Raw genomic sequence first — 461,373 nt, 5'->3', positions numbered from 1 at the left:
ATGTACGCTGTTGCCGCCGGCCTGGGCGTCACCCTGATGATCCCGCTTTCCACTTCCCCCATGCGGCACACCTATTACGCCGGGCTGATCATGGTGCTCCTGTTTGCCTACACCATCCTGCGATTGCGGTTTTTGTGGGCCAGCATGGCCTGCTGGCTGGTGTTTGTGGCCTACGAAATCACAGCCCTTGCCATCAACACACCCGCCGATGTCCTGATCAGTAACAACTTTTTTTTCGTCAATGCCAACATCATCGGCATGTTTGCCTGCTACTACATTGAACTCTCCCACCGAAGGGACTTTTTTCTGGCCCGGCAGCTGGAGCAGGAAAAACAGAAGGTCAGCACCATCAACTATGAGCTGGAAGAAAATGTGCGCAAGCGCACCCTTCAGATGATCAAGATCAATGAAGACCTCAACCTGACCGTAAACGACTACAAGCGGGCCCAGGAAAGCCTGAAGAAGAGCGAAGAAAAATACCGCACCATCATCACCAACATGGAGGAGGGCTACTACGAACTGGACCTGGAAGGAAACTTTACCTTCTGCAACGATTCGGCCTTAAAAATCTTTCGGCACAATCCGGAAAACACCCTGGTCGGCAACAACATGCGCGCCTACATGACCCGGGAACACGCGGAGCAGGCATTGCGGGCCTTTAACGAGATATACCAGACCAACATTCCTGAAAAGGCCATGAACTGGGAGATTCAGACACCGGATGGCGCCACCTGTTTCCTGGAAGTGTCAGCAACGCGCATCAATGCCGCCGATGGCCGGGCCCAGGGCTTCCGCGGCATCATTCGGGATATCACCGAACGCAAGAAAATGGAAAAAAAGCTCCTTGAGTATTACGAGAACATCAAGGAGACCCGCACCATGACCATCCTGGGGCTTGCCAAACTGGCCGAATACCGGGACCTGAATACCGGCGAGCACCTTGAACGCATGATGGAGTATACCCGGATACTGACCCAGACCCTGGCCGAACATCCCAAGTACCGATCTTATATTACCAGTGAATATATCGAAGACATTTATATCTCCTCGATCCTTCACGATATCGGCAAGGTCGGTATCACCGACGAGATTCTGCTCAAGCCCGGCAAGCTGACCCCGGACGAGTTTGAAAGGGTCAAGGAGCACCCGGTGCTGGGCGGCGATGCCCTGCGGGCCATGGAGTCACGGGTGGAAGGAAAATCCTTTCTCACCCTGGGAAAGGAGATCTGCTACCACCACCATGAAAAGTGGGACGGAAGCGGTTATCCCGACGGTTTGCGCGGCGAAAACATTCCCCTGTCCGCCCGCATCGTGGCCCTGGTGGATGTGTATGACGCCCTGACATCCGTTCGTGTTTACAAAGGGGCATCCTCCCATGAAGAGGCGGTGGAAATCATCACCGCTGAACGGGGCAGCCATTTTGATCCGGACATCGTAGACGCCTTCCTGTCCAGGCAGGATGTTTTCAAAAAAATCCTCAGGGCCACGCAGGAGGAGACCCGGGACATCACACGGGAGCATACGCGGGCGATAAACTAACGGTTGACAGCAGGCAAAGACGCTTACTCCGCGGGCACCATTCGCAGGCCAAAGTTTTTCATCTCGTAGATAAAAATTCCGTCCACCTTCAGAAAGCCATCGGCAAACACCGCCGGAGACGATGTCTCTTCCACGCGGACAATATCGGCTTCCACCTCCACCCGCCTGTTCTTCGGGATGATCTGTCCCCGGTAAATCCATTCGTGCTCATGGTTTGTCACAAATTCAAACCGGTGGGTTTCAATCTTTTCCGGCCATCGGCGGCGGCACACCTCTTTTAAGAGCTGAAGAAAAGACTCCAGCCCCAGGGAGCCGGGGCAGACCGGGTCCTGGTAAAAGTGGGCCTTGAAAAACCATTCATCCGGATCGACCTGCTTGATCCCACGAATAAAGCCCAGACCGGCTGATCCGCCGTCCGGAATCCAGCACTCCACGCCGTCGACCATCAGCAACGCTTTACCCGGCAGGGCCGCGGCAGGGGCCGGGTCAACGGCAGGGTCATCCGGCGTCAGCGGCGAATGGATCTCAAAATCAAAACCAACGGACCGTTCAAGGTCAATGGGCGATGGTTTATGGGACCGTTCAGCCGCCCTGGGCACCCCCACCTGCCGGGCCAGGGCCTCTGCCGAGAAAAACCCGAAATAGGTGGTGCCGCTGTAAACCATTTGCCCGTCGGTATCGGAAAACACCTCTATATCGAAATACTCAATGATCATGCCGCCGGACTCGGCCACCTTGGTCATGCGGGCCCGCATGGTCAATGTCTTCTCCACGTTTCGCAGGTCCATGTGCTGGATCGCGGTTCCACCCAGGTTCCGGAACTTGACGTCTTTGGCACTGTGCAGGGCCGACCCCGCGTAGGCCGCCAGCCAGCCGCAGGGCTGCAACGCGATTTCCAGAAGGATACAGAAGGGCATGGAAGGCTGGCGGTTGGCCGCAAAATACCAGTCATCGGGCCGCACCGTGTATTCGGCCTCGATCCATCCGCCGGGCTTGACCTCCCACTGGGGATGGTCGATAAATGTCACCCGGTCCATGAAAAAATAAGGCGGCCCGGGCAGCCGTGCGATGATCCGGCCTTCGTCAAATATTTTATATGGCGGGCCGAAGGCCTCGGAGGGTTTTCCAACGGCATAGGCCAGCAGTTTGTCCCGATCGTAAAGGGTCGGCTTCCGGGCGGGCTGCCTCTCAACTTCCGGCCCGCGGCCGGCCCAGAACGATTCGAGTTCCGCCTGTGTCAGGCCTGTGGCTTTGAGGGACATTTGCTCAAACATCACGATCCGCTCCCCGTCAGCGTACATGAAGGCATCGGCCAGCACATAGGGCTCCGGGTTGTAGCCGATCTCGCGAAGTTCGATCTCGTAAAGCACATGCCGGGTTTTCCGGGTCACCGGCCCCCGGCATTTTAAAACCGCGCCCTTATCCGGCACCGGTTCAAAGCAGACATCCGCACGATCGGTCACCCATCCCATGCGCAGCAGAAGGACCCGCAGGGCCTGCTCGCAGCACTGATACATCAGGGTGCCGGGCATCACCATGTCATCCACAAAATGGCAGGTGAGAAACCAGTCATCCGAATGAATGTCGGCTTCGGCCTTGATGTTGCCCAGCCCGTACCGGCCCCCTGCCGGATCAATGGAAAGAATCCGGTCGATCAGCCGCATGCGGCCACCGGGCAGGCAGAGGGAGGGGGGCAGCGTGATTCCGGCAAAAAGCGGGCCGAAACATTTTTCAAGCCTGCCCTCCCGCAAGGCATTCACCTGGTCGTCGGTATAAGACGCTGTCGCAACGGGAACCAGCGGCTGCCAGCCATTGATTGTTCCCGGCCGGGGCAGCAGGTCCTCTTTTTTTAATACAATGCCGCCGGAAGCCCTGACCTCTTCAGGAGTGAAAAAACCGGCGCACCCGTTTCGCATGGTGATGATGTGGCGGCTGCCGATATAGCCATTGAATTCAAAGAAGAAAAGATACGTCTCTCCCTGGCGCACGAATTTTTTAATCTCAATCTCGTAGCGGATGGTCTGGCCGGACCGGGGGAGCCCTTCGTGAAAGGTGGCCACTGCGTCCAGCAGCCGGTAGCTGCGCCTGCCTTTTACCGCCAGGTCAATGCCCAGGTAGGAACATAAAAACAGGTCGGCCTGACCCGCCTCGATGGAGATACAGACCGGCACCCGGTCGGCCTGCAGGTACCATGCATCCGGATGCACGTCATGCTCGGTCACCACACGGCCCGATTTGAGGGAACCCTTTTCCCCCTCCACGGAAACAATTCTGTCCACCAGCATCAGGGGTTCGTCCGGCAGCCGGACCCGTAACGGATAGGTATCCACCTCGGCAAATTCCGGACCCAGCACCTTTGCCACCGAACCTGTGGCAAAGGCCATGCACATCTCCCGGTCAAAGGCCGGCGTGACCACCGAAGCCGTGGTAAAAACCGACGACGGCGCTTCTGACGCGGATAGTAAAACAACCGGGGCTGTTGGAACAGGGGCACGCTTCTGAAGTTCTTCCAGGCCGGACAGGTCCCCTGTGGCCAGGGCCGCCTCCAGAAGCCGGGCCTGAAGGGCAAAGGTCTGTGCCCCCACCTGGTTCATGTATTGGGAAAACTCAAGAAACGCCTGGTGGGCTTTGGCGGTGGCATCGGCATCGGAAACAATTTTTTCCATTACTCCGGCCCACGAGGTGCGGCCCATGTCCGGCATGGCCTGTACAGATGTCACCGCTGCTGTTCCGGGCGGCGGTGCGCTGATAAAAGTCGTATGCGCCTGGGCTTGACCGGCAGGCGCATACGCCGCTGGCAGCCGGACCGGTTCGGGCAGAACAAGTGCTTTGCCGGTTTTTACCGCCACCCGCCGTCGGGCGTCTTCTTCCGGCAAAGGGCCTTCCTGTTCCCACATCGGCGGATAGGCGTCCGCACCGTACAGGAATTCAAGATTCACCGGCACCCGCTCGGCAATCAGGGTGCCCATGCATTTTAATACCGTCAGGTAGCTGCTTTCCGAGCGGTTGCAAATGGAGACCGCCAGGTGGGGCCTGTCCGCGAGAATCTGCTGAATCATCCGGGTGCAGGAGTTGTGGGGGCCCATCTCCACGAACACACGAATCCCGTCCTTGTAGGCCCGCAGCACGGTCTGGGTAAAATCAAACCCGTAAAGGGCCTGGTCCGTGATGGACCGGGCCGCGTTCTCGGAGGTCAGATCAATGGCCCGGCCCCGGGCGCAGCTGTAAAACGTCACCCCTTCCGGCGGTGTCACGGGAAACAGGTGAAGGGCCTTGTAAGCCTCCTTTGCCGGCACGGCGGCATCGCAGTGGACCGTTACCACCCCTTCCAGGAAAACCGCCTCGCAGCCGAGAAAACGGATGGCTTCCTCCACCTGGACCCGGCGGCCACCGATCACGCATTCCGTCGGCGTGTTGACGATCAACAGATAAACCAGGGGAAAATGGCGGATCGCCTTTTTGACCTGGTCGGTGCCCCGGTTGACCACGGCCACACACCAGTCCACCTCCTGGTCCGGCGGTACATGCCACACCTCCCGGGCCGCGTTGCAGGGACCGGCCAGCTCGGTCGTAAACAGGTCGGAGTTTCGCATCCGGTCCAGCATTTCGCTGCGGTGTTTCCAGGCGCCGGTGGCAAACAGGCCGGCGGACTCTCCCAGGCTGTAGCCGATCACGGCATCGGGTGCCAGGCCGAACCGCCGGGCCAGCCAGGTCATGAGCCCACCGTGGGAAACCTGGCCGATGATCATGGTCAATGGATCAACACCGATTTTTTTGCGGCTCTCCTCTTCCCAGCCCGGCTGCCACGAATCCCGCCAGGGGAAAAAATATTCCGGCAGAAACCGGTCCTTGAGTTTTCTGGCTTCCGCGTCCAGCTGCCGGGCCACACCCGGAAAATTCACGCCGATCTCCCGGCCCATCCCCAGGTAATGATTGCCCGATCCGGGAAAGACAAAGGCGATCCGTCCGTCCTGGGACCCCACGGGATGAAGGTGGGTGGAATACCGAATGCCCCGCATGCCGCTGATGCTGCTGGCCCGGTCCCTGGTGATCAGCTCTTTTGCCTCATCCGTGAAACGGTCCAGTTCCGCCAGGGTGGCGGCCACGATGGCCACGGCATACTCCCGGTCAAAATCCAGGCCCTGGGCCGCGTACCAGCCCCGGGCCGCCTTTTCGATGCCGGCCCCTTTTTCATCGATGCCGCGAATGTACTGGCGCAGCCGGTCCAGGCCGTCGATCAGGGCCTTGTTATTGTCCCCCTCCACCACAAAAAGACCGGCCCGGCCGGGGTACAGCCCCAGAGGCTGCCGCCGTTCCCGCTCGATTTTGGCCAGCAGTTCCGGCGCGGCGGTTTCCGGCCATTCATGCTCTTCAATCACCACGTGGGCCACGCCGCCGTCACCGGTCATGGCGCCCACGCAGGCCCTTCTGGGGCCTTCGACGCGGTTGCGCAGCCAGAACTGGGGGGTCTTCGGCATATGAAAAAAGGTTGTTTTAAACCGGTCGTCTACCGGTGCCGTAAAATTGCAGAGCGGCGCCACCATCTGCTGGTACATGCACACCGCCGACTTTGCAAAGGCGGCCAGGCCGGCGGCGGCCCCGGTGTGGCCGATGGTGGGCATTACCGACCCCAGGGCACACCGCTTTTCAGCGACGGGTTTTTCGCGATTAAAAAATTCGCGGACAGCTTCGGATTCAACCCCGTCTTCCCCGGGGTCTCCGCTGCCGTGGGCTTCAAACAGAGAGATGGTGGATGGGTTTACCCCGGCATCGGCAAAGGCCCGCTCCAGGGAAAAGGTGTATGCCTGTTTCATGGCAGCGGCACGATCTTTTGAATCAAAGGCCGGCACATCCAGGGCCGTGGCGCTGCCCATTCCCTTAATGACGCAGTAGATGCGGTCCCCGTCGGCCACGGCATCGTCCAGCCGCTTGAGCACCAGGGCCGCGGCGCCGTCGCCGGGCAGCGGACCGTCGGCATCACTGTCAAAAGGCCGCACCCCCCCTTTTACGCTGAACGGCCGGGCCAGACCGTCGGCAATCACCCGCCGCACATCACCGGCCAGGTCCACGGCCCCCACCAGAAAAGCGTCGGTATCGTAGAATTGCAGGGAACGCATACCGATTTCAAGTGCCCGCAGCCCGGAGGTTTCGCGGCTGGAAACCACAAATCCGGGGCCGCCCAGTTGAAACTGCTTGGCGATACGGCTGGCCAGAATGCCACCCAGCGCCCCCACCACCCGGGAGGCGGTCAGCGGAGGAGAGCAGGCGTTTTTCAGCGATTCAAGCCAGGCAATTCCCTCCGGGCCTTCTAAGTGCAGCAGCCCGTCAGCCTTCCACTTTTGGACTTCCTTTGAAAGGCTCCACCGGAAATGGTAGTCATTGGCCTGAACATCAAAGTCCATGCCCATGACCGCGCCCATGCGGGGCCGTTTTTCCCGCAGGGGCATGCCCGCGTCGGCCAGTGCCCCGGCCGCTGTCTTGAGCATGAGCAGGTGCTGGGGCAGGATATCGCCGATCTCTTTTGGCGGAATGTGAAACTCGCCGATCAGCACGGCCACCTCATCGATAAAAGCGCCCCGCTCCGGAACACGGCCTAAATAATGTTCAACCCGGTCGATCATGCCTTTCCACCGGTCAGCCCCCGGGTTTTCAAGCAGGCAGTCCCCCCGCAGCAGGGCCTCCTGAAAGGCCCGCAGGCCGACGGCTTTTCCAAAACAGGTCTCCATGCCCACAACGGCGATATCCGGGGGACGGGACGGGGAAAGCACGGCATGGGTGGCGCTGGTGGATGACGGGCTGTTTTCCGGGGTCCAGCTTTCCAGCAACAGGTGGGCGTTGATGCCGCCGAAACCAAAAGAGCTGACAGCGGCCCTCAAGGGGTCTTTCTCGTTTGCGGGAAGCCACGGTTCCGGTTCGGTCTGGACCCGGAACGGGCTGTTGATCAGCGGACTTTTTGCCGACGGCGCAGAAAAATTGACCCCGGGCGGAATCGTTTGGTTGGCAAAGCCCATCAGCACCTTGGCCATGCCGGCGGCGCCGGCACCGGTGAGCAGGTGACCCACCATGGACTTGATGGAACCGATGGGACACTGGCCCGGCTGCCACGAAACGCCTTCCCATAACGCCCGCATGCTGGCCAGCTCCACCATGTCCCCCACCGGCGTGCCGGTGCCGTGGCATTCGATAAACCCCACGTCATTCACGGACCAGCCGGCCTGCTGGTAAGCGGTATGCATGGCCCGGACCTGGCCCTCGCTTTCCGGGGAAAGCAGATTCCCCTCCATGTCGTTGGAAAGACCGATGCCACGGATCACGCCGAGAATGGTGTCTCCCTCGACCACGGCATCATCCAGCCGCTTGAGCACAAACAGGCCGGCGCCCTCCCCCACCACCAGCCCGTCGGCTTTGGCATCAAAGGGCGCGCACACCCCGGACTTTGACAGGGCCTGCAGCTGGGTAAACCCCACCTGGGTGTAAAGCACCTCGGGCCGTGAAACACCGCCGGCAATCATCATGTCGGCCCGGCCTGCCTGAAGGTCGTCGCAGGCCAGCTTGACCGCGTAGAGGGATGAAGAACAGGCCGCGTCCAGGGTATAGGCGCACCCGCCGAACCGGAACGCCTTTGCCAGGAGCACGGCAGGCAGGCTGGTGACCCGGGCCGACATCAGGTCTGCCATTCCAACAGGCATTTCGTCGCCGGTGGCCTGGCGGTGAAAAAGCTTTCGGGCCACGGCCTGCCCCAGGATACGGTTGGCCAGGGCCGACGACCCCACTGTGGGCAGGGCGATGGCGGCCAGCACCACGCCGGTCCGTTCACGGCTCACCGACGAAACCGCACACTGGCCCAGGGCCTCCCGGGCCGCGGTCAGGGCGTAATGGTAAAGCGGGTCCAGCCGGGCCAGCAGATCGGGGTCAATCTCAAAGCCGGTGGGATCAAAGTCCATATCAACGGTGCCGGCCCGTTTTGAAAAGGTTTTGTCAACAGCAAAGGTTTTGCTGTAAACATCTTCCGGCGGCACCACCCACCGGTGGGCCGGAATTTCTGATATCGCGTCCACCCGGGCAACAATATTGTTCCAGAAGCTGACAATATCGGGGGCGCCGGGGAAAACCCCGCCCATGCCCACAATGGCGATTGGCTGGTAGCTGATCATGTGTTTGGTGCCGGTTGGTTGATTAAAAATTCCCTGCTCTTACTCTTACTCCCCTATCCATGTCGATCCCGATCCCGATTTGGATAAGGCATCCGGACTTGACCCCTTGAACCCTTTGTTTATGATTTAAAGGCCGCGCCCAGCGACTTGTCCATTACCGCTTCAAACCCGGTCATGCAGGCCACCATGGCGCCGTTCTCATCCAGGAAAAAGACATCCCCGCGCATCTTGCGGCTGGTCCGGTTGGTGACGGCCAGGACGGCGGTTACGCCCTCGGCGGGAAACGCGGTGCGGTATTGCCGAAAGGATTTAAAAGAGACCGGCAGGCAGACCATGCCCGCCTGTTCGTGGCACCACACAATGGCCATCTGAAAGGCCGTGTCCAGGGCCAGGGGGTCGGCCAGCCAGGTGTTGCGGACCGGCCGGCGAATCCACTGCTTGGGAGAAGGCGCGCTGCTGATGGTTGCCTTGATTCCCTCCGTTGAACAGGCCACCACTTCCTGAAGCCCGTGAAGGGCCTTGCCGTGAAACAGGACCGTATCGTAGAGCTCGGCTGCGGTGCGGGTATAACCGGAAGAGGCAAGCGAGGCGGGTTCCGTAAACACAGGGGGCGTTTCATAGGCGGCGGCAAGAACGGCCCGTGCCCCGTAGTGCACCGTCTCCTTTCCGCTGCTGTCGCTTTTTATCTGCACCGCCACTTCAAAGGCGGTCCCGCTTTTGATCGGCTTTCCAGCCAGCACTGTAACGGTGCGGCCGGTTTCATCAACCTTGATGCCGGACAGCACCCGCATGTCGTCGATGCCGATCAGCATCAGGCCGGGGTTGGCGTGCAGGGCGCCGCTGCCCACCCACTCGGCGGCCAGGGCAAAGGGCACCACCGGCCTGCCGTCCAGCAGGTGGGACTTTAATACCGGGAACTCCTCCACATCCACTTTGCGGGTAAAGGCCTCAAAAAGCGGGCCCGTGTTCTCGACCTCTTTTTTTGCGGGTGCCGGAGCGGGGCTGGTTTCCGGGGTGGCCTTGCCGACATCATCAAACCCGGCGCCGATCACCACCTCAACGTCACCGGCAGGCGAAGCCATCTCCTCCACCATGCACCGGGCCCCGGCGGCCAGGGGAATCAGGGCTACACGGCTCTTTTCAAACTCCCGTTTCAACGAGGCGGTCACCATGCCCCCGTCCCACGGTCCCCAGTTAAAGGAGATTACCCGGCATCCCTGGTTTTGCAGGGCCATCAACTGGGCTGTTTTGTTGAGTACCTCATTGGCCATGGCGTAGTCGGCCTGGCCCTTGTTGCCCATACGGGCGCTCACCGAAGAAAAAAAGACCAGGCACCGCAGCGCCTTCATGTCCGCCGCCAAAACCAGGGCCTTTGCCCCGGCCACCTTGGTATCAAACACCCGGTCGAACTGGTCGGCGGTCTTGTCAATGATAAACCGGTCTTCCAGTACCCCGGCGCCGTGGACAATACAGCGCACCGGCCCGAATTTTTCGCTGACCGCTTTGAACAGGTCTTCCACGGCCGCATCATCGCGCACATCGGTGGAGCGATACACCACCTCGGTACATACGGCCCGAAGGGCTTCCATGTTTGCCGCGATCTCCCGACCGGCCATGTGCTTTTTAAAAACCCGGTCCACTTCAGCCGGGGTGGCGGTTTTGCCGGAAAATTCATTTTCCAGGATTTGCTTCTTGATCTCCGGCTCGCTGGTCACACCGGCCAGCCAGGCCGGCTCAGGCCCGGGCAGCGGGGACCGGCCCAGCAACACCAACACGGGCCGAACCTTTTTTGCCAGGGCCAGGGCACACTGGGCGGTAACACCCCGGGCACCGCCGGATACCACCACCACGTCGCCGGACTTAAGCGGCAGGTCCTCGGGTTCGCAGGGAGCCGCAGCCAGGGCAACACCTTTTTTGCCTTCCACTGAAAGCCCCACTTCAACCGGGTCTTCAGCGCTTAAAATCTCCATTGCCACGGCATGGGCCGCCGCCTTTACGTCGGTCCATTCGGGATCAAGGTCGATCACCCGGCAGGTCACGCCCGGCCATTCAATGGCCGCGGTTTTCACCAGCCCGGCCAGGGCCGCCTGCATGGGATTAAACGCGCGGGTCCTGCCGAAACCCAACTGGCCGTCCAGAAAGGTGACGGCGGCAAAAATACCGACCTGGTTCTTTTTGACACCGTCGATCAGCACCGGCCCCACGCGGCCGGCCAGGGCAAAGGCGTCCTTGACAAACCGCTCATCTTCCGGGTGCCATAACTGCTTTTCCGCGGGGTCAAGGCCGCCCAGGATCAACAGGCCGCCGGCATTTGAAACATCCTGCTCAGGGGAAACGTTTTCCAGGAGCGCGGCATTGACATCCATGGCCATCAACGCCTCGACCACCGCCCTGCCCCATGATGCGTCGGTTGTGCAGACAAACAGGGTTTTGCCTTTTGCCAGCGCCAGGGGCGGCTGGCTGTCCGGCGGCAGGCTCTCCATTTGAATGACCCGGCGCAACACCGGCCCGGATGAATCGGCGGTATCCTCAGGGGGTTCCGCTGTAACGGCCGGGGCTGGCTTATCCCCGGCCGGGGTCGTCTGAATCCCGCCCAGTTTCATCAGGTGGTCGCAGATTTCCTTTAGCGTCCGCATCTCGGCCAGATCTTCAGGGGTGGCCGATGGAATGTCCGGATGCTCTTCTTCAAACACCGACAGGATTTCCACCCGCTTGATGGAGTCAATGCCCAGATCGTTTTCAATGTCCATTTCAAGGCCCAGCATCTCCACCGGGTAGCCGGTAACCCGGCTCACAATGTCCAGCATGGCCGCCTCGATATCCGCTGATGAGGCCCGGGCGGCAGCCGAAGCCGGAGCCGCCGATGGCGTTCCTGCCATGGCACCGAAAAGAGATACCAGGTGATCACAGATCTCCTTTAAGGTGCGCATCTCAGCCAGGTCTTCTGGCGTAGCCGATGGAATGTCCGGGTGCTCTTCTTCAAACACCGACAGGATTTCCACCCGCTTGATGGAGTCAATGCCCAGGTCGTTTTCAATGTCCATTTCCAGGCCCAGCATCTCCACCGGGTAGCCGGTAACCCGGCTCACAATGTCCAGCATGGCCGCCTCGATATCCGCTGATGAGGCCCGGGCGGCAGCCGAAGCCGGAGCAGCCGATGGCGTTCCTGCCACGGCACCGGAAAGAGATACCAGGTGATCACAGATCTCCTTTAAGGTGCGCATCTCGGCCAGGTCTTCAGGGGTGGCCGATGGAATGTCCGGGTGCTCTTCTTCAAACACCGACAGGATTTCCACCCGCTTGATGGAGTCAATGCCCAGGTCGTTTTCAATGTCCATTTCCAGGCCCAGCATCTCCACCGGATAGCCGGTAACCCGGCTCACAATGTCCAGCATGGCCGCCTCGATTGCGGCAATATCCACCGACTGCCCGGCAGGGGTTTTGGGGGCCGCGGCCGGGATGGCGGCCTTCGGTTCGGAAGGAGGCGTGGCCTCAGGTCTTACAGCAGGGGCCGATGGTGCTGACCTTTTAATGGGAACGGCCGGAACCACACCATCTTCGCCCATCACGGTCTGACCCAGGCTACGGGTCTTCTCCAGTACAATGCCAAGGGCCTTTCCCGCCTCGGTCTGGGTCTCCAGAAATTTCTGGTGGGCATCGGCGGTCTGCTGCTGAAGGGCCTGCATGGAGCGCAGGCTTTCCGACACCACGGCAAGCGCGTTTTTCACCAGGTCGGTGTCAGGCCCCGGGGGTGGCGCGGCTGATGCCGGGGCTGTCTGGAGGCCGGAAGCCGCTACAGGAACCGGCTCTGTTTTCTGAACCATGGGGGCCCGTTTGGGGCGGGCCGGTTTTTCCTTGCGATAGTTGGCACCGCAGATGGAAAGCGACATCTTCTGCTGGCGGGCCTGGACAGGCGGTATTTCCCATTCGGTCAGCCGCACGGGCCGACCCTGGGCCGCGAAAAAGCAGATTACCCGTGCCAGATCGGTCTGGCCGAAATTCCGGCCTCCGGACCCGTCCGTGGCCAGGGCGTCAAAATGTTTTCCTTTTAGAATTGACTTGACCAGCCCGGTGAGCACCGACTTGGGGCCGACCTCCAGAAAGGTCCGGGCACCATCGGCATACATGTTCTCGACCTCTTCCACGAAATTGACCGGGTTGAGCAGTTGATTGCCCAGAATCTTTCTGGTTTCTGCGGGATCACGAGGATACGGCTGGGCGGTGACGTTTGAAAAAACCTTTATATCAGAACAAGTTATATCTTTTTTCCTCAGGTAGTCTTTGAAAGGTTTGGCGGCGTCCTGAACCAACTCGGTATGAAAGGCCGCAGCCACGGTCAGCCTGGTGGCCCTGAGTTTGTCTTTCTTGCACAACTCAGCGGCCCGGTCGATCTCCGCCTCACGGCCCGACAGCACACCCTGCTCATAGCTGTTCCGGTTGGCCAGGACCAGGTCCAGACCGTTGTCGGCGATAAACTGTTCAATTCTGGCCAGGTCGGCCTTGATGGCCAGCATGGCGCCTTTTTCTTTTCCGGCGGCGGCCATGTATTTTCCCCGGGCCGCGGCCAGGGAGAGAAACGTCTCCTCATCCATCCATCCGGCGCAGCACAGGGCGGACAGTTCTCCGAAGCTGTGGCCGCAGGTCATGTCCGGACACAAGCCGAACCGGGCAAGCACCTTGTTTGTGGCCAGGCTGGCCGCACCAATGGCCGGCTGGGCGAAATCGGTGTTTCGCAACGCCTCTTCCGTGCTCTTTTTATCCTTCTCAAACAGACCCGGCGGAAAAACGCGGTCCGAAAGCCGAATGTCCGGGGCGGCCCCCAGGTTGGCAAACTGAATGTCCGCGGTTTCAAACACCGCGTGGGCCTCGGGAAAGGCCACGGCCAGGTCTCTTGCCATGTAAGGATACTGGCTGCCCTGGCCCGGAAAAATAAAAGCGACCTTGCCGGCATGACCGGCTTCGGTGTCGTAAAAAATCTTTTTGCCATCCGCCGCCGCGGCATCGCCGCCGGTGACGGCGGCCATGGCCTTTTGCAGAAGGTCAGCCACGTCATCGGTTCTTTCAATAACCATCAGCAGGCGGCAGGCATGGGCATGAGAAAAGGTTTCCCTTGTTTTAAAGGCGGTGACCCGCACACCGGCAAACCGCCCGCCCGCCTTTGCCGCATGGGCCTCCACGCCCTCTGTGAAGGTCTTCAGCCCGGCCTGAACATCCGCGGCCGAGTCCCCGGAAAAGGCCGCGATCTCCACTGAACCGTCCCAGGCAGGCGTCTCTTTTTCCGCTTTGTACTCTTCCATCACCACATGAAAGTTACTGCCCCCGAAACCAAATGAGCTCAAGCCGGCCCGGCGGGGGTGTTTTTTTGTGGAAAGCCAGGGCCGCAAGCTGGTGCTGATGTAAAAAGGGGTCTGGTCGATATTGATTTTGGGATCAGGCTCGGTCACCTTGAGGGTGGGGGGAATCGCCTTGTGGTAAAGGGCCAGGGATGCCTTGATCAGGCTGGCGGCGCCGGCCGCTGCCTTGGTGTGGCCGATCATGGACTTTACCGAACCGATGGCGCACCGGTCTTTGCCTTCAACGCCCGACTCATTGAAGAAGGTCTTCAGGGCCTCAAACTCCACGGCGTCTCCCACCCGGGTGCCGGTGCCGTGGGCCTCGATCAGCGCCACCGTTTCCGGCGAAAACCCGGCATCGTTATAGGCCCGCCGCAGGGCCCGTAGCTGACCTTCGGCCACGGGCGCGTAGATGCCGGCCGACCGGCCGTCGCTGGAGGTGCCCATGGCCCGGATCACGGCATAGATTCTGTCTCCGTCGGCCTCGGCATCAGCCAGGCGCTTGAGTACCACGATGCCGATGCCTTCGCCCAAAACCGTGCCGTCGGCATCCTTTGAAAAAGGCTTGGCGTCTCCGCTAAAGGAGAGTACAGAGGTCTTGGCAAAGCACATGTGCATGAAAATATCATTGAGCGCGTCCACTCCGCCGGTGAGCATCATGTCGCTTTTTCCGGACAAGAGTTCAAGAACCGCCAGGTTGACAGCCGACAGGGAACTGGCGCAGGCTGCGTCCACCACGCAGTTGGTACCGCCCAGGTTGAACCGGTTGGCGATGCGGCCGGCGATCACGTTTCCCAGCAGGCCGGGAAAGGAGTTCTCCTGCCAGGCCACATAGGCGTCGGAGATGCGGGCCATCACGTCGTCGGCCACCTCCGCCGGTACACCGGCATCCTCCAGCGCCCTTTTCCAGAAGGGAAACCCCAGGCGCGAGGCCAGGGGAACCACCAGCTCCTGGGTGCCGGTGGCGCCCAGCACCACGCCGGTGCGCTCCCGGTTCCAGGCCCGGCCGGTGTCGCCGTACCCGGCATCCTCCAAAGCCATCTTCGTGACCACCAGGGAAAGCAGCTGGGCCGTATCCGTGGCTTCCAGGATGGTGGGGGGAATGCCGAATTCAGTGGGATCATAATCAATGGCGGAGAGAAACCCGCCCCGTTTGCAGTAAGTAAAATCGCCGCCTTTGGAATCCTGGCGAAAATAATCTTCCGCCGACCAGTGGGTGGAAGGTACATCCGTAATCGCGTCCTCACCACGGGAGATCAGGCGCCAGTATTCCTTTACGCTGGCGGACAGGGGGAACAGGCTTCCCATGCCCACAACGGCCACTGCCTGGTTGTCGATGCCGCCCTCTTTCTTCAAGATGCTACCTTTCCTGTTGTTGCTATTCTCAGGTATTTACCGCTCTGATTCTTGCTCTTGCTCTTACTCTTGATCCCGTATCGATTTCGATACCGATAGCGATAGCGATTTCGATTGAAAGACCGACACACGTCGGCGTCAGACTTGACGCTTCATATACGCCTCGATCTCGGCAAGGGGCGTGGGAGCAAACCGGCGGGCTTCCACCGGCAGATCCACGCCCTGAAGGCCAAGCCACACGGCCCGGGTCACCACGGCCGCGCCGAAGAGCAGGTTCATGGCCACCGTGACAAAGGTCCGGTTCTCCATGGCCTCCAGAAAACTGCCCTTTGCCCACTCATTAAAGGCCCCGATGGCCGGGCCGCACCAGATCTGAAAGTCCACCTTGCGGTCCGCCTCTCCGGTCACGCCCCACATGGAGGAACGGCCCAGGTAGGAACGGAACACCAGGGCCATCATGTGACGCGGGTCTTTTTCAGCCCGCTCAATCTGGCGGGGATCACGGGCCTGGAAAAACGTTTTTGTCTCTTCCCATGCATGGTCAAAGGAGCAGCGAAGCAGGGTCTTTTCCACCATTTCCCTGTCCTTTTCCGGCACCTGGTCAAACCGGTTGTACCGCACGTAAAGCTCGTAAAGCTTGGAGGCCCGCATGGCAAACATGGTGCCCCGCTTGAGCACCTGCACCTTGCCGCCCATTTCAAACATGTCGGCCGCCGGCGCCATGGTTACGTCGGCCTGGCCCGCCTCCACCAGCATCTGCCGCACCATGTCCGTCACACCAGCCTCCACGCAGGACTGGTTCACCGAGCCGGTCAGCACATAGGCCGCGCCCATGGCAAAAGCGGCGGCCGCCGACTCCGGCGTGGCAATGCCACCGCCCAGTCCCACGGGAATGGGCCGGTCATAGGCGTGGGTCCGGCACATCTCGTCCCTCAGGGCCGTCATGGTGGGCAGCAGGCCCAGGGCCGGCCGGTTGTCCGTGTGACCTCCGGAATCAGCCTCCGCGGTAAGGGCATCGGCCATGGGAATCGCGGACGCCAGGGCCGCCTCTTCGGCCGTGATCTTTCCCTGGTCCAGAAGCTGGGCCACCAGTTTTTCAGGGGGCGGGGCAAAAAAACGGGCCGCCACCTCCACCCGGGAGACCTTTGCCACGATGCGGTTGGGGGCCACAACCCGGCCGGTGGTGTCTTTATGAATACCGGTCAACCGATAACGCACGATATAAGGGGTCAGCCGCATAAAGGCCGACGCGCTGATCAGCCGCACGTTTTTGCGCAGGTAGAGATCCACCACGGCCTCTTCCAGCAGGGAATCGCCGGGCGAATGGATCAGGTTCATGCCAAAGGGAAGATCACCCAGGCGTTGGTGAAGCTGGTCAATGGCCGTTTCCACCTCGGCGGGGGCCAGGCCGGCGGCTCCGAAAAAACCCACCATGCCGGCTCTGGCCGCGGCCTCCACCATGGCAACAGAAGTGATGCCGTTGGCCATGGCGCCGGCCACATAGGCGTAGCGAATGCCGATCAGCTCTTTAAAATAGGGATCACCGAAATTTTCCGGCAGAAGCGGTGGGGCATATCCCAGAAGGGGAAAGCCGCCTTCGGCATCATGATTTTTTCCGATAGAAATGCAGGCCTGGCCATGATTGGCCACGCCCAGGCAGCCGTTGACATTAACCGCAAAGACCGGCCGGGAAAGATTTTTCAGGGCGACAGAGACGGCGTCCACGCCGGTTTCCGGCGCCGCCCCTTTTTCATTGTTCCATATTCCACAGCCGGATAATCCGGCTGAACAACGGTCAATTCTCGCGTTCATATCCACCCCCGTATGGTCGGAATAGGCCTGCTGATTTTCTCAATCCGCCTATTCTTAAGGTTTTCCCTATGTTTGTCAACCCATTACCATGGTGCTTAAAATAAAAATTTAATGCAAAAACGATTCATTGCGTTGGATCAAATCAGGGACGGGACGGCATTCCAGAAAATCGAGTTCGATCCCGATTTCGATTTGGAAAAGGAAGAAACGGTTCACCGGGGATGAAACTTTTCATGGGCGTCTTTGAGATGGCGGTAGGTCACATGGGTATAAATCTGGGTGGTGGAGATATCGGAGTGGCCCAGCATGATCTGGACCGAGCGCAGGTCGGCTCCGCCCTCCAGAAGATGGCTGGCAAAGGAGTGGCGCAGGGTATGGGGTTTGATGGACTTGCGAATGCCCGCGGCCAGCCCGTATTTTTTCAGGGCCTTCCAGAATCCCTGGCGGGTCATGGGCCGGCCCCGCCACGCCACAAACAGAAAAAGACTGGCATAGTTTTTCAAAAGCGCGGGCCGGGCGCCCGACAGATAGGCCTCCAGTTTCTCCTTTGCATAGGCGCCCATGGGCACCACCCGCTCCTTTGCCCCCTTGCCGAACACCCGGACAAAACAGACCTCGGTGTTCACGTCCTGTACCTTCATGGCCACCAGTTCAGACACCCGAAGGCCGGCGGCATACATCAGTTCGATCATGGCCGCGTCCCGCATGCCACGGGCCGTGGTGGTGTCGGGCGCGGCCAGCAGCTTTTTCACCTCGTCCACGCTCAACACGTCAGGCAGCCGCAACCCCTTTTTGGGCAGGTCGATGGTCTCGGCCGGGCTGAAGGCCAGCACCTTTTCCTGGGCCAGGTACCGGTAAAACCCGCGCAGAGTCACCAGGTGACGGGACCGGGACCGTTTATTGAGACCCCTGTCACGCAGGAAAATCAGATACTTTAGGAGAACCGGCATGTCGGTTTCAGACACGCGGTCAATGTTCTGCGCCTTTAAGTAATCCAGGTAAGCGGCCAGGTCGCTGCCGTAGGCTTCCAGGCTGTTTTCCGCCAGCCCCTTTTCGATCAGCAGGTAGCTCATGTACTGGTCCACAAGGCGTTCCGTGGCACTCATGAAGGCTGCCCCCCGGGCTCCGTGTGGGTAAGGGGAAGCCGGTTGAGCAATTCGGCGCCGTGGGACCGGACCACCGCCATGTTTTCCAGCCGCACCCCGCCCCAGCCGGGAAGATAAATACCCGGCTCCACCGTGACCACCATGCCCTCTTCCAGCACATCCTCACTCTGGGCGCTGACCCGGGGCGGTTCATGAATGGCCAGGCCAACGCCATGGCCCAGGCCGTGGGAAAACTTTCCGCCAAACCCGGCCCGGTCGATATGGTCCCTTGCCGCGGCATCCACCGCTTTTGCGCTGACACCCGGCTGTATGGCTTCCACGGCCTTCATGTGGGCGTCGTAAACCGCCTGATGGACCTTGCGGTAATCCGAATCGGCCTTTGCCAGAACAAAGCTGCGGGTGGTGTCTGAACAGTACCCCCCTGCCCTGGCCCCCCAGTCAAACAGCAGGGGCATGCCGGGTTGCGCGACCCGGTCCCCGCACACCGCGTGGGGCAGCGCGCTGTTTTCACCAAAGGCTGCAATAATAGAAAACGACAGGCCATCAGCCCCCATCTCGCGCATGCGCCGCTCCAGGACCCAGGCCGCCTCTTTTTCGGTCATGCCCGGCGCAAGGTCATAACTGACAAACAGTTCAAAGGCGTTTTCCGCAAATGCCAGGGCCCGGCGGATGGCGTCGATTTCGAAAGGCTCCTTTTGAACGCGCAGCCGGTCCAGCACCGGGGCCGCATCCGTAAAAGAAACCTTCAGCCCTTTTTCTTCAAGGGCTTTTGATATGCGAAGATAATCGGCGTGGGGCATGCGGCCGGCCTCAAATCCCATGTGCCGGGTGCCCAGATCGGCCAGCAGGTCCGGCAGAATCCGGGCCAGGCCCGCGGGGTAACAGACCACCTCGTACAGAGGGGCCTCGGTTTCCGCCTGCACGTTGTAACGGCCGTCCGTGGCCAGGACCAGCCGGTCGTTTGTGATCAACAGCACCCCGGCCGATTCATTGTATCCGCCGTCAAGGCCGGAAAAACCGCTCAAATAAAACCGGTTCTCATCGGAGAGCACCAGAAGGGTGTCGGATTCCAGGCCGGCCAGATGTCTTCTCACCCGCTGGATTCTTTCTCGTATCAAATCATCCAAAACGTTTCCTTTCATGGCTTGCCCAGTTCCGCCGTGGCCAAGGCTATGGCGGACACGCAAGCTGGGCAATGTCGGATAAGGCAGTTTGTCATTACCCGGCCTGTCTCCCTTGACCTGCCCGGCCGCCCACGTAGTCGTCATTACCCGGCTTGACCGGGTAATCCAGTATAGAATTGGCCTTGTTCCTTATCAATTCGGTATCAGATCATTTTGATTCTGGATTGCCCAATCAAGTTGGGCAATGACGGATTTGGCAGTTTGTCAGTTCACGCCAAATCCTACCACAAACCCGGTTATCACCAAACGGGAATCTTCCATCGTCAGGCCGGGTCTGTCCTGAATCCCACTTTTTTAATATTGACACCTTGTCAATTATAAGAAATGATCGCCCTTACGTTACACACCCGGCCGGTGTGGCGGCACAACGGTAACATCCCCGACCTGCTGAAAGGAGATTTCATGGAAAAGCTTTCTTCCAACATCATCGCCAACAGCCTCAACTTCCACGCCCGGAACAACGCGAACAGCCTTGCCATGGTGTATGGAGAACGGCGAACCACATGGAAGGAACTGGGCAGCCGGGTCAACCGGCTGGCCAACGCATTGATCGCCGCGGGCGTTGGAAAAAACGACAAGGTCGCCTTCATGTTTCACAACTGCCCGGCCTTTCTGGAGACCAACTATGCCGTGCAGAGCGCCGGCGCCATTCCCGTTCCCGTCAATTACCGTTTTACAGGGCCGGAGGTCACCTACCAGGTCAATCACAGCGACGCCAGGGTGTTTATCTATGAAGCGACCTTTGCCGAGGCCGTGGAAGCGGCGGCGCCGCAGCTGACCAAAATAGAACGGTTTGTCTGCCACGGTCCGTCGGCCATTGCCGGCTGCGCAGCCTACGAAGATTTTTTAAACAGCGGCAGGCCGGACATTCCCCAGGTGGCCACCGGCTGGGACGACGTGGCGGTCATGGTCTACACCGGCGGCACAACAGGCTTTCCCAAAGGGGTCATGCTGACCTATGCCGGCCACGTGGACATGTTCTGCAACCTGTTTGCCTCCATTGTCACCCGCACGGCCGAGGTGAACCTGACTGCCGAGCAACTGAAAGGGATCACCAAAATCGTAGCCGTTCCGGGCATGGGGCTGGCGCCGGGACTGCTGAAAACCAGGCTTGCCAGAAAAATCCTGTCCAGCAAAAAGGCCTATACCTCCATAGAAAAGGCGGTGCGCTACCTGCTCACCCATCCGCCGGCAACCCGCATCGGATACAAAAGCACGGTCCGGTTTATGACCCCGTCCATGCCTTTTTTCCATGATGCCTCTTACCAGATCCTGATGCTGGGCGTGCTGCTGGGCAACACCTGCCAGATCATGATCGACGGCCTGAGTTTTGACCCGGAAAAAATCCTTTCCGCCGTGGAAGCCGAACAACCCCTGTTCATGGCCAATGTGCCAACCGGCTGGAAAAAGCTGGTCAGCTTTCCCGACTTTCACAAGTACAACGTTAAATCCCTGCTGGCCATTGCCACCGGCGCCGGGGTCTGCCCCGTGGACCTGAAAAAGAAAATGTTTGCAAAGTTTCCCGGCGTGCTTTTGCTGGACATGTTCGGTCAGACCGAGATGACCCCCATCACCAGCTTTCGCGTGGACACCGGTCCGGAAAATCTTAAAGAACGATCAGTGGGCAAATCGATTCTCGATGTCCGGGTCGTTGATGAAAAGGGCGACGAGGTGCCCCGGGGCGAGATCGGTGAAATCATGTACCGGTCCGGCTGGATCATGAAGGGCTACTACAAGGATGATGAAAAAACCGCCGAAGCCATGCAGGACGGGTGGTTCAAGGGTGGAGACCTCGGCTACATCGACGAAGACGGTGAAGTGCGGCTGGTGGACCGCAAAAAGGAGTGCATCAACACCGGCGGGGAAAAGGTCTTTCCCCTGGAGGTGGAGGAGGTGCTGCATCACCATCCGGCCGTGGATGACGTCTGCATCATCGGCATACCCGACGAAGAGTGGGGCCATACCGTGAGGGCCGTGATCAAACCCGTGGCCGGCGCAACCCCGGCCCCCGACGACATTCTTGCCTTCTGCAAGGGCAAGCTGGCCGGGTTCAAGATTCCCCGGTCCGTGGTCCTGGTGGAGGAGCTCCCCCTCTCCCCGGTGGGCAAGATGCTGCGGGCCAAGATTCGGGAGTTGTACGGAAAGCCGTAACCCGGTCAACCGCGTCAACGTTTTTTTAGAATCGTGTCTACCTTTTTACAGTCGCCAACAGATCGGCCAGGGCCTTCTGCAGCATGGCATTGTCTTTTGTCTGTGAATAGGTGCTGGTGATCTGAAGCAGTTTTTCAGTGACGGCGTCCACACCAAAGTCATACTCCTCCTCAACCTGATGCGGCGACGGCGCGAGTGATTCAAAAAGATCGGAACGGGACCGGCGAATCTCGTCCACCATCTCCCTGAACTCCCCTGAATTGTAGAGGTTGTACAGAAAGGTCTGCATCGGGAAGTCACACTCCAGGTGAAAACCAAGCCTGTTGGCCTGTCGATAAATCCTCACCAGCGACTTGCTTTGCGCTACCGCATCAAACAGGAGCACAAAGACCAGGGGCTTACGACCCAGGCGGGAAAACACATATAAAGGTGCGCTTCCCCTGGCATACACCGCCCGATAAAACGCCTTCACATCCTCAAGCTGAATGGCGTCCCGCTGAACCGGGATATGAATGTAGGTCAGACCGGCCTCTTTTGCCCTTTTTGCAACAAGGCCGCCAAAAAGCTCCTGGTTGTCTCGAAGGTCAATAATCGTCTTGTATCCCAACTCCTTTAGCTGTTTGATGTCTTCTGCACTTGGAACCAGCCCTAAGGTAATTCGATCGTTAAATTTCTTGGCGTTTTGCATGGCAAACCTCCCCTTGAAAATAAAATTACCGGTTCTTGTGTCTGGCCCGTGCATCACAGACCGTGCTGCTTTTCATTATGCAAGGGGCGTGCCGCCACAATTCAACTTAATTGCAGGGCAATGACTTGGAATGATTAAATATTAATTTTTCAGGCGGCAGGCCGAAATACCACATTGTGTAATCAGGATTGACGAAATGTAAAAAAAGGTGACGTTTCAGAAAATGTGTACAGGCATCTTGATTTGGTCTGCCAAGATCACACCCGACAGGATGGGTGTCTTTCCAGACAAAAAACGGGGGGCTTGAATACCGAAAGGGACCGTTGACCTCCGACAACCGTCGAAGATATTCCATCGCCGAAACCTTTGGGAATCAGGCGATATCGGTCTCCGACTGGTTGAAAAAAGCGTCTTTTTCCCTTGCCAGGTCAGTGATGAATCCGACCACGCTGTCGGCCGACATCTCAAAGGGATTGAACTGCCGGGTTGCGGAATATTTAAAAAGAACCGCGGCATCCACCTCGTTCATGGCGACATAGGCCATGGACCAGCTTTCAAAGGAACGGGCACTGACCTGCCGGTAGTCCAGGATCGTGGCGTTTGCGTGCCGGGGGTCTTTTACGATATCGACATACAGGCTGTTTACATGGTCCATGGGGCCTTCAAGCCACTGGAGAAAATATTGCGGGTCGTAACAGAGCACGCCGGTGACGGCAAGATCTTTGTTTCGTTCACGGGCGACCTTGAGAATCTGGCGCAAGGCTTTGAGGTCACAGGCTTCAGTCAACTGGCTGGCGTAAATCAGGCGGACAAGGGACATTGGTTTTACCTTTCAATGATGATATGTCGATTGATCCACAGGGTTTGACAAAAGTTTATGGGTTCCTTGTTTCAGAATCAACTCTTTTTTCACATCATCCGGCACCGGGCGGTTTGCTGCCGAAAAAAAACCGGCCATGCGCCTGAAACAGGGCACGGCCGGTTCACGTGATGGGCGTGCACTAATCTGGTCCCGGGTCAATGAGCCACCGAAACACTGCGGGGAACCCCTTCAAACGGCGTCCTGCGTTTAGACTTCAGTGTCCTGGGGTCTCTCAATGTCTTGAGCACTTCGATGCTCTCCTTCATTCCCCGCAAGTGCCGGGCCATGCCGATGGCCATGCCGGTGATGTTTGCCATGGCCTGGATGAAATTCAAGTTCTCCAGGGTAAACTCCCACGGCTCAGCCGTGTAAATCCGCAGTGCCCCGATGATGCGCCCACCGCTGACCACCGGAACGGAAACCAGTGACGCGATACCCTCCTTTTTTGCCGCCTCGGGATACTGAATGCGCGGATCATCAGCCACGTCAAAAATCGCCACCGGCCCCTCCTTCAGGGAGTCGCCAATGGACTTGAGCGCGCTCAACGGTCCCTTGTTGATATACTCCTCACTGAGGCCGAAGGATGCCGCCACCTCCAGTTCATCGGTCTGCCGGTTGATAAGAAAAAGTGTGCACCCTTTTACGTTCAGCGCGGTCTTGATGCTCTCCACCGTGATCAGTACCACCTCTTCCGGATCCTTGGAGTGGGAAATGGCATTGGTGATCTTCAGCAGCGTTTCATAATTGAACAGTTGTTTTTTCATATGCCCCCCTTTGCAAAGGCGATTAAAAAACAAAAACGGCTTGCGTCTCTTCACAGAAGTGTCCGGCTTCCATCAGCGCAAAGGCGTTGCTGGAAGCCGTGGTGGGCAGAGTTTGAGTTGCATGGTGTCCCTCCATTACAAAACGAATAGAGGTCTGTGACAGTCGAAAAATCCCACGTCGAGGCTGAAAGGGGGAAGGAAAAACCGCAGATTGAATCACAGGCTCAAAAAGAGACTGGCGGCAGCGGGCAGAAGCCTCGAAAGATGGCCTGATCATATCACCGGGATCGGGGGATTGCAAACCGAATCGCGCCGGGAAAACGGTCAAACAGTCCGATGGATACTCATGACCGGCTACACTGTTTCATACACCCGCCGCACCGCGTCCGGACCGTGAAGCCGTTCCAGCCGGCGGATGATAAAATGGCCCCGGCCCATGTCCTGAAAATGGTTGATGAACACGGTGTTGATGGCGGCCCCGCCCAGCGCGCCCACAAGGGGCACGGCCTGGGCCGCCGCTTTTTCAGACACCACGATAGAAAACCGGGAAGCGATCCGGGTAATCAGTCGGACAATGGCCGGGGCACTGGTGTCAGACACGCCCCGTCTTGCAAGGTGGGACGCGGCCTCAGACACCGCCTTGGCCATGGCGGCCCGGGTCGCGAAATAGCCGGTCTCGGTGCCGTCATCCTTTTTTGACCGGCCGCCCAGGGCAAACACCTGAATACATTGAAGCCGGGCCTCCAGAACCGCGAGATCTTCGCCCTCGCTTCTGGCGATATCGGCAATGGACCGGAGCATGATGGTGGTGGAGACCGGCAGTTCAACAGCCAGGGCCGCCAGTCCGAATGCCCCGCCAACGGCACCGGAGGCTCCGGCCGCCAGTTTGTGCCACCGGTTGGCCGGCGGCCGGGGACCGCTCCGGTCCAGGGTTCGCAGGGCGACATCCAGGGCCGCGGTAATGGAGCGGGATGCCGCCGCGTTTACCGCCAGGGCCCACTTTTCCGGAAGCCGCGCAAACCCTTTTTCAATAGGCGACCCCACCATGTCGCTGATTTTCGCGGCAAGACCGGGATGCTCCAGAAGGTTTTTGGCGAGCCTGAGCTCTTCAATTTCAGACAAAGTAAGCGACATTTAAATGAATCCAACCTCCCTTCGTCATCGCCCAACACCTCTCCGTCATCGCCCAACTTGATTGGGCGATCCAGCCCAGGATTGACCCAGTACCGCATTAATAAGGTATCAAATCAATTTTACACTGGATTACCCGGTCAAGCCGGGTAATGACGCACATGTATGCGATCAGCCAGGGTAATGACGATCACTTATACGACCTGGCCTGGCCATAATCTACAGCAGAAACCAGCCGACCGGGTAATGTGAGACGTGCGTATGCGGCAAGCCGGGTAATGACGCGTGCCAAAACAAATATTCGTACTAGGCAAACTTCCATGTGGTGGTGCCGTCCGGCGAATCTTCAAGCACCACGTTAAGGTCGGTCAGTTGCTTGCGAAGCTGATCGGCTTTTGCAAAATCTTTTGCCTTGCGGGCTGCGACCCGTTGAGCCACCATGCGGTCGATTTCGGCCGGGTCCACGGCATCCTTTTTAGCCGCCGCCTGCTTGCGCCCCTCGAAATAGACCTGAGCCGGTGTGTTGAAAAGCCCCAGCACGTCGCCGCTTTTTCGCATGACATCATAATGGGCCGATACATCCGCGGTAAGCAGATCCCCGGCCTGGTCCAGCAGCCGGTTGATATGGCGGGCCGTCTCAAACAGCGCGGCAACGGCCCTGGCGGTATTAAAATCATCGTCCATGGCCTGGCAAAAACTGTTCCAGTATTCACCGGCATCGCCGTCTGAGGCCGGTGACGGTTTTTCCCCGGAAGGTGTCAGCGCCTCCACCCGGCCCAGGGCCGTGTAGAGCTTGTCCAGGCCGGCCCCGGCCTCTGCCATGGAGGTATCGGAAAAATCGATGGGGCTCCGGTAATGACTGGAGAGCAGGAACAGGCGCACCGTTTCCGGATGGTAAGCCTCAAGAATCTCGTTGATCATCTTGAAGTTGTTGAGGGACTTGGACATCTTTTCCTGGTTGATCTGAACAAACCCGTTATGCACCCAGAACCGGGCAAACTCCCGGCCAAAGGCCGCCTCGGACTGGGCGATCTCGTTTTCATGATGGGGAAAGATAAGGTCCTTGCCGCCGCCGTGAATGTCAAAGGTCTGGCCCAGGTAACGGGAACTCATGGCCGTGCACTCGATATGCCAGCCGGGCCGTCCCCTGCCCCAGGGACTCTCCCATGAAGGCTCGCCCGGTTTTTCCGCCTTCCACAGCACAAAATCAAAAGGGTTTCTTTTGCGTTTATCCACCTCAATGCGGGCACCGGCCTCCATCTGGTCCAGCTTCCGGCCGGACAGCTTGCCGTAGCCGGGAAAGGCCTCCACTGAAAAAAAGACATCCCCGCCGGCCTCGTAGGCAACCCCCTTGTTCACCAGTATCTGAATCACGGCAAGAATGTCATCAATATGCTCGGTGGCTTTGGGTTCCACCGTGGCCCGCTGAACAAAAAGGGCGTCCATGTCCCGGTAGAATTCGGCGATATACTTTTCAGCGATCTGCTCCGAGGTTTTCCCCTCTTCGGCGGCCCGGTGAATGATCTTATCGTCCACGTCGGTGAAGTTGCGCACATAAGTGACATCATAACCGGCAACCCTCAGGTACCGGGCAATCACGTCAAACACCACAACAGACCGGGCATGGCCGATGTGGCACGGTCCATACACCGTGGGGCCGCACACATACATCCCCACTTTTCCGGGATTTACCGGCACAAACAGCTCTTTTTTGCCTGTCAGCACATTATAAATAGAAAGTGTCATGATTTTATCCTTGTCATCCAAATCGGGATCGGGATCGAAATCGATTCCGTCTGTCGTGCCTTTTCACCCGGCCCCCTGGCCCCTCGAATCCCTGGCCTCTTCCTCAATAATCAGGGCCACGCTCATGGCGGCCATGGCCTCGCCCCGGCCCACGGCATCAAGCCCCTCGGTGGTGGTGGCCTTGACATTGACACAGGCGGCATCAATGCCCAGGGCCGTTGCCATATTGGCCGCCATGGCGGCTTTATGGGCTCCCAGTTTCGGGGCCTGGGCCAGGACGGTAGCGTCGATGTTAACCACAAAAAACCCTTTTTCTTTCAGCATCCGGCCCGTCTCTGTCAGCAAGAGGAGACTGGAGACACCCTTAAACCGGGCATCGGTATCCGGAAAATGGTCCCCGATGTCGCCCAGGCCGGCAGCCCCCAGCAGGGCGTCGCAAACGGCGTGCACCAGCACGTCCGCGTCTGAATGGCCGTCCAGTCCCTTTTCAAACGGAAGGGCCACCCCGCCCAGCACCAGCCTGCGGCCTTTCACCAGCCGGTGCAGATCGTATCCCGTGCCGATTCTCATTTTTCGTTTCCCTCAAAAATTCCACGCAGGCGGCAAAACATTCCGGCAAACCGCCAGGGTGTCCATAAAACCAGATTTTAGCGTATGTCGTCAAGATGATAATACAGTCGATGCATTGAAAGGGGGCCAGAATTCTACGCGCCTTTCTTCCCTGTTGAGTCCGCTCCATGGGTATGATAAAAAACAGACAAACTCCACAAATGGGAATCAGCAATGGCACAAACACACACCAGCCTGCCGGAAAGCGGCATCTACACGGTTTCCCGGCTCACCGGTGAAATCAAGGTCCTGCTGGAAAAACAGTTTCCCATTATCTGGGTGGAAGGCGAGATTTCCAACTTCAAACGGCCCGGCTCCGGCCACTTCTATTTTACCTTAAAAGACAGCACCGCCCAGGTTCAGGCCGTGATGTTTGTCAACCAGAACCGCGGCCTGAAGTTTATGCCCGAAGACGGCATGAAGATCACCGGCCTGGGAAGGATCAGCGTTTACGCCCCCCGGGGCAACTACCAGGTGATCTTTGAGCACATCATGCCCCAGGGCATGGGAGAGCTGGTGGCCGCCTTTGAACAGTTGAAAAAAAAGCTGGCCGACGAAGGGCTGTTTGATCCGGGCCGGAAAAAACCGGTTCCCTTTCTGCCGGCCAAGGTCTGCCTGATCTCATCTCCCACCGGGGCCGTTGTCCACGACATGATTCATGTGATGACCCGCCGTTTTCCCGGTATTGAGATCGAAATTCTTCCCGCCTCGGTCCAGGGGGATAAGGCGGCCGTTGAGATCGCCGCGGCACTGGCCCTGGCCAACCGGCGGGCCGATGCCGACGTACTCGTGGTGGCCCGGGGCGGCGGCAGCCTGGAAGATCTGTTTGCCTTCAACACCGAGACCGTGGCCCGGGCCGTGGCCGCATCCGCCATACCGGTGGTGTCGGCCGTGGGCCACGAAACCGATTTTACCATCTGCGATTTTGTGGCCGACCTGCGGGCTCCCACCCCGTCGGCCGCGGCAGAGTTGATCGTGCCGGTAAAAAAAGAGCTCCTGGCCCACTGCCGAAACCTGCGGGTCCGCATGGTAAAAGGGTTTGATAACATCATCCGTCACCGGCGCCGTGCACTGCGCGACATGGCCAAGCGGCTGATCGACCCCCGCCGGGCCCTGGGCGACGCCCTGCTCCGGCTGGACGAACTGGCCATGCGGCTGGTCCGTGCCCTTGACCGGGAAATTGCCAAACGGGCCGAACGGCTGGCCTGGCAGCAGAAACAGCTCTTTTCCCGCATGCCGGAGCGACTGACAACAGAGGGCCTGGCATTAACGGACCGGCTTGTAGAACGCCTTTCTTCAGCCATGCAGACCACATATCTTCGGGAAAACCGGCACCGGGTGGACGGTCTTACCCAGCGGCTTTTTGCGCTTTCGCCCAGGGCCGTGCTGGAGCGGGGTTACAGTATTACGCAAAAAGTCTCCGACGGACAGGTCATTAAAAAAACCGGCCAGGCCGATCCGGGAGACGCATTGACGATTATTGTGTCCGATGGATCAGTCCGGTGCACCGTTGACCGGTGAACAATATGAAACAAGGAACCATATTCTCTTAAGCGAACACAAGTAACGGCAAAGTAAAAAGTTCAAGTTCAAGGCGCGCAAATCCCGAGGAATGAGGCGTACTGGTTGTACGCCGCAGTGACGAGTGAATGCAGCGCAACGCAGAAATTGGGCTTTTTACGAAGCCGTAAAGGAAACGTCATGGCCACACAAAAAAACTTCGAACAGTCCCTTCAAAAACTGGAGCAGATCGTCGAAGAGATCGAATCCGGAGCCCTGCCCCTTGAACAGGCGTTGAAAAAGTTCGAGGCCGGGGTCAAGCTCTCGGAAGAGTGCACCGCCCTGCTAAACGATGCGGAAAAAAAGGTCCGCATCCTGATGAAGGACAAAGACGGCAACCCCATCAGCGCGCCCTTTGCAAGTGACGACGACCGTGAAGAATCTTGAGACCTACCTTGCCCGTCGTCAAAAGGCCGTCAACGAGGCCCTGGACCGGATTCTTGCTGACTGCGTTCCCGGGGGCCGGCTTTTTTCCGCCATGCGCCACTCCCTGAAGGCCGGCGGCAAGCGGCTTCGTCCCATCCTCTGCATGGCGGCGGCGGAAGCCGTCGGCGGCACATGGGAGGATGCCCTCTTTCCTGGCTGCGCCATCGAGCTGATTCACACCTATTCCCTGGTGCATGACGATCTGCCCGCCATTGACAACGACCCCCTGCGCAGAGGCCAGCCCGCCTGCCACGCGGCCTTTGACGAGGCCACAGCCATCTTTGCCGGCGACGCCCTGCACACCCTGGCCTTTGAGGTACTCTCATCGGACCGGTATATCTTTTTTCAGGGAAAGCGGCGGCTGGCCCTGATCCACCTGATCTCTCGGGCCACGGGCAACCACGGCATGATCGAAGGCCAGATGCGGGACATCCTGGCCCAGGGCGGCAACCTGGGTCTGGACCAGTTAAAAGAGCTCCACCGGCTCAAAACCGGGGCACTGATCACGGCGTCGGTACATGCCGGGGCACTTACGGGAAAGGCAACGGTGCGACAGACCGGAAAGCTGATTGAATACGCTGAAAACATCGGCCTGGCCTTTCAGGTGGCCGACGACCTGCTCAACGTGGAAGGAGACCCCCTGCTCACCGGCAAATCCATTGGCACGGACCATGTCCTTGGCAAGGCCACCTTTCCCAATCTGATGGGCATTGACGCCTCCCGGAAGTTTGCGGCCCAGCTGGTGGAAAAGAGCTTGCAAGCGATTGAATCCCTTGGTATAAAAGCAAATCCGCTACGTGCGGTGGCAAAATATGTAATCGAAAGAAAACTTTAGGAGTAAACAGGTGGGGCTCTTAGAAACCATTGACTCCCCCGCGGACCTGAAAAAGCTGCCGGTGTCCGACCTGCCGGCCCTGGCCGAGGAGATTCGCGAGCTGATTGTTCGCGTGGTCTCTGAAACCGGCGGCCACCTGGCCTCCAGCCTGGGCGCCGTGGAACTGGCCATTGCCATTCACTACGTGTTTGACGTACCCAACGACCGGGTGATCTGGGATGTGGGCCACCAGTCCTATGCTCACAAGATTCTCACCGGACGACGGGAGCAGTTTTCCACCCTGCGGCAGCACGGGGGCCTGTCCGGGTTCACCAAACGCAGCGAAAGCCCGTTTGACTCCTTTTCCACTGGCCACAGCGGCACCTCCATTTCGGCCAGCCTGGGGTTTCTCTGCGCCAAGCACCAGCGCAACGACCCGTCCAAGGTGGTGGCCGTGATCGGCGACGGCTCCATGACGGCGGGCCTTGCCTACGAGGGACTCAACCAGGCAGGGGACCGGCACAAGGACAAGAACCTCATCGTTATCTTAAACGAAAACGACATGTCCATATCTCAAAACGTGGGGGCCCTCTCCTCGTTTTTAAGCCGCACCCTGTCGGCCACCTATCTTCAGGACTGGAGAAAAGAACTGGGCGAACTGCTGCGGTCCCTGCCCGGCATCGGCGACGATGTCTACCAGTTTGCCAAGCGGTCCGAAGAGTCGTTCAAAACCTTTGTCACCCCGGGCATGCTGTTTGAGGCTTTCAACCTCGAATATTTCGGCCCCATTAACGGCCACAAAATCAAACAACTGGTCAATATTCTGCAAAACATCCGGGAAATCCGGGAGCCGGTGCTGCTGCACGTCACCACCACCAAGGGCAAAGGGTATGAACCGGCGGAAAGAGATCCGGCCTATTTCCACGGCGTGGGCGCCTTTGAAATCACAACCGGCAGCAAACGGCCGGATGCGGCTCCCTGCCCGTCCACCTACACTCAGGTCTTCGGCCGGACCATGGTGGAGCTGGCGGAAAAAGACCCGGCCATCGTGGCCGTGACCGCTGCCATGCCCGAAGGCACGGGCCTTGCCGAATTTGCCCAAAGGTTTCCAGACCGGTTCTACGACGTGGGCATTGCCGAGCAGCACGGCGTCACTTTTGCCGCGGGCATGGCCGCGGACGGCCTGCGACCGGTGGTGGCCATCTACTCCACATTCCTGCAGCGAAGCTACGACCAGATCATCCACGACGTCTGCCTGGAGTCCCTGCCCGTCACCTTTGCCATTGACCGGGCCGGCATCGTGGGCGAGGACGGCCCTACCCACCACGGCCTGTTCGATCTTTCCTACCTGCGCAGCATGCCCAATATGACGATCATGGCGCCGGCCGACGAAAACGAACTGCGCCGCATGCTGGTCACCGCCATTTCCCACAACGGCCCCGCGGCGGTCCGCTACCCCAGGGGAAAAGGCACGGGTGCCGCCTTGGCCGACCCCCTGTTGCCGGTCTCCATCGGAAAAGCAAAAATCCTTACGAAAGGCGGCGACATTCTGATTCTGGCCATTGGCCGCACGGTATGCGAAGCCATGGCGGCCCGGCAGCAGCTTGAGACCGAAGGCATCTCCGCCACGGTGGTCAACTGCCGGTTTGTCAAACCCCTGGATGAGGAACTGATCTGCGACCTGGCCCGCGCCATCCCCCGGATACTGACAGTGGAAGACAGCATGCTGGCCGGCGGATTTTCCAGCGCCGTTCTGGAGTGTCTCAATGATCACCGGGTAACCGGCGTGACCGTAAAACGGCTGGGCATCGGCGACACCTTTGTGGAACACGGTTCCCAGGAGATCCTGCGGGCCAAGTATGCCATTGACGCCAGGGCCATTGTGGTGGCGGCAAAGGAGCTGATGGCCTAGCCCGGACATTTCATAAAATATCCGTCCTGGTTGTTTCGATTTCGATCCCGATTTCGATAGCGATTCCGATTTAAAGGCAACATTCATGTCCCCTGTAGTTAAAAAACGGCTGGACCAGCTGCTGGTGGAAAAGGGCCTGGCCCCCACCCGGCAGAAGGCCCAGGCCATGATCATGGCCGGCGCCGTGCTGGTGGATGACCACCCCGCGGACAAGGCCGGCGTTCAGGTGCCGGTGACCGCCGCCATCGTCACCCGGGACGCCTGCCCCTACGTCAGCCGGGGTGGCCTGAAGCTGGAAGGCGGGCTGGACGCGTTTGGCCTGGATGTCACCGGCAAGGTCTGTCTTGATGTGGGGGCCTCCACCGGCGGGTTTACCGACTGCCTGCTGACCCGGGGAGCCCGCCGAGTGTTTGCCGTGGACGTGGGCTACGGCCAGCTGGCCTGGAAGCTGCGCCAGGACCCCCGGGTGGTTGTCATCGAGCGCACCAACATTCGGCACATGGCCGCCGACGCCCTGCCCTGCCCGGTCGACCTGGTGACCATTGACGCCTCTTTTATCTCCCTGAAAATTGTGATGCCGGCGGTCGTCGGCTTCATGAAGCCCGAAGCCGTGATCCTGGCCCTTATCAAGCCCCAGTTTGAAGTGGGCAAGGGCAAGGTGGGAAAAGGCGGCGTGGTGCGTGACCCGGGCCAGCACCGGGAGGTGCTCGACGACCTTTGCCGATGGGCCAAAACCCAGGGACTCTGGTGCGCGGACGCGGTGGTTTCCCCCATCACCGGACCCAAGGGAAACGTGGAATTTTTTAACCTGTTTGGCCTTGATTTTTCTAAAAATACAAGATAGGTATTTTGAGTTTATACCCGGTAGATGAATGGGTGCGGGACAATAAATGGCACGCGGCACAGGCGTGAACAGGTAAACCCTTGGCAGGAATAGGAGTTTTTCATGAGTGAGAAAATTGAAAAAATCAGAAACATCGCGCTGGCCGGTCATAGCGGATCCGGCAAAACCACTATTTCCGAGGCACTGCTGTTCAACGCAAAGGTGATTGACCGTCTGGGCCGGGTGGAAGACGGCAACACCGCCATGGATTCCGAGCCCGAAGAAGTCAAGCGCTCCTCCAGCATCACCAGCGGCCTGTTTCAATACGAATGGAAAAAACACACCATCAACCTGATCGACACCCCCGGTGACCAGAACTTTTTTTCCGATGCCATCGGCTGCCTGCAGGCGGCCGACAGCGCCGTGATCGTGATTGACGCCGTGGATGGGGTCAAAGTCCAGACCGAGGAGTCATGGGAGTTTGCCGCCACCCACAACCTGCCCTGCGTCATTTTTATGAACAAGCTGGATAAAGAGCGGGCCGATTTTGCCCAGGCCCTTGAAGACGCAAAGGCCTCCCTTCAGGAGCCCCGGCCCATCATTCTGCAACTGCCCATCGGTGCCAAGGAAGAGTTGAAAGGCGTGGTGGATCTGGTCAATATGAAGGCCTACACCTATGACGGCAGCGGCAACCGCACCGCCATTGATATTCCCGCGGACATGCAGGAGACCGTGGAGGCGGAAAAAGAGGCCCTGATCGAAAACATCGCCGAGGCCGACGACACCCTGCTGGAGCGCTACCTGGAAGGTGAAGCCCTCACCGACGCCGAGCTGAACGGAGCACTGAAAAAGGGTATTCTGAACCGGGTGTTCGTGCCGGTGCTCTGCGGCGCTGCCACCTCCAACATCGGCATTGACCTTCTGGCTGATTTTGTCACCACCTGCATGCCCTCTCCGGCTGACCGGGGTCCCTGGACGGCAAAGGACGGCGACGGCAACGACGTGGTCTGTGCCCCCGATCCGGCCGAACCCTTTGCCGGGTTTGTGTTCAAAACCGTCAGTGCCTTTTCCGGCCTGCTCTCCTTTGTCCGTGTTGTCTCCGGCAGCCTGGGGTCGGACGGCTCCCTTTTCAACGCCATCCAGGAAGAAAACGAGCGGTTCAACCAGCTCATGGTCTCCAAGGGGAAAAAACAGGACAGCGTCAATGAGGCCGTGCCCGGAGCTATCGTTGCCGTGCCCAAGCTCAAACTGACCAAAACCGGCGACACCCTGTGCGACCCGGCCCGTAAGGTGATTTTCGATTGCGTCAAGCCCCTTCCCCTGGTGGTCTCATTTGCCGTTCAGCCCAAAAATAAAGGGGATGAAGACAAGCTTCAGTCTTCCATCACCAAGCTGACCGAGGAAGACCCCTCCCTGGTGCTTTCCCGGGATGCGGAGTCCAAGGCCATTATTCTGTCCGGCCGGGGCCAGATTCATATTGAAACCGCGGTTGAAAGGCTCAAGCGCAAGTTCAACGTGGAAGTGGTGCTGGATCTGCCCAAAATTCCCTACCGGGAGACCTTTACCAAAAAGGTCCGGGTCCAGGGCCGGCACAAGAAACAGTCCGGTGGCCACGGCCAGTTCGGCGACTGCTGGATTCAGATGGAACCCATGGAGAGGGGCGAGGGATTTGAGTTTGTGGATCAGATCGTGGGCGGCGCCATTCCCAAAAACTATATTCCGGCCGTTGAAAAGGGCATCATCGAGGCTGCTGAAAAAGGTCCCCTGGCCGGGTTCCCGTGCGTGGATTTCCGGACCATCCTGGACTTCGGCTCCTACCACTCGGTGGACTCTTCTGAAATGGCCTTTAAGATCGCCGGTTCCCTGGCTTTTAAAAAGGCGGCGGTGGAAGCCGGGCCCGTACTTCTGGAACCCATAATGGAGATAACGGTGACCACGCCCGAAGAGTACATGGGCGACGTGATGGGCCATCTCAACAGCAAGCGGGGCCGGGTCCTGGGCATGGACAGCAAGGGAAAAAACCAGGTCGTCAAAGCCCATGTACCCATGGGCGAGTTCCAGAGTTACGACCCTGACCTGCGCTCCATGACCGGCGGCCGGGGCAAGTTCACCCTGACCTTTTCCCACTACGAGATCATGCCCACCCAGGAAGCCCAGAAGGTGATTGAGGCGGCTGAAACGGAAAATCAACAGGCATAGAACACAACCTGCGGCCAACCATCCGGGCCTGTCGCATGCGACAGGCCCGGCTTTTTTAATTGTCGGGACTGTATAGCCCGTCAGGCCCATCTCCGCCAAGGCGACGAAGGGCAAGCAAGCCCGAGGCTGGCCGCATACCCGTCGTCATTACCCGGCTTGACGCAGCGTTAATCCCTACTGGGATAGTATGCTAATATTTCAGGATATTAAATTATACCATTTAAAAAAAACCCCTTGTTTTCCTTGACATGAAAGTTCTTTTTTTGCAATATACACTTTAACCCAAAAAGGAGAATTGCACATTGGAGGAGAGATGAGACAGCTGTTTACGGCAGGAACGTGCCTCTTTCTGTTGCTGATCTATGGGGCTACAGTACATTTACCGGCCCATGCCGCCTCCGGCACCATCGGCGGAGATATTTTCGGTCTTCAGCAGGGAGTCTTTCACACCTTCCTTAACGTCACCGAAAAATACACGGACAACCTTTACAATTCCAGAACCAGCAAAGAATCAGAGCTGATCAGTATTGTTTCCCCTGGCCTGGCCCTGGCCCTTCCCGGCTCCGACGTGGTGGATATTAAAATGAACACCGCCACCGGCGCCCCCGGCGGTCTTGCCATGTCCCGCTATAAAATGGACACCACCCGGCGCTACCAGGGCATGCTGGTTTACAACCCGGAATTTGAGTTCTATCATGACAATTCCAGTGAAAATTTTATCAGCCACAAGGTCAAGGGAGCATTTCAATATAAAGCCCCCGGCGGGCTGACCTTTGATGTCGCCGATCATTATAAATACGGACAGGAGATGCGGGGCGAAATCGGCAACCCGGACCCGGACACCTATTATTCCAACGTGGCCCACGCCATTGTGGAATTTGCCTTTTCCCCGAAATTCAGCATCGGTGCCGGCGGTGCGTCCCACACCATTTCCTACCGGGAAACAAACTTCCGTGACAGAAACGACAGGGTCTACTTCGGCTCCCTCAACTTCCATCCAACGGCAAAAACACGGCTTTTCTTCGAATACAAAAACATTGACGTTCGCTACGATGCCTTTCTCTCCACGGACAAAGAAAATACAGAAGATCAATATTATGCAGGTTTTGCATGGAAGATGACGGCCAAATCACAGGGTACGTTGAAGGTCGGTTATATGGCCAAGGATTTTGATACCCCCGGAATAGACGACCCCTCGGACTGGGCCGGTGAAATCGACCTGACGCATGCAATCACCCCGGACACGACCATCATGCTGGGGGCTTCCCGAAAATACCACGAAACCAACATTGCGGCCGCCGACTACTACACCGCCGATCGCGTCACAGCCATGTACAGCCAGGCATTCACCCCCAAGCTCAAGGGTGACATGATGCTCTCTTACGGCAAAGACAACTATGAAGGTATTATCCTTGAGTGCGACACCTACATAATCCGGCCCGCCCTTACCTTCAAGCCCCGGCGGTGGCTGTCGATTGAACTGGCCTACTCTTACACTGAGCGTTTTGCCGACCTGGCCTCCATGGACTACAGCACCAACGATTACACACTGAGGATAGGGGGCACTTTTTAAACAAACCTGCATCCGGTATGGCCCGCCATCCTGTTGAAACGGCTGTACCGTCCATTCTGCCATCCATGCATCACATCAATAGGGACTTCTTCGAACGCCTGTTTTTTCTTGACTATGTGTGGACCGGCCTGTAATAGATTGAATTTACACAAACCAGGGAGTTAAAAAATGTGGGGATATTCGCTACCGGCCCTACCCTGCCGGGGTCCGCTTGTCATCTCGGTGTTGGACCTTCTGCTGTTTGCGCCCATGGGCACATGCGAAAACTACATTGTCGGTCCTGGAGACACGCTGAGCATCAATGTATACGAACATCCGGATCTGACCACAACGGTGCAGGTGGATGGTGGCGGGGCGATTCGGTTTCCCCTGATCGGCGAGTTCGAGGTCACCGGCATGGATGTCTCCGAACTCTCCCAGGCCATTGAAAAAAAGCTGGCAGACGGATACATCGTCAATCCCCAGGTGGCCATTGTTGTAAAAGAGTATCGCAGCCGCAAGGCCACCATTCTCGGCCAGGTCAATGCACCGGCCCTCTACGAACTCAGGGGCCGCACCACCCTGCTGGAGCTGATCTCCACTGCCGGCGGCCTCACCGCCGATGCCGGCAAATACGCCTATCTCACTCGCACACTCTCGGAAAACGGCGAGAGAGACGCGCCGCGGCAGGAAGTGATCAAGATCGACATAAAAAAGCTGGTGGAAGAGGGCGACACCACCCAGAATATTCTCATCAGTAATGGTGACAGTGTTTTCATCTCCCGTATGGAAAAAATTTATGTAACCGGCGAGGTCAAGTACGCCGGGGCCTACCCCTACGAAGAGGGACTCACCGTGATCAAGGCCATCACCAATGCCAGAGGGTTTACGGACAGGGCATCGGCCACCAACATTCAGATCATTCGAAAAGAAAATGGTATTGAACAGGTGTTGAGCAAAGTGAAAATGGACGAGCGGGTTATGCCGGAAGATGTGATCGTGGTACCGGAAAGCTTTTTCTAAGCGCCCGGGTAATCCAGTGTAAAATTGACGCACACGACGTCGTCATTACCCAACTTGATTGGGTAACCCAGTGTAAAATTGATACCACACCTTAAACCATAAACAACGAGAGAACTCCATGCAACCGATGCAGCCCGTGGAAACCGAAGACATCCATCTACGCGATTACCTGAAGGTTATCCTGAAAAGAAAACGGATTATTCTTGTTTTTTTCATCACCACCGTGGTGGTGGTGCTGCTGGCGACGCTCCAGTCCACGCCGCTTTACACGGCCACCACCCGGCTCAAGGTGGAACAGAAAAACGGGGATCCCCTTAATGATGTATACCGATACATCCGTCATGACCCCGAGTTTCTCAACTCCCAGATTCAGATTATCTCCAGCCAGACCGTGATGGAACGAGTGGTTGTGCTGTTGAACCTTGAAGACACCTACTCCCGCTATTTTCCGGAACAGGACAAAAAGTCTCCGGTAATCGATTTTTTCAAAAATTTGCTGAAAGGGTCAGAAGAAACCGCCGCTGAAAACGACGCGGCCGGGCCACGGCCCATGTCACCTGAAGAAAAGCTGGCAAAAAGAATGCTGGATGGCCTGAAAATCGAACGCATTCGGGATAGCCAGATTCTTCAGGTCTCTTACACCTCTGAAAACGCGGCTTTTTCCACGCTGGTCTGTAATATGCTGCCCAGGGCCTATATTGAACAGCTGCTGGAAATGAAAATGACCAACACTGAATACACCCTGGACTGGATGGAAAAAAAGGCGGCAACGGAACGGGCAAAGCTGGAAGAGGCGGAACATTCGCTGCAGGACTACCTGATTGCCCAGGACATTGTAACCATTGAAAACCGAATCGCCATCATTCCGGAGCGACTCTCCCAGATCAGCGCCGAACTGACAAAGGCGCAAACCCGGAGAAAAGAGCTGGAAGCGGTTATTGAGCAGATCGACCGGACGCCGAAAAACAGCCTCGACACCATTCCCGCCATTGCCAGTGAGCCCTCCCTGCAGGCCATCCGCGGCCAGATCCGTGCCGCCGAGCAGGAAATCCTTACCCTGGGTCAGAAATATGGCGCCAGGCACCCGGTGCGTATAGAGGCGCAAAACATGTTCAATGAACTGAAGGAAAAAAAGGCGGCGGAAACCGAAAATATTGTTCAACGCATCCACAACGACTATCAACTGGCCGTCACCAACCAGGAAAACCTGAAACAACAGCTTGAAGACACCAAAACCGAAGCCGCCCGGCTCAATGAAAAGTTTATTCAGTACAACATCCTCAACCGGGAGATCGAAACCAAGAAACAGCTCTACGACGCTCTTGTGTCCCGCATCAAGGAGCAGACCATGACCAAGCAGATCCGGGACGTGGATGTTTACGTAGTAGAGGCGGCCAAGCTGCCCGAGGCCCCGTCTAACCAGAACCTGCCCCGGAACCTGCTGCTGGCAGCCGTACTGGGCTGCATGGGGGGTATCGGAAGCGCCTTTTTCCTTGAATATCTGGATAACACCATCTCCACGGCCGAAGATGCTGAAGAAAAGACCGGCGTCCCGGTCATCGCCACCATTCCGTTGATTGACAGCAGCCAGAAAAACCCGCAGACCGTTGTGACGGACCACCCGGCCTCCCAGGAGGCGGAATCCTACAAGGTGGCTCGCACCGCCGTATCGCTTTCAACATCCGGCGGCTATCCCCGGTCCATGGTTATCACCAGCATCTATCCCGGTGAGGGCAAAACCCTCACCTGCCTCAACCTGGCAGCGGCCATTGCCCAGGCCGGCCGCAAAGTGCTGGTGATTGACAGCGATCTGCGGCGTCCCACCCTTCACCTTGCTTTTGGTATAGAAAATCAGCCCGGCTTTTCTGAGGTGCTTACCGGTCAGCACGAACCCGCCGACGTCATTCAAAAGACAGGGCTTGCCAACCTGGATGTTCTGCCTTCGGGTAAACGGCCGCCCAACCCGTCCGACCTGCTTTCCTCGAACCACGCCCAGGCCATTATCACCGCCCTGTCGGAAAACTATGATGTAATCCTCTTTGACACCCCGCCCATCGGAACGGTTTCCGACGGCGTGGTGCTGGCCGCATGCACCGAAAAAACCCTGCTGGTCACCCGGTCCCGAATGACCCGGTACGAGGATGTCAACCGTGAGATTAAGCGGCTCCAGGAAGCAGGCAGCAAGCTGATGGGGCAGATCGTCAATGCGGTGGACACCCGGCGGGAGGGGTATTATTATGGTTATGGTGCTTACCGGTATGCCGGCTATTATACCGAGCAATGATCGATATTCACAACCACATTCTGCCGGGTATTGATGATGGTGCGGCAGACATTGGCCAGTCCCTGGCCATGGCCCGCATGGCGGAAAAAGACGGCATTACCGACATTGTCGCCACCCCTCATCTGATGGATCCGCAACTGGACCGGCCAGCCATTCTTGAACGCGTTTCAGTGTTAAACAGCAAACTGACGGCCGACGGTATTCATGTCCGGGTACATGCCGGCGCTGAAATTCCTTTTTACATGCTTGAAGAAGCGCGTCACTGGATCGGCCTGGCCGGCTCAAAATGCCTGCTGGTCGAGTTCCCGGCCCATGCCGTTCCCCCGGTGGCCGAGGGCATGTTCCACCGGGTAGGCGTGCTTGGGTATACCGTTATCATTGCCCACCCGGAGCGCAATCTTGAAGTGATGGACCGCCCGGAGCGGCTCCTGAGCCTGTTGAAACCCGGCATTCTTGTGCAGATCACGACAGATAGCCTCACCGGCCGCATGGGGGAAGACGCCCGGGCCTGTGCCAGATACCTGGTGAAAAAAGGGCATGTGGACTTTATCGCCACCGACGCCCATGATGATTCAACCCGCCCGCCCCTTCTGTCCGCGGCCCTGGCATCCATACCGGCGTCCGCAAAAGACGACTCCATGAAACTCGTCCGCGACAACGCCCTGGCGTATATCCTGTGTTAATAAGGTGAAAAATCAATTTTACACTGGATTACCCGGTCATGCCGGTAATGACACACTCATCGTCATCGCCGGGCTTGACCCGGCGATCCAGAATAAGATTGACCCAATACCCTATGCCGTCACCCTCGGGCTTGACCCGGGGGGCCAGAATAAGATTGACCCCATACCGTTTATTCATATAGACAATTCCTATGGAAAGACTGCCAGCAGTTTATATCCTGGCAAACGAGCGTAACGGTACGCTTTACATCGGCGTGACCGCCAATCTGATTAAACGTGTATGGGAACACAAAAACGATTGCTTTGAAGGTTTCAGCAAACGCTATAATGTTCACTCCCTTGTGTGGTATGAAATTCACGGGACCATGGAGTCTGCCATTTCCCGGGAAAAAGAGTTGAAAAAATGGAAGCGGAAGTGGAAACTGGATTTGATTGAACAAAACAATCCATACTGGGAGGATCTGTATGAGGAGCTAAAGGGGGAATGAATAAGGAACCAAATCAATTTTACGCTGGATTACCCGGTCAAGCCGGGTAATGACGACTACGTAGGCGGCCGGGCAGGACAGGGAAGCCAAGCCGGGTCATGACACACTCATCGTCATCGCCGGGCTTGACCCGGCGATCCAGAATAAGATTGACCCAATATCCTATGCCGTCACCCTCGGGCTTGACCCGGGGGTCCAGAATAAGATTGACCCAATACCCTATGCCGTCACCCTCGGGCTTGACCCGGGGGTCCAGAATAAAAATGACTCGGTTCCCTGTTAATAAGGTGGAAAATCAATTTTACGCTGGATTACCCGGTCAAGCCGGGTAATGACGACTACGTAGGCGGCCGGGCAGAGCAGGGAAGCCAAGCCGGGTCATGACGACCACATAGGGGTTCAATCCGGGTAATGACGAGTAAGGACCACCCGCGTATGCTTTCAATAAGCCGGTTTCTGTTTTTAGCAACCCTGGCCTTTGCGCCCCTGGCATTCGGCAGCGTGGAGCCATGGGCATTCTTCGTGCTGGTGCTGCTGGTCGGCGCCGCCATCACTCTTTTCCTGGCCGACACCCTGCGCCATGCCACCCCTCTCTACCGGGTGCCCTGCCTCCTGCCCCTGGCCCTGCTGGGCCTTTACATCCTTTTCCAGATCGTTCCCCTGCCCCAGCCCTTCCTCTCCCTGGTTTCGCCCAGGGCTGCGGCCCTTCGCCAGGCCACCATCGGTATCCTTCTGCCGGACCAGGCCTGGCCCCTTACACTGAATCTTCACGCCACCCTGTTCGAGCTCTGCCGCTGGCTGTTGTGGGTCGGCTTCTACTGGCTTTCCGTTCAGCTTCTGTCCGACAAAACCATGCTGCGCCGCACCCTGCTTTTTCTGGCTTTTTTTGGTGGCCTGTTTGCCCTCTCTTCCATTCTTCAGAACATTTTCACCGAAGATCATGCGCTCTGGTTCCGCTACGTTCCTGACAACTCCATGGTGTTTGGGTCCTATGTCTGCCACAACCACTACGCCGGCCTTATGGCCATGATCTTCGGCCCGGTGCTGGCCCTGGTTCTGGCCCATCGCCCGCCCCGCCAGTTCGGCTCCCCGCGGGAAAAAGTACTGGGTTTTTTTGAAGAAGAAGAGACCCCCCTGTTCATACTGCTGATCGTGTCAGCCGCGGTCATTGCCATGTCAATTTTCGCCAGCCTCTCCAGGGGCGGCATCCTCAGCCTGTGCGCGTCCATGCTTTTTTTCGCCCTGGCCCTTTTCGGCAGAGCCTTTCCGGACCGGCGCATCAACCGCCGCGCCAGCGCCGTGCTGCTGCTGTGCGCCGTAATCGCGGCCGTCACATGGTTCGGCTGGGAAAGAATCGACAACCGTTTTGCAAAAATCTATGCGGCGGATAACTTTACAGACAGCGAGGGCCGGTTCCATTTCTGGGCTGACAGCCTGAAGATGGTATCCGACTTTCCCGCCACCGGCGTGGGGTTCGGGGCCTTCGGTAATGTGATCCCCGCTTACCAGAACCGCTACCTGGGCCGCATCCTGGACCATGCCCACAACGACTACCTGGAGCTGCTGGCAGAGGGCGGTATTCCCGGTGTGGTACTGGCCCTGGCGTTTTTTATCTGCCTTTTTAAAACTGTTCGAAAAGTCCTGAAAAAACGCAAAGAGCCCTATACCATCCTGGTCTGCGCGGGAACCGCCACCGGGATCCTGGCCATTCTGCTGCACGGCGTCACCGACTTCAACCTGCATATTCCGGCCAACGCCCTTTATCTGGCCTTTCTCTGCGGTTTACTGGCAGCCGCGGCCCACACGCGCCTGCGCGACCGGGTAACTCCCGTCACCTATCTGCAAGCCCACGCTCCGGGCATTGCCAAAAAAATAACCGTTCCAATTCTTCTGATCTGGCTTGCCCTGGCGGGCCTGGCCCTTGGCCGATGGACAATTCCCGCTTTTGATCTCTGGAGCCCCGATCCTCACATTGCTGCTGGTGATACGGCCCTGGCTGCAGGCCTGCCGTCAACGGCCCTGGAAAACTACCAGCAGGCCCTGGGTTTTTCCCCGACGCGATCCGCCCTGCTTCAAAAAACCGGCACAGCCGCCCTGAAGGCCGGCCTGCCCGTCTCCCGGGCCGAGGCCCTGATGGCCGCCGGCGTCACCCTTTTTCCCATGCGGCCCGGCGCTTATGGAGCGTATGCGGGGTTTCTGCTTGAAACCGATCGAAAAGCAAAAGCCCTGTCCGTGATCCGGTCCGGCCTCGAGGCCCATCCTGCCCAGGCCGACCTGTTTTTTGCCCTCATGGCCCATACCGGTCTCTCCCCGGCGGAAATGTTTACCACCCTGCCCGCCCACTCCCTGGTGCTGACAAAATTTGCAGCCCATGTTCAAGACACCGGTTACGACTTCATGCGAAAAGCCATCCTTACCGCAGCCGTGGAGGCCGCCGATCAGGAAGCTGAACCCGTGCCGTGGGCCTATACCGGCCTGGCCCATCTCTACCTGCGGGAAAAGGACCCTGACCAGGCCATCACCGTTCTGGAGCGTGGCGTTGCCCGCCTGCCGGACAACCCCTACCTGCTTTACCTGCTGGCCCGGACCTATGAACAGAACCATATATCCTACAAGGCCCTGGACCTCTATAAAAAGCTCCAGCTTCTTTCCCCCGGCTACCGCGACACCGAACAACGCCTCAAAGCCCTTCAGCGGTAGGGTTTTTGCTTTTTCGTGTTCCTGCGAACGAAGAGAAACAATCCTCAAGCGTCTTCGGACGCCTCTCTCAATAAAGCAGAAGGGCAATTTTACGCTGGATTACGGCATACTGGATTATCCAAACAACTTGGACAATGAGGGCTACATAGACGGGTAGGCCGGATAATCCAGTATAAACTGGCTGAGAAAACTTTAAAAGCCTTGACCGGACTGCAAATCCATTATAAACAAAAACTATTGTCGCCACGAAGGTGACCCGCCCCGCATACCGGGGTAACCGCGGTACGCAAAAAATTTTTAAAAAATAGAGCCATGAAGGTGATCAGGCCGGCAGTGCCTGAAAAACTTTCATGGCTTTTTTATTGGCCGAAAGGAGTAAAAAATGAATAAACATTTTGAAAAAACGAGGAAAACAAATCACATCGCACGGCCTGCCGCCAGGGTGCTGCTGATCGCTTTTGTGGGGCTGTTGCTTTCGGGCACGACCCTTGCCGCCGACACCCGCGTCATTACAGACATGCTGGACCGGCAGGTGACGGTTCCGGAGCGGGTGGAGCGCGTGATCTGCTCTGGCTCCGGGTGCCTGCGGCTGCTGGTTTATCTTCAGGCTCAGGACCGTGTTGTTGCCGTGGACAGCGCGGAAAAAGGCGGGCTTCCCTTTTCCGTGGAGGCCCGGCCCTATGCCGTGGCCCATCCGGAGCTGCAAGCGCTTCCCCTGTTCGGCGAGTTCCGGGGCCACGACAACCCTGAACTGATTGCCGCCCTTTCGCCCCGGCCCCAGGTGATTTTCAAAACCTACGCGGCCCGGGACGGCGGAGCCGAGTCCCTTTTCGCTAAAACCGGTATTCCGGTAGTGGGGCTGGGTTACGGGGATCTGACCAGAAACCGGCAGGAACTGGACCGGAGCCTGCGGATCATGGGCCAGGTATTGGGCATCGAAGACCGGGCCGGGGCAGTGATCGCCTTTTTTGACGGGCTTGCCGCCGACCTGGAACGCCGGGTGAAAACAGTTGCCGATGCCGACCGGCCCACCACCTATATCGGAGGCCTGGCCCAGCGCGGGGGCCATGGTTTTGCCTCCACAGAACCGGCCTACGCACCCTTTGTTTTTCTGTCGGCCCGCAACGTGGCCGGGAAGCTGGCGAAATCAGGCAAGGGCGACTCCCATGCCGTGGTATCCAAAGAGCAGCTTCTAATGTGGAACCCGGAGATTCTCTTTCTGGACATCTCCTCGGCCAAGCTTCAGGCAGGGGCCAACGGCCTGGAGGAACTTCGGTCCGACCCCGCATACCAGGCCCTGACAGCCGTAAAAAAAGGCCGGGTGTTCGGTGTGTTTCCCTATAATTTTTACACCCAGAACTTTGAATCCATTTTCGCCAACGCCTATTTTATTGGAAAGACATTATACCCCGGGGCTTTTGCCGACATCGATCCCATGACCAGGGCCGAAGAGATTGCCGTCTTTTTAAACGGCGGCCCGGCCTTTGCCGCCATTAATCAGGGATATGACAACCTGGGATTTGCGAAAATTGTATTGCCTTAACCGCAGGAGTTGTCATGTCCCATTTTGACCACGGCCAGGTGCCGGCAGAATACACCGCCTATATCGGCCGCAAACTGTTTTTTCTGGCCGGTCTGCTGGCGGCCGCCGTTCTGCTGATGGTAATGGCCGTTTCCCTGGGCGCGGTGCGCATTCCCGCCGCGGAAGTGGTCCGGGCCTTTTTCGGCCTGGGCGAAGATGAGCGCTTTGCCCTGATCATCCGCAACATCCGCCTTCCCCACGCCCTGGCCGCCCTGCTGGCCGGGGCTGGCCTGGCTGTTGCCGGAGCGGCCATGCAGTCCATCCTGCGCAACCCTCTGGGCTCTCCCTTCACCCTGGGCATCTCACAGGCCGGAGCCTTCGGCGCCGCCTTTTCCGTGATGATCCTGGGGGCCGGCGCCATGCAGAGCACCCAGGCCGGCGCGGTCAGCGTCATCAATCCCTGGCTCACCACCCTGCTGGCCTTTGTCTTCTGCATGATCACCTCCCTGATCATCATCGCCATTGCCCGCATTCGGGGGGCCAGCCCGGAAGTGCTGGTGCTCAGCGGCGTGGCCCTGGGCGCCCTGTTTTCCGCGGCCACCATGTTTCTTCAATACTTTGCCGACGACATTCAGCTGGCCGCCATGGTGTTCTGGACCTTCGGCGACGTGGGCCGGGCCGGATGGCCGGAAGTCTGGTTCATGGCCGTGGTGGTGGCGGGTGCGCTTCTGTTTTTCATGTTTAACCGCTGGAACTACAACGCCATTGACGCCGGGGATGAAACCGCCAGAAGCCTGGGGGTCCGGGTGGAGCGGGTACGCATGATCGGCATGCTGGTCGCTTCCCTGATAACGGCGGTGATCGTGTCGTTTCTGGGCATCATCGGGTTCGTGGGCCTGGTCTGCCCCCATATCGTGCGCCGGGTCATCGGCGATGACCACCGGTTCCTGCTGCCGGCCTCGGCCCTGACCGGGGCCTGCCTGCTGTTGGCCGCGGACATCGGCGCCCGGCTGATGCTGGCGCCGAGAATGCTGCCGGTGGCCATTCTCACGGCCTTTTTCGGAGCGCCCATGTTTCTTTACCTTTTAATCGGGAGACGGCACACATGATGCTCTCGGTCAAAGACATATCCATCGGCTACAACGGCCGCATGGTGCTGCACGACCTGGGATTTACCCTGGAGCGGGGCCAGACCCTGGCGATTCTGGGGCCCAACGGCGTGGGCAAAACCACCCTGCTGCGCTGCATCAACGGCATGCTGAAGCCGAAAACCGGCGCTGTACTGGTGGAAGGGGCCGACCTGTTTGGCATGCGGGCCGGAGAAATCGCCCGGCGCCTGGGATACGTGGCCCAGCGCAGCGAGGCCGGTCGCATGACCGCCTTTGACGCCGTGCTGCTGGGCCGCAAGCCCCACATTCACTGGAACGCATCCGTTGCCGACCTGAAAAAGGTGAGCGCGGCCTTAGACCAGCTTGACCTGGGGCACCTGGCCCTGCGGTACATTGACGAAATGAGCGGCGGCGAGCTGCAGAAGGTGTGCATTGCCAGGGCCATGGTGCAGGAACCGTCCGTGCTGCTGCTGGACGAGCCCACCAGCAGCCTGGACCTGAAAAACCAGCTGGAAATCCTGCGCCTGATCCGCCACGTGGTCCATGAGCACAAACTGGCCGCGGTCATGACCATGCACGACCTGAACATGGCCTTCCGGTTCTCCGACGCCTTTATTTTTATCAAGGACGGCCGGGTGCTGCACTACGGCCGAAACGAGGACCTGACCCCGGACATGATCCATGAAGTCTATGAGGTACCCGTGGAGATCATTCAGCACCGGGGCCAGATGGTGGTGTTTCCCAGGCTGGAACGCAAACAGGAACAGGAGGCCCTTACCGGGCGCCATGCCCATGGCGGGGATTTTCATACCCACAACACGGAATAGCCCGTTGTTGGCCCCTCATTCTTATGTCTTGACAGCCATCCCTGTCCCCATAGTATGCTTGCAACCATGACACCACGCCCCACTCAAACCCTGCGCGCCAGGCTGCTGATTATTTTCCTGGCCGTGGCCCTTGTGCCCCTGGTGATCATGGGGTGGTTTTCCATCACCACCACCGAGGCCCTGATCAGCCGCATGGTACTGCGCCAGCTTCAGAACCTGGCCCAGGACAAGGCGGCCCTGCTGGAGCACTGGCTTGGGGAACGCAAGGCCGACATCACGGTGATGGCCGGAACCTCTATTGTCAAATCCATGGACCCTGCCCTGATCGGGCCTTACCTGGAGCTGATGCGGGAAAAGTACGGGGTGTACCGGGACTTTACCCTGGTGTCGGCCTCCGGGGAGACGGTTTTTGCCATGGGGCCGGCCCCTGCTTCAGGCCGGTACGCGGTGCGGCCCGACCTGTTCATGTCCGATATTACTTTGTTGTCCGGCGAAAGAGAATCCACCTTTCTGATTGCCGCGCCGGTAATCAACGACGCCGGCCAACTGGCCGGCACCCTGTACGGCCGGGTGGGCACGGCCCGCATCGTTTTTTTCGTTCTCAACGTCTCCCTGGGCAAAACCGGGGAGTGCTACCTGGTGGACCGGGAGGGCCGCTTCCTGGCGCACAAGGACCCGGCCCGCATCTTTGCGGAAAACATTACCCAGACCGGCAGCTTTAAAAACATCTTTGAAAAGCGGGACGGCAAAAAGGCCTACCTGGACTACCGGGGCATTGAGGTGCTGGGCACATCCCTGCGGGTTGGCGGCACCGACTGGTTTGTCGTGGTGGAGCAGGACAAGGCCGAGGCCTTTGAAAGCGCGAAAAAGCTCAAGCTGATCGTCTACATGACCCTTTTTCTGGCCATTGCCATTGCCATGGTGCTGACCTGGATCGTGGGCCATCACATTGTCCGGCCCATTCGCAGCCTGAGCCGGGCCGCCGGTTTTATCGCCGAGTCCCGGTTTGACCAGGCGGATTTGAAAACCACCCGGCGCGACGAAATCGGCATGCTCTACCGGTCTGTCGAAAACATGCTGGCAAAGCTCAAGGCCCGACAGGAGGACCTGGAGCAGGAGGTGGTGTCAAAGGACGCCCGCATTCGGGAAACCGACACCATGCTTGCCGAGACCCGGCTGATTGCCGAGCGGTCTGAAAAGTTTGCCGCCATGGGCCGCATGGGCGCGGCCGTGGCCCACGAAATCCGGACTCCGCTGACCTCCCTCAAGCTTTTCCTGGAGTCCGTTCAGGACCTGGCCCGGCTCTCTGCCGAAGACCAGGAGGATTTTCGCATCGCCATGGAGCAAATTCAGCGCATGGAGGGCACCATCAACCGGTTTCTGGATTTTGCCCGGCCCAGGGAACCGGTGTTTTCGGAAATCGATATGGCCGACCTGGTCGCCAGCGTGGTGATGATGATCAGGCCCCTGGCCAATCGCCAGGAGTGCGCGCTTCATGTCCACACGGAAGAAAACCTGCCGCCTGTCACCGGGGACCGGCCCCTGCTTTCCGAAACCCTGATCAACCTGATCGTCAACGCCCTGGAGGCCACGCCGGACCACGGCACCGTGACCGTCTCAGCTACAACCGACCATTTTGAAAAGGAGGGCGTCCGCACCCCGTGCGTTCGCATTGATGTCAAGGACACAGGCCACGGCATTGCCGAAGATCGTGTCAATACGATCTTTGAGCCTTTTTTCACCACAAAGGCGTCCGGCACTGGACTGGGCCTGCCCCTTGTGTTACATACTGTCGAAAGTCACGGCGGCTCCCTGCGTATCACAAGCAAGTTAAAGGAAGGAACAACCTTTTCCGTTTTTCTTCCCCTGAATTTTTCGGAACCGTTTGCATGAGCGACATGGCACACATACTGATCATCGACGACGACGAAGGGCTGGTCCATTTCCTTCGCCGGTTTTTCCAGCGCAAGGGATACGACGTCACCGCCTGCCTCACCGGCAGGGAGGCCCTGGCCGCCATTCCGAAACAGAGCTTCGACCTGATCCTGCTGGACTACAAGATGCCCGACATCAATGGGCTGGACATGCTGGCTGAAATCCGGCGCATCGAGATAAAAACCCCGGTGATTCTCATGACCGCCTACGGTACCACCGACCTGGCCATTGAGACCATGAAACTGGGGGCCTACGACTACCTGACCAAACCCTTTGACCGCAAGGACCTCTCCCGCATCGTCACCGAGGCCCTGGCCGTAAACCGCCAGATGAAGGAGCGGGTCCGCATCGGCACCGGGCCGTTCACCGCGGCCGAAGCCGTTGATAGCCGGTCCATTCGAATGGTGGGCCACGGCAAACAGATGCAGGAAATCTTCAAACGCATCGGCCAGGTGGCGGCCAATGACGTGCCGGTACTGATCACCGGCGAAAGCGGCACCGGCAAGGAGCTGGTGGCCCGGGCCCTCTACCACCACAGCCACCGCAACGACCGGCCCTTTATCGCGGTCAACTGCGCCGCCATTCCGGACAACCTGTTTGAAAGCGAACTGTTCGGCCACGAGCGGGGCGCCTTTACCGGAGCGGACCGCACCTATATCGGCAAAATGGAGCGGTGCGACCATGGCACCCTGTTTCTCGACGAAATCAGCGAACTTGCTCCCGGCGTTCAGGCCAAGCTGCTGCGGGCCCTTCAGGAAGGGGAGATCGAACGGGTGGGCGGGTCCGGCCCCATCAAGGTGGACGTCCGGGTCATCGCCGCCACCAACCGGAACCTGGAACAGGAGATTGAAACCGGGGGGTTCCGAAAAGACCTTTACTGGCGGCTCAAGGTGATCACCATTGACCTGCCGCCCCTGCGCCGGCGTAGGGAGGACATTCCCCACCTGGCCGACTACTTTCTGGCCCGGTTCTGCGCTGAATACAACCGGCCCCAGTGTTATCTTTCCGAATCAGCGCTGACCAAACTCACCGCCTACTCCTGGCCGGGCAACGTGCGCGAACTTGAAAATTGCATTCGCCGGGCCGTGCTGCTTACCGCCGGGGACGTGATTCCCGACGGCAGTCTCATGATTCCCGATGCCGAAACCGAGCCCCTGCCCGGCGACCTGGACACCGCGCAACTCATGGCCCGGCTGCGGGCCATGCTGGACGACATTCTGCCCCAACTGCTGAAACGACCCGGCCAGGGCCTGCATGCCCACCTTGTGGAGGTGGTCGAAACCGCCGCCATCACCCACGCCCTGGACGCCTGTGACAACAACCAGGTCCAGGCCGCCGCCCTGCTGGGCATCAGCCGCAATACCCTGCGCCAGCGGCTCAAAAAACAGCAGGACCCTGCCTGACCTGACCTGCCTCCCCGTCGCCTGTGCAGCTTCTGATCATCCTGCTCAAACCTTGAACAGCATCAGGACACCTTCCCAGTCTCTATTTTTTTACCATTCAAAAAAACCAATATTAATACAGTAGTTTAAATTTTGCTTCAAACTGCGACGGCTTTCGGCACACTAGTTGCGTTGGTAACAGTCGAAACGATGTTCCAGCTCTGCTGGAAAACCATAAACCCGAAAACCGGGTTTATGCAGAATACAGGTAAACGCTTTAAAAGGAGGTCCGCGCATGAGAAACAATCTTATTCACGATATCAATCTTGATTTTCCCGCCACACGAACACTGGTACCCAAAAGTGCGGGCATGGCCCCCGATGGACTTCGGTCGTCCGAACGCATTGACGAAGTGATGATGATGTGCGACCGGGACCAGCCTGTTTATGAACAGATCAGCAGCTTCAGCATCGCGCTTTATACCCTGGGATTTTTCGACTGCCCGGACCTGATGTCCGCGGAAGAGATGGACGCGCAAAAGGCCGCGGCCTTTTTAAAAGACCATTTTACCGAAATCCGGCAGGCGGCCCTGCCCATCCATTACCGCATCACCGAATCGTCGGAGCGCTACCTGCTGGTGGTGGGCGACCCTCTGTTTCCCAGGCATTTTGCCTCCCTGGTAGACACCAACAGCGCCCGGCCCTTTTTCTCCAAACTGCCTTTCTTTGGTGCCGGTTTCGACAGCATGGAAGAGCTGAAAAAGGAATTTGTAGACATCGACGGCATCACCGACCAGGATTTCCATTTTTTCAAAAAAAACTGGTACGGCACCATTCCGCCGGAGTCGGTGGGAAAAATTTATATCGTGAAAGACTGACCCGCTCATACACAAGTTTACACGCGTCCCGCTACCGGCGGGACGCGTGTCATATGCGGATCAAAAAATATCAACCCTGTTAACCCTCAGAGGAGGCACAAGGAATGTCAGTCATCAAGAGCGTCATCGACAAGGTCAAGCACATGGATCCGGACCAGAAGGAGTTCCACCAGGCCGTCATCGAGGTTATGGAGACACTGGAGCCGACTGCTGAACGTCATCCCGAATTTGTTAAAAACGGTATCTACGAGCGCATCGTGGAACCCGAGCGAGCGGTCCAGTTCCGGGTGCCCTGGGTGGACGACAAAGGCCAGGTCCAGGTCAACCGTGGCTTCCGGGTACAGTTCAACAACGCCATCGGCCCGTTCAAAGGCGGCATCCGTTTTCATCCCTCGGTCAACCTGGGCATCATCAAGTTCCTGGGGTTTGAGCAGATTTTCAAAAATTCCCTCACCACCCTGGCAATGGGCGGTGGCAAGGGCGGTTCCGACTTTGACCCCAAGGGCAAGAGCGACGGTGAGATCATGCGCTTCTGCCAGGCCTTCATGCGGGAGCTCTTCCGGCACATCGGACCGGAGACTGACGTTCCGGCCGGAGACATCGGCGTGGGCGGCCGGGAAATCGGCTACATGTACGGCTATTACAAAAAAATCCGCAACGAACATACCGGCGTGCTCACGGGTAAAGGACTGGAGTACGGCGGCAGCCTGATCCGGCCCGAAGCCACCGGCTACGGCACGGTCTACTTTGCCTCGGAAATGCTCGCGACCCGTGGCCTTGACTTCAAAGGCAAACGAGTGGCGGTAAGCGGGGCGGGCAATGTGGCCCAGTACGCCATTGAAAAGGTCAACGAGATGGGTGGCACGGTGATCTCGGTATGTGATTCCGGCGCCACCATCATTGATGAAGCGGGCATCGACAACGACAAGTGCTGTTATCTCATGGAACTCAAAAACGTCCGCCGGGGACGGGTCAACGAATATGCCGACCAGTACAAAACGGTCTGTGTTGAAAGTAAAAACGTATGGGACGTGATCCGTGAGCAGGGCATTAAAGTGGATGTGGCCCTGCCCTGCGCCACTCAGAACGAGATCGACGGCGCCAATGCCGAGGCCCTGGTGAAAAACGGCTGCATCTGCGTGGCCGAAGGCGCCAACATGCCCTCTTCCCCGGAGGCGGTGCGGATTTTCCAGGCCAACAACGTGCTATACGGTCCGGGCAAGGCGGCCAACGCCGGTGGTGTGGCCACTTCGGGCCTTGAGATGAGTCAGAACAGCTCCAAACTCTCCTGGACCCGGGAAGAGGTGGACAGCCGGCTGCTGCTGATCATGAAGGGCATTCACAAGTCCTGCCTGGACGCCGCCGAAGCCTACGGCAAAAAGGGCGATTATGTCACCGGCGCCAACATTGCCGGCTTTGTAAAGGTGGCCAAGGCCATGCTGGCCTACGGCATCGTGTAATACTTTATCGTCATTAAGGAGCTGGGCGACGAAGCAATCTTATGGCATGTGTGTTTCGGCCGGGATTGCTTCGTCGCCGGCTTGGCTTTCTTCCATAATCAGGCAAGGTCAAATCGATCCGCGTTCATCACCTTGTTCCAGACGGCCACAAAATCATTCACAAACTTTTCCCCGGCATCTTTACACGCATAGACTTCCGCGATGGCCCGAAGCTGGGAGTTTGAACCAAAGAGAAGATCAACCCGGGTGCCGGTCCACCTAAGCGCCCCGGTTTGCCGGTCACGGCCCTCAAACACGCAGTCGTCCGCCTTTGCCGGGTTCCAGACCGTTCCCATATCCAGCAGGTTGACAAAAAAATCATTGGTCAGCGTCTCTGGCCGTTTGGTAAAAACGCCGTGGGGGGACTGCCCGTAGTTGGCGTTCAATACCCGCATACCGCCGATCAACACCGTCATTTCCGGCGCGGTCAGGGTCAGGAGCCGGGCTTTGTCTATCAGCAGTTCTTCGGCGGATACAGTAAATTTTGCCTTAAGGTAGTTACGGAAACCGTCCGCCAGGGGCTCGAGCACGGCAAAGGATGCCGCGTCGGTCTGCTTCTGCGTCGCGTCCATGCGGCCAGGCTTAAAAGGAACGGTTCCTTTGTATCCGGCGTTTCTGGCTGCCTGCTCAATGGCGGCGCACCCGCCCAGCACAATCAGGTCGGCCAGGGACACCTTTTTACCGTCAGACTGGGCGCTGTTGAAGGCTCTCCGGATTTTTTCAAGCTTTGCCAGCACTTTTTTCAACTGGGCCGGCTGGTTGACTTCCCATTCTTTTTGCGGTGCCAACCGAATGCGGGCCCCATTGGCCCCGCCCCGTTTGTCCGAGCCTCGGAACGTGACGGCCGAGGACCAGGCAGTGTAGACCAGTTGAGACACCGACAGACCCGAGGCCAGAATTTCGCGTTTCAAGGCCGCGATGTCCCTTGCGCCGATCAGTTTGTGGTTCACCGCCGGTACCGGGTCCTGCCAGATCAGTTCTTTCTTTGGCACTTCCGGCCCGAGATAGCGGGAACGGGGTCCCATGTCGCGATGGGTCAGCTTGAACCACGCCCGGGCAAAGGCATCGGCAAAGGCTTTGGGGTTCTTGCTGAACCGTTTTGCGATCGGCCCGAGGACGGGATCAAAGCGCAGCGACAGGTCGGCCGTGGTCATCATGGGCCGATGCTTTTTTGACGGGTCATGGGCGTCGATCACCATGTCTTCTTCGTCCACGTCCATGGCCAACCACTGGTAAGCCCCGGCCGGGCTTTTGACAAGTTCCCACTCGTATTTGAACAGCACCTTCAGATACCCCATGTCCCACCGGGTCGGGTACGGCTTCCAGGCCCCCTCAATGCCGCTGGTAATGGTATCTCCGCCCTTGCCAGTGCCGAAGCTGCTCTTCCAGCCGAGACCCTGCGCTTCGATGGGAGCGGCTTCAGGCTCCGGTCCCACGTGTGAAGCCGGGCCCGCGCCATGGCACTTGCCGAATGTATGGCCACCGGCCACCAGGGCCACGGTCTCTTCAGGGTCCATGGCCATGCGCGCGAAGGTCTCAATCACGTCATAGCCCGCCGCTACCGGGTCGGGGTTGCCGTCCGGGCCTTCCGGGTTCACGTAAATCAGGCCCATCTGAACGGCGGCCAGGGGGTTTTCCAGATCCCGATCCCCGCTGTACCGACTCTTGGGCTTGTCGCTCGTTGCCAGCCATTCCTCTTCAGCCCCCCAGTAAATGTCGGTTTCCGGCTCCCATACATCTTCACGCCCGCCGGCAAAGCCAAAGGTTTTGAATCCCATGGACTCCAGGGCGCAGTTGCCGGCCAGTACCATGAGGTCGGCCCAGGAGATCCGTTTGCCGTATTTCTTTTTGATGGGCCAGAGCAGGCGCCGGGCCTTGTCAAGGTTGGCGTTGTCCGGCCAGCTGTTTAAGGGTGCCAGCCGCTGACTGCCGGAGCCCGCGCCGCCGCGGCCGTCACCCATGCGGTAAGTGCCGGCGCTGTGCCACGCCATGCGAATGAAAAGCCCGCCATAGTGGCCATAGTCCGCCGGCCACCACTCCTGGGAATCGGTCATCAGGGCGTAAAGGTCCTTTTTTACCGCCGCCAGGTTGAGTTTTTTGAACTCCTTCGCGTAGTCGAAGTCCTCGCCCATGGGATTGCTCTTGTTCGACTGCTGATGCAGAATGCTCAGATTCAACTGGTTCGGCCACCAGTCCCGATTGGACATACCGCCGCGAACCGTGGAGCCCACTACCGGGCGTTTGCTGTCTTTATCCATTTTGCTTCCTCCTTTTATTGTCCGGGTTTATGTACCGTGCTGACATGAATATCCTTTGGGTGTCTTTATGTGGGTACCGATCATCATAATCGATCGAATAATAGGTAAAAAGCGAGGCGGAACTGCTTTTATCCGGCCGGTATTGATGCTGTGGCTGGTTCCAGTGGAACTGTTTGAGTAGCTCGTAAAGGTTATATCAAACCGCCCTCACCACGTTTCTGGTAACCGGTTCTCCGTCCTTCTCCCCTATTTCCCGGCTTTCTATTTTAAGCCGGTTTTCGGCAAAAAGCTGAATGCATTGGGGGTAGAGCTCCCACTCCAGTTTGAGGCCTTTTTCCCGAATGGTGTCGATGGTGTCGTCCGGCAGAATGGCAAAGGATTTCTGGCCGATGATGGGGCCGGTGTCTTCACCGTAGTCGATAAAGTGGACGGTGCAGCCCCCGACCTTGCAGCCGTAGCGAAAGGTGTCGCCATAGCCGTCGGTGCCGGGAAAGGCGGGCAGCAGGGCCGGATGAATGTTCATGATGCGGGGCCGGGCCGGGTCGGGGTTGACATGGTCGATAAAGTACGGCGTGAGGTTACGCATGAACCCGGCCAGGATCAGCAGGTCAAAAGGGTGGCCTGCCATGTGGCTCAGCAGGGTGGCCTCGGCAATGGCCCTGGTTTTTAAAAAGGACTGGCTTTTGTCCGGCAGAGACGCGGCGGTTTTTTGCAGATCAAAATCGGATGGCAGGGGCAGGCTGTCGGGCTTTGCCTTGAAAGCTCCGAGGATCCGGCTGTAATCCACCACAAAAGTGGCAATGCCCTGGTTTGCCGCCTTTTCAAGGCCGGCGGCCGCCGGGTTGTCTGATCCGACAAACACCACTTTACCGTCGATTCGGCCTGCGTCGCAGGCCCGCATGACGGCGGCAAGGTTGGTGCCACTGCCTGAAATCAGTGCGCCGATTCGTATCATAGGGTCAATATAATGGGTAGGGTCAAAAGATTCAAGGTTAAACCTCACCGCTGTATTCGGTAAGGAACTGCTCAAAAAAGGTCTCCATGAACCGGTGGCGGGCCTCGGCCATTTTTTTGCCGGTTTTGGTGAGCATGCGGTCCTTGATCAGCCGAAGCTTCACCCGGTACTCCCGGAATCCCGTGTCGTCCTTTGAATAAGCCGGGGCCTTTTCCACATCAATGTCGGGATTGTGAAGTTTCGCGCCCAGTTCCCCGGCAAACAGGTAGGCCCGGGCCACGCCCACGGCGCCGATGGCGTCGATTTTATCCGCGTCAAACACCACCTTTGCCTCAAGGGTCTCGGGCTCCGGGGGCCGCCGGAACCGGTGGGCCGCCACACAGTGAAGAATGTTTGCCTTCCGCTCGGCAGGCAAGGGGAAATTCTCTAGTATCTCTTCAGCCATGCGCGCGCCCTTTTGCGCGTGACAGATCTTTCCATTTGAGCCGTCCTGGTGGTTTCTGCCGATGTCATGAAGAAAGGCGGCGGCGATCACCACCTCCATATCAGCCCCTTCAGCGGCACCGATGGTACGGCTTAAGCCCACTACCCGGCGGGTGTGTTCCCAGTCGTGGCTGCCGCCGGTGTTTTCAAGCAGGCCACGGACAATGGTCTCGATGCGGATCAGCATAAAATTGCCCTTATTTTCCCAGATGCACCGACGGCGTCAATCCGCATGCCTCACACCCCTCGATCAGGCCGTCCAGGTCAAAGGCTTCGATGGGGCCGACAGCGCCGGTGGCCCGAAACCCCTGGACGGCGGCCCGGTGAGCGGCCCAGGCCATCATTTTCGCCGTAAACGAGTAACCGTCAACACCCACAAGATCGGCCCGGGCCAGCAGGCGGCCTTTTTCGTCAAAGGTTTCAGCCACCACGTGGGTCTGGTGCTGTTGCAGTATTTCCGGTGACGGTCCTTTGCCTGTGCTCTCCGGCAGCATGGACAGCGCGGCCCTTGCCAGTGAACGGTATCCTGGGATTTTTCCGGCAACCGACTGGAACAGGGCCGCCTTCTGCATGATATAAGTTTTGCCGGCAAACCATCCCAGGTAGGTATTGATCTCCCGCAGCTCGGGAAAAACCCGCGGCAGGGAGAAATGTTCGGTACACGACACGGTCAGACCGGGATGGGGTTGGCCGTCCAGATCAAAAGTGCGCGTGCGGATACCGCCGGTCTGCTCCACCAGCTTCCCCGACTGCCATACCTTGACGGGATCGATCATGGCCAGACGAAGGGAAGAGGCGGTCCCCTGGCTCATGTCAAGGGGCTGGACCCTGCCCTTCTTTTTTGAATAATAGCCCACGTCCACCCGCACCGCCTTCTTGCCCGATGCGCTCAAGGCAATGCCGGCCGCGCAGTTGCCCGGAATATAGTCGTACCCGCAGGCGGTCAGCAGAGTGGCGCCGGTGGAACGGGCCTGCGGTCCGTAAGTTTCAAACACCCGGGCGATAAAGGAGGGTTCACCGGTGGAGTCGATATAAACAGCGCCTTTTTCAGCGGCAACGGAAACCGCGGTTGTGCCGTACTTTGCAAACGGCCCCACCGTGGAGACCAGAATATCCCCTTTCCCCACCAGGGCCGCCAGACCGGCCGGGTCGGCAACATCGACAACCGCGGTTTTCAGGCCGCCCAGTTCCGCGGCCACAGACTCCAGCTTTTCACGGCTGCGGCCGCACAGAATCGGCAAAAGGCCCCGCCTGACCAGCTCCTGGGCCACCTGCTTTCCGGTATAGCCGGTAGCGCCAAAAAGTACGATTTTCTGATTGTCCATGATGCCTCCCAGATCCTTCATTATTTCCCCTCGAACCGGTCAAAGATTTTGGCATTTTCCATCACGTCCAGAGTCTTGTGCAGCAGGTCCACAATCTCTTTGGTGGTGGCGTTTTCATGATCCAGGGTCATGATGTTCTTTTCAATGTATGCCAGATAATTTTTCAGGGCCATCTCGGTGTCTTTGGTGTCAAAACAGCGCACGCTCTGCTCAAGCTCGATGCTCAGGCCGTGGCGCAGCGTGGTACTCTCTCCCTGGACCACCGATTTTTTGATCGCATCAATGGCCACAGGAGGCCGCTTGCTCATCCTGTCGGCAAACGACTGGACCTTTTGGACAAATTCCGCCTTGTCAAATATGTCGGTAAGCAGGCCGGCCTGCCTGGCCTCCTGCGGGGTCCACTGGCAACCGCGCAGCATCAGCTCCAGTGCCCTGGCCCGGCCCATCAGCCGGGGCAGCCGCTGGGTGCCGCCGCCGCCGGGCACGATATTGACCAGCACCTCGGGCTGGCCCATGGTAAAACCCTGGTCCCCCACCATGAACCTAAAATCAAAACAGGCCGCCATCTCGGTGCCGCCGCCGTTGCAGGAGCCGTTGATGGCGGCAATGGTCACCTTATTCATGCGTTCGATGGCAAAATAGGTGCGCGTCATCTGGACCCAAAGCAACATACCCGACGAGTACCCGCGTATGGCCCTGGCCTGCCACAGCATCAGGGTCTCATACCAGGGGAACAGGTCCATGAGCCAGTTGGAAAAGGTCATGTAATATTTGAGCAGGGCGCTGGTGAGCCGATAGCGGACCAGGATGTGCAGCATCAGCCGCCGCAGGTGGGAGGTCAGGGCCGCAAGCTCGCCAATGGAAAAATGCATGATGTAAGAGTCTTCCCGGCCTCCGGTCAGAATAAACACCCGGATTGAATCGTCCCTGCTCACCTTCCTGATCAGGTGGTGCATCTCGGCCAGCATGTCGGTGATGATAAAATTGACCGGCGGGTTGTGAATCTCCACCCACAGGGTTTGATTGACCTGTCGTGTCTTGAGATACCTGTAGGTCATGGGCGCTCCTTGCTTATCAAAAGTCAAAAGATCAGGCCCCCTCCACCATGGCCACCACACGGGCCGGGCCGGCACTGGCCCCCTCAATCTTTAAAGGGAAACAGGCCACTTTAAATCCGTGGGACGGCAGGGCCGACAGGTTGACCAGCCGCTCGATGTGGGAGTAAGCCCGGTCCACCTGGTGGGCGGCCCAGAAGATGCCCTTTTCCCCTTTTTCCGTGGCCCGTGCGGCCTGAAGGTCTAAGGGTTCGTCCCAGCCCCAGGCGTCAATGCCCATGACCCGGATACCCCGGTCGATCAGCCAGACCGTGGCCTCGGCCGTGACGCCGGGACCCTGAAAAATATAGTCGGGCGCGCCGTAATGCTGGTCACACCCGGTGCGCATCAGCACGATGTCAAAGGGCTTGAGCGCGTAGCCGATATCGGAAAACCCCTTTTCAATGTCGGCCACATCAATGGGATTGCCCCGGGACTTGTGGGTCATGTCCAGGACCACGCCGTCGGAAAAAAACCACTCCAGGGGAAGCTGGTCAATGGTGGCGGCGGGCTTTCCTTCAATGGCGCTGTTGTAGTGCCAGGGCGCGTCCACATGGGTGGAGCTGTGCGTGCCAAGCTTTGTGATCTCCTCGGTGGCCCACCCTTCCTCATTTCGAAAGGCCGACGCGGGCGCGTTGAGCAGGGCCGAAGCCTGGGCCGCACCGTGGGCGTGGTTGAAATATTCGATATGAACGGCATCAAAGGCCGCGCTCTCCTTTGGCATGGAGCGGATGGTGGCCGACAGGTCAATGACTTTCATGATTTCCCCCTTGATTGATGTACCGGCGGATTATTCCGTATGCGCGCTTGATCGGGCGTCTACAAGGGCGTTCCGCTGGTAGGCCCGCAGTCCGAACAGGGGCAGGACGGCCAGGATATGGTCGAAGATATCCGCCTGCACCGCCTCGTAATCGGCCCAGGCCGTGTCCGATGTAAACGCGTATATCTCCAGGGGCAGGCCGGCGTCGGCCTCGGGCTGAAGATGACGCACCAGAAGGGTCATGTCCTGCCGGATCTTCGGATGATGTTCCAGGTAGGCCCGGACGTAGGCACGCAATGTTCCGATATTGGTCAGCCGCCGGCCGTTTAACGGCAGGGTATCGGTGTCCGTTATATCCCTGTTGCATTCGGCCAGCTCTTTTTCTTTCTTTTCCAGGTAACCGGAAAGCAACCCGATTTTTTTGACCCGCTCCAGGACACGGCCCTCCAGAAACCCGATGCTGGACTGGTCGATCAGCACCGACCGCTTGATCCGGCGGCCTTTGGCCTCCTGCATGCCCCGCCAGTTTTTAAAGGTATGGTCTAAAAACTTGTGGGTGGGAATGGAGACGATGGTCTTGTCCCAGTTCTGGACCTTTACCGTGTGCAGGGCGATATCGATCACGTCCCCGTCCGCTCCCATGGCGGACATCTCAATCCAGTCCCCTTTGCGAAAAAGATCGTTGCCGGCGATCTGAATACTGGCCACAAAAGAGAGAATGGTGTCCTTGAAAATCAGCATGATCACGGCCGTCATGGCCCCGATACCGGAAACCAGCTTCCAGGGCGACATTCCCAGCAGGAGGGCCAGGGCCACGACAACACCGATGATAAAAACAAAAATCTTGACCAGCTGGACATACCCCTTCAGCGGCCGGCGCACGGACACGGGAAACTGTTCGTAAATGGCCAGGCCCGCGTTGAGGGTCCTGCTGATCAGCCCCAGGGTCACGATGGTGAGATAGACGGTCAACCCGTTATGGACAAGGGTTTGGTCGAATTCCGGGAAAATCCGCACACCATAAGACACAACCACGGCCGGCGCAAAAAACGCCAGCGCGGAAAACACGCCCATCTCCACCAGCACATCATCCCACTGGAACTGGGTCTTTCTGGCCAGGCGGTGAATAACCCGAATGAGAACCAGCCTGGCAACATAATAGGCCAGCACACCCGCCAGAAGCAGAACCGCCCCCGTGCCCAGAGCGCTCAAGCCGGTCGAATCAGTCAACACATGCAACAAACTTTCCATTCAGGACACTCCCCGTATTATTATTTACGATCAGGGTTCCTCTGACAGGTCCGCTGAAGAAGCACCGGTTATCGGCAGTAGCTTCTCACCCGGTCGCCCTTCAGCCACTGCTTTACCAGGTGGCTGAAGATGGTGATGTCGGTCTGCTCTTTTTCAGCCAGGGCAACCAGGGTTTCAAACCGGTTGTGGGCACGAATAGTATCGCCGGTGAGGGCCGTTATCTTGATGCTGCGCTTGAGCCATTCAACGGCCTGGTCATTGTTACCCAGGGCCGCGCCGCATTCGGCCATGGCCGCCAGGTCGTCGGCCATGCCCCGGTAATAGGCAAGCCGGGTGTCGGCCTCCAGGGCGGATTGGAAAAAAGCGAGCGCTTCGGCATAACGGTCCTGCTGCTGCATAAGATTGCCCAGGCTGGCGTTGACAGTGGCATGGCCGGAAAGGGTGTCCTGCGTTGTGCCGCCCAGTGCCTTTCGCAGCACCGCCTCTGCTTCCTCAAGTGCCCCCTGTTTGGCCAGCAGCACGCCCCTGTTGTTGAGCAGGGGCAAAAAATTCTTTGCAAGGTCCGGCGCCAGGGCGTCGGCCCTGTCCAGCACCGCGCCGGCACCGTCATAGTCCCCGGTCTCCGTCAGCACCGTCGCCTTGTTGGCCAACGCCTGAAGCGCGCCCTGCCTGTCGCCCAGACCCTGGTAGAGGGAAAAGGCCTCATCAAAAAAGGCCGCGGCAGACACAGGGTCATCCGCGGCCCGGTAGACGGTGCCCATGTTGTTCATGCACATGGCCACTCCAGCCACGTCATCGGCCAGGGTGAACAGCTCATGGGCCCGGTTCAGCTCCCGAAGGGCCAGTTCGTTGCACCCGGCACTGTAATCGGCGACCGCCTTCTGCACGGTGTTCCTGGCCGCTGTCACCGACTCGTCACCAAGGTTGACCTCGGCTTTTTTGCCCGCGCAGGCCCCTGTTGCCAGCATCAGGGCCAGTACGGGAATAAGTGCGAATCTCATGCCGACTCCTTTGTTTGCTTTCACGGTGTTCGAAAATAGACCCGGTCGCCTTTTGGAACGGCCTCCAGCCGGCCTTCGGCCACCAGTTGCTCAATGTGGGGACGCACCGCCGCCTCCGGCAGGTTCAGGCCCGCGGCAATATCTGTCGCGGTTACCGGCCGGCGGGCCACCATCTCCACGATATCGGTCGCCACGTTGCCGGAGCCTTCAGCCGGTCCGGTCCCGTCAAATACCACATCCTTCTGATGGGCCCGGCCCAGTGTCCGGTAAAAGTTCTCAATCATGGCCGGAGAAGCCTGTTTTACAAAGGATTCTTCCGGGGGCCGCACCGCCGTGTTCACGTAAACCACGGCCGGGTTGATCCGGTCCACCAGGGGCTTGAAGGCCCGGGCATCGTCCACGGACGCGTTGATGCCGTCCATGATAAAAATCTCCAGCCACAGCTGCCCGCCATAGGCTTTTGAAAACGACACCAGCCCTTCCGTCATGGTGGTAAAATCAACGGTGCGGTAGGGCCGGTTGATGGATGCAAACATTTCCGGGTTCCACGCGTCCAGAGAGGGAATCACCATGTCCGCCGCCAACAGGTCGCTTTGCACTTCCGGATCGGAAAGCAAGGACCCGTTGGTCAGCACCACCACCGGTATGTCGGTTTTCTGCTTGATTCCCGCAATAACCGCGCCGATATCGCTGTTGAGTGTGGGCTCTCCGGACCCGGCAATGGTGATGCAGTCGGGCCGGTCGATTTTTTCCAGCCGCTCGAAAAGCTGGGCCAGCACAGTGTCGGCGTCCCGGTAGGGCAGCCGCTTGACGGTTTTGGATGACGATTTTCCAAGCTGGCAGTAAATACAATCATAGGTGCAGAGCTTGAGGGGAATCAGGTCCACGCCCAGGGAGCGGCCCAGCCTCCGGGAGGGCACCGGTCCATAGATAAAAGAAGCGTTGCTGCTTTTGTCTGTCATGCCACAGCCGCCTGATAAGCTTCATCCATGCGCTTCTGAAGGTAGGCGGCCATTGCGTCGTCCGATTCGTTGAGGTCAAAGCAATGGCCGTCTTCCCCCAGAAGCCCGCCGGGAATCAGGTCCCCCAGTTCATCCGGGTCGGTGATCATTTCGCCATAGAAGCAGACCGACAGCCACCGGTTGTCCGGATCATCGTCGATCACGTCCACCATGACAAACAGCTCCCGCTGCTGACCGGGCCGGGCCGCCCGCAGCGAATAGCTGATACCGGGCCGGGCTTTGAAGGAAAGAACCGCGTCAGGCATGTTTTCAAGGTGCCCCTTGAAGGTGATAAACGCGTCCCGCGTTCCTGCGCCGTCCGTTCTCCATTGGTCGATAAACTGAGTCAGTTCGGCTGTTTCCATTGTTACGCCTCCTTTGTTGAAATGTTGCCCGACATTGCTTTGTAATGCCGGCAGATGTTTAAAAAATCGCCCACATCCAGTGTCTCAGCCCTTACCGTGGGCGCAACGTCGGCCCGGACCAGCAGTTCTTCCCAGGCGGATGGGGAAATTTTCGTCATTCCCGCGGACAGGGCATTTTTAATGGTTTTGCGCCGCGTTGCAAAAGCGGACTTGATCATAGCAAAAAAGAGCGCCTCGTCGCAATCCCTGTTCCCGGGCCAGGGGCGAAAAACAATACGCACCACCTCGGAATCCACGCCGGGCCGGGGAAAAAAAAGATTGGGCTTCAGCCGGGCCACGGTGCTCAACTCCGCGCAATAGCGAAGGGCCACGGAGATCCGGCCGTACTCCCTGTTGCCGGGCGGGGCCGCGATGCGCCGGGCCAGCTCCTGCTGGAACATCAGCACGGCACGGTCCACGGCCTCCCGCTTTTCCACCAGGTCCATGAGAATCTGGGAGGAGATATAATAAGGAAGGTTTCCCAGCACCACCAGTTTTCGGCCGGCCTCCCGGCATATCTCCCGAATATCGGTTTTCATAATATCTCTATGCAGCACTGTCACGTTGTCCAGGCCGGCGGCCCTTACCGTCTCTTTTAACGGTTCGATCAGCCGGCCGTCTGTCTCAATGGCGTAAACCCACGCCGCCTGCCCGGCAGCCGGAATGGTCAGTGCCCCGGTGCCCGGCCCCACCTCCACCACCACGTCCGCTTTTGAAAGCCCGCATTTTCTCACAATCATTTCCGCGGCCTGGGGGTCGCAGAGAAAGTTCTGGCCAAGGCTCTTCTTGGGCGCAATGTCGTGGCCGGACAGAATGGTTCTGGGAGAGGTCATAAAATGCTTCAAAAAATCAATTTTTATAAGGGTTCAAGGATTCAAGGGGGCCACGGGACCCCTGTTTGTAGTGTGCCCGCAAGGGCATTGTTTCTGATCGGTCTTTAAACGCCTGACGGCGTCACTACAAACGGGCCAACTGCGCTGACCATTTTCCCACGGACAAACAAGTAAAATCCCTGTTTGTAGTGTGCCCGTAAGGGCATTCATCTTTCAACACCAGAGCGTTCACAAATTTCTTGACGGCCCTGACAGTGGTATTGTAGGCTTCAACTCATGGCGGCAACAGGGGGCCGCTTCCTTGTTTTCCAAATTTTCCAGCAACAGGCCACAAAACGTGTTTTCCTGTGGTTGTCGCTGGCCATTGTATACCAAACCAGTGGATGATGCTTATGAAAAAACACATCAAAGGCCTGATTCTCATCGGCGTCGGTGTGCTTCTGGGCTTTCCGGTCTTCAGCATGACCTATTACACCATGGTACGGACCTCCACCCCGGAGTTCTGCGCCTCGTGCCACGAGATTCAGCCGGCGGTGGATGCCTGGCGCACCTCCACCCACGTAAACAACGCCCAGGGGTTTGTGGCGGACTGTATGGACTGTCACCTGCCCGCCCCCCACAACACCGCCGACTTTTTTTACACCAAGACCCTGCACGGCCTCAAGGACGTGATCGCCCATTTTGTGATGGACGAATATGACCGTGAAGAAAACAGGGAAAAGGCCTATGCCTCATTTAAAAACGACCAGTGCATGAAGTGTCACCGCAACATTCTCTATATTCCGGACAAGCGGGGCGCCATGCTGGCCCACCGGGACGTGGTCAACGCCCTGCCCGGCCGGGAAAAACGGTGCGTGGACTGCCACCGGGACCTGGTGCACAACACGGTTGAATTTTATCAATACAAGCAGTTCAAAAAGCTGTAACCGGTGAACAAGGAGGGTATATGAAAACAACGGTAAAATGGTTTGCGGTTGCTGTTGTGTGCCTGCTGGCGGGTACGGCATGGGCTGCCGACGGTTCGGCGGACATGAGCAAGGAAAAGGAGTTCCGCATCGAGCGCAGCATCTCCGAGGCGGGCATCGCCTGTATTCAGTGCCACAAGCGGGAACATCCCGGCCTGTTTGCCGACTGGGCCAACAGCCGGCACGCCAACGCCAACATCACCTGCATCGACTGTCACCAGGCCCAGGAACATGATGCGGACGTGAGCAAGGCCCACTACACCCAGTATGAAAATTCAAAAGACCCCTGGGCTCAGAAGAAATACCGGGTACCGGTCAGCGCCGTGGTCACGCCCAAGGACTGTTCCCGGTGCCATCCCAACGAGGCTGAGCAGTACGCGAAAAGCAAACACGCCAACACCATCGAAATCATCTGGAAGATCGACCCCTGGCTCAATGACGGTATGAACAGCGACCTGGAGCGGACCTCAGGTTGTTTTTACTGCCACGGCACGGTGCTGGAAAAGGACAGGGACGGCAACCTGACCCCGGAGACCTGGCCCAATGTGGGGGTGGGCCGGATCAACCTGGACGGCAGCAAGGGAAGTTGCACCAGTTGCCACACCCGCCACCGCTTCTCCCTGATGGAAGCCAGAAAACCCGAGGCCTGCGGCCAGTGCCACCTGGGCCCGGACCATCCCCAGATTGAGATCTATACCGAGTCCAAGCACGGCGCCATGTACGCGGCCTTTGCCGACGAATACAACTGGACCGCCGCCCCCGGCACCTGGAGCCCGGGCGTGGATTTTCGCAGCCCCACCTGCGCCTCCTGTCACATGTCCGGCGCGGGCGCGGTGCGCACCACCCATGACGTGACCGAACGGCTCTCCTGGGAACTTCAGGCCCCCCTCACCGTTCGGCCCGAAGATTTCGCGGCCTTTCCCGCAAAAACCAACTGGCAGCAGGAGCGGGAAAAGATGCAGGCTATCTGCATGCAGTGCCACGGCAAGACCTGGGTGGTTGATCATTATGAAAAAACCGACAAGGTGGTCAACGAGTATAACGAGGTTTACTTCAAACCGGCCAAGGCCATGCTCGACTCCCTGTATGAAAAGGGGCTGCTGGACAAGAGCCGCTTTTTCGACGAGGCCCTGGAGGTGGAGTATTATGAACTGTGGCACCACGAAGGCCGCCGGGCCCGCATGGGAACGGCCATGATGGCGCCGGACTACGCCTGGTGGCACGGCTTCTACGAGTGCAAAAACCGGTACAACCGGTTTATGGAAGAGGCCCGCCACCTGATCGAGACCGGCCAGAAGGCTTACAAATACCCGGATTTTCCCAATGCCACGGGATCCACGGAAAAGCCCAAAGCGGTGTTTCCGAAACAATAAAACGCAAAAGGCGGCGCCGGTCGTGTGACGGCCGCCGCCTTTTTAAATTCAACGGGCAGCGGCATGGTTCATGCCCCTGCCCGTTTTTTTTATCCATTGCTCCTTACTTTAACGGGTGCCACGGACAGATAAGCAAAATCCCTGTTTGTAGTGTGCCGTAAGGGCATTGTTTTCGATCGGTTGTTAAACGCCTGACGGCGTCACTACAAACGGGCCACCGCTGCCTTTGTTCACAGCTTTTCCGCCTTGGTCCGGCTTTTCCTCTGCTTTTTGGAGAGTCTGTGACCAGGGCCTTTTTTTTTCGTGGTGCCGGACCAGGGAGAAAAAGCCCCGTCTTCCTCTGCCATGCCGGCGGCATCCATCATCATGGCCTGGGCCATGCGGTCTTCAAATTCGCGGGACGCGATAATGGCGGCACCGGCGGACTGGGCAAAATCGGTAATGCCCCGGTCCGAGCTGACCACCAGGGCCTTTTCCCGTTTTTCCGCCGCCATTTTCCGGATCACGCTGTCGGCGGTCTGGCCCGGCCCGGAAAACCGCACGTCAATACCGCCCACCCGGTCCCTGTGGGAATAGTAGGAAGGCGCGTCCGTGCCGTCAAACACCACGGTGATGGTATGGGCCTTGATCCGTTTATAGGAGACAAGGCTGGCCACCAGGGCCTCCCGGCCGGCCTGAAGATTCTCCTGCTCAATGCGGCTCAGCACCGGAGACTGGCGAATCAGGTTGTACCCGTCGATGATGATGTGAAGGGACATGATCGGGATTTCCGAAAAACAGAAAAGGGTCTAATCGGGTCAGGCCCGGGGTGACGGAAAACAGGCAAAATCCCTGTTTGTAGTGTGCCCGTAAGGGCATTGTTTCTGATCGGTCGTTAAACGCCTGACGGCGTCACTACAAACGGGCCGTCTGCGGCCCTGGTGCCCGTAAGGGCATTGTTTCTGGTCAGTCGTTAAACGCCTGACGGCGTCACTACAAACGGGCCGTCTGCGGGCCCTGGCCCGTGCTGCCCGTTTCAGGTCGTTTTACTTTGAAAGAGGAAGCCCATCAGATATTCAGCAGCAGTTCCAGAACCCGGTCCAGGTCGGCGTCGCTGTAAAACTCGATCTCGATCTTTCCCCGCTTGCCTTTCCGCTGAATGCGGACCCGGGTACCGAAGATTCGGGCCAGGCTTTCCGTCATGTCGGCAAAATGGGCCGCGTCCGCCGGGGCCGGCTTTTTCAGGGGCCCTGCGGATGAAGACGAACCGGCCTTGTCCGGCGCCTTGACCATGGCCTCGGCCTGGCGCACGGAAAGACCTTTGGCCAGGATGGCCTGAAAAATGGTGTTCTGCTGCTGGGGGGTTTTGGCCGCCAGCAGGGCCCGGGCATGTCCCGTGCTGATGGACCCGTCGGTGATGCGTTCCTTGATGGGGTCGGGCAGGTTGCGCAGCCGCAGCATGTTGGCCACGGTGGACCGGTTCTTGCCCACGGCCGCGGCCACCTCCTCCTGGGAAAACCCGAAGGTGTTTACCAGCATGTGATACCCCTGGGCCTCTTCCAGCGGATTCAGGTCCTCGCGCTGCACGTTTTCCACGATGGAGTAGACCAGGTGCTGCTGGTCCGAGATGTCCCTCACCACCACCGGCACCTGGGAGAGACCGGCCAGCCGGGCGGCCCGGAGCCGGCGTTCGCCGGCCACCAGCTCGTAGCCGGTGTCGGTTTTCCGGACAATCACCGGCTGAATCACGCCCTCTTTTTTGATGGACTCGGCCAGGGCGGCAAGCTCCTCTTCTGAAAAACGGGACCGGGGCTGAAACCGGTTGGAAGAAATAACGTCCAGATCACAATAAAAATAGTCCCCTCCGGCGGCATCGGCCCGGGACATCTCCGGAAACAGGGCGTCCAGGCCCCGGCCCAGGGCCCGTTTCTTTTTCGGCTCCCGGGGCTGCTCTTTGTTCTTTTTGACAGGTCCCTTTTTTTTCATATTCACCCTTGGTCTCGTTTTATCAGCTCCCTTGCCAGGGCCATATAACTTTTTGAGCCGGCCGAGGCGGGGTCGTAAAGCAGAATGGGCAGCCCGAAACTGGGGGCCTCGCCCAGCCGCACGTTTCTGGGAATCCGTGTTTTAAATACCAGGTCGGCAAAATGGTTTTCAGCGTCCTCGGTAACCTGGTTGGAGAGGTTGGTGCGCTGGTCAAACATGGTCAGCAGAATGCCGGCGATCTTCAACGGCGGGTTAAGGGACTGCTTGATGCGCCGCACGGTCTGCAGCAGCTGGCCCAGGCCTTCAAGGGCATAGAACTCGCTTTGCAGGGGGATCAGGATCGAATCAGCGGCGGCCATGGCGTTGATGGTCAGCAGGGTCAGGGAAGGCGGGCAGTCCAGAATCACATAGTCATAATCGTTTCGGACCGGCGCCAGAACCGCTGCCAGCAGCTTCTCCTTGCCCGGCTCGTCCACCATCTCCACCTCGAACCCGGAAAGCTCCACCCGGGAGGGCAGAATCGAAAGGTTTTTCACCGGGGTCTGAATCACGGCACGGGCCGCCGGGGTATCGCCGATCAGAACGTGGTAAAGGGTCTTTTCCAGCCCGGCCTTGTCCACGCCCACACCGGTGGTGGCATTGGCCTGGGGGTCGCAGTCCACCAGCAGCACCTTTCTGGCAAGCGACGCCAGGGCCGCGGCAAGATTGACCGATGTGGTGGTTTTGCCCACCCCGCCCTTCTGGTTGGCTATGCATATGGTTTGAGACATAAACCGTCTGATACCATAAAACATTGTCTTTGAAAAGAAGATATACTATTGTAGTAAAATCCGGCCGGGCCGGAAAACCGCAGTTCTTTTAACATTCAATTATCTTCTGCCGGGACCTTACAGCCCCCTTGCAGGACAGAATAATGCCATTTTACAAAAAATTTCTTGCCATTATGTGCCTGGCCGCCTACCTGGCCGGCCTTCTGACAGCACCTTCAGCCCATGCCCTGACCCTGGGCGAGGAGGAGGAGCTGGGCAAAGAGTTCTTTAAATACGTTCAACACCGGTACCGGTTTATTGAGGACCCCTTTGCCCGCCACTACATTGAGGCCCTGGGCAAGCGGCTGGCCGCCGTTTTTCCCGACCCCATGTTTGAATACCGGTTTTTTATTATCGAGGATGAAACCTACAACGCCTTTGCCGCACCGGCCGGATACGTGTTTGTCAACACCGGCCTGATCAAGGCCATGAATTCGGAAGCGGAGCTGGCCGGTATTCTGACCCATGAAATCGCCCATGTGTATTGCCGCCACATATCTGAAAAAATTGAAAAATCAAAAAAGATCGGCCTGGCCACACTGGCGGGCATCGCCGCCGGCATCTTTCTGGGGGCCGGCGGGGCCGTGCCCGGTGATGCCGTGATGATCGGGTCAGCGGCCGCGGGCCAGGCAGCGGCCCTTGCCTACAGCCGGGCAGACGAGCGGCAGGCCGATCAGATCGGGGTCACCTACCTGTGCGAAGCCGGGTACAGCGCCCGGGGACTGATGGAGATCCTTCAGAAAATCAAAAGCAAGCAGTGGTTCTCGGACAAGGAGTTTCCCACCTATCTCTCCACCCATCCGGGCACGGACGAACGCCTGATGTACATCGACACTCTGATGAACTCACCGGAATTTGCCCGCTGCGGCCAAAAAAGCGCTGCCGACGAAGCGGCCTTTGCCGTTATCAAAACAAAAATGGAGGCCCTCTGCCCCGGCGACAGCGCGGCAATTCGCCATTTTACCGCCCTTGTGGAACAGAACCCGGCTGATCCGTCGGCCCGCTACGGCCTGGGCCTGGCCCTCCTGCAGAACAACCGCCCTGCCGATGCCATTGCCCACCTGGAAAAGGTGGCCGAAAAAAGTCCCTTTCACCCGCACGCCTTAACAGACCTGGGCAAGGCCCATTACTTTACCGGCGCCTATGAAAAGGCGCTCTCGATTCTGGAGCGGGTTCCGCCCACCGACTTTTACAACACCGAGCGGTACTTTTACACGGCCATGGCCGCTGAAAAGCTGGGCCTGCACGACAAAAGCATCACCCTTTACAAGCGGATCATTCAGCAGGAACCCCGCTACCTGCCGGCCCTTTACGAACTGGGCAAGGTCGCCGGCGAACAGGGCAACCTGGACGACGCCCATTTTTACCTGGGCATCTACCACAACAACCGGCGGGAGGCGGACACGGCCCTGTTTCATCTCAACAAGGCCCTGGAACTGACCAAAGACGAAAAACGAAAAGAGCAGATAGAAAAAATGCTGGCCGATATTCAGGCGTTTTTAAAGGAACAGCGAAGGAGCATGAGATAGCGGTTTTCAGCCCCTACCCCATACTAGACGAATCGAAATCGGGATCGGGATCGGGATCGGGATCGGAACAGGCCGCCATTGCGAGCCGAAGGCGAAGCAATCCTGGCCTTATGCGAAGGAGATTGCCGCGTCGCTTCGCTCCTCGCAATGACCTTGGGCCTTCTTCCCATGCAGAAAAACTAATTATGATTTTTGGTAGTTTTCTTTATTTTTCTTTGCGTACTTTGCGCCTTTGCGGTGAATTTTAATTTGTAGAACTTCTCGTAAATGAAATATTTATTCCGCATTCAGCAGTTAACCCGGCGGCTGCCGGTTCTTTTCGCACTTGCAGCGGCCGTCCTTTTTGCAACCATACTGCCGTGCGGGCATTCGTCCGCCGCGGAGACCCTCACGTGGCAGGACTGCGTTCAGGAGGCGTTGGCCCGCCATCCGGAACTGGCCGTCTCCAGGGAGTCTTTAAACCAGGCCCTGGCAGACAGGGACATCGCCAAAAGCCCGGGCCGGCCCCAGGTGGCCGCCAACGCGTCCAGCAGCCGCGGCGACCGGGACGACGCCGCGGCAACCACCTCCCACAGCTTCGGCATCAGCGCCCGGCAGATGCTCTATGACGGGAAAAAGACCACCCACCAGGTTTCCGCGGCCGAGGCAGCCGTCACCTCCCGGCAGTACACCCATGATGTCACCTCCTCCCGCATTCGCCTGCAACTGCGCACCGCCTTTGTCGACCTGCTCCACGCGCGGGAGCTGTTAAACATCTCTGAAGAGATCGCCCGGCGGCGGCGGCAGAACCTGGAACTGGTAAGGCTTCGCCACGACGCCGGCCGGGAGCATCGCGGCTCCCTGCTGTCGGCCCGGGCCAACGTGGCCCAGGCCGAATACGAGATCCGCTCGGCCCGGCGCGAGGTCTCCCTTGCCATGTGGCGGCTGGCCAGGGAGCTGGGAAGAGACGGGACCGCGTCAGTAACCGTTGCCGGAGAGCTTTCCGTGCCGCCAGCCGATGCCGGCATGCCCGATTTTGAAGCCCTGACCGCTGACAATCCCTTTTTAAAAGAGCTGATCGCTCAAAAAGAGGTGTCCCTGGCGAGCAGGGATGCCGTGAAGTCCGGGTTCTTTCCCCAGGTCTATGCCGATGCATCGGCCGGCAGGAGCGATTCGGACTGGCCCCCGGACCGGGACCAGTGGTCCGTGGGCCTGTCGGTCTCGGTGCCCCTGTTTGAAGGGGGCAGCCGGTTTGCCGAGATGAGAAAGGCCGGGGCACGGGTGCGCCAGGCCGAGGCCCAGGCGACAAGCGGCCGGGCTGAAACCCTGCACACCCTGCGCGACGCCTGGATTGCTTTTCAAAACGCCGTGGACCGGGTGGCCGTGGGCCGGGCCTTTGTTGAAGCCTCTGAAGAGCGGGCAAAAATCGCCCAGGTGGAATATTCCAACGGCCTGATCACCTTTGACACCTGGGCCATCATTGAAGACGACCTGGAGCGGGACCGGAAAAACTATCTTACCTTCCTTGCCAACGCCCTGGTGGCTGAAGCTTACTGGGTTCAGGCAAAGGGCGTAACACTGGAGCATGACCTTGAAAAAAACTAACATTCTCCTTCTGATCCTTTCGGTGATGGCAACAGCCGGCGGGGCCTGGTATTTTTTCTACTCCCCGGCCACAAAACCGGCCAAAGACTTTGTCCTGGAAGAAATTCTTCCGGAGGTGGGCACCATTGCCGTGACCATCTCCACCACAGGAGTGGTCAAGCCCAAAAACCGGCTGGAGATCAAGCCGGCCATCAACGGCCGGATTGAGGAGATACGGGTCCGCGAAGGCGATCATGTAAAGCAGGGCCAGGTGGTGGCCCGCATGAGCTCCACGGAGCGGGCCGCCCTGCTGGACGCGGCCCTGGGCCAGGGCGAATCCATGGATTACTGGCAGGACGTTTACAAGGCCACGCCCCTGATGTCACCCATCGACGGCGAAGTGATTGTCCGGGCCGTGGAGCCGGGCCAGACCGTGACCACCCAGGACGCGGTGATCGTGCTGTCCGACCGGCTGATCGTGGGCGCCCAGATGGATGAAACCGACATCGGCATGGTGCGGCCGGGCCAGAAGGCGGTGATCTCCCTGGACGCCTACCCCAACAGTGCCGTGGCGGGCGTGGTGGACCACATCGCCTACGAGTCCACAGTGGTCAACAATGTCACGGTCTACGAGGTGGATATCCTGCCCGGCACCCTGCCCGACTTTTTCCGTTCCGGCATGAGCGCCAATGTTGATGTCACGGTAAAAGAGCAGGAAAACGCCCTGCTGGTGCCGGTGGACGCCCTGATTGAGGAAAACGGTGAAAAGAAGCTTTTGGTCAAACCGGCCGGCGCCAACACCCCGGTGGAAACCGTTGTTTCCACCGGCCTTGCCAACACCGAACAGGTGGCCATCACCAGCGGCATCGACCCGGACACGGTTGTGGTGATCCGCCGGCAGCACTATGAACTGCCCGCCGGCCAGACCGGGGGAAACCCCTTTTCGCCGTTCGGGTCGCGGAAAAAACCCCAGGGCAAATGATTTTTTCGGGAAAAAACGGGCAGGCTGTTTGAGCACCGCCGTAAATAGAATTCGATTTCGATCCCGATAGCGATTTCGATTTGGATAAACAGCCGGAGATCTGTCCTGCCATGATTAAAACCGTTTTTGGACAATAATGAACTGGAATATATGAACACGCCAACTGCTGTCGAAAAATCTCATGAAATACTCAGGCTTGAAAATTTATGCCGGGTCTACCGCAGCGGCGATATAGAGGTTCACGCCCTGCGCGACATCTCCCTGACCATCGAGGCCGGTGAATTTATCGCCATCATGGGGCCGTCCGGCTCGGGCAAGTCCACCCTGCTCCATACCCTGGGCCTGCTGGACCGGCCCGACAGCGGCACCTACACCCTGTTCGGCCGGGACACCACAAAAATGGATGACGACACCCTGGCCACCCTGCGCAACCACCTGGCCGGGTTCGTGTTTCAGCAGTTTCACCTGCTTCAGCGTTCATCCGCCCTTGACAATGTTGCCCTGCCCCTGGTCTACGCGGGCAGGCGGCAAAAAAAGGACCGGGCCGAAAAGCGGCTGGCCGAGGTGGGCCTTTCCCACCGCTCCGGCCACCGGCCCGGCGAACTCTCCGGCGGCGAGCAGCAGCGGGTGGCCATTGCCAGGGCACTGGTCAACAACCCGGCCGTCATCTTTGCCGACGAACCCACCGGCAACCTGGACACCAAAAGCGAAGCCGACATAATGGCGGTGTTAAAGGACTTAAACCGCCGGGGCAAGACCATCATCATGGTTACCCACGAAAAGGAGGTGGCCGAACATGCCGGCCGGATCATTCTGATGCGCGACGGAAAAATCGTGTCGGATGAAAAAAAGGCGGCCCCGGTCCCCGGCGACCCGCCGCCGGCACCGGACCTGCCCGACCGCGGGGCCGGCCGCATCGCCTTTACCGACCACCTGAGGCAGGCCTTTGCCTCGGTCTTCTCCCACAAGATGCGCTCCTTTCTCTCCATCCTGGGCATTCTCATCGGCGTGGCCGCGGTAATCGCCATGCTGGCCCTGGGCCGGGGCGCCAAGTCCTCCATTGAAGAGAGCTTGAAATCCCTGGGTTCCAACCTGCTGGCCATTCGGCCGGGCACTTCCATCATGCGCGGCGTGCACACCGCTGGCGGCGATACCGCCCAGTTTACCGATGCCGACGTGACCGCCGTGGCAAAACTGCCCTCCATCCGCTATTCCACGGGCATGGTGGGCGGCGCCGGCCAGATCGTCTTTCAGAACAAGAACTGGAGCACCCGGGTGGAAGGCGTGGGATACGACTACGGCGTGATGCGGGCCTCCCTGCCGGTGGTGGGCCGCTGGTTTACAAAAGATGAACTGCGCCGGCGGGCCAAGGTGCTGCTGGTGGGCACCACCGTGGCAAGGGAGCTGTTCGGCGAGACCAGCCCCATCGGCAAGACCGTCAAGTTCAACCGCATCAACTTCACCGTCATCGGCGTGCTGCCGCCCAAGGGTTCCAATGCCTGGCGGGACAACGACGACGTGGTGCTGATGCCGGTGACAACGGCCATGTACCGGGTGCTGGGCAAAACCCACCTGGATTTCATGTACGCCGAAGCCCTCAACCAGGAGCTGATGGCCACGGCCGAACAGGAGGTGGGCTCCCTGCTGCGTACGCGCCAGCGACTGTCCCGGGGCCAGGACGATACCTTTACCATTCGGAACCTGAGCGATATTCAGGAGACCCTGACCGCCACCACCCGGACCATGGGGATCCTGCTGGGCGCCATTGCCGCCATCTCCCTGCTGGTGGGCGGCATCGGCATCATGAACATCATGCTGGTATCGGTGACCGAGCGAACCCGGGAGATCGGCCTGCGCATGGCCATCGGGGCCCGGTCAAGAGATATCCTGATGCAGTTTCTCATCGAGTCGGTGGTCATGACCTTCTGGGGCGGCCTGCTGGGCACCCTGATGGGCGTGGGCACGGCCATGGCCCTGTCCCACTTTGCCGGATGGACCACCCTGGTGGGACCGGACAGCATCCTGCTGGCCACCGTCTTTTCCGTGGCCGTGGGCATCGGCTTCGGCCTGTGGCCGGCCCGCAAAGCCGCCCACCTCAACCCGGTGGAAGCGTTGAGGTACGAATAACCCTCCCTGCCCCATCGAAATCGCTATCGGGATCGGGATCGGGATCGAAACCCGCCCGTGGCAAAAACCTGAATATTGTACCCCAAAATCTTCAGCACTTCCCGGGAGCGCCGCACCCCAGTGCGGCTAAAAAAAGCCAGGGGAGCAGAATCTGTTCGTGGGGTTTGTGGCAGAACGCCTGAACTGTGCGGCCCGGCCGCTTTTTGGCCGGGTCAGCACCCGTGAATGGTTAGGCAAAAACTTTTATACCGTTGCAATAAACTTATACACTTTATCCCAAATGGCATCTGTCTCCTGTTGGATAATACTTACAATGTCACCAGGAAGTTCACCGTTGTCAAATTTGGCCTGTAAAGAATATGCCATTTTTTCCAATGAACTACCTTGATAACCAAATTGAATAAGACCATATCCGTAAGCAAGCAGGAAATTTTCAATTCCGAGTCTTTCCCACTGCACGACATGAACCATTTCATGAAAATGCAAACTTTCTGATTGATAAAGATGATTGACAAAAAATGTATCTTTGTAAGTAACACCTACCATCGGCATATTTTCCATGCTGGAAAGCTCGGGCAAGCCCATACGGCTGAGGGGTGGAAAAGGCACCATCCCTTTGACTACAACTGACTTCGCCTTATTAAGTAAATCAGGTGGGAAAATGGCTTTCAAACGTGAAAATGGGAGACTGATCACAGGTCTTGCATCGGCGTTATGTTTTTCTAATGTATCTTCGATCCATTTCTCGACTATTGGCAAAATGGATCGAAATCTTTCTATGAGGTCAAATTGATTCATATGGCAAAACCACAAAGCTATTTTGATTAAGGAAACGCATTACATTCGAAATGTCTCATGAAATTTATGATCTATTTAGTTCTATTTCTATTCTTTGAGACAGTTTGTCCCACATTATTTCTTGTTCAACTTCAGGCATTGATAAAATAGGCTTATCTGGAGGATTCAATGCTTGAAATCGAGAAAGCGTATCTTCTCTTAAAAATCTACAGGGCTTCAGTATTACAGGAAGTACGAGAGTCCCCTCCAATTCTGCTTTTTTTAGGATAGGAGGCAATTCATTATCTACTATAAAGTCAGATGCCAAAAAATCGGCGCTAATAATCAACACTGCAATGGCTGCCTTCGATAAAGCCGATGTAATTTGCTCTCGCCATTTATCACCAGCTATCAGTTTTGTATCATCCCATACGTCTACAAGGCCCTTTTTCTCCAAAGGCTTGATGTGAACATGTAGCCTTTTTAAGTGTTTTTGGTCTTCATGGCTATAACTTATAAAAACTGTATTTTTCTTTCCAGTTGTGCTTGTTTCTTGAGGGGCAGCGGATTTTTCTTTTTCATTTATAAGAAATAGATTTCCGCCTGTGCCGATGGTTGATTGCCACTTCCCTTCTATAGTGCTATTATTTACAAGCTTTGCCTTCACGCTTACATTTCCGTACCTGACCATATTTGCAGTAATCGTCATCTTGCGACCATTTATAATTACCTCTTGGGTCTCCTGCTTATTGATAAATTTATTATCAGGAACCATTGATAGAATGACGATGTTTTCCTCTATAACACCCGTGAAGTTGTATACCGATGTTCCATATTGAGGATCGTTTATTCTACTTATTCCATATAGCTTTGACCCATCTTGCTTAATTTCGACGAACACATTCGCGTTATTTGTTCCTGTAATACGCCCTGTCCAATTTCCATCAACTTTTTTCATTTCATCACCACAAATAACCTATATTCTCATTTTGTGCGTATGGCCCAACGTATTGCTCATGGGGCGCGGCTTTTTGCGCTCCCGTGCAGCAAATTGTTATGTCACAATCCCTATTCTAAGTTACGTCTATCTGTAGTGCCTATCCCCCTGCAAGCCCGACATTCCCACTCATTGTCAACTCCCGTGCCGTTGCATTCTGGGCAATCAACTTGTTCAAACAGTGTTAAGTCTATTTCATCAACAGCCTCTTGGTCCACGGTGCCAACGCCCCGGCATACCGGGCACTCCCAGGCATTGTGAGTTCCAGAGCCCTCACACAGGGGACATTCATCCTGCTTGAATGGAGTTAAATCTATTTCATTAACAGCCCCTTGATCCACAGTGCCAACGCCCCGACATACCGGGCACTCCCAGGCATTGTGAGTCCCAGAGCCCTCACACAGGGGACATTCATCCTGCTTGAATGGAGTTAAATCTATTTCATTAACAGCCTCTTGGTCCACGGTGCCAACGCCCCGGCATACCGGGCACTCCCAGGCATTGTGAGTCCCAGAGCCCTCACACAGGGGACATTCCTCCTGCTTGAATGGAGTTAAATCTACTTCATTAACAGCCCCTTGATCCACAGTGCCAACGCCCCGACATACCGGGCACTCCCAGGCATTGTGAGTCCCAGAGCCCTCACACAGGGGACATTCATCCTGCTTGAATGGAGTTAAATCTATTTCATTAACAGCCTCTTGATCCACAGTGCCAACGCCCCGGCATACCGGGCACTCCCAAGCATTGTGAACACCTGTGCCATTACATAGAGGGCATTCAGCTTTTCCAGTTTCCAATATATAGGTATCTCTTTCAGCGAAGAGCTTTTCTTCTACATCAATATTTTCATCTATAATTTCCCTAACCCTCTTCCTGTAGCCCTCGAATATCTTTTCTGTCCCATTCTCTTTTATGTCACTGGGATGTGTATCAAATTCTTCAGAAGCATGCTTTCTAATTTCGTGTAGAAGCTCAGATATTGTTTCTTTTTTTAGCTCCTTATTAGTAAAGTCCTCATGCTTAACTATTTTCAGCTCTTTAATTAATGAAGATACTGAATCTATTAGAAATAAATAGCTTTTCCATATGACGATTTTCGTATGCAACAAGTTCTTTTTCAAATTTGCAATTTGATTCTTACTTATAGTTTTTTTATTATCATACAAATCGTGACAATTCGGGCATAAATAAATCAGATTATGGGGATGGTTGTTCTTGCTGTTATGAATTGGATCAATATGGGCTATATGACCAGATGCATGATTACATATAACACATCTGAATTTGCACTCTGATTTAATCTCATTCTCAATGCCGCTTGGAACAATTGGTCGTTGATCTTCTTTCTTTGCAGGCCACGGCATACTTAAATACTTGTTAAAATTCAGCAATTCGTGTTTATCGAAAAAGTACATTTCATCTTTATGATCTGCATATGAAAGTTTTCTTTTTTCTTTGTACTTTGGAGAATATGAAATGAACCACTTTAAAAGGAGGGGTGACATTTTCAGTAAAATAGCCGCTTCAAAAATGTTCAATATTTTTGCCATATTTATTTTTCCACTTTGTATTACTTATTCACACATAACATTAATATTATTGTGATTCTTGTTTTTCGACCAGAAAAATATCCCCTTAAGCATTTAATACAATTGAAAATTGATTGTCAACATATAAAAAGTCAAACAAAATAAGGGCATTAAGAGTTAGATGGCAAATCATTTATATAATTTTCAAAAGAAAGCGGTGACAAGAACATTGAATCGACCGGCCAAATTTTAATAATTATTAATTATTTCAATTTTTTGTCTGGCTGGTGATGCCCGTGTGGACTTTGATCTGTTGCGGGATTTTGTGCCTATTGGAAGATTATACCGCTTCTCGTTTTTTTCAGTAAAAAATATACCATGGATATTTATGAGGGGATCTTCGGGGACGATCTTTTGGGGCAGTGTATTAAAAACTCAACAAGATAGTGCCGCACTGGGGTGCGGCGCTCCCGGGGTGGCGCTTGCGGGGTGTGAGCTTCCGCTTAATCCCACATCACTGTCAGTTTGTAGACATCACCATCCCGGGATATCTCGGAACGTACGTTGCTGCCACCGACCATGACAGCCAGTTCGTGGACGATGCCCAGCAGCGAATGATGGATCACATCGGCCAGCTCAGCATCCTGTTTTTGTGGGTCCATAAAGGAATGGATAGTGGCGCGGTTCCCCTCTTTTACCACGGTAATTTTTTCCGCTCCCTGGTAATCGGTGGTGAACATCGCTTGCCGTCGCGTGACCAGCCGTTGAATGGTTTCAGCGGGATCGTTCTGGACGATCATGCTTATTTTGTATACCTCGGCCAGATTGTGGGCGTTCAGTTGCCCATAGGCGAAACAGGTCTCCAGATTTGACTGCCCGATCACCTTAAAATTTGCCATGCAGAGGCGAAAAAAGAAGTCTTCCGGATACCAGGAAGACAGCAGCACCTGCGAATTGATGATTGCCATGTCATCGGCGGTCAGGTAGTCAGTCCAGTTTTTGTCTTTTTGGGCCCTTACCTGTTTGACCAGGTCAATCAGAAAGACGCCCTTCACCTGAACAGTCATAACTGCTCCCCCTTGAAGTTTACCCCGATTTTTTCTGCCTGAACGGGAATGCCCTGGCTATGGATATTCATCCATATCGAAAAATTTCATGAAATGTTCCGGCTAGGACCCGGTCACGGCCACCTTGTTGACAATTGACAGGATGGCGCTTTGCAGTCTTTTTGTGGGCTGGATAAATTTAACCCCCATCCCTTTGTCTTTTTTCTCGCCCTCCCGATTGGTCCACATGACCCTTGCGTCCACATTGAAGGGGTCCGAACCTTCCAGTGAGAATGTCAGGGTGACCCGTTCCTTTACAGACAGGGGATTTTCGGTATTGATAAACATACCATCCGCGGAAATATCCCTTGAATAAGAAATCAGAAAATCACCTTCCTGCAGATAGTTGATTTCAAATTTCAGAGGCGTCCTGGGGCTTTTTCTTCGCTCGGCTCCGGCCATTTACCAACCCCTTTTCGGGTGAATGTTAAGACGACTGCGCACGCAGCAGGGCAGCAATCAGAAACATGCCTGGCCATCACCTATAGCAAGGCCGGGGAGGGGTGTCAATATCATTGCGGCTTCCTCTTCCTGCCTTTATCCATATCGGGATCGGGTTCGGGTTCGGATGACGTGGAGGAAGTTGCCGCACTGGGGTGCGGCGCTCCCGGGAGGATGCGCCGCGTGAACCCTCTGCACGATTAAGGCTCAGGCCTTTTCGGTTTCGATGAAGTGGCTATTCTATCTTTTCCAGACGGCAGGGCACAAACCGGTGAAGCGGGGTGCCTATGGGATCCCGGTTGGTGCTTTTGGTAAGCCGGTTCACGTTGAGCCCGTAGACGCTGCCGTTGTAGTTCAGGCCGAACCCGTGGGGGATCAGCACCATGCCCGGCCGGACCCTGTCTGACACCTCCAGTTCGCCCTGCTCGGCTCCCGCTTCGGTGACCATCCGGACGATCTCGCCGTCGGCAAACCCCAGTTTATCGGCATCCGAAGGGCTGACGGCGATGGTGCAGGCCCTTTTCCCCTTGTTCCACTCCGGGTTTCGCATCATGGTATTGATGTTGTATCTCATGTGCCGGCCGGCGTTGAGCACCAGGGGAAAGTCCGCCGGCATTTTCAAGGCTTCGGCCTCGGCAGCCGCGTCCAGGGCCTTAACGTCTGCTTCCAGCTCGGGAATAAAGGCTTCGATTTTTCCGGAAGGGGTTTTTAACACGGCCATGGGATTGCTGTCGTCAATCTTTCCCACCCAGATGCCCTGGGGATTGTCCAGGAGGGCGGCAAACAGGCGGTCCCCCAGGTCCGGGCCCGGCGCGAACCCGGCCCGCATGGCGTTTTTGTAAAAGGCTTTGGGCGCGGTCATCATCATGCCCCAGATGGCGGCCTTGTGAGCGCTTTTCCACTGGCGGCCCAGGGTTTTGGCCAGCACAAAGGGCATGGCGGCAAGGGCCGAAGGCTCGGTCATGGCCCACTCCATGAGCTTTGCCCCGAATGTGAGGCTGTCTTCGGCAGCGGCCTGGTGCAGGGCCTCCGGGATTTCCGGGATCAGGCCCAGCCGGTCGGCGATCAGGGTAAAAATTTCAGCCAGCTCTTTGCATTCCCCGGGCGGCGATACAACAGGCCGCCGCAGTTGCAGGTAGACTTCCGGGTAGGACATGGGAAAAAACGTGGTGTCCCAGGACTCGTAAAACGTACAGGCCGGCAGCACGTAATGGGCCAGCCGGGCCGTCTCGCTCATGACGATCTCATTGACCACCAGCAGGTCCAGCTTTTTAAAAGCGGTCTCGTAGGCGGTGGTGTCCGGATAGGACCGCAACGGATTGCAGGCGCTCACATACACGGCCCGGACCCGGTCTGCATGATCGGTCAGGATCTCTTCGGGCAGCACCGACGGGGGAAACGCCCCGGCCGCGGCCGGCGGCATGTGGGTGGCCACGGTGCGCCATGTTTTTTCGTCCCGCTCGTCGGCGTGAAACCCCATGGGCATGACCATGCCGGGTACGATGTTGCCGCCCGGCACCAGCAGCCGGCCGCACACCAGTTGCAGCACCATCAGCAGGTAGGAGGTGAGCGTGGAACGGCGGCCCATGAACACCCCGAGGTCCGGGTGAACGCCCCACTGCCTTGTTGCCATCAGGCGGCACAGCTCAAGCACCTCCCCATAATCCAGTCCGCACACGGCAATGGCGGCCCGAATGTCAAAATTTTCAAACCAGGGGCGAATGGCGTCCCATCCTTCCACGTGCTGTAAAAGATAGTCGCGCTTTTCCCATCCTTCGGCCAGGATCAGGGCGATCATGGCCTTGATCAGCAGGGCGTCAGTGCCCGGCCGCAAGGCCAGGTGAATGTTGGCGATCTGGGCGGTTTCGCTGCGGCGGGGGTCGATGGCGACCAGGAGCTTGTCCGGGTTGTCGGCGACCTCCTTTAACACGATGGGGGCACGGGGCACCTGGTGGCTTTCCATACCGTTCCAGCCCCAGGCCACCAGCATGTCGCAGTTGTGCTCGTCCGGGCCGGTGACACTGTACTGCCGGCCCAGCATGCGACCGAACACCCACCAGTGGCCTGAAAACTCCTGGCCCGCGGAAGAGTAAAAATTCTGGGAGCCCAGGGCGCGCAGTATCGTCAGGCCAAAGGCCGCCTCCATGTGGCCGCCCTGGGAGCTGGCCCCCATGTACGCCACGCTTCTGGGCCCGTGGGCATTAACGGTGGCGCGCAGTTTTTCCGCGATCTCCGTGGCTGCCTGGTCCCAGGAGATCGGCACAAACTCCGCGCCGACCCGTTTCAGGGGGGTGGTGATCCGGTCGGCGGGGTATTGATGATAAATAACGTTCAGCCCTTTTCGGCAGGCATAGCCCCGGCTGCGGGGGTTGTCTTTATCCGGCTTTACCTTGACCATGCGGTTGTTTTCCACCAAAACCTGCAACCCGCAGTTCTGGGCGCAGAGCACGCATCCTGTTTTGTGCCACTGTTCCATTGGAAACCTCCAGCGGTGAAGATCACCTGTTTGGTTTGTATACAAATAGAAAGAAACGGCTACGCCATGTCTTTTAACAGCCTGCGCAGCAGCACCTTTTCTTCGATCGTGAACATGGAGAGCAGCTCATCGTTTGCCGCCTGCCGCTCTTTTTGAAGGGATTCTTTCATACGGTTCGCCCTGGCGGTGAGAAACACCCGGATCGCGCGACGGTCCCTGTCATCATTTTGTTTCTCTATCCATCCGCCTTCGGCCATCCGCTCCAGAACCCCGGAAAGTGTGGCCTTGTCAATGGCCAGGATCATACTCAACTCCACGGCGGTCAGGCCGTCCTGCATCCAGAGGGTTTCCAGGATCACGTACTGCATGTTGGTGAGGCCGAAGGGCAAAAGCCGTTTTTTCACCAGGCCGTGGCCTTTCTGATAGGCCTTGGAAAGCAGAAAAATCATACACTCCGGGGCCTGGGCGGTATCTGTCGTCATTCGGAAAATCCTTAAATATGGTTAGTATGCAAACCATAAGGCTCCTGCCTGCCCTCTGTCAACAGAAAAAGACAAAACCTCTTGGGATAATAATAAAACAGCGACAAAAACAGATGTAGGGCCTTTATAAGTCTTTCAAAAACAAGCCATTGGACCCTCGACCCCTTGAATCCCTGAACCCTGCGCAACCACCAAATCGGAGAAGATCCAATATTGTTAACTGTGAAACAGCGACCTGTTGATATATGATACAAGCATTGTTATTGATGATCTGTGTTTCCAGTTACCGGTTTCCGGTCTGCAAAAAAAACGAGGAGCTGCATGAAACAAAAAAAGAATTTTTTCCATACGGTTTGCCATGGCTGCCTGGCAATTGTTGTTCTGACCGGCCTGATGGTGGTTATGGGAACAGGCTGCGACAGCGGCGGCGGATATGTACCGCCTGAAAAAGCGGTCCCCTCCCCTTCCGAGCCTTCCGAGCCGGTCGAGCCGGCCCTTCCCGACATTGTTGTCAACACCCTGGCCGATGCGGAAATGGCGGAAGCGGAGACCGTGACCCTTCGGTCCGCCCTGGCCATGGCACAATCCGGGCAGAAGATCGTCTTTGACCCGTCGCTGAACGGCGGCACCATCGAACTCTCCGTGGTCGGCCAGGCTCATACGGTGCTGGTGGGAGAGTGGATGGAGATGGAGACCGACCCGGACACGGGCATTCCCGTCAGCGTGCTCAAAGGCTATGTGGAACGCGATTACGGGCCCTCCGCGTTATATGCCGCCAGGGACGTTGTTATCGACGCGTCCGCCCTGCCGGCGGGCATTACCATCCGCTGCGGGGATGGTATTGAGGCCCGTGTCCTTGCCGTCTACGGGGACCTGACCATGACCAACGTGACGGTTACCGGCGGCAGGAGCGTGGCTTCGCTTGACATTGATCCCGGCAACAGCTCTTCGCAGACGGCAACCCTGGCCCGTGGCGGCGGTGTTGCCGTGTGGGGGCTGGCCCGGCTTTCAAATTGCACGATTTACGGCAATCTCTGTGACAAGTCGGCGGACACTTACCCGGAACGGGACCAGGGCGCCTTTGGCGGCGGCATCTACGCCGATGTGGTGGAACTGACGGACTGCGTGGTCTCCGGCAACGTCTGCCTGGGGTCGGGCACATCGGGCGGCGGTGTCTTTGCCGTGGGCGGCGCGGCGCACCCGCTGCGGCAGTCCCTGCTGGAGCGCTGCGCGGTTACGGGAAACCGCCTGACCGCAAAAACCGCCTACGGAGCCGGCGTCTATTCCGATGGCGGGGGCATCGGCAATTCCAAAACCCTGAAGCTGGTGAACTGCACGGTGGCATGGAACGTGGTGGATGGCGAGTTTTCCCCTTACGGATACTGGCGCGGGGGCGGCATCTACATGTCCAACGGCAACATGGAGCTTCAGTCTTGCACCATTGTGGACAACCACGTATCCGGTTACTGGCGGGAGGACCTTCTGGGCAAATGCAGCCTTGCCGGCGGCGTTGCCGCCACCATCGGCCTGGCCCACGCCGCGGAGCGCATGACCATCGGCCACAGCATTATTGCCGGCAATACCGTTACGGACAACAGCGGCGGGGGCACCTGGGACCAGGATATTTTCACGGGATCGCTGCTCTACTTTGAGAGCCGGGGATACAACCGCATCGGGGTTATCGATTTTTCACAGATGCTGGTGCCCGTGGGGGAATTGGGCTGGCGCTCCCTCTGCCGGAAGCACTATCCCAAGGCGGGTGACATCGGTGGGGTGCACATGGATGACGTGGTTGATACAGGGACCGGAATGGCGTTTTCCCCGTTTATTGATTCCGAGGGACACAACCTGGGAAACGCCGTGGTGCTTTTTTACCAGCCGGCCGGAAGCGCGGTTGACCGGATTCCCGGGAGCGCCTACCTGGTGCCTGAAGTATTTGCCCAGTACGAGACCCGTTCCGGCGAAGATAACTTTCTGGAGATATTTCTTGACCGGGTGGAAAAAAACATTGTTGGCTCCGGCTCCGGTTTTGCCGCCGCCTTTATCAGCGATTTTAATGATTACCTTGCCGGAGAGGACTATGAAGACCCCTCGGGCAACCCCATTGACACCGTGGCCGACATTGCCTTTTTCGGGCCCGGCGACACCTGGGTGAAAGAACCTGAAAATTTTCCGCTGATTCTCTTCTGGCACGCCTTTGACGATGCCCTGAAAGATGCGGTGCCGTCTCTGGGTGATGAACTTATCGGTGACGACCAGTGGCTGGCCCTGTTTCCCGCGTCAGGCAATTTGAGTGAAAACCCCGGCATCTCTTTTTATATTGCCACTTACAGCAGCGAATTCTACTGGCTGACCGGCACGGACCAGAACCAGCGGCCCCGGCCCGTCAACGACTTTGGTGACATCGGCGCCATTGAAGCCGCCTTGTGAAGGCCGGTCCGGATTAAGAAAGATGGCGGTTTACGAACCCGGCGATCTGCTTTATCCCCCTTTTGCCCTCCGGCAGAATATCGGCAAACACGGAAAACACGTGCGGCAGGTTGTGCCAGATGTTCAGATCGACCGGAACACCTGCCTTTAAAGCGTTTTTTGCCACCAGCAGGGAGTCGTGCAGCAGCAGTTCCGTGTCGGCCGCCTGAATAAAAAGCGGCGGCAGGCCGGAAAAATCGCCAAAGGCCGGGGATATGGCGGGATCGTAAGGGTCCCGGCCCGTGGAGAGATAGGCTTCCACTTTTCTGAGCGCGTTTTTGTGAAACAGATGGCTCTTTTTCGCGTTGGTGATAAAGGTGGGGCTGGTGCGGCTCATATCCGCGAACGGGGAGAGGCAGAAGGCGGCCCGGGGCAGCGGCACCTCCTTTTGCTTGAGCGCCTGCAGGGTCAGCAGGGTCAGCCCGCCGCCGGCGGAATCGCCGCCGATAACGATATCGGCCGGGTCATGGCCCTGATCAAGCAGCCAGCAGTAAGCGCTTACCGCGTCCGTGCGGCACTCATCCACCGTATATTCCGGGACCATTCGGTAATCCAGGCTCAGCACCCTGGCCTTTGTCTCCCTGGAAAGGCGCCAGGTAATGGCCCGGTGGGTTTTGGGGGAACAGAAAAAATAGCCGCCGCCATGCAGATAAAAAATGATCCTTTTTGAATCAACGGCACTTCCGGCCGTTACCCACTCTCCCGGCACACCCCCGGCATCCACCTGCTGAATGGAAACAAAAGCCGGCACCCGGTTGATCAGCCGTCGACCGGTATTCACCACTTTTCGTATCCCAAGCATCACAAAGGGACGGTCTGTGGGCAGAAACACCTGTATCGGCTTGATACAATATTTAAGATAAAAATTGAAAAGCCTGGCATTTGGACTCAGCATCATGGGACCTTTCTTTATGGCGAGTATGGGTTTTGCCGATTCCGCGTCAGGGACAAAGCCGGCGGCTTCGGGCGGACACCGGACGATTTCGATCCCGATTTCGATACCGATTCCGATACCGATCCCGATACCGATTTCGATGTTTGTATGAGAACGGCTTACTTGCCGGGGCTGTCGAAATGGGAAAACTGCATGGAGAAGGTGCCCTTGCCCTGGGTGGCCGAGCGCAGGGCCGTGGAGTAACCGAACATGCGCGACAGCGGGGCCGTGGCCTTGATCTCCTGCATGCCGGCCTTGACCGCCATGGCCTCAATCTTGCCGCCGCGGGCGTTAAGATCACCGATGACGTCACCGATATAGTCGTCCGGCACAAACACGTCCACATTCATAATGGGCTCCAGGAGAAACGGCCCGCCCTTTGAAAAGGCCTCCTTGCAGGCCATGGAGGCGCACACGCCGAATCCCAGGCTGGTGCTCATCCCCTCTTTAAAGGATGCGCCCGTTACCTCGGCTTCCACGTCGATGACCGGGTAACCCATGAAGGACCCGCTCTCAAAAGACTCCGTGACACCCCTTTCAATGTCCGGCAGAAACTGGGGCGGAATGGCCTCCGGGGCCAGGCTGTTTTTAAACACATTGCCCGACCCTCTTTTCAGCGGCCTTAAAACAAGGGAGACTTCCGCGAAATGGCGCTGGCCGGCGATCTCTCGGTCGAACACCACGGTGCCGGCGCTCTCTTTGCCGATGGTCTCCCGGTAGACCACCTGGGGACGGCCCACGTTGACCCGTGTGTTGAACTCCCGCGTCATGCGGCTGACAATGATCTCCAGGTGCAGCTCGCCCATACCCGAAAGAATGGTCTGGCCGGTATCCTCGTCGATGCGCACGCGAAGGGTGGGGTCTTCAGCGGAGAACTTGGACAGCACCTCGGTCATCTTTTCCTGGTCGGCATGGGTCTTGGGTTCCACGGCAATGGAAATCACCGGCTCCTCGAACTCCATCCTTTCCAGGGCCACGGGCGCGCTGGCCCGGCAGAGGGTTTCACCGGTGGAGGCGTCCTTGAGCCCCACCACGCCAACAATGGCGCCAGGCCCGACTTCTTCGACGCGCTCCCGCTTGTTGGCGTGCATCTTCAGAATGCGGGAGATCTTTTCCTTCTGCTTGCGCAGGGGGTTGTACACCTCTTCTCCGGCCATCAGCCTGCCGCTGTAAACACGGGCAAAAGAGAGCTTGCGGCCCTCGATGATGGAGACCTTGAAAATCAGGGCCGCCAGTGGGCCGGAGGCTTTGGGTTCGCACCGGATCACGTCGCCGGTATCCGGGTGGATGCCTTCGATGGGCGGCACATCTTTGGGGCTGGGCAGGTAAAGGGCAACCGCGTCCAGCAGGGGCTGGACCCCCTTGTTCTTCAACGCGCTGCCGCACAGCACCGGCACCAGGGCCAGGCGGTTCACGGCGCCGCGGATTGCCTTCACGATATCAGCGGTTTCCACCGGTGTTTCGGCGAGGTAGGCCTCCATGATGGTGTCGTCCACGTCGGCGAGGGATTCCATCAGCCGGTCCCGGTAGAGCTCGGCATCCTCCCGGTAGGCATCCTCGATATCGGTGATCTCAAAGCGGGCCCCCAGGGTCTCGTCGTCCCATACGATCTGTTTCATCTCCACCAGGTCAATGACGCCGGTAAAGGTCTCCTCTCTGCCGACGGGAATCTGAAGCAGCACGGGCCGGGCCTTGAGCTTTTCCCGGATCATGTCCACGGTGCCGAAAAAATCGGCGCCGATACGATCCATCTTGTTGACAAAGGCGATCTTGGGTACCCGGTACTTGTCGGCCTGGCGCCACACCTTTTCCGACTGGGGCTCCACTCCGCCCACGGCGCAGAACACGCCCACGGCGCCGTCCAGCACCCGCAGGGACCGTTCCACCTCAATGGTGAAATCCACGTGGCCCGGCGTATCGATAAGCTGGATCTCCGTGTTTTTCCACTGGCAGGTGGTCACCGCCGAAGTGATGGTGATGCCCCGCTCCTGCTCGTCAACCATCCAGTCCATCACGGCCTGGCCGTCATGGACCTCGCCCATCTTGTAAGAGCGGCCGGTATAATAAAGAATGCGCTCGGTCACCGTGGTCTTGCCGGCGTCGATATGGGCAATGATGCCGATGTTGCGCAGGTTTTCGATTTTTGTCTTCTGTGTGTTCATCTTACCATTCGCATGTCCGGGGCAAAGGCAAACCGCAGGTCCACATGACCTGCCAGGGTATCCGCCTCCCGGCCCTCTATAAGAAACTTGACCCTGTCGATACCGTCCACATTAACGGCCAGGGAGTTGACAATGGCGTAAACCGTCAGCAGTTCGGCCTGGGAGCCGCCCGGCTGATACTCCCGGATGGCGGAGGAAAAATCCACATACGCCGTGCCATCCGCTGTCACGTACAGGGCGCGGCAGGCAATCTCCGCCGGCACCGTTGCCACGAGATCGGCCTGGCGGGGTCCCCGTGCCAGGGCACCAATGATAGCCCGGGCCGACTGAACGGGATCCGCCGCGAGAGCCACGACACGTCTTTCCGCGGAAAGGCTCGCACAATCCCTGGCGGCAAAATAGAGGTACACCTCGGTGTTCACGCCGGCCGCGGGGCCGGCCTTTTCCGCCGTTTCAACCGGCGCCGTTCCCGGTTCCGGCCTGGAGCGCAACACACCATACGCGGCAATGCCAAGGATGACCATCACCAGGCCAACTGAAACCACTATTCGCTTGTTGACCATACGCTGCCCGCCTTTTGTGTTGTCAGACACATTTAGTCCATGCCGTGCCCGATGTCAAGCGGATGATCCGATTTGGCGGCAGCAGGCATGTGACACGCGCCGGGAGGTATGCTATATTGCCGACTTGAAAAAAACCGCACACCCTTTTGCAGACGATCAAGGAGCCCCGCCCATGAGGGTGCTGATTGCCGAAGATAACGATGCCACGCGCAAAATGCTGGAAACCCTTCTGGTAAAATGGGGATACGAAGTCTCCCTGGCCCGGGACGGCGGGCAGGCCTGGGAAATTCTCTTTTCAAAAGACCCGCCCGGCATGGTCCTGCTGGACTGGATGATGCCCCGCATGGACGGCATTGAACTGTGCAGGGAAATCCGGGCCGCCACGTCAGGTGTTGAAGCCAGCTACATCATCCTGTTGACTGCCAGGTCCGAACGGTCGGACCTGATCGCCGGGCTGGAGGCCGGGGCCGATGATTACGTGGTAAAGCCGTTTCATGCCGATGAGCTGAAGATGCGGATCCAGTCCGGCAGGCGAATCCTGGCCCTGCAGGAGGCCCTTGGCAGAAGAGGAAAAATCCAGGGGGTCCTGGAGATGGCCGGCGCGGTATGCCACGAGTTGAACCAGCCGCTTCAGGCCATCATGAGCGATATCTATCTGGCCATGCTGGAGATGGATAAAGCCGACCCGCTCTACGAAAGCATGACCCACATCAGAACCCAGGTGGACCGGATGGCTGATATCACCCGCAAGCTGATGCGCATCACGCGCTATGAGACCAGGGATTACATTGAGGGAAGAAAAATCGTGGATATTGACAAATCCACCGGTGAAGCGCCCCCCACGCCACCAGAAGAATAACTGCTCCGGCGGAAGGCCTCGAACCGGGCCGGCCGGAGCGAAGGACGGCGTTTTTTGATCACCCTTTTTTAAACATGCCGATCACGACAAAAACCGCGCCCACAGCCAGCAGAATAAAAATCAGCGAGGTCTCGGACAGGCGCAGTGCCCACTCCTGAACAACGGGCCAGGGGATCTGCTCCACCCAGTCGTTGTTACCCACGATCTGGGTGATGGTAAAGATTTCCATATGCCGCTCCATCAGAACGGCGATCATCTTAAATCCAAACAGCACACCTGCTGCAATCCAGAAAAGAAATCCAATGATCGATATCTTCACATTCGTCTCCTGATGTTTTGATGCCGGGTTGAGACCTTCACTATTTTCACGCTTCTTGTCTTTACTACAAAATGCCTTAAAAGACAAGGTTTTTCATCCTGTACCGACGAAACGGAAGAACCGTTCAGTGTGTTTTGCTATCGCATCGTATTGATGGGGATCGTGATGAGGGGCAACAGCAGTGTATCGTTGCGAACCACCTTTTTCAGCATTTCCCCCCTGACGACAACCCGGTTATCCGCATCACGAATATAATAATAGAACTCGGTTATCCCGTGATACATCTCCAGCGCAAGGATGTCGATGCTCATGGGGCCGCCCATACCGGGAAGCACAAGATCCGGCGTGCTGATGCCCGTCTTATCAAAATCGGTGCCGATGGAGGTAAAAAAAACCGTCAGCACGAACTTTGCCTCGGCTGGATCGCTCATCAGGCGGCAACGGTATTTTTCCAGCAGGGTCATCTCCAGACGACGCCTGGCATAAGCAAGCGGTTCGATCTCTTTTAAGAAAAAGCACTCTAAAAAAACCGGCTGGTCCGCAAGAAACACAAAATCTTCTTCCGGCAGTTTTTCCATTATCTGGTTGATGCTGTGGGAAGTGAGCCGCTGCTCGGTGGAGCCGGCAAAATCTTCCCTCACCTGCCGGGTGGAGCAGGAGGCAAGCGCCAGCAGCAGAGACAGCACCACTATCAGTCGATAATATGTCATTGAACTCCTCGTCATGATAAAAACAGTCTCAAGTTTCTCGCAATCTAACCCGACCCGGACGGGTTGTCAAACCGGCCGCCGCCTACCGCAAGCGGCGGGTGGCACCGTCCCTGCTGTCTCTTTCCCTTGCTCGTGCTCTTTGATCGAAACAAAAAGACGATTACGAGTACGATTACGAGCACGAGCACGATAAGACACAACAGGTATACCTTTTACGTTTATGATTGAGCAGTAATGATCCGGGTCAATACCACTGACGCAGGGTTTCCGGCGACACCCCCATCAGATATCCCAACAGAATCCGCTGGTTTCGAAGGGTCGTGCGCAAAAGTCCCAGCCGTTCCCATCTTCGGGCGTCGGTGTGGACCGGGACCGGCAGCAGGCAAAGTGAATGGTGGTTGCGCTTCAGGCGGCGCATGAACTCAAAATCTTCCATGATGGGCATCTCCGCATACCGGCCCAGGGACGCAAACACCGGCCGTCGCACGAAAATGGCCTGGTCCCCGTAGGGCAGCGAAAAAACACGGGACCGCAAGGCCACCAGTTTTTCGATTCGCCGAAAGGCACGGCCCGGGGCCTCGATGCGCAGCATAAAGGCCCCCGCGACGGTTTCAGGAGACTCCATGGCCCGGCGTACATGGGTGTCATACCCCATGGGCAGGCGGGTGTCGGCATGCAGGAACAGCAGGATATCCCCTGAAGCGGCCCCGGCCCCGGCATTCATCTGAAGGGCCTTGCTCCGGGGAGCATACAGAACCGATGCGCCGCAGGACCGGGCCACGGCCGGCGTGGCGTCGGTGCTGCCGCCGTCCGCGACAATCACTTCAATCCCATCGCCCTGCTGAGCGGAACAAATGGCCTGTTCAATACCCCCGGCTTCGTTGAGCGCGGGAATAATCACTGAGATGCGTGCCCCGGACGCAAACAGCGGGGCGTCCTGGGCCGCCGCCTGCCAGGCGGCCATGTCCGCCGAACGATCCACGTCAACGGCCATGGGCAGGAACGAAACCGGCAACTGGTGGCTCCGGGCCTTGGCCACGGTCTGGGCCAGCACCTCCTCCGTACTCCAGAAAATTCCCTCAAACAGCCCGGCGCCGCCCTTTTTTTCAAACACCTGCCGGGTCATACCGATCAGCCAGTAACCGCCGTCCTCCACCGGACCGATCACGCAACCGCCCGCTGACAATGCCTGGTCAGCCTCCTTCAACAGGTCGGAGGAGACTGCCGGGCAGTCGGCGCCGGCAACAATGCACCGGCGGTAACCGGCGTCAAACACCACCTTCATCACATTTGCCATGCGAAGGCCGATATGCTGCCCCTGCTGTTCCATGTATGCCAGGTCGTGGCCCAGCCAGTCCGCCATGGTCTGCGCGCCGCACCCGGTGAAGGCCACACGCAGGTCCGCGTTATGGGCCGCGGCATAGGTGCGAAGCTGCCAGGCCGTAAACTCGGTCATGCGCTGCTGCAGGCGGGCCGCGCCGGCTTCTCCCAGGGCCGGAATCAGACGGGTTTTGCTGAATCCGGGAAGGGGGTAGCGGGTAAACAGCACAATCATGGTTTTCGACGACATGGCATCACCTTTGACAGAGCACCTCGATATGATCGATAAAGGCCGTGGCCTTTTCCCCGGTGTCATCGGAATCGCTCATCACGGCCAGGGACGCCTCAGCCGGCGGATCCTGCAAAAAGGCCTTCCGGTAGTCGGCCAGCACATCCACTGATTCGGTCACCCAGGTTCCGGCCCCGGCATCCCCCGTCCGCAGGATCACCATCATGGCCCGGTCGGTATAGGGGTTGGGCAACATCAACGTCTCCTGGTGCCGGTTGGCCCAGATATAGTTAAGCGAGCTGTGGGGCGGATATTCACCGTAGATGGCCTTTGCAATACGATAGGTGGCCTTTGTCAGAAAATCAGCTCTTGCCGGATCATACTTGAAGATCACGTAAACCCGTATGGGATAATCATCCCCTTTCTTTTCCCGGGCGTCGCCCTTTTCATAGACATTGCGAATTTTCCAGCGCCAGCGGACCACCGGACACTCATAGACATTAAATGTTTTTGTATAAACAAGACCGGAGGCGGCATTGTCCGTTTCCGCCTTGAGCACATTGTCGCCGTTCTCCTGTGCAATAGAATAGACAGTATGTCGTTTGATTTTGGGAAAAGCCAGGGGCTCCCACTGGTCCAGGCTGTCAAAGGTTTCGGTCATCCACACCCGGAGGTCTGCCACCGGTTCCTCGGCGTTACATACCCAGGCAACACCAAAAATCAGGTAAAGCAGCATCAGACTGCCGGCACTCTTTTGTGTCACAATACGCATCAGTATCCCCCTGGCACCGATTCAACATCAACATCGTAGAAACCCATCAAGATAACGTACAATATTTTTCGCGCATTTTTAAATAAAGAAGCAGCACTCGATCCGGTAACGGGACGGTAGAAAAAGACCCAACCCCACAACCAAAAGGAGAACTACAGAGGCAGGATAACAAAAAGAAGGGCAAGGGCAAAGGAATTAAAACAGGCCGGATCATCATCACGATCATCAGGGCATTTAAAGAAAAACCCGGGCAATGGCGTCAGGGAGACGCTGGCAGAGACGGCGCCTCTGGACGCTTGAACGGGTCAATCCGTCCGAAGTTCCGCGATACCGGTATAACAATCCAGGGCTTCCGGATTCTTAAGGGCGTCTTTGTTCAAGACCGGCTTGTTTTGAACCATATTTTTAACCGCCAGTTCGACTTTTTTCATGTTCAAGGTATACGGAATTTCCGGGACGGCGATGATTTTGGCCGGCACATGACGCGGGGAGGCATTGACCCGGATGGTTTGCCGAATTTTCTGCTTCAACGATTCCGTCAGCTCAAATCCCGGGGCCATCCGGACAAACAGAATCACCCGAACGTCATTTTTCCAGTCCTGTCCGATCACAACACTGTCGGCGATCTCTTCCATCTGCTCAACCTGGCGGTAAATTTCAGCGGTCCCGATGCGAACGCCCCCTGGGTTTAAAGTGGCATCGGAACGGCCGTAAATTTTCACGCCGCCGTGCGCGTTGATTTCGATATAATCGCCATGACGCCAGACGCCGGGATAGGTATCAAAATAGGCGCCGTGGTATTTTGCCCCTTCCGGATCATCCCAGAAGCAGACCGGCATGGACGGAAACGGCGCGGTGCATACCAGCTCGCCCTGCCGGCCGATAACCGGCCGGCCGTCTTCATCAAATGCTTCCACCTTCATGCCCAGCCCCCGGCATTGCAATTTCCCCATGTATACCGGCCCCATGGGATTGCCCAGGGCGAAACAGCCGTTCAGGTCCGTGCCGCCGGCAATCGAAGCCAACTGGATATTCGCCTTGACGGCATCGTACACAAAGGCGAATCCCTCTTCGGATAACGGCGATCCGGTGGAAAGCAGAGTCCGAAGGGCCGCCAGATCATATTTTTCTTTAGGGATCAGGCCCGTGTTTCGCAGTGCCGTGATATAACCGGCGCTGGTTCCAAACACCGTAATTTTTTCCTCCTGGGCCATCTGCCACAGCGCGCCTTCATCCGGATAAAAGGGATTGCCGTCGTAAAGCACCAGGGTCGCGCCCACGGCCAGCGCACTTGTCAACCAGTTCCACATCATCCATCCGCAAGTGGTGTAGTAAAAAATCACATCCTCGCGCTTTACATCCGTATGCAGCATCAACTCCTTCAAGTGGTTGATCAATACGCCGGCCGCGCCATGGACCATACATTTGGGAAGCCCGGTGGTGCCTGATGAATACATGATATACAGAGGATGGTCAGCGGGAAGCTGAATAAACTCTACTTCCGTGTCGGTGCTGGCGGTTTTAAACTCATCAAACCGCACGGCCTTGGGAATGCCGGAAATGTCAGGCTTCGAATTCACATAGGGAACCACCACAACTTTCTCGAGCGAAGGGACCTGTGGAACGATATCTGCAACCCGTTCCAGGCAATCCACGGGTTTGCCTTTGAAAAAATAACCGTCAGCCGTAAACAAAACCTTCGGCGCGATCTGGCCGAAACGATCCATAACGCCCTTAATGCCGAAGTCCGGTGAACAGGATGACCAGGTGGCGCCCAGGCTGGTGGCCGCCAGCATGGCAATTATGGTCTGGGGCATGTTGGGCATGAATCCGGCCACCCGATCTCCCGGTTTAAGCCCAAGAGCCTTTAACGATATCACCAGTCCGGCGACTTCATCATACAACTGTCTGTAGGTCATGCGGATGGAGGGCCGTCCCTCTGCTTTGAAAATCAGCGCCGAATGATCATCCCGGTACCGCAAAAGGTTTTCCGCGAAATTGAGCCTGGCCCCCTCAAACCATCGGGCACCGGGCATTTTCCCCACGTCATCCACCACACAATCAAAAGGCGATGAGCATCGGATTTGGGCAAAATCCCAAAAAGCGGCCCAAAAATCGGAAATATTCCGGACCGACCAGTGATACAGTTCGTCATATTCCTGAATAGCGAGACTGAACCTCCTGTTAACAAATCCGATGAACTTAAACATATTGGATTGTTTGATCCGGTCTTCGGACGAATACCAGAGTATCCTGGCCACGGCCTCGTCATCTGTTTGGTGCGATAGGGGTTCGTTTCCAGTTTTCAAAATGTCACCTTTACTTCGGATGTCACTGTTCTTTTGGCAAGGATTCCCGGGGTGTTGTGGTAATGACGGTCCGGCAGTCCCTGTATTTATCTTTGCGTACCATTTTACGCAGGCCTTCAATGGTCTTGATACCCAGGTTCTTGGTAAACATGTCGGAGATGAAGCCGGGAATGGCCCCGCCCGGATCTCCTGCGGTCGTATAGATCACTTCAGTCTGATCAGGGCCGCGGGGCGTCAGAATATAACCGACTTTGATCGCAGGCAGTCTGACCATGTCTTTGCTTAGCTTATAATCGCTTTTGACCCCATTGATATCAACATAGACCGTGCCGGTTGTCTGGTCGATGGTATACTCGGTCAGATTAACCGCATCGCGGTCTTTTGCCGGAAACGGCACGTTGTTGACCATATAGGTATGGAAGCTGTCGGCTGTGTTCTCAAATTCCGGGGCAGTGACAAAAGCGGATTCCTTGCAACTCAGGATGAACTCGGTTAAAGCAGGTACATCACGGAGGACCGCCTCGACAACCGCCACGGGCGCATCCACCATTCCTACCCCCATCACCGCCTGATGTTTGCTTTCGCTATCTGTTAGGGTGTATCCGATGATACCATCCGATTCACCGATCTTCTCCCACTCTTGAGACCATGCCACGGAAGAAAGCAGACCCATGATGATCAAGACGACGATGAAAACACCCTGACGACAATTCATTATTCTTTCCTTAATGATCCGGGTTAGAACACAAACATATCCGCACCGCCGGTGACCGGTATGGCGGCGCCGGTGATGAAACCGGCGTCTTCACCGGCCAGAAAAACGACCAGGGGCGAGATTTCTTTTGGTTTGCCCAGGCGCTTCATGGGGGTCCGCGCCCTGATCCGGTCGAGCATTTTGGGATCATGCAACTGAACGGCTTCTGTTTCGATAAAACCGGGAAGAACCGCGTTGACGGTTATGCCATGCCCGGCCCCTTCCAGGGCCAGGGATCGGGTCAGACCGATCATACCGGCCTTGGAAGCGCCATAACCCGGCTGGGCAAAAGCGCCGCTTACGGCGACAAAAGAGGAAATATTGATAATCCGGCCCCACCCGCTTTTCTTCATATACGGCCAGACCGCCTGAATACAGTTGAACGCGCCGGTCAGATTGACCTTCAGGTCCCGTTCAAACATCGTCAGATTCTGGTGTTCCAGGGCGGCCATGTTGTCCATGACCCCGGCATTATTCACCAGGATATCCACCTCTCCCAGCTCAGCGGCAATCTCCGCCACGACCATTTGAACCTGATCCGGGTTTGTCACATCCATTTTCATGGCCAGACTTTTACGACCCATCGTTTTTATTTCCGCGGCGGTTGAAACCGTCCGGACGTTTTCACTTCCGGCAAAATGGGCGGCCAGAACACTGTATCGGCCCAGTTGTTCTTTGTCGGGGAGCTCCGATTCCACCAGCAGATCCGTGACCGCGACATTGGCGCCGGCCGCACCCAGGGCCAACGCAATGGCCCCGCCCAGACCTCTTGAGGCCCCTGTCACCAACGCTGTTTTACCCGATAACGTCATCTTGTTTTCCTTCTAAACGCGCCGCCGGGTGTCGATCCCCAGCAGCCCGGCCAGGTTGCCGCCGAATATCTTCCGGCGGTCATCGTCAGTTATCGCCGGATACCCATACCCCTGCTGCATGTCTTCGGGTATCTGAAAGGTCCTCATGCCCCGGACCGCCTGGGCCATCTGAAAGGCGAATCCGGCATAATCGGTTCCCCAGATGATTTTGTCCGGTCCGACCCAGCGAAGGGCTTCACCGATGATGGTCGCAAACTTCCTGGGGGCGCAGATGGCCCAGGGGACCAGCAGGGACAGGCAGACATAAACGTTGGGGTGGCCCATGGCCACCATGTTTAAATCGTCGCAGTAAGGGTAGCCCATGTGAAAGGCCACGATTTTAAGGCCGGGAAAATCCCGGGCTACATCGTCCAGTTGTATGGGCAGGGAGTACTTTGACTTTCCCGGAGGTACCCAGCAGAATCCGGTATGGATATCCAGCACGATACCCAGCTCTTCGGCCTTCTTGTAGAACGGCCACAATTCCGGATCATTGATATAGGTGTCTTCCGGCGGATAGAACTTGAAGATGCGGGCGCCTTTTTCCTTGACCCAGTATTCCATTTCCCAGATGGTGTTTTCTACGCCCTTGTGCTTGATGGGGCTGATATTGGGTTGATACATGAAACGATCCGGGTTGGATTCCACCACTTTTGCCATTTCACCGTTGGACACCCAGCGGCTGGTATAGCCGGTCGTGTCCATCATCGATTCCGGCAGAAGACAGGCGATATCCACGCCGTATTTATCCATGGCGGCCAGAAGCTTCTGCGGGTCGGCCGTTTTCATCATCTCCCACTCTTCCAGACCCTCAAAGGCTTCCGGCGGCATGCCCGTCACCATGGGCCGGGCGATATTATCAATGGCCCGCCACCACATCTGGACGCCGGGGAAATGGTTGATGTGCGTCATATCGCCGATTAAATGGGGCTCGGGGTCAATCTTGAAATAATCGTCTCTGAATTCCGGCATGGTCCTCTCCTTTCTGCTCTATTCAATTAAACTCCGGGCCACCATCTTTTTTTGACGGCCACAAAAATTATGTCCATCGAAATCATATTCGGTCCAGTGCCTTACCGTTTCGTGCGTCCCTGCAAAGGCCGCCAGCTCTTTTCAATATAACTCAATTCATTCTTCCACCACGGACGATCAAGTGACGGCATAGGCGCTCTCAATGCACCCTCGGGTATAATTGACTCATGTTTCTGCCACGGACCGATCTTGTATTCATCCAGGGCATATTCCCTTCCCAGATTCGGGTTTTGCGGACATGCGGGAGTGAGTGCGGTAAGAAAACGCATGAGGCATGTATTGCATCGTGTGCACCGAACGATCTCTTTTGCTTTTTCGGCTGCAAGCTTGTTCACGTATTCCGGGTCACAGTACATCTGCCTTCCCATGGCCTGAAGGTCATACTTGCCTTCGGCGATATTCTTTTCTATCTTGACCGGATCGTGCTGAGAGGACACCATGACCGGAATCTTGAGCGCCTTCTTGAACGCCTCGCCATGCTCGGGAATGTGCCTGGAACGGTCCATGTCCGTAATGAGGTGTCCGGACTCCTCGTAGCCGGCGCCGTCGGACAGACTGATATAGTCCAGGCCTATCGCTTCCAAGTCCTTGGCCACATCGATCATCTCTTCCTCGGTCAGGCCGCCCTGCATATGCTCTTCCGCGCTGATCCGGCAACCAACGGCAATACCCGGGCAGGCATAGCGGATCTGTTCGGCCACCTCCATGAGAAAACGTTTGCGATTGCGCCATTCTCCGCCGTACATGTCTGAGCGTTTGTTGGAAAGAAGCGATAAGAACTGATGTTCGAGATACCCGTGCGGCGCGTGAATCTCTATGGCATCGAACCCGCAGATGACCGCCAGCTGGCAGCTGTTGGCGAATTCCTTCTGTTCGCTGCGAATCTCTTCGATGGACATCTCCCGCGTCATTTGCCCCGTCATATAGTATCTTGAATATTCAATGACGGCATAAAGGTCCGAGAGATGGTTGGGCGTTTTTTCAGCGGCAATCTCATAGGGCAGACCGGCTGTCGCGGCCGGGGCCAGCTTATGATGATCATAGGAATGACCTTGCCTGCCAAACCCAATGGTCATCTGAGCCGCAATCCTCGATCCGAAATAGTGAACCCTGTCGGTAAGATCGTTCATTCCATGCATGTGCCCCTGATGATAGAGATGTGGATTCCTGCCGGCCGGAAACTCTCCCGCCAGTTTCGTGCCCATGATCGCGCCAGTGGTGATCAAACCGGTGCCGCCTTTTGCCCGAGCCCCAAAATATGCGATATACGGCTCACCGACTTCACCGTTTGCCTGGCACAACGCCTCGTTCATCGGGGCCATGACGATCCGGTTCTTCAATTCAATCGGGCCGATCTTGATCGATGATAAGATGTGCTTGAATTCTTTTTTTTCCGACATTTCAGTTCTCCTTTTCATGATATTGTTTGCCCCGCCGATATCCTCCGGCGACTTGGAGAGCACTGACGCTCGATCCCTTCCCTGACCATTCAGGAGAGGGACTTTAATCCTTGTTATCCGATTTTCCTGTCTTGCCCCTGCCAGAAAGTTGCCTTGATCTCCTTCTTTAAAACTTTCCCGATGATGGATGTAGGCAGATTGTCCCAGAAGACAATCGACTTGGGGCATTTATACCCGGCCAGCCGCTCTTTGCAGAAAGCAATCAACTCTTCTTCAGTCGCTGTTTTACCTGGTTGCAGGACCACCACCGCCTTGACGATTTCACCCCAGCGGGGATCCGGAGCCGAGACCACAGAGCATTCCGCCACGGCTTCATGCTGGTAAAGGACATCCTCGGTCTCCTTGGGATAGACGTTTTCTCCCCCGGAAATGATCATGTCCGCTTTGCGGTCGGTCAAAAACACATACCCATCTTCATCCATGTAGCCCATGTCGCCGGTATGGTACCATCCGTCTCGCAGGGCCTCGGCGGTTTTCACCGGATCCTTCCAGTAGCCGGCCATGATGTGTTTGCCGGTGACGCATATTTCGCCGCTTTGCCCGTACGGCAGGGCACGGCCCTCGTCGTCGGCGATCTTGATTCGGGAACAGGGGGCGGTTTTACCGGCGCTGGCCAGTAAACGTGACCGGGAGCCCTCGATCTCGTGATCCTGATAACTTAACATCGTTGCCGCGCCGCCGGCGGTTTCGGTGGCCCCATATCCTTGAGAAAAAATATTGCCAAACCGCCGAATGCACTTTTTCAAAACTTCCGTGGGAAAGGGGCTGCCGGCATAGGTCATGTAAATCAGGCTGGAAATATCGTATTTATCGGCGTCCGGATAATCGACCAGCCAGCCGTAAATGGTCGGCACCAGATTGATATGGGCGCACTCTTCATCCTGAATCAGCCGCAGGATTTCGCCCAGATCCATCTTGCGGTTGATGACAGCCTTACCGCCAATTGAAAGTGTCAACAGTACCGGCCACAGGGAAACATGAAACATGGGTAGCACCATGCAGGTGGAAAACCGCCGGCCCGGCCCCAGGTTGGCCAGCGCAGTGGCCGCCGTGAGTACGGCATTGGCGGTGGTGGTCATCAGGTTCCGGTGGGTCAGCATGACCCCCTTGGGAAGACCGGTGGTGCCGCCGGTGTACATGAGAATGGCCAGGTCCTGTTCATCGACCGGCGACTCTGGCACCGGTTCCGTGTCCGGGTGTGTCTTTATCAGTTCTTCGTAGGAAAGGTACCCGTCAATAAAGTTTTCTATGGATATCCAGTACCTGATATTCGTCAAACCACTCTGGATGGAACAGGCCCGATCTTCAAATCCATGCCCCACCAGAAACAGGGTTGATTCACCATGGTTGATGACGTAGGTCAGCTCTTCATCGGCCAGACGATGGTTCTGCGGGCAGACACAGGCCCCGATCTTGGCTGCGGCAAAATAGATTTCCACGTACTGGCTGCAGTTTTCCGCCAGGACCGCCAGGTGATCCCCTTTTTTGCACCCCAGCGCCGTCAGGGCATTGGCCAGGCGGTTGACCCGGGTATTGAGTTGCCGATAGGTCATGCGGGTTTCTTCAAAAACGATCGCCTCCCAGTCCGGAAAATGAACCGCGCCGTTGGTTGAGATGTCGCCTAAGGTGTACATTCTTGCTCCTTCTTTTTTATGGCCACGATTTCGGGAACCCCTGAAACTGCATGATCATGTTGCGGCTCATTTCATTGGAGATGGGTGAAAACTGGAGCTGGAACGCGTCCCGAAGAAAACGCTGCATGGGATATTCATTGCAGATGCCGTAACCGCCCAGGATTTCCGCGCCCTTGATGGTGGCGTGCAGAGCGCCGTCGGCGGCGATGACTTTGGCCATGGTGGCCTCCATGTGATAGGGCTGACCGTTATCACACAGCCAGGCCGACTTATAAGTGATGTTCCGGGAATTCTCCAGGTTGATGTACATGTCCGCCAGGTAATGCTGCAGGCTCTGGAACCGGCTGATGGGGCCGCCAAAGGCCTGCCGTTTCCGGGCATAGTCAAAGGCGTATTCGTAAGCGGCCGCGATCAACCCCACCCCCATCATGGCCACGCCGATGCGTTCGGGGTTGAGTACGGTCAGCATTTCAAACCATCCATTGCCGCGAGTGCCCAGGATGTTCTCTTTGGGGATTTCCACGTTGTTAAATGAAATACCCACTGAATCGCAATGGTGGCAGCTGATTTTCGGGATGCGGGTGATGGAAATCCCCTTGGCGTTTGCCGGCACCAGGAAAGTGCTCAGTGATTTGCTGGGCTTGTTGTCCGGGTCCGTGCGGCAGATGGTGATGAAATAGTCGGCCACATGAGCGCCGGTGATAAAGACCTTTTCGCCGTTTAACACCCAGCGGTCTTCTTTTTCCTCGGCGCAGGTCTGGACGGCGCCGAGGATGTCCGTGCCGCCGCCGGGTTCGGTCAGGGCCATGCAGAATCTCAGCTTGCCCTCGCATATCTTCGGCAGCAATTCTTCCTTCTGTGATGTGGAGCCGAGTTCGGCAATAAACCGGGTGCCGAAGCCGATGGTGGTGCCGATGGCCAGGGCCACTGAAGTGGAGGCTTTGCATATTTCTTCATAAAGAAGCATGCCGTCCACCATGCTGACACTGTCACCGCCATATTCCGTCGGAACATTCATTCGAAAGGCGCCCAGGTCGTTAAACTTCTGCCACAGCTCATCCGGCGGGAAATCAACATTTTCATCCATCCATTGCACGTAATCCAAAGAGAGCTCTTTTTTGCAGAAGCGCTGGGTCTCTTTTTTGAGCATTTCCTGCTCCCGGGTGAATCCAAAATCCATCTAAATCTCTCCTTTATGCTTTGGGCGGGTTTAATAAAGACTGAATATCCGGGGCGTATACCAGCCAGGTAATGCCGTTTCTTTCCACGGCCAGGGCCGCTTCCAGGCTGGTGCCGTCCGTTGCCTTGTCCATGATCTCCTTGGCCATTCGCAGAGCAATGGGTTTTTTCAGGCTTAAGTTGTCGATGATTTTGCCGAATTCAGTCTCAAATTCATCGTCGGCAAAAACCCGGGTCAAGAGGCCCATGTCGTACATGTCCCGGGCGGTGTAATCCTTGCGGCCGCTGTAGATGACTTCCCGGGCGCGGAAGATGGGCATGCTGCGGGGAAGCCGCACGGTGCCGCCCCATCCCGGCAGGATTCCCATATCGATTTCGGTGGTTCCGAATCTGGTGGATTCACAGGCATAGAGCAGGTCGCAGCACAGGGCCAGCTCCAGACCCCCGGCCAGGCAGTGTCCGTGCAGTCTGCCGACAATCACTTTGTTGCAGTTGGCCATGGCCCGCTGCAGGTCCATGCCTTCGTGCGCCAGCCAGTTGAGACAGTTGTCATGGGTGGCAAGAGATGGAAATATCTCCAAATCACCGCCGGTACAGAAGGATTTGCCTTCTCCGGCCAGGACCACCACTCCGACGCTGTTTTCTTTCCGGACTTCGATGAAGGCCCGGGTCAGATCTTCGGCCATCTCCCGGTTAATGGCGTTACGCTTTTCCGGCCGGTTCATGGTGATGCAGCAGACCGGGCCGTCAATCCGGTATACAATGGTTTTATAATCCGCCATGGGGCCTCCCTATTTTTTTACGGGCTTAAAGTACGGAAGATAGAAATCGTCGTTTAATTTGTGGAAAACCACTTCCACTTCCATATCAATGTGGATGTCCGCCGGATCGCATTCCACGATCCGCGTCATCATGCGGATGCCTTCTTCCAGATTCACATAAGCCACCGTGTAGGGCAGGTCCGCCATGAACTTCGGCTCCACCATGTCGTAGGCCGTGGAGAACATATAGACTTTGGCTTTGCCGCTGGCCGTAATCCAGTCCATGTTTTTCGACCAGCATTCCGGGCAGACCTTGCGCGGGTAAAAGATATTGGCATTGCAGTCCTTGCAGTGCTGAATCAGAAGCTTGCCCTGTTTTGCGCCTTCCCAGAAAGGTTTTGACCAGGGTTGTGTTTCCGGTAACGGCCGTGTCATATCAAACTGGATGTTCTGAATATCCATTTATGCCTCCTTCCCCCAAACGGTTGCGATGTTGTTAAATCCCGACCCGCCGGCCGTGTTCTGATACACGTAACGACAGTTCTTTACCTGTCTCTCACCGGCCTTGCCCATGAGCTGGCGGGCGGTTTCCACGTACATGGCCGTGCTGACGCCGGAGCCGGTATGCCCCCGGCCAGGGGCATCGCCGATGGTCGACCATGGGATATCCCCGCCGAAGGACATCCGGCCTTCCGCGAAATATTTTGCGCCTTCTCCGATGGGAGCAACGCCCAGGGCTTCGGCCATGATGGGATGGTTCATGGGATAGGCCATGTAGATGTTCCAGAGGCTGATATCGTCTTTGGTTACCCCGGCTTCGGCCATGGCTTCCGTGGCGGTCACCGAGAATCCTTCCGCTACTTTATAAAAGTCCCGCAACACCGGCGTGCCGCTGAAATACCGGACCGATTCCCCCAGCTTGTAAGCCACGGGTTTGTTCATCTTGCCGGCGTCATCCGCGGAAACAAGCACCATGGCACTGCCGCCGTCTCCAAGGATGTTGCTCTCTCTTTTATGAAGGGGTGTGTTCAACAGCGATGATTCCATGACCATTTCCGGCGTCGGCACCTTTTTCTGATAAAAAAATGAATTGGGGTCTCTGGTGGCCCAGCTGCGAAGCGCAGTCACGACAGACGCCATGTGCTCGGGTTTGGCGCCGGTTTCATGCATGTAACGGTTGGCCATCATACCCATGAGAATGTTGTAGGTGGTGCCGAAAGGATACTCCCACTGCATGTCGACCCCGGCCTTGGCAAAAAAATTGATCTGCTCTTCCAGGGGGATGGTGGAGTGGACGGTCACGTGCGGGATCAGCACGGCTTTGGCTATCCCTGAAGCGATATACTGTTCCGCCAGCCGGATACAGTTGCTGGTGCTGGCACCGCCGGCGTTGCAAACACACGTGTCCTTGCAGCCTTTCAGCCCCAGTTCCTCCGGCAGCTTGCCGAAGGAAAGCTCGGCCGCCAGCTTGGGTTGGGCCTGGGGCGCGACATTGATGACCGCCTCAATGTCATTTTTATCCAGACCGGAGTCTTTGATCGCCTCCATGCAGATGTCGTAAAGAATGTCCCATCGGGTCCGTTCCGGCATGATCCGGGTGGGGACTTCACCGATGCCGATGATCGCAACGTTTGAATTTCCCATTTACACCTCCTGCTAATAAAATGATCATTTGAAACTTGACATGTCTTTTTCTGCCTGCTAAATCTACAGAAAATGAACGTTACGTTTTTAGTTAGTCTATAGAAAACCAAGTGTCAATACTCAATAGTTGGACAGAACAAAACAGGGTGAATCGTTGTAATATATACAATTTATTATATTTAAATAATGACAGAAACCGGCTTCAGTCATCGACAGCGATTTTTAGAGGGTGAAAAAGTTCTGAGTCTATAGAGTTTCAGTCTATAGTTAAGGCATCAGGGGGATACGTTATGCGGATCAAGGATCTGGAAGAAAAATCGGGCGTGCCCCGCACCTCCATTCATTTTTATCTGCGGCAGGGGCTGTTGCATCCACCCCGTAAAACCGGGCGCACCATGGCCTATTATGATGACAGCCATGTACAGCGATTGAAAGAGATCAGCCGCTTAAAACAAGGGACACGGGTTCCCATCGCGCTGCTTAAGGAGCATCTGAATTCCGCCGGCATGATGTCGGCGGGGGCGCCTGAACCATTTGACGCGCGAAAAACCGTCACCACCACAAAGGAAAAAGAACACAAGCGCCAGGAGATTATCAAAGAAGCCATACGGATATTCAGCCAGAAGGGATACCATCAAACCAAAATCGCCGACATCACCGGTTCTCTGAAAATTTCCACCGGCACTTTTTACCTTTATTATCAAAACAAGCGGGAGTTGTTTATCGAAGTGGTTGACAGCGTCTTCCGTAATATTGTCGGTGAAGCTTCGGTTGCCATCAAGGAGGAGACTGATTTCATCAAACGCCTGAAGATCAGGGGGCGGGTTTTTTATGAAAACTACACCAAATACAGTGAAATTTTAAACCAGCTGAGGGCCGAGCTGGCCAGCGAAGAGCAGTGGCCGGCGGAGAAAATCAAAAAAATCTATCATGGCTTGACCCAGCCCGTGATCCGGGAGATCGAAACCGCCATCAAGGACGGAATCATCCGCGAAATTGATCCGGATCTGGCGGCCTACGGGTTGACGGGACTGATTGAAATCATGTCCCTGCGGCTTTCCCTGGACAACAAGTACAACCTGGAAAATATCATGGATTTTATTACCGACCTGACCATGGAGCGGCTGTTACCAACCGGTAAAAAACGCAAAAGGTGAAACCCATGCCCTTATACGAACTCAATAAGATAAAACCATCCATCGGCGCCGGCACATGGATCGCGCCTTCCGCCCAAGTCATAGGGAACGTGACGATTGGACGAGACTGTTTCATCGGGTTCGGCGCGGTCATTCGGGGAGATTTTGGACCCATCATTATCGGCAATGAATCTTTGGTTGAGGATAACGCCGTCATTCACACGGCCACGCGCACTGAAATCGGGAATCGTGTCATTATCGGCCACATGGCCATGATCCATGACGCGATCATCAGGGACGGTTCCCTGATCGGCATGAAATCCATGATTTGTGAAGGCGCGGAAATCGGCGAGGGGGCCATTGTCGCCGAGCAAAGCCTGGTGAAAAAAGGACAAAAGATTGCTTCCGGTAAAATCTATGCCGGGAATCCGGCTGAATTTAAAAAGGAGGCCACGGATCATCACCGGAAAATGCTTGATATGGGAATTCAGGCATACATCGAATTAACCCGGCTTTATCACAGCACCCTGAAGCCGGTTGATCCATAATACGTTCAATCCACTGGATAGCTGAGATGCGATGGCCGTTTTGTCAAAACCGGTCGACCACCAGGACCGGGATCGGCCTTACTTCAGCCGCCACTTCATCCACGCGTTCAGGAGTCGCTTGACAAACGGCGTCAGCCGCCCGCGGTTATACGCATCCGCCGCCTTGCGAACCGCCTCGCCATAGGTGGGATAGGGGAAAATGGTGCCGGCGATTTTTTTCAATCCCACGTTGCCGGCCATGGCCACCGCCACCTGTCCGATCATCTCTCCGGCCCGGCTGCCCACGATGGTGGCGCCCAGAATCCGGTCCGTGCCTTTTTTCAGGTGAATCCGCACAAACCCGTCGGTGTGGCCCTCGGTCACGGCACGGTCCACCTCGCTCATGGGAACGGACAGGGTATCCACCCGAATACCCTGCCGCTGGGCATCCCTTTCATACAGGCCGATGTGGGCGACTTCCGGATCGGTATAGGTACACCACGGCACGTTCAGATCGGTGGCCCTGGCCCTGCCCCCGAACAGCGCGTTGCCGATTACGATACGGGCCGTGGCATCGGCCACATGGGTAAACTTGTAAGTCATGCAGCAGTCGCCGGCGGCATAGACGCAGGGGTTGGTGGTCTGCAACCGCTCGTTGACGATAATCCCATGGGGCGTATAGTCCACTCCGGCGGTGGAAAGGCCCATGCCCTCCACATTGGGGGCCCGGCCCACCGCCACCAGAACCGCGTCCGCCGTCACCTTCTGTTCCACGCTGCCGACGTTGAGGGTCACCACCTTCTCCCCCATGCGGTCGTCCACCCGGGTCACCATGGCATTTAGAAAAATAGTCATGCCTTCCTGAGTAAATTTATCCTGTATCAGCCGGGCGGTGTCCTTGTCTTCATTGGGGAGAAGCGTACCACCGCCCTCGACCAGGGTCACGTATGTTCCCAGCCGCGCAAACGCCTGGGCCAGTTCGCAGCCGATGGGGCCGCCGCCGATAACCACCAGGTGCATGGGGCGCCGGGTCAGTGAAAAAACGGTATCACTGGTCAGATAGCCGGACCGGGCAAGGCCGGGGAGTGGCGGCACAAAGGGTCCGGCGCCGGTGGCGATAACCGCTTTTTTAAACCGCAGAATATCACCGCTGACGGAAACGGCATTATGCCCGGCAAACACGCCCTGCCCGAAAAACAGGTCCACCCCAAGATCGTCCCGAAACCGGGTTGCCGCGTCGTTTACGCTGATATTGGCGCGAATTCTGCGCAGCCGTTCCATTACCGTGGCAAAATCGGCCTGGGACACGTTGGCGCCCCCGGACAACCCCAGGCCGGCCACATGTCGCATCTCATGGGCCAGCCGGGCCGACCGGATCAGGCTCTTGGAGGGTACGCATCCGGTATTCAGGCAATCGCCGCCCATCAGGTTCTGCTCAACCAGGGCCACCCTGGCCCCCAGCCCGGCGGCGCCCGCGGCGGTCACCAGGCCGGCAGTGCCCGCGCCAATGACCACCAGATTATACATGAGGGCCGGATTCGGGTTTGTCCACCCCTCCGGCCGCACCCTGGAGAGCCACCGCTTGTCGTGGGCATCCAGCGATTCGCGGTCCAGATAACCATTGTGAGACATGATGCCTCCTTTTTGCCGTTGCCGGGGCTGTGGGCCTGGCCTACGGGTAAACAGAGGACTCCGGGACAGACACCCTCTTTTGCGTTCAGTGTCCGGCGGGCCATGGCGGTGATAAAAAGTGTGACTGCCACGGTGACAACCAGCCCCACCCCGTAAAGTCCCCACTGGATCGGAAAAGGCGGCTGGTGGTCGACAGAACCGGTATAGACATACATCAGGGTGCCGGGCCGCACAACGATTCAGAACGCGATAAAACAGTGAAAAAGGGCCGCCGTGATGCCGAAGGCATAATCGAGCAGATTGAAGAGGCACAGCACCTGCCATCAGAGCCACATCGGCTTGCTACTGCTGATATTCCTCGAACAGAAGCCCGGCCAGCGCATGGCTGGCGTCGTTGAGTCTTTTTGTCACCACACTCCGGGTGGCAGGCTCGCCGGAATCAAGGATGGCTGCTTCCTGCACGTATTTTTTTACAATCTCAAGTACCTCGACCTGATCCTTTCGGCCCATGTCGGCGTTCAGCTCAATTGCCCTGTCCACATAGGAAAGAATGCGGGAATAGTCCCGCATGCCTTCGGCCTCCAGCAGATCACCGGCCTTGGCCGTGTAAAACCGCGATGCAAAGGCAAATACATCGGCCTTGCTGTAGGTCCGTTTTTTCTTTACGTCCCAGGCGGCATCGTGAAGCACCATGATGCGCTCTTTGCCCCCCGGCGTAAAATCGCCCTTCCATATTTCAACAGCCCCTCTGGATTCCGTCACATAATAACGACCGGCGTTCATGGAGCTGGCCACCAGCAGAATCAGCACGGCCAGGACCAGGAATGCCGACGCCCCCCAGAGCAGCCGCGTCATGGCGTCGTCTCCGTTTTCCATGGCCGGCGGCTGCACCGGCGCTGAACAGCCGGCGGTTTTTTCAAAAACAGCGGCCGGCTGGGGCCGTCCGTCTCCGGCCGGTGGCGGCGGTGCAACGGCTTCTGAGGTTGTTGTTTCAACAACATCGTTTTCCGGTAGAACCCCAGCCGCCTGGGAAACCGGGGCCTTCTGCTTTTTTGTTGATGCCTTTTTTGCCGGCTGTTTTTTTGCAGGCTGCTTTTTGGCTGCCCGCTTTTTCTTCGGCGCAGCAGCAGCACCTTCTTTCGCCTCGGGGTCCGTTGTGGGTGTAAACAGGCTCTTTTTCCCCATACCGACTCACTCCTTTGAAAATATGGTTCACATCATATATGATAGCCGTCTGTTATCGACTTTCTAAACCGTATCTGAAAACATACGAACCGCTTTGCCGGAGCAAGACAACGCGATAAAGCATAGGCCAGTGTATAAAAAGCCCCTGGTCTTGTAAACCCTTTTTACTGATAACCATGAGCCATCAAAGACAAAATTGACAGGGCAATCACACCGTGACAATTGAAGAAAAAAAACAGCAACTGGCGGCCCTTCTCAAGGATCACGCACCCCTGGGCGTGGCTTTTTCCGGCGGCGCGGACAGCGCCTTTCTACTGGCCATGGCAAACCATGTGTTACAGGACAGGGCCGTGGCCCTGACCTCCGTGGGGCCGATGCACGCGGCCCGGGAACGGGCAGCGGCGGTCCGCATGGCCGAAACGATCGGCATTCGACACATTCTGTTGGAAACCGGCCGCATGACCGCCGAATCATTCGTCCAAAACCCGCCGGACCGCTGTTATGCGTGCAAAAAAATAATCTGGGCCGAGCTTCGAAAAGCCGCTGAAAATATGGACATCCTCCATCTGGCCGACGGGGTGAGCACTGATGACCTGAACGAGCACCGGCCCGGCCTGGCTGCCGGCGCCGAGGCCGGCGTGATATCCCCCCTTGCCATGGCCGGTTTTTCCAAGGCTGAAATACGGGAGGCCTCCCGCCAGATGAACCTGTTCACATGGAACAAACCGGCCGGCACCTGCCTTGCGACCCGCATACCTTATGGCACGCGTATCACGCCCGAAATTCTTGCCATGATTGAGCAGGCCGAAGATGTGCTGATTACCGCCGGGTATGCCCCCTGCCGGGTCCGGTACCACGGCGGCACAGCCCGCATTGAGGTGGCGCCGGAAGCCGTTGCATCCCTGGCCACCGCGGTCATGCGGAAGCCCGTGACGGAGCAGCTCAAACAAATCGGCTTTTCCCATGTCTCTCTTGATCTTGCCGGCTACCGCTCCGGCAGCATGGATGTATGACCCGCTAGTTACCTTTTTCATGGATGGCCTTTGTGTTTAAAAATGAAAAGCCGACTGAACCGACAGGGTATCTCACACGAAGATCACGAAGATTGGGAAGAACGCGAAGAAGTCCTTTGGGGCTTTCCGTTGTGTCTTTAATGCTGATCGTTTCTCACGAAAGCTTGGTACACTACCTTCGTGAGCTTCGTTTTCTTCGTACCCTTCGTGTTTGAAAACGGCAGGCCGGCTGAACCGGTAGTGTGCTTCAACACGAAGACCACGAAGATTGGAAGAACACGAAGATCAAAAGGGTTGGTTTCGATAATGTTGTGTTACCGGTTAAAATCCTATATATAAGCCAGAAACAAGAATCCCGGGAGCAGCGCCATGAGCGAAAAAAATACGGATTTCATTCGACGGATCATTGACGAGGACCTGGCCGCCGGCAAATATCCCGACGGTCTGGTCACCCGTTTTCCGCCGGAACCCAACGGGTATCTGCATGTCGGCCATGCCAAGTCCATCTGCCTCAATTTCGGCATTGCCGAAGCATATGCAAACAGCGTCTGCAACCTGCGGTTCGACGATACCAATCCCGGCAAGGAGAACGTGGAGTACGTGGACTCCATACGGGAAGATGTGAAATGGCTGGGGTTTGATCCCGGAGACCGGGTCTATTTTGCCTCCGACTATTTTGAGCGGCTCTACGCCTTTGCCGAACAGTTGATTAAAGACGGCAAGGCCTATGTGTGCGGCCTTTCCGCCGACGATATCCGCCGCACCCGGGGCACCTTGACCGAGCCGGGCACCCCAAGCCCGGATAGAAACCGGCCCGCCGAAGAGAACCTGGACCTTTTCCGGCGCATGCGGGCCGGTGAGTTTGCCGACGGCACTTACATCCTGCGGGCCAAGATCGACATGGCCTCGCCCACCCTCTGCCTGCGGGACCCGGCCATCTACCGCATCCGCCACGAGTCCCACCACCGCACCGGTGACAAATGGTGCATCTATCCCATGTATGATTTTGCCCATCCCCTGTCTGATGCCATCGAAGGGGTCACCCATTCCCTGTGCACTCTGGAGTTTGCCAACAACCGGCCCCTGTACGACTGGTTCGTGGAACAGCTCACCGATCCGCCCCGGCCCAAACAGACCGAATTTGCACGGCTCAACCTCACCTACACGGTGTTGAGCAAGCGCAAACTCTCCCGCCTGGTGTCCGAAGGCTTTGTTTCCGGCTGGGACGACCCGCGCATGCCCACCATTGCCGGCATCCGGCGCAGAGGAGTGCCGCCCGGGGCCCTGCGGAATTTTTGCGACCTGATCGGCATTGCCAAAAAAGAGAGCCTGGTGGACGTGGCCCTGTTAGAGTATGCCGTTCGGGAACAGCTCAACAAAACGGCCCCTCGCCGCATGGCCGTGATTCACCCCCTGAAAGTGGTTATCGAGAACTACCCGGAAGGAGAGGGCGAGGAGATGACCGCCGTCAATAACCCGGAAGACCCGGACGCCGGCACCCGCATGGTGCCGTTTTCCCGGGAACTCTACATTGAGGCCGACGATTTTATGGAAGAGCCGCCCAAGAAGTTTTTCCGCCTGGCGCCGGGCCGGGAGGTGCGGCTGCGCTACGCCTACTTTATAAAATGTGAAAGCGTGATCAAGGACGCCTCCGGCAACATCGTTGAGCTGCGCTGCACCTATGATCCGGCCACCCGGGGCGGGGACGCGCCGGACGGCCGCAAGGTCAAGGCCACCCTTCACTGGGTGTCGGCCCGTCATGCCGTGGCCGCCGAGGTGCGCCTCTACGACCGGCTATTTCTAAAAGAAAACCCGTCTGATGACGAAGGCAGGGACTTTACCGAATTTTTAAATCCCGACAGCCTGCAACCCCTTTTCCCCTGCTTTCTGGAACCGGCCCTGACGCAGGCCGCGCCCTGCCGGGCCTTCCAGTTTGAGCGCCTGGGCTATTTCTGCGCGGACGCAAAAGATGCCACGCCCGACCGCCCGGTGTTCAACCGCACCGTCACGCTTCGGGACACCTGGGCCAGAATCCAGAAGCAGGAACAAAAGGGATAGCCTTCACCTCCTTTTTCAATCAAAATCAGTATCGGGATCGCTATCGGTATCGGGATCGAAACCGGCCACTAAGAACCACACACGGTAATCCTGTAAAAAACGAAAAGCCCTGTTTGTAGTGTGCCCGTAAGGGCATTGTTTATGGCCGGCCGTCAAACGCCTGACGGCGTCACTACAAACGGTCTGCCTGGCGGCTCTGGCCCGTGCCACTCCTTCCTGTTCCGTCATTACCCGTCTTGCGTGTCCCGCCATAGCCTTGGCGACGGCGGAACCGGGTAATCCGGTGTAAAATTGATTTTGTTCCTTATTGATTTGGTATTGAATCATTTTTATTCTGGACCCCTGGGTCAAGCCCGAGGGTGACGGCATAAGGCAGGGCTTTCCCACGGCTTCCCGATATTGGTTCTGACGTGGATTTTGAGTTCCGCGGTATGGTGTGGCATAGTGGGAAGCGATACATAATAATACCGGGGCTGATGCAGGTCCCTTTTAAAACATAAAGGAGAGCAGTTATGAAACGATCGCATGCCATATCCATATGGACGGCCACGATGCTGGCGGTCATGACCCTGTGCACGGGATGGTTCTGGAGCGGCAAGGCCGTGTCCGTCCGGTTTGACCAGGTCCATGGATTGAAAGACGGCGACAGGGTTCTGTCTGAAGGCACGGCCATCGGCAACGTGACCGATGTTGATTACCAGGACAACGGGCGTTTCCTGGTCTCCCTGCGGATCGATAAACAGTTCGGGGACCGGGTGACCGAGTATGCCAGTTTTTCCATTGTTCGCGACCCCGAAGACAACAGCCGCATGGCTGTGGACATGATCCTGGAACGCCCCGGCGGCGCGGTGCTGCCGGGCGGGGCCGTGGTGGAGGGGGTTCCTCGCTCACGGGCGCTTTTAGACAGGCTGGTGTCCGCCATGAATGAAAATTTTTCGCAGATGTCCCGTCATTTGGAGGACGTCCTGAAAGAGTTAAAAAAACTTCCCGAAAACGAAAGAATTAAAGAGCTTGGCAAAGAACTGGAACGGCTGGCCGATGAAGCGGCCAGGGCCGGCGAAGAGACGCGCAACCACATCCAGCAGGAAATTTTGCCGAAATTAAAAGAAGAGGTGGACCGGCTGAAAAAAGGGCTTGAAAAACAGGACCGCCAGGAGGAGGTAAAACCCCTGGAGGATGAGATCACACGGATTGAAAAAATCTGACACCGGGGCGGTTGATATCAAAAAATCGCCCGGCCGCCGCTACATTTTTCAGTCAGATAGGATATTCAGAATTATTTTACCGCCAGCTTTGCCACACGGTCTAAGATAGCGTGGGCCAGCTTGGCCTTGTCCATGCGGGGGAGCTGTTCTTCGGTTCCGTCTTTGTAGAAAAGGGTCGCCTGGTTGGTGTCGGCGCCAAAGGCGGTTTCATCACCGGCCACGGGGTTGGCCACCAGCAGGTCCACCTTTTTGGCGGCCAGCTTGGCCCTGGCATTGGCCGCCAGATCGTGGGTTTCCGCGGCAAACCCCACCACCACCTGGCCCGCTTTTTTACGGGCTCCGACCTCTTTTAGAATATCGATATTCTCCACCAGGGCCAGGGGCAACCCGGCCTGCCCGCTTTTTTTGATCTTGCGGTCGGCAGGCGTCTCCACCCGGTAGTCGCCCACGGCCGCGACCTTCACGATGATGTCGGTATCCGCCATGCGGGAAAACACGGCCTGGGCCATCTGGTCCGCGCTTTCCACGGCCACGGTCTCAACGTTGACCGGCGGCGCAAGATTCGTGGGCCCGGAAACCAGAACCACCTCGGCGCCCCGGTACTCGGCCGCCGCTGCCAGGGCATAGCCCATTTTGCCGGAAGAGCGGTTGCTGATAAACCGCACCGGGTCGATGGCTTCACAGGTAGGTCCGGCGGTAACCAGCACCTTTCTGCCGGTCAAATCCTTTGGCGAGAGCATGGCGCACAGTCGGTCAAAAAGAATCGCCGGCTCGGGCATGCGGCCCACGCCCGAAGTACCGCAGGCCAGCTCGCCGGTGCCGGGCTCCACAATCACGTACCCGTCCTGCTCAAGTGTGTCCAGGTTCCGCTGAACAGCCCGGTTTTCGTACATGGCCGAGTTCATGGAGGGGCAGAGCATGCGGGGGGATGTTACGGCCAGCATGAAGGTGGACAGCGCGTCGTCGGCGATGCCGCCGGCCAATTTACCGAGAATGTTGGCCGTGGCCGGGGCAACGATCACGGCGTCGGCCTGCCGGGCCCACTCGATGTGACGAATGGAGCCGTCCTCCCTGTCGTCAAACAGGCTGGTGCAGACCGGTTCGCCGGAAAGGGCCTCAAAGGTAAGCGGCCCCACAAAATAGCGGACATTTTCGGTCATGATCACCCGGACCCGGGCCCCCTGCTTGACCAGCAGGCGCAGCAGTTCCACGCTTTTGTAAGCCGCGATGCCGCCGCACACTCCCAGCACGATCTGTTTGCCGTTTATTTCCATACCGTGTTCCCGCTGTCGATGGTTACTGCAACCGGCCGGCGCCCTTGTCTTCAAGCGTGGGCGCCACCCATACTTCCACATGGGTTTTCATCATACCGTCGGTGACACTGATAACGCAGTAGCGGTTCTGTTTCACAAACAGCAGCAGGGTTCGCTGGGCCTTTAAGGACCCCACCAGGTGCCAGTTGTCCTTGACCATGTTGTTCTCAAACCAGGTGACCGTGGACCGGGCGTCCACGCTGCCGGACAGGGTCAGCATGCCGGTTTTAAAGCCGTCGGTCACATAAACCGAGGAATGTTTCCGGTCCAGCTTCAATTCGACAGGAAAAAGCACATCCTGAAAGTCATGATAAATCGAGGTGGGTTTTACGGGTTCATACCGCTGTTCCTTGGCCGGTGCGGTCATGGCCGTATCGGATGACGCATTCTTGTCCTTCTTAAGTCCGGCACAGCCGCCAAGGGCCACACACAGAGCTGTCGCCATTGTTAACACCACCCACTGTTTTCTGCTGATCATACGCATAAAAACCTCCGCGAATTCCGGTTGTCCTGCCTGTTGATGATTTGCCTGCCCCTTTTCCAGAAGGTTTGCGGCACGCTGCCCAATATATCACTAAACCCATGTTACGCAAGGGTTTTTTCGAGCCGGCGCAAACGAATGGCGATAGGCCGGGTATCCCATGACCAGACTGACCCCCACCTGCCGGTTCTCGGGAACCCGCAGCAGGGCACGAAGCTTTTTACCGCGCCGCAGCAGCAGGGTGAGAAAACCGATATAGCAGGTGCCAAGGCCAAGCGTGTGGGCATAGTTGATGATATTGGTACCCGCGATGTTGCAGTTGTCCACGGCAAAATCTGCCCCCCTGGGCGCGCACACAAGGATAAGCACCGGCGCGTTGTGAAGAATATAGTCCCGGCCCGCGGCGGACTGTTCGATGTAATAATCCATGGCAGCCATATAGCGCTGCAGCGAAGCTATTTTTTTGTTCTTTTTCAACAGTCCGAGAACCATTTTCCCGGGCCGGGAGGTGGCCCATCGGTAGGCTTTGACACCCATGGCAAACACACGGTCCGCGGCCTTTTGAATGATCGCGCGATCGGTGATCACGATATAGCTCAGGTGCTGAGAGTTGCTGGCCGTGGGGGAGAACCGGGCCAGATCAAGCACCTTCTCGATGGCCTGGCGGGGCACCGGCAAATCCTTGTAGCGCCGGATGCTGCGCCGAGTGACCGTGATCTCCCTGTAGGTTTCCGCGTCCAAAAGCTTTCGTCGCACCCTGTCCACCTGGCCCTGGTCCAGGCGGGAGTGAACAATGGCCTGCCGGGGACAAACCGCCACACAGTGGCTGCACAGGTTGCACGCCAGGGGAAACACCGGCTCGGGCACGCCGTTGACCTCGCGCCACACACCGGCAATGCACTCTTCAACACACAGCATGCAGTTATTGCACCGGTCCGTTAATCGTTCAATTCTCATGCGATTCTCCATGATATAGGGATGCCGCCGGAAACGGCTGCTTTTTAATTTTGATTCTGATCCGGGTTAGCCGGGACAGGCGGCCAGAAAGTCCAGCAGTTCACGGGCCAGACGGTCCGGGGCCTCGATGGCGGTCATGTGGCCCACCCCTTCCAGCACCACGTGCCGGCAGGTCGGTATGGCTTCGGCCATGACGCGGCCGGGTTCGATAAAGAGGTCGTCCTTTTCGCCCACCAGAACAAGAACCGGGCAGCGAATTTGCCGCAACCCCTCCACCTTCATGTCCGGGTCCTGGTAAAAAGAGCGCACAAACGCGGCAATCCGATTCCTGTCCCCCCGCCGAATAATCTCCAGGGCCATGTCCCACATGGCTCCGTTGTCCGGGTGTTCGGCAATGCCCCGGAAAAAGGGGAAAGGCTTTCTCTTTGCGTACGCGATCACCTCTTCCCAGGTCTGGCGCTCAAAGCTTGCGGCAAACTTTTCAAAAAAGATCACGCGTTCTTCCGGGGTGCCGGGAAAAGGACAGGTGGCTGACGTGGTGTCGGTGAGCACCAGACCGGCCAGACGGTCGCTGTGTTCCATGGCCCACCGGGCCCCGGCAAAACCACCGGTGGAGTGGGTCAAAAGATAAAACCGGTCCAGGCCGAGGTAATCGGCCAGTGCCTCGATGTCCCCGGCCACGGTGTCAGCGTCATAGCCGGGATTATCCCCCGTGGTGACGGTGCGCCCGTGGCCCCGCATGTCCATGGCAATCACCCGGTAATGTCCGGCCAGCCGGGCCGTAACACCGGGAAGGCTCCAGTAAGCCGTGTTTTCAATCAGCCCGTGTACCGCGATCACCGGGGCACCGGCGCCGGTATCTTCATAATAAATCGAAGCGTTGTTGCTTTCAAATACGGCCATTTTAGACTCCCATATGCGTTTTTCAGTCCTTCCACAGGCACAAAAAAACCGTCCCATCAGGACGGCCACCACCTTTACAGGCGTATTCACAGCCTGTGCGCATATTCCAGCAAATCAACAGGTCAGGAGGGAATAAGTGCCTTGCGCAGCATCAGCCGCTGGTTGACATAGATGTAATCCTTCAACCGCAGGGTCTCGTTCTGTGCCATGTCGATAAACATCAGGCCGTAATGCTGTTTGCTGGTCACATGCTCGGTGATCACTCGCCGAATCACGGCCCGGTCCACCTTGACCGGTTCCTTGCCCGCTTTACCGGGAAACAGGTCGATGGTGATATCCTTTACTTCCTGGCCCCGCTTGACCACGTCTTCTTTTATGGCGGGGCTGGAGAACATCACCAGTGCCCCGCCCAGGCTGATATTCACAATCTGGATATCATATCCCTCGCCGTCAATAATAGCGGTTGTTACGGTCCCCACCGGCGGCTTGACCCGCAGGTGCTTGCGCCGCTGTTTGCGTTCAACCGCCTCCGGTGCCTCCACCGCAATCGTGTTGTCTTCTTCCCTGAAAAAGCCGCCAAATGTGGTAAAACTGTATGGAATGCCGTGGGCGCCGGTGAAGGTAAAAGCGATTTCCCAGTTATCGACGCCTTCTGCCGCCTTGGCAAACCCGGGCGGGTGATCCACATAAAGAAGGGGCCGGCCGGGTTTTGGCTGAATAGCCGTAACAACGGTCAATTTCTTGAAATGGGTGCCTTTCAGGTGCATCTGGAGAATGGTGCTGTTCTTCCTCAGGTCCCTGAGAATCTCCCTCGCTTCCTGGCCTGTCAGCAGTTCACCTTCCGCCATAGCACCCTTCTCTCAAGCTGGTCTTTCTTCTGTTTGCAGCACTAGCACTCAAATCGTCTACATTCCGGCCAGCTCCCGCTCCCACCCGGCCAGCACATCGGCAAGCTCCCGGTTGGTGAACTTGGACTTGTCAATGACGATGCGAATGCCCTTGATGGTGGTGTCCAGAAGGTCCCGGGTTATGGCGCGGATCGCCTCAGGGGAAGGAAGCAGGCCCCGGGCGTTGATATCGCTGATCTCCTCGGGTGTGAGCCGTGAAATAAACCCCCGGCCCACAACCTGTTCAAGCTCAGAAAGGGAGAGGTCGGTGGCCAGGTGGTTCCTGCCGTTCAGCCCGTTTCCGTTGGTTATGGTCATTCTTGCCCCTGCCGGCAGCACCAGGAGCACTGCCAGAACGGTCATTGCCAAAAACATGATCATTGTCTTTTTCATCTTCTTCCTCCTGCTTCCTGCCGATGTTGCCCCGCCGTCTGCAAGTCGGGGGAAACGGCGCTGCCGGGCACAACGCCCGAATAGCAGCCGTCTGGAAACAGCTTGCGCTGTTGCATCCGGAAACAAGGGGGTGATTACAGATTTTGAATATTCTGAGAACCCGTGAAAGAATACCGGCAGACAGTCATGCTGACCGCCCCACCACCCCTGTTTTTTTTAAACAATTGTGTAAAGATGGTAGCAGAGGCCTGATTGCGTGTAAAGCAAAATTAAGGTCCACGCATCCGTTATCGCCCTATAGTCCCACAATACCAACCTATTAGGATCGGCCTGGCTGACACCGGCTGGCCGTGGCGACGGTCCGCGATATCTTGTGATTCACCCCCGCCGGATATATAATCCATCTTCACGCGCGCCGGCAAAACAGGGTTGCGGCGCCATATGACAAAATCGAAAGGAAAACAGGCCATGAAATATTCAGAGGCCCGGCAGGGACGAATTTTTGTGCTGCGGCTGGAACACGGCGAAACCGTTCACCAGGTGGTTGAAAACTTTGCATCAGACAGGGAAATAACGGCCGCGGCCCTTATCGCCGTTGGCGGCGCCGATACAGGCAGCACCCTGGTGGTGGGACCGGAAGACGGGGGTGCCAGGCCGGTGACACCCATGGAGCGAATTCTTGACAATGTTTGCGAAATCGCGGGGGTGGGCACCCTGTTCCCGGATGAGACAGGCGCCCCCATGCTGCACATGCACATGGCCTGCGGCAGGGAAGATAAAACCACCACGGGGTGTATTCGTAGCGGGGTGGTTACATGGCAGGTGATGGAGATCGTTCTCATCGAACTGCTGGACACGCCCGGCCGACGCCTGATGGAGCCGGACCTTGGTTTCAAGCTTCTTGATCCACGGCCAAAGGCTCAGTGACTCCTACCAGGCTCCCGCTACACACGTCCGGCCGATAGCCATGCAATCTTATGCTTTCTTGTCCAGCCGGGCCACGCACTCGATATGGGGAGTGTGGGGAAACATGTCCACCGGCTGGACCTCGGCCACGGTATAGGCTTCACTGAGCATGGCCACGTCCCTGGCCAGGGTGGCGGGGTTACACGACACATAAACAATGCGCGGCGGCGCCATGGCCAGGACCTGCTCCACAACGTCCTTGTGCATGCCGGCCCGGGGCGGATCAATGACCAGCACATCGGCCCGGCAGTCCAGCCGGGGAAGGGTCTCCTTCACGTCTCCGGCCACAAACCGGACATTGGAGACATTGTTGGTCCGGCAGTTATTTACGGCATCGGCCAGGCAGCTGTCGTTGATTTCAAGGCCGATCACCTCTTTTGCCGCACCCGACAGCCAGATGGCAATGGTGCCGGTGCCGCAGTAAAGGTCCACCACGGTTTGGCTCCCGGTCAGCCCGGCATATTCCCTGGCCACGGTGTAGAGCCGCTCGGCCCCCCGCGTGTTGGTCTGAAAAAAAGAGTTGGCCGATATATCAAAGGAGAATCGGCCCAGCCGGTCTGAAATAAAAGGGGCGCCGTGGAGCAGAATCTCATATTCGCCCTGGGCCACCCCGGCCTTTCTGGCGGTGATGTTGTTGACCACGGAGACCACTTCGGGATATCGGTCTGCCAGCAGGTCGGCCAGGGGCTGCAACAGGCGCCGGTCTTCGGCGGCGGTGACGATATTGACCATCCAGTTGTCATGGGCCACGGAGTGGCGCAGCATTAAAAACCGCCAGAATCCCTGGTGGCTTTTCAGGCCGTATGCCGGAACACCGGAGGCCCTGGCATAGGCCCGCACGTCACCAAGAATCGCGTTGCCCGGTTCGGGCAGCAGCAGGCAGGCGTCGACATCGATCACCTTGTGAAACGTACCCGGCACATGAAGGCCCAGGGCAAAGGAGGTATCGATATTCTCCATCTCCATCTCTTCGGGCAGTAGCCAGCGGCGGTCGGCAAAGGAGAACTCCATCTTGTTGCGATAGCCCCACACCGGGTCAGCGGGCATCACCGGATGCACCGGCACGTTTTCCACCAGGCCGATGTGGCGCAGAGCGTCGGCCACCTGTTCGTGCTTGCAGTCAAGCTGTTTGTCATAGTCGAGAATCTGAAGACGGCAGCCGCCGCAGTGACCGCAGTAAGGGCATTGGGGCAGGACACGGAACGGCGAGGGGGAAAGGACCTCCAGAAGCCGGGCTTCGGCAAAATTGGACTTTTTGCGGGTGATGCGGGCCGACACCCGGTCCCCGGGCAGGGTATGGTCCACGAACACGGCCAGCCCGTCGACACGGGCCAGCCCCCGCCCTCCAAAGGCAAGGGTTTCGATCTCCAGGTCCACGGCCTGGCCTTTTCGCACCGGCGACACCGGTTGATCAACGCCGTTCAAGATACGGCTCCAGCCGGTTCAGACCTTCGGCGATGTTTTCCAGAGAGTTGGCGTAGGAAAACCGCAGAAACCCTTCACCGTTTTTCCCGAAATCAATACCCGGCGCCACGCCCACACGGGCCTTTTCCAGAATGTCAAAGGCAAGGCTGTAAGAGTCGGAAGAAAGGTGCCCGGCATTGACAAACAGGTAAAAAGCGCCGGTGGGTTCTACCGGAATGGTAAACCCAAGCTCCCGCAGCCGGCGGATCATGTAAAGACGCCTTTCGTTGTAAATCGCCTTCATGCGGGCCACGTCGTCGCCAGCCTGCTCCAGGGCCGCGATGCCGGCGAACTGCACCACCGAGTTGGCCGATATCATAAAGTTCTGGTGAAGAATCTGGACCGTGCGCACAAAGGGCTCGGGTACGATCAGGTAACCCAGCCGAAGACCGGTCATGGCGTAGAGCTTGGAAAAACCGTTAAGTACAAAGGCGTTGTCGGTAAATTCCAAAATGGAGTGTTCCCTGCCCTCGTACACCAGGCCGTGGTAGACCTCATCAGAAATAATGTAGGGTTCAAACCGGGCGATAGCCGCCATTCGCTCCCTGGAGAGCAGCGTGCCGGTAGGATTTGAAGGGGAGTTGATGAAAATGGCCTTGGTTCGTTCGGTCATGGCCGCTGCAATGGCTTCCGGCGAGTACTGGAACCCGTCGGCCTCGTAAACAGGAACCGTTACGGGTTGGCCCCCGGCAAAGGTGATAAAGTTGGGATAACAGGCATAATGGGGGTCAGAAATAATCACCTCGTCGCCGGGATCCAGCAGGGCGGCAAACGCCATCATCATGGCCGGCGAGGTGCCGGAGGTGACAATCACCCGGGAAGGGGTCACGGTAACGCCGTACCGGTTTTTGTAGTGATCGCAGATCGCCTGCCGCAGCCGAATGTCGCCCAGGCTGTGGGTGTAGTAGGTGCGGCCGTCGGCAAGGGCCTTTTCCACCGCTGTTTTCACGCACAACGGAATGTCGAAATCAGGCTCTCCCACCTCCAGGTGAACCACATCGATGCCCTGCCGCTCCATCTCGTCGGCTTTTTCCAGGACATCCATCACCAGAAACGGGGTGATCTGCCGGGCGCGTTTGGATATCATTCATACCTCATTCTAAGGGCTCAAAAATTACTTTTCCGGCAGCTTTTACCACCTCGGAACCGGAGCAGGAACAAAACGGCTTCCCGATTGCGATCCCGATCCCGATCCCGATCCCGATTTGGATAAGCAGTTCTGACAGCTCTGAAAATTTGGAGGCCACATAAAACGGCCTACAACGTATCCAGAAACGACATGTCCTTGACCTGGGAGTTCTTGGTGCCGATGATCAGCACCTCCGCGCGTCCGTCGTCCATATTGCGGAAATAGAGCCTGCCGTTGTAGGCAAACCCCACTTCAAATATCTTTTCCCGGCTCTTTCGTAAGTCCACTTTTCTTTTCACATCCGCGCCTGAGGGGTCGCTGTCCAGCTGCTTGATCACCTCTTCGGCCTTGATCTTCATGTCGTCAGTCAGCCCCATGAAGCTGTCCAGGGCCCGCTTATGCATAAGGGTCTGCTTATACAGGGTCTTGAACCGTTTATCAACCGTTCCGTAAGCCGCGCTCTTTTTCCCGGTTTTCTGTTTTTCCGTATCGCGCGCTTCAGCGACCTGTCGCAGGGCTTCGTTCTCACGCCGCAGCTCCTCGGAAAGGGCCATGCTCATGTTGACCTTTTCCTCCAGGGCGATCATCTCATCGAGCAGCTGGTCCTCGGTCCGGCTGGCCGTGGCCCGGTACTCAGAAAGGTTTTTCCGGGTCTGTTCAATCTCACCGGCCAGCCGTTTTCTCTCCTCGCTTAACAGCATGATCCGGCTGTAGTGCTGGTTCTCGGCCTCTCTGAGGCGGTGAATCTCCTCCTGGCGGCTGGCCTCATCCGCCCTTGCCCGGCGCAGGCCGGCCCGATAAAAATAAAGAAATACGAACCCGGCGACCATCAGGTAGCCGCCGATGATGCCCACGTCCAGAAAAGACCCCCTGGCCAGGGAAACATCCACGCGCACCGACAGCCCTTCATTCATCAGGCGAAAATTATTCGAAGCAACCTGCTCCTGGGACAGGGGATTTAAAGCCTCCGCGTCGGAGTCGGGAAACGCGGGATAGATCATGATCTGGTTGCCGGCCAGGACCAGGACATCGGCCTTTATGCCCAATGGATTGAGTTGCCGGCCGCGCAGGTAGGTGTCTATGTTGGCGGCAACCGCGTCTTTCAGCCGTATGCGGCCTTCCAGCAACGGCTGTGTGTCACCGATATAAAGGTTCTCAATGTCCGATGCATATTGCTTCTGGACATGATGTTCCAGCAGAAAAACGCCCGAGATATAAACCGCCGGCATCAGTACCAGAAAGATGATCAGTGTTTTTATGGGAAAATATTTCATTGGCCTGTCAATAAGAAAAAACCGTCTGCAATCGGTTTACATCAGCTCATCCAGAAGGGTTCGGGCCTCATCTGCTCCATAAAACTTCCCGTTGAGACTCAATGCTCTGTCAAGAAAAATACGGGCCTGCTCAAACTGGCCTTGCCGGTAGTAGGTCATGCCAAGGTGATAGTTCACCGTGACATTGTCGGGAATGCGATCGGCCGCCGCCTGTAAATGCTCAAGGGCCTTGTCATACCGCTCCATCCGGTAGTAAATCCAGCCCAACGTATCCATGATGTAGGGATCCTCCGGGGCCTGGGACCGGGCGCGCAGGGCGAAATCCAGGGCTTCGTCCAGCCGGTCCGGATTTTCCGAAAGCAGGTAGGCCAGGTTGTTGGCGGCCTGGGCCAGTTCAGGGTCTTCGTCCAGGGCGGCCCGGTAATGATATTCCGCCTGTTCCGGTGCCTCCTTCATTTTGTAAAGTACGCCCAGCAGCATATGAGGCCCGGCCTGCTGAGGATGCCTGTTCAGGATGGTACGATACTGCGAGATGGCGCCGTCCAGGTCCTTTTCCAGAATATGAAGCCTGGCCAAAGCAAAATAGGATTTCAGGGTATCGGGGTCCATGGAAACAGCCTGCTGAAAGGCGGTTTTTGCCTTTTCCCGATCACCCTTGGCCAGATACAGGTCCCCCTTAAGGGCATAGACAGCCGCCATAAGGGACTGCCGCTGTTCCGGAGCGATATCGGCCATCTGCTCAAGCGAGGCCACCCGCTGGTTGCATCGATCGATGGCCTTGTCGTACTCTCCTTTCACACCCTTAAGAAACACGATATTTTCAAACAGCCCGGCCTGAAGGGGATTTTTTCGCAATGCCGCCTCAAATCCTTCAATGGTCTGTTCATATCTTTCCATCAGGCCGCTCAGGCGTTCAGCATCACCAAAGGGATGCGCGTCGGCGATGTCCAGCAGAGACCCAAAAGAGTCCAGCCCCCGGGGCCGGGTCCTTTCAGGATCGACCGCGCCGGCGGGCACGACCTCCAGGTTCAGGTGCTCCTGCAGAAAAGCCAGCAATTCCCGGTTAACTGCCTGGGCCTTTTCCGTTTCACCCATTTTCAGATAGATATCGGCCAGCCGAAGCCGGGCGCTGATATTGCCCGGTGAAAGGGCAATCGCACGAGAAACGGCCTTTTCAGCGGAAACCAGGTCCTCCTTGTGCCAGAAGGCCAGGCCTTTGGCATAATAAAGGTCGCTGGAGGTCGGGTTTTCCGTCAGATAGGCATCACAAAGGGAGATGGCCCGGTCATACTCCTGTCGGACAATCAGCAACCGGATTTTGAGCAGGCGGGCCGGGAGGTATGTGTCGTTTGCCTGCAAAATGGTTTCCACTTCCTTTGCAGCCGCATCCAGGAGATTATTCTCCAGGTAAAACCCTGCCAGTGCATGCCGGGCACGAAGGCTGCGAGGGTTGACCGCCAGGGCTGACCGGTACATCTCCAGGGCCTTGTCCGGCCTGCCCACAGCCCGGTAAAAATTGGCGGCGGCCAAACGAGCCGGCAGGTGATCCCCGCCTGTCTCAACAGCCTTTAAAAAAGCCTGTTCCGCCTGGTCCGGCTGTTTTCGGGAAAAATAAAAATTACCCAGCAGGATATGCAAATCCGGGTTCTCCGGATGGGCCGCCACCGCCTCGGCCAGCGCCTTTTCAGCAGCCGAATAATCCTTTCGGCTCATATGAAAATTAAACAGCACCAGGCGGGGGTCTATGGCGGACGGGTCCACGGCCACCGCCTGTTCCAGATGCGCCCTGGCCTGAACCGTATCACCGGTCTTCGCGAAAATGGCGCCAAGCCGCAACAGGGCGGCGGTATTGTCTCTCTGAACGGAAAGTACCCGGCCATAAAGCTGTTCGGCCTGTTTGAAGCGGCCCTCTTTCTCACAAATTTCGGCAAACAGAAAAAGGGCGTCAATGTTGGCCGGTTCCACGGACAGCACCTGCTGCACTCCCTGTTCCGCGGCTTCCAGCCGGTTGGAGAGAAGATCAAACCGGGCCATGTTCAGCCGGGCAGGGACATGACCGGGATCGATCTCAAGCAGCCGGGCATAGGCATCGGTGGCCTCTTTTACATCGCCCAGTTTGAGACGGGTCTCGGCAAGCCCCATCCAGGCAGAAACAAGGGAGGGCTCGGTATCAATGGCCTGCCGGTAGGCCTGTTCCGCCTGCCGGTAGTCCCCTTTGAAAAAGAGGTTGTTTCCCTTTTGCACCAGGGCGCCGGGGGAGGTGTCCTCCGTCTGGCAGCCCATGACCGCCAGCAGAAGGGCCACGCCGACAATACAGATGAATCGTCTTGAGTTTTTCATATCGTCACTTCTTGATTGGCTTCATTCCATAAAAAGAGGTCTACCCGTCGCCTGTATAGCTGGGGCAGTCCTGCCGGCCTTCAATATAGGGCTTGATATCCAGAATCGGTGTGCCATCCAGCATGTCAAGCCCCCTGACATGAATAACCGTGCCCTGAATCTCAAGCACATCAAGCACGGAAAGGCCGATGGGGTTGGGCCGCCTCGGCGAGCAGATGGAAAACACGCCCAGGGGACCTTCTCTGTGGGGCGGGGTCTGGCGCAGATGGCGGACCGGATCAAAGGCCGGGCTCTTGTGAAAGCAAAACAGTACCACAATTTTAGAACCGGGCTGAATATCGGAGAGTCCGGCGGCATATTGCGGGTCGATCTCCAGCCGGCCCTGCACATCGGACACGCTCCAGTGTCTGGGAATCTCTGTGGCGTCGGTGTTCACGACACCGATCGGCTGCATGGTAATGGTCATGGTCTCGTTCATTTTCAATATCCGACCTTTTCGCTGTTTATGGAGACGGCCACGGCCCGGCCCATTTCACGACCGATATCACGGGCCACCACCGGGCACTTGACCTTGAAGAGAAAAAATATTTTTTCCGCCTGATCCGTCTCGGAAAGCGTTTCGTAGTTGCCCTGGCCCTTGGCAATGATCATGTCTGCCTTCTCAAACGCCTGAACAAATGCGTCGGAGCATTCGGAGAGGGCGGTCCCCGGCACATCCGCGCCATTGTCCATGACCTGTACCAACGATGTCAACCCCACGGTTTCTGCGTCCGCGAAAGTGACGTCGTTGATCACCGGGCCGCCCCTTGTCACGAACACCACCTTTCCGGTGGGCAGGGTCTCAATGAGAATCCGGTCAAACAGGATCTCCCCGGCATTATCACCCAGGTAAAGAATGGTTTCGGCTTTTGCCACGGCTTCGGCAAAAACGTTTATGTCCCCGAAAACCGGTTCGGATAAGGCGTTGTCAATGGTTTGACGCACCAGTTCCACATCCAGGTCGCTGCTGACGCCAAAATCGATGATGTTGCCGGCAATGGCCAGTTTCACGGCGGTTTCCAGGGGCGGGGTCGAAGCCGCGACCTTTTTTTTCAGGTCGTCATACATGTCCATGGCAAACCGGTTGTAAAAATCCTTGACCTCCCGGTAGGGGTCATCTATGCCGGTCAGGGAACGAACGGTCCGGTGAATCTCCCGACCCATGAGGGGCGGTGACTGGTTCAAGTCCATCGTGCTGATCTTTTTGGCCATTTCCCGAAGCACCGCTTCGTGGAGTTTTGGATTCCCGGTCACCAGCCGGGTCGCGCCAAGGGCCTGTTTCATAAAGCAGGGAATACAGTCGTAATAGGTCTTCATAGGCCCTGAATTCTACATGAACGCGCCGGCCCATGCAAACAATTTGGAAACACGGCAAACCGGCTGAAAGAACATTCACATCCAGGCGGTGCCAAGGCAGACCGATCCTTGACCTGTTCCGCCTGCTTACGCGCAGTCCGCCATACGGATCAGGTCGTCAACCTTCATCTCCTGTCGAATGCCGAAGCGTGTCAGGGCAAAATCATACTTCACCGGATCACGGGGGGAAAAGCAGGCAAATCCCTGTGTCATTTCGACCGCCGTGACACAATCGGCCTGTTGCCGCCGGGTCAGGCCCAGGGCAAGGCCGATGGCGTGCATGTGGGTGTCCAGGGGCACCACCAGCTTTGCACGGGGAATGCCGGCCCAGCCACCCGGATCGACACTGTCTTTTCTCACCATCCATCGCAGAAACAGGTTCAGCCGCTTGCAGGCGCTGCCCTTCCGGGGGTCGGCCAGCAGATGGCCGATGCCCCCGGCGTCGGCGTTGAGACGGTCGACAAAAGCAGAAAGGGCCGGAATCACGGTGGGGTCTTTCTTTCGAAGGCCCTCAACAAAACAGGCATTTAACGATCCGTATGCCAGAAGCACCTGCCGCATTCCCGCCAGCAGGGCCCCCAGGTGGACCTCATCGGCAAACCGGTGTCGAAACCCGGCAAACTCTTTTTCAAACCGGGCCGGTGTGCCAGAGCAAATAAAGTCGTGAGGTGACGGCCCCATGACATTCAGAACGGCGGAAACACTTTTCACGATCTGGGCCACCCGGCCATAGGCCAGGCAGGCGGCTATCAGGGCCGCCAACTCACGGTCCTTTACCTCGTCAAAACGGTAAAGACACTCAAGTGGATCGGGCGATACGTAGGACCGCCTGTTATACCGGCGGTACAGTCGCGCCAGCAGCTTTTTTCTTTTCAAATCGGGAAGTGACATGACGCCATTCTACCTTTTCTCTTTTCGCCGCACAAATCCCTTTACCCCTGAACCTGCCATTGGTACCATCAACCTCAATCTTTTGCGAATTTTTTCCAACAGCCCCGGACGGGTGAACCTTTCAGGGCAGACAACGCTTTTTAAAAGGGAACAGAATGGTTGCCAGAATCGGCCCTTATCGTGTGCTGAACCTGCTGTGCGAAACCAAACTGTCACGCCTCTACAAGGTGTTTGATCAGCGGCACAACCGCGTGGCAATCCTGAAGCTGGCCCTGGCCGACAACGCAAAAGAGGAAAGTGCCGCCCTGACCCTCAGAAAAGAGGCCGGCCTGCTTTCACGGCTCTCCCATCCCGGCATCATATCTCTGTACGATCACGGTGAACACGACCATCAGCCTTACCTGGTTGCCGAATTTGTGGAAGGCCACAGCCTGATTATGGAACGGAGGGAAAGGCCGGATATGGGGCGTGTTCTCAGTGTCGTCATGGCCGTTGCCCGGGCACTTGCCTATCTTCATCAGCACAACATCCTGCACCTTGACGTCAAACCGGAAAACATCCTGATCGATGGCCGGCGCACCCCGCCCATGCCCAAGCTGTGCGACTTCGGCATGGCCCTGGTGATTGAGAAAAACGCGCCGCCGCCACCGCCCCACCGGCGCATCGGCGGCACCGCTGTTTATATGGCGCCGGAACACGCCCTGGGCCGTGCACTGGATGGCAGAACCGACCTCTATTCCCTGGGGGTTGTCCTTTTTGAGCTGCTTACGGAAGAAAAGCCTTTTTACGGCATCACACCCACGGCAACCGCGATTATGCATGTTCAGGCACAACCGCCGCCACCACGCCTGTATAACCCGGAGATTCCACCGGCCCTGGAGGCCATTGTGTTAAAGGCAATAGCCAAGAATCCGGACCACCGGTTTTCCGGCCTGGAACACTTTATCGCCGCTCTTGCACCCATCGCGTCTCGCATGCAGGCCCGCCCTCCTGAGCCCCCGGTCATGGATGCCGGGACCCTGACCCGTGCCGATGCTGAGAAATTTCTTCGTGCAGGCAGGCCGGATCGGGCCATTGCCGTTTACCGCGATATGCTTACGCGCAACCCGGCGGATTTTCAATGCCACCACCGGTTGGGGGGCATCCTTTACCGGCAGGGCCGGTTTCAGGCGGCCATTCGCCACCTTCAGGCCGCCATAGCCGTCAATAATCAACAGGCCGAACTTCACAAGGATCTGGGCAGGGCCCTGTCCCGCACCGGTCAGAATGAAAACGCCGTGGCCGCTTTTCAGAAGGCCCTTGCGCTGAATCCTGATAATCTGTCGATCCTTCTGGATCTTGGCCGTCAGTACAACCGGCAAAAACAACCGGAGGCAGCGGAACCATACTTTGCCCGGGCACTCGCCGCCCACCCCACCTCACTGGCGGCCTATAACGGGCTGGCCCATACCAAACAGGTGCTCGGCAAAACAGCGGAGGCCATCACCCTTTTTCAAAAAGCGCTCGCACTCGCGCCGGACCAGCCGGAACTGCACTACAATCTGGGAACCGCCCATCTGGCGATACAGGAAACCGCGGCAGCCGAATCCTGCTTTGCCGCGGCACTCCGCCTGAAACCCGGCTTTGCCGCCGCCCACCATGCCATGGGAAATATCTGTCTGGCGGCAAAAAATCCCGTTCAGGCAGCGGTCCACCTGAAGGCGGCCCTGGCCGCCGACGGCAGCGGCGTTAGCGCTTTATACGACCTTGGCCGGGCCTGCAGAATGCAGAACGATCTTGATGGCGCGGTATCGGCCTTTGGCCGCTACCTGAAATTTGCCGCCAAAGACACCACCGCCTACCTGGCCCTGGCCGAAGTGCTGGAGGCCCAGGGAAAACAGGAGGCAGCCGGAAAGTACCGCCGCATGGCCGAAGAGCTGAACGCGCACTCATCTTCCGGCCAGACCCATAAAACAGACCCATAAAACCATTGCCTAATGCCATAGCCGGTGTTAATATTTTTGGTTATTGCCTGTACCGGCAGGCATAATACTCAACAACTTTTACCCGACACACGAAAGGACCTCCCCATGAAAAAAATGATTACCTTTTTTGTCACCATCGCCATGATTGCCGGCCTGACAGCCTGCCAGAAGAGCGCCGATACCCAGGCCGCACCACCGGCCCTTGAAACCGACAAGGACAAGGCCAGCTACGCCATCGGCGTGAACATGGCCCAGGCCCTGGTCAAGATTAAAGACGAGGTCAACATCGACATGGTGGCAGCCGGCCTGAAAGACAAGGTCGACGGCAACACCCTGCTTATTGAAGAAGCGGACGCCCGATCCCTGCTGGCTGATTTCTCCAAAAAGTTACGGGAAAAGCAGATGGCGGAGCGGGAGGCCCTGGGCCAGAAAAACCTTGAAGAAGGACAGGCCTTTCTTGAGGCCAACAAGGCAAAGCCCGATGTGGTGACCACGGAAAGCGGCCTTCAATACATGGTTGTCAAAAAGGGGGATGGCCCGGTGCCCACGAACGAAGACCGGGTCAAGGTACACTACCGGGGCACCACCATCGACGGCACCGAGTTTGACAGCTCCTACGAGCGGGAAGAGCCTGTCACCCTGGCGGTTACCGGTGTGATCAAGGGCTGGACCGAGGCCCTGCAACTGATGCCGGTGGGCAGCACCTACAAACTTTTTGTACCCGCTGACCTTGCCTACGGCCCCAGGGGCGCGGGCGACCGCATCGGCCCCAATGCCGTTCTGGTGTTCGATGTGGAACTGCTGGAGATCGTGACGCCGGAAAAAACGCCCGCCGAAACACCCGGTCCGGAGATGTAAGAAAGTCCGCCGGCAAAGAATCCCACGGATGACGGCACGCCTGTCATTCCACTCTTATTAAGATACAAACCGCCCCCGGTCCTGCTGGGGGCGGTTTTGTTTTCACTGGCATCAACCCGTATATGCCATGGAATATACGGTTAAAACTTTCCAGCTCTATTTCAAAAACCATGTGCTTTAAAACGTCATTGCAAGGGGCGCCGGGCGCCCCGGGGGAAGCGAAGCTTGCCCGTGCTGGAAACGGACGACGCAGACACAACCCACGGGCAAGGCCTGCGGCCTTCGCCCGTGCCACCCAGAAAAGATTTCCCCTCTATTGCCCCGCCAGCAGCTCCTCGGCCAGACGGGTGTAATCCCATGCGCCGTAGCTGCGGCGGCTGGCAAAAACCACTGGTTTGCCCGCCTCGGTGCTGTAGGCAACGGCGGTGTTGGTTCGGATCACCGCCTGGGAGACAAAGTCGCTGTACCGGCCGTCCTTTAACAGCTTTTCCCGAATCATCTCACTCAAACCGGTCCGTTTGTCATAAAAGGTCGGCACAATGGCGGTCACGGAAAGATCGCTGTTGATCCCTTCACGAATGATATCCAGGGTGTCGAACAGGCTCTCTAAAGCCGCGTAGGAATAGGGATGCATCTGGCAGGGAATGATCACCTCCCGCACATAGGCAAACACGTTGACCGTGAGCAGGGAGAGGCTGGGCGGCGTATCCACAAGAACAAAATCGTACGCGTCTTCCACACCGGCCAGGGCCTGAGCCAGTTTGCGCTCCCGGCCCGGGGTGTCGATGATCTCCACCTCGGCGCCGGCCAGGTCCGGATGGGACGGCAGCAGGTCGAGGTTTTCCCACTGGGTCTGAACAATGGTGTCGCCAGCCGACACATCCTCGGTTTCCACGATCAGATCGTAAACCGAAAGGGTCTCGTCATCCACCTGCACGCCCAGGCCGATGGTGGCGTTGTGCTGGGGATCCATGTCCACGACGAGCACCCGCTTGTTCTCCTGTGACAGGGCCGCCCCCAGATTGATGGCCATGGCGGTTTTACCCACCCCTCCCTTTTCATTGGCAATCGCAATCACTCTGCTCATTTTCTGCTCCTCCATAAAACGGTCGATCCGGCATACGACAACTTATTGATTCCAGGGATGTCAGACGGTCTATTCCTGCCGGGAAGGCATGTCCTGAACGTCGGCGGCAGAGGCCAGATCTCCGGACAGTTCGACAATCTTTTGTCCCTTATCTAAAACTGTTTCGGCCAGGGATGCCAATGCCTGGGCCATCTGTTCCTTGTCTACCCGCTTTTCCACCACCGCGTCCCGAATACTGGAGATGTCCGCGCTGTAGGCCCGGAACCGGTCCAGAACCGCGTTGTAAAAACTGTCGGACACGGCCTCTGCCAGCTTCAACACATACTGAAATTTGATGTTCTCCCGGTAGCTTTTAAAATGGAAAACAATCCCCTTTTCAGTTTCACGCAAAATTCGGCCCATGCCGTCCTTCAGGGCCCGCAATTCGCCCTCTTTTTCAGTTTTGACCGGCTTTTTCAAAAGCTTCTTGAAAAACTTTCCCGCGGAATACACCCCCAGCCGCATCACCGCCTCGGTGCGGATCTTGCCCGTGTAGTTCATGGCAAACACGGCAGGGGGCAGTTGAAGCCCGCTCTGGGCCTTGACCAGGGTGATGTCCCGGGTTTTGATGGCCCCCTGGTCCCCGGCCTGGGTGGGAATGCCAAGGTCCTTCATGGCCTTTTTGTATTCGGCAATGGCATCTCTTGCCATGCTGTCAAAGGATTCGGCAATGGACTCAAAATAGTCGGCGATCTTCTGTTCCTGCTTTCGAACAAACCCCAGGACCTTGGGGTTGATGCTCTCTGCCATGAAAACATCCAGGGTCTGCTTGAACTCCTGGAACGCCATGTAAAGTACATTGGAAAACCCGGCCGTGGCCAGGGTCTGTTCATATTTGCCCAGGTCTACCTGATAGTTCCGGATAAAGGAGATCAACTCGGGCATGACCTCGCCGGCCTTTGGGTCAAAGAAACGGTCGATATCGGATTTAAGGTCTTTTTTCAGCTTGCGGGCCGATCCGTCCAGTGTGCTTTTTAGAAGAATGCCGGCCCGGTCCAGCTTCTCCTTGTGCCGCCGGGTGCCCTCAAAAATGGAAGCCGCGCTCTGCTCGTCCTCCTTAAGCAGACTGAGGTTGGCCGAGGCCCATTGGGAAAGGCCCGAGGCAACCAGGGAAAGCCGCTGCACATGGTTTTTCAGCAGCAAGGCATAGCGCTGCCGGTTCAGCTTGTGGTAGAGCGATGCCTCAAAGGAGCCGGTTCCCTCATCGGAAAACCGTACCAGAGAATCCTCCATCTGCCAGATGGACAGACGCCGGGCGTCTTTTTCGCTCAGCTGGTCAGCGCTCTGGGACCGGAACAGATTGAGCAGCCCTGAAAAAACGTGTACTTCCGGGTCGGACTTGATCAGGGAAATTTCGTTTCGAATCCGCTGAACAAGATCGGTCAGGCTTTTTAAGGTTTCATGCTCGTCCAGGTCACAGTTGACCACAAAAACCAGGTGATCGGATATGCCCATGCGGTCGATCATGGAAAGAAAATTGATGTCGGCCTGACGCAGGCCTGTACGGCTGCTCACCACGTACACCGTAAGGTTGGTCAACAGCAGGTAGTCCTGAATCCGGGCCAGGTGCAACGGGTTGGGCGAGTCGCTGCCCTGGCAGTCCGCGATTTCAATGGTGGGATCCATCTCCACGGAATCGATGTCCAGCTGAATGTCTTCCAGGTAAACCGACAGCCGGTCATCGGCTGCAAAATCCCGGTGCCGTGCAAACTGGTCCTGCTCAAACACCTTCGTCCGGGTGTCGTCGCCGATAGTGGCGGCCACCTCGTCATAGCCTGCAAGATAATTGGCCAGAAGCACACTGTTCATGTTCCGGCTGTCCTTGGCAATCAGGTACTCACGGGGCAGGTTGTCCAGTGCGCCGGCAAGGGCCTGACGGGTGGCTTTGTCACGGATATCCAGGCCATCGCCGTTGGAAGGAATGTGGATAGTGGGCAGCATCACAACGGCCCGTTCAATATCGGAATTGATCCCCTCCCAGGACTTGAAAACCAGCCGGGCGCAGAGCCGTTCGCCGCTGCGTACCTTTGTGACCATGGAGGTCACAACACCGGCGCCCCGCTTCAGGTAATCTCCCCTGAAAATCGAGTTGACCACCGTACTCTTGCCCGACTTGATGGGTCCCACCACCGCCACCCGAACCACATCATCATCCAGTTGCCGCAGCACGGTCCGGCAGGTGGCCTGCCACCGCTCGAACGCGTCCGGCGCCACACCGGGCATGGCCTGGGCTTCGGCCATGGTGTCCAACAGGGCCGTATTCAGGCTCTTGAGTCGTTCCTTCAGGACCGTGTAAGTTTTCATTGTCTTTCATTCCGACGGTTTAAGTTCAGAAGTCGTCACCTCAGCCCGGATCTGCATGGAATGTTCGGGGCAGGGCCTTCACAAACAAGCGTCTACCATACACCGACACCTGTTGCATTTCAAGATATTAACCGCCAAAAACAGCCTGAAATCGAAACAGGAAAAATCCGGTGAGCAGGGAGAAAATGGTTGTATATCTTTTTTTCTACTTTCATCGCACTCTTGCTCGTGATCGAATGCGTATTTGTGTTTCCCCTTTTATTCCGATCACGATTACGAGCAAGAGCACGAGTAAGATTTGAAGTGAGATGAATCGAAAAAATGAATACAGCGGGCTACGCACTGCCCGATATACCGGACAGAAAGGCGGGATCGGGAATGTTCATCAGCTTCATGGCGTCAGCCCACCGCCGCGCAACCGGCGTGTCAAAAATTACACGCTGGTCTACCGGCACCGTGAGCCAGGAATTTTCCAGGACCTCGGCCTCCAGCTGGTCCGGCCCCCAGCCGGCATAGCCCAGCAGGATCAAAAACCGCCGGGGTCCCTGCCCCTCGGCAATGGCCGCCAGAAGGTCTTTGGTGTTGGTCAGGGCCAGGTCGGGTCTTATGGGCCGGCATCCCTCCCAGCCAAAGGGCGGTTCGTGAAGCACAAACAGGTCGCCGGTGTGCACAGGCCCGCCGTTGTATACGGGAAGCGGCCCGGTTTCCGGGACATATTTCATCTTCAGTTCTTCAAAAATATCCTTGGCAGTCAGGGCCGGATATATCCGATTTACAATCAGGCCCAGAGCGCCGTCCGCCGAATGTTCGCAGATGCACACCACGGTCTGCCGGAAATTGGGGTCGGTCAGCATGGGCATGGCGATAAGAAACTCCCCTCTAAGCTCCATGGTCTCTCCTTGGTTTCCATCCACAAATGGCCTTTTCTCATTTCTGGATTGGAAACCTTTATCGTGTCCTCATGATTAATGGATGGACACTCCTTGGAAAAAGGACGGACGTATTCCGGCCCTGTTTGATTGTTCTTCAAGTTAAAATCAAGTCCGTCTCCTTGTCAAGAAAACAAAGCATGGGCTTGACCCGGCCCCGCGGACAAACGTACAATGAAAAAACAAAAAAGCCGTCCACACCGAAAACCGTACCCGGAAAACGCCCATGTCCCCCGCCGACACCATCCTCGATAAAATGAAAGCCCATGCAGAGGAAATCTTTTTTGCCGGCCTTGCCGCGGTTGAGCCGAAAGCGGCGGTGGCGGCCTGCTGCCACCTTGAAAAGGGCAAGCTGAAAGTAGCGGATCGCACTTTTGATCCCGGTGCCTTTGATCACATTTCCGTCATCGGCGCGGGCAAGGCGGCGGCCCCCATGGCCGCCGCTGTTGAGACCCTGATGGGGGACCGGTTGACCGGCGGCCTTCTCAGCGTAAAATATGGTCATACCCATCTGCTGCAAAAAACAGAACTGGGGGAAGGCGGCCACCCGATTCCCGATGCCGGGGGCCTGAAAAACGCGCAACGCATTCTGGCCCTGGCACAAAGCGCGTCAAAAAAAGACCTGGTGATCTGCCTGCTCTCCGGCGGCGGGTCGGCCCTGCTTCCCCTGCCCGCCCCCGGCATCACGCTTGCCGACAAACAGGCCGCCATGCATGAACTGCTGGCCTGCGGCGCCACCATCACAGAAATCAATACCCTGCGCAAACACCTTTCAGCGATCAAAGGGGGGCTGCTGGCCAGGGCCGTGTTTCCGGCCACACTCCTCTGTCTGGTGATCTCCGACGTGGTGGGAGACGATCTTTCCACCATTGCCTCAGGCCCCACCGTGGCCGATCCCACCACCTTTGCCGACTGTCTGCGGATTATCGACACCTATCAACTGAAAAACCGCCTGCCGGCATCGGTAATCCACCATATTCAGAAAGGCGCTGCCGGCCTGAAAACAGAGACACCCAAACCCGGGGACCCGGTGTTTGAAAAGGTGGTTACCCATATCTGCGCGGACAACACCGCGGCCCTGGCGGCCGCCGCGGACAAGGCACGCCGTCTGGGGTACCAGACGCTGATTCTTTCATCCAAGATGGAAGGAAAAACCCGGGATGTGGCCCGCATGCACGGCACCATGGCCAAAGAGATATTAAAGACGGGTAACCCTGTTTGTCCGCCGGCCTGCCTGCTGTCCGGCGGGGAAACCACGGTAACAATAAGGGGGGCGGGAAAGGGAGGAAGAAACCAGGAATTCTGCCTGGCATTAACAGATGATATCGCGGAACACAAACATATCGTAGTATTAAGCGGCGGCACGGACGGAACGGACGGGCCCACCGATGCCGCCGGCGCCGTGGTCAGCAACCGCACCGCCTCAAGGGCGGCACAGGCCGGACTGACGCCGGCCCACTACCTGGCGGATAACGATTCTTTTACATTTTTTAAAAAGCTGAACAGCCTTCTGATTACCGGGCCCACCAATACCAATGTGATGGACCTGCGCGTGGTGCTGGTTTCCCGGCCGAAAACCGGGTGACCGCTTCACTACCAGCGGCCCCGCCGCCGGAAGAACATCTCCGCAAAACCGCCTTCACCCCGGTTTTTCAGCTCCTGTTCGTAGTTTTTCATCATGTTGCCAAGGCCCAGGGCCGTGATACCGGCCATAAACACCATGGCCGCCACAATGGCCACCAGAATCTGGGGGAAGGCGATGATCAGAAAGGAACCGCCCAGCAGCAGCAGTCCCGGAATGTAGTATTTAAAAGATCCCATGGGTCCTCCCTGTTATGACTCCGGCCCGCCGAAGTTCGTATTTTATCCAAATCGAAATCGGGATCGCTATCGAAATCGATTTTTTCCGACGCTGATACCGATGCCAATCCGGATGGCAGGAAAATTAAGCCGTTCCCCGCCGGTTTCACTGTTGCGCCTGCTCTGCCCGGCGCTGTCATTACCTGATTAAAATAAGCACAAATCCCTGTCCGTCAACCCTTCCCCGCATACACAACCGCCTGGGCCAGACTGGCGGGAAGCCTACCTGCATCTCCCGACACAACGGCCCACAGCGCCGGCATGTCCGGTGCGATTCTTCCACGGTCGGCCAGGCCGAGCAGGTCGGCATTGCAAACCGCGGCACAGCCAACGGCCTCTTCCATGGTGTAGCCAGCGGCCATAAAAAGTTCAAGCTCGCGAATCACACCCGTGCCGTGATAAACGCCGGGGCTGCCGGCATCCGTGCCCAGGGCCACCTTTACCCCGACCCGGCGGGCAAAGGCAAGCTGCCCCATCTGGTGCTCAAGCGTGCGGGCCGCCACGCCGCTGAAATCAACGGTGGTCTGGGCAAAAGCATGCATGGGCGCCAGGGTGGGCACCCAGAAGGTCTGCCGTTCGGCCATTCGTAACAGGTTATCGGTCCCCATGAAATACCCGTGCTCAATGGAATCTACTCCGGCCTCCACGGCCTGACGAACAGGAATTTCGCCATTGGCATGGACCATCACCGGCCGCCCGGCCCCGTGGGCCAATGCCACAATGGCGGCAAGCTCGTCCGGTGTAAACTGCGGCGTCGTCTGCACACCGAATCGGGTCAGGCTGTTTAATCCCGAGTTGACCAGCTTGACATGATCAGCACCGGCGGCCATCTGCCCGGTGATGGCTTCCAGAAAAGCGCTTTCCGGCAGGGGCTCGCCGCCCACCAGTTTTCCGTAACGGCCCGCCTTGAACCATCCCCTGCTAGGGGTCTGCGCAAGAAAAAGGCTGTGCCCCTTTTCAACTCTATCCCGCAAAAAACGCGACACATGGGCCCGGCCATCACCGCCGTCGCGCACGGTCAGCACGCCGCAGGACTGCTGGCAATCGATATTTTCCGCTATGGTCCGGCACGCATCCTCAAATCCGGCGGCCATCTGCCGACGGTGTTCTTCCGAATCCAGGCTGCCGGACAGAAAAAGGTGAACATGGCTGTCGATCAGGCAGGGCAGCACGGTGCAGCCGGACAGGTCGATCAGATCATGCGGTCCGGACGGCACCGTATCCGTTATGGCCTGAACCATTCCCTTTTCCACCCGCACAAACAGATCTTTTCGCGCAGGTCTACCCGTGCCGTCGATCAGACTGCCCACCCGCACAACAGCGGTATCAATGATGGTGTATGGGTGATTCATTCGTATCAATCGCTATCGGGATCGGGATCATTTTTTTGCGAGTTTGATTTCGGTACCGATTCCGATTTGGATAATAACGTTACAGTAACTTTCTGCGCAGGGTCTCCAGCGCCAGAAAAGCAAACAGCCGCTTGTTCATGCTCCGGTTCTGAAACGACAGGCAGACATGGGAGGTCTGCACCCCGTCAGGCCCTGCCAGGCCGATGCACACCGTGCCCACGGGCTTTTCTTTGGTGCCGCCTGAGGGCCCGGCAATGCCGCTGGTGGCAAGGCCGAAGGTGGCGCCGGCAACCCGCCGGACCCCGTCGGCCATCTCCTTTACCGTTTCTTCTGAAACCGCGCCATGGGTTTCAATGGTTTGCGGTGATACGCCCAGCACATCGACCTTGGCCTGGTTGGCATAGGTGACGCCGGAAAAAAGAAAATAGTCCGAGCTGCCGGGGACACCGGTCAGAAGGTCTGCGATCAGGCCGCCGGTACAGCTCTCGGCCACTGCCACGGTGGCCTTGGCGGAAACCAGCAGCCGGCCCACCTCGGCTTCCAGAGCAAGGCCCGCATCGGAAAAAACGCTCTCCCCCACCTGTTTTTTCACCCACTGACAGGCCTGTCCGGCCAGGTCCTGGGCGGTTCGCGAGTCCGGCTGCCGGGTGGAAACCTTGATAAAAATTTCCGGAAACCTGACCCGAATACCATAACGCATGCCGGGAAGAGCGGCGCCAAAACCGGCCATGCGTTCCCCCACAGTGGACTCGGGCAGGCCAAACACGGTCAGGGTTCGGGACGCGGCATAAAGCCGGCCGCCGCCCTGCAATGTCTCGATGCGGGGCATCACCCCGGTTTCAAGCATCTGCTTCATCTCGTGGGGCACGCCGGGCATCACAAACACATGACAGTGGCCCATGGCAAGCATGAACCCCGGGGCCGTGCCGATGTCGTTGACGATACACTGTGCCCCTTCCGGCAGCATGGCCTGCTTGGCGTCCGACGGCTGCATGGAACGCTTGCGCTGCACAAAATAGGTTTTCATGGAATGTTCGGCATCGGGGTCGAGTACCAGCTTTTTTTTGGCAGCACGGGCCACAGCCGCGGTGGTCAAATCGTCACCGGTGGGACCCAGCCCGCCGGTGACCAGCAGCACATCGGCCCGTGCGCAAATTTCCGTCACCGCCGCCGCGATATGGTCAAGGTCATCGCCCACGCAGGTGTGACGCCGTACCTCAATGCCGGCCGCTTCCAGGATCTGCGCGATATGCGCGGCATTTGTGTCGGCAATGGTGCCGGACAGCACCTCGTTCCCTGTGGCCAGGATTTCGGCAATCATCGATTTCCGCCTTTCGAATATTAATAATATCGTAAAAAGTCCGAAACAAAACGGCAAAGTAAAAAGTTCAAGTTCAAGGCGTCGCAAAGCCCGAGGAATGAGGCGTACTTGTCGTACGCCGCAGTGACGAGGGATGCAGCGCAACGCAGAAATTGGACTTTTTACGAAGCCGTCAATGTTTTTTCGCTTGACAAGCGGCTTATACATACCATAATAGACGGCGTATCAAACAGACTTTTGTGAAAGTAAAAGCAGATGGAATCCAAGACAGTGTCAACTTTCGTCAAGGCAAACCAGGGTAACTGGTGGTGGTGGGTCTGGTCCGTTCGGTCCGCCCACGGCGCTTGATACTGTCAGACATAGCGTAAACCAAACCGTAGGCGACCAAAAAGAACGCCTGCGGTTTTTTTGTTTTTAAAATAAAAAAGGCCGCAGGCTCAAAAGAGCATGCGGCCTTTTTTTATTATTCGAACAACAGACAAGGACAACAACGATGATCCTTCAACAGTTTCCGGACAAAACGGCATTTCGTGAGATGGCGCAGACCGCCAACACCATTCCCGTGTGCGCCGAGATTCTGGCGGATACCGAGACTCCGGTCTCTATCTTGAAAAAGCTCTACACCGGAAAAGGGCCGATTTTCCTGTTTGAAAGCGCGGAAGGCGGCGAGCGGTGGGGCCGGTACAGCTTTCTGGGGGCATCGGCAAAGGCCCATGTAAAACTGTTCCGGGACCACGTGGAGATTTTGGACAACGGCACGGTGCAGCGGATTCGACACAACGGCTTGCCCCTGCAAATCCTGCGAAACATCATGGCCGACTACACGCCGGCCGAGATGCCTGGCCTGCCCCGGTTCTGGGGCGGGCTGGTGGGGTATTTTACCTACGAAATGGTCTCATTTTTTGAAAAGATTCCCAACCGGCTCCCCGAAGACCGGCCCATTGCCGCTTTCATGATTCCGGACGAGCTGATCATCTTTGACAACATCCGCCACACGCTGGTAGCCCTGGCCATTGCCTTTACCCGATCAGCAAAAAGCATTGACGCGGCTTACGAGGCGGCGGAAAAGCGGGTTGAAAAACTGCTTGCCGTGGTGCAGGCGCCCCTGCCCGTGGAGGCCGGCAACTCAGCCGCAGCCCCCTGTGTGCTGGCCCCTGAAAGAACAGATGAGGATTACAGAACAATGGTCGGGGTCACCAAGGACTATATCCGCCAGGGTGAAATCATTCAGGCGGTGCTGTCCCAGCCCTTTTCCTGCTGCCCGGCCCCGGATCTCTGGACCCTTTACCGGGCCCAGCGGTACATCAACCCGTCGCCATACCTTTTCTTTCTGCACATCGGGGAAACGGCCCTGGTGGGGTCATCGCCGGAAACCATGGTGCGGCTTGAAAACCGCATCGCTACGGTGCGGCCCATTGCCGGCACCCGGCCCCGGGGAAGGACCGAACAGGAGGACCGGGCACTGGCCGATGAAATGCTGAAGGACGAAAAAGAAAGGGCCGAGCACCTGATGCTGGTGGACCTGGGCAGAAACGACCTGGGCCGGGTGGCGGTCACCGGCACGGTACAGGTCACCGACCTGATGGTGGTGGAGCGCTACTCTCATGTGATGCACCTGGTCTCAAACGTACGCTGCGACCTTGAACGGGACCTTGACGCGTGGGACCTGCTGGCCGCCACCTTTCCGGCCGGCACCCTTTCCGGCGCGCCCAAAATCCGGGCCATGCAGATCATCGATGAGCTTGAAAAGGGTCCCCGGGGACCGTATGGCGGAGCCGTGGGATATATCTCCTTCAGCGGCAACATGGATCTGGCCATCACCATCCGCACGGCCTGCATTGAAGACGATTGTCTCACGGTGCGGGCCGGAGCCGGCATCGTGGCCGACTCGGACCCGGAAAAGGAGCGCGTTGAAACCGTGAACAAGGCCAGGGCCATTCAGAAAGCCCTGGAACTGGCCGGCAGACAACACACCCATTAAATCATAAATATCCAGAAGAATATGGGGTTCGATTTCGATACCGATACCGATACCGATTTGGATTTAAACAACAGGCGCTGTCGCCGTTTTAAATGAGGCGGATTATGATTCTGATGATCGACAACTATGACTCCTTTACCTACAACCTGGTCCAGTACCTTCGCATGCTCAGTGCCGAAGTGCTCGTGGCCAGAAACGACGAGATCACCGTGGCCGAGGTAGACCGCATGGCTCCTTCCCACATCGTGATCTCCCCCGGGCCGGGCCGGCCGGACAGTGCCGGTATCTCCCTTGACCTGATTCGCCACGCTTCAGGCCGCGCCCCCATCCTGGGTGTCTGCCTGGGCCACCAGGCCATCGGCCAGGCCTTTGGCGGTACCATTGTGGCTGCCCGGCGGCTCATGCACGGCAAAACCTCGGCCGTGACCACCGGCCCGGTCTCGATTTTTGAAGGCATCCCCTCCCCTTTTACCGCCATGCGGTATCACTCCCTGGCCGTGGAAAAAAAGACCCTGCCGGATTGTCTGGAAATCTGCGCCGAGGACGAAGACGGGGAGATCATGGGTATGCGCCACAGGCAACACCCCACCGTGGGCATCCAGTTCCATCCGGAATCAATCATGACCCCAAAAGGCAAACGGATATTAAAGAACTTTCTTACGATGTAACAACAATAGAAACGGAGGCGCCGATGTTTTCACAGACACTTTCAAAAATCATTAATAGAAAAGACCTTTCACGGGAGGAGATGGACAGGATTTTCTCCGATATCTTTTCCGGCAACCTTACCGATGCCCAGATCGGGGCCTTTATGGCGGCCCTGGCCACCAAGGGGGAGACTTTTGAGGAACTGGCCGGCGCCGCCGAGGCCATGCGCCGGAAAGCCACCCGTATTCAGGCGGCCTCGCCTGTTGTGGTGGACACCTGCGGCACCGGCGGGGACGGGGCCCACACGTTTAATATCTCCACTACATCGGCCTTTGTGGTAGCCGGGGCCGGGATCTGCGTGGCCAAGCACGGCAACCGGTCGGTATCCAGCAAGTGCGGCAGCGCCGACGTGCTGGAGGCCCTTGGGGTAAAACTGGATACTCAGCCGGAAGTGGCCGAGGAAGCGGTTAATGAAATCGGTATCGGTTTCCTGTTTGCCCCCCTGTTTCACGGCGCCATGAAATATGCCATCGTGCCCAGAAAAGAGCTGGGGGTGCGCACCATCTTCAACATGCTGGGCCCCCTGACCAACCCGGCGGCGGCTAACTGCCAGGTACTGGGCGTGTTTGCGCCCCAGCTTACCGAGATGTTTGCCGACGCCCTCAACCTGCTGGGCGCCAGGCGGGCTTTTGTGGTTCACGGCCACGACGGCCTGGACGAAATTTCGGTGTGCGCGTCCACCCGAGTCTCTGAGTTGAACGATGGCCGGGTGCAGACCTACGATATTTCCCCGGAACACTTTTTTGAGGACCGGGCCAGACCCGAAGATATGGCCGGAGGCACGCCTTCTGAAAACGCGCAAATCACCCGGCACATTCTTTCGGGAAAAGAAAAAGGCCCCCGGCGAAACGTGGTGGTGGTCAATGCCGGGGCCGCCCTGGTGGCCGCTGGCAAAGCCGAAGACCTGAAAGCGGGCGTGGCCCTTGCCGGCCAGATTATTGACAGCGGCAAGGCCCACGAGAAGCTGGAACAACTGATTGAATTTACCAAATCCAACGGATAATGTGATGGCCGACATTCTGACACAGATCGTACAGACAAAAACCGAAGCGGTCACTGCGGCCCGGCTTCGCGTACCGGAAGCTGAATTAAAGGCCATGGCCGGGGACCGGGATTCAAAAAGGCCCTTTGCCGAAAACCTGCGACAGGTCCATGCGCAGGGCGGGACTGGCATCATCGCGGAGATCAAGCGGGCCTCGCCTTCCAGGGGAATCATTCAGGCCGATCTGGATCCTGCCGACTGTGCCGCAAAATACGAGGCCGGCGGGGCCGCGGCGATTTCGGTGCTCACCGACGCGCCCTACTTCAAAGGTTCCCTTTCCGACCTGAAGCAGGCCCGCAAGGCCTGTTCCCTGCCGGTGTTAAGAAAAGAGTTTATTCTCAGCGACTACCAGGTTTACGAGTCAGCGGCAGCCGGGGCCGATGCCGTGCTCCTGATCGTAAGGATTCTGACCCAAACCATGCTGTCCGATCTTATCGGCCTGTGCAGGGCGCTGGGCCTGGACACGTTGGTGGAAATCCATGATGAAAACGACCTTGAGACTGCCACAAACGCGGGCGCAAAACTGATCGGCATCAACAACCGGGACCTGAAAACCTTTAAAACCGACATTGCCGTGGCCACCCGGCTGGTTTCAAATTTCGGGCCGGACCAGGTGCCGGTGGCGGCCAGTGGCATTGGTTCACGGGAAGATATCGAGCGGACAAAAGCGGCCGGTATATATAACTTTCTGATCGGCGAAAGCCTTGTCCGGGCGGAAGATACGGTGAGCTTTCTGAAACAGCTTTTAACAACATAAACGAAAAATCATACTCTTGCTCGTGCTCTCACTCGTGATCGAAAAGACAGGAAAGAACGATTACGAGCACGAGTATGATTAGGATTAGGCATAGAATGAAATGGAAACAAAATTCAACATGCCCCAAATTAAAATCTGCGGCATTACCACGCCGGCGCAGGCTGAACAGTGCGCGGACCTGGGTGTCGACGCCATCGGCTGCGTGTTTTTTGAAAAAAGTCCGCGTGACCTCAGTGACGAGCAGGCCAGGGAAATCTGCGCGGCCGTGGCCGGAAAAATCCAGACCGTTGGCGTGTTTGTCAACGCATCCTATGAAACCATCATGGGAAAAGTGGGTTTTTGCGGCCTGAACGGCGTGCAGCTTCACGGGAGCGAGCCGCCGGAGCTTGTGACCCGGCTCCGCCGACAGGGGCTGATCGTGATCAAGGCCCTGTTCGGATCAAAAACCCCGGGGTTGGACACCGGCCCGCTTTATCATACGGCCTCGGCCCTGCTGGCTGAATGCGGCTCCGGCACACTTCCCGGCGGCAACGCCAAAACCTGGAATTGGGCCGATGCGAAACCGGTGGCCCGGCACGCGCCCCTGGTGTTGGCCGGCGGGCTGTCACTGGAAAACATTGCCGCGGCAGTTTCGGCGGCCCTGCCCGATGCCGTGGATGTCAGCTCCGGCGTGGAGGCCGCGCCCGGCATCAAGGACATGAACAAAATCGCTTTATTTATAAACAACATACAACAGACCGTTTCCGGCACAAGCCCGGAAAGACCCTTAAGGAGGATATTCTGATGCGTTCCCATGTTTCACACCAGACGCCGGCGACTGCCCGCCCGGACACGACCGGTCATTTTGAGCAGTACGGCGGCATGTACCTTGCCGAGACCCTGATGCCGGCGGTCCTGGAACTGGACGAAAAGCGGCGCCAGATCATGATTGACCCGGCGTTTCAAAAAGAGCTGGGGGGCCTGCTGGCCGATTACGTGGGCCGACCCACGCCCCTGTTTTTCGCTAAACGGCTGACGGCCCACCTGGGCGGGGCCGCCATCTATCTGAAGCGGGAGGACCTGGCCCATACCGGGGCTCACAAGATCAACAACACCATCGGCCAGGCGTTGCTTGCCAAGTGGATGGGTAAAAACCGGGTGATCGCCGAGACCGGGGCCGGCCAGCACGGCGTTGCCACGGCCACGGCCGCGGCCCTGCTGGACATGACCTGTGAAGTCTTTATGGGGGTTGAGGATATCCAGCGCCAGGCCCCGAACGTGATGCGGATGAAGCTGCTGGGCGCCACGGTGACACCGGTGGACTCGGGTTCCGGCACGTTGAAGGACGCCATGAACGAGGCCCTGCGCCACTGGGTGGCCCGGGTGCGGGACACCTTTTACGTGATCGGGTCCGTGGCCGGGCCCCATCCCTACCCGGTGATGGTCCGCGACTTTCAGAGAATCATCGGCGATGAAACCCGGCGACAGATACTGGAGGTCACGGGCCGGCTGCCGGACCTGCTGGTGGCCTGCGTGGGCGGCGGCAGCAACGCCCTGGGAATTTTTTATCCGTTTCTTTCCGACACCGTGGAGATGGTGGGCGTGGAGGCGGGCGGCGAAGGCCTTGACACCAATCGCCACGCCGCCACCCTGAACCGGGGGGTGACCGGCGTGCTGCACGGCTCAAAGTCCTATGTGCTTCAGGACCGGTTCGGCCAGATCGCGCCGGTGCACTCGGTTTCCGCCGGCCTGGACTATCCGGGCGTGGGGCCGGAACACGCTTTTTTAAAGGACACGGGCCGGGTCAGATACACGGCCATCGACGATAAAGAGGCCATGGCCGCCTTTCACCTGCTCTGCCGTACCGAGGGCATCATTCCGGCCCTGGAAAGCTCCCATGCCGTTGCCTGCGTCATCAAGGAAGCGCCCGGGCGGCCCAAAACAGACATTCTCATCGTCAACCTCTCCGGAAGGGGAGACAAAGACCTGGGGATCGTATCATCCGTCATGGAAAAGGAGAAATAGGCCATGAACCGTATTACTGAAACATTTGACCGCCTGGCCGCAAAAAAAGAAAAGGCCCTTGTGGGGTTTGTCACCGCCGGAGACCCTGCCATTGAAACCTCCGAGGCCATTATCAGGGCCATGTGCGAAGCCGGTATCGATATCCTGGAGCTGGGCGTACCCTTTTCAGACCCCACGGCCGACGGGCCGGTGATCCAGCGCTCTTCCCAGCGGGCCCTTGCCAATGGAACGAACCTGCAAACCGTTTTTGATATGACGGCCACCTTGCGCAAAACATTCCAGGGTCCGATCATCCTGTTTTCCTATTACAACCCCATCTTCCGGTATGGAGCGGAAAACTTTTACCGTGACGCGAAACAGGCCGGGGCTGACGGGGTCCTGGTGGTGGACCTGCCGCCCGAAGAGTCGGCGGAACTCACTTCCTGCTGGAAGGGCGACGATTTTGCCCTGATCCGGCTGCTGGCCCCAACCACGCCGGACGGGCGCATCGGGGCCATAGCGGCGTCGGCTTCCGGGTTTCTCTACCTTGTTTCCATGACCGGGGTCACGGGCAGCAGCGGGCTGGACACCACCCACATCGCCGACCTGTGCGCAAAAGTCCAACGTCACACCGCGCTTCCCATCTGTGTGGGCTTTGGCGTGAGCACCGCCGATGACGTGGCTAAAATCGCGCAACATGCCGACGGCGTGGTCATCGGCAGCGCCTTTGAACGGCTGATCGAAGAGAGCATCGGCAAACCCGATATCGCGGGAATCCTTGCCGAGCGAACACGGGAATACAAAGCAGCGACAAAGATGTGATTACACGGAAAATGCCTGGAACAAGAGAGGCCTGAGTGGGAATCACTCAGGCCTCTCTTGTTATTCAAATCGGAATCGGTTTTTATTTCAGGAACCCCTTGAGTATCGTGTCCTCGGCTTCCTTTTCCGAAAGCCCCAGCGACATGAGCTTTAAAAGCTGCTGGGATTCAAGCCGTCCGATGGCCGCCTCGTGAACGAGCTGCGCGTGTTCGCAAAAAGCCCCGATTTTCGGCGTCGATATCACCACGGCATTGTCCATGATGATGGCGTCGCACTGGATATGCCCGCGGCACCGGCTGTAGCCGTCCAGATTGAACAAAAATTCCTGCCGGGAATTTCCCCGTGCCACCGAGCGCGATATCACCTGGGCCGAGGCATCCTCGCCGTTGATACGGATATCAATGCCCGAGGCCGCTTTCTGCGAAAAATCCGTGAGCAGCCGTTCCGTGACGACAAGCTTTGCCCGGTCGGCCAGGGTGATTTCGGTGTCGCGCCGGGTGTCATCCACGCCCATGATCTGCACGAGTTCCAGCTCGACCACGGCGCCATCCTCCGCGTGAATAACGGTTTTGGGGTTGAGCACGCGCTTGCCCGTGCCCGGGCCCTCTCCATAGTGCTTTTCAACGTAGCGGATCCGCGCGCCCTTGCGAATAAAGAATTCGTGTACGCCGTCGTGCTGCTCCGTTTCGCCGCCCGCGTTATGGATGCCGCAACCCGCCACAATCAGCACGTCCGCGTCTTCACCTATTTCAAACGTGTTGTATACCACATCCTTCATGCCCTCGGCGGAAAGAATAACGGGGATGTGGACGCTCTCGCCTTTTGTTCCGGGCTTCACAAGAATGTCGATGCCCGGTTTATCCTTTTTCGTCACAATGTCGATGTTGGCGGTAGTGTTGCGCTGAACGCCCTCTCCGTTGCGACGGATGTTATAAGCGCCTTTGGGCACATCGTGCAGGTCGGCGACCTTTTCCAGCAGTTGTTTGTCAAGCGCACTCAACATGAGCCTCTCCTCTCTTTCCGCAGCTTTGCCGGCAGCGGCAGTTCGCTTCTGAATTATTGGACGTGAGGATTATGTCACGCGGCACGGGAGCGAGACGCCCCTCCTTTATGAGCAGTATATCATCGGCCAGCTCCAGAATGCGCTCCTGATGGGATATGATCACGATGGTGGTGTCGGATTTCCCGTGCATCTCGCGGAACGTATCGGCCAGCTTCTGAAAACTCCACAGGTCGATGCCCGCTTCCGGCTCATCGAACACCGCAAGCCTCAGGCGGCGGGCCAGCACCGTCGCGATTTCGATACGCTTGGCCTCACCGCCCGAAAGGGTGGCGTCGGCATCCCGCTCCAGGTACTCCTGCGCGCACAGCCCCACGCTGTAAAGCATGTCACAGATGCCCGCCTTGTTTCTGCTGCCGTCGGCGAGCTTGATCAGCTCCCGCACCTTGATGCCCTTGAAACGGGGCGGGTGCTGAAAGGCATAGCCGATGCCGAGCCCGGCCCGCTGGGTGATGTCCATATCCGTAATATCCTGCCCGTCAAGCAGTATCCGTCCCGCCGTGGGCTGCTGCAGCCCCATAATGATACGGGCCAGCGACGACTTGCCGCTGCCGTTCGGGCCTGTAACAGCATAAATTTTTCTGTTCTGCAATGTGACGCTGACGCCGTCCAGTACCGCACGGCCATCGTCCAGACGCAGGGTGATGTCCTTGAGCTCCAGCATTTTTTGTTTCTCCTTTTTTACCGCACCACAATTCAGTCCCATTCAGATCAACTGACTAGCCCGGATATTGCACGAGTTTATTCGGCCGCAGGTGCACGGCGCGGGACAAAATATTTCGGGGGTAACCCCCTGTGAATGTTTTCAAACATTATAGCATCCGGATAAAATGTCAAGGACATGGGCTTCCGGTCGGGCCCGGATTTTCTCAGGGGAGTTGGCGTGATTCTACCTTCTTGTATTTTCCGGCCAGGGGATGTCCGGCCCTGTCCAAGGGCCGGGCGGGCCGATAAGAACAAAGGGCATGGGGTTGTATTTGCCAAAGGTGACGGTAAGCCTGCCAATGCCCAGATAGAGCCGGTCATTGACCTTTCGCACCTCGTCGGTCATGGTGCTGGTGAAAAAAGTATTATAATCTCTGTAACGAAGCTGGAATGAGGGCCGGCCGTCAAACACCGACGTGACCATGGAAGTTCTGTTTAGCATGATCCGGGCCAGGCGCCGGGGCGAGTTTGTCCGGAAAAAGGATTTAAAAACGCTTACCAGTTTCATAAAAGCGGCCGCATAGTAGTTTTCATAAAGGATCGTCTGGTCCGTGATAAATGTATTGTACCCGTGGCCGTGGGCCTCGCCCAGGGGCTCAAACGCCTTGTGTTGCCAGTCTCCCCACGTGAAATGAAGATAAAGCCGGGCCAGAATCCGGTTGATAATATACCCGCTGTCCAGCAGCATGGCCCGGTATTCCCCGCGCATCTCCCCCATATCCGGCGCGTCAAGCTGATAAAAAAGCGCCATCAACTGTTTCCGGGTCATGCCAATCAGATCTTCAAAAGTATAATCAGCCAGATACTTACCCATAAAATTTTCAGCCACCATATCCTGCCCCTCCTCTCAGAACAGGTCATCGAAATCGGGATCGGGATCGCTATCGAAATCGAAAACCGCCACCCCTCTTAACCTTTCTCTTGCTCGTAATCATACTCGTGATCGTGATCTTTTCCGGCTCATCGAGGCTGTATCTCACCACGAAGATCACGAAGGAAAGGAGGCACACGAAGTTTAAGTATCTCTCATTCCCCTCAAATCGCCCTTGTCATCTGGAACTCGATCCGGTCCTTGCCCACCCGGCGGTGGCGCCACATGCGGTTGCCCATGCCGTGGATGGCGGAGATCGAATCGATCAGCCCTTCAGTGGCCCAGGCCAGCTCGTCGGGATAGCCTTCGGCCCCTTCCACAACGATCAGGTAACGGTCGTTGTGGGCCGGGTCCACAATGGTGGACCACTGGGTAAAGTTGAGCAGGCTTCGGCTCAGGGTGACCAGGAGCTTTAAGTCCCGGCCGAAATTTTTAAAGCGTTCTTCGGATGACACTCCCTGCTGAAGCTGAACCTTGGCCCGGTTGGCGTAGTCCATCTGCTGGTAGAGACCGGCGTCGATCAGGGCTTTGCCCCGGTCCGCGCCGCGCCTGAAAAGATACTCGTTGCTGCCCCGGCCCAGAATATCTCGCACCAGCCGGGAGCAGCGGGCATAAAACTGCACGTCATACCAGCCTGAGACCATGATCCCGGAATCAAGAATGGCAAGATCTTCGGGCGTGAGGCGGCGCTCCACCTCGGCCTGTGAAACTTTGCCGTCGGTAATCAGTTTGCGGACATCCGTGGCCAGCTCGGAGATAAGACTTCCCTTCATGGATGGTGTTGCGGGCATGGCAGGCTCCTTTTTGTATCCGGTTGAAGGTGGGTTGGGATGTGACGTTATTGATAGCAAGAGCGGCCGGGAGTGTCAATACGGTTTCACAGCAGCGTTATTGAAAGCGTTTTTTGAAAAAGACTGCTTCGCTTCGCTCGCAATGACCTTCAGACGGACGCAACGTATTGCGCCCCTGTTTTTGTTGAACAGTTGATTGAATAGCCGGGCCCATCAGAAACAGGCTGCCCTTCGACTGGCAGGGTCAGGAACAGGCGATGGACCGGATCCACCCATCTTCCGGTTGCCATACCATACACAGGCCGTCCACCAGGGCGCCGCAGGTGACCACGCAGGGCAGCCGGTCGACAAGATGGAGCTGCTGGTCCGGGGCAATCGCCTCGGTAAGGATTTTCCCTTTTTCCTGCCACAGCAGCTGGGGGGTGTGGCTGTGGCCCCGGAACAGCAGGCCGTGGGGGTAGCAATTGAAAAAGGCCCGTGCTTCGGCGGTTTCCATTGTGCGGACCATGGCCGACAGGCCCAGCTCTTTTTCAAAGGGCAGGGAGTGGGCAAACAGTGCCCCGAAAAAGGTGCGCACCAGCGGCAGCCGGCCCATGTACAGGGCCGTGGCATCACTGACCACCGGGCTCTCCTGCCCCGCGTAATTGACGGAAACCGTGTGCTCGTTGTTGCCCTTGATTGCCAGCACATCGTGATCGCGCAGCAGGGCCACGCAGGCTTCCGTGGTCTGTGGATAGGCGGAGTCGCAGATATCGCCCAGGTGAAACAGGGGCTCACAGCCCAGGGCGCGAAGCGCGGCAATGCCGGCGACCATGGACTTCACGTCTCCATGACTGTCGGCCATGATGCCGATCAGGTTCATTCTGCTAAAAGCCCGGCCTTGATAAACTCACGGTTCATGCGGGCAATGTTGACAATGGAAATATTCTTTGGACACCGGGCCTCACACTCCCGCTCGTTGGAACAGTTGCCAAACCCCAGGCTGTCGTGGGCCTTTAACATGGCCCGAACCCGCTGTCCGGCTTCGGGCCGGCCCTGGGGCAGCAGGGCCAGCTGGGAGATCTTGGCACCCACAAAGAGCATGGCCGCGCCGTTGGGACAGGACGCCACGCAGGCCCCACACCCGATACAGGAGGCCGCGTCCATGGCCTTTTCCGCCGCCTCCTGGGAGATGGGAATGGCGTTACCGTCCGGGGCACCGCCGGTGTTCACGGAAATATAGCCCCCCTCCTGAATGATCCTGTCAAAGGCGCTGCGGTCCACCACCAGGTCTTTTACCACTTTGAAGGCCCGGGATCGCCACGGTTCGATCACCACGGTGTCGCCATCGGAAAAGTGGCGCATGTGAAGCTGGCAGAGCGTGGTGCCCTTTTCATGGCCGTGGGCAAAGCCGCCGACCACGGCGCCGCACATGCCGCAGATCCCTTCCCTGCAGTCATGGTCAAAGGCGATGGGCTCTTTGCCGGCCAGGGCCAGTTCCTCGTTGACCACGTCCATCATTTCAAGAAACGACATGTCCGTGGAAATATCCCTGGCCGTGTATGTTTCAAACCCGCCTTTGCTGTCGCCGTTTTCCTGGCGCCATACCTTCAAGGTCAGATTGATGCGGTCCATTATTTGTAACTCCTCTGGGTCAGTTTGACGTTTTCAAACACAAGGGGCTCCTTGTGAAACACAGGGCCTTTATCCTGGCCGGCATATTCCCACACCGATACGTGGCAGTTGTTTTCATCGTCCCGCCGGGCCTCGTTCTCCTCAGTCTGAAAGGCCTCGTTCAGGTGGCACCCGCACGACTCCCGCCGGGCCAGGGCATCGTCGATCATCAGGCCGGCAAACTCGAAAAAGTCGGTCACCCGGCCGGCCTTTTCCAGGGACTGGTTCAGATCGGCCCCGCTGCCGGGAACCGTGACGTCCTCATAAAACTCCTGCTTCAACGTGGCCACCATCTCTTTGGCTTTTGCCAGGCCTTCGTCGTTTCTGGCCATGCCGCAGTGGTCCCACAGGATGTTTCCCAGGTTCCTGTGAAAATCGTCCACCGTGCGACGGCCCTTGATGGACAACAGCCGGTCGACCTGACCGGCACACTGGGTTACGGATTCCTTGAAAGCCACGTGGCCGGTGGTGATTTTCTCCAGCGGCGTGCCGGCAAGATACCCGCCGATGGTGTAGGGAATCACAAAATAGCCGTCGGCCAGCCCCTGCATCAGGGCGCTGGCGCCCAGCCGGTTGGCGCCGTGATCGGAAAAATTGGCCTCGCCCAGCACGAACAGGCCGGGCAGGTTGCTCATGAGGTTGTAGTCCACCCACAGCCCGCCCATGGTGTAGTGCACGGCCGGGTAGATCATCATGGGGGTTTTATAAGGATTTTCGCCGGTGATCTTTTCGTACATGGCAAACAGGTTGCCGTACTTTTTCTCAATGGCCTTTTCCCCGTCCCGCTTTATGGCATCGGCAAAATCCAGGTAAACGGCCAGGCCGGTGGAGCCCACGCCCTTGCCCTGGTCGCACTGCTCCTTGGCATTACGGGAGGCCACGTCCCTTGGCACCAGGTTGCCGAAGCTGGGATACTTGTTTTCCAGGTAGTAGTCCCGCTCGTTTTCCGGAATCTCGTGAGGGGCCCGCCGGTCCCCGGGTTTTTTGGGTACCCACACCCGGCCATCGTTTCTCAGGCTTTCGCTCATCAGGGTGAGCTTGGACTGGTAGGTGCCGTGGACCGGGATGCAGGTGGGATGAATCTGCACAAAACAGGGATTGGCAAAACAGGCCCCTTTTTTGTAAGCCCGAAAGGCGGCGGTGACGTTGCTGGACATGGCGTTGGTGGAAAGGTAAAACACGTTACCGTAACCGCCGGAGGCCAGTACAACGGCATCGGCGGCATGGGATTCAATCTCGCCGGTAATCAGGTTGCGCACCGTGATGCCCCGGGCCTTACCGTCGGCCATTACCAGGTCAAGCATCTCGCGGCGGGGGAACATGGTCACCTTGCCGGCCTTGATCTGGCGCGCCAGGGCGCCGTAGGCCCCCAGCAGCAGCTGCTGGCCGGTCTGGCCCTTGGCGTAAAAGGTGCGCGACACCTGTGCCCCGCCAAAGGAGCGGTTGGCCAGCAGGCCCCCGTAATCCCGGGCAAAGGGAACCCCCTGGGCCACGCACTGATCGATGATGTTGACGCTGAGCTGGGCCAGGCGGTAGACATTGGCTTCCCGGGCACGAAAGTCGCCGCCCTTGATGGTGTCGTAAAAGAGCCGCCACACGCTGTCCCCGTCGTTCTGGTAATTCTTGGCCGCGTTGATACCGCCCTGGGCCGCGATGCTGTGGGCCCGCCGGGGACTGTCCTGAATACAGAAGGTCTTTACGTTATACCCCAGCTCGGCCAGGGATGCCGAAGCCGCGCCACCGGCCAGGCCGGTGCCCACCACGATGACGGTGAACTTGCGCTTGTTGGCCGGGTTGACCAGCTTCAACTCAAACCGGTGACGGTCCCACTTTTCCGCAAGCGGTCCGGCGGGTATGTGCGCGTCAAGGTGCATAAAAATCCTCTTTCTTGTTTTTTATGATAACCACAGATAAATCGGAATGGAACCAAACCCCACGGCCACAAAAACGGCAAACCCCATGCCGATCTTCTCAATCACCGGCATGTAGGCTGGATGGTTGGCGCCGAAGGTCTGAAAAAGGCTCCAGAAGCCGTGGCTGATGTGCAGGCCCACCAGGAGCACGGCGGCGCTGTACAGTAGCGCCACGCCGGGAGAGGCAAAGGCGTCGGTCATGATCTGGAATACGGTCCGCGTGGAATGGTCGGCAAAGTGGAACCCGATCAGGTGATAGATCACAAAGGCCAGAATGACAAAGCCGGTGTAAGGCATGGTGGCCGAGCCCCAGGTGCGGCCCCCGGACCGCCGGGACACGGCATAGCGCACCGGCCGGGCCCGCAGGTTGCCGATAAAAAGAAGAATGCCGGTGGTCACATGGACCAGGGCCAGGGCCAGCAGGCCGATTTCCGCCACGTGAATCAGCACCCCCAGGGAGTGCAGGTGCTCGACGTAGCTGTTGAAAAAAGCGGGGCCGCCGTACACCGACAGGTTGCCGGCCAGGTGAACCGCCAGAAAACCGCAGAAACAGAACCCGGTGAGCGCCATCAGCAGCTTCTTGCCGATGGAACTGCCCAGGGTTTGGAGCATCACATGCATCAGACCACTCCGTCTTTAAAAAAGGTTTCGATTTGTTCTTTTGTATATCCCAGTTCGCCCAGCACGGCAACCGTGCTCTGGCCGAAACTGTCCGGCACGGTACGCACGCTGCCCGGCGTGTCGGAAAGCTTGACCGGCACCCCGATGGTTTTGGCTTTGCGGGCATCCGGATCACCGCTGTCCACCACCATTTCTCTGTGGGCAAAAAAAGGATCGTCCAGCACTTCGGCCACGGACTGGACCGGAGCCCAGCAGCAGTCCACACCGGCCAGATCGGTTTTCCATTGGTCCAGGGTTTTGGCCCGGAAGATGTCTCTTAGGGTGTCGATGATCTCCTGCCGCCGTGGCTCATCATACTGCAGGGGAATAAAGGCATCAAGGCCCAGGTGGGCGCAGAGGTTTTTCCAGAACCGGTGCTCCAGTGCCCCGATGGAGATGTGGCGGCCGTCCTTTGTTTCATAGGTGTTGTAAAAGGCGTACCGGTGAGACAGAAGGGCGTTGGCCCGCTCCGGAAAGACACCGATGGCATGGTGCATGAACAGGGCTGTGGGAAGAAAGGCCAGCATGGAATCGGTCATGGAGATGTCGATGTACTGGCCCTTGCCGGTTGTCTGCCGGGCCACCAGGGCCAGCAGAATGCCGATGGCCGCGCTCATGCCGCCGCCGGCGATATCGGCGAACTGCACCCCGGGAATAGCGGGCGGCCTGTCCTTGTCACCGATCAGGTCCAGCACGCCGCACAGGGCCAGATAGTTTACGTCATGACCGCTTCTGTCCCGGTATTCACCGGTCTGGCCGTAGCCGGAAATTGAGCAGTAAACGATTTTAGGGTTTTTTTCGGCCACGGTTTTGTAATCCACGCCCAGCTTTTCCACCACGCCGGGCCGGAAGCCCTCCACCACCACGTCAGCGTCTTTGACCAGATCAAAGAATATCTTTTTCCCCTGTTCGCTTTTCAGGTTTAACGTGATGTGTTCCTTGTTCCGGTTGACGGTGTTTAAAAACAGGCCGTCTGCCAGAAAGCGCCGGTCCTCGATGGCAATGACCCGGGCCCCGTGATCGGCCAGGATCATGGTGCAGTAAGGGCCGGGCAACAGCCGTGAAAGATCGATCACCTTGATGCCGGTCAGGGAGCCGTTGGCAAGCATGGAAGAATCCTTTCCTCATTCATTAATGTATCGGGATCGAAATCGCTATCGCTATCGGGATCGAGGTTGACGTTTATCGATTTCGATCCCGATCCCGATAGCGATTTCGATGATAAAACAGGTACGCCGGCTTACAGGCCCGACATCTTCCCCACCACCAGCTTCATGATCTCGTTGGTGCCGGCAAAAATCGGCAGCACCCGCAGGTCCCGCCAGCCCCTCAGAATCAGGCTCCGTTCGGCCGTGGCCTCCTCGCCGATCAGGTCCAGCACCTGGTTGGAGATCGTCTGGGTCAGGTCGGTGTGCCAGTACTTGGCCATGCAGGTCTCCCGAACCACGTTCTTTCCTTCCATGTGGTCGGCCACCAGCTTTTCCATAAACACCCGTCCGATATGGGCCTCGGTCATCATCTCCACCAGCTGGAAGTTGACGGCCTGGTGTTTTGAGTAGGGCTTGCCCGTGGTGTCCTTGGTGCCCTTGCAGTACCCCACCACGGCCTCCATCATGATCTCCACGGCAAACTGGGCCATGACCGCGCAGATCAGCCGCTCCTGCTGAAGCTTTTCCATGAGCATGACAAACCCCATGTTCTTTTCGCCCAGCAGGTTTTTCCTGGGGATGCGGCAGTTGGTGAAAAACAGCTCGGCCGTGTCCTGGCTGTGGAAGCCCATCTTCTCCAGGTGCCGGCCCCGGGTAAAACCGGGGGTGCCGTCTTCCACAATGTAAAGGGAAACCGCCTGGTGGGGGTTTTCCGCGGCCGGGTCCTTTGCCGCCACCACCACCAGGTCGGCGTTGATGCCGTTGGTGATAAAGGTCTTGGACCCGTTGAGCACTACCTCGTCGCCCTCTTCCACCGCGATGGTGGTCATGGCGGCAACGTCACTGCCGGCATCCGGTTCGGTCATGGCCACAGCCGTGATGATGTCGCCGGACGTGCACCCGGGAATGTATTTTTTCTTGATCTCCTCCGAGCCGTAGGAAACGATGTAGGGCACCACGATGTCGCTGTGCAGGGGCGCGGCCAGCCCGGTGTGGTTGGTCCGGGCCAGCTCTTCGGCCACGATCACCGAATAGAGAAAATCCAGGCCGTGGCCACCGTATTCAGCCGGCGCGTTGGTACACAAAAACCCTCCGGCACCCATGGCCTTCCAGGCGCTTTTGGGCACGATATGGCTTGCCTCCCACTCCTCGACATGGGGGGTGATCTCTTTTTCACAGAATGCGCGGAGCCGCTTGCGGAACGCTTCATGGGCTTCCGTATAATGCAGTATATCCATAATGTCCTCCACCCGTGCGTTATTTTATTTTACCGACAATGGTTTCCGCGATCACATCTTTCTGGACACCCACGGCACCGCAGAAAAGGTCAATAAACTTGGCGTCCCGGTAAAAATGTTCCACTTCATACTCGGTCATGAACCCGTAACCGCCGTACAGCTGGATCGCCTCGTAGGCCACATCCACGGCCGCTTTGGCCGCCGTCATCTTGGCCATTGCGGACAGCCCCGCATCCAGCTTGCCCTGGTCAAAGGTCCAGGCGGCCCGGTAGACAAAGGTGCGCGCGCACTCGATCTGCGTCGCCATGGTGGCCACCTTGTGCCAGGTGATATGAAACTCAACAAGCTTCTTGCCGAACTGCTCCCGCTGTTTGATGTAAGCTAGGGCCTTTTCATAGGCCCCCTGGGCGATGCCTACGGCCAGGGCTGCCAGTACCACCCGCAGCTCGTTAAAATAGGCGTTCACCTGGACAAACCCCTTGCCTTCCGAACCCAGCAGCGCGTCGGCCCCGACCTTGACACTGTCAAAGGTCACGTCCGCGGCAGACAGCATGTTGCAGCTCATGCGGCGTCCAGCATCCTGGCAGGAGATTCCCGGCAGGCCGGCGTCCACCACGAACATGCTCAGCCGCCCGTCCGGCGCGGGGGCCGCGTCATCGGTGCGGCAGAGCACCACGTAAAACCCGGCCGTGCCACCGTTTAGCACCAGGGACTTGGCACCGCTGATCACCCAGCCATCGGCCTCTTTACGGGCCGTGGTCTGAACGGTGCGCAGATCAAATCCCTGACCCGCTTCCAGGAATGCCGCCGCGGAAAAGGCTTTTCCTTCCGCCACGACCGGCAAATATTTTTCCTTCTGGGCCTCACTCCCGAAGCGGAGAATACATTCAGCGCCGTAGCCCGTGAGCATCAGGGCCAGCCCCAGAGTGGAATCCTTTCGGCACAGCTCCTCGCCGATCAGGCAGTTTTCAAACAGGCCCAGGTCGGCACCCGCGTATTTTTCAGGAAAATGGATGCCGATAAACCCCAGGTCGCACGCCGCGGCCAGCACTTCGGCCGGATAGGCGCGCTCCTTTTCCAGATCAAGCCCCATATCCTTGTCGAACTCGCCTTTGACAAAATCCCGGACGGCCTTTTGAATCTCCTTCTGGGATTTGGTGAGTGTAAAATCCATGGTCCCTCGCGCAATTGAAGTTGATGGCCGGCAAGCAGGGGCGGCACCGGGCCGCCCCTGTTCGTCGTTGTCTGCCTATTCGCCGTATTTGCCAATAATGGAGATGGCGCAGATGTTCTGGAACGGAAAACCGCCCAGGTTATGGGTCAACCCGATTTTAGGATTGTCCAGCTGGCGCTTGTCCGCCCGGCCCAAAAGCTGCAGGTACATTTCATAGAGCATCCGCAGACCGGACGCGCCAATGGGATGACCGAAACATTTCAGACCGCCGTCGATCTGGCAGGGCACTTCACCGTCCCGGTCATAGACGCCATTCAAGGAATCCTTCCAGGCCTGGCCCCGTTCTGAAATATGCAGATCCTCATAGGTAACCAGCTCGGTGATGGAAAAGCAGTCATGGACCTCCATCATGCTGATCTCTTTTCTGGGGTCTTGGATACCGGCTTCCTTATAGGCCCGGGTACTGCATACGGAAGTGGTCATAAAGTGCTCACCGTCCCATTCATTGTAGCCCACTTCCTGGCCACTGCTGAGGGCGACCTGAAGTGCCTTGACGCTGATGATCTCGGCTTTTTTCCTGCCCATCTTTTTGGCGATTTCCGGTGTGGTGACAATGGCACAGGCCGAACCGTCACTCACGCCGCAGCAGTCAAAAAGTCCCAGGGGATGGGCGATGATCGGCGAATTCATCACCTGCTCCTCGGTCACCGCCTTCTGGAGGTGGGCCTTGGGATTCAGGGCGCCGTTGGCGTGGCTTTTCACCGACACGTGGGCAATGGCCCGCTTCAGGTCCCGGTCCGATACCTTGTACTTGGCGGCATAGGCACTGGCCAGCTGGGCGAAACAGCCCGGCGCTGAAATATTCGGCCACCATTGCCAGGTCAGGGTGCCGGCGCCGGAGCCCGGGTTGGGCAGTCCGCCGTAACCGGTATCCTTGAGTTTTTCCAGCCCCTGGGCCAGGCAGATGTCATAGGCCCCGGACGCCACGGCATAGCAGGCCCCGCGAAAGGCCTCGGTGCCGGTGGCGCAGTAGTTTTCCACCCGGGTCACCGGAATCATAGGCAGCCGCAGGGTGGTTGACAGCGGCATGCCGGTTTTACCGACATTTATTTCTTCCAGGCAGGTGCCGAACCAGGCGGCTTCAATATCCTTTTTTTCAAGGCCGGAATCCGCCAGGCACTCTTCAAACGCCTCAACGAGCAGATCTTCACCATTCGCATCCCAGCGTTCTCCGAACTTGGTGCAGCCCATGCCGATGATTGCTACCTTGTCTCTGATACCTGTAGCCATCTTCACCCTCCATTATTTTAAGGTAAACAGCTTTTCAATCAGCTGAGATTTCATGATATCGCCCTCGATCTTCAAATCCCCGGAAGAGTATGCCTTCATGGGATTGAGCTTGCCGGTCACCATCTTGACGAAGTTATCGTCCGCCATCTTGATGGTACAGGTGGGCTTTTTCGCCGTGCCTTTTTTCACCTGGCATTTCTGGTCTTTGACCGTGACGTTCCAGTCGCCTCCGGTGGGACCGGAAATGCTGTACTGGAAGACCACATTTACACCGGCCGCGGCTTCCGGCTTGAAGACGCCGGGCATCATATCAAAAACCACCTGGGGGGTGACGTCTCCTGCATCACCGGCCGGCTGGGCTTTTTCAGCGCCGCCGGACGCCTGGGGGCCTGACAGCAGATCCATCATGGCGGTATTCAGGTCGGACAGTTCTTTCGCGCCTTCCAGGCTGTTGATGGCATCCCAGTTTTTATGAATATCCTCCGGCGTGGGCAGCTTATCATTATCGCCGATCTGAACGGTGTTGCCGGTCATTATGGCGGCCCGGTTGTAATATCCCATGCCGGCATTAAAGATATTGCCGGTGGGCTCGCACTCCTCGCTGGCCAGGTAGGTGACCAGGGGTACCACATACTCCGGTTTCATTTTCTCGAAAATTTCCGGGGGCATGATGTCTTCGGTCAGCCGGGAAGCGGCCAGGGGAGCGACAGTATTGACCTTGATATTGTATTTGCCCCCTTCCAGCTTAAGGGTATTCATGAAACCGACCAGGGCCATCTTGGCCGAGGAGTAGTTTGTCTGCCCGAAGTTGCCGTAAAGACCGGCAGCGGACGTGGTCATGATGATACGGCCGAAACCCTTTTCCTTCATAATGGCAAAGGCCGGCCGGGTGACGTTATAGGCACCGGTAAGATGGACCGCCAGAACAGCGTCCCAGTTTTCCGGTTCCATCTTGAGAAAGCTCTTGTCCCTGAGGATACCGGCGTTATTGACGACAATATCCACGGTACCAAAGGCCTTGACCGCGGCCTTGATAATATTTTCACCGCCTTTGGCTGTTGCCACGTTGTCGTAATTGGCAATCGCCTCACCCCCCAGGTCCTGGATCTCCTTGACCACCACTTCAGCCGGTGACTTTGATCCTTTACCCGAACCATCACGGGAGCCGCCCAGGTCGTTGACCACCACCTTGGCGCCGCGCCGGGCGAATTCCAGGGCATAGGCCCGGCCCAGGCCGCCGCCGGCACCGGTAATGACCGCCACCCGGCCGTCCATGGTAAGCTTGTCCACTTCGTCCACGGCAGCACCGGCAATGGGCTTGGCCTTCCAGAAATAGGACGAAAATTTGCGTTCCGGATCGACCACCCGCCGACGGAAAACCATTTCCACCGGCAGGCCGACCTTGACATCGTCAATGCTGCAATCCGTAAAATCCGCCATCATGCGGCCGCCGTTGTCAAATTGAACCATACCGTAAATATTGGGCGGATCCACACTGACCGACAGCATATCCCCGGTAAATGTCTTGACCCGGGCCGGCTGGCCGGCAAACTCATAATCATCCTGACTGTGCATGGCCTCGCAGTGAGGGTTAACGCAGACCTTGGACTTGGGGAACTGCGGCGTACCACACTCACGGCACTTGCCGCCCACCAGGCCAAGCAACATTTTCCGGTTGCGATACAGGGCCGTCAACGCCGTCTGCAGCGGCGCCTCCGCTCGAATGCCCATATCCGGTTCGATCAACTGACGGAAAACCAGGAACTTGGCATAATTATCAATGGAGAGCTTGTTCTCAAGAGTGCCGTGGGCGCCATCCCTGGGCGCAAGGGTGGCAATGTTTTTGGTTACCTTGAAACAGAGGGCGTCACACCCCTGGCCAAAACCGGCCACGACAATAATTTCACCGGGCTTGGCGTCATCCAGTGCCGCGGCCAGCATCAGCAGGGCATGGGCCGCGCCGGTATCACCGCAGACCTCGTGCAGCGGATCAGTGACCCTGGACGGATCAATGCCGCACAGCTTGGCGATTTTTTTCCGGTCCTTGGCGAAAAAGCAGGGAAACACAAACTTGTCGACCTTATCGCCGGTCATTCCGATTTTCTCGAACAGGCCGTTGACCGCTTCGGGAATGATCTTGGAAAAGCCTTCATCCCTTACCCATCGCTCTTCCCAGAAATAGTCAAAGCGACGGCCTTTTCCCTTATAATGATCCACAAAATCACGGGTCAACGAAAATGATCCTTTGTATTCCGCGATCACGTCTTTGGAGCCGATGGTTACACTGGCGGCACCGTCGCCATACCACATTTCATAAAAATAGGCGGGCTTGGTTTCCCGGGCATCGGTACCGATGACCATCACATTGTTTTTTTCCTTGCTCTTGACCGATTCCACGGCGTGAATCAGCGCAGAGGTGCCGGCCCGCTGGGAAGAAGTGAAGTCGGCGGTGGCGATATGTTCGCTTAAGTTCAACGCCGTCGATACAATGCCGGCGTTCTGGCGATCCATAAACGGAAGGCTGGTTGACGCCAGGTACAGGCCGTCGATCTGCTGTTTATCATATTCCGTCAAGCAATCCCGTCCCGCGCCGACCGCCATGGTAATCGGATCCTCATCCCAGTTACACATGGACCGTTCACCCTGGGCGACCATCATGATCGCCGGGGCAAACCATCCCATGGTCTGGAAAATGGAGCTGCGGCTCAGTCTGTAACGCGGAACAAATGCGCCATAAGAAGTAATGCCAATCATTTTATATGTCTCCTTATCTTGTTTCCGGTTGTCGTAATTATTTTATTTCTCTTCAGCGACAGATGTTATTGTTTAAACACTTTTTCAATCAGCTGGGATTTCATGACATCGCCTTCAATAACCAGCTTGCCCGATGAATAGGCCGCCATGGGCGCCAGCCTGCCGGACATCATGTCAAGAAAATCGCCGTCCGCCATTTTAATGGTGCAGGTGGCCTTACCGGCTGCGCCGGTTTTCACCGTGCAGGTCTGGTCTTTAATGATGCAGTGCCAGTCACCGCCGCCGCCACCGGAAATCAGGAAGTTAAAAACAACATCAACACCCGCGGCCGCCTCTTTGACAAAATGGTCGGTCATGGAAGCGAAATAGTCCTTAACCGATCCGGCTGCTGCCGGGGCCTCCGCCTGGGGGGCCGCGGTGTCGCCGGTGTCGGCGGATGGCGGGTTCATCAGGGCGGTCATGGCATCGCCGACCTGATCATTCAGCTGGTAATAGGGTTTGCCGTTCTTTAAAGCAGAAACCCGCGGCAGATTGTCGCGAATAGCTTCCGCTGTTGGGAATCCATCCTCACCACCGGCCAGCACAACGCCGGGGCCGGTTATAACAGCGGCCCGGTTGAAAAAGCCCATGCCGGCATTGTAAATGTTACCGTTTACCGGGCAGCGGTCGCTGCACAGGTAAAGCGTCATGGCGCTGACATATTCGGGAGCCATTTTGGCGAAAATATCGGGGGGCATGATATCTTCGGTCAGCCGGGAAGCCGCGATGGGCGCAATGGTATTGACCTTGATATCGTACTTTCCCCCTTCCAGTTTGAGGGTATTCATAAACCCGACCAGGGCCATTTTGGCGGAAGAGTAATTGGTCTGGCCGAAATTGCCGTACAGACCGGCTGCCGAGGTGGTCATGATAATACGGCCGTAACCGTTTTCCTTCATAACCTTGAAAGCCGGGCGGGTCACATTGTAAGCGCCCTGAAGATGCACGGCCATGACGGCGTCCCAGTTTTCCGGTTCCATTTTAAGGAAGCTCTTGTCCCGCAGAATACCGGCGTTATTGATGAGAATATCGACCTTGCCGAACGCTTTTACGGCCGATTTAACGATGTTTTCGCCGCCTTTGGCCGTGGCCACGTTGTCATAATTGGCCACCGCCTCGCCACCGGCTTTCTTGATCTCTTCAACTACCTTGTCGGCTGCGGAGGAGGATCCTTTGCCTGAGCCGTCGCGGGCACCGCCCAGATCGTTAACAACCACTTTGGCGCCGCGTTTGGCCAGTTCCAGGGCATATGTCCGCCCCAGGCCGCCGCCGGCGCCGGTGATAATGGCCACCCGGTCGTCAAACCGGATTTCATCTTTCGGAATATCGCCGTACTCGAACACGCCCAGGTCGATGACAATATCGCCGGTCCTGGGATTGACCACCCGCCAGAAGGCCTTGCCGTCGCCCTCTTTCCACACCTGGAGCTTGATGGGATCACCGGGGATCAGGGTGCGGGTGAACCGGCATGCCATGCGGCGGGCCTTTTCCGGCTGGCCCGGAATCAGGCTGCCGATGAGCAGCCGGCAGGCATAACCGTGGGTACACAGGCCATGCATGATGGGCTGCTGAAAACCGGCCATCTTGGCAAAATCGGTGTCCACATGCAGTGGATTCACATCGCCGGAGAGCCGGTACAGAAGTGGCTGGTTGGGCGACGGGCAATCCTCCACCTCCAGGTCAGGGGCGCGATCGGGCATAACAATCGGGTTCTTGGGTGCGTCCGGCCCGCCAAAGCCCCCGTCAAACCGGGCAAACAGGGTGACGATGCTGGTAAAGAGTTTGGTTCCATCCTCGGCAAAGGTGTCGGTTTCGCCCACAATGATGGCGCCCTTGGGCCCCTTGTCATACATGTTGGTGATGCGGCCCTTTGTGGTCAGCTTACCGTTGACGGGAATGGGATTGTGAAAAATCAGCTCCTGCTCGGCATGCAGCAGGCCGGCAAGGTTCAACTCCGACTTGATGCCCAGCTGAATGAGAAAATCGAAAATCGCGGCAATGGAAAAGCTGGGAATGACCTTCAGGTTTTTTTCATAACAGTAGTCCAGGTCCGAAAACCCGGCCCCCACGCCCAGGGCGTACAAAACCACGTCCTTCCACGTGTACTCCCTGACCACCGGATCCAGATCCATTCCGACGGCCTTTGGATTTAACGCCATGATCGACCTCCTTTAGTGTTTTGAGTGAACGTCCGTCATTGCTTTTTATTGAATCCGGTCCGTACCCGCGGACCAGTCCATGCCCCTTCTCCTACCGCGTGAACGCGGGGATCAGCGTAAATTTTAACGTCTCCTTGACGGTCCTGACATATTCCGGTGCGTCGATGTTTAAAATCGGGCGCAGAAAGATTTCGCCGGAAATAAAACTGAACAGGGAAAGCACCATGGCCATGACCCGGGCCTTGGCCTCGGGTGTGATGCTGCTCTTGTCCATAGCCAGGCCCATGGCAACGGCGATGTTGGAAATGTGATCGGAGATGGCCACACCCAGGTCGTCGGTGTCCCTGGACTTAATAAAGGAACTGAACAGGATCAGCCGGGTCACCTCAATGCGATCAAAGAGGTAGTCGCACATCTCATCAATGGCCACGTCCAGACGGGTTTCAAGAGACTTGCCCCGCACCATGGCCTCAATCTCCTTGAGCTTGGAACCGATCTCTCTTTTGAAATGCTCCAGCACCGCCATGTAGAGCTCTTTTTTCTCCCCCCAGTGGTAATAAAGCGTTGAGATATCGATGCCCACGTCTTTGGCGATCATGCGGGTGGTGGTACCGTCGTATCCGTATTCGGCAAACAGCTTCTGGGCCGACGCAAATATTCTGGCCTTCATGGAGTCTGGATTGGACCGGGCTTTCTCAAGAGGGGTGGGCATGGGGTTCCTTACAATACCGGCTCCGCGGTATGAGTTTCGCAGGCCATGGAGTCAGTGTAAATTTTGAATGAAAAATTCAAGCTATCGCTTCCATCAATTGATGGAGAAAACGATAAACCTGTGAGCCGGTCCCTGTCAAGCGATTTTTCTTTTTTTACCAAAAAATTTTGACACGGTTCCAATATTCTGTTATCACACTAAAAAAATAGCCAATAACCGCGAAAAACCATTTTGTGTCGTGTGTTCGTGGCAGCAGGCGACACTCATCGACGGAGACAGGCCCAAAAAGCAGGCATCACAGGGGAAAACATCATGACCACGACTTGGGACCAGGTGGAAGCCCATGCCGACGAACACGGCTTTATTCCTGAAAAAATCTATTCACAACAGTGCCACCTGTTTCCCGTGTGCCCGCCCCAGGACCCGGTGGCCGCGGAAATTGAGACCGCCTTCTGGCATGCCTACCTGTCCAGGACCCGCCGGTTCAAAAAAAGCCCCATGTACCTGGACCTGTTCCGCTACGAGTGGTACGAAGGCAGAAGGCGGGGGGGCTTCTGGGGCTATATTGAAAAAACCGTTCGGGATCTTGTTTGCGCTCCTGATCCGAAAATAACCATTCTTTCCGCGGGCTGCGGCCGGGACCTGCTCAAGGTGGGACTGGCCGCCGGCATCTGGGAATCCACGGCGCCGCCCAAAATTCAAGGCACCTACCGGGAAGTGGATATGAAGTACTTCCGCTTAAAAAAACCGGAGGCACGCATTCTGGTCACCGAGTTTGCCGATCACAACCTGGCCCTGCTGCGTGACACCGTAGAACAGATGATCGCGCGAGGACTGGCAACAGAAGAGATGCTGGCGGTGCGGCGCTGGGATTTTCGCAAGCGGACCCCACTTGCCACAGCCAGCCAGGAGATGGTGATCTTTGCCCTGACCGGCAACTACTGCGCCCGGACCGAACAGCCCTTTATTCTCCGGGAAATCGCGCGGACCATAAAACCCGGCGGCTATTTGATCGCATCCACCATCAGCGACAGGCTGGACTTTCACCGGGCCGGAACCCTGATGGGAAAAATCCGCGTCCTTTTCGACACGCCCCTGGCCGTTCCCGTGCTGTCGGACTTCTGGCCCTGGCAGGCCCGGTTTGCAAGGATCGCCAGCCGAATGAACAACCTGGGGTTCTGGGCCAATGTGGCGGCAGAGGAGTGGATGGAATTTCTTCGGCCCGCTGGTATGGTGCAGGTCCGTATTTATCCCGGTACCTCGCCTTTTCTGCCGGTGGAGGTACTGGTGGCCGGGAAGAAGGATAACCCGGAATGAAAGAAAACGGCTCAACATCCAGCGCCCAGGCTCTCCAGGCTCTTGAGAATACTTTGGTTGACCTTTGCGACAAAGGGCCAACGGCTCAGGGTCTGGTGTTCCCGGCCGATATCGGCCACGAGATTCGGACCGCTCTCACCGGTATTCTGAAAATTACCGCGCTGCTGGAGGCAACCCGTCTGGATGAACAGCAGAAAGATCACATCCGGTCCATCCGATTTTCCACGGACGCCGTCCTGGCCCTGATCAACGATATTCTGGATTTTTCGGATATCGCGTCCGGCGCCGTTAAGCTGGCGGCCGTTCCCTTTGACCTGCACGACACAGTGGAAGGAACCGCCGACCTGGTGGCCGCCGGGGTACAGCAAAAACCACTGGAAGTGGCGGTACTGATCGATACCCCCGTACCAAAACAGGTGGTGGGGGATCCGGCCCGGCTGCGCCAGGTGCTGGTCAATCTGGGCACCACCGCCCTCAAGCTTACCGAATCCGGCGAGATTGTTTTTGTCGTAAAAAAACGCCCCACAACAAACGACAGTACGGTGATCGAATTTGAAATCTCTTACACCGGCACGGAGCCGGCAAAAACAAAACCGGGCACCCCTTCCCCTGCTCCGGACCGGGCCGATGGCGCTGTGACCCGGGCCACCGGCAACCTGGGCCTGGCCATCTCCCGGCATCTGGCAGGCCTGATGGGCGGTGATATTACGGTGGCAAGCGGCCGGGACAGGGGCAACACCTTTCGATTCACCTGCCGGTTCGACACCCCCGCATCCCTTTCCGGCTCATCCTTTTCCGCCACAGACAGCATTCAGGGCATGCGGTGCCTGGTGGTGGGCGATGATCCCACCGGCCACAAGGTCCTGGACTGGTATATTCACCGGTGGGGAGGGGTCTGCAAACACTGCGACAGCCGGAAGGACGCGGTGCAGTGGCTGGAGACATCGGCCCGCGCCCTGCCCTTTGACGCGGTAATCACCGATTTTTTGCACGGCAACCCGCATAAGTACAAAACCATTGCCGCGGCCATTCGGCAGGAGGCCTGCGCCGCCACCGTACCCCTGCTCTGCCTGATCCCCAGAGAAAGGACCGGAGACGCCTCCTTTCTGCGACACTACGGCTATCATGCCTACCTGACCAAGCCGGTCCGGCAGGTTCATCTTTATAACGCGTTGACCAGCATTCGAAACAGGACCGTTGAGAACAACCCCGGAGTGCCGGGCGACACCCGGCTTTCCGCTCCATCACCGGAGGAAACGCCGGCATATAAGGGCCACGCCCTGGTGGTGGACGACAACCCGGTCAACCGGAAGGTGCTGGTGGCCATGCTGACCCGGCATAAAATCAGTTGTGATGTGGTGGAAAACGGGAAACAGGCCGTGGCCGCGTGCGCGCGGAAACACTATGACCTGGTTTTCATGGACTGCCTGATGCCGGTGATGGACGGCTATGAGGCAACGAAAAAAATACGGGAAGCCCGCAAGGCCCTTCCCATTATCGCCATCACCGCCGACGTGGTGCCGGAGACCCGGGACCGCTGCCTTGCGGCCGGCATGAACGATTACATCACCAAGCCCTTCAAGATGCAGGATCTGCTGGATATGACGGACCGGTACCTCAAGGAAAGCAAATAGGTCTTTTTCGCAGAGGCGCTCAGAAATCAGTCTCCGCACCGATCACAAATCCGCGAACACCGCCTTTGCCGCATTCACTGTCCTGTCGATATGATCGTCGGTGTGGGCCGTGGAAACAAAAATCGCCTCGAACTGTGACGGGGCAAGAAAAATTCCCTTTTCCAGCATGGCCCGGTAATAGGCGGCAAACCGGGAAAGGTCACTGGTCTTTGCCGATGCAAAATCGGTAACCGGCCGGTCGGCGAAAAAAAGCCCCAGCATGGCGCCCACGGCATGGGCCTGTACCGGTACACCGGCATCAGCCGCGGCTCGGGCCAGGCCGTCGGCCAGGCGCCGGGTCCTGGCTTCCAGCGCTTCATAAACGCCGGGCTTCTTCAGTTCCGACAGCGTGGCAATGCCCGCGGCCATGGCCACGGGATTGCCGGACAGGGTGCCGGCCTGGTAGATGTTGCCTTCGGGCGCGATGTGTTTCATGATCTGCCGGCTGCCGCCGTAGGCCCCCACCGGCATGCCGCCGCCGATGACCTTGCCCAGGCAGGTGATGTCCGGCGTGATCCTGTACCGGGCCTGGGCCCCGCCATAGGCCACCCGGAAACCGCTCATCACCTCGTCAAAGATCAGCAGGCAGCCGTGTTTTTCCGTCTCCTTTCGGAGGGCGGACAAGAACCCGGGATCGGGTTCCACCATGCCCATGTTGCCGGCCACCGGCTCAACGATCACGCAGGCGATCTGCTCACCCTTCCGGTCCAGGCAATCCTTCAGGGCCGCCGTATTGTTGTACGGCAGGGAGATGGTATGGCGCACCACGTCAGCCGGTACGCCCGGGCTGCCGGGAATGGCCTGGGTGGCCACGCCGGAACCGGCATCCACCAGCAGCATGTCGGCATGGCCGTGGTAGCAGCCGTCAAACTTGACCAGCCCGTCCCGGCCGGTGATGCCGCGGGCCAGGCGAATGGCGCTCATGGTGGCCTCGGTGCCGGAGTTGACCATGCGCACCATTTCGATGGAGGGCACGGCGTCCGCCACCATCCGGGCCAGCCGGGCCTCCAGGTCGGTGGAGGCCCCGAAGCTCAAACCTCTTTTTAAAACCGTCTCAATAGCCGCCATTACCGCTGAATGACGGTGACCCAGAATCATGGGGCCCCATGATCCGATATAGTCGATATAGACGTTGCCGTCCGCGTCCACAATTTCCGCGCCCTGGGCGCGGTCGATAAAAAGAGGCGTGGTGCCGACGGCCTTTCCCGCCCGCACCGGGCTGTTCACGCCGCCGGGAATAAGGACTGCCGCCTCTTTAAAAAGGGCTTTTGACCGGGTCTGGTTCATGGCTCTCTTCCTTCTTGACATGGGTTGGACATAAGGCCTACAAATACCAGAAAACCGGAAGGCCGGTCAAGGAGGGCCGGGGAAAATAAATGGCAAACCAGAAGGAAAACAAAAAACTGGCAAGGGTCATCGCCTACATGCTGGGCCAGGCCCCGGCCGAGTTCGGCCTGGTGCCGGACGCGTCGGGATACGTCAAGATCAAGGAGCTGATCAAGGCCCTGCACGAGGAGGAGGGGTGGCGCCATGTGCGGGCGTCCATGCTCAATACGCTTGTGCTGACCCTTGACGACGTGCCCTTTGAAATACAGGACGACAAAATTCGCACGAAGGATCAGACGCCGGGCGCACCGGCAGAACCGGTTTCAGGCCTTCCCAAACTTCTTTACACCTGCGTTCGACAGCGGGCCCATGGCCGGGTGGCCCAGGCCGGCATCACCCCCTCCTTTGCCGAGGCAGTAGTGCTGTCGCCGGACCGGGAAATGGCCCAGCGCATCGGCAAGCGCCGGGACCCGGACCCGGTGGTGCTGGTGGTGGAGACCCGGGCCGCCCTGGAAAACGGCGTGGCGTTCCGGCAGACCGAGGGCGACCTGTTTCTGGCTGACTTTATTCCCGTCGGCTGCTTTACCGGTCCGCCGGTGGCCCCACCCCGCCCCTCCAAACCCAGACCTGAACCGGCCGAAGCGCCGCTGCCCGGCACGCAGACCCGGGCCGGCACTTTTTTCCCGGCGCCGGATGAAAACTACGGCACCGCAAAACCGGGACGCCCCAAAGGCAGAAAAAAAGATATTGAATGGAAAAAGGCCCGAAAGCACAGCCGTAAGAACAAAGAGAATGGCTGGGCTGAGAACTGAAGCCCACTTCCTTTCCCGGCCATGGCACCGCTGTTGAACATGGGAACGGACCGTTTTTGACAATATATAAAGGAAGACAGGAGCCTGAATGACACAAAAAGCGATTTTCGATAATGACCGGTACCTGCGGGAGCAGGCGGAAGAAATCCGGCAGCGGATTCGGCAGTTCGGCGACAAACTCTACCTGGAGTTCGGCGGCAAGCTGATGTTTGACTATCACGCGGCCCGGGTCCTGCCCGGATATGACCCCAACATCAAGATCCGCCTGCTCCAGGAGCTCAAAGATCAGGCCGAAGTGCTGATCTGCATTCACGCCGGTGATATTGAGCGGAAAAAACTGAGGGCCGATTTCGGCATCACCTATGAAACCGACATTCTGAAAATCATCGATGACCTGAAAAAGTGGGAAGTGCGGGTCCGGGGGGTGATCATCACCCGATTTGAAAAGCAGCCGGCCGCCGTGATCTTCAAAAACAAGCTGGAACGTCGGGGGGTCGATGTTTTCATCCACTATTTTACAAAAGGATACCCCACGGACGTGGACCTGATTGTCAGTGAAGAGGGCTACGGCGTCAACGACTACATTCCCACGGACGCGCCTCTGGTGATCGTGACCGGGCCGGGGCCGGGCAGCGGCAAGATGGCCACCTGCCTCTCCCAGATGTACCACGACAACCGGCGTGGCATCAAGGCGGGGTATGCCAAATTCGAAACCTTCCCTGTGTGGAACCTGCCCCTCAAACACCCGGTGAACGCCGCCTACGAGGCGGCCACGGCGGACCTGGCCGATATCAACATGATCGACCCTTTCCACCTGGAGGCCTATGGCACCCAGGCGGTGAACTACAACCGGGATGTGGATATCTTTCCGGTGCTGCGGCGGATTCTTGAAAAGATTTCCGGCGACACCTGCTGTTACAGGTCTCCCACGGAGATGGGGGTCAACCGGGTGGGGTTTGCCATCACCGATGATGAAGGGGCAAAGACCGCCGCCAAACAGGAGTTGATCCGCCGGTACCTGCGGTACCAGTGCGAATATGTCCTGGGACTGAGCGACAAAAAGACCCTTCAGCGGGCCGAACTGCTGATGAAGGAGTACAACCTTACCGTGGAGGACCGGCCGGTGGTGGGCCCGGCCCGGGAAGCGGCTGAAGCCGCGGAACAGGACCCCAGGCTGGGCAGCAATGGGGCATGTTTCGGCGCCGCCATTCAACTGAAAGACGGCACCATTATCGCGGGCAGTAACTCTCCCCGCATGCACGGCGCATCCAGCGTGATCACCCGGGCATTGAAGCACCTGGCCGGCATTCCGGCCAAGATCCACCTGCTGCCCCAGAACATCTGCGACACCGTGACCGACCTGAAAACCAACATCCTGGGCGGGAAAAGCATGAGCCTGGACCTTCAGGAAACCCTGATCGCCCTGGCCATCAGCGCCATCAGCAACCATACCGTGGAGTTGGCCATGGAAGGGCTAAAGGAGTTCCGGGGGTGCGAGATGCACATGACCCACCTGCCCTCCCCCGGCGACGAGGAGGGCATCCGGCGGCTGGGCGTGAACCTGACCACCGACCCGGTGTTCATGTCCAATGATCTGTATACGATGTAGAGGGGTTGTCGTACGGAAACCAGGAGAAACACCGCATGGTGGAGGGCATAAGCAGAAAAAAAGTCATGCAGGGCCTGGTGGTGGCGGTGCTCTGTCTGATGGTCTACTGGCCGTCGCTGAAAAACGGTTATATCTGGGATGATGATCAGTATGTGTACAACAACCCGGCCGTGACCCGGCCCGGCGGGCTGAAGGATATCTGGCTGACCCACAACATGCCCCAGTACTATCCCATGGTGTTTACCAGCTTCCGGCTGGAGCACATGATATGGGGCACCGACCCGGCCGGATACCACGCGGTCAACCTGGCCCTGCACACGGTAAACGCCCTTCTGGTGCTGGCGGTATTCTCCGCCCTGGCGCCGGGCATCGCCTTTGCCACGGCCCTGTTGTTTGCCGTGCATCCCATTCAGGTGGAGACCGTGGCCTGGATAACGGAGCGCAAAAACCTGCTGGCCCTTTTTTTTCTGCTGATGGCGACGCTCTGGTATCTCCGGCACTACCGGACCGGCAGCACCAGCCACTACATTGGGACGCTCCTGTTTTACCTGTGCGCCCTGCTGAGCAAATCGGCAGCCGCCTGGTTTGCCGTGGTGCCCCTGGTTTTTGCATGGTGGAAAACCGGCGGCGTCACCCGGCGGGATCTGTTAGCGGCTGCCCCCCTGCTGGTCATGGGCGCGGGCGCCGGGCTGCACACGGCCTGGCTTGAGGCAAACCGGGTGGGGGCCACGGGAGAGCTCTGGCACCTGAATTCCGTGGAACACGGGCTGCTGGCCGCGCGCATTCTTATTTTTTACCTGTACAAAATCCTGGCGCCTTTTGAATTTATCTTCTTCTACCCAAGATGGACCATAGATGCCACTGCCTGGTGGCAGTGGCTTTTTCCGGTACTGGTGGCAGGCGCGGTGTTCGGTGTGATTGCCTTCCGGAAACAGACCCGCCGAGACGGACCGGCCCTGATGATCCTCTACGGGACCGCTCTTTTTCCGGTGCTGGGATTCTTTAATGTCTATCCCATGCGCTTTTCCTTTGTGGCCGACCACTTTGCCTACCTGGCCACGCCGGTGATCTTTGCCACTGTTGTTGCCGCGGTTTGTCTTACAGGGAGGTCCATCAAGGTCCGCTTTTTTACCGAAACGGGGTCAGCAGCCGTTTTCCGCCGGGTGGGCCGGGCGGCGGCCGTTGCCGTCATCGTGCTGCTGAGTCTCAAAAGCCTGGGGCTGGTGGAAAACTACAAAAACGAAGTGGCCTTGTGGAAAAGCGTGACAGCCCAAAACCCCGCCTCCTATGCCGCATGGAACAACCTGGGCAGCGCCTATGGTAAAATCGGGCGGCATCATGCCGCCCTGCCGTGCTTTGAAAAGGCCATGGCACTTCGGCCGGACCTGGCGAGACACGCCGTCAACCTGGGCAATGCCCTTCTGAATGTGGGGAACTCAGGCCGGGCCCTTCCCGTTCTGCAACAGGCCGTGGCCCTGGCGCCGGACAATGGCGAGGCCCATCACCTGGCCGCCATTGCCTGTTTCAACCTGGGGCTGCTTGACTGTGCCCAAACCCACTGCCGGAAGGCCCTGGACCTGGGAACACGGGTCAGGCCGGAACTGATCGAACGGCTCAGCCGGACCGGTGAGCCGGAATGACACGACCCGGCGTTTACTCCAATCGCTTTACATATTCACCATACCCCTGGGCCGCCAGCTCATCAACCGGTATAAACCGCAGGGCCGCGGAGTTGATGCAGTAGCGCTTTCCTGAAGGCGGCGGGCCGTCGTCAAACACATGGCCCAGGTGAGAGTCGGCATGACGGCTTCTCACCTCGGTACGTGTCATCAGCAGGCTGCGATCCCTCTTGTAGACCACGGCATCTTCAGCCACGGGCCGGGTAAAGCTGGGCCACCCGGTGCCGGAGTCAAACTTGTCCGCAGACAGGAACAGAGGTTCACCGGACACCACATCCACGTAAAGACCGGCCCGTTTGTTGTCCCAGTATTCATTTTTGAAAGGGGGTTCGGTCCTGTCTTTCCGGGTCACATCGTATTGAAGCCCGGTTAGCCGTTGTTTCAGTTCGGCATCAGAAGGCCGTGTATAGGTGCCCGGACTCCACTGCCGGGACGCTTCCAGGGGGGGTATTTCCCAGATGGTCTGAATATAACGGTCCCGGCCGGAACCGGCGCGATACCGTTTGTAGTGGGACGGGTTGGTGCGATAAAAATCCTGGTGATACTCTTCCGCCGGATAAAAAGCGGTAAACGGCAGAACCCCGGTGGCAATGGGGGCGGCAAAACGGCCCGAGGCGGCCAGCGCCTCCTTTGATGCCAGGGCCACGGCCTGCTGGGCCTCGTCATGATAAAAAATGGCCGACCGGTACTGGGAACCCCTGTCCACAAACGATCCGCCGGTGTCGGTGGGATCAATCTGACGCCAGAACACATCCAGCAGTTCCTGGTAGGATATTTTTTCCGGATCGTAGATCACCTGGATCGCCTCCAGATGCCCGGTCTTTCCAGAGGTCACCTCTTTATACGTGGGGTTGGCCGTCTGTCCGCCGGTGTAACCCGACACCACATTCTTTACGCCTTCCAGTTTTTCAAAAGGGGGTTCCATGCACCAGAAACAGCCGCCGGCAAAGGTGGCGGTTTTCACCTTTTCACTCCCGTCCGCCGGACCGCCGTCAGCCTGAGAAAAAGCGCCTGCCATGCTCATCATTATTGCCATGATTATAATTCCTGTCTTTTTCATTGATTCACTTTCGTATCAAAAATGTTACGGTTTCTCTGTCTCGTGTTGAAAATAAAATAAGACGGCATTCGCCAGATGCAACTATTTTTCTTCTATTTTCAAAACATAACGGTATTGGGTGGTTTTGCCATTTACATGGCATGTTTCATGCTTATTCTCATAGCGATACCGACAGAAAACGATAAGGAGAGACACAATGAAGTCGATTACGCCTGATGCCCTGGCATCCATCGAATTTGAAATGGCGTGGAATCACGGGAATGTTTCCCACACAGACACCTACCTGGCCAGAAAGGTAAACTTCTGGCGCGACTTTTTCCCCAACGGGTTTTGCGAGGCCATGACCGGCAGGCAACCGGGTGATATCGTCGATCTTGAGATATCGTCCGACCTTTTGGTGCCACGTCATGATCCCGGCCTGGTGAAGACCGTCGTCCTGAATCAATTTAACGGGAACCGCGACAACGGCCATGATATTGTGCCGGCTTACGGCCGTTTCTATCCCAAGGGACGGCTTACCGGCATGCCGGGCATATTCAAAGACAATGTGGCGCCCTTTCGCTTCCTGGAAACAGAGGGCACCCGCTTTTATGCCGACCTCAACCACCCCCTGGCGGGAAAGCCCGTACAAATGAAAGCCCGGGTGGCAAAAGTGTTTGATAAAATCGCCGAACGGGGCGGATCTTCCGTGGCATGGCTTGAGACGGTCACCGACGGTCCCGGCATTCAGGCAAGGGCCAATGGCCGGGCCACTGACTTTTTTGCCGCCCATCCGTTTGCGCGGAGCGACGCCCGGCCGGATTCTGTTTTCTATGAAAAGTCCCGCATGGTCAACCACATCGACAGCCGGGCACGGGCCGGGATCACCGACCTGTATCGCCGCCTGGTGCCGGAAAACACGCGGGTTCTGGATCTGATGAGCAGCATGAACTCCCATCTTCCAGAGGACCGGTCTTTTGCGAAAGTCACGGGGCTGGGCATGAACGCCGAAGAGCTGGCCGCCAACCAGCGACTCACCGGTTCCGTGGTCCATGACCTCAACACAACACCGGTATTGCCGTTTGATGACAAAAGCTTTGACGCGGTGGTATGCACCGCATCCATTGAGTATCTCACCAACCCGTTTGCCGTGTTTGACGAGGTGGCCCGGGTGCTGACCCAAGGCGGCGTGTTTGCGGTGACCTTTTCCAACCGCTGGTTTCCCCCCAAGGTCACACGGATATGGGAAGAGATTCATGAGTTTGAACGCATGGGCCTGGTTTCGGAATACTTTCTTGTTCCCGAAACATATGATAACATCAGCACTTTCTCCATGCGGGGGCTGGCACGTCCGGCGGATGACAAGTATTATCCGGACTTTCCGGAGTCCGACCCGGTGTACGCCGTGTGGGGATATAAAAAATAATCAACCAATTAATAACAGGAAGACGCAATGGATCTTAAAGACTATTTTGAAAGCACAAAGGGAACCGGCGTGCTGGCCACGGCGGACAAGGCGGGCCGCGCCAACGCGGCGATCTATTCCCGGCCCCATTTTTTTGAAGACGGCACCATCGGCTTTATCATGCTTCAGCGCCTCACCCACGCCAACCTTCAGGAAAACCCCCATGCCTGCTACCTTTTTGCCGAGTCGGGCTCAAAGAGTGCCGGCCGGCGGCTCTACCTGACCAAGGTGGCTGAAGAAAAAGAGACCGAGCGGCTTTATCAGTTGAAACGCAGGAAGACATCGCCGGAAAGCGAGGCGGAAAAGGGGCCCAAGTACCTGGCCATTTTTACACTGGACAAGGTACTTCCCCTGATCGGGGATACGGAATAAGGGAACCTGTCCATGGGCAAAAGCCACCTCATCCTGGGAACAGCCACCGATTTTATTACCGGGCAGACGGTTGCGGATACCCATGACGAACAGGTTCGACAAAAAATCGCAAAACTGCTGGTGGGGAAAAAGGGGTATGCAAAAACCGACATCACCACCCGGGTGCCCCTGTCCGTGACCGTGGACAACGACACCGGCGTGGTGACCCTTGATTTTGTCATTGTTCTGAAGGACAAGGCCGTTATGATCGTTCAGTTCGGGCCGGGTGATATCGTGTCCCGCCAGCGGCCCCTTCTTGCGGCGGCACGGCTGCTGGCGCCCCACGTGATTCCTTTTGCGGTGATCTCCAACGGCGAGGATACCCATGTCATGGACGTGGCAACAGGCAGGGTGATCGGCGAGGGGCTGGACGCGATTTTTTCTCGCGACACCCTGAAAGAAAAAATAAAAGTCCTGCCCCTCCTGTCCCTGCCGGAGAAAAAGCGGGAGGGGGAGCAGCGAATTCTTTTCTGCATGGAAGTGCTCACCGAACGGGAGTGCGCCACTTATGTATGCAAGGGGTGCTGACGGTTGGATAGACATATCTTACAGTCGATGGTGGAAGTCAGGGATGGCACGCTGATCCGGGAGCAGGTGGGCCTGATTGTTGAAGAGCCCCTTTCCATAAGGATCGAAGGGGCTTCTTACGCTGTGGTGATGCGGACTCCGGGAGAAGAAAAGGAACACGTGGCCGGTTTCTGCCTGGCCGAAGGGCTGGTGGAGGGGCCCGGTGATATTGTCACCATCGGTTTCTGCACCGAAGCCGGCACCAACGTGGCCACGGTCACCCTTACCGATACCCGCCGGCAACAGGTGGCCGAACTGCTGGAACGAAAAGGGTTTGTCAGCCAGACCAGTTGCGGTATCTGCGGCAAGGCGGTGGTGGATGACATTCGTCAGGTGGTGGTGCCGATTGCCGTCACCGCCCGGTTTCCCGCGGCCCGCCTGATGGCCCTGGTGGATGACCTTCCCCGAAGACAGTCCCTCAACCGTGAAACCCGGGGGGCTCACGCGGCCATGATCCTTGACGCTCGGGAGGCCCTGCTTTCCCTGGCAGAGGACGTGGGCCGCCACAACGCCCTGGACAAGGCCATCGGCCGGGTGATGATGGAAGGCCGCCTCTCTGACGCGGCGCTGGGCATTGTCTCTTCCCGCCTCAGCTACGAGATGGTGCAGAAGGCGGCACGGGCCGGCCTTCAGGTGCTGGTGGGGCTTTCCCGGCCCACGGCCCTGGCCGTGGACCTGGCACGGTCGGTGGGCATCACCCTGGTTTGCGTGCAAAGCGGCCGGCTGATGGTGTTCGGTGAGGCATCCCGCGTCTTTATTTGATTTTTCATTTCAACGCAAAGGAGCACCTGATGGAATTTGACGACTTCACAGATATTATCCGATTTGCCATGGACAACGAGCTGGAAGCCCAGACCTTTTACGAAGAGGCCTCGGCCCGGCTGGAGAACCCGGCTCTCAAGCAGATGTTTACCGAACTGGCCGGAGAAGAAAAACGCCACCGGGACCTGCTCCGGGCCCTTTACACCAGCAACCGGTTTGGGGACTTTTTCCATGAAGACCGGGATTTTCAGGTGGCTGAAACCGTTGAGATGCCGGCCCTTTCCACGGATATGAAGCCTGCCGACGCCTTTGCCCTGGCCATGAAAAAGGAAGAAGCCGCCATGAAGGAGTACACGGCCCTGGGCGATGCGTGCAGGGATGAAAAGCAGAAAAGGCTTTTTCTTGACCTGGCCGCCATGGAAAGAAGCCACAAGCTGAAAATGGAAAAGGCCTTTACCGATATCGGTTTTCCGGAAGTCTGGTAACCCGAATATTTCATGAAATTTTTCGACATTGTCCCGCGCCTTGCATCTGCGGCCAAATCAACTCGTGAAATATCCGGGTGAATCATCATCGTGCTCGTTCTCAAAAACCGGTCATTTCACGAGAACAGGCGCAATGAAGATCACGATTAAGAACACGAGTAAGAGTAAGTAAGGAAACAGATGCCGCTTTCCGTTTTAGACCTGTATAAAGATGTGCTGCCAAAGACCAACTGCGGGAACTGCGGGTTTCCCACCTGCATGGCCTTTGCCGGCATGGTGGTGTCGGAAAAACATCCCATCGGCAACTGTCCCCATCTTTTGCCTGAAACCGTGTCTGCCTGCGAAAAAGAACTCCAGACCCAGTATGACGCGGGCAAGTGGCTGAAAAAGAACCCGGCCAGAGACGCCCTTCAGTGGGCCAGGGAGCGCTCCGCCTCTATGGCGATTGAGGACCTGCAGGAACGGATCGGCGGCACCCTGGTGCGGCACGGCAGCCAGACCGCCCTGGCCCTGCCCTATTTTGCCGGCACCATTTTAATTCTGCCGGACCGCATCATCCAACAGGACGGCGAAGAGCTGAATATGTGGGAACAGGTTTTTATTTACAACCACCTGGCCCAGAACGGATCGGCTTTACCATCGGGCCACTGGAAGGGGTTTGGCGAGTTTCCCAACACCATCTCAAAAATCAAAAACATGAAGGCCCAGGTGGAGACGCCCCTGGCCGATACCTTCAAGGGCCGGGTGGACATGCTGCTTGTCGCGGCCCGGATACTGGGCGGAAGGGACATGACCGCCGAGACCGGTTCCGCGGACGCGGCCATTCTTTTTGCTCCCCTGCCCAGGGTGCCGGTAATGCTGATGTTCTGGGACGCGGAAGAAGCAGAGGGGTTTGCAGCAGAGGCCAGGCTGCTGTTCGACAAAACCGTGACCGAACACCTGGACATTGAATCCATACTTTTTTTAAGTGAACGGCTGTGTCAGCTCTTATGCGGCACAAACGACTCGTAAAATATTTGGCATAAACTGGAGGAAAAATGGCTGCCGCAACACCCGAACAGAAAAACGTTTCCATCGGTGACACATCCATTGACTATCTTCACTACCCGGGCAACGGGCCGACCCTTATTTTTCTTCACGCCACAGGCTTTATGCCCGGTATCTGGCACCCCATTGCCCGTGAATTTGCCGGCACCTGCAGCGTGATGGCCCCCTATTTTTGTGACCACCGGGCCGCTGAGCCGGAAGATGGGGGCTTAAGCTGGCTCCAGCTGGCAGAAGACATTTCCCTGTTCTGCAAAACCCTGGGCATTGCGTCCCCCTTTATGGTGGGCCACTCCATGGGCGGAGCCGTGATCACCCTGGCTGCCGGGAAATTCGGTGTTCGACCCAAAAAAATGGTGCTCATTGAACCGATCTTTCTGCCCTCCCAGCTCTACAACCTGAAAATCCGGGTGGAAGACCACCCTCTTGCCGGCAAATCGATCCGGCGGAAAAACGGGTGGGCCGACCTTGACGAGGCCAAGGACTATCTTCGTTCCAAGCCGCTCTTTGCCCGGTGGGACGATGAGATGCTGGAGATGTATCTGAACTACGGGTTTGTGCCGTCACAGGACGAGGGGGTCGCCCTTGCCTGCCATCCCCGGCGGGAGGCCTCCCTGTTCATGGGGTCCATGGCTTATGATCCATGGCCATTGATGTCCGGCATCGACTGCCCGGTGCTGGTGCTGGAGGGAGAAACATCGGAGAACCGGCCCTTTATCGACCTGCAGAAGGCGGCCGGCCTTTTCCCCAACGGACAGTACCGTCTTGTTGAAAATGCCGGGCACCTGATTCCCATGGAAAAACCGGCCGACACCACTGCCCTGATTCAGGGGTTCTTTGGTTTCCGGTGATGTTGCAACAGGGCGGCAGCCGTTAGTGAAACGGCCGCCTTGTAAAAATAGATTTACCGTTGCTGATGAATATGCGATTATATTAGGAATTCATCTTTCAACGCACGGAGGCCGACCATGAACCCCAAATCCTATTTTTTGCGCCGGTACGACAACGCATCCTTTCTGCAGCAACAGAAAGCCGCGGCCCTGATGTATGTGGCCCTGGCATTTATTGTGCTGTTCGTGCTCGTGGCGGCCGTTACCCTGCCCATGGGGCTCAGTCATGAACCGGTGGCCTCCCTGATCGCCTACATCGTTGCCATCGGCGCTTTTGCCGCCGTGCTGTTCATCATGCGGGCGGGCCACTATTATTTCGCAGCCCATTTTCTGGTCCTCTTCACGACCCTTCTCATTCTTGTCTATATTCACCGGGAGCCTAACGGCATCGACAATTTTGCCGGCATCCTCCATTTCACCTACCTGGTCATCGCTCTGGCGGCCCTGTTTGCCACGCGCACGGTTCTGACCATCAGCACCGTGCTTTTTATCGCCGGCTGGCTGGCCTATCTCTTCAGAAGTCGGCCCCTGATTGATGAGGCCCTGCTCCCTTACGCCACCAAGACCAGCAGCTATTTTCTGATTATGCTGGTGCTGATCTATCTTGTTTCCAATGCCATCATCGCCATTGCCAACAATGCGTTGAAAAAAATGCGGCAGGAATCGGACAATAACCGGCGGCAGAAAGAGACACTGGCCGATATTCTGGAATCGGTGCGCCAGGTATCCGGAGAACTGACACGGTCGGCGAGTGACCTGATGGAGACCGCCAATGACCTGCGGGACGGCACCGCCAGCCAGGCGGCCAGCGTGGAAGAGATATCCTCCTCCATGGAAGAGATCGGTACCACGGTGGCCATGAACGCGGACAACGCCCAGCAGACCGATCGGATCGCCCAGAAAACGGCCCAGCGCACCGATGAGGGCGGCGTGGTCTTCAGGGACACCATGGAGGCCCTGCGCCAGATCGCCGAACGAATCGGCATCATCGACGGCATCGCCTACCAGACCAACCTGCTGGCGTTAAACGCCGCCATTGAAGCGGCCCGGGCCGGTGAACACGGCAAAGGATTTGCCGTGGTGGCTGGCGAAGTGCGGCAGCTGGCGGAAAAGACCCGCTCCGCCTCCCAGGAGATCAATGCCCTGGCATCGGAAAGCATGAAGATTGCCGACACCTCAAGCGAGCTTTTCATGGAGATCATTCCGGACGCGAAGAAAACAGCGGAGCTGGTCCAGGAGATATTTGGCGCCTCCCATGAGCAGAATATGGGAATTCAGCAGATCAACACCAGCATGGAGCAGCTCAGCGCCACCACCGAGGGCAATTCCGCCGTTGCCCGGGAGCTGGGGAAAATGGCCCAGTTGCTCATGGACAGCGCCAGGCTCCTGACCGACAAGGTAAGCACCCGGGCGCTTTCGGACACCAGCGCGACATGAACGCAAACACTCCCGGGTCCAACCACCTGGCAGACGAAAAAAGTCCCTACCTGCTCCAGCACGCCGATAATCCCGTCGATTGGTACCCCTGGTCGGATGCGGCCATTGCCCGTGCCCGACAGACCGACCGGCCCATTCTGCTTTCCATCGGCTATGCCACCTGCCACTGGTGCCACGTGATGGCCCATGAATCCTTTTCCGATCCGGACACGGCCGCTCTCATGAACGCCCATTTTGTCTGCGTCAAGGTGGACCGGGAAGAGCGACCCGATATTGACCGGCTTTACATGACCGCGGTCTCAGCCATCACCGGCTCCGGCGGGTGGCCGTTAAACGTGTTTCTGGAGCCCCATGCCCTTGCCCCGTTTTTCGGGGGCACCTATTTCCCGCCCCGGCCGGGCCGGACCCTGATGATCACCTGGCCCGACCTGCTTCAGCAGATCGCCGACGCCTGGGAAAACCCGGACAAACGATCCTCCCTTTTGGCTTCTGCCGACAGCATCACCACTTTTCTTGAATCAGCGCTCACCGGCACCCGGCATCGGCCGGCCGAAGGCGATGCTGAACTGACGGGAATTTATAAAAAGGCCCTGGATGCATTTACCGGCATGTACGACTCCCAAAGCGGCGGTTTTGGTCCGGCGCCCAAGTTCCCCATGCCCGCCATTATCAATTTTCTGCTTGCCTGTGCCGCGACCGACCCGGCCGCCGATCTCGGCCTTGATACACGACAACGGGAAAAGGCTCTGGGCATGGCGATTCACACCCTTTCGGCCATGGCCAGGGGCGGTATTTACGATCAACTGGGCGGCGGCTTTCACCGCTACTCCACAGACGAGCGGTGGCACCTGCCCCATTTTGAAAAAATGCTTTACGACAACGCCCAGCTGCTGGCCTGCCTGGCAGACGCGTATGCGCTTACCGAAAACAACAGCCTGCTTTGCCGCGCCCGGCAAACGGCAGACTATATATTAAAAGAGATGACCCATCCGGAAGGCGGCTTTTATTCCGCCCAGGATGCGGACAGCCCTGAATCGGCGGGTGCCGGAAAGAAGGTTGAAGGCGCCTTTTACGTATGGGAGGCACGGGAGATCGAATCCCTGCTGGATGCCCCCGCGGCAAAACTATTCATGTCCCACTTCGGTGTGCGGCCCGAAGGCAACGTTTCCGGCCCCCATGCCGCGGAATTTTCCCACAAAAACGTGCTTTACGGGACCGGCCCGGTGGACCAGGCCGCTAAAACCTTCGGTCTTTCGGAACAGGAAACACAAGACCTTCTGCAAACAGCCCGGCAAACCCTGCTGGCCCACCGAAAGCACCGGCCAGCGCCGGATACCGACGACAAGATCATCACCGCGTGGAACGGGCTGATGATCTCCGGTCTGGCGAAGCTGTACCGGGTGACCCGGGAGGCGCAATACCGGGATGGCGCGGTCAAAGCGGCCCGGTTTATTCAAACGCACCTGTATGATCCGCAAACCCATCACCTGGCGCGCATCTGGCGTGCCGGAGAGGCCCGCATCGACGGCATGGCCGAAGATTACGCGTTTCTGGCCCAGGGGCTGATTGATCTTTATGAAGCGAATGCAGATGCTTTCTGGCTGGCATGGGCCATCGACCTTTCCGAAGAGGTGCTGGCGTCTTTTTATGATTCGAAAAACGGCGGTATCTTCATGACCGGTAAGGGCCATGATCCCCACCTGCTCCTTCGCATGAAGGAGGACACCGACAATGTGATGCCAAGCGCCGGTTCAGTGGCGGCACGAAATTTTTACCGCCTTTCCGCTTATACCGGCCGGAACGACTTTTCCGACGCGGCACGGGCCACGATAAACGCCCTTATCCCGTTGCTTGAAGAACACCCTTCGGCGGCACCCCTGCTGCTGACCGCCACCATGAAACAGACTACCAGAGGACGATGAACACGCTCACCATTTTCGGCATTGCCGTTGCCCTGGCCATGGACGCTTTTGCCGTCTCCATTGCGGCAGGGGTCTTTCTGCGCAGCATCGGCCTTCGTCACTACTTTCGCCTGGCCTGGCACTTCGGCCTGTTCCAGGCCCTGATGCCCATTGTCGGCTGGTATGCCGGGCTGTCGGTGCGGGGCCTGATTGAACGGTATGATCACTGGATCGCCTTTTTTCTGCTGGCCTTTGTCAGCTTCAACATGATCCGGGAATCCTTTGACGCCGGTGAGAATCACACAAAGGCCGACCCCACCCGGGGGCTTCGCCTGGTGCTGCTGTCGATTGCCACCAGCATCGACGCCCTGGCTGTGGGGTTGAGCCTTTCAGTATTGAATGTATCGGTGTGGATGCCGGCGACTGTCATCGGCATCACCGCCGCCGTGTTTACCGTTGGTGGCCTGATGATGGGAAGCCGGGCCGGTGACATTCCCTGGCTGCGCCGGTACGCCGACCGTGTGGGCGCGGGCGTACTGCTCTTTATCGGCCTGCGGATTCTTTATGCGCATGGTGTTTTTTATTAAAGCACCGCCTGCGGGGCCGAATATTGCCTCTGAATAAAATTACTGGTAAGATTCCCCCTCACTGGCACAAAAACAGCAGATATCTGAAAAAACGGCACCAAGGAGAAGATCATGACAAAAAAATTCAAGCAGAACTGTGTCTGCAAACACTGCGGCAATGAAGGCGAGATGGAGATCACCTGCTCCCTGATCGAGGTGCAGGCGGCGGAAAGCAAAAAAGAGGCGGCGGAGAAGACTCACACCCACGAAAAGGTCCAAGTAAAGGGCCGGGGGGTATGCACCTCCTGCGGAAATGAAGCGGATATGTGGATCGACTTTTGATTGGCTGAAACAGCCTGATTCCCTGGGAAACGGAACACAAGGAGATCAAAATGCGAAAGTGGAAGTGCGAGGTGTGCGGTTACATCCATACAGGCGACAGCCCGCCGGACAAGTGCCCGGTGTGCGGAGCGGACAAAAGCCAGTTTACCGAAATAACCGAGACCGACGCTGCCCCGGCGGCGGAAGCAGGACAGCCGAAGACGCCGGCGACCGCGGCAGTTGAACCTGAAGCCCCGGCCCGGCAGACGGCCTTTGACTTCCTGCTTGGCCTGGTGGTCAAGCACCACGCTCACCCCATCGCCACCCACATTCCCAACGGCGTGATCCCGGTGTCGGTGCTGTTTATTCTCATATCCGCCCTGCTCAACGTGGAGGTCTTTGCCAGGGCCGCCTACCTGAACATGGTGGTGGTGGTACTCTCCCTGCCCGTGGTGCTGTTTACCGGATGGGTCGAGTGGCAAAAGAAATACAAAGGCGCAATCACACCCCTGTTTATTACCAAAATCGCCTGCGCCGGCCTGGTGTCGGTGCTGGCCTTTACCAGCGCGGCCTGGCTGATGATCGATCCTCAGGTGACGGCCTCTTCGGGCAAGTGGTCTTTTGTGCTGCTCAACATTGTACTGCTGGGCGCGGCCGGTGTGGCCGGCCATATCGGTGGGAAACTGGTTTTCAAGGACTGATACAGGGGGATATCCCCCCATAACCCGTCACGTGTGGAGGAGCCATGATCCCAATTCTTGTTTTTCTGGGTCTCATTCTGGTGCTGATCATTGTTGTTGTAGGACTCTACAACAACCTGGTCACGCTCCGTAACCGTTTCAAGAATGCCTTTGCCCAGATCGACGTCCAGTTGAAGCGGCGTTATGATCTGATTCCCAACCTGGTGGAGACCGCCAAAGGGTACATGAAACATGAACGGGAGGCCCTGGAAGCAGTGGTTCGGGCCAGAAGCAGCGCCATGAACGCCAGCGACAGGGCCGCCAAGGCCCCTGGAGAACCCGCTGCCATGCAGGGGCTGGCCAGCGCCGAAGGGGCCCTGTCCGGAGCCCTGGGCCGCATCTTCGCCCTGGCGGAAAGTTATCCCGACCTGAAGGCCAACCAGAACATGCTGGCCCTGCAGGAAGAGCTCACCTCAACGGAAAACCGGATCGCCTTTGCCCGGCAGGCCTTTAACGACGCGGTGACCAGCTACAACATCGGTCGTGAAAAATTTCCCAACAACATCGTGGCCAACATGTTTAATTTCGCGCCGGCCGAGCTCCTGGAATCCACCGAGGCACCGGAAGAGAGAAAAGCGCCCAGAGTCTCCTTTTAATCGGTATCGCCTTCCACCTGAGACAGGCCGCTTTTTGAGGGACTTTCATGGATTTTTTTGATCAGCAGGACAGGGCCAGAAAAAAACCGGCATGCTTGTGGGACTTTTCATCCTTGCCGTCTGCCTGGTGATCTTTGCGGTCTATGCCGCCGTGATGGGGGTTGTCATTTATAACAGCTCCGATCCGCACATCTCCTTCTTTCACCCCCAGCTCTTTTTCACGATTACAGTCATCACCCTGGCCGTTATCTTTATCGGCAGCGCCATAAAGATATCGGCCCTTTCAAAAGGGGGCGGATATGTGGCGGAACGCATGGGCGGCACCCTGGTCAGCCCCTCCACCCAGGATCCGGACCAGCGGCGGCTGCTCAACGTGGTAGAGGAGATGGCCATTGCATCGGGAACACCGGTGCCACCGGTCTATTTAATGGAAACAGAAGCCGGCATCAATGCCTTTGCCGCCGGCTTTTCCCCCGGCGACGCGGTTATCGGAGTTACCCGGGGGGCCTGCCAGCAGCTGACCCGGGAAGAGCTGCAGGGCGTGATCGCCCACGAGTTCAGCCATATCTTAAACGGCGACATGCGGCTTAATATCCAGCTGATGGGCTACCTCGGCGGCATCATGGTGATCTCCGCCATCGGTGAGACCATTCTGCGCAGCACCAACTTTCGTTCCTCCCGTTCCGGCAGAAGCGGCAAAGGCGGGGGCCAGGTCCTGATTCTCGCCTTCTTGCTGCTGGTCATCGGATATTTGGGCGTGCTGATCGGCCGGCTGATTCAAAGCGCTGTCTCCCGGCAGCGGGAGTTTCTGGCCGATGCCTCGGCGGTCCAGTTTACCCGCAGTACCGGTATTGCCGATGCCTTAAAAAAAATCGGCGGGTTTCCCGATGGGTCAAAGATCGAGTCGCCTGGAGCCGGCGAAGCGTGTCACATGTTTTTCAGCAAGGCCATCTGGTCCCTGTTTGCCACCCACCCTCCCCTGGTCGACCGCATTCAGAAAATAGAACCGGGCTTTACAGGGGTATTCATTACCGAAACCATTCCGGCAAACCCTGTGAACGGAATCCAGCCCCTGGCGCCGATGCAGTCCGGCCGGGACCGGCCCACCCCTGCGGACACGGTCAGAAACAGCGTGGGCAACATCACGCCGGACAACGTGGCCTATAGCGCCGCCGTGCTGGCCGCCATCCCCGAACCGGTAAAAGAAGAGGCCAAAGACATTCTGGGGGCATGGGCCGTTGTCTGCGCCCTGTTGTTGGACAAAGCTCCTGAACAGCGGCAGAACCAAATTCGGGCCCTTGGCCGAACAGCTTCTGATCCGCTTTTACGCCAGCTGGCGATTGTGACGCCTCGCATAAAGGGCCTTGCCCCGGAGTTGCGACTCCCGGTCCTTGATATTGCTGTTTCCGCACTGCGGCAAATGTCTCCAGAGCAGTATGCCGTTTTCCAGGAGCATATTCGCATACTGGTGGAAGCAGACGGTAAAATGAGCCTTTTTGAATTTGTTTTAAAAGAGGTGATCCACTACCGGCTCCAGGCTGTGCTTGTTCCTTCCGGACCGAAAGTGCCCTACCGGAACATTAGTCCCCTGGCGGATGATGTCGCGGTCCTGCTTTCCGCCCTGGCCCACGCAGGGCACAGGAAGCGGTCATCGGCTGAAGGCGCGTTTCAGGCCGCCGTGGTCGCCCTGCCCCTGAGAGGGGAGAAGATGACCCTGAGAGCCGATCTTTCCTTTGCCGCCCTCCATCAGGCACTGGAGCGGTTTGCCCGGGCCTCTTTCGGCGTAAAAAAGGCGATTTTTGACGCCTGCTGCCAGTGCGTCCTTTTTGACGGCACCGTATCGGTCACCGAGGCCGAGTTGCTGCGGGCCGTTGCCTATGCCGTGGGTATTCCGGTTCCCCCGTTTGCGGAGATCGCCGGTATTCGGCAGTAACCCTATTCCTGCCCCATTCCTGCCGCCAGCCTTGCTCGGGCCGATGCCGCTTCAATAAGAATCTTCTCCATGACCTGGCCGACGGTCAGGGTTTCGTCAATAAGGCCGGTCACCTGGCCCATGAGAAAGACCCCCCGTTTCTGATCCCCGTCATCAATGGCCAGTTTGACGGCGCGAAAGGCATTGGCCATGCGGGCCAGCTGTTTCGACCGGCGATAGCCGGACAACAGGATGCCGGCCATGGCCGCAATCCATGGGAACCCGTATGCCCGGGCCGCGAAACGGGAGTTGGCAAGGGCCTTGAACAGGTAAAGCCGGTCGGCCATCATTTTTCTGGCGCCCGAAGAGTCCAGTGCCCGACAGGGCAGGCCGTCGATCCGGTCTGAATAAACCGTGTCTTCCACCGCTTTCTGGTTGCAGAGCTGCTTCATGGTGTCGTGAACCGGGCTTTCCCGGGTATTCATGAAACGGGTGCCCATGGCCACGCCTTCGGCCCCCAGCACAAGGGCCGCGGCCAGCCCCCTGCCGTCGGCAATGCCGCCGGCGGCGATTACCGGGATGTTCACCCGGTCCACAATGCCGGGGATCAACACCATGGAAGCCACGGCTCCACCATGGGCCGCGGCCTCATGGCCGGTCACGATCAGGGCGTCGGCCCCGTGTTTTTCAGCTGACAGGGCATGTTTTGCCGTGGTCACTGTGGCCACGACTTTTCCGCCGTACCGGTGGACCACATCAGCCACTTGTTCTCCACTGCCAAGCGTGTAGTTGACCACCGGCACCTTTTCTTCCACCAGCACCGCCATCTTCTCTTCAGCGCCTGGAATCAGAAGCGGCACGTTGGCGCCAAAAGGCCGGTCCGTTATCCTGCGCGTCCGCCGGACCGCCTGCCGGGTCTGCTCCAGGGTAAGATCGGCCGTGGCCAGCAGCCCCAGTCCCCCGGCATTGCTCACCGCGCCGGCCAGTTCCGGCGTGCTGACCCCGGTCATGCCGGAAAGCAATACCGGATATTCGCATTCCAGAAGTTGTGTCACCGCTGTTTTCATAAGCTTTCCTTTTTGAAAATTCATTTGTAAAACCCTTTGAATGTACCATAAACCCGCCCCCATTCATTATAGTTTTTAACACCTCGATCCTTCTCTTTCTCTTAATCTTAATCTTGCGCTTAATCGCTCTTTTCGTTTCGATACCGATGCCGATTTCGATACCGATTTCGATTTCAATGAAGGGATTGGATAATCCCTTGAAAAAACCCTTATACTTCTTTATTCTACGCCCATGGGATATGTCTTCGACTTCAGGGACGCGGAGGCCTATGAAAAATGGGCCGCAGATGAACGGCATGCATCCGTTATCCGGCTTCAGACCGGCCTGATGCTCGACATGCTCAGACCGGCCCGGGGAGAGTCAGTGCTGGATATCGGATGCGGCACCGGCCTGATCATGCGTGTCTTTATGGACAGGGGCCTTCAGGTCACGGGCATTGATCCGTCTCCCTATATGCTGGAGGTGGCGGAGAAGCAACTGGGCAGACGGGCCTGCCTTCACCGGGGCGTTGCCGAAGACCTTCCTTTTGACGACAACGCCTTTAACCATGCCGTTCTCTTTACCACCCTGGAATTTGTCAACAACCCGCTTCAGGCACTGGAGGAGGCCTGCCGGGTGGCCAAGGACCGGCTCTTTGTGGGCGTGCTCAACCGGTATGCCCTGATCAGCCTTCAGCGCCGCCTCAAGGGGGTCTTTACCGACACTATTTACAACAGGGCGCGCTTCTTCAGCGTATGGGAACTGACCGCCATGCTGCGAGGACTGCTGGGGAACGTGCCCATTGAGTGGAAAAGTGTCTGCCACCTGCCCCTGTCCGCCGGCCGGTTGACCCAGATACTGGATGCCTCAAGGCTGGCCCGGCGCACCCCTTTCGGCGCGTTTGTCGGGGTCTCAGCCCAGCTTGTACCAAGGTTTCGTACCCGGCCCCTGGAACTGAAATACGCCCCGCCCAAGCGCGGGGAGGCAGTTGCCGGCTCCCTGCCGGCCGGAACCCTGAATGCAAAAAACAACGCCAAGCACATGAGGTGTCACCGTGGAAGCCCTTCTTTATGAAAAGCAGGAAGACGGCAGTGTCATCTGCGGCCTGTGCAACCACCGCTGCCATATCCGGACCGACGGCTACGGGAAATGCAAAGTCCGGCAGAACATCAACGGAACCCTGGAGACCCTGGTTTACGGCAAACTGATCGCCATCCACCCCGACCCTGTTGAGAAAAAACCCTTATACCATTTTTTGCCCGGTACCCTCACCTACTCCATCGCAACAGTGGGGTGCAATTTCCGCTGCGCCTTCTGCCAGAACATGGACATCTCCCAGATGCCCAGGGAACAAGGAAAAATCGAGGGCACGCTCTTTTCTCCCGAAGAGGTGGTGGCCGATGCCCTGCGCCACCAGTGCAAGAGCATTTCCTTTACCTATACCGAACCCACGGTCTTTTTTGAGTTCGCCTATGACACGGCCAGGCTGGCCCAGGCAAACGGCCTGAAAACCGTGTTTGTCTCCAACGGGTATATGACCACCGACGCCATCGACAAAATCGCGCCCTGGCTGGACGCGGCCAACATCGATCTGAAGTCCTTCAGTGATGAATTTTATAAGGATCTCTGCGGCGCCCGGCTGGAGCCGGTCAAGCAGAGCCTTACCTACCTCAAGGCCCGGGGCATCTTTCTGGAGGTCACCACCCTGCTGATTCCCGGATTAAACGACAGCCCGGCGGAAATCAAGGCCATGGCCGACTTTATCGTCTACACCCTGGGCCCCCGCACCCCCTGGCACATCAGCCGGTTTCACCCGGCCTACAACATGCCCGATGTATCGCCCACGCCGGTGGGCAGGCTGACCGAGGCTTATGAGATCGGTAAAAAATCGGGGCTGAAGTATGTCTATATCGGCAATGTTGCCGGCCACGCCGGCAGCAACACCTACTGCCCCAATTGCGGAGAAACCCTGGTCAAGCGGGCCGGGCATTTTCAGCTTCAGGAGTACATGATTCAGAACGGCTGCTGCACGCACTGTTTTACCCCCATTGACGGCGTGGGCATGTGATGTTTCCTTTTCACCGCATTTAAGGGAACTTCGAAAAATTAAATTCCACGCAGAGACGCAAAGGACGCAAAAAAAGCATAAACACTGCGTGTAAGGCAGGGGGCACAAACCTTTGCGAATTTTTAGAGATGGCCTTAATAAATGGAGAAGCGATTGAAAAAAAAATTGATGGGCCTGATCGGGTCCTACCGCAAGACAGGCAACTCGGAAATCGTTGCAAAGGCCGTTGCCCGTCAAATGGGCGATAACTGGCAGCTCTCCCTGGTCCGGCTGCCGAAACTCTCTGTTGCCCCGTGCCGGGGGTGCTATGCCTGCCTGATACCGGGCAAGACATGCATGATCGAAGACGACCTGGCATGGCTGCTGGAACAGATTAAACAGGCCGATGCCGTGATCATGGCGGCCCCCAACTACGCACTGGGGCCGGTGGGGATCGTGAAGATGATATCGGACCGGGTGTTGCAGGCGGCCCACTACTTTCAGGCGTTTCAGGATATCTCCACCGCCGTGGTCCTGACCCTGGGTCTGGAGAAATACAACGGCATCGCACAGACCGCCCTGTGCGTTCAGACCGCCTCCCTGGGGCTCAACGTGGTTAGCGTGGAAAGCTTTGTGGGGACCCATCCGGGAGAAGTGGCCAGGGCCGGTTCATTTGATGCAAAGGTCGAGGCCATCGCCGAGGCCCTGATACGGCCACCGGCGGATCATGAAAAACAGGCCGGCCCGGGCCGTTGCCCCCGCTGTTTTTCCGACCTGTTCCGGCCCCATGCCGACGGCGACCTGGAATGCGCAATCTGCAAATCACGGGCCCGCCAGAACGGCCCGGACCTGGACTTTCACTATTTTGACCCGGAGTTTACAAAAGAGGGCCAGATGAAGCACATGGCCTGGCTTCTGGGCAAAAAAGAGGAGTATGAGACCATCAAGGATGAGCTCAAGGCAATTCGGGAGAAGTATCGGGACGGGGAGTGGGAGAAGCCGGGCGAAGAATCATAGAAATGCGGGGGCATTCCTTTTATAAACCAAATCGGTATCGAAAGCGCCATCGTGCCGAACGCTATACCAATTTCAGTGGAAAAAACCTGGCAGAAAACGGGAGCTATTTATGAAAAGCAAAAGAGGGTTCTATTTACCGATAGTTTTTTTCTCTATTTTGATTCTGGTTGCGCTGGCGCCGTCGGCCCATGCCCGGGCCGATGAAGCAGCGGACCGCTTTAAAAGCCTCATGGAACAGGGGTGGGCCCTTGAAGGGCAGATGCATGTAGACCTTGCCAACCTGGACAGAGCCATCGCGGTCCACAAAGAGGCCCTGGCCCTGGCGCCGGACAATGACGAGGCCATGTGGCGACTGGCGGAGGTAATCTTTAAAAAATCAGAAGAGGTGACGGATAAAAAAGAACGGAAAACCATGGTAGAACGCACCATTCTGCTTGCCGAACAGGCCCTGGCCGTCAATTCAAAGTCGGTGGGCGGCATGTACTGGGCCGGCACCGCCTATGCCCGGCTGGCCGACATGTCAGGGCTCTTTTCCGCCGCCGGCCAGGTCAAGCAGGCCAAGGCCTATCTTCACCAGGCCATTGACACCGATCCGAACCACCGTCTGGCAGTTCTGTCCGGCGTGATTCTGGCCAAGATATATTCCGAATCGCCCTGGCCCATAAAGGACATGGAACAAGCCGTTGACCTTGCCCGATGGGCCGTTGCAAAGGATCCGAACCTCACCCTTGCCAGCCTGACCATGGGACGCATTCTCCTTGCAAAGAATGAAACAGCGGCGGCCCGCACCGAACTGAACCGGTGCCTGACCACGGAACACCCCACCTATGTATGGGACGCGGTCCTGTACGACTGGCCCGAGGCAAAAACGGTGCTGGCCGGTATCAAGTAAAAATAGTGGGTCCGGTGGACTTCGTGTTTATCAGCAGAAAGGATCACCATGAAACAGGTCTGCGCCTGGTGCGAAAAAGCACTCGGGTCTGATGAAGCATATGCGTCGGACGGAGACATCAGTCACGGGATCTGCTCCCAGTGCGCGATTAAACTCTCCGGCTTTGAGCCGCGCACGGCAAAGGAGGTACTGAATTACGTGCAGGAGCCTGTTTTTGTGCTCAATCCTGATGGTGTTGTTACCGGTGCCAACCAGAGCGGACTGGAGATGCTGGGCAAAAACATGGAAGAAATCGAAAACGCCCTGGGGGGCGATGCTTTTGAGTGCTCCTATGCCGACGAGGAGGGCGGCTGTGGCAACACCCTGCACTGTAAAACCTGCGCAATCAGAAACACGGTGATGGATACCCTTGCCACGGGTAAGGGGTATAAAAATATACCGGCCTTTCAAAGCATAAAAACAGAAGCCGGCATAAAGATACTCAAGTTTTACATATCCACCGAAAAGGTAGGAGAAAGCATACTGCTGCGAATCGACAGCGTTTCAGATACCGGCAAGAACTGAAAGGCGGTCTGGCACCGCCATGAGAGACGCCAATGAACGACGACAGACAGGCCACCGGGGCAATAAAGGACTACGTCTATACGGTCATCATTGAAAACGGCGTGGCCGTGGCGACAAAACAGGGGCCCGGCTGTGAGGCGGTAACAGGCTTTGGCGCCGATGCCTTTGAAAAAGACCCTGAACTCTGGCTGAGCCGTATACCGGACGAGGACCGCGACCGCGTCACCGGAATGATCAATCTTGCCGCCGCCGGCAGGGATGCGGTCTCCGTCGAGCACCGGTTCGTCCATCAGGACGGGCGCACGCGCTGGCTAAGAAACACGCCGGTCCTCCACTGGGAGGGGCCCGGCCCCCGTTCGCGGTGTCTGAGCCTGATTCAGGACATTACCGAGCACAGAGAGGCCGATGCGGCCCTTCGGGAGAGCCGGACCATGCTCAACCGGGTGATCGACACCGTGCCCCAGTCCATCTTCTGGAAAGATACAAAAGGTCGTTACCTGGGCTGCAACAGGGCCTTTGCAAAGGCCGCCGGTCTTGACCACCCCCGTCAGATCGTGGGCAAGACCGATTTTGAGCTGCCATGGCCCAGGGAGACGGCAGAAAGCTACCGCGCATCCGACCGGGAGGTGCTGGAAAGCAACAGTCCACGCCTTCATGTGGTTGAACCGATGCAGCAGGCGGATGGCGAACGCCTGTGGGTCAACGTGTCAAAAGTACCCCTGGTGGATGAAACCGGTCTCCCTTTTGCCGTGCTGGGCATCTACGAGGACATCACCGAACGCAAGCAGATGGAAGATGAGCTGCTGCGGGAAAAAACCTTTATCGAGGCCATTTTCAACAGTGCACCGGGCATGCTGTATCTGTATGACACCAATGAGCGGCTGGTCCGGTGGAACAAAAAACATGAAACGATGTCGGGCTACACTTCCGACGAGTTAAACGGCATGCATATCCTCAAGTGGTTCGAAAATGATGAAAAAAGCATCAAGGCCATACTTGAGGGAGTTCAGGCAACCATGGAAAAGGGCTCCGGAGAGGCCGAGGCCGACCTGCAGAAAAAGGACGGCACCACCATTCCCATGTATTTCACGGGCAGTCGATTAACCATTGACGACCAGCCCTACCTCACCGGCATCGGCATCGACATCACCGAACGCCGGCGGGCCGCGGAAGAAAAGGAAAAACTTCAGGCCCAGCTGCTTCAGGCCCAGAAAATCGAATCCGTGGGAAGGCTGGCCGGCGGCGTGGCCCACGATTTTAATAACATGCTCAATGTTATTCTGGGCCACGCGGCCCTGGCATTAAGTACCCTGGCCGATGACGATCTCATGCGCGGCCACCTGGAACAGATTCAAAAGGCCGCGGACCGGTCCGCCGGCCTAACGCGCCAGCTTCTGGCCTTTGCCCGTAAACAGACTGTGGCGCCAAAGGTTCTTGAACTGAATGCCACCGTGGCCAGCATGCTGGAGATGCTGCTGCGGCTTATCGGTGAAGACATTGACCTGGCCTGGCATCCGGGCGCACATCCAATGCTGATAAAAATGGACCCCTCCCAGGTCGACCAGATTCTGGCCAACCTGTGCGTCAACGCCAGGGACGCCATTGAAGGCACGGGAAAAATCACCATTGAAACCGGTACCGCGGATTTTGATGAGGCCTACTGCGCTGAACACCCGGACTGCATACCCGGCGCCTATGCCCTGCTGGCCATCAGCGACAACGGTGCCGGCATGGATCCCGAAACCATATCCCACCTGTTCGAGCCCTTTTTCACCACCAAGGAGATGGGCAAAGGCAGCGGCCTGGGCCTGGCCACGATCTATGGCATTGTCAGGCAGAACAATGGATTTATCAACGTATACAGCGAACCGGGCACAGGAACAACCTTCAAGGTCTACCTGCTCCGGCATACAGACGAAGGGATGGCACCGGCACCGGTCAAAAAGGTCTTTGCGCCCCTTGCCCGGGGCCACGAAACCATCCTGCTGGTGGAAGACGAAGCCCTGCTGCTGGACATGACCGCGACCATGCTCAGGCTCCAGGGCTACACGGTTCTGGCGGCTTCCACCCCGGGAGAGGCCATGCGCCTGGCCAGGGAGCATGCCGGCGACATTCACCTGCTGATGACCGACGTGGTCATGCCTGAAATGAACGGCCGGGACCTGGCCACCAGAGCGCTGTCCCTGCGGCCCGGAATCAGGCTTCTGTTCATGTCCGGCTACACGGCCAATGTCATTGCCCACCACGGCGTGCTGGACGACGGCGTTCACTTTCTTCAGAAACCCTTTTCAGCCAAAGAGCTGGCCGCCAGAGTGCGGGAGGCACTGGATGAAAACGACGGGGGCACACCACCGGCGATCGATTAAATTAAGAGTTCCAGTCCGGTCGACACAAAAGGATCAAGGAGGGAGGGCGCCCGCCAGTGCGGCAAAGGCCTTGTGCATGGCCCTGTGAAAAGGATATTGGCCAATATCTTTCATGCGGATCCAGTGGTGGGCCTGGTACCCGTTTCTTTTTACTCGGCCGGAGACAACGTCGCAGGCAAACAGGTCCATGGTGATTTTAAAATGGGTGTAGGCATGGGCAACCCGGGCAAGGCGCGGGCCGGGGAAAACCGTGAGACCGACGCTCTCCAGAACGGCCCGGCAACAGGCATCGGCCGGGTTTTCAGGCTTTTCTACTCGGCCCCCGGGCATCTCCCACAGCCCGGCCAGAAGACCGGTTGCCGGCCGACGCACAATAAGAAACCGGTTTCCTTTTTTTACCAGCCCCACAGCCAGATGATGGTGAGGGTTTTTTCTGGCGGCCAGCCGCCTGGGGAAATCGGTGACGCGCCCGGCCTGATGGGCCCCACAGAACGATGCTACAGGACATTGGTCGCACAGGGGCCGGCCCGGTTTGCACACCAGGGCGCCCAGCTCCATCATCGCCTGATTAAAGGTGCCGGGATCTTTGAAAGCCAGCAGCAGGCGGGCCTTTTCAAGAAACACCCTGTGGTTTGAGGGCCGGTTGACCGGCTCGTCCAAAAGAAAAAGCCTTGCCAGGACCCGCTTGACATTGCCGTCGACCACCGGCAGCGGATGGCCGAAGGCGATGCTGGAGACCGCCGCGTTAATATAGTCCCCCACGCCGGGCAGCCGGCCAAAGGTTTCAGGGGTGCGGGGAACGCGCTTTTTACCGCCGGCAACGATTTGCCGCGCGGCCTTGTGAAGGTTGGCTGCCCGGGCATAGTAGCCCAGACCCTCCCACAGCTTTAAAACATCCTGAAGCTCGGCGACCGCCAGGGTCCCGATATCGGGAAAGGCCTGCAGAAACCGCCGGTAGTAATCAACCACCGTGGCAACCTGGGTCTGTTGCAGCATCACCTCGGAAACCCAGATGTGATAAGGGTTTTTCGATCTTCGCCACGGCAGGTCCCGCTGATGGGCCGTATACCAGCGCAGCAGCCGGCGCTGGAACGGCCCGGCGGAAAACAGTGTCATGGATGCTCATCCGGCGGAAGCAGCTGCTCGCCATACACCTCCATGGCCAGGGCACGCAGGGCCGCGTCTTTCTCCTCCTGGCTCAGTCTGTCATTTTCCAGGATCTGCTGTTTCTCCTGCTCAAACCGCTCGTCCGCCTGCTGCTGCTGAGCCATCTGAACATCAATAGCCTCAAGCTGGGCAACGACCTCGGGGGAAAAATAGCGGTTGCGAAACGCTTTTACCATCTCTTCCCGCTGGGTATCGGTCTCCATTTCCGCCATGTCCCTGGCGTAAACCTGAAGCTTTTCCCGGTAGCGGTGAAAGGGCTGAGAGTAATCATTTATCGCCTGGGCCTGGTCTCCCCACATCTCTTCGGTGAGCCGGTCGATGCGGGCCTCCTTTTCCTGGCCATACAGGTGGGTATCCCCGGCGACCGCGCTTCTGCGAAGCGCGTACTCACGGGTCTTGATATCGGCACCAAACAGGGCATCGGCCACGTCCGCACCCAGGTATTCCCTGCGGAACTGCTGGGCCTCGGCCAGCAGCCGCACCACTTCGGCGGCGGTTTTCGGTTCCGGACGGTCGGCGAGCATTTCAGAAAGCTCCAGTTCGCAGGTCAGGTAACTTTCATACAGGCTGTAAAGCATGCCGGCCCTCTCTTCGGGCAGTTGCTCAAACAGCAGGGCCTTGACCTTTTCCAGGTGGGACGGCAGGTCCGGGCTGTCGGCAAAAAGGGCCCCCAGGTAGTTAAAATAGGCCAGGGTAGCCACGCTGATGGTAAATGTATCGGTCATATAGGTTTCAGGGTTTACTTCACTACCCGGCCGGAGCTGACCCTCTTCCGTCATGAATTGATCGGCCAAATCCCTGGCGCCGGAAATCTCCTCCAGGCTGACCGGATAGGTGCTGTCAAAAATATACTCGCCGGGCATGACCGTCTGCGTTTCAATCGTGCCGTTGATCCAGGCGGCCTGCACCGCCACCAGAACGGCAAAACCGGCGGCCAGTATCGCCACCACCGTAAACAGGGCGGCCAGAATGTTGCTCATTGAATTTTTCATCAGCGTTCTCCTTATGATGTGGCAGGCCGGCGGCACGCCTTAACGGCCAGCCGCGGGTCATGGGTTGATTTTAGGATGCTTCCGGGAGTCGATTTCGATACCGATACCGATTTTGATAAAAATGTTATTCTTTTAATTCGATGGAAACGATATCCAGCTCCCGGCCGGACAAAATATCCACCTCCCCTGCCCTGCATGTTTCGCACGAAAAATCAGGACCTGTGATGATCCATTCATGGCCGCACTGCTTGCACCGGGCCACCACCGGCACCTCCTCAATGACAAGCTCGGCGCCGGCCAGGGGCGTATCCTGCGTGGCGATGTTGAAACAGAAGGTCAGGCTTGTCGGCACCACCGCGGTCAGCTTGCCCACCCGAATGTTCACCTTTGCCACCGAAGGATTTTCGATCCCCGAAGGAATGGCTCCGCCGGCAATCTCCACAATCTGCATGGCAATACCCATTTCGTGCATGAATGATCCCCCGGTTTTGCGGTGAATTTTAATTTCCAGAAAGTCTCGGGTTAATGTTTAAAACTGCGCTGGCCGGTAAACACCATGGCGGCGCCGGCCTGGTTGCAGGCCTCAATGGACTGGTAATCGTTCTGTGAGCCGCCCGGATGAATCACGGCAGACACCCCCTCTTTTAATCCCACGTCCACGCCGTCTCGGAACGGGAAAAAGGCGTCGCTGATCATGGCCGCCCCGATCAGGCCCCCTTTTTCTTTGGCCACCCGTTCGTCTATGGCCGCCTTTTTCTGCGGATCGGAAAGATCGGCGTAGGAAATGCCGTGGTTCTCAAAGCAATAACGGTCGGCCAGCTTCCGGTATGCCTTGTCCCTGGCGATTTCAGCCACGCCCACCCGATCCTGCTCGCCGGTGCCGATGCCCACGGTGACCTCGTCCCTGACGTAAATCACCGAGTTGGAGGTCACACCCGACTCCACCAGCCAGCCAAACAGCATGTCGGTATACTCCCGGTCTGTGGGCTGGCGGTCGATGGTGTAGAGTTTCCCCTTGTATTCACATTGGGCCGGCAGCAGGTCGGCTTTGGTGCGAACTGTCGGCACAAAGGACCACTGGGCAATAATGCCGCCGTCGATCAGGCTTTTAAAATCCACAAACCGCTTTCCCACAAAGCTTTCCAGCTTGTCCATGGCGCGAATGCGGATCACCCGCAGGTTTTTACGGGAAAAGAGAACCGGCAGCACCCCCTCCTCGAAATCCGGGGCCACCACCACCTCGGCGTACTGGGCCGATATGGCCTCGGCCGTGGGTTTATCAACGGGCCGGTTGAGCGCGATACACCCGCCAAAGGCCGCGATGCGATCGGCCATGTAGGCTTTGGCAAACGCCTCTTCCAGGGAGGCGGCCCTTGCCACGCCGCAGGGATTGTTGTGTTTGACGATCACAGCCGTGGGCCTGTCGCTGAAGTAACGCAGAATGTTCAAGGCATTGTCGGTGTCGGTGAGGTTGGTCTTGCCCGGGTGTTTGCCGGATTGAAGCAACTCCACGTCAGAGGCGAGATACCGGCCTGGCGCAATGGTTTCAGTATCCCCCAGCACCAGGCTGCCGTTGACCAGCCGGTAAAGGGCCGCCTCCTGGCCCGGGTTTTCACCGTAGCGCAGTCCCTTTTCAACCCCGTCGATGGTCCATGTGGCTTTTTCAAAAAACAGGGTCTGCCGCCGGTCGTCATCCGCAAAGGCGATCTCCATGCGCGGCGGAAAGTGATCGTCCATGATGGTGGTGTAACTTTTCTTGATATCGTCGGCCATGGGTCTCTCCTGGTGCTGTTTTACGCCCGCCGGGCTACATGCGGTAACACGCCTTTACGTCGTTGATGGTCTGCTTTTTCAGGTAATCGGCAATGGCCCGGTCATAGGCGGCCGTATGGTCAAAGGCCTTCTGGGCCAGCTCGAACCGGGTGTCCAGGGAGAGGGCGCCCTGGCGGTGCTCCATTTCATCGGCCACGGTATTATAATCCGCCGGGTCCACCACGGATGCCACCCGCAGGAAATTCTTGGCCGAGGCCCGCACCATGCACGGCCCGCCGATGTCGATGTTGCCCCTGGCCTGTTCCGGCGTCACATCCGGCCTGGCAACGGTCTGGGAAAAGGGATAAAGGTTGACCACCACCATGTCGATGGCCACGGCGCCGGTGCGTTTCATGTCCCGGGCATGGGATTCGTTGTACGTTTCGGTGAGCAGGCCCAGGTAGATTTTAAAATCCAGAGTCTTGACCAGGCCGCCCTGGGTTTCAGGCTGGCCGGTGTAATCCGATACCTGGGTCAGGACCGATTTTGCCGCGCTGCCGAAAATCTCGTAAATCTTCTGGTAGGTGCCGCCCGTGGAAAAGATATGCACATCCGGATTGATGCGCACCAGCCGGGTGACAAACTCCTCAAGGCCGGTCTTGTCCGACACGCTGATTAACACATTGGAAATGGGAACATACTCGTCGATTTGGGATACAGTGTTGATGCTCATCTTTGCTCCACGCCGCATTCTTTTTATAATGCGGCTTCCTCCTTTTTATATTTTTTTCGGAATCGGGATCGCTATCAGAATCGGCAGCTCCCCGGCGCTTCGACAAATCAATTCCACCCGAGTGTATCGGATAGACGGCCCGGTCCGCAAGGGGTTTTTTGGATAAATGAGGTATAGCAAGACGAAAGGAGCGCGCGATGTCTTCTGTGGAGACTGCACCTGGATTTTATCGCAACAGTCTTTTAAAAGTACTCATTCGTGTCGAAACTTTCGTGAAACATTGGAACTACACCGGCCTGTTGATATCAGAGAGTGTGCGGGAAGGACCGGCAAACAGAAATCCCTGGGCAAAGGGCACACCGATCTTTTTCAGGGCTTCATACTCTTCTTTTGTTTCCACGCCCTCGGCAATCACCTGGGAGCCGATGTTTTTCGACAGGGTCACAAGGGCACGAATGATCTCCTGCTTCATGTAGCTTTTGTCCACGCCCTTGACAAAGGAGATGTCCACCTTCATGAAGCCGGGGTTGAGCTCCATGATGCGCTCCAGGTCCGAATAGCCGGTACCGATATCGTCGCCGGCATGCACGATGCCCACGTCGGTATAGTCGCGCATGGCCCCACGGAACAGGTCGTAGTTGTCGATGGCCAGTTTTTCGCTGATTTCAAACACCACGTTCTGGGGCTTGATCTCCAGGTCTTCAAACAGCTGCTGAAGGTAAAGGCCCCGGAACTCGGGATCGTGAATGGTCATGGACAGGGTGTTGACAAAAATCTTTCTGTCGGTGTCGAGATGCTGGGCCGCCTCCAGGGCCGTGCGGCGGCACAGCCGGTCCAGCTCAAAAGAGAGGCCGAACTCGGAGGCCACCAGAAACAGGTGCCACGGGCTGGCAAACTCGGTTCCCTCCGGCCCCCTGGAAAGGGCTTCGTATCCGATGACCTCAAGGGAGTTCAGGTCCACGATGGGCTGAAACACGGAGTAAACCTTTTTTTCAATGATGATGCGCTGAAGATCATAGCGGGAAACATAGCTGCGCTTGGCGGCCATGAACTCGCCCATTTTCTTGGCGTCCCTCACCAGCTGACGGATCAGGCGCATGCTGCTGACCATGGGATTTTTAATGCTTAAGGCATAGCCGATGTTGGGCCGGGCGCACTCCTTTAAAAAGGGATAGAGCAGGTCGAAGACCTGCTGTTCCATGTTCACGCGAATACGGTCGGCAATGTCCTCCAGGTGGACCACCAGCCGGGTTTCCTGTTCCCTTGGCGCCGACAGAAAGATCACAAAGGTATCGGCGTCGTAAAGGTCCACCACAAACACGTCCTTGCCCCGGAACTCCCGGTCCTTGAGTTCTTTTAAACTTTCGGTGATCCGGCCCAAAAGAAAGTTGTACGAGGTGCTGCCGTACTGGTATTCGATGCGGGAGAGGGCCTCCACCTGAACGGTGATGCAGGCCATGTAGCCCAGCTCATTTAATATGGCCTCGACCCGGTCATACTCCTTGATGACCGTGGGCATCTCAAGGGTCCGGTCCCAGTAAAAGCCTTCGGGTATGGTGACGGAAACGTGCTCGCCTGCTTTCTCTTTTTTTTCGTTCATCGGCTCCCCTCAGTGTTCTGAAATCACCCGTCCCCTTCTCCTGTATGTTTTCGAACGGGTAAACGGCTATGATCAGGCACTATAGCCACCCGACCGGACGGCTGTCAAGACAGGAAAATTGATGGCTTCGTAAAAAGCCCAATATCTGCGTTGCGCTGCACCCCTCGTCACTGCGGCGTACGACAAGTACGCCTCATTCCTCGGGGTTTGCGACGCCTTGATCTTGAACTTTTTACTTTGCCATCCCAAATAGACTTTTTATGAGTTCATTGAATTTAAATCGGTTATAAAAGACGGGCATGCGGGGAGTATTGCATCTGAAACTACCCTGTGGTAGGTTTATTTGAGGCAGCATTCGCTGACTCGTTTCCAGAACCGCCGGAACCGGATTTTAAAAACCGTAAAAGGCGTAACGGACAATCGACAACGAACAAGGAGAACGTGACAATGGGGGACAAGGTATTAAGCATCAGTGACGGCAGTTTTGAAGCAGAGGTGATCCAGGCGGAGATGCCTGTCTTTGTGGACTTCTGGGCCCCCTGGTGCGGCCCGTGCAAGGCTATTGGCCCGCTGGTGGAAGAACTGGCCGCCGCCTATGAAGGCAAAATCAAGTTTGCCAAGTGCAACGTGGATGACAACCCCTCCACTCCGACCAAGTTCGGCATTCAGGCCATTCCCACCCTCATTATTTTCAAGGGGGGAGAAGTGGTGGAGCGGATTACCGGCATGGTGCCCAAGGCCAAGCTGGAAGCGGCTTTGAATAAAGCATTGGAATAGAAAAATGAGCGAGACAAATTACGACCTGGTGATTATCGGCGGCGGGCCTGCCGGCCTGACCGCCGGCATTTACGCGGCCCGTGCCCGGCTCAACGCCGTGGTGGTTGAAAAAATGGCCGCCGGCGGGCAGGTACTGACGTCGGACTGGATCGAAAACTACCCCGGCTTTCCCGAGGGGATCAGCGGCGCGGACCTGATGATGCGAATGAGCGACCAGGCCTCCCGCCTGGGCGTGGCCCTGGAATATGAAGAGATCACGGCCGTTGACCTGAGCGACCCTGTAAAAATTCTCTCCCTGGGGGACAAGACCATCACCTGCAAGGCGGTGATCATCGCCTCCGGGGCCTCCCCCAGCCGCTTGAACGTACCGGGCGAGGAACGGTTTATTGGCCGGGGTATCTCCTTCTGCGCCACCTGCGACGCTCCTTTCTTCCGGGACAAGGTGGTGGCGGCCGTGGGCGGCGGCGACACCGCGGTCCAGGAGAGCCTGTTTCTGACAAAATTTGCCAAAAAGGTCTACCTGATCCATCGCCGGGACGCCCTGCGGGCCACCAAGATTCTCCAGGAGCGGGCCTTTGAAAACAAAAAGATCGAGTTTGTGTGGGACAGCGTGGTCACTGAAATCGGCGGGGGCCTGACCAATGTGGAAAAGGTAACCGTGAAAAACGTTAAGACGGAAGAGACCAGGGACCTGGCCGTGGACGGCTGTTTCATGTGGGTGGGGATCCATCCCAACGCCGATTTTCTGGCCGGCGCCGTGGATACCGACAAAGGCGGCTTTATCCTCACCGACCAGGCCATGGCGACATCGGTTCCCGGCGTTTTTGCCGCCGGTGATGTGCGGGCCACTCCGCTGCGCCAGATCGCCACCTCGGTGGGCGATGCCGCCATTGCCCTGCATTCGGCGGAGGCGTATATCGAGAGCATGGAATAACAAAAAAACGCGGCCTGGCCGTGTTTTTGTTGTTTACGGAACCTTCAGGGGCGAAAAATCTTTCGCCCCTGTTTTTTCTGTTATTCCAGATTAACCCCTTCGCGTCCTTCGTACACTTCGTGCGCTTCGTGTTTCAAACGACCTGCCGGATTCAGGAGACCGGATATTCCAACACGAAGACCGCGAAGAGAAGAAGAAAACGAAGAATTCGCATCCCTCCGGCATGGCAACGGGACCGATTCCGATTATTTCCCCAGAAGCGTCACAGTGGGCCCCACGGAAAAGCAGAGCGGTTCTTCTGTGGTATAAATATCCCCGTCGATCATCCACGGCTCTTTTTCCCTGGGCTCCATGACTACCCGGGCCGTGGGACCGGAAAAATAGAGGTTGGGATGCTCGACATCCCGGCCCAGCCACAGGGCCGGCACCTTGGGAACCAGGTTGGCCGGCGACATGGACCCGGCCAGCAGATGGAAATGGCCGGACCTGTCATAGGCCCGGGGAGTGGGGGTAAACCCCAGACCGATCTCCCGAATGGTGCATCCCAGGATGAAGATATACTCGGCCTGTTCCATTTCCCGGCCGTCCACCTCCAGGCGGCAGCGGATGGGCCTGAAGATGCGGCTGTTGTAATCAGTGCCGAAAATGGCGCTGCCGATCATGCGGCACACCATGGCGGCTGCGTATGGCGGGCCGGGATGTTTGGCTGAATAATAAACTTCCAGAAAATAGGCGATCACCCCTGCCCCGGCCATGAATCCATAGACATCGTTGACCCTCAGCAGGTGCTGTTTGAACTTTTTGATGGGTTTTCCGGTCTCGTGATGATCAATGATGGCCCGCAGGGTTGACGCCGCGCATCCCTTGAGCTTGATGGACTTGGTAACCGTGTTCATGGTGCCGCTGCGCAGCAGGGCAAAGGCCGGCAGGGGCCGGTCTCTATAGGTGTTAATGATGGCGGTGAAGACCTGGTGAAGGGTACCGTCGCCGCCGCTCACCGCCACGATGTCTGTTTTCTGCTCCAGGAAATACGCAGCCGCGTTTAAAAGCGAATCCTTGTTCTCAGTGCGGAACCACACCCCCCGGTCACCAAGAATTTTTTTAAGCCGCTCTTCCCTGCCAGGGTTTTTTCTGTTTCTGCCTGCGTAGGGATTGTAGACAACACCGATTCCGCCCATTTTCTCTCCGCTCTTAATTGATGCAGGTTCAGATAAAAAATAAATTTCAGTTTTTTCCCTTTACGTCCTTTGCCTCTTTGCGGTGAATTTACAATTTAAAGGCAGGGTTGCTTGCCGCCCCTGCTTCGTCGGCCGTCACGGTTCGGTAATCCGAATAGACTGAATGCCGGCGGCATCGCCGGGCGCAAACTCCGGTACATTGGCGGCAAACCCCGGCTCGTTAAACCGGGTTAACATCACCGGTGCTGTGTCGTTGCCGTTTTCATCCACGTGGGTCAGAAAGATTTCCGTATAGGGCGTGTTGGCCTTGGAGGAAAAGAGCAGCCACCGGCCGTTGGATGACCAGCTGTGCCAGGAGTTGAAATTTCCCCGGTTGCAGTTCATCTTGCGGGCCGTGCCCCCGGCGGCCGGCACGATCCACAGCTCGCTGTCCGGCTGCAGCATGATGCCGTAAGGGCTTTTGGTAAAAACAATCCATTTCCCGTCCGGGGAAAACCGGGCAAAATAGTTGCTGGCGTTGTTGTTCGACGCCCCTTCAAGGGGGACCGGCCGGCCGCCTTCGCCATCGTTGAAGGGAACTCGGTAAAGGTCGAACCGCATGGGATACAGGGCGTTGAGTTCCTGAATCGACCGGGTTTCCATGATGGTTTTGACGTTTGTCAGGTCAGCATGCACCTCGTTGCGCGTTTCGGTCCGGCAGAAGACGATCTCTTTTTCGTCCATACTCCACACGGGATTGGCGTGGACCAGGTCGTAGTCATCAGCCCCCGGAAGCAGGCGGATGTTTCCCGTCTCCCTGTCGTAAATCCCGATCACGCCGTAGGTGGGAAAAAAAAGCTGGCAAAAGTCAAGATCGTCCATCACCGTGGCAAAAGAGATCTCGTTGACCGATGCGGCGGCGTAACGGCCTGACGGCGACATGCGGCCGAAAAGCCCCCGTGTGGGCGGCAGCAGACCGGACTTGGGAAAATCGCTCCAGGTAAAAAAATCTTCCTTCTCAACGACAATCTCTGAAGCCGTTTTAACGATAAACTGGGCCCCGCCGTCGTTACCGTAGTTGTACTCCATGCTCATGTACTTGCCGTCGCTTGAAAAGGCATGGCAGCTGGCGCACACCGGCACCCCCTGCATCACCGTGGCCGGCGGATCATAAGAATCAATATGGCCCATGCGCCACCGGGTCTTTTCAAAACTCTGGCTGGCCAGGGCAAAGGGCAGCGGAATCTGGCGAAAAAAAACAGCGTCGCCCACAGGGTCGGTGGATGTGGAAAAAGATACCCGGCCCACCGATGCCACGACATCGGCGTTTTCATCCGCAAGGCCGAAAACAGAGAGTATCACCGGGGCCGAAACAGAGTTGGCCTTAATCGTTTCCCATGTCGTTCTGTCCGGGGTCCACTCGGGTTCCCGCACAAACGCGTAAACCGGCTTGCGACCGTTATCAAAGACGACGCTTATCAGCCAGAACCGGCTTTGGGCATCACCGTCCCGCCACGTCACCGTGGGAGAGGCGATGTCCGGAGGAAACAGGGCCATGTCATAGGGGGAGGTCACCAGAAGGGTTTTTAAGGGCGTTCTTCCCCTGGCCATGCAGGCGTTGACCCGAACCACAAGGGCCTGCATCCGGGCATCGGCACCTTTGGTATTGTGGCTGTCCCAGAGCACCCCGCCGGGCGACGCGCAGTGACACAGCAAAAAAAGCGGAAAAACCGGCAACACGTAAAGCCATCTGAATCTCATAGAGCATTCCCTTTGGCGGTTCCAGCCGGGCCGGGCCGGGGGTTATAACTTATGAAAGGGGTTGACCGAACCGTATCCTTCCGGTTTTTCAGGCGCAAGCAGCAGGACCTCTTTTACACCGTCCACCTGGCCTGCGATCCGGCGAATCTCATCAGCCACGCCCTGTTTCACGGAAAGGGTCCCGTCCATGTCACCGACGCGCACCACCCCGTTGTCGGCCGTCACCTCCAGCCGGGGCGCCACCTTCACCAGTTCAGCCTGCACCGTGGCGGCCAGGGCCAGGTCGTCCACAAGGGCCTGGGACCGGGCCGTGGTCTGAAGCACCGGCTTGCCGGCGGTCTGAACAATGAGGTCCACGGCATCGTCCGCGGTCAGGGTCTTGATGTGCAGCACCATGTCGTAAAGCTGGCTGTCCCAGGTGTCAATGCCGTAAAGCTGAAGCCCCCACTTGCGACGCTCGTCATCATCCTTCTTTAAAAGGTAGCGGGCCTTGTCTTCCGGAATTTTTTCCCTGGCCATTTCTTCCGCCACCCGGTCCTCCATATCCGCGATAATCCGGACCTTTAAAACATGGGGAATATTTAACAGAAAAAAGTGGCCGGCCAGTCCGTGGTAGACTACGTTGTCCTTCTGAACGTGATGCAGCAGCACCTTTCGAATATAACTGATGTACCGTTCCTGGCCGTGGGTGAAGCGTTCCAGGACCGACGGGGCGTCGTGAATGGCCCGGACCAGCTTGATCTCCGGAATATTGAACGCCTCGGACGCCTCCAGCAGGATATCCCTGGAGATGCACGCATACCCCAGTTTTTCGGCCACCTTCTCGGCGACCTCTTTGCCCCGGCTGTAAGAGCCTCGTGAAATGGTAATAACAGACATGATTACTCCCTGAAAATAAGCTGTTTCTATCGTATGCCGGCACTTTTTAATCGGCACAAGAAATACCGGAAGGCCCGCGGAAGCCGATTATATACCCATGGACGCCGCATTGCCAGCAGGAAAGACAATTGACACCTGTTTTAAATGCTGTTATCAATAGCATCCACAAAATATATTCTTATCCTTTATTTTACTCCTTCAAACATTTCAAACAAAAAAAGGACTGCCATGCTTTACGTCTTTCTGGGTGTAATCGGTGCGCTGGCAGGCGCCTTCTGGCTGCGGGGCGACGGGGCTTTTCTGGCAGGCGGGCTGACAGGGGTGCTGGCGGCCGCTGTCATATCCCTGAAAAACCAGGTGAGTACGCTCGTGCGGCGAATGTCCGACCTTGAAGCCCGACAGACGGCCGACCGGACGCAGGCGGCCTCGGCCCCTCAGCAGCCGGAACCGGAGAAGGCGGCGGCGGAAACGTTTTCCGTGTCGCCGGAAATAAAAACCCCTTCCTTCCCTGTCCGACGACCGGCCCCGGAAGAAGATCTCTACCTTGAATCCGTTTCGGACACCCCGACATCCGAAAGCGACGTGCAGGCGGTTTCAGATTCCCCGGCACCAGACGAAAAACCGCCACTTAAAACACAACAACCCCCTTCACCACCCCCTGCCGTCCATGACCAGACCAGTTTTGAAGTGTTTATCCGGTCCCTGTTCTCCGGCGGTAACCTCATGGTGCGCGTCGGTGTGGTGATCCTGCTGTTCGGGTTTGCCTTTCTGATCAAGTATGCCGCGGCCCGGAACATGGTCCCTCTGGAGGTCCGACTGGCCGCCGCCTTTGCCGCCGGCATCGGGCTGCTGGCCCTTGGCTGGCGACTGCGAAGCAAACGGTTCGGCTATGCCATGGCCCTTCAGGGCGGGGGCCTGGGCATCATGTACCTGACCTTGTTTGCGTCGGCCCGCCTCTTTCACATGGTTCCTCTGCCCCTCACCTTTGGCGTCATGGTGGCCCTGGTCGCTTTCTCCGGCATGCTGGCCATATTGCAGAACGCCGCCTCCATGGCCGTGCTGGGCGCCGCCGGCGGGTTTCTGGCGCCGGTGCTGCTTTCCACGGGATCGGGAAATCATGTCTTGCTCTTTTCCTACTACGCCCTGCTCAATGCCGGAATCTTCGGAATCGCGTGGTTTAAGGCGTGGCGCTGGCTCAACCTGCTGGGGTTCTTTTTCACTTTCGGCATCGGATCCGCCTGGGGGGTTCAATATTACCGGTCCTCCCACTTCGCCACCACCGAACCCTTTCTGGTGCTCTCCTTTGCGTTCTACCTGACCATCTCCGTGCTTTTTGCCTTCAAACTGCCGCCAAAGCTGAAAGGGTATGTGGACGGCACTCTTGTGTTCGGCCTGCCCGTTGTGGTGTTCGGCCTTCAGGTGCCGCTGGTGGAGCGGTTTGAATACGGTCTTGCCTTCAGCGCCCTTGTCATGGGCATAGTCTATATCTCCCTGGCAACTTCGCTGTGGCGTCGCCGCACAAAAGAGATGGGCCCCCTGGTAGAGACATTTCTGGCCCTGGGCGTGGTGTTTTCCAGCCTGGCCATTCCCCTGGCCCTGTCCGGACTGTGGACGGCTGTGGCATGGAGCCTGGAAGGGGCCGGCCTGGTCTGGGTGGGGGTCCGGCAGCGCCGCCTGACCGCGCGGCTGTTCGGCCTGCTGCTTCAGTTCGGCGCCGGGTTCCTTTTTCTTGCGGACGGACGGTACGGCGGCGGCATGATGATTCTCAACAGCCGTTTTCTGGGCGGGATGATGATCGCTGTGGCGGCCCTGGTCTCGGCATTTTTCATGGAACGATACCGGTCGGTGTTGCGTGTGCTGGAACAGTTTCCCTCGGCCCTCATCATGGCCTGGGGGCTTGTCTGGTGGTTCGGCGCCGGCGTAGTCGAGATCGACCGCCACTGGCCGGACCGGTATCAGTTGGAATGCCTGGCGGCCTTTGTTGTGGCAAGCTGCGGGGCCATGGGCTGGCTGTGCCACCGGCTGGACTGGAAAGGGGTACGGTGGCCGGCAGCGGGCCTGCTTCCGTTTATGGTGTTTCTTTATATCGTAACAGCCCACTACACCAATGATTACAGCAGAATGCATCCCTTCCAGGATTGGTGGCTGGTGATCTGGCCGCTGGCTCTGGCGGTACATTTTTTATTGCTCTGGAAACTGGAAAACAAATGGCCCAAAAAACTGCTGGTGCCCTGGCATGTGACAGGCGGGCTGCTGATCATTTTTCTGCTGAGCCGTGAAGCCGCTTGGGGAATCGACCGGCTGACGCTCGGTTCCCCGACACACACCGGAAGGTTGACCGCCACTGCATACGAAACCCTGATGCGACGACGGCTGGGGTTTGCCGGGATTCAACAGTTTATCGCCTGGGGCATGGTACCGGCCGCCGGCGCCTGGCTATTAAAAGGACTTTTCCGGAAAACCGGCATTCGACCGGAGGTTGCCTACAATGGGTGGCTTCCCTTCCTGATCATGCTGGGGCTGATGGGATGGACCTTCATGGCCTCCTCTTTTAACGGTGGCTTTGAATCGTTGCCTTACCTGCCGCTGCTAAACCCCCTGGACGTGGTCCAGGCATTTGTGCTGGTCACCATTCTCTACTGGTGCCGGTCGCAACGGCAACATCCCACCCCGCCTGCCGGAAAGCTGGACGCGGCCATGCTGTGGGGGGCACCGGCAGCCGGCGTTTTTGTGTGGCTCACCGCCATTGTGGCCCGAACGGTTCACCACTGGGGCCATGTTCCCTACCACATGGAGGCCCTGGGCGATTCCGCTGTTTTCCAGGCATCCCTGTCCGTTCTGTGGGGCGCCCTGGCCCTGGGCACCATGGTGACGGCCCACCGTCTCAAGCAACGGGCCATCTGGTTTACCGGCGCGGGTCTCCTGACCGTGGTGCTGGTCAAGCTGTTTGTCGTTGATCTGTCCGGCACCGGCACGGTTTCCCGAATCGTCTCGTTTCTGGCAGTGGGAGCCCTGATGCTGATTATCGGATTCTTTACCCCGCTGCCGCCGGCTGCTGACAAAGGAGAGACTTCATGAAAAAATGGTTGTTTATGCTGATCCTGGTCCTGATGCTGGGATGTCGTCCGTCTCCGATAACGACGGGCCTGACGGAAAACGATTTTGCCTACGGTATGAACGTGGAGGTGCCAAAAGGCTCGGCCATCGTGGCCCTGACCCTGCCTGAACAGGTTTACACGCATGTTTTTCGAAAAGACCTGGGCGACCTGAGGGTTTTTAATGCCGCCGGTGAACCGGTGCCGCACACGACTCGCCATGTCAAGGCCGATGCCGGTCCGCCGGCCTGGCACCCCCTGCCCTTTTTCCCGCTTCCCGAAGTTCAGGACACCGATGCCGCGACAGGATACAGCGTCTATGTCCGCACCGGCCCGGACGGGGCTGTGGTGCGTCTGGATTCACGGGCCGACAAAACCGATACCACGCAACCAATCCGCGAGTTTCTTATCGACCTGAGTGGAGAAAAAGAACGGCTGGCGGCCCTGCGCCTTGAATGGCCACCGGAGAATGGGAACCGCATCGCAACGCTGACCGTGGAGGCCGGCAACGACCTGGCCCACTGGTCTACCATCCATTCCCGGGCCGCTGTTACCGATATTCGATACGCCGGCCATCGCCTGCGCAACGACGAAATTCCTTTAAGCCGCTACACCGGGCGGTACCTGCGAATCCGGCAGACCGACACCGGGCCGACCATTCCCGTCACCGGTATTTATGGCCGCCCGCCCGTCTCCGGCCCCTCAAACGCGCGGCCCTTTCTGGAATTGAATATCGTTAAGCCGCCCGTTGAACCGGGGGTGTTTGAATATGACACGGAAGGCAGCTATCCCGTGGACCGGGTCAACCTGATCTTTGCCCAGACCAACAGCATGGCCGATGCGGTTTTAGAGTCCCGCAACGCCCCCGGGGCAGCCTGGACCAGGCGGCTCACGGGTCTTTTTTACCGCATCGACGCCGACGGCATCGAGGTGGTCAGTGCCCCGAAATCCGTTCCCGTCACCATGGACCGCTACTGGCGACTGACCGTGAAAGACAGTAAAAGCACCATGGGCGTAAACGCTCCTCGCCTGACGGCGGGGTTTCGTTCCCATACGCTTTTCTTTATCGCCCGGGGCAGCGGCCCCTTTACCCTGGCCTTTGGCAGCGCCGTGGCCAGGCCGCCGGAAATCAACGTAGCGGCCATGTTTGACGGCATCGACCGGGCGGATGGGACCGGTCTGGAACGATGGGTGTTTCCAGGCCCCATGGTGGAGCTGGGTGGCCCGCAAAAGCTGGTGACACCCCCCGAGCCGCTCCCCCTGCGCCGCATTCTGCTCTGGTGTCTGCTGGTGGGCGGCGTGCTGGTGGTGGCGGCCATGGCATGGCAACTGGTGCGAGGGCTGAAAGCAGCGGATTAAGAGGCGGTAGATATCTTCCCGCACCGGGTCCGGCGAATGGTCCGGTCCATGAAAAAAGAGACCAGGCCCGGAAACAGCCGTTTGGCCAGCCAGATCAGCCGGCCGTCAAAACCCGGCACAATCATGGCCCGGTTTTTTTTCATTCCCCGAATCATGGCCTTTGCCACGGCATCGGCGGAAAGCACTCTGGCACCCGCGGAAATGGCCTTTGTCTCTTCCGGCTTTGTGGCGGCTTCAGCGGCCAGGGCCGGGGTGTCGGTATCCGGGGGGCAGAGCACGGACACGCCGATGCCCAGAGGCTTAAACTCGCTGCGCAGCACCTCGGAGAGCCCCATGACGGCAAACTTGGATGCCGCATAATCCGCATATCCGTACACGCCCAGAAAACCGGCGATGGAAGAGACATTGACGATATGGCCGCCCCGCCCCCTCATATAAGGAAGGGCCGCGGCTATGGTGTGCCAGGTGCCGCACAGGTTGATGGCCAGGGTCTGGGAAAGCTGGTCCTCGCCGATGTCGGCAAAGCAGCGGGGAATGGCCCGGCCGGCGCAGTTGATCAGCATATCCGGCGGCCCCAGGACATCCACCGCATTTGCCACGGCTTCAAAAACCCGGTCCCGGTCCGACACATCCACGGGAAAAACATGGACCTGCAGTGACGGGCCGGTTGCGGCATGCCGCACCTCCTGTCCGGCCGTTTCCAGTCTGTTGCCGTCCCTGGCAAAAAGCGCAAGGTCAGCCCCCATGCCGGCCAGCTGCCGGGCAGCAGCCAGGCCGATGCCGGACGACCCACCAAAAACATAAGCCCGTTTTCCGGAAAAGGTTTTAATTCCCATATCCCTCACCTTGAATCTTAATCCTGCACTTACTCTTGATCTTCTTCGACACCCTTGTCCCCACCCGGACTCCCCGAAAGCATAAAAGCCGCCTCACTACTGATAAATCATTGCAATTAAAAAATATTTTACCCTTCGACCATATTCCTTATCTGCTGCGGTGAAAGGCCATAACGCTGCAGGGTGACGGTAAGGGGCATGCCGAACAGAAAATCAAAAAGGCGGTCATCCATGTTCCCCTTTTCCACCATCAGGCGCCGCACCTGGAAATCGTACCGAATGCAGTAAGCCACCGCTTCCCAGTTTTTTTCTTTTACCGATTGGGAAAGCCGCGCATAGGCGCACACCTCTTCGTGGGCCAGCACCATCTCCCACAGGTCCGAAAGACCGGAAATCAGGTCTTTTCTTGCAAGCCGATCTTCCTGGTAAATAGCGGCCATGCCGTCCGGGTTCCAGCACTCCAGCACACGGCACTCCAGGGGCCGGTCCGCATACACGCCGCAGGACCGGTCCGCCCGCTGATAAAAAAGGCAGGCCGACATCCCGTTTGCGCTTCTGATCTTGAGAATGTCCGTTGGCGCGGTGTCTGGCCGGTTGGCCACATTGTCAAAAACAGGCTCCCCCTTGCGAAGGGTGTAAAGATCGGCCAGGACGATGCGTCCGCTTTCCAGAATCGGCCGGTCACACCCATGAAAGGCCGGTCCCCCTTTTTCACAGCAGATACCGCACCGGGCACAGGTGGTTTGTTTGGCAATATGCTCTTTTTTCAACACATTCATTATTCTTCGACCTTTTTTTACATGGTATTTTACTGCATAAACAGCGATTTTCCTAAAGAAAACAGAAGATGCACCGCATTGCCCGGCGCCACCGGTGTTCGCCTTTCAAAAGAGATCTTCAAAAGACTTTACATTGAAAAACGGGTCTGGTATAAAAACCCATTTTGTATCCAAATCCATTTTGTGCAGGGGTGCAGAGCATGAAGAAAAAAGATGTCGACTACTTCAAGGAACTTCTTACCAAACGGTTGAACGAGCTGCTGGAGCAGGCCGATGGTACGGTATCCGACATGACCAGTGACGAAGAGACCTTTCCGGACCCAACGGACCGGGCATCGCACGAATCCGAGCGCAACTTCACGCTGCGGATACGGGACAGGGAGCACAAGCTGATCAAAAAAATCAAAAAGGCCCTGGAACGAATCGAAAACGGGACCTTTGGCGTCTGTGAATCCTGCGAGGAAGAGATCGGCGTGGAACGGCTGAAGGCACGGCCGGTCACCACCCAGTGCATCAAGTGCAAGACCAAAGAGGAGGAGATGGAGAAGGTTCTTGGCCTGTAGAGAAACACGGCGAATCGACCTCCATGTTCATTCCACAGCGTCGGACGGCACACTGACGCCTCTTGAAATTGTAAAAAAATCGGAGCAGGCCGGCCTGGCAGCCCTTTCCATCACCGACCATGACACGGTGGCGGGGTGCAGGCCGGTGCTTGAAGCCGCCCTGCCCGCTTCCCTGAAGTTTTTAACCGGCGTGGAGATCAGCGCCGCCTACCCCGCGTCATGCTCCCTTTCCGGAAGCCTTCACGTTCTGGGTTATGATATCGATATTCATGACACAGCCCTGAACCATGGCCTGGAAAGGCTCCAGACAGCCAGAAACCAGCGCACCCCAAAGATTCTTGAACAGCTCAACCGGCTGGGCATGGATATTTCAATGGCCGAAACAGCCGCCTTTGCCGGCGGCGGCCAGGTGGGCCGGGCCCATATCGCCCAGGCCATGAAAGCCCGGGGCGTGGTCCGATCCATTCGTGAGGCCTTTGACCGCTACCTGGGAAAGAATAAGCCCGCCTACGTGGATAAAGAGCGAATTCCCTGTGACAGGGCCATCGCCCTTATTCGTCAGGCCGGCGGGGTGGCGGTTCTGGCCCATCCCTTTCTTGTTGACACACCGGATGACAAAGCATTGGAATCGCTGGTGAGTACGCTTGTGGACATGGGCATGCAGGGAATTGAGGCCCTCTATCCCCAGCACACGAAAAAACAGACCGCGTTTTACAAAGACCTTGCCCGGCGCTACAATCTGCTGATCACCGGGGGCACCGATTTTCACGGGGACCTGAACAGTGAAGTCGCCCTTGGCAAGGCCACGGGAAATTTTTACGTCGATTATGAACTCTATGAAAAACTGATCGCCGTTACCCGGCATCAACTATAAGTCCTTACTTCGCGTATGAACACCACACTGCTCGAACAACACCTGGTGTACCGGTTCACCGACACCGGCCTGCTGGCAAAGGCCCTTCGGCACAGCTCCTATGTGAATGAACAGGCCGACCCCGCCATGGAGGACAACGAGCGCCTTGAATTTCTCGGAGACGCTGCCCTCTCCCTGTGCATCGGCCACCTGCTGATGGCCCGGTTTCCCGAGCTCTCCGAGGGGGACCTCTCCCAGACACGGGCCGGTCTGGTCAATGCCGGCTGGCTGGCGGATATCGGCCGTTCCATGAACCTGGGGGAATATGTTCTGCTGGGCAAAGGAGAAGAGCAGACCAATGGCCGGAACAAGGACTCCATTCTGGCCAACGCGGTTGAGGCACTGCTGGGCGCCATTTATCTGGACGGCGGTTTTGACGCGGTGATGGCCGTGGTGCGGCACAAGTTTGAAAACGATATCGAGGCCCTGGCGGCCCTGGACATGAACCGGAACTACAAGAGCCTGCTTCAGGAGCTGACCCAGGCCACTGACGGCAAGGCCCCGACTTATGAAATCATTGACGAAACCGGGCCGGACCACGACAAGACCTTCCACTGCCGGGTTTCCGCCGGCGACATTCAGGCCGAAGGATCCGGGAAAAACAAAAAAACGGCCCAGCAGGATGCGGCCCACAAGGCCCTGGCCCTGATCAAAGGGGAACCCCTCCCATGACCACAGGGCAGCGGCCCTTTATTGTTCCGGTTTTTCTCCCCCACGCAGGATGCCCCCACCGGTGCGTGTTCTGCGACCAGGACGCCATCACCGGACAAAAAGCATCGCTGACCGCCGACGATCTGCACGACCATGTACACCGTTATCTGCAATACAGGGGCGACAACCGGGGCCATGCGCAGATCGCGTTTTACGGGGGCAACTTTCTCGGTCTTGAAAGAGAATCCCTTACGCAGATGCTCCATGCGGCTTCTGCTTTTGTCGATCAGGGCCTGGTCCAGGCTATCCGTTTTTCCACCCGGCCCGACACCATCACCCAAAAAAACCTTGACCTGCTGAAAGACTATCCGGTGACCACGGTCGAGGTGGGGGTGCAGTCCATGGATGACCGGGTGCTTGAAAAGGCAAGGCGGGGCCACACCGCCGAACAGTCCACAGCCGCCCTTCTGCTTTTAAAGCAGGCCGGATACGAAACCGGGGCACAGCTCATGACCGGGCTTCCCGGTGACGACGGCCGGGTTTCCATTGAAACCGCCAAAAAGGTGGCGGTCCTTAAACCTGATTTTGCCAGAATTTACCCCACCCTGGTGATCACGGGAAGCCCCCTGGCCCGGCACTACCGGCAGGGAGAATATATGCCCCAGACCCTTGATGCGGCCGTGGCCGTTGCCACGACCATGTGCCTGACACTGGAAAGTCAGGGGATCACCGTGATCCGCATGGGGCTTCAGCCTTCCGAAGAACTGGCCGACAGTGCCACCCTGCTGGCCGGCCCCTATCACCCGGCCTTTGGCCACCTGGTGCGCTCGGAAATCCTGTTTGACCGGGTTTCGTCTCTTATCGCCGACCGGCAGATCTCTCCCGGCGCCGACCTGACACTGGCAATTCATCCCCGCCAGGCTTCTGCTCTGCGGGGCCAGAAAAACGCCAACCTTGCCCGCCTGAAAAAGAGGTTTGACCTGAAGTCGATTCGCATCCTGGAAGACCCGGCACTGGCGGAGGATCAAACCATCTGCCAATAAACCGTCTCATACCCACAGCCCTATCCAAATCGCAATCGATGAAGGGATCAAAACCGAAACCCGTCCGTGACAAAAAAACAGGCACCGCGTTAACAGAAAAAACAGAGCGGCCCTGAATTCCCCCGGGGGCCAGGGCCCGGCCGGTACCGGACGAAGGCGGACGGTCGTTGCCGAGCGCCCTTTTTTGACTTCTGCTGGATTGTTTTGCGTTTTTAAAATACAGTAATTTTACAGGTACCGGTTTTCACGCAGGCAGATTTTTTAATTTTTTATCAAAGTCCGGGAATAAAATTATGATCAGCGTTTTCCAAAAAGGTGATACCAGGCAGGCATTGCGAATACGCCGGACGTTGATGGCTGTTGCCAGTTATCTGTTCATCGGTGCGGGATGTTACCTGGGTGTTCATTTAGGATATGCCCGGGATCTGGAACTCAGCGTTATTTTGATCATCACGACGGGGGTGTCGGGTATCTACCTCATCATACTGACGATGATGTATAAAGGCATTAATGAACGGTTCCGTGACCCCAGCCTCACACTGTTCCAGATTTTATGCGGCATTATGTTTATCACACTTATTGCCTACTACATGGTCGACCGGATACGCGGGACCGCCTCGGTTCTTTATATCCTGGCATTCATGTTCGGCACCTTCCGGCTCCGGCTGAAGGATTTGCTGGTACTTACGGGCATAACCGGCGGGCTTTATGCCGGGGCCATGGCGTTGCTGCATTCTTCGGATCCCGGGGCGGTTGATCCCCAGCTGGAGGTCATGCGGTGGGTCATATTGATGATGGCCCTGGTCTGGGTTTCCTATATGGCCAACTACATCTCCAAGCTCCGGCGGCACATCACCCGTCTTGCCACTCATGACGCCCTGACCGGGGTGTTGAGCAGAAGAGAGATTTTCGAGGTGCTGGGCAGGGAAAAAGCCTTTTCAGACCGGGCGGGTACCCCGTTTTCGCTGTGCATGCTTGACCTGGACGATTTTAAGCAGATGAATGACACTTACGGTCATCAGGCCGGCGATGCGGTGCTCCAGTCCTTTGCCCGGGCCTTGAAAGACAATACACGGGCCACGGATTATGTGGGACGGTATGGTGGGGAGGAGTTTATGGTGGTGTTTTCCAACTTCCAGTGCCTGGACAGCAGGGCAAGTGGTGTCCAACGGCTGCTGGCCGCCACACGGAATATTTGCCTGCCGGATATTTCCCCGGATTTGAGAATCACCACATCAATCGGTATTGCCGCCTACCAGCCGGGCGAATCCCCGGATGCGCTGCTTGCAAGGGCGGATGCCGCGCTTTATGAAGCCAAGGAAAACGGCAAGGACCGGGCCGTTTTCAAAGAGCCGGGGACCGATTAATGCCGGTGCTCCCCGTATTTAACACGGTTTTCAGGCTTTTTATCTTTTTAGTTTCATGTTGTTGCTTTGGTCCGGCCCCGATCCACGATCCAACCCAGCTGACGATCCAGCCGATCCTTTTTGATCTTGCAAAACGGCATCAGGGTAATGAAATTTTCTTCATTTTTCAAACGCATCTTCATAAAAATTGTTGGGCGTTTCGGCGTGGCTATCGGTACCGCACCGGCTGATTCTACTTCTTTTTCCCGGCCAGGCCCAGGGCCTCCAGAGATGCCTTGATCTCGTCAATAATCTGAGGGTCGTCAATGGTGGCCGGAATGGAAAATTCCCGGTTATCGGCAATCTTCTGAATGGTGCCGCGAAGGATCTTTCCGGAACGGGTCTTGGGCAGGCGTTTAACTATGGCGGCCATCTTAAACGCGGCCACCGGACCGATCTGCTTGCGTACCTGCTGAACAGCATCCTGAATAATTTCGTTCGGCTCACGGACCGTTGCAGCATTTAAAACCAGAAACCCAACCGGTACCTGCCCTTTCAAGGCATCTTCCACACCCAGAACAGCGCATTCGGCCACGTCTGGAAGGCCAGCCAGCACTTCCTCCATGGCCCCGGTGGATAACCGGTGACCGGCCACGTTGATAATATCATCCGTACGGCTCATGACATAAATATAACCGTCTTCGTCGATCATGCCGGCATCCGCTGTTTTGTAATATCCCGGATATTCCGTGAGGTAGGCTTCTATATACCGTTGGTCGTTCTGCCACAGGGTGGGCAGGGTGCCGGGCGGCAGCGGCAGTTTTACCGAAAGGGCACCGATCGTACCCGCGGGCAGATCCCTGTTTTCATCATCCAGAACCCGGACATCCCAGCCCGGCACGGCCTTGGTGGGAGAGCCATATTTGACCGGAAACCGATGAAGCCCCATGCAATTGGCCGCAATGGCCCAGCCGGTTTCCGTCTGCCACCAGTGGTCGATGACCGGCGTGCCCAGGTGCTTTTCCGACCATTGAATGGTGGCCGGGTCAGACCGTTCACCGGCCAGGAAAAGGGCCTTGAAATGCGACAGGTCGTAGTCTTTTATCAGCCTGGCGTCAGGGTCCTCCCGGCGGATGGCCCGATAGGCCGTAGGTGCGGTAAACATGCACTTGACCTTGTGCTCGGAGATAATCCGCCAGAAGACACCGGCGTCCGGTGTGCCGACAGGCTTGCCCTCGAACAATATCGTGGTGCAGCCCTTGAAAAGCGGGGCGTACACGATATAAGAATGGCCGACAACCCAGCCAACATCAGAGGCTGCCCACCAGACATCATCTTCATCAACGTCGTAGATGGCTTTCATGGTCCACTTAAGGGCCACCACATGGCCGCCGTTGTCCCGGACCACCCCCTTGGGCTGACCGGTTGTACCGGAGGTATAAAGAATATACAAAGGATCGGTGGCCGCCACCGGGACACAATCCACCGCTGACGCAACTGCCATGGCCGCGCTCCATTCAATATCCCGACCGTGGACCAGCGCGGCTTCCTGCTGAGGTCTCTGAAAAATAATACAATGCTCCGGTTTGGCGGATGCGATCTGGATGGCTTCGTCCAGCAGCGGTTTGTAAGCGATAATTCGCTGGCCTTCGATCCCGCACGACGCGGAAACAACGACCTTTGGTTGAGAGTCATTGATCCGGGTCGCCAGCTCTTTGGCGGCAAACCCGCCGAACACCACCGAGTGGATGGCACCGATGCGGGCGCAGGCCAGCATGGCTATGGCCGCCTCGGGAATCATGGGCATATAGATCACCACCCGGTCACCCTTGCCCACCCCCCGACCGGCCAGGACACCGGCAAACCGTGCCACGGTGTCACGGAGTTCGGCGTATGTATATTTTTGAATGGTATGGGTCACCGGGCTGTCGTAAATCAGCGCGATTCGATCGCCCCTGCCCCGGTCATCCACATGATAATCCAGAGCATTGTAACAGGTATTCAATTTTCCGCCCACAAACCAGCGGTAAAGCGGTTTATTGGAACTGTCCAGCACCTGGTCCCACCTTTTATACCAGTGGACATCCTGGGCAATTTCTCCCCAAAACCCCTCCGGGTCAGTAATGGAGCGCTGAAAAGCGTCTTCGTACGGATTCGTCATGTGTTCTCCTCCTTATGATGGATAAGAACTCGCCTTTATGATGAAAAGGATCATTTCTGAACCATGGATATAAACCATGCCAAACGAAAATTCAAACCCGACTTTTAATCCCATTATAAAACATGAAATCATTTTCTATGCCCCTCGTTTTCTGATTGCATCCGCCACCCTGATTGTTTTCCCTCTATTTCCAAAGGAAGGTCTTTTCTGTTCTGAACATATCTGATAGTAAAAGATAATGTCCATTTTGCCTGGATATCCGATATTTTCAACGGTGAAGGCAACAACCCCCGCCAGGCAATGACCGCCAGGGCAGACAATGCCCTGGCACCGTCCCGGCTTGACTTTCGCGGCCTCACGGCAGCCGGGCTGATTGCGGGAGAAAAGAAAAGCCGCCATCACAACGCAGAGAGGGCCTCTCATGAACACGCATTCTGATCTTGAGCCTGGATTTGAAGCCGCCATCCGGCAAACCATGGCCACCCGTTCACCCTATTGGTCGTTGCTGGGCATCGAACTTTTGAAAATCAAAAAAGGCTGGGCCAAGCTCCATCTGCCGTTTGATAAAAAACTGACCCATCCCTATGGCATCGCCCATGGCGGGGCCATTTTTTCCCTGGCAGACTCGGCCGTGGCCATGGCCCTGCTGGGGGTTGTGGCGCCGGAAGACAAGTTTGTCACTGTAGAAATGAAAATCAATTACCTCAGTACATTCACGGACGGTGCCCTGACCGCCGAAGCCTGTATTGTTCACCAGGGACGGCAGACGGCACTGGGCGATGTCGATGTCCGTAATGAAGCCGGCCACCTGATCGCCAAAGGGACGGCCACCTATATGATTATCAAAGGTTTACAGACGCCGGATGGGTAACGGTGAGCACAAGAGGAGCGCCGCACCCCATTGACTTGGTTGCAATTACTCTATATTATTATATAAATTAAACCGTGAGGAACGATGCCTGATACAGTAACACGTTTCATAACATGTCCGCTCTGCGAAGCAGAATGCGGGCTGGAAATCATTACCTGCGACAAAGAGATCCAGTCTATTCGTGGTGACCGTCAGAATACCTATTCCAACGGTTTTATCTGCCCCAAAGCCCTCGCCCTTAAAGATCTCTACAATGACCCCGATCGCCTGAAGTACCCGGTCAAGCGAACCGGAAACGAATGGCGGCAAATCAGCTGGAACCAGGCCTTTGATGAAATCGAACAGCAGATAAAAAAAATCCGCGGCCATCACGGCGACAATGCCCTGGCCACTTTCATGGGTAATCCCAATGTTCATTATCATGGCAACATGCTTTATATCGGTATGCTTATAAAAACCCTGAAAACAAAAAATCGATACTCTTCCAGCTCCCTTGATCAGTTACCCCTGATGATGTGCTGTTACCTGATGTTCGGACATCAGCTTATGTTCCCGGTACCGGATATCGACCGGACCGATTTTTTCCTGATTATCGGCGCCAACCCGGCTGTATCCGGTGGCAGCATCATGACAGCCTCCGGCGCTTCCCGGCGAATCAAGGGTATTCAGAAGCGACAGGGTAAGGTGGTGGTGGTGGATCCGGTGTTAACCAGAACGGCCTCCCTGGCGGATCAACACCTGTTCATCCGTCCGGGTACGGATGTCTATTTCCTGGCGGCATTGGTCAACACCGTTTTTGAAGAAGGTTTGGACAGACCGGGCAGGCTGGGCGATTTTTCAGACGGGATCGAGGCGTTTAAAACCGCTGTCCAAAATTTTACACCGGAAAAAGCCGCCGGCATGACCGGTATCAGTGCCGAGGACATCCGCCAACTGGCAAGAGATTTCTGCCGCGCCGACAAAGCGGTTTGCTACGGTCGAATGGGAACCAGCGTACAGGCATACGGCACCCTTTCCACCTGGCTGATACTGGCGTTTAATATCATTACCGGCAAGATGGATCAGCCCGGCGGTTTTATGTTCCCCACACCCGCTCTTGACCTGGTTGACTTTACGGCCCGGGCGAATGAAAAGGGTTATGTGGGCCGGCATCATTCGCGGGTCAGCAAATTGCCGGACTTTGCCGGGGAATTTCCGGCATCGGTTTTGGCCGAAGAAATTCTTACCGAAGGCGACGGCCGGGTCAGGGCACTGCTTACCGTTGCAGGCAATCCGGTTCTTGGCGCGCCCAACGGCCGCATGATGGACAGGGCGTTAGCGCACCTGGACTTCATGGTCGCCATAGACTGGTACATCCATGAGTCCTCCCGACATGCCCATATCATTCTGCCGCCGACCTGCATCCTGGAACACCATAACTTCATGACCATGATCAACCTCGCGGGAGCCCGTAATTATGCCGCTTATTCACAACCGGTGTTCCAGCCGCAGCCGGGCACACGACACAATTGGGAAATTCTTTCCGAGCTGAGCGCGCGATTCGTTTCCAACCCCTTTTTGCGTTTTGCACTCAAACTGGCAAAACCGGAAAGGCTGCTCGGGCTCATGTTGCGCTTCGGCCCGCATGGTTCGGGGTTAAACTTTCTGGGGTCAGGCTTGACGCTGTCAAAAGTCAAACGCGCCGTGCATGGCATTGACCTGGGGCCTTTGGTGCCACGCCTTCCGGATCGGTTGTTTACAAAAAACAAAAGAATCGACCTGGCACCGAAACGCCTGACAGACGAATTGAAAACCATCGAAGATCATCTGGAACAGGTTTCAGTAAAAACATCGGCAGACGGACCGGACCTGTTGTTGATCAGCCGGCGCAACCTGATGTCCAACAACTCCTGGTTTCACAACTACCCTGCCATGAAAAATCGTACAAACCGCTGCACACTTATGATCAATACAAAAGACGCGGAAAACCGATCCATCAAATCCGGTGATACGGTTCGGGTAACATCCAATATCGACAGCATCAACATCGAGGCTGAAGTCACCGATCGCGTCATGCCGGGCGTTGTCAGCATGCCCCATGGTTGGGGTCATGACAGGCCGGGCGTGGCTTTGCGCGTCGCCGCGAAGAACCCCGGTGTCAGCATAAACGATATCACGGATAACAAACGAATTGATTTAAGCGGGACTGCCGCTTTTTCCGGCCTTCCCGTAAGGGTCGAAAAATAATATTAGAGAAGCCTTTGGCTCTTTCCGGGAGCGCCGCACCCCAGTGCGGTTGAAGCCAGGACGTCCCAATCTGCTTATCATATTCTTCAAAGCCAAAAGAGCCAAGAGCAGACTTGACCCCTTTAGACCCCTTTATTAGACCCCTTTACAGCCCGTATCATTGCCCGGAAAAAGTAAGGGCTTCGGCCCCTTCTGTTTTAAAATACACGGTTCCGGTTGCAACGTAACGGCTCCTGCAATGCCAGGCCGCCCAGGCAGTTATTGCAGTTGACGCACACAGGCGGCTTTTCATTACCTTCCTCCCATTGCTTTACGAGCATGGGCTGCGCGATAAATGGACGGCACATGGATATAAAATCCGCTTCACCTTCCGCCACTATTTTTCCCATTCCCTGAAAATTGCGCATCCCGCCGACAAGAATGAGCGGGACATTCCCCATGGAGGCTTTAAGGTAACGGCAGGCCCAAAGATTATAGGCTTCTTCAAAGGCGAATCGCTTTTCCGGAAAGGCATTTTTCAGCACAAGCCTGGCAACCGGTTGTATCGGTAACGGCTTTGTTTTTGCAAATGCCCTGACCGGTACATTGCCGCGGATCTGTTTGAACATGGAAAAGGAAAGTGTTCCGCAGGAGATCTCAACTGCGTCAATGCCCATTTCCACCAGCCGCTTGATATGCCCGGCGACTTCTTCGATGGACAAACCTGGCTTTGGCGTATGGTCGTCCACATTGATTTTCACGATAACCGGATAGTCTGCCCCGACAGCTTCCCGTATCGTCTCATAGACCCTTTTCAGGAAAAGAAATCTTTTTTCCGGGCTGCCGCCCCATTCATCATTTCGCCGATTAAAAAAGGGGGACAGGAATTGGCTTACAAGATAACCATGGGCACCATGAATCTGAATACCGTCAAACCCTGCTTTCCGGGCTCTTTTTGCCGCCTCCCCGAACCCCTTTACGGCTTCGACAATTTCCTGGTGATGCATGGCACGGGGATACACCTGATATATTAAATCCGGCCTGGTGGCAGAAGGTGCCTTGGGGCGTATCCCCCCCACCTCGGTCTGACGCCCGCCATGGACCAGTTGAGCAAATATTGCTGATCCATGCTGGTGTACCGCTTCAGTCACTTCCGAAAGACGGTCAATTGTTTTATCACTGTGAAGGCCAGCTTGCTTGGGATAGCTTCTTCCGCTTATGTCGGTGTATATCATGCCTGTTATGATCAGCCCGGTATGGCCCCGCGCCAGCAATTCATAGATTTTTAGATAAGCCTCGGTTGCAGTGCCGTCTTCATTGGCGACGCCCTCATATGTTGCGGAACGGACAAACCGGTTCTTAATTGTTATGCCACCAATCTTCGCAGGACTGAACAGAATAGAATCATTGGTCTTCATAAGCGTTCCTTTAAATAAAATAAAGGGGTCAAGTCTGCTCTTGACTCATATTCCTTCAAAATTGATTTGTGAGGCGGTTGGTGCAGCCATCATGTCTGCAGCGTACCGATGATGTCGGTCACCGCCGGAATATGGTTGGCGTCCAGAAAAGCATCGATGCCGTCAAGGATTTCCATGGTCACCCCGGGGTTGAGAAAATTGGCAGTGCCCACCTGAACGGCGGTGGCCCCGGCGATAAGAAACTCCAGGGCGTCTTCGGCGGTCATGATGCCGCCCATGCCCACCACCGGCACCTTGACCCTGCGGGCCGTTTCCCACACCATTTTCAGGGCCACGGGCTTGATGGCCGGGCCGGAAAGCCCGCCGAAGATGTTGGCCAGTTTGGGCCGGCGGGTGTGAATGTCAACAGCCATGCCGGCCAGGGTGTTGATCAGGGAGATGGAATCCGCGCCGGCATTTTCAACGCTCTGCGCGATGGCGGTAATGTCGGAGACGTTGGGGGAGAGCTTGACCATCAGGTGTTTGCCGGTTTTCGCCCGCACTGCGCGCACCACTTCGGCGGCACTGGCCGGGTCCACACCAAAGGCCATACCCCCGGCCTTGACATTGGGGCAGGAGATATTGACTTCAAGACCGGCAATGGCGTTCAGGCCATCCAGTCGCTCGGCAAGTCCCGCGTAGTCCTCCACGGTCTGGCCGTAGATGTTGACAAAACAGGGGCACTTCAAGGTCTGTATAAAGGGAAGCTTTTCCGTGATAAAGGCGTCAATGCCCAGGTTTTCCAGGCCGATGGCATTGAGCATGCCGCAGGCGGTCTCCACGATCCGGGGCGGCGGATTACCGGGGGACGGTTTTAGGGAAAGGCCTTTTACCACGATGCCGCCCAGCCGGTTCAGATCCAGCAGGTCCGAGAACTCCCGGCCGTAGCCAAAGGTGCCGGACGCGGTCATCACCGGGTTGGCCAGCGACAGGGAGCCGAGACTCACGCGCAGGTCGCTCACGATTTTCCCCCTTCTTCCAGGGCTGCCTCCCGCCGCTGCACCGCCAGGATCCGGGCCGCCAGGTTGAGCAGGTAGGCCGGTTCCGGCTGCTTGGGCTCGGGCTTGCCGTCATACTCAAAGGCCTTTAGCCGCTGCTTGACCGATTCGATGTCCCCGCCCTCTTCTTTCAGGCACTGTTTTGTGCGCTCGTAGAATGCCTCGGCGCAGGCCATGGCGTTGGGGAAATAGGCGGCGGCATCGTCGCCAGTATACACGTATCCGTGGCCGAAACACAACACATCCACGTCCAGGCAAGAAAGCTTTTGCAGGGAATCCATGTAGATATCGTAGTCCACCAGAAAATCGATAAACACATATCCCGTGGCATCGGGAATGCCCGCGGCCTCGGAGGCAAGCAGGGTGCGGGTGGCTGGAATGTAATAACTCAGGCAGTCCCGTGTGTGGCCCGGTGTTTCATACACCACCACATCCATGCCGTCCGAAAGAGAGATGCGGTCCCCCCCGGCAAGGGGCCGGTCCAGGGCAAAGGGCTCAAACACCGGGGCATGGTCCATGTCCACCCCTTCGGCGGCAATGGTCTGCCGGGCCGCGTCGCTGAGCATACGCATCACGTCAACGGCGCCGGAACGCGCCATAACGCGGTCGATGCCCGGGCTGCCGCAGATTGCCATTTGCGGAAAGGCCTTTTTGAGCCAGGAGACGGCGCCCAGGTGATCGAAATGGGAGTGGGTGATCAGGGCGTAGGCCGGCTGGCGGCCATTCAGGATCTTTTGAATATCATTGACATAGGTGTCGGCCAGGCAGGCAAAACCGGCATCCACCAGGGCCGGCCGGTCCCCGTCCAGCAGGAACACCGGCACCTCGGCGGGCCCCACCACGTGCAGGCCGGGGGCGATGGCTCCGGATCGGCTGACAATCACAGCGGCTGTCCCTGGGCATCGGGAATATAGGTGGCGCAGGAATTCTCCGACTCCCACACCTTGACCCGGGAGATTTTTGCCCGCGTCTCTTTAAGCATGCCGGTCAGTTGATCGGCGATATAAACGGCAATGTGTTCCGAAGAGGGATTACCGTTTTTAAAGTACTCAAGCTCGTTTAAAAAGCGGTGGTCCAGTCCGTCAATCACAGTGGCCACATGGCGCTTGAGTTCGCCAAAGTCAATGAGCAGGCCGGCATGGTCCAACTCGCTGCCGGCCACGCACACCTCCACCTTCCAGTTGTGGCCGTGAAGGTTTTCGCATTTATGGGCCACCATTTTCAACTGGTGGGCCGCGGCAAAGTGGGTGGTGACTGTCAGTTCAAACATATATTCTCCTTGAAAACGGCTTCGTAAAAAGTCCAATTTCTGCGTTGCGCCGGTTACCTGCGCTTGAAAAGATTTTTCAGCTTGTTGCCGATCTTGTCCGACTCCAGCCGTGAAAATTCGGTCAGCAGCTCCTCCTGTTTCTTGTTCAGCCGGGTGGGGGTTTTTATCTCTACCTGGATGATCTGGTCCCCCCGGTTCCCGCTGCGAAGCGAGGCAATGCCCTCGCCCTTGAACCGGAAGATATCACCATACTGGGTGCCCTTGGGAATTTCAAGTTCTCTTTCGCCGGTCAGGGTGGGCACGGAAATAGTGGCACCCAGGGACGCCTGAACAAAGGAGATCTCCATGATGCACACCACGTCGTTGTTGTTGCGCTGAAAAAACTCGTGGGGCCTGACATTGATAAACACGTACAGGTCGCCGGGCCGGCCCCCCGGATCACCGGCCTCCCCTTCTCCGGACAGCCGCAGCCGGGAGCCGGTGTCCACGCCGGCCGGAATCTTCAGGGAAACCGTCTTTCTCACCATCTCCCTGCCATTGCCCCGGCACCTGGCACAGGGCGAGGCGATCATTCGGCCGGTGCCCCGGCATGCCGGGCAGGTGGTTTTGACAACGAAAAAACCCTGGGACCGGGTGGCCTGGCCGGTGCCGCCGCAGTGGCGGCAGGTTTCCGGCTGGGTGCCTTCCGCGCATCCGGTACCCTCACAGGCCGAGCAGGGCTCCAGCTTTTCGAGTTCGATTTCGGTCTGTTTGCCAAAGGCGGCCTCCAGAAAATCGATGGTCAGGTCATAGCGCAGGTCCTCCCCTTTTCGGGGCCCCCGGCGGGACCGCCGGCCTGAGCCAAAGCCGAAAAAATCCTCAAAAATGTCGCCGAAGCTGGAAAAGATGTCATCAAACCCGGCGCCCCGGCCGTTTCCCAGCCCTTCCAGGCCGGCATGGCCGTACTGATCGTAAATCTGGCGTTTTTCCGGATCGCAGAGCACGGCATAAGCCTCAGAGGCCTCTTTGAACTGATCTTCCGCTTCCTTGTTGCCGGGGTTTTTATCGGGATGACATTTTAAGGCGATTTTGCGATACTGCTTTTTCAGTTCTGTTGCAGAAACATCGCGCGCCACACCCAGGATCTCGTAATAATCTCTTTTAACAGCCATAACCTTTGTGCGATCTTTCTCCCTTTCAGGACCGATGCCGTTGTGGTGCTTGTACCGCCCGGGCTATTGTGATAAGCAGCACTGTGTAATTTAACGCTATAAAGTAATACCTGTATCGGTGATGTCAATGAAAAAGACCGGCCCTGTTCAAAATGAGGCACAACACGCATCGGCCATTCAAACCATGTTTGACGCCATTGCCCCCCGGTACGACTTTCTCAACCGTTTCTTAAGCCTGCGGCGGGACGTGTACTGGCGAAAACGAATGATCTCCGCGGTGATGCGGCCCGGTGCATGGGTCCGGACCCTGCTGGATGTGGCCTGCGGCACCGGCGACGTGGCCATTGAGGCGGTGCGGCAAGGTTCCGGCGAATTGTCGGTGTGGGGGGCGGATTTTTCCTGCGCCATGCTGGCGGCGGGCAAAAACAAAGTGGCCCCTTTTAAGGACCAGATTCACCTGGTGGCGGCGGACGCCTTTTTTCTGCCGTTTCGGGACGACAGCTTTGACGCTATCACCATTGCCTTTGGCATTCGCAACATTGCGGACAAGCCGGCCGCGCTGAAGGGCTTTTACCGCCACCTGAGAAAGGGCGGCGTGCTGGCCGTCCTGGAACTCACCACGCCGCAAAAGGGGTTTTTAAAAAGCCTCTATCTTTTCTATTTCAAGCGCATTCTGCCGCTGATCGGCTGGGTGGTGTCGAAAAACATGGGGGCCTACCAGTACCTGCCCGCCTCGGTAATGGGATTCCCCCCCTCGCCTGAGTTTGCAACGATGATGGAACAGGCCGGATTTGCCGATATTGCCTGGCATCCCCTGACCTTCGGCATCGCCACCCTCTATGTGGGGTATAAAAAATAGAGACTACTGGTCTGAATAGGGACGCTTGATCACGGTATCCATGTTCCAGCGGGCATCGTCCTTGAAGTCGTAATCAAGGTTGTAGTGCAGGCCCCGGCTCTCCTTGCGAAGCATGGCGCACTGGATGATCAGCTCCCCCACGGTGGCGATATTACGAAGCTCAATCAGGTTGGAGGTCACGCGGAAATCCCAGTAATACTCCCGAATCTCCGCCTGGATCAGGTCGATACGGTTTCTGGCCCGCTTGAGCCGCTTGTCGGAACGCACAATGCCCACGTAGTTCCACATGAACAGGCGAATCTCGTCCCAGTTGTGCGACACGGTGATGACCTCGGTGCTGTCGGTGGTGCCGGCCTCGTCCCACAGGGGCAGTTCTCCCTCTTTTGTGGCGGGGAAAGCCGCCAGCCGATTGATGGCGTCTTTTGCCGCGCTGTCGGCAAACACCACCGCTTCCAGCAGGGAGTTGCTGGCCAGCCGGTTGGCGCCGTGCAGTCCGGTGCAGGCGGTCTCTCCAACCGCGTAAAGCCGGTCGATATCGGTTTTCCCCGCCATGTCGGTGACCACGCCGCCGCACATGTAGTGGGCCGCCGGCACCACCGGCACCGGCTCTTTGGTCATGTCGATGCCGAACTTCAGGCAGTTGGCGTAAAGATTGGGAAACCGGGTCCGAATAAAATCGGCGTTCTTGTGCGAGATGTCCAGAAACACGCAGTCATCGCCGCTCTGTTTCATCTCCGTGTCAATGGCCCGGGCCACCACGTCCCGGCAGGCCAGGTCTCTGGCCGGATCATACTTTTCCATGAACGCATGGCCCGCGGAATCCACCAGAACGCCGCCTTCTCCGCGCACCGCTTCTGAAATAAGATAGTTCTTGGCCGCCGGGTGATACAGGCAGGTGGGGTGAAACTGCATGAACTCAAGGTTGGCCACGGTGCAGCCGGCCCGGTAGGCCATGGCAATGCCGTCGCCGGTGGCAATGTCCGGGTTGCTGGTATACGCATAGACCTTTCCGGCGCCGCCGGTGGCCAGCAACGTGATACGGGCATGAAAGGTCTTAACGTAATCATTGACCCTGTCCAACACGTAGGCGCCGCAGCAGTAAGTGCTCTGTGTTTTGACCACCGGGCCCCATCTGACCCGGGTGGCATGGGTAATCAGGTCGACGGCGATATGGTCTTCTAACACGGTAATGTTGGGATGCTCGCGCACCAGGGCCACCAAGGCCTGCTCAATCTCCCTGCCGGTCAGGTCGTGGGCATGGACGATCCGGTTGTGGGAGTGACCCCCTTCCCTTCCCAGATCGAGATGTTGGCCGTTATCGGCCATGGTGAAATTGATGCCCAGGTCCACCAGCTCCTGAATAGCGGCCGGCCCGTTTTTCACCACATGTTCCACCACCTCCCGCTTGCAGAGCCCATCCCCGGAAGAGAGGGTGTCCTGAATATGGGCGTCAAACGAATCGATGCCGTCGGTAACAGCGGCAATGCCGCCCTGGGCACGGTTGGTGTTGCTGTCCGCCACCGCCTTTTTGGTGACAATGGTGACACTGCCGGCTTCGGCCGCCTTTAAGGCGAACTTCAGGCCGGCGATGCCGCTGCCGATTACCAGAAAATCGGTTTGATGTTCCATGCTGCTTCCTGTATTGCCCGTGTCAACGGTCTAATAAAGACGACTCCGCTCCCGCCTGGACTGGTAGCCAATGAAAAAGCCCGCCAACAGGACGCCGGCCCCGGCCAGAAACCACTTGATAAACCGGTGGCCCAGGCTGTCACGCAGCAGTCGGTTCTCACGGGTCAGGTTCTCGATCTGCGCCCTGGTTTCATCTGATCCGGCTGCCAGGCGCTCCTGCAGCGATGCGTTTTCTGATGCCAGCCGCGCGTTTTCCGCCTCCAGCCCCGCGCACTGCTCGGAAAGCGCCGCCATGCGGGTTTCCACCTGCTTAAGAACCATGCTGTTGGGCGGGGTGGTGGAAATAAAGCTGGAAAGGATCCATCCCTCCTTGCCGTTGGCGGCCCGAATGAGGGACCACTCGTCGCCGGGCTCCAGCACTTCAATGGCCTGCCCCACGGTAAGCAGGGAAACAATCTTGTTGTCCATGCCCTGGCCGGTTCTCATGGTGATCTTGATGGTGTCTGAAATATAGGCGGGCCCGGGTTGAACCGCTCTGGCATATCCCGGGAACACCACCAGCAGAGACACGACAATTGCCAGAAAAAAATAAGGTGCCTTCACGAAGCCTCCATACGTAAATGATTATGGTCTGGATTTTAAAAACAGGTATACATACCACAAAACGGCTGAATGCAAAACCATATTGTGAGGTTAAATCAGTATTTTCAGATATGATTTCTGCGCATGACACCCCGAAAACGGTTCATGCCACACGGTTCCGCCCTTGCGGAAGCCGCGTGATTATAGTAAGTAAAGAATATATTATTTATAAGAAAGGATTTGTTTCATCATGGCATTTTCAATCGCACTGGCAGGAAAAGGCGGCACCGGAAAGACAACGGTTGCCGGCATGCTGATCAAGTATCTGATGGCCAGGGGAAAAATCCCCATACTGGCCGTGGACGCGGATTCAAACGCCAATCTCAACGAGGTGCTGGGCCTGGACGTGCCCGACACCCTGGGCAACGCGCGGGAAGAGATGAAAAAAGGCCATGTGCCGCCCGGCATGACAAAGGATATTTTCATCTCCATGAAAATGGAAGAGGCCATTGCCGAGGCCGACGGGTTTGACCTGCTGGTCATGGGCCAGCCCGAAGGTACCGGGTGTTACTGCGCGGCCAACACCCTGCTCACCAATTTTCTTGAGAAGCTCACGGACAACTACCCCTATATCGTAATAGACAACGAGGCCGGCATGGAACACATCAGCCGGCTCACCACCAAGGATGTGGACGTGCTGCTGATCGTCACCGACGCTTCCCGCCGGGGGCTTCAGGCGGCCATCCGGATTCACGACCTGGCAAAAAACCTCAATATCGGCGTGGGCAAAAGCGTATTGATCATCAACCAGGCCCGGCAGGAGCCGGCAAAAGAGGTACTGGAGATCATTGAAAAGAGCGGGCTTCCCCTGGCCGGGGTCCTGCCCGCCGACGACCAGGTCTATGAGTTTGACCTAAACGGCCGGCCCACCATTGAGTTGCCGGAAACCAACCCGGCCATTCAAAAGGCCTACGCCGTTTTCGACAGCCTCATGACCGAAGCGGACTGACCCTTGGGCATTGATGCCAGACCGACCGCATCTCCCCGCGACCGGCTCGACCGGCTCCACATCTACTATGTTCTGGGCCGTGCCGATACCCGTGACGCCGGGTTTGATAACCGGTTTATCGGCAACTGGGAAGAGGACGGCACCTCCTTTCTCTTTTTTTCGACCGATACCACGCCGGAGGTGGAGGCTTTTGTACAAAGCCGGCCGGAGCTGACGCTGGTGGACCATTTTGATATGGCCTATGACGAATGGCAGCCCGTGGACCACTTTCCCATTCTGGCCGGCGGGTTTTCCATCCACCCGGCATGGAGCGGCGCAACGCCGGACCCGGCCGGCCGAACCCTTGTACTGGACCCCGGCGTTGTGTTCGGCAGCGGATGCCATGCCACCACCAGCGACTGCCTGGAAGCCCTTGACCTGGCATGGTCCGGTCAGGACCTTCGGCCGAAAACGGTGATTGACCTGGGCACCGGCACGGGCATTCTTTCCGTGGCCGCGGCCATGCTGGGGGCCGAGGCCATCGTCGGGGTGGACATCAATTTTCTGGCCGCCCAGACGGCCCTGCGGAACACGCGACTGAACAGGGTCCAGGACCGGGTGCTCATTGTCAAGGGCGACGCGACAGACTTTGCCGGCGCACCGGCGGATCTGCTGATGGCCAATATCCACTACGACATCATGAAACACATTCTTGCCGGGCCCGGTTTTTTGCGGTGCCGCCGCTTTATTCTGTCCGGCCTGCTCCGAACCCCGGCCCGCATGGTTCTGGACCAGCTTGAAAAAATGCCGGTTTCCATAACAAAACAGTGGAATAGTGATGGAATTTGGTATACATTGCTGGGTAAGGTAATTTCAGGCTGACCCGAACACGCCATCTGCTGTCCGGGAAACAGGCGTTTTTTCCGGCGCCACACAACGAGGGCATGCGCTATGATCGTAAAATCCTGGGGATCGCGCGGTTCCATTCCGGTTTCCGGAAAAGAGTATGTGAAGTACGGAGGAGACACCACCTGCATTGAGATCCGCACCAAGAGCGACGATATTATCATCATCGACGCCGGCACCGGCATCAGGCGGCTGGGGAAAAGCCTGGTAACGGAAAAGCGGTTTGAGTACCACCTGATCTTTACCCACGCCCACTGGGATCACCTCATGGGGCTTCCTTTTTTTAAACCCCTGTACATGCACCAGACCCGCATCACCGCCTACCGGTGTCCCTTTCCCGGAGACTATGCGGAAAAAATGATCTCCCGGGTCATGACCCCGCCCCACTTTCCCATTCGCTACGCAGATCTGAAGGCGGACATCAGTTTTGAAAAGGGCTGCCCCAACGGATTTGAAATCGGTTCGGTGTCCATCACGCCCATCAAACTCAGCCATCCGGGAAGCGGATCGGGCTACAAATTCACCGAAGAAGGAAAAACCTTTGTTTTTCTCACGGACAATGAGCTGGGCTTTATTCACGACGGCGGACTTTCCCAGGAGGCCTATCAGAAATTTTCCGAAGGCGCCGACCTGCTGATCCACGACGCCGAATATATCCCCGAAGAGTATGGCACCCAGATCGACTGGGGCCACTCCGTGTATACCGATGTCATCGACCTGGCCCTGGCCGCCGACGTCAAACAGCTGGGCCTTTTTCACCTGAACCAGGACCGCACCGACAACCAAATGGACGCCATTGTCAAAGACTGTCATCAGATCATCAAAAAATCAGGCAAACCCCTGGATTGTGTCGCGGTGAGCTGCGACATGACCTTTACCATCTGACCCGGCTCCGGCCGACCACCACTGATCATGAACGACGCAAACCAGACATGGGTTGAACAGATTTTTCTGGTTCCGCCCTCCCTGCGGGACAATACCGCGGATGCCGACCGACTGCTGGCCGCGTTGCGAAACCGCCTGGAAACCGACACCATCATTGCTGAAATCGGCCTGCTGCGGGACCTGCCGGACCGCCTGCGGCAGTGGGGCTACCAGGCCCGGTGTATTCTCTTTTCAGACGGAAACGTGTTTTACCTGGTTGACGTGACCGACCCGAAAGGACAACCGCCCTGCGCCGGCCTGGCCGTGGACCTGGGCACCACCCGGGTGGTGACCCGGCTGATCAACCTGGAAACCGGGGCTGTCCTGGCCGAAACCTCTTTTGAAAACCCCCAGACCGCGATCGGCGACGACATTCTCACCCGCATTCATTACGCGGACAGGCCCGGCGGGCTGGACCACCTCCGCGACCTGATCATTGACGGGTTGAACCGCGCCATCGGCGAGTTGTGCCACCAGGCCGGGATCGGTACGACAGATATCTACCTGCTGGCCGTGTCCGGTAACACCACCATGACCCACCTTTTCTTAAAGCTGCCGCCGCGCTGGATCATCCGGGAGCCCTATATTCCGGCAGTCAACACGCCCGGCATCGTCAAGGCCGCTGAACTGGGCATTGACGCCAACCCCAGGGCACGGGTCTTTTTCTTTCCCAGCGTGGGAAGCTACTTCGGCGGAGACCTGATATCCGGCATCCTGTTTGGAAAACTGCACCGGTCCGACGCCACCTCCCTGCTGGTGGACGTGGGTACCAATGCCGAGGTGGTGCTGGGCAACCGCGAATGGCTCATTGCCTGCGCCGGCGCCGCCGGCCCGGCCCTGGAGGGCGGTGTGGCAAAAATCGGGGCCAAGGCCGGGCCCGGCGTAATCGACACCATCGCCATTAATGCCGCCACCGGCGATATAACATTTGATACCATTGAACACTCGGCGCCAAAGGCGATCTGCGGATCGGCCCTCATCGACCTGGTGGCCCATCTTTTTGCAGGCGGCATCCTGGATATTCGAGGAAAACTGGTGCCGGAAAAGGCGCCGGGCAGAATCGAAACCGACGACGGGATCATGGCCTATGTGGTGGTGCCGGCCGGCCAGTCAGCCACGGGTCAGGCGCTTGTGTTTTCCCAGCCGGACATTGACAACATCATCCGGTCCAAGGCCGCCATGTACACCATTCTGGAAACCCTGACCGCATCAGTGGGGCTTGCCCTGTCCGACATCGACACCTTTTGCGTGGCCGGCACATTCGGCTCTTTGATCAACCCCCGGTCGGCCATCACCATCGGCATGCTGCCCGACCTGCCCATCGAACGGTTCAGGGTGCTGGGCAACAGCTCTCTTGAAGGCGCGGCCCTGCTCCTCTCCTCGCGCCACCCGGTCACCGAGATCGCCGCCATCCGGAACCGGATCACCTACCTGGAACTCAACGTGAACCAGGAGTTCATGAACCGGTTCAGCGCGGCCAAGTTTCTGCCCCACACCGACACAACCCTTTTCCCGTCGGTGACTGTTCCTGCTTTCGCTTCGTCATTACCCGATAAAATGAGAAAGATGGTCTCCTTTGAGGCGGCAGCCTCAATATGTTAGTGATAATGCTTTCCACAGACAAACACTAACAAGAAAGGAGACCATGATGGACGATACCATTTACAACCATTACATTGCAATAGACTGGGCAGCCAGCAATATGGCCATTGCGCGAATGACGAAAAAATCAAACAAAATAACTGTGATCGACGTACCATCGGACATTGAGGAATTGAAGCTTTATTTAGACCGGTTAAAGGGGACCAAGGTTCTGACCTTGGAGGAGACGACGACTTCTCAATGGTTGTACACGGAACTGAAGGAGAAGGTGGATAAGATCGTAGTGTGTGATCCTCACAGAAATAAGTTGTTAAACGATGGTCCTAAAAACGACAAAATTGATGCGTCAAAGTTGGTGCAATTATTGAGGGCCGGCCTCCTGAAGGAGATTTTTCATACCAACGATAATTTTTTACTTCTTCGCCGTCTCGTCAGCGGTTATGAAGATTTGGTTAAAGCGGGGGTGCGATTGAAAAATCAGCGGTACTCGTTGCTCAAAGCCTGCGGCAATCAGGAAGTTGTTGGTGAAAATGCTTTTGTGTTGGGCTGTTTAAACCGGCAGATTGGGCTTTATGAGGAAGAAAAGTCCGCTTATGAAAAAGAGTTTTTGCGTCTGGCCAAAAAATACCCGGCGATAAGGCACCAGAAGAGTTTACCGGGGATTGGGGATATTAATGCCGTCAAGGTTGTAGCACGTGTAGTATCGCCATTCCGGTTTGCGGACAAGGGGCACTACTGTAGCTACGCGGGTCTGATCAAGCATGAGAAGATAAGCGGGAAAAAGAGTTATGGTAAACGCACGCCTCGATATTGTCGTCAATTAAAAGATGTGTATAAGACCGGTGTAAGTGCGGCCATTGGCGGGAATAATCCGATTAATGATTATTATGAATATTTGGTAGCTGGGGGCGAACCCGAATATGACGCCCGACACAAAGCCTGTCGCAGGTTAGCGACGTTAAGCTTGGGGGTTTTTAAAAGCGGGGAAAAATATCAGCCTTATAAAAGGAGTCGCCAAACAGATAACGTGACCGTGAAATAACCAGGCCTGTAGACCTCTCTTGAGCCGATGGTTTCATCATACTGGATGATGGTCTGTGCAGGTGAGGGGAAAGAGCTCAAGTCAAGCCGTAAGACATCTGCTTAAGCGGATGATGCTTTGTTTACCCGATTAGCCTCCCCTCTATTCCTGGAATTTATCGTAACCCATTCTCTGCAAGCAGAGATAGAGAGTTCAGATAGGCGGATAAGGAATACTGGATAAAGCAAGACCGGAAAAACCGCGTTACGTTACCTCGGCGAAAAGACGATGGTTTAAAGGCAAGGCGGAGACCGTGAGCAAAAAACGATTTTTGTTAAGGGAGAAGTGTTTTTTGTTGACTCACTTTCTCATAGGCGGCTTGACCGGGTAATCCAGATAAGATTGATTCTACTCCTCATAAAAAATATCGCATCAATCAAGTTGTCTTTAAAAATCGCTGTCCACCAAATAATAAACTGCGAAAAATCGAAACGGAGCCATTTTCACCTATGACCTCTGAACCCCTTGCCTTCATATCTGACGGACTGACCCTGCAGGGCGTACTCCACCTGCCCCACCGCCTGCCCGCCCCTTTTGTGGTGGGATGCCACGGGCTGTTCGCGGACAAGGAGTCCCCCAAGCAGCAGGCCCTGGCCGCGGCCTGCTGTGAAAAGGGACTGGCCTTTTTCCGTTTTGATCACCGGGGATGCGGGAAAAGCCACGGCGATTTTGCCACCGTCACCTCTCTTGAGGCCCGGTGCCGGGACTTGGAAGACGCGTTGCAGGCAGTGGCCGGCCATTCCCAGACCCTTGGCCTTGCCGGCCTTTTCGGGAGCAGCATGGGCGGGGCCGTGGTGCTGGCATCGGCCCGGCAGTGGCCCGGCATCCGCATTGTTACCGTGGCCGCGCCCCTGGAAAGCGAACCCGTGGCTGCCGCGGTGCAGCTGTCTGACAACCCCACGGCCCGCTCCCTGCCCCCCTCTTTCTATGACCGGGCGCTGCGGTTCAACCTGGCCGAAGCCGTTGCCGGCCTTTCAAACGTGCTGCTGTTTCATGGAGAACAGGATGCCGTTGTGCCGATGGCACAGGCCCGGCAAATATGCGACCTGTGCGCCGACCCTAAAAAACTGGTAATATTTGAAGGCGGTGACCACCGCATCAGCACGGAAGCCGATCAGACGGTATTTGTGAAGAAGGCGGCCCACTGGCTGGCCCGGGGGTAGTAGCCCTGCAGCATGACAAAGATCTTTCCCGGACGGTGTGGTTCGAAAATCCGAATCGCGGCCCTTCTGTTTTATGTTTGAAAATAATTGGGTCTTATGGTGTATTAATAAAAACTAGGGTTTGAGCAACCACCTTCCTGAGGTGTGTATCCGCAAAATATACGGAGCCTGCCTTATACAGCCATATAAAACCACAGGATCACAGCAGCACAAAGAAACAGAGGGAAAAGCGCCGGGAGTTATCAAAAACAATATCCTTTTTTAAAAGGCCTTATGTGGATACCAACTATACGCCCCTGATACAACAGAACCTTGCGGTTCTCTACGAAAACCTGCCGGATAACCTGGTCCGCATACTGCCGGCAAAACAGGACGGAGACCGGTTTATTTTCCCGGCTTTTGGAAAAATATGCACCCTTTCGCCGGAAGGGGTGTTCCTGGGAAAAGAGATGCTCCATGATGCCCGGGGCATTATTCTCTCCCTTTACGCGCTTCATGCCGCGGATGAGCCCGCCGACGTCACTGTCTTCAAGGCGTTCAAGGAGTTTGAAAACACCATGCCCTATGCCGGGGCCTTTGCCACCCACACCGAACAGGTGCTGGTGCCCCATGCCGGGGCAATCAAGGCTCGGCTGACAACCATCAAAACCCTGCTAAACGGCGGAAACGCACCGGCCGGCCTGGGCGGAGATTTTTCCTTTGTGGTCAACCCGGTGCCCAAAATTTTTCTCTGTTACCTGATCTACGAGGCCGATGAAGAGTTTCCCGCGGCCGTGACCTGCCTCTACTCGGCCAATGCCGCGAATTTCCTGCCCATCGACGCCCTGGCCGACGTGGGCGAATACACATCCAGGGCCATCATTGATCTGGTGGCCGGGTTGTAAACAGAAAGGAGTCACCATGAAAGTTGCCGTCACATCCAGGGGGACCGATCTGGAAGCGGCCGTGGACCCGCGCTTTGGCCGGGCTGCCTATATCCTGGTTGTAGATTCGGGCACATTTGAATTCGAGGTGATCGACAACGCGGACAACGTCAACGCCTTCAAGGGGGCCGGTATTCAGACCGCCACCACCATCCACGACAGGGGGGCCCAGGCACTTCTCACCGGCTACTGTGGGCCCAATGCCTTCAAGGTGCTGGACGCCGCCGGTGTCAAGGTGGCCAATGACGTGGCCGGCACGGTGCGCGAGGCCGTCACCGCCTTTAAGGAAGGCCGGGTCACCTTTGCCGACAAGGCCAATGCCGAAGGCCAGTGGTAGCCCGGCTTTCAGGCTGAACACAGGCAAGCCCACCTGCGGCGGCCTTGGCCCCTGGCACCCACTGTCGACCGATTCTCTTTACCGGAAGGCACAGGCCCCGCACTTTGACCGTGGTCCCTGCTGCAAACCAGCTTCCTTACCCATCCTTCCTGTTTTTAAAACCCACCACCAACTCCCTGATTGTAAAACTTTTGCAACACCCGAAAGATCGCTTTTGGGCGCAACCGGGAACTGCTATGCTTTAACTGTTCTGAGTTCACCGATCATCCCGGATGGTTCGTCAAATCTCCGGCCCGAGCACTCAACCGCCTCTTTGCGGTATTGAAACAACATTGAAAATGAATAAAGAAGGATAGACTGATGAAACTGCTGCTGACATCTGTTTTCGGCCCCTATGGCGTTGATGACGCATATGGCCGTAAAGAAAACATCATGGAGTTGTTCCATAACCAGGTTACACGGGAACAGGGGGTTTTTTCCCTTCGCATAAACCACCAGAGCGGGGGGCTCCACCTGATGGCCGAGAATGTCCGGATACCGACCATGGTCCTTGATTTTCCGTCCCAAAAACGATTCCGGGATGAGGTTAAAAAAGGATACGACTATATCGGCATCTCCTTTATTGTTCCCAACTTTGCCAAGGCCAAGAAAATGGCGGAGATCATCCGGCACGTCTCCCCGAAAACAAAGATTATTCTGGGGGGCCACGGCACCAGCATCGGCAACATTGAGAAGCTGATTCCCTGTGACCATGTGTGCCGGGGGGACGGGGTAAAATTTCTGCGGCAGCTCTTTCATGAGGATGTCAACGCGCCTGTGGTTCACCCGATGATCTATTCATCGTTTAACAAACACATAGTGGGCGTTCCCCTGCCCCGGGATTCAGGGGTTATCATGACGGGCGTCGGGTGTTCCAATGGATGCCGGTTCTGCTGCACGACGCACTATTTCCAGAAGGTTTACACGCCTTTTTTTAAAACCGGCCGGGAGATATATGACGTCTGCGCGCGAATGGAAAAAGAGCTGGGCATTACCGATTTTTTTGTCATGGATGAAAATTTTCTCAAGTCAGAAGACCGTGCCCGGGAGCTTATTTGCGAACTGGAAAAAAACGGCAAAAATTATACATTCAACATTTTTTCATCCGCTGAAACGGTTACCCGGATGGGGATCGATTTTCTTCTCCGGCTGGGGGTCAATTTTATATGGATGGGCGCGGAATCACAAAAAGAGGTGTATGAGAAAAACAAAGGGATTGACTTTAAAGCCTTGATAAAAGAGCTTCGGGATCACGGCATTTCCGTGCTTGCCTCGGGAATTCTTTTCCTTGAGCACCACGACAAAGAGACCATTCATGAGGATATCAATTTCATCACCGGCCTGGATGCCGACCTTGTCCAGTTCATGCAACTGGGACCGCTGCCGGGCACAGCACTGTATAAGGATTATGAAAAACAGGGCCGGTTGCGGCAGGATATCCCTTACGAGGAGTGGCATGGCCAGCATCAGATATGGTTCACCCATCCCCATTTTTCCGGCGAGGAGTCGGCCACGTATCTGAAAAACGCGTTTATTCGGGATTATCAGCTCAACGGCCCTTCGTTGCTGAGAATCATTGATACCGCCATGCGCGGCGTGATGGCCACGCGCGGTTATAAAACGGGTTTTATGAAACTGCGGCACGAGGAAAAGGTCGCCCGGGCCAAATTCATGTACCCGTTATTGAATGTTCTGTACAGGCACGCGCCCGATGAACATGCCCGGCAACTGGCCGGTGAGGTACGCGAACAGTATGAGGCATTTTTCGGCAAACTGTCCCTGTCGGCACGCCTGCAAAGCAAGGCCCTGCAGGTGATGATACTGTTTGAAAAACTGCGGTCCAGTCTGGTCTTCAATAATATCCGGCAGCCCTACACCATCACCGCCTCCTTTAGAATGACGGCTGAAAAAGCAAAAAAGGAGAGCTGGCGAAAACGCATGCGGCAATGGGTGGAAGCCAGGCGCCAGACGATCCAGTGGGAAATCCCGCTGGTCCCGGTAAACCTGGTGGTCACCGGCATATTGAACGGTGGCATCATCAAGGCAGCCGCGTCATATATGGGGAAAATGTTAAGATAATCCTGCCAACCGTTTTTCTTTACCGTACGGCGCGGGCAAAGCGACAGCCTGCCCGCGCCGTTCCCGCTCCCAAAGCCCGTCCCCTGCCCCCCGCAAAAACAACTTTTCTGCCTTTGTCCATGACGGCGCCGCATGTTGATCATGCGGCCCGGCGCGCAGCCGGCATCATGCTTTTATTTGACATTTTTCCGGAATAAAATTAGGGTCGAAGAAAATGGGGAAGCAAAGGTCTCGCAGGCCGTTTTCGTCACAAAACAGAATCTATGTTATGCGCTTCTAAAAGAGTGCCAATGTGAAACAAATATACATGATAACATATCCAACAGGGAAGATTTACATTGGCAAAGATACCATCGGGAGCCATCGATACTTCGGCAGTCCTGACATGGCCATTATAAATGAGGACTTTCAAAATCTTCCAGAATCAGTGCGAAAAGACTACACTGTGAGAAAGCAGATTCTATGGGAGTCAAAAACTGCTACAGATGAAGAATTATCGGCAAAAGAAGTTGAATTTATCCGTCAGTACCGGTCCAATGATCCAGCAGTTGGATACAATCGTTGGCCCAAAGTGAAATAAAGCGCATAACAAGTGAGTCCGAAACGACAGCCAAGGCAGTCTTTGCTGAACAACCCGGGAGATTGAGCATTAACCATCTGTAAGAAAGTCGGTGAAAGCCCTGGCTCCCTCTGGCTGCTGCCATTGGTCGTATCAAAACTAAGCTGGTTTTAGTTGGAGTTGACTATGCCTGAAATAAGCCGATTTTATGGTATAATAGTAGCCATGTTTTTCGGTGACCACAATCCACCGCATTTCCATGCTCGGTATGGCGACGAAAAAGTGGTCATCGAAATTGAGACCCTGCGTATACTTGAAGGCAATCTTTCGCCCCGTGCGTTGGGTCTTGTAATTGAATGGGCTTCTCAGCATAAGACCGAGTTGCTGCAAAACTGGGAATTAGCGAAAAGCAACCAGGCTCCAAGAAAAATTAAGCCTTTACAATAGAGAGGTAAATATCATGCTGAAAGATGTGATCTCCGCCGTTTACAAAGGCGAATATAAAATTGAAGTGACGTTTGAAGATGGTGTCACAGGAATTGTTGACTTTTCCAGGTACTTAAATCAAGGGGGAGTTTTTGAAAAATTTAAGGATTTGGAATTTTTCAAAAACTTCAATATAAATAAAGAACTCGGGGTGCTTACATGGGGTAATGAAGAAGTGGATATCGCCCCGGAAACACTTTATGCTGAAGCAACACACTCCGCTCTCCCGGACTGGACGAGGCCGCAACATGATTCTCCGGAGGAGCTATCGTTTCAGCCGACCTCATAAAACTCGACGGCTGCAATTGTCTCTCTTCGTCACTCCGGCGTGAAGATGTTGACCTTGTCCGTTGACACCACCCTGCCCGAAACACCGCAGAAACCCTCGGCCGTCATGGCGGCAAACAGGTGGGGATCGGGCGGGGTGTAGGCGGCAAACCGTTTTCCCTCTTCTGTTTTTCCGATGACAATTCCTTTGGTGGGCCCGTTGTGCCGGTCATACACCACGGTATAGGTTTCCACCGTGGCCCGGCCGGACGGGGTGGAATCGATCTGATTTTTGGGCCCCCGGTCCACTTCCTGCTGGCACTGGTGAACATCAGCGGTAACCGCGCTGTTGTCCGCCGCGGGGTGGGTGGAGCAGACCGCTGCCGAGTGCTTGGTCATATAAAAAGAGTTGCCGGTCACAAGGCCGATTTTGCCGGGATGGCGGCGCAGCACATCGGCCATCTGGACCATGGAATGCAGCACATAGTTGTTGCCCGGCCCGCCGAAGTATGGCAGGCCCCCGGTCACGGTCAGGGGCCGGGGATCGTTTTGGGCAATGCCGAGCATGTCCCGGGTGGCCTGAACCGCCACGGGAAAGCAGCTGTAAAGATCAAAAAAATCGATTTGATCGATGGTTGTTTTTGCCTGGGCCAGGGCGGCCCTACCCACGATGTCGATGGCAGGGGAAACGCCGTAGGCTTCGCGCTCCAGCACATGCCAGTGGTCGTGGGCCTCGGTATAGCCGTGCAGGTAAACCCGTTTTGACTTGTCAATGCCCATGCGGTCGGCATGCGCCTCGGAAGTAACGATCAGGGCGGCGGCCTGGTCCACGAAAAGCATGGCGTTCATCCGCTTGGTGTAGGGAAAGGCGATGTAACGGTTGTCACCCGACGCTGTGACAATCTCTTTTGTTGAGAAGGGCGCCTGAAACCAGGCATGGGGATTGTCCGCCGCAACTTCGGAAAAACGGTGCATCAGGTCGGCCATGGCATTCGCGTGATCGGCAATGGTGCGGCCATACCGCTCTCGAAGGGCGTTTTCAAACATGGGATAGACATAGGCGGGAATGGAAAGCCCGTGAATGTGCTCGGTTTCGCAGGCCCCGTCCGCCGGGCCCACCGGAGACAGCGGCGGCAAACAGTCGCGGTTCGACGACAGGCCCCAGCCGAAAAAACGGTTGTTTTTCACCGCCTGCTGCCGTGTGTGCTGGGCCTCGGCCCCGGTGAGAACGGCCAGTTCGGCCCTGCCCTGGGCGATCTGTTCCATGGCATGATGCAGCATGGAATGGGGCACGGTGCCGCCGAACCCGGAAACCCTGCACCGGGCATCGGCCAGCCCGAGCCGGTCGGCCACGCATCCTGCCACATTGACAATGCCGTCGTCGGAGAAAAGCGAAGTGGTCACCAGCAGATCGGTCTTTTCCACGGCCTGGTCCGTGAGGCCGGCGTCTTCCGCCGCGACCCGCACCGATTGCGCCATTAATTCCACCGGGGATCCGGTTTCAACGGGAGTCACCTGTCGGCGGGTCACCTGGCCGGCCCCGACAATCACGGGAACATGCAAAAAAGCCATATTTTCGTATCCTTGTTTCAGGGATTGTTTAAAAATTCACCGCAAAAAAACCGTCAAATCACCATACCAGAAATATCGGGGTTACCGGTAACGCAAATTAAAGGAGCAGCCGACGCCGCTCAACCCGGATATTTCATAAAGAACCGGGTCAGGTGCCTTTTACCATCCACTCTGAAATGGCGTTGATAAAGCGCTTGGGCGTAAACCGGTTAAAAAACAGGAAAAGCGCCCGCAGATGGGGCTCCGGCACATAGACCCGCTTTCCTTTGATAAAGGCCTTCACCCCCTTTTCGGCGATGACCGCCGGGCTGGCCTTGCCGGCAAAGCTGTAGAACCTCAGTTTTTTGGGAAAGCCGCCGCCTTGCAGCAGCGGGGTGTCGGTGTAGCCGGGGTTCAGGGTAGAAACAGTAACGCCGGTGCCTTTCAGCTCTTCATTTACTGCCTCGCTTAAGGCCTGAACAAAGGCCTTGGTGGCGCCGTAAACCGCGTGACGGGGGGTGGGTACAAAAGCCGACACAGAGCAGACATTCAGCACATGCCCTGATCCACGCTGCACCATCTCGGGAATAAACAGTCGCATCAGCGCCATATAGGCCCGCGCGTTGACAGCAACAAGCTGATCCTGATCGGCCAGGGAGAGTTCATGAAACAGACCGAATGCCATGGCAGCGGCATTGTTCACCAGCACATCGACGCGCGGCGAGCAGGCCTTGACCTGGTTGTAAAGGTCTTCCGGCCCCTCAGGGCGAGACAGTTCAGAGCTGACGGTCCATACCTCGACGGAACAGGTTTTCCGCAACGATTCGGCCCACTCCTTTAGAATGAGATCTTCTTTTGTCCCCTCGCGGGACATGAGAATCAGGTTGGCGCCCTCCTTTGCAAAACAGCGGGAAAGCGCCTTGCCGATACCGGAAGCGCCGCCGGTGATAAAAACCGTTTTACCCTTTAAATTGATCATTCCCATTTTTCACCCTCACGCCGTGCCGTTTTTTCGGCCAGGTGGTTTGGTGTTGATGTCAACGGTCCGGCCGTTTCGCCCGGATATTTCACGAGTTGATCTGGCCACGTCTCGCCCGAATATTTCACGAGTTGATTTGGCTGCGTTTAAAGCTTCCAGTCCACCCTGGGCGTGTCGCGCTTCACCGGGCCGTCGATCTTTCCCCTGGCATAGCCCACGGCAATACTGGTCACCGCGACATAAGGTTTTCCAATCCCCAGCTTTTTGCGAAACCCCGCCATCAGGGGCATGGAAAGCGGCTCCATGGGAAGCGACACATAGCAGGTGCCCAGGCCCAGGGAATGGGCCGCCAGCACCATGTTCTGGGCGCAGATGCCGGTATCCAGGTCCGGATTACTGATCCCCCGCTTGTCCTTGAGAATCAGGATCACCGCCGGCGCGTCGAAGTAGATGGCACCGTCCGTGTGGTCCGCTTTTTCCATGGCCGTGATGGGCCGGGGATCCATCTTGTTGATCGAAAACCAGCTGATGACACTGAACACGATCTTCTTGATCGTGGACCGTTTGCCGTCCTTTGCCATGTAGAGGTTCTTGAGCAGCCGCAGAGAGCCCATGGCCCGGCGCTCGAACTCCTTGATGATCTTCTGGTTGGTGATCACGATAAACCGGTAGGGCTGGCAGTTGCCCGCCGACGGGGCAAACCGTCCCGCCTCCAGAATGCGGGCCAGCAGTTCCCGGGGCACGGGCTTGTCCTTGAAGAGCCGGTTGGAGCGGCGGGTATAAATGGCCTTTTCCACCTCGGTGAGTTCCGGTTCAATGGTCTCATAGGGCTGTTCTTCGGCGCCCAGGGGATGGGGGGCCGCCATTTTCCCCTCCAGCAGCACCTTATACCGGCCCGAGGGAATCACAAAGCTGCCGGTCATGGTGATAGCGCCGGTTGGGCAGACGGCAATGCAGTTGCCGCAGTTGATGCAGGCCTGGGAGAATCCGCCGTAGCCCACGGGCTCGGGCACCTGGCCTTTTTCCCAACGGTATCCGTAGGTGGGGCAGGTTTCGAAACACCGGCCGCACTTGCTGCATTTTTCGGCATCAATGGTCCGGACGGGAAAATTCATATCCGGCAGATAGGCCTGTTTTAATGACTCAAACATGATGCTCTCCTTTTTCGCCCTGCGGGGCACTGGTTGTCCTTTTTCGATCAGGGGGTCAGCCGTGTCAGACCCGAATCACGTTGGGGGCATTGGGGTCAAACTGCTCTTCCAGCACCCGGGACAACATCTTTTCGGAAATGGTTTTGGGAATCTCGTCGACGATCTGAAAATAGGTGGGCACGGAGTTGCGCTCCAGTTCCGCCAGGCAGGTCTGCTTGACCCCCTCCACGTCCACGGTTCTTCCCGCAAAGGGCGCCATGGCCGCCACGATGTCGCTCTCGCCCGGGGCACCCGACGCGGCGGGCACGCCGTACACGCAGACCTCGGACACCGACTCGTGCTCGCCGATGATCTTTTCGATCAGGTCGGGCTGGACAAAATCGCCCTGGCGGCGGAGCCCGCCGCCCTTGCGGAAATCAAAATAGAAAAAGCCATCTTCGTCCTGGTGACAGATGTCGCCGCTGCGCAGCCATCCGCCACGGGTTTTCTCTTTTGATGCGTCGGCCTTGCCGTAGTAGTTCACCTCGGTGGGGCCGTTGACCATTCTGCTGATCAGCTCACCCCGAGCGCCCGGCGGCACATCGTTGTCGTTTTCGTCCACAACCTTCATCTCCACCAGTCCCTGGGGCGGCTTGCCGAATGAACCGACGGGACCGGAGCCCGGCGGGTTATGGGCCAGGCCCCCTTCCACCGCCGCGTACCATTCGTGAATTTTGACGCCGAACCGTTTTTCAAAGTCTTCCCAAATGGCCCGGGGCGTGCCCGCGCTGATCACCTTGCGTACCGGGTTGTCCGCGTCATCGGGCCGGGGCGGTTCGTTGTAAATGCCAGCCATCATGCCGCCCAGCAGGGAAAAAGTGGTGCAGCCGTACTTGCGACAGATGTCCCAGATGTTGCTCTTGGTAAACCGCTCGCTGATCACGGCGGGCAGCTTCTTGGCCAGGGACGGCATCAGGGTCACGGACTGGGCGTTGCCGTGGGTCAGGGAGAGCCCGGTGTAGGGAATGTCGTCGGACTGATACTGCCACAGGAAATCGGCCATGAAGGAATAAATAAGGAAGCGGTCTGCCTTGAGCACCACGCCCTTGGGGTCGCCGGTGGTGCCGGATGTGTGAATGATCTGAGCCGACGCACCTGCGTCAAAAGGCAGTGCCTTGTCAGGAATGTCGGTGTTGCCGGTTTCCAGAAGCTCGTTTAAAACCGGGTAGGCGCTGTTTTCCGGAACCTTGTGATGGGCCTTGTACAAAACCCCCACCACCGGCACATCTGAAATATCGGCCTTGATCTCCTCCAGGCTTTCCATAAACTGGTCGGCCACGAGAATGCCTTTGGATTTGGTGTTTTTGATCTGAAAGGCCAGCTTCCGCCCCCTGGACCGGGGATCAATGGGCACGGCCACGGCGCCGATGGAAACAGCGGCGAACAGGGCGTAGATAAACTCCGGATGGTTTTTCATAAGCATGGTAAAGGTGTCGCCCTTGCCGATGCCCGCCTTGAGCAGGGCATGGGCCGTGCGGTTGGTCTGCTCGAACAGATTTTGATAGGAGACAGGCTCTTCGGTGCCGTCCTCATTGACAAACCGCAGGGCCACCTTTTCCGGATCGTCGATCTTCAGGTTGACGGCCTTGAAGATGGACAGATCTTCGATGTTTCCTGATTTGTTTACATCCGACATGTTTCCCTCCTTGTTTCATTAAACAGGCAGCCCACAGAACCCGGAAAGGCCCTGCCGCCTGGACTTGAGCACATCAGAACGAAATTGACACCTGAACACCTTCCCATGGTCACGGCCTGACGGACGCAGTGGATCAGAAGTCAGCCTGAAGAATGGTGATCACCATGGCCGCTTCTTCGATGCCGATGTTGCCGCCGCCGTTTTCGGCCAAAGCAATACGGGCCCCTTCCACCTGCCGGCCGTCAGCCTCGCCCCGCAGCTGCCACACCAGCTCGGCGATCTGGCCGGCGCCGGTGGCACCCACGGGGTGGCCCTTGGACTCCAGGCCGCCGGAGGGATTGATGGGCAGCTTGCCGCCCAGCGTTGAGTGACCCTGCTCGGCAAAAATTCCGCCTTCGCCCCTGGGACAGAACCCCAGGGCCTCGGTGTTGACCACTTCGCCAAAGGCCGTGGCATCGTGGAACTCGGCCACGTCGATATCTTCAGGACCGACACCGGCGGCCTCATAGGCCACCTTTGCCACCCGCTCACCGATGTCGGGATCATCAAAGCCCCGGTCCATGCCGCCGCCCACCACCGTGGACAGGATCTTGACCGGCTTGGAGGCCCCCAGTTTCTTGATCATCTTTTTAGAACACAGGATGGCCGCGGCCGCGCCGTCGCCCACCGGCGCGCACATGGGAAGGGTCAGAGGATAGGCAATAGGCTGGGCCGCCAGCACCTCTTCCACGGTAAAGGGCTTGCGGTACTGGGCATAAGGGTTGTTCACACTGTGGTTGTGGTTTTTGGAGCTGACAACGGCCAGCTGCCGCTGGGTGAGGCCGTACTTGTCCATGTGCAGCCGGGCTCCCATGGCGTATATTTCCATGAAGGCACTACCGCCCTTGGACTCTTTTTCTTTCTTGGTTTCTCCCCTGGCCTCGGCCTCCTTGCGCTTGCGTTCGGCATCGGCCTTCATGGCCTGGACCAGCATTTCGATGACCTCCACGTCGGCAGAGGCGGAAAAGAGCTTGAGCCGTTTTTCCCGGTCATCCATGTACATTTTTTCCATACCAAGAACCAGGGCCACGTCATGAAGGCCCAGGGCAATGTCCATCCACGCCACCTGAAGCGCGGTGGCCGATGAACAGCAGGCGTTTTCCACGTTGGTGACGGGAATGCCGCCGATGCCCATGGCCCGCAGCACCACCTGACCCCGGATCGACTCCTGGCCGGTGACCAACCCCTGGTAGGCATTGCCGACAACAGCCACCTGGAGCTTATCCTTGGTAATACCGGCATGTTCCAGTGCCCGGTTGGTGGCGTCGGCGGCCAGGGTTTTCATGTTCTTGTCCATGTGCTTGCCAAATGGGGTCATGCCCACGCCGATCACATATACATCGCGCATTGTTCAGCTCCTTTTGTAGATGACAGATGGTTGGTAATTTTAAAGCCAAAAACAGTGAATTTTGTGCAAGAAGCATACCGCTGCCCGATAAAAAATAAACACCTGTTTTTTAATGCATAAACATATAAGCCAATCCGCCAATGTCCATATAAGGTCACAAGAATGTCCATATATGAACATTCAGGTTGATTTTTTAAAACAACCGGGTGACAATCCGGTCATGAAAAATTGTTAACTTCGACAGCGATAGCGATACCGATACCGACAGCGATACCGATTGGAAAGGAACAACAATGCCGGACAGTTTGGGGAAATCGATAAATAACACTGAAACAAAACATTGCTCCGACAGTGGCCGGTAGATGATTCCGCCCGTTGCAGCGCAGCCGAGCGCAAAGGCTTTTTCCGGAAGCAGGCGGGCAGGTTGTTTGAGCACCGCGAAGCGGGCGAGTTCCTGCCCGCCCCGGAAAAAGCCTTTGCGCGAGGGAAGCCGAAGGCCAAGCTGCGGGGCGCGCTTCTTTTGGTACTTTTCTTGGCGCCAAGAAAAGTACACTGATAAAGAGAACAAACAAAACGATCAAAGTCCATAAATTTCGATTTCGATACCGATACCGATACCGACAGCGATACCGATTTTGATTGGAAGGAGGAAGATGAATCCTGCACCCCCGCCTGCCTATACTGAAGAAGCGGCCCGCCTGGAGGTGGACCTGGCCCGGGCGGCCCTTGAAACGGCTGACCGGGAGGCGGCCCGGATCCATTTTCACAACGCGGTGGCCCGGCTTGCCGCCGGGGACCGGCCGGAAACCAGCCATGTGCTGGTGGCAGCCACCCTGGAGCTTTCCAACCTGAACTTTATTCTGGGCAAAGGGTTTGGCCAAACCATCCCCTTTCTCCAGGCGGCCCTGAAAGCGGCCGAACACCTGGGCGACCTTCGCTCAAAGGCCATGATCAAGCTGCACCTGGGCCGGCACTACTATTTTTCCAACCAGCGGTCGGCGGCCATTCCTTTTTTTCAACAGGGCAAAACCGAGGTGGAAGCCCTGGGGGACGAGGACATTCAGGCCGGCGCCGCCGAATTTGTCGGCCTTTACCACCACCTTCAAGGCATGTTCACCAAAGCCATCGCCTACTTTGAAGCCGCGGTGGAACGGTTTGAAACCACTCAGGGGCCCCTGGTACCCAACCCGTCGGCCCCCATGTGGCTGGGCTACTGTGCCGCCTACCTGGGCCAGTTTCACCGGGCCATCGGCACCCTGGACTACTACCGCCGCATGCTCCTGGAACGGGGAGACCGGGCACTTGCGGCCACCACCCGGGCCGTGCTGGGTATTGTCCTGCTGGAACTCAAGAAGAACAAGGAGGCGGCCATTCACCTGTCCGGCGCCATTTCTGAAGGGGAAAAGACCGGCAACGACCTGGCCCTCTATTTTGCCAGGGGCGGCATGGCCTACTACCACTTTGCCGAGGGCCGGCTGGAGGAGGCCAACCGCTACATCACCCACGCCATTGTCGAAGGGACCACCGCCGGCCTGGTCCGGCAGTATGCCACGCCGATTTTTCTGGAGATGGGGTTTGAACTCTACAAGGCGGGCAAGCCCATCTTTTCCGAAACCGAGATGCAGCGGGAAGTGATGCGCATCATGCGGGAACCCAACATTCATTTAAAGGGCGTGCTGCTGCGGCTGATGGCCGAGCAGCGCCTTTTTCTCGGTGCCGAGCCCGAAACCGTTGAAAAGGACCTGAACGCCAGCGCGGAATACCTGGCGCAGTCGGGCACCCCGGTACAACTGGCCAAAACCCGGTTTACCCTGATGCGCATTCACCTGAAGCGGGACGACCCTGCCGAAGCCCGGCGCCAGGCCCGAAAAGCCTGGAAAGAACTGGCCGGCTACGGAGAGACCTTTTTCCCGGACGACCTTCGCCACCTGCTTGCCGAAGAGCCGGCCCGGGAACCGACGCCGGAGGTAAAGGAGGAATTCCTGCTCCGGTTTATCGACATCATTTCCGAGCTCATGCCCGGCCCGGCGCCGGACCGGCTGTTTACCCGGCTGGTGCAGGCCACCAACCGTTACTTCGGCGCGGAACGGGGCGCCCTGTTCTGGTTTTCCGATACGCCGAAACAGACACCGGCCCTGCGTGCCGCCTGCAACCTGACCGAAACCGAGATCTTTTCCAACGCCTTCCGCTCCAATCTGGCCCTGGTGTTTGACGCATGGCGGGAAGGCCGGTCTATCCTGGTACGTCGGGGCGACAGGTCCGACGATCCCTACCGGGAAAAGGCGATTCTCTGCCTTCCCTTTCAAATCGAGGGTAAACCCAGGGGCGTGCTGTACCATGACAACGCCTATGTAACCGACTGTTTCAACTTCCTCGACCCGGCCCAGTTAAACCGGCTGGTCCACACACTGGGCAGCTATATCGAACACGCATGGGATCTTTCCCGGGGATTTGAAAAACTCCGGCCGCCACTGGCCGTGCCCTCCACCGTCACCGGAACGGTGGAGATCGTGGGGGAAAGCAGCCGGATCAAGGCCGTGCTGACCCAGGTGGACCAGGTGGCGCCAACGGACAGCACCGTACTGATCCTGGGTGAAACCGGCGTGGGTAAGGAGCTGGTGGCCCGGCGAATACACCAGCAGAGCCGCCGGTGCGATATGCCCCTGATCGTGGTGGACCCCACCGCCATACCCGAGGGCCTGGTGGAAAGCGAGCTGTTCGGCCATGAAAAAGGGGCTTTCACCGGCGCGGACCGCCAAAAAAAGGGGCTGCTGGAACTGGCCCACCAGGGCACCCTGTTTATCGACGAGGTGGGTGAGATTCCCAAGTCGATCCAGGTCAAGCTGCTGCGGGCGCTCCAGGAAAAGACCATTCAGCGCCTGGGCGGCACCAAGCCCCTTTTCTCCGACTTCCGGCTGATCGCCGCCACCAACCGGGACCTGGCCGGGCAAGTAGCTGCCGGCCGGTTCCGGGAGGACCTCTATTACCGGCTTAACGTCATTCCCATCACGGTGCCGCCCCTGAGGGAACGGAAACAGGACATCGTTCTTCTGGCCGCCTGTTTCCTGCGGCGCCACAGCCTGCGCCACAACCGGCCTGCAATGGTGCTGAGCCCGGAAGTCCAACAACGGCTTTGTGCCTATCCATGGCCGGGCAATGTGCGGGAGCTGGAAAACGTGATTGAGCGCGGGGTACTGCTCTCCACCGGAGACCACCTGGAACTGGACCTGCCCGCGGGCCATACGCGGCCCGGGGCCGATCCGTTTACCGACCTGCCCACCCTTGACGAACTGCAGCGGCGCTATATTCACCACGTGCTTGAAAAAACCGGGGGCAAAATCGCCGGGCCAGACGGGGCCGCCAAAATCCTTGGCATGAAACGCACCAGCCTGTATAACAGAATGAAGCGGCTGAATGTGCGGGGAAACCGGTAACGATTCGATACCGATACCGATTTGGATAATAAGGAAACGCAGTGCAAGAGGTTGCTCCCAACATTTTCATGATCACTGAACAAGGGGCCATGGGCGCCCTTATGCCGCCGGTCAACCTCTACGTGCTGGCCGGTTCCGACGGCTTGGTCTTTGACACCGGCTACGGCAGAAAGGCCATTCTGGAACACCTGGCAAAAGAGATGGAACGGATTCAGGCCGTGATGGCCGCCCGGGGCACACCGTTCGCCGTTACCCGGGCCCTTCCCAGCCACTCCCACCCCGACCACTTTTCAGGCCTTGGTTACCTGAAAAAGCGCTTCGGCATCCAGTCCATGCTCACCCCAAAAATGGCCGTCAATCTCGACCCGGCAAGATACCGGCGCCGGGCCCTGGCCTACTGGAAGTATGACATCGGCCTTCGAAAAAAGATGACCCTCACCGCCTACCTGGCCGTTATTCAATCCCTGCTGCTGGGCACCACCTTTATCGACCGGCCCGACACCTTTGTTGAGGAAAACAGTCAACTGACAATCAACGATGAGCCGTGGCAAATACTGCCGGCACCGGGTCACTGGGACGATCATGTCGCCCTGTACAGCGAAGATCGGGGCATTCTTTTTTCCGGCGACACCATTCTGCGCTCCATCACCACCTGGCTGGGTCCGCCCCTGTCGTCCATCTCCGCCTACACGCAAACACTGGAACGAATTCTGGCCCTGCCGAAACTGGACCTGATTTTAAGCGCCCACGGCAGCCCCATCAGAGAACCCCGGCAACGCATTCGCCAGATTCTGGCCCACCGGGCCCAGCGCACCGCCGATGTGCTGGCCGTGATCGCGCAAACCAGCGGCAGGGGGGCCACCATCAATGAAATCGCCGGCGCGCTTTACCGGGATGAGCACGCCCAGAAGCGGAATCTCGCCGACGGCTGGATCATTCTCACGCTGGAGGAGCTGGCAAGGGAAGAAAAAATAGAGGCCGTGGGAAACCGGTTTTTTGCGGCCTGAAAACAGACGGGGCTTCCTCTGGAGCTCTGCTTTTTATGCGGTGAATTTAAATTTTTAGTCGCTGCCAAAAAAGAGGTGACCATGAAAATTCATTATATGAACTGCGCCACCATGTTTCCGAAGCTGGCAAAATGGTTTGCGCCCCATCTTGCCACCGTACCCTCCATCTGTCTGCTGCTGGAAACCGGCACAACCTGCATCCTGATCGACACAGGTTTCGGCACCAGAGACATGGCCGATCCCCTTCGCCTGGGCCCGGCCAATCGCCTGCTCAACGCACGGCCCGACATTAAGGACACGGCCGTCTACCAGGTCGAACAACTGGGCATTGCCCCGGAAAGGGTGACGCATGTCATCTGCACCCACCTGGACAGCGACCATGCCGGCGGACTTTCCGACTTTTCCCATGCCCGGGTACATGTCCTGAAACCGGAATATGATGCCGTGTTTTCACCGGAAAACAGCGGAGAAAAACACCGGTACCGCCGGTGCCAGGTGGAGCATGGTCCGGCCTGGGTCCTGCACGATGAAAACGAGCTGTCGCCGGACCCATGGTTCGGCATGGAGTGCATTCGAAATATTTCCGGCCTTCCTTCTCAAATTGTGCTGGTACCCCTGCCGGGCCACACCCGGGGCCATTGCGGCGTGGCCCTCGAAACCGAAAAGGGCTGGGTATTTCACTGCGGGGACGCCTTCTATGTGAAACATGAGGTTACAGGGAAAACACCCCTGGGCGTCGCCTTTTTCCGGGCTGTGGCCCACACCTACCGGTTACAGGCCGCAAAACAGGTGGAACGGTTAAAAGCCTTGGTGGCTGAAGCGAAAGACCGCGTCACCCTGATCGGCTCCCATGATCCGGTTTCTTATAAACAATTTATCAAAAAACCGTTACAATAGTCTCTGTCTTTGGGATTAAAGGTAGAAACCGGACGACGCCGTAAAAAGTTCAAGTTCAAGGCGTCGCAAGCCCCGAGGAATGAGGCGTACTGAACGTACGCCGCAGTGACGAGGGGCGTAGCGCAACGCAGAAATTGGGCTTTTTACGGCGTCGTCAAAAAAGGAGGGAATCATGCACATCCTCATCACCGGCAGTTCCGGTTTTGTCGGCACCCACATGACGGCACAACTGCTGGACATGGGCCACACGGTCACCGGCGTGGACCGGTCGGCCGGCATGTTCCGCCATGAAAAGTTTGCGTATGTCCAGGCCGACACCACTTCCTCCGGACCGTGGCAGGAGTCCGTGACGGCAGCACAGGTCATCATCAATCTGGCCGGGGTCAATATCTTCCGGCGCTGGACCAGGGCCTATAAGCAGCTGATCTACGACAGCCGCATCATGACCACCCGCCGCGTCGTGGAAGCCCTGCCTGCCGACGCATCGGGCATTACCCTGTGCAACACCTCGGCCGTGGGATACTACGGCGACGGCGGGGATGAGATATTAACGGAACCGGGCACACCCGGCGCCGACTTTCTGGCCAGGGTCTGCGTGGCCTGGGAAAAAGAGGCGTTTGAAGCCGGAAAAAAAGGAGCCCGGGTGGTGGCCACCCGGTTCGGCGTGGTGATGGGGCCGGGCGGCGGAGCCCTGTCCAAAATGGTTCCGGCCTTCCGCCTGTTTGCCGGAGGGCCCCTGGGTTCCGGCAATCAATGGTTTCCCTGGATTCACATTGACGACCTGGTTGCGGCCATGGTGTTTGTGGCCACCCATGACAAGGTAAAGGGACCGGTCAACTTCTGCGCGCCCAACCCGGTTCAGAACGCCGATTTTGCCAGAACCCTCGGCCGTGTCCTGAACCGGCCCGCTTTCTTAAAAGTGCCCAAATTCGCGCTTAAACTGGCGGCCGGTGAAGTGGGGGGGCTGATTCTAAACAGCCAGCGGGCCGAGCCGGAAAAACTCATGGCCAACGGCTTTGTCTTCCGTTACCCGGAGCTGGAGCCGGCCCTGCGGGCATCGGTATAAAGCCGTCTGGTTTCAGGTGCGGCTCCTCAATCGAAAACGCTGCCAGCATACCATCCCAAACACGAGGAAAACCACTGCCACAGCGCCCCCGGTGATCCCGTTTGCCACGCGCTGCAGAAAAGAGACCTTGAAAGGAAACGGCTGATATCGGGTAAAGGCATACGCATCTTCGATCTGATCCACGCGAAAATGATCGCCCGGCCGGCATCCGTTGGCTTCCGGGAAAACAAAGCAGGCCGGATTCTTGATGTTCAGATATCCGTTTTCAGCCGCCAGCACCGGCCCCGGCCTTATTCCCCTAAACGGAAAGGTCTCCAGAAAATATCCGAATATGGAGTCGTAACAGAACATCTGAGACTGATGATCTGTCATCGTGTCATTCCGGTTGATCCGCCAGTCCACCCTTCCGTTCTCGTCGACGCACGCGCCGATATGGGTGATCATTGGCCGCACCTCCCCGCTTCTCACTGCGTGATAGGCGTCAACAATAGACTCGGGCGAATACCTCTGTGAATGATAGTACGCCCGGTCCGCCGTCATGTTCATGAGGATCACCGCTGCCGCGCCCGCAGCAGCCAGCACGGAGCGTGTTTTTAGAGAAACCGGGGTTTTTTCCATGGCAATGCCGGCCATGAGAATAACGACCGGGATATACATGCAGAACCACCGGACGCACTGGGTGCTGTTCTTGATGATCGGAACGGTTTTCAACCATTCACCCCACACCGGATAATATGTGTTCAAAAACACGGGGACTGCCATCAACAGGCAGACGACAAAAAAAAGAAGCCCGCGTTTCAGGGAAAAAGCGAAGCGGCGTTCGTTAACAGGTCCCTGCATCAAACGAAACACCACTGCGGCTGCCACCACGACAAGCGGTACCGGGGTCAGGCCGAAATCAAACTCGTGCGGCCCCAGGGGATACGGCTGATGGATCATGCGGCTCGTGAAAAAAATATGGGCCGATCCGGTGAAAAGGGCCCGGTAAACGGCGGAAAGCGTATCCACGATACCATCGAACTGGGGCAATGCGTAATGGGTCCGGGGAAAACGATTGAGAAAATGAAAAATTGCGGAGAGCTTGGCGGCGGACAATGCAAGGGCAAGAAAACAGGCCGTCAGGTACTGCAGCATAAAAATCTTTGTGGAGAACCGATCGGGACGGAGAAGAAGGCAGATCAGGCATACAACCAGAACCGTCAGCACAAACGCCGGCAGAACCGACTGCGCTCCTGAATAGAGCATATAGGTAATGATCAGTCCGGCCGCGATTGTATCCCCGGTAAGCATCCATCGCCCCCATGCTCCGGCAGGCCGCTGCATCAGCAGCAGAACGGCGCACCAGGGGACCAGCATGAATGAATGGTAATCGATATGACCGATCCGCATCCTGGAGGCAAAAAAACCATTAAACAGAAACAGCGTGGCGCAGAAAACCGCAACAGACACCGACACGCTGAAGCCCCTGCGCATCAGAACAAAAAAGCCTATAAACCCCAGTACGCCGAACACCATCCAGGTGCAGATAACAGCAGCAAGCGGGTCCATCAGAAAAGTCAGGAACTGGGGCACGGAATAAAAATGATTGACCGGATGGGCAAACACCGGGGCCCCGCCGCAGAAAGCCGGGGAAAACCAGTAAACCGGCCAGAGACCGTTGGTCTTAAACCAGAAATAGCCGTCCAGCAACTGGGGCAGCTTCAGGCCGTAATCATTACCCAGCATCCCGCTGCTGTTCGGAAAAAAGGGGATAAAATTAAAATAGAAAAAAATCCATGCGGCAACAGACGCAGACAAAAGCAGGATACAGGATTTCAGCCTGAGCATCTCACAAAACCCGGGAAAAGATTGGAAGGATATTTTTGTTTATCATCATCCGAATTAAAATCGGCGGGCGGCACCTGCAGCTTCTCGGGCTGTGCAAAGGCACCAGGAAAAATAGCTGTCGATATTATCAAGGCCTTTTTGAGCGTCTTACCGAAGGAAAATCTTCCAGATTCGTATGGGGTAAAAAAAGCGCTGATGTAAATTCGCTCATAAACTCGTTGTTGCTGGAAAAATCCACGTAGGTCATGCTGTTGCACACATGAACCGCCTCCTTGCGGTGTTTTTCCGAAAGCAGGGCCATGTAAGCTCCGGCGGCAGAGCTGTTGCCCATGTACTTGAATTTTGCCCGGTCGATGTCGGGCAGCAGACCGATGGTAATGGCCTTTTCAATGTTTAAAAACTGGCCGAACCCGCCGGTGATGATCACCTGATCAAGCATGGAAAAATCAATGCCTGCCTGGCGCAGCAGCACGGTGAAGCCGGCATAGACCGCGCCCTTGCTGCGAATGATGGTGTCGATGTCCGACTCGGTAAACACGATATCCTGGCCCACGGATGTCTGGTCGGCCGTGGCCACAACAAAGGCCTTTTCATCGCCGATGGCGGCCATGCGCGGATGGTCCGCGTCCAGGGCAAATTTGCCGTTGGCCTGAATGACACCGGTCATCAGCATCTCGGAAATCAGGTCGATCATGCCCGACCCGCAGATACCCCGGGCCGGTTTGCCGCCCACCACTGAAATTTCAGACACCATGGTATCTTCGTCAATTGCCACTTTTTCAATGGCTCCCTCCTCGGCCCGCATGCCCCAACGCACGCCGCCGCCTTCAAAAGCCGGTCCGGCCGAGCAGGAAGCGGTAAGCAGCCACTGGTTGTTGCCCAGCACGATCTCGCCGTTGGTCCCCACGTCGATGAACAGGGTCATGGCCTCTTCCCGGTGAAACCCGGTGTAGATCAGGCCTGAAACAATATCACCACCCACGTAACCGGCCGGGCCGGGCATGATAAACACCGCCGCGTCCGGATCGGCCTTGATCCCCACTTCGATGGCCTTGAGTATGGGAAACTCCGAAACGGTAGGAACGTAAGGTTCACGCCGGATGTTGCGCGGCTCGATGCCCAGCAGCAGGTGGGTCATGACGGTGTTGCCGGCCAGGGCGATGTTGGTGACCTCGCGGCGATCCCGGCCCGCGGCAAACAGTGCTTCATTCAACAGGCCGTTGATGGTGGCAAGGGCCATGGTGCGCAGCTTTTTAACGCCGTCCTTTTCCGAGCACACAATCCGGTTGATCACGTCATCGCCGCAGGCCGCCTGCCGGTTATGCCCGGCGGTGGCGGCAATCACCGTGCCATCGGTCATATCCACTAGGTAGACCACGATGGAGGTGGTGCCCACGTCAATGGCCAGGCCCAGGCCGGGACCGGCCGAGTTCCCGGCATTTAAACCCACCACCTCATTGGAACAGCGCTTCTTCAGGATATGGGCCGTGACATGGAAGTTCTGGCTGCGCATGACCGAGGCCATGTCCCGCATGACCCGGAGCCCCATGTTCATCCGGTCCAGATCATACCCCTGCTGCTTGAGCCCCCGGTTCAGCCGGTCCAGGTCGCTGACCGCATCGTCCATGGTAGGCGGCGCAAGCTCCAGGGACACCGACTCGTGCATGAGGGTAATCTCCGCAACCAGTCCCTTTAACCGGTCGGTCACCTCGGCGCCCATGCCGGCCACCTGGAGTTTCTTCTCCAGCGTCTCCTCGGGAATGCGCACCGTCACATCCCCGGAAAGTTTCGCCTGGCAGGCCAGCACGTAACCGGTTTTCTTTTCATCATCAGTAAGCAGCGGCGTTGAAGGATGGTCCACCTTACCGGAAACCACCACCAGCTTGCACTTGCCGCAGGAGCCCTTGCCGTTGCAGGAGGCGTTTAATGGCACATCTCCGCTCTTTGCCGCGTCCAGCAGGGTGCTGCCGGCCGCCAGGGTGACCACCTGATTGTCGGGGTGAAAAGTGACGGTACACTCCTTCTTCTCCTCAGCGCCAACATCATCCAGTCCGCCGCTGTGTTTTGTCATAAACCAGATCGGGCATGACGACCGGAACTTGCAATAGAGCTCAGGGTCACGGCACTTGAGACACTCCTCGCACATATAGGTGCCGTGCTTCAGGCAGGCATAGTTGGTATCCCGGTCCGGGTGGTTTACGCATTTTCCCATGATGTGCTTCCTCGATTCAGATCAGTCGATCAATTTTTATAGTCCCAGCAGCGCGTCGAGTTTTTTCTCCTTTTCCAAGGCGTAAAGCTCATCACACCCGCCCACGTGAACCTCGCCGATAAAAATCTGGGGCACGGTGGTGCGTCCCCCGCTGCGTTTCACGGCTTCATCCACATAGGCCGGGGTATGGTCCACCCGGAACTCGGTATAGGAAACCTTTTTCCTGTCCAGCAGGGCCTTGGCCCGAATACAGAAAGGACAGGTGCCTGTTGTGTAAATTTCAATCGCCTTGATCATGTCAAACCTCCTTGTGATTCCACTTCGTCGATAAACCTTTGCCACTTTCCCTTGAACAGATCACCGGGCACGACGTCCAGGGTGCGCAACTCCAGGGTGGGGGCACTCATGTTGAGCCGCACATCGGTAAAAATGGTTGTCATGTGGTACAAAAACGATTCAAAGGCCGGGTTCCGGGTCTGCCAGTAGGGAATCTCGGCGCCCAGCACCACCGCGTCCATGCCCACCCGCACGATATCCCGGGCCAGGTCGGCAGCGGATGTATCCCCGCCGGGCCGCAGGTAGGGCATGCCGCACCGGGTGGGATCGGTGTTGTCCCAGATATCCCGGCGCTCCGGTCCCATGCGAAAATCCGGGCTTCGGCCCAGTCGGTCCATCAGGCCGAACAGGGTCGGCATCTCGTCAATACTTAAAAGCAAGGCGTGCAGATGAATGGAGGCCGTGCCCTTCATCATCTCGTGGCCCCGGGTGCCGCTTTTTGCCAGCCTTTTGTGAAGATTGACATACCGTTCGCTGGTCAGGCAGAGCGGCCCTTCCCCCCGACCCGGCATATAGGGCTCCGGTGTGTAGTCCACACCACACTCCCACCGAATGGCATCATTGATGGTGTCAATCTCTTTTAAAGTGGCATCAAATTCTTCATCGGCACCGGGCAGAAGGGGCATGCTATGGTACTCGATCTGGCCGCCGGGCTCAAAGGTGACATGCATGCCGTGGTTGTTCTTCAGGTACTTGCCATCATGAACAAACCCCATCTCGGCAAGACACCCGTGCATCTTTTTCACGCAGTCCGACGTGGGCGGCTCTTTTGCCAGAAACTCGTATTCAAACCCGTAAGTGCGTACAGCACCGGGCGCAAGCTTTTCAACAATGCGGACCAGAAGCTGTTCGGCATAGTCCTCGATAAGGTTTTGCCGCGGGTACTGAACCATAGTGTTCTCTTCCTTCTCCTGCTCTTTCTCTTTCTCTTACTCTTACTCTTACTCGTGCTCGTGCTCGTGCCCGTGCCCGTGCCCGTGACCGTGCTCGCAATCGTGACCGTGCTCGTAATCACATACCAGTATCAGTTGGATTTCGATCAAGGGCAAGAGTACGAGCACGAGCATGATTTTTTAATACGTCCCACACGGGATATTTTACCCCCTCGAACCCTTGAATCCTTGAATCCTTGGACCCTTTCATTATTTTTCCATAAACCGATCATACCACAATGTAAACACAATCACCGCAAACACCCGGTCCGCCTCGGACACCAGGGTGTGAGGCCCGATGTTGTCGCTGGTGATATTTTCCACAAGCCTTTTAAATATGGCGGGATCGACAATCCCCTGACGGGCTACCATATCGCCACGGACCACTTCCTGAATCGGCTCCGGAAGCCGGTCCGGCTCGGACAGCCAAGGGGCCAGGGGAATGGTAAAGGGCTTCTTTTTGCGAAAGGCGGTTTGTCTGTCCAGCACACCGAACCGTTCAAAGGCCTGGCGGCACACCACCTTTTCCATGCCGGCGAAAGTATCCAGTTTCAGGTGAACAGGCAGCCGGGCCGCGAATTCGGCCAGCCGGTAATCCAGAAACGGGGTACGGGTCTCAAGCGAATGGCGCATGGAGAGTTTGTCCAGCCGCAGGATCACGTAGTCGGGTAGCCGGGCCCGGCATTCAAAGGCAATGGCCGTGTTCACCGGGTGACCGGCCGGATCGACCGTCGGCAGAGCATCCGCGGGGAAAGCCGTATCCAGACCGCCCCGGCCCAGCAGCTGTTCAAGAAACGGAGCGTCAAACAGCAGTTCGCTCTGAATATACCGTTTTGCCGGATCCCCGTGCCGAACGGCCAGGTAGGGCAACAGTTCAGGATACGTCGCTGCCAGTTCTTTCTGGTCGGCCGGCAAAAGCGTGGGATAGGCATGGGCCGCGGCCTCGACAAGAAACTTGCGGTACCCGGCAAATATCTCGTCTGCCCCCTCCCCCGTCACCACCACCTTGAGGTGGCTTCCGGCCAGTTCACACACCTGGTCGGTGGGCAGAACGGTTCCCAGTGAAACAGGCTCCTCAAGCGACTCAACAATGCCGGGGAGCCGCTCCAGCATAAGCCTGTCGCAGGACTGGACGATATGGTCACACCCGGCAAACCGCCCGCTGTTTGCCGCCAGAAAGGCGTTTACGTCTGCCAGCTCATTATATGCCTGTTCCTCAAAAGCGATGGTAAACAGACGGGCCGGGCCGCGCAGGGCCACTGCCTGTGAAGCCACGGCCGACGAGTCAATGCCCCCGCTGACAAGGGCGCCCACCTCCACGTCGGAACGAAGCCGAATGCGCACGGCGTCGGAAAAAAGATCATAAAAGGTTTCCTGGGCCGCTTCAGGGGTCATGGCCGGCTCGGGCCGGTCCGGCTGGTAGTTCCAGTACCGATGAATCTCATGTTTGCCGGTGCGCAGGTCGTAAATCAGAAAGCTTGCCGGCGGCAGGCGCAGCACCCCCTCAAAAAGGGTCTGCTCTCCCGGCACATAGCGGTAGGTGAAAAAGGTAGCCAGCCGGGCCTCGTTAAGCCTTGCCGGCCGGCCGCTTCCGGCCAGCAGGGGTTTGATCTCCGAGGCAAAGACGAAGGTGCCTTTATGGGTCGTGTAATACAGGGGCTTGATGCCGAACCGGTCCCGAAAGAGCACCACCCGATGATTTACCGGATCATAAATGGCCCCGCCGTACATGCCGTTCAGATCGTTTACAAAATCGAGCCCCTTTTTTCGATAGGTATGCAGGGCGGTTTCAATATCCCCTTTGGAGACAAAAGACTGGCCGGCCAGTTCCCGGCGCAGCTCCAAATAGTTGTAGACCTGCCCGTTGCACACGATGGCAGCGCCATCTTCGGGACAGACAATAGGCTGCATACCGGTTTCAAGATCAAGGATGGAAAGCCGCGCCAGCCCCAGGCCGATCCGCCGATCTTCGGGGCCATCAAACACCTGCTCCCGCCGGTCATCCGGACCCCGGTGACGTTGCAGTTGTCCCATCCGTTCCAGGCGGGCCAGCACCTGGTTTTCGGCCAGTGATCGGGTTATGATGCCGCTGATGCCGCACATTATCTACATTCAATAAATTCGATGGGTTGAATAAAAAATGATTCTAACACAGACCGACTGCGGAGGCACGGGGATTTGTATAAAAAAATGGGGCGGGCTCGAAAGCCCGCCCCGAGTTACAGATTCCCGTCCGGTTAGGAGGGGGAGGAGGGGAGTCCGGAGCATGGAATCTGCGACTCACATCGTTAGGCCGTTTCAATTGCCCGGCGATCCGCCATGTCCACAAGGATCCGTTCCCGGGTTTTGTCGATGCCAAGCTGCTGGCGCTTTTTGTCAATATGGGCGATCATCATGCGCGCCATTTCATAGGGGTCAACGGCAAACCCCCATTTTCCCATTCCCTTTTCTTCAAGTTCCTCAAAGAGCAGCTTCTGGAACCGGGTTCCGTCTACAACGGGAAACGTCACACCAAATACTGTATAGACGCCGGATGCCACAAAATAATGACCGATGGAGATGGCTTTTTCGCTCATCCACTCCGGCGCGGCGCCTGCCGCCGGAAGATCGGCAATGGACTCTCCAAGGCCGCCGGTTTTCACCATTTCAGCCGCGGCAATCAAAATGCGGCTGTTGTCCACGCAGGAGCCCAGGCCCAGCACCGGCGGCATGCCTACGGCCTCGCACACTTCCTGCAACCCCGGTCCGGCAAGGACCGCTGCTTCAGGCGTTGTCAGGCCCGCCTTGGCCAGCGCAATCTGGGAACATCCGGTCTGAAGCACCAGCACGTCATTTTTGATCAGCTCCTTGACCAGCTCCACATGGACCCAGTCCTGCCTGACTCTTGGATTGGTGCATCCCACGACCCCGGCTACGCCTCGTATTCTACCATTAATTATGTTTTCATTCAAGGGGGTAAATCCGGACCGGAAGCTTCCGCCCAGCATGTAATTGATATATTCGTAAGAAAATCCGTGCACTCCCTTGTTGATGATCTGTGGAATTTCAATGGCGGCGGTCCTGTTTTTAAACCGCGAAATGGCCTTGATAACGATTTCATCCGTACAGTCAAGGGGTTTATGTTCATTAAAATCAATATGAACCGCGCCCTCTATGTGGCACCTTGTATTGGTGGTAAACAGCGGCGTATTATAGCAGTCCGCCACCTTGGCAAGCCCCTGCTTGATGCACTGCACATCCACGCACATGGCATCCACGGCGCCGGTCACCAGCACCGCTTCGGTGGACATGAAGTTGCCGGCATGGGGAATGCCGTGTCGCACCAGCATCTCGGCGCCGGAACAGCACATACCCACCAGATTGATACCGTCGGCGCCGGCTGCCTTGGCCGCCTCCACCAGCACCGGCGCGTTGACCGACACCAGCATGGACTCAAACAGGTTGGGCTCATGGCCATGAACAATGATGTTGACCATATTTTCTTTTAGCACCCCCATGTTCACTTCCACCTGAACCGGCGAAGGTGTGCCAAAGAGAATGTCTGAAATCTCGGTAGCCACCAGGGATCCACCCCACCCGTCTGCCAGGGCGGTGCGGCTGATCTGGCGGGTGATGTTCTCATACTGCTGATCCACCCCCATGTGGGTCCGGTGCATCAGTTCCATGATCTCCCGCATGGCGCCCCGGGGAACAATACCCTGTTTTCGCCATGTTTCAAGGGTTTTAGGCGGTACCCGTTTGGCAAAAGGTATCTCTCCTTCTATCTGGGTATAGGTTTTTTCCAGTTCATTATATAAATCCATTGCGATATCAGAAACTTCCCTGCTATCGGTTTCAATACCCACAGACTGAGCCACTTCCATCAGTTTCTTGACATCCTTGATGCCATACTCCTTAATATGGCCGTTTACCACCTCCCGGAACAGGTCCAGCATTGACATACCATGATCTGTGTGGGCCGCCGCACCCGAAGCCACCATTCTCGCGAAATTACGGGACATGATTGTATCAATGTCGGCACCGCACACCCCCACTTTCCCGTACGGGTCCTTTGAATTGAGCCTGCAGGGACCCATGGAGCAGTGCTTGCAGCAGGCTGAATCCGCCCCGATGGGACATGGTTTCATGGAAGCGGCACGGTCAAAGGCGGTCTCAACGCCGTCCCGCTGGGCCTTGTCCAGCATCTGACGTGTGGCTTCGCATATGGTTACGCTTCGGGTATCAAGTTTTTTTATTTCACTGGTATCGATTTTCGCCATATCTTCCTCCTTCGTGGATGAGTTGTTAACTTTTAAAACAATACATCCAAAAAGCGTGCCAAAATATACCACATTGTGGGGTTATCGGTTCTGAACGCCGCATTCGAATGAGTTTCCTCCCAAAATGGTTTGATTAATATACAACAGCTTGTTTTAAAAAACAATAAAAATTTTATGATCCCTCTCTTTTTCGGAACGGCCTTGTGCAATCCGGAATTTCGGTAGAACTGACGAGTAGAAAAGTGCCCCGAATAAGGACGGCAGAACAGGTGTGTTTCATTTTAAAAATCGGAAAAAGGAACAATCGTGGGAAAAGGTGGGCCAACATTATGGATCAAAAAAACCGGCACCAGGATTCGAGACTATCCTGGTGCCGGCAGACAAGCACCCCTTCAGTCGGGGATTGAATAAACAGCGCTACGCTTCAATCACCTCGGCCTTGTTGATCACCACCGGGGTCTGGGGCACGTCATCATGCATGCCCTTTCTGCCGGTGGCCACGCCCTTGATCTTGTTGACCACACCATGGCCCTTGACCACCTTGCCAAAGACCGCGTATCCCCACCCCTGGGGATTTTTGGCGGTGTGGTTGAGAAAATCATTTTTCTTCACATTGATAAAAAACTGGGCCGTGGCACTGTTCGGATCCGGTGTGCGGGCCATGGCCACGGCATAGGCGTCATTTTTCAATCCATTGTCCGCCTCGTTTTCAATGGGCGGGCCGGTGGGCTTTTCCTTCATGTCCACATCCATACCGCCGCCCTGAATCATGAATCCGTCGATAACCCGGTGAAAAATGGTTCCATCATAATGCCCTGACCTGACATATGAAACAAAGTTGGCCGTGGTTTTCGGCGCCTTATCCTCAAAAAGCTCCAGTTCGATCTCTCCCATGCTGGTATCCAGTCTGACGTTCATCGGTGTCTCCTTGTTTTCCGGTTGAAATAATGCGCACTCTTTTCGCCCATGCACAAAACAGCCTTCTTTTTGCCCTTAATCAGAAAAAAAAGCAAGGCCATTGCAACCTGCGGGGACAGACCGCCGGCCCCTGGCCGATTCGCGTCCTGCGCCTTGCATCTGCGGCCAAATCAACGCGTGAAATATCCGGGCTAAGAGGATTGCAAAACCGGGGGGATGGAGTTATATAAGCGTAAAAACAAAAAAACCGCCGGGCATCAGCCATGGCCGGCAACAAAACATCCATTCAGGCAAAAAGGATCAGTCATGACAACTGGCGACGCGCCCACCCGGGTTCGGACAGGAGAAGAGATCGACACCCGGAAACTGATGGACTTTCTGAAGGATCAGGGCTTTGAAACCGGCCGGGAGATGGAGGTCCGGCAGTTTCAGGGCGGTTTTTCCAACCTCACCTACCTGGTCCGCATGGCCGGACGGGACTATATTCTGCGGCGGCCCCCGTTCGGGAAAAAGGCAAAGTCGGCCCATGACATGGGACGGGAGTATGCCATTCTAAAGGCCCTGCGGCCCCACTTTCCCTACTGCCCCGAACCCCTGGTCTATACCGAGGACCCGTCGGTCATGGGATGCCCCTTTTACGTGATGGAACGGATCGACGGTATCATCCTGCGAAAAGAGCTGCCCGAAGGGCTGACCATGGCCCCTGAACAGTTCAACACCCTGTGCCGTCGGCTGGTGGAGGTGCATCACGAGCTGCACGCCCTTGACTACACGGCCATCGGCCTGGAAAACTTCGGCAAGCCTCAAGGATACGTCCAGCGGCAGGTCACGGGCTGGTGCGGCCGGTACCGGGACGCCCGGACCCCGGATGCGCCGGATTTTGAAACGGTCATGGCATGGCTGACGGACCACATGCCGCCGGACGACAAAACACCGGCCCTGATACACAATGACTTCAAACTGGACAACGTGGTGCTGGACAGAAACGATCCCAGCAAAATCATCGGGGTCCTGGATTGGGAAATGGCCACCATCGGCGACCCCCGCATGGACCTGGGCAACTCCATGGCCTACTGGGTCCAGGCCGATGATCCCGAAGAGGACCAGCTGCGGCGGATGATGCCCACCGACCATCCCGGGGCACTGACCCGAAAAGAGATCGTGGACTATTACCGGCAGCTTTCCGGCAGGGACATGAGCGGGTTTGATTACTACTACTGCTTCGGCCTGTTCCGCCTGGCCGTCATCGCCCAGCAGATCTATTACCGATTCTACCACGGCCAGACGAAAAACGAGGTGTTCGGCCTGCTCATCTCCGCGGTCCAGATCCTGGAGCGGGACGCCCTGCGCGTCATACAGAACTCAAAATAGACCCGGGCGCAACAACACAGCAAAGGACACCCGCATGAACGGAAAAACCGTCCGCCAGACCCACTGCACCATGGCCAGCGTGATGGAGCCCGCCGACGCCAACCCCGCCGGCCTGGTCCATGGCGGGGTGGTGATGAAATTGATCGACAATGCCGCCGGCGTTGTGGCGGTGCGCCATTCCCAGACCGTGTGCGTCACCGCGTCCATTGACCGGCTTGATTTTCACAATCCCGTTTTTATCGGCAACCTGCTGGTGGTCAAGGCCGGCCTCAACCTGGTGGGCAAAAGCTCCATGGAGGTGGGGGTGCGGGTGGAGTGCGAAGATGTTCTCACCGGAAAGGTCACGCACACGGCTTCCGCCTACCTGACCTTTGTGGCCCTGGGGCCCGATTTTAAACCGGTCACAGAGCCTCTCCCCTCACTGGTCCTGGAAACCGACGACGAGAAACGGCGCAACCGTGAGGCCCTGCGGCGGCGCGAGGTGCGGCTGGCGGAAAAGACACGGGAAAAGGCGTGCCAGACCAATGCCGGGCAGTGTGAAATATGACCGGATGATATTAGTCGAAATCACATGAGGGGCATGTTGGACCATGCCCCTCCATCAGTTGGTGCTACTTTTTGACCGTACTGATGCCCAGCGGTGCGTAAAGCGGGCAATATCCCGTCACCGCGGTCATCAGGAAGGTGCCGCTGAAGATCAGCAGCAGTGCCCAGTATCCGGGCAGCCGGCCCGTCAGAAACAGCGCAATGATAAGAATGCCCAGTATGGCCCGAACGATCCTGTCGATGGTTCCTTCGTTTACCTGCATGACTGCCTCCTCGGTTAAGCGTTGAACGTCCCATGGCGCCCGGCCCCTTTGGCAAAGCGCCCTGCCCCGGCCACGGTCTCACCGCTTTTGATGGTGGCCAGCCCGTGGGCAAACTCGTTTTTCATGGCATCGGAAAAACTCAAGTTGATTTGTTCATAGGCAGACCGCCGGTCGCTGCGCAGGCACGCCTGGGGAAAGGCGGCAATCTGTTCCGCCAGCCTGGTTGCCTCGGCAACCGCGCTGCCGTCGGCCACCACCCGGTTGGCCAGCCCCATCTCGCGGGCTTCGGCGGCCCCCACCGGCCGGCCGGTGAGAATCATGTCAAGAGCCCGGGAAAGGCCGATCAGCCGAGGCAGCCGCACCGTGCCGCCGTCAATCAGCGGTACGCCCCAGCGCCGGCAGAAGACGCCGAACACCGCGCTCTTTTCGGCCACCCGCAGGTCGCACATCAATGCCAGCTCAAGCCCACCGGCCACGGCATAACCGGCCACCGCCGCGATCACCGGTTTTGAAAAGACCATGCGCGACGGACCCATGGGGCCGTCGCCCCCGGGTTCGATCCGATTGACATCCCGGCCCACTGATGCAACGGCCTTAAGATCGGCGCCGGCGCAAAAATTCCCCCCCGCGCCGGACAGCACCGCCACCCGGGCATCCCCATCCGCCTCAAATGCCTGAAACGCGGCGGAAAGGGCATCGGCCGTGGGCCGGTTCACCGCGTTGCACACCTCGGGCCGGTTGATGACAATCAGCGTCACCGGCCCCTGCTTCTCCGTTATCACCCGCATGACACCCCCCTCGAGGGTCAGGACTCCGGAATTTTCCTACACGTTCCGCGCAGCTTCGTACCCTTCATGCACCGCAAACACGATCTTTCTGGGCTGGCGGGCGTCACCGATGGGAATCACCTCGTAACCGGACAGGGACTCCAGCAGGTCCGTATTCGGCCGGGAGCCGATGGCCACCACCACGGTGTCTGCCTCAATGAGCTGCTCCTCGCCCTCCACTTCGCCCACCACGCCCTTGCCGGTGATCTCTTTAACCTTGAACCGGTTGGTCTGCTGAATGCCCAGCTCGCCCAAGGTCTTCATCACCACCCACTTGGTGCCGGGACCGATATTATGCCCCATCTTGTCGAGCATCTCAAGCTGGGTCACGGCTTTGCCGTCATGGGCCAGGTGCATGCACACGTCGCACCCGGTGCCGCCGCCGCCGATCACGGCCACCTTGTTGCCGGCCACCGGTTCACCGGCCATCACCTGCCAGGCGTGCATCACATTGGGTCCATCAATTCCTTTTATTGGCGGATCCGCGGGAACGGCCCCGGCCGCGTAAATCACCACGTCCGGCTTGATGGCCCCCACGGTATCCACGGTTGCTTCGGAATTCAGCCGGACATCCACGCCCAGCTCTTTGAGCATGGCGTCAAAATACTCTCCAACCAGGGCAAACTCGCCGAAATTGGGGGTCTGGGCCGCCAGGTTAAGCTGCCCCCCCAGCTTGCCGGCCTTTTCCAGCAGCACTACGTCATGACCCCGCAGGGCTGCCACTCGGGCCGCCTCACACCCACCGGGGCCGCCGCCGACCACCAGCACCCGCCTCTTTTGATCCGCCTTCTGAAGCGCTCCCAGGGCCTCCTCCCGGCAGGCCTCGGCATTGATGGCGCAGGCCACGGGCTTGCCTTCAAACAGGCTGTCCATGCAGTTCATGCAGGCAATACAGCGCCGGATAAGGTCGGGCCGGCCCTGCTTGATCCGATTGGGCAGGTCCGGATCGCACACCAGGGGACGGGCCATGCTGACCATGTCCGCCTTTCCGGACGCCAGGATATCTTCGGCCAGTTCCGCGCTGTTGATGCGGTTGGAGGCCGCCACCGGCGCGTGGTCCAGGGCGCTTTTTATGCCCTCGGACATCCAGACAAACCCGCCCCTGGGCACGTTCATGGTGATCATGGGCTCCTTGGACTCGTGCCACCCGGCGGTTACATTAAAGGCGTCGGCACCGGCCGTCTCCCAGATGCGGGCAAACTGCTTCATGTCGTCAATGGTGTTGCCCCCGGGAATCAGTTCGTCGCCCACCATGCGGACAAAGATGGGATAATCATCACCCACACGGCTTCGTATGGACTGAAGGATCTCGGTGCCGAACCGGGCCCGGTTTTCCAGGGACCCACCGTACTGATCGGTGCGCAGGTTGGTGGCCGGGCTCATGAACTGGCTGATCAGGTATCCGGCGCTGGCGATTATTTCCACGCAGTCGTAACCCGCCTCTTTTGACCGCCGGGCCGCTTCGCCGAATGCCGTCACGATCTCTTTTATCTCTTCCACGGTCAGGGCATGGGGCTTGCCCTTGGAAAAAATGGGGGGTTCCACGTCTGACGCGCTTACCGCCTGACGGCCGGTGAGAAAGGTCATCTCGTACCGGCCCGGATGCCAGAGCTGAATGCTGGCCTTTGTGTCATACCGGTGAATGGCGTCAACCACCCGCTTGTGGCCGGGAATAAACCGGTCATCGGAAATATCAAGGCCCATCACCATGCCGGCCACCACCGGGCTGATGCCCACGGTGACCAGGCCGGCGCCCCCTTTGGCCCGGCGTTCGTAGTAGGCAACAGCGGCATCGTTGACCTCGCCCATGGCCACGTTGACCGTTAATGCCGGCATGATGATCCGGTTGGGCAGGGTCATGGATTTGATGGTGATCGGTTCTAACAGATGTTTGAATGATGACATGGCAAACCTCGTTTTTATATGGGTTGATAATCGTTTACACAGGCAGTCCTGTGAATCATCTTTTGCTGTTCGGCTGCCCGGCCACCGGCACGGCGTCCTCGGCCGCGATCAGCGACATCAGGGCCTGTTTGAATACACCCTGCTGGTGCCGGGGAAAAACCTTTAAAATCTCTTCATTGGCATGAAGCCGGAGTGCCCGGAGCTCTGCCTTCATGCCCAGGCTCTTGTCGGTCAGGCAGATGCGAATGGCCCGCCGGTCATCCGGGTCGGGCTGGCGAAATACAAAGCCGGCCCGCTCCAGCCGGTCCACCAGGCCGGTAAGGGTGGCGGAATCAAACCGCAGCAGTTCGCCGATCACCTTGGGGGACATGCGGTCCGACAGCCACAGGCATTCGATGATCAGGTACTGGGCCGGGGTCAGGCCGTAAGGTTCCAGGGCGATACGAAGATGTTTCTGGGCGGTCTGGGCGGCCCTGGACAAAAGGAAACAGACACAGGAACGGGGGTCATCCGCGTCATCGAGCACATGGCTGTTTTTCATATTTTTATCTCGCATACGAGATATCTATATGCCAGAGACTTTCTCCTGTCAATCAAATTTTTTATTCTCCGCCAGCCATCGACCATGGTTGTGCCATTACCAAAGAATCACGCGCATAAAAAAATCCGAAACCCAAAAATATCTGTTTACACATTCCGCTTTTTAGGCTAAGGTTGCCAACTGTCCAAAAAATATGGAAAATTCGAGGCAAAAGCATTTTTTAACCAACAACACCGCCGCTTTTCACAAGGAGTAGCACATGGGAAAAATGAAAACAGTCGACGGTAATACCGCTGCTGCCCACGTGGCATATGCCATGAGTGACGTTGCAGCCATCTACCCCATCACCCCCTCCTCACCTATCGGTGAAATTGCCGACGAATGGGCTGCCAACGGCAGAAAAAATATTTTCGGCAACCCCCTTCTGGTCAGGCAACTCGAGTCTGAGGCCGGGGCCTCGGCATCGGTCCACGGCGCTCTGGCCGCCGGCGCCCTCACCTCCACCTTTACCGCCTCCCAGGGACTGCTGCTGATGATCCCCAACATGTACAAGATGGTGGGGGAGCTGCTGCCCGGCGTGCTGCACGTCACGGCCCGGTCCATTGCCGGTCATGCCCTCTCCATTTTCGGCGATCACCAGGATGTGATGGCGGTGCGCCAGACCGGCTGCTGCATGATCGCATCGGCATCGGTCCAGGAAGCCATGGACCTGGGCCTGGTGGCCCATCTGGCCGCCATCGAAACCAGCCTTCCCTTTGTCCATTTCTTTGACGGGTTCCGCACCTCCCACGAAATTCAGAAAATCGAGATGATCGATTACGCGGACATGGCCAAGCTGGTCAACCTTGACGCGGTCAAGGCGTTCCGCCGGCGGGCCGCCAACCCGGAACGGCCCGAACTTCGCGGCACGGCCCAGAACCCGGACATCTATTTCCAGGCCATTGAAGCCTCCAACCCCTATTACAACCGGGCTCCCGAGACGATCACCGCCTACATGAAAAAGGTGAGCAAGCTCACCGGCCGCAAATATAAGCCCTTTGACTATACCGGCGCGCCGGACGCAAAACATATCGTCATCTCCATGGGATCCTCCTGCGAGACCATCGAGGAGACCATCAAATACCTGAAGGCCAAGGGCGAAAAAATCGGCCTGGTCAAGGTGCGCATGTACCGGCCCTTCTCTCCCAAGCACCTGTTTGCCGTCATTCCCGACACGGTCAAACGCATCACGGTTCTGGACCGCACCAAGGAGCGCGGCGCCCTGGGCGACCCCCTCTATACGGATATATGCACCGCTTACATGGAACGCCGGGAGACGCCCCTGATCCTGGGCGGCCGCTACGGCCTGAGTTCCAAGGAGTTCACGCCGAGCATGGTCAAGGCCGTGTTTGACAACATGAAAAAGAAAGCGCCCAAAAACCATTTTACCGTGGGTATCACCGATGACGTGACCCATACCTCCCTGGAGATCACCGAAACCCTGGACACCGCGCCCAGGGGCACCATCCAGTGCAAGTTCTGGGGGCTGGGGGCCGACGGCACCGTGGGCGCCAACAAAAGCGCCATCAAGATCATCGGGGACCACACCGACATGTATGCCCAGGCCTATTTCGCCTACGACTCCAAGAAGTCGGGCGGGGTTACCATGAGCCACCTGCGGTTCGGTAAAAAGCCCATTCAGTCCACCTACCTGATCGATTCGGCGGACTACATCGCCTGCCACAAGGCCAGCTACGTCCATATTTACGACCTGCTGGAGGGCATCAAGACCGGCGGCACCTTTCTGCTCAACTCGGACTGGACCGCCGAGCAGATGGCGGCCGAACTGCCCGCGGCCATGCGGCGCACCATTGCCCGCAAAAAGCTCAAATTTTACAACATCGACGCCGTGAAAATCGCCGGAGAGGTGGGCCTGGGCGGCCGCATCAACATGATCATGCAGACCGCCTTCTTCAAGCTGGCCAACGTGATTCCGGTAAAAGACGCCATTGCCTATCTCAAGGAACAGATCAAGGAGATGTTCGGCAAAAAAGGCGACAACATCGTAAAGATGAACTGTGACGCCGTGGACAAGACGCTGGAAAACATTGTCGAGATCAAGTACCCGGCATCCTGGGCCGACGCGGACATTCCCGCGGCTTCCGACGAAGGGCTGCCAGCGTTTGTCACCAGGGTGATGCGGCCCATGCTGGCCCAGCAGGGCGACAAGCTGCCGGTAAGCGCCTTTTCGCCTGACGGCATTTTCCCGGTGGGCACCACCCAGTATGAAAAACGGGGCATTGCCATCAAGGTGCCCCAGTGGGTTCCCGAAAACTGCATTCAGTGCAACCAGTGCGCCCTGGTCTGCCCCCATGCGGCCATCCGGCCGGCACTGCTCACCGAGAAAGAGCTAAAAAAGGCCCCGGAGGCCTTTACCACGATTGAGGCAAAGGGCAAGGGACTTGAAGGATATGCCTTTCGCATTCAGGTCAACACCCTGGACTGCATGGGGTGCGGCAGTTGCGCCGCCGTATGCCCGGCCAAAACGCCGGCCCTGGTAATGCAGCCCCTGGCCACCCAGACCGACACCGAAGTGGAAAACCACAAATACGCCCTGACCCTGCCCATTCGGGACGACCTGCTGGACCGGGAGAGCCTCAAGGGCAGCCAGTTCGCCCAGCCCCTGCTGGAGTTCTCCGGTGCCTGCGCCGGATGCGGGGAAACCCCTTATGCCAAGCTGCTGACCCAACTGTTCGGCGAACGCATGGTCATCGGCAACGCCACGGGCTGCACCTCCATCTGGGGCGGTTCCGCGCCCTCCATTCCTTACTGCACCAACAGGGACGGGTTCGGTCCCACCTGGGGCAACTCCCTGTTTGAAGACCCGGCTGAATTTACCTACGGCATGTTTCTGGGACACACCCAGCAGCGAGCCCAGCTGGCCGACCTGATGCGCCAGGCCCTGGAAACCGGGGTGGACAGCGACCTGGCAGCGGCCATGACCGGGTGGCTGGAAAACATGAAGGACGCCAAGGGCTCCCGCCGTTACGGGGACCAGCTCAAGGCCCTGCTGCCAAAACACGCCAAGAAGCCGCTGCTGGCAAAAATCCTGGAAGGCGCAACACTCTTTACCAAAAAGTCCTACTGGGTCTTTCTTGGAGACGGCGCGGCCTATGATATCGCCTTTGGGGGCGTGGACCACGTGCTGGCCAGCGGTGAAGACATCAATATCATGGTTTATGATACCGAGGTCTACTCCAACACCGGTGGACAGTCTTCAAAAGCCACCCCTACCGGCTCTATCGCCAAGTTCGCGGCCTCAGGAAAAAAGACCGCCAAAAAGGACCTGGGCGCCATGGCCATGAGCTACGGCTACGTTTACGTGGCCAGCATCGGCATGGGCGCCAACAAACAGCAAACCCTCAAGGCCATGCTGGAGGCCGAAGCCTATGACGGCCCGTCGCTGATCATGTGCTATGCGCCCTGCATCAACCACGGTATTAAAAAGGGCATGGGCAGAAGCCAGGAAGAGACCAAGCTGGCCGTGGAATCCGGCTACTGGCCCTTGTATCGGTACAACCCCGTGCTCAAGGCCGAGGGCAAAAATCCCTTTATCCTGGACGCCAAGGCGCCCAACGGCACATTGCGGGAATTTCTGGCCGGTGAAGTGCGGTATGCGGCCCTTGAAAAGACCTTTCCCGAAGAGGCGAAAAAACTCACCGCCAAGCTGGAGGCCGAATACAACGAGCGGTACGAACGGCTTCGCCAGATGGCCCAGGGATGCGCGGTCGAAGACGCAACCGATAAAAAATAAACCCGTTGCGGTGAACAGTCCGTCAATCAATGCGCCGGTATGGAACTCATACCGGCGCATTCGTTTTGGATAAAACGTATGGAGTCCCTGCGAACATCAAAACGCGCCGTACTGATCGTGGCCGCGGTGACCACCTTCATGGGCCCTTTCATGGTCTCCGGCGTCAACATCGTGCTGCCGGCCATGGGCACTGATTTTGCCGCCGGTGCCGTTCTGCTGAGCTGGGTGGCCAATGCCTACCTGCTCTCCACCGCCGTGATGCTGGTGCCGGCCGCCAAGATCGCGGACATGGCCGGGCGCAGAAAAATATTCATTTACGGCATCGGCCTGTTTACTGCGGCTACCGTGCTGATTGCCTTTGCCCCGACGATCTGGATGGTGATCGGGCTGCGAATGCTTCAGGGAGTGGGCGCGGCCATGGTCTCCACCACGGGCATCGCCATCGTGGCCGCCGTGTTTCCGGTATCGGAACGGGGCCGGGCCATCGGCATCACCGTGGCCGCGGTCTATATCGGGCTCTCCACCGGGCCTTTTGCCGCCGGGTATCTGTCGGCCCTGTGGGGCTGGCGCAGCCTGTTTCTGGTCACCTTTCCCATGGGCCTTCTTTCGGTCTATCTTGCCGCCACCATGATCAGGGATGAGTGGACCCCTGCCGCGGGCCAGCCCCTGGACATCATCGGCACGCTGCTCTATGGCCTCTGCCTGGTGCTGCTGATGGCTGGTCTCTCCGGCATGCCGGGAATAAAAGGGACAATGGCACTGGTCGGAGCAATCGTATGTTTCTATCTGTTTATCCGCCAGGAGTTAAAAACCCCCTACCCGGTGGTGGAGATCGCCCTGTTTCAGAAGAACCGGGGGTTTGCCTTTTCCAGCCTGGCGGCCCTGATCAACTATGCCGCCACCTTTGCCGTGGCCTTTTACCTGAGCCTCTACCTGCAGTATATCAAGGCCATGACACCCCAGACCGCCGGCCTTGTCCTAATCACCCAGCCGGTGGTCATGGCCCTGTTTTCCCCTCTGGCCGGCCGGCTTTCGGATCGGTTTGAACCCGGCGCCATCGCCTCCCTGGGCATGTCCCTGTGCGCCACGGGCCTGCTGCTGCTGGCCCTCCTGAACGGCGGCTCCGGCATTTCCTATATCGTAGGCACCCTGCTCCTCCTGGGCCTGGGGTTTGCCCTGTTTTCCTCACCCAACATGAACGCCATCATGAGCAGCGTGGCGCCGGCCCATTACGGCCTGGCCTCGGGCACAGTGGCCACCATGCGACTGATCGGCCAGATGCTGAGTATGGCCATTGCCACCCTCTTTTTCGCCCTGTTCATCGGTGACGTCCAGATCACGCCGGAAACCCACACCGCTTTTTTACAGGCCATGCGGCTGGGCTTTGCCGTGTGCTGCGGCCTCTGCCTGATCGGCATCTACTTCTCCTGGAACCGAGGATCGATTCGTGCCAATACCGACTCCTGACCAAAGGGACGATTGTCTTTGACTGTTTTGTAAAAATTGCGGTTACCTGGGATACTCAATATTCACCCGTTATTCTGTCCAGATTTTTCCGGGCGGTTTCATAAGCCGGATAAATTGCAAGTGCTTTTTTCAGAAAGGCAACCGCGTTCTTCTTGTCCCCTTTACAAAGTAATGCTACTGCCATGGAATTATACGTCTGATAGGAAGCCGAATGTAGCTCTAAAGCCCTCCGAAAATGGATAATAGCGCCATCACAGTCCCCAAGGTCAAGAAGCGCGTTTCCAAAGTTATGATGAGCTTCCGAATTTTCAGGATCTATAAGAAGCGCTTTCTTACAATGGTAAATGGCCCTTTCCGGTTGACACGCCCTTATCAACGCCGAGCTGATATTAACATGAACGGAGGCCGAATCCGGGTTAGAACGCAAGGCCATGGAAAAATGGTGGACAGCCTCTTCGATGGCGTTGTTTTCCAGAAAGACCGCCCCCACACTTTCGTGGGATATCCGTTCCGGCGGAACGACCGCCAGTGTGTGACGGACAAGGGAAAGGCTGTCGCGCCAATGGCCTGCTTGCGATCGGGCGGTATGCATCAAAACAGCAAGGACAAGACAGCTCAAACCTATAACTGTTATCCTTTTCAGGGTACCAGCCACACCCAATGCCTCCAGCATCCTGGGAACACCCCATACAAAAATGATAAAAATGCCGATGGCGCCGAGATAGGCGTATCGATCGGCAAACAGACTATTTGTTGCCGCGTTCGCCAGTGCGCCGGGCGCCATGGCGATCAAAAACCACGCCCATCCCACGGCAAAGTAAAAATGTCCTTTCTTTGCCAATCGAAAAGCGCAGATACTGATGGCAACCAGTACCATCAAAGAAGCCACAACCTGCCAGGTAGAAATCGAGTACGGCATAATGTAGCGATTACTTTCCACTCCTGTGAATAAAACGATTCGCCACAGGTAGGCACCATATGAAACCAGTATTTTCGGAATCAATGATATTTCTAAAAACAACGACTCACTGCTTAAGGAAAACGTAGACAACTCGCTAATCCCCCCAAGTCCCACCATCAGAAGGCTCACACAAAAAAAAGGAAATTTTTCTCTGATATGCAGGGTCGAAGTAAAGGATACCTGTCCATTGGATAGTACTTGACTTTTCCGGGCCCTCCTGTTTATTCGGGAAAGCGGCCAGAAATCAAGCAGCATCAGCAGTAAAGGAAAGGTAAGAATCCTTGGGTGAGAAAAGAGTGCGAGAAGAAAACACGCGAAACAAATAAGGTATCTGGTGATAGAAGGGGAGCGCACATAATAAAAATAGACAACAAGACAAAATGACAGAAAAAAAAGCGTGAGGCCGGCATCATGATGCCCCACCCAGGCCACGGATTCGACATTTATAGGATGAACGGCAAACAGACCCGCCAACCCCGCGCTGGGCCAGACAGTCCCTGTCGCCATCCTGAAAAACAGGAAAATCATCAGCACGCTACCGATGTGCAGGCACAGATCAACCATGTGCCTTGGACCGAAAGCGCTCCCCAAAAACTCCGCATCCAGCATACAGCTTGCGAGAGCTATCGGTTGATACCAGTTTTTTGAGGTTGCTGCGTCAATAAAGATTTTTTTAATATTATTAAGCGTCACCCCGTCGGCAAAAACGATGAATGCCTCTTCCTCTTCAAAATACACCATACTAAAATCAAGAATCTGAAAATATACAAAAAGATTGATAAAAACCAGCCCGAGACTTACCAGAAAAACAGGCAGGAAATATCGGTTGGTTGCTGAAGGCATTATCTTCATCCCGCATGTTCCATCCGGCCATCCCCTTTTTGTTGCCGAGCCAGAATTATGGTTTTCATTTTACAATCGCTTTCCGTAGGGATCACAGGGCTCTTCCATATTCTAAATGTCTTTTCGACATCAACCGCTAACCCGCATATTTCATAATCCGAAAGAGAACAAAACTTAACATAATTGATTTATTCATTGTGTAGTCCCTGGATGTTAATTGATTGGGGGCTAACGCTTTTGTGCCATGACGTAAAACGCCTGTTTCCCATCGTTTCTGAAAACCCTATATTTTATTATCCTGAAATGTCAACAGAAATTCTGCTATTGGTTATACGCTATGACACAGCATCAATAGCGGGAGATGGGGTTTATGGTCATGCGGGGCAACGGGGGCGTAATGTTTTCAAGAGGCGAGGATGGGATTGGGATATGGACTGGGTGGGCGCCGCACTCGGGTGCGGCGCTCCCGGGGTGGTGCTTTATCATTTGTTTGTGCGTGCAAGATTGCTTCGTCACCAGGCGTAATGACGAAAACGGATGCGGCAGAACCGGGAAAAAGCATTGTGGATAAAACCCCGTTTGTAGTGTGCCCGTAAGGGCATCATATATGCCCGGTCGGCGAACGCCTGACGGCGTCACTACAAACACAATATAAATTACTGCTATTGCAACCAAACGAATTCGATACCGATAGCGATAGCGATAAGCGGTATGGTGCGATCAATCTTCTCCCTCCTTACTCCAGAGGTATCTTTCGCTCCGACAGCTCCTGAAGGGTGCGGCCTAAAATGCCCGCGGTCACGGGTTTTAAGGCTGCCAGCGCGGGCCAGTCGTTTTTTCTGGCAGCGGCAAAAAAGCGGGCAAACTCTTTTCTGTTTGCGGCTTCCCATTGGGATGTGATGCCCTGGCGGCCGGCCGGGGCCGGGGCCTGAAGTGGCGGTTCCCTGCGGCTGTGGGCCCAGTTGCTGACATGGGAAAAATAGATCAGGGCGCGGTCCAAAAGGATAAACAGCATCTGGTCGGTTTTGACCGGGCCCACCTCCACTTTCAGGCGGCCCAGGGGCAGTCCTTTGACCCGGGCGTTAAAGGCCCGGCGCGCCCCGAAAATGGCCGACCCGCCGCCCAGGAGCCCGCCAATGGCGGTAAAGGCGCCCAGGCTGTGGCCGGCCAGGGCCAGGTCGATGTTCGCGCCCAGAATGCCGCCGCCGGCGGCGCCGGCAGCGGCCAGCTGCCACTGGCCAAGGCCCAGAACATGCCACGCTTTTTTTGAAAACAGGTCTTCGTTGACGATGGAGTGGGGCGGCAGTTCCACGTCAAACAGGTTGTGCTTGAACAGCTTTCGAATCTCCTGCAGGGCCGCTTTTTCCATTTTCTGAATGTCGGTCCGGTACCGGGTCTCCAGTTTTGTGCGGGTGTGGGGTGCCTGGGACTCGTCGCCGCAGGTGTCGCTGACAACATGGCGGGCGGCCCCGGCCAGCAGGTCCAGAATGACGGTTACCGCGCGGTTGATGCGGCCCTGCCAGTCGTTTTTAAAAGCAGCAATCACCTCCTGGAGCATGGGCTGCCACTCCGGGTCGATGTGCTTGAGGCTTTCCAGAAGGTCGATCCGCTCGGCACAGGTGGCCCGGTGGGCGTCAAACAGGCGCACGGTGTTAAAGTGTTTGCGGGCCTCGTGTTTCCAGTCGTCCAAAAACTCGGCCCGGTGGTGCTCCTTGGTGTTGATCACGGCCATGCGCGGCAGGCCGGTGAGCCGCAGTATCTCCATTTCCATGATATCCACCCGGCGCAGGGGCCGGGAGCCGTCAACCACGAACACGATGCCCGCGCCTTTGGCAAGGGGAGAAAACAGCTCGGTCTCGTGGGAAAAATCGGGATTGTCCTTATGGGCCGCGATAAAGGCGGCGGCCATGTCCGCGGGCGGCCCCTGAAAGGCGGCCAGCCACTCCAGGGTTTTTCTGGGTTGCTGAAACCCGGGCGTGTCCACAAACCGCAGAATCTCCCGGCCGTCGATGGTGACCGGGTAGTGGCGGCACACCGTGGTCTCTCCGGGAAAGGGGCTGATGCGGACCGAATCATCCTCGGTAAGGGTGGAGACCACCGACGATTTTCCCTCGTTGGGATGGCCCAGCACGGCAAAGGTTGGAATCGCGGGTTTATCCATGGCCGCCTCCCAGGCGTTCGGTCCGCATAAACGGATCTTTGAGCCCGGCTGTCGCCTGGGTCCAGACCCTGAAATCCATGTCGTCGGGCGCGGTAAACGGATTCTCGGGTTCCGGCTTTCCCACCAAGCCCACAATCAGGCCGGTGCGCGGACCCATGGCCCGGCGCAGGGCGGAGAGCCAGAAAAGGGTCTCGGCCAGGGGCGGCTGCCATGCCTCGGCCACCACCACCACGCGCAGGTTTTCCGGCGGCCCGGTGTAGCGCGAAAGAAAATCGGCCAGGGTCCGGGCATCGGCTTCCGGGTCCTGCTCAACAGAGAGGCGGCCCGCCATGTCCAGGCCCAGGGTGTCGCGGACCCGGGTTTCCATCTCCCGATCCGGAAAAAAATCGGCCACCTCTTCGGCCACCAGCACCAGGGCATGGCCGGCCGGACCCCCAGGCTCGCCGGCAGGTCCAGCCTTTGTAGCAGGAATCGGGGATGTGGACGCCGTTGGCCCGTTTTCCGTTTTCAAGCCCTTGCTTTGCAGGCTGGGGGTCTGCATGCGGGAGATCAGCCGGTCGCTGTCGCCGGTGGAAAAACTCACCGCCCCCAGTGTCCGGCGCTGCCGCCAGTATCCCCAGGCCAGCAGGGCCAGCCGGGGGGCAAGGCCGTAACATAAAACCGCGTAAAGCAGAAAGGGCCACCAGGAGACCAGGTCCGGCGTGGCAAGATGGACCATGCCCTCCTTTAACACCATGCGGGAGCCTTCAACCTGGGCCAGGGTGGGATGGGCCGCGTTCAGGGCCCAGGACCAGGGCGAGGAAAAAACCTCCACCATGCGATAGACGGTGGCCGGGTCGAAAAACAGGGTGGACTGCCAGCCAAAGGCAAGATCGGTGATGGCCAGCTTGAGACCGGCGGCCAAAAGCAGGCCCAGGTTGAACCAGACGCCGAAAATCTGCGCCAGGATAAAGACCGGCCAGAAAAAGACCGGGCCGTACAGGGCGCTGCCTCTGGCCGCGGCTTCGGCCAGGGCGTTTACGCGAAGGCGGGCCGCGGCGGACAGTGCGTTTTTGCCCGATTTTTGCGCCCGAACGGTCAGGCGGCGCAGGAGCAGGCCCGCGGCCGGATAAAAACCCGCAAAGGCGCCGGGCATACCCAGGCGGGACAACAGGCCGGAGATGCCCAGCAGGACCAGCAGCAGGAGCTGGGGCGCCACCAGAACCCAGAGGCAGGTAAACACATTGATGGGGGCTGTGCCGCTGTACGAAAGCACCGACCATGCCAGGAGCGCGCCGATCAGAAAGGCGGCACCCGCGCAGGTGATTTTTAAAATGCCGAAGGCTTCATTATAGAGCGTTCCGGGAAGCGAATGCGTCTCCGGCGCAGCGGCCCGTTTGGCATCCAGCCAGCGGCGGATCAGGGCCTTCCGGTCAAAAGGCGGAGAATGGGTGTCGGCATAGGTGAGATAGATGGCGCGATCAGCGGCGCCGGCGCCGGGGATGTCCGGATTTTCATCCCGGCGCAGAAAAAAGTCCAGATCAATCAGGTCGCTGATTTGCCAGGAAACCGGCACAGAGGTCTCTCCATCTTGCTTTTATTTGTGCTCATGCCCGTGCTCGTGCCCGTGCTCGTGATCCGGTGCCGTGACTTTTCGATTAAGAGCAGGAGCAAGCCTACGATTTCATATTCGTCGACCCGGTTTAATCCCGGGTATTTCATGAAATTTTTCAACATAAAATTGATATAAAACGCCTCAAATCGTTTATGACAGTTTGTATTTTCAAAAAACGCCTGAAATCAATTTCAACACACTGTATCTTATATTAAAATTAACCAATGTCGAAAAATTTCATGAAATATTCGGGTCAGTCCCATTCAACTATAAGGTCAAACGAGTCCCGCTTGTCGATCATCTTGGACCGCACATTGCCGGCGCCGTTCATTATGGCGATCTCATGGGCCGCGCCCAGAATGGACTGCATCATCACCGGCGCCACCTCCTGCCCCCGAATCTTGGTGTCCACGTAGAACCGGACCATGACCCGGTTTTTCCCCTTTTCCAGCAGGTTCTTTTCAACATCGGCATAATCGCCCCGGAAAAAGGACTGACGGCGGGTAAGAAATCGCTCGATGCTGGTGGCCGGATCCCCGGGGACCATGATGTTCTTGTAAACTTCGGCCATCTTGTGGGCCAGCAGCTGTCCAAAGGCAAAGCAGGCCTCCATTTTCGACTCCCCGATCACCTTGAACACCGCGTGGGAGAGCCGGTAGAAAAACTCATCCGGATACCACTGGGAGGCCAGAATCTCACCGTCGATCAGTTCCATGTCCTCGGGCAGAAGATAGTCGCCCCAGTTTTTCTCTTTTGCCACGCGAACCTGCTTGACCAGGTCCAGAATGATGGTGCCTTTTACCTCCACTGTATTGCTCATGGGTCGTCCTCCCGGATAAATTCCCCTATCCATGGACGCCGGACCGTCCGGGCGTCTTTCCTTTCTTTATGTCCAGGTTATATAAATCTCAAATGCCTGGTTTTTTTCCGTGATGTTGGTCCGCACGCTATCAACACCGGTGCGCTCCACCAGCTCGTGCAGGCCACCGGCCACCGAATAGGCGACCACCGTGGCCACCTCCCGTCCCCTGGCCGCGGGATCGGCAACGGTGTACTGAAATTTCAGCCATCCGTTGCCGAAGGTTGCCCGGCCGATCTCGGCGTCGGCATATTCGCCGCCGAAAAACAGTTTGCGCCGGGCGATAAACCGGTTCACGCTGGTCTCCGGGTCGCCGATGACCAGAATGTTTTTATAAAGTTTGATCACGTTGCCCCCGGTAAACCGGCCGTAGGCAAAACAGACGTCCAGGTCCGAGTGCCCTGACACCTTGTAGACCGCATAGGAGAGCCGGTAGAAGAGGTCGCCGGGATACCAGGCCGAGGTCACGACATGGCCGTTGATCACCTCCCAGTCCTGAGGCTGAAGATGGGGCTGCCAGTTTTTTTCTTTTTCGCTGCGAATGATGCGAACCAGATCCAGAAGAATGGTTCCCTTGACCTGCATGTCTGCACTCTCCCCCGATTGCCGGTATGTTGCACCGCAAAGGATCGGTCCGTGGCGGACCGTGGCGCAGTGCCCGATCTATTTATACAGACAAAAGGGCTGCCGGGTCAAGCTGGAAGTAAAGAATGGTCCGGCGGCCCGGGCGCTGAAGCGGGAGAACACGAAGAGCTTTTTCCCTTCGTGAACTTCGTGCGCTTCGTGATCTTCGTGTTAAAAAGCAACCAGCGGGTTCAGTCGGAAGCCATCGTTTTCGATACCGATCCCGATCCCGATCCCGAGACCGATATCGATTTTGATGGCAGGGTCAGGTGATGTTGGCGTGGTACTCCTGAAGCGAATGGATCTGCTCTTCGCCCCGGTTCCGTGCGGCAATGCCCCGGGCCGCGGCCAGGGAGGCGGCTACGGTGGTCATGTACGGCACCTTGTACTTGACCGCCGCCTTGCGGATATAGGAGTCATCCTCCTTGCTGGCCTTGCCGCCCGGCGTGTTGACCAGCAGTTGGATATCGCCGTTCTTGATCAGGTCCACGATGTCGGGCCGGCCATGGCCCAGCTTGGTGACAGCCTGGGCGGCAATGCCCTGGCGGGAGAGAAACTCGCCGGTGCCCTGGGTGGCCAGCACGGTAAAGCCCAGATCGCTGAACAGGCGAGCCGTTTCCAGAATGGCCTGCTTGTCCTTGTCGGCCACGGTGATCAGCACGGCCCCGCCGGTGGGCAGCGGGGCCTGGGTGGCCTCCTGGGCCTTGAAAAAGGCGTAGCCGAAGGAGTCTGCAATGCCCAGCACCTCGCCTGTGGAGCGCATCTCCGGCCCCAGCACCGGGTCGACCTCGGGAAACATGTTAAACGGAAAAACCGACTCCTTGACGCCGAAATGGCGGACCTTGCGCGGCTTTAAATCCAGGTCGGCCAAGGTCTCGCCCATCATGATCTGTGCCGCGTACCGGGCCATGGGAATATTGCACACCTTGGAGACCAGGGGCACGGTGCGGGAGGCCCGGGGGTTGGCTTCCAGAATATAGACGCAGTCGTCGGCAATGGCGTACTGAATGTTCATCAGCCCCACCACCTTCAGGGTCATGGCGATCTTCCGCGTGTAGTCCACAATGGTGTTGATGTGTTTTTCCGGAATGGAGACCGGCGGCAGCACGCAGGCCGAGTCTCCGGAATGGACTCCGGCCAGTTCGATATGCTCCATCACGGCGGGCACAAAGGCGTCGGTGCCGTCGGCAATAGCGTCGGCCTCGGCCTCGATGGCGTTTTCCAGGAACTTGTCGATGAGAATGGGCCGGTCCGGCGACACGTCCACGGCCGCCGTCACATACTGGCGCAGCATCTCTTCATCGGCCACCACCTCCATGGCCCTGCCCCCCAGCACATAGGAGGGCCGCACCATCAGCGGATAGCCAATGCGGGCCGCGATCTCCAGGGCCTGGTCCAGGGTGCTGGCCATGCCCGATTCGGGCTGGGGAATGCCCAAGTCCTGCATCACCTGACGGAACCGGTCCCGGTCCTCGGCCAGGTCGATGGTGTCCGGCGAGGTACCAAGGATGTTGACGCCCGCCGCTTCCAGTGCCCTGGCGAGGTTGAGCGGGGTCTGGCCGCCGAACTGCACGATCACGCCATCGGGCTTTTCCTTTGCGTAGATGCTGAGCACATCCTCCACGGTCAGGGGTTCGAAATAGAGCTTATTGGATGTGTCGTAATCCGTGGAGACCGTTTCCGGATTGCAGTTGACCATGATCGATTCCAGCCCCTGATCCCGAATGGCAAAGGCGGCGTGAACGCAGCAGTAATCGAACTCAATGCCCTGGCCGATGCGGTTGGGGCCGCCGCCCAGCACCATGACCTTCCTGTTTTCCGACACCGCCACCTGGTCCGGGGCGTTGTAGGTGGAGTAGTAGTAGGCCGCGTTCTCCACCCCGCTTACCGGCACCGGCTCCCAGGCCTCGGCCAGGCCCAGGGAGAGGCGCTTTTTCCGGATCTCGGTCTCGGGCACGGCCAGAATTTTTGACAGGTAGGCGTCGGCAAACCCGTCCTTTTTGGCCGTCACAAACAGGTCGTCCGGCGGCAGGTTTCCCCGGTGTTTGATCAGTGTCTCTTCCAGGTCCACCAGTTCCTTCATCTGCTCGATAAACCAGGCCTTGATGTGGGTCAGCCCGTGCAGGGCCTCGATGGTTGCCCCTTTTCGCAGGGCCTCGTACATAATAAACTGCCTCTCGCTGGAGGGCTTACGCAGCTTTGCCATCAGGTCATCTAAGGAGATCGTGTTGAAGTTTTTGGCAAAGCCCAGTCCGTGGCGGCCGTTTTCCAGGGACCGGATCGCCTTCTGCAGGGCCTCCTTGTAGTTTTTCCCGATGCTCATCACCTCGCCCACGGCCTTCATCTGGGTGCCCAGCACATCTTCGGCGCCGACAAACTTTTCAAAAGCCCACTTGGCAAACTTTACCACCACGTAATCCCCGGAGGGGGTGTACTTTTCCAGGGTGCCATCCCGCCAGTAGGGAATCTCATCCAGGGTCAGCCCCCCGGCCAGCAGGGCCGATACCATGGCAATGGGAAAGCCCGTTGCCTTGGAGGCCAGGGCCGACGACCGGGAGGTGCGGGGGTTGATCTCGATGACCACCACCCGGCCGGTTGCCGGGTCGTGGGCAAACTGCACGTTGGTGCCGCCGATCACCTCGATGGCGTCCACGATATCATAGGAGTACTTCTGAAGCCGTTCCTGAAGCGCGGGCGAGATGGTCATCATGGGCGCCGTGCAGAAGGAGTCACCGGTGTGGACCCCCATGGCATCCACGTTCTCAATGAAGCAGACCGTGATCTTCTGGTTTTTGGCGTCCCGCACCACCTCCAGCTCCAGCTCTTCCCAGCCCAGTACCGACTCCTCCACCAGTACCTGGTTGACCATGCTGGCGGCCAGCCCCCGGGCCGCGATGACGCGGAGTTCTTCCACGTTGTAGACAAACCCGCCGCCGGTGCCGCCCATGGTGTAGGCCGGCCGGATCACCACCGGGTAACCGATCTCCTCGGCCACTTTTTCGGCGTCTTCCACGGTGGTGACCGTCCTGCTCCTGGCCATCTCAATGCCCAGCCGCTCCATGGTGTTCTTGAACTCGGTGCGGTCCTCGCCCCGCTTTATGGCATCCACGTTAACGCCGATGATCTTGACCCCGTATTTGTCCAGCACGCCGGCCTGGTGGAGCTCGGAAGAGAGGTTGAGCCCGGACTGGCCTCCGAGGTTGGGCAGAAGGGCGTCGGGCCGCTCTTTTTCAATGATCCGAGTCAGGGTGGCCACGTTCAGGGGCTCGATATAGGTGATGTCCGCCATACCAGGGTCCGTCATGATGGTGGCCGGGTTGGAGTTGACCAGCACAACGGTGTAGCCCAGGCTGCGAAGGGCCTTGCAGGCCTGGGTGCCGGAATAGTCAAACTCGCAGGCCTGTCCGATGATGATGGGACCGGACCCGATGATCATTACTTTATGTATGTCGTCCCGCTTTGGCATGGTTCTCTCTCCTGAAAACAAATTTTTGATTTTATTGAAAATCCATCTGTCCCTCGCATAAAATGCACCTGTCCGGGAACACCGTAAAAGTAGAAAAATCTTCACACCATAAAATATTATCGAGCTTTTTTCAACTTTGGCTTACATTTTTCATGTAAAAAGTTGGTGCAACTTAATTTTGAAACGGTTTGATCCTTATGGAAACATCAAAAAGTTAAATTCACAACCAAAACACAGAGACCACATTTCTGTGGGTCAGTGGATGAAGGCATGGAATACCAATGGTCCGGCCGAATGACTCTTGCAATCCCGGGCCGCATGTCTTACACTTCCGAAAATACAGTTCCATGGATATAGGCTTGAAATTCTTAAATTAAGGGTGGTTATACAACCCGGCGGAAACATAGATGACCACTGTGGACAAAATCATCGCGCAGGCGCTGCGGCTGCTGTGCCTGGCCATCGGTACCTTGCCCATGCGGTATCATGAACCAGTGGCACGGCTGATCGGAGGATTCTGGTTTGCCGTGGACAGACGGCACCGCAGGGTCACCATTGAAAACCTGGAACGGGCCTATCCGGAAAAAACTGACCCGGACGAGATCAAAACCCTGGCCCGCAAGGTGTTTGCCGGTTTCAGCCGGCTGTTTCTGGAGGTATGCTGGTCAATGAAAAGCGACCCGGCAACCCTGGCACGCCACATTGACCGGACGGGGATCCGGTTTGTCAAAGAGGCCCTGGCAGGAGGGAAAGGCGTGCTGATCCTCTCCGGCCACCTGGGAAACTGGGAACTGCTACCCTATGTACCGTCCCTGGAAAACATTCAAAACCACGCGGTCTACCGGCCCCTGGACTTTGCGCCCATGGACCATCTGGTCCGGTTCCTGCGGTCCCGGTGCGGCACCGGCCTGATTCCGGCCAGCAACGCCCTGCGCAAAATCGTGGCTACCCTGCGAAAAAACGAGGTGATCGGGTTGCTGGTGGACCAGAACTCCGACCCTCACAACGGGGTGGCAATTAAATTTTTCGACCAGTGGACTTACGGTACCAAGGGCCTGGCCCTGATTGCCCGGCACACGGGCGCACCTGTGGTACCCGGCTTCCTGATCCGGGAAAACAAGGGTTTCCGGTTTGTTTCCGGCCCGGCCATTCCGTTTGTTTTCACCGGGGACACCCGAATAGACATCGAGGTCAACACCCAGGCGTACAACCGGGTAATTGAAGAGATGGTGCGAAAATATCCTGAGCAGTGGTTCTGGGTGCACCGGCGGTGGAAGACCCCGATGAGCTCGCCGTGGCCCCGATCAGTGGCGTTATAGCCCGGCAAATCCGAAGTAAGGCGTATTTAAATTGAGGCCTATTGAAATAACAGCTGTGACAGACGACCGGCCCGGCCACCGAAAACAGACCGAGGCGGTGCTGGGAGCTTTGGCCGAACTGACGCCGGTAAATATACGGTACCGGTTTGTGAACTGCGGCCTGAAATCGGATATCCGCCAGTGGGGTGCCGCCCTTGGGGCCATAACCGGGCCTGGTAAAAAAGAAGCGGGCGGGGCGGACATTGTTTTCGGCACGGGCAGCCATACCCATGCCGATGTGCTTCGTTTGGGCGCCCTTTACAATGCGAAAAAGATTATCTGCATGTCCCCGCCGCCGGGCCTGGGCCGGTTGTTCGATCTCTGCTTTATTCCGGAGCATGACGGGGTAGCGCGAAAAAATAACTTTTTTTTTACGGTGGGGCCGCCCAATCTGTCTAAAAACACGGACGTCCACGAAGAGGACCGGGGGCTGATCCTGATCGGCGGCACAGACCCAAAAAGCCATCACTGGCACTCGACAAAAGTGCTGGAAGCGGTAAAGGAAATTATTTCCATCGCTTCGGCCATTCGATGGACCCTCTCCACCTCGCCCCGGACTCCCACGGAAATGGAAGAGGCCCTTAAAACCACCCTGCCCGCCGCCAGCGTGGAGGTAGTGCCCTTTTCCCGGACCACGAAGGGCTGGATCGAGGAGCAGTACGCGGCCAGCCGGTTTGTATGGGTAACGGCGGACAGCATGAGCATGGTCTACGAGGCCATGTCCGCCGGGTGCCGGGTGGGCCTGATACCGGTGGAATGGAAACGCAACAACAAATTTGCCAGGTCTGAAAAGCACCTGGTGGACCGGGGATACGCGGTCTCCCTTCGGCAGTGGCTGAAAAGCGGGGCTTACCCGGAAAGGGAGAACAAACTCAACGAGGCGGCGCGGTGCGCTGCGGAAATACTGAGACGATGGTGGCCGGAAAGATTACCGTAATTCAGATGGTGCCGGAGATGGAAAGCGGCGGGGTGGAGTCCGTGACCCTGGAAACCGGGGCCTTTCTGGCCCGGCAGGGCCAACGGTCCATGGTAATATCCGCGGGCGGCGCCATGGTGGCGCCCCTTGAACGGGAGGGCAGCCGGCACCTGACCTGGCCCCACATCGGTGAAAAAAGCCCCCGGTGCTTAAAATACATCCTGCCGCTGCGAAAGCTGCTGATTGAAGAACGAGTGGATATTCTGCACCTGCGGTCCCGGGTGCCGGCCTGGATCGGGTATCTGGCCTGGAAAAGCCTGAAAGGCCTCGGCCCCACCCGCCTGGTGACCACATTTCACGGGTTTTACTCGGTCAATGCCTACAGCCGGATCATGACACGGGGAGAAAAGGTGATCGCCATTTCCGACACCATTGCCCGGCACATTCAGGAAGCCTACCCGGTGGAGACCGGCCGGATCGAGATTGTTCACGAGGGCATCGACATGGAGCGTTTCTCTCCAGACGCCGTGGGCAAAGAGCGGGTGGAAGGCCTGCGACAGCAATGGGGCCTGGCGGAATCAAACCAAACCGTCATTATGCTGCCGGCCCGCGTCACCCGGCTCAAGGGCCACAATGTCTTTATCAAGGCCCTGGCCCTGATCCGGCACATGAACTGGCACGCCCTGTGCGTGGGGGCCTGGGACCGGCAGTCACCGTATTACGATGAACTGTCGGCCATGGTAAGGGCGACCGGGCTGGAGGGCCGGGTCACCTTTACCGGCGAATGCACGGACATGCCGGCCGCCTACCGGGTGGCTGACATCGTGGTGTCGGCCTCCAAGCATCCGGAGTCCTTCGGCCGCATCGCGGTAGAGGCCCAGGCCATGGGCCGGCAGGTGATTGCAACGGCCCACGGCGGCAGCATGGAAACCGTTGGAGACAGCCCCCTGGGCATCCTGGTGCCGCCCGGCCGGGAGGCGGATCTGGCCCGTGCCCTGGCCTGTGCCATGGAACGGATGCCGTTAGAAAAAAGCCGAATCAACGCGGCCCGCGCCTTTGTGGCGGAGCGGTTCTCCCTGGACAGAATGTGCCGCGACACCCTGGATTTATACCGCCGCATGGCGAAACCGGATAAGGCAGGTGCGTGATGATCTCTTTTGTCATTCCCATTTACAATGAGAACCCGTCCATCGAAACACTTCATGACCGGATTCAGAAGGTCATGGAAACGGTTGGCGATGATTTTGAAATTCTCTTTGTGGACGACGGCAGCACGGACGGCTCTGTTGAGACCATTCAGAATCTGACAGGGGAGCATGCCGGTACCCGGGCCATCTTCTTTCGAAGAAACTTCGGAAAATCCGCGGCGTTGAGTGCCGGGTTCAGAGAAGCGGCCGGGGAGATCGTGTTTACCTTAGACGGTGACCTTCAGGACGACCCCACGGAGATTCCCAACTTTCTGGCAAAAATTGACGAGGGGTTTGACCTGGTGACCGGATGGAAGGTGGACAGAAAAGACCCGCTGGAAAAACGGCTGCCATCCAGACTTTTTAACGCCGTGACCTCGGGCATCAGCGGGCTCAAGCTCAAAGACTACAACTGCGGGTTCAAGTGTTACCGAAAAGAGGTGATTCAGGAGATCCGCCTTTACGGTGAACTGCACCGGTTTGTGCCGTTTCTGGCCTTTAAGAAGGGATTCCGGGTGGCGGAGATTCCGGTAAAACATCATGCCAGAAAATTCGGCTCCTCCAAGTTTGGCTGGGAGCGCTACATTCGCGGATTTTTCGACCTGTTTACCGTGGTTTTCATCACCAACTACGTCACCCGGCCCATCCATTTTCTCGGCCCGATCAGCCTGGTGCTGTTCCTGATGGGGGCGGGTATCTTTGTCTATCTTTTTTTCGGGCGCTGGCTGCAAGGCATCTCCATCGGCACCAGCCCCCTTCTGATCATTTCCTTTTTTCTTATGGGCGGCGGCATCCAGGTGTTTACCATCGGCCTGCTGGCCGAGCTGGTTGTGCACAACCGGGAACGGGACGATATTCCGAACTACTCCATACGGGACCAGCGCGGTGAAAATCGTTAAATTCTTTACATCGTCGGTGATCGGCACCGGGGTCGACTTTGCCCTTTTTGCGCTGCTCTGCCGCTTTATCTATCCGCCCGCCGCCAACATTATCAGCGCCGGGGCCGGCATGGTAACCAACTTTGTACTTCAGCGCCGCTTTGTTTTCGAGGCCACCCGGTCCTTGCCTGTCTCCTTTGTCCTCTCTTTTGTATTTTCCATCGGCGGCATTTTTCTGGGTTCGTTTCTCATCTTTCTGCTGATACAGATCGATTTTTTCAACCAGGTGCCGCTTGCCGCCAAAGTGGTTGCCACCGGCATCGTGTTTTTCTATAATTTTCAAACCAAAAAATTTGCCTTTGAAAAAAAATGACGCCGTCAAAAAAGGAAGTCCATTGCGCCCTGTTGTCCGATTGATGCTTGACCGGTTTCCGGTTTTTATCGGTCTCTACTTTATCGCCCACTTGGTGCTGAGGGTGTGGAGCAACAACACCCTGACCATCGACGAATCGGAGCAAATGCTGCTTTCCCAGTGTTTCAGCCTGGGTTACAACGCGCAACCGCCTTTGTACACATGGATTCAAATCTTTTTTTTCAACATCTTCGGCCCGACTGTTTTCAGCATCGCCCTGCTGCGCCATCTCTTCCTGTTCCTGCTTTACCTGTTTGTCTATTTAAGCGCAAAGGAGATCACGCGGGACAAAACCATGTCCGCGCTCTGCTCGGTTTCCATGGTCCTGCTGCATCCCATCGGGTGGGCGGCCCAGGTGGACCAGATCCACTCGGTGGCCGTGACCACGGCGGCGGCGGCCACTCTTTACGGGTTTCTGAGGATCACCCGAAACGGGCAGGTGACAGACTACCTGCTGCTGGGCATCGCCGTTGGATGCGGGGTCCTGTTCAAGTACAATTTTGTGCTGCTGGCGGCGGCCATGCTGATTGTCGGCGCTCTTTCCCCGGAGTTACGGAAGCACCTGCTCACTCCGAAGCTGCTGCTCACGGTGGTCTTGGCCCTGGTCCTGGTGATGCCTCATACACTCTGGTTTTTTACTCACATGGACCTGGCCACCGGTGAGACGCTTCACCGAATGCGGGTGGACCCGGATGGGCACGAGCAGTTATGGATCACCATGTACGGCGTGTTTGAATTTGTTGTTGCTGTCATCTCTTTTACCTCCCCGTTCTGGATCATCTTTTTTATGATGTTCGGCAGGCACCTGCAGCCCGGTTCCCATCCCCAAACGCGGTGGCTGAGCCATATCATGATGACGATCCTGATCATGGTGCTGGTGATCGTCATCGGCAGCGAGACCACCAATGTAAAGGACCGGTGGCTTCAGCCCTATCTTTTTTTCTTTCCCCTGTGGGCGTTTCTGTACGTGAATCCGGATGCCCTTCGACGAAGAGCCCCTGCCATGGCCGGATTGGTGGCCGTTGTCATGCTGGTAATCTTTATCATTATTCCGCTGCGCCTGGTAACCACCGACCTCACTCAAGACCCCCGACGGGAAAACTATCCGTTTGACGCCCTGGCCGCAGAGATAAAAAGTCATGGGTTCCAGACCGGCGCCATCGTGGCCCAGGACATGTTTATCGGCGGCAACCTGCGGCTGTTTTTTCCTGAGACAACGGTTTCCACGCCCCAGTTCTCACTGCCGGCGGATACTGGCAAGACCCGGCCGGTACTCTACATATGGCATGGCCCAAAACTGATAACAAAAAAAGAGTTTCGAACCGCGGGAAAAGATATGATGTGTGTGGACCACACCGCATCCCTACCGTACAAACATTCCAAAACCATGGCCTACACCCCGTTTTACCGGATATGCCGGGCAGCGCCAGAAACCCCATCGACCGACAGCCCATGAACTTAAACTACCTGAAATACTTTTTCACAAAAGACCCTTTGTCATTCACGGCTCCAGCCGCCCGGCCCCGGCTGAACATCATCATTTTTTCCAAAAACCGGGCCTGCCAGGTGGAAAGCCTGCTGCGGAGTATACGTGACCATCTGGTTTATGTCCCTTTGACTGTTACGGTGTTGTACCGGGCCACGGATAAACGATTTAAGGCCGGTTATGAAAAAACGATTCGCCGACACCCATCTCCCGGCATCCAATGGATTGAAGAGACCAATTTTTACCGGGACCTGACGAGCAGGGTACTGGCCCTGCCACCGGAGCAGCTGATCATATTCCTGGTGGACGACAACATCGTCTTTAAAAAAATTGATTTGCAATTTATCATCTCTCAATTTACAACAGAGCACCTGTTTATCAGCCTGCGAGCCGGGCGACATTACACAAAAGATGTTCCAGTGCCGGATTTTGATCGCAGGGACGAATTGCTGGAATGGCAGTGGCGAATACAGCGGAAGGCCAGCACCACCTGGAACTATCCCTTCAGCGTGGACGGCAATATCTACCACGTGGGCCGCATGCAGCAGGTGATGCGCCATATCCGGTTTGTCGCGCCCAACTCCTTTGAGAGCGCCATGCACGACTACCGGAAAACAAGGTGGGTCCGGAAACGCAACAGGGCCATTGCGCCGGTAGAACCGGTAATTGTTAACAATCCGTTAAACCGGGTCCAGACAGAAGGGGAAACCTGGCATAAACAGCTTGACCCGGCCGCCATCAATGAGAAATACCTGGCCGGCCTTGTTCTCGACAACGCAAAACTTTATAACTGCGACCCTACCGACACCCACTGCGATCTGGGGCTGCACTGGAGCGAAAAACGTGAAAGCTGAAGAACAAACCTTCAAAAAAGGTTAAAAAGGGAACCGACCATGCGCATTGTTCACGCAGCCATATTCAACACCTTCAAATACGGCCATGAGTACTACTCCATGGACCGAAAAATATCCAACGGCCTGATCCGGGAGGGCCATTTTGTTTACGACTTCAGTTACCGGGACGTCTGCCGGGCTGAAAACCCCTTCAAAACCACCAGCATCGGGAAGGGTAAAATGAACCGGCTGCTGATCCTCACGGTAGACGCGGTGCAACCCCACCTGCTGCTACTGGGTCACAGCGAAATGATCACCGCGGAAACCCTGAACCACATCAGAACAACACACCCGGATATTCGCATTGGACTGTGGTATGTCGATCCGCTTTTTCATACCGATCGCATTCAGCATCTGATCAAGCGGCGGGGCTGCATGGACGCCATGTTCATCACCACCGGCGGAGACCTTTTGCGCCAGTTCAAAACCCCGGAAAACCGAATCGCCTTTCTGCCCAACATCTCTGACCCGTCGGTGGATATCAACACCAACCACGAAAAAGAACGGTTCGACATCGACTTTATTTTCGGCGGTAGCGACAGTAAAGAGCCCGAACGCCAGGCGTTTTTAAAAAATATGACAGCCGCGCTGGGAAAGACCATGCGGTGCGAACTCTGGGGGGCACTGGGCAACCCTTTTTATACGGACCACCAGTTCTACGAAAAGCTAAGCCGGGCAAAGATGGGGCTCAACCTGAGCCGGCGCAATGATGTCTATCTTTATACCTCCAACCGGATCACCCAACTGGCCGGCAGCGGTATCCTGACCTTTTCGCCCCGGGTTCCGGGTCTTGAAAAGGTTTACAGTGAGAACGAGGTGGTCTATTTTGACGGCCTGGACGACCTGGTGAAAAAGGCCAATTATTTTCACACCCACGACGACGAGCGCAAACAGATAGCCTCGGCCGGGTGGGACCGGACCCACCGCTCCTACAACTGTCAACGGGTCACCCGGTTCATGCTGGATCTGCTGTTCGAACAGCCTTTTTCCGAACCCTATGAATGGATATCTGAAATCATCTGACCGCCATGACATTGAAACCTGAACAAATGAGAATCACGCAGGTCATGCTTTCCAGGGGAATGGGCGGCGGCGAGCGGATCTGCATCGACATTTCGCTTGCCCTGGCAGACGCCGGTCATCGTATTCAGGCGGTCTGCCATCCGGAATTCGAGGGCCGGCATCTCTTCAAGCATTCAGGAATTGGAATCCATCCATTAAAGGTCAGATGGGATTACAGCCCGGTGGCAAGGCAACGATTGCGCTCCCTTATCAAAGACTTCCGGCCCCACATCGTTCACACCCACATGGCCCGGGCATCCATGGTAGGCGGGGCCGCGGGCAGACGGTGCGGCGTGCCCATTGTGGCCAACATGCACGACTACGCGAAACTGAAGTACTACAGAGATATCGATCATTTTTTCCCGGGCACAGAGGACCTGAAGGCCTATCTGGAAAAAAACGCCGTTGATCCGCAACAGATAACGGTGATCCCCCATTTTTCACGAATCAAGCCGGTCGATGCCGTTGACCCGTTTTCTCCCAGCATGGTCGGCATGGGCCGGTTTTCGCCGGAAAAGGGGTTTGATATCCTGATCCAGGCCCTGGGAATTTTAAAAAACCGGGGGGTTGAGCTGCCACTGGAACTGGGCGGAGACGGCCCGGAAAAGCCCCGCCTGGAACGGATGGTAAAGCAGCTCAACCTGGACACCCAGATCCGTTTTGCCGGGTGGATCAGCGATGTGGCCGCCTTTCTGCGCAAAGGATCCATCTTTGTACTGCCGTCGCGAAGGGAATCGTTCGGCATCGCGGTGCTGGAGGCCATGAGCCAGGGCAGGATCATTGTGGCCGCCATGGCGCCCGGGCCGCTGGAAATTCTGGACGATACCATAGCGTTTTTCTTTCCCGTAGGCGATTCATCGGCCCTGGCCGACCGTATTCAGGAGATTCTGGCAAACCCGGAGGACGCAATCAAGCGAGCGAACAACGCCCTTAACCGGTTTACGTCATACTATGGCGTGGACACGGTGATGCCCCACATGGAAGCCTGTTACCGTAAAATGCTAAACCGAAAACCGACACTGAAATAGGAACCACAACATGGAAGTAACTGCCGGGCCGATACCCCGTAAATACATACCCACACTGATAAAAATCATCGTTTTGATCTTTATTCTGTTTGTGCCTTTCAAAGATTCTGTATACGAAATATCGAACGGTCTGATCGGGATCCTCTTCTGTTTTCTCTTAATCCGGAATAGGGATTATGGTATTCTGGCCGACCAGAAACCCGCTCTTCTGATTGTCCTCCTGCTTTTTATTTCCATGACACTGTCCAACCTTGCGGGACGCCCCGGTCTGTATGGATGGGAAAAACAAATTCAGTTTTTTTACCGTTATATGTTGCTGTACTTCGCACTGCTTTACTTTCTCCGAAAGCATTTTATTTCCGTCTCCTTTATTCTTTGCGCGGCGCTCCTCTCCCTGGGGATACAAGGGGTAAACGGCATCTACCAGTACTTTGTCGGGATTGACATCCTGAAACACCGGCTGATATTCGGCGGTCACCGGCTCACTGCCGCGGTCCACAACCCCAACCTGTTCGGTTTCCTGATGATGATCGGCGCATTGTCCATTCTCGGCACTATCCGTCCGGCCCGGTTGATAAAAACCGGTGTCGTAAAATTTATTTTTCTCTGCCTGCTGCTGGGCATGTTCTTTTTCTGTCTACTCTATTCAGGCTCACGTGCCGCATGGTTGAGCCTGGCGTTCGGCATCTTTCTTTTTTTTCTCCTCCGGTTTAAAAACTGGAACCGGGCCATGAAGATTTTCGCCATTACAATTGTCCTGACCCTGCCGGTTCTGCTGCTGGCCAACGATCTATTCATAAAAAGAATGGGGGATGCATTTATCAATTATGGTCATCGACCCGGTTGCTGGCAGGGAGCCGTGTCGTTTATTGCCGACGCACCCGTCTTCGGTCACGGTATCCGCGATGACATGATATTTCTCAAACTAAAAAGAATAGCCATCACCTCCCCGCATAATGCATACCTGGAGGTGATGGTCTTGCTGGGATTCGTGGGTTTTCTGATTTACGGCCGACTGATCTGGACGTTATATTGCCGGGCATTGAAACTTTCCGTGATACAGCCCGCATACTGTCTGATGCTGACCGGCATGATGGTATCCGCCTTTTTTGGTCACTCTTTTATCACAGATCAGATTCTGCTGTCGGCCTGCTGCCTGTTGTGTGCCTGCATGTGGTTTCATGGGGATCCGTCCAGGACAAGCGGGGATGAATTGCCGTCCTGAATGCCGGGCCAAGCCATGTCCCGGCTGATCGGAAAAACTTCATGGCCTCCCTCCGTCACATCCGCACCGATTTGTGTATCGCCAGAAAATTGGTGGTCCGGAACTGTTCGAGCTGTTCGTCATACTTTGAAATTGGATAAAAATATCCCGATGGTGTGATACGGAAAAGCCGCATACCGGCCTGTCTGAAAAAATAAAAGAAATCCTGAACAAAAGTCCGCGTGTCGATATTACATCCGCCGAACTCAAAAATAACCATTTTAACGGCTTGTTTCTCAAAAGTTTGTTTCCCGCCGGCCTGGAAGACATCCAGCTCATGGCCCTCCACATCAACTTTCAGCAGGTCGATCCGGTCGATTCGCCGGGTTGCGCAGTAATTGTCCAGCGTATCAATACGAACGGTCTGTGTTTGTGAAAAATCGATATTCAGATGGTCCAGTCGCCGTCGTGTAAGAGAGGCAATCGGAGAACCGGGCCGGTTGGAATAAAGCGTCGCTTCTCCAGGCGCCTTGCCAAGCCCCACGGCGTTGAGAACAACGGTGTCATATTCTCGAGCGCTCTCCTCAAGCAGTGCAAAAGCCTGGGGAGACGGTTCAAAACAGTGAATCTGGTACTCTGTCCCATGGATATTCGCCAGCGCCACCTTCAAAAACTGGCCAACGTTGGCACCCACATCAAAAACGCGGTACGGCGGCGGTAACAGCTTCTGCATCCGCCGAAACACCGCTTTTTCTCCGCTGTTGCGCACATCATCTCCCGAGCCCACTCCCATGTATTTATGGGTTCTCTTGACTATATACTCGAAAAGCCCCTGGGCTGCTCTGTTGCCGGAAAGAAATGCCAGCGTGCGACTTGCCATAAGTTGTTACCCCTTTCTGCTCCAGCAGTTTATGTTTCCCGGCGGCTGCCGGACATGGGCGCCTTCTGCCGGGAAAAGAATCATCTTTAAACATAAAGGCCTGTCACCCCATGATCCGGTTGATCTCCCCGGCCATCACGCGGCCCACCACTTCCGCGCCGAAGTCGGTGTAATGACCGGGAGGCAGGCCAGGGGCCTCTTCCTGCAACAGGCTCTCCTGAGAGTGGTCCTTCAGCGTGACGGTCGGATCAAAAAAAGGAAGGTCCTTTTCCCCGGAGATACGGCCAAGGAGTTGGATCAGGTCGGCCCTCTTTTTGATTGTGGTGAACTCCTGAGGCACAGTCTCCCGCCCCTTAGCAAAAGGAAGCAACCGGCCAAACAGTTGCCGTGCTTTTCCGACGGCACCGATTGCCGAATGTGGGGCCATGTTGACCATGGCGTTGAAATGAGACACCACCAACACTCTTCTGGGATGCACCAGTCGCACAATCTCGTCGATGTCTTCGTCGATTTCGTCACTGTCCTGGTGAACTGCCACGGTCCTTTGCCGAATATCTTTCGGCGTGTCCCGGTAGTAGTGAAGCCGCTGATCCACGGCCAGGTGATGCATGACATATTCTTCAAACATGTATTTCTTCTGCGCGCAGATCTCCACCACAAACAGATCGGCGGCGTTAAATTGATCAACAAACTTCTGAGAATGAGGCACCGGCCGGCGGTTCAGGATCGAAGTCCGAAAGCAGAAACGGTTAACCGCGTCCGGAATCTCAATCCGTTTTGTGATAAACGAAAGCAGCTGGAGAATTTCTTTTGTTGAGTGAACATAGGAGATGTCCTGGTCAAAACCGGTACAGTCAAAATGTCGTCGCACCGGTAACAGCCGGCAGGTTCCCAGCAGGGCCACCTTCATCTCCCCGCCTCCGCGCCGTGTAATACCATCAGCACCATATCCCGCTTTGTCCGCCCTGCTTCCATTCTTCCTGCTCCAGCCTTCCTGTATCATCGGATGCCGGCAAAATACCCGAAACGCTTCAGAGTGTCAACGCCAGGGATATACTCCTTCATTTGTCCCGCAACGACGCGGCCACAAAGGATTCAACCCCCCCCCGGTCCGGGCCGAAATCAATCTCCACGCCCAGCACCGCCAGATCAACTCCTAAAAGGCCCACCCGACCGGAAAATTTTACGTAATCCTTTTTGCTGGTGACAACTGTTTTTACCCCGGATGCCAAGGCACGGCCGGAGATAACGGAAAGGTCCTCGTCCGTGTAGGCATGGTGGTCCCGAAAAAACAGGTGGCCCGTCACCCGGGCGCCTGTCTGCCGAACGCTTTTTAAAAACCCGCTGTTTTGCGCAAGTCCGCAGAATACAAATACCGGCAAGTTCTTTAATAGCGTGACATCAGCCGATTGGGCCGGGGCCATCGCTTCGTCCCCGGCCCTGACCCACCCGTCCAGCACCGGCCGGTGAAAGGCCCGAAAAACAGGCTTTTCCTTCAAATAAGGTAAGATGGCCGAATCCGGCCGCAAATCAGCAGCCGGATCCGACCGGGTAAAAACAAACGCATGGGCATGGGCCAGACAGGACAGGGGTTCCCGCAGAGGTCCGGCGGGCAGAAGTTTTCCGTTACCCACAGGCCGGGTGCTGTCCAGCAGTAGAATATCCAGGTTCCGGGCCAGTTGAAAGTGCTGAAACCCGTCATCCAGAATCACCACGTCCGTGGGAAGGTCCGCCATGGCGGCGGTGGCGGCCCGGTACCTCTTTTTCCCCACCACCACGGGCACACCGGGCAGGGCATGGGCCATCATAAAAGGTTCATCCCCGGCTTGGCCCACATTCATGCGCACACCGGTGTGATCACTCACCAGGCCACCGGTTACCGAGGCAGTGCCCCGGTATCCCCGGCTGACGATCATGGGGGCCCGCCCCATTCGGACCAGCAGTTTGGCGAGATAGATGGTCATGGGGGTCTTGCCGGTGCCGCCCACGGTGATGTTGCCCACCGATATCACCAGGCAGGGCAGCTGCCGGGGTCGAATGAAACCTTTCGTGTACAGGCCGCGCCGCAAGCGCGCGGCTCCGCCGTACAGAAAGGAAAGCGGCATTAAAAGAGTCCCGCCGCCGGTAACAGGTCTGGCTGGCGGCGGGTTTTTCTCCGCTATATGGCACACGGTCATTACCCTGTCCAGGGCGCCCCGGTTGGCTTCAAATACTTGAAAGGCGGCCCGGCCCATCTGGCGGCGCTGGTCCCGGTCGGTCAGCAGGCCGGTGATAACAGGTCCCAGTGTCTCCACATCCTTTACCTGAAGGGCGCCGCCGTCGTCGATCAGCAGCCGGACGATTTCGGCAAAGTCCTCCATGTGAGGGCCGAACAGGACCGGAACACTGCAGGCCGCCGGTTCCAGGGGATTGTGCCCCCTCAGGTTTAAAAAGCTCCCGCCGATAACCGCGATGTCCGCAACAGCATACAGATCGTTAAGCAGGCCGATACGGTCAATCACCACCACCCGAACCGGGCCGGGTCTGTCCGCCTGCCCCACCCCGGTCAGGGTAAAGGCCCCGGCGTCCGGACCGCCGAATATTGCGGCCACGTCGCCGGACCGGGCCGGGTCGCGGGGCGCGACCACCAGCACCAGGTGTTTAAACGCTTTCCACACACCAGCCAGGGCGCTGGCCAGACCTTCTTCTTCGCCGGGATGCGTGCTGCCGGCCACCAGGATGCGGGCATCAGGTGCAATGCCCAGGCGGTGGCGAAGATCAATGCGCTGGTCACTGGACAAAGAGGGCGCTTGCCGGTCAAACTTGATGCTGCCCGTCACCACTGTTTTTTCTCCGGCAACGCCAAGGGCGGCAAAGCGGTCGGCATCCTGCCGTGTCTGAGCACAGATGGCGGAAAACGTGTTCAACACCGGGCCCATGACACATGAAAACCGGCGATACCCGGCAAAACTTTTCTCTGACAGCCGGCCATTGGCCAGAACGACAGGAACGTGCCGCTTCTCAAGGGTCCAGAGAAAGTTGGGCCAGATATCGGATTCCACCACCACCACCAGGCCGGGATTGATCCGATTGACCATGCGCGCCACGGAAAAAGGAAGATCATAGCAAAAACAAAAAACCTCATCAGCGATGCCGGCCAAACGATTCCGGGCTGTGTCGATGCCGGTCCGGGTGGTTGCCGAAAAAAAGACTGGCCGGCCGGGGAAAGCCGCTTTTAACCGGGCCGTCAATTCAACGGCGGAAAGCACCTCTCCCACGGACAGGGCATGAACCCAGACCGGGCGATCTTTCTCCAGTCGCCGGTGATCGGGAATCTCCTGAAACCCCAGCCGTTTGAAAACCGTGGTCCTGCGCTTTTTCGAAAACAGGGAAGCCACCAGGGCCGGGGGGCCGGCCACCACAAAAAGCACCATCAGTACCAGGTTGTAACACCATTTCATTCAGGCACCTGTAACGGCTTTATCGCCGGGCGACAAGGATCACCGCGGCCGTTGCTCCCCCGAACACCAGGTTGGCCGACCATGCCGCGATCAACGGCGGCAGCATGCCGCCATATCCCAGGGAGATGCAGAAGCTGTGAAATATCCAGTACACAAAGGAGGCCCCCACGCCATAAGCGGCGTTGGCGGTGATGCCGCCCCGGGTTCTGCCCATGATGCCGAGGGCCGCGCCAATCAGGCCCATCAGCAGGCAGACAAAGGGAAACGAGAGCTTGGCATGAAGGTCCACCCGGTGAGAAACCACGCTGTACCCCTGCCGTTCGACCTGCCGAATTCTGTCAAGCAGCTGGACAAACCCCATCTCGTCGGCACTTTCCGCAGCCCGGTCCAGGTCTTCGGGAAGCAGGTCCAGCTCGATCTTCAGCCGCTCCCTGAATTCGACAAGCTGAACGTTCCCGGCGACGTCAAACTGCTGGTCCAGCACATTGCGCAGGGTCCACTGGCCTCCATCATAGAGGCCCCGGGCTGCATCGATGCGCCGGGTCACCCGGAAACCTTCATCCAGATCGTGGAGGACCACATCAAACGCTTTTTTCTCCCGCGGCTGATAGTGCCGAATGTGTACAATGGTCCGGTCGTCTTTCAGCCATATGTTATTCTTCTGGTCGACACTGGAGGTCTTCTGCCGGACCTGCTGCAGCCAGATGTAATTGGCCCGGCTGATGGTACGGGGAACAACGATCTCTGAAACGATAAGCAGCAGCACACAGCACCCCACGCCCACGACAGCCGCCGGTTTAAAAAGTGATGCCGGGCCGATGCCGCTGCTTTTCAGGGCTGTCACCTCGTTCCGCCGGTTCATGAGACCGAAAACCACCAGGGAGGCGATCAGCACACCCACCGGTGCTGTCTGAACAACAATCAGCGGAATCTTGAACAGAAAAAAAACAGCCATGCGGGAAAGCGGTACCCCCGCCCCGAGAAAATCGTCGATCTTTTCAAAAAAATCGACGGCCACGTAGATGACGATCACCACGGCCATGACAACGGCCAGCGCCTTGAGAATCTCAGCAATAATATATCGGGACAGGATCGTCATGCCGCCTCTCCCCGCGCACCGGCCCGAAAGCGCACTTGCAGCATCTCGAAAAACGTCCTCAGGTTCCGGTCCTTTGCCGCTTCCGCATAAAGAAAAAGTCCGAGGCCTCCCATCACCATGTCGGGCAGCCACATGGCCAGGGCCGGATGGAGGAAACCGGACTCTCCCAGAATCTCACCACCGGAGAGCACCAGGTAGTAAAGAAGAAAAAAAACAAGGGCCAGGCCAATGCCGGAGGAGGTCTTCCGTCCCCTGGCCTGTACCCCCAGGGGTACGGCAAGAAGGCCCAGCACCACGCAGGCAAAGGGAATGGAAAACTTCTTGTGAAGCTCCATACGGGCCGATCCCCGTGGAAGGCCCGCCGCACCCGCCTTTTGAATATGGTCGAATAGCTCGGCAAGGGACATCTCTTTTTCACTTCTGGCGGCAGTGGAAGCCACCTGTCCGGCACGCTCCAGGTCAAGGTGGATATCATAGGTCTCAAACCGGATCACCCGGGACGACCGATCCCGCAGGTCGACCTGGTACATTCTGCCGTCTGCAAGAGAGAGCCGGACCACCTGTCCGACCATGTCCACGTCAAGGGTGCCGGAAGGCGCACAGATGGTCACCGGCTTGCCGGCACTCCGCTGGTCTTCAATGAACACGTCCGACAGCACCCGCTGCTTCTTATCAAACTGGCCGACATACAGGGTGATGCCGTTAAACAGGGTGTTGAACTCCCGGTCGACAATCCCCAGGTTGGGATTGGACGTGACCACCGTGTAGGCCAGCTGTTTGAAGGCCACCTTGCCCCTGGGCAGGCCCCACAGGGTCATCAGCAGGGTCAGCAGGCAGGCCGCCACACAGAACCCCATCACCGGGTAGAATAGCCGGTAGAGGCTGACACCGCTCGACTTGAGAGCAACGATCTCATTGTCTCCGGACATGCGCAAAAAGGTCAGCAACACGGCCATCATGGTGGAGATGGGAATTACATAAACAAGAAAATAAGGCGTGGAATAGACCAGCATCAGCATCACCACGCCGAGCCCGGTCCCGTAGTTGACGATGAAATTGGTGATATCCAGAAGCTGGTGGGTCAGAAAAACCAGGGTAAACACGGCCAGGCTGACACCGAAAACCGGCACCAGTTCGGCCATGATATATCTGTCGATGGCTGTGGGTTTCATTCGTCCGCGCTGCCTGTCATGGACGGTTGTCGGTTGTAGTGGTGCTGCCGAACCGGGCCGGTGTCGCCGTTCCCATGGTACAAGCGCAACGGCTCTTCTCAGATACCGTCGTGAGGCCCTGTTATACGAGCCACGGACGGAGTGTCCGCGTCCACCTCGCACCGCTTACTATATGTACAAACCGCAAAAATCACAACCCCCGCCACCATGATCAGGCCGGCAAAGGGAAACGCCTGGCGAAGGGAGAAAAAGTCCATGGCCACACCGCCGATGGCGGCGCCGAACAGCATGCCCATGCTGTGGGCAACGGTGAGAAGGGACATAACCGATCCCATGGCCCTTGTCTCTCCACCTTTGACCACGGCCATGGCCATCAGGGGCGGCATGGCCACGCCGCCGCCGATGCCGAAGGCAACGCTGGCGGCAAACAGTCCCCAGAAATCAACGGCCCAAGTATAGACCACCATGGCGCCTGCGGTCATCAGGCCGCCGCAGATCGCCATTCTTTTCTGATCCGTCCGGTCGGCCAGCATGCCCATGGGCATCTGCAAAAGCCCGCTGACAAACACCCCCAGCATGATCAGCACCCCTATCCGGGAGCTGGACAGGCCGATGCTGCTGGCAAACACCGGCAGAAAACACCAGATGGTGCCGATGCAAAACACATACACAAACCGCAGACAGAAAAGACCGTATAAAAAACGGTCCGTCAGCAGCAGTGACCATTTCGCCGGAACGCTGCCCCGGGTCATGACGTGTTCCTCCCGCACCGGGGGCAGCAGAAAAAGGCTTGCCAGACACGCCGCCAGGGAGAGCACTCCCATGCCGGCAAAGGCCGCGTCCAGACCGGCCAGGTCGTTTATGACGCCGCCCAGCAGGGGGCCGATGCTCAGGCTGGTAAACATGGAGAGGTTGAAAAGCCCCATGGTAAACCCTTCCCTGTTTTTCGGCGTGATGTCACCGATATAGGCCTGGGCCACTGGCATGATCATGGCCGAGGCAATTCCCTGCAGGAATCGCAGCCAGATCAGCCCGCCCACTGTATCCGAATAGATGAAGGCCACGGAAACCAGGGCGTAGCCAAAGAGCCCGATGGTGATGTAGGGCTTGCGCCCGGTCCGGTCGGACAGCGAACCGAAAAGGGGCAGCAGAAAGGTGCGGGACAGGGAAAACGCGGCAAAAATAAGGCCGATGTAAAAACCACTGGCCCCCAGGTTCTGCGCATAGACCGGCAGCAGCGGAACAACGATGCCCACGCCCATGACCGCACCGAATATGGAGACAAAAATAGCGGCAAATATCTTTTTGTCCCCGGTGGTCATCGTCTCCATGGGCCAACCTGAACATATAACGTGTAAATCAAAAACAAAACAGACTCATCCTTTCAAAACATACAGGCCTGCCACCTTATCACCTTCCATCCCTGCTCCTCAATCCAATTATTCAGGTTTTTGCCGGGAGAACAAAACCGGACGACTACGCCGCCGGCATAAACCGGCCGTGGTCCTGTATCACCCGGCCCTCTTCTTCCAGCAGGGCCAGGAGTTTAGCGATCATCTGCTCCTCAAAGGTGTGCTGAATGATCCGGTCGGGAAACCGGTTCTTGTAAAAAGGCGAATGCGCCACCATTTCTTCCAGGGTTTTCCCCTCTTTTCCCAGCAGCGCGAACACTGTCTGTTTCTGACGCTCAAAGCCGTCCAGAAACCCTTCAAACAGTTGGGTGGCGTCGCCTTCGTGGGGCAGCCGGTGGGAGGCGCAGACCCGCCGGTAGGGCAGCTCCATCAGCCGCCGAATGCTTTCCTGAAAGGGTTTTATGGCGCCTTCCGGGTTGCCGTACCAGGGGCCGAAGCCGGAAAAATCGATGTCCGTGGTGATCAGAGTGCCGGACCCGTGATCAAAAAAACAGTAATGATCATCCAGATGGCCCGGCGCGTGAATGGCCTCGATACGGGCCGGTCCCAGGGCAAATATGTGACCGTTGTCAAACCGGCCGTCCGGTTTGCGAAACGGCCGCAGCCCCAGGGGCCTGCCGATGGCATTGACCCAGTGGGCCCCCCGCTCCGGTGTGCCGGTGTAACGCACCCCCAAACGGTCAAGGTCGGTCACCGAGTCCGGCGTCTGCCGGGGCAGCAGCAGAGTCCTGTCTTCCAGCAGGTGCCAGTTTAGAATATGGTCCGGATGGGAGTGAGAAATCACCAGAATGTCGATACGGCACAACCGGTCAATCTCCTGAGTCAGCTCCGGCCCCAGACCGGCGTCGATCATCAGGGTCTGGCCCCCGCCACAAAAAAGAAACCCGTGACAGAAGGGGAAACGGCCCTTGGCCGGGGCACGGACCAGATAGAGATGGTCGGCAATACGGAGCATGCGGGGATGTTGTGTCATGGTCCTCTTCATTAAAAAGGGGCTGGCCGAAACAGGCGCCACCCCCTTATGTTATCTGGTGCCGGAGGTCGGAATCGAACCGACACGGAGTTGCCCCCGGAGGATTTTGAGTCCTCTGCGTCTACCAGTTTCACCACTCCGGCGTCAGGCAGAATTTATATGAGATTACATCCTCCTTGTCAATACACCGGCCGGCGGTTTACCGGACCGTGCCCGCAGCCTTCAGGATATCGGCTGCCCGGACCGTGCCCTCCCGAAGCACCTTCGGCGGATTCATTGTCACGTCCACCACGGTGGAACCCACCCCGCCGCCAAGGACGCCGGCATCCAGCACCATGTCCGCAAGCCTTACAATGTCGACATCCAGGTCTGCTACGCGGCCGCACGCCGGGCTGCCGGACCGGTTGGCGCTGGTGCCGGTAACAGGCCGGCCCAGCCGGACCACCAGGGCATGAGCAACAGGATGAGAGGGAACGCGCAGACCGATGGTGCCGGACGGGGAGATCAGGTGAGATGGCACCCTGGCCGATGCTTCAAACACCAGGGTCACGTTTCCCGGCCAGAACCGGTCCATGAGCTGTTCGGCCCCGGCCGGCACAGTTGTCACCAGTCCGGCTGCCGCAGCAGCGTCCGGAATGAGAATTAAAATGGGCTTGTCATCCGGACGGCCCTTGATCTGCCGCACCTTTTCCACAGCGGACCGGTTCCAGGCATCAGCGGCCAGGCCGTAAAGCGTGACCGTTGGAAAAACCAACACACCGCCGGCATTCAGCAGGCCACAGGCCCGGTCGATCAGGGCCGAATCGGGTTGAACCGGGTCAATCGGCTGAATGTTATGCCTGTAATCGGCCAAGCTGTTGGGCCTTTTTTTCAACATCGGCCGCCATGTCCTTCTTGTGGGCCGACAGTGCCGCCGCCAAAGTCTCGTCTGACACCGCCATAATCTGAATGGCCAGGAAACCGGCGTTTTTTGCGCCGGCCTTGCCCACGGCCACGGTTGCCACCGGCACGCCCGGCGGCATCTGGACCGTTGACAGCAGAGCGTCCAGGCCGTTTAATGGGGAAGCATCAATGGGGACGCCGATCACCGGCAGGGTGGTGTGAGAGGCAATCACGCCGGCCAGATGGGCCGCCATGCCGGCACCGGCGATAAACACCTGAATGCCGCGCTCTCTGGCCGTGGAAACAATCTTTTCCACCCGGGCCGGGGTCCGGTGGGCCGACGCCACGGTCATCTCGTAGGCCACCCCGAATTTTTGAAGCACACCGGCCGCCTCCTCCATGATTTTCAGGTCCGAGTCGCTGCCCATGAGAATGGAGACCCTGGGCTTTTCCACCAGCCGCTTAAGGGCCTTGTGGCCGATGTCATTCCGGTGATAGGCCCCTTCCCAGGAGATTTTCGCCACTGCCTCGTAGGCCCGCCGAATGGCGTCCTCCACGGTTTTGCCCAGCGCGGTGACACCCAGGACCCGCCCCCCGTCGGTGACCACCTTTTTGCCTTTGGCCCGGGTGCCGGCGTGAAAGGCCACCACGTCCTTCATGCGGTTGACGTTGGACAGCCCGGAAATGGCCATGCCTTTTTTATAGGCCCCGGGATACCCGCCGGATGCCATGACCACGCAGACGGCGGCCCGGTCGTCAATTTCCAGGGTATGCTCATGAAGCCGGTTTTCACACACCGCCTCCAATACGGGAACAATGTCGTTTTTCACGCGCATCAGCAGGGGCTGGGCCTCGGGATCGCCGAAACGGGCGTTGAATTCCAGCACGCGCACGTTGCCACCGGAGATCATCAGCCCGGCATAGAGCACCCCCCTGTAGCGAACCCCCTCAGCGGCCATGGCCTTGACCGTGGCCACCATGACGGTCTCCATGATCTTTCTGTGAAGGTATTCATCCACCACCGGCGCCGGGGAATAGGCACCCATGCCGCCGGTGTTGGGACCGGTGTCGCCGTCACCCACGGCCTTGTGATCCTGGGAACAGGGCATCGGCAACACGGTTTCCCCGTCGGTGAGCGCAATAAAAGAGGCCTCCTCTCCCTCGAGACGTTCCTCTATCACCACCCGGTTTCCGGCGTCCCCGAAAAGCCGGTCTTTCATAATCTGCCTGAGGGCATCCGCGGCCTGCTTTTCGCTGTTGCACACAAAAACGCCCTTGCCCGCGGCCAGACCATCGGCCTTTACCACCACGGCGCCGCCCAGTTCCTTCAGGTAGGCCAGGGCCTCGTCATAATCATCAAAACAACGCCCCCTGGCCGTGGGAATGTTGTACTTGAGCAGGATCTCCTTGGCGTAACCCTTGCTGGTCTCCAGCCGGGCCGCGTCCCGGCCGGCCCCGAAAACCTTCAGGCCCGCCGCCTCGAACCGGTCCACAATGCCAAGAGACAGAGGCGCCTCGGGGCCGACAACGGTCAGGTCGATCTGCTCTTCGGCGGCAAACTCCAGCAGCCCGTCCACGTCATCCGCCTTGATGGGCACAGACGCCGCCAATGGAGCGATGCCCGCGTTGCCCGGAGCGCAGAAAATCTTGTCTACTTTGGGGCTCTGGGCGATTTTCCAGACCAGAGCGTGTTCCCGGCCGCCGCTGCCGATCACCAGGACCTTCATGATGGATCTCCTTTGTTTGATTCAAATATGCGTGTCTGTCCGGAAACGCCCCCGGACGACTCATGATATGTTCGGATCAGCGCTTTTCCAGGCTCAGGCTGATCAGCCGGTCCAGCAGATCACCGAAAGCCATGCCCGCCGCTTTTGCCGCCAGGGGCAGCAGGCTGGTGGGGCCCATCCCCGGAATGGTGTTGGTTTCAAGAACAAACAGGTCCGTGTCAGTGGCGATCATGTCGGTCCGGCTGTAGCCCTTGCAGAACAAAGCACTGTGGGCCCGGCACGCGTAGTCCCGCACCCTGGCGGAAAGGTCCTCGGGCACAGGGGCCGGGCATATCTCCGAGGTGGCGCCGGGCGTGTACTTGGCCTCGTAATCAAAAAAACCATACCCGTCACCGGGAATGATTTCCACCACCGGCAACGGCTCGGGATCGTCATTGCCGATCACGCCGCCGGTGAGTTCCCGGCCCTGGATATAGGCCTCCAGCAGCACATCCGGCCCATGGGCCAGGGCCTTGTCCACGGCCGGGGCCAGTTCGGAAACCTGTTTTACAATGGACATGCCGATGCTCGAACCGCCGCAGGCGGGCTTGACCACCAGGGGAAACCCCAGCGCGTCGGCATGGGCGTCAAGAAAAGACCCATCGGCGTCCCGGTTTTCAGAAACCACCCGATAGGGCGGCACCGGCAGGCCGGCCTGCTGATAAACCCGCTTGGCCGCGAGCTTATTCATGGCAAGGGCGCTGCCCAGCACGCCGGAACACTGGTAGGGGACACCCAGCAAATCCAGGAGCCCCTGAATGGTGCCGTCTTCTCCATGCACGCCGTGCAGGTTGACAAAGGCGGTGTCAATGCCCGGCGCTTCCTGCACCAGCCGGGCCAGGTCGGTTCTGGAATCATATCGAAGCACGCGGTACCGGGCCGGGTCCAGGGCCGCCTGAATCATCTTTCCACCGGCCAGAGACACGTCCCGCTCCGAGGAGACACCGCCGCAGATCAATGCAACCGTCAACTTGCTCATCGTCCGTCTGTCCCTTTTTCAGCTCACACATCCGCCCCGGTCCGCATACGCTCATTGAACCGGCCAAGGTATTGCTGGGGTATTTCCAGGGCCACATGCCTGCCGCGCATCATGTTGGCCCTGGTAATGAGAAGGTTAAGCCGCCTGGTCAGCCGGTACTGCTCTTTTACGTCGGTCTCACCGGCCAGCAGATCCTCGGTCCGGCAGATCTCCTTGCGCAGCTCAATCTCGGGCGGCAGGCATCCGGCGTTTTTGAGTATCTTGTAGGCCAGCCGGAGATCCTCGGGGATATGCCTGTCGTCCTCCAGCGCCAGGGGTTTGCCGGTGCCGGGCAGGTTGTCAAAGGCGCCTTCCCGCCGGGCTCTTTCAATCCGCTGTTCGACTATCTTTTCAAAACCAGGAAACACGATACCTCACCTGTAAAACAAAAAGGCTCTTTTTGACGTCCCGTCCAAAAGAGCCCTGCGTGATCAAGTGGTGGCGATGCAGGGACTTGAACCCCGGACACTACGGATATGAGCCGTATGCTCTAACCAGCTGAGCTACATCGCCACATGGTACAAAAAAGCGGCATCCCGCCGGCGGCCGCCCACCACAACGGGAAGAAACTCACTACCAGCTTCGGACCGGTTAGTCAAGCAGAAATCGTGTTTGGACCGCATCAGGCCATCGGGGATGCTTCCGTGACCTGGACCTCATATCCGACCAGGTCCGGCGGCAGATCGGAAATGACGATCATAAACGGGACTGTTGCCCCGGCCCGAATATTGGCGTTCTGGTTGTTGTCCCCGGAGGGGTTGGCCAGCCGCTGTTGAATGGCGTCCATGGGCTGCTCGGACAACTCCTCAAAGGCCAATATATTGCCGCAGTAGGCCGACACCTCCCGGGCAAGGGGGGTGCCCTGGGAAGCAAGGGATGCCGTCACTTTGACGAACCGCCGCGGCGCGGAGGACTTGTTGGTAACGGAACCGGTGATGATCAGCAGTTTGCCCGCATGGGTATTGGTGACAAAATTGTTCTGCAGTGAGCTTTTAACCACCACCACCTCGGTTCCGGCGATGGACGTGCTCCCCTTTCCCAGCAGGGTCCCAATAAGCGGGAGCTTGTCCATGGGCGGCACACTGACCCCCATGCTGGAAGCCAGGAAATAAGCACCCACGGTCAGTCCGGCGATAAGGACCAGCACCAGCAGCACCACCAGGATCACCTTCAGTACACGCCTGCCAACGCCGGTTGCCCCGGCAGAAACCGTTTTTTCCTTCTTTTCCTTCTTTTTCTTTTCTTTCTTTGCTTTTTCCGGTTTTTTGGCCTTCTTGTCTTTTTTGGCCTTCTTCTTATCAGCAGCCACTGCCCCGGCTTCATCCGTCTCCATCGCTGCCGCCGCCGGTTCGCCGTCTTCCTGGTCCTCGTCCGATGCCAGCATCTGCTCTATATCGGAAAAATCATCCTCGTCGGCATCGGAAAAATCAATATCGTCATCCATGTCCTGCCCCTCATCGGACAGGGCCAGTTCCACGTCTTCGGGTTCCTCCTGCTCCTCCTCATCCTCGTCTTCGGGCTCCAGCAGCTCCATTTCAATGGTCTGCTCCAGGTCGGCCAGGTCGATCTCCTGCTGCTCAATGGGATCGGCACCATCGATATCGTCGTCCAGGTCCAGGTTCAGTTCATCGGCGGAAAGCTCCACGGTGTCGGCCACCGATGTGTCATCATCGCCCTCCAGCAGGCTGTCTACCTCAGAAAAGTCGAGATCCTCCTCGGGTGGCGCGTCGTCATCATCCAGTTCAAGTTCAAAATCATCGGAGCTTGCCGTGGGGGTCGCCTCGCTGACGTCCTCCAGTTCATCCAGTTCAAGATCATCACTTCCCAACCCCAGGTCATCGTCATCAAAATCCAGGGCCAGATCTGCCTCATCCTCATCATCCGCCACGGGCTGGTCTTCGTCGTCGTCCAGGGCCAGGCCGAAATCCTCCTCCTGGTCGTCGGCCGCTTTGTCCTCACCGGTTTCATCAAAGTCCAGGTCCAGATCCCCTTCATCAGCTTCGTCGGATGTATCGGCGTCATCATCGTCAAGCCCGTGGTCCTCGTCATCGTCAATGGAGAGTTCGAAATCGTCCGATGCGGCGGATACGTCAGATGCCCCGGCCCCGGCATCCTCTTCCAGCCCCAAATCCAGATCCTCGCCCGGACCCAGGTCGAGATCCTCGTCCAACCCCAGGTCCAGATCCTCTCCCAGGTCCAGGTCCTCGTCCAATCCCAGATCCAGATCCTCGTCCGGCTCAGGCCCATGGTCCTCTTCGTCCAGGGAAAAATCAGACACCTCTTTGGTCTCAGGCGGGGGGGGCTTTGCTTCAGGTTTGGATGCTTTTACCGGCGCTTCCGGTGCCGGTTCTGCCGTGGGCTTCGGCGACTTTTTCGCCGGCGGCGGCTGAACAGGCGCAGGCTCCGGGGGCGGGGGGTAGGCCCGAAAAACGTGCTTGCACTTTGAACATCGTACCTTTGACCCCTGGGGTTTTATAAGACTGTCATCCAGCTTAAAATTGACACCGCACTGTTCGCAGGTAATGATCATTCCATATCCTCGTGTTTTGTTTGGTTCAGGGGTTGTTTTGTTCCAGGCGATGGATCCCCTTCAGATTCCGATAGCACCCGTTCCAGTCCAGTCCGTACCCCACAAGAAAACCGTCCCTGACAACATGGCCGCTGTAATCTACCCGCACGGCATGGTTCCGTCGTTCCCGTTTATCCAAAAAGGCGCACAGGTTTATTCGAGCCGGTTCAAACCCACCCAGATAATCCAGCAAAAACCGCGCTGTGGCGCCGGTATCCACAATGTCTTCCACCACCAGCACCTGTCTGCCTGTTATATCAGACTCAATCGGCTTTGTTAACTCAATATTGCCGGAAGATTCTGTCTGCGCGCCATAACTGGCAACACCCACAAAGTCCACTTCAACCGGTATGGTGAGGGTTCGAATGAGGTCGGCAAAAAAAACAAAGGCCCCCTTGAGCACACAGACGGCAACGCCCCCCTTCTCCCCAAAATCCGATGAAATCCTTTGCCCAAGAGCAACCACGATCTCTTCAACCTGCTGCGCCGACAGTACGGGAACCAGTTCAGGCATCGACATTTGTCTTTCTGTTCTCGGGCGCGGCGACCTGTAACACACCCTCTTTTTTATTTTCCTTACTCTGAACAAAAGGATTTGTCAATATCTTTGAGTTATTATGCCTTACAGACCGGTTTCGGCAAGGGCTTCGACCAGCTGTTTCTGCTGATCGGTCAATTTGGACGGCATCTCCACCTGAATTTCAACGTACAGGTCGCCCCGGCCCGCGCCCCTCATGTGGGGAATCCCCTGCCCGGCAAGCCGCAGCTTGCTTTTGTGCCGGGTGCCCGGCGGCACCCGCAGGTTCAGGTCTTTGCCGTCCACCCCGGCCACCGTGATCCGGGTTCCCTTCAAGGCGTCAGTGAGTTTGACGCCTGTGGTCATATAGAGGTCGTAGCCGTCCACTTCGAACACCGGGTCCTTGACCAGCTTTGCCTGAATATACATATCCCCTGAAGGACCGCCAAACCGGCTGGGTTGGCCCTTTCCGGCAAGCCGTATCTTCTTGCCGGACACCATACCCTTTGGAATTTTCACGTTGACAGTTTCGGTGCCGCCGCCATGACGAAGGGAAACCGCCTTGGTGGTGCCGGAGACGACCTCCTGAATCGTAACGGGAAGCTCGTACACTACGTCCTCCCCCTTTACTGCGGCCGTCTGCCGGGGGCCGCCGCCGCCAAAGGGAGAACCACCGTCGAAAGAAAAGCGGGCACCACCTCCCCGGCCGCCGCCGGAGAAAAAGCCACCGCCCCCGCCAAAACCGAATTCCTTTAGAATATCGGAAAAATCAAACCCCCGGAAAATATCCTCCTGGGAGTACCGCTCATGAAAACCATTGGCGCCGTATGTATCGTACTGTTTCCTCTTTTCCTTATCCTTGAGCACGGCGTAGGCTTCACTGATCTTTTTAAATTTTTCTTCCGCCGCTTTCTTATCGCCCTTGCTATGGTCCGGGTGATATTTCATCGCCAGCTTTCGATAGGCCTTTTTAATCTCCTCGTCAGTGGCGTTTTTCTCCACACCCAGAATCTTGTAGTAATCGGTTTCCGCCATTGCTCCGTTCACCTCGCTTATATAGTTGAGACAACCAAAATCTTGACCTTTCAAAATGTTATAGCATTAAAATAAGCCGTATCCCTTTGACTGTCAAGGCACTATATACGGTTGCCGGGGTTGGCTTCGGTATACCAGTAGATGGCATGAGCCGGTCCTGACCGCCGACCGTAAACCGAACAACCGCCCGCTGCGCCTGTTCTTGCTACCGTCAACAAAGCTTCTGGAGAATGATTTTCTTCTTGACCCTGGAACCTTCTTCGTTTATAGGATCATAAGGCAGCAGAAGCGTCAATCTCTAATGACTTCTCAACTTCGGACCGGCGACGAGCATGATGCCTGAACCCACGGGGGCCACAGCGGCGGCACAGCGAATACGGAAACGCCATTTCCTGATGAGCGCCGCCTCTTATCTGATTATCGGCATGCTGCTGGTATACGTTCAGCAGAGCCACATTCTGGATATCACCCCGATCCTTCTTTACACTCTTCTGGCAGCGGCCCTGACGGTCAACATCGCCTTCTACGTGGTCATCTCCACGGGCCTCAATACCCGGCTCAACGACCCCAGCCTCACCCTTGCCCAGGTGATCACGGCCATTGCCCTGCTCATGGCCCTGACCTATGTCGCCATCGAACTAAAGGGCCTGATCCTTACCGGCTACCTGCTCATCTTTCTTTTTGGCACCTTTTATCTCCAGGTGCACCAGTTCCTGATACTGACGATTTTCGCCGCCGCCGGCCACGGCCTGGTCATCCTGCTGCTGGCCTTTTCCCCCGGCCGGCCGATCCACCTGCAGACCGAACTGATGTACTGGGTGGCCCTGGTAGCCATTCTCCCCTGTTTTGCCGTGCTGTGCGGCGACGTGAGCCGGCTTCGCAAAAGAAGCTATGCCACCCACCGGCAACTGAAAACATCGGAGGCCCGTTACCGGGGGCTGCACGACAACATGACCGATGCGTCGGTGCTGCTGGACCTCCAGGGCCGCATTCTAACGGCCAACGCGGCGTTTCTGGCCATTGTCGGCATTCAGGATGTCCGCAACCTGAGCCGGTATCCCTTTGTCGACCTGCTCCATCCTGAAGACCGTCTGGCATGGCAGCGACAACTGGGGGCAGTCGACCGGGCAGACCGGACGAGCATGGCTTACCTGAAAATCATCGACAGAGATGAACAGGTCCGGGAAATGGAATGCAAAACCAGCTTTGTAGGGGAAGCAGGCGATGTCACCGGCCTGCTGATGACCCTGCGGGACATGAGAATCACCCGAAAGTTGAAAACACAGATCGCCGATTCTTACAAGGAGCTGGAACAGGCAAAGTCCTTCACCATCCTGGGGCTGGCCAAGCTCACCGAATTCAGGGACAAAAACACCGGAGACCACCTGGAACGAATTCGGGGATACACCCGGATTCTGGCCACCCAGCTGGCCACCCTGCCCAATTACGCCGATCATATCACCGACCGTTACATCAACGATATCTCCGTATCCTCAGTGCTTCACGATATCGGCAAGGTGGGCATGCCCGACACCATTCTTTTCAAGCCCGGCCCGCTCACCAGCGAGGAATTTGAAATCATCAAACAGCACGCTCTTCTGGGGGGAGAGGCCATTGAAAAGACGGAAGGACTGATTCAGGGGGAGTCATTTTTAAATCTCGGCAAAATCATAGCTTACTGTCATCACGAGCGGTGGGACGGCTCCGGCTATCCCATGGGGCTGGCCGGGGAGGAGATTCCCCTGGCCGCCAGAATCGTGGCGCTGGCCGACGTGTATGACGCCCTGACCACCCGCCGCGTATACAAGGACGCCATTCCTCACGAGGCGGCCAGGGCCATCATCGTGGCGGAAAAGGGCCGGCATTTTGACCCTGACGTGGTGGACGCCTTTTGCGCCTGCGACGATCAAGTCCGGGACCTGGCGCGAAAGGCGGGCTGACCGATGTCGATTCTGTTTCCCAAAAACGACCCGGAACAAACCCTTCGGCTTCAGCGGTTTTTCATGGCCGCCGCCTCCTACGGCATCTGCATCGGCCTTTTGTACTATTTTTTCTTCCAGGGCCAATTCAGCCTCCCCCTGGGTCCATCCCTCGCCCTGACCCTCTTCTGCGCGGTTTACAACATCGCCGTATTCACCGTCCTGCGCACCGGCATCAACAAACGGTTTGCCGACCCCAGCCTCACCCTGCTCCAGATCATGGTGGCCCTGGGGCTGCTGCTGGGCGTGACCTTTTACACCGACCTGCACCGGACCATCCTGATTCCCTTCTACCTTGTCATCTTCGTGTTCGGCGTGTTTCAGCTGAAAGTCCGGGATTTCCTGCTGATGACCCTGCTCACCCTCTCCGGTTACGGATTTATCATTCTCATGCTCTACTACCACCGGCCGGAGAAAATGGTCCTTCCCCTTGAAATCATGAACTGGATCATCCTGGCCACCGTGCTGCCCTGGTTCTCCATTGTGGGCGGATATATCAGTAATCTGCGGACCACCATCTCCTCTATCAACACGGAACTCAAAACATCCATGCTGCGGTATAAGAGCCTGTTTGAGAATATGCTCGACATGGTGCTGGTCCTGGATACCGAGCATCGTATCCTGATCGCAAACCCCCTGTTTTATACCACCACAGGCATCTCCCCGGAAAAAACCGTTGCCGCCTGCCATTCCTTTATCCACCCGGAGGACCTGGACCGGATGGAAAAAGAGCTGCTGGCCGAACTGCCCGGGCAGGAGGTGATCACCGATTTCCAGTTCAGGGTAAAGGACAGAGACGGCAATGCCCTGCACGTGGAGTGCAATGCCCGGTGTATCAAAAACGAGGACCAGATTCTGGGCATGCAGCTGATGCTGCGCGATATCACCCAGCGCAGGCAGCTGGAAGACCAGCTCCGCCACTCCTACGATAACCTCAAAAACACCCGTGAGGTCACCATCATGGGCCTGGCTAAGCTGGCTGAATACCGGGACAAGTCCACCGGTGGCCACCTGGAGCGAATTCGGGAATACAGCAAGGCCCTCACCCGGCAGGTGGCCCAGCTGCCCGAATACAGGGATTACATCACCGATGAATATGTAGAAACACTCTACCTTTCTTCTATTCTTCACGATATCGGCAAGGTGGCCATTCCCGACGCCATTCTTCTCAAGCCGGCCCGGCTGGATCCGGATGAGTTTGAAATTATCAAGCAGCATGCCTCCCTGGGCGGCGACGCCATCAAGGAGGCCGAAGCCCAGATACGGGGCAAATCGTTTCTGACCATGGGAAAAGAGATCGCCTATTATCACCATGAAAAGTGGAACGGCCAGGGGTATCCGGCCGGTCTTGCCGGCAAAAGCATTCCTCTGTCGGCCCGTATCGTGGCCCTGGTGGACGTGTATGACGCCCTGACCACCGACCGCGTTTACAAAAAAGCCTACCCCCACGACAAGGCCAGAACCATCCTTTTAAACGACCGGGGCATCCACTTTGATCCCGATATCGTGGATGCCTTTTTCGCCATCGAAGACACCTTCAAAACCATCGCGGAAACCTACCGGGATCGGGCTTCCATCAAACCCTGGTTGAGTTAGTGCCCCTTGAACCCTGCCCCACACAAACAAAAGCGGCGGTGGGGTTGCCCCCGCCGCCGCTTAAATTTTACTGCCGTACGAAAAAACCGGTTACGCTGATTTCACCTTTTCGGTCAGCTCCGGCATAAACTCCAGGATATCAGCCACAATACCGATATCGGCCACCTGGAAAATCGGGGCCTTGGCGTTCTTGTTGACCGCCACGATAAAGGGATTGCCCTTGATGCCGCCCAGGTGCTGGAACGAGCCGCTGATACCCATGGCCATGTAGACCTTGGGCTTGACGGTCTGGCCGGAGGTTCCCACCTGGCGGGACTTTTCCAGCCACTTGGCATCCACGATGGGCCGTGAACAGGAGAGGTCCGCGCCCATGGCTTCGGCCAGCTCGCGGGCGATCTCGATATTATCCTCTTCCTCAATGCCCCGGCCGATGGAGACCAGCACCTCGGACTTGGTGATGTCCACATCGCCGGCTTCGGCTTCCACCACTTCCAGGAACTTGCGTTTGGCGGTCACGTCACCGGCATCGGCGGTTTTGTCCGTCACGGCGCCGCCGGCGCCCTTGCTCTCGTTCGCTGTAAAAGCACCGGCCCGTACCATAATCACCGCGCCGGCGGCGATGTCGCAGGCCACGTGGGTGCTGACCTGGCCGCCAAACTCCTGGCGGACCATCTTCAACGTCGAACCGTCCACGCCGTCGATGCCCACCACATCCGGAGCAAAGGGCGCGTCCATTTTAATCGAAAGGCCCGGTCCCAGGTCCATGCCGAACGTATCATGGGCCATCAGCAGAATAGCGTCACCCGGCAATATCTTCACCAGCATGGCCCGGATGATTTCGGCATTGGGGTAGGCCACGTCGGCCTTGTCGATCTTCCATACATTCTTGTAAGAGGCGGCCACTGCGTCGCAAACCGCATCCACGCCGGATCCCACAACAATAGCAGTCACATCGGCGCCGGCGTCAATAGCCTTGGCCGCGGTCACCAGCTCTAAAGCGGTGTCATCCGCCACTCCATCCTTATGTGCGATATATGCAAAAATCTGGGCCATTATTTGAGTCCTCCTTTGGCTTTAAGAAGTTCAACCAGTTTCTCCGCCATCTCTTCCACGCTGCCTTCCAGCATTTCCGCACCCTCGCCCATTTCAGGCACAAAGTAGTCGACCTTTTTCAAGGCCGGCGCCGCCGCGGAAACACCCAGATCCGACGCGCTGAAAGTGGGGATCTCAACGGAGGCCACTTTCCGAATACCGCGAATACCCACATAACGAGGCTCGTTGATACCGGTCTGAATAGAGAGGACGCAGGGCATCTCAATCTCGCTCATCTCCTGGTTGCCGCCTTCGATCTCCCGGCCCACCTTGAGCTTGCCGTCCATCACCTCGATCTTGTTGACCAGGGAGGCATAGGGCAGATCCAGCATGGCGGCCAGCATGCCACCCACCTGGGCCGCGCCGTCATCGGCCTGGGCGCCGGTGAGAATCAGGTCATACTTCTCCTTTTCCACCACGCCTTTGAGCGCGGTAGCGATCCCCTTGCCGTCGGCTCCTTCAAAGGCGTCGTCGCTGACCAGGATGCCCTTTTCAGCGCCCATGGCCATCTCTCTTCTCAACACCTCTTCGGACTCATCATCACCGACCGTGACGACCGTTACAGAGCCGCCCACCTTGTCCACGATCTGAATCGCTTCCTCAACCGCATAGTTGTCCCACTCATTGACCGAATAAACAAGATCATCGCGCTCAATGTCGTTGCCGGCGCTGTTGATGACAATCTCGTTCTCTTCGGTGTCGGGCACACGTTTGACACAAACTAAAATTTCCATGTTCATCCTCCCAACGTTATTTCGAGTTATGTTTGCCCTTACCCTATGTTAAAGGTTTTTCCTGTTCTCTCTTTTAAGCATCCAGATGACGGGCAATCAGCTCGGAAAAATCGATCGCCTCCATCGTGTCTTCCATCTGGGCCACCTTGATGGCATCCTCCATGTTCACCAGGCAGAAGGGGCAGGCCGTGACAATCACGTTGGCCCCGGCCTCGGCCGCCATCTTCACCCGCAGAACGGCCATGCGCTCTTCCTCCTCGGGCTCGTAGAACAGCATCAGACCGCCACCGCTGCAGCAGAAAGAGCGGTCCCGACTCTTGATCATCTCCACCCGCTTGAGCCCTGGAATGGCATCCATGGCATCCCGGGGATCGTCATAAACTTCATTATGCCGGCCCAGATAACAGGGATCATGATAGGTATAGACTTTGCTTGAATCCTCCACGTCCTTGAGCCGGATTTCACCGGACTTTATTTTCCGGGCCACGTACTGGGCAAGATGCTCAATGTCGGGAAGTTCATCGTTGTGGTAGTCGTTCTTGATGGCGTTAAAGGCATGGGGATCGGCGGTAACAATATGCTTTGCGCCGGAATTGAGAATGGCCTCAATGTTGTGCTCTTTCAAAGACTGGAACAGCATCTCCTCGCCGAACCGCCGCACCTCGTTGCCGCTGTCCTTTTCCTCCTTGCCCAACACACCAAAATCGGTTCCCGCCGCGCAAAGAATTCGGGCCGTGGCCCGGGCCAGGTCCTGCATCCTGTCGTCATAAGAAGAAATACTGTCCACAAAATAGAGCGTATCGGCGGTCTCTTTTTTCCCGTCGAGAATCTTCACCTGGCACTGGGCCGCAAACGCCTCTTCCTGTGCCCACTCGGCCCGCTTCTTTTCCATCTTGCCCCAGGCATTGCCCCGCTTTTCCAGGGCGGAAAGGGGCTTCTGCAGGGACTGGGGCACCATGCCCTCGTCCACCATGGCCCGTCTCAGGTCCACGATCTTGTCGATGTATTCGATGCCCAGGGGGCACTCCTGTTCGCAGGCGCCGCAGGTGGTGCAGGACCAGATTTCGTCCTCTTCGTAGATGTCACCGATCAGGGGCTTGCTCTCGGCAAAGGCGCCCCGCAGCGGATAGTTGGCAAACAGCTTGTCCCGGCCCTTGATGGTGATAAACCGGGGAGACAGGGGCCGGCCCACGGTATTGGCCGGGCACTGGTCGGAGCAGCGGCCGCAGTCCGCGCAGGAGTAAAAGTCCAGCATGTGCTTCCAGGTAAAATCCTCTATCTTCTTGACGCCGAAGGACTCCAGGTCGTCGAGCTGCGCGTCGGTGATATCGTGGCGCACCGGCTTGGTGTTGCCCTTTTTCATTCGCATGAAAAAGACGTTGAACACCGAGGTGATAACGTGGAAATGCTTGCCCATGGGCAGAAAGCAGAGGAAGAAGAAAAAGGTGATGTCATGCACGTAGTAGGCGGCGATATGAATGGCCTGCAGTGTGCCCTGGGAGGCCCCGGAGAGCAGGAGGTGCTCGAACCAGACAAGAGACAGGGGCGCCAGAAACTTTTCATGGCCGGACGCGGCCAGCTCACTGGCTTCAAACAGGCTTTCGGAGATCATCAGGGTGGAGATCAGGCCCAGAACAAAAATGGCCTCAGCGGTGTGGTCGTGGCCGTATTTTTCAGGCACCGCGTAACGGGCCGGCTTGACAATAGCGCGCCGGTAGGCGGCGATGATACAGGCCACCAGCACCATGGTGGCGGCATAGTCCTTGAACACGTTGTAAATGTCGCCGATGATGGTGTCAAATCCGGGAATCGCAAAATTTGACGACACCCCCAGGATCACCAGCTGGGTGGAGCGGATGGAGAGCACCAGAAAGCCCGCAAAAATCATGATGTGAAGCACGCCGGCCACCATGTAGCGGGGCTGGCGCCACTGGAGCAGCCACAGCTTGATCACGGCGATAATCCGCTGGGGAATCTGGTCGAACCGGTTATCCGGCGCCGCCTTGACCAGCGGGGCCACGCGCCTTGCCATGATGTAGGCAAAGCACCCCACGCCCACTACCGGGATCAGAAACGAAAAGATCACCGTGGGAATGAAGCCGAAAAGCGAAAAATCCGCAGGTGCAATGATTGGTTCCATACTGTTTTATCCTTTCCTTAAACGGTTTTACCTTCTCAACCGATCGGTTTTCTCTGGATAAGCCTTCTAATTGATCAAACGAATTTCATACATGATGCCATAGGCAAGGTCAAGTGAAAAACTCGACCTTTTCCCGATGCCCATAGGCGCATGGTCAGGCGGGCCACCCCTTCCGGACCCGGCCGGGCCTTTCAAGATGTGCCTGAAGTCGCTTGACTTTTTATCCCTTAAAAGCGTATGCTGTCCGTCAGACAGACAGACACTCCCCTGCGGAATGGAAAATCACGCCATGCGGTTATCACCTTCAAAAAAATCATCGGGATTTACCCTGCTGGAAATCGTTGTGGTGCTGCTGGTGCTGGGCATTGTCTCCACCGTGGTGATTTCCCGCTACGTCAATGCCAATGCCGATGCCCAAAACGCGGCCCTGATGGGCAAGATCACCTCCCATCTGCGATATGCCAGAAACGCGTCAATGAACTCGGATGCCACATGGTGGATCGATTTTGATTCAGGCGCCTATCGGTTATACAAACGAGATGCCGCCGGCACCGATACCAGTGCCGTGTTTCCAGGGGAAGGTGAGCCGGTCGTTGACCTGCCTGACGGATTCGGAACGAACATCAACGTTTTTTTTGACGGCTGGGGCCGGCCCACGGACAGCGGCGGGACGCCGATCACAACCGTACCCGCCCACACACTGCCATTTTCCGGCGGCACCATCACCATAGAACCCACGGGCTATATTCGATGATACACCAAACCAGACAGCACGGGTTTACCCTGATAGAGGTGATCGTCTCCATTGTCACCGCCGCGGTGCTGGGCTCCCTTTTGATCACCTACATGCATTCGGTGTTTATCCGGGGTGGAGAGCAGGTCACCAGCGTGGGCACCCTGCACCAGCTCACCCAGGCCATGGACGGCCTGACTGCGGCCTACAACAGCCGGATTCACCTGGCCGTGGCCCAGACCGGGGAAGATGACGCCCTGGACTATGTGGCGGACCAGACCGACGGCGAGGCCTTTGCCCCATTTGATGTGACGCTGGGCTGGTTTAGCGGACCACCGTTTACCGGGACCGGCAACACGGGAACGCGAAGCAACGAGGATTTCCTCAAGATCACACTGACGCCCGATGGTGGCGGACCAAGCCTTGTCTCCATCTTCTGGTCGGGAAATTAACCATGCGAAGACGACACCCACATGACCGCCGCCGATTCGAAAAAGGATTCACCCTGATCGAAGTGGTGGTCTCCCTTTTGATCGCCGCCATCCTGATGGGGATGGCCGGCCTGGGCGTGGTCCAGGTGGCCAGAGGTTTTGTTCAGACCCGTGAAGCCGGCGAACTGGCCCAGAAAAGCGACTTTGTGCTCACCCGCATTCGTAAAAGCGTTCGAAACCTCATGGGCGTAAACAGCGCCGCTACCAACACCACAACCCTTTCCCTCTCCCGGCTGGACAGCAACCAGGCCCCCGTCACGGAGATCTTCTCCTACAGCGGCACCACCCTCTCCCTGGGCAACGGCACAACCAGCGCTCCATTGATGGAAGGAATATCCGCCTTTCAATTCCAATATTTTAAAGAGGATGAAGACAACAATCCCTGGAACCCTGCCACCGACCCCGTCGGCGAGCTGGCCATCGTGGATGTGAGCCTGACCATGGCAGGTGACCAGGGGGTGTCGGTCGCCTTTTCCGAACGGATTCTGCCCAGAAATACATACACCCCCAGCCGGGCCTACACCCCGTCAGGCGCCGGCACCCCTTCCGCCCAGGGCATCTGCCTGCTGGAGGCCCTCTATCCGAACAGCCCGGTCCTCTGGTCCCTGTTCCGGGGCTTCAGGGACAACGGGCTTGCCGCCATTCCCCTTGCAGGCAAAAAAATCACTTCCGCCTACTATTTGACCGGGTCGGCAGTCACCCCCTGGCTCACCGCACATCCCGGCGCCATACCCTTCTTAAGGTGGCTGACCGTGCCGGTGGTGGCCCTGCTCTTTTTCTGGACATGGTTTCCGGCAGGCCTGCTGGCCCTGGCCGTAGCCGCGTGGATTTTCGCCCGCCTGTTTACCTTTTTACTACTGCGCGACGCCACGGCACGGACACCTCTGTCCCGCCGGTTTCGAACGGCCGGCAGCATTCTGCTGAGCCTGGTGATCACCATCATGGTGGTGGCCCTGCTGGGGGCCGGGGCCGTCTCCATACTCACCACATCCCAGCACGGCAACGTGCACAGCGCCCTGGGCGAAAAGGCCTACTACCTGGCCGAATCCGGCCTGCGGTATGCCGTCAGCCAGTTCATGGCCAACCAGGATAACAGCGCCAATTTTATCAGCGCTCTCTCCTCCACCGAAGGCGACGGCGCTTTTTCCGTATCCACGGGCGAGGCGTTTAACCTGGGGGCGCGATGCTTTTTCTTTGACCCGGACAACGGTGCGCCCGGCACCACGCTTCTCGCCTATGGCGACGGGTTTCCGGGTAAATTAAATGAGATAACGGTACCCGGCGGCGGGCTTTCCGACCGAATGGAAGTTTACGACACCGGCATCGGTGACCGGACCGTGGTCAATGCCACGGTGTCGGCCATCAATACAGGAACCGGCACCATCACCTATACCATAACCGGCGGCCTTGCCGGAAGCGTGGATCCCGACGAATATGTGCTGCCAGTGGCTTCCGTGAGGTCGGACGCCTCCAATATCAGGGCCTCCAACCTGGGCGAGGCCCCTACCGCCTCCCAGATCAGTCTGAAGGATGACGGATTTGCCGGCTTTTTTCCAGCGGCCCGGGGCGTAGTATCCCTGATGGCCGACGCGGACAAAGACGGCAGTCATGACGACCGGATCGACCTGGTCTACGACCGGCTTAACGGCACCACGTTGCAGGGGCTGCGCAACGTGCCGGGCAAAGAGCCCCTGCCCGACGGCGGCGTGGATATTGCCGCCGATACGCCGGTGGTGCTGGGCCGGTACGCGTCCATCACCTCCCGGGGCATGGTGGCCCGGAATACCAGCCAGGAGACCGCCGTTCAGTTGACGTTAAGCCAGCCCCTGGACACGGTGGACATCATGCGCATGATCGCCAACACCACGCCCGGCGAGCAGTCCGTCGATTCCGTGCTGGGCACCCACACCCTTGAAGACAACGCCCTGAAGGTGGTCACCACGGACGGCACCTACTCGTTTATTGAAAGCAACAACCCCACCCTGCAACAGGAGAGCGTGGCGGCCCAGGATTGGGAATTTTCCGACATGACCGGGGGCAGCGACTTTTTAAAGGAGCTCTGGCTTCGGTCCGATAAACGAATGTCCTACGAAACCCAGGTAAAGGTCAAGTTCACGGAAACAGAAGATGATCTGGCCCCTAATTTTGTCAATCACCCGGGCTGCTACATGCCGGGCATCGCCTTCCGGCTGCGCCAGGTCGGTCCCCACCCCGGCCAGTCCACCTATTACGGCATGTCTTTTATGCGGGGTATTGCCGGACGCACCCAGCACAGCACGGACAGCGGTTGCGGGCAGACCACGTGGAAAAGCGAGGATGACGACATATCTGACAACCTGTTTGCCGACCATGGCAGCAACAGCGCATTTACCTATACCTCCACCTGCCCGGATTCGGATTTTACCCCCACCATCTGGAACGATAACAAACCCCTGGACGGCATTCCCTACCTGATCTTCTGGCAGAAGGACCAGAGCACCAATGCTGATGGCAGCCCCTTAAGCACCGGCTGCGGCGGCAGCGTGTCCGAAGGGTATTCCCCCTTTGAATGGCTGTCCTACATGCCCCTGGTGGCTGTTGAAAAATGTACACTCTACCAGTACGACAACACCATCAGGGCACGAGTCTATAGCAACAGATATTACGGCGGCGATGAAGCCGGTTTTCCCGGAGGGGAGTTCAATCTTGCAGCATGCCAAGACCGGGGCATGAACAATGACGATGTGCAGTCTGTACGGGTGACATCCGGATATACCCTCACCCTTTATGAACACGATAATTTCGGAGGAAAATCTCTCACACGGACATCGGATTTCGGGGATCTGGGCCTTATCTTGGATGGTTTTTGGAGCTGGGCTAACGAGACATCCTCCCTCAAGGTCACCGGCCCCCCAAGCTCAAGCGCGCCCTGGTATGACGGCCCCATCGCCGGTCAAATACCCAGTTACACCAGAACCGCCTGGAAACTCACCGATCCCTATGGCCTGTTCAAAACTTACACCATTAACGGCGTGGAAGTCCTGGGCCTGCCCGGCGCGCTGACGATCATGGATCCGGCCACGGCCTTTGACGCCGGCGGACCAAAGCCCGTGGCCAATGCCGCCTATATTGTGTTTCCCGGCAGCAGCAGCTCCGCAGACAAGCGGGACCTGAACTACCGGCTCTATTTAAAGGAGTGGGCCACCGTGGGGCTGCAGATATTTGAAATAGAAGGGGACCTGGACTGTAACCCGTCCACCGGAACCGGCGGTGTAGAACGGGTCAACGCGGTCTCCGCCTTTTTCGGATCCAACACCGCCGCCGGCAACACGGCCCAGGCCGGAAACAGCCGCAAGGACGGCAACCGCAATGCTTACCCGGCATCTACTGCTGAAAACTATCTGGCCTACCCGGTAAAATGGCTCAATAACCCGGGCTATTTTACCCAGGCGGTGTGGGACGGACTGGGCATTCAGAACACCAATGAGCCCAATTTCCCCACCGAAGGCGGCTACACCAGCAAACTGGTGCCCAACCCTTATGGTGGATCAGGGTGCGGCGGCAACACCGACATCAAGCTGGTGGAAAAAGGCAAAGACCTGGAAGGCGACAACACCCACGTATACTCGGCCACGTTTCTGACCGTGAAAGAGTACCCCCCTCATGATGGCGAGCCCGCTTATTATAATGAATACAATTTTGACACCGAGTATATTCCAGAGATCGGCCTGCACACCCTGGGCATCAGCGCCGAACCCGGGGCCGCGGCCAATGACACCGAAACCGCCTATTTTAAAGACTGGTACTGGCGCTTTTTTGAAGGGGGCCAGACCGGCATGGTGCCCGGCATCATCAGTGAGTAGATGCACCAGATGCCCGTTGAAGGTACCGCTCCACATAGGGCTCAATCAGCAGGGTAAAGACAAACACGCCAAAGCCCGCCGCAATATCAATGGCATAATGCTGCTTGCAGGCCATTGTGGAAAAAACCACCAGCCCTCCCCAGACCATCATGGCCCGTTTTGCCCATCCCGTCCACACCGGACTTTTTGACACCAGGTAGATCACCAGCAGGCTGTTGGCCGCGTGCAGGCTGGGAAAACAGTTGGCAGGCGCGTCAAACCAGCGCCAGAACGCGGCAAAAACATCCATGCCCTGGTGCCGGCCGTAAAACAGGTCCACGGGAAAGGCCACCGGAAAAAACACGAAAAACAGGGCGCAGAAAACCAGCTGAAAGTGGGAGAGCAAAAAGATCCGGGTCAGGTCTGGATCGTCTTTGCACCGGTAAATAAAGAAAAACACATAGGCCAGATAACTCACATAGACCGGCACCATCCAGTGTAAAAAGGGAATCAGCCTGTCAATAACGGAAAACTCAAGATACCGGGGCTCAATGATATGAAACCGGTTGGTCACCTGGTAGACGGCGATATAGGGCGCCCAGAGCAGCAGGTAATAAAAGATATTGTTTCTTTTTTTCAGCAGAACCATTTGCACCTTATCCAAAAATCCAAATCGGGATCGGGATCGCTCCGCCTTTGGTCATTGCGAGCGCAAGCGAAGCAATCCTGAACATATGCGGCTGAGATTGCTTCCTCGCTTCGCTCCTCGCAATGACGGAGTATGCGTCTTTCCCCTCCCCGGCGGCCTATCCTTTCCTGTATCTTCTCTTAAACGCCCACAGGCCGATCACGGCAAACAGAAAAACCGATATCCACTGGGACGTGGAAACCCCTGCCCAGTAGGCCCGGTCCACATCATCCCTTACAAACTCGATTAAAAAACGGAACACCGCGTAGGCCAGCACCGACTTTACAAAGGTATGGGTTTTGCCTTTTCTGTAATGCCAAAAGGCAAACAGGGCCAGGCACACTAGAAAGATGGCCGAGATCAGCTGAGTGGGGATCACCGGCAGCGAGGCCGGCGGCAAAAAACCACGGGTCAACCCCCGGCGCCAGTGTTCGGAAGCAGCCACGGAACCGGGGGGAAAACGCATGCCAAAGGTTTCAGACACAATGCCGTGGCAGCAGCCGTTCAAAAAACAGCCGATCCGGACAGATCCCAGCACAATAAACAGGATAAAGGCTTTCCGGTTAAGCATCGGTGTCCACCGGGAGCCTGCCACCAGGGCCGCAATGGCGATGCCCAGGGGATAGAAAAAGACCGCGCCGTAGAGCACCTTTGTTGTTTTCAGGGGGTGGGTAAAGAGAATGTCACGCCAGGTCAGGGTGTCGGCGACATGGCGGGGAATGTTGTCAAACAGGTAGTGGAACCAGTTGGCGCCCTGAATGCAGAGGATCACCACGGCAAGGTAGCCCAGGGAAAGCCGCACAATCACTTCCGACTTGCCAATAACACCCGGCCGGGTCCAGAACACATCTTCAGAAAAGACAAAAGCAATCCATCCTGCCACGATGCCGGAGAGCATCATCAGGTAGTATGAGGAAAGGTTTCCCACCTGGATCACGGGATACATGGTATGCCTTTCTGCCGGTCAATACCGGTCCTCACCACCTGGCCCAGCAGTTCAAGGGATTGGGCCGGCGCCATCAGTGGCGGCAGATCCGGGTTGCCGGTCTCAATATCTTTGATCTGTTTGTTGATTTGTGTCAAGGGCCGGGTTGCTATAAATGCTGCCATGCAGCGCCGGGCACTTTTCGTATCGCCGGCCAGAAGCCGGTTTTCGGCAAGATAAAGCCACCCGGCCCCTGAATCCGGACGGCCGGCCATGTATTGCCTGAAAAACCACTCGCCTTTTTTGCTCTCTTCCAGGAACCCGAATGCCACGCCCAGGGGCAGAAAAAGGTCTGTCTTGTCCGGGGCCAGGGCCAGGGCCTGTTGCAGTTCGGCCAGGGCCGCATTTGAATGGTTTTGCGCCAGCAGAATCCTTGCCCGCAAAGCAAAAAGCCGGGACTTCGTGGCCGGCCCGACGGCTGGTTCAGCCAGCAGGTGATCTGCCATGTCAAGGGCGCGGGAAGGATCCGTGCGGGCATAAATCAGGCAGAGCTTGAACATATAGTACCGCTCCATTCGGCGGGAAAGGCCCGTGTCCCGGCCTTTGGCCTTTACCAGGGCCAGGGCCTCGGCCATGCAGTTTTGCGCCTTTTCAAAATTCCCGCGCTGGTAGTAGATACCGGCCATGTTTTCCAAAGTCCGGGTCTTTTTCAGGCGCTTGTCGTGGACCTTTTTTTCAAGGGCCACTGTATAGAGGGCCAGGGCCTTGTCCGTGTCTCCGGTTCGCTCGTAAAACCAGGCCAGGTTATGGTAAGGCCGGGTCAGGTCCGGGGCTTTTACGATAGCGCTTTGCCACAGGGATTCAGGAGATTGCCAGTCGTAGTTTCGCACATAAGTGCATATGCCCAGAAACAGAAAGCCAAAGGCAGCCACCCCGGCAATAGTATAATAGATAAACCGGCTTCGTTGCCGATAAATGGCCAGAAGCCGGTTAAGGCCCAGGGCCACGGGAAGAAACAAAAACATGGAAGGCAGGTAGTTTCTGTGTTCAAATACCAGCTCAAGAGGCAGGACCGTGGACTCTATCAGGTGGTGGACAAAATAAAACAGCACGGCAAAACAGGCCAGGGGATATTTTTTTCTGTAGACAAGGGCCGCCGCCAGCATGCCGAGAATCCCGGCCACAGACAGCAGCGTGGTGACCGGGTGAACAAAAGACGTGGAAAGGGTAAAATCGTGATCAATGGAAAAATTTTCCGGCACCGGCGCTAAAAACTGGTAGAGATAGAAAAAAAGAATTCGAGGCTCAGTGAGCAGCCGCTCCTTTAGTCCAAAGGGCCGGTCCACGTATCCATTCAGCAGGGAGGTGGAGAAGAGCCAGATGCCAATGCCAACGACGGCTGCCAGAACAATGGCAACCGGGACCACAGGGCGGACAAAAAGACGGCGCAGCCAGGCCGCGTCAAAAAAGCAGGCCTCCACCAGCAGGAGAGCTGCCGGAAACAGGGCCGCATTCTCCTTGGACCCCAGGGCCAGGGCCACCGTCACCAGGGCCAGAAACGCAAATCCCCAGGGCCGCCGGCTGTCAGCGCCGGCCGAAGCAATACGAAATTTCAGCCAGGCCCAGATCCCGACAACGTAAAACATGGCGGCAAGAGAGGCCATGCGCTGAACGATATAGGTTACAGCCTGGATCTGCATGGGGTGGGCGGCCCACAGCAGGGTGGCCACCCCCGCGATCAGCAGGCGGTCTGCCCAAGGTCGAGGGACCTTTCCAATTTCCAGCAGCAGCAGAATGGCCTTGAAAACAAACAGCGTGGCCACCAGGTGAATCAGCAGGTTGACCACATGATAGCCGGCCGGTCGCAGCCCGCCGACCCAGTGGTTCAGGGCAAAAGAGAGGTTGCTCACCGGCCGGTGAACATAGGACGCGCCGTCTTTTCCCATAGTACAGGCGTCGAGAACGGCCGGCAGGGACAGGCCCTCCATGTGCAGGTCGGCCCGGTCAACAATGTTGGGCACATCGTCAAACACAAAGTCGCCGTGAAAGGTATTGCCATAGAGGATCAGGACAAAAACAAGAATGCCGCTGATGGTAAAGATTGTTTTAGATGAATTGTCCGGTAGATGAGTCATGACCGCCGGTCCTGTTGGGTCGGTTTTACAGCATGTTTGTGGGGGAACCCCGCATGACGTCTGCCAGCATAGTATGCCAGCAGCCCGGCCAAGGCAAACAAAAAGGCGATGGCGCCAAACCGCCTAGGTTCAACGCCATCGCCAGGAAAGTTCAGAAAACGGACAGAATAAGACAGCCAGGTTATGGCAGGTTGAAGGATTTGGTGAAGGTTACAGAAGTTTCCGTCTTCTCTACAGTTATTCTCAGCACGGGAGGGGTGGCTGAGCCGTTATAACTTATACTGTCAATCGTATAATCCCCAAGCTCGTCCTCAATGGTAACGCTGTTGGTTCCGTCAGTCCATGCCGGTGTGTTATTAATATTGTTCGGTGCCGCGTCGTTTCTCAGCACAAAGCGAGAATAAGAAAGCGTGGCGTTGGAAAAGGCCGCGGCCGCAGCGCCCTCAAAGGCCTTTTCATTGGCATCATCGGTCAGGTCCATGAACTTGGGCACGGCCACAGCAGCCAGAATACCCAGGATCACGAGCACGGCAATGATTTCAATCAGGGTAAACCCGCCCTGGTTGCCCAAAAGTTTTTTTTCAAATTTTTTCATGGCGCACTCCTTTTATGGTTGGTTGTCTTCCGGTAACGATTGTTTGTTTTACAAAGATATCTGATTATAACAGATATTTTTAAATTAACAAGTAAGGATGAAGTCGCAAAAAGTTAAAATCCGTCAAGAATCATCACACCATCTTGGTCAAATCCCACATGGGCAGAAAGATGGCCAGGGCAAAAAACCCCACCACCACGGCCAGGGCAACGGTAAGAAACGGGCCCAGGGCATCGGCCAGCTGTTTGGTGGCATACTCCACCTCGGAGTCGTAATGGACCGAAATCTGGGAGAGCATGTCCTCCAGGTTGCCGGATTCTTCTCCAATGGCGATCATGTTGATCACCATGGGGGGAAAATATTTTGCCCGGCGCAGAGGCTCGGAAATGCCCCGGCCCTCCCGAATCCGGTCGCTGATGTTGGCCAGCTGGCGACGGATCACGGCGTTTCCCAGGGTATCTCCCAGGATGGACATGGACTCCAGCACGGCCACGCCGCTGTACTGCAGAATGGAAAAGATGCTGGCAAACCGGGACATGGCCCCTTTTAGCACCAGGTCCCCGATCAGGGGAATTTTCAGCAGCACCGTGTCTCTTACAAACCGGCCCTGTTCGGTTTTTAGATATCGAACCAGCAGGACCCCGCCGGCCACAGCCATCACCAGGAGATAGGGCCAGGCCGAAGAAAGAAAGGTGTAAAGGACCAGGCAGATTCTTGTGGGCAGGGGCAGATCAATGCCGGCCCGCTGGAAGATGGTAACAAATTTGGGAATCACGAACATCAGCAGCACCACAAAGGCGACACCCAAAAACGAGACCACGATGGCCGGGTAGAACATGGCGGACCGGATGTCGGCCTTCACCTTGGCCTCATGCTCGATGATGTAGATCAGCCGGGTCACCACGTCCACCAAGGAGCCGGAAGACTCGCCGGCCTTGAGCATGCTGCAGTAAAGCGGCGAAAAGATGGCCGGGTGTTTTTTAAAGGCGTCGTAAAGGCTGGCCCCCTCCTTGATGTCCCGGCTCATTTCAATGATGGCGTTGCGCAGCTGCCGGTTTTCGGTCTGGTTTTCCAGGGTCTGGAATATATTGATAATAGGGACCCCGGCCACCAGCATGGTCTTGAACTGCTTGGTAAAAAGCACCACGTCCCTGGACCCCACCGGAGAGAGAAGCCCCGCCATAACGGCGTTCAGCCGGTCTCCCCGCTGCCGGGTGCTCCGCCGGACATCCAGGGGAATGTATCCCTTCAGGGCCAGAGACTGGGAGACGCCCTCCACGTTGTCGGCCTCCATCTGCCCGGTGATCTTGTTGCCGCTTTCGGTAAGCGCGCTGTAGCTGTAAAGCGTCATATCAACCTATCCCATAACACCCTTGGCCGCCTCCTCAACAGTGGTAATGCCCAGGGCCGCCTTGCGGGCCGCGTCCTGCTTCAGGGTCTGAAGCTTGCCGGCAGTAACCGCGGCCCTTGTGATCTGGTGGGAAGTGGCCCGAGACACGATCATCTCCCGCACATCGTCATCAATTTCCAGAATCTCGTAGATGCCGGTGCGGCCTCTGTATCCGGTGTTCATGCAGTAGGCGCATCCTTTTCCCCGCTTGAACGTGGCTTTTTTCGCGTTTTCCAGGCCCATGAAGACCAGCGCTTCATGAGGCGGCTGGTAGGGTTCGGCGCAGTCTTCACACACTTTGCGAACCAGCCGCTGGGCCATGGAGACCAGCATCACCGACGAGACCAAAAAGGGCTCCACCCCCATGTCGATAAACCGGGTGATGGCGCCGGCCGCGTCGTTGGTGTGAACGGTGCTGAAAACCATGTGGCCGGTGAGGGCCGCCTGGGTGGCCACCTGGGCGGTTTCGCCGTCGCGAATTTCGCCCACCATAATCACGTCCGGGTCCTGGCGCAAAATGGAGCGCAGGCCGCTGGCAAAGGTCATGCCGGCCCGCCGGTTCAACTGGGCCTGGCGGATCTTTTCGATACGATACTCCACCGGGTCTTCCAGGGTGATGATGTTGATGTCCGGCTTGTTGATCCGGTTGATCATGGCAAACAGGGAGGTGCTTTTGCCGCTGCCCGTGGGCCCGGTGGCCAGGATCATGCCGTAGGGTTTCTGAATGTTGCGCTTGAGCTTTTCCTGGTCTTCAGAAGCCATGCCCAGCTGGTCCAGGGTGTAGACGCCGCCGGAGGTGTCCAGCAGCCGCAGCACCACATTTTCCCCGTAAATGGTGGGAATGGTGGAAACCCGGATGTTGATCTCCTTGTTCTCGATCTTCACGGTAAAGCGGCCGTCCTGGGGAATTCTGGAGACCGAGATGTCCAGGTTGGCCAGAATCTTGAGCCGGGAGACAATCGAGAGAAACAAGGTCTTGGGCGGGGCCGGCACCTCGTGCAGAACACCATCGACACGCAGCCGCACCTGGACGTAGCGCTTTTCCGGGCTGATGTGAATATCACTGGCACCCTGCCGCACCGCCTGGGCCAGCAGGGCGTTGACCAGCCGCACCACCGGGGCCTCCTCGGCCATGTGCTGCAAAGAGGATATTTCCGTGGCCCCGGCGTCTGCCGGTTCCTCGTCTTCTCCGTAGTCCATGGTCTCGGTCAGGTCGTATCCCTCTCCGGCAAAACCGTCGATGCGGGTTCCGTAAACCTGGGTAAACAGGTGGGAGAACTCCTGTTCCGTGCAGATCACGGGTTCCACCTCCAGGTCGCACTCGTCCTCAATGGCATCCAGGGAGCGAATGTCCAGGGGGTCGGTCATGGCCACCAGCAGGAGGTGGTTGCCCCGCCGCAAAGGCACCGCGCCGTATTTGCGGGACACGGTTTCTGCCAGGCTCTTCGCCAGTTCCATGGTCACGGGAAACTCGGCCGGGTCAAACCGCTGAATACCGGCCTGCCGGGAGACCAGGTCCACGATCATGGATTCGCTGACCACTCCCTCCCGAATGAGGAACTGGCCCAACTTCAAACCGGAGCGCTTCTGGGCCGCCACATAGCCGGTCAGTCGCTCCTCGGTCAGATAGCCGGCGTCCACCAGCATTTCGCCGAGTTTTTTCCGCGTGCGTTTGCCGCTCAGTTCTCCTGCTTCAGGCATGATTGTCAAGCCTCTCCTCTGTTGATTACTCTGCGGATCCGTCACCGGGCAGGGCCCCGTCATCCGGCCGGTCCGTGGCCGAAATAACGGCGGGCACGCCGTCTGCCGGCTTTTCCGCCTGGGGTTTTATTACCATAATCTTTGAAAGCCGTGGCCTTTTGACCTTTCGTGGCAACTCGACAGTCACTGCTTCCAAAACCGGCGCCGTTTTCTCGGACAGGACCGGAGCCGTCTCCTCCACCACCAACGGCGACGTTGGCGCCGGCCCGGTTTCCGGTGTCGGGTCAACCGTTAAAGATGCTGTTGCCGAAACAGCGGTTTCCTGAGCCGGGGTCGTTTCCTGTTGACTGTTGCCGGACGGTTCGACGGCAGTAAAAGAGACCGTCTCTTTGTCAGCCCTTCCCTGTGGAAGCAGGAAAAGTCCGCCGGCAATCAGCACAAACCCCACAAGAATACCGGCCACCAGGGGCGCCGCCGGGGGCCGCCGCACCAGTACCTCACGCGTGGTGCGATGGGCCGACACGTTGACCAGGCCGGATGTCACCCGGGTCTTGTTCTGAATGATCAATGCCAGCAGCACCTGGTGACACAGGTGAATGATCTTCCGGGGATATCCCCTGGAAAGCCTGTAAATACGCCACAGGGCCAGGGGCGTAAAGGAGACCGCCGCCCGGCCGTCCGACGCCCGGGTGATACGAAACCGGATAAACCCCACCGTCTCCCTGAAACTCAACGGCCCCAGCCGGTAAAACAGGTTGACCCGGTCCTTGAAATTTTCCCGCGCCTCCATCACCTGTTCCAGTTCCGGCTGGGCAAAAATAACAATCTGCAGCAGCTTGTGCTCGTTGGTCTCATAATTGAGCAGCTCCCGCAGAATCTCTAAGGCAAAGCCGGGAAGCTTCTGGCCTTCGTCTAAAATCACCAGGTGAATCTCTTCATTTTCCGCGCAGGCCAAAAACAGAAAATTTTTAACCCGTTCCTTGAGCATATTTTCGTCGGACCGCGCGTCCTGGGCCGTGCCGGTAAAGGCAAACAGCAAAGCCGATAAAAACTCTCCTGGTGAAGAAAAGGCCGGGTCCAGAAAAAGATGGGAATGAATTTTTTTATCTTCAGCAAGGCGGCGTATCAGGGTCCGGCACAGGGTGGTTTTGCCCGTACCCACATCGCCGACAACCACGTTAAGGCCCCGCCGCAGGCGAACGGCCAGTTCCACCTTCTGCATGCAGTCATGATGGGCAAAAGAGGGAAAAAACAGGTCAGGATCAGGCGCGTTGGAAAAGGGCTCCCGTTTTAACTGCAACAGGTTGAAATAGTCCATGGATCAGGAATCCCCGCCCGGCGCAACCGTTTTCTCCTTGTCGGCTCCCGCGCCAGTGGCGGCGGTATAGGGTTCCAGAATGTGCGGCGTGATAAAAATCAGCACCTCTTCCATGTCATTGGACCGGCTCGTGGACCGGAAGAAAAAACCCAGGATCGGTATGCGGCCCAGCAGCGGAACCCCGAACTGGCTCTGGGACGACGACTGTTTGTTAAGACCGCCGATCACCGTGGTCTGGCCGTCAAACAGGATCATCTCGGTTTCCGCGTTCTTGGTGATAATGGTGGGGTTGCCGTCGGTCAGGACCGCGTTGGACCAATCCAGCTCGTCCTTGTGGGTTTTGATTTTAACGCGCAGGGTTGAAGCGTCGATGATGTGGGGCGTCACCGCAAGGCTTAACACCGCTTTTTTCCACTCGATGTTTACCTCGTTGTCTTCCACGGTCTGGAAGGGGACATCCCGGCCGCTTTCGATCACCGCCGCGCTGTTGTCTAAAGTAGTGATGGAGGGCGAGGAGAGAATGTTCAGCTTCCCATCCTCCTCAAGGGCCGTAAGCTGGGCCGCGATCAGGCTCTGGCCCAGGTCCTGGTAAATATAACCAAGGGAAAGTCCTGTGTTGCCCAGGCTGGCCGGGAAATTGGCGGCCCAGTTACCGGTGGGGTTGGCCGCCACCGGGACACCGTTGGCGTCAAACAGGGTTTGGCCCGCGGGCCCTTCTGTGGCCCCGGTAAACCAGCTGTGCTGCTTGTCCTTGGCCACGCCGCCCCACTGGATGCCCAGCTGACGGGCCGTATCCTTGGAGGTCTCCACGATATGGGCCTCGATCAGCACCTGCCGGGTGGGCCGGTCGATCTGCCGAATCAGGGCCGCGCACTGTTCGATACCGGGCAGGGGTGTATGCACGATCACCGCGTTGTTCCGCTTGTCCACCACAACGCTCTGCTGTGCCTCTTTTACACCTTCCGCCGATGCCGCCCGGGCCGTGACCGGCTTGAGCAGGTTGGCCACGTCAGCGGCCTCAGAATACTTCAGAAAAAACACCTGGGTGACACTGCGCTCGCCCTGCTGCTTGCGGTATGCGTTTTCAATGGCAAAATCCTGCTGAATATCGGCCAGGGTCTTGATGCGCAGGGTGTCGCCGATGCGGTTGTAGGTCAGCCCGTGGGTCCGCAGCAGGCCGGCAAAGGCTTCCTTCCACGGCACGCCCTCGGCATTGATGTTGGCCCGGCCGCTCACACCGGCGCCGATGATGATGTTTTTGCCGGCGGCCTTGGTCAGCGCCCGAAGGATAACGGCGATATCGGTGTCTGTCATGTGAATGGTCACCGGCGTGTCGGGCAGCTCCTCGAGGCCGATCAGGGCGTTGCCGTCTTCCGCGCCCAGCTTGTAACCGGGCTTGACGTCAATGGTCTCGATGGCATTGCCTTTTTCTTCAGCGGCTTCCACCACAGCCAGGCTTTCCATGTCCGGCGACGGACCCGGCGAATACCCCTTTGAGGCCTCGGCCCGGGCCTGCCATTTTTCCAGGAAGTCCTGCTGCTGCACCGCCGACCGGTCTTTTGCGCATCCCCACGACACACACAGAGCCACCAGGCAAATCCACAGGACACGCCGGCCCATTCTTGCCCCCCACTGATTTTCCATCATCATTATTCCACCTTTACGTCGATTTCCTTCAGCTTTACGGTCACCTCTCCGCCGCCGTCACCCGACAGCACCACCCGGGTCGGCTGAATGCGGCGCAACACGTAGCCGCCGTCAACCAGCCGCTCCCCCTCCTCGTATTCCCGGCCGTTGATCACGGCCAGTCTCACATTCCCGATGGCAATATACCCGGAATAGACAAAACGGGTCTGGCCGCTGTCGCTGGTTGTTCCGCCGCTCTCGGGATTTCGCATGGCGGCCAGGGTCTCCGGCGCCACAAAGGGATCCGTGTCCCACCGGCTGTGCCGATGATCAAGAATATACTGTTCCCTGTCCGACAGCCCTGAATGGCCGGTCCGTGCCGCCAGTTCCATTGTAAAACCCGAAAGGCCCGCATCCGTCCGGGGAGCGGCCGTTTGCGCTATTTTATCGCCGGCGCCGGAAAACAGGTTTTTCAAGCCCAGCTCATAGGCGCCATATAAAAGGGCGATTCCCGCCAGCACCACAATAATTTTTTCCCGAAGCGTCATATCACCGGTCCATGTTGACCCACAGGGTCATGCCGTACTGTTTTTTTCCGTCCTGCCTGATGGTCATGCGACGAACATCCACGACCCGCTGTTCCATCTCCAGCATGTCAAACCATTTCGGCAGCTGTATAAAATTTCCGGTAAAGCCGATATCCAGCAGAAAGGAAGACTCCCCCTGCGTAATGGAAGCCAGGTCCGGCACGCAGGTCTCCAGGGTCAGTCCTGTCTTTCCAAGGGCATTCCGGAAGGCCTCGGGCAACAGGGTAATATCGGCATCGATCAGAAACGGTGTGGCCGTGCCGGCATCGATATCGGCAAGGATCGCGGCCATATCCTCGTGCTGCCTGACCAGTTCCTGGTAGGCGGGGTGAAGGATCTCCTGTTCTTTAAACTGGCCTTCAATCATGGCGATCTCCTGCCGGGCAAAATCAATTTTACCTGCCAGGGGCCGGATCAGCAGGAACGCCGCCAGGAAAAGCACCAGCATCCCCACGATCGCCACAATCAGCGCCTGTTTATATTTCTGCCGGACTGCATGACCGTTCATCCGCATTTGTCCTTACAGTGTGATGGTCGCCGAAAATTCCAAAACGTCCTGTCCGTCCAGCTGGGCCTTGCCGCGGCGGTTCACCCGGACCTGTTCGAACAGGGGGGACGCGCTCAGGTCCATGACATAGGCCGCCAGGGCCGACTCCTGGGCATACGCGCTGCCCAGCACATAACCTGAAAAATCGATCTGCCGGGACTCGGCCAGGCTCAGCGTCATGCCCGACAGTTTGATCTTTTCCGGCGTGAGCGCCACCATTTCGTGAATCAGCACCCTGGGGGCCAGTTTGGCGGTTTTGGCCCGCAGCACTTTCTGCTGGCTCTCCACCTTTGCCGAGATACTGGTTAAAACCCCCTGGTCCAGACCACCGGCCCCGGCATCCGTTCCTTGAACCAGCCGGCCTCTTTCGTTGTGCAGGCCCGCCAGGGTCAGACCCTGCCAGGAGACCATGCCGATACAGGCCGCCAGGGCCAGAAGAAAAACGGCCCATGCACCCTTGTTGACAATGGCGGCCTTCTGATAGGCCCGCTTGTCCGTGGCGGTAAAAAGAATATTGGGCGTGACGGCCAGGGAGGCCCGCACAAGACCCAGGCCAAACAGGAACTGGGCCTCCTGCTTGAGATGGTTTGCATGGAGCAGCCGGACGTCCGAGCTCAGAACATCGTCGGGCGTGTAGACGGGAATGCCCAGCAGATCAGCAATGGCGCTGACAAAGGGCCGGTATCCGGCCACCTCGCCGTGAATCAGCACGGCCGATACGCGGTCCGGCTGAATGTTCTGGCGAAAAAACGCGATGGTGCGCTCGACCTGCCGGCCGATCCGCTCCACGGCCGGACCAAGGGCCGGGAAAAGTGTGTCCGCGTCCGTTCCCGCCGCGTCCCCCATCTCCCGCATGTACCGCACCAGGTGGTCCACTGCCGTATCCCCCGGCCCCTCGTTCTCAAGATGGAGCACTTCCTCCCCTTCCCCGGCGCTCATCATGGCCTCGGCCAGGCTGGCCAGCCCGGCCCGGATCTGCCTCACCAGCATCAGGCTGGCCCCGGAAAAGATATGAATGGCCGACGCCTCCCGGCCCACGTGAACGCAGCAGATGTTTTCAATGTCCGGCCGAAGGGCACGGCTCTTGATCAGGGTCTGAAGGGCAAAGGCCCCGGACGTAATTCCCTCAACAACGCAGCCGGCCCCCTCCAGCACTTCCCGGGTTCGCGCCACCACGTCCTTATGAACGCTGTAGGCGCAGACCCCCAGCTTGGCAACCCCCCGCTCGGTTATTTCATCAAGCACCTCGTAATCAAACACAATGTCTTTTTCATCGGCCACCACCTCTTTTTTGTAACTCCAGAAGGCGGCATTGGCCAGGTTGTCACCCGTGGTTCTGGGCAGCTTGAGGTAGCGGATGTCCACCAGGTTGTCCGGCAGTACGCACCAGACACGGGAACGACGGGCCGGATCCAGACCGGCCAGGGCCTTGGAAATGATATCGCCAAATCCTTCGGAAAAAATATCGACGCCGTCCGGATAGGATATGTTAAGAATATCGGCCACATAGGCGCCGCCATCGACGCCGGTACCGGGCGTCACGATGGAAAAGGCTTCCTTGCCGAAGATAATGCCGGTGGGTGCGCTCCTGGCCGCTCGGGGAAAAAGAGTAGCGGACAACGCCGGGGTCCGCCGGGGCCGGAAGGTGGCGGCCGGGCCCGAAGGAATCGCATCCGGCCGGGAGGCCGGCGCGGCCGAAGATTCGGGCGCACTGGTTTTGATTTTATTTAAAAGACGCTCTGTGGAGGTCAACTCCTGTTCTTTTTTCATGCCCGGTCCCGGTCCAGTGATCGGTTGAAATATCTTTTAAACAGTAATTTTCAAGGATTATAATGTTATACCGTAAACATTGTCAACACCAATAACCGTCATCAGAAAAAACCGTATTCCGTTTTGCCGCCTGCGCCGGTCAGACGGCAATCGTCTCTCCCCGCCGGGGCACCACGGCATCAATCCCCTCTGCTTTCAGGCTCTTTGCAAAACAGGCGGACTGTTCCTTTTCACCGTGGACCACAACGGCTCTTCGAATGTCAAGGTTGGACTTCTTTACAAAACGCATCAGCTCGTGTTTGTCCGCATGGGCGGAAAACCCGCCGATGTTCTCCACCCGGGCCTTAAGCGGATACTCTTTGCCGAAAACCCGCATCATGGGCGGTTCCCCTTTTCTGCCCGACAGCTGGTATTCGGTGCCCTGCTCCAGAATGCGGCGGCCCAGGGTGTTTTCCGCCATATAGCCCACAATCAGAATGGCGTTTTTCTCGTTGTGGATCTTGTACCGCAGGTGGTGCAGGATGCGGCCGAACTCGCACATGCCTGAGGCGGTCACAACAATATGAGGCCGCTGGTCCTTCATTATTTCAATGGACTCCTCCACGGATTCAGTGAACAACACGTCCTGAAACACAAAGGGGTTATATCCCTTCTCCAGAAACGTTTTATGGGCTTCCCGGTCATAGGCTTCCGGATGCTCGGAAAAGACTCTGGTGAGGTTGCTGGCCAGTGGGCTGTCCACGTAAACCGGCACCCGGGGCACCTGCCCGGAGATATAAAGCTCATGAATCGAATAGAGAATCTCCTGGGTGCGGCCGTAGGCAAAGGCGGGAATCAGCACCGATCCGCCTTTATCCAGGGTCTCGTTTAACGCAACGCCCAGTCGCCGGGTCAGGTCGGCCACGGGTTCGTGCTCCCGGTCGCCGTAGGTGCTCTCAATGATCAGCAGGTCGATGTTCCGGTCTTCCGGGGCAAAATCCAGGGTGGGGTCTCGAATGATGGCCTTGTCAAACCGGCCCAGGTCCCCTGTGTAACAGATCCGTTTTACCCCGTCCCTGTCCTTACAGGTGATAATGGTAATGGCTGATCCCAGGATATGGCCGGCCGGATAAAGCGACACCGTCATCTCTTTTCCCACCATCACCGGGGACTGATAGGGGATCCCCTCAAAGCTGGACAGCGCGGCCCGGGCATCGGCCATCCGGTAAAGCGGTTCCACCGGCGCCAATTTGAAAGCGTCGGCCAGGGAGGCGATCTTTTCCCGGTCCAGCCGGTGGCGGCCCTGCTTGAGCAGCTTTTTCGCCCGCTCCTTGTCCCGGTTGGATATCCTGCCGGAATGTTTGTCTTCCGACTGCTTGTAAAGCGCGTTCCGCACCGCCTTGTAGTTCAGGTAATCGGCGTCCGACTCCTGAATATGGGCCGCGTCAGGCAGCATGTATTCACACACATCCCGGGTGGCGCGGGTGGAAACAATCCGGCCGGCAAAACCATCTTTCACCACCAGGGGCAGCCGTCCCGAATGGTCGATGTGAGCATGGGAAAGAATGATGTTGGTGATTGTTGCCGGATCGATGGGCATCTTTCTGTTTTTTTCAGCTGTCTCGTCCCGCCGGCCCTGGAACAGGCCGCAGTCCAGTAAAATACAGTCGTGCTCCGAACACAGCCGGTGCATGGAACCGGTCACCTCTTGTGTGGCGCCGTAACAGGTCAACTTCATTTCAAGTCCTTTTCGTCAATGTTAGCAGGAGACTGTAAGACGTCTCTTACGCCAGTGCCTGCTCGATATCGGCAATAATATCCTCGGCGTTTTCCACGCCCACGGCCAGGCGGATCAGGCCGTCCTTGATGCCCAGGGCCAGACGTTCCTTCCGGGTTTTATCGTAGTAACTGATGGTGGCCGGGTGGGTGATCAGCGACTCCACTCCGCCCAGGCTGGGGCCGATGTTGATGATCTTGAGCCGGCTCAAAAAATTGAGCACATACTCGCAGTCGCCTTCCACCTCAAAGGTCACCACAGCCCCAAACCCCTTCATCTGGGCCTTTGCCACGTCATGGTGGGGATGGCTGGGCAGGCCGGGATAGTAAACCCGGCTGATCTTGGGATGCCGTTCCAGTCCTTCGGCAACGATTTGGCCGTTTTCATTGAGCCGCTCCATGCGCAGGCCAAAGGTCTTCAGGCCCCGGATCAGCAGGTAGGCCGAATTGGGATCAATCACCCCGCCGGTGATTTTGAGGAATTCCCGAACCGGCTCCACCAGCTTCTTGCTGCCCAGCACCACGCCGCTGAGCAGGTCGTTGTGACCGGCCAGGTACTTGGTGGCGCTGTGAATCACGATATCCACCCCGTACTCCAGGGGTTTCTGGTTATACGGCGTGGCAAAGGTGCTGTCCGACACCACCAGAATGCCCTTGTCTTTAAAAATACCGATCAACCGTTCCAGGTCCATGATATTGAGGTAGGGGTTGGTGGGTGACTCGGAGAAAAAGAGCCGGGTGTTGGGTTTGATCGCCTTTTCCATGGCCTCGTAATCGCACATTTTCACCACCGTGCACTCGATGTCGAACTTGACCAGGCAGGCCTTGCAGAACTCCAGGGTGCGGCGGTAGGCGTCGTCGGTGATGATGATGTGGTCCCCGGACTTGAGCAGGCCGAACAGGGTGGTGGTGATGGCGCTCATGCCCGAAGAAAACAGCACCGCGTCCTCTGCCCCTTCCAGAAAGGCCAGCTTGTGTTCCGCGGCGATCTGGGTGGGATGGCCGTACCGGCCGTATTCAAACCGTTCCACCGCTCCCACGGCCAGCTTCTTTATCTCGTCGATATTCTTGAAGATAAACGTGGATGTCTGCACAATGGGCGTGGTCACCGACCCGTATTCGTTATACCGGATCTCACCGGCATGCACCGCCTTGGTTGAGATTCCCCAGTCTTTGTCCCCTTTCATTGAACACACTCCTTAGTCCTTAGAATGAATGCCTGGCATAAACTGTATCAAGTACCTGAGGCGCGCCTCCAGTCAATGGTTAGCGCTCAGTCTGTTCATCATCTGCTTCGGCAGCGAATAAAAACGCGCCCACTATACCGCAACACAACAGACAATGCAACGTCATGTTTTCAAAAGGATTCCGGAATAATGACCACGGCAGCGCCCCTGTCGTCCAACAGGTACTGACGGGCCAGGGCGGTCACCTCCTCCGGCGCGATGGACGCGTAATCATCGGTCAGGGTCCGGGCCCAGGCCAGCCGTTCCGGGTGTTCCCTGGAGCCCACCAGCACGCTGCCCATCCAGTACCGGTTCTGTTTGACCATCTCCCGAATGTGGGTCAGCGTGGGGTCCACGGCCCGGGTCACCTCGTCTTCGGACACCCCGTTTTCCAGAATATCCGCGGCAATGGCCCGCACCTGGTCCACCACTGTTTCGGCCTCGCCCGGTGCCACGTTTACCACCGCGTGCAGTGCCCCGTAACCGGGATAGGCGCAATAGGCCTCGTGATAGGCATACTGGGAGTAGGACTGGCCGGTTTCTTCCCGGATGGTGGTGCGCATGCGGTCGGTAAGAATGTCGGCCAGCACCGAAAGCCGCCGGTTGGCGTAAATATTCCAGCAGTCGTCCGTGGGCCAGGCCACCTGGACCCGGGCCTTTTCAATGGCCGTGGGCACCTGAAGCGTCAGCGATTCTCCCACGGGAAAGAGCGGCATCCCCTGGCGGCCTTCCGGGCCCGAAGAATCGGCCTCAAATACCATGGCGCCGAAATAGCGGGCCGCAACAGCAACCACCTGGTCCACATCCAGGTCTCCCACAACCGAGATCTCCGGCGGGGACCCGGCCAGGGCGTCGTCCACCCACGCGCGCATGTCTTCAACCGATACCGCAACAAAGGATTCATAGTCGGGCGGCATGCCGAACCGGGAGTCACCCCCGGCGAAAAAGCGATACCCGAAGCGGGCCATGGCGCCGTCAATGGTGTGCCCCATCTGTTTATAGTGGAGGGCCAGCTGTTCCAGGCTGCGTTGCCGGGCATCGGAGCCGCACCCGAAATCTTTGAAAAATGTGTAAAACAGCTGAAAAAGCAGTTCCACCTCGTCCGACGCGCAGCCCCCCCGAAGCTCAAACCGCTCCTGGGTCACGGCAAAGGAAAAGTCGGCGGTGGCGCCGGCCAGTGCCCGGCGCAGCTCATCGTTGGTCATTTTCTCAAAACCGCTCTCGTTGATCACAGCGGCGGAAAACTCGGCCAGGGCCGGTTTGTCAACAGGTTCCGACGACTCGCCATCACCAAAACCGACCCGCGCCATTACCTGGTCTTTCTCAAAGTCGGTTTTTCGAATGTTCAGCCTTACCCCGTTTTCAAAATCGACCTGGTGAATGTCAAGGTCGTCGATATAAACCTGCCGGACCTCCCTGCCCTGCGCTTCAGGTACCGGCAGGTAGGGGAAAACAGGGATTTCCCTTTCATCGGGCCGGGCCACCTTCTGTGTCCGGCTTTGGGCCATTATCGACAGGATATGGTCTTCCGGGGGTGCCCCCACCTGCGTCAGGTCCGCGTTGCCCGTGACCAGCACCAGCCGGTTATTCGGGGCCCAGGCCGCTTTGAGTGCCTTGTGCAGCATGGCCGGGGTAAAGCGTTGAGCCACCGGCGCCAGCAGGTCCTGAACCTGCTCCGGCGACTGAAGCACCCTTCCTGCGGCCAGGCTGTGAATGATCCGTCCGGCCAGACCGCCACTCTCCCGGGTGGGGGACTGCCGCACCTCTATCTCCAAAGCCTTGAGCATTTCCCTTCGGGCCTGCTCCACCTCGGCCGCGGTAAACCCGTAGGCCAGGGCCCGGCGCAGCTCCTGCTCAATGGCGGTCAGGGCGGTCTGCCATGTCTCCGGCGGGCAGGTGGCGGAAACATGAGCATAGTCGATCTGTTCAAAGGCCCGGCCCGCGGCGGTGGAGGCCGACGTAAAGGGCGGGGACGCGGTTTCGGCCAGGTCGTCCAGCCGGTTGTCCAGTATCCAGAAGGCCGTGTCCCGGATAAAGCGCTCCCTGACTCGCGCCTTTGAATCCGGCGGCTCTTCGGCCTGCACCATGGTTTCAATGGTCACCTCGGTGCCGCCCGCCTCTTTTTCAAAATGGTAAAAGGCTTTTTCACCCTGGTGGGCCACCCGGCCGTAATCGGGCACCGGCATCGCCGGGGTCCTGGATTCCATTGCACCAAAAGCCTCCCGCACCAGGGCTTCGGCAGCAGCGGTATCCATGTCGCCGGCCACCACCAGCACCAGCCGCTCGGGCCGATACCAGGCATCGTAAAAGTTTTTCAGCGTCTCCCGGTCCGCGGCCTGGATCACCGGTTCAATGCCGATGGGCAGGCGGTCAACGATCCGGGCACCCTCCATCTCAAAGGCCAAGGTGGCGGTAAAGGTCCGGTAGGCCACTGAATCGCGGGTCCGCTTTTCCGCCAGGATCACCTCCCGCTCCCGGTCTATCTCCTCGGGCAGCAGCAGGGCCCCTTCGGCATAATCGGTCATCACGACCAGCCCCTCGCGCAGGGTCTGTTCATCCCCGGCAGGCAGGTGCAGATCGTAGATGGTGCGGAAAAACCCGGTCCGGGCATTGGCGTCGTTGCCGAACCGCATGCCGATCTCCTGAAAATAGCGGATCAGCTCTCCCGGAGGAAAGTGGGTGGAGCCGCAGAAGAGCATGTGCTCCAGAAAATGGGCCAGCCCCTGCTGGTCGTCGGTTTCATGAAAAGAGCCGGCGTCCGTCACCAGGTGCATGTAAACCCGGTCTTCGGGCCGCCGGTTTTCCATCAGCACATAGGAAAACCCGTTGTCAAGGGTGCCGAACACCAGGGCCGGGTCCGGCGCAAGGTCGCTGGCCTGGTGGGGGAACCGGTCCGCCCGGCAGGGGCAGGCAAAATCCGGCAGCAGGCCGGACAAGGCCGCGCAGCCGCTGAACAAAAGCACTGACATCAAAACGGCTGCCAGTTGGACTGTCAAACGTCGTCTCATAAATCCTCCAGGCTTGCGGCCTGCCCGAAAACGGGCACCACAAAAGTTTTATCCGCAAGACCATGCTCACGAACCAGCCGGCCAAGACGTTCGGCCGGTTCGTCCATGGGCTCGTCGGTAAGCTGAAACGTGCCAAAGTGAATGGCAGCGGACCGGCGGGCCCCCAGGTCCAGGTGGACCTGAAAGGCCTGCTCCGGGGTCAGGTGCACGGTCTCCATCATCCAGTGCGGCTCATAGGCCCCGATGGGAATAAAGGCCAGGTCCACGGTGCCCAGCCGCCTGCCGATCTCTTTAAAAAAACCGCCGTACCCGGAATCTCCGATAAAACAGACAGTGCCTGACGGCGCCGTGATGCCGAACCCGCCCCACAGGCTTTGATTGTAATCGGTCACGCCCCGGCGGGAAAAATGACGGGCCGGGGTAAACAGAACGGTGATACCGCCCACCGCTGTTTCCTGCCACCAGTCCAGTTCGCGAACATGGTCAATGCCGTGGCGCCCCAGGGTGCGACTGCTGCCCAGGCCCGCGATCACCAGGGGATTGTCCCGGGCCGCCAGCCGCCGAAGGGTGGGAATGTCCATGTGGTCGTAATGGTTGTGGGAGATCAGCACAACGTCAATGGGGGGAAGCTTTGAAAAAGCGATGCCCGGTGCCGCCACGCGCTTTGGCCCGGCCCAGGAGACCATGCTGGCCCGTTTTGACCAGATGGGATCGGTCAGGATGTTGATGCCGTCGGTCTGGATCAGCACCGTGGCATGGCCCACTACCGTGTAACGAATACCCTTTTCCACCCGCTCGGAAGTAATGCCGCCGGCAGTGGCCGGCACGGAATCGGGCCATTGGGCCTTTTTACGGGTCAGGCCCCATTTAATCATATCCCAGGCATTGTGCTTCTTGGTGGGCTCGATATTGTAAAACTGTCGTCCGGTCATTGTCTCCCTGTACCGGCTGTCATAAACGCCACGGCCTTCAACCGCTGAGGGCAGCCGCTCTTCAGCCCGGCACTCGAAGCCCGACGCAAGCGCCACGATGATAATACCCAGCCGGAAAAAATTGTTCATAAATTTTTACGAAGCCACCCTCAAATGGCGTCCAGCTCATCATACATCTCGATCACCGGTTTCTCCGCCAGCAGGTCTTTGAGACCGGCAAACGCCTTTTTGAAATGATCGGTGGAACTGTGGGCCACCAGGGCGTCCATGTCCTTGTACTGCTCATAGAAAAGAAAGACCGAAGGGTCGGTCTGGCTGCGGTGCAGGGTATAGACAAGGGTGCCCTCCTCCTGGCTGACCTCGGCAACCAGCCCCTTTAAAATCGATTCCACTGCTGCCTGGCTTTCCGCCTTTGCTTTCAGTTTTGCCACAACGACCATGATCCGCTCCTTTCTGCTACCGGTTGCTGTTCAATATTTCACAGGCCTTTATCATAGGCCATCGGCCCACGAAAATAAACCGGTTTTGATTTTGATCGCCCCTGAAGAGGACTGCCCCGGGCAACATCATAAGACGAATCATGTTAATTCTGCGTGGTCTACAGGTAAGAATCCCGCAGCATGGCGGACATCTGCTTTACCGTGGCAAAGGCCCGCTCCACGGTCTTCTCCTTGTCCGGGTTGACCAGGCAGCAGGTGGCCGGCGACAGCATGGACCGTGAGACCAGCAGTTCCCGGTCAACGCCTTTGGACCAGAGCACCTTCCACACCATTTCCAGGCGCGCGATCAGGGAAGGAATCTCTTCTCCGGCAAAAACCTCGAAACCCGTGGGCACGATGCCCCACACAATGGCTCCGCCCCGGTCCAGAAACCGGCCGATGGCCCCGGCATAGGAGGCAAACACCTCGGCATTGGTGTAAAGGTCCATGGACAGGACATCCAGGTCCATACGGAGCAGAAAGTCCCAGTCCGGGTTGCCGCACAGGTGAATGCCCCGGGGCCGGTCCACCCGGGCAAAGAATTCGTCCAGCTCGCCTTTGGCCTTCAGGTCGCTGTAACCGGCCATGGCGGAAAAAAGAAACTGAAGGCCCGGCTCGTCAACGAACATGAAGGCATTGGCATTTTTCTCTTTTAACCGGGCCAGCTGCACGTTGAGCCGTTTGGCCATGAACTCCAGCATAAAGGGCCGCACCGTGTCGTCAAACAGAATGGGCCGCTCGTCCTGGTCCAACACATTGAACCCGAAGCTGATGGGGCCCTCCAGCTGGCCCCGGATGGCGGGCCGGTCAGAAAGATCCATGGCCAGGAACCGGTGATACACCACGGAATAGGTCTCGCTGATGTCAAAGGTGGCCGGGTCATCAAAGCGGGCCAGGGTCTCTTCAAACTCGGCCGCGAATTTGTCCATGGAAAACCGCAGGGTCCGATCTTCCAGGTCCAGCACAATGCCGGGAAAGTGTTCGGCCGCCTGCACATACATGTCTTCATAATAATTGTAGTTGGGCAGCTGGGGCCAGAACGGCACGTCCAGGGAGAGGGCTGTTTCCAGTGCCCGGTCCACGTCGGTGTGGGGCATCACCGCCATGGCGGTGGTGAGCAGGTTTCCCGGAATAACGGTCTTCATGCGCATTGTCCTTTATTTGGTGACTGGGAGCGAAAAACCATACCAGTACAGCCGGAGTATGTCAATTTTCAAACCACCCTGCCCCTGCCTCTAAATCTTACCCTTACTCTTACTCTTGCTCTTACTCTTGCCCGTGATCTTGCCCGTAATCTTCGTGGCCTTCGTGTTTAAATTCGGCCGGCCGACTCAATCGGCATGGCGTCTCAACACGAAGATCACGAAGGAAACGAAGCGCACGAAGAAAATACAAAACGTCATTGCGAGCGAAGCGAAGCAATCTTGTCCATATGTGAAGGAGATTGCTTCGTCGTTTCACTCCTCGCAATGACGGGGAAGCACTTCGATACCGATACCGATACCGATTTGGGTTGTGAGGCCGGAACATTATCAATGATGGAAAGCACACCGGCTTTCTGTTATAATTTTTCGATTAAAAAAATTGAGGAGCAAAAAAATGCAGCTTATTCCCATCATGATCAACGGCCTGCCCGGCAACGTGGCAAAGATGATCGTCTCCCACGTATTGCGGGACTCCCGGTTTGCCCTGGTCCCTTTCTCCCTTACCGGCCCGGAGATTCAGGAGGCGGCCGTTGAGGTGGCCGGCACGTCGATTCAACTGGTCCGGCCCGATGTCCGGGCGGCACGGATCGGTGATATCAAAAAACAGTGTCCCGGCCTGATCAGCGTGGACTACACCCACCCCACGGCTGTAAACGGCAATTGCGAATTCTACTGCGCCCACGGTCTGCCCTTTGTCATGGGCACCACCGGCGGAGACCGGGACCGCCTGGATCCGGCGGTTCGGGCGTCTTCCATCTGCGCGGTGATCGCCCCGAATATGGCCAAACAGGTGGTGGGGTTCCAGGCCATGCTGGCCCATGCCGCCGACACCTTTCCCGGCCTGTTTGCCGGCTACACCATGACGGTCAGGGAGAGCCACCAGAAGGGCAAGGCCGACACCAGCGGCACGGCCAGGGCCGTGGTCCATTCCTTTAACAGGCTGGGCGTGCACTTTTCAGAGGATCAAATCGAGATGATCCGCGACCCCGAGGTACAGAAACGTGAGTGGGGCATTCCGGAAGAACATCTGGGGGGCCACGGCTGGCACACCTACACCCTGACATCGCCGGACCGCACCGTCACCTTTGAGTTCAAACACAACATCAACGGCCGGGACATCTATGCCGACGGCACCCTGGACGCGGTGGTGTTTCTGCACCAAAAGGTGGCCAGAGGGGAAAAAGGCACCGTCTTTTCCATGATCGACGTCTTAACAGGAGGTTGCTCATGACCGATAAACAGTACGTGGGCGCCATTGACCAGGGCACCACCAGCACCCGTTTCGTGGTGTTTGACACAACCGGCGCCATGGTGGCCAGCCACCAGGTGGAACACCGGCAGATTTACCCGGAACCGGGGTTCGTGGAGCATGACCCCATGGAGATTCGGGCCAACACAGCCGGCATCATTGCCGAAGCCCTGAAAAAAGGGCTGATTGAACCGGACCAGATCGCTGCCGTGGGCATCACCAACCAGCGGGAAACCACGGTGGTGTGGAACCGGCACACCGGCAGGCCCCTTTATAACGCCATAGTGTGGCAGGACACCCGCACCGCGGACATGTGCACCGCGCTAAAACAGGAGGGCCACGAACCGCTGTTTAAGGAAAAAACCGGGCTGCCGGCAGCCTCCTATTTTTCCGGCCCCAAGATCAGGTGGATTCTTGATAATGTGGAAGGGGCCCGGGCAGCGGCCGAAAAAGGGGATGCCCTGTTCGGCAACATGGACACCTGGCTGATCTGGTGGCTCACCGGCGGGCCGGGCAAGGGGGTGCATGTCACGGACGTGACCAATGCCAGCCGCACCATGCTGATGAACCTTGAAACCCTGGCCTGGGACAGCGAGCTTTTAAAGATCCTCGACATTCCGGAAAAGATGCTGCCCCGCATCATGGCCTCCAGCGAGGTTTACGGCCATGCCGCCCAAAACTGGGGCCTAGCACCGGGCACCCCGGTTTCCGGGGACCTGGGGGACCAGCAGGCGGCCCTGTTCGGCCAGGTCTGCTTTGAGCCGGGGGAAGCCAAAAACACATACGGCACCGGCTGTTTTCTGCTGTCCAACACCGGCCAGAAAATTATTCACTCAAACCACGGCCTGCTGACCACCCTGGGCTACAAAATTGGGAACGAGCCCCCGGTCTACGCCCTTGAGGGATCAGTGGCCGTTGCCGGGTCCCTGGTGCAGTGGCTGCGGGACAACCTGAACCTGATCCGCACCTCCCCCGAGGTTGAAGACCTGGCCAAAACCGTTGCCGACAACGGCGGCGTCTATTTTGTGCCGGCCTTTTCCGGCCTGTTTGCCCCACACTGGGACAGCTCAGCCCGGGGCCTGATCATCGGCATGACCCACTACATCAACAAAGGCCACATCGCCCGGGCGGCCCTGGAGTCCACGGCCTTTCAGGTCAACGAGATTTTCAGCGCCATGGAAAAGGATTCCGGCATTCCCTTCAAATCCCTGAAGGTGGATGGCGGCATGGCGGCCAACGACCTGCTGATGCAGTTCCAGGCCGACCTGGTGCGCGTTCCGGTGATCCGGTCCGCGGTCCTGGAATCCACAGTGCTGGGCGCGGCCTATGCCGCCGGCCTGGCCGTTGGCTTCTGGAGCAAAAAGGAGGACCTGCGACGCCACTGGAAGGAAAACGGCCAATGGCAGCCGGAAATGGCGGCCGCCCTTCGGGATAAAATGTGCGCCCAGTGGGACAAGGCGATAAAACGGGCCGCCGGCTGGAAGGAGGAAGGATGAAGACCGACCGTTTGGAAACCTTTTTCATGTCCTCATAAGACGTGTCCTCATAAGAAACAGATGAACACGAACTATGAGTTCCTGCCATCAAAATCCAAATCGGGATCGCTATCGGGATCGGGGTCGGGATCGAAATTAATCATCCCTGCTGTTTCGATACCGATAGCGATACCGATCCCGATAGCGATAACAGGGGATGCGGACAGATCGTAACTTTTATTAAATCGTTAACTTCCGGCTTGATTTTATTGGCCCGGTTTGACATATCTAATGCCGCAGGCGCGGAAAATCGTTTTTTCGTATACGGTACACCTCGATACAAAGATATACGCGATACATTAAGGACACATGCATGAAACCTTCGGACATGGATATCCGGTGGCACGGCCGGGGCGGCCAGGGTGCCATCACCGCGGCCAAGATCGTGGCCAACGTGGCCTTTGCCTCGGGGTACAGGGGTGTGGCCATGATCCCCACCTTCGGCACCGAACGGCGGGGGGCGCCGGTCTTCACCTCGTTAAAGCTTTCCACAAAAGACATTTACGACCTGTCCCCCCTTGAGCAGCCCGACGTGATCGTGATCCTTGACGAACACCTGATCGCCGAGGCCAATGTCACCGGGGGCATCAAGCCCGGCGGGACCATTATCATCAACACCCACAAACCGGTCAGCGCCTACGTGTTCGACAATGTCACAACGGCCGTGGCCGATGTTTCTGAAATCGCCGTGGAAGTGGGGATGCCAAGGGCCATTGTCAACACCGGCATTATCGGCGCCTTTGCCAGGGCCACCGGCCTGGTGGAAATCGAGCCCCTGCTTGCGGCCATTGAAAAAGAGTTTGACGGCAAGCGGGCCCGGCGCAATGCAGAGGCGGCCCGGCTGGCCTATGAACGTACAATAATCGGAGTATGATAATATGGGAAAAAAGAAATACGCGGCCCACACGTCCCACAGTGAACCCGGCCCCGGAGACGGCGGCAACACCGGTTCCTGGCGGGTGGAATATCCGGTCATCGACGAAAGTCGTTGCATTCCGGCCAAAAAGAAAACCCGGGGCTGCTTTCTGTGCTGGCTGCACTGCCCGGACGGCGTGATTTCCCAGACCATTCCGCCCGCCATTGACCTGCAATACTGCAAGGGGTGCGGCATCTGCGCCGAAGAGTGCCCGGCCGGCGCCATCACCATGGTGGCGGAAACCGAAAGAAAAGAGGAGTAAGACATATACCCGTCATTGCGAGGAGCGAAGCGACGAAGCAATCTCCTTCGCAAACGTTCAAGATTGCTTTGCTTCGCTCGCAATGACGTTTGACCGGCTCGCAATGACGCTTAAAAGAGAATAAAGACAACCCCGTCGCCTTGGAATGGCTTTGTAAAAAGTTCAAGATCAAGGCGCCGCGAATCCCGAGGAATGAGGCGTACTGATTGTACGCCGCAGTGACAAGGGATTTGCGCAACACAGAGATTGGGCTTTTTACGAAGCCATCGAGGAACTGTAAATGCACATCATTGATTCCGGCAACACCGCCGCCGCCACAGGCGTCAAACTGGCCCGGGTACAGGTCATCGCCGCCTATCCCATCACCCCCCAGACCCCGCTGACGGAAAAGCTCTCCGAGTTCGTGGAGTCCGGCGAGATGAAGGCCGAGTACATTCCCGTGGAAAGCGAACACAGCGCCCTGGCCGTGTGCATTGCCGCCTCCAGCACCGGGGCCCGGGCCTTTACCGCCACCAGCGCCAACGGCCTGCTCTACATGCACGAGCAGGTTCACTGGGCCGCCGGCGCCCGGCTGCCCCTGGTCATGTGCGTGGCCAACCGGGGCGTGGGCGCGCCCTGGTCCATCTGGAACGACCACCAGGACACCATGTCCCAGCGGGACACCGGCTGGATCCACCTGCACGCGGCCAACCACCAGCAGATCATCGACACCGTGATCCAGGCCTTCCGCATTGCCGAAACCGTGCGCGTCCCGGTGATGGTCTGTTACGACGGCTACCTGCTCTCCCACACCCACATGCCGTTCGACGTGCCCGATCCGGACCAGGCAGACGCCTTTCTGGCCGGAAGCTCGCCCTCGGCCCTGCTGAACCCGGCCAGGCCCATGAACCTGAACACCGTCACCCTGCCCGACGTGCGGCCCGACGTGCGCGGCGATATGGCCCCTTCCTACATGGAGATCCGCCACGACCTGCACCAGGACATGCGCCGGGCCATCACCGTGGTGGAAGAGACGGACAAGGCCTACCTGGACCGGTTCGGCCGGGGGGGCCATCCCCTTTTTGAAGGCTACCGGTGCGACGATGCCGATTACGTGGCCCTGTGCATGGGTTCGCTTTCCCTTCAGATGCGCAAAGTGGTGGACCTGCTGCGCGATGAAAACATTCGCGCCGGCGTCATGGGCCTGCGGCTTTTCCGGCCCTTTCCCGCCGAACAGCTGGCACAGGCCCTGGGCAACCTCAAAGGCATTGCCGTGTTTGAAAAGGCGATCAGCTACGGGTATGAAGGCCCGCTGGCCAGTGAACTCAAAGCAGCCTTGTACAACGCGCCCACCCGGCCGAAGGTGGGCAACTTTGTCCTGGGCCTGGGCGGCAGAACCATTAAAACCGAAGACCTGCACACGGCCTTCAAGGACTTCTGCCAGACACCCAAAGCCGACGCGCAGCCCACATGGATAGATATTAAAATGTAAGATAACAATATGGTTTCGCCGTTGAAACAATAGCTTCCAGACACGACGCAGGGACATCAACGGCAGGCCCCGCCCATTGCAGCGCCGCCGAGCGCAAATGCTTTTTTCGGAAACAGCGGGCAGGCTGTCTGAGCCCGCCGCAGGCGGCGAGTTCCTGCCCGCGCCGAAAAAAGCGTTTGCGCGAGGGAAGCCACGCCGCAGGCGTGGCAAGCCAGAGGCCAAGCTGCACGGGCATGTTTCTTTTGGTACTTTTCTTTGCGCCAAAGAAAAGTACACGGATAAACAAAGATAAAAAAACGATTTTTAGGAGTACGACGGTACATGGATTTCGATACCGATCCCGATAGCGATAAACAAACGTGTCGCTACCCTATTCAAATGAAAGGAATAATAAATATATGACCAGCACAGTCAACTTACTGGACCTCCCGGAAGAGGAACTGATGCACCCGGGCAACCGGGCCTGCGCCGGTTGCGGCCTCTCCCAGATATACCGCATCGGTCTCAAGGCCCTGGGCCGGGACACCATCTTGGTGGTACCCCCCAGCTGCCTTACCGTTATGCAGGGGCTCTACCCCATTGCCGCCACCCAGCTTCCCTGCCTCAACGTCACCTTTGCCTCAACCGCCGCGGCAGCCACCGGGGTCCGGGCCGCGCTGCGCGCTCTGGACCGGGACAAAACCACGGTGGTGGCCTGGGCCGGCGACGGCGGCACCAGCGACATCGGCATTCAGGCCCTGTCCGGCGCCTGCGAACGGGGCGAAAACCTGATCTATATCTGCTACGACAACGAAGCCTACATGAACACCGGCATTCAGCGCTCCGGCACCACCCCGGCCGGCGCCGTAACCACCACCACACCCATTCACGGCAAGCGCCAGCAGCGCAAGGACGTAGCCTCCATTGTGGCGGCCCACGACATTGCCTACGTGGCCTCCTGCTCCTCGGCTTATCCCCTGGACTTCTACACCAAGCTTGTCAAGGCCAAATCCATGACCGGCACCCGCTATTTCCACGTTCACACCGCCTGCCCGCCGGGCTGGGGATTTGATCCCCGGTACACGGTCAAGGTGGGAAAGCTGGCCGTGGAAACCGGCCTGTTCGAGCTCTACGAGTACGAAAACGGAAAAACAACCCTTACCGGCGCCACCGCAAAACTGGCCGGCAAACAGCGCAAACCCGTGGATCTCTACTTCAAGGCCCAGTCCCGGTTCAAAACCATGCCCGACCGCCAGATCAAAGCCGTGCAACTGGAAATCGACCAGAGATGGGCCAAACGGGAAAATCATTGACATTCCCCTTGCAATCTTTTAATTAAACCAACACGCGCCCGTAGCTCAGCTGGATAGAGTGCCGGACTACGAATCCGTAGGTCGGGGGTTCGAATCCCTCCGGGCGCGCCATTTTTATCTGCAGTTCGCGAATTTTCGCGTTTTTATGCTCGACCGGGGTTGGCTGGAGGGTAAAACCCCGGATTTTCTAAAGGTCCTACCCAGACGGCATGTGCAATTGATCCATCCGCACATGCAGGGAACAGGGCTTTGTGATGCAGGGGCAAAACAATTTCGCCCCGGGGGAGCGGATGCGTAATTTCGGCATAAAAAACAGCACAGATAATTTTTCCCCGTACTTATATAACTTCTATATAATATTGCATATTAAAGCAAAAAGTAACTTCTGCGCCAGCGGCCTTTTTCCCAACAACCAGGTATTATTGCAAAATCCAGAATGAGGCAAAAAACACCCTTTCACGAGAATCGAAGGGCCTTAAGGAAAAAATAGAATCAATATAACCTATGTTATGCAGAATCAATTTATGACTGACACTGCTTCAAAGAGAATTTTTATTATTATCTCATCAATAATATTGATACCTACTCCTGCCATCATACTCTTCAAAGCCCTGCCGGCGATAAGCTTATCTGAAAATTTTTGGGAATATTTCGATCATATTTCCGGCTTATGCCTTTTTGGATTTCTGTGGACTGGTTTCTTTATCTATTTGTTCCTTGGCCCTTGGTTACTCAAAAAATATGGGAAAAGAACTTTTACAGAAAGTTATGTATTATATTATTGGAAAAATTTTGAATCAGAATTAAAAGGCATTGCACCTTCTATTAACGATTCATCCATTAAAAGTACTTTTGCGATATTAAAAATCTGGAAGATAGGGATACTGATAAGTATTATATTGAAATTATTCTCTGTATTTATAAATGCATAACAAGGCAGCCCAAGAAGACATCCAGGGCTAAGGCGTTTTTGAACAACCGGGGATTATTGAACAGTAAACAACTTCAAGGAAGGCGGTGGAAGCCCTGGCTGCTTTTGGCTGCCGACGTTCGCCGAGCGTGCAGCGGACTTCGTCCTTGCGCCCTCGGCGAATTGCCGCAGTTGAGCGACGATAAAATCGCTCCACCGCCTTGTCGCTTCCCGCTGCGCGCTCAGCGAACAAGACGTTGGAGCGGACCCTTTCCCGTCACGAAACTGCATGCATACGGCAATTTCATGCCGGGAAAGCGCCGCTCAACTGCGGCAATTCGGCAACACAAGAAAGGAGCGAAAGACCATGTCATCAGAAAAAATAGGGACCGCAGAGAAAGTAGGGACAGGCGTTGGAGCAGTCGCTGGCACTGGGGCGGGAGTCGGAGGAGGCATTGCAGCTGTATCAGCAGCGGGCACGACTGCAGGTCTGTCCGGACCTGGAATAATCTCCGGTCTCGCAGCGGTTGGAGGAACGGCACTCGGCGGAGTAGCGGTGATTGCGGTTGGGTCAGTTGCGCTCGCTGGGCTTGGTGCGTGGGGTGGATACAAGCTTACAAAATGGCTCAAGAGTTAACTCACAGAACGACGATGGAGCCGAACCAAAGGGTGCAGGCGACGGGCTAAGATGAACCTTCTATTGCAAATAAGGAGGACGGTATGGATAAAGATTATTTTGATTATTTAGAGGAAGCAAGAGAAGAAAGAGAAAGAGAAGAGGAAAGGGATCGCATAGCGCTAGAAGAGGAGGCGGAAAGACAACGCATCGAATATGAAGAAAAATATGCTCAGGAAATAGAGGAGGAAGAGCGAAGACGTGATGAAGAGGAGGCCCAATTAAGATGGGAAGAAGATCAGAGGAGAGAAGAAGAATGAGAAGGAGGTTTTCCACGTGAACATAGAGGAATGGAAACAGATGTTAGCATATACGAAAGATTGGAAAGCATGGCTTGAGAGCATCGATGTGATCCCCGAAGAGGAAATAAGAAGGGAAAAATTTGTTGCACAGATGAACGTTGCCATTAAGAAATGGGAAGAAAAATTGGCAAAAATAAGCGATGAGTAGAACATCTTAATTAAGAGCCCAACCCGTCGTTTCAGTTGACGCCGATACTGCCCGGCGCAACAGAACTCATCGTTCGCCGAGCGTGCAGCGGACTTCGTCCTTGCGCCCTCGGCGAATTGCCGCAGTTGAGCGACGATAAAATCGCTCCACCGCCTTGTCGCTTCCCGCTGCGCGCTCAGCGAACAAGACGTTGGAGCGGACCCTTTCCCGTCACGAAACTGCATGCATACGGCAATTTCATGCCGGGAAAGCGCCGCTCAACTGCGGCAATTAGATATAAGGACAAAAATAATGAGATGTAGAAATCATAATGAACGTCAAGCAAATGCGATATGTGTTAATTGCGGAATTGCTTTATGTAATGATTGCAGCGACCAGTTGGAAAACGGAAAAATTGTATGTTCTGAAAACTGTAAAAAATCCGTCACCAATTCGGACATGGCTATCGATCTAATCCGAATGAAAATATTAAAACAAAATAAAGTTGCAAGTGTCGCATATTTTATTCTTGGGGGCCTTTTTATACTCTTTACACCGTTAGCGTACCTTGATGGGGTGTGGCAGGTATCAATTTTCTTATTTGCAATGGGAATTGGAATGATCGTAGCAGGGTTCTTAACAAGAAAGGTGGGGAAGTCCTCATTCGAAGCTGAAAATGATATAAAAAAATATATCTAACAAGTCGCTCTAGAAACGACGCGCCAAAAACCGCGCACGTCTAAGCTCGAACGTTCGCCGAGCGCGCAGCGGACTTCGTCCTTGCGCCCTCGGCGAATTGCCGCAGTTGAGCGACGATAAAATCGCTCCACCGCCTTGTCGCTTCCCGCTACGCGCTCAGCGAACAAGACGTTGGAGCGGACCCTTTCCCGTCACGAAACTGCATGCATACGGCAATTTTATGCCGGGAAAGCACCGCTCACCTGCGGCAATTAGCGAGCATGAATTCTGTAAAACACAGATGGGGCATTTGATTATGCGCAGAAGTATAATAGCAAAAACTCTTCTTGCTAGACGGTTATATCAAATTTCACTTGAAAACTTGAGCTCAGACAATGAGCTTTCGCTTTCTATAGGGGTTATTCTGTTGCAGGATTCTGTTGAAAATTTCCTTCTTGCCGTCGCTGAATATTTGAATGCCGATGTTGGCAACAATACTAATTTTAATAAATATTTCGATTTAATAAACAAAAAGATTCATCCCAAAGAACTTCCTTTTCGGTTCCGACTAAACTCATTAAATAAGCTTAGAGTTAACGCTAAGCATTATGGTTTATCTCCATCTAAGTCTGAAACAATTGGGCTTACAGAAACTGTTAAAGAATTTTTCGAAGAAGTTTCTGTTCAAGTTTTTAAAAAAGAATTCGTATCTATTAGTCTGACAGATTTAATCAATGACGGGGAGACTAAAGAATATTTAAAAACCGCAGAAAATAATTTTTTGAGTAACGAATATGCAAATGTCCTTATTAATTGCAGGAAAGCCATATATGTAGAAATTGAAACCTACTATGATGTAAGTCCTTACGAGGATAAAACTGAAAGGAAAGGATTTGGCTTGATGCTCATGGGGCATAAGGCACCTTTTTTTGCTCAGAATAAAAAATATATAGATGAACACGTTAAAGAACCAACTGATTATATAGTATATGACCATGATAAGTTGGATATGGATCTTTTGAGATCAGGAATGAGCCGATTAGATTATTGGAATGTCTGGAGACTTACTCCCGCAGTTTATCGTAAGGATAAAGAATCAAATTGGATTGTTAAAGATGATTTTCGAAAACTTGATGATGAAGGCATAAAAGATAGAGCTGAATATGTTTTGGATTCTACAATCAATTTGATTTTAACGAAACACTTAGATTTAAAGCGCTCAAAAACGCCAAATTACAGACAATATTATGTCAATTTAAAAAATGAAAAGGCTCAAATATACGAGAAAGCTGACAAAAACAGCAAGGTAATAGGGACAGTGCCAGAAGGTATTACAAAACTGTTTGTTGATTCAAAAACACCTTCCTTAAATGGCAATGATATATTTTGGCATATTAGCCACCTTGAAGATGATTTGCACCTATATGGATATCTTGACAAAAAAGATATTGAATAGTCGCTAACAACGGCATTAAGAGCGACGGCAAAAAGCCGCCGCGCCTTATGCCAAACGTTCGCCGAGCGCGCAGCGGACTTCGTCCTTGCGCCCTCGGCGAATTGCCGCAGTTGAGCGACGATAAAATCGCTCCACCGCCTTGTCGCTTCCCGCTGCGCGCTCAGAGAACAAGACGTTGGAGCGGACCCTTTCCCGTCACGAAACTGCATGCATACGGCAATTTCATGCCGGGAAAGCACCGCTCAACTGCGGCAATTCGAAAGGAAAGAGATGAAGAAAACCTTGCTCGGTTGCCTCGGTGCAGCGTTAGTGATCCTGGCTGTCGGTGGCGCAATGATTTGGTTCTGGCTGTTCCGCGAACTGCCGGTTCTCGACGCTACGCTATCATTGCCCAACGAGGCCCAAGTGGACTCGGCCATATCCATGGTAGTCACAGCAACCAACAGGCACAGCAAGTCCATTACCCTCGACAGTATTGATATCGACGATTCCTTTCTAGCCGGATTTCAGGTCATCAGTATCAACCCGAAGCCAACGGACACCACGCACATACCCATCATCAATCAGCGTAGCTGGGATTTTGGAACTGTGATCCAGCCGAACGAATCCCTTCCCGTCACGTTTCGCCTGAAACCAGTGACGGAAGGACACTTCTCGGGGGACGTGGATGTCTGCAATCCAAACCAGGATTTCAAAACACTCTTGGCCGATGTCGTGGTGAAGAAGGAACTTTCGAACCAAGCAATCGACAGCGATAAGAAATAGCCGCGCTTCGCACGGCTATTTCTTGCGCATCATTGCAGACGTTCGCCGAGCGCGCAGCGGACTTCGTCCTTGCGCCCTCGGCGAATTGCCGCAGTTAAGCGACGATAAAATCGCTCCACCGCCTTGTCGCTTCCCGCTGCGCGCTCAGCGAACAAGACGTTGGAGCGGACCCTTTCCCGTCACGAAACTGCATGCATACGGCAATTTCATGCCGGGAAAGCGCCGCTCAACTGCGGCAATTGGGCTACAATAAATTATGCTTGACGTTAATCACGCCACGCGTTATTATGTGATACATGATTATATCATTCAAATGCGAATATACTGAGGCGCTATCACAAGGCTACCGAGTCAAAAGGTTCGCAAACATCGCTAAAGTTGCCCGACGCAAAATTCGCCAGCTCGAAATCGCGAATCAACTCGATGATTTGAAGGCACCACCCGGAAATCGTCTCGAAGCACTAAAGGGTGATCGTGCCGGTCAATACAGCATCCGCATAAACGATAAGTTTCGAATATGCTTTAATTGGACAAATGCGGGGGCAGAAAATGTGGAAATCGTAGATTACCACTAAGGAGAACCTATTATGAAAAAACTCGATCCCATCACACCGGGCGAACTTTTATTGGAAGAATTTCTTAAACCTATGGGGCTTAGCCAGTATCGCCTGGCCAAAGAAATTGATGTTCCCCCCCAACGTATAAGTGAGATCGTTTCCAATAAACGTTCGGTCTCAGCTGATACCGATTTGCGGTTGTGTCGATTCTTCGGTCTGTCGAACGGTTATTGGTTACGTGCCCAAGTTGCATATGATACGGAAGTCGCTGAACGAACTCTTGGTCCATTGCTTAATAAAATCAAACCGTGGGCTGAATCTGTAGCCCAGCAACGGCATTAAGACGACGGCAAAAAGCCGCCGCGCCTTATGCCGGCTCGTTAGGCGGAGCCGCTGTTGCACTTGTTTCTTAGCTAGTGTCCATCCATAAATTGTCGATTTTGGGTCTTTAATCTGGCACATTTATGAGCAAAATTTTATCACCCCTTATTTTTTGGGGATAAAAAATTATTGAGCAAACAAAATACCACAAAATATCAGTTTTGGGGAACAGCTATCCCCATGACTTATCAAAATCGTTATGTCGGGGTCCGGTTATGCCAGTTGTTTTCTGGCAACGGTCAGCAAATTTGCCGACACGATCGTTGCCCAGACATAGCTTTTAAAGGACGGCAGGCCTTTCCACATGCAGCGGTTGAAGCCGAAGGTCCGTTTGAGCCAGGATATCCCGGCCTCGATGCCCGCACGGAAGCGGCGTAACTGTTTATAAACATAATGGCTGCGACACATATCCAATTCAGACAACCCGCGTTTTTTGGCAAAGCATACGTCTTTGATCTTTTTCTCTTTGGCTTTGGCCAGGTTGTCTTTGGAGGCAAATCCGCCATCAAGGGCGGCTTTCAGCGGGTAACGATTATAAATCTGATGCTGGCGATCCAGCATGGTCTCTGTCAGTGTGGTATCGGCCGGGTTGCCTTCAACAATAAGGCAATCAAGGATCAGATTTGATTTGCCGCCGGTCAGACAGACTTTATGTCCGTAATAGGTGTCCCGGCGGTCTTTGACAATGATGTCCGTATGCGGTTCAAACAAAGAGACGATTTTTTCTGACGACGGAACCTGCTGGTCCTGGAAGACGCGCAGCTCGGTCTGACGGATCACCTGATCGGTCAGGCGCACAAAGCTCTGCAGTTCAATGGCCAATGCCGTTCTGGAAGGATGGGCCACGGATTGCTCCAGCGCTTTTACGGCTGACCTGGCATAGGAGACGCACTGGCGGGTTTTTTTGACAAGGTCTTTGTAAAGGGGCTTTCGGGCTTTTGCGTCACGGGTGTATTGAATCGCCAGCATTCGTTTTTTTGCGATCCGCCGGTGGTCATGGAACAAAAGCCTTTGCTTCCCGGTCTCTTGTTGGGCGCGTTCCAATAACCGGGTAATAGCCCGGACGGCGTCCCACAGAAGGACAGAATCACTCGGCTTATGGATATTGCTTTCAACAACCGTGCAATCAATACGCACCTGACGGCCTTTTTCAATCCCGGCTTCTTCGGCATGCGCCAGCACCTCCTTGTTGATCAACTGCCAGGTCTCGGCGGACAGGGCTTTGATGTTTTTATGAAGCGTGGATTTTTTAAACCCTTCGTCGGTAATGCCGATTCGACAGAAGCGCCGGATGCTCATGGAATCGACCAAATGAAAGGCCAGTTCTTCGTATGTAAAGCCGAACAGGACCTTTACAATGGCGGCTCGTATCACCTGCTCGGCAGTCATGCCCTGGGCGCCACCTGGCGAGCCGGATGTCGCTTGACTGGGAAGGTCTTGCAAGACGATTTCGTAAATGGTAGATTTGCTGTCAAGCAACTGACTGATGGCTTCGAGTTCTCTGGCTTGCGGATGATCAATTTCTTGAGGCATGAAGGTCATTTGTTTTTGCCATTTTTTGCGCATTTTGTATTGGGCTCCTTTTTGTTTTCTGTAGTTATATTGAAAGCTTGGATAACTTTTATATACTACAGCAAGACAAAAAATACCAGTACAAAATGCGCTTTTTTTATTCTTTACAAGTAGTTATATCTGTGGATGGACACTAGCTAGGTTGGAGGGGAATCTATGTACAAGAAGAGGCTTTGGGTGTGTGTACTCGGAGGTGTGATTTCCGCTGTCGTCTGCCTGGTCGGCCGTCAAGTTATCTTCGGCTTTCCACAGGTAACCCTGGAGAGTGTTGCTGCAACGGTTGCGAACCGCTTGCTCCTTGGTTTTGCGATAGGATTCAGTGGTTGGAGGATTCACCATCTGCTTCATGGGGGTATACTCGGATTGATCTTCTCTCTCTCGGTCTCCATTGGCTTCTTGCCAAGCAACCTGTTAGGATTTTTCCTGTACACTATTGCCGGTGTTCTGTATGGGATCTTTATCGAGTGGTTCTCAACGGATGTTTTCAAAGCACCAATGAAAGCCACTTGATCGTTTTTTCATCCAGGCTCCGCCTAATGTTGTAATAGATCTCAGACTTTTTTTGAAAACACAAACTGTCATGAACGATTTGACGCATTTTGTGCCAATTTTATGTCGAAAAATTTCACCCTTCGGGCGAGTCCCCTTGGCCGCAGCTGATGTGTTGCGGGACATTCGCGGTAGATTGACTACAGCTTCATGTCCCGCGCCTTGCATCTGCAGTCAAATCAACTCGTGAAATATCCGGGTTAGGCAATACATGATGTCCAGATTCAATGACAACATGGTTCTTTTGGATGCCTTTGCTACAGAATTTTTAGTCTGCTGTCCAAAATGCCGGCAGAAAGCACGAGTGGCTGCGGCCCCTGAAAAAGAATGGGTCATCAGGCTTACGTGCAACAATTGTGGCAACTTGCAGGAATGGAAGTGCACTCAACCCGGAACAAGAATGTGGGCTCAAAATCCTGAGCTTTACGAAAAAGGCGTAATCTCAATTGGCTCCTCTGTTGACTGGTGTTTTCATTTACCCCTTTGGTTAAGAATTCAGTGTTGTGGCCATGAGTTATGGGCATACAACGATGCGCATCTGGAATGGCTGGAAAAGTATGTTGGCGCAAGACTGCGGGAACGCACAAAAGATGACGAAAGTGGTTGGCGCAATCAGAGTTTAGCCAGCAGGCTACCAAAATGGATAAAGCAGGCAAAACATAGAGAAGGGATTCTCAATGCAATCAGGAAGCTTCGGGAAGATGCCGCCTAGCCCGCCTGGCAACCGTATGATTGAAACCGCCCTGGAAAACGGGGCAACGCTTGCCGGCATAGCAAGCATGGAAGCGCTTAAAATATCGGCGTCGCATACGATATATACTAAAATGGGAGATTATGCGGGAGTCGGTACGGTTAAAGAGGACGCGCTTCCGGATAACCAATTGTTCACCTGGCCGGATTCTGTAAAATCTGTACTCGTTGTCGGCCTTTCACATCCGGAAGACAAGCCGGAGCTTGATTGGTGGGATGGAAGGGGTACACCGGGAAACCGGATGCTGATTGATATCATACAACGGACAAGCCAGCAGATTGAAAACAGGCTGAAAGTAAAAACCCGTAAGCTTCATTATTATGTTGAAAAAGGGGGAATTTTTCTCAAAGATGCGGCGGTGCTTGCCGGGTTTGGATGTATCGGAAAGAATAATATGCTTATAACGCCTTCAGATGGTCCCAGAATCCGACTCAGGGCGTTATTCCTGGATGCTGAAATACACCCCACCGGCCCCATCGCCTTTGATCCCTGTGCCGGCTGCAAAGTTTATTGCAGAAGCGTTTGCCCTGAAAATGCCATGGGTGAGAAAGCTGCCGTTTTCGAGTCACTTGAATTTTCTGATCCTTTACCGGGAAGAGATGGTACTTACAATAGAGATCTGTGTAATGTGAGAATGGAAAAGGATGTTGCCGAAAGCGCTGAAAACGACTACGGCAAACAGCCTGCGATAAAATATTGTAGAAAGTGTGAGTTTGTATGCCCGGCAGGGAAAAAACCGGGAAGTCAATAACCGGAGCTGTATAGCACCCGTTCAGAACAGACAGCTTCTCCCCCGCCTTATGTGTTGAACCGCTCATCTCGGGCAGTAAGCATAAATGGAATACTTCTCAGAACTGGGATATATGGGTCTTTTCATCGCTGCATTCCTGGCAGCGACAGTTCTGCCATTAAGCTCAGAAATTGTTTTAAGCGCTTTACTGCTGACCGGTTTATCTCCCCCTGCACTCGTAATCACCGCCACAACAGGGAACGTGCTGGGTTCCCTTACGAACTATGCGCTGGGGTATTGGGTCAGCCTGGTTGTGATAAAAAAATGGTTGCGGATGTCAGAAGATGATTTCGTGCGGGCAGAGCAACGCTTTATCAAATACGGCATGTTTTCCTTATGTTTTGCCTGGGTTCCCATCATTGGTGATCCATTAACCGTTATGGCGGGGGTTTTACGGGTTCGCCTGCGATGGTTTCTTATTTTGGTTGCCGCGGGTAAGTTTTTTCGGTATGTCGTAATCAGCTATATGGTACTGAACGTCTATTGAGCTGACCCACCGCTTAACAGGGCAAAGGCAGCCAACCGCTGAGCCGCATATTGCAGACGGCCTGAAGAGAGTCAAGAACCACCATGAACCATCACATCACCCGTGTTACACTGCACCATGAAACGTACCCGTCTGATTGTCACTACCCCTTCTCACTGCCGATCTTCCGGCAGACCCGGCAAATCCGGTTCGAATCCCCGGTAACGTTTTTCGTGGGCGAGAACGGCACGGGAAAGTCCACCCTGCTGGAGGCACTGGCCCTTGCGGGGGGCATTCATATCTGGCGCAACTGTGAAGGCGCGCGCTACCAAGTCAACCCCTATGAAACGCAATTACACAGATATATCTCCCTGGAGTGGGCAAATGGAAAAGTGCCGGGATCGTATTTCGGTTCAGAAATTTTTAACGACTTTAGAAGAACCGTAGACAACTGGGCGGCCGCAGACCCCGGGCAACTGAAATATTTTGGCGGCAAATCGTTGATTACACAATCCCACGGCCAGTCCATGATGGCCTATTTTGACGCCTGCTATAAAAGAAAGGGCGTCCACTTTCTGGATGAACCGGAAACCGCCCTGTCGCCTAAAAGTCAGCTCGCACTGCTGAACATTCTTCGCAAAAACGGCAAAGCGGGCCATGCCCAGTTTATCATAGCCACACACTCCCCGATTCTGCTGGCCTGTGAAAATGCGTCGATCTACAGTTTTGACCGCAGCCCGGTAAGCATCATCGCATACCGGGAAACCGAGCATTACAAAATATACAAAAATTTTCTTCTCGAGCGATAAGAAAGCGGGTTCATATTGAATACAGCGACACTGCTCTGGGGGCTGCTTTTCAGTTCCATCGGGCTTGGCCTCTTTCTCTATGGAAAGCGGAAACAGGCCATTGTTCCCATCGTCTGCGGCGTGGCCCTGATGGTGTTTCCCTATTTTGTCTCAAACACGCTGGCGCTGGTGGTCATCGGCATCGTGCTGGTGGCTGCTGCGTTTTTTGTCAGGATCTAATCCTGAATTGGTTCATCTCCCGATTAAAAGAAAGGGCACGATTATATGACTGCTTATCTCGGCATGGCCGGCATGGCCCTGTTCGGCGTTCTGGTGGGCATCGGCGCCTCTTTTTCCGGCCTGGGCGGCGGGTTTCTGATGATACCGTTCCTGCTGTTTGCGGGCTACGCGGCCCAGAAGGCGGTGGGCACTTCGTTTGTGGCCATCATGGTGATCTCCATCTCCGCCCTCTTTGCCCACAACAAGCTTGCCAACGTGGACTACCGGGCCGGCATTCTGCTGGGCATCGGCGGCGTTCTCGGCGCCCAGATAGGGGCCCGGCTGGTGGAACATGTCTCCACTGATATGTTTCGAAAAATCTTTGCCGTGATTCTTGTGGGGCTGGCCGTCTACATGTTTTTTAAAAAATAGTGTGGGGGCTAACTGTTTAAAAATGTTGCGTTTTCAAGTTTACTGATTGCAAAAACCCGCCAGATGGGCTATGCTGTAATAACTTACCCGGATATTTCATGAGCGGAACGGGCCAACACCCAAGCGGCATGCCTGATGACGGGAAAAGACTACAACCTCACCGACTCGTTTTTCATCCGTACCCTTCTGCGAATCGGCAGCCCGTCGCTGCTGGCGCCGGACGAGCGACGCAAGCGGGTGTCAGCCGTTTTTGTGGTGCTGGTGAGTATCCTGATCACCTCCACCTTCTCCGTTTACCATCTTTTCTCCGGCCACTACCAGGTGGTAGCCATGGACAGCCTGGGTTTTGTCGTGGCCCTGTACGGACTGCGGTATCTTCGACGACACGAAAACGGCGATTCCATCTACCTGGGGATCGGCTTCGGCGTTTTCGTGCTGTGCAGCACCACGACCATTATCGGCCGAACCGAAATATCCTATTTCTTCTGGTCCTTCATGCTGCCGCCCGTTCTCTTTTCCATTCTGGGAGACCGGAGGGGGATGATTGCGAGCCTCTTTTTTTTCTGCCTGAGCCTGATCCTGATGACCCTGCCCGAAACCGTTCTTCCTTCACCGCCCTACTCCACCCATATCGTGGCCCGCTACAGCGTCATCTACGTGGTCCTCACCCTCTCCGTTTACTATTACGAAACCTCCCATCAAATGCTGATCCGGTATATTCAGCGGGAAAAGGACCGGTTTGAAAGCGCGTCCAAGCGCGATCCCCTCACCGGCCTGGCCAACCGCAGGGACATCTCCGAACGGATGGAAAACGAGCGAGAGCGGCAGGCCCGGTCCGGCAGACCCTTTGCCCTGATTCTCGGCGACATCGACAACTTCAAACAGTTAAACGACACCCATGGCCATGACTGCGGCGATGATGTGCTCAAACGGGTGGCAGGACTGATGAAAAACCAGGTCCGTGGCATAGACTGTCCCTCCCGGTGGGGCGGTGAGGAGTTTCTCATCCTGCTGGTGGAGAGCGACCGGGAAGGAGCTTACACGGTTGCCGGGCGCATTCGCGAAAAGATCCAAAACACGGATTTCACCTTCAAAAAAGAGAAGATGGCCGTTACCATGACCTTTGGCCTGAGCGTGTTCAACGGCGGGGACGATACGGTTGAAAAATGCATCAAGCGGGCCGACCAGGCCCTTTATGACGGCAAGCACCAGGGGAAGAACAGGGTAGTAGTTGCCGACTGACGCTGGTTCGTGCCCGGCATGAAAAACTGATCAGGACCGTACAATCTGCTCTGACACCTCAACCAGGGCCGGGGTTTCAAGGCTGTTTTGGCGGGCCATGGCCAAGACCCGGTCCAGCCGGTCTTCGGCCACCCGGCCCCGGCAGGTGTGGTCCGGCACCCGTGTCAGAATATCCCCCAGAAAAGTTTTCATGGCGTTCCGGTCCACGGCCCGGCCTGAAACATGGGCCAGCACCGTCAGCACATCGTCTGCCACGGCCAGAGCAACATCTCTGTGCCTGGCCCATAACTCACCTGTGGTGCCGCCTGTGACAAGCCCGGCGATATTGATGGTGAGCACGTAGAGGTTCTTTTTGATCAGTTCGGTGGTCAGGGCCGCGCTATCCGGCAGCACGTCGCAGGGAATATCAACGGTATTCAGCGCTGTTTTTACAAGCCCGGCGTGCGGGCCGTAGACCCGGGTGGGCTGAAAAACATGCACCCCCCTGCCCTTTTTCTTTTCAAACCACACGGCCATGGACGTGGGATTGGCGATGCCCGCCGTTTCCCACACACCGGGCAGCAGCTCGTTCTGCAGCAGGCCCAGCCGGTTTTGCCACGGTTCCGGCACCCGGGCCAGGGTTTGGGAAAGCACGTTTTCGGGTACGGCCAGCAGTACAAAATCAGGGTTGGGGCAGGCTGCGGCCGCGTCGGCCATGGCCATTTGCGCCGTCACCGGGTAGACCGGGCGGCCGGCGCCCAGAAAAGCCCTGGCAAACACACCGCCCATCTGGCCGATGCCCACGATCACAACGGGTTTTGAATAAGCAGAAGCGGTCATGACGTCTTCTCCGCTGCCGGGGCCCCGGATGTTCCCGCGGCCCGGTCCCGTATAATCGTTTCCGGGTACATGAAGACGGCGGCCCGATAAAAAAGCAGGTGCAGCACCTCAAGTACTGAAAGAACCGGATTGATCTGTTTCAACCGCTCCTGAAGCGCCTGGTTTGCCTCCATTCTTCCCTTGAGCCGGCAAATCGATTCCAGCATGCCCAAAGATGCCTGATCCACACCCGGCACGGCGCCGGCTTTGGCCGCGAAACGCTCCACCTGGGCCGCGCTGCTGCTGTAAAGCACCTCCTGGTTGGTGCTGTTTTTAAACAATACCTGCCGCTGAATCAGGTCGTCGATCATAGCATCGGCCCGCTTGTTTTCCATTTCAAGCTCGTGAACAAACATCGCTGCCACCGACTCTGACAGGGGCACGCCGATGGCACTCAGGTCCGCCCGGCGGGCCACGATGCCGGCTTCAAACTCGGCCAGGGCGCTTTCCCAAAAAAACCGGCTTACCTGGGCCACGATATGGGCGCCGGACCGGCCGGCCTTGCTTGCCTCGGCGATCTTCTTCGGCAGGGCCAGAAACACCCGGGCGGTTTTCGCAAACAGCTGGGAGCCGGTGAGAATGCCGTATATCAGGCCTGCCATGGCATACCAGTCCTGAAGGTACAGGGCGCGGTCCAGGTCCTTATAAACAACCGCAATCAGCTTGTTGGCAAAAAGGTTAAGGGGTGTGGCATAGGGCGGGGTTCCGCCCAGCATGGGCTGGGCCACCGGCTCCCCGGCTTCGGGTTTAAAAACCACGGCAGTCTCAAAATCGATCAGCCCGATGGCAAACTGGGCCGGGTCGGCCAGAAACACGGGAAACCGGGCCTGGTCACCGGCCACCAGCAGGTTGTCCGGCTTGATGTCCCGAATGGCCACGCCTTTTTCCTTCAGCCATGCCAAGGCTTCCAGAAGGTTTGCCGTGACAGCGGCCATGTAAAGGAGCAGCTTGGAGGCGGATGACCGCCGCAGGTGGTTGCGGACCATCTCAAGGTAATCATTGATCACCTGCCGGTTCTCTTCCACTGTCGCGGCCAGCAGCGCCGTCAGTTTCTCCTGCTCCGGGGTGGCCAACTCTTCCGTGGTTTTGACCGGCGGCATGCCGGCGATATGGCGGAAGAACCAGTGCCGGGGCAAGTCATGCCGGCCCGACAACGCGGCCGCGGACTGGCCCAAAGCGCGGCGGACCCGGCTCTCAAATCCGTCCAGCACCTCCTTTAACTCAATTCCCAGGCCCATCTGGTCCATACCGTACCGGCCCTCAAACCGGTCCATGGCGTCTAAAATCGATACGTCAGCGGTGATCTCCTGTTGCATCTTCTTGTCCTGGCCGTGGAACAGGGCCACCACCTCGGGCAGAAACATGTGCTGGGCCAGATCCATAAAAAAGGCGAACTTACCGTCAATCTTCAAAAACACCTGGTTTTCGGTGCTGTAACGCAGCCACTCATAATAAATGTTTTCCCGCTGTTCCCCCTGGATTTCGTGGTCCCTGGGAAACTTGTGCACCCGGGAGAGGATGGCCGATACGCCGGGAATCAGGCAGGGCCGGGGCGCAAGGATACGGGCGATCCGCTTGTCCCGTTCGATATGAGCAAGGTAGGTCTCAAAATCCTTGATCGGCGAAGGCGGCACCTTGATCACCAGCTGCTTGTCGAAGATCGCGAAAAAACAGCTGCTCTTGCTGCCGGTGTCTTCGGCGATACGACCCAGGGTGAGGCGGCGGGAGACCCACTCCCCGCGCTGCTCTACCCGCAGGTCATAGGTGAAGAGTTTGGGGTTGGGTGGATAGGGGCCCACGGGAACAATTTCCGACGGGGAGTCCTGGGAAAGGCCCAGGTGAATCTTGTAAAGCTTCAAAAAATAGGCGGTCAGGCTCTCAACTGTGGTGCCGGCCGTCTTTTTGTCGTTCGAATCGGTCATGCGCCCTCGGCAGGATCGATGTTACACGCCGGATGTGCCCTGCGTTTTGGCCCATGGTAGCACAACGGCGCCATTTGGCAAGCCTTCCGCGCCATATTTACATTAACCGGTGACGGTGGTATGGTCGTTTGGCCCGATACGGCCAGGTCACGACAACACGCGCAAACAACCGGACATCATGATAAAAGCGGTCAATATTTCAAAATCATTCGGTGCCGAAATCCTTTTCGACGATATCAGCTTTGATATCAACAAAGGAGAACGGGTGGGGCTGGTGGGCAGAAACGGCCACGGCAAAACCACCCTGCTGCGCATCATCGCCGGCAGTGAGGCGCCGGACAGCGGCGCCGTGGCCGCGCCCAAGGGATATCGCGTCGGCTATGTGACTCAGCATATCCATTTTTCAAAACCCACGATCATCGAAGAGGCCTGTACCGGCCTGCCCCGCCAGTTTATCCACGACACCTGGCGGGCCGAAAAAATCCTGTCCGGCCTGGGATTTTCCAAAACCGACATGGACCGGCATCCGGCCGACTTTTCCGGCGGCTTTCAGGTGCGGCTCAACCTGGCCAAGGTGATCTGCTCCGAGCCGGACCTGCTGCTGCTCGACGAGCCCACCAACTACCTTGACATCGTCTCCATCCGCTGGCTCTCGGGTTTCCTGCGCCAGTGGTCCGGCGAGGTCCTGCTGATCACCCATGACCGGTCCTTCATGGACGGCGTGATCACCCACACCCTGGGCATTCACCGCAAGCGCGTTCGCAAAATGTCCGGCGCCACGGACAAATACTACGACCAGATTTTCAAAGAAGAGGAGATTCACGAAAAGACCCGGGTCAATGAGGCCAAAAAACGCAAGGAGGCTGAGCTGTTCATCTCCCGGTTCCGGGCCAAGGCAAGGCTTGCCGGACTGGTTCAGTCCCGTATTAAGGCACTGGAAAAACAGGAGGTCAAGGATCCGTTAGAAAAGCTCAAGAACCTGGACTTTTCCTTCAACCACGCGCCCACGCCCGCAAAGGTCCTGCTTCAGGCGGAAAGCCTTTCTTTTGCCTATGCCGGGGGGCAGCCCCTGGTCGACGGCCTGAGTTTTGCCGTCAATAAAACCGATCGCATCTGCGTGATCGGCAAAAACGGACGGGGCAAGACCACGCTGCTGCGGCTGATCGCCGGGGAGCTGGCATCCGCCCGGGGCCGAATCACCGCTCACCCGTCCACAAAAACCGGGTATTTTGCCCAGACCAACAAGATGGACCTCAACGACGCGCTCACCGTGGAAGAGGAGATCATGAACGCGGGATGCAAGCGGCAGCAGGCCAGAAACATCTGCGGCCTGATGATGTTCGAAGGCGACCATGCCCTAAAGCCCATCGGCGTGCTTTCCGGTGGTGAAAAAAGCCGGGTCCTTTTGGGCAGAATCCTGGCGGCCCCCTCCAACCTGCTGCTGCTGGACGAGCCCACCAACCACCTGGACATGGAGTCGTGCGAGGCCTTTCTGGAAGCGGTTGAAGAATTTCCCGGCGCGGTGATCATCGTCACCCACAACGAGATGTTTCTCCACTCCCTGGCCAACCGGCTCATCGTCTTCCAGGCCGGCGGGGCCGAGCTGTTTGAAGGCACCTACCAGGATTTTCTAGACCGGGTGGGATGGAAGGAGGAGACACCACGATCCGGGGGACGAAAACCGGAACGGCCAAATGAAGAGGGCCTGTCCAAAAAAGATCTTCGCAAAAAGAAGGCTGATCTCCTGGCACAGCGAGCCGCCGTCATCACCCCCATCAGAAAACGCATGGCCGCCGTGGAAAAAACAATTGAAAAAGACGAGGCCGCCATTGGACGTCTGAACGCCGATATGGTGGCCGCCTCCCATACCGGGGACCGGGAAGCCATTGCCCGGCTCTCCAAGGCCTATCACGACACCTCGGAAAAGGTGAGCCGGCTCTACGAGGAGCTGGAAGCCCTGACCACCGACCTGGAGAAAAAGAGCCGGGAACTCGGCATTCAGGATGCCTGAACTCCCTGCCAACAGGGAGACGGTCTGTTTTAAGAATCATACACGGACAGGTAATTCTGATACAGCTCCGGATGAACCCGAGAGTAGTCATCAAAGTCCCCCAGCACCTCCATGCCCGGCACAACGGCCTTGACCACCGGCAGGCCGATGTCCGCGCGGGTCAGGTCAACGTAGCAGGGTTGAAAGCTGTTTTGTAAAAACAGCGTCTCCAGCAGCGCCAGGTCCGAGGCTGCGTCACCCGTGGAATAGTCGGGCAGGTTCTCATACCCCACCAGGGTCAGGCCGGGCGGCACGGGTTGCGTGGGCGGTGATTTGGGAAACGGGCAGGTGGTCTCCGTGATGGCGGAGACAATGGCTCGCCGGGCATCCAAGTGGGCCGCCGCGCCGGTATGGATTTGCCCGCCTTTTTCCTTCACAAAGCAGCGGCAGCAGGGAATCCCGTTTTTCGGGGTAATGTCCTGAAACCAGAGGTTCACGCCGGCCTGGTGGTAAGCCTCAAGAAGCCCGGCCATCCGGGGCTCCCGGGATACCAGATGAAAACAGGTGGACCGGTCATAGGGCACGGTGGCGGCCTGGTGGCGTTCGACAATCTCCAACAGGGCCGAGACTTTTGCCTGGGCCAGGGTGTTGCCCGATGCCAGGCCGGTGGAGCCAAGCCCGGAAAACAGGGACGGCTCATCCAGGTTGCAGAACAGAAACAGACATTGGGCCGGTATCCATATGGACCGGCGGGGGTCGCCGTCGCCCCCCGGTGCCGGGGTTTCACCCTGCACCCAGTGCAGGCCCTGGTCCGGGTATGACACCTCCAGGGCCAGGTCCGCCGGATTCATGACCGCCGCCTCGCCGGCCGCCAGTTCACTGAAGGGCGCGTAACGCAAGGGATATGAATACCGAAAATTTTCCAGCCCGTTGGCCGAGACCGAGGCAAAGGCCGAGCAGCGCTCCACGATCTCCATCATCAGCGAGGCCCGGGCCGCGTTCAGGGTCAGCCCCCGTCCGTAGCTGGTCTGCTCACCGGAAAGAGACAATTGGTTGCGCCTGTTTTCAATATGGGTGGCAAATCGCCAGCTCCGCAACAGGCCGATGGGGCTCAGGCTGGACTCGTGGCGCATGAGCCGGCCCAGTTCAACCCCGGCCTTTTTCAGGCGGTCTTCGGCCGTGTCGGCTGTCTGTTCGGGAGAGACCGCCGGTGTGGCTGCCACCCCTTTTCCGGTCATGGCTTGCGCCAGTCCGGCAAGAGTGGCCGCTGTCCGCGCCGGGGCCTTGTCGAACGTCAACAGGGGCAGGTCTGTTTGATCCGGTGATGCCAGCGGCTGATGCGCCTGCATGTTATTTCGAAAAAAAGCGATCCACCGGCCATGAAGCGCCTGGTCCGGCTCCAAAAAAGAGCGCAGATAGATCAAGGGCGTATGCCGGCACAGTTCGCGAATATCTTCCGCGGTAAACCGTTTTTCCAGATGCTCCCGCCCTCTGGTTAAAAAAAGATATTCCGCCGCAAGGGCCCGGCATACCGGATCACTGCCTGCCTTACATCGGTTGAGGAACTGCCGCAGCCTGTCCTTTGGCAGTCTGCCGACCAGGGTCAACACGTGCTGGTGCAAAAAATCATCCATGGGACGCAACCTGAGCAGGGCGAGGCACTCTTCCAGGGCCAGCGCCTCATTCGGCCGGGTCACAAAAAAGCCGGTCTGCAGCCGGGTCGATTCCCTGGTTAAGGTATAGGTTATTTTTCTGTTTTCCAAAACGAGGCCTTCTTTAACCCGTCGATTTGCGCCGTGCCGGGAGAAAGACAATATGCGATGGCCAGCAGGATGATGCCTGCGGCGGCTGCCGGCCAGGGGGTGGCGGCATGGGCCTTGATGGCCACTGTGGTGGTCACCCAGAGAGAGATGCCGTTCCAGATAATACCGAGCAGTGGAACAGACCGGTGGGCCCATTGTGCCCCGTTTCGAAACGGGATCAGCAGAAGGATCAGGCAGGCAACACCGGCCACAAAAAAGCCGGCTGCCGTCATCTTGATCAGCGCCTGCAGCAGCACCTGGACACCGGCGCTCAGTTCTTCAAAGTCCATGCCGATGGCCTGCCGGTGATACGGCATAATGGTGGGACAGGCCATGTAAACGAGGCCGAACCCGATCCATGCCAGTGCGTTTCCCAGATAAATAACAAAGGCGATTTTTTCTTTCATGACAGGCTCCCTGTTTACCCCACAATGGTCAACACTCAAAAATAATTGCTCTTTTTTGAATATTATGCTTTCTATACCCATCAGAAACCAGAATTCCGGGTGAAGAATGCAACGACTTGTCAATAACGGATGATCATGAACAGACACCCCAGTCATTATGACGGTAAGATCAGGCCGGTCAAGGATTTTGTGACCATAGAGGGCAAGTACCGCCCCTACATGCTGGACAGCACGTTTTCACAGATCGTGTGCCACTGCGACAACAGCCTGTTTGAGATTTTTCTGTCAGCATACCCGGAAGTAACGTGTGTCTGCCCGTTGTGCGGCGAAGCATACCTGGTTTATGATGTTTCCTGTTACCCGGCGGCAACCGGCTATGAGCCGGAAAGAGGACAATTCAATAAATGGATTTCAAAGACCGGCCGGGAGCTGTTTCAGGTGATCGCCTGCTGGCTTTACCCGGATGATCCGGACCACCGGGACGAGGTTGACTGGTTTGTTCTGATCACCTTTGATCCGGATACAAACGAATACGCCGAGATTGTCAATTATGAGTCCATGTAGGGCCGAATATTTCATGCAATGTCAGGGCCGGGAAACTGAGAATTTCCGGCCGCTGAACCAGGCTGAACTGGAAAGAAAGCGTTAGCTTGACATCCCGAGTACCGAAGTTTATAGTCTGCCAGTTTTAACAGCGGGGCGCCGGCCCGTTCCTCTCTTTGCCCCTTTTCCCAAACCATGAAACCAACACCAGGAGCATGCCATGAACCTTCGATTCAAGATCCTTTCCGGGTTCCTGATCCTGGCGGTGATGTTGTCCGCCGCCGGAGCCGCATCCATCTACGAACTCAACCGGATCGGCCATTCGGTCAAGGGCCTGCTGGAAGAAAACTACAGGAGCATTGTCGCGGCAAAAGAGATGATCGAGGCCCTGGAACGGCAGGACAGCGGCGTGCTGATGCTGATGTCGGGCAACTGGGAGGCCGGCCGCGCCACCCTGGAGGAAGGGGACAGGGCCTTTGCGCAGGCCTTTGGCACGGCAAAAAGCAACATCACCATCACCGGTGAAGCCGAGGTGGTGGATGCCATTGAAACAGCATACGCGGAATTTCAAACCCTGTGGCGCCGGCCTATTGTGGACACCCACCGCCAGGGCAATATCACCTGGTATTTCGACCGGGCCCACCCCGCCTTTCTGAAAACCAAGACGGCGGCCAACCAGTTGATGACGCTGAATGACACCACCCTGTACGAAACCGCGTCCGCTCTTCAGGACCGGGCGCGTCGGGCCATCATGCCCGGCATCATCGCCATTGCATCGGCCCTGGCCTTTGCCCTGATTTTTAATTTTTTCATCAACCTGTATGTCATCGCCCCCATTCGCCGGCTCACCGACTCGGTCAAGGCCTTCATGTATCACGGCGAGCCCCTGGCGGTACGGGCCGAAGGCCGGGACGAATTGTTCAAGCTCACCGAGGCGATCCGGGAATTGACCATTCACCCCCATAAAAACGGCACAGCATCATGAGAGCCCAGGTTATTCTGCGATATGTCGGTTTTGTGCTGCTGTTCAATGCCACCTTTCTGCTGATATCGGCGCTTTTCTCCCTGGCCGGCGGCGACAGCGCCCTTTCCCCGCTGCTGTTTTCCACCGTTGTCTGCGCCCTTTTCGGGCTCTTTCCCCTGTTGTTTGTGCCCGCCACCACGGACATCTCCAACCGGGAAGGGCTTTTTATCGTGGTGTGCAGCTGGCTGGCGTCGTGCCTGGTAGGCACATTGCCCTACCTGCTGTGGGGCGGCGGATTTACCTTTACCAACGCATGGTTTGAAAGCGTGTCCGGGTTCACCACCACCGGCGCCACCATTCTTGCCAATGTCGAGGGTCTGGCGCCGGGCCTGCTGTTCTGGCGGGCCGCCACCCACTGGATGGGCGGTGTGGGCATCATCATCTTTGTCCTGGCGGTGATACCCTCCATGGGGGCCGCCTCCATGGTCCTTTACCGCAGCGAAGTGTCGCCTCTGGTCAAGGAGAGCTTTCACTACCGTACCAAAAAGACCCTGACCATACTGCTCTACGTCTATATCGGGCTCACCGCCGCGGAAACCCTTCTGCTGATGATTGAAGGCATGAGCCTGTTTGACGCCGTAACCCACGCCTTTTCCACCATTGCCACCGGCGGGTTTTCCACAAAAAATGCCAGCATCGCCCATTTTGCCAGCCCGGGAATGGAGACAACGATCATTCTGTTCATGGTGCTGTCCGGCGTCCATTTCGGCCTGCTCTATCAGGCGGTGACCGGCAACCCCAAAGACCTTTTTCAATCCACGGTTTTCCGGTACTACATGATCGCCATCCTGGTGGGTGTGGTGCTGGTTACCATCAACATCCACGGCCCCGTCTATGGACAGTGGGTCGACGCCTTACGCTACGCCGCCTTCCAGGTGGTTTCCATCGGCACCTCCACCGGGTTTGCCAATGCCGACAGCAGCGTGTGGCCCCCGTTCGCCCAGCTGGCCATCCTGTTTTTCACCTTGCAGTGTGCCTGTTCCGGGTCCACATCCGGGGGCATCAAGGCGGACCGGATCGTTCTTCTCTGGAAGGCGGCGGCCCGCCGCCTGGTGCGGCTGCGTCACCCCAAGTCGGTAGTGGTGGTCAAGGTCAACCAGGCTGCCGTAGATGACGAGGTGGTGGAAACCGCCCTGACCTATATCCTGATCTACCTGGGGGTCCTGCTGGTCTCCACCCTTGCGATTACCGGGTTCGGAGTGGATATCATGACTGCATTCTCAGGCGCGGCCGCCGCCATGGGGAACGTGGGGCCGGGGTTTGGAACCGTTGGATCCATGGGGAACTACAGCCATCTACCCGACCTGGTAAAATGGATATTGACGGCCGATATGCTGGTGGGCCGGCTGGAGATATTCGGCCTGATCCTCTTTGTCACGATTCATCGCTGGCGCTGAGCCGGTTACCGCCCCCACTGCCAGGCCGGCGGGTCTTGCGGAATGGCATTCAGAATCTCCAGAAACGCCCCTTCTCCCGGGAAAAGCCCCAGGGCCTCCTGGCAGATGGACCGGGCCGCGTCAAAGTCCTGCCGGTTGTAGGCGTCCACCGCGTGGTTGTAAAAGGCGGCCTTCAGGCCCTCTGAAACGGCGGCGCTGCCGGGCAGCATCTGCCGGGCCGCCAGAAACACCCGGACAACGCCGCCGGTGTCGGACCGGGTCCGAAAGGTGTCGGCCCACAACCCATAATAATAAAGGATATTGTTGTCCAGCACGGGGTTTTCGGGATAAAGCTGCAAGGCAGTCCACAGGGTCTGAACAGCACCGTTAAAATCCCCGGAACCTGCCTGCTGTTCGGCCATCTGGTTGTAGTACTGCACTTCAAGATCGTCAAAAGGGGCTCTGCCCAGGGCCTTGCCCTGCTGAATAAGGAGATAGGCCGGTTCCAGCCGTTCCTGCCCCAGGGCCGACACCGCCAGGTTGTTCAGGCAGGCGGCCAGATTGTCGGCAAACAGACCGTTTTCCGGGTCAAAAAGACAGACCTTGGCAAACCGGGGCAGGCAGCCGGTCTCCCCCTGGCCCACCGCCAGCGTGGACATATCCAGGGTGTTGACATAAAGCAGGGCCATCAGGCCGTAAAGCGGCACAGTCTTTGTCGTCTCGTAGACCGTCTCCGGCACCGTCACCTGGCGGACCCCGCCCTCAATGGCTTCTTCTTCCACCCGGCCCGGCTCAAACCCGTACCGGTTGGTGGTTTCCACCACGATTTGCCGGTCCCCGTCGGCCAGAAGGCAGAAGGTGTGGCCCGGCGCCAGCACGCCGGACACGGACAGGCCCAGGTCTTTTGCCAGCAGGCAATACAGAATGGTGGACGAGAGGCAGTTGAACGCTCCCTTGTCCAGCAGGTCGCCGGCCAGATTGGAGGTTTCTGAATAGGTCCGCAGCACATTATCATGGAGCCAGAACAGCAGGGTTTTTCCCCGGTCGTAGGGGGCCGCGTTCCGGTCCACGCCGGCCAGGGCACGGCTGCGAATGGCCCGTATTCGTGGCCGGTACCGGGAAAACGCGCGGGGGTCCACGATGCCCGAAGCGATCAGAAACGCGTCGTAATCGTCATACCCGCTCAATCCGCCGTCGGCCAGGTCTTCAAAAAAGGTCCGCTCCAGCGGGGTGAAGATATCCATGGCCAGGCAGACCGGCCGAATGTCGCCGGCGTAAACCGGCCCGGCCAGAAACAGCAGCACCGCCGCCACGGCATACACAGCCGCCATGCGGCAACGCCCACTCCCTGTCCGCCCATTCCGTCTTATCATTAATTGGTCTCCTTCATGACCATTGGCCCCACACCGGTGCCGCACTGTAGAATATGCCATATCCGCTGAAAAATCCCAATCGTTATCGACATGGGGATCAAAGCAGCGGTTTCATCAGCCCGATTGCGTTTGGAAAAAGAACCTTGCCAGATGCGGGCAGCCGTCCTTGAGAGCCCTGTCCCTTCGTAATGGAACCCCACAACCAGCGGTGCCCGGCGATCTGTGTTTTTCATTGACACTGTCCGGGCAATTTGCTTATACTTCGGCAACTTTAACCATGGATGCAAACGCGGGTCTGAATGAATTTTATAAAAAAACATCCGACGCTTATATTCGGCCTGCTGCTGACACTCGCCTTTCTTTTCATCACCCTTGTCCGGGTGGAATTCTTCGATACCCTGGGGCTCAAGCTTTACGACACCGTGATGAAGGTCAAGGGCCGGCCCGACCCCTCCGATACCATCGTGATCGTCGACATCGACGATGAATCCATTGAAAAGCTGGGCCGGTGGCCCTGGCCCCGGTCCCTGATCGCCCGGGGCATCGACAAGATCAACGAGGGCGACCCGTCGGTGATCGGGCTTAACATTATCTACAGCGAGCCCGAAGAGAATGCCGGGCTGATGGAAATCGATTTCCTGGAGACCCGGTTCCGCGAGAATTTTCTGCCGCCCCTGCAGGAGGTGGCAACAGCGGCCCCGCAACCGGCAAGAAACGCCGGGCCGCCCCTTCAGGAGACCCTCGACCAGGTGCAGTCCGGGTTTCTGGAGGAACTGGACCTGGCCAGAAAACGGCTGGACCGGGACTCGATTCTGGCCGCCTCCCTGACCCGGTCGGGCCGGGTGGTGCTGCCCATCTTTTTTAAAGACACCCTGGTGCCGGACAGCGGGCAGCCGGAGGAAGCGGAAGAGACACTTAAAGACCAGGCCATCGGCAATGTCCGCATTCCGCCGGGAGCGGCCTGCCCACAGGCCACCGAAGCCGTTCTGCCCATTCCGGTATTCCGCCGGGCCGCGGCCGGCATGGGCCACATCAACGTGGCCCCGGACCATGACGGCACCTATCGAAGAGAGCGGATGCTCTACGAATACAGGGGCCTGTTTGTCCCCTCCTACGCACTGGTGCTGGCAGCCCGGTACGCCGGCGTATCCCCGAACAACATTGGCGCGGATATCGGCATGTCGGTCTCATTCAAAAAGATCGAGATCCCGGTTACCCCCTATTCGGAACTGCTCATCGGTTTTCACACGGCACCGGACGCCTTTCGCCATTACTCCTTTTTTGACGTGCTCAACGACAAAATCCCGCTGCGGGTCTTTACCAACAAAATCGTGCTGGTCTCTCTGTCGGCCAAGGGCCTCGCCACGCCCCTGAGCACACCGGTGGCACCGTCCACCACCTTTGGCGACTTTACCGCCCATGTGCTGTGGTCGGTGCTCAATCAGCAGTTTATCCGGCAGTTTCCCGGCACCCGGCTGATAGAACTGGCCGCAGTGCTATTCCTTGGCCTGTTGATCACCCTGGTGCTGCCCCGGTTGAAGGCGGCCATCTCCGGCGGGCTTTTTTTCGTGCTGCTGGCCCTGCTGCTGGGCGGATTTGCCTGGGCCTTTCTTTCCCGAGGGGTCTGGCTGGACGTGATCTACCCGGTACTGCTGCTGGTCATCGGCTACACCGGCATCGTGTCGATCCGCTATTTTCTCACCGAGGCGGGCAAGGAAAAGGTGGAAGGCGAGTCGGCGGAGACCAACCGCATGCTGGGCATCTCCTTCCAGTCCCAGGGCATGCTGGACATGGCCTTTGACAAGTTCCGCAAAGTACCGATGGACGACCAGATGAAGGACCTGCTCTACAACCTGGCCCTGGACTATGAACGCAAGCGACAGCTCAACAAGGCGGCGGCGGTCTATGGGTACATTGAAGAGTACGACAACAAGTTCAAGGACATCGTGGAGCGCAAGAAAAAACTGCTGGTGGCCAGTGAAACCATGGTGTTCGGCGCCGGGTTTCTGGGCGGGGGCGGCGCCGGCGACGGCATGGTGAGCACCGACCCGTCCATACGGCCCACCCTGGGGCGCTACGAAATTCTCAAACAGCTGGGCAAGGGCGCCATGGGCGTGGTCTACCTGGGCCAGGACCCCCGTATCAACCGCACCACGGCCATCAAAACGGTCCGGTTCTCCGACGAGTTTGACGAGGAAGAGGCCGCGGAGATGAAAAAGAAGTTCTTTCGCGAAGCCGAAAGCGCGGGCACCCTCTCCCACCCCAATATCGTGACCATCTACGACGCCGGCGACGAACAGGACCTGGCCTACATCGCCATGGAGTACCTGGAAGGCGACAGCCTGGAAAAGTTTCAGAAAAAAGAGAGCCTGATCCCCATGCGGCGGCTGATCGGCTATATCGCGGACATCGCCGAGGGACTGGATTATGCCCACAGGCAGGGCATTGTGCATCGGGACATCAAACCGGCCAACGTGATGCTGCTGAAAAACGGCAAGGTCAAGATCACCGACTTCGGCATCGCCCGTATCACTGCTTCGTCCCAGACCAAGACCGGCATTGTCAAGGGTACCCCCTACTACATGTCGCCGGAACAGATCTCCGGCAAGAAGGTGGACGGCCGCAGCGACATCTTCTCTCTGGGCGTGATGACCTTCCAGCTGCTCACGGGAACGGTGCCGTTCAAGGGAAGCAGCCCGGCGGCCCTGATGCACAAGATACTCAATTCGCCCCATCCGGACCCCAGAACCATCAACCCCAGGATTCCCAAGCCCCTGACGGCCATTCTCAACAAGGCCCTGGAAAAGGACCCGGCCAAACGGTATCAGACCGCCGGGCAGATGGCGGCCCACCTGCGCACCCTGGGAGAAAAAATGGACGCGGCCATGGCGAAAAAAACGCAGGCATAAACGCAACGGGAAGGTCATCATGATCATTGCGGATTCCGCCGGCCTCACCGACACCGGCCGAAGACGGCAGGCCAACGAAGACAGCTTCTGTATTGACGGGAACATCGGTCTCTACGTGGTGGCCGACGGCATGGGCGGCCACGCCGCGGGTGAAGTGGCCAGCCGAATCGCCGTTCAGACCCTTCACAACTATCTTCTCCAGGTTCAGCACGCAAAAACCCCGGAAGAACTGCCGGACACGAACAGCGCCCTCTCCCGGGAGGCCAACCAGCTGCTGGCCGCCATTCACCTGTCCAACAAAAGCGTTTACGATCTCTCCCAGACACGGCCCACCTACGCGGGAATGGGCACCACCGTGTCGGCGGTGATGTTTCGGGACAATTCCGCGATCACGGCCAACGTGGGCGACAGCCCGGTCTTTCTGATCCGCAACGGCCTTGCCGAACGCATCTCCGCCCTGCACACCGTAGAATCGGAGCTGGGGGGCAAACAGGAAAACGGCGCCAAGCTGGGCCCGGAATTCAAACACATGCTGACCCGGGCCGTGGGCACCAAGCCCGGCGTATCGGCGGATGTGATCGAAACAAAAATGCAGGTGGGCGACATTCTGGTCATCAGCTCCGACGGCCTGACAGACAAGGTGAACGCCCCGGAGATTCAGGAGATTACCGACGGCAAGGCGCCGGACGCCGCCTGCCGGGCACTGGTGGACCTGGCCAACGAGCGGGGCGGCGAAGACAACATCACGGTAATTGTCATTCGAATCAAAAAAATCTATACCAGCCCCTGGATCACGGCCATCCTTCGCCGGGTGTCCCGGTATCTGCGGCCCAAACCCGTGATCCGGCATCCTCAGGGATAACGGCACGCAATACTAATCTGATCCATTTCCCCAGGCATCGACCGGTTTTGCCATGACAAAAAATCCATTCAGGCGACTGACTCTTTTTACCCGCATCATGATCAACCTGGTGCTGCTCATGGTCATTGTGGTGGCCATGGGAGCCACCACAATGTGGTATGCCAAGCGGTTCAACGCCCTGCTGTTCAACGTAACCGGTGAAAGCATGGACCTGTTGCAGGCGGCGCGGCAGATGGAGACGGCCCTGGCCAACCAGAAGGGCAACGTGACCTACTACTTTCTCGACGGTGATCCCAAATGGCTCATTCAACTGGAGACCCACAGAAAAGAGTTTGCCGACTGGATGGCCACTGCCGTTGAACACGAGCAGAACCCGGAGCGCCGGCAGCTTCTGAAGGCCATTCAGCAGCATCACGACCGTTATGTCGAGGGCAAGAACAGAGTGATTGCGCTTTACCAGGCCGGGGATCGAAAAAAGGGAGAGGCCCTTCACTGGGACGTGCGGGAACAGTTTTTCACCTTGAATAAACTGTGCGCCGACTACCGGCACTTAAACGATCTCTACATTCGGGACATTCGAAAAAAGAGCGAAGAAACCCTTGACGCGGTTTTTGCCGTCACCGTCATTCTGGTCATCCTGGAGCTTTTTCTGGGCGCCCTGTTTGTCTTTAACCTGACGCGCCAGGTGCTGTTGCCCATTCGCGTGCTCTCCCAAGCGGCGTCGGACCAGGCCGAGCCGGGCACCGGCGGCAACGAAGTGCGGGCGTTGGCCGACAGTGTCCACGGCCTCATGGACAATGTGAAACGGGCAAAAGACGAGCTCAGACAGAGCCGGGAAATGCTACTTTCTTCGGAAAAAATGGCCCTGGTGGGCCGCCTGGCATCGGTGGTGGCCCACAGCATCCGTAATCCCATGACTTCCATCAACATGCGGCTTTTCTCCCTTCAGCGCAACCTTTCCCTCTCTTCCTCCCAGAAGGAGGACCTTGACGTGGTGGCGGACGAGATGCGCCGGCTGGACAATATTGTCCGCAACTTTTTAGAGTTCTCCCGGCCCCACAAATTAAAAAAACAACTGGTGGACATCTCCCAGGTCATCGACACCAGCATAGACCTGCTCTCCTACAAGCTTGATCTTTATGGCATCACGGTGGTTCGTGAAAAACAGCCGGGCGGCATCTCCGTGGAGGCCGATCCCGGCCTGATCAAAGAGGTGTTTGTCAACCTGATCGTCAATGCCTGCGAAGCCATGGAAGAAGGCGGCCGAATCAAGATCGCCGAAACCATTATTGTCACCGGGAAGATGGGCAAGGCCGTTGTAATCAACGTGATTGACAACGGACCGGGCATTCCCGAGGAAATGCAGGAGCGGATTCTCAAACCCTTTGAGACATCCAAGGCGGACGGCACCGGGCTGGGTCTGTTCGTGGCGGCCCGGACCATTGAGGAACATGGCGGCAGCCTGGAGTTTACTTCCGCGGTCGGCCAAGGTACCACCTTTACCATAACCCTTCCTGTTTATCAGCAAGAGGCACGCACATGAGTTCCATATTGATTGTAGATGATGACGACCAGCTTCGGCAAAGCTTTGCCAAGCTCTTAAAAGAGGAGGGGTACAGTGTGGACATGGCGCCCTCCGGTGAAGCGGGGCTGGAGGCGGTGCGCGACAAGGCCTTTGACCTGGTGGTGCTGGATGTTCAGATGCCGGGCATGAGCGGGCTGGAGGCGTTTGCCCGCATACGGGAGATAGACGCCACCCTGCCGGTAGTCGTGATGACCGCCTACGGCACCACCGAAACCGCCATCGAGGCCACCAAGCTGGGAGCCTTTGACTACATCCTCAAGCCCTTTGACATTGCCGGGGTGTTGGACCTCATCACCCAGGCCCTGGAAGCGGGTCATATGATGCGGGCCCGGGTGGAGATGAACGTAGCCCCGGACAGCGCCCGGCCCGGCGCCATCATCGGCAGCAGCCCGCCCATGCAGGAGGTGTACAAGGCCATCGGCCGGGTGGCCCAGACCGACGCCACCGTTCTGATCCGGGGAGAGTCGGGCACCGGCAAGGAACTGGTGGCCAGGGCTATCTACCAGCACAGCAAGCGGGCCGGCAAGCCCTTTCTGGTGATCAACTGCGTGGCCCTGCCGGAAACCCTGCTGGAAAGCGAACTGTTCGGATATGAGAAAGGGGCCTTTACCGGCGCGGCCAGCCGGCGTATCGGCAAGATTGAGCAGGCCAACGGCGGCACCGTGTTCTTAGATGAGATCGGCGACATGCCCCTGTCCATTCAGGCCAAGATCCTGCGCCTGCTCCAGGAACGCAGCCTGGAACCGCTGGGCGGCAATGCCTCCATTGACGTGGATGTGCGCATCCTGGCGGCCACCAACCGGAACCTTGAAAAAGCGATTGAGAATGAAGTGTTCCGGGAAGACCTTTACTACCGGCTCAAGGTGGTCACCGTTAATCTGCCGCCCCTGCGGGACCGAGTCAATGACGTGAACCTTTTGGCCGACTACTTCATGACCCTGTTTTCAAAAGAGATGAAAATGGACAACCCCGGTCTGACCGACGAGGCACGGAAAATGATCCGTCACCACCCCTGGCCCGGCAATGTCCGGGAACTGGCCAATGCCCTGAAAAAGTCATTGATCTTCAGCCGGGGGTATCCGGTGCGGCCCGAAGACATCTCCCAGGTGATTGCCGGCCCTGACCAGGCAGGGCCGTCTGTGACAGACGGATCGGACATGGACCGGGTGGTAGGCGAATGGGCAAGGGAAATGCTGACCGCCGGTGGCGACACTGCCCGGTTCGATTATCTCACCGACCGATTGACCGCCATCATCATTCGGGAAGCCCTGCAGATGACCAGGGGCAACCGCAGCCAGGCGGCCAAGCTCCTGGGCCTGGCCCGGCCCACCCTGCTGTCCAAGATTGACAAGCTCAACCTGAGCATCGAAACCCGGGTCCAGACCGATTATGAAACAGGACAAAAAAGCTAAAACAATACCGAAAACAGGAAAAAGCGCTTTTCACCTCAGGCCGGGATGAACCCGTTCATCTCAAGATATCGAATCACCGTGTCCACGCAGGCGCTCAGGTCGTTTATCCCGGTATCCAAGTAAATTTCAGGTTTTTCAGGAACCTCATAAGGTGCGGAAATCCCCGTAAACCCCTGTATCTCACCAGCACGGGCTCTCCGGTACATGCCCTTGGGATCCCGTTGTTCACAGGTGGCCAGGGGGCAATCGACAAACACTTCTATGAACGTACCGGGTTCCTCTGCGGCCTCCCGTGCCGCCTGACGGTCCGATTGGTACGGAGAGATAAAGGCCACCATGGTAAGGACGCCACAGTCGCAGAACAGGCGGGCCACCTCTCCAATCCGGCGGATGTTTTCCGTCCGGTCCTCCGGCGAAAAACCCAGGTCCCTGTTGAGACCGTGGCGTATGTTGTCACCGTCCAGAATGTAGGTGCGGCACCCCCGGTCAAACAGTTTTTTCTCCAGTGCCACGGCCACCGTCGACTTGCCGGAAGCCGGTAACCCGGTGAGCCAGAGGACAGCGCCGCGATGACCGCTCAACCGTTCCCGGTCGGCCTTTCGAATCTGACCCTGGTGCCAGTAAATATTGGCTTTTTCGTGGTTTGTCATGCCCGCCCCCCTGCCTGTCCCCGGCCCCTGCCGTTCATGGAACATGCCGTTACACGTCAATCTCCTTGAGACGCTTTAAAATGTCCCTGGGCGAAGAGGACTGGGCCAGCTTGAGCATCTCGTTCATCTGCTTTTCCTCGATCTGCTTTTTGTTCATGACCTTCTTCTTGTAGGCCTCCTGGAGCACTTCCATCAGCTGATCCAGCTTGCAGGGTTTCTGAAGGTAGGAGTAAGCGCCGCTCTGCATGGTGCCCACCGCCGAATCAACGGAACCGTGGCCGGTGAGAATCACCACCTCCATCCATTTGTGCTCGTCCTTCAACGCCTTGAGCGTGGCTTCGCCGTCCAGACCCGGCATCTTCAGGTCCACCAGGGCCACGTCGACGGCACAGGACCGGGCCGCCTCCAGGGCCTTTTCCCCCCGGTCCACGGCCACCACGTTAAACCCCCTGACCTCAAGCTGCTTCTTCATGGAGTCGAGAAACTGCTGTTCATCATCTACAAACAGTAAATTGATCTTCTTTTCCATATTAAACCTCCCGGCTTTACGGAGCAGTAAATATTAAACGGCCCGCCGCGTGATCAGATATTGCCGCCGCGTCGCAGCATGGCCCGCTGCTCAGCCTTTCGAATGCGTTCCTCCTGCTCGTCCTTGCGCCGGCGGGCCCCCTGGATCTTCTCGTCGATCTCGGCAAAATCCGCGGGCTTGAGCAGGTAATCAAAGGCCCCCAGCTTCATGCCCTGGACAGCGGTCTCAATGGTGCCGTGCCCGGTGAGCAGCACCACCTCCACCAGGGGATGGTGCTTTTTTATCTCCTTTAAGGTTTCAATGCCGTCCATTCCCGGCATCTTGATGTCCAGCACCACCACGTCGATGTCCTCCTGTTCGGCCAGAACGGCAAGGCCGGCCCGGCCGTCAAAGGCGGTAAACACCTTTTCACCGGAGGCCTCCAGCCGCAGGGAAAACATTTCAACAAAATCCTTTTCGTCGTCAACCACCAGCACTTTTGCGGGTATCTTCATCATCACCGCCAATCTCCTTTATTTTTGTTAAAATCTCGTCACACGTATTTTCGTCCACGCATTCGACCGCGTCACCGCGCCGGCACACGGGAATTTCAACGGTAAAGGTGGTGCCCCGGCCAACGGCGCTTTTCACCCCAATCCGGCCGTCCAGCCGCTCCACAATACCCCGGCTCACGTACAGGCCCAGCCCGGTGCCTTTGTCAGAAGGCTTGGTGGAAAAAAAGGGCTCAAATATCTTGTTCAGGTTCTCACCGGGAATGCCCACCCCGGTGTCCGACACCGCTATTGCCAGGCAGCCTTCCGCCTCCGAAAGCGAGACCGTGATGGTCCCTTCCCGCTGAATAGCATGAACGGCGTTGGTCAGCAGATTGATCATCACCTGGCGCAGGGCATAGGGATCGGTCCATGCGACACCTTCGGTATCGTCCATCTTCCGGTCAACGGCAATCTGCTTGCCCTGCATCTCTTTTGTCACCAGCTCAATCGACTCGCTGACCAGTTCCTTTACATCGGTGCGGGCGCAGGCATGATCGGCGGGCCGCACAAACCCCAGCAGCAGATGGGTGATGCGCCGAATCCGTTCGATTCCCTTTTCTATTTTTTCAAGCCCTTTGGCCAGGCCCGTTTTGCCCGGCCATTGGACCATATCCTCTTTTTCCAACACCAGCCGCATGTAGCCGGCCGCTTCCCGCATCATGGCCAGGGGATTGTTGATCTCGTGGGCCACGCCGGTGGAAAGGGTGCCGAGGGAGGCCAGGCGGTCCATGGCGGTCATCTGCTGTTCCATCTTTTCCTGAAACTGCCGCTGCTCCTCCTGCTCCTGCTTTCGACGGCGTTTATCCCAGGCCTGACGAATCTTGCCGGCCAGGTGATCAATCTCAATGGGCTTGGTGATATAGTCAAAGGCCCCCTGTTTGATGCCCTCCACCCCGTCGGCGGCCGACACGTTGCCGGTGAGCAGGATCACCTCCATATCCGGCCAGGAGTCCTTAATGCGGCGCAAGGCCTCCAGGCCGCCCATGCCGGGCATCTTCACGTCCAGCACCACCACGTCCATGGGTGTTTCAGCGAGCAGGGCCAGCCCATCCTCGCCGGAACCCGCCAGCACGGGGGGAATACCGCGCTTTTCCAGGCGCCGGGAAACGGCGTTTAAAAAATCGGCCTCATCGTCCACCATCAAGACCCGCGGGAACGGGGACTCAGGCACCGGCACCGTTGTGTTCGAACTGTCGCTCATGTTCTACACCAGGCCCAATATTTTCCACCATGTGGCCGCCACCAGAATCAGGGCGGCCAGCAGTATCGGCGTGGCCACCAGGCCCACCTTTGTCAGATCGGATGATTTGAAATAGCGATAGCTGTAAGCAATGGCATTGGGCGGGCACCCGATCACCAGCAGCAGGGCAAAGGAGGTGGCCGTGCCCAGGCAGAGTGCCAGCACCGTGGGATCCACGCCCTCCATGAGAGCCATGGGGATCACGATGGGCAGGATCAGGGCCGCGGCCGCCACATTGGCCATGACATTGGTCACCAGCGCCCCGAACACCGCCACCCCGGCAAACAGAACAAACCAGCCCTTTCCCTCCACCAGAGGGAAGAAGAGGTTGGCAAAATAGTCGGCTGCTCCGGAATAGCCCATGGCAAGGCCCAGGGAGATGCCGCCGCCGAAAATAAACAGAGCCGTTCCCCACTCCAGGTTCTCGTGAATGTCCTCCCACTTGAGAATGCCGGCCACCACCAGGGCCGACACTCCCAGCATGCCGGTGATGGAGTAGTCGATGCCGTGAAGGCCTTTGGTCAACCAGGTGGCAAAAGTCAGTCCGATGATCACCAGCGTCTTGATTTCCAGCGGGGTCAGGGGGCCGATTGCCTTTTCCAGTTGAGGCAGTTTGTACTTGGGGTTGGGCCGGAACACGAAGTAGACGATCAACACGGCAATGGGGACCGTAATAATACCGGCGGGCAGGCAGTACTTGATCCACTCGAAAAAGGTGATCTCAATACCGGTATACTCCTTTAAAAAGGCGGCCGACACCATACAGCGGCCCCCGCCGATCAGGGTGGACATGCCCCCCGCGGAACAGGCAAAGGGAAGGGAGATCATCATGAACTTGGCGGTGTTTGAATGGGGTTCAATGCCGGCGGCCTTCATCATGGGAATCATGGTGACAATACCGATGGCGCAGGCCGCGGCGTCATGCATTACCCCGGAGGCCAGTCCCAGGCCCGTGGCGATGATAAAGGTAAACTTGGTCACACTGGTGCCGGCCCGCTTGATGATAAAATATCCCATGCGCCGGGTGATCCCGGCCTTGTCCAGGGAAATGGCAAAAATCAGACAGCACATGATAAACAGCACCACCGGGTGCATGTAGGGGGCCCAGGCGTCCTTTACATCCGACACCCCGGCGATCACTAAAAAAACGCCGATGCAGATGGCGGTAATCTCCAGGGGCACCGGCTCCACGATAAACAGAAACACCAGCACCGCCAGCATGGCCAGAAACCGCTTGGCCTTGGGTGACAGCCCGTCCACATAGTCCACGGTCATGGCCGGGGCTTCGGCATCAGCCACGCCGGCAACGGCGAGGCCGTCAACAGCGGCTCTCAGAAAACCGGCCGTGGCCTCGGGTGTGCCGGGGTTTCTGGCCTCCACCACATAAGCGGTTTTGGAACTCTTTTCCGCCACAAGGGTAAAAGCGCTCTCCACTGACTGCAACACCCGCTGATCCGGATCTCCGGAAATTTTAAACCGGGTCCCTTCGGGCCGGGGCAGAACCAGGACGATCACGCCCATCGACAGCGCAATACACAGCTTGAATATGTTGGATTTGAAAAACGACATGACGACTCCTTGATATCCCTTAATCTTGTTTCTTTTCCAAAGCAGCGGCAGAAGGGGGCCGGGACAGCCGGGCCCGGTAGGCCTGGTTGATCTTGTCAAGCAGGTCTTCCAGCTCACAGGGCTTGAGCAGGTAGTCAAAGGCCCCGTACTTGATGCCGTCCCGGGCCGCAGCCTGGGAACCGTGGCCGGTGAGCATGATCACCTCCATCCGCTGATCCATCTGCTTGAGAATGCGCAGCACCTCAATACCGTCCATGTCTTCCATCTTGAGGTCGAGAATGGCCACGTCAAAGTCCCTGCGCCGCACCGCCTGAATGGCCTCGGCCCCGCTGGTGGCCTTTTCCACCAAAAGGCCGCGCTTGGTCATGCGGTTGGCCAGCACATTGACATACCCTACCTCGTCATCCACAAGCAGCACATGAATAGATTGCCGGCGCATCTCTTCCCCTGTCATTGACTGTCCTCCGGGGTACGGTTATATCCCCTTTGTGCTCATGAGCTTTTCCAGCTGGGCCTGCTCCATGCGCTGGGCGTGCTCCTGTTTCTTCCGGCCCGCCTCCATCACCTTTGCCACCAGCTGATCGATATCGCAGGGCTTCATCAGATAATCAAAGGCCCCTGTCTTCATGCCGTCAATAGCCGATTCAATGGTGGCATGCCCGGTGAGCATGATCACCTCGGTCAGCGGGAACGCCTTTTTGATTTCCTGCAGGGTTTCAATGCCGTCCATTCCCGGCATCTTTACATCCAGTACCACCACATCCAGGTGCCGGTTGGCCCGCAAGACCTCCAGGGCCTCCTGTCCGGAGGCAGCGGTCATAACGGTAAACTCACGCTTCTGAAGTCTTTTGCTCATGGTCTCGATAAACGATGTCTCGTCGTCTACCAGCAGAATAAATGGTTTGTGCATGATCTTCTCCTTTATCTCGTTTTTTACAATATGTTGATTTTCTGTTATGCATCTGTGTCTGGTCGGTCATGAACGGCTCCGCCTACTTCGGTTCCGGCTGCTGGTAGGGAATCCACACCCGGAACCGGGTCCCCTCCCCTACCTTGCTGGTCACATCAATCTTACCCCCCATCTTTTCAACAATCCCGTAGCAGATGGAAAGCCCCAGCCCGGTCCCCTTGCCCACCGGCTTGGTGGTAAAAAAGGGGTTGAAAATAAACGGCAGGTTGGCCTCCGGAATGCCGGGGCCGGTATCCTCCACAATGATCACAATATGGTCTTTTTCCAGTTTGCTCATCTTGGTTGAGATATGAATCGCGCCCCCGGTCTTTTCCATGGCGTCCATGGCATTGTTGATCAGGTTGAGCATCACCTGCTGCATTTCCGACGGTGACAGGGTCACATAGGGCAGGTCCGGGGTCAGATCCGTGGTGATGGTGATCTTGCTGGATTTGGCCATCTGGCCGGAGAGCTGAACAATTTCGGAAATCAGCTCATTGAGCTGCACATCCTTGATGGTGGAGTCGGTTTTGCGGGCAAAACTCAGCAATTTATGGGTGATCTCCTTGCAGCGCCTGCCCTGGGTGCCGATCTGTGTAATGGCCCGGCGCATCTCCTCTAGATTGGCGTTTTCCGAAAACTCTTCTTCGTCCAGAAGGTCCCCGATCCATCCCGCCTCCTCCACCATGATGGCCACGGGATTGTTTATTTCATGGGCAATGCCGGCGGCCAGTTCTCCCACCGAGGCCAGCTTGCCGGTTTCGATCACCTGCTGGTTTAAGGTCTGTGTTTCACTGTCCGCCTTCTGAATCCGGCGCACCATGCGCCGGGACAGAACCACGGCCATGATGATGATGCCCATGCCGCCAAGGGCAAAAATCAGTCCGGCGATCTGTGCCATGCGGTTGAACTCGGCAAAAGCGTCCTGTTTTTCCTGCCTGAGCACCAGAAGCCAGTTGTTGTCCTTCAGGCCGGCCACCGCGTAAATATTTTCACTCCCGGATGTGTCTTCTTGCTCAAATATCAAAACCTTTTCATGAGACCGCGACAGCCGGGAGGTTATCTCCTCATAGCGAATGTCTTCCGACAGTCCGCCCATGGGGGGACGGGTCTGGAATTCGCCGTTGCGGTTGATGATAAAGGCAAACCCGGTACGGCCCAGCCGCAGGTTTTCCACCAGGGTGTTAAACGCCTTGAAATCAATGGTGGCCCGGACCACCCAGGGAACGTCGTTGATGTATCGCCGCACGGTAATAATAAAATGGGGGCTTCCCCGAAGCCCCATGAACACGTCACTGACGTAGTAAAATTGAGAGATCGCCTTCTGGAACCACGCGGCATTTCCGTAAAAGGCATTATCCAGCTGGTAGGGACCGGCATAGGTGGCCTGCCGGCCGGCCGCGTCCACCACGCCCAGGTCAACAAACACATCGCCATAGGCGGTCTTCAGGTTCTGCAACTCCCTCTCCAGCAGCATCTTGTCCGACAGGGTCATCACCGGGGTGGTGATGGTCAATTCATGGATATTGGCCAGCTTTTCCTTCAGGAAGGTGTCGATGTTCTGCTTGTGTTTCAGCACCACCTCGTTTAGGTGGGCGTAGGTCTTTTCATGATAGGAGGCGTGAAACTGGTGCAGGAGAATGGCGATGACCATGATCATGGGCGTAAAGGAGACCACGATGACCGTCAGTATCAGTCGCCGGGTCAACTGAAAATAGTAGGCATCGGACTGTTTACCGGCAGGTCTCGCCGAAACGCCTGTCTCCCGTCTGGCAACGTCTGTTGTTGGTTCCACTTCCGCCTCACTTTCATTGCGCAAGGTTGGCCCCTGTCAGCGGGCAGATGCTTTTTCAGTGCCCCGGCCGCCGGGCAAAAAAGGATATTACAGATCATTTATATGTCCGTCAAGGCGCATCGACCCAACCAGAAGCATCAGCAAAGAGCGTGCCGGGTCAAAAGGAACGGCCACCGAACCGCGGCCCTATCCGGTGGAACCGGCCAGGACCGTGCTGTTAATGTCCCTGTCGATCTTTTGCCGGTAATAGGCAATGGCCGATTCATTGGACATGATCATGTCCAGCTGACGGGTATGCAGCAGCAGGTACCCCAGAATCCTGATCCTTTCCAGCATATACGGCAGTTCAAATCCCTCCACCCGGGCCACCAGGTTGTCCCGGTTCAGCTCCACCCGGAAAGCATGCTGAGTAAGAATATCGGCGATAAACCGGATTCGCCGAATCCGGCGCTGGCTGTCCGCGGCCCCGCCCTTGAACCGGAAACTGATATAGTTTTCAGTGGTTCGCTCGCTGACCAGGGCTTCAACTATGGAAAAATGGTATCCCAGCCGGGAGGAGAGGCTGCAGAAATTCTTTGAAATCATAAAATAGTTGCGCTCTGTGTAGGCGGAACGGCTGTAGGAGGCCAGGTCCCGGTTGGTGGTGGAACGGAACATCACCGAGGCCAGCCCCCTGTTATCGATGGGCGGGGGGCCGTCCCAGGGCACGGCCACGATCCCTTCCCACAGGGCCAGCATGGGAATGGAGGCGATCTCCTCCAGGTGGATATACTTTCCCTGGCCGGCCCCTTCCCGGACTCCGTCGTCCAGGTTCAGTATCCACCACTGCATGGGAACTTTGTAGTAGAGCTGCTTGCTGGAGCGCTCGGAAAAATTGTGGTCCCTGCCGAAATTAAACATCTCCTGAACCGATTTTTCGTGAGAAAAACGGGTGATGTCATGAAAGGTTGTGCAGTTTTCAGGCTTGAAGTCCGGCGAATAGGGGTCCAGAAGATTCAGCGGCAGAATGTGCCGGCTGACCTCCTGCAGCAGCTGATACACCGGGCTGCCTTCAATGATGCTTGTACCGGCGGTCTCCACCGGTTTCGGCAGATCAATGATACCCCGGTACACGCTGGAGCGGCCGGTGTCCACCGTCACCTCGTCCCCGTTGTTCAGCAGGGTGGTGATGCCGTGCAGGCCGAAGATGGCCGGCACCTTGAATTCACGGGAGACATTGGCCAGGTGGCCGGCAAAGGTGCCGTGCTCGGTGAGCACGGCGGCGGCCCGGTTGAGCAGCGAGGCCCACACCGGCAACGCCTGCCGGGTCACCAGTATCCCGCCCTGGGGAAAATGGATCATGTCGTCAGGATTATGGACGATAAACACCCTGCCGGCGGCAACCCCGGGGCAGATAAGGGTGCCGCCGGATGTCAGCAGGTTCTCCTGAGTCTTCTGGATAAGGGCCTCAGGGTAGTCTATCTTCAGGGTATCCATCTGCTGAAGGGGCCGGCACTGAAGCATGTAGATGGTCCCTTCCCGGGAAATGGCCCACTCAATGTCCTGGGGGGCGCTATAGTAGTCTTCCATGCGCAGGGCCAGTTCCGACAGAGCCAGGGCTTCCGCGTCGCTGATGGAGGGCAGCCCGCTGTTTTCCCCTGTGATTTCAAACTGGCAGACACCGTTATCGGCAAAACAGAGGAACTGGCTTGCCTTTTCCTTGATGTCACGAAAAGAGATCTCCATGGGCGATGTCCGGCCCACCACGAAAAGGTCGCAATCCACGCCGCCGTCCACCACCGCCTTGGGCAGACCCCACGCGGAGTTGATAAAGATCGAATCATCGCCGGTATCCAGGGGGTTCCGGGTATACATCACGCCGCCGCAACGGGCGTCCACCATGGCAAGGCAGCCCGCGCTCATGGCAATGGATTCATCCCGGACACCCCGGTTCAGGCGATAGGTGATGGCGGTGACCCCGTACTTGCTGGCCACGATCTCCTTGTATTTTTTCAACAGGTCAGCCGCGGGGACATTGAGTTCGGAACGGTACTGACCGGCAAAGGAGTTGGCGGCGGAATCCTCGCCCATGGCGCTGCTTCTCAGCGCCATGGAAACAGGCCCGCCCATCTCCTGCTCCAGGGTACGGCAGGCCGCCATGATCTGCTGTTCCAGGTCTTCAGGAACACGGGCCTGAAGGATAAGGTCCCGAATGCCGGCGCTGAGCGTATAGAGCTCCTCCATGTCGGTGATGTCGGCGGCGATAAAACGGCTGTCGATCTCGGACTGAAGGTCGTTGTGTTCGATGAAACGATGATAGGCCCGGGCCGTGATCACGAACCCGGCGGGAACCTTCAGTCCCACCCGGTTCCGCAATTCTCCCAGGTTGGCCATCTTGCCGCCCACCAGGTCGCCCATGGTACGGTCCACGGCGGAAAGGGGAATGATGAGCCGGTCGTCAACGGTCTCCTTCTTCTGGTCAAGCAGGCCGCTGATGCGGTTCCATATCTCGTCGAACCGGCCATAGAGCTGGTTGTATTTACCGCCGGAAAGCTGCTCCAGGTGTTTGAGCAGGCGCATCAGGCTCACGGTGATGGCAATGCAGTTGCTCCGGATAAAGGACATGCCGAAGGGCTGCCGGCCGGCAAGGGCCTGCTCAATGGCGGTCATGGTTTCAAGGGCGGTATTGTTGGCGTTGAGCAGCAGCTTGAAATGGTGGTACCGCTCCTTAAAGGCGATACGAAGCCCCTCCACATCCTCTGTGTCGACCGGAGGCGGCTTGTGAAAAAAGGACTTTACAAAGTCGATCAGTCGCTTCATGGTATCAACTGTTCCGGAGCGCCGGAACGAATCCGGCGCTCCGGAACCATCTTACCTCTCCTTCTACCCGAATATTTCATGAAATTTTTCGACATAGATGAATTTTTATATGAAAAACAGACTATTGCAATAAAATTCAAGCGTTTTTCGAAAATACAAACTGTCATGAGCGGCTTGAGGCATTTTACGTTAATTTTATATCAAAAAAGTTCACCCTTCGGGCGAGCCGCCTTGGCCGCATCTGCTGTGTTGCGGAACATTCGCGGTAGATTGACTACAGCTTCATGTCCCGCGCCTTGCATCTGCGGCCAAATCAACTCGTGAAATATCCGGGCTACGGCCGTCGACCGGGTCAGTGGCTGATCTGCAACCCCCATCCTTCAAAAAGGAAAAGAATCGCATATCCATACCACAGGGTGTAGACCACGTAGAAAATCAGCGCAAACATAACGATGCCCAACCGGTCAGTGATGCGGTCCGGTACAACCGTATAGTAATTGTAGGAACACTCCACCGCACGGGTCATGACCGTGTAGACCACCTTGCCCTCGGCAAACCGCTCCTGGCGGTTAAGCTCCTTCTGCATGGCTTTCAGGGTGTTCCACCAGTTGAACAGCACCCTTTTCCCCTCGATCCCGTACTTGGCCTGAAGCGCTTCGCCGTCGTTGTGGAACAGGGTGTCGGCATCCGCCAGACAGGCCCCCAGAATTTCACCGAAATCGCCGGTCACCGACACCTTGGCCCCCTCCATCCGTGCGGAAGCCCCGGCCTTCTTAAACAGCAGGGCGCTTTCCCCGGCCTGGGTATCGGTTTCATAGGCCAGTGTGACGGTTATCTGTTTGCCGACCTGCGTTTTTTGGACCTCATCGGCAACGCCGGGAATATAGTACGCCGATCCCTTGGAAATGGAGTTAAACAGATCATCAAGGTAGTTCAGTCCGTTTTTCCCTTCAAACAGGGGCAGGAACATGGCGACCAGGACCACGAGAAACCCGGCCATCATGGCGGCGCCCCCGTAAAATTCTTTCTTGCTGGATATCATGGTATTATGCCTCCCCGCCTTTAAGTGTCTTGATGTTCAGTACAAAGGTGCCGATGACCCAGACCGCGAAAATGCCGATAAGAACAAAGAAGAGCCAGATACCGATGGCATCCAGAACAGCGGCGGTCTCCTTTGAAAGCGGAAAGGCCCCCACCGAGGAGAGCTTGGCGGGCAGGGCAAAGAACCGGTTGACAAACCCGGCCAGAACGGCCATGGCGTAGAATCCCCGAATGGTGACCCCTTTGACCACCTTGGTGGTCATGGCGCCGATCTGAATACCGACCAGCGACCCCAGCAGCATGCCCATGGCCAGTGTATAGAAGATAAAGCCGAAAATGGCGTACTGGCCGATGGCCGCATACCCGGCGGTGAAAACGATCTGAAAAATATCGGTTCCCACCGTGGTCATGGAAGAGACGCCCAGGATATAGACAAAGATGGGAAAGGTCAGAAACCCGCCGCCCACGCCCATGATCGCGGCTGCCAGGCCGACGAAAAATCCGCTTAAGATAAGGAACCACGCGGAGATGCGGCGGCCGCCGGGAACCAGGCCCTGGTCAAAGGTGACCATGGGGGCCATGTTCATGCCCTGGAGTTTCTTGGGCAGGTTGCCCATATCCACGCCTTCATCCTTGCCGCCGTGAAAATCACCACCACCGCCGGTCGCCTTTCTGGCCTTGAGAAAATCGGTAAGGGCGTAGAGCCCCAAAGCCCCCAGCATCACCACGTAGATGGTGGTAATAAAAGCATCACTGATGATGGGGTTGATCTCATAGAGCACCCGGTTGATCCACCCGCCCAGGGTGGCGCCGCCGATGGAACCGATCAGAAAGGTGACGGCCAGCACCACCGAAATGTTGCCCAGCTTTCTGTGGAGCACGCTTCCCATGATCGCCTTGGCAAAAATATGAAACAGGTCGGTACCCACCGCCAGGATGCCCTTGATGCCGGCGCTCATCAGGGCCGGGGCGATGATGAACCCGCCGCCCGCGCCGATGCACCCGGTGATCAGGCCCGCGCAGAGTCCGATCAGAATCGAGGCGATAAAGATCTTAGTGGTAAAAAACGAGGGGCTGTAAGCGTGTTTCCCTCCCAGATATTGGGGAATCCCGTTGGCGATCTCGTCGGCGAAAACATAGCCGCCGATGAGGATCGGCAGCAGCATCAACCCCAGCACGAAAAGCCGCCTTCTGTCCCCCAGAATGTTCCTGGCCATGGTGATTTCCCATTCTGCATGGGCCCGCGCGCCCGCGTACATGAACTGGCCCGCTTTTGTCAAGAACCCCATAGATTTTCTCCTTTTCATTCTCGTTTTCTGTTTCCGTTACACCTGTTTCTTCATGATATCGTCAATTCCCTTTATCTTTGTTTCCTGCAGCTTTTTCTTCTGGCCGGCATCTCTGATCTTGTAGTACAGTTCATCAAAATCGGCCGGTTTGACAAGATAATCAAACGCGCCGTTTTCCATTCCGGTTTTTGCCACTTCCAGCAGGGCATGCCCGGTCAGCATGATCACCTCCACCAGGGGCCACCGGGTCTTGATCTCCTTGAGAATCTCGATGCCGCTTCTGCAGCCCGGCATTCTGACGTCCAGCACCACCACATCAAAGGGCTGCTTTTCAATCAGCGACAAGGCCTCTTCCCCGTCGGCGATGCCCACGGACGCCACGCCCCGCTTTGTCATTCGCTTGGTAATGATATCCAGAAAACCGGCCTCATCATCCACGAAAAGCACATTGACCATTGCACTCACCCTTAACCCGGATATTTCATAAAATATCCGGGTTGAACTCGAATATTGTCCTGGCGGAAGATCATGAGGCCCCCTTCTGTTCACGGGCCGCCTCGTACCGCTGTTTCTCTTCGTTTATTTTGCGCTTTTCCAGAGCTTCCTCGATTTTGCCGACAAGGTCGCTGATCTGACAGGGTTTCATCAGATAGTCGCTGGCGCCCAGTTTGAGACCCTCCACCGCCGTTTCAAACGTTGCCTGGCCGCTGAGCATGATCACCTCCACCAGGGGAAACCGCTTCTTGATCTCCGTGAGCAGAGAAATACCGTCCATTCCGGGCATGCGCACATCCAGCACGGTCACGTCGATGTTGTTTTCCGCAAGCACCTGAAGTGCCGCTTTGCCGTCCAGGGCGGTTCGGGCATCATACCCCCGGTTGCTCAGAAGTTTTGCGTTGGAGGTGGCAAAGGCCTCCTCGTCATCCACCAGTAACACGCTCGCAGTCGTCATGACACGGCTCCTTCATGTCCGAATGGTGTCTCCTGCCTGAAACTTTAATGCTCCGGCTGTCACGCCGGCGCAAACGGCCGATGCAACAAAATGTCCATGAAATTTTCAAAAAAGCAGGCTACCATGTTTTTTTTTGTCTTCAAAGATAAACCGGCAACAGGGTTTCCGATTTTTTTGTACGGCCGTATACAGTCGCAACCGGTTGAGCGGCGGCGACGGGTAATGGGTAAAAGACCGGGACACGGCATACCGCGCCCCGGTTATGGTTTTCATCATCCCATGGCCTGCTGCTATTTTTTGAGGGCCTCCAGGGGGTCGCTGATGATTTTGTCGATCTTCTCTTTCCGGGCCTTTTCCGCCTGCGCGACTTTTTTCTCATAAGCCGCCTCGGCTTTTTCCAGCAGCTTTTCCACATCGCACGGCTTCATCAGGTAGTCAAAGGCCCCCAGGTTCATGCCTTCCACGGCGGTTTCCGCCGACGCATGGCCGGTAAGCATGATCACCTCCACCAGTGGATACCGTTTTTTTATCACCCGCAGGGTCTCTATGCCGTCCAGGCCGGGCATCTTGATGTCAAGCACCACCACGTCCACCCGCTCCTTTTCAAGCACCTGCATGGCATCGGTCCCGTTGGTGGCCACATGGGTGTGAACCCCTTTACGCTCCAGCAGGGCCTGGGTGGTTTTGACAAACCTCTCTTCATCATCAATGATCAGCAGTTGCATGTCACTCATCTTCTTTGACCTCCTTAAAATATTTAAAATATTATTATGATTGTCGACTGCCTGAATATTTCATGAAACTTCCGGGTTGAATGCGTTCATGTCCTGCCGATGGGCAGGCGGATGGTAAACACCGTGCCGGCATTGACCTCGCTTTCCACGGTGATGCGGCCGCCCAGGCCCTCTATAATGCCATAGACGGTGCTCAGCCCCAGGCCGGTTCCCTGGCCCACCGGTTTGGTGGTGAAAAACGGCAGGTAGATTTTTTCCATGTCCTCCGGAGTAATGCCGCAGCCGTTGTCCGCCACCGTTATCACAAGATCATTCCCCTCCCGCAGGCTGCGAACGCGGATCTCGGCGCCGGTTTTCCCCTTAAGTGCATACATCGCGTTGTTGAAAAGGTTTAAAAACACCTGCTGAAGCTGGTTTGGGTCGCTCATGACCGGCGGTGCACCGTCCTGCAGTTCCTGAATGATACGGATATTTTCCACGCCGGCCCGCTGTTCGACCATGCCCACCACCTCGGGAATGAAGGTGCCGATATTCACCGGCTGCAGGACAATCTCCGATTTGCGGGCAAACCGGAGCAGCCCCTGGGTGATTTTCGCGCACCGCTCGATCTGTATGGCGATCTGCCGCACCGACTCATCAAGGGCCTTAAAATCTTCGGGATCAGGCTGGTTCTGCTTTTCCGCGATATCGGACATCACAACATTGATCATGGCAAGCTCGGACTTCATGACCTGAAGCGGGTTGTTGATTTCATGGGCCAGGCCCGTGCTCATCTCCCCCACCTCGGCCAGCTTGCCGGCAATGACCAGCTGGGTCTTCATCTGCTGCTTTTCCATGTCCGCCAGCTTGAGGCGTCCGGCAATGGCGGACGCCTGAATAAACCCCATCACCAGGACGATGGCACCGCCGCCGATGATCATGATCAGCGATATGATCACCGCAAAGGTCAGGTCGGCATAGGCGTCGGCGGCGGTCTGCCGCACCACCATGACCCATCCGGCCTGTTTGAGGGGGCCCGCCGCGTAGACAAATTTCCTTCCATCCACGGTTCTGATGGAAAAAAAGGAGACCTCGTCCCGGTCAAGCACATAACGGTCAAAATCCGGGTCTGTTGCCATCAGGCGGCCGCCGGATCGCCGGTCGCTCTGAAATACCCCCTTTGTATTAACCAGGTAGGCCTCCCCGGTTTTGCCGATGCGAATATTTTCGACCAGGTCATTGAACGCAAAGGTATCGATGGTGGTGCGGATATACCAGTTTTTCCCACCCGCCTGTTTGCGTATGGCGATAATAAAATGGGGAATATTGCGATACCCGAGGAATTCGTCTGAAATAAATATACCCTTGTCCCGGACGGCCACAAACCACGGCTCCTGTCCATAATCCTTTCCGGTCAGGTCGTAAGGCCCGACGTATGCCAGGTGCTTTCCCTCCGCGTCAAACACACCCAGGTCAAAAAAAACAGTGGATGCGGCTTGCAGGTTCCTGAATATTCGGGTTAACCGTTGCGGGTCCTGGAGGGTCTCCATATCATAGGAGGAAACGATAAACCGGATATCCGCCACCCGCTCTTCGAGAAACCGGTCAATCAGCGTACGGTGATCGGCTGCCACCCGGACCAGTTCGGCCCTTACCTGCCGGGCGGCGTAGGCGGAAAAATAGTAGACCAGGGTGCCGTAGACCGCCAGTACGATCAGGAAAGGGACCAGCAGGACCCTTACCAGAATCATTTTCCGAACCTGTTTATCCATTCCATCTCCTGTCCTTCTCAGGGCCGACCTTCCATTGCCGGCGGTGTTGCGTCCAGCTCCCGGAGCCGGCGCAGCGCCGCCATGGGAGAACCGGGCGGGAGCACGCCCAGAAGGTCGTCCATCCACCGCGGTTCCATCTTATGCCTGTCCATCACCCTTTTTCGGTATGCGTCCACAAGGACCTCCAGCAGCTCATTCAACTGGCACGGCTTGTACAGATAGGCCATGGCCCCGCTTTCCAGGCAGGCGGCCGCGGCATCCTTTGATCCATGGCCGGTGAGAATCACCACCTCTATCTCAGGATGTTCCGCTTTCAGTGTCCGCAGGGTTTCGTCTCCATCCATGCCCGGCATCTTCAGGTCGACCAGGGCGATATCAAACAGCGCCTGCCGGGCGGCATCAACTGCCTTGCCGCCCCGGTCAACGGTTACCACATGAAATTCCCGGACCTCCAGTATATGGCGGATGGCATTTAAAAAATCCGGCTCATCATCCACGATCAGAATACTGATTTTTTTCACACCGGCTTCATCTGCCATCACGCACCTGTGATTGTTTCTTTATTATAATGATACCCATCGCCAGTATCCGAAAAAGACCCAGATCCACAACACCGCCATGCTTAAAAGAAAAACAGCGCCGCCGTGGATAAAAAAGTCCTTCATGGTGACCAGCTGTTCCCCGGTTTCCGGGTCCCTGGCCAGGCTGTAGACAATGGCGTTGTTGGGCGTGCCGATGATCATCATGTGGGCGAACGAGGATGCAAATGCCGTGGCAAGTCCCACCAGGATGGGCGAGGTGCCGGACAGGGTGGCCATGGGCACGGTAATGGGACCCACCGCCGCCACTGTGGCGCCGTCGCTCATGAAGTTGGTCAGGATGCCTGTGATCATACTGGTCGACATCAGAAGGCCGTTGCCGCTTCGTAGAAAATCGGGCAGAATCGACACAAAAGAGTTGGCCAGCCACAGGGCACCGCCGGTAACGGCCAGGCCGTAGCCCATGGCGCTGGCCGCCGCATACAGGGCAACCACGTCAAAATGGATCCCGTTGATGTCCTTCCACGTGAGAATGCCCAGAATATTGAGCAGCACCAGGCAGAGGATAACCGGCCCGCCCATGCCCAGCGTGTCAGACATGGTAACCCACAAGAAAATAACGAGCACCAGAATGGCCCCGGCCTTGTACTCATCGGCCGTCATTTTCCCGATCTTTTCCGCCTCCCGTTTCACCGCGGCCGCCACGTTGATGGACTGGGTCTTGATGCCCCTGCGGACTACCAGAAGAAAATAACCGGCAATGACCAGGGCCATCACCGGCACAAAGGGCAGGCCCATCTTCACCCACTGGCCGAAGGAGAGACTCAGGCCGTAGTCGGAAAAAATGCCCAGCATCACGGCGTTGCGCCCGCCGGCCGCCGGAGAACCCGGGCCACCGATGTTTGCCGTGAAGGTGAGCATCAGCATGAACATGACCACCAGGCTTTTGTCCTGTTTGACGCCGGCGGCCTTGATGGCGCCCATGTACACCAGCATGAGGATCGGAGCGATAAAGGCCACAAGGGCGTGTTCGGAGAGAAATGAAGCAGTAACGGCCAGCAGCGGCGCGAAAATCAGCGCGAACTTGGTCAGGTTGGTGCTGGTGCCCAGCAGCAGAATGCCGATTCTGCGGTCCAGCCCGGTTTTACCGATGGCCGCGGCAAAGGCCAGAACCCCGAAAATAAAGATCACCGAGTCCTTTGCATAGGCCTTTGCCACGTCGTCGGGCTTCAGTATCCCGAAAAAAAACATCAGCGTGCCCACCAGAAGGGCCGTGATGCCGATGGGCACCGCGCCGGTGGCCCAGAACAGGGCCGCCACCACCAGGACACCGACCATGACCTTTGCCTTGAAAGCGATTTTCTCAACACCCGGCAGCGTGTTGACCGTCTTGCCGTCCGGGGTGACGGTTTTTTCATACAGCCCGGCCTTGGCGGTGTAATACTCAACAATGGTCTGGCCGGTTTTCATTTTGCGGTAATCGGAATACCCGTTGATCTCTTCGCCCATCACCCCGGTTTTTTTGGCCGTCAGAAAATTGTTCAGCGTATCCGGCGTGGGCATGAAGGCAAGCCCCAGAAACAGCAGAACGCCCAGCATAATAATGCCGGGCCGGGCGTTCTGGACCCCCATCAGCCAGGCTTTCAGGCTGTTTCGCTTGACATCCGGAATCTCGTGCCGGGCCAGGGCATAGGTCCGTTCCTCACCGGCCAGCTTGATCATGCTGATCAGCTGGTTTAAATCGCAGGGTTTTTCAAGGTAGCAGAAGACATCGTGTTTTCCCGTCACCCGGGCCGACTCGATATTGCCATAGGCCGTGTGCATGATGACCTGCACTTCCGGCCGAATCTTTTTTAGTTCCTTTAAGGTCTGGATGCCGTCCATATGGGGCATCTTCTGGTCCAGGAGAACCACCTCCGGGTTCTTGTGCCGCACAATCTTGATGGCATCTTCACCGTTGCTGGATTCATAAACCTTGAAGCCCCTGTTTCTCAACTGCTTTGCCAGCGACGCCCGAAACTGGTCCTCGTCATCCACCACCAGCAGTCTCAATCCGGTATCATTCTGATTTTTAGTCGTATTTTCTTCCATTCCAACGCATCTCCTTTCAATTATTTTTATTATCAATATGTTATGCGATAGCGGGCCGGGAGCCCAAAACCGGTTTCCCGTTTTTCATCAGCCGTTGGATATCATTGCCGTTTTGCCTGACCCTGTCCGGTGAAGGCCCTTTCCATCTTTACCATCCTCTCCGGTCTTTAAGGCTTAGTACCGGATAATTTGCACGAAATATGCCAACCCCTCCCAATATTCCCAGGCGCCATGCGTATTAGACCGGAACCGCCAGTCCCCTAATAAAACCGGGAATCGGTGCCGGTACATCAATGGCCGGCGGCCACCGCCTTTTCCGGTACCGTGCATTTTTTTTTGACAATCTATAAAAAAAGTCGACAGGGCCTGTCCGCAAAAACTTTCAAAATACTGCCGGGCTCCGGTGAAGCAAATAATAAAAAAGAACAATATCAATGGACTGATAAAACACTCCGGGAGTTTTTCGATCCTGCGGCGGGTTTTGGTACAGGGTTTGCTCTAGCCATAGCGGCTATGAACATTCTTGGGACGCTCAGAGACAACGCCAATGAGCCGGAAATTTAAAATTCTGATTGCCGATCACAATCTCCTTGTCAGGAAATTCCTGGTGCGGGAGCTTTCCTCGCCCTGCTGCGAGGTGATTCAGGCGGCCAATCACATTCAGCTTTTCTCAAAACTCTATACCCTTCCGCCGCCTGACCTTGTCATTCTTGATCTGGACATTCCCTATCTGAACGGGGCGGATGTGCTGAGAAAACTTAAAAACACGGTTCCGGATACGCCGGTGATTATCTTCGCCACATTCTCCGAATACAGCGATCTGCCCATTGTTCGACAGGCCGATGGCTTTGTCGAAAAAAACGGGGATGTCGAGGTGCTGAAAGCGCAGGTATCCCGTCTGCTGACGGGCTGCTACGGCGAGGAGACACCCACTTTACCCGGACCCGCTTCACAACAGGACGGATAGGCATATGGCAACGGCACAAACACCCCCCCCTGGCGCGGGGGGCGCAACCCGACCGATGGACGGCACCCCGCCCTACGACTTTTCGCGGCTGAGAAGACGCGTGCTGGCGGCGATGGTCGTCGCTTTTCTGGCCCCTCTGGCCCTGTTGTCCATCTATTTTCATATGCAGTTCAACCTGACGATGAAGCAGAGCGGCAAACAGCAACTGCTCTCCCTGGCGGAAAGCCAGCGCAACACCATTGATCTTTTTCTGCAGGAACGGGTGGTAAATGTATTCAACCTGTTTCGCGGGCGGGGGTTCAACCTGCCGCCCTCCCCGACCGATATGGAGATGTATCTCAAGCGGTTGCAGGAGACCAGCGAGGCCTTTATCGACGTGGGGTTTCTGGACGATACCGGCGTCCAGATTGGTTACGCCGGGCCCTATGTCTTTCTCCACCAACAGAATTACAGCGACGAGTTGTGGTTTAAAACCCTTTTGACCCAGGAGGCCGACTATTTTATCAGCGATATCTACCTGGGGTTCCGCAACAAGCCCCACTTCACCATAGCCGTCAAACAGCGCATGGGAGAACGGTTCTACATCATGCGGGCCACCCTGGATCCGGACAAGTTCTACCACTTTCTGCGATCCATCGGCCAGGGCAAGCAGGTCAACTCCTTTATCATAAACCGGGAGTGGGAGTTCCAGGTTGTGGATCCCGGGTACGCCAACGTGCTTGACAAAAGCGCCTTTCAGCCCACCGTGCTTGAAGGGTCGGCGGTTGCGGAAATCAAAACCGACGGGCGTGACAAGCTGGTGGGATATGCGTGGCTCGAGGAAGCGCCCTGGGTGCTGGTGGTCAAGCAACCCCTGGACGTGGCCTACGCCCGCATGTATACAGCGCGGCGCTATATCATTATCGGGACCACGCTGGCGGCCCTGCTGCTGTTTACCGCTGTGCTGATCACCACCAACTCACTGATCCGGAAAGCCGAAAAAACGGAAAGAAACCGGCGGGAGCTCAAGGCCCAGCTCTTTCACGCCGCCAAGCTGGCGTCAGTAGGGGAGCTGGCCGCCGGCATCGCCCATGAAATCAACAACCCCCTGGCCCTTATTGCCTCCCAGTGTGTGGTGATCCGGGACCTGTTCGACCCGGAACTCGGGGGCCACGCCCCCCCCTTCGGGCAGGAGGCGGTGGACCAGATGATAAAAGAGCTTGAAATCGTTGAGTCCGCGGTTTTCCGGACCAAGGACATCACGTACAAGCTGCTCAGCTCGGCCCGCAAGACCGAGCCGAAAATGGAACTCTGCGACATTCACCGGATTCTGGACGAGGTGGTGGACGGTTTCCTGGAACGTGAATGTCACATCGCCAACATCGATATTGTCAAGGAATATGCGTCGGAGGTGCCACCGGTCCTGATGGACGCGGACCAGATGCGCCAGGTGATTTTAAACCTGGTCAACAACGCGGTGGATGCCATTGAGGGGCCCGGCAAAATCACCCTGAAAACAGCTGTGGATAACAATAATGTCGTGGTGACGGTATCCGACACCGGTAAGGGAATTCCTTACGAAGTAATGGGAAAAATATTTACCCCGTTCTTCACCACCAAGGAGGCGGGCAAGGGGACGGGCCTCGGCCTGGCCATCAGCCTGGGCATCGTGGAAGCCATGGAAGGACGCATGGATGTCCAGTCGCTGCCCGGCGCCGGCACCAGCTTCATTATCATTCTGCCGGTCCAGCGATAAAAGGGACACGTGGTCTGACACAATCAACACAACACATATAAAACCATCAATTATCAACATCGGTAAAGGAGGCGCGGTATGGCCGGAGAAAAGACAAAAGCAAAAGCATCGGGATATGACAAGTATGTCGACTGGAAGGTGTTTATCTTTCCCGTGGTGCTGTGCGCCGTGATTCTGCTGCTTCCCACGCCCTACGGCATGAAGGACGTGGGCATGGAGTACCGGGTGGGTCCCGGGGCGGTGATCAATTACGTGACCACCACCCTGTTTGAAACATCCAGCAGCGATGTCGAGCAGTGGCAGCTGCTCACAGCCCGAATCATGGAACAAAACATGAACATGGGGGCACTGACAAAGGAGCGGTTTTTAAATCGGGACGCCAAGTGGTGCAGGGGATACAAAATTCCGGTGGTGGAGTCCCACCTGGCCAAGGCCCGGGAATTTATCGACACCCAGGTCACGCCGGAGCGTTTTAAGGAGATCATGGCATCCGCCATGGAACTGCGCAAGGACGGTCTGACGTATGAAACCCTCAATGAAAAGGACCGGGTACTGGCCGACAAGGGGGCATGGCACATCAAGGCCGCCATCGTGATGATGGTTTTCGTGGTGGGCTGCTTTCTCACCGAGTGCATTCCCCTGCCGGGTGTGGCCTTCTGCATCGGCATTTTTCTGGTGGTAACAGGCCTTGTCACCCGCCACGAGGTGGCCATGCTCTACTGGAGCGACGCCTGCTGGTTTATCATGGGCAGCCTGATGTTTGCCGCCGCCTTTGTCAAGACCGGGGTAGACAAACGGCTCTGCCTGATGATGTTCAAAAAGCTGGCAAAGCCCAACGTAAAATGGATCACCCTGATCTTCTTTCTGATCATCACGCCCCTGGCCGCCTTTATCTCGGACCACGCCCTGGCCGCTATGTTTCTGCCCATCGGCATTCTCCTCTATCAGAACAGCCTCACCGAAGAGGTACCGGAAGACCCGGAGCTGGCCAAGCTGCTGATGATCGCCATCGCGGTGGCCTGCAACATCGGCGGGCCCGGTGCCCCTTCCGGCGGTGCCCGCAACGTGATCATGATGACCTACTTAAACGACATGTTCGGGTTTGACATCGGCTACTTTCAGTGGGTCACCTACTGTTTCCCCTTTCTGCTGATCATGATCCCGGTCTCCTGGCTGCTGGTGAATGCCAGCTTCAAACCCAAAATCAAAAGCCTGGCACCGGCCATGGACCATCTTCAGGTGCAGATCGCCAAAATGGGCGGCTGGAACCGGACCCAGATAGCGGCCCTGGTCATCTTTGTGGTGATGGTCTTCGGCTGGTTCACGGAGAAGTCCTTCTATCAAATGGGCATCTACCCTGTACGGCTGGGCATCGGCGTCATTGCCGTGGCCGGGGCCGTGGCCTACCTGCTGGCCGGTGTGGTCAACTGGCGGGACTACCAGGAAAAGGTGGACTGGGGCGTGGTGTGGCTCTATGCCGGCGCCATCATCTTCGGCCGGGTCCTGGATGAAACAGGGGCCGCCTACTGGCTGGCCAGAAGCGTTCTGGATGCCATGGCACCCCTGGGCATCGACGCGGGTCTGCCCCTGCTGGCCCTTTCCAATGGTTTGACCGCGGTGCTGACCAACTTCATGGCCGACGGTCCGGCGGCCGCGGCAGTGGGCCCCATTGCCCTGAACATGGCCGGCCTGGCCCATCCGGGCACCTCGTTTCTGCCCTTTATCACCATGACCACGGCCATGGCCTCGTCCTTTGCCTACTGCCTGATCATCGGCACGCCGCCCAACGCCATTGTTTACGCCAGCGGTTACCTGGAGCCCAAGGATTTCCTCCGGGCCGGTATTCCGCTGTGGTTTCTGGGCAATATCGTGCTGATGGCCTTAAGCGGCATCTACTGGATGGCCAGGGGGTTTGCCGGCCTGCCGGGGTTCTAACGAAACAAAAAGGATAGGGACGCATTATGAACAGACAAAAAACCACTCGAAAAACGTTTGTATATGAAAACGGACGGCTCTATTTTTCAAAACAGACGGAACGCAACCTGTTTTTCGTACTCACCCTGGGAATGCTGGCCGGGGGCGTTCTGGTAAAACTCGGTATACTATAGGACGGAACATGACCGGTACGACCACACCATTCCCGGGATACTATATGACCATTTCCGGGCAACTGCTCCGGCAGCCGAAACAGTTTTTCGAACAGTTTAGGGACAGCGGCGCCAGCCCCCGGCAGGCGGGGATTTTTCTCGTCACGTCCGGCCTGCTGTTCGTTGCGGCCACCATACTGGTGCTGCGACCGGCACGGCCCGTTCCGGTGGCCTCGATCCTGTTTGCCAATGCCGTGGGCATGGCCCTGTTTGCCGGGCTGGCCGGCTATATCGTCATGGGCATGACCCTGGGCAGAAGGGTCTCCCTGGCCCGGCTGCTTTCCGTGTATGCCTTTGCTTTTGGCGTAACCCTGCTCTTTGCCTGGATTCCCTACTCCGTCTGGCTCATTGAACCGTGGAAGTGGTGGCTGGTGTTCACCGGTCTCACCCTGGGGTGCGGGTTCAGAACATGGGAGGCCCTGCTGGTGATGGTGCTCTCCGTGGCTCTCATTATTGGATTTTTCTACTCGCTGATGGCGGTCTTGTAATGAAAACAATATAAAAACCTTTGCGTAACAGTAAGGAGAATAAAGATGACTGACACAATCAAGGTTCTGATGGTGGATGACGAGGCCCAGTTCCGCGCGACCACGGAAAAACTGCTGCGGCGGCGGGGGTTTGACATCGTGCTGGCGGCCAACGGGAAAGAGGCGATTGCCAAAATGACCGAACGGCCGGACGTGGTTGTCCTGGACATCAAAATGCCCGACATGGACGGTCATGAAACCCTCAAGGAGATTCACAAAATCCGGCCCGCCCAGCCGGTGGTCATGCTCACCGGCCATGGCGGCCCCACCTCGGCCCAGCAGGCCTACGAGGAAGGCGCCCTGAACTACCTGACCAAACCCTGCGACATTCATATTCTGGCCGAGGCAATCCGGGAGGCGTTCCGCAGGGGCACCAGCAAAAAGCAGGAGAAAGAGAGAACCGTCCAGGGTATCATGGTGCCCATAGATGATTATACCCTGCTGGACGGGGAGTGTACCGTGGCCCAGGCCATTGCCGAACTGAAGGCGTCCTTTGCCCTGAAGCACTCAACGTCCCGGCTGATGGAAACCGGCCACCGGTCGGTGCTGGTGGTGGACAAACAGCGGCGGCCCCAGGGGTTTCTGGCCATCACCAACCTGCTGAAAATGATTCTGCCGTCGTATCTTTCCGCGCCAAAACCCTCCATGGCCGACAGCGTCCAGTATTCCCCCATGTTCTGGGACGGCATGTTCGCCGCTGAAGTCCGGCGCAGGTCATCCCTGAAGATAAAGGAGATCATGTCGCCGGAGCCCTTTACCATCGATGCCGGTGCCTCTCTCATGGAAGCCGCCTATATGATGGTAACCATGAACGCCCGGCGTGTCGTGGTCATGCAGAATGGAGAGCTGGCCGGCGTGGTCCGGGAGCAGGACCTGTTTTTTGAAATGGACAGAGTGCTGCACCAGCAGTGAAAAGGCCTGCGGTGGAATACCGCCGCCAGGGCCGTCAAAAAAACAGAAAGGGAGTGCCATGCTTATGACTGTCGATATATCAAGATCTGAAAGAGGGGTCGGGCCGGAACTGGATACGGAAGCCGGTTCGGCCGGCAACCGGCTGCCCCGGCCCGGCTTCTGCGCGGACGAGGTACCGTCCCTTACCCGCCGCACCTGTGTCCGGGCCCGTGATGACACCCCTCTGATCTTTTCCGTGAACGGATCGGGCGTATTCCACCGGGGCAGGATGATCAACCTCAGTCAAAACGGGTTGTGCTTTTCATCCTTCTGCTGCCTGCCGCCGGGCACATCACTGCGTGTAAAAGCACGAAACATGGCAACCCGCTGTTTCGAGCCCTCCCAGAAGTGGCATGAGGCCATCGTGGTCTGGGTGCGCCAGGTCAATACAGAGAACGGGTGCTTTCAGACAGGCATCCGGTTTTGTGAAAGCACCGGCTGAGCTGAGCCTGCATCGCGCTGCCCGGCGGTCATGGATACAGCATACGGGAAGGAGGCGCCATGATTGGTTCCCTTGTGGAAATACCCGGCGGGCTGAAATTTGCCGTGATGGCCATGCTGCTGGCCGCGGCCGGCATGCTGACCTACTATTATCATCATGTGCTGGGTACCGGCACCTTTTTCACCCATTTCTACTACCTGCCGATTGTACTGGGGGCCATCTGGTGGAAACGGCGGGGACTGGCGGTGGTACTTCTGCTGTCGGCCATGCTGGTTGCCAGCGACCACCTGTTCGGCTTCAAGGAAAGTGCCGCCAACGATACCCTGCGGATCGGCATGTTCCTGCTGGTGGCTGTCGTCTCTGTTCTGCTTTCCGAAGGTCTGGAAAAAGCCCGGCAGACGGCCGTTGAAAACCGGCTGTGGTATGAAACCATTTTCCAGAACACCGGTACCGCCACCGCGATTTTAAGCCGGGGCGCAGTCATTCTGCTTGCAAATACCCAGTTTGCCAATCTTGCTGATTGCTCGATACCTCAACTGGAGGAGGGGAAAAGCCTGTTCGACTTTATCCCCAAACGCCACAGGGAAGACACAAAGGCATACTATCGCGGCACCCGGGACAAAACCGCTCACACGCCCGGCCATCTGGATATTCATTTTCAAAGGGGAAACGGCGATATAAAACAAGTCAGGATTACCTTTTCCCTGATCCCGGACACGGCAAATGTCGTGGCCACCCTTACCGACCTGACCGAATTAAAAACCGCCATGAAGGAGCAGAAACGGCTGGAGGCGCAACTCGCCGAGACCCTTGCCAAAGTCCTCAGCGGGTATCTGCCCATATGCTCACGATGCAAGAAGATCCGCGAGGATTCGGGCCAGTGGCGGGAGGTGGAAAGTTATATTCATGCAAGAACCGCTGCCGATTTTACCCATACCATCTGCCCGGATTGCGCCAGGCTCCTCTATCCTGAAATCGTGGCCCAGATGAGCGGCACGGAAAAAAAACAGCTTCTCGGCAACGACCCGGACAAGCCGCACAAGTAGTTTCGTTCCACCCCGGCATCCCCATGCAAGCCTTTGTTTGCGGGCTTTTTACACACAAATATGTCGAAAACTTTTACATGATGTAAAAGTTTTTTCGCGCCGGTTCACCATTCGCCAGAAAGAACGGTGTTCCGCATTCCCCGCCCTTCAAGGCTTTTCAGGCGGCTTCTTTATTCAAAAAATAACCATTTGATTCCAAAGCACATATTTCTATGCCCATTCCCCTGTAATAAAAGGTTGATTGCTGTCGTTTCTTCTCCGGTCTGGCCCGAATATTGCTCTCTTTGATTGCAGCAAAATTGGCTTTTGCCGGCGTTCTGTAACGGACAGCAAGCGCCCTGGCCCGCAATGATGTCACATGCACAGGGGGGACACGATGCGACCTTCATCCTTTTTCACCACCATCCTGCTCCTGATCTTCTCAACATCATTTGCCTTTGCCGGTCACGGGCCGGCTGGGGCGCCGCCCGCGGAGATTCCCGCCGGCCACGTGGCGATCAACATTTCCGGCATCATCACCGACAGCCATTCAGAGCCGGTCAATGAGGCGGAAATATCGGTATTTATCGACAGGGCCCTGGTTTTTTCAGACACCACGGCCCACGGTGGCAAATACCTGGCCCGGTTTGCCTGCCCGGAAGAGGCGCTGCCGGACACCACCTTCAGCGTGATCGTGCGAAAGGCCAGTTTTGCCACCCAGACGTTTCAGATCACCGCAGACCAGTTCGCCCACCGGGAGGGGAACTGTTTTATCACCGAAGACATTGTTCTGCCCCGCCATCTGGGACCGGCCTTCTGGATCGCCACCATCACCTTCGTGATGGCCTACATACTGATCAGCTTCGAGCTGCTTCACCGGACCGTGGCCGCCATGCTGGGCGCGGCCCTTATGCTGGTCATCTCCTATACCATCGGCACCATCAACCCGGAATTCCGGATTCTCTCTTATGAGGCGGCCATCGGCGCCATTGACATGAACGTGATTTTCCTGCTCATGGGCATGATGATCATCATCGGCATTCTCAAGCACACCGGCGTGTTCCAGTGGTGCGCCTATCTTTCTTACAAGCTGGCCAGGGGCAACGTGTTTGTGCTGGCCGTTTACCTGATGATATTCACCGCCGTCTCCTCCGCGTTTCTGGACAACGTGACCACCATGCTGCTGCTCACCGGCGTGGCCATTGAGATCAGCCTGTCGCTGGCCATCAACCCCCTGACCCTGCTGGTTCCCCTGGTGCTGGCCTCCAATGTCGGTGGTACCGCCACCCTGATCGGCGACCCGCCCAACATCATGATCGGCTCCTACGCGGGCCTGACGTTCACCCAGTTCGTGGTGGCCCTGGCCCTGATCTGCGTGGTCTCCATGGTGGCCCTGGTACTCTATACCAAACTGGTGTGGGGCAGGGAGTACAAAGGAGCAAAAATCGACAACGTGGAAGCCTACACCCGGGAACTCAGGGAGCGCTACAAAATCACCGACGCCACCCTGCTCACATACGGCCTGGCCATCCTGGCCTTTGTGGTGTTCCTGTTCCTTTCCCACGGGTTCTGGCACATGGAGGTCAGCGTGGCGGCCCTGATCGGGGCCTCGGTGTTTTTAACCATCGCCCTTGTCACCGGCAAGGTGAACCTGCTGGAGCTGATTGAAAAGGACATTGAGTGGCCCACCCTGATGTTCTTTATCTTCCTGTTCATGCTGGTGGGAGCGGTTGAATCCAGCGGCCTGCTGGCCCTGATCGCCGACTGGATCCTGGAACTGTCGGCCGGCAACTTTTTCGTGGCGTGCAGTCTGATCATCTGGGTGGCGGCCATCATGTCCGCTTTTGTGGACAACATTCCCTTTACCGCCACCATGCTGCCCATTGTCGCCTACCTGAGCACGGTCATTCCCGGCGCGGAGAACACGCTCTGGTGGGCCCTGGCCCTGGGGGCCTGCTTCGGCGGCAACGGCACCATGATCGGGGCCTCTGCCAACGTGGTCACTGTGGGCATCGCCGAATCCAGGGGATATAAGATCAGTTTTCTCCACTTCATGAAACTGGCCTTCCCTTTCATGATCATCAGCGTGGTCATCGCCCATGCGTGGCTGTTCATATTCCGGCCCGTATAAGCGGGCATGGCGGTATAAGACCCGGTAACCGGCTGCTTTAAAGAGGAGACAGACGCAATGACCCAGGAAAAAAAGGTAAAAGACCTGATGGCCCCCATCACGGATTATGAGACGATTGATGTGGACGCTCCGCTGTGCGACGTGATGATCCGGCTGAAAAAACACTACGATCAGTGCATGCCCCACTCGGCGGCCCGGTTCAACAAATCGATCTTTGTGACGGACGAAGAGCATATCGTGGGAAAGCTCTCCATGTATCATTTTATTCGGGCTCTGGTGCCGGAGACATCCAAAACAATGGAGCTGCGGGCGTTAAATACCCTGTTCTCCTCCCGGGTTCAGCAGGTTTCAGAAGATGTGTCGGAAATCCAGGAGCGGTTTGCCTGGCTGCACCAGAGCTTTTTCGATCTGGTGAAAACCGAATCCCGGAAGAGTATCCGGGAGTGCATGGCCCCGGCCCACGCGGTGTTAAAAGAGGATGACACGATCAACTGGGCCATCTACTCCATGTTCAAGCTGCACGTGCGGGAGCTGCTGGTGACGCGCAACGGCAAGGTCATCGGCGTATTAAACTTCACCCACCTGTTCGCGGAGATGATGAACATCGTGGGCCCCGACTGTGGCGCGGTCATAACATCCTGATAAGTATGAGAAAGGGAAATCATCATGACGGCAAACAGATCCCAGGAGGGCCAGGTGCAGTGGGCCTTTGTTCGACAACACCGGCGCAAGGGCACGGAAATTGACCAGATGATCGGCGGGTATATGCGCGACTGGGAGCAGCAAAAAGCCGGGAAAAAGCCCAGCCCCATCAAGCCCGATATGCCGCCCACGATCTGCTTCTCCCGGCCCATCGGGTGCGGTGTCATGGAAATCGCCGACATCCTGGCCAAAGACATCGGATACCGGGTCGTGGACCGGGAGATCCTGGAACACGTAGGCGGGGAGGACCCCCTCAGCGACCGGGCAGTGCGGTTTTTCAATGAACAGTACCCGGACATCATCACCCAGTACCTGATGATGATGGCCGGAGACAAGACCTTTGACATGTCCAAAACCACCCGGCAGCTCTTTTCCGCCATCTATTCCATTGCCAGCCTGAGCCCCACGATTTTCATCGGGCGGGGGGCACACATGGTGCTGCCCAGGGACCGGACCCTGGCGATCCGGTTTATCTGCAGCAGGCCGCCCAGGCTTCGACGCATCGCCCGGCAATACGGCATCGACGAGCAGGAAGCCGATAAACAACTGGTCTTGATCGACAGGGAACAACGGGATTTTTTCAAGGCGGTATACCAGAAGGAGGCCCATGAAGCCGAAGCGTTTGACCTGGTAATCAACTGTGACCGGATCACACAGCCTGAATGGGCGGCTGCCATTGTCAGGATCGCCTTTGAACATAAGTTTGCCAATGAGCTTCAATCGCTCAACTTGAAAAGGAGGTAACCATGGACATCAACAGACGCCAGTTTCTTAAATTTTCGGGAGCGTCCATTGCGGGGATCGCTTTCGGCACCCTGGGCCTCGATCTCTCGCCCATCGAGGCATATGCTTACTCCTTACGGACCCTGCACGCAAAGCAGACCACCACTATCTGCCCTTACTGCGCCGTGGGGTGCGGCATTCTCGTGCATACCATCAACGACAAAGTGGTCAACACCGAAGGAGACCCGGACCATCCCATCAATGAAGGCAGTCTCTGCAGCAAGGGAATGGCGGTTTACCAGCTTTCCCACAACAACCCCAACCGGCTCACCGTGCCGCTGTACCGTAAGCCTTACGGCACCCGGTGGGAAGAGGTGTCGTGGGATTTTGCCTTGGACAAAATCGCAAAAAACATCAAGACCTCACGGGATGCCAGCTTTGAGGCGGTCAACGCCAAGGGACAGGAGGTCAACCGGACCATGGGCATCGCCTCCCTGGGCAGCGCGGCCCTGGACAACGAGGAGTGTTACATCTACCAGAAATTGCTTCGCGCCATGGGCCTGGTGTATATCGAACACCAGGCGCGTATCTGACACTCCGCTACTGTTGCGGCTCTGGCAGAGTCGTTCGGACGCGGGGCAATGACCAATCACTGGATCGATATCAAAAACGCCGACTATATTCTGGCCATGGGGAGTAATCCGGTCAAAAACCACCCCATCTCCTTTAAATGGATTCTCAAAGCCATTGAAAAGGGGGCCACCCTGATCAGCGTCGATCCCCGGTACACACGAACATCCAAAAAGGCGCATCTTTACGCGCCCCTGCGCTCCGGAAGCGACATCGCGTTTCTGGGCGGCATGATCAAGTACATTCTGGAAAAACGCCTCTACTTTGAGGCGTATGTGCGGGAATACACCAACGCCTCCTTTTTAATAAGCCCTGATTTCAAGATGCCCGGCGAAAATGAGGGGGTCTTTTCCGGGCTGACGGCCCTGAAAACAGCGGAAGGCTATGTGGACGGGAAATACGACAAAACCACATGGGCCTACCAGAAGGATGAGAACGGGATCATCAAAAAAGACAAAACCATGAAGGATCCCAACTGCGTCCTTCAGCTCCTGAAGAAACACTTTTCCCGCTACACCCTGGACACGGTCTCCTCCATCACCGGTACGCCCAAAGACAAACTGGAAGCGGTCTATGCCACTTACGCCAAATCCGGGGCTCCGGACAAAACCGGCACGGTCCTGTATGCCATGGGCTGGACCCAGCACACCGTAGGGGTGCAGAACATCCGGACCATGAGTATTATCCAGCTGCTGCTGGGCAACATGGGCATGGCCGGGGGCGGCGTCAATGCCCTGCGCGGGGAGTCCAACGTGCAGGGGTCCACGGATCACTGCCTGCTTTATCACATCATTCCGGGCTACCTGAAAACGCCCAAAGCCTCCCAGCCCACGTTCAAGGCCTATAACGAAGCTTCCACGCCCAAAACGACGGACCCCATGAGCGCCAACTGGTGGAGCAACTACCCCAAATACAGTGCCAGCCTGCTCCGGGAGATGTACGGGAAAGAGGTTCCCCTTGAAGACGCCTACCGGTATCTTCCCAAGCTGGACGACGGGGTGGACTACTCCTGGCTGACCATCTTTGACCAGCTTTACCAGGAAAAATTTACCGGTTTCTTCTCCTGGGGGCAGAACCCCACGTGCAGTGGCGCCAACGCCAACAAAACCCGCCAGGCCCTGACCAAGCTGGACTGGCTGGTCAACGTCAACCTGTTCGACAACGAAACCGGGTCCTTCTGGAGAGGCCCGGGCATGGAGCCGGAAAAGATCAAGACGGAAGTCTTTCTGCTCCCCTGCGCGGCCTCCTATGAAAAAGAGGGCAGCATCACCAACAGCGGCCGCTGGATGCAGTGGCGGTACAAGGCCGTTGAACCACCGGGACAGGCCCGGCCCGACGGGGACATCATCAACGATCTGTATGTCCGCCTGAAAAAACTATACAGCGGCAAGGGGTGGTTTGCCGGGGAGGGGGTCTTTGCCGATCCCATTGTCAAGCTGCGGTGGGAATACGGCCCCAAAGACCGGAACGGCAATGTCAAGCATATCGACCCCCACATGGTGGCCAAAGAGATCAACGGCTACTTCCTGGAAAACAGGGTTGTAAAGGGAAGGCTGTTCAACAGCGGTGACCTGGTGCCTGACTTTACCTACCTGAGCGCTGACGGATCGACCTCTTCAGGCAACTGGCTCTACTGCAACTCCTACACAAAAGAGGGCAACATGGCGGCCCGGCGCAGAAAGGAAGACCCTTCCGGCATCGGCCTCTATCCGGGATGGTCCTGGTGCTGGCCCTTAAACCGCCGGATCATCTACAACCGGGCGTCGGTAGACCTCAACGGCAAACCCTGGGCGCCCAACAAACCCGTGATCGAGTGGCACCTGAACGTGTGGCGGGGCGATGTGCCCGACGGCGGCTGGCCTCCGCTTTCCGCCGGCGGTAAATCCCGTTACCCCTTCATCATGAAGACCGAAGGACATGGCCATATTTTCGGCCCCGGCCTGACCGACGGCCCTTTCCCCGAGCATTACGAGCCCCTGGAAAGCCCGCTGGACAGAAACCCGCTGTCACCGCAGTTTGTCAGCCCCACCATCAAGCGGTGGGACCGTGACGGACTGACAAATAACATGAACATGCGGGCCACCAACGATCCGAACTACCCGATCATCTGCACCACCTACCGCGTCACCGAACACTGGCAGACCGGCCTGATGACCCGTTGGCAGCCATGGCTGGCCGAGCTGGAACCCGCCATGTTCGTTGAGATCAGCAAGGAACTGGCCGACCAGAAGGGCATCAAAAACGGCGAGATTGTCATCGTCAAGTCGGCCCGGGGCGAGCTGGAGGCGGTGGCCATGGTAACTGTTCGGTGGCTGCCGTTTACCGTCATGGGCAAGACCCTTCACCAGGTAGGTATTCCCTACCACTACGGATGGGCCACAACCGCAACGCGACCGTACGATCCGAAGGATAAAAAGCCCGAGGTTTTCACCTTCGGCGACAGCGCCAACATTGTAACGCCCAACATCGGGGACGCCAACACCATGATTCCGGAAAGCAAGGTCTTCATGGTCGATGTCGTCAAAAAAGCATAGGGGGTGACGTTATGGAAGAGATGGCAATCTGCATCGACATAGACAAGTGCACGGCCTGTCGTGCCTGCCAGGTGGCCTGCAAAAACTGGAACCAGTTGAAGGGCGAGCAGACGGAAAACCGCGGCAGCCATGAAAATCCGCCGGACCTTTCGGCCGACACCTGGAACCGGATCGTGTTCATGGAAAAGCGACGGGCCAACGGCACCATTAACTGGTCCTTTTTCAATGAACGGTGCCGCCACTGCAACAATCCGCCCTGTGAAATGGGCGGCGAAGTGGTGCCCGGGGCCGTGATCTGGGACGACACCGGGGCCGTGGTCTACACGGAAAAAACCGCGGAACTTGACTATGAGGATTTTCTCTCCTACTGCCCATACAACATACCGCGACAGGACCCGGCCACCGGCAGAATCTACAAATGCAACATGTGCATCGACCGGATCACCAACGGCCTGAAGCCGGCCTGTGTCACGGCCTGTTCCACCGGTGCCCTGAATTTCGGCACCAAAAAAGAGATGCTGGCCTTCGCTCACCGGCGGATCAAGGAACTGGGAAAAGATGCCAACATTTATCCCAGCGAGGACTACAACACCATGTGGATCCTTCCTGAAAAGCAGGAAAACTATCCACTGGCAAAGGCGGTCCGGACCGAAGCCCGATACCGGATGGCCCGGCGCACCGCCCCCTCCGGGCTGGTTGCCGGCGCTGTACTGGCCACCGGTTTTTTGAGCTTCATCGGCCAGCGGCGCCAGAAAGTGGCGGAAGCGGAAGGCAAGGACATGAAGGGGTAAACCGGGATTTTAGAAACTCATTTTGGGAAGGACGTTCATGAACCTCAACGGCACGGCGACACCAGACAACCCGGTATACAAAGAACTGCTTGATTTTTTCACACCGATTTTAGCACTCAGGCGGGCATACACCGACGCCCTCCGATCCACGGCTTCCCCATTGAAAATCGACGCCGAAGTCGTTGCGAACCGCATGCGGGACGGGACGCCCCTGCTCGATAAAACAGCGCTGGGCTGCGATTACACGGTCATGAAGCACCACTTTCTTGAGATGCTGGCCCTGATCGCTGAAAAAACGCCCCCGGCAACCGAAGAGATTCAGGCCATGATCGAGAAAGATGCCGTCTTTGAATCCCTGGTGCGAAACACGCTGCAAGGTCTCCCGCCCGACGGAAAGCACGCCCAGACCCTGCGGTTTCTGCTGGAAGAGACCGTCAATCCGCTTCTGGCGATCCAGGCCGGCTTTTTGGCGGATACACCGGCTTTCAAGGAATGGAACCGGGGCTCCTGCCCGGTCTGCGGGGGAAAGCCTCTGATGGGGGAGCTTAGCGGAGAGGAGGGAAAGAAATTCCTGGTCTGCTCCGCATGCCGCACCCGGTGGCCGTTCGGCCGTATTCAGTGCGCCGGCTGCGGCACCCAGGACCACGCCCAGGTATCTCTGCTGGTCATCGAGGGTGACCCGGTTCACAGCATCGAGATCTGCGACACCTGCAAGACCTACCTGAAAATCATCGACTGCCGGCAGGCCGGCCGAAAAATCGATATTGACATGGAGAACCTGACCACCCTGCACCTGGATATCATTGCCAGGGGAAAGGGGTATACCAATACCCATCTTTACATGATGGACGCATGATCTGAATTCGTGGAAATGAAAGGCCTGTCCGCCTGGATATTTCACGAGTTGCCTTGCCACGAATGCAGGGGAAGGGGACAAAACTTTGATGGGGGCAACCCTCTGTGGTTGCCCCCATCAAAGGGCGAACACAAGGTTCGTCCCTACCGTATATCTACTGCGAGCGGCCCGCAACACGGCAGATGCGGCCAAGGTGACTCGCCCGAAGGGTGAAATGTTCGGGCTAGATGACCCACACGGAAAACTCCTTGCCCCGGTGAACCACCTTGTTGCTGACCCGGCCCATAAAAAAGGCCTGAACCCTGGAAAGCCCCCTTCTGCCCACGACAATGGCGCCGGTATCGTCCGACTCGGCCTCCACCACAATGGCTTCAGACCGGCTCTCCGCACCGGTGATGATTTTTCCTTCCACGTTTTCGGCTTCAAAACCGGCTGCCACCAGCACTTCCCGCATCTCTGAAAAGGTCCTATCCATCCGCTGCTTGTGCGCCTCAATCATCTCAGTGGGCATGAAGTCCAGGTTGTGGGACCGAATGACATGCAGCAGTTCCACCATGTAGCCATGACCCCCGTAAAGATCGGCCACGAATTTTACCGCCTGCATGGACGACGGAGAGCCGTCAATACCGATCACCATTTTCTTGCTCAAGGACCGTTTTCCCATCAGCAGCACCGGCTGGTCCGACAAATTGGCCAGCAGCTTGCTCGACACGCTGCCCAGCACAACGTTCTGGATCGTGTTCATGCCCCGTCGCCGCATGATCACCGCGTGATATCCGTTGCGCGCCTCGGCCAGAATATCCGTGGCCACATCCTTCTCCTGCTTCTGGAGCTTGACGGAAACCCGCCTGGCGTCAAATCCAGCGTTGAGCAGAACCTTTCGCGCGGTCTCCAGGTACATGTGGTTTTCGTCGGCCATGCGCTTACGCCATTCGGCAAACTGTTCCACGGCCCTGGCATTGTTTTTCTCCCATGTCAGGTCCCAGTAGTTTTCCGGAAAATCGGCAAATACCTGGAACAGAACAATCTCTCTTGTTTTAAACGATTCCATCCACGCCAACTGCTCAACGGTCTGCCGGGAACGCTGAGAGCCGTCAAACAGAACCAGGATCTTTTGCTGTGCCTGTGTATTCATTCCAGTTCCTCAAATTTAGTGTAAAAACACGCGACTCCGGTTCCGGTGTCGCCAAAACCAATCTCAGACGATCCAGACCGTAAAATCCCTGCCGACCTGGACCACCTTGTTACCGACCCGGCCCATGAAAAACTCCTGAACCCGGGAGACGCCCCGCCGGCCCACCACAATGGTACTGCAATCCTGGGCCTCGGCTTCGGCCACAATGGCCTCGGCCCTGCTGGATACGCCTGTGACGATATGCTCCAGAATACGCTCTGCCTCAAAACCGGATGTGGCCAGCTTCTCCCGAAGCTCCGCAAAATGTGTCTCTATCCCCTTCCTGAGCACATCCACCAATTCAGGGGGCATATAGTCAAACCGAAGGGGGTCGAGAAGGTTACCGCCCCGGATCACGTGAAACAAGTTGACGCCGTAACCATACCCACCCATCACCTCCGCCATGAACTCCACGGCCCTGACCGAAGCTGAAGAGCCGTCCACGCCCACCAGCACCCTGTCATTCTGCTCCCGGTTGCCCGCCAGGATAACCGGAATGTCCGACAGCCTGGACAGCAGCTTGCTTGACACGCTGCCCAGTACGACATTCTGAAGGGAGCTCATGCCCCGGCGCCGCATGATCACCGCGTCATACCCGTTTTTGACCTCCTCCAGAATATCCCGGGTGACACCGGCCTGCTGCCGGTGAATCTTGATGCTGATCATGTCCGGGGCAAATCCCGACCGCACCAGCAGATCCCTGCCGTCCTCCATAAAAGCCCTGATCTCGTCTTTCTTTCTGCTTCGCCAGTTCTCCACCTCGCTGACCGCGTGCAGGTTGTCGGTCTCAATAGCCAGGTCCCAGTAAAATTCCGGCAGTTCTGAAAATACATTGAATAAAACCAGGTTGACCTGTCGAAACGGCTTGACCGCGGCGAGGTAACGTAGCGTGTTGCGGGACCGTTCCGATCCGTCCAGCAGCACCAGCATTCGTTTATGTGTGTACATGGCATACCCCCTGTTTTAATATACACCGGCCGGTCGACGACCGGCGGCACGGTTATGTAATCCAGACTGTCAGCTCCCGGCCCCTGTGAATCACCTTGCTGCAAACACTTCCCGTGACAATGTCCTCAGGGTCGGAAGGCCCCCTGCGGCCCATGACAATGGTGCTGCAATCCCTTGCCTCGGCTTCGGCCACAATGGCCTCGGCCCGGCTGGTCACGCCCTGAGTAATGGTTTCCGTGACACTGTCCGGTGCAAACCCGGCCAGAATCAATTTTTCCCGCAAATCATGCAGTCGTTTTTTAATATCACCGGCAAACCGGTCAACCATATCAGCCGGTATGGCGCCGGCCCCCTGAAGGTCATTGCGGCCGCTATCCCGTATCACATGAAGCAGCTCGATCCGGTAATCATATCCGCCTATCATGGCCGTCACCGTGGCCACCATCCGGTCGGCACTCTCCGCCCCTCCCACGGCCAGCAGCATCTTTTTGTTCTGGTTACGGACACCCGCAAGAATGACCGGAATGTCCGGCAGCCGGGAAAGCAGCTTGTTGGCCACGCTGCCTACCACCACGCCCTTGATGTTGCCCTGGCCCCGGCGGCGCATGACCACTCCGTCATAACCCCTTTTCGCCTCTTCCAGAATGTCCCGGGCCACGCCCACCACCCGGGCATGCAGCCGGGTTTCGATTCTGCCGTCGTCAAAGCCGGAGGACACCAGCCGGTCTCTGGCCTCGGCCATAAACGCCTCGCTCTGCCTTTTGGCGTCCCGCTGCCAGCGCTCTATCTCCTGAATGCCGTGGACACTGCCGGTTTCAGCCACCATGTCCCAGTAATATTCAGGGACCTCTCCCATCACCTGAAACAGTACAAGGTAAAACTTTCGAAAGGGCCGGACCGCTGCAATATAGTCGAGTGTGTGAAAGGAACGGGGCGAGCCGTCCAGCAGTACAAGAAATTTTACGGGGACAGTCATATTTTTTTCCTTACAATAGCAGCAATCCCATTGGAACGCATTAACAAAACAGGGCGGTATGCCTCTTTTTCATAAACCCATGGACAGGCCCGTCCCAGGCCGGTTGCCTGCATGATCATACAGCAACATCCGTGCCACTGGCGCAGCCATCATCAACAATTTATTTTCTTTAATAACGGTATATTGCAACAGCACCCGGGCCCAAAAGACCCGCATCCCCTGTCAGGCGCTTTTACACCCTGTCAAAGTTTTTTGCAGTCCACCTGCTTCAATCCCGACATTCGGCAGTGACTGCGCCCTTCTCACCGGCGCACCGGTTCCGGCTTGCCATGCGGCATGCCTTATAATAGACTGCCCTGACTAAGACCTTAGACAAGCTGGGAGCAACCAATGGGCAAATCAAAATCACAGATCACGGTCCGCCGCTGGCGGGCCGAAGACATTCCCGGGATCATCGAGTGCAGCCGGCGGGCCTATGCCGACTATCCGCCGGAATATATCTTTACCCCGCGCCACTACGAGATGCAGTTTGCCGCCTTCCCCCACGGCCAGTTCGTGGCAGTGGCAGGCAACCGGATTGTCGGCTATGCCACCTGCCTGATCGTCAACATCGACGACGCCTTCTGGTACACGGTGGACGAAATGACCGGGGCCGGCACCTTCAGCACTCACACACCGGACGGGGATACCCTCTACGGCGCGGACATTGCCGTGGACCCCGAGTTCCGGCGGCGGGGGGTCTCCGGCCTTCTCTACCGCAGGCGCAAGGCCCTGCTGCACCGCTACAACCTTAAACGCATGATCGCCTACGGCCGCATTCCCGGGTACAGGGACCATGCCGGAAAGATGTCGGCGGAACAGTACGTGCAGAAAGTAATTCGCGGCGAACTGACCGACCCGGCCTTAAACGCCCACCTCAAGGCCGGCTACCGGGTAAAGAAGGTGCAACTGGACATCACCGAAGACCTGTCCAGCCTGAACTACTCCACCTTTCTGGAGATGCCCAACCCCGATTTTGACATCGCCAAAAAACGGATCACATCGGCCGTGCTGCGCAGGCACCCGGCCCGGCGGATTCGCATGTGCGCGGCCCAGTATGCCATGCGGCCCATTCGGTCCTGGGAGGAGATGGAAGAGAGCGTGGAGTTTTTCGTCAGCTTTGCCGACTCCTACCACTGCCATTTCCTGGTGCTGCCCGAATATATGACCTACCAGATGTTCAGCTGCATGCAGGGCGCGGAGATGAAACAGCTGGTGGCCGACCTGGCCGACATGACCGACCGCTACGTCGAGATGTTCAAGCAGTTCGCAAAGCGTTACCGCATTTACATCATCGGCGGCTCCACCCCGGTGCGGCGGGACGGCCGGCTGTACAACACGGCCCACCTGTTTACGCCCGGCGGCCAGGTGCATACCCAGGACAAACTGCACATCACGCCGGCGGAACGGGCGGAAAGCGAAATCGAACCGGGCTCCCACATTCGGCTATTTCAGACGCCCCTGGCCCGCATCGGCATCCAGATCTGCTACGATATCGAATTCCCCGAGGTCTCACGGCTGCTGACACTGGCCGGCGCCGAGGTGATCGTTGTCCCCTTTTACACGGAAGAAAAAAAGGCCTATTACCGGGTGCGTCACTGCGCCCAGGCCCGGGCCGTGGAAAACTTCATCTACGTGGTAATGGCGGGCAGCGTGGGCAATATGCGCACCCCCATCGGCTCATTCATGCACTACAGCCAGTCCGCCATTCTGTCGCCCAGTGATTTTTCTTTTCCGGAAAAAGGAATTGAAGGCGAGGCCGATCCCAACGCTGAAGCGGCTGTGGTTTCTGAACTGACCCTGTCGGCCCTGGCCGAACAGCGTCACGTGGCAACGGTCCGGCCCCTGCACGACCGGCGCGCCGACCTTTATGACCTTCAGTTGAAATATCCCATTGAGATCATCAGGACCGACTAATTCCATTTCTAAAACAAACGTCATTGCGAGGAGCACAGCGACGAAGCAATCTCCTCCGTTTATGAACAAGATTGCTTCGCTGCGCTCGCAATGACGTTTGTATGTGCAAGATTGCTTCGCTGCGCTCGCAATGACCCATGGGCGTTCTTTTGAAATGGGATCAATGGTAAGTCGGCCCCCGGCCCTGAACAGGGGCCATGCGGTCACTGTAGTCGCCGGTAAACACCAGGTTCCGCCACGGCAGACGGGCCGCCATGCCCTGCTTTACAAACACGTCTTCACCAAAGGGCAGAAACGAAGAGAGCCCTGCCGTGTGAACAAAAATCCGTTGAAACGAATCAGCGCAGTCCTCGATCACATTGAGCAGTTCCATGGCCGAGGCCCCGTCAAAATCCCCCATCAGCCGCAGATGCAGGTTCTCGCTGTTGGGATGCCGCATGATCTTAAAATTTGCCGCCATTGTGCCCTCCTTATTCACTGGTCATCCAGTTGATGTTTGCTGATGCACTGTGAAAAGGCAGAGCAAATTCAATGCCAACTTGCGGATGGAGGGGGGGTGTCCCAGAGGGACTGGGATTCAATATACTGGAATAACATTACAAAAAGCCGGGGCCGGCCTTGTTGTCCCGGCCCCGGCAAAACAGCCCGGCACAGCAACGAAGTGCTGAAAATCTTTACACCGTGAAAAAAAGAAGAACAGGGGCGCCGGGCAATCGACACCCCTGTAAAGAAAAGGCAGTTCCGTTAAATCATGCCAGCCCGGAAAAGCTCTGGTAAAACAGAATCGTTGCCGGGCTGGTCACCGTGGGATCGGTAAGCACGTTGATGCAGGCCGGCTTTCCCGAATCCACGGCCCGTTTGATGGCCGGCACAATCTCTTCGTCTTTTGTCACCAGTTCGCCATAGCCGCCCAGCCCCTCCACCATCTTTTCATAATGGCGCAGCCCCAGGTCGGCGCAGGTGCACCGGTCCGGGCCCAGGCTGATCTCCTGGGAGTGCTTGATCATGCCCCAGGCGCAGTCGTTGTTGACCACGCAGATGATGGGAATGTTGTGGCGCACGGCCGTGTCAAATTCCATGCTGTTGAACCCGAAGGAGCCGTCGCCGTTGAGCACGATCACCGGCTTGTCCGGATGGGCCAGCTTGGCGGCCAGAGCAAAGGGAATGCCCGTGCCCAGGCACCCCAGCAGACCTCCGGCCGGCGTCAGAACCCCGGCCCGGTGGCGCGAGGAAAACCCGGACATACCGTAATAGGTGGTGTCTCCGCCGTCGGCCACATAATAGGCGTCCTCGCCGAACGCGCTGTAAATCCGCTCCACCAGACGGGACGGATGAATCGGGTCGGAAGGGGTGCTCCGCATTTCCAGCTCCGTGGTCATAAAAGCCGTATAAGCCTTCTTAAACGTCTCCAGCCACTTTTCATGGCTGCGTTGTTCCACCAGGGGCAGCAGCTGCTCCAGCACCCGGCCGGCGTCGCCGGCCAGGCCAACGTCCGCGGCCCGGTTGCGGTCCAGCTCAGCCGGGTCGATGTCGATGCGGATCACCTTTGCGTCGGGAAAAAGGCTGCCGGACTGAAGTACCCAGTTGAAGCGGATGCCAGCGGCCACAATCACGTCGCACATGGGCAGGCCGGCGGTAAGGCCGGTGAACCCGCCGGGATTGACCGACTGTGAATGGGTGTCGGGCAGAACGCCCCGGCCGTAGTTGACAAGGGCAAAGGGCAGGCCGGTTTTCTCAAGAAACTGTTCCAGCACAACGCCGCAGTCGCTCATGCCGATGCCGGTGCCGCCCAGAAACATCGGCTTTTGAGCGCCATTAATGATCCGGGCCGCGGCCTCCAGCTCGTCAGGAGCCGGTGAAACACGCGTCTTGTGGCGCCGGCGGACAGGCATGGACGCAAGGCTCTCGTCGATCTCGGCAAACAGGATGTCCGGCGGCAGTTCCAGGAATACCGGGCCGGGACGGCCCATGGTGGCCTGGCGAAAGGCAATGGAGAGATACTCGGGAATACGGGCCGCGTCATAGCAGGTGGCGCACCACTTGGTGACAGGCTTTACCATGTCGATCTGGTTCATCTCCTGCAACGCGCCCTTGAGGTCGTCCCGAATCGGGTGGCGGCCGCACAGCACCACCAGGGGGACATTCTCCAGGTGGGCGTTGGCAATACCGGTGATGGCGTTGGTAAAACCGGGCCCGGCCGTCACCAGGCAGACGCCGGGCTCGTTTCTGTACACCGACCAGGCATGGGCCATCATGGCCGCTGCCTGCTCATGGCGCACGTCAATGGTACGAATACCGTATTCGGAAAGACCGTCCAGCAGATTCTCGATATGGCCCCCGGAAATGGTGAATATTGTATCCACCTGTTCCATCTGCTTCATGTATTTTGCCGCCAGATGCCCGCCGGTGATCTTTTTTGACATTGCCGCCTCCTGTATGGATATGATGTGTGTATCTTTCTATAAGGGTTCGAGGGGCCAAGGGTTCACATGGCCTGCTTGACCGCCTCGTCAAACCACAGGGCATAGACGCTCATGCCCTCCACCTTGAGCTTTCCTTCGGCCGCGGCATAGAACACCGCCTCCTGGCTCCGCTTGAGCATGACCGACACCGCTGTGCCGGGATCCTGCCACACCAGGGCTGCGTCAAAATCATGGTCCGGTCCGGTGGCGGTTGAGACCCTGCCCTGGTCAAACACAAAAAGCCGGGCATGGCGGCCGTCGGCGGTCTTTATCATCAGCCGCACCTTTGCCTTGCGAATAAAGGCCTTGAACCGGGTGTTCACCCTGGAGGCGATCCACAGCACCTGGTAGATAAAAAACAGCAGAATCGACAGTCTCATATGGATCTCCCTATTCCATAAAGGTCATTACAAGAAATATGTATTTCCCGTCATTGCGGAGCAACGTGTATTTCATCTTTGCGCCAGCCCCTTCCGTCATTGCGAGGAGCGAATGCGACGAAGCAATCTCCTCCGCATCTGTCCAAGATTGCTTCGCTGCGCTCGCAATGACGGTAAAAAATTCATCAATCTACAAACGCCACCACGCTCTTTATGGCCCCGTGTTTTGCTTTGTTCATGTTGACCGCCAGCATGCGTCGGTATTCTTCCATCCGAAAGGTATGGGTGATCAGCCGGTCGGTCTGAATCTGCCCCCGGGCCATAAGTTCCATGGCAATGTCGAACACATGGCGCGGCCCCCCCTGCCAGTCGGCCATGCCGTAAGCATAGACCCCTTTGACGGTCTGCAGCTTCAGCCACAGCGGCGTGGGATCGAGCTTTACCGTACTGCCGATGCCCACCACGCTGACCGTGCCCAGGGCCGCCGTCACCCGCATGGCCGTGTTCAGGGTGGCGGAACTGCCCACGGTGTCATACACCCGGTCAAACCCGCCCTTTAGAATCGGCGCTCCCAGCATGGGCCGGTAGAGGGCCCCCCCGGTCATGGCAACGGCCGCGTCAAAAATTTCGCCGGGCCGAACAACCGCGTCGGCCCCCAGGTCCTGAACAAGGTCCGCGGCCAGGGGCGAGGGTTCCACCACGGCAATGCGGCAGCCCGGAGCCAGAACCCGGGCGCTTTGCACGATCAGGTTGCCGATCACGCCGCCGCCGATCACCAGGACGGTGTCGTCCGCGCCGGGCGGATTGTCCAGCACTGCCTGAAGGGCCACGGCCACCGGCTCGGTCATGACCGCTGTTTTAAGGGCCAGGCTGTCCGGAATATGAAAGAGCTGGCTTTTATGGGCCACCACGTAAGGCGCGAATCCGCCGTTTAAATCGGAGATCAGGCCTAAAAACATGCCCGGCGAAAACCGGCCCATGGCCTGGTTGTCGCAGTTTCCCGGCCGGCCGGCCCGGCAGGCCGGGCAGAGCGGCGATATGCCCCGTATTTCGCACCCGATGGTGGGGTTGACCGCCACGGCGTCGCCAGTGGCAAACCCCTGAACACCGGCGCCAGCCTCCACGATGCGGCCCACAAACTCATGGCCCATGATGCAGGGAAAAGAGGTAAAGGGCTGGGCGCTGGGTGAATCGTGCAGCATGATCAGGTTTAAATCGCTGCCGCAGAGTCCGCAATAACAGGTTTGAATTTTCACCCAGTCGGCACCGGGCAGGGAGGGTTCAGGAATGTCCACCAGCCGGACGGTACGGCCGGGGCCCCGGTAAAAGGAGGTCTTTCCGAACAGGGCCGCGCAGGTCCTGGCCGCGGCAAACCGCAAAGGAGAGATGTTGAGTTCAAGTGCCCGCATACGCCTCCTTACCTGGCAAGAGTCGTTTCTGAATGCAAAGAAAATATGAAATAAGATTCATATTGTCAAGAAATTTTTTTGCAATAACAATAATTTTAGTGTATATAAAAAATGAACTTTAATTCATTTTAGTCTTACACCCGGATTGCAAAACAGGAAAATCAATATCATGAGCACGGTCAGGATTCCCAGGCAGCAGCGAAGCCTGGAAACAAAGAAAAAAATTGAGAAGGCGGCCCTTTTTCTGTTTTCCAGAAAAGGGATTCACGGCACCAACTCAAAAGAAATAGCCCAGAAGGCCGGGGTTTCCACCGGCAGCTTCTATGCCTATTTTAAAAACAAAAAGCAGCTCCTGCTGGAGATTCTGGAAACCTTTCTTAATCAGACCTACGCGGTCATCTGGAAAGACCTGGGCACTTATGCGACAGACGCCCTGACCCGTGACAACGTTCAATCCATCATCACCAATGTATTTGCCGCCTACGATATAGCCCCCCGGTTTTTGAGCCAGACCCATGCCCTGAGGTACTCGGATCCGGACATCAACCGTGTCTATGAACGGGAGCGACGCCGGGAGGTGGAGCAGATCATGGCCCTGATTGAAGCCAACAAAGACCGGCTTCGAATACGGGACCCCTATGCCGCAGCCATCATCGCACACAACACCGTGGAACACGCGGCCCACACCGCCAAGTTCATCGGCCCGGAGATCGAAGAATCCCGCCTGATAGAGTCCCTGGCCGACATCATCTACACCTTCTTTTCAACCCGGATAAACACCGGCAGTAAGTAAGCCCGGCATCCTGCCCCCCGCCGAATCGGGGTAAAGACCACTTCTGGTTTACTAAAGACCGGGTCTTCATGGGCGGTTATACGGACGGCAGGCATGGGCTTTCTTCTTGACAAGATTTCAGCGCTTTGCCATAACCATAGGGCACAATGTGCGGTTTCTGTCCCCCTTCAGCCGGTTGGCGCAGTCAGGCGAAAGGCAAGTCCTTCAACATACCCACATGGAGTTTTCCCATGGAAAAATTTCGCGGCACCATTCTGCATCACCCCCCTTCCCACTGCTTTGACAACTCGGTGGAGTCCATCAAGGCCGACCTGACTGAAAAACTCTTTTCCATGCGGGCCAAATTTCCCGAAGTGGCCACCCTTAACGACTATTACCTGGCCCTCTCCTACGTGGTGCGGGACCGGGTGCTGCACCGTTGGATTCACAGCGCCCACACCTACTTTCAACAGGCCAGCCGCACCGTGGTCTACCTGTCCGCCGAGTACCTGATGGGGCCCCAGCTGGGAAACAACATCCTCAACCTGGGCATTCGCAAACAGGTGGAACAGGCCGTGGCCGAGATGGGGCTCTCCCTGGAAGACCTGCTGGAACAGGAGGAGGAGCCGGGCCTTGGCAACGGCGGCCTGGGAAGGCTGGCGGCCTGCTACCTGGATTCCCTGGCCACGCTCCAGATTCCGGCCTTTGGCTACGGCATCCGCTACGAGTTCGGCATCTTCGACCAGCAGATAAAGGACGGCTGGCAGGTGGAGGTCACGGACCGGTGGCTGAGACTGGGCAACCCCTGGGAGGTGCCTCACCCGGAACGCCGCTATGAAGTCAGGTTCGGGGGGCACACCGAGGCCGGTTACGATGCCCAGGGCCGGTACCGGGTGCGGTGGGTGCCGGAACGCTCGGTGATGGGCACGCCCTTTGACACGCCGGTGCTGGGCTACGGGGTTGGAAACGCCATCATTCTGCGGCTGTGGCAGGCCGAGGCCAGGGAATCTTTTGACTTCCAGGCATTTAACCTGGGCAACTACTACAAGGCCGTGGACGACAAGGTGATGTCGGAAAACATCACCAAGGTGCTCTACCCCAACGATGAGCCGGAAGCCGGCCGGCGGCTGCGCCTGGAGCAGCAGTATTTTTTCGTGGCCTGTTCCCTGGCCGACATGTTGCGCATCTTTTTCCAGCGGGACACCGATCTGGACCGGCTGCCGGACAAGTTCGTGGTACAGCTCAACGATACCCACCCGGCCGTGGCCGTGGCCGAAATGATGCGGCTTTTGATCGACGACAACGGCCTGGAGTGGGACCGGGCATGGAAAATCACCACCGGGGTTTTTGCCTACACCAACCACACCCTGCTGCCCGAGGCACTGGAAACCTGGAATGTGGACCTGTTCGGCAAGGTGCTGCCCCGGCACCTGGAGATCATCTACGAGATCAACCACCGATTTCTGATGGAGGTCAACCGGTTCTTCCCCGGCGATGCCGGGCGTCTTTCCCGCATGTCCCTGTTCTCCGAGGCCGGTGAAAAACGGGTGCGCATGGCCAACCTGGCCTGCGTGGGCAGCCGGGCCATCAACGGCGTGGCGGCCCTTCACACCGACCTGCTCAAGCAGACGGTGTTAAAGGACTTTCACGAACTGTGGCCGGAAAAGTTTTCCAACAAGACCAACGGTGTCACGCCCCGGCGGTTTATGGCCCTGGCCAACCCCGGCCTTGCCGACCTGATCACCCAGTCCATCGGCGCCACCTGGCTGAGGGACATGGACCGGTTAAAAGGACTTGAGCCCTTTGCCCGGGACAACGCGTTTCGCGACCAGTGGGCCGAAGTCAAGCACCAATGCAAGGTCCGGCTGGCCGCCATGATCCGGAAAAAGACCGGGATGGCGGTGGACCCGGACACGCTGTTTGACATCCAGGTCAAGCGGATTCACGAATACAAACGCCAGCACCTCAACGTGCTCAACATCATCACCCACTACCGCCGTCTCAAGCAGGGGCTGGACATGGACGCGCCGGCCCGCACCTTTATCTTCGGCGGCAAGGCGGCCCCCGGCTATGTGCTGGCCAAGCTGATGATCCGGCTGATTACCGGTGTGGCCGACGTGGTCAACCACGATCCTGACATCAACGGCCGCATCAAGGTGGTCTTCTACCCGGACTTTAACGTGAAAAATGCCCAGCACATCTACCCGGCCGCCGACCTGTCCGAGCAGATTTCCACAGCTGGCAAGGAGGCGTCGGGTACCGGTAATATGAAGTTTGCCTTAAACGGAGCACTGACCATCGGTACCCTGGACGGGGCCAACGTGGAAATTTGCCAGGCCGTGGGGCCGGAAAACTTTTTCCTTTTCGGCCTGACCGCGGACCAGGTGGCCGCCACCCGGCAGGCCGGGTACCGGCCGTGTGACGTGTATGATGGAAACGAAGAGCTGCGGGCCGCCATGGGCATGATCTCCGGCGGCCTTTTTTCCGGCGGCGATCCCGGCATGTTCGCCCCGCTGATCGACTCCCTGTTAAACGAGGACCGGTTCATGGTGCTGGCCGATTATGCCGCCTATGTGCAGTGCCAGGAGCAGGTGGGCCGGGCCTTTCTGAAGCCGGACCACTGGCACGCCATGTCGATTCTCAACGTGGCCCGCATGGGTATGTTCTCATCGGACCGGTCCATTGCCGAGTACTGCCGGGACATCTGGCACGTGGAGCCGGTGCCCGTGGTGGTGCCGGACGAGACCTGCGACATCGACTGACCCGAGCTGCCGGGCCGGACATTTCAAAGAGACGCCACATGACCCACCGCATTCTTATTATTGATGATGACAAAGCCCTTCAGGCGCTGCTGCGCGACTATTTTGAGGAAAGCCATCTGGAGGTGGCGTTCGCGCTGACGGGCCTGGATGGAATAAAAAGCGTGGCCGCCGGTACGCCCTGCGATATTGTTGTGCTTGATATCATGCTGCCGGACATCGACGGATTTGAGACACTGAAAAAAATCCGGGCGATCTCCCAGGTGCCGGTGATCATGCTCACCGCCAGAGAGGACCAGGCCGATCGCATTATCGGCCTTGAGCTGGGGGCGGATGATTATATGCACAAGCCCTTCAACCCCCGGGAACTGCTGGCCCGAATAAAAGCGGTGTTGCGGCGGGCAACGGCAAGCGCGGAAGCGGCCCCGGTATCATCCCCCTCCGCCTGCGCCATGGTGTTCGGCTCGGTTGAGATCGACTTTGCCGGCCGCGTATTGCGCAAGTCCGGCAGGGAGATTGCCATGACAGGGGTGGAGACCGATATCCTCAACGCCCTTATTTCACATAAAGGGACCCCGCTCACCCGGGACCGTCTGCTGGACCTTGCCAGCGGGCGTGACTTTGAAACCTTTGACCGCTCCATTGACGTGCATATCAGCCGCATTCGAAAAAAGCTGGAGGATGACCCCTCCGCGCCCCGCTATATCAAAACCGTATGGGGGAAAGGGTATATGTGGGCCGAGTAAAATAGCCGGACAGAGCCCAACCCTTTGCACTGCCCCCCTCACTCTTCCCCTTTCCGCTGATCAAGCCCCCTGCTTACGAAATCTTTACATTTACCTCCCTTTTTTTACATTTCCCGACATATTTTCGTTACACAAACCTGCTATAAACTTTCATGGGTCCGGCAAGCCAGATAAGTACCCGGACCACGGGAGCCATCATGAGCGACAGACTGTACACAAGAATAGCCATCAACTTTATCATGCTGCTGGCCGCGGCAATGGTCGCCGTCACCCTCTGGTTTTATATCACCGTGGGCAGGCCGGTGGCCCGTGACGTGCATACCATGCTCAGAAGCCACAATGGCTTTATCGGGTCCATGGTGGAGACCTGTATTAAAAGCAACGCCCCGGAAGAAGACTTCCTGAATTTTTTTCAACTGGTGTCTGGCCGGTTGGGGGTGGAGACGGCGCTTTTGAATGCCGCCGGCGAGCCCATTCTTGCCTCAGATGCTCTTGCGAAAAAGCGCCTTGAACTGCCTGAAAGGTGGGTCGCTGATGTCAGGCAGAAGGGACTGTTTGTACAGAGCAGCCACTCCGGCAAGCCGGTGGTGTACGTGACACCCCTCCACGGGCCGGGCAACGATCCGCTCTACCTGTATTCGGCCCGCCACTTTTCCACACACAAGCATCATGTCGCGTTTCTGGCGGGGCTTCTGGTGATCGGCGCTGTTCTTGCCGGGGCGGTCTATCCTTTGTCCAAGAGCATCACCCGGCCGCTGTCTGACCTCACCCGGGGGCTTGAAAAAATGAGCGCCGGCGATTTTAACGCGGTCCCGGCGTATGCCCGCAAGGATGAGATCGGCACCCTGTTTCGGGTGTTTCGCGAAATGAGCCTGTCGGTGGATGCCATGATCCGGTCCAGCAAACAGCTGCTGGCCGACATATCCCATGAACTGTGCTCCCCCCTGACCCGGATTCGCCTGGGCACGGAGCTGTTGCACAAACATGTTTCCGGCGACAGGGCGGCGAACTATCTTAAAGGCATTGAAACAGAAATTGTTTCCATGGACCGGCTGGTGGCCAACATGGCCGCCTACTCAGGAATGAACCTGCCGGGGTTTACTCCTTCCATGGGCCGTATATCCCCCTGGCGCCTTGTCGCCGGTGTGCATGAGCGGTACCTGCCGGTGGCCGAGGTCCAAAACATTCATCTGGCCGCCGACGGTGACCGGGAATTGCCGGAAATAGAAGGCGACCGGGAACTGCTGACCCAGGTCTTTGTCAATCTTCTGGATAATGCCTTTCGCCATACACCGGCGGGCGGCACGATAACAATCGGCGCGGAGAATGCGGGAGACCGCGTGCGTTTTTTTGTCTCAGACACGGGGCCCGGTGTGCCCGAGGCAGACCGGGAGCGGATTTTTGAGCCCCTGTACCGGGTGGACCCCTCCCGGAACAGCGAAACCGGCGGCGCAGGCCTGGGACTGGCCATTGCCAGGAAAATCGTGACCCTTCATATGGGGGACATTGACTGCGCGAGGGAAAACGGGATTACCCGATTTGGTTTTCGTATCAAAAAACAAAAAGGATGAAACCAATGGAAAAGGAGACGAGAAGAAACGTGTTAAGGGTGGTGTCTGTAGTGCTGGCTATTCTGGGTGTCTTGACCATGCTGCCATACAGCCGAGCGCAGGACTTTTCAATATTCGGATATAAGGCGTTATGCCCGTTCGCGCCGATCAGTACGATCCTTATTATATATGTTGCGGCAACGATTCACCGGTATCTGGGAAATACCGGGCGTCGCATGTCGTAAAAATCAAACAGAAAGGAGTCAAATGGCCATGATCAAAAAAAGTTTTTTGGTTCTGATGATGTGCGGTTTTCTTTTAACAGGATGTTCAACAACAGGGGAAAAGTCGATGGAAACGATGGACTACAGTGAGCTGGGTGGCACAATGTCCACCCTGACAGTACAGAACATGGAGGGCCAGGCCGTGGCCCTTGAAACGATCTGGGAAACCCGCCGGGTGGTGCTGGTGTTTTTGCGCCACTTTGGGTGAATGTTTGCCCGTCAGCAGGCTGCTGACCTTATGAACGTGAAGAAACAGCTCGATGAGATGGGTGTGGCACTGGTGGCGGTGGGCAGTGGCACACCGGAGCAGGCCCGCGTGTTTATCGAAAAGTTCAAATTTGAGGGAGAAGTGTACCTGGATCCGTCCCTTGCCGCTTACAACGCCTTTAGACTGAAACGCGGGTTCTGGCGAACCCTTGGCCCGTGCTCCATCGGACGGGGATTTAAGACAATGTTCCGGGGCTTTCACCAGGGACGCAAGGCCGGCGATCTCTGGCAGCAGGGCGGCCTTTTTGTGATGGGCCCGGGCAACCAGGTGGTCTTTGCCCACCGGAACGGCAGGGCCGGAAAGCAGGCCGACCTGAATATTGTGCTTAAGGCCGCGGCCGAACCGGGCATACCCATAGAACCGGCTGTTCAATAGCGTCACCCGGCCCGGTCTGAATAGCAGACCGGGCCGTTTCTCCCCCCCCCCCCCACTTCCTTGCTAACCCCTCTGTTTCAGATCAACACATTCCGCATGTTCACTGTTTCTGCTTTCTGTGGTAATATCCCCCCCATCACTTTTCACCCGGGGTGAAAAGCCGACAATAGTGTCTAAAACCAAAAACCGTTACGGAGGCGTGTGTGAAACATTTTTTTGGTGTTCTGTTTTTTCTTCTGTTTATCTCCCATACAACGCTTTTGCATGCCGATATTGAAAGCGACTGGGTGCTGACCAACGAAAGCAACAATATCAAAACCTACCAGCGGGTGTATCCGGGCAGCAAGCTGCTCCAGTTCAAGGCCATCTGCGTTATTGACGCCCGGGCGGAAAACTTCGGCCAGGTGCTGCGGGACCTGGAGGCCATGCCCCTGTGGATGGACATGTGCGAAAAGGCCACCCTGATCAGCGAAATTGATGAAAACAACCGGACCCTTCATATTCTTCTGGACCTGCCGGTTGTCAAGAACCGGGACCTGGTGGTCAAAACCGACACCGTTTACGACCTTGACAGGGCGCGCGGCATTGTGGACCTGAGCATGGTGAAGGATTCGGGTATTGCCGTACCAAGAGGCGTTGTGCGCCTGGAAGACTTTTCCGGCTCCTATGTGTTTGAGTATATCACCCGTGAAAAGACCGGACTGATTTATACATACTACGCGGATCCGGGCGGCCTGCTGCCGGCCTTTCTGGTAAATTTCGTGGGAAAACACATGCTGTACAATACTTTTCAGAACCTGGGCCGCATGGTGCAGACCGACAAATACGTGGAGGCGGCAAAGCACTCAAAAGACCGGCAGCTGTTTGAATCGATCCTGAGTGACCCGCAGCGGGTGAAAACCATTCTCAAAAACCGGCTGATGGAGTATTGCCGCAACGAAACCATCATCGACCGGGCCGTAAACGACCCCAATATTGTGGACCTGCTCATCAATGGGGACGGGGTGATGATGGAGCAGGTCTTCCTCTCCTGGGGGTCCAGGGAGATGCTTGAGAAAGCCATGCAGACCGTTCTTCGCACCCATGCCCGGCAGTACACAACGGACGAAATGATCATCGATAAAATCGCGAACAACCAGGAACTGATTGACGCCATCATTGATGGGGACCAACCCGGCCGGGCCTCTGCCGTTGAGATGATTCAGGCAATGCTGAACTGAATGGAAGGCTTCAAGGGGGATATCTGAAAATTTTTAACCCGGGAAAACGGACAGGTCGTTTTGTAAAGCCAGGGTAAAGTTCATTGACTTATCCAAATCGCAATCGGGATCGGTATCGAAGTGACCGATTGCGAGAACGAGCACGAGCACGACTAAGAGTAAGAGTGCGAGTAAGATAAAAGACCGAAGAGTAACCCAACCCCTTTATAAGGAGGTCCCCCCATGGTCCAGGTTGATGTGGTATGGGCGTATGCCTTTGGCGCCGGTTTTGCCGCCTGCGCGGCCCGGCAGCTCGACAAACAGGAAAAGCCGTTCACTAACAAGTGGTACACCTTTACCCTGCTGTTTCTCTCCATCCTTTTCGCGCCTTCCGGAATTTACCTGCTCTGGCAGTTTGTTCAATGGGAGACCATGCAGGTGGCAACGACTTTTACGGACCTGCCGGCATGGCTGGTCTGCGGCTTCGCGGTGACCAACATCACCCAGGGGATTCTCGGGTTTTACATCACCTGGCTGTTTATCCGCCGGAAAAACTATTACGCGGCCCATGCCAACTGGATGTGGGCCTGGATCCTGTTCTGGTTTATCCTGGTGTGCGGATGGGATACCACCGGGTACCAACGGTTCCTCTATGACGCCTCGGTTCACGACGGCGTGCTGTGGGAGCCGGGCAGGCACATGGGCCTGGCCTTCTTCTGGAAAAGCAATGTATGGTGGACCCTGGTGGGCATGGCCGTGTTTTTCGCGCCCATGCTGATCTACGCGGTTATCAACTTCATACCCGAAGGGGCCCGCCAGGATCCCACGATCCCGGCCGACCGGCTGCCCGGCCCCATTCCCCTGCTGGCCGCTTCCTTCGGCGCCCAGTGGGTCGCCTGCCTGGGCCTGGCCATTGTGGCGGCCCTGATGGTCATGGGGCTGCGCGACCTGACCGGCAGCATCCTGCTGGGATACCTGATCGGCGTGCCGCTTTTTATTGTGCTGGCCCAGTTCCTGCTTTTCCGGCGGGGCATGCCCATGCAGAAGCTCGCCAAAATCCTTTATATCAAGGAACCGGGGGAAGCCTGAAATGCATGTTCTGATCACCGGCGCGGCCAGCGGCATCGGCAGGTATTTCTATAATTCAGAAGGATATATTCCGACTCAGCAACAGCTTCAGTCATGACGTGCGTCAGGATGGATTTCACATGATGGAGAGCTAATATTTGAAAGCCTTAGCGCGCTGGGAGAGACTTTCAAAAGGTTCCAGGCCATGCGCGGCCGGGCCAGGCGGCGATAAAAGATGGAAAACGGCGCGGCCACCGGATCCCCCAGGGCCGAGAGAACGTCTTCCAGAAGGTAGTGGGACTTATACCCGGGCTGGAAATAGTGGACCAGAAGATGGCACCCCGGACAATAGCTGACCACATGCTTTTTGCCGGCCGCAGCCAGGTCCCTGCGCTTGACCGCGGCGGTTGTCACGACGCGCGCGATTCTGCCGTCGTTGAACAAACCGCCGTAACCGCAGCAGAGGGCGTCTTCACGGTTGTGCGGCAGTTCGGAAACGCTCAGGCCGATGGCGGCGGCCAGCCGGCGAACCACCTCCAGATAGGCGGCGCCGTTCTCATACCCGAAACAGGGGTCGGATATGGCCGCGTCGGTTTTTAAAGGACGAGTGACGCGGGCGGAACCGGTTTCGATCCTCTCGAGAAAATATTCATAGATGCTGATGATGGGAAACGGCACTGTCAGGCCGAAAGTTTCCGGCAGGATGCGGGTCAGGACTTTCTGGCAATGGCCGCAGCCCACGATCAGGCGGTCGAAGCGGTTTTCCTTGAGACGGTTGATGAGCCGTTCCCCGATGCGAAAGCCTTCCTCCAACAGCCCGGCCTGAATGGCCCAGACGCCGCAGCAGTCGTCCGGGCCGCCGAACTTGGCCGCGTTGCGCAGGACCTTCGAGCTTTCCACCGCGGCCGGCATCATGCGGTCGGTGCAGCCGACAAAAAGCAGGTCTTTGCTTTTCTTGGGCGCCGCCCAGTCGTTTAAGATTTTTTTGTCGGCCGCGCCAAGGCCCTTATATACATCCCGGAAGAAATTCGCGCTCCACCCTTCCGCAGCCATGCCGTTGATCGCGTAGGCCATGGAAGAGGGAATGCCGCCATCGGCGCGGCGCCTGTATTCAAAGCACTCCCGCATCAGACTGCCGGGCCGGGCGTCATCCGGGCAGCGATAATCGCACTTGCCGCACCGGATGCAGCCGGCCAGTTCCGGAACCCATTGCGGGCCGGCCGTGATTTTCTGCATGACCACCCGGGCCTGTGTTGCCGTAAAATCGCCGTAATGACATCCGGCAAGACATTTTCCGCACTGATTGCAGTTGTCGGCGAGAAAGCCGCGAATAAAAGCCGTCATCCTTAAACAATCCTTCAATTTTTGGAATTCAATAAAATTACAGGAATATGGAAAATGAAAGCAGACTCAGGGCGACTGTCCCTTTTTCATTGCAACCTGGAACTGTCGCCGGGCCTCGCCTTCCTTGGCCAGGACTTCGCGGTTGGTGTCGTCAACCCGCATGAAGTTGTCCCGCCACTCGTCACTGTCCCAGCAGAAAGGCGTCTGGACCGTGGTGCGGGGCGTCCAGGCCGATTCCAGCAGGTCTAAGGCCATTTTCATGATGGCCTGCTGCATGGGAACGTCCCAGGGTTTGCCGCAGGGGTTGCCCAGGGGAAAATCCGTGAACAGGAACCGGGGCACACCGCACTCCTCCACCACGTCCCGGGCGCTGCCCATAATGACGGTGGCAAGGCCGTTTTCCTCCAGGTGCCGGGCGACCAGACTCACGGTCTGGTGGCAGACCGGTCAGAGGGCCGTGAGGATCACGGCATCCACGCCGTCCTCGCGGCACCATTCCAGGATTTGCGGGGCGTGACGGTCGACGGTGCGACTTTTGCTGTAATCGGTGGGAATGCCGTAATAGCGGGCCGAGGCCGACCCGACCCGGCCGGCGGCCACGGCCCCGTTCAACTGGTTTATGGGAAGAAAGCTGTTGATGTCCTTTGTGTGGGTGGCCGCTTTGTCCCAGAAAAGCAGGTCGGTGGAAAGACTCTGGGGCGGCGGGTCCATTGGTTCGGCATAGGCGTCGCGCCCGAGCAGCACTTCCATGGTGATGGTGCCGGAGGGGCCGGGCTTTTCCCCGGTGGTCACCAGCCCCACCCGGGACTGGGCCAGCGGCTTTGAAAGCGGCGCAAAGGGCACATCGTCGTAGTGGGGCCAGGCATAGGGCCTGTCATAGCCCTGGGCCGCGTAATACTCCCGGCTGCGGTCGATATAGCTTACAAACGAGCGGTACTGGCGGTGCTTGTACATGAGAGAGACTACCTCTTTCTTTTAAAAGGCGTCAAGACGACCGCCGGTTTTCAACGGCCGCTTCAATGAACTTTTCCAGGGGCGGAGCAAAAAGAGAAAGAAGCGCCTCTTTGACCCATTCTCTGTATTCCTTTGACTGCGGATCCATGCCCAGGGCCTTGCCGTGGTAGGTGGCCGAGCCGACAAAGGCCGTGTGAAGGGCCATCATGGTGTAACTCCACATGGACAGTTCCGGCTGCATGGTGAGGACGCTGATTTTCTCAATAAAGATGGCCTCGATTTCCCGAAAGTAGCGGGTGAAAAAATCAAACCCCGGCGGGTCGGGGTCGATCTTCATGTGGCCGGCGTTCTGGGTCAGCACCTCCATGACATCGGGATGTTCAAACAGGTAATCCAGGGACCGGTCCAGGTAAATCTTCAGGCCTTCCGTGGGCGTCAGGTGTTCCACGCCGTCGATCCATTCCCGGTATGCCGTGACCAGCTCTTCATAAAGCTGCCTCGCCACGGCCCGGAACAGCTCGGCCTTGGTGAAATAGTGGTGAATGATGGAGTAGTCAAACCCGCCCTCCTCTCCGATCATGCGGATGCTGGCGGCGTGGTAGGGATGGCGGGTAAACACCTTTCGGGCGGCGGCGATGATTTTCTGCCGGGTGGCCTCACCTTTGGAGCCGGTCTCTTCCGCGGCGACCGGCACCTTGGGTTTTGCTTTCTTTTTTGTCTGTTTCATGGCCTGAACCTAGACCAACCGTGATTTTCTGTCAACCTGCACCGTCCTTGCCGCAAAGCAATTGCCGCCCCGGCGCCCGTCGCAACTGGCAGGGAGGTTTTTCTTGACACCGGAAAGGGCCCCGTGATAGTTTCTCCACACCTGTGGAAAAATCTTTACCTCAACCACGCAAAAAAGGGGAGACGTAATGAAAAAAACAACAAAATGGGTATCGGTAATATGCGTAGCGCTGTGGGTTGTAGCGCTTTTCTCAGTACAGACATTTGCCATGGGGCCGACCCCGCCGCCGTTAAACCTTACCGATGAACCACCCCGGAATCCGTTTGTGGCAAACTCCCCCTGGCCCATGAGCCATGCCAATCCCTACTGCCAGGCATCATCCCCTTATCCGGGGCCCAAGGCCGTAACCATGGGCACAAAGTCTTCCCTGAACTTCGGCATGCCCGGCCTGATCACCCTGGCCATTTCCGGGGTCTACCCGGACGGCGGGCGCGTTGTGTGGGGCAGTTCCTCCACCGACGTCTTTAAGGCAGACACCTCGCTGAATTACATTCGGGTGATGAAAAAAGAAAATTTATCCATTTCGTCGATCTTTTCCACCGACGAAATTCTTTCCGGCGCCTACACCCTGGTGGACAAAAACAACATTTTCTACATGCCGCGGTTTACCAAAATCTTTGCCTTTGGCGACAGTGTTACCGGAAAACGGTATTCGAAAATCGTGGTCAAGCGGACCTATGAAATTCCCGCGTCCATGCTGGCCGCCCCGGAGGAAAAAATCGTGGGGCTTTCCATGACCTGGGACGGCATGCTGGTGTTTGCCACCAGTCACGGCCTGGTGGGGGCCGTCTCCCGGGATTTTTCCCGCGCTTATTACTACAGCTTCGGACCGGACGAACAGATATCCAACTCTATCGCCTGCGACGAGGACGGCGGCATCTATGTGGTAACCAACCTGAACATGTACCGGGTGCAGTGGACCGGCAACGGGCTGACCACGGACCCGGCCTTTGGCGGGTGGACCGCCGGGTATGAAACCGGCGAGGCCTCGGGCGTGCGCCTGGGCGACGGATCAGGAGCCACGCCCACGCTGATGGGAAGCGGCTCGGACGACCGGTTCGTGGTGATCACCGACGCCCAGCCCGTGATGCACCTGGTTCTTTTCTGGCGCGACAAAATTCCGGCCGACTGGCAGCAGATACCGGGCACAAAGAGCCGGCGCATCGCGGCCCAGGTGCCGGTGACCTTCGGCGACCCCTATGCCACGGACACCCTGTCCGAACAGTCCGTGTGCGTGAGGGGCTATGGCGCCCTGGTGGTCAACAACCAGTTGAAAGTGCCGCTGAGCAACCAGGTGTTCAGCATCCTGCTGTCCGGCGTAAATCTTGTCGCACCCTACGGCGCGGAAAAGTTTGAATGGAACCCTGCCACCAGAACACTGAACAGCGCCTGGGTCAACAGAACGGTGAGCCTGCCCAACGGCATCCCGTCCATGAGCCAGGCCACCAACCTGATATATGATGTCGGCCAGAACTGGCTGGGGGTGTGGACCTTTGAGGCGCTGAACTGGACCACCGGCAAATCGGTATTCAGTTACGTCTATGGCGCCACACCGGCCTGCAACAGCGCCTATGCCGCCACTGAAATCGGCATGGACGGCGCCCTCTACAGCGGAACGATGCTGGGCATGGTGCGAATGGCGCCCTGACCGGACCATATCGGAATTTCAAACGCCGGGCGAACCCGCAACAGGGGGTCGCCCGGTTTTTTTTCACAAAGGCCACCCTTCCGGGCAAAAAAGAAGTGCCGACATCCGCCCCTGGAAAACAGAAAAAACCCCGGCACCGAAATCATAAACCGGGGCTCACAGACCCAGGAATGGAAGCATTTTACGTTAATTTTATATCAAGAAATTTAACCCTTCGGACGAACCGTTTTAGCCGCATCTGCTGTGTCGCGATCAAACCAACCCATGAAATATCCGGGTTAACCGCATTTGTTTTTACTCGTTTTTACATGAAGCCACGGTTTGGGCAATCGCAAAAATTTTTTGGGTCTGCTCCTTGGGAATGAGCTCGTTTTCCATCTGATCGGTAAGGGACTTGAGGGCATACCACTGACCTGAAGAAGCGGTCACCACTTCCAATGCACCATCATCACGCACCACCGCGCCACAGCCCGAGGCCCAGAAAAACATGCGTTTGTCAATTTTCCCCTTAACCTTTTCACCGCGTCCGAAAAACACAATCTTTTCGTCCACGCCGATTTTCCGCAACAGGGTAAAGTTAAGACGCACCGAAACCCCGCCGTTGGCAAAAGCGAGAAAACCGCCCCACCCCATGGTTTCATCCAGTACGGCGAGCTGAGTGATGGGGTGCAGCCAGCCCTTCCGGCTGAAGCGATGGATGGTCTCCGGATCTTCGGTATTAAACCCGGAAAAAGCACAGGCAATACTGCCATGCGGACTTTCCCATAGATGAAACTGCCGTTTCAGCCCCGGCGCCGAACGGTTGACCCCGCAGACAAAACAGTTCAGATAGTACGGGATGTGCTCGAGCCTGCCGGACAGACGGGAAAAGTTTTCCGGGATATATTCTCTGAAGCCATCCTCCGGCTCCGGGTTTTCCACTCCACACCCGATTTCAGCTGTAATATAGGGAGTTTCTGATCCTTCAGGGATGACGCGGCCGGATATACCGGACCCGGTGGGGACCGCCTCCACGGTGACCGCATCGCCGACTCTCACCTCACTGCCCCCCATGCGAAAACTGCACTGAACCGGGTATTTGAGATCGTTGTCGCATGTGCAATGAGCAAAGTCATTGGCCAGTTCAACAATCGCGCCCATGCCGATGCCGCCATGGGGAATACCGACCCACCCTTCTTTGCTGGCATCCATCACCATCGGCACAGATCGTTTCTCATCCTCCATAATGAGATCCGCCTCGTCAAACAAAAACCTGTGGACAAAATCATTCTGCATAATCGAAAAGGCCTCTCGCCCGATATGATGTTTTTTAACCCGGATAGTTCATAAAATATCCGGGTTAGACCATAATCGCTGCTTGCCGGAAAATCAAGCATTGGGAAAATGATGTTGTGGAAAAGATCAGCACCGGCAGCGACCCGGTAAAGAAACATCAACATGATTCCTTGATTTATTAACGTTTTTAGTGTTTTCTATCTCATGTCACAACAGAAAAAGGGAGGGAAAATGAAAAAACCGGATACCACAGAAAAAGCCCCTGCATGTGCGGGCTGCCCGCCCGACCCGCCCTGGCCGAAATATGTCGCCTTTATCACATTCCTGCCCTGGCCGGTGATTGTGGGCATGGCCCTTTATATCCTGTGGCATACCAGCCGGGTCATGCTGGACGTCTGGCTGACGGCCTTCTTCCTGTTTTTTGTTCCCCTGCGCTACCTGATCTGCGCGCCCTGCCCTTACTACGGGAAAAACTGCTCCACCATCATGGGCCGGCTGGTGCCCCTGATGTTTGCGCAGCGGCCGGGCACGCCCCTGGCCATCGGCCTCTGGCTGGACATTGTCTCCTTTGCGGTCCTCTCGATCATTCCCCTGCCCTATGCCTGGCGGCTGGGCGGGGCACCCCTGACAGGGCTGTGGCTGGCTGTGTTCGCAACCGCGCTTGTATCTCTGGGGGCACTCGGCTGCCGCTACTGCCCGTTTACCTACTGCCCCATCGGCAGAGCCTCCAGAGGACTGGCCGGACTCATGAGGCCGCAGCAACAGGTCACCCCTGAGGAAAAAAACAGCCGGAAACAATAGAACCGCTTTTCAAGAATATGCTTTTGGCCGGTGAAAAAAATGAATGTTCCTGAATCCCTGCTTGAGGTCCGCGAATATAATAATGAGGGCTACCGGCCCGTGGTCGATTATCAAAGCTGGCGGGTGGCCATATTAAACTACAGCGACGACCTGCTGCCGGAAAACCTTGCCTCCATGCAGCGCCACAACGAGACCGACGAGGTGTTTGTGCTGCTGGCCGGCCGCTGTATCCTGTTTATCGGCGAGGGTGAAGACACAGTGACAACAGTATTCGCGGAAGACATGGCGCCTTTAAAGGTTTACAACGTCAAAAAGGCGGTATGGCACACCCACACCCTGAGCAAAGACGCCAGATTGCTGGTCGTGGAAAACCGGGATACCACTTTTGACAACTCCCCCTTCTGCCCGCTGAACAGCGACCAGCGCCAGACAATTGTCGACATGACACGGACGTTGTGGGGTGCCCAATAAACAACTGCAGGACCGGAAACCGTATATCAAAACAGGAGGTTAATAATGGAATACAAGACCACCGTTGCCATTGTCCGGACCGCCGATTATGAAGGTCTTGATGCGGCGGTCGCCGAGGCCCTCTCCCTGATCGGGGCAGACCGTTACATCGCGCCCGACGACACTGTTCTGTTCAAACCCAACCTGCTGATGAGAATCCGCAACGCCTGCACGGAAGCCGACTTTCTTGCCGCCGTGGCCCGGTTTATCCGGCCGCTCAACGCCAACCTGAAGGCGGGCGACTCGCCGGGCCAGTTTCGGCACCGGGCCGCCAGCGTCATGCGTGGTGTGGGCATGGACGCCGTGCTGGAAGCAGAAAAAATCGCCTATGCCGAATTTGAGTCGGGCGGGGTGCTGGTAGAAAACCCTAAAGCCCGCCACATGAAGCGGTTTCACATCGCCAAACCCGTGGTGGAGGCGGACTGCATCGTCAACCTGTGCCGGCCCAAGTCCCACATTGAGGCCGCCTACACCGGGGCCGTGAAAAACTACTGGGGGATCATTCCCGGCGGGGAAAAGGCCCGGTGCCACCTGCACGGCAGAAACCCGGCCGAGTTCGGCCATGTGCTGGCCGACAACTACGAGGCTTTTCTGGCCCAGGGCAAAAAACGGATCGTGGTGATGGATGCCCGAAAACTCATGGAAGGCCCGGGCGGCCCGGCCAACGGGTTCATGCGGCCCGTGGGACTGGTGCTGGCCGGGTATGACGAGGCGGCCGTGGACATGGTGATGCTGGCCATCGGCCGCATTGACGGGGTTCGGGCCGTTCCCCACCTGGCCGCATGCCGCGAACGGGGACTGGGCGTCACAGACATGGATGAAATCGAGATCAAGGGGCTTTCCATTGAGACGGTACAACTGAAACGCAAGGCGGGCATCACCTCCACCACCACGGCCAGCCTGTTGAACAATTTTATCGCCCGGACCGTGATTTACAAGTACATGCGACGCATGCCGGTGCTGAAGAAAAAAGAAACCTGCGTGATGTGCGGGGACTGTTTTAACATCTGCCCCAACCGGGCCATTGTGTGGGAAAAACAGCAGACCCCGGTGTTTGAAAAGGAAAAATGCGTCAGCTGCCTGTGCTGCGTGGAGTGCTGCCCCCAGCAGGCACTGGAGGCAAGTCCTGCCGGCCTTTCCGGATTTTTTCTCAAATACCCGGAGATCACGCCGCCCCACCCCGAACAGACCACATGACGTCCACGCAAACCGGGCGGCCACGGATTCTCCGCGCCGCCCGGTAAAAAACAAAAACAGTTTTACAGGTCCGTTACTTGGAAATATCCATTTTCTTGGGTTCGCAGAGCAGCGGTGCGTTAATGGCGGTTTTGCCGCACTTTTCGCATGAATACCGGTCGTTGTTCACCCGGTTGTGGCAGCTCTGGGGCGGAGGCAGGTCCTTGGATCCGCACCAGTCCGCTTTTTTAAGCCGTCCAACGGGGTTGCAGATATTGTTCGCATCAAGGGCAACAGCGCCGCAGTTGCCGCAGCAAAACGCCACGGTCTCCTTTGGCAGGGGAACATGCTGGGTCTTGCTTGAATCCGCCATCTATACCATCTCCTTTTTGAATCGTTAAACAGGCAATAAATATCAAATCCCGGTGTTTATGCCCACCGTCTATAGCAAGATCAACACAGGGTGTCAACGCTTTTCCGGGAACAGGGCCAGCACCTGGTCCCTGCCGGCGCCGCACACGCCCCGCTCGGTTATAAAACCGGTGACCAGGCGGGCCGGGGTGACGTCAAAGGCGTAGTTGGCGGCCCGGCTGTTCTCCGGCACGATGCGCACCTTTTCCACCCGGCCGTCGGGGCACAGTCCTTCCACGCAGCGCACCTCGTCGGGGTTCCGTTCCTCTATTGGAATCTGGGCCAGGCCGTCGGTCATCTCCCAGTCAAAGGTGCTGGAGGGCAGGGCCACATAAAAGGGAATGTTGTTGTCCCGGGCCGCCAGGGCCTTGAGATAGGTGCCGACCTTGTTGGCCACGTCGCCGGTGTAAGTGGAGCGGTCGGTGCCCACGATCACCATGTCCACCATGCCGTGCTGCATCAGGTGGCCCCCGGCGTTGTCCGTGATCACGGTATGGGCAACGCCCCGCTGGCCCAGCTCCCAGGCGGTAAGCCGGGCCCCCTGGTTTAAGGGCCTTGTCTCGTCCACCCAGACGTGAATATCGATTCGCTTTTCAAAGGCTTTATAGATGGGGGCCGTGGCCGTGCCATGCTCCACGCAGGCCAGCCACCCGGCATTGCAGTGGGTCAGGACGTTTACGGTTTTACCGCCTTTTTGACGGCTGATGGTCTCGATCAGGCCAACCCCGTGCACGCCGATTCTCCGGCAGTTGTCCACCTCTTCTTCGGCAATGGCCGACGCCTCTGCCAGGGCCGCGGCCAGGCAGTCGGCCGGCAGGGTTTTGGAAAATACGGCGGCGCACACACGGTCCACGCCCCAGGCGAGATTTACCGCCGTGGGCCGGGCCTCTTTGATCCGCAGGCACTCTTTTCTGACCTGCGCCTCAAAATCACCGCGCTCCAGGGCGTTCTGAACGGCAATAAAGACACCAAAGGCCCCGGTCACGCCGATCAGGGGCGCGCCCCGGACCATCATCTCACCAATCGCCTCAATTACCTGGTCCACCGTGGTCAGGTCCACGATCACCAGGTTATGGGGCAACATTCTCTGGTCAATGATCTGCACCCGCTTTTTATCGTCCGCCAGCCATATGGGCCGGGTGGGGGCCGGGTCTGTTGCTGTCATTTACAGGTTCCTTCCATGACCATGGATATCATAGGGTTTTTCGAAAAAAGCGGCGTCCGGCAAAAACCGGACGCCGCATGGTTATACAACACAACAACCGGTTTTATAAACCGCCAAACCCTTCATCCGGAATATCAAGGGCCGCGGTGCAGGTGGCCTGAATCGCATCAAAGGCCCCCATGGTCTCGTACAGCGCGGTGTGGATGAAAAAGTCAGCGGTCTTGACCTGGCCCTGGTAGAAGGCCGCGTCGCTCTTCTTGGCGTCCTCGATCTTCGGGGCCGCCACAGCGGCCCGCCACAGCAGCATCCAGGCCATGATCACGTCCCCCATGGCATGAAGGAACGGCAGGGAGTGGGCAAAGGCCTCCCTGAGCTTGCCTTCCATGGCAGTGACGCCCAGGTGCATGGCCACTTCGGCCATGCGGTTGGCGACCTTTTCCATCTGCTGGGCCATCGCGCTGGTGGCATCAATCTGTTTGGCCGCCTCAACGGTTTTCTTGATTTCGTCCATGAAGCTGCCGAACACCTTGCCGCCGCCCATGGGCAGCTTGCGGCCCAGCAGGTCCATGGCCTGAACGCCGCTGCACCCCTCGTAGATGGTAGTGATCTTGCAGTCCCGGGTGTACTGCTCCACCAGGTACTCCTTGATGTAGCCGGAGCCGCCCAGCACCTGCATGGCCTGGACACACACCTCGTGGCCCCGGAAGGACAGGTACTCCTTGATCAGGGGGGTGAGCAGTTCGAACAGGCCGGAGTTGCGGCGCCGCTCGGTTTCATCCTCCACGATCTCGGCTTTTGTCCCCGCAACACCGGTATAGTAGAAGAAGCTGCGCATGCCGTCCACGATGGACTTCATCCACAAAAGGTTTCTGCGCACATCCGGATGTTTAATAATCGGCACACCGGGGGCCGCCGGATTTTTGTAATCCATGATATCCCGGCTCTGAATCCGCTCCCTGGCGTAGTTCACCGCGATCAGATAAGCGGCCGACGCATAGGCAAAAGCCTGAAGACCGGTGGCCATGCGGGCCTCGTTCATCATCTCGAACATGATCTTCATGCCCTGCTTTTCCTCACCCAGCAGAAAGCCCACGCACTTGCCCTTGGAACCCAGGCTCATGCTGCACGTGGCGCTGGCATGAATGCCCATCTTTTCCTCGGTACCGGTGCAGACGATGTCGTTGCGCTCGCCCAGGGAACCGTCGTCATTGACCATGAACTTGGGCACGATGAAGATGGAGATGCCTTTGGTGCCGGGATCATGGCCCTCGATGCGGGCCAAAACCGGGTGAATGATGTTTTCCGTGAGGTTCTGCTCGCCGTTGGTGATGAAAATCTTGTTGCCGGTCAGCGAATAGGTGCCGTCCGGGTTCTTGACCGCCGATGTCTCAATGGCGCCCACGTCGGTGCCGGCCTGGGGCTCGGTGAGCAGCATGGTGCCGCCCCATTTACCGGAGACCAGGTTGGGAATATATTTTTTCTTCTGCTCTTCGGTGCCGTGATGCTGAATCATGCCGGCGGTGCTGCATCCCAGGCTGGCATAGGTGAACAGGGGCCAGTTGGCGGCCATGAAATATTCGGTGGCCGCGGCCGACACAAAGGGAGGGGCGCCCTGGCCGCCCATCTCCGGCGGCACCATCAGGTTCTGCCACTCACCCTCCAGGATCAGCTTGCGCAAAGGGACAAAGGATTCCGGCACCGTGACCGTGCCGCTGTCAAACTTCACACCGATCTCATCGCTTTCGGCAAGAGACGGCAGAATCTCCTTGATGGCCAGGGAGCGTGCCTCGTTGATGATCAGGTCGCAGGTCTTCCGGTTGAACTCCGCATACCCGCCCTCCTTGATGAACTTCTCGCCGTCGAGCTGTTCCCAGATGACAAAATCGATGTCCCGCCTGTCTGCCAGTTGCTGTGCCATAGTTGCATAACCTCTCTTATTAATTATGGTTACAAAAATTACGCCCCGCAGGACCTGCCCGCCGTGCGCATTCTAATGAACAAATGTTCAGTGAAATGGTAATATTAGGGCATGCGTTTCGGGGATGTCAAGAATTTAATCCCGGGGCTGCCCTTCTTTGTTAAAATTATGGTGTACAGGATTCAAGGAGACTCGCCCGAAGGGTGAAATTTTTCGACATAAAATTGACATAAAACGCCTCAAATCGTTTATGACAGCTTGTATTTTCAAAAACGCCTGAAATCAATTTCAACACACTGTATCTTATATTAAAATTAGCCAATGTCGAAAAATTCATGAAATATCCGGGTTCAGTGGTGTCCAAAATAGCTCGCAAAAGGACTTTTAAGCTTTATAACCATCTGAATTTACAAATTACGGGAATAGGACTGAAAACCATGTTGCCTCTGGAGAAACAAATTTTTTTATACACCCCATCGGGGCATTAATGGCAGGCCCCGCCCATTGCAGCGCAGCCGAGCGCAAACGCTTTTTTCGGGGAAAAGCGGGCAGGCTGTTTGAGCACCGCGAAGCGGGCGAGTTCCTGCCCGCGCCGAAAAAAGCGTTTGCGCGAGGGCAGCCACGCCTGTGGCGTGGCGAGCCAGAGGCCAAGCTGCGGGGCGCGGTTCTTTTGGTACTTTTCTTGCCGCCAAGAAAAGTACACGGATAAGCAGGATAAGAAAAATAATCTTTGAGAGCACCGCCGTAAATACAATTCGATTTCGATACCGATACCGATAGCGATTTCGATAAACAACCGGAAGACTGTCCTGCCATGATTAAAAACGTTTTTGGACAATAATGATCCGGGTTAGTGTCCATCCATTTAACATGGATGGACACCCTGTGGTGTTTCCAAGCCAGTCCCGCCATGGCGGAATTCCGCAAGATCAAGGGAAACAAGGGCTGATGCGGAGGCGTACTGTTGTACGCCGCACAAGGAAGCCCGCGGTTTGACGCAGAGATTGCGGAAAAGGGCCATTTATGGATGGGAACTGGTTACCACTTGATGCCTCTGAAGATAACCTCAGGCCGAATGTTATCCCGATACGTTTCAACGGCATGAAAAAAAGAGGCCAGCACCTCATCGGTCAGGTAATGGGGTTTTACACCGATGTCCACCAGGCCCTGGTAGGCGGGATTATAGTAGTGTTCTTCGGCCTCTTTGCGGGGGTTTTCAAGGTTCTGAACTTTTACGTCATAACCCAGTTGCCGGCCCACGTTGCACACCCTGTCAGCCAGTTCGTTGACGGAAAAGGTCTCCATGATCTGGTTGAAAATCCGCAGTTCACCGCTTTTGGCCGGGGTCTTTTCAGACATGGCCACGCACTGCAGGGTGTCGTTGATGTTCAGGTAGCCCCTTGTCTGGCCCCCTTTACCGTATACCGTCAGGGGGTAGCCCACCACCGCCTGGGTGACAAAGCGGTTGAGCAGGGTGCCGAATATCTCGTCATAATTAAAAATGGTGCGCAGCCGCTGGTCCCCTTCGGCCTCCGTGGTTTCAAACCCGTAGACCGGGCCCTGCATCAGGTCGGTGATCCGCAGGTTCCACATGCGCACGGCAAACCACATCAGGTCGGTGTCCATGATCTTGGTGGTATGGTAGAGGGAGCTGGCCTGCCGGGGAAACAGAAACCGGTCCTTCCGGCCCTTGTGCTCGATATCAAGCCACCCTTCCTCGATATCAATATTCGGGGTGCCGTATTCGCCCATGGTGCCGATGTGGATCACGTGGGTCTGCCGGGAAAAGTCCCGCAGGGAAAACATCAGGTTGTTGGTAACCAGCAGGTTGTTGGCAATGGTGATGTTTGCATACCGGTAATTGATAAGTGAATAAGGGGCCGACGGCTGCTCGGCGTAATGGAGAACGGTGTCGGGGATTCCGGAAAACTTTTTGTCCACGGCCCAGGCATATTCGGCCCGGCCGTCAAACAGGCCCCGCATGACCTCGGGGTCGGCCAGATCCCCGATCACCACCTTGATCTGACGGCCGGTCTTTTCATGCCAGATGGCGGCCCGCTGGACCAGGGTGGGAACCGGATAGAGCATGCCAACATCCAGCTCTATGCAGGCATTTCTGCGAAAATAGTTGTCCACAACGGTGACATCAGCACCCTGGGCGGAAAAATGCATGGCCGTGGGCCACCCCAGGTAGCCGTCACCGCCGAGAATAAGAATGTGAGACATGGTCCCCTCCTTTTTCGGATCCAGCGCTTTAAAACCGTTTTGCCGGTTGAAACGGTTCGGCCGCTTCGCCTTCGATGAGGTTGTTCTCATACAGAAAAGCCCTAAGCTCGGCCTGGGTCAACGGTGTCTCGTTGGCGGAGTGGTAAGGCCGGTCCACCCTGTCGCTGATCATATCCGCATAGGTGTAATCAATTTCCCGGTAAAGAGAAAGGAACGCAGGCCGCACCACAAAATAGCGGGCCAGCTCCAGACTCCGGCGGGTCTCCTCGTCGGTCATCAACTCTTCGTAGAGTTTTTCGCCGGCCTTGGTGCCGATCACCTCTGTCGTGACCGCTGCCGGATCATGTCCGTACCGGGGGGCCAGATCGTCAATCATCACCCGGGCCAGGTCTTCAATGCGGATCACCGGCATCTTGGTGACAAACACCTCCCCGCCCCTGGCGATATCCGCGGAATCAATGACCAGTTGCACGGCCTGGCGAATGCTCATGATAAACCGGGTCATGTCCGGATCGGTGAGGGTCACGGGCCCGCCTTTTCGAATCTGTTCGCGAAAGATGGGAATCACCGAACCCCGGGAGCCCAGCACATTGCCGAACCGGGTGGCGGCAAACACGGTTTTGCCGGACCGCAGGTTGCTGTTGGCCGCTGTCATGAGCCGCTCGCCCATCAGCTTGGAGGTGCCCATCACGTTGGTGGGGTTGACCGCCTTGTCGGAGCTGGTGAACACCACCGTTCGGACCCTGTTTTCAACAGCGGCCCACACCACGTTCTGAACCCCGTGAATATTGGTCTGCACCGCCTCAAAGGGCGATACCTCGCACAGCTCCACGTGTTTAAACGCCGCTGTGTGAAACACGATGTCGATGCCGGAGAAAAGCCGCTTCAGCCGGGCCTCGTCCCGAACATCGGCCAGAAAGAACCGGGCCGGCCGGCCGGCAAACCGCTGCTGGGCAAAAAAAAGCTCACTTTCGTTGTTGTCAATGCCAACCAGTTCGCCAACGCCGTAGACCTCCAGCAGCTGGCGGACCAGCTCGCTGCCCACAGTACCGCAACACCCGGTAACCAGCACACGTCTGTCTGAGAATGCGTTCATGACCGTTCCCGTGAAATTAGATTTGCTTGGTTTTTGATACGCCTGTCCACCCCGCCCCATATTACCGAAAAGACCCCGACAGCCGCCGCCGCATACAACAGGCCGGCCCCGGCAAGCATCCAGATGCAGAGGCCCACAGCCAGTTGGACCATACCATATCCCGCGGAGACCTTCCAGTGGGCCACGCCCAGTTCGTTGGCCAGCACCTGGTATAAATGCCGGCGATGGGCATGGGTGATTTTCTCGCCGGCCTTCACCCGTTCGACCAGGGTAAACAGCTCGTCGGCATAAAACGGAAACAGGAAACCGGCACAGGCCACAAACTCGGCCGGTGATGCGGAAAAGGCCACCACCAGGGCCGCAAATACAAACCCCAGCAGAACGCTGCCCACGTCCCCCATGAAAACCTGAGCGCCGGGAATGTTAAAGGGCAGAAACCCGGCACAGGCAAAGACCATTCCCAGGCTGGCACACCATAACGCATCCGGTTTTCCGGCCATGTAGCCATAAGCCGCCAGCAGACCGAACCCCACCATGCCGGTGATGGCGGCAATGCCGTTGATCCCGTCCATGAAGTTGTAGTAGTTGGCCGTGCCCGCCACAAACACCGCGTAAAAAAGCGCCAGCCCGATGAACGCGCCGAAAGAAAGGGAATCGAACCCCGGAATGGCGCAGGCCGCCAGGAACAGACCGGCGGCAAGAAACTGGATCCCCAGCCGCCACTTTATACCCATCTCCCGCCGGTCGTTTAAAAAGCTGGCGCCAGACACCACCACGGCCGGTATCCAAAAGCCGGCAGGCACGCCAACCCCAAGGCTGCACAAAACAAACGCCGCCAGCAGACCGATACCGCCTCCTTTAGGGGTGGTTTGCGAATGGGAGCTTCTGTGGCCGGGCCGGTCCAGCAGGGCCAGGCGGTGGCCCCATCGCACCACCGCCCACGCTCCGGCAGCCCCCAGCAGCAGGGATGCCGCGTATGTCCAGAAGCTACCGATTGTCATCTAAATTCCCATCCTGGGCCTCTTATGAAATCCCTGGAACCGGGGTATCCATATGACGGCTGACGCCATCATCCAGAGCCGAAATAGTGGCGGCGACATAGTGACTGCTGTGGAGCAAGAACCGTTTTTCCACAAGATGCCACATGGCGATTGCGCCGACAGCCGTGGTTGCGGTCACGGTGGCCAGAAACAACCACGGAGAGCCATGGAACCAGCCGAAATAAAAAATCAATTGAATGATCGGAAAATGTATAATGTAAACACCGTAGGAAAAATCGCCATACTTCCCAAAATTACCCACATAAAAAAAGAGCCCGAAAAAAACAACCACCGTGGCAAGGGCCAACGGCTCAAGAAGCGGCAGGGCGTAAACCTTATCCACGACAAGAGCTGCGGCTGCCGCTGCGACAAAATATCTGGCCCGTTGCTCAAAAGCAGGAAGATAATAATACAAAAAACCACCTGCCACAAAATAGGAAAGCTGCCCCGGCAGTTGACGGCCCAGTTCGTTGTACATGGCTATGCCGGTGTGGTGGGCCATCCGGGCACACCCCAAGGCATAACCCACTGATGCACAATAAAGCAGCACAAGAATGGGAAAGTAACCGAACCGGCGGAACAGAAACACAAGGAAGGGAACCGCCATGTAAAACATCACTTCAATCTTGAGGGTCCACAACGCCCCGTTAACGGCCGTTACCCGGTTGGTGGCAAAAACACCTGGCAGTGTGTGCTCCAGAAAGTTCAAGAAGGTAAGATTGGCAAAAAGATACTTGACCCATGCAAGTGAAAAATAGTCTCCAATGCTTCTGGAACTGGCCGCTATCAGGCCGATGGCGCATAACAGGACTACCGTTCCGTAAGCGGGATAAATTCGCCTCACGCGTTTAACGGCATAGGAACGCATAGAGGCGGAACGTTCAAAACTCATAAAAATCAAAAACCCGCTGATCACGAAAAAGCCCTTTACCGCCACCTCCGATGACAGATACCGCGTAACGGTCATCAACTCCGGATATCCGGAAAGCTTATAAACGTGCACCAGGCAAACCGTTCCGGCGAACAGCAGACGAAGCAAATCAAAATTATTTTTTCTCAACCGATAACTGCTCTGTTGCAATGAATATGCCCTCCGATCAGTGGTCATCACCGGCCCGGATGCTTCATGAAATGTGACAGATTAACGCCCATAAAGATACCACTCAACCATTTTTTGGATCCCCTCATCCACGGAGATAGGCGGCGTCCATCCAAGCACCCGCCGAATTTTTTGGGAGTCCACCACCAGCGATCCCCACAACCGGTCATACAGCTTTGATTTTCCGGCCGCATGCAGCACGGTCCCCATAAGTGAGACCGGAACCGGAAAGAGCCGGGCCGGTTTCCGCATATAATGTGCAATCCGACTGACCAGATCGGCAGTGGATAAGTCCTCGCCGTCACTGACCAGAAAGGTCTGGCCAGCCGCTCCCGGATGGTGGAGGCAACAGATGATGGCATCCACCAGATTGTCCAGAGCGATAAAGCTGCGCCGATTCTCCGTGTTGGCCAGCGGCAGGGGCCACCCCTTATACACCCAGTCAAGCAGGTGAAGCAAATTGGCCTTGACGCCAGGACCGTAAACCAAGGGCGGTCGAATCACCACGACCTCCATATCTGACTGCGATGCCAGCCGCCTCAATCCGGTTTCAGCCATTTGCTTGGACCGGCTGTAATCATCATGGGGCGCTGCCGGGTCCTCTTCAGTAAACCCGGCCTGTGTCGTGATTCTGCCGTTGACGCCGAGGGTGCTTACAAAAACAAACCGTCTGACCCCGTTGTTCGCCGCCTGCTCGGCCAACGCCAGAGTGCCGTCGCAGTTGACCCTGGCATAGGCCGCAAAAGGATCGGCCGCAGTTTCCCTGAGAACATGGGCACGGGCCGCCAGATGTATCACCATATCGACACCGTCCAGAGCGGCCTGCCAGTCCGCCGACGCAAGATTTTCATAATGGAACCATTCATGCGATAGACCCTGAACAGGAGAAACCGTGGAGCAGGCCCGTGAGGCACATTTCACCACGGCCTTGTCCGCCAACGTCCGTACCAGGGCACTGCCGATAAAACCACTGGCACCCGTGACAAGCACCCCTGGCGTTTTTGTCCTGCATTGACCGGCATGTTCCATCGTTTATCTTCCCCGGCAGAAAATATCAGCCATTTAATCCAGCCCGCAAATCGTCTGAACACATCCAACCCGGGACTTGCACGGATTGATTTGATTCATAAAATATACGGGCTAACCCGGATGTTTCACGAGTTGATTTGGCCGCAGATGCAAGGCGCGGGACATGAAGCTGTAGTCAATCTACCGCGAATGTCCCGCAACACAGCAGCTGCGGTCAAGGCGACTCGCCCGAAGGGTGAAGTTTTTCGGCATAAATATGGCACAAAATGCCTCAAGCCGCTTATGACAGTTTGTATTTTTAAAAACGCCTGAAATACATTACAACATGCTGTATCTTATATAAAAATTAACAAAAGTCGAAAAATTTCATGAAATATTCGGGCTAATTGTTCCAGGTGAGGCGCTTGTCTTTTTTAAACAGGCCGATCCCCATCGCAACAAGGGCGCGGGCCATAAACAGCGGCTTGATCAATACGGCAAACTGTTTGAAATAATATTTTTTATAAAGATGATAAAACGCCATATAATAAGACCAGATGGCTTTCCGGCTGTTCAGCCGGCTGCTCTGTCCTCCGTAATGAATCAGGTGTGCGTCGGGGGAAAAAACGACCTTTTTCCCCCTGTCCCTGGCACGCCGGCATAGATCGGCATCCTCTCCGTACATGAAACTGATTTCATCGAACCTGCCGATCTCTTCAAACAGCTCTTTTGAAATCATCAACGCCCCGGCCGACACCGTATCAACCGGTTGCACCGAGCGATAGTCCTGATCCGCCATATAGTAGGCCCGGTACCAGGGCGGCAACAGTATTTTTAAAAACGGGAAGAACTTGATCAGCCCGAACCCTATTGTGGGAAAACGCCGGCATGACACCTGAAGGCTCATGTCAGGGTTAAAAAACTGCGGGCCGGCAATGCCGGCCTCGGGATGGTGTGCCATATATTCGAGCAACAGACCGGCAACGTTATTGAGCAACACCGTGTCGCTGTTTAAAAAAAACAGATAACGACCGGCTGCCGCTTCCACCCCCTGGTTATTGGCCCTGGAAAAGCCCAGGTTGTCTTGGTTGAAAATATACTGATAATTTTCATAACCCAGACCTGACAAAAGCGCATAAGACCCGTCGGTGGAGCCATTGTCCACAACAATAACTTCAAACCGGATATCCCGAGTCTCCTGAAAAATGGAATCCACACACGACCGGGTGAGTGCCGCCGTGTTATAGTTGACGATAATAATCGAAACATCCATCACATGCGCTTCCTGCTGGAATGAACCGGGGATCACATGAAGTGCCACCGCCCCCTGAGCCGTCTGTAAAACCGATAGGCGGCTTTATACAGAACATTTTTAATATTTACCTGTTTTTCCATCCATGACGCCCACTCAAGGGGTTCGGGGGAAAACCTGTCCGACAGGTTGGCCGGTGCCGGCAGGTCATCGGCGTTGCCCTGAAGTATCCGTCGCAGCATCTCCGGGCGGTGAAACCGTTCATACTGCCTGCGGCCCAGGCGACTGGCCTCCTTGAGCGTATCGGCTGTCACAGAACCGCAGAACGTCAGCAGTTCATCCGGGAAACGCCAGGAAAACGCTTCCGGGTAAGCCAAATCAAGGCCGCTCAGTATCCTTGAAAACACATGCCGGTGCAGGGCGACAGGGACACCCGCCCCCATGGCCTCAATCAACGTCAGCCCTCCGCCATAGGGGAAAGACGCGACATAAAGGTCCACCCGGTATTCGTGCAGGGTCTTCCAGACACTCGGCACCCAGGGAATATAAACAAACCTGTCCGGTGCAATGCCATATCGTTTCAGCCCCCGTCGTATTTTAAACAATGTCCAGGGGTGCAGTCGGCCGATATGCACATGCCGGCCTCCGGTTGTCTTCAACAGCCGGGGGACCATTTCAAAATACCGGACAAAATAAGGTATATCCACCTTGTTGGACCGGGCCGCCGTGCAGGTGGTGAGCCGCCCGTCATAAAAAAAAGGCAGCTCCGGCGGCCGCGGCCCCTTGTCCTCAACAACCAGCGGAATGTAGCTGTTTTCAATATACAACACGTCACGGCAGTTATGATACCCCATCGGGTGCGGATCAATATGCTCAAGATGGTCCAGGTATACGCCCAGACACAGATGGTGGTCGCCATGATGATAGAAACTGCCGGTCAGCCCCATCTCCGGTTGAATCGCCGCCACGGCCACGCTGTCCTGATGATAATTAAACAAAAAAACCTTTTGAGGGTGGATATCCAGGAGGCGCTGCTGAAGCCAGGCCAGCCGTTGCTGGTAAGACCCCTGCGGCGCCCCTTCAAATCGAACACTTGCCTGTCTGCCCAGGCCGCTCTGCAGGTACCCTACATCCGACCGGCCTTCCAGTTCCGTTGACAGGATAATGTGCCGGGCTTCGAATCGGACCTTGATAAGGTCTTCAATCACCTGCCGAAGCCCGCCCGAATTTTCCAGCTTTGTGACCACATAGACGAAAACAGAATCCCGGCCGGCAACTCCGTCCCCCTGCTTTTGCCGGGTGACGGAGGCAAGACTGGCCTTGCCGATCCGCTGACAGAGCGCATCCAGATCTTTTGAGCCAAACACCCGGGCCGTACACAGGGGCTCGGTAATAATCCGCTCTACAAAATCGTGGACCAATCGTAAGGATTGATCCAGCTTTTCGGCGTTGACCAGTTCATAACCATACTGGACAAGCGAACAGGCTGACACGTACTTAGAAGCGCCCTTCATGGCTGTTCATGACTCCATTCTTTTCGGATGCGAAAGCCGCTCAACCGACGAAACGGCA

The 461,373-nt window shown here is 57.2% G+C and carries 389 protein-coding genes and 3 tRNA genes (2 of these 392 running past the window's edge); 176 read left to right on the top strand and 216 right to left on the bottom strand.

The annotated features are described in order from the left end of the window. Positions 1-1,539, top strand: the 3' portion of a protein-coding gene (locus DOLE_RS17315; RefSeq protein ID WP_012175098.1) for an HD domain-containing phosphohydrolase. It extends 339 nt beyond the left edge of the window; only the last 1,539 of its 1,878 coding nucleotides appear in the window; its start codon lies off the left edge, out of view; its stop codon occupies positions 1,537-1,539. 23 nt (positions 1,540-1,562) lie between these two features. Here the strand turns inward: DOLE_RS17315 and DOLE_RS08610 are convergent, their stop codons facing one another. The 5 genes from DOLE_RS08610 to DOLE_RS08590 all read right to left on the bottom strand — a co-directional run bounded on the left by DOLE_RS08610 (position 1,563) and on the right by DOLE_RS08590 (position 19,394). Continuing rightward, positions 1,563-8,693: a type I polyketide synthase gene (locus DOLE_RS08610; RefSeq protein ID WP_012175097.1), complete on the bottom strand. Its 7,131-nt coding sequence runs from the start codon at positions 8,691-8,693 to the stop codon at positions 1,563-1,565. 119 nt (positions 8,694-8,812) lie between these two features. Beyond that, complete coding sequence (locus tag DOLE_RS08605) at positions 8,813-15,382, bottom strand: type I polyketide synthase (RefSeq protein ID WP_012175096.1); 6,570 nt, start codon at positions 15,380-15,382, stop codon at positions 8,813-8,815. Positions 15,383-15,520: 138 nt separating this feature from the next. After that, entirely contained in the window at positions 15,521-17,194 is a 1,674-nt protein-coding gene (locus DOLE_RS08600) for a PfaD family polyunsaturated fatty acid/polyketide biosynthesis protein (protein ID WP_012175095.1), read from the bottom strand. Between the two features lie 212 nt (positions 17,195-17,406). Beyond that, positions 17,407-18,300, bottom strand: coding sequence for a site-specific tyrosine recombinase XerD (gene xerD, locus DOLE_RS08595; RefSeq protein ID WP_012175094.1), 894 nt, complete (start codon positions 18,298-18,300; stop codon positions 17,407-17,409). Then, complete coding sequence (locus tag DOLE_RS08590; protein ID WP_208596974.1) at positions 18,297-19,394, bottom strand: aminopeptidase P family protein; 1,098 nt, start codon at positions 19,392-19,394, stop codon at positions 18,297-18,299. Before DOLE_RS08590 ends, xerD begins: the two co-directional genes overlap by 4 nt. Before the next feature lie 492 nt (positions 19,395-19,886). On the opposite strand from DOLE_RS08590, the gene DOLE_RS08585 reads away from it, so the two are divergent. After that, positions 19,887-21,635: a class I adenylate-forming enzyme family protein gene (locus tag DOLE_RS08585; protein WP_041280446.1), complete on the top strand. Its 1,749-nt coding sequence runs from the start codon at positions 19,887-19,889 to the stop codon at positions 21,633-21,635. A gap of 37 nt (positions 21,636-21,672) precedes the next feature. On the opposite strand, the gene DOLE_RS08580 is transcribed toward DOLE_RS08585, so the two are convergent. The 6 genes from DOLE_RS08580 to ispF all read right to left on the bottom strand — a co-directional run bounded on the left by DOLE_RS08580 (position 21,673) and on the right by ispF (position 27,396). Next, positions 21,673-22,323, bottom strand: coding sequence for a fused DSP-PTPase phosphatase/NAD kinase-like protein (locus DOLE_RS08580; protein WP_012175091.1), 651 nt, complete (start codon positions 22,321-22,323; stop codon positions 21,673-21,675). Between the two features lie 373 nt (positions 22,324-22,696). Next, positions 22,697-23,143, bottom strand: a complete 447-nt coding sequence (locus DOLE_RS08575) for a BLUF domain-containing protein (protein ID WP_012175090.1) — start codon at positions 23,141-23,143, stop codon at positions 22,697-22,699. A gap of 197 nt (positions 23,144-23,340) precedes the next feature. Beyond that, a complete protein-coding gene (locus tag DOLE_RS08570; protein WP_012175089.1) occupies positions 23,341-23,949 on the bottom strand; it encodes a GAF domain-containing protein in 609 nt (202 codons plus the stop codon). Positions 23,950-24,303: 354 nt separating this feature from the next. Then, on the bottom strand, positions 24,304-25,083 hold the full coding sequence (locus DOLE_RS08565) for an EcsC family protein (RefSeq protein WP_012175088.1): 780 nt from the start codon (positions 25,081-25,083) through the stop codon (positions 24,304-24,306). A 303-nt stretch (positions 25,084-25,386) separates the two neighbouring features. After that, the gene (cysS, locus tag DOLE_RS08560) at positions 25,387-26,826 is read right to left on the bottom strand and encodes a cysteine--tRNA ligase (RefSeq protein WP_012175087.1); all 1,440 of its coding nucleotides are present in this window, start codon (positions 26,824-26,826) and stop codon (positions 25,387-25,389) included. A 63-nt stretch (positions 26,827-26,889) separates the two neighbouring features. Continuing rightward, positions 26,890-27,396, bottom strand: a complete 507-nt coding sequence (gene ispF, locus DOLE_RS08555) for a 2-C-methyl-D-erythritol 2,4-cyclodiphosphate synthase (RefSeq protein ID WP_012175086.1) — start codon at positions 27,394-27,396, stop codon at positions 26,890-26,892. 213 nt (positions 27,397-27,609) lie between these two features. Between ispF and xseA the strand changes: the two genes are divergently transcribed. The 10 genes from xseA to DOLE_RS08505 all read left to right on the top strand — a co-directional run bounded on the left by xseA (position 27,610) and on the right by DOLE_RS08505 (position 40,711). Beyond that, positions 27,610-28,956, top strand: coding sequence for an exodeoxyribonuclease VII large subunit (xseA, locus tag DOLE_RS08550; protein WP_012175085.1), 1,347 nt, complete (start codon positions 27,610-27,612; stop codon positions 28,954-28,956). A gap of 180 nt (positions 28,957-29,136) precedes the next feature. Further along, the gene (locus tag DOLE_RS08545) at positions 29,137-29,382 is read left to right on the top strand and encodes an exodeoxyribonuclease VII small subunit (RefSeq protein WP_012175084.1); all 246 of its coding nucleotides are present in this window, start codon (positions 29,137-29,139) and stop codon (positions 29,380-29,382) included. Then, entirely contained in the window at positions 29,369-30,256 is an 888-nt protein-coding gene (locus tag DOLE_RS08540) for a polyprenyl synthetase family protein (protein ID WP_012175083.1), read from the top strand. Before DOLE_RS08545 ends, DOLE_RS08540 begins: the two co-directional genes overlap by 14 nt. A gap of 10 nt (positions 30,257-30,266) precedes the next feature. Beyond that, positions 30,267-32,147: a 1-deoxy-D-xylulose-5-phosphate synthase gene (gene dxs / locus DOLE_RS08535; RefSeq protein WP_012175082.1), complete on the top strand. Its 1,881-nt coding sequence runs from the start codon at positions 30,267-30,269 to the stop codon at positions 32,145-32,147. Positions 32,148-32,232: 85 nt separating this feature from the next. Further along, entirely contained in the window at positions 32,233-32,991 is a 759-nt protein-coding gene (locus tag DOLE_RS08530) for a TlyA family RNA methyltransferase (RefSeq protein ID WP_012175081.1), read from the top strand. A 102-nt stretch (positions 32,992-33,093) separates the two neighbouring features. After that, positions 33,094-35,169 carry an elongation factor G gene (gene fusA / locus DOLE_RS08525; protein WP_012175080.1) on the top strand — a complete coding sequence of 692 codons (2,076 nt, stop codon included), beginning with the start codon at positions 33,094-33,096 and terminating at the stop codon, positions 35,167-35,169. Positions 35,170-35,482: 313 nt separating this feature from the next. After that, positions 35,483-36,742, top strand: coding sequence for an outer membrane beta-barrel protein (locus DOLE_RS08520; protein ID WP_012175079.1), 1,260 nt, complete (start codon positions 35,483-35,485; stop codon positions 36,740-36,742). 168 nt (positions 36,743-36,910) lie between these two features. Further along, positions 36,911-37,744, top strand: coding sequence for an SLBB domain-containing protein (locus DOLE_RS08515; protein ID WP_012175078.1), 834 nt, complete (start codon positions 36,911-36,913; stop codon positions 37,742-37,744). A gap of 118 nt (positions 37,745-37,862) precedes the next feature. Beyond that, complete coding sequence (locus DOLE_RS08510; RefSeq protein ID WP_012175077.1) at positions 37,863-40,028, top strand: GumC family protein; 2,166 nt, start codon at positions 37,863-37,865, stop codon at positions 40,026-40,028. Then, positions 40,025-40,711 (top strand): tyrosine-protein phosphatase, encoded by a 687-nt coding sequence (locus DOLE_RS08505; RefSeq protein ID WP_012175076.1) that lies wholly within the window; start codon positions 40,025-40,027, stop codon positions 40,709-40,711. The genes DOLE_RS08510 and DOLE_RS08505 overlap by 4 nt, the downstream gene beginning before the upstream one ends. Positions 40,712-40,739: 28 nt before the next feature. On the opposite strand, the gene DOLE_RS18205 is transcribed toward DOLE_RS08505, so the two are convergent. Next, complete coding sequence (locus DOLE_RS18205; RefSeq protein ID WP_153304397.1) at positions 40,740-40,889, bottom strand: hypothetical protein; 150 nt, start codon at positions 40,887-40,889, stop codon at positions 40,740-40,742. A gap of 13 nt (positions 40,890-40,902) precedes the next feature. Between DOLE_RS18205 and DOLE_RS08500 the strand changes: the two genes are divergently transcribed. The 9 genes from DOLE_RS08500 to gdhA all read left to right on the top strand — a co-directional run bounded on the left by DOLE_RS08500 (position 40,903) and on the right by gdhA (position 53,011). Further along, positions 40,903-41,199 carry a GIY-YIG nuclease family protein gene (locus DOLE_RS08500; RefSeq protein WP_012175075.1) on the top strand — a complete coding sequence of 99 codons (297 nt, stop codon included), beginning with the start codon at positions 40,903-40,905 and terminating at the stop codon, positions 41,197-41,199. 435 nt (positions 41,200-41,634) lie between these two features. Further along, entirely contained in the window at positions 41,635-43,899 is a 2,265-nt protein-coding gene (locus DOLE_RS08495; RefSeq protein WP_012175074.1) for an O-antigen ligase family protein, read from the top strand. Positions 43,900-44,281: 382 nt separating this feature from the next. Further along, positions 44,282-45,442, top strand: coding sequence for an iron ABC transporter substrate-binding protein (locus DOLE_RS08490; RefSeq protein ID WP_012175073.1), 1,161 nt, complete (start codon positions 44,282-44,284; stop codon positions 45,440-45,442). Between the two features lie 14 nt (positions 45,443-45,456). Next, entirely contained in the window at positions 45,457-46,530 is a 1,074-nt protein-coding gene (locus DOLE_RS08485) for a FecCD family ABC transporter permease (RefSeq protein WP_012175072.1), read from the top strand. Then, positions 46,527-47,357 (top strand): ABC transporter ATP-binding protein, encoded by an 831-nt coding sequence (locus DOLE_RS08480; RefSeq protein WP_012175071.1) that lies wholly within the window; start codon positions 46,527-46,529, stop codon positions 47,355-47,357. Before DOLE_RS08485 ends, DOLE_RS08480 begins: the two co-directional genes overlap by 4 nt. A gap of 66 nt (positions 47,358-47,423) precedes the next feature. Continuing rightward, positions 47,424-49,250 (top strand): sensor histidine kinase, encoded by a 1,827-nt coding sequence (locus tag DOLE_RS08475; protein WP_041280979.1) that lies wholly within the window; start codon positions 47,424-47,426, stop codon positions 49,248-49,250. Then, the gene (locus DOLE_RS08470) at positions 49,247-50,695 is read left to right on the top strand and encodes a sigma-54-dependent transcriptional regulator (protein ID WP_208596995.1); all 1,449 of its coding nucleotides are present in this window, start codon (positions 49,247-49,249) and stop codon (positions 50,693-50,695) included. The genes DOLE_RS08475 and DOLE_RS08470 overlap by 4 nt, the downstream gene beginning before the upstream one ends. Positions 50,696-50,969: 274 nt before the next feature. Beyond that, positions 50,970-51,551 carry a hypothetical protein gene (locus DOLE_RS08465; RefSeq protein ID WP_012175068.1) on the top strand — a complete coding sequence of 194 codons (582 nt, stop codon included), beginning with the start codon at positions 50,970-50,972 and terminating at the stop codon, positions 51,549-51,551. Between the two features lie 104 nt (positions 51,552-51,655). After that, positions 51,656-53,011: an NADP-specific glutamate dehydrogenase gene (gene gdhA / locus DOLE_RS08460; protein WP_012175067.1), complete on the top strand. Its 1,356-nt coding sequence runs from the start codon at positions 51,656-51,658 to the stop codon at positions 53,009-53,011. A gap of 98 nt (positions 53,012-53,109) precedes the next feature. On the opposite strand, the gene katG is transcribed toward gdhA, so the two are convergent. From katG to rsmA, 11 genes are all read right to left on the bottom strand, one after another. Then, the gene (katG, locus tag DOLE_RS08455) at positions 53,110-55,308 is read right to left on the bottom strand and encodes a catalase/peroxidase HPI (protein ID WP_012175066.1); all 2,199 of its coding nucleotides are present in this window, start codon (positions 55,306-55,308) and stop codon (positions 53,110-53,112) included. A gap of 196 nt (positions 55,309-55,504) precedes the next feature. Then, positions 55,505-56,263 (bottom strand): phosphoribosylglycinamide formyltransferase, encoded by a 759-nt coding sequence (gene purN, locus DOLE_RS08450; protein ID WP_012175065.1) that lies wholly within the window; start codon positions 56,261-56,263, stop codon positions 55,505-55,507. A gap of 37 nt (positions 56,264-56,300) precedes the next feature. Beyond that, positions 56,301-56,933, bottom strand: a complete 633-nt coding sequence (locus tag DOLE_RS08445; protein WP_012175064.1) for an HD domain-containing protein — start codon at positions 56,931-56,933, stop codon at positions 56,301-56,303. A gap of 10 nt (positions 56,934-56,943) precedes the next feature. Next, positions 56,944-58,092, bottom strand: coding sequence for a saccharopine dehydrogenase family protein (locus DOLE_RS08440; protein ID WP_012175063.1), 1,149 nt, complete (start codon positions 58,090-58,092; stop codon positions 56,944-56,946). Beyond that, complete coding sequence (locus DOLE_RS17310) at positions 58,092-59,129, bottom strand: enoyl-CoA hydratase/isomerase family protein (protein ID WP_012175062.1); 1,038 nt, start codon at positions 59,127-59,129, stop codon at positions 58,092-58,094. The genes DOLE_RS08440 and DOLE_RS17310 overlap by 1 nt, the downstream gene beginning before the upstream one ends. A 31-nt stretch (positions 59,130-59,160) precedes the next feature. Continuing rightward, complete coding sequence (locus tag DOLE_RS08430; protein ID WP_012175061.1) at positions 59,161-59,925, bottom strand: cyclase family protein; 765 nt, start codon at positions 59,923-59,925, stop codon at positions 59,161-59,163. A gap of 30 nt (positions 59,926-59,955) precedes the next feature. Further along, complete coding sequence (locus tag DOLE_RS08425) at positions 59,956-61,176, bottom strand: mechanosensitive ion channel family protein (protein WP_012175060.1); 1,221 nt, start codon at positions 61,174-61,176, stop codon at positions 59,956-59,958. Between the two features lie 68 nt (positions 61,177-61,244). Then, positions 61,245-62,177: a tetratricopeptide repeat protein gene (locus tag DOLE_RS08420; RefSeq protein ID WP_012175059.1), complete on the bottom strand. Its 933-nt coding sequence runs from the start codon at positions 62,175-62,177 to the stop codon at positions 61,245-61,247. Positions 62,178-62,197: 20 nt separating this feature from the next. Beyond that, on the bottom strand, positions 62,198-63,139 hold the full coding sequence (locus DOLE_RS08415) for a radical SAM protein (RefSeq protein ID WP_012175058.1): 942 nt from the start codon (positions 63,137-63,139) through the stop codon (positions 62,198-62,200). Next, positions 63,136-63,543 carry a hypothetical protein gene (locus tag DOLE_RS08410; RefSeq protein WP_012175057.1) on the bottom strand — a complete coding sequence of 136 codons (408 nt, stop codon included), beginning with the start codon at positions 63,541-63,543 and terminating at the stop codon, positions 63,136-63,138. The genes DOLE_RS08415 and DOLE_RS08410 overlap by 4 nt, the downstream gene beginning before the upstream one ends. A 2-nt stretch (positions 63,544-63,545) precedes the next feature. Continuing rightward, positions 63,546-64,415, bottom strand: a complete 870-nt coding sequence (gene rsmA / locus DOLE_RS08405; RefSeq protein WP_012175056.1) for a 16S rRNA (adenine(1518)-N(6)/adenine(1519)-N(6))-dimethyltransferase RsmA — start codon at positions 64,413-64,415, stop codon at positions 63,546-63,548. A 392-nt stretch (positions 64,416-64,807) separates the two neighbouring features. On the opposite strand from rsmA, the gene DOLE_RS08400 reads away from it, so the two are divergent. Continuing rightward, positions 64,808-65,341: a NapC/NirT family cytochrome c gene (locus DOLE_RS08400; RefSeq protein WP_041280443.1), complete on the top strand. Its 534-nt coding sequence runs from the start codon at positions 64,808-64,810 to the stop codon at positions 65,339-65,341. 20 nt (positions 65,342-65,361) lie between these two features. Continuing rightward, entirely contained in the window at positions 65,362-66,753 is a 1,392-nt protein-coding gene (locus DOLE_RS08395) for a multiheme c-type cytochrome (protein WP_012175054.1), read from the top strand. A 230-nt stretch (positions 66,754-66,983) separates the two neighbouring features. Here the strand turns inward: DOLE_RS08395 and DOLE_RS08390 are convergent, their stop codons facing one another. The 3 genes from DOLE_RS08390 to DOLE_RS08380 all read right to left on the bottom strand — a co-directional run bounded on the left by DOLE_RS08390 (position 66,984) and on the right by DOLE_RS08380 (position 69,488). Then, positions 66,984-67,511: an NYN domain-containing protein gene (locus tag DOLE_RS08390; protein ID WP_012175053.1), complete on the bottom strand. Its 528-nt coding sequence runs from the start codon at positions 67,509-67,511 to the stop codon at positions 66,984-66,986. Positions 67,512-67,800: 289 nt separating this feature from the next. Continuing rightward, positions 67,801-68,718 (bottom strand): ParB/RepB/Spo0J family partition protein, encoded by a 918-nt coding sequence (locus DOLE_RS08385; protein ID WP_012175052.1) that lies wholly within the window; start codon positions 68,716-68,718, stop codon positions 67,801-67,803. 2 nt (positions 68,719-68,720) lie between these two features. Beyond that, positions 68,721-69,488 carry a ParA family protein gene (locus DOLE_RS08380; RefSeq protein ID WP_041280975.1) on the bottom strand — a complete coding sequence of 256 codons (768 nt, stop codon included), beginning with the start codon at positions 69,486-69,488 and terminating at the stop codon, positions 68,721-68,723. 143 nt (positions 69,489-69,631) lie between these two features. On the opposite strand from DOLE_RS08380, the gene DOLE_RS08375 reads away from it, so the two are divergent. The 4 genes from DOLE_RS08375 to DOLE_RS08360 all read left to right on the top strand — a co-directional run bounded on the left by DOLE_RS08375 (position 69,632) and on the right by DOLE_RS08360 (position 75,728). After that, positions 69,632-71,056, top strand: a complete 1,425-nt coding sequence (locus DOLE_RS08375) for a M48 family metallopeptidase (protein WP_012175050.1) — start codon at positions 69,632-69,634, stop codon at positions 71,054-71,056. A gap of 267 nt (positions 71,057-71,323) precedes the next feature. After that, complete coding sequence (locus DOLE_RS08370; protein ID WP_012175049.1) at positions 71,324-72,640, top strand: TolC family protein; 1,317 nt, start codon at positions 71,324-71,326, stop codon at positions 72,638-72,640. Then, entirely contained in the window at positions 72,621-73,601 is a 981-nt protein-coding gene (locus tag DOLE_RS08365) for an efflux RND transporter periplasmic adaptor subunit (RefSeq protein ID WP_012175048.1), read from the top strand. Before DOLE_RS08370 ends, DOLE_RS08365 begins: the two co-directional genes overlap by 20 nt. A gap of 150 nt (positions 73,602-73,751) precedes the next feature. Continuing rightward, on the top strand, positions 73,752-75,728 hold the full coding sequence (locus DOLE_RS08360; RefSeq protein WP_012175047.1) for an ABC transporter permease: 1,977 nt from the start codon (positions 73,752-73,754) through the stop codon (positions 75,726-75,728). 243 nt (positions 75,729-75,971) lie between these two features. Here the strand turns inward: DOLE_RS08360 and DOLE_RS08355 are convergent, their stop codons facing one another. The 7 genes from DOLE_RS08355 to DOLE_RS08325 form a co-directional block, all read right to left on the bottom strand. Continuing rightward, the gene (locus tag DOLE_RS08355; RefSeq protein ID WP_012175046.1) at positions 75,972-76,526 is read right to left on the bottom strand and encodes a hypothetical protein; all 555 of its coding nucleotides are present in this window, start codon (positions 76,524-76,526) and stop codon (positions 75,972-75,974) included. A 64-nt stretch (positions 76,527-76,590) separates the two neighbouring features. After that, positions 76,591-77,463: a toll/interleukin-1 receptor domain-containing protein gene (locus DOLE_RS08350; protein WP_012175045.1), complete on the bottom strand. Its 873-nt coding sequence runs from the start codon at positions 77,461-77,463 to the stop codon at positions 76,591-76,593. Positions 77,464-77,573: 110 nt separating this feature from the next. Next, entirely contained in the window at positions 77,574-79,055 is a 1,482-nt protein-coding gene (locus DOLE_RS08345; protein WP_012175044.1) for a zinc finger domain-containing protein, read from the bottom strand. 482 nt (positions 79,056-79,537) lie between these two features. Continuing rightward, on the bottom strand, positions 79,538-80,101 hold the full coding sequence (locus DOLE_RS08340; protein ID WP_012175043.1) for a hypothetical protein: 564 nt from the start codon (positions 80,099-80,101) through the stop codon (positions 79,538-79,540). Positions 80,102-80,203: 102 nt separating this feature from the next. Beyond that, positions 80,204-80,542, bottom strand: a complete 339-nt coding sequence (locus DOLE_RS08335; RefSeq protein WP_012175042.1) for a TIGR02266 family protein — start codon at positions 80,540-80,542, stop codon at positions 80,204-80,206. 274 nt (positions 80,543-80,816) lie between these two features. Further along, entirely contained in the window at positions 80,817-83,057 is a 2,241-nt protein-coding gene (locus DOLE_RS08330) for a molybdopterin-containing oxidoreductase family protein (RefSeq protein WP_012175041.1), read from the bottom strand. A gap of 59 nt (positions 83,058-83,116) precedes the next feature. Further along, a complete protein-coding gene (locus tag DOLE_RS08325) occupies positions 83,117-83,539 on the bottom strand; it encodes a MarR family winged helix-turn-helix transcriptional regulator (protein ID WP_012175040.1) in 423 nt (140 codons plus the stop codon). Positions 83,540-83,860: 321 nt separating this feature from the next. Between DOLE_RS08325 and DOLE_RS08320 the strand changes: the two genes are divergently transcribed. After that, positions 83,861-85,969, top strand: a complete 2,109-nt coding sequence (locus DOLE_RS08320) for a hypothetical protein (protein WP_012175039.1) — start codon at positions 83,861-83,863, stop codon at positions 85,967-85,969. A 13-nt stretch (positions 85,970-85,982) separates the two neighbouring features. Here the strand turns inward: DOLE_RS08320 and DOLE_RS08315 are convergent, their stop codons facing one another. From DOLE_RS08315 to DOLE_RS08305, 3 genes are all read right to left on the bottom strand, one after another. Then, positions 85,983-86,906, bottom strand: a complete 924-nt coding sequence (locus DOLE_RS08315) for an alpha/beta hydrolase (RefSeq protein ID WP_041280972.1) — start codon at positions 86,904-86,906, stop codon at positions 85,983-85,985. A gap of 155 nt (positions 86,907-87,061) precedes the next feature. Continuing rightward, positions 87,062-89,104 (bottom strand): elongation factor G, encoded by a 2,043-nt coding sequence (gene fusA / locus DOLE_RS08310; RefSeq protein ID WP_012175037.1) that lies wholly within the window; start codon positions 89,102-89,104, stop codon positions 87,062-87,064. Continuing rightward, complete coding sequence (locus DOLE_RS08305; RefSeq protein ID WP_012175036.1) at positions 89,101-89,667, bottom strand: GerMN domain-containing protein; 567 nt, start codon at positions 89,665-89,667, stop codon at positions 89,101-89,103. The genes fusA (DOLE_RS08310) and DOLE_RS08305 overlap by 4 nt, the downstream gene beginning before the upstream one ends. Before the next feature lie 172 nt (positions 89,668-89,839). Here DOLE_RS08305 and DOLE_RS08300 point away from each other — a divergent pair, with 172 nt between their 5' ends. Beyond that, positions 89,840-90,526, top strand: coding sequence for an ATP-binding response regulator (locus DOLE_RS08300; RefSeq protein ID WP_012175035.1), 687 nt, complete (start codon positions 89,840-89,842; stop codon positions 90,524-90,526). Between the two features lie 58 nt (positions 90,527-90,584). On the opposite strand, the gene DOLE_RS08295 is transcribed toward DOLE_RS08300, so the two are convergent. The 14 genes from DOLE_RS08295 to DOLE_RS08230 form a co-directional block, all read right to left on the bottom strand. Continuing rightward, on the bottom strand, positions 90,585-90,845 hold the full coding sequence (locus DOLE_RS08295; RefSeq protein ID WP_012175034.1) for a hypothetical protein: 261 nt from the start codon (positions 90,843-90,845) through the stop codon (positions 90,585-90,587). 137 nt (positions 90,846-90,982) lie between these two features. Continuing rightward, positions 90,983-91,555 (bottom strand): hypothetical protein, encoded by a 573-nt coding sequence (locus tag DOLE_RS08290; protein WP_012175033.1) that lies wholly within the window; start codon positions 91,553-91,555, stop codon positions 90,983-90,985. A 244-nt stretch (positions 91,556-91,799) separates the two neighbouring features. Further along, entirely contained in the window at positions 91,800-93,125 is a 1,326-nt protein-coding gene (locus DOLE_RS17935; protein ID WP_012175032.1) for a TIGR04283 family arsenosugar biosynthesis glycosyltransferase, read from the bottom strand. A 4-nt stretch (positions 93,126-93,129) separates the two neighbouring features. Then, positions 93,130-93,876, bottom strand: a complete 747-nt coding sequence (locus tag DOLE_RS08280; RefSeq protein ID WP_012175031.1) for a DUF3047 domain-containing protein — start codon at positions 93,874-93,876, stop codon at positions 93,130-93,132. 305 nt (positions 93,877-94,181) lie between these two features. Then, positions 94,182-96,137 (bottom strand): acetoacetate--CoA ligase, encoded by a 1,956-nt coding sequence (locus DOLE_RS08275; RefSeq protein ID WP_012175030.1) that lies wholly within the window; start codon positions 96,135-96,137, stop codon positions 94,182-94,184. A gap of 70 nt (positions 96,138-96,207) precedes the next feature. After that, positions 96,208-96,900 carry an SRPBCC family protein gene (locus DOLE_RS08270; protein WP_012175029.1) on the bottom strand — a complete coding sequence of 231 codons (693 nt, stop codon included), beginning with the start codon at positions 96,898-96,900 and terminating at the stop codon, positions 96,208-96,210. A gap of 23 nt (positions 96,901-96,923) precedes the next feature. After that, positions 96,924-97,751, bottom strand: coding sequence for an SDR family oxidoreductase (locus DOLE_RS08265; RefSeq protein ID WP_012175028.1), 828 nt, complete (start codon positions 97,749-97,751; stop codon positions 96,924-96,926). A gap of 12 nt (positions 97,752-97,763) precedes the next feature. After that, on the bottom strand, positions 97,764-98,762 hold the full coding sequence (locus DOLE_RS08260) for an amidohydrolase family protein (RefSeq protein WP_012175027.1): 999 nt from the start codon (positions 98,760-98,762) through the stop codon (positions 97,764-97,766). Between the two features lie 101 nt (positions 98,763-98,863). After that, on the bottom strand, positions 98,864-100,222 hold the full coding sequence (locus DOLE_RS17300; protein WP_012175026.1) for an oxidoreductase: 1,359 nt from the start codon (positions 100,220-100,222) through the stop codon (positions 98,864-98,866). Positions 100,223-100,335: 113 nt separating this feature from the next. After that, positions 100,336-101,916: a long-chain-fatty-acid--CoA ligase gene (locus tag DOLE_RS08250; RefSeq protein WP_012175025.1), complete on the bottom strand. Its 1,581-nt coding sequence runs from the start codon at positions 101,914-101,916 to the stop codon at positions 100,336-100,338. Between the two features lie 16 nt (positions 101,917-101,932). Next, on the bottom strand, positions 101,933-103,096 hold the full coding sequence (locus tag DOLE_RS08245; protein WP_012175024.1) for an acyl-CoA dehydrogenase family protein: 1,164 nt from the start codon (positions 103,094-103,096) through the stop codon (positions 101,933-101,935). A 13-nt stretch (positions 103,097-103,109) separates the two neighbouring features. Further along, positions 103,110-103,877, bottom strand: a complete 768-nt coding sequence (locus DOLE_RS08240; RefSeq protein ID WP_012175023.1) for an enoyl-CoA hydratase/isomerase family protein — start codon at positions 103,875-103,877, stop codon at positions 103,110-103,112. A 9-nt stretch (positions 103,878-103,886) separates the two neighbouring features. After that, entirely contained in the window at positions 103,887-104,318 is a 432-nt protein-coding gene (locus tag DOLE_RS08235; protein WP_012175022.1) for a Zn-ribbon domain-containing OB-fold protein, read from the bottom strand. Continuing rightward, a complete protein-coding gene (locus DOLE_RS08230; RefSeq protein WP_012175021.1) occupies positions 104,319-105,500 on the bottom strand; it encodes a thiolase family protein in 1,182 nt (393 codons plus the stop codon). 290 nt (positions 105,501-105,790) lie between these two features. On the opposite strand from DOLE_RS08230, the gene DOLE_RS08225 reads away from it, so the two are divergent. Continuing rightward, positions 105,791-106,657 carry a MerR family transcriptional regulator gene (locus DOLE_RS08225; protein ID WP_012175020.1) on the top strand — a complete coding sequence of 289 codons (867 nt, stop codon included), beginning with the start codon at positions 105,791-105,793 and terminating at the stop codon, positions 106,655-106,657. A 5-nt stretch (positions 106,658-106,662) separates the two neighbouring features. Further along, positions 106,663-107,184 carry a gamma carbonic anhydrase family protein gene (locus tag DOLE_RS08220; protein WP_012175019.1) on the top strand — a complete coding sequence of 174 codons (522 nt, stop codon included), beginning with the start codon at positions 106,663-106,665 and terminating at the stop codon, positions 107,182-107,184. A 78-nt stretch (positions 107,185-107,262) separates the two neighbouring features. Here the strand turns inward: DOLE_RS08220 and DOLE_RS08215 are convergent, their stop codons facing one another. Both DOLE_RS08215 and DOLE_RS18505 read right to left on the bottom strand, forming a co-directional pair. Next, on the bottom strand, positions 107,263-108,795 hold the full coding sequence (locus DOLE_RS08215; RefSeq protein WP_012175018.1) for a mercuric reductase: 1,533 nt from the start codon (positions 108,793-108,795) through the stop codon (positions 107,263-107,265). Positions 108,796-109,137: 342 nt separating this feature from the next. Then, positions 109,138-109,980: a hypothetical protein gene (locus tag DOLE_RS18505; RefSeq protein WP_012175017.1), complete on the bottom strand. Its 843-nt coding sequence runs from the start codon at positions 109,978-109,980 to the stop codon at positions 109,138-109,140. Between the two features lie 215 nt (positions 109,981-110,195). Between DOLE_RS18505 and larE the strand changes: the two genes are divergently transcribed. Further along, entirely contained in the window at positions 110,196-110,993 is a 798-nt protein-coding gene (larE, locus tag DOLE_RS08205) for an ATP-dependent sacrificial sulfur transferase LarE (RefSeq protein WP_012175016.1), read from the top strand. Positions 110,994-111,362: 369 nt separating this feature from the next. Further along, positions 111,363-113,051 carry a glutamine--tRNA ligase/YqeY domain fusion protein gene (locus tag DOLE_RS08200; protein ID WP_012175015.1) on the top strand — a complete coding sequence of 563 codons (1,689 nt, stop codon included), beginning with the start codon at positions 111,363-111,365 and terminating at the stop codon, positions 113,049-113,051. Between the two features lie 15 nt (positions 113,052-113,066). Here the strand turns inward: DOLE_RS08200 and DOLE_RS08195 are convergent, their stop codons facing one another. After that, positions 113,067-113,378, bottom strand: coding sequence for a hypothetical protein (locus DOLE_RS08195; protein WP_012175014.1), 312 nt, complete (start codon positions 113,376-113,378; stop codon positions 113,067-113,069). Between the two features lie 185 nt (positions 113,379-113,563). On the opposite strand from DOLE_RS08195, the gene DOLE_RS08190 reads away from it, so the two are divergent. After that, entirely contained in the window at positions 113,564-114,256 is a 693-nt protein-coding gene (locus tag DOLE_RS08190) for an MlaD family protein (RefSeq protein ID WP_012175013.1), read from the top strand. A gap of 71 nt (positions 114,257-114,327) precedes the next feature. Here DOLE_RS08190 and coaBC read toward each other — a convergent pair whose 3' ends face one another. The 6 genes from coaBC to DOLE_RS08160 all read right to left on the bottom strand — a co-directional run bounded on the left by coaBC (position 114,328) and on the right by DOLE_RS08160 (position 119,190). Beyond that, entirely contained in the window at positions 114,328-115,530 is a 1,203-nt protein-coding gene (gene coaBC, locus DOLE_RS08185) for a bifunctional phosphopantothenoylcysteine decarboxylase/phosphopantothenate--cysteine ligase CoaBC (protein WP_012175012.1), read from the bottom strand. A gap of 22 nt (positions 115,531-115,552) precedes the next feature. Further along, the gene (locus DOLE_RS08180) at positions 115,553-116,047 is read right to left on the bottom strand and encodes a hypothetical protein (protein ID WP_153304396.1); all 495 of its coding nucleotides are present in this window, start codon (positions 116,045-116,047) and stop codon (positions 115,553-115,555) included. A 96-nt stretch (positions 116,048-116,143) separates the two neighbouring features. Then, entirely contained in the window at positions 116,144-117,007 is an 864-nt protein-coding gene (locus DOLE_RS08175; RefSeq protein WP_012175010.1) for a nitroreductase family protein, read from the bottom strand. Between the two features lie 66 nt (positions 117,008-117,073). Next, a complete protein-coding gene (locus DOLE_RS17295; protein ID WP_052294277.1) occupies positions 117,074-117,910 on the bottom strand; it encodes an alpha/beta fold hydrolase in 837 nt (278 codons plus the stop codon). Positions 117,911-118,032: 122 nt separating this feature from the next. Then, positions 118,033-118,758, bottom strand: coding sequence for a flagellar brake protein (locus DOLE_RS08165; protein WP_012175008.1), 726 nt, complete (start codon positions 118,756-118,758; stop codon positions 118,033-118,035). Between the two features lie 57 nt (positions 118,759-118,815). Next, positions 118,816-119,190, bottom strand: coding sequence for a hypothetical protein (locus tag DOLE_RS08160; protein ID WP_012175007.1), 375 nt, complete (start codon positions 119,188-119,190; stop codon positions 118,816-118,818). Positions 119,191-119,658: 468 nt separating this feature from the next. Between DOLE_RS08160 and DOLE_RS08155 the strand changes: the two genes are divergently transcribed. Further along, positions 119,659-120,117 carry a PPC domain-containing DNA-binding protein gene (locus DOLE_RS08155; protein WP_041280442.1) on the top strand — a complete coding sequence of 153 codons (459 nt, stop codon included), beginning with the start codon at positions 119,659-119,661 and terminating at the stop codon, positions 120,115-120,117. A 48-nt stretch (positions 120,118-120,165) separates the two neighbouring features. Here the strand turns inward: DOLE_RS08155 and rlmD are convergent, their stop codons facing one another. The 7 genes from rlmD to DOLE_RS08120 all read right to left on the bottom strand — a co-directional run bounded on the left by rlmD (position 120,166) and on the right by DOLE_RS08120 (position 128,649). After that, entirely contained in the window at positions 120,166-121,581 is a 1,416-nt protein-coding gene (gene rlmD / locus DOLE_RS08150; RefSeq protein ID WP_012175005.1) for a 23S rRNA (uracil(1939)-C(5))-methyltransferase RlmD, read from the bottom strand. Then, on the bottom strand, positions 121,568-122,707 hold the full coding sequence (locus DOLE_RS08145) for a pyridoxal phosphate-dependent aminotransferase (protein WP_012175004.1): 1,140 nt from the start codon (positions 122,705-122,707) through the stop codon (positions 121,568-121,570). The genes rlmD and DOLE_RS08145 overlap by 14 nt, the downstream gene beginning before the upstream one ends. A 170-nt stretch (positions 122,708-122,877) precedes the next feature. Beyond that, complete coding sequence (locus DOLE_RS08140) at positions 122,878-124,023, bottom strand: hypothetical protein (RefSeq protein ID WP_012175003.1); 1,146 nt, start codon at positions 124,021-124,023, stop codon at positions 122,878-122,880. 36 nt (positions 124,024-124,059) lie between these two features. Next, positions 124,060-126,363 carry a tetratricopeptide repeat protein gene (locus tag DOLE_RS08135; protein WP_012175002.1) on the bottom strand — a complete coding sequence of 768 codons (2,304 nt, stop codon included), beginning with the start codon at positions 126,361-126,363 and terminating at the stop codon, positions 124,060-124,062. A 40-nt stretch (positions 126,364-126,403) separates the two neighbouring features. After that, a complete protein-coding gene (gene tsaA, locus DOLE_RS08130; protein WP_012175001.1) occupies positions 126,404-126,841 on the bottom strand; it encodes a tRNA (N6-threonylcarbamoyladenosine(37)-N6)-methyltransferase TrmO in 438 nt (145 codons plus the stop codon). Positions 126,842-126,843: 2 nt separating this feature from the next. Further along, positions 126,844-127,719: a damage-control phosphatase ARMT1 family protein gene (locus DOLE_RS08125; protein WP_012175000.1), complete on the bottom strand. Its 876-nt coding sequence runs from the start codon at positions 127,717-127,719 to the stop codon at positions 126,844-126,846. Between the two features lie 126 nt (positions 127,720-127,845). Next, on the bottom strand, positions 127,846-128,649 hold the full coding sequence (locus tag DOLE_RS08120; protein WP_012174999.1) for a TIGR02757 family protein: 804 nt from the start codon (positions 128,647-128,649) through the stop codon (positions 127,846-127,848). A 155-nt stretch (positions 128,650-128,804) separates the two neighbouring features. On the opposite strand from DOLE_RS08120, the gene DOLE_RS17290 reads away from it, so the two are divergent. Both DOLE_RS17290 and DOLE_RS08110 read left to right on the top strand, forming a co-directional pair. Beyond that, entirely contained in the window at positions 128,805-130,613 is a 1,809-nt protein-coding gene (locus DOLE_RS17290; RefSeq protein ID WP_012174998.1) for a serine/threonine-protein kinase, read from the top strand. 105 nt (positions 130,614-130,718) lie between these two features. Beyond that, positions 130,719-131,471 (top strand): FKBP-type peptidyl-prolyl cis-trans isomerase, encoded by a 753-nt coding sequence (locus DOLE_RS08110; RefSeq protein ID WP_012174997.1) that lies wholly within the window; start codon positions 130,719-130,721, stop codon positions 131,469-131,471. Positions 131,472-131,784: 313 nt separating this feature from the next. On the opposite strand, the gene DOLE_RS08105 is transcribed toward DOLE_RS08110, so the two are convergent. The 3 genes from DOLE_RS08105 to DOLE_RS08095 form a co-directional block, all read right to left on the bottom strand. Then, positions 131,785-132,558 carry a ParA family protein gene (locus DOLE_RS08105; RefSeq protein WP_012174996.1) on the bottom strand — a complete coding sequence of 258 codons (774 nt, stop codon included), beginning with the start codon at positions 132,556-132,558 and terminating at the stop codon, positions 131,785-131,787. Positions 132,559-132,627: 69 nt separating this feature from the next. Next, the gene (locus DOLE_RS08100) at positions 132,628-134,901 is read right to left on the bottom strand and encodes a dynamin family protein (protein ID WP_012174995.1); all 2,274 of its coding nucleotides are present in this window, start codon (positions 134,899-134,901) and stop codon (positions 132,628-132,630) included. A gap of 335 nt (positions 134,902-135,236) precedes the next feature. After that, complete coding sequence (locus tag DOLE_RS08095; RefSeq protein ID WP_012174994.1) at positions 135,237-135,791, bottom strand: YqgE/AlgH family protein; 555 nt, start codon at positions 135,789-135,791, stop codon at positions 135,237-135,239. A 265-nt stretch (positions 135,792-136,056) separates the two neighbouring features. On the opposite strand from DOLE_RS08095, the gene DOLE_RS08090 reads away from it, so the two are divergent. Then, positions 136,057-137,415 carry a glycerate kinase type-2 family protein gene (locus tag DOLE_RS08090; RefSeq protein WP_012174993.1) on the top strand — a complete coding sequence of 453 codons (1,359 nt, stop codon included), beginning with the start codon at positions 136,057-136,059 and terminating at the stop codon, positions 137,413-137,415. An 8-nt stretch (positions 137,416-137,423) separates the two neighbouring features. Here DOLE_RS08090 and DOLE_RS08085 read toward each other — a convergent pair whose 3' ends face one another. From DOLE_RS08085 to DOLE_RS08075, 3 genes are all read right to left on the bottom strand, one after another. Continuing rightward, positions 137,424-137,651 carry a hypothetical protein gene (locus DOLE_RS08085; RefSeq protein ID WP_012174992.1) on the bottom strand — a complete coding sequence of 76 codons (228 nt, stop codon included), beginning with the start codon at positions 137,649-137,651 and terminating at the stop codon, positions 137,424-137,426. A gap of 212 nt (positions 137,652-137,863) precedes the next feature. Continuing rightward, entirely contained in the window at positions 137,864-139,042 is a 1,179-nt protein-coding gene (locus tag DOLE_RS08080) for an amidohydrolase family protein (protein ID WP_012174991.1), read from the bottom strand. Positions 139,043-139,121: 79 nt separating this feature from the next. Next, positions 139,122-140,363 carry a competence/damage-inducible protein A gene (locus tag DOLE_RS08075; protein WP_012174990.1) on the bottom strand — a complete coding sequence of 414 codons (1,242 nt, stop codon included), beginning with the start codon at positions 140,361-140,363 and terminating at the stop codon, positions 139,122-139,124. 493 nt (positions 140,364-140,856) lie between these two features. Between DOLE_RS08075 and DOLE_RS08070 the strand changes: the two genes are divergently transcribed. From DOLE_RS08070 to trpA, 7 genes are all read left to right on the top strand, one after another. Further along, entirely contained in the window at positions 140,857-142,344 is a 1,488-nt protein-coding gene (locus DOLE_RS08070) for an anthranilate synthase component I (RefSeq protein WP_012174989.1), read from the top strand. Positions 142,345-142,448: 104 nt separating this feature from the next. Beyond that, on the top strand, positions 142,449-143,012 hold the full coding sequence (locus DOLE_RS08065) for an anthranilate synthase component II (protein ID WP_012174988.1): 564 nt from the start codon (positions 142,449-142,451) through the stop codon (positions 143,010-143,012). Positions 143,013-143,035: 23 nt separating this feature from the next. Beyond that, positions 143,036-144,055 (top strand): anthranilate phosphoribosyltransferase, encoded by a 1,020-nt coding sequence (trpD, locus tag DOLE_RS08060; protein ID WP_012174987.1) that lies wholly within the window; start codon positions 143,036-143,038, stop codon positions 144,053-144,055. A 4-nt stretch (positions 144,056-144,059) separates the two neighbouring features. Beyond that, positions 144,060-144,851, top strand: coding sequence for an indole-3-glycerol phosphate synthase TrpC (trpC, locus tag DOLE_RS08055; RefSeq protein ID WP_012174986.1), 792 nt, complete (start codon positions 144,060-144,062; stop codon positions 144,849-144,851). Between the two features lie 118 nt (positions 144,852-144,969). Then, positions 144,970-145,635: a phosphoribosylanthranilate isomerase gene (locus DOLE_RS08050; RefSeq protein ID WP_232362736.1), complete on the top strand. Its 666-nt coding sequence runs from the start codon at positions 144,970-144,972 to the stop codon at positions 145,633-145,635. Beyond that, on the top strand, positions 145,635-146,855 hold the full coding sequence (gene trpB, locus DOLE_RS08045; RefSeq protein ID WP_012174984.1) for a tryptophan synthase subunit beta: 1,221 nt from the start codon (positions 145,635-145,637) through the stop codon (positions 146,853-146,855). Before DOLE_RS08050 ends, trpB begins: the two co-directional genes overlap by 1 nt. 3 nt (positions 146,856-146,858) lie before the next feature. After that, positions 146,859-147,656: a tryptophan synthase subunit alpha gene (trpA, locus tag DOLE_RS08040; protein ID WP_012174983.1), complete on the top strand. Its 798-nt coding sequence runs from the start codon at positions 146,859-146,861 to the stop codon at positions 147,654-147,656. A gap of 82 nt (positions 147,657-147,738) precedes the next feature. Here the strand turns inward: trpA and DOLE_RS08035 are convergent, their stop codons facing one another. From DOLE_RS08035 to DOLE_RS07960, 15 genes are all read right to left on the bottom strand, one after another. Continuing rightward, positions 147,739-148,659, bottom strand: a complete 921-nt coding sequence (locus DOLE_RS08035; protein ID WP_012174982.1) for a SufB/SufD family protein — start codon at positions 148,657-148,659, stop codon at positions 147,739-147,741. Next, on the bottom strand, positions 148,643-149,422 hold the full coding sequence (locus DOLE_RS08030) for an ABC transporter ATP-binding protein (RefSeq protein WP_208596994.1): 780 nt from the start codon (positions 149,420-149,422) through the stop codon (positions 148,643-148,645). The genes DOLE_RS08035 and DOLE_RS08030 overlap by 17 nt, the downstream gene beginning before the upstream one ends. A 183-nt stretch (positions 149,423-149,605) precedes the next feature. Next, positions 149,606-150,253, bottom strand: coding sequence for a hypothetical protein (locus DOLE_RS08025; RefSeq protein WP_012174980.1), 648 nt, complete (start codon positions 150,251-150,253; stop codon positions 149,606-149,608). A 203-nt stretch (positions 150,254-150,456) separates the two neighbouring features. Next, positions 150,457-151,083 carry a hypothetical protein gene (locus DOLE_RS08020; RefSeq protein ID WP_012174979.1) on the bottom strand — a complete coding sequence of 209 codons (627 nt, stop codon included), beginning with the start codon at positions 151,081-151,083 and terminating at the stop codon, positions 150,457-150,459. 244 nt (positions 151,084-151,327) lie between these two features. Further along, the gene (locus tag DOLE_RS08010; protein WP_012174978.1) at positions 151,328-151,945 is read right to left on the bottom strand and encodes a metallophosphoesterase family protein; all 618 of its coding nucleotides are present in this window, start codon (positions 151,943-151,945) and stop codon (positions 151,328-151,330) included. Further along, on the bottom strand, positions 151,942-152,697 hold the full coding sequence (locus DOLE_RS08005) for a succinate dehydrogenase/fumarate reductase iron-sulfur subunit (RefSeq protein WP_012174977.1): 756 nt from the start codon (positions 152,695-152,697) through the stop codon (positions 151,942-151,944). Before DOLE_RS08005 ends, DOLE_RS08010 begins: the two co-directional genes overlap by 4 nt. Beyond that, the gene (locus tag DOLE_RS08000) at positions 152,697-154,610 is read right to left on the bottom strand and encodes a fumarate reductase/succinate dehydrogenase flavoprotein subunit (protein WP_012174976.1); all 1,914 of its coding nucleotides are present in this window, start codon (positions 154,608-154,610) and stop codon (positions 152,697-152,699) included. Before DOLE_RS08000 ends, DOLE_RS08005 begins: the two co-directional genes overlap by 1 nt. A 21-nt stretch (positions 154,611-154,631) precedes the next feature. Beyond that, on the bottom strand, positions 154,632-155,270 hold the full coding sequence (locus DOLE_RS07995; protein ID WP_012174975.1) for a succinate dehydrogenase cytochrome b subunit: 639 nt from the start codon (positions 155,268-155,270) through the stop codon (positions 154,632-154,634). After that, entirely contained in the window at positions 155,270-156,418 is a 1,149-nt protein-coding gene (locus DOLE_RS07990) for a CaiB/BaiF CoA transferase family protein (protein ID WP_012174974.1), read from the bottom strand. Before DOLE_RS07990 ends, DOLE_RS07995 begins: the two co-directional genes overlap by 1 nt. Before the next feature lie 131 nt (positions 156,419-156,549). Beyond that, complete coding sequence (locus DOLE_RS07985) at positions 156,550-157,695, bottom strand: acyl-CoA dehydrogenase family protein (protein WP_012174973.1); 1,146 nt, start codon at positions 157,693-157,695, stop codon at positions 156,550-156,552. 19 nt (positions 157,696-157,714) lie between these two features. Next, complete coding sequence (locus DOLE_RS07980; protein WP_012174972.1) at positions 157,715-158,869, bottom strand: acyl-CoA dehydrogenase family protein; 1,155 nt, start codon at positions 158,867-158,869, stop codon at positions 157,715-157,717. A 75-nt stretch (positions 158,870-158,944) separates the two neighbouring features. Further along, positions 158,945-160,159 carry an acetyl-CoA acetyltransferase gene (locus tag DOLE_RS07975; RefSeq protein WP_012174971.1) on the bottom strand — a complete coding sequence of 405 codons (1,215 nt, stop codon included), beginning with the start codon at positions 160,157-160,159 and terminating at the stop codon, positions 158,945-158,947. A 12-nt stretch (positions 160,160-160,171) separates the two neighbouring features. Then, complete coding sequence (locus tag DOLE_RS07970; RefSeq protein ID WP_012174970.1) at positions 160,172-162,913, bottom strand: SDR family NAD(P)-dependent oxidoreductase; 2,742 nt, start codon at positions 162,911-162,913, stop codon at positions 160,172-160,174. A 65-nt stretch (positions 162,914-162,978) separates the two neighbouring features. Beyond that, positions 162,979-165,111, bottom strand: coding sequence for an SDR family oxidoreductase (locus DOLE_RS07965; RefSeq protein WP_012174969.1), 2,133 nt, complete (start codon positions 165,109-165,111; stop codon positions 162,979-162,981). 91 nt (positions 165,112-165,202) lie between these two features. Next, on the bottom strand, positions 165,203-165,823 hold the full coding sequence (locus tag DOLE_RS07960) for a TetR/AcrR family transcriptional regulator (protein WP_012174968.1): 621 nt from the start codon (positions 165,821-165,823) through the stop codon (positions 165,203-165,205). 312 nt (positions 165,824-166,135) lie between these two features. Here DOLE_RS07960 and DOLE_RS07955 point away from each other — a divergent pair, with 312 nt between their 5' ends. Both DOLE_RS07955 and DOLE_RS07950 read left to right on the top strand, forming a co-directional pair. Beyond that, positions 166,136-167,140, top strand: a complete 1,005-nt coding sequence (locus DOLE_RS07955; protein ID WP_012174967.1) for a class I SAM-dependent methyltransferase — start codon at positions 166,136-166,138, stop codon at positions 167,138-167,140. Continuing rightward, entirely contained in the window at positions 167,137-168,774 is a 1,638-nt protein-coding gene (locus tag DOLE_RS07950; protein ID WP_012174966.1) for a response regulator, read from the top strand. Before DOLE_RS07955 ends, DOLE_RS07950 begins: the two co-directional genes overlap by 4 nt. Before the next feature lie 42 nt (positions 168,775-168,816). On the opposite strand, the gene hemL is transcribed toward DOLE_RS07950, so the two are convergent. Beyond that, entirely contained in the window at positions 168,817-170,100 is a 1,284-nt protein-coding gene (gene hemL / locus DOLE_RS07945; RefSeq protein WP_012174965.1) for a glutamate-1-semialdehyde 2,1-aminomutase, read from the bottom strand. An 89-nt stretch (positions 170,101-170,189) separates the two neighbouring features. On the opposite strand from hemL, the gene DOLE_RS07940 reads away from it, so the two are divergent. From DOLE_RS07940 to DOLE_RS17285, 3 genes are all read left to right on the top strand, one after another. After that, complete coding sequence (locus tag DOLE_RS07940; protein ID WP_012174964.1) at positions 170,190-170,951, top strand: RNA 2'-phosphotransferase; 762 nt, start codon at positions 170,190-170,192, stop codon at positions 170,949-170,951. Between the two features lie 88 nt (positions 170,952-171,039). Then, on the top strand, positions 171,040-172,560 hold the full coding sequence (locus DOLE_RS07935; RefSeq protein ID WP_012174963.1) for a DUF1846 domain-containing protein: 1,521 nt from the start codon (positions 171,040-171,042) through the stop codon (positions 172,558-172,560). A 35-nt stretch (positions 172,561-172,595) separates the two neighbouring features. Then, entirely contained in the window at positions 172,596-174,200 is a 1,605-nt protein-coding gene (locus DOLE_RS17285) for a tetratricopeptide repeat protein (protein WP_012174962.1), read from the top strand. Positions 174,201-174,213: 13 nt separating this feature from the next. Here DOLE_RS17285 and msrB read toward each other — a convergent pair whose 3' ends face one another. Next, positions 174,214-175,275 (bottom strand): peptide-methionine (R)-S-oxide reductase MsrB, encoded by a 1,062-nt coding sequence (gene msrB, locus DOLE_RS07925; protein WP_012174961.1) that lies wholly within the window; start codon positions 175,273-175,275, stop codon positions 174,214-174,216. 220 nt (positions 175,276-175,495) lie between these two features. Between msrB and DOLE_RS07920 the strand changes: the two genes are divergently transcribed. From DOLE_RS07920 to DOLE_RS07855, 14 genes are all read left to right on the top strand, one after another. Then, complete coding sequence (locus DOLE_RS07920; protein ID WP_012174960.1) at positions 175,496-176,704, top strand: methyltransferase domain-containing protein; 1,209 nt, start codon at positions 175,496-175,498, stop codon at positions 176,702-176,704. A gap of 27 nt (positions 176,705-176,731) precedes the next feature. Continuing rightward, positions 176,732-177,115 carry a pyridoxamine 5'-phosphate oxidase family protein gene (locus tag DOLE_RS07915; protein WP_012174959.1) on the top strand — a complete coding sequence of 128 codons (384 nt, stop codon included), beginning with the start codon at positions 176,732-176,734 and terminating at the stop codon, positions 177,113-177,115. Positions 177,116-177,127: 12 nt separating this feature from the next. Continuing rightward, a complete protein-coding gene (locus DOLE_RS07910) occupies positions 177,128-177,682 on the top strand; it encodes a type I restriction enzyme HsdR N-terminal domain-containing protein (RefSeq protein ID WP_012174958.1) in 555 nt (184 codons plus the stop codon). Between the two features lie 3 nt (positions 177,683-177,685). Further along, positions 177,686-178,483 carry a formate dehydrogenase accessory sulfurtransferase FdhD gene (fdhD, locus tag DOLE_RS07905; RefSeq protein ID WP_153304393.1) on the top strand — a complete coding sequence of 266 codons (798 nt, stop codon included), beginning with the start codon at positions 177,686-177,688 and terminating at the stop codon, positions 178,481-178,483. A 29-nt stretch (positions 178,484-178,512) separates the two neighbouring features. Next, positions 178,513-178,968: a ferritin-like domain-containing protein gene (locus tag DOLE_RS07900; protein WP_012174956.1), complete on the top strand. Its 456-nt coding sequence runs from the start codon at positions 178,513-178,515 to the stop codon at positions 178,966-178,968. Positions 178,969-179,148: 180 nt separating this feature from the next. Beyond that, a complete protein-coding gene (locus DOLE_RS07895; protein WP_012174955.1) occupies positions 179,149-179,979 on the top strand; it encodes a DUF3786 domain-containing protein in 831 nt (276 codons plus the stop codon). A 26-nt stretch (positions 179,980-180,005) separates the two neighbouring features. Further along, complete coding sequence (locus tag DOLE_RS07890; RefSeq protein WP_012174954.1) at positions 180,006-180,863, top strand: alpha/beta fold hydrolase; 858 nt, start codon at positions 180,006-180,008, stop codon at positions 180,861-180,863. A 117-nt stretch (positions 180,864-180,980) separates the two neighbouring features. Beyond that, entirely contained in the window at positions 180,981-182,339 is a 1,359-nt protein-coding gene (locus DOLE_RS17280; RefSeq protein ID WP_012174953.1) for a methyl-accepting chemotaxis protein, read from the top strand. Further along, the gene (locus DOLE_RS07880; protein WP_012174952.1) at positions 182,336-184,261 is read left to right on the top strand and encodes a thioredoxin domain-containing protein; all 1,926 of its coding nucleotides are present in this window, start codon (positions 182,336-182,338) and stop codon (positions 184,259-184,261) included. The genes DOLE_RS17280 and DOLE_RS07880 overlap by 4 nt, the downstream gene beginning before the upstream one ends. Continuing rightward, entirely contained in the window at positions 184,258-184,827 is a 570-nt protein-coding gene (locus tag DOLE_RS07875; RefSeq protein ID WP_012174951.1) for a manganese efflux pump MntP, read from the top strand. Before DOLE_RS07880 ends, DOLE_RS07875 begins: the two co-directional genes overlap by 4 nt. A gap of 111 nt (positions 184,828-184,938) precedes the next feature. Next, positions 184,939-185,148, top strand: coding sequence for a hypothetical protein (locus DOLE_RS07870; RefSeq protein ID WP_012174950.1), 210 nt, complete (start codon positions 184,939-184,941; stop codon positions 185,146-185,148). 50 nt (positions 185,149-185,198) lie between these two features. Continuing rightward, positions 185,199-185,828: a rubredoxin-like domain-containing protein gene (locus DOLE_RS07865; protein WP_012174949.1), complete on the top strand. Its 630-nt coding sequence runs from the start codon at positions 185,199-185,201 to the stop codon at positions 185,826-185,828. Between the two features lie 44 nt (positions 185,829-185,872). Beyond that, positions 185,873-186,463: a LemA family protein gene (locus DOLE_RS07860; RefSeq protein WP_012174948.1), complete on the top strand. Its 591-nt coding sequence runs from the start codon at positions 185,873-185,875 to the stop codon at positions 186,461-186,463. A 91-nt stretch (positions 186,464-186,554) separates the two neighbouring features. Beyond that, positions 186,555-188,396, top strand: coding sequence for a M48 family metallopeptidase (locus tag DOLE_RS07855; RefSeq protein WP_012174947.1), 1,842 nt, complete (start codon positions 186,555-186,557; stop codon positions 188,394-188,396). A 2-nt stretch (positions 188,397-188,398) separates the two neighbouring features. On the opposite strand, the gene DOLE_RS07850 is transcribed toward DOLE_RS07855, so the two are convergent. Further along, entirely contained in the window at positions 188,399-189,442 is a 1,044-nt protein-coding gene (locus DOLE_RS07850; RefSeq protein ID WP_041280958.1) for an NAD(P)H-dependent flavin oxidoreductase, read from the bottom strand. A gap of 232 nt (positions 189,443-189,674) precedes the next feature. Between DOLE_RS07850 and DOLE_RS07845 the strand changes: the two genes are divergently transcribed. The 6 genes from DOLE_RS07845 to DOLE_RS07820 all read left to right on the top strand — a co-directional run bounded on the left by DOLE_RS07845 (position 189,675) and on the right by DOLE_RS07820 (position 196,308). Continuing rightward, complete coding sequence (locus DOLE_RS07845; protein ID WP_012174945.1) at positions 189,675-190,496, top strand: class I SAM-dependent methyltransferase; 822 nt, start codon at positions 189,675-189,677, stop codon at positions 190,494-190,496. Continuing rightward, positions 190,477-191,490: an AmmeMemoRadiSam system radical SAM enzyme gene (gene amrS / locus DOLE_RS07840; protein WP_012174944.1), complete on the top strand. Its 1,014-nt coding sequence runs from the start codon at positions 190,477-190,479 to the stop codon at positions 191,488-191,490. Before DOLE_RS07845 ends, amrS begins: the two co-directional genes overlap by 20 nt. Positions 191,491-191,643: 153 nt before the next feature. Then, positions 191,644-192,486 (top strand): flavodoxin family protein, encoded by an 843-nt coding sequence (locus DOLE_RS07835; protein WP_041280438.1) that lies wholly within the window; start codon positions 191,644-191,646, stop codon positions 192,484-192,486. A 109-nt stretch (positions 192,487-192,595) separates the two neighbouring features. Then, entirely contained in the window at positions 192,596-193,378 is a 783-nt protein-coding gene (locus DOLE_RS17275; protein ID WP_012174942.1) for a tetratricopeptide repeat protein, read from the top strand. A 48-nt stretch (positions 193,379-193,426) separates the two neighbouring features. Beyond that, complete coding sequence (locus DOLE_RS07825) at positions 193,427-193,942, top strand: PAS domain-containing protein (protein WP_012174941.1); 516 nt, start codon at positions 193,427-193,429, stop codon at positions 193,940-193,942. 32 nt (positions 193,943-193,974) lie between these two features. Further along, complete coding sequence (locus DOLE_RS07820) at positions 193,975-196,308, top strand: PAS domain S-box protein (protein WP_012174940.1); 2,334 nt, start codon at positions 193,975-193,977, stop codon at positions 196,306-196,308. Between the two features lie 33 nt (positions 196,309-196,341). On the opposite strand, the gene mutY is transcribed toward DOLE_RS07820, so the two are convergent. From mutY to DOLE_RS07790, 6 genes are all read right to left on the bottom strand, one after another. Next, positions 196,342-197,424 (bottom strand): A/G-specific adenine glycosylase, encoded by a 1,083-nt coding sequence (mutY, locus tag DOLE_RS07815; RefSeq protein ID WP_012174939.1) that lies wholly within the window; start codon positions 197,422-197,424, stop codon positions 196,342-196,344. Further along, entirely contained in the window at positions 197,421-198,467 is a 1,047-nt protein-coding gene (locus DOLE_RS07810) for a lipase chaperone family protein (RefSeq protein ID WP_012174938.1), read from the bottom strand. The genes mutY and DOLE_RS07810 overlap by 4 nt, the downstream gene beginning before the upstream one ends. Before the next feature lie 124 nt (positions 198,468-198,591). Further along, positions 198,592-198,939, bottom strand: coding sequence for a hydrogenase maturation nickel metallochaperone HypA (gene hypA, locus DOLE_RS07805; RefSeq protein ID WP_012174937.1), 348 nt, complete (start codon positions 198,937-198,939; stop codon positions 198,592-198,594). A gap of 50 nt (positions 198,940-198,989) precedes the next feature. After that, on the bottom strand, positions 198,990-200,240 hold the full coding sequence (locus DOLE_RS07800; protein ID WP_012174936.1) for a phosphoribosylaminoimidazolecarboxamide formyltransferase: 1,251 nt from the start codon (positions 200,238-200,240) through the stop codon (positions 198,990-198,992). 34 nt (positions 200,241-200,274) lie between these two features. Then, positions 200,275-200,952: a phosphoribosylaminoimidazolecarboxamide formyltransferase gene (locus DOLE_RS07795; RefSeq protein WP_012174935.1), complete on the bottom strand. Its 678-nt coding sequence runs from the start codon at positions 200,950-200,952 to the stop codon at positions 200,275-200,277. Between the two features lie 286 nt (positions 200,953-201,238). Further along, complete coding sequence (locus tag DOLE_RS07790) at positions 201,239-202,552, bottom strand: EAL domain-containing protein (RefSeq protein ID WP_012174934.1); 1,314 nt, start codon at positions 202,550-202,552, stop codon at positions 201,239-201,241. A gap of 447 nt (positions 202,553-202,999) precedes the next feature. On the opposite strand from DOLE_RS07790, the gene trxA reads away from it, so the two are divergent. Together trxA and trxB are read left to right on the top strand one after the other, a co-directional pair. Further along, on the top strand, positions 203,000-203,329 hold the full coding sequence (trxA, locus tag DOLE_RS07785) for a thioredoxin (protein WP_012174933.1): 330 nt from the start codon (positions 203,000-203,002) through the stop codon (positions 203,327-203,329). 4 nt (positions 203,330-203,333) lie between these two features. Next, positions 203,334-204,263 carry a thioredoxin-disulfide reductase gene (trxB, locus tag DOLE_RS07780; RefSeq protein ID WP_012174932.1) on the top strand — a complete coding sequence of 310 codons (930 nt, stop codon included), beginning with the start codon at positions 203,334-203,336 and terminating at the stop codon, positions 204,261-204,263. Positions 204,264-204,508: 245 nt separating this feature from the next. Here the strand turns inward: trxB and DOLE_RS07775 are convergent, their stop codons facing one another. From DOLE_RS07775 to DOLE_RS07765, 3 genes are all read right to left on the bottom strand, one after another. Next, positions 204,509-205,441, bottom strand: a complete 933-nt coding sequence (locus DOLE_RS07775) for a diacylglycerol/lipid kinase family protein (protein WP_012174931.1) — start codon at positions 205,439-205,441, stop codon at positions 204,509-204,511. 135 nt (positions 205,442-205,576) lie between these two features. Further along, positions 205,577-207,181: a TolB family protein gene (locus DOLE_RS07770; protein WP_012174930.1), complete on the bottom strand. Its 1,605-nt coding sequence runs from the start codon at positions 207,179-207,181 to the stop codon at positions 205,577-205,579. Positions 207,182-207,223: 42 nt separating this feature from the next. Next, complete coding sequence (locus DOLE_RS07765; protein ID WP_012174929.1) at positions 207,224-208,060, bottom strand: cytidylate kinase family protein; 837 nt, start codon at positions 208,058-208,060, stop codon at positions 207,224-207,226. A gap of 228 nt (positions 208,061-208,288) precedes the next feature. Between DOLE_RS07765 and DOLE_RS07760 the strand changes: the two genes are divergently transcribed. Together DOLE_RS07760 and DOLE_RS07755 are read left to right on the top strand one after the other, a co-directional pair. After that, positions 208,289-211,138, top strand: a complete 2,850-nt coding sequence (locus DOLE_RS07760; protein ID WP_012174928.1) for a DUF2339 domain-containing protein — start codon at positions 208,289-208,291, stop codon at positions 211,136-211,138. Continuing rightward, on the top strand, positions 211,135-212,514 hold the full coding sequence (locus DOLE_RS07755) for a DUF3999 domain-containing protein (protein ID WP_012174927.1): 1,380 nt from the start codon (positions 211,135-211,137) through the stop codon (positions 212,512-212,514). The genes DOLE_RS07760 and DOLE_RS07755 overlap by 4 nt, the downstream gene beginning before the upstream one ends. Here DOLE_RS07755 and DOLE_RS07750 read toward each other — a convergent pair. Together DOLE_RS07750 and DOLE_RS17270 are read right to left on the bottom strand one after the other, a co-directional pair. Then, positions 212,511-213,350 carry an SDR family oxidoreductase gene (locus DOLE_RS07750; protein ID WP_012174926.1) on the bottom strand — a complete coding sequence of 280 codons (840 nt, stop codon included), beginning with the start codon at positions 213,348-213,350 and terminating at the stop codon, positions 212,511-212,513. The two genes, DOLE_RS07755 and DOLE_RS07750, sit on opposite strands and share 4 nt — an antisense overlap. A gap of 128 nt (positions 213,351-213,478) precedes the next feature. Next, positions 213,479-214,129 (bottom strand): YkgJ family cysteine cluster protein, encoded by a 651-nt coding sequence (locus DOLE_RS17270; protein ID WP_012174925.1) that lies wholly within the window; start codon positions 214,127-214,129, stop codon positions 213,479-213,481. A gap of 200 nt (positions 214,130-214,329) precedes the next feature. Between DOLE_RS17270 and dksA the strand changes: the two genes are divergently transcribed. From dksA to DOLE_RS07715, 5 genes are all read left to right on the top strand, one after another. Next, positions 214,330-214,692, top strand: coding sequence for an RNA polymerase-binding protein DksA (gene dksA, locus DOLE_RS07735; protein ID WP_012174924.1), 363 nt, complete (start codon positions 214,330-214,332; stop codon positions 214,690-214,692). Beyond that, on the top strand, positions 214,682-215,566 hold the full coding sequence (locus DOLE_RS07730) for a PHP domain-containing protein (RefSeq protein ID WP_012174923.1): 885 nt from the start codon (positions 214,682-214,684) through the stop codon (positions 215,564-215,566). The genes dksA and DOLE_RS07730 overlap by 11 nt, the downstream gene beginning before the upstream one ends. Positions 215,567-215,581: 15 nt before the next feature. Beyond that, positions 215,582-216,277 (top strand): ribonuclease III, encoded by a 696-nt coding sequence (gene rnc / locus DOLE_RS07725; protein WP_012174922.1) that lies wholly within the window; start codon positions 215,582-215,584, stop codon positions 216,275-216,277. Then, positions 216,274-217,299, top strand: coding sequence for an elongator complex protein 3 (locus DOLE_RS07720; RefSeq protein ID WP_012174921.1), 1,026 nt, complete (start codon positions 216,274-216,276; stop codon positions 217,297-217,299). Before rnc ends, DOLE_RS07720 begins: the two co-directional genes overlap by 4 nt. Before the next feature lie 293 nt (positions 217,300-217,592). Further along, complete coding sequence (locus tag DOLE_RS07715) at positions 217,593-218,666, top strand: GGDEF domain-containing protein (RefSeq protein ID WP_012174920.1); 1,074 nt, start codon at positions 217,593-217,595, stop codon at positions 218,664-218,666. A gap of 232 nt (positions 218,667-218,898) precedes the next feature. Here the strand turns inward: DOLE_RS07715 and DOLE_RS07710 are convergent, their stop codons facing one another. Beyond that, positions 218,899-220,806 carry a propionyl-CoA synthetase gene (locus DOLE_RS07710; protein ID WP_012174919.1) on the bottom strand — a complete coding sequence of 636 codons (1,908 nt, stop codon included), beginning with the start codon at positions 220,804-220,806 and terminating at the stop codon, positions 218,899-218,901. 421 nt (positions 220,807-221,227) lie between these two features. Between DOLE_RS07710 and DOLE_RS07705 the strand changes: the two genes are divergently transcribed. Beyond that, positions 221,228-221,677, top strand: coding sequence for a PaaI family thioesterase (locus DOLE_RS07705; RefSeq protein ID WP_012174918.1), 450 nt, complete (start codon positions 221,228-221,230; stop codon positions 221,675-221,677). An 84-nt stretch (positions 221,678-221,761) separates the two neighbouring features. Further along, entirely contained in the window at positions 221,762-223,903 is a 2,142-nt protein-coding gene (locus tag DOLE_RS07700; RefSeq protein ID WP_012174917.1) for a molybdopterin-dependent oxidoreductase, read from the top strand. A gap of 197 nt (positions 223,904-224,100) precedes the next feature. Here DOLE_RS07700 and DOLE_RS07695 read toward each other — a convergent pair whose 3' ends face one another. From DOLE_RS07695 to dnaJ, 5 genes are all read right to left on the bottom strand, one after another. Beyond that, complete coding sequence (locus tag DOLE_RS07695) at positions 224,101-225,300, bottom strand: oxidoreductase (RefSeq protein WP_012174916.1); 1,200 nt, start codon at positions 225,298-225,300, stop codon at positions 224,101-224,103. Between the two features lie 89 nt (positions 225,301-225,389). Next, positions 225,390-226,301: a dihydroorotate dehydrogenase gene (locus DOLE_RS07690; RefSeq protein ID WP_012174915.1), complete on the bottom strand. Its 912-nt coding sequence runs from the start codon at positions 226,299-226,301 to the stop codon at positions 225,390-225,392. After that, the gene (locus DOLE_RS07685) at positions 226,298-227,221 is read right to left on the bottom strand and encodes an MBL fold metallo-hydrolase (RefSeq protein WP_012174914.1); all 924 of its coding nucleotides are present in this window, start codon (positions 227,219-227,221) and stop codon (positions 226,298-226,300) included. The genes DOLE_RS07690 and DOLE_RS07685 overlap by 4 nt, the downstream gene beginning before the upstream one ends. Continuing rightward, the gene (gene queD, locus DOLE_RS07680; protein ID WP_012174913.1) at positions 227,218-227,607 is read right to left on the bottom strand and encodes a 6-carboxytetrahydropterin synthase QueD; all 390 of its coding nucleotides are present in this window, start codon (positions 227,605-227,607) and stop codon (positions 227,218-227,220) included. The genes DOLE_RS07685 and queD overlap by 4 nt, the downstream gene beginning before the upstream one ends. A gap of 53 nt (positions 227,608-227,660) precedes the next feature. After that, positions 227,661-228,758 (bottom strand): molecular chaperone DnaJ, encoded by a 1,098-nt coding sequence (dnaJ, locus tag DOLE_RS07675; protein ID WP_012174912.1) that lies wholly within the window; start codon positions 228,756-228,758, stop codon positions 227,661-227,663. A gap of 127 nt (positions 228,759-228,885) precedes the next feature. Between dnaJ and ubiE the strand changes: the two genes are divergently transcribed. Further along, positions 228,886-229,617, top strand: coding sequence for a bifunctional demethylmenaquinone methyltransferase/2-methoxy-6-polyprenyl-1,4-benzoquinol methylase UbiE (gene ubiE, locus DOLE_RS07670; protein WP_012174911.1), 732 nt, complete (start codon positions 228,886-228,888; stop codon positions 229,615-229,617). A 3-nt stretch (positions 229,618-229,620) separates the two neighbouring features. Here the strand turns inward: ubiE and nadB are convergent, their stop codons facing one another. Together nadB and DOLE_RS07660 are read right to left on the bottom strand one after the other, a co-directional pair. Next, positions 229,621-231,246, bottom strand: a complete 1,626-nt coding sequence (gene nadB, locus DOLE_RS07665; RefSeq protein WP_012174910.1) for an L-aspartate oxidase — start codon at positions 231,244-231,246, stop codon at positions 229,621-229,623. Positions 231,247-231,276: 30 nt separating this feature from the next. After that, complete coding sequence (locus tag DOLE_RS07660; protein ID WP_012174909.1) at positions 231,277-231,849, bottom strand: TIGR04211 family SH3 domain-containing protein; 573 nt, start codon at positions 231,847-231,849, stop codon at positions 231,277-231,279. A 229-nt stretch (positions 231,850-232,078) separates the two neighbouring features. Between DOLE_RS07660 and DOLE_RS07655 the strand changes: the two genes are divergently transcribed. The 12 genes from DOLE_RS07655 to DOLE_RS07600 all read left to right on the top strand — a co-directional run bounded on the left by DOLE_RS07655 (position 232,079) and on the right by DOLE_RS07600 (position 243,204). Then, positions 232,079-232,837 (top strand): ATP-binding protein, encoded by a 759-nt coding sequence (locus tag DOLE_RS07655; protein WP_012174908.1) that lies wholly within the window; start codon positions 232,079-232,081, stop codon positions 232,835-232,837. 3 nt (positions 232,838-232,840) lie between these two features. Then, positions 232,841-233,698, top strand: a complete 858-nt coding sequence (locus tag DOLE_RS17265; protein WP_012174907.1) for a 50S ribosomal protein L11 methyltransferase — start codon at positions 232,841-232,843, stop codon at positions 233,696-233,698. 69 nt (positions 233,699-233,767) lie between these two features. Then, positions 233,768-234,607 carry an MBL fold metallo-hydrolase gene (locus DOLE_RS07645; protein ID WP_012174906.1) on the top strand — a complete coding sequence of 280 codons (840 nt, stop codon included), beginning with the start codon at positions 233,768-233,770 and terminating at the stop codon, positions 234,605-234,607. A 27-nt stretch (positions 234,608-234,634) separates the two neighbouring features. Next, positions 234,635-236,248: an ASKHA domain-containing protein gene (locus tag DOLE_RS07640; RefSeq protein ID WP_012174905.1), complete on the top strand. Its 1,614-nt coding sequence runs from the start codon at positions 234,635-234,637 to the stop codon at positions 236,246-236,248. 46 nt (positions 236,249-236,294) lie between these two features. Next, positions 236,295-237,290, top strand: a complete 996-nt coding sequence (locus DOLE_RS07635) for an IS110 family transposase (protein WP_012174904.1) — start codon at positions 236,295-236,297, stop codon at positions 237,288-237,290. Between the two features lie 488 nt (positions 237,291-237,778). Further along, positions 237,779-238,492, top strand: coding sequence for an alpha/beta hydrolase (locus tag DOLE_RS07630; RefSeq protein ID WP_012174903.1), 714 nt, complete (start codon positions 237,779-237,781; stop codon positions 238,490-238,492). Positions 238,493-238,767: 275 nt separating this feature from the next. After that, positions 238,768-239,376: a DUF3786 domain-containing protein gene (locus DOLE_RS07625; protein ID WP_012174902.1), complete on the top strand. Its 609-nt coding sequence runs from the start codon at positions 238,768-238,770 to the stop codon at positions 239,374-239,376. Between the two features lie 16 nt (positions 239,377-239,392). Further along, positions 239,393-239,752, top strand: a complete 360-nt coding sequence (locus DOLE_RS07620; RefSeq protein ID WP_012174901.1) for a NifB/NifX family molybdenum-iron cluster-binding protein — start codon at positions 239,393-239,395, stop codon at positions 239,750-239,752. A 360-nt stretch (positions 239,753-240,112) separates the two neighbouring features. Beyond that, positions 240,113-241,870, top strand: a complete 1,758-nt coding sequence (locus DOLE_RS07615; protein ID WP_012174900.1) for a B12-binding domain-containing radical SAM protein — start codon at positions 240,113-240,115, stop codon at positions 241,868-241,870. A 292-nt stretch (positions 241,871-242,162) separates the two neighbouring features. Then, complete coding sequence (locus DOLE_RS07610; protein ID WP_041280435.1) at positions 242,163-242,450, top strand: GIY-YIG nuclease family protein; 288 nt, start codon at positions 242,163-242,165, stop codon at positions 242,448-242,450. A 165-nt stretch (positions 242,451-242,615) separates the two neighbouring features. Further along, the gene (locus tag DOLE_RS17930) at positions 242,616-242,876 is read left to right on the top strand and encodes a DUF4160 domain-containing protein (protein WP_012174898.1); all 261 of its coding nucleotides are present in this window, start codon (positions 242,616-242,618) and stop codon (positions 242,874-242,876) included. A gap of 13 nt (positions 242,877-242,889) precedes the next feature. Continuing rightward, positions 242,890-243,204: a DUF2442 domain-containing protein gene (locus DOLE_RS07600; protein ID WP_012174897.1), complete on the top strand. Its 315-nt coding sequence runs from the start codon at positions 242,890-242,892 to the stop codon at positions 243,202-243,204. Positions 243,205-243,233: 29 nt separating this feature from the next. On the opposite strand, the gene DOLE_RS07595 is transcribed toward DOLE_RS07600, so the two are convergent. The 6 genes from DOLE_RS07595 to DOLE_RS07570 all read right to left on the bottom strand — a co-directional run bounded on the left by DOLE_RS07595 (position 243,234) and on the right by DOLE_RS07570 (position 250,493). Further along, positions 243,234-244,754: an acetyl-CoA acetyltransferase gene (locus DOLE_RS07595; protein WP_012174896.1), complete on the bottom strand. Its 1,521-nt coding sequence runs from the start codon at positions 244,752-244,754 to the stop codon at positions 243,234-243,236. A gap of 148 nt (positions 244,755-244,902) precedes the next feature. Then, positions 244,903-245,718, bottom strand: coding sequence for an SDR family NAD(P)-dependent oxidoreductase (locus DOLE_RS07590; protein ID WP_052294275.1), 816 nt, complete (start codon positions 245,716-245,718; stop codon positions 244,903-244,905). Between the two features lie 140 nt (positions 245,719-245,858). After that, positions 245,859-246,863, bottom strand: a complete 1,005-nt coding sequence (locus DOLE_RS07585) for a nitroreductase family protein (protein ID WP_012174894.1) — start codon at positions 246,861-246,863, stop codon at positions 245,859-245,861. 64 nt (positions 246,864-246,927) lie between these two features. Continuing rightward, complete coding sequence (locus tag DOLE_RS07580) at positions 246,928-248,538, bottom strand: AMP-binding protein (RefSeq protein ID WP_012174893.1); 1,611 nt, start codon at positions 248,536-248,538, stop codon at positions 246,928-246,930. A gap of 133 nt (positions 248,539-248,671) precedes the next feature. Next, positions 248,672-249,925, bottom strand: coding sequence for a thiolase family protein (locus tag DOLE_RS07575; protein WP_012174892.1), 1,254 nt, complete (start codon positions 249,923-249,925; stop codon positions 248,672-248,674). A 193-nt stretch (positions 249,926-250,118) separates the two neighbouring features. Next, on the bottom strand, positions 250,119-250,493 hold the full coding sequence (locus DOLE_RS07570; RefSeq protein WP_153304390.1) for a hypothetical protein: 375 nt from the start codon (positions 250,491-250,493) through the stop codon (positions 250,119-250,121). An 85-nt stretch (positions 250,494-250,578) separates the two neighbouring features. Between DOLE_RS07570 and DOLE_RS17260 the strand changes: the two genes are divergently transcribed. The 4 genes from DOLE_RS17260 to DOLE_RS07550 all read left to right on the top strand — a co-directional run bounded on the left by DOLE_RS17260 (position 250,579) and on the right by DOLE_RS07550 (position 256,329). Further along, positions 250,579-253,359, top strand: a complete 2,781-nt coding sequence (locus DOLE_RS17260; RefSeq protein WP_012174890.1) for a sigma 54-interacting transcriptional regulator — start codon at positions 250,579-250,581, stop codon at positions 253,357-253,359. 68 nt (positions 253,360-253,427) lie between these two features. Then, positions 253,428-254,366 carry an MBL fold metallo-hydrolase gene (locus tag DOLE_RS07560; RefSeq protein WP_153304389.1) on the top strand — a complete coding sequence of 313 codons (939 nt, stop codon included), beginning with the start codon at positions 253,428-253,430 and terminating at the stop codon, positions 254,364-254,366. 81 nt (positions 254,367-254,447) lie between these two features. Next, a complete protein-coding gene (locus tag DOLE_RS07555; RefSeq protein ID WP_012174888.1) occupies positions 254,448-255,263 on the top strand; it encodes an MBL fold metallo-hydrolase in 816 nt (271 codons plus the stop codon). A gap of 172 nt (positions 255,264-255,435) precedes the next feature. Next, the gene (locus DOLE_RS07550) at positions 255,436-256,329 is read left to right on the top strand and encodes a TIGR01777 family oxidoreductase (protein ID WP_012174887.1); all 894 of its coding nucleotides are present in this window, start codon (positions 255,436-255,438) and stop codon (positions 256,327-256,329) included. A gap of 12 nt (positions 256,330-256,341) precedes the next feature. On the opposite strand, the gene DOLE_RS07545 is transcribed toward DOLE_RS07550, so the two are convergent. From DOLE_RS07545 to DOLE_RS07515, 7 genes are all read right to left on the bottom strand, one after another. Continuing rightward, positions 256,342-258,156 (bottom strand): hypothetical protein, encoded by a 1,815-nt coding sequence (locus DOLE_RS07545; protein ID WP_012174886.1) that lies wholly within the window; start codon positions 258,154-258,156, stop codon positions 256,342-256,344. A gap of 127 nt (positions 258,157-258,283) precedes the next feature. Next, on the bottom strand, positions 258,284-260,368 hold the full coding sequence (locus DOLE_RS07540; RefSeq protein ID WP_041280433.1) for an ASKHA domain-containing protein: 2,085 nt from the start codon (positions 260,366-260,368) through the stop codon (positions 258,284-258,286). A gap of 36 nt (positions 260,369-260,404) precedes the next feature. Beyond that, complete coding sequence (gene grxC, locus DOLE_RS07535) at positions 260,405-260,665, bottom strand: glutaredoxin 3 (RefSeq protein WP_012174884.1); 261 nt, start codon at positions 260,663-260,665, stop codon at positions 260,405-260,407. Continuing rightward, a complete protein-coding gene (locus DOLE_RS07530) occupies positions 260,662-261,597 on the bottom strand; it encodes a glutamate--cysteine ligase GCS2 (protein ID WP_012174883.1) in 936 nt (311 codons plus the stop codon). Before DOLE_RS07530 ends, grxC begins: the two co-directional genes overlap by 4 nt. A gap of 249 nt (positions 261,598-261,846) precedes the next feature. Next, positions 261,847-263,739 (bottom strand): asparagine synthase (glutamine-hydrolyzing), encoded by a 1,893-nt coding sequence (asnB, locus tag DOLE_RS07525; RefSeq protein ID WP_012174882.1) that lies wholly within the window; start codon positions 263,737-263,739, stop codon positions 261,847-261,849. A gap of 185 nt (positions 263,740-263,924) precedes the next feature. Next, positions 263,925-265,895: an anaerobic carbon-monoxide dehydrogenase catalytic subunit gene (gene cooS, locus DOLE_RS07520; protein WP_012174881.1), complete on the bottom strand. Its 1,971-nt coding sequence runs from the start codon at positions 265,893-265,895 to the stop codon at positions 263,925-263,927. 417 nt (positions 265,896-266,312) lie between these two features. Then, complete coding sequence (locus DOLE_RS07515) at positions 266,313-266,813, bottom strand: peptidylprolyl isomerase (RefSeq protein ID WP_012174880.1); 501 nt, start codon at positions 266,811-266,813, stop codon at positions 266,313-266,315. 306 nt (positions 266,814-267,119) lie between these two features. On the opposite strand from DOLE_RS07515, the gene DOLE_RS07510 reads away from it, so the two are divergent. Continuing rightward, positions 267,120-268,184, top strand: a complete 1,065-nt coding sequence (locus DOLE_RS07510) for a phosphotransferase family protein (RefSeq protein WP_012174879.1) — start codon at positions 267,120-267,122, stop codon at positions 268,182-268,184. A gap of 34 nt (positions 268,185-268,218) precedes the next feature. Then, the gene (locus tag DOLE_RS07505; RefSeq protein WP_012174878.1) at positions 268,219-268,731 is read left to right on the top strand and encodes an acyl-CoA thioesterase; all 513 of its coding nucleotides are present in this window, start codon (positions 268,219-268,221) and stop codon (positions 268,729-268,731) included. 64 nt (positions 268,732-268,795) lie between these two features. Here the strand turns inward: DOLE_RS07505 and DOLE_RS07500 are convergent, their stop codons facing one another. Genes DOLE_RS07500 through DOLE_RS07485 form a run of 4 tightly spaced genes read right to left on the bottom strand, consistent with a single transcriptional unit; the run spans position 268,796 to position 272,266 of the window. Next, a complete protein-coding gene (locus DOLE_RS07500; RefSeq protein ID WP_012174877.1) occupies positions 268,796-268,993 on the bottom strand; it encodes a YgaP family membrane protein in 198 nt (65 codons plus the stop codon). A gap of 14 nt (positions 268,994-269,007) precedes the next feature. Further along, positions 269,008-269,781, bottom strand: coding sequence for a crotonase/enoyl-CoA hydratase family protein (locus DOLE_RS07495; RefSeq protein ID WP_012174876.1), 774 nt, complete (start codon positions 269,779-269,781; stop codon positions 269,008-269,010). A 36-nt stretch (positions 269,782-269,817) separates the two neighbouring features. After that, on the bottom strand, positions 269,818-271,725 hold the full coding sequence (locus DOLE_RS07490; protein WP_012174875.1) for an oxidoreductase: 1,908 nt from the start codon (positions 271,723-271,725) through the stop codon (positions 269,818-269,820). A gap of 55 nt (positions 271,726-271,780) precedes the next feature. Further along, entirely contained in the window at positions 271,781-272,266 is a 486-nt protein-coding gene (locus DOLE_RS07485; protein WP_167320861.1) for a MarR family winged helix-turn-helix transcriptional regulator, read from the bottom strand. A 259-nt stretch (positions 272,267-272,525) separates the two neighbouring features. On the opposite strand from DOLE_RS07485, the gene nifJ reads away from it, so the two are divergent. Together nifJ and DOLE_RS07475 are read left to right on the top strand one after the other, a co-directional pair. Further along, entirely contained in the window at positions 272,526-276,059 is a 3,534-nt protein-coding gene (gene nifJ / locus DOLE_RS07480; RefSeq protein WP_012174873.1) for a pyruvate:ferredoxin (flavodoxin) oxidoreductase, read from the top strand. Positions 276,060-276,137: 78 nt separating this feature from the next. Beyond that, the gene (locus tag DOLE_RS07475) at positions 276,138-277,526 is read left to right on the top strand and encodes an MFS transporter (RefSeq protein WP_041280432.1); all 1,389 of its coding nucleotides are present in this window, start codon (positions 276,138-276,140) and stop codon (positions 277,524-277,526) included. 55 nt (positions 277,527-277,581) lie between these two features. On the opposite strand, the gene DOLE_RS07470 is transcribed toward DOLE_RS07475, so the two are convergent. From DOLE_RS07470 to DOLE_RS07450, 5 genes are all read right to left on the bottom strand, one after another. Next, positions 277,582-279,330, bottom strand: coding sequence for a tetratricopeptide repeat protein (locus DOLE_RS07470; protein WP_167320860.1), 1,749 nt, complete (start codon positions 279,328-279,330; stop codon positions 277,582-277,584). Positions 279,331-280,066: 736 nt separating this feature from the next. Then, on the bottom strand, positions 280,067-281,491 hold the full coding sequence (locus DOLE_RS07465) for a GTPase/DUF3482 domain-containing protein (protein WP_012174870.1): 1,425 nt from the start codon (positions 281,489-281,491) through the stop codon (positions 280,067-280,069). Next, a complete protein-coding gene (locus tag DOLE_RS07460; protein ID WP_012174869.1) occupies positions 281,484-283,046 on the bottom strand; it encodes a DUF2868 domain-containing protein in 1,563 nt (520 codons plus the stop codon). The genes DOLE_RS07465 and DOLE_RS07460 overlap by 8 nt, the downstream gene beginning before the upstream one ends. A 292-nt stretch (positions 283,047-283,338) precedes the next feature. Next, complete coding sequence (locus tag DOLE_RS07455; RefSeq protein WP_012174868.1) at positions 283,339-283,905, bottom strand: hypothetical protein; 567 nt, start codon at positions 283,903-283,905, stop codon at positions 283,339-283,341. A gap of 66 nt (positions 283,906-283,971) precedes the next feature. Continuing rightward, positions 283,972-284,529, bottom strand: coding sequence for a hypothetical protein (locus tag DOLE_RS07450; protein ID WP_012174867.1), 558 nt, complete (start codon positions 284,527-284,529; stop codon positions 283,972-283,974). 51 nt (positions 284,530-284,580) lie between these two features. On the opposite strand from DOLE_RS07450, the gene DOLE_RS07445 reads away from it, so the two are divergent. Beyond that, positions 284,581-284,841: a hypothetical protein gene (locus DOLE_RS07445; protein WP_041280431.1), complete on the top strand. Its 261-nt coding sequence runs from the start codon at positions 284,581-284,583 to the stop codon at positions 284,839-284,841. Here the strand turns inward: DOLE_RS07445 and carB are convergent. Further along, entirely contained in the window at positions 284,834-288,034 is a 3,201-nt protein-coding gene (gene carB / locus DOLE_RS07440) for a carbamoyl-phosphate synthase large subunit (RefSeq protein ID WP_012174866.1), read from the bottom strand. The two genes, DOLE_RS07445 and carB, sit on opposite strands and share 8 nt — an antisense overlap. Positions 288,035-288,441: 407 nt before the next feature. Between carB and DOLE_RS07435 the strand changes: the two genes are divergently transcribed. The 10 genes from DOLE_RS07435 (at position 288,442) to DOLE_RS07390 (ending at position 298,479) form a co-directional block, all read left to right on the top strand. Then, complete coding sequence (locus tag DOLE_RS07435) at positions 288,442-289,353, top strand: lysophospholipid acyltransferase family protein (RefSeq protein WP_012174865.1); 912 nt, start codon at positions 288,442-288,444, stop codon at positions 289,351-289,353. A 55-nt stretch (positions 289,354-289,408) separates the two neighbouring features. Then, positions 289,409-290,329, top strand: coding sequence for a mitochondrial fission ELM1 family protein (locus tag DOLE_RS07430; protein WP_012174864.1), 921 nt, complete (start codon positions 289,409-289,411; stop codon positions 290,327-290,329). Then, entirely contained in the window at positions 290,305-291,456 is a 1,152-nt protein-coding gene (locus DOLE_RS07425) for a glycosyltransferase family 4 protein (protein WP_012174863.1), read from the top strand. The genes DOLE_RS07430 and DOLE_RS07425 overlap by 25 nt, the downstream gene beginning before the upstream one ends. Further along, positions 291,456-292,394: a glycosyltransferase family 2 protein gene (locus tag DOLE_RS07420; protein ID WP_012174862.1), complete on the top strand. Its 939-nt coding sequence runs from the start codon at positions 291,456-291,458 to the stop codon at positions 292,392-292,394. Before DOLE_RS07425 ends, DOLE_RS07420 begins: the two co-directional genes overlap by 1 nt. Beyond that, entirely contained in the window at positions 292,381-292,746 is a 366-nt protein-coding gene (locus DOLE_RS07415; protein WP_041280430.1) for a GtrA family protein, read from the top strand. The genes DOLE_RS07420 and DOLE_RS07415 overlap by 14 nt, the downstream gene beginning before the upstream one ends. Before the next feature lie 22 nt (positions 292,747-292,768). Continuing rightward, positions 292,769-294,241 carry a glycosyltransferase family 39 protein gene (locus tag DOLE_RS07410; RefSeq protein WP_153304388.1) on the top strand — a complete coding sequence of 491 codons (1,473 nt, stop codon included), beginning with the start codon at positions 292,769-292,771 and terminating at the stop codon, positions 294,239-294,241. Further along, positions 294,238-295,125 (top strand): hypothetical protein, encoded by an 888-nt coding sequence (locus tag DOLE_RS07405; protein ID WP_153304387.1) that lies wholly within the window; start codon positions 294,238-294,240, stop codon positions 295,123-295,125. Before DOLE_RS07410 ends, DOLE_RS07405 begins: the two co-directional genes overlap by 4 nt. A 39-nt stretch (positions 295,126-295,164) precedes the next feature. Next, a complete protein-coding gene (locus DOLE_RS07400; protein ID WP_012174858.1) occupies positions 295,165-296,187 on the top strand; it encodes a glycosyltransferase family protein in 1,023 nt (340 codons plus the stop codon). Between the two features lie 26 nt (positions 296,188-296,213). Next, the gene (locus DOLE_RS07395; RefSeq protein ID WP_167320859.1) at positions 296,214-297,254 is read left to right on the top strand and encodes a glycosyltransferase; all 1,041 of its coding nucleotides are present in this window, start codon (positions 296,214-296,216) and stop codon (positions 297,252-297,254) included. A gap of 310 nt (positions 297,255-297,564) precedes the next feature. Then, positions 297,565-298,479, top strand: a complete 915-nt coding sequence (locus tag DOLE_RS07390; RefSeq protein ID WP_167320858.1) for an O-antigen ligase family protein — start codon at positions 297,565-297,567, stop codon at positions 298,477-298,479. Positions 298,480-298,534: 55 nt separating this feature from the next. On the opposite strand, the gene DOLE_RS07385 is transcribed toward DOLE_RS07390, so the two are convergent. The 16 genes from DOLE_RS07385 to DOLE_RS07305 all read right to left on the bottom strand — a co-directional run bounded on the left by DOLE_RS07385 (position 298,535) and on the right by DOLE_RS07305 (position 315,221). Continuing rightward, positions 298,535-299,338 (bottom strand): FkbM family methyltransferase, encoded by an 804-nt coding sequence (locus tag DOLE_RS07385; RefSeq protein WP_012174855.1) that lies wholly within the window; start codon positions 299,336-299,338, stop codon positions 298,535-298,537. 103 nt (positions 299,339-299,441) lie between these two features. After that, entirely contained in the window at positions 299,442-300,248 is an 807-nt protein-coding gene (locus DOLE_RS07380) for a hypothetical protein (protein ID WP_012174854.1), read from the bottom strand. A 151-nt stretch (positions 300,249-300,399) separates the two neighbouring features. Beyond that, positions 300,400-302,778, bottom strand: a complete 2,379-nt coding sequence (lpxK, locus tag DOLE_RS17255) for a tetraacyldisaccharide 4'-kinase (RefSeq protein WP_012174853.1) — start codon at positions 302,776-302,778, stop codon at positions 300,400-300,402. A gap of 19 nt (positions 302,779-302,797) precedes the next feature. Continuing rightward, entirely contained in the window at positions 302,798-303,877 is a 1,080-nt protein-coding gene (lptG, locus tag DOLE_RS07370; RefSeq protein ID WP_012174852.1) for an LPS export ABC transporter permease LptG, read from the bottom strand. Beyond that, positions 303,874-305,049, bottom strand: coding sequence for an LPS export ABC transporter permease LptF (lptF, locus tag DOLE_RS07365; RefSeq protein WP_012174851.1), 1,176 nt, complete (start codon positions 305,047-305,049; stop codon positions 303,874-303,876). Before lptF ends, lptG begins: the two co-directional genes overlap by 4 nt. A 98-nt stretch (positions 305,050-305,147) precedes the next feature. After that, positions 305,148-306,380, bottom strand: a complete 1,233-nt coding sequence (locus tag DOLE_RS07360) for an MFS transporter (RefSeq protein ID WP_012174850.1) — start codon at positions 306,378-306,380, stop codon at positions 305,148-305,150. Positions 306,381-306,525: 145 nt separating this feature from the next. Next, positions 306,526-307,434 (bottom strand): MBL fold metallo-hydrolase, encoded by a 909-nt coding sequence (locus DOLE_RS07355; RefSeq protein WP_167320857.1) that lies wholly within the window; start codon positions 307,432-307,434, stop codon positions 306,526-306,528. A 56-nt stretch (positions 307,435-307,490) separates the two neighbouring features. Beyond that, a tRNA-Leu gene (locus DOLE_RS07350) sits at positions 307,491-307,577 on the bottom strand. Between the two features lie 56 nt (positions 307,578-307,633). Then, a complete protein-coding gene (locus DOLE_RS07345) occupies positions 307,634-308,311 on the bottom strand; it encodes an L-threonylcarbamoyladenylate synthase (protein ID WP_012174848.1) in 678 nt (225 codons plus the stop codon). Then, complete coding sequence (purD, locus tag DOLE_RS07340) at positions 308,268-310,043, bottom strand: phosphoribosylamine--glycine ligase (protein ID WP_012174847.1); 1,776 nt, start codon at positions 310,041-310,043, stop codon at positions 308,268-308,270. The genes DOLE_RS07345 and purD overlap by 44 nt, the downstream gene beginning before the upstream one ends. Before the next feature lie 76 nt (positions 310,044-310,119). Further along, positions 310,120-311,061, bottom strand: coding sequence for a D-alanine--D-alanine ligase family protein (locus DOLE_RS07335; protein WP_012174846.1), 942 nt, complete (start codon positions 311,059-311,061; stop codon positions 310,120-310,122). Between the two features lie 23 nt (positions 311,062-311,084). Further along, positions 311,085-311,468, bottom strand: coding sequence for a DnaJ family domain-containing protein (locus DOLE_RS07330; protein ID WP_012174845.1), 384 nt, complete (start codon positions 311,466-311,468; stop codon positions 311,085-311,087). A 68-nt stretch (positions 311,469-311,536) separates the two neighbouring features. Continuing rightward, positions 311,537-311,613: transfer RNA gene (locus DOLE_RS07325), tRNA-Met, on the bottom strand. Positions 311,614-311,722: 109 nt separating this feature from the next. Next, positions 311,723-313,630, bottom strand: a complete 1,908-nt coding sequence (locus tag DOLE_RS17250; RefSeq protein ID WP_012174844.1) for a DUF3426 domain-containing protein — start codon at positions 313,628-313,630, stop codon at positions 311,723-311,725. A gap of 25 nt (positions 313,631-313,655) precedes the next feature. Continuing rightward, the gene (hpt, locus tag DOLE_RS07310; protein WP_012174843.1) at positions 313,656-314,189 is read right to left on the bottom strand and encodes a hypoxanthine phosphoribosyltransferase; all 534 of its coding nucleotides are present in this window, start codon (positions 314,187-314,189) and stop codon (positions 313,656-313,658) included. A gap of 102 nt (positions 314,190-314,291) precedes the next feature. Then, positions 314,292-315,221 carry a DnaJ C-terminal domain-containing protein gene (locus DOLE_RS07305; RefSeq protein ID WP_012174842.1) on the bottom strand — a complete coding sequence of 310 codons (930 nt, stop codon included), beginning with the start codon at positions 315,219-315,221 and terminating at the stop codon, positions 314,292-314,294. Between the two features lie 332 nt (positions 315,222-315,553). Here DOLE_RS07305 and DOLE_RS17245 point away from each other — a divergent pair, with 332 nt between their 5' ends. Both DOLE_RS17245 and DOLE_RS17240 read left to right on the top strand, forming a co-directional pair. Next, positions 315,554-317,161 carry an HD-GYP domain-containing protein gene (locus DOLE_RS17245; protein ID WP_012174841.1) on the top strand — a complete coding sequence of 536 codons (1,608 nt, stop codon included), beginning with the start codon at positions 315,554-315,556 and terminating at the stop codon, positions 317,159-317,161. A 3-nt stretch (positions 317,162-317,164) separates the two neighbouring features. Beyond that, on the top strand, positions 317,165-318,796 hold the full coding sequence (locus tag DOLE_RS17240; protein ID WP_012174840.1) for an HD domain-containing phosphohydrolase: 1,632 nt from the start codon (positions 317,165-317,167) through the stop codon (positions 318,794-318,796). A gap of 90 nt (positions 318,797-318,886) precedes the next feature. Here the strand turns inward: DOLE_RS17240 and DOLE_RS07290 are convergent, their stop codons facing one another. The 3 genes from DOLE_RS07290 to DOLE_RS07280 all read right to left on the bottom strand — a co-directional run bounded on the left by DOLE_RS07290 (position 318,887) and on the right by DOLE_RS07280 (position 322,762). Further along, complete coding sequence (locus DOLE_RS07290) at positions 318,887-319,849, bottom strand: electron transfer flavoprotein subunit alpha/FixB family protein (protein WP_012174839.1); 963 nt, start codon at positions 319,847-319,849, stop codon at positions 318,887-318,889. Continuing rightward, positions 319,849-320,622, bottom strand: coding sequence for an electron transfer flavoprotein subunit beta/FixA family protein (locus DOLE_RS07285; protein ID WP_012174838.1), 774 nt, complete (start codon positions 320,620-320,622; stop codon positions 319,849-319,851). Before DOLE_RS07285 ends, DOLE_RS07290 begins: the two co-directional genes overlap by 1 nt. 73 nt (positions 320,623-320,695) lie before the next feature. Continuing rightward, positions 320,696-322,762, bottom strand: coding sequence for a (Fe-S)-binding protein (locus DOLE_RS07280; protein WP_012174837.1), 2,067 nt, complete (start codon positions 322,760-322,762; stop codon positions 320,696-320,698). Between the two features lie 289 nt (positions 322,763-323,051). On the opposite strand from DOLE_RS07280, the gene DOLE_RS17235 reads away from it, so the two are divergent. The 3 genes from DOLE_RS17235 to DOLE_RS07265 are packed head-to-tail and all read left to right on the top strand — an operon-like array spanning position 323,052 to position 327,828. Then, on the top strand, positions 323,052-323,516 hold the full coding sequence (locus tag DOLE_RS17235) for a prepilin-type N-terminal cleavage/methylation domain-containing protein (protein WP_052294272.1): 465 nt from the start codon (positions 323,052-323,054) through the stop codon (positions 323,514-323,516). Next, entirely contained in the window at positions 323,513-323,947 is a 435-nt protein-coding gene (locus tag DOLE_RS07270) for a type II secretion system protein (RefSeq protein WP_012174835.1), read from the top strand. The genes DOLE_RS17235 and DOLE_RS07270 overlap by 4 nt, the downstream gene beginning before the upstream one ends. A 2-nt stretch (positions 323,948-323,949) precedes the next feature. Beyond that, positions 323,950-327,828, top strand: a complete 3,879-nt coding sequence (locus DOLE_RS07265; RefSeq protein ID WP_012174834.1) for a prepilin-type N-terminal cleavage/methylation domain-containing protein — start codon at positions 323,950-323,952, stop codon at positions 327,826-327,828. Here the strand turns inward: DOLE_RS07265 and DOLE_RS07260 are convergent. The 17 genes from DOLE_RS07260 to DOLE_RS07180 form a co-directional block, all read right to left on the bottom strand. Next, complete coding sequence (locus DOLE_RS07260; protein WP_012174833.1) at positions 327,818-328,456, bottom strand: phosphatase PAP2 family protein; 639 nt, start codon at positions 328,454-328,456, stop codon at positions 327,818-327,820. The genes DOLE_RS07265 and DOLE_RS07260 overlap by 11 nt on opposite strands. A 157-nt stretch (positions 328,457-328,613) precedes the next feature. Next, on the bottom strand, positions 328,614-329,441 hold the full coding sequence (locus DOLE_RS07255) for a prolipoprotein diacylglyceryl transferase (RefSeq protein WP_012174832.1): 828 nt from the start codon (positions 329,439-329,441) through the stop codon (positions 328,614-328,616). After that, positions 329,429-331,555, bottom strand: coding sequence for a tetratricopeptide repeat protein (locus DOLE_RS07250; protein ID WP_012174831.1), 2,127 nt, complete (start codon positions 331,553-331,555; stop codon positions 329,429-329,431). Before DOLE_RS07250 ends, DOLE_RS07255 begins: the two co-directional genes overlap by 13 nt. A gap of 181 nt (positions 331,556-331,736) precedes the next feature. Next, entirely contained in the window at positions 331,737-332,150 is a 414-nt protein-coding gene (locus DOLE_RS18670) for a type II secretion system protein (RefSeq protein ID WP_012174830.1), read from the bottom strand. Between the two features lie 133 nt (positions 332,151-332,283). Next, positions 332,284-333,501, bottom strand: a complete 1,218-nt coding sequence (locus tag DOLE_RS07240; RefSeq protein WP_012174829.1) for a type II secretion system F family protein — start codon at positions 333,499-333,501, stop codon at positions 332,284-332,286. 6 nt (positions 333,502-333,507) lie between these two features. After that, positions 333,508-335,241: a GspE/PulE family protein gene (locus DOLE_RS07235; protein WP_012174828.1), complete on the bottom strand. Its 1,734-nt coding sequence runs from the start codon at positions 335,239-335,241 to the stop codon at positions 333,508-333,510. Positions 335,242-335,266: 25 nt separating this feature from the next. Then, entirely contained in the window at positions 335,267-336,559 is a 1,293-nt protein-coding gene (locus DOLE_RS17225; RefSeq protein WP_012174827.1) for an ExeA family protein, read from the bottom strand. A gap of 3 nt (positions 336,560-336,562) precedes the next feature. Continuing rightward, positions 336,563-338,209 carry a type IV pilus secretin PilQ gene (gene pilQ, locus DOLE_RS07225; protein WP_052294271.1) on the bottom strand — a complete coding sequence of 549 codons (1,647 nt, stop codon included), beginning with the start codon at positions 338,207-338,209 and terminating at the stop codon, positions 336,563-336,565. Further along, positions 338,209-338,733: a general secretion pathway protein GspB gene (locus DOLE_RS07220; RefSeq protein ID WP_012174825.1), complete on the bottom strand. Its 525-nt coding sequence runs from the start codon at positions 338,731-338,733 to the stop codon at positions 338,209-338,211. The genes pilQ and DOLE_RS07220 overlap by 1 nt, the downstream gene beginning before the upstream one ends. 1 nt (position 338,734) lies before the next feature. After that, complete coding sequence (locus tag DOLE_RS07215) at positions 338,735-339,280, bottom strand: hypothetical protein (RefSeq protein ID WP_012174824.1); 546 nt, start codon at positions 339,278-339,280, stop codon at positions 338,735-338,737. A gap of 12 nt (positions 339,281-339,292) precedes the next feature. Then, positions 339,293-341,089 (bottom strand): type IV pilus biogenesis protein PilM, encoded by a 1,797-nt coding sequence (locus DOLE_RS07210; RefSeq protein ID WP_012174823.1) that lies wholly within the window; start codon positions 341,087-341,089, stop codon positions 339,293-339,295. A 139-nt stretch (positions 341,090-341,228) separates the two neighbouring features. After that, positions 341,229-342,806, bottom strand: a complete 1,578-nt coding sequence (locus DOLE_RS07205; RefSeq protein ID WP_012174822.1) for an MBL fold metallo-hydrolase RNA specificity domain-containing protein — start codon at positions 342,804-342,806, stop codon at positions 341,229-341,231. 46 nt (positions 342,807-342,852) lie between these two features. Continuing rightward, positions 342,853-344,031: a trans-sulfuration enzyme family protein gene (locus DOLE_RS07200; RefSeq protein WP_012174821.1), complete on the bottom strand. Its 1,179-nt coding sequence runs from the start codon at positions 344,029-344,031 to the stop codon at positions 342,853-342,855. 170 nt (positions 344,032-344,201) lie between these two features. Next, complete coding sequence (locus DOLE_RS07195) at positions 344,202-347,078, bottom strand: M16 family metallopeptidase (RefSeq protein ID WP_012174820.1); 2,877 nt, start codon at positions 347,076-347,078, stop codon at positions 344,202-344,204. Further along, positions 347,075-348,139 carry an MBL fold metallo-hydrolase gene (locus DOLE_RS07190; protein ID WP_012174819.1) on the bottom strand — a complete coding sequence of 355 codons (1,065 nt, stop codon included), beginning with the start codon at positions 348,137-348,139 and terminating at the stop codon, positions 347,075-347,077. Before DOLE_RS07190 ends, DOLE_RS07195 begins: the two co-directional genes overlap by 4 nt. Positions 348,140-348,159: 20 nt before the next feature. Beyond that, positions 348,160-348,450 (bottom strand): putative quinol monooxygenase, encoded by a 291-nt coding sequence (locus DOLE_RS07185; RefSeq protein ID WP_012174818.1) that lies wholly within the window; start codon positions 348,448-348,450, stop codon positions 348,160-348,162. A gap of 158 nt (positions 348,451-348,608) precedes the next feature. Continuing rightward, positions 348,609-349,634 (bottom strand): uroporphyrinogen decarboxylase/cobalamine-independent methonine synthase family protein, encoded by a 1,026-nt coding sequence (locus DOLE_RS07180; RefSeq protein ID WP_012174817.1) that lies wholly within the window; start codon positions 349,632-349,634, stop codon positions 348,609-348,611. 454 nt (positions 349,635-350,088) lie between these two features. On the opposite strand from DOLE_RS07180, the gene dapB reads away from it, so the two are divergent. From dapB to DOLE_RS07110, 15 genes are all read left to right on the top strand, one after another. After that, positions 350,089-350,925: a dihydrodipicolinate reductase gene (gene dapB, locus DOLE_RS07175; protein WP_012174816.1), complete on the top strand. Its 837-nt coding sequence runs from the start codon at positions 350,089-350,091 to the stop codon at positions 350,923-350,925. Then, positions 350,922-352,439 (top strand): glycerol kinase GlpK, encoded by a 1,518-nt coding sequence (gene glpK, locus DOLE_RS07170; RefSeq protein WP_012174815.1) that lies wholly within the window; start codon positions 350,922-350,924, stop codon positions 352,437-352,439. The genes dapB and glpK overlap by 4 nt, the downstream gene beginning before the upstream one ends. A gap of 352 nt (positions 352,440-352,791) precedes the next feature. Further along, positions 352,792-353,352: a 2-oxoacid:acceptor oxidoreductase family protein gene (locus tag DOLE_RS07165; RefSeq protein WP_012174814.1), complete on the top strand. Its 561-nt coding sequence runs from the start codon at positions 352,792-352,794 to the stop codon at positions 353,350-353,352. Positions 353,353-353,356: 4 nt separating this feature from the next. Then, positions 353,357-353,656, top strand: a complete 300-nt coding sequence (locus DOLE_RS07160) for a 4Fe-4S binding protein (protein WP_012174813.1) — start codon at positions 353,357-353,359, stop codon at positions 353,654-353,656. Between the two features lie 280 nt (positions 353,657-353,936). Continuing rightward, positions 353,937-355,127 carry a pyruvate ferredoxin oxidoreductase gene (locus tag DOLE_RS07155; RefSeq protein ID WP_012174812.1) on the top strand — a complete coding sequence of 397 codons (1,191 nt, stop codon included), beginning with the start codon at positions 353,937-353,939 and terminating at the stop codon, positions 355,125-355,127. A 398-nt stretch (positions 355,128-355,525) separates the two neighbouring features. After that, the gene (locus tag DOLE_RS07150; protein WP_012174811.1) at positions 355,526-356,419 is read left to right on the top strand and encodes a thiamine pyrophosphate-dependent enzyme; all 894 of its coding nucleotides are present in this window, start codon (positions 355,526-355,528) and stop codon (positions 356,417-356,419) included. Positions 356,420-356,453: 34 nt separating this feature from the next. After that, positions 356,454-356,530: transfer RNA gene (locus DOLE_RS07145), tRNA-Arg, on the top strand. A gap of 413 nt (positions 356,531-356,943) precedes the next feature. After that, positions 356,944-357,351 carry a hypothetical protein gene (locus tag DOLE_RS07140; protein WP_153304385.1) on the top strand — a complete coding sequence of 136 codons (408 nt, stop codon included), beginning with the start codon at positions 356,944-356,946 and terminating at the stop codon, positions 357,349-357,351. Positions 357,352-358,049: 698 nt separating this feature from the next. After that, entirely contained in the window at positions 358,050-358,265 is a 216-nt protein-coding gene (locus DOLE_RS07130; protein WP_012174810.1) for a hypothetical protein, read from the top strand. A 16-nt stretch (positions 358,266-358,281) separates the two neighbouring features. Beyond that, positions 358,282-358,455 carry a hypothetical protein gene (locus DOLE_RS18185; RefSeq protein ID WP_153304384.1) on the top strand — a complete coding sequence of 58 codons (174 nt, stop codon included), beginning with the start codon at positions 358,282-358,284 and terminating at the stop codon, positions 358,453-358,455. A gap of 222 nt (positions 358,456-358,677) precedes the next feature. Then, on the top strand, positions 358,678-359,133 hold the full coding sequence (locus DOLE_RS07125) for a B-box zinc finger protein (RefSeq protein WP_153304383.1): 456 nt from the start codon (positions 358,678-358,680) through the stop codon (positions 359,131-359,133). A 106-nt stretch (positions 359,134-359,239) separates the two neighbouring features. Next, positions 359,240-360,568, top strand: coding sequence for a hypothetical protein (locus DOLE_RS07120; protein ID WP_153304382.1), 1,329 nt, complete (start codon positions 359,240-359,242; stop codon positions 360,566-360,568). A gap of 207 nt (positions 360,569-360,775) precedes the next feature. Further along, positions 360,776-361,333: a hypothetical protein gene (locus DOLE_RS07115; protein WP_012174807.1), complete on the top strand. Its 558-nt coding sequence runs from the start codon at positions 360,776-360,778 to the stop codon at positions 361,331-361,333. A 296-nt stretch (positions 361,334-361,629) separates the two neighbouring features. Then, positions 361,630-361,908 (top strand): type II toxin-antitoxin system RelE/ParE family toxin, encoded by a 279-nt coding sequence (locus DOLE_RS17925; protein ID WP_012174806.1) that lies wholly within the window; start codon positions 361,630-361,632, stop codon positions 361,906-361,908. A 12-nt stretch (positions 361,909-361,920) separates the two neighbouring features. Next, complete coding sequence (locus tag DOLE_RS07110; RefSeq protein ID WP_012174805.1) at positions 361,921-362,232, top strand: HigA family addiction module antitoxin; 312 nt, start codon at positions 361,921-361,923, stop codon at positions 362,230-362,232. A gap of 252 nt (positions 362,233-362,484) precedes the next feature. Here the strand turns inward: DOLE_RS07110 and DOLE_RS07105 are convergent, their stop codons facing one another. Beyond that, positions 362,485-363,837, bottom strand: coding sequence for an ISNCY-like element ISDol1 family transposase (locus DOLE_RS07105; protein ID WP_012174089.1), 1,353 nt, complete (start codon positions 363,835-363,837; stop codon positions 362,485-362,487). A 162-nt stretch (positions 363,838-363,999) separates the two neighbouring features. On the opposite strand from DOLE_RS07105, the gene DOLE_RS07100 reads away from it, so the two are divergent. From DOLE_RS07100 to DOLE_RS17215, 8 genes are all read left to right on the top strand, one after another. Further along, positions 364,000-364,353 (top strand): hypothetical protein, encoded by a 354-nt coding sequence (locus tag DOLE_RS07100; RefSeq protein ID WP_041280423.1) that lies wholly within the window; start codon positions 364,000-364,002, stop codon positions 364,351-364,353. 250 nt (positions 364,354-364,603) lie between these two features. Next, positions 364,604-365,104 carry a hypothetical protein gene (locus DOLE_RS18180; RefSeq protein WP_012174804.1) on the top strand — a complete coding sequence of 167 codons (501 nt, stop codon included), beginning with the start codon at positions 364,604-364,606 and terminating at the stop codon, positions 365,102-365,104. 16 nt (positions 365,105-365,120) lie between these two features. After that, positions 365,121-365,894: a 4Fe-4S double cluster binding domain-containing protein gene (locus DOLE_RS07090; protein ID WP_012174803.1), complete on the top strand. Its 774-nt coding sequence runs from the start codon at positions 365,121-365,123 to the stop codon at positions 365,892-365,894. Positions 365,895-365,979: 85 nt separating this feature from the next. Further along, positions 365,980-366,420, top strand: coding sequence for a YqaA family protein (locus DOLE_RS07085; protein ID WP_012174802.1), 441 nt, complete (start codon positions 365,980-365,982; stop codon positions 366,418-366,420). 83 nt (positions 366,421-366,503) lie between these two features. Further along, positions 366,504-367,208, top strand: a complete 705-nt coding sequence (locus tag DOLE_RS07080) for an AAA family ATPase (RefSeq protein ID WP_012174801.1) — start codon at positions 366,504-366,506, stop codon at positions 367,206-367,208. Positions 367,209-367,223: 15 nt separating this feature from the next. Next, positions 367,224-367,427 carry a hypothetical protein gene (locus DOLE_RS07075; protein WP_012174800.1) on the top strand — a complete coding sequence of 68 codons (204 nt, stop codon included), beginning with the start codon at positions 367,224-367,226 and terminating at the stop codon, positions 367,425-367,427. Positions 367,428-367,472: 45 nt separating this feature from the next. Then, positions 367,473-367,838: a sulfite exporter TauE/SafE family protein gene (locus DOLE_RS07070; protein WP_012174799.1), complete on the top strand. Its 366-nt coding sequence runs from the start codon at positions 367,473-367,475 to the stop codon at positions 367,836-367,838. A 135-nt stretch (positions 367,839-367,973) separates the two neighbouring features. Further along, entirely contained in the window at positions 367,974-369,080 is a 1,107-nt protein-coding gene (locus DOLE_RS17215) for a GGDEF domain-containing protein (RefSeq protein WP_012174798.1), read from the top strand. Between the two features lie 30 nt (positions 369,081-369,110). Here DOLE_RS17215 and DOLE_RS07060 read toward each other — a convergent pair whose 3' ends face one another. After that, entirely contained in the window at positions 369,111-369,899 is a 789-nt protein-coding gene (locus tag DOLE_RS07060; RefSeq protein WP_012174797.1) for a hypothetical protein, read from the bottom strand. Continuing rightward, a complete protein-coding gene (locus tag DOLE_RS07055; protein WP_012174796.1) occupies positions 369,896-371,860 on the bottom strand; it encodes a protein kinase family protein in 1,965 nt (654 codons plus the stop codon). The genes DOLE_RS07060 and DOLE_RS07055 overlap by 4 nt, the downstream gene beginning before the upstream one ends. Positions 371,861-372,038: 178 nt before the next feature. Between DOLE_RS07055 and DOLE_RS07050 the strand changes: the two genes are divergently transcribed. Next, a complete protein-coding gene (locus DOLE_RS07050; RefSeq protein WP_012174795.1) occupies positions 372,039-373,871 on the top strand; it encodes an ABC-F family ATP-binding cassette domain-containing protein in 1,833 nt (610 codons plus the stop codon). A 29-nt stretch (positions 373,872-373,900) separates the two neighbouring features. Here DOLE_RS07050 and DOLE_RS07045 read toward each other — a convergent pair whose 3' ends face one another. Next, positions 373,901-375,613: a YcaO-like family protein gene (locus tag DOLE_RS07045; protein WP_041280421.1), complete on the bottom strand. Its 1,713-nt coding sequence runs from the start codon at positions 375,611-375,613 to the stop codon at positions 373,901-373,903. Continuing rightward, positions 375,595-376,059 carry a hypothetical protein gene (locus DOLE_RS18430; RefSeq protein ID WP_041280420.1) on the bottom strand — a complete coding sequence of 155 codons (465 nt, stop codon included), beginning with the start codon at positions 376,057-376,059 and terminating at the stop codon, positions 375,595-375,597. The genes DOLE_RS07045 and DOLE_RS18430 overlap by 19 nt, the downstream gene beginning before the upstream one ends. Before the next feature lie 135 nt (positions 376,060-376,194). Between DOLE_RS18430 and DOLE_RS07035 the strand changes: the two genes are divergently transcribed. The 3 genes from DOLE_RS07035 (at position 376,195) to DOLE_RS07025 (ending at position 379,023) form a co-directional block, all read left to right on the top strand. After that, positions 376,195-376,623, top strand: coding sequence for a hypothetical protein (locus DOLE_RS07035; RefSeq protein WP_041280419.1), 429 nt, complete (start codon positions 376,195-376,197; stop codon positions 376,621-376,623). Between the two features lie 199 nt (positions 376,624-376,822). Then, positions 376,823-377,587, top strand: coding sequence for an MCP four helix bundle domain-containing protein (locus DOLE_RS07030; RefSeq protein ID WP_012174792.1), 765 nt, complete (start codon positions 376,823-376,825; stop codon positions 377,585-377,587). After that, positions 377,584-379,023, top strand: coding sequence for a TrkH family potassium uptake protein (locus DOLE_RS07025; RefSeq protein WP_012174791.1), 1,440 nt, complete (start codon positions 377,584-377,586; stop codon positions 379,021-379,023). The genes DOLE_RS07030 and DOLE_RS07025 overlap by 4 nt, the downstream gene beginning before the upstream one ends. Positions 379,024-379,028: 5 nt before the next feature. On the opposite strand, the gene DOLE_RS17210 is transcribed toward DOLE_RS07025, so the two are convergent. Together DOLE_RS17210 and DOLE_RS07015 are read right to left on the bottom strand one after the other, a co-directional pair. Next, positions 379,029-380,333 carry a tetratricopeptide repeat protein gene (locus tag DOLE_RS17210; protein ID WP_052294266.1) on the bottom strand — a complete coding sequence of 435 codons (1,305 nt, stop codon included), beginning with the start codon at positions 380,331-380,333 and terminating at the stop codon, positions 379,029-379,031. A gap of 41 nt (positions 380,334-380,374) precedes the next feature. Next, positions 380,375-380,608, bottom strand: a complete 234-nt coding sequence (locus DOLE_RS07015; RefSeq protein ID WP_041280418.1) for a hypothetical protein — start codon at positions 380,606-380,608, stop codon at positions 380,375-380,377. A gap of 66 nt (positions 380,609-380,674) precedes the next feature. Between DOLE_RS07015 and DOLE_RS07010 the strand changes: the two genes are divergently transcribed. The 4 genes from DOLE_RS07010 to DOLE_RS06995 are packed head-to-tail and all read left to right on the top strand — an operon-like array spanning position 380,675 to position 387,143. Continuing rightward, positions 380,675-383,284, top strand: coding sequence for a CHASE2 domain-containing serine/threonine-protein kinase (locus DOLE_RS07010; RefSeq protein ID WP_012174788.1), 2,610 nt, complete (start codon positions 380,675-380,677; stop codon positions 383,282-383,284). 19 nt (positions 383,285-383,303) lie between these two features. Continuing rightward, positions 383,304-384,146, top strand: a complete 843-nt coding sequence (locus tag DOLE_RS07005; RefSeq protein ID WP_012174787.1) for a PP2C family protein-serine/threonine phosphatase — start codon at positions 383,304-383,306, stop codon at positions 384,144-384,146. 52 nt (positions 384,147-384,198) lie between these two features. Continuing rightward, positions 384,199-385,689: a sensor histidine kinase gene (locus DOLE_RS07000; RefSeq protein ID WP_012174786.1), complete on the top strand. Its 1,491-nt coding sequence runs from the start codon at positions 384,199-384,201 to the stop codon at positions 385,687-385,689. Continuing rightward, a complete protein-coding gene (locus tag DOLE_RS06995; RefSeq protein ID WP_012174785.1) occupies positions 385,686-387,143 on the top strand; it encodes a sigma-54-dependent transcriptional regulator in 1,458 nt (485 codons plus the stop codon). The genes DOLE_RS07000 and DOLE_RS06995 overlap by 4 nt, the downstream gene beginning before the upstream one ends. Positions 387,144-387,178: 35 nt before the next feature. Here DOLE_RS06995 and cysC read toward each other — a convergent pair whose 3' ends face one another. The 17 genes from cysC to DOLE_RS06910 all read right to left on the bottom strand — a co-directional run bounded on the left by cysC (position 387,179) and on the right by DOLE_RS06910 (position 405,604). Further along, entirely contained in the window at positions 387,179-387,793 is a 615-nt protein-coding gene (cysC, locus tag DOLE_RS06990; RefSeq protein ID WP_012174784.1) for an adenylyl-sulfate kinase, read from the bottom strand. Between the two features lie 49 nt (positions 387,794-387,842). Next, complete coding sequence (locus DOLE_RS06985) at positions 387,843-388,322, bottom strand: response regulator (RefSeq protein ID WP_012174783.1); 480 nt, start codon at positions 388,320-388,322, stop codon at positions 387,843-387,845. Between the two features lie 53 nt (positions 388,323-388,375). After that, on the bottom strand, positions 388,376-388,819 hold the full coding sequence (locus tag DOLE_RS06980) for a response regulator (protein WP_012174782.1): 444 nt from the start codon (positions 388,817-388,819) through the stop codon (positions 388,376-388,378). Further along, positions 388,785-390,056: a hybrid sensor histidine kinase/response regulator gene (locus DOLE_RS06975; protein WP_153304381.1), complete on the bottom strand. Its 1,272-nt coding sequence runs from the start codon at positions 390,054-390,056 to the stop codon at positions 388,785-388,787. The genes DOLE_RS06980 and DOLE_RS06975 overlap by 35 nt, the downstream gene beginning before the upstream one ends. Before the next feature lie 3 nt (positions 390,057-390,059). Then, positions 390,060-391,664, bottom strand: a complete 1,605-nt coding sequence (locus tag DOLE_RS06970) for an SLC13 family permease (RefSeq protein WP_012174780.1) — start codon at positions 391,662-391,664, stop codon at positions 390,060-390,062. A 19-nt stretch (positions 391,665-391,683) separates the two neighbouring features. Further along, positions 391,684-392,118, bottom strand: a complete 435-nt coding sequence (locus DOLE_RS06965; protein WP_012174779.1) for a response regulator — start codon at positions 392,116-392,118, stop codon at positions 391,684-391,686. 21 nt (positions 392,119-392,139) lie between these two features. Beyond that, the gene (locus DOLE_RS06960; protein WP_012174778.1) at positions 392,140-392,574 is read right to left on the bottom strand and encodes a response regulator; all 435 of its coding nucleotides are present in this window, start codon (positions 392,572-392,574) and stop codon (positions 392,140-392,142) included. Positions 392,575-392,656: 82 nt separating this feature from the next. Next, positions 392,657-394,432 carry a sensor histidine kinase gene (locus DOLE_RS06955; RefSeq protein ID WP_012174777.1) on the bottom strand — a complete coding sequence of 592 codons (1,776 nt, stop codon included), beginning with the start codon at positions 394,430-394,432 and terminating at the stop codon, positions 392,657-392,659. A gap of 162 nt (positions 394,433-394,594) precedes the next feature. After that, the gene (locus DOLE_RS06950; protein ID WP_012174776.1) at positions 394,595-397,207 is read right to left on the bottom strand and encodes a PEP/pyruvate-binding domain-containing protein; all 2,613 of its coding nucleotides are present in this window, start codon (positions 397,205-397,207) and stop codon (positions 394,595-394,597) included. A gap of 352 nt (positions 397,208-397,559) precedes the next feature. Continuing rightward, positions 397,560-398,249, bottom strand: coding sequence for a hypothetical protein (locus tag DOLE_RS06945; protein ID WP_012174775.1), 690 nt, complete (start codon positions 398,247-398,249; stop codon positions 397,560-397,562). Positions 398,250-398,253: 4 nt separating this feature from the next. Beyond that, positions 398,254-399,537, bottom strand: a complete 1,284-nt coding sequence (locus DOLE_RS06940) for a sulfite exporter TauE/SafE family protein (RefSeq protein WP_012174774.1) — start codon at positions 399,535-399,537, stop codon at positions 398,254-398,256. Positions 399,538-399,573: 36 nt separating this feature from the next. After that, positions 399,574-399,993 carry a response regulator gene (locus DOLE_RS06935; RefSeq protein WP_012174773.1) on the bottom strand — a complete coding sequence of 140 codons (420 nt, stop codon included), beginning with the start codon at positions 399,991-399,993 and terminating at the stop codon, positions 399,574-399,576. Between the two features lie 70 nt (positions 399,994-400,063). Then, positions 400,064-400,489, bottom strand: a complete 426-nt coding sequence (locus DOLE_RS06930; RefSeq protein ID WP_012174772.1) for a response regulator — start codon at positions 400,487-400,489, stop codon at positions 400,064-400,066. Positions 400,490-400,779: 290 nt separating this feature from the next. Next, the gene (locus tag DOLE_RS06925) at positions 400,780-401,223 is read right to left on the bottom strand and encodes a response regulator (RefSeq protein WP_012174771.1); all 444 of its coding nucleotides are present in this window, start codon (positions 401,221-401,223) and stop codon (positions 400,780-400,782) included. Positions 401,224-401,309: 86 nt separating this feature from the next. Beyond that, entirely contained in the window at positions 401,310-402,974 is a 1,665-nt protein-coding gene (locus tag DOLE_RS06920; protein WP_012174770.1) for a sensor histidine kinase, read from the bottom strand. Positions 402,975-402,991: 17 nt separating this feature from the next. Next, positions 402,992-403,495, bottom strand: coding sequence for a response regulator (locus DOLE_RS06915; RefSeq protein ID WP_232362735.1), 504 nt, complete (start codon positions 403,493-403,495; stop codon positions 402,992-402,994). Positions 403,496-403,537: 42 nt separating this feature from the next. Continuing rightward, a complete protein-coding gene (locus DOLE_RS06910; protein WP_012174768.1) occupies positions 403,538-405,604 on the bottom strand; it encodes an SLC13 family permease in 2,067 nt (688 codons plus the stop codon). 279 nt (positions 405,605-405,883) lie between these two features. Between DOLE_RS06910 and DOLE_RS06905 the strand changes: the two genes are divergently transcribed. From DOLE_RS06905 to DOLE_RS17200, 15 genes are all read left to right on the top strand, one after another. Continuing rightward, positions 405,884-406,168, top strand: coding sequence for a hypothetical protein (locus DOLE_RS06905; protein ID WP_041280417.1), 285 nt, complete (start codon positions 405,884-405,886; stop codon positions 406,166-406,168). After that, a complete protein-coding gene (locus DOLE_RS06900) occupies positions 406,152-406,571 on the top strand; it encodes a response regulator (RefSeq protein ID WP_012174766.1) in 420 nt (139 codons plus the stop codon). The genes DOLE_RS06905 and DOLE_RS06900 overlap by 17 nt, the downstream gene beginning before the upstream one ends. Before the next feature lie 55 nt (positions 406,572-406,626). After that, entirely contained in the window at positions 406,627-408,306 is a 1,680-nt protein-coding gene (locus DOLE_RS06895) for a sensor histidine kinase (protein ID WP_167320856.1), read from the top strand. A 78-nt stretch (positions 408,307-408,384) separates the two neighbouring features. After that, entirely contained in the window at positions 408,385-410,241 is a 1,857-nt protein-coding gene (locus DOLE_RS06890; protein WP_012174764.1) for an SLC13 family permease, read from the top strand. Between the two features lie 26 nt (positions 410,242-410,267). Beyond that, positions 410,268-410,414: a hypothetical protein gene (locus DOLE_RS18425; RefSeq protein ID WP_167320855.1), complete on the top strand. Its 147-nt coding sequence runs from the start codon at positions 410,268-410,270 to the stop codon at positions 410,412-410,414. Between the two features lie 8 nt (positions 410,415-410,422). Beyond that, the gene (locus tag DOLE_RS06885; protein WP_012174763.1) at positions 410,423-410,941 is read left to right on the top strand and encodes a YIP1 family protein; all 519 of its coding nucleotides are present in this window, start codon (positions 410,423-410,425) and stop codon (positions 410,939-410,941) included. Between the two features lie 45 nt (positions 410,942-410,986). Next, on the top strand, positions 410,987-411,892 hold the full coding sequence (locus DOLE_RS06880) for a response regulator (RefSeq protein ID WP_012174762.1): 906 nt from the start codon (positions 410,987-410,989) through the stop codon (positions 411,890-411,892). A 58-nt stretch (positions 411,893-411,950) separates the two neighbouring features. Continuing rightward, entirely contained in the window at positions 411,951-412,373 is a 423-nt protein-coding gene (locus DOLE_RS06875) for a PilZ domain-containing protein (protein WP_012174761.1), read from the top strand. Positions 412,374-412,432: 59 nt separating this feature from the next. Next, complete coding sequence (locus DOLE_RS17205) at positions 412,433-413,419, top strand: PAS domain S-box protein (RefSeq protein ID WP_012174760.1); 987 nt, start codon at positions 412,433-412,435, stop codon at positions 413,417-413,419. 376 nt (positions 413,420-413,795) lie between these two features. Beyond that, positions 413,796-415,529 (top strand): SLC13 family permease, encoded by a 1,734-nt coding sequence (locus DOLE_RS06865; RefSeq protein WP_012174759.1) that lies wholly within the window; start codon positions 413,796-413,798, stop codon positions 415,527-415,529. Between the two features lie 57 nt (positions 415,530-415,586). Further along, entirely contained in the window at positions 415,587-416,171 is a 585-nt protein-coding gene (locus DOLE_RS06860; protein WP_012174758.1) for a CBS domain-containing protein, read from the top strand. A 24-nt stretch (positions 416,172-416,195) separates the two neighbouring features. Next, entirely contained in the window at positions 416,196-416,975 is a 780-nt protein-coding gene (locus DOLE_RS06855; RefSeq protein ID WP_012174757.1) for a cytidylate kinase-like family protein, read from the top strand. A gap of 2 nt (positions 416,976-416,977) precedes the next feature. Then, positions 416,978-420,118 carry a formate dehydrogenase-N subunit alpha gene (gene fdnG / locus DOLE_RS06845; RefSeq protein ID WP_083766545.1) on the top strand — a complete coding sequence of 1,047 codons (3,141 nt, stop codon included), beginning with the start codon at positions 416,978-416,980 and terminating at the stop codon, positions 420,116-420,118. 11 nt (positions 420,119-420,129) lie between these two features. Further along, entirely contained in the window at positions 420,130-420,909 is a 780-nt protein-coding gene (locus DOLE_RS06840) for a 4Fe-4S dicluster domain-containing protein (RefSeq protein WP_012174754.1), read from the top strand. Positions 420,910-420,946: 37 nt separating this feature from the next. Further along, positions 420,947-421,765 carry a formate dehydrogenase accessory protein FdhE gene (locus DOLE_RS17200; RefSeq protein WP_012174753.1) on the top strand — a complete coding sequence of 273 codons (819 nt, stop codon included), beginning with the start codon at positions 420,947-420,949 and terminating at the stop codon, positions 421,763-421,765. 223 nt (positions 421,766-421,988) lie between these two features. Here DOLE_RS17200 and DOLE_RS06830 read toward each other — a convergent pair whose 3' ends face one another. From DOLE_RS06830 to DOLE_RS06820, 3 genes are all read right to left on the bottom strand, one after another. Then, entirely contained in the window at positions 421,989-422,900 is a 912-nt protein-coding gene (locus DOLE_RS06830; protein WP_012174752.1) for a universal stress protein, read from the bottom strand. Positions 422,901-422,963: 63 nt separating this feature from the next. After that, a complete protein-coding gene (locus DOLE_RS06825; protein WP_012174751.1) occupies positions 422,964-423,887 on the bottom strand; it encodes a universal stress protein in 924 nt (307 codons plus the stop codon). Positions 423,888-423,939: 52 nt separating this feature from the next. Next, the gene (locus DOLE_RS06820) at positions 423,940-424,863 is read right to left on the bottom strand and encodes a universal stress protein (protein WP_012174750.1); all 924 of its coding nucleotides are present in this window, start codon (positions 424,861-424,863) and stop codon (positions 423,940-423,942) included. A gap of 390 nt (positions 424,864-425,253) precedes the next feature. On the opposite strand from DOLE_RS06820, the gene DOLE_RS06815 reads away from it, so the two are divergent. Next, positions 425,254-426,819, top strand: a complete 1,566-nt coding sequence (locus tag DOLE_RS06815; protein WP_012174749.1) for a bifunctional GNAT family N-acetyltransferase/carbon-nitrogen hydrolase family protein — start codon at positions 425,254-425,256, stop codon at positions 426,817-426,819. A 160-nt stretch (positions 426,820-426,979) separates the two neighbouring features. Here DOLE_RS06815 and DOLE_RS06810 read toward each other — a convergent pair whose 3' ends face one another. The 4 genes from DOLE_RS06810 to DOLE_RS06795 form a co-directional block, all read right to left on the bottom strand. After that, a complete protein-coding gene (locus tag DOLE_RS06810; RefSeq protein ID WP_012174748.1) occupies positions 426,980-427,279 on the bottom strand; it encodes a hypothetical protein in 300 nt (99 codons plus the stop codon). A gap of 289 nt (positions 427,280-427,568) precedes the next feature. Next, positions 427,569-429,242: a thiamine pyrophosphate-binding protein gene (locus DOLE_RS06805; RefSeq protein ID WP_012174747.1), complete on the bottom strand. Its 1,674-nt coding sequence runs from the start codon at positions 429,240-429,242 to the stop codon at positions 427,569-427,571. A 62-nt stretch (positions 429,243-429,304) separates the two neighbouring features. Then, positions 429,305-429,661, bottom strand: coding sequence for a hypothetical protein (locus DOLE_RS06800; RefSeq protein ID WP_012174746.1), 357 nt, complete (start codon positions 429,659-429,661; stop codon positions 429,305-429,307). Positions 429,662-429,846: 185 nt separating this feature from the next. Continuing rightward, positions 429,847-431,070: a zinc-dependent alcohol dehydrogenase gene (locus DOLE_RS06795; RefSeq protein ID WP_012174745.1), complete on the bottom strand. Its 1,224-nt coding sequence runs from the start codon at positions 431,068-431,070 to the stop codon at positions 429,847-429,849. Between the two features lie 169 nt (positions 431,071-431,239). On the opposite strand from DOLE_RS06795, the gene DOLE_RS06790 reads away from it, so the two are divergent. From DOLE_RS06790 to DOLE_RS06750, 7 genes are all read left to right on the top strand, one after another. Beyond that, positions 431,240-431,863: a TetR/AcrR family transcriptional regulator gene (locus DOLE_RS06790; protein ID WP_012174744.1), complete on the top strand. Its 624-nt coding sequence runs from the start codon at positions 431,240-431,242 to the stop codon at positions 431,861-431,863. 230 nt (positions 431,864-432,093) lie between these two features. Next, entirely contained in the window at positions 432,094-434,604 is a 2,511-nt protein-coding gene (locus DOLE_RS06785) for a glycogen/starch/alpha-glucan phosphorylase (RefSeq protein ID WP_153304379.1), read from the top strand. A 38-nt stretch (positions 434,605-434,642) separates the two neighbouring features. After that, positions 434,643-435,347 carry a response regulator gene (locus DOLE_RS06780; protein WP_012174742.1) on the top strand — a complete coding sequence of 235 codons (705 nt, stop codon included), beginning with the start codon at positions 434,643-434,645 and terminating at the stop codon, positions 435,345-435,347. 152 nt (positions 435,348-435,499) lie between these two features. Next, a complete protein-coding gene (locus DOLE_RS17195; RefSeq protein WP_083766544.1) occupies positions 435,500-436,918 on the top strand; it encodes a sensor histidine kinase in 1,419 nt (472 codons plus the stop codon). 252 nt (positions 436,919-437,170) lie between these two features. Next, positions 437,171-437,824, top strand: coding sequence for a peroxiredoxin-like family protein (locus tag DOLE_RS18725; RefSeq protein WP_272952651.1), 654 nt, complete (start codon positions 437,171-437,173; stop codon positions 437,822-437,824). 203 nt (positions 437,825-438,027) lie between these two features. Further along, positions 438,028-439,044 carry an START domain-containing protein gene (locus DOLE_RS06755; RefSeq protein WP_012174739.1) on the top strand — a complete coding sequence of 339 codons (1,017 nt, stop codon included), beginning with the start codon at positions 438,028-438,030 and terminating at the stop codon, positions 439,042-439,044. Positions 439,045-439,266: 222 nt separating this feature from the next. Continuing rightward, positions 439,267-440,112, top strand: a complete 846-nt coding sequence (locus tag DOLE_RS06750; RefSeq protein WP_012174738.1) for a hypothetical protein — start codon at positions 439,267-439,269, stop codon at positions 440,110-440,112. An 87-nt stretch (positions 440,113-440,199) separates the two neighbouring features. Here DOLE_RS06750 and DOLE_RS06745 read toward each other — a convergent pair whose 3' ends face one another. The 4 genes from DOLE_RS06745 to DOLE_RS06735 form a co-directional block, all read right to left on the bottom strand. After that, positions 440,200-441,435 carry a (Fe-S)-binding protein gene (locus DOLE_RS06745; protein ID WP_012174737.1) on the bottom strand — a complete coding sequence of 412 codons (1,236 nt, stop codon included), beginning with the start codon at positions 441,433-441,435 and terminating at the stop codon, positions 440,200-440,202. Between the two features lie 66 nt (positions 441,436-441,501). Continuing rightward, entirely contained in the window at positions 441,502-441,864 is a 363-nt protein-coding gene (locus tag DOLE_RS17190; RefSeq protein WP_052294264.1) for a hypothetical protein, read from the bottom strand. 18 nt (positions 441,865-441,882) lie between these two features. Beyond that, positions 441,883-442,389, bottom strand: coding sequence for a hypothetical protein (locus tag DOLE_RS17185; protein WP_052294263.1), 507 nt, complete (start codon positions 442,387-442,389; stop codon positions 441,883-441,885). Positions 442,390-442,420: 31 nt separating this feature from the next. After that, positions 442,421-443,116 carry a TetR/AcrR family transcriptional regulator gene (locus DOLE_RS06735; protein WP_012174736.1) on the bottom strand — a complete coding sequence of 232 codons (696 nt, stop codon included), beginning with the start codon at positions 443,114-443,116 and terminating at the stop codon, positions 442,421-442,423. Between the two features lie 187 nt (positions 443,117-443,303). On the opposite strand from DOLE_RS06735, the gene DOLE_RS06725 reads away from it, so the two are divergent. Then, positions 443,304-444,824, top strand: a complete 1,521-nt coding sequence (locus DOLE_RS06725) for a hypothetical protein (protein WP_012174735.1) — start codon at positions 443,304-443,306, stop codon at positions 444,822-444,824. A gap of 294 nt (positions 444,825-445,118) precedes the next feature. Here DOLE_RS06725 and DOLE_RS06715 read toward each other — a convergent pair whose 3' ends face one another. Further along, complete coding sequence (locus DOLE_RS06715) at positions 445,119-446,048, bottom strand: hypothetical protein (RefSeq protein ID WP_153304377.1); 930 nt, start codon at positions 446,046-446,048, stop codon at positions 445,119-445,121. A gap of 282 nt (positions 446,049-446,330) precedes the next feature. Here DOLE_RS06715 and DOLE_RS06710 point away from each other — a divergent pair, with 282 nt between their 5' ends. The 3 genes from DOLE_RS06710 to DOLE_RS06700 are packed head-to-tail and all read left to right on the top strand — an operon-like array spanning position 446,331 to position 448,607. Further along, positions 446,331-446,900 (top strand): hypothetical protein, encoded by a 570-nt coding sequence (locus DOLE_RS06710; protein ID WP_012174733.1) that lies wholly within the window; start codon positions 446,331-446,333, stop codon positions 446,898-446,900. 39 nt (positions 446,901-446,939) lie between these two features. Beyond that, positions 446,940-447,371, top strand: coding sequence for a hypothetical protein (locus tag DOLE_RS06705; protein WP_012174732.1), 432 nt, complete (start codon positions 446,940-446,942; stop codon positions 447,369-447,371). A gap of 45 nt (positions 447,372-447,416) precedes the next feature. Further along, on the top strand, positions 447,417-448,607 hold the full coding sequence (locus DOLE_RS06700) for a DUF362 domain-containing protein (protein ID WP_012174731.1): 1,191 nt from the start codon (positions 447,417-447,419) through the stop codon (positions 448,605-448,607). A 73-nt stretch (positions 448,608-448,680) separates the two neighbouring features. Here DOLE_RS06700 and DOLE_RS06695 read toward each other — a convergent pair whose 3' ends face one another. The 12 genes from DOLE_RS06695 to DOLE_RS06640 all read right to left on the bottom strand — a co-directional run. Continuing rightward, positions 448,681-448,959 carry a hypothetical protein gene (locus DOLE_RS06695; protein ID WP_012174730.1) on the bottom strand — a complete coding sequence of 93 codons (279 nt, stop codon included), beginning with the start codon at positions 448,957-448,959 and terminating at the stop codon, positions 448,681-448,683. Between the two features lie 93 nt (positions 448,960-449,052). Continuing rightward, positions 449,053-450,162 (bottom strand): S-methyl-5-thioribose-1-phosphate isomerase, encoded by a 1,110-nt coding sequence (gene mtnA, locus DOLE_RS06690; RefSeq protein WP_012174729.1) that lies wholly within the window; start codon positions 450,160-450,162, stop codon positions 449,053-449,055. Positions 450,163-450,265: 103 nt separating this feature from the next. Beyond that, positions 450,266-452,080 (bottom strand): acyl-CoA dehydrogenase, encoded by a 1,815-nt coding sequence (locus DOLE_RS06685; RefSeq protein ID WP_012174728.1) that lies wholly within the window; start codon positions 452,078-452,080, stop codon positions 450,266-450,268. A 484-nt stretch (positions 452,081-452,564) separates the two neighbouring features. After that, entirely contained in the window at positions 452,565-452,918 is a 354-nt protein-coding gene (locus DOLE_RS06680; protein ID WP_153304376.1) for a hypothetical protein, read from the bottom strand. Positions 452,919-453,118: 200 nt separating this feature from the next. Further along, positions 453,119-454,306 carry an NAD-dependent epimerase/dehydratase family protein gene (locus DOLE_RS06675; RefSeq protein ID WP_012174726.1) on the bottom strand — a complete coding sequence of 396 codons (1,188 nt, stop codon included), beginning with the start codon at positions 454,304-454,306 and terminating at the stop codon, positions 453,119-453,121. 28 nt (positions 454,307-454,334) lie between these two features. After that, entirely contained in the window at positions 454,335-455,402 is a 1,068-nt protein-coding gene (locus tag DOLE_RS06670) for an SDR family NAD(P)-dependent oxidoreductase (protein ID WP_012174725.1), read from the bottom strand. Beyond that, positions 455,399-456,403 (bottom strand): MraY family glycosyltransferase, encoded by a 1,005-nt coding sequence (locus tag DOLE_RS06665; RefSeq protein ID WP_012174724.1) that lies wholly within the window; start codon positions 456,401-456,403, stop codon positions 455,399-455,401. The genes DOLE_RS06670 and DOLE_RS06665 overlap by 4 nt, the downstream gene beginning before the upstream one ends. Positions 456,404-456,425: 22 nt before the next feature. Continuing rightward, entirely contained in the window at positions 456,426-457,550 is a 1,125-nt protein-coding gene (locus DOLE_RS06660) for an acyltransferase family protein (RefSeq protein WP_012174723.1), read from the bottom strand. Between the two features lie 33 nt (positions 457,551-457,583). After that, complete coding sequence (locus DOLE_RS06655; protein WP_012174722.1) at positions 457,584-458,570, bottom strand: NAD-dependent epimerase/dehydratase family protein; 987 nt, start codon at positions 458,568-458,570, stop codon at positions 457,584-457,586. Positions 458,571-458,952: 382 nt separating this feature from the next. Continuing rightward, positions 458,953-459,822 (bottom strand): glycosyltransferase family 2 protein, encoded by an 870-nt coding sequence (locus DOLE_RS06650; protein ID WP_012174721.1) that lies wholly within the window; start codon positions 459,820-459,822, stop codon positions 458,953-458,955. A gap of 32 nt (positions 459,823-459,854) precedes the next feature. Beyond that, a complete protein-coding gene (locus tag DOLE_RS17180; RefSeq protein WP_012174720.1) occupies positions 459,855-461,315 on the bottom strand; it encodes a glycosyltransferase family 4 protein in 1,461 nt (486 codons plus the stop codon). A 40-nt stretch (positions 461,316-461,355) separates the two neighbouring features. Further along, positions 461,356-461,373 carry the 3' portion of a glycosyltransferase gene (locus tag DOLE_RS06640; RefSeq protein WP_012174719.1) on the bottom strand. The gene runs 1,014 nt beyond the window's last position, so only the last 18 of its 1,032 coding nucleotides appear in the window; its start codon lies off the right edge, out of view; it ends in the stop codon at positions 461,356-461,358.

It is taken from the genome of Desulfosudis oleivorans Hxd3, from assembly GCF_000018405.1.
GTDB classification, from domain to species: domain Bacteria; phylum Desulfobacterota; class Desulfobacteria; order Desulfobacterales; family Desulfosudaceae; genus Desulfosudis; species Desulfosudis oleivorans.
The sequence above is the reverse complement of the archived record's forward strand: the minus strand, read 5'-3'. Positions and strand labels throughout refer to the sequence as shown.

Coding starts and splice junctions, on each gene's coding strand:
- DOLE_RS08610 (WP_012175097.1), bottom strand. CDS start 8,693: ATGATCAGCTACCAGCCAATCGCCATTGTGGGCATGGGCGGGGTTTTC.
- DOLE_RS08600 (WP_012175095.1), bottom strand. CDS start 17,194: ATGAACGCGAGAATTGACCGTTGTTCAGCCGGATTATCCGGCTGTGGA.
- xerD (WP_012175094.1), bottom strand. CDS start 18,300: ATGAGTGCCACGGAACGCCTTGTGGACCAGTACATGAGCTACCTGCTG.
- DOLE_RS08585 (WP_041280446.1), top strand. CDS start 19,887: ATGGAAAAGCTTTCTTCCAACATCATCGCCAACAGCCTCAACTTCCAC.
- DOLE_RS08580 (WP_012175091.1), bottom strand. CDS start 22,323: ATGCAAAACGCCAAGAAATTTAACGATCGAATTACCTTAGGGCTGGTT.
- DOLE_RS08575 (WP_012175090.1), bottom strand. CDS start 23,143: ATGTCCCTTGTCCGCCTGATTTACGCCAGCCAGTTGACTGAAGCCTGT.
- DOLE_RS08570 (WP_012175089.1), bottom strand. CDS start 23,949: ATGAAAAAACAACTGTTCAATTATGAAACGCTGCTGAAGATCACCAAT.
- DOLE_RS08565 (WP_012175088.1), bottom strand. CDS start 25,083: ATGTCGCTTACTTTGTCTGAAATTGAAGAGCTCAGGCTCGCCAAAAAC.
- cysS (WP_012175087.1), bottom strand. CDS start 26,826: ATGACACTTTCTATTTATAATGTGCTGACAGGCAAAAAAGAGCTGTTT.
- ispF (WP_012175086.1), bottom strand. CDS start 27,396: ATGAGAATCGGCACGGGATACGATCTGCACCGGCTGGTGAAAGGCCGC.
- xseA (WP_012175085.1), top strand. CDS start 27,610: ATGGCACAAACACACACCAGCCTGCCGGAAAGCGGCATCTACACGGTT.
- DOLE_RS08545 (WP_012175084.1), top strand. CDS start 29,137: ATGGCCACACAAAAAAACTTCGAACAGTCCCTTCAAAAACTGGAGCAG.
- DOLE_RS08530 (WP_012175081.1), top strand. CDS start 32,233: ATGTCCCCTGTAGTTAAAAAACGGCTGGACCAGCTGCTGGTGGAAAAG.
- fusA (WP_012175080.1), top strand. CDS start 33,094: ATGAGTGAGAAAATTGAAAAAATCAGAAACATCGCGCTGGCCGGTCAT.
- DOLE_RS08520 (WP_012175079.1), top strand. CDS start 35,483: ATGAGACAGCTGTTTACGGCAGGAACGTGCCTCTTTCTGTTGCTGATC.
- DOLE_RS08515 (WP_012175078.1), top strand. CDS start 36,911: ATGTGGGGATATTCGCTACCGGCCCTACCCTGCCGGGGTCCGCTTGTC.
- DOLE_RS08510 (WP_012175077.1), top strand. CDS start 37,863: ATGCAACCGATGCAGCCCGTGGAAACCGAAGACATCCATCTACGCGAT.
- DOLE_RS08505 (WP_012175076.1), top strand. CDS start 40,025: ATGATCGATATTCACAACCACATTCTGCCGGGTATTGATGATGGTGCG.
- DOLE_RS18205 (WP_153304397.1), bottom strand. CDS start 40,889: ATGAATAAACGGTATGGGGTCAATCTTATTCTGGCCCCCCGGGTCAAG.
- DOLE_RS08500 (WP_012175075.1), top strand. CDS start 40,903: ATGGAAAGACTGCCAGCAGTTTATATCCTGGCAAACGAGCGTAACGGT.
- DOLE_RS08495 (WP_012175074.1), top strand. CDS start 41,635: ATGCTTTCAATAAGCCGGTTTCTGTTTTTAGCAACCCTGGCCTTTGCG.
- DOLE_RS08490 (WP_012175073.1), top strand. CDS start 44,282: ATGAATAAACATTTTGAAAAAACGAGGAAAACAAATCACATCGCACGG.
- DOLE_RS08485 (WP_012175072.1), top strand. CDS start 45,457: ATGTCCCATTTTGACCACGGCCAGGTGCCGGCAGAATACACCGCCTAT.
- DOLE_RS08480 (WP_012175071.1), top strand. CDS start 46,527: ATGATGCTCTCGGTCAAAGACATATCCATCGGCTACAACGGCCGCATG.
- DOLE_RS08475 (WP_041280979.1), top strand. CDS start 47,424: ATGACACCACGCCCCACTCAAACCCTGCGCGCCAGGCTGCTGATTATT.
- DOLE_RS08470 (WP_208596995.1), top strand. CDS start 49,247: ATGAGCGACATGGCACACATACTGATCATCGACGACGACGAAGGGCTG.
- DOLE_RS08465 (WP_012175068.1), top strand. CDS start 50,970: ATGAGAAACAATCTTATTCACGATATCAATCTTGATTTTCCCGCCACA.
- gdhA (WP_012175067.1), top strand. CDS start 51,656: ATGTCAGTCATCAAGAGCGTCATCGACAAGGTCAAGCACATGGATCCG.
- katG (WP_012175066.1), bottom strand. CDS start 55,308: ATGGATAAAGACAGCAAACGCCCGGTAGTGGGCTCCACGGTTCGCGGC.
- purN (WP_012175065.1), bottom strand. CDS start 56,263: ATGATACGAATCGGCGCACTGATTTCAGGCAGTGGCACCAACCTTGCC.
- DOLE_RS08445 (WP_012175064.1), bottom strand. CDS start 56,933: ATGCTGATCCGCATCGAGACCATTGTCCGTGGCCTGCTTGAAAACACC.
- DOLE_RS08440 (WP_012175063.1), bottom strand. CDS start 58,092: ATGAAGGATCTGGGAGGCATCATGGACAATCAGAAAATCGTACTTTTT.
- DOLE_RS17310 (WP_012175062.1), bottom strand. CDS start 59,129: ATGACCTACAGGTATCTCAAGACACGACAGGTCAATCAAACCCTGTGG.
- DOLE_RS08430 (WP_012175061.1), bottom strand. CDS start 59,925: ATGAAAGTCATTGACCTGTCGGCCACCATCCGCTCCATGCCAAAGGAG.
- DOLE_RS08425 (WP_012175060.1), bottom strand. CDS start 61,176: ATGGAAAGTTTGTTGCATGTGTTGACTGATTCGACCGGCTTGAGCGCT.
- DOLE_RS08420 (WP_012175059.1), bottom strand. CDS start 62,177: ATGAGATTCGCACTTATTCCCGTACTGGCCCTGATGCTGGCAACAGGG.
- DOLE_RS08415 (WP_012175058.1), bottom strand. CDS start 63,139: ATGACAGACAAAAGCAGCAACGCTTCTTTTATCTATGGACCGGTGCCC.
- DOLE_RS08410 (WP_012175057.1), bottom strand. CDS start 63,543: ATGGAAACAGCCGAACTGACTCAGTTTATCGACCAATGGAGAACGGAC.
- rsmA (WP_012175056.1), bottom strand. CDS start 64,415: ATGACCTCTCCCAGAACCATTCTGTCCGGCCACGACATTGCGCCCAAG.
- DOLE_RS08400 (WP_041280443.1), top strand. CDS start 64,808: ATGAAAAAACACATCAAAGGCCTGATTCTCATCGGCGTCGGTGTGCTT.
- DOLE_RS08395 (WP_012175054.1), top strand. CDS start 65,362: ATGAAAACAACGGTAAAATGGTTTGCGGTTGCTGTTGTGTGCCTGCTG.
- DOLE_RS08390 (WP_012175053.1), bottom strand. CDS start 67,511: ATGTCCCTTCACATCATCATCGACGGGTACAACCTGATTCGCCAGTCT.
- DOLE_RS08385 (WP_012175052.1), bottom strand. CDS start 68,718: ATGAAAAAAAAGGGACCTGTCAAAAAGAACAAAGAGCAGCCCCGGGAG.
- DOLE_RS08380 (WP_041280975.1), bottom strand. CDS start 69,488: ATGTCTCAAACCATATGCATAGCCAACCAGAAGGGCGGGGTGGGCAAA.
- DOLE_RS08375 (WP_012175050.1), top strand. CDS start 69,632: ATGCCATTTTACAAAAAATTTCTTGCCATTATGTGCCTGGCCGCCTAC.
- DOLE_RS08370 (WP_012175049.1), top strand. CDS start 71,324: ATGAAATATTTATTCCGCATTCAGCAGTTAACCCGGCGGCTGCCGGTT.
- DOLE_RS08365 (WP_012175048.1), top strand. CDS start 72,621: ATGACCTTGAAAAAAACTAACATTCTCCTTCTGATCCTTTCGGTGATG.
- DOLE_RS08360 (WP_012175047.1), top strand. CDS start 73,752: ATGAACACGCCAACTGCTGTCGAAAAATCTCATGAAATACTCAGGCTT.
- DOLE_RS08355 (WP_012175046.1), bottom strand. CDS start 76,526: ATGAATCAATTTGACCTCATAGAAAGATTTCGATCCATTTTGCCAATA.
- DOLE_RS08350 (WP_012175045.1), bottom strand. CDS start 77,463: ATGAAAAAAGTTGATGGAAATTGGACAGGGCGTATTACAGGAACAAAT.
- DOLE_RS08345 (WP_012175044.1), bottom strand. CDS start 79,055: ATGGCAAAAATATTGAACATTTTTGAAGCGGCTATTTTACTGAAAATG.
- DOLE_RS08340 (WP_012175043.1), bottom strand. CDS start 80,101: ATGACTGTTCAGGTGAAGGGCGTCTTTCTGATTGACCTGGTCAAACAG.
- DOLE_RS08335 (WP_012175042.1), bottom strand. CDS start 80,542: ATGGCCGGAGCCGAGCGAAGAAAAAGCCCCAGGACGCCTCTGAAATTT.
- DOLE_RS08330 (WP_012175041.1), bottom strand. CDS start 83,057: ATGGAACAGTGGCACAAAACAGGATGCGTGCTCTGCGCCCAGAACTGC.
- DOLE_RS08325 (WP_012175040.1), bottom strand. CDS start 83,539: ATGACGACAGATACCGCCCAGGCCCCGGAGTGTATGATTTTTCTGCTT.
- DOLE_RS08320 (WP_012175039.1), top strand. CDS start 83,861: ATGAAACAAAAAAAGAATTTTTTCCATACGGTTTGCCATGGCTGCCTG.
- DOLE_RS08315 (WP_041280972.1), bottom strand. CDS start 86,906: ATGATGCTGAGTCCAAATGCCAGGCTTTTCAATTTTTATCTTAAATAT.
- fusA (WP_012175037.1), bottom strand. CDS start 89,104: ATGAACACACAGAAGACAAAAATCGAAAACCTGCGCAACATCGGCATC.
- DOLE_RS08305 (WP_012175036.1), bottom strand. CDS start 89,667: ATGGTCAACAAGCGAATAGTGGTTTCAGTTGGCCTGGTGATGGTCATC.
- DOLE_RS08300 (WP_012175035.1), top strand. CDS start 89,840: ATGAGGGTGCTGATTGCCGAAGATAACGATGCCACGCGCAAAATGCTG.
- DOLE_RS08290 (WP_012175033.1), bottom strand. CDS start 91,555: ATGACATATTATCGACTGATAGTGGTGCTGTCTCTGCTGCTGGCGCTT.
- DOLE_RS17935 (WP_012175032.1), bottom strand. CDS start 93,125: ATGTCGTCGAAAACCATGATTGTGCTGTTTACCCGCTACCCCCTTCCC.
- DOLE_RS08280 (WP_012175031.1), bottom strand. CDS start 93,876: ATGCGTATTGTGACACAAAAGAGTGCCGGCAGTCTGATGCTGCTTTAC.
- DOLE_RS08270 (WP_012175029.1), bottom strand. CDS start 96,900: ATGAATTGTCGTCAGGGTGTTTTCATCGTCGTCTTGATCATCATGGGT.
- DOLE_RS08265 (WP_012175028.1), bottom strand. CDS start 97,751: ATGACGTTATCGGGTAAAACAGCGTTGGTGACAGGGGCCTCAAGAGGT.
- DOLE_RS08260 (WP_012175027.1), bottom strand. CDS start 98,762: ATGCCGGAATTCAGAGACGATTATTTCAAGATTGACCCCGAGCCCCAT.
- DOLE_RS17300 (WP_012175026.1), bottom strand. CDS start 100,222: ATGTCGGAAAAAAAAGAATTCAAGCACATCTTATCATCGATCAAGATC.
- DOLE_RS08250 (WP_012175025.1), bottom strand. CDS start 101,916: ATGTACACCTTAGGCGACATCTCAACCAACGGCGCGGTTCATTTTCCG.
- DOLE_RS08245 (WP_012175024.1), bottom strand. CDS start 103,096: ATGGATTTTGGATTCACCCGGGAGCAGGAAATGCTCAAAAAAGAGACC.
- DOLE_RS08240 (WP_012175023.1), bottom strand. CDS start 103,877: ATGGCGGATTATAAAACCATTGTATACCGGATTGACGGCCCGGTCTGC.
- DOLE_RS08235 (WP_012175022.1), bottom strand. CDS start 104,318: ATGGATATTCAGAACATCCAGTTTGATATGACACGGCCGTTACCGGAA.
- DOLE_RS08230 (WP_012175021.1), bottom strand. CDS start 105,500: ATGGGAAATTCAAACGTTGCGATCATCGGCATCGGTGAAGTCCCCACC.
- DOLE_RS08225 (WP_012175020.1), top strand. CDS start 105,791: ATGCGGATCAAGGATCTGGAAGAAAAATCGGGCGTGCCCCGCACCTCC.
- DOLE_RS08220 (WP_012175019.1), top strand. CDS start 106,663: ATGCCCTTATACGAACTCAATAAGATAAAACCATCCATCGGCGCCGGC.
- DOLE_RS08215 (WP_012175018.1), bottom strand. CDS start 108,795: ATGTCTCACAATGGTTATCTGGACCGCGAATCGCTGGATGCCCACGAC.
- DOLE_RS18505 (WP_012175017.1), bottom strand. CDS start 109,980: ATGGGGAAAAAGAGCCTGTTTACACCCACAACGGACCCCGAGGCGAAA.
- DOLE_RS08200 (WP_012175015.1), top strand. CDS start 111,363: ATGAGCGAAAAAAATACGGATTTCATTCGACGGATCATTGACGAGGAC.
- DOLE_RS08195 (WP_012175014.1), bottom strand. CDS start 113,378: ATGATTCAATACCAAATCAATAAGGAACAAAATCAATTTTACACCGGA.
- DOLE_RS08190 (WP_012175013.1), top strand. CDS start 113,564: ATGAAACGATCGCATGCCATATCCATATGGACGGCCACGATGCTGGCG.
- coaBC (WP_012175012.1), bottom strand. CDS start 115,530: ATGGAAATAAACGGCAAACAGATCGTGCTGGGAGTGTGCGGCGGCATC.
- DOLE_RS08180 (WP_153304396.1), bottom strand. CDS start 116,047: ATGATCAGCAGAAAACAGTGGGTGGTGTTAACAATGGCGACAGCTCTG.
- DOLE_RS08175 (WP_012175010.1), bottom strand. CDS start 117,007: ATGAGAATTGAACGATTAACGGACCGGTGCAATAACTGCATGCTGTGT.
- DOLE_RS17295 (WP_052294277.1), bottom strand. CDS start 117,910: ATGGCCGTATTTGAAAGCAACAACGCTTCGATTTATTATGAAGATACC.
- DOLE_RS08165 (WP_012175008.1), bottom strand. CDS start 118,758: ATGGCGGAAGGTGAACTGCTGACAGGCCAGGAAGCGAGGGAGATTCTC.
- DOLE_RS08160 (WP_012175007.1), bottom strand. CDS start 119,190: ATGAAAAAGACAATGATCATGTTTTTGGCAATGACCGTTCTGGCAGTG.
- DOLE_RS08155 (WP_041280442.1), top strand. CDS start 119,659: ATGAAATATTCAGAGGCCCGGCAGGGACGAATTTTTGTGCTGCGGCTG.
- DOLE_RS08145 (WP_012175004.1), bottom strand. CDS start 122,707: ATGATATCCAAACGCGCCCGGCAGATCACCCCGTTTCTGGTGATGGAT.
- DOLE_RS08140 (WP_012175003.1), bottom strand. CDS start 124,023: ATGAAATATTTTCCCATAAAAACACTGATCATCTTTCTGGTACTGATG.
- DOLE_RS08135 (WP_012175002.1), bottom strand. CDS start 126,363: ATGAAAAACTCAAGACGATTCATCTGTATTGTCGGCGTGGCCCTTCTG.
- tsaA (WP_012175001.1), bottom strand. CDS start 126,841: ATGAACGAGACCATGACCATTACCATGCAGCCGATCGGTGTCGTGAAC.
- DOLE_RS08125 (WP_012175000.1), bottom strand. CDS start 127,719: ATGAAGACCTATTACGACTGTATTCCCTGCTTTATGAAACAGGCCCTT.
- DOLE_RS08120 (WP_012174999.1), bottom strand. CDS start 128,649: ATGTCACTTCCCGATTTGAAAAGAAAAAAGCTGCTGGCGCGACTGTAC.
- DOLE_RS17290 (WP_012174998.1), top strand. CDS start 128,805: ATGGTTGCCAGAATCGGCCCTTATCGTGTGCTGAACCTGCTGTGCGAA.
- DOLE_RS08110 (WP_012174997.1), top strand. CDS start 130,719: ATGAAAAAAATGATTACCTTTTTTGTCACCATCGCCATGATTGCCGGC.
- DOLE_RS08105 (WP_012174996.1), bottom strand. CDS start 132,558: ATGAGCAGAGTGATTGCGATTGCCAATGAAAAGGGAGGGGTGGGTAAA.
- DOLE_RS08100 (WP_012174995.1), bottom strand. CDS start 134,901: ATGAAAACTTACACGGTCCTGAAGGAACGACTCAAGAGCCTGAATACG.
- DOLE_RS08095 (WP_012174994.1), bottom strand. CDS start 135,791: ATGGAGCTTAGAGGGGAGTTTCTTATCGCCATGCCCATGCTGACCGAC.
- DOLE_RS08090 (WP_012174993.1), top strand. CDS start 136,057: ATGTCCCCCGCCGACACCATCCTCGATAAAATGAAAGCCCATGCAGAG.
- DOLE_RS08085 (WP_012174992.1), bottom strand. CDS start 137,651: ATGGGATCTTTTAAATACTACATTCCGGGACTGCTGCTGCTGGGCGGT.
- DOLE_RS08080 (WP_012174991.1), bottom strand. CDS start 139,042: ATGAATCACCCATACACCATCATTGATACCGCTGTTGTGCGGGTGGGC.
- DOLE_RS08075 (WP_012174990.1), bottom strand. CDS start 140,363: ATGATTGCCGAAATCCTGGCCACAGGGAACGAGGTGCTGTCCGGCACC.
- DOLE_RS08070 (WP_012174989.1), top strand. CDS start 140,857: ATGATCCTTCAACAGTTTCCGGACAAAACGGCATTTCGTGAGATGGCG.
- DOLE_RS08065 (WP_012174988.1), top strand. CDS start 142,449: ATGATTCTGATGATCGACAACTATGACTCCTTTACCTACAACCTGGTC.
- trpD (WP_012174987.1), top strand. CDS start 143,036: ATGTTTTCACAGACACTTTCAAAAATCATTAATAGAAAAGACCTTTCA.
- trpC (WP_012174986.1), top strand. CDS start 144,060: ATGGCCGACATTCTGACACAGATCGTACAGACAAAAACCGAAGCGGTC.
- DOLE_RS08050 (WP_232362736.1), top strand. CDS start 144,970: ATGCCCCAAATTAAAATCTGCGGCATTACCACGCCGGCGCAGGCTGAA.
- trpB (WP_012174984.1), top strand. CDS start 145,635: ATGCGTTCCCATGTTTCACACCAGACGCCGGCGACTGCCCGCCCGGAC.
- trpA (WP_012174983.1), top strand. CDS start 146,859: ATGAACCGTATTACTGAAACATTTGACCGCCTGGCCGCAAAAAAAGAA.
- DOLE_RS08035 (WP_012174982.1), bottom strand. CDS start 148,659: ATGTTGAGTGCGCTTGACAAACAACTGCTGGAAAAGGTCGCCGACCTG.
- DOLE_RS08030 (WP_208596994.1), bottom strand. CDS start 149,422: ATGGGACTGAATTGTGGTGCGGTAAAAAAGGAGAAACAAAAAATGCTG.
- DOLE_RS08025 (WP_012174980.1), bottom strand. CDS start 150,253: ATGGTGGCTGAAAATTTTATGGGTAAGTATCTGGCTGATTATACTTTT.
- DOLE_RS08020 (WP_012174979.1), bottom strand. CDS start 151,083: ATGCCCGCAACACCATCCATGAAGGGAAGTCTTATCTCCGAGCTGGCC.
- DOLE_RS08010 (WP_012174978.1), bottom strand. CDS start 151,945: ATGAACCTGATCGGCATCATGGCCGACAGTCATGGAGACGTGAAGTCC.
- DOLE_RS08005 (WP_012174977.1), bottom strand. CDS start 152,697: ATGGACCGCATCAATCTGACCTTGAAGGTATGGCGCCAGGAAAACGGC.
- DOLE_RS08000 (WP_012174976.1), bottom strand. CDS start 154,610: ATGCACCTTGACGCGCACATACCCGCCGGACCGCTTGCGGAAAAGTGG.
- DOLE_RS07995 (WP_012174975.1), bottom strand. CDS start 155,270: ATGCATGTGATGCTCCAAACCCTGGGCAGTTCCATCGGCAAGAAGCTG.
- DOLE_RS07990 (WP_012174974.1), bottom strand. CDS start 156,418: ATGCTTGCCAACGGCTCCCTGACCGGCATCAAGGTGATCGATCTTTCA.
- DOLE_RS07985 (WP_012174973.1), bottom strand. CDS start 157,695: ATGGATATACTGCATTATACGGAAGCCCATGAAGCGTTCCGCAAGCGG.
- DOLE_RS07980 (WP_012174972.1), bottom strand. CDS start 158,869: ATGGATTTTACACTCACCAAATCCCAGAAGGAGATTCAAAAGGCCGTC.
- DOLE_RS07975 (WP_012174971.1), bottom strand. CDS start 160,159: ATGGCTACAGGTATCAGAGACAAGGTAGCAATCATCGGCATGGGCTGC.
- DOLE_RS07970 (WP_012174970.1), bottom strand. CDS start 162,913: ATGATTGGCATTACTTCTTATGGCGCATTTGTTCCGCGTTACAGACTG.
- DOLE_RS07965 (WP_012174969.1), bottom strand. CDS start 165,111: ATGGCGTTAAATCCAAAGGCCGTCGGAATGGATCTGGATCCGGTGGTC.
- DOLE_RS07960 (WP_012174968.1), bottom strand. CDS start 165,823: ATGCCCACCCCTCTTGAGAAAGCCCGGTCCAATCCAGACTCCATGAAG.
- DOLE_RS07955 (WP_012174967.1), top strand. CDS start 166,136: ATGACCACGACTTGGGACCAGGTGGAAGCCCATGCCGACGAACACGGC.
- DOLE_RS07950 (WP_012174966.1), top strand. CDS start 167,137: ATGAAAGAAAACGGCTCAACATCCAGCGCCCAGGCTCTCCAGGCTCTT.
- hemL (WP_012174965.1), bottom strand. CDS start 170,100: ATGAACCAGACCCGGTCAAAAGCCCTTTTTAAAGAGGCGGCAGTCCTT.
- DOLE_RS07940 (WP_012174964.1), top strand. CDS start 170,190: ATGGCAAACCAGAAGGAAAACAAAAAACTGGCAAGGGTCATCGCCTAC.
- DOLE_RS07935 (WP_012174963.1), top strand. CDS start 171,040: ATGACACAAAAAGCGATTTTCGATAATGACCGGTACCTGCGGGAGCAG.
- DOLE_RS17285 (WP_012174962.1), top strand. CDS start 172,596: ATGGTGGAGGGCATAAGCAGAAAAAAAGTCATGCAGGGCCTGGTGGTG.
- msrB (WP_012174961.1), bottom strand. CDS start 175,275: ATGGCAATAATGATGAGCATGGCAGGCGCTTTTTCTCAGGCTGACGGC.
- DOLE_RS07920 (WP_012174960.1), top strand. CDS start 175,496: ATGAAGTCGATTACGCCTGATGCCCTGGCATCCATCGAATTTGAAATG.
- DOLE_RS07915 (WP_012174959.1), top strand. CDS start 176,732: ATGGATCTTAAAGACTATTTTGAAAGCACAAAGGGAACCGGCGTGCTG.
- DOLE_RS07910 (WP_012174958.1), top strand. CDS start 177,128: ATGGGCAAAAGCCACCTCATCCTGGGAACAGCCACCGATTTTATTACC.
- DOLE_RS07900 (WP_012174956.1), top strand. CDS start 178,513: ATGGAATTTGACGACTTCACAGATATTATCCGATTTGCCATGGACAAC.
- DOLE_RS07895 (WP_012174955.1), top strand. CDS start 179,149: ATGCCGCTTTCCGTTTTAGACCTGTATAAAGATGTGCTGCCAAAGACC.
- DOLE_RS07890 (WP_012174954.1), top strand. CDS start 180,006: ATGGCTGCCGCAACACCCGAACAGAAAAACGTTTCCATCGGTGACACA.
- DOLE_RS17280 (WP_012174953.1), top strand. CDS start 180,981: ATGAACCCCAAATCCTATTTTTTGCGCCGGTACGACAACGCATCCTTT.
- DOLE_RS07880 (WP_012174952.1), top strand. CDS start 182,336: ATGAACGCAAACACTCCCGGGTCCAACCACCTGGCAGACGAAAAAAGT.
- DOLE_RS07875 (WP_012174951.1), top strand. CDS start 184,258: ATGAACACGCTCACCATTTTCGGCATTGCCGTTGCCCTGGCCATGGAC.
- DOLE_RS07870 (WP_012174950.1), top strand. CDS start 184,939: ATGACAAAAAAATTCAAGCAGAACTGTGTCTGCAAACACTGCGGCAAT.
- DOLE_RS07865 (WP_012174949.1), top strand. CDS start 185,199: ATGCGAAAGTGGAAGTGCGAGGTGTGCGGTTACATCCATACAGGCGAC.
- DOLE_RS07860 (WP_012174948.1), top strand. CDS start 185,873: ATGATCCCAATTCTTGTTTTTCTGGGTCTCATTCTGGTGCTGATCATT.
- DOLE_RS07855 (WP_012174947.1), top strand. CDS start 186,555: ATGCTTGTGGGACTTTTCATCCTTGCCGTCTGCCTGGTGATCTTTGCG.
- DOLE_RS07850 (WP_041280958.1), bottom strand. CDS start 189,442: ATGAAAACAGCGGTGACACAACTTCTGGAATGCGAATATCCGGTATTG.
- DOLE_RS07845 (WP_012174945.1), top strand. CDS start 189,675: ATGGGATATGTCTTCGACTTCAGGGACGCGGAGGCCTATGAAAAATGG.
- DOLE_RS17275 (WP_012174942.1), top strand. CDS start 192,596: ATGAAAAGCAAAAGAGGGTTCTATTTACCGATAGTTTTTTTCTCTATT.
- DOLE_RS07825 (WP_012174941.1), top strand. CDS start 193,427: ATGAAACAGGTCTGCGCCTGGTGCGAAAAAGCACTCGGGTCTGATGAA.
- DOLE_RS07820 (WP_012174940.1), top strand. CDS start 193,975: ATGAACGACGACAGACAGGCCACCGGGGCAATAAAGGACTACGTCTAT.
- mutY (WP_012174939.1), bottom strand. CDS start 197,424: ATGACACTGTTTTCCGCCGGGCCGTTCCAGCGCCGGCTGCTGCGCTGG.
- DOLE_RS07810 (WP_012174938.1), bottom strand. CDS start 198,467: ATGAAAAATTCAATGAGCAACATTCTGGCCGCCCTGTTTACGGTGGTG.
- hypA (WP_012174937.1), bottom strand. CDS start 198,939: ATGCACGAAATGGGTATTGCCATGCAGATTGTGGAGATTGCCGGCGGA.
- DOLE_RS07800 (WP_012174936.1), bottom strand. CDS start 200,240: ATGGCCGACGATATCAAGAAAAGTTACACCACCATCATGGACGATCAC.
- DOLE_RS07795 (WP_012174935.1), bottom strand. CDS start 200,952: ATGAGCATCAACACTGTATCCCAAATCGACGAGTATGTTCCCATTTCC.
- DOLE_RS07790 (WP_012174934.1), bottom strand. CDS start 202,552: ATGAACGAAAAAAAAGAGAAAGCAGGCGAGCACGTTTCCGTCACCATA.
- trxA (WP_012174933.1), top strand. CDS start 203,000: ATGGGGGACAAGGTATTAAGCATCAGTGACGGCAGTTTTGAAGCAGAG.
- trxB (WP_012174932.1), top strand. CDS start 203,334: ATGAGCGAGACAAATTACGACCTGGTGATTATCGGCGGCGGGCCTGCC.
- DOLE_RS07775 (WP_012174931.1), bottom strand. CDS start 205,441: ATGGGCGGAATCGGTGTTGTCTACAATCCCTACGCAGGCAGAAACAGA.
- DOLE_RS07770 (WP_012174930.1), bottom strand. CDS start 207,181: ATGAGATTCAGATGGCTTTACGTGTTGCCGGTTTTTCCGCTTTTTTTG.
- DOLE_RS07765 (WP_012174929.1), bottom strand. CDS start 208,060: ATGTCTGTTATTACCATTTCACGAGGCTCTTACAGCCGGGGCAAAGAG.
- DOLE_RS07760 (WP_012174928.1), top strand. CDS start 208,289: ATGCTTTACGTCTTTCTGGGTGTAATCGGTGCGCTGGCAGGCGCCTTC.
- DOLE_RS07755 (WP_012174927.1), top strand. CDS start 211,135: ATGAAAAAATGGTTGTTTATGCTGATCCTGGTCCTGATGCTGGGATGT.
- DOLE_RS07750 (WP_012174926.1), bottom strand. CDS start 213,350: ATGGGAATTAAAACCTTTTCCGGAAAACGGGCTTATGTTTTTGGTGGG.
- DOLE_RS17270 (WP_012174925.1), bottom strand. CDS start 214,129: ATGAATGTGTTGAAAAAAGAGCATATTGCCAAACAAACCACCTGTGCC.
- dksA (WP_012174924.1), top strand. CDS start 214,330: ATGAAGAAAAAAGATGTCGACTACTTCAAGGAACTTCTTACCAAACGG.
- rnc (WP_012174922.1), top strand. CDS start 215,582: ATGAACACCACACTGCTCGAACAACACCTGGTGTACCGGTTCACCGAC.
- DOLE_RS07720 (WP_012174921.1), top strand. CDS start 216,274: ATGACCACAGGGCAGCGGCCCTTTATTGTTCCGGTTTTTCTCCCCCAC.
- DOLE_RS07715 (WP_012174920.1), top strand. CDS start 217,593: ATGATCAGCGTTTTCCAAAAAGGTGATACCAGGCAGGCATTGCGAATA.
- DOLE_RS07710 (WP_012174919.1), bottom strand. CDS start 220,806: ATGACGAATCCGTACGAAGACGCTTTTCAGCGCTCCATTACTGACCCG.
- DOLE_RS07705 (WP_012174918.1), top strand. CDS start 221,228: ATGAACACGCATTCTGATCTTGAGCCTGGATTTGAAGCCGCCATCCGG.
- DOLE_RS07700 (WP_012174917.1), top strand. CDS start 221,762: ATGCCTGATACAGTAACACGTTTCATAACATGTCCGCTCTGCGAAGCA.
- DOLE_RS07695 (WP_012174916.1), bottom strand. CDS start 225,300: ATGAAGACCAATGATTCTATTCTGTTCAGTCCTGCGAAGATTGGTGGC.
- queD (WP_012174913.1), bottom strand. CDS start 227,607: ATGTTTGAACTGACAGTCACCACCCACTTTGCCGCGGCCCACCAGTTG.
- dnaJ (WP_012174912.1), bottom strand. CDS start 228,758: ATGGCTGTTAAAAGAGATTATTACGAGATCCTGGGTGTGGCGCGCGAT.
- ubiE (WP_012174911.1), top strand. CDS start 228,886: ATGAAAAAGACCGGCCCTGTTCAAAATGAGGCACAACACGCATCGGCC.
- nadB (WP_012174910.1), bottom strand. CDS start 231,246: ATGGAACATCAAACCGATTTTCTGGTAATCGGCAGCGGCATCGCCGGC.
- DOLE_RS07655 (WP_012174908.1), top strand. CDS start 232,079: ATGGCATTTTCAATCGCACTGGCAGGAAAAGGCGGCACCGGAAAGACA.
- DOLE_RS07645 (WP_012174906.1), top strand. CDS start 233,768: ATGATCGTAAAATCCTGGGGATCGCGCGGTTCCATTCCGGTTTCCGGA.
- DOLE_RS07640 (WP_012174905.1), top strand. CDS start 234,635: ATGAACGACGCAAACCAGACATGGGTTGAACAGATTTTTCTGGTTCCG.
- DOLE_RS07635 (WP_012174904.1), top strand. CDS start 236,295: ATGGACGATACCATTTACAACCATTACATTGCAATAGACTGGGCAGCC.
- DOLE_RS07630 (WP_012174903.1), top strand. CDS start 237,779: ATGACCTCTGAACCCCTTGCCTTCATATCTGACGGACTGACCCTGCAG.
- DOLE_RS07620 (WP_012174901.1), top strand. CDS start 239,393: ATGAAAGTTGCCGTCACATCCAGGGGGACCGATCTGGAAGCGGCCGTG.
- DOLE_RS07615 (WP_012174900.1), top strand. CDS start 240,113: ATGAAACTGCTGCTGACATCTGTTTTCGGCCCCTATGGCGTTGATGAC.
- DOLE_RS17930 (WP_012174898.1), top strand. CDS start 242,616: ATGCCTGAAATAAGCCGATTTTATGGTATAATAGTAGCCATGTTTTTC.
- DOLE_RS07600 (WP_012174897.1), top strand. CDS start 242,890: ATGCTGAAAGATGTGATCTCCGCCGTTTACAAAGGCGAATATAAAATT.
- DOLE_RS07595 (WP_012174896.1), bottom strand. CDS start 244,754: ATGGCTTTTTTGCATGTTCCCGTGATTGTCGGGGCCGGCCAGGTGACC.
- DOLE_RS07590 (WP_052294275.1), bottom strand. CDS start 245,718: ATGGGAATGATCAATTTAAAGGGTAAAACGGTTTTTATCACCGGCGGC.
- DOLE_RS07585 (WP_012174894.1), bottom strand. CDS start 246,863: ATGTTTGAGTCATTAAAACAGGCCTATCTGCCGGATATGAATTTTCCC.
- DOLE_RS07580 (WP_012174893.1), bottom strand. CDS start 248,538: ATGTCGGATGTAAACAAATCAGGAAACATCGAAGATCTGTCCATCTTC.
- DOLE_RS07575 (WP_012174892.1), bottom strand. CDS start 249,925: ATGCGCGATGTATATGTGATCGGCGTGGGCATGACCCCATTTGGCAAG.
- DOLE_RS17260 (WP_012174890.1), top strand. CDS start 250,579: ATGAATCCTGCACCCCCGCCTGCCTATACTGAAGAAGCGGCCCGCCTG.
- DOLE_RS07560 (WP_153304389.1), top strand. CDS start 253,428: ATGATCACTGAACAAGGGGCCATGGGCGCCCTTATGCCGCCGGTCAAC.
- DOLE_RS07555 (WP_012174888.1), top strand. CDS start 254,448: ATGAAAATTCATTATATGAACTGCGCCACCATGTTTCCGAAGCTGGCA.
- DOLE_RS07550 (WP_012174887.1), top strand. CDS start 255,436: ATGCACATCCTCATCACCGGCAGTTCCGGTTTTGTCGGCACCCACATG.
- DOLE_RS07545 (WP_012174886.1), bottom strand. CDS start 258,156: ATGCTCAGGCTGAAATCCTGTATCCTGCTTTTGTCTGCGTCTGTTGCC.
- DOLE_RS07540 (WP_041280433.1), bottom strand. CDS start 260,368: ATGGGAAAATGCGTAAACCACCCGGACCGGGATACCAACTATGCCTGC.
- grxC (WP_012174884.1), bottom strand. CDS start 260,665: ATGATCAAGGCGATTGAAATTTACACAACAGGCACCTGTCCTTTCTGT.
- DOLE_RS07530 (WP_012174883.1), bottom strand. CDS start 261,597: ATGGTTCAGTACCCGCGGCAAAACCTTATCGAGGACTATGCCGAACAG.
- asnB (WP_012174882.1), bottom strand. CDS start 263,739: ATGTGCGGCATCAGCGGCATCATAACCCGATCACTGGCCGAAAACCAG.
- cooS (WP_012174881.1), bottom strand. CDS start 265,895: ATGGCGAAAATCGATACCAGTGAAATAAAAAAACTTGATACCCGAAGC.
- DOLE_RS07515 (WP_012174880.1), bottom strand. CDS start 266,813: ATGAACGTCAGACTGGATACCAGCATGGGAGAGATCGAACTGGAGCTT.
- DOLE_RS07510 (WP_012174879.1), top strand. CDS start 267,120: ATGACAACTGGCGACGCGCCCACCCGGGTTCGGACAGGAGAAGAGATC.
- DOLE_RS07505 (WP_012174878.1), top strand. CDS start 268,219: ATGAACGGAAAAACCGTCCGCCAGACCCACTGCACCATGGCCAGCGTG.
- DOLE_RS07500 (WP_012174877.1), bottom strand. CDS start 268,993: ATGCAGGTAAACGAAGGAACCATCGACAGGATCGTTCGGGCCATACTG.
- DOLE_RS07495 (WP_012174876.1), bottom strand. CDS start 269,781: ATGCGGGTGATAACGGAGAAGCAGGGGCCGGTGACGCTGATTGTCATC.
- DOLE_RS07490 (WP_012174875.1), bottom strand. CDS start 271,725: ATGTCATCATTCAAACATCTGTTAGAACCGATCACCATCAAATCCATG.
- DOLE_RS07485 (WP_167320861.1), bottom strand. CDS start 272,266: ATGAAAAACAGCCATGTGCTCGATGACGCGGATGACCCCCGTTCCTGT.
- nifJ (WP_012174873.1), top strand. CDS start 272,526: ATGGGAAAAATGAAAACAGTCGACGGTAATACCGCTGCTGCCCACGTG.
- DOLE_RS07475 (WP_041280432.1), top strand. CDS start 276,138: ATGGAGTCCCTGCGAACATCAAAACGCGCCGTACTGATCGTGGCCGCG.
- DOLE_RS07470 (WP_167320860.1), bottom strand. CDS start 279,330: ATGCCTTCAGCAACCAACCGATATTTCCTGCCTGTTTTTCTGGTAAGT.
- DOLE_RS07465 (WP_012174870.1), bottom strand. CDS start 281,491: ATGGATAAACCCGCGATTCCAACCTTTGCCGTGCTGGGCCATCCCAAC.
- DOLE_RS07455 (WP_012174868.1), bottom strand. CDS start 283,905: ATGAGCAATACAGTGGAGGTAAAAGGCACCATCATTCTGGACCTGGTC.
- DOLE_RS07450 (WP_012174867.1), bottom strand. CDS start 284,529: ATGCAGGTCAAGGGAACCATTCTTCTGGATCTGGTTCGCATCATTCGC.
- carB (WP_012174866.1), bottom strand. CDS start 288,034: ATGCCAAAGCGGGACGACATACATAAAGTAATGATCATCGGGTCCGGT.
- DOLE_RS07435 (WP_012174865.1), top strand. CDS start 288,442: ATGACCACTGTGGACAAAATCATCGCGCAGGCGCTGCGGCTGCTGTGC.
- DOLE_RS07425 (WP_012174863.1), top strand. CDS start 290,305: ATGGTGGCCGGAAAGATTACCGTAATTCAGATGGTGCCGGAGATGGAA.
- DOLE_RS07420 (WP_012174862.1), top strand. CDS start 291,456: ATGATCTCTTTTGTCATTCCCATTTACAATGAGAACCCGTCCATCGAA.
- DOLE_RS07405 (WP_153304387.1), top strand. CDS start 294,238: ATGAACTTAAACTACCTGAAATACTTTTTCACAAAAGACCCTTTGTCA.
- DOLE_RS07400 (WP_012174858.1), top strand. CDS start 295,165: ATGCGCATTGTTCACGCAGCCATATTCAACACCTTCAAATACGGCCAT.
- DOLE_RS07395 (WP_167320859.1), top strand. CDS start 296,214: ATGAGAATCACGCAGGTCATGCTTTCCAGGGGAATGGGCGGCGGCGAG.
- DOLE_RS07390 (WP_167320858.1), top strand. CDS start 297,565: ATGTTGCTGTACTTCGCACTGCTTTACTTTCTCCGAAAGCATTTTATT.
- DOLE_RS07385 (WP_012174855.1), bottom strand. CDS start 299,338: ATGGCAAGTCGCACGCTGGCATTTCTTTCCGGCAACAGAGCAGCCCAG.
- DOLE_RS07380 (WP_012174854.1), bottom strand. CDS start 300,248: ATGAAGGTGGCCCTGCTGGGAACCTGCCGGCTGTTACCGGTGCGACGA.
- lpxK (WP_012174853.1), bottom strand. CDS start 302,778: ATGAAATGGTGTTACAACCTGGTACTGATGGTGCTTTTTGTGGTGGCC.
- lptG (WP_012174852.1), bottom strand. CDS start 303,877: ATGACGATCCTGTCCCGATATATTATTGCTGAGATTCTCAAGGCGCTG.
- lptF (WP_012174851.1), bottom strand. CDS start 305,049: ATGAAACCCACAGCCATCGACAGATATATCATGGCCGAACTGGTGCCG.
- DOLE_RS07360 (WP_012174850.1), bottom strand. CDS start 306,380: ATGGAGACGATGACCACCGGGGACAAAAAGATATTTGCCGCTATTTTT.
- DOLE_RS07355 (WP_167320857.1), bottom strand. CDS start 307,434: ATGACACAACATCCCCGCATGCTCCGTATTGCCGACCATCTCTATCTG.
- DOLE_RS07345 (WP_012174848.1), bottom strand. CDS start 308,311: ATGTTGAAAAAAAGGCCCAACAGCTTGGCCGATTACAGGCATAACATT.
- purD (WP_012174847.1), bottom strand. CDS start 310,043: ATGAAGGTCCTGGTGATCGGCAGCGGCGGCCGGGAACACGCTCTGGTC.
- DOLE_RS07335 (WP_012174846.1), bottom strand. CDS start 311,061: ATGAGCAAGTTGACGGTTGCATTGATCTGCGGCGGTGTCTCCTCGGAG.
- DOLE_RS17250 (WP_012174844.1), bottom strand. CDS start 313,630: ATGATCATTACCTGCGAACAGTGCGGTGTCAATTTTAAGCTGGATGAC.
- hpt (WP_012174843.1), bottom strand. CDS start 314,189: ATGTCGATGCCTGAACTGGTTCCCGTACTGTCGGCGCAGCAGGTTGAA.
- DOLE_RS07305 (WP_012174842.1), bottom strand. CDS start 315,221: ATGGCGGAAACCGATTACTACAAGATTCTGGGTGTGGAGAAAAACGCC.
- DOLE_RS17245 (WP_012174841.1), top strand. CDS start 315,554: ATGATGCCTGAACCCACGGGGGCCACAGCGGCGGCACAGCGAATACGG.
- DOLE_RS17240 (WP_012174840.1), top strand. CDS start 317,165: ATGTCGATTCTGTTTCCCAAAAACGACCCGGAACAAACCCTTCGGCTT.
- DOLE_RS07290 (WP_012174839.1), bottom strand. CDS start 319,849: ATGGCCCAGATTTTTGCATATATCGCACATAAGGATGGAGTGGCGGAT.
- DOLE_RS07285 (WP_012174838.1), bottom strand. CDS start 320,622: ATGGAAATTTTAGTTTGTGTCAAACGTGTGCCCGACACCGAAGAGAAC.
- DOLE_RS07280 (WP_012174837.1), bottom strand. CDS start 322,762: ATGGAACCAATCATTGCACCTGCGGATTTTTCGCTTTTCGGCTTCATT.
- DOLE_RS17235 (WP_052294272.1), top strand. CDS start 323,052: ATGCGGTTATCACCTTCAAAAAAATCATCGGGATTTACCCTGCTGGAA.
- DOLE_RS07270 (WP_012174835.1), top strand. CDS start 323,513: ATGATACACCAAACCAGACAGCACGGGTTTACCCTGATAGAGGTGATC.
- DOLE_RS07265 (WP_012174834.1), top strand. CDS start 323,950: ATGCGAAGACGACACCCACATGACCGCCGCCGATTCGAAAAAGGATTC.
- DOLE_RS07260 (WP_012174833.1), bottom strand. CDS start 328,456: ATGGTTCTGCTGAAAAAAAGAAACAATATCTTTTATTACCTGCTGCTC.
- DOLE_RS07255 (WP_012174832.1), bottom strand. CDS start 329,441: ATGTATCCCGTGATCCAGGTGGGAAACCTTTCCTCATACTACCTGATG.
- DOLE_RS07250 (WP_012174831.1), bottom strand. CDS start 331,555: ATGACTCATCTACCGGACAATTCATCTAAAACAATCTTTACCATCAGC.
- DOLE_RS18670 (WP_012174830.1), bottom strand. CDS start 332,150: ATGAAAAAATTTGAAAAAAAACTTTTGGGCAACCAGGGCGGGTTTACC.
- DOLE_RS07240 (WP_012174829.1), bottom strand. CDS start 333,501: ATGACGCTTTACAGCTACAGCGCGCTTACCGAAAGCGGCAACAAGATC.
- DOLE_RS07235 (WP_012174828.1), bottom strand. CDS start 335,241: ATGCCTGAAGCAGGAGAACTGAGCGGCAAACGCACGCGGAAAAAACTC.
- DOLE_RS17225 (WP_012174827.1), bottom strand. CDS start 336,559: ATGGACTATTTCAACCTGTTGCAGTTAAAACGGGAGCCCTTTTCCAAC.
- pilQ (WP_052294271.1), bottom strand. CDS start 338,209: ATGATGATGGAAAATCAGTGGGGGGCAAGAATGGGCCGGCGTGTCCTG.
- DOLE_RS07220 (WP_012174825.1), bottom strand. CDS start 338,733: ATGACGCTTCGGGAAAAAATTATTGTGGTGCTGGCGGGAATCGCCCTT.
- DOLE_RS07215 (WP_012174824.1), bottom strand. CDS start 339,280: ATGAACGGTCATGCAGTCCGGCAGAAATATAAACAGGCGCTGATTGTG.
- DOLE_RS07210 (WP_012174823.1), bottom strand. CDS start 341,089: ATGAAAAAAGAACAGGAGTTGACCTCCACAGAGCGTCTTTTAAATAAA.
- DOLE_RS07205 (WP_012174822.1), bottom strand. CDS start 342,806: ATGAAGTTGACCTGTTACGGCGCCACACAAGAGGTGACCGGTTCCATG.
- DOLE_RS07200 (WP_012174821.1), bottom strand. CDS start 344,031: ATGAAAGGGGACAAAGACTGGGGAATCTCAACCAAGGCGGTGCATGCC.
- DOLE_RS07195 (WP_012174820.1), bottom strand. CDS start 347,078: ATGAGACGACGTTTGACAGTCCAACTGGCAGCCGTTTTGATGTCAGTG.
- DOLE_RS07190 (WP_012174819.1), bottom strand. CDS start 348,139: ATGAACAATTTTTTCCGGCTGGGTATTATCATCGTGGCGCTTGCGTCG.
- DOLE_RS07185 (WP_012174818.1), bottom strand. CDS start 348,450: ATGGTCGTTGTGGCAAAACTGAAAGCAAAGGCGGAAAGCCAGGCAGCA.
- DOLE_RS07180 (WP_012174817.1), bottom strand. CDS start 349,634: ATGAAGACCGTTATTCCGGGAAACCTGCTCACCACCGCCATGGCGGTG.
- dapB (WP_012174816.1), top strand. CDS start 350,089: ATGCAGCTTATTCCCATCATGATCAACGGCCTGCCCGGCAACGTGGCA.
- glpK (WP_012174815.1), top strand. CDS start 350,922: ATGACCGATAAACAGTACGTGGGCGCCATTGACCAGGGCACCACCAGC.
- DOLE_RS07165 (WP_012174814.1), top strand. CDS start 352,792: ATGAAACCTTCGGACATGGATATCCGGTGGCACGGCCGGGGCGGCCAG.
- DOLE_RS07160 (WP_012174813.1), top strand. CDS start 353,357: ATGGGAAAAAAGAAATACGCGGCCCACACGTCCCACAGTGAACCCGGC.
- DOLE_RS07155 (WP_012174812.1), top strand. CDS start 353,937: ATGCACATCATTGATTCCGGCAACACCGCCGCCGCCACAGGCGTCAAA.
- DOLE_RS07150 (WP_012174811.1), top strand. CDS start 355,526: ATGACCAGCACAGTCAACTTACTGGACCTCCCGGAAGAGGAACTGATG.
- DOLE_RS07140 (WP_153304385.1), top strand. CDS start 356,944: ATGACTGACACTGCTTCAAAGAGAATTTTTATTATTATCTCATCAATA.
- DOLE_RS07130 (WP_012174810.1), top strand. CDS start 358,050: ATGGATAAAGATTATTTTGATTATTTAGAGGAAGCAAGAGAAGAAAGA.
- DOLE_RS07125 (WP_153304383.1), top strand. CDS start 358,678: ATGCATACGGCAATTTCATGCCGGGAAAGCGCCGCTCAACTGCGGCAA.
- DOLE_RS07115 (WP_012174807.1), top strand. CDS start 360,776: ATGCATACGGCAATTTCATGCCGGGAAAGCACCGCTCAACTGCGGCAA.
- DOLE_RS17925 (WP_012174806.1), top strand. CDS start 361,630: ATGATTATATCATTCAAATGCGAATATACTGAGGCGCTATCACAAGGC.
- DOLE_RS07110 (WP_012174805.1), top strand. CDS start 361,921: ATGAAAAAACTCGATCCCATCACACCGGGCGAACTTTTATTGGAAGAA.
- DOLE_RS07105 (WP_012174089.1), bottom strand. CDS start 363,837: ATGCGCAAAAAATGGCAAAAACAAATGACCTTCATGCCTCAAGAAATT.
- DOLE_RS07100 (WP_041280423.1), top strand. CDS start 364,000: ATGTACAAGAAGAGGCTTTGGGTGTGTGTACTCGGAGGTGTGATTTCC.
- DOLE_RS18180 (WP_012174804.1), top strand. CDS start 364,604: ATGATGTCCAGATTCAATGACAACATGGTTCTTTTGGATGCCTTTGCT.
- DOLE_RS07090 (WP_012174803.1), top strand. CDS start 365,121: ATGATTGAAACCGCCCTGGAAAACGGGGCAACGCTTGCCGGCATAGCA.
- DOLE_RS07085 (WP_012174802.1), top strand. CDS start 365,980: ATGGAATACTTCTCAGAACTGGGATATATGGGTCTTTTCATCGCTGCA.
- DOLE_RS07080 (WP_012174801.1), top strand. CDS start 366,504: ATGAACCATCACATCACCCGTGTTACACTGCACCATGAAACGTACCCG.
- DOLE_RS07070 (WP_012174799.1), top strand. CDS start 367,473: ATGACTGCTTATCTCGGCATGGCCGGCATGGCCCTGTTCGGCGTTCTG.
- DOLE_RS17215 (WP_012174798.1), top strand. CDS start 367,974: ATGACGGGAAAAGACTACAACCTCACCGACTCGTTTTTCATCCGTACC.
- DOLE_RS07060 (WP_012174797.1), bottom strand. CDS start 369,899: ATGACCGCTTCTGCTTATTCAAAACCCGTTGTGATCGTGGGCATCGGC.
- DOLE_RS07055 (WP_012174796.1), bottom strand. CDS start 371,860: ATGACCGATTCGAACGACAAAAAGACGGCCGGCACCACAGTTGAGAGC.
- DOLE_RS07050 (WP_012174795.1), top strand. CDS start 372,039: ATGATAAAAGCGGTCAATATTTCAAAATCATTCGGTGCCGAAATCCTT.
- DOLE_RS18430 (WP_041280420.1), bottom strand. CDS start 376,059: ATGAAAGAAAAAATCGCCTTTGTTATTTATCTGGGAAACGCACTGGCA.
- DOLE_RS07035 (WP_041280419.1), top strand. CDS start 376,195: ATGAACAGACACCCCAGTCATTATGACGGTAAGATCAGGCCGGTCAAG.
- DOLE_RS07030 (WP_012174792.1), top strand. CDS start 376,823: ATGAACCTTCGATTCAAGATCCTTTCCGGGTTCCTGATCCTGGCGGTG.
- DOLE_RS07025 (WP_012174791.1), top strand. CDS start 377,584: ATGAGAGCCCAGGTTATTCTGCGATATGTCGGTTTTGTGCTGCTGTTC.
- DOLE_RS17210 (WP_052294266.1), bottom strand. CDS start 380,333: ATGGCGGCTGTGTATGCCGTGGCGGCGGTGCTGCTGTTTCTGGCCGGG.
- DOLE_RS07015 (WP_041280418.1), bottom strand. CDS start 380,608: ATGAAAAACACAGATCGCCGGGCACCGCTGGTTGTGGGGTTCCATTAC.
- DOLE_RS07010 (WP_012174788.1), top strand. CDS start 380,675: ATGAATTTTATAAAAAAACATCCGACGCTTATATTCGGCCTGCTGCTG.
- DOLE_RS07005 (WP_012174787.1), top strand. CDS start 383,304: ATGATCATTGCGGATTCCGCCGGCCTCACCGACACCGGCCGAAGACGG.
- DOLE_RS07000 (WP_012174786.1), top strand. CDS start 384,199: ATGACAAAAAATCCATTCAGGCGACTGACTCTTTTTACCCGCATCATG.
- DOLE_RS06995 (WP_012174785.1), top strand. CDS start 385,686: ATGAGTTCCATATTGATTGTAGATGATGACGACCAGCTTCGGCAAAGC.
- cysC (WP_012174784.1), bottom strand. CDS start 387,793: ATGACAAACCACGAAAAAGCCAATATTTACTGGCACCAGGGTCAGATT.
- DOLE_RS06985 (WP_012174783.1), bottom strand. CDS start 388,322: ATGGAAAAGAAGATCAATTTACTGTTTGTAGATGATGAACAGCAGTTT.
- DOLE_RS06980 (WP_012174782.1), bottom strand. CDS start 388,819: ATGATGAAGATACCCGCAAAAGTGCTGGTGGTTGACGACGAAAAGGAT.
- DOLE_RS06975 (WP_153304381.1), bottom strand. CDS start 390,056: ATGAGCGACAGTTCGAACACAACGGTGCCGGTGCCTGAGTCCCCGTTC.
- DOLE_RS06970 (WP_012174780.1), bottom strand. CDS start 391,664: ATGTCGTTTTTCAAATCCAACATATTCAAGCTGTGTATTGCGCTGTCG.
- DOLE_RS06965 (WP_012174779.1), bottom strand. CDS start 392,118: ATGACAGGGGAAGAGATGCGCCGGCAATCTATTCATGTGCTGCTTGTG.
- DOLE_RS06960 (WP_012174778.1), bottom strand. CDS start 392,574: ATGCACAAACCATTTATTCTGCTGGTAGACGACGAGACATCGTTTATC.
- DOLE_RS06950 (WP_012174776.1), bottom strand. CDS start 397,207: ATGAAGCGACTGATCGACTTTGTAAAGTCCTTTTTTCACAAGCCGCCT.
- DOLE_RS06945 (WP_012174775.1), bottom strand. CDS start 398,249: ATGATATCCAGCAAGAAAGAATTTTACGGGGGCGCCGCCATGATGGCC.
- DOLE_RS06940 (WP_012174774.1), bottom strand. CDS start 399,537: ATGGGGTTCTTGACAAAAGCGGGCCAGTTCATGTACGCGGGCGCGCGG.
- DOLE_RS06935 (WP_012174773.1), bottom strand. CDS start 399,993: ATGGTCAATGTGCTTTTCGTGGATGATGAGGCCGGTTTTCTGGATATC.
- DOLE_RS06930 (WP_012174772.1), bottom strand. CDS start 400,489: ATGACGACTGCGAGCGTGTTACTGGTGGATGACGAGGAGGCCTTTGCC.
- DOLE_RS06925 (WP_012174771.1), bottom strand. CDS start 401,223: ATGAGTGACATGCAACTGCTGATCATTGATGATGAAGAGAGGTTTGTC.
- DOLE_RS06920 (WP_012174770.1), bottom strand. CDS start 402,974: ATGGATAAACAGGTTCGGAAAATGATTCTGGTAAGGGTCCTGCTGGTC.
- DOLE_RS06910 (WP_012174768.1), bottom strand. CDS start 405,604: ATGGAAGAAAATACGACTAAAAATCAGAATGATACCGGATTGAGACTG.
- DOLE_RS06900 (WP_012174766.1), top strand. CDS start 406,152: ATGAGCCGGAAATTTAAAATTCTGATTGCCGATCACAATCTCCTTGTC.
- DOLE_RS06895 (WP_167320856.1), top strand. CDS start 406,627: ATGGACGGCACCCCGCCCTACGACTTTTCGCGGCTGAGAAGACGCGTG.
- DOLE_RS06890 (WP_012174764.1), top strand. CDS start 408,385: ATGGCCGGAGAAAAGACAAAAGCAAAAGCATCGGGATATGACAAGTAT.
- DOLE_RS18425 (WP_167320855.1), top strand. CDS start 410,268: ATGAACAGACAAAAAACCACTCGAAAAACGTTTGTATATGAAAACGGA.
- DOLE_RS06885 (WP_012174763.1), top strand. CDS start 410,423: ATGACCGGTACGACCACACCATTCCCGGGATACTATATGACCATTTCC.
- DOLE_RS06880 (WP_012174762.1), top strand. CDS start 410,987: ATGACTGACACAATCAAGGTTCTGATGGTGGATGACGAGGCCCAGTTC.
- DOLE_RS06875 (WP_012174761.1), top strand. CDS start 411,951: ATGCTTATGACTGTCGATATATCAAGATCTGAAAGAGGGGTCGGGCCG.
- DOLE_RS17205 (WP_012174760.1), top strand. CDS start 412,433: ATGATTGGTTCCCTTGTGGAAATACCCGGCGGGCTGAAATTTGCCGTG.
- DOLE_RS06865 (WP_012174759.1), top strand. CDS start 413,796: ATGCGACCTTCATCCTTTTTCACCACCATCCTGCTCCTGATCTTCTCA.
- DOLE_RS06860 (WP_012174758.1), top strand. CDS start 415,587: ATGACCCAGGAAAAAAAGGTAAAAGACCTGATGGCCCCCATCACGGAT.
- DOLE_RS06855 (WP_012174757.1), top strand. CDS start 416,196: ATGACGGCAAACAGATCCCAGGAGGGCCAGGTGCAGTGGGCCTTTGTT.
- DOLE_RS06840 (WP_012174754.1), top strand. CDS start 420,130: ATGGAAGAGATGGCAATCTGCATCGACATAGACAAGTGCACGGCCTGT.
- DOLE_RS17200 (WP_012174753.1), top strand. CDS start 420,947: ATGAACCTCAACGGCACGGCGACACCAGACAACCCGGTATACAAAGAA.
- DOLE_RS06830 (WP_012174752.1), bottom strand. CDS start 422,900: ATGAATACACAGGCACAGCAAAAGATCCTGGTTCTGTTTGACGGCTCT.
- DOLE_RS06825 (WP_012174751.1), bottom strand. CDS start 423,887: ATGTACACACATAAACGAATGCTGGTGCTGCTGGACGGATCGGAACGG.
- DOLE_RS06820 (WP_012174750.1), bottom strand. CDS start 424,863: ATGACTGTCCCCGTAAAATTTCTTGTACTGCTGGACGGCTCGCCCCGT.
- DOLE_RS06815 (WP_012174749.1), top strand. CDS start 425,254: ATGGGCAAATCAAAATCACAGATCACGGTCCGCCGCTGGCGGGCCGAA.
- DOLE_RS06810 (WP_012174748.1), bottom strand. CDS start 427,279: ATGGCGGCAAATTTTAAGATCATGCGGCATCCCAACAGCGAGAACCTG.
- DOLE_RS06805 (WP_012174747.1), bottom strand. CDS start 429,242: ATGTCAAAAAAGATCACCGGCGGGCATCTGGCGGCAAAATACATGAAG.
- DOLE_RS06800 (WP_012174746.1), bottom strand. CDS start 429,661: ATGAGACTGTCGATTCTGCTGTTTTTTATCTACCAGGTGCTGTGGATC.
- DOLE_RS06795 (WP_012174745.1), bottom strand. CDS start 431,070: ATGCGGGCACTTGAACTCAACATCTCTCCTTTGCGGTTTGCCGCGGCC.
- DOLE_RS06790 (WP_012174744.1), top strand. CDS start 431,240: ATGAGCACGGTCAGGATTCCCAGGCAGCAGCGAAGCCTGGAAACAAAG.
- DOLE_RS06785 (WP_153304379.1), top strand. CDS start 432,094: ATGGAAAAATTTCGCGGCACCATTCTGCATCACCCCCCTTCCCACTGC.
- DOLE_RS06780 (WP_012174742.1), top strand. CDS start 434,643: ATGACCCACCGCATTCTTATTATTGATGATGACAAAGCCCTTCAGGCG.
- DOLE_RS17195 (WP_083766544.1), top strand. CDS start 435,500: ATGGGTCCGGCAAGCCAGATAAGTACCCGGACCACGGGAGCCATCATG.
- DOLE_RS06750 (WP_012174738.1), top strand. CDS start 439,267: ATGGTCCAGGTTGATGTGGTATGGGCGTATGCCTTTGGCGCCGGTTTT.
- DOLE_RS06745 (WP_012174737.1), bottom strand. CDS start 441,435: ATGACGGCTTTTATTCGCGGCTTTCTCGCCGACAACTGCAATCAGTGC.
- DOLE_RS17185 (WP_052294263.1), bottom strand. CDS start 442,389: ATGTACAAGCACCGCCAGTACCGCTCGTTTGTAAGCTATATCGACCGC.
- DOLE_RS06735 (WP_012174736.1), bottom strand. CDS start 443,116: ATGAAACAGACAAAAAAGAAAGCAAAACCCAAGGTGCCGGTCGCCGCG.
- DOLE_RS06725 (WP_012174735.1), top strand. CDS start 443,304: ATGAAAAAAACAACAAAATGGGTATCGGTAATATGCGTAGCGCTGTGG.
- DOLE_RS06715 (WP_153304377.1), bottom strand. CDS start 446,048: ATGGAGGATGAGAAACGATCTGTGCCGATGGTGATGGATGCCAGCAAA.
- DOLE_RS06710 (WP_012174733.1), top strand. CDS start 446,331: ATGAAAAAACCGGATACCACAGAAAAAGCCCCTGCATGTGCGGGCTGC.
- DOLE_RS06705 (WP_012174732.1), top strand. CDS start 446,940: ATGAATGTTCCTGAATCCCTGCTTGAGGTCCGCGAATATAATAATGAG.
- DOLE_RS06700 (WP_012174731.1), top strand. CDS start 447,417: ATGGAATACAAGACCACCGTTGCCATTGTCCGGACCGCCGATTATGAA.
- DOLE_RS06695 (WP_012174730.1), bottom strand. CDS start 448,959: ATGGCGGATTCAAGCAAGACCCAGCATGTTCCCCTGCCAAAGGAGACC.
- mtnA (WP_012174729.1), bottom strand. CDS start 450,162: ATGACAGCAACAGACCCGGCCCCCACCCGGCCCATATGGCTGGCGGAC.
- DOLE_RS06685 (WP_012174728.1), bottom strand. CDS start 452,080: ATGGCACAGCAACTGGCAGACAGGCGGGACATCGATTTTGTCATCTGG.
- DOLE_RS06675 (WP_012174726.1), bottom strand. CDS start 454,306: ATGTCTCACATTCTTATTCTCGGCGGTGACGGCTACCTGGGGTGGCCC.
- DOLE_RS06670 (WP_012174725.1), bottom strand. CDS start 455,402: ATGAACGCATTCTCAGACAGACGTGTGCTGGTTACCGGGTGTTGCGGT.
- DOLE_RS06665 (WP_012174724.1), bottom strand. CDS start 456,403: ATGACAATCGGTAGCTTCTGGACATACGCGGCATCCCTGCTGCTGGGG.
- DOLE_RS06660 (WP_012174723.1), bottom strand. CDS start 457,550: ATGACCACTGATCGGAGGGCATATTCATTGCAACAGAGCAGTTATCGG.
- DOLE_RS06655 (WP_012174722.1), bottom strand. CDS start 458,570: ATGGAACATGCCGGTCAATGCAGGACAAAAACGCCAGGGGTGCTTGTC.
- DOLE_RS06650 (WP_012174721.1), bottom strand. CDS start 459,822: ATGGATGTTTCGATTATTATCGTCAACTATAACACGGCGGCACTCACC.
- DOLE_RS17180 (WP_012174720.1), bottom strand. CDS start 461,315: ATGAAGGGCGCTTCTAAGTACGTGTCAGCCTGTTCGCTTGTCCAGTAT.